The sequence below is a fragment of the Viridibacillus sp. d25.2 genome (assembly GCF_055456015.2).
This window is the reverse complement of sequence record NZ_CM196652.1, coordinates 2,018,088-2,479,460: the sequence shown is the minus strand read 5'-3', so window position 1 is coordinate 2,479,460 and position 461,373 is coordinate 2,018,088. Positions and strand designations below refer to the sequence as shown.

The following is a 461,373-nucleotide window of genomic DNA, read 5'->3' as shown; positions in this document are numbered from 1 at the left end:
CGTTTTTAATAGTTACTCCCTTTTTTGATTGCTTCTCAACACCCCCATTACGGCCATCTGCTTTAACCATGCGTAAATTCTCATTATAAACTTCAATTTCAAAGTGAATTAGTGAAGGTTCGTCTACATAACTTCATTGCAGATACGTTTTGTTTCTATCTTTATCGTAATATTGGAATACACCTAATGGATAATTCATGTGTACCTCATTTTGCACAAAAACCTAATATTTCCCCAATAACGATATTAGCGTTATAATACGGACCCATTTCTTGTTTAGTCACCGCTCTTTCGTAGTAAGTGAAAATAAAAAATACCCTCCAAGAATATCTTTGGAGAGCATCGTAATTAATTTGTTTTCTAGAGATAAAAATTAAACTTTTATCTTCCTGAATGTAGCTTCAATCGCTAAGAATTTAAAGAGTAAACAACTTTTGAATCCCTGATGAAGTAGAAAGTCTCCATGTGGCACCCCAATATTCATCGTATTGAATATACCATTTTCCGTTTACTTGTACTTCTAACCATGATGAAGGTGGTGTAGATAATATTCTAGTTTTATAACCGTTCATATCAAATACAATTTGTTGTGCATGTGCATAAGAATCGGAATCATCTTTACGTTTGTAAAAGATGTGGTATGCCGAGTATACATCGTATTCATCTATCCAACTACGGCCGATACTTGGTGTGTCATTTAATAAATCATTAGCTTTCACCCAAACCTCAGTTAATTTCATAATCTGAGAGAAAGGTACTTTATTCTTTCTTAAATCTCTACCCCAACGGTCAGCTGAATCCAAACCATCATAATAATCATCTCCACGAATATAATCAGGTGGTACTTTTACCCCGTTTTTAAAGTAGTCCACATATTGTTCGTGTTGCCAAAAACCAAAAACAAATTTTCTTTTGTAGTTCTTGAAGTAATTATTAACATAAGCTATTGTTTTATCATACTGGTATTGGTTATCAGCACCATACGTATGGCCTTGATATTTAGTCTTGATACGCGATGGGATTATTGGTGAAGCCTGAGTGATTTCAATAGTCTTTGCACTTGTTGATATAGAAACTTTAGTTCCTGTAGCTTTGGCTACTAGATCATGTGGGATCATGAATACATCATTAATTGCTTGAGCACTTGTCGATAGGGTTATTTTCTTGCCGTTTACAGTAGCTACTTTAGATCCTTGTTTGATTGTAGAAGTTTTACCTTCATTTTTAATAGTTAACACTTTAGTTTTGCTATTAAAAGTAGTCGTTCCGCCTAAGAGTCTTATAAAGCTTTTTGCAGGCAATATATGATTAGGGCCTATTCTAATAGAGCTATTATGTAGAGATACAGGTTTACCATTGATGGTCAGCTTGTACTTAATTGTCGCAGCAACCATCGTGATATTGCTCTCTTTCTTGTCAGTAACATCTATCTTTTGTTTTAAATCCATTTTGTCATTATGTTCGATTGAGCTTGTTAAACCTACCGTTAGGATCGTTCCGCTAAGCAACAATGAGCTAATCAACTTACTTGTTTTATTCAACCTAATACCCCCTTATCTCCCAGTTATTATACATGAATTGGAAGGGTTAATAAATAATAATGCTTTCACTCTGTTATTAAGAAACGGAAAGTATCTTATAGTTGCAAGAGGTTAGATAAAACTCCAGCAACTCCATTTAAATAACCTATTATTAATTACATATTTAATAATTCATTAATTTCTTTAATCGCTTTCGAAGTTTGGGCATAATTTAGCCAATCCGATTTAACCATATAATTATTAGTCGTAAGTATTTCTACAATATCCATATCATTTAGTACAGTCTGAACGGGCTTATTTTGTCCATTTACCCTTGCAGCAGACATACTGAAAGCTAATTGTGAATTTAGTGAAAAGGCAAAATCGATAATAGTGGAACCCTTTGGTAATGAGACCACATCCATTTTAGGTGTATATACTGTAATTATCCTTTGAAGCAATTCAAAGGCAATTAAATCATAAAATTCGATTGGAGTATTTGAAATTGATTTTACTGTGTGAATTGAGTCTCCGATCAAATCGTTACTTAGAGTAGTTATTTCGCTGCTTGATAAATCGCCCTTTAATAACTCAAACACTCCATTATCATTCAGTTTTTTATCACACTTACTCTGAATTATAAAGTTTACTTCAATATTGTCGATTTGTACTTTAGTTTTTAATTGTTTTAAAAATGGACTTTTCACGATGGCAATATTATCTATTAATTGATGTTCAATTGGTGTATAGAGCCTATGTATTATCCCCAGCACAGTATAGCAAAGAAAAGGTGCATTAGTGATCACTTTTATTGAGAATAAATCGGATAAAGCATGCTCTTCTAGCAATAAGCAATAAGATCTGTACAACGGTACTCTATTCCATTCCAGATCTAATATTAGAGAGTTACCTTCCTTTTTCACTTCATCGAAACACTTGATAAAGATATCTTCAAATTTAACAGCGTAATCGTTTATTAACTTTTGAACTGTTCTAGACTTAGGTGGGTTCAAATAACAGAATGATAACTCCTCCAACTCTTTTTGCATTCTATATAACCCAAGTCGCTCTGCAAGAGGTACAAAAAAGATAATTGTTTCATTTGCATAAGGGATCTTTTTTTCAATTTTTTTAACTGAAAGTGTTCTCATGTTATGCAGCCTATCTGCAATTTTAATAACAGCAATTCTGATGTCATTTACTGAAGCAGAGAGCAGTTTTTCCGTATTAATCGCAGTATATTCTTCTTTCTCAAGTTGACCTTTCTCTACTTTGGTTAAACCTTCTACGATTGAAGAGACTTGTTCACCAAATTTAAGTTCAATTTCATGGATAGGAGTATCTGTATCTTCCACTACATCATGAAGTAATGCTGAAATTAAAGAAGTAACATCCGCCTTATATTCCAACAGTATTTCGCAAACGGCTAAAGGATGAGTGATATACGGCTCTCCAGTAGCCCTTTTCTGTCCATGATGTGCGTTATCAGCAAAATTAATAGCTTGTACTAATAGCTCTATTTCATTCAGTGAAAGATAATTGCTCCTTTGAATTAAACGTTCTTTTAAAGCATTTATCATGAAATCACCCCATTTTATAATTAATTATAACCATTAAGGGTTAATTTTCCAACAGCGGTTACAGAATTAAGTTTAATTTTGACAATTGCTGATTAAACATTTGAAGTTGGCGAGTAATACTTCCGAGGATGTTCCTCCAGTGACTTTAAATTATTTTCTTAAAACTAAACAAATGAACCAGACACATTTTTAAAATTGACATAGAATGAACTATCAGAGATACAGGAGGTGTACAGTATGGGAAATGGAAATGGCGGTTTCGAGGGTGAACGTGAACGTAATAATGGATCAGGTTTCGCTTTACTTATCGTTCTGTTTATTCTTTTGATAATTATTGGCGCAAGTTTCATGAACGGTGGTTGCTATGGCGGCTATGGTGGTGGAGGCTGTTAATGTAGGTACGCTGTAAACCTTTAGGTATAAAAACAAATCCCACCATCTGAGACAGGGTTTTTTAACCTGTCTTTTTTCTTTGTTTACATAAAGGAGGAATTGACATGCATAACGATTAAAGATACTGGTCATAAGCCTTTAAATGATTTAAAACAAACTATTGATCGAAGGAACTCGTTAGACAAGTGTAAGTATATTGTCTTGTCGATATTGAATCAATACGTCGACTATATTAATTACTGTTTTAAAGGATATTACGAATAAAGAATATAAGAACCTGTATTGAGATTCGATCAATACAGGCTCATTTTTTTATTATAAAACTTAACTGTCTAATCTGATCTTCGCATTTTTTAACATACCCAAAGCAAGGCCCATCATTAAGCCAATACCAGTTATTATAAAGAATAATAAACCGATACTTTCTTTTAATACGACCATTTGCAAAATAACACCTAATAACGCACCTAGTGTTAAACCAATAAACATAAATGCTGCATAATATAACCCAATTGCTTCCTCAACATTGGGTTCGAGATATTGTAGCCATTTAGCATTACTATCAAGCATCGGATTTTCTGGATTTTCTACTGCGAAAGAGGCCTTTGCCTTTTCAAATGCATCTGCTTCAGAGATACCTTCTTCTAAAATCAAATCCTGAATATAATCGTCCATATAACTCATTAATTCTTCTTGAGCTTCCTTATTCTTTTGAGAAGTCCATTTAAATTTTGCAGCCGTCTTTTTCGCCTCCCCTAATGTTTGATTCGCTTGCATTGCAAGTTCTTCAAAGTATGTAAGCTCTTTACTTTCACTTACACTTAGCTTAGTATTCTGCTTCACGAATTGATTGATTTTATTTTTTGTTTCTTTACTTAATGTCATGTTATTCGACTCCTTCCAAAAATTGATCCATTAACTGTTTCATAAAAAGCCATTCCGTCTTTTTATGGCTTAAATACTCTTTTCCTGTATTCGTGAGATGATAGTACTTTCTCCTGGCCGCTGCACTTCCTTCTTGCCAATAGCTCGTTACATAGCCATTTTTCTCTAGACGTTTAAATGATAAATACAAAGTTCCTTCTTTTATTTCGAATGAATTCTTACTTTGCTTTTTAACTTCTTTGCTCAGGTCATAACCATACATATCATCATGGTAAAGCAAGCTTAAAATAATTGTGTCTATATAACCCCGTAATATCTCCTTATCAATTTCCACGTAATTCTCTCCTTCATTTATACCTTGCTTTGTTAGGTACAACCAAATTATAAAACATCTATACCTTATAAAGCAATGTATAATTTAAATTAAGGTATAAAGAATTTTCTCTTTTACGATTTCTTTTCCTAATAATGGTTCAATAGGCAAAGAAATCGTTTATAAACTGTTCATATATGCTATTTAAACAGTATTTTAATGTAAATTAGAGAATAGTAAATTATCAAAATAAAGGATTTAAAGGATTTTTAAAGAAGTTTAAAATATACTGGCTCTAATGGGAGGAGTGAAGGAATTATCTTTAATGTCAAAAGAAGTTTACCTTGTATAGTGACTGCAATTATCACCATATTCTATTATTTAGTATTTCTGTTTTTGTATCTTAGAAACGTAATTGGAGGAGTTTCATTTGTTGCACTATTATTACTTAGTTTAATTATCTTATTAATTACACTTATTGTGTATCGTAAAAAGCGTGCTTTCAAAAGAAAAGCCTTGTTAGCTACAACCATAATAGCGCTATTATTTTGTTACGAACTGCCACTACTATTTTATGATTCTTACACGCACGCAGCATACTTATATTTGAATCCTTTAGAAGTATACGGAGGTTCAGGAATCTATTTATTAGGGGTTAATAGATTGGACTTTAAATTTACAGAAAACAAAAAAGCTGTTATGGCCCTTTTAAACGAACAGCATGTAGAATATTTGGATATTATTAAAATCACCCATCCAGACCTTTATAAAAGCAAGAACCGTCAATTATTGAAATGGTTCCATGTTGGGAAAGATGACGTAAAACAAATGAAAGAAAACGTGAATCATTTTTTAGGACAGGAAGATGGACGAATTAACGAATTTTTAAATAGCGATCATATTGAGGGAAGTAGCGCCGGATTAGGTTTAACGTTGACAGGACTCATTATAAGAGGGGATTTGCAAAATGACTTAAAGATCGCAGTTACGGGGGCAATTAGCGAAACGGGAGACGTATTACCAATAGCAATTTTAAAAGAAAAAATACAAATTGCTGAGAAATCCAATTTTTCAATGATGATTGTCCCAAGTGCAAATAGGAAAGAAGCTATGGAAATACAGAAGAAATTAAACGTAAACATACAAATTCTTGATGTGGCACATATAGATGAAGCAGTTCGACTGATTAATGATTTGAACGATAAAAGTAAATGAACAAACTATTTATGGCATCCTATATTGCTGCTTTTAAAGCATACAGGGTGCCTTTTGTGTATCTTCAATAGATAAGCAGAAAAAAAGGCAACTTTTTTCTAGATAAGAATGCCAGTTCTATAAAACTAAATCAAAGATACACCTTAGTTTCTTTTATGTAATCAAACGATTAAGGTTGCAAAACTAATAATAGCCAGTTTAATAGGGGCAAACCTACTAATATAATGCATACGATTATTATCCAAATTACTGTATTTCTTTTCATTCCATTTTCACCCCTTAAATATTAAAAATCTAATATCCCAATTTAAAAATTTGTACTTATCCTCTTATTATTATAACTATTAACCATATAACATTTACACTATATTACAAATAAGGTATGATGAGTACTATTATGTAGATGGAGAGAAGGTGCCAAATGGAAATTATCGGGATTGGAGTTATTTGCACAGTTTTTGCTGTATTTGAAGCTGTAAGGAGATTAAATAATAATATACTAGAGCAAACAGAAGAAATAAAAAAAATAGGTGATGAGCTAAAAGAACTTCGTAAAAGACTATAACTCAAATTTTGATAACTTATATGCGAAGTTTCCTTCTTTATCTTATTTACTTTGAATACCCAATACAAACTTAAGGGAGTTTCGCTTCTTTTTCATGTTCTTTAAACCTTCCTTTGAATCTAGAATTACTACCGTTTTAAATAACCAAATTCGAAGATAAACCGATTTATAAATAATCGGTCCTTTTATACCTTTTTCCTCAAATTCAGAACCGCCCTCTAATTCTGTCTCCGTTCTAACAAACCACTTATCCCCAATTCCTATTTCGATGAATTTCATTTTTGACCACCTCGTCATTCTTTTTAATCACTTAATGTAAATAGAGTATTTGTCGTCGTACTATCGGACAAAAACAGATTGGTAAAATTAATAGTAACATATCAAAATCCAAACCTGAATTCACAAATTACAAATACTTCTAAAACCTATCTTAATTCCCCTTCATTCTTCCTAGAAATGAATGATTTATGCAATAAAAACACAAGTGAATAACCCATTACAAACGCTTATATATCAATGGTTTTCAATTGTTTATCTACTAATTTCAGATGCTGTGAGCGTTCGTGAAAAACAGATTTGTGTACCTTTGTGTTCTAATACGTTACAGTGTAATCCACTTTCCAATTAAATTCGCTGTTTTATTTATAATTATTCCGAATATATAGTTTTCGTTTCACTACACTATTTTCACTTTTACAACTCTATAAGGCTTCCATTTTAGAATTTATAAATTTCTCTATTCTCCATCTACTTTATCTAAACACTAAATGTCCAGGGTTCTTCACCTATAGACTAGAACCATACCTTCCCTCCTTTAATTTAAGATTCCAATTTTAATCAATTGACAATTTTTCTCTGTTCTGTTACGATAACTCTCAATAAAAGCATACAAATTCGTTGATGAGAAAGAGTAGCGTTATATCTTATTCTATAGAGAGCTGACAGTTCGGTGCAAGTCAGTGTTTAAGAGTAATGTGAAGATCCTCTCTGAGAAGATAGTCTGAAGATTTAGTAAGTCTATCCGGGTGTCCGCCGTTAAAAGGAACACGTATGATTGTACGTTGCTGAGTGCTATTGAGTGGTTTTCAATAGAATTAGGGTGGTATCGCGGTTAACCCCGTCCCTTACTTGGGACGGGGTTTTTTGTATGTTTTTAAATAATTATTGTATGGGAGCGATATCAATGAATTCGAATGAAAGTAAAGAAAATACAGTACAGCGTGAACAACGCATTCGTAACCTTTGGACTGAGCAAAATACTTTCCAAGCTTCTGTTGACGTAAGAGATGGACGCACACCGTTTGTTTTTTATGAAGGTCCACCAACTGCCAACGGATTACCCCATGTAGGTCATGCATTTGGTAGAACGATTAAAGACGTCGTGGCACGTTATAAAACGATGCAAGGATTCCAAGTAGAAAGAAAAGCTGGATGGGATACTCACGGTCTACCTGTAGAATTAGGTGTTGAAAAGCAGCTGGGCATATCAGGTAAACAAGAAATTGAACGCTATGGTATAAAGCCATTTATCAACAAATGTAAGGAAAGTATTTTCACTTACGAGAAGAAATGGCGTTCATTTACCGAAGAATTAGGTTATTGGGTTGATATGGATGATCCTTATATGACATTAAGCAATGACTATATTGAAAGTGTATGGCACATCTTGAGTAAAGTGCATAAAGACAAATTGTTATATAAAGGCCATCGGGTTTCACCTTACTGCCCTAGCTGTCAAACATCATTAAGTTCACATGAAGTCGCTCAAGGGTATAAAGATGTTAAAGATTTATCTGCTACTGTGAAATTTAAATTAGCTGATAAAGAAAATGAATTCTTCCTAGGCTGGACGACAACACCTTGGACTTTACCTGCCAACGTGGCACTTGCTATGAATTCAGAGTTAACTTATGTAAGAGTTCAAAAAGAAGCAGAAATTTTCATTGTTGCAAAATCATTAGTTGAAAAAGTACTAGGCCAAGATGTTAAAGTGCTAAGTGAGCATAAAGGTAATGATTTTGAAGGCGTACGTTATTTAGCCCCATTTAATTATGCACATGTTGAAAAAGGACATATCGTTGTCTTAGCTGATTACGTAACGGAGCACAGTGGAACTGGTATCGTTCATATCGCACCAGCTTACGGTGAAGATGACTATAAAACAATCAAACAAAACTGTTTATCATTTGTGAATGTGGTCGATCTGCAAGGACGATACACAGCTGAGGTAACTGATTTGCAAGGGAAATTTGTTAAAGAATGTGATGTAGATATTATTAAAATGTTGTCTGAAAAAGGTCTGCTATTTAGCAAAGAAAAGTATGAGCATAGCTACCCACACTGCTGGCGTTGTGATTCACCGCTTCTTTACTATGCTACAGATAGTTGGTTCATCAATATGTCGTCACTTAAAGAGCAAATGCTTGCTAACAACGAAACAGTCACTTGGTATCCTGAGCATATTAAAAACGGGCGTTTCGGAAACTTCCTTGAAAATCTAGTCGATTGGAATATTAGTCGGAACCGCTATTGGGGTACTCCTCTAAATGTATGGATCTGTGATGATTGTGGCAATGAAGTTGCGCCTGGCAGTATAGAGGAATTAAAAGAAATCGCTACAACCAATTTGGACGATGGTATAGAGCTTCATAAGCCTTATATTGATGATGTTCAATGCGTTTGCCCTAAATGTCATGGACAGATGGAAAGAACGCCAGAGGTTATTGACGTATGGTTTGACAGTGGTTCAATGCCGTTTGCGCAACACCACTATCCATTTGATAATAAAGAGAAATTTAAAAAGCAATTCCCTGCTGATGTCATCATTGAAGGCATCGACCAAACACGTGGCTTCTTCTACAGCCTTTTAGCAGTCTCTACACTATTTACGGGGCAAGCACCATATAAGAATGTTTTATCATTAGGTCATGTATTAGACGAGAACGGCCAGAAAATGTCGAAAAGTAAAGGTAACGCCCTAGATCCAATTGAGTTGATTCAGGAATACGGTGCTGATGCACTACGCTGGGCATTCTTAATTGATAGTTCGCCTTGGAATCTTAAACGATTCTCGAAAAAAACTGTTCAAGATGCAAAATCAAAACTAGTTGATACATTAGATAATACGTATAAATTCTATGCGATGTATGCGAAAATTGATGGTTTTGAATATGATGCCAATCAAACAGGTAATAAAACAATATTAGATCAGTGGATGCTCTCTCGTTTGCATAATACTGTAAAAGTTGTAGCAGAGTTTATGGATGAATTCCAATTTACAGCTGCTACAAGAGAGATTGCAGAATTAGTTGATGAAGTAAGTAATTGGTATGTAAGACGCTCTAGAAATCGTTTCTGGGCTTCTGGTCTATCAGAGGATAAAAAAGCAGCATACTCTACCCTATTCGAGACATTAAGTACAATTAGCCGCTTATTAGCACCATTTGTACCTTTTATCGCAGAGGATATTCACTTAAAACTGCACCACAGTAGCGTACACCTACAAGACTATCCAAAAGCGGATGAAGCAGTCATTAATCCTGAATTAGAAAATGATATGGCAACGATTCTAAAAATAGTTGAATTCGGTCGAAGTATTCGTAATAGCACATCATTAAAAACGAAACAACCGCTTCAACAAATCATCGTTTGGCGTAGTGAAGACAATGGTTCGTTAGATGAATATACAAATATCATCAAAGATGAATTAAACGTCAAAATTGTTACTTTTACTGATAATATATCGAAGTATGAATCAGCTAACTTCAAATTAAACTTCAAAACTGCTGGAGCAGCTTTTGGAAAGGCAGTTAACTCCGTCAAGCAATATGTAGAAAACATGCCTGAAGTAGAGAAACAAACAATTCTTTCTCATGGCGAAGTACAGATTAAAATAAATGAAGACGGCTATACTTTAAAATCTGAGCACATCCTTGTAGAATCTGCTGTAACACCTGGCTTTGAGTTAGCTGGTGATCAGCAATTAAAAGTACTGTTAGATGTACAATTAACGCCTGTATTAATTGAAGAAGGCCAAATAAGAGAACTTATTCGTACAATTCAAGACACAAGAAAGAAATTAGACTTACCAGTCGAGATGTATGTATCTCTAAACATCGCAATAAGTACTGAAGTAAAAGAAATGATCCTTCGTTTTGAAGATTTAATGAGAGAAAATTTACTTGTAAATGAAATCAAGTTTAATCCTATAGAAGAAAGCGAGCAGACTATTGATGTACAACTAGGTGCCGAACTTGTGAAAGTTGCAATGCGTTATTAATTATTAGTAGCACAAGAACACAAAAAGGATTTCAAATTGAAGTCCTTTTTGTTTGTAAATAACTCCTCCTCCTCAAAAAATTCTATACTTTTAAACCCAGTTAGAAATATTTATATCTATGTGGTATCCAGCACTTTGATCCTGAACCCCAAACTATAAATTCTAATATACTACTATAACAAAGTATCTAATTATTTGTATTATCTGATTAATTTAAGATAGAATGCACTTTTCCCCTATTATTTAATGATAATATTGCACTTATATATGAACGGCTATAGGTCGAGATACAAGAATAATAATATTAAGATCACTCCCCTACCTTGCATATAATCGGATTGCCTGATCGTCCAAGAAAACAGTCCTAACACTTGTACAAATGAAAGTTAATGAAGTCATTTATTCATCTGCTCTCCAATTCGCCACTATTTGTAATACGATTCTCTGATATTGGATCTAATTAAGGTTTTTTACCGTGTTTATTTGCACCAAAAAATTGTTACGGATGTGTCTGATATATTCTTGGCATGATACGATTGAAACTTGAATATTATGTAATTAGGCAATGAGTATTATCGAATGATTAATAGATTTGCTGAATAGGAGGTAAAGATTTGTATGAGCAATTATTCACTGAGTGTATGTAGGTATTCAATCCAACCAGGGGATAGTTACTGGTTATTAGCTCAACGATTTAATATTTCTGTATATGACATTTATTCAGTTAACCCTTATGTAGATCCAAATAATCTTTATATTGGTCAAAATATTTAAATACCGATGAAAACATTTGCACCACTTTATACAGGGCAAACAAAATGCATAAGTCCAGCTGAGGTCGAACTAAAAAGCAATATGCGTAAGTTGTGGGAGGAGCATGTTGCTTGGACAAGGATGACGATTATTAGCTTAGTCTTTAAATTACCTGATGCAGATGCTGTAATAGCACGCTTGCTTCAAAATGCCACTGACATGGGAGATGCACTTAGACCTTTTTATGGAGATAAAATAGGGGATGCATTTAGTAAGTTAATAAAGGAACACTTGTTATTTGCAGCAGATCTTGTAAAAGCAGCTATTGCAGGGGATCAACAAGCTGCTACGACTGCAGAAAAAAATGGTATTCCAATGCAGATGAAATTGCGGCATTCTTAAGTACAATAAACCCATTTTTAAGTGAGGAAGAAGTTCGAAAAATGTTTTACTCACATTTAGGTTTAACAAAATCAGAAGCATTACTGATGATTAACAATAATTTCAAGAAGAGTATCGAAGTGTATGATGAAATTCAGAAGCAAGCTTTAGGTATGGCTGATGCAATCACAGAAGCAATCGTGAAACAATTCCCTAATCTATTTAGGTAAACTATCATTATTAAACGGCATTATTTCACTAGTGAGCTTGCACATAGTCTTCTTTTCAAAGTTGAACTATTAACGCATTTAATAAGCACAGTCCCCTGAAATAAGCTGTTATCAGGGGACTGTGCTTTTCTTTATATACTTATAAGTTAGTTAGGCAGTATCCATATTTTTAAGCTCAATTACAGATCCAATGAAACCAATAAAACCACCGATAGCAAATAAGACAGCAGGAATAACGGATGAACTCGCAGTTATTAAACTATATATTCCAAAAATGCATAAAACAAGTGAACATGTTGTCCCAATAATTGCTCTTATCCTTTTGTTCATTTAATCCACTCCTTAACTCTCAATTCTTAACTAGCATGTAGCTTAATCACTTATATAACGTATTCCTTACTTAAATTCATATTTATATATCTTGCCATCCCAGTTTTTAATTTTTTAAATCCACATTTCCCGTAGAATTCTTCATTTCCTGTAGTAGAAATCAGGTGGATACACGATATATCTTGTAATTGTTTTAATAACTCATCTATGATTTTTTTTGCAATACCTTTTCTTTGATGAAATGAGTGAACAATTACATCATAAATAGCCGCATTAAAAACACCATCAGACATAGCTCTTGCAAAGCCTACAAGTTCACCATCAATATATGCAAAGATAGTATGGCTACTTGCAGAAAAAACCGTTTCAATCATTTCTTCTGTATGCTTATTCCATCCGACTGATTGATAAATCTCTTTCATTCTTCCTACATTTCCTTTTTGAAATTCATTTCTAAGAATAACCATTATACCGCTCCTATTGTTTATATCGTTTTTGTATATTTGCAAAATGTTGATTACTATGCCAGTATACTTAACTATATTTTCCACCGCAGATGCTGTACATGAATCGAGATGTTTAATTGTGAGCTTGAGTTGTACTTTTGTTTTGTAGACACAACACGCTTTGCAAAAACAAAGTAAAAGATTCTTATATACTTATGATTAAAGAAGCCTTTTAGTAATTATAGCGAATTTATCCATTTTATTGTGTGTTATTGAGGGGTTTTTACAAAGAATTTCATTTTGAAAGGCTCAATATTTAGATAGCTATGATAATTATTTTTTTACATAGGTTAATCCGAACTGAATTGTTTCTTTTCCATCTTGGACCAATATAATTAAATAGTTAAACCATCCTTTTTTCCTGATATTCATCCTTTATAAACTTTATGCCTTTGATGTTTTTTATAAACCTCCGTATCATCTCTTTTTTTAATACATACAGTTTCTTTTCCTGTATTACCAACGACAATTTTAATCTCAGATACAAGAAGAGTTCGATGACAAAGATTTAACATAATTTATTAAACAATACGCTATTCTTTCTAAATATTTTTGTGAATAAAACCAATATTTGACTGGTAAAACAATCAAATGATAGTATGGCTATATTATCAATTTATTAAATTATAAAAGTAAAGGAAGAACACAAATTGCGAGATAATAGTGGACATTCAAATATAATTCATAATAAAGGTTACAGCAATCTGCGTGCGGATTGTGAGAACTGCTTTGGTTTATGCTGCGTTGCGCTCCCCTTCGCTGCTTCGGCAGATTTTGCAATTGATAAAGCAGGAAGTAAGCCATGTCAAAATTTGCGAGCCGACTTCCGATGTAGTATCCATAATAGCCTTAGACAAGAAGGATTTAAAGGTTGTACTGTTTTCGACTGCTTTGGTGCAGGGCAAAAGATATCCCAATCTACATTTAAAGGAGTAGACTGGCGTGAAAGTCCAGAGACAGCTAAGAGAATGTTCGCCGTATTCCCAACCATGCATCAACTTCATGAGATGCTCTGGTATCTGAACGAAGCCCTTTCCTTGAAAGATACTAGTCCGATTCATAGAGAACTTCTCTCTGTGCTTGATGAAACGGAACGGCTTAGTCAACTTAGTACAGATGAACTCCAGGAACTAGATATTCCAAGACATCGATCAGTAGTGAACGCTTTACTTTTAAAAACAAGTGAACTTGTTAGAACTAAAGCACTTCATCAGCATTCAAGTTCAAAGAAATGCAAAACTATTGACCGTCGAGGAGCAGACCTTATGGGTGCTAAGCTTAAAGGTGCTAATCTAAGAGGAGCCAACTTAAGAGGTGCGTACCTTATTGGTGCTGATTTAAGAGATGCAGACTTAAGAGATGCAGATCTTATTGGAGCAGATTTTCGTGACACCGATCTAAGCGGAGCCAATCTAACTGGTAGTATTTTTCTCACTCAAGTTCAAGTTAATGCTGCAAAAGGCGATGAAAACACAAAGCTACCGCCCTTACTTTCTCGCCCAACGCACTGGGGTGCTAAATTCACATGATAAACCCAATAAAATTATCGATAGTACATAAGACATGCTAGACACCCCAAAAACGCATATAATTGAGGAACTAGTTGGTAGCAGGTGACTGGCAGCCATTAGAGTACGCAAGACAAAGAAAACCATACTTTTCTAGGATAGGTCTACTCATTGGACTGGCGTCAACTGTAAGATAAGGATACCCTTTTTCGTATGCCTTTTTTGCACGTACCGCTAGAAGTTTACTATAATAACCTTTTCCTCGGAAATTAGGTAGGGTTGAACCTCCCCATAAGCTAGCAAAGGAGGAGTTGGTCTCTAAGTACATCCAAGCCGCACTTACAAGCTGACCATTTTCATAAATCCCATAAAGGTAGAGGGATTCAGGATTGTTCTGTTTATCCCTCCAAAGTCTTTCTCCTAACTCAGCATGTGGAACATTCCAGTTGGCATCTTCTAAATCAATAATGTCTTGAATGCCTGCTTCATCCGTTATTTCATTTATCTCAAAGTGCTGGTCATTAATCAGCAAAGGGTGCTGGTCATCTAGCTTCATGGCCATGAGAGCTTCAGGTTCATCAATTGTAAATCCTTCTTGTACAAGAATATCTTTTAAACTATCAGGCTTGTCGTAGCTATACACCTTCCACTCAAAATCCTGCCCAAGGTTACTAAAATAATTTATCTCTTCCTTAATAATTTCCCTTGAATTTTCTTCATTTATATTAGATGTGACAATAAAACCTTTTTCACCAAACTGTGAAATATGACGCACTACATGCTCTGTTTCCTCTCTTATATAACCTTGTATTTGAGCCTCTTGACGAAGTTCATTGTGGAATAGTGAGATCAGTTCATTTTTATCCATGGTCAAGCCCCTTTCTCCTATAGGAAATTGCAGATATTTTTGAATGGCGATTTCTTAGGATTATGAATATTCCCTATATTTTAGTTAAAAAAAGTTTGTAAAGAAAGAGCTACTTTCTCTACAAACTTTTTAGTCATATCACTTAGATATCGATGGTTTCACTATCTGAGACATTCTTTTTCTCTCTTTGTTTTTTTGATTTTTTAAAATACAGTAATTCATATATACATGGAATTACGATAAGAGTGAGCAATGTAGAAACAGCCAGCCCACCAATAACAACAATTGCTAAGCTTTGTGAAACTAGGCTTCCCGTTTCCGCTTTTTTATATAAAAGAGGTAACATTGCAAAAATAGTTGCTACAGCAGTCATTATTATTGGACGGAATCTTGTAGCTGTCGCTTCCACAACTGCATCACGAATAATCATTTTTTGTTCATTTTGTTTGACTCGATCTAGAAGTACAATCGCATTTGTTACCACAATTCCAATTAACATAAGCGCACCCAATAGAGCCGTAACATCCACTGGAATTCTACTAATAACTAACCCTAGCACCGCTCCAATAGCTGCAAACGGCAATGAAAATAAAATCGCGAATGGCGCTTTAATTGATTTAAACGTTATAACCATTATCAAGAAGACAATACCTATTGATATTAACATCGTAAGGAACAAATCAGTAAAGTCATCTGCCTGCTGAGCACTAGCTCCTCCAACAAAAACCTTTACATCTTTTGGAATATCAAGACCTTTGTTCTTCTTGTCTCCAAATATCTCAAGATTTACCTTGCTCGCAATATCAGAAAGTTTTGCTGGATCTACCGTTGCTGTTACTTCAAGATACGTTTTTCCATCTTTATGATATTGGTTTGTTGAAGCTTCTTCGCTGTTTAGAGAAGCAACTTCTGCCACTGAAACTAAGCCACCCTGCGTCATAACAGGAATATTCTTTAAATCCTTTTTGTTTTTAGGATCTAAGATTGGTTCAAGAATAACAGGTGTCAGCTTATCATCTAACGTAATATTACCGATTGGCGTTTTATTAAGCATAACACCAAGCTGTTGGCCTATTTGTTCTGTGTTCCCTTTAGCTGGATCTACCTTGAAAGTGTAAATAGTTTTCTTTTCGTCTTGATTTGTTGTAACTTTCTCAACACCTTGTATATCTTGAATGTTTTCTTTAATCTTATTAGCAGTTACTTCTATATCATTTATATTGTTGCCAGTCACATCTATCGTAATGTTCGTCTTTGCAGATCCCATCATTAGAGAAGAAGCGCTAGCCACAAGTTTCCCATTAGGATAATTTTCTTTTTGCTTTTCGATTTTTTCTAACACTGTATCTATGGTTTTTTTATCTTTCAATAAAATACCGAAAGTCGCTTCTGTAGGTGATCCAACGACCCCATATTGAGCACCTTCTGCGGAGTTTCCAAGTTGCATAAATATAGTATCAACTTCACTCATATCTTGAACCGTTTTTTCAAGTTCAATTGCTTTTTGCTTTACTTTATCAAAGGGTTCATCATTTGGATAAGTTAACGTTACTGACACATAATCAGCTGTAGAATTATCAATCGCACCTTTTGGCATAGCAAAATATGTTCCAATTGAACCAACAAACAGCAACAAGGTAACAATCATGACAATCCATTTATGATTTAATGACCAAGTAACAATTTTTGTAAAGCGCTTCGCTGGTGTATGTTTTTGTAACTTTGCATTTCCCAGTAATTTTGCACTCATTAACGGCACAACAGTTAATGCGACAATTAAAGAAGCTAGTAATGAATAAGTTACAGTTAAAGCAAATGGTAGTAAAAATTCTTGAAGCCCTCCGTTTAATAATGCGACCGGTAAGAAAACGGCTACAGTAGTAAGAGTTGAAGCTGTTATCGCTACACCTACTTCTTTTGTTGCATCCAGCACCAATTGAACTGAAAACTTCTCTTGTTGCATTTTGCGGAAAATATTCTCGATAACAACAATACTATCATCTACTAATCGACCAATCGCTACAGCGACACCGCCTAGTGTCAAAATATTTAACGTCACTCCCGACAATGACAACATAAATAAAGTGAATCCGAGAGATAAAGGTATAGAGACGATTGTAATAAATGTAGACCTTACATTTCGTAAAAAGACCATAATCACAATGGTAGCAAACAGTGCACCAAGTAACACTTCTTTGACCATTGTCTGAACAGAAGTTTGCACCATGTCAGCTGTAGATAAATAGATAGTTGACTTCTGATCAGGATACTTTCCATTAATTTCTTTTGTTATTTTTTCAACTTCTTTACTAATTGTTACAGCATTTGATTGGCTATCTTTAGTAATATTTATTTGAAGACTTTCTTTTCCATTAAAACGACTAATGAAATTGTCATTCTTTGCTACGTCAACTTTTGCTATCTCTCCAAGCGTGACAGATGGAGTGACCTTTAACGCTTTTAGCTTTTTAATACTTGTTAAATCTCCGATAACCTTAATATTACTTGTCTTTCCATCAACTACCTTTTCACCGACAGTTAATGCTGTATTTTGACCATTAAGAACGCTCATTATATCTTGAATAGAAACTTGCTTTTGAGCCAATTTGTCATTATTTACTTTAACTGAAAGAATAGATTCTGAAATTCCAAATGTCTGTACACTCGAAACGCCTTTAATATCTTTATATTGAGGCTCTAATTCTTTCTTAGCAAAGTCCAGATTTTCAGCTGTTAATCTGTCCTTAAACGTCACGGCTATAGATGAGATAGGAATCATTGAGGTATTAAGCTGTATAACAGTCGGCTTTGCTATATTTTTAGGTAACGCTACATTACCTAATGCTTCTTGAACATCAACTTTTGCTTGTTTCATATCTGATCCCGATTCAAAGAATAAATTTATCTTTGAGAATCCATCCCCAGTTACAGAACTCACAGATTTCTTTCCTTTTAATCCTGTAACAGCTCTTTCAATCGGATCTGTAACATCCTTTTCCATTGTTTTTGAATCAGTGCCCTGCCCCATTGTGATAATCGTAACTTGTGGATTATCTGCAGAAGGTAAAAATTCCATCGGTAGTTTAAAATAACTAACTACCCCTATTAATAAAATAAAAATTGTTACTAATGAAACGGCTGCCTTGTTCTTAAATGCCCACTTCGTAAAAACTTCCACCTAAAAATCACCTCTAATTGTAAAATTATGAAAAATAACCATCTATAATACTAACATATTTTACTATTTGGAGTATATAAAAAATTATAGCGAAGTATTAAATTTACCTAATCTTAATAAACAGCAAAGGGCTTCAACCGAACCATTACTTAGTTGTTAATAAAATGTTAAAACCTAATTGCAAAAGCACCTCACCATTAGTATCTATACGTAAATTAATGTACAAAAAATTCGGGATAGTTATTAAAATTTTTTTTTATTTATGCATACGAATGCAGTCCAGCAATGACTAGATTGACAAATACTTGGTTAAAAATAATCGTACCAAAGCCAATAATGGATAACCAAGCTGTTTTTTCTCCTTCCCAGCCCTTACTTAAACGTAAGTGTAGGAATGCTGCATAAAATAAGAATGTGATTAGAGCCCATACTTCTTTTGGGTCCCATCCCCAGAAACGGCTCCACGCCATTTGTGCCCAAATCATCGCAAAAACAAGTCCGCCTAATGTAAATAACGGAAAGCCGATTACAATTGATCGATAAGATATTTCGTCCATTGTTGCAGCATTGACTCGACTCGTTAGCGGCTTTAACAACGAAATGATCCTACGTCTTGTGATTAATCGAATGAGTAGATAAATCAAACTTCCCACTAGGAAAGACCAAACGAGCGTATTTAATTTCATCGCATTTAGAAAACTAGACACTTCGAGAAAACCATTCTCCCCTGCCTTCTGGGTAATCTTCTTATCCTCAGTTATTTCAACTACTACCGATTCTTTTGACACTGTAATAGCTGGCATCTTGTATTCATATACTTCTAGTTTCTCATCTTGATTTGTGAATTGAATATTCTTTTCGTATCCTGCTATATTAAATGCAGTTGTAGTGGCGATAAATCCGCAAACGACTACTAAAAAATACATAACCATTTCTAAATAGAACGATCTTTTACTTCTTTCCTCAGTATTAATAACTTTTAATAAATAGATCACACTAGTTACAAAAGAAATCGATAATACTGCACTTGAGAATGCAACGGTAATGACATGGATTGTTAGCCATTTACTTTGAAGTGCTGGAATCAATGGCGTTACTTCCTTCGAAAATGCATTAGCATAACCAAGAATCAATAAAGAAATGGGTAATGCAAAAAGACCAATGACGATTTGGTGATAAATATAGTACATAATTAAAAATGCAGCGACTAGCATAATACCAAAGAAAGTCATGAACTCATACATATTCCCAACTGGAGCATGTCCAATTGCATACCATCTCAAAACAAAATATGTAACTTGTAAAATAAAGCCGATCCATGTCATGGATAAACCAATAATAGAAAATATCCTTTTATTTGACTTAACAGATAGACCTAAAGGAATAATCGCTATTAAATATGTAAGAAATGAGATATACAAAGCGGTACTACTAGTTTCAATTAATGATTGCATTGTTATTTAACCCCTCCTAATTACTTGAATATTTGTTGCCAATAGTCCGACATACGCCGCACAAAGAACAACATGAATAATTATCCTATATAAACACACTTTTTACAGTATATACTAACAAAAAAGACTGACAATTTTATGTCAGTCTTTAAAAATCTATTTTTGGGAGTATATAAATCACTTTATAGTCTCTGTACAAGGGCTTATATCAATTATGCCTCGGCATAATTGCGTCCTGAATCGGCTTTGTGCTTGCAAAAAAGAACTCCTTTCCGATTCCTTGACATCCGCCGGAGGCTTTAACTTCTTTCAGTGGGCGGTTTGGACCCCCACTGAAAAGTAGCTTAAATCCGCATTCATCTCACCACCTATAGAGGTGGGAGACTTCTGCTGAAAGAAGTTAAATTGAATACTATTATTTACAACTCTATTTCTCAAATTTCTCGGGATATAACCCTTCAGCAACTGTTTTTAAGGCAAGCGGCGCACGAATACCTTCTGCTCCTGCTGAAAGAGGAAGTACAATAAATTTCTTGTTTTTAATAGCAGGTAAATCTGCTAATTCTTTTTTATTTAGTAAGAACTTTTTCTTTTGTTCTACTGTAATATCACCATAATCGATGATGATAATAGCTTCAGGATTACGATTAACTATTTCTTCCCAGCTTACTTCAGGCCATCCACCTTTAGTATCATTAAAAATATTGTTACCACCAGCCATTGTAACTAAGTTAACTAGATAGTTATCTTTTGCTGCTGCCATAGGGACTTCTTCTCCACTATCATATACTAATACATTTACCGGCTCTTCAACTTGTCCAACTTTCGCAATTGTCTCTTCAATATCTTGTTTTATTTGGTTAATGAGTTCGGTTGCTCTGTGTTCTAAATGAAAGATACGCCCAATGTTTTCAATATCTTTATACATATCTTCAAGTGTTGGCGTAGTCGACATACTAGATGATTCTTGGATATATGTATTAACACCTGTTTTTTGTAACTCTTCAACAGTTCCTAATGATTGTTCTGTGAATGCACTTCTCCAGCCTGCATAAGCAAAGTCAGGCTCTACTCCAAAGAACACTTCTTTGGATGGGTATTCCTTCGCAAGCACTGGAATGTCCTCATAAGCTTCCTTAAACTCTGGTAAAATTTCGTCGTCTAAATAAGCTGTACCTACCATTGAATCTTGTAATCCTAAAGCAAGCATAATTTCCGTTGCATGCTGATTAAGCGTAACCGCACGTTTTGGAGCTTCTGTATAGGTAAACTTATGATCCATATTCGTGATAATTAATTCCCTGTTTTCACTTACATTCTTCTGTTTGATATCTTCCCTTTTAGAAGATTTCTCCGAGTTACTACACGCAGCCAACATTATTACTAGTAAACTAATAATGATCCATAATTTTCTATACCTAGTCATATTATTCTCCTCAAATCTATGTTGTTTTTAAATATGGTTTAAAAAAATGATATGTGTTTTATGTGTAATAGGATGAATCATTATTTCTGTTTCAACACCAAACACTTCTCGAATTAGCACAGTCGTTAATACGGTTTCAGGAGTTCCTGAACTGACAACCTTTCCATTTTGAATTACATATAAATAATCACAAAACATAGCTGCTAAGTTTAAATCGTGTATGGCAGCAAATATAGTAACATCCAGTTTTTTAACGAGGTCCAACAATTGCAGTTGGTGATGTATGTCTAAATGATTGGTAGGCTCATCCAAAACAATCAAGTTTGCTTCTTGAGCAAGAGCCCTTGCAATAAGAACTCGCTGCTTCTCTCCTCCTGATAAGCTCATGAAGCTTCTTTCTTTCAAGGTATTCATTCCAACACGTCTTAAAGAGGTTTCGACAATCATACGGTCTTCTTGGGTATCAGTCTGAAAGAGCCGCTTATGAGGATGGCGCCCCATCCAAACCATTTCTTGTACGCTAAAATCGAAGGTCAAAGAAGTTTCTTGACTAACAACTGACATTTCTTTCGCTGTTTGTTTTGGTGAAAGTTCGTATAAATTTTGTTCATCTAAATGAACTAATCCGGAATGAGGTTTTAATATTCGACAAGCTGTTTTTAAGAGAGTTGATTTCCCACTGCCATTTGGTCCAATAAGCCCTACAAATTGCTTCGCTTTAATTTGAATGGAAATATCCTCGATTATCATTGTATCTTGTATTGAATACGCAACATCCTTCAAAGTTAATCTCATTTAGTTCTACCTCCAAACGAATATGAGCTCCGACGTAAAAGCCAGATAAAGAATGGCCCACCGCATAATGCAGTAACAACTCCTATTGGAAGCTCTTGAGGAGCAAGTAACATTCGAGCACATACATCAGACCAAATGACAAGAATCATTCCTATTAAAATACTGAATGGTAATACTCGTTTATGATCCGTTCCAATGAGTAAACGTACAACATGGGGAACAACCAATCCAATAAATCCTATAGAACCACTTACAGCTACAACAGTACCAGTAAGAAGTGACGACACAATTATTAGTATTTTTCGAAAAGAGTCAATATTTACGCCAAGTGTTGCGGCTGCTTCTTCTCCCATTAATAAAATATTTAATGAGTGGGCATTGAACAGCAGATAAATTGTACCAACAAATACGACAACTGTTGGAATCATTATATACTCCCATTTGGCTCCTGCTAAACTACCCATCATCCAAAACATTGCACCGCGAATTCCGGATTCTTTTGGAGCGAGCGTAACAATGAAATTCGTTACAGCCGACATAATCATCGAAATAGCCACACCTGCTAGTAAGAGTCTAGTCGTTTCAATTCTCCCGCCTACTTGAGCTAAAAAATATACGGCTACCATTGCGATAATAGCACCAGTAAATGCACCTAAAGATAGCGCGTATTGACCAAAAACTGGTAGCGTCCCAAATAGGATAACGAGCGTTGCCGCAACTGATGAACCAGAAGATATGCCAAGAATATAAGGATCTGCAAGTGAATTCCGTACTAAAGCTTGAATAACTACACCAACTACAGATAATCCAGCGCCTACTATAGCACCAAGTAAGACTCGAGGTAAACGAATGTCCCAAATAATTCTTTCTTGTGCTTGGGTCCATTTTACATCTATGTAATCACCGAAAATAGGAAGGTGAGATAGAGCGATTTTCCAAACAGTTATAGGTGACATCTTAACTGGTCCTAGAGTCAGGGCAAATGTAACAGATAATACAAGGGCACAAAAAAGCAGAAGTAACAACAATAGAAAACGACGCTTTGCCTTTCTCTCATTCAACTGCTCGTCCGTAATATTATCTTTATTTCCTTTTTTCAACGAGTGAACTGGCAATACTTGTTCCAATAAAAAAATCCTCCTCCAAAAAATACAAAAAAGCCCTATTCCTTGTGACAAAGAATAGGACTACGAGTATCGGTTTAAAGACATAGCAGTAGTACAATAAATTAGTCTTTTAATCTCTCGAACACCTCTCCTCTCAGCGAAGGTAATTTGGTGGAACACACTAGGTAGGTCTCCTGGCTTCCATATCATCATCTTCTTTCGTCTTCCCTGATTGATACAATCAAGTGACATCATGAAAGAGAACTCCTTGGTTACAGTGGCGCGACCACTCGGGATTTACACCCGATTCCCTGTTACCCTTTGCTTACACAAAGGCACCCAGTGGCATAATTATTAAATTTGCAACTCAAATATTATGGTAGTATAGTTAGAATATTTTTACAAGTAAAATATTATTCTGTTTTTTTAACATATTAAATTGTATATAAAAGTATTTGATAGAATTATATAAATTCTAGCTAATCTGAAGAAATATTCAAATAACTAAAAGTCTGGTCATAAACATAGGTACTACTTTCAATTTCATCAAACGTATAAAATAAAACAATTGAGGAGAAAAGGGGCACGAATTCCTTATGAATGAACTAATAGTAAACATTAAAGAATTAGCAATATTACTATTGTTCCTATCAACAATCGCTTACTCTAGACAACTAAAGAAGACTAGGTGGGAAAGAAAGCTTACTTTCTACGAGATAATAATGTATATAATAGCTACAATTGCCATTCTTCTTTATGGATTTAGTTTTTTTCTATATTTGCTTGGTACAACAGATTAAAGAAACTTAATACAATTAGTGAGAGTATACAATGCTACTTTAAATACATATTTCAGTAAAATGATTAACAAGCTAAACAGGCGTTTATTCATTTATCTATGAATGTATAAACGCCTTCTCTTTATTCAGTTTGATTGTTTTCTAATTTCACTTCGACAGGTAATTGAAGTGCTTGTGTGTTTTTAGTAAAAAAAAGGTTTACTCCATTATCTATTTGAATATAATCTTGTATTCTTACATTCTTGTTTATTTTTATAGATTCATCTGAAAGTGATATCCCCCATATGATACTCTCACCATTTTCTAATTCATGATAAATCCACTCTATTGGATCACCCTCGTGGTCCTTCCACTTCCAAACTTCATAATTCATGCTTCCGTTATAATGAAGTACTCCATCTTCAAAGTAAAAGATACTAATTGTTTTGAGTTGTGAATCCGAATAAAAAAAAGTCTTCCCATTTTTGATTTTCAGAGATTGGATTAGCTCACCGCTTTCTATCTTCGTATCAAGTGCTTCAGAAATCTTTTGTGCATAGTAGGTATTATCAAAATTAATAGTAGGTTTTATTGATAATGTTGGTAATAACAGTATGACAATTAGCAAAAAAAGAAGAATAATCGTTTTCTTAATCATAATTTTATATCACCTCTTTACACTTCTAATAATGCACGGGTTAAAAAATTTTATAAAATGAATGCTATGTTTAAATTTATCTAAATAAAGCACAACTTATGCATTGTCATTGATAATTTTTCAATAGAAAATATCAACATTTTCTCATCATAAAATAAAAGATGAGTGACCAGAGCCACTCATCTTTCTATTTCCATATTAAATATAATAATTATTTATCTAAAACTTCCCTATCATCCGCTTTGCATTTAATAAATAATCAATTATGCCTCGGCATAATTGTGTCCGGAATCGGCTTTGTGCTTGCATAAAGAACTCCTTTCCGATTCCGTGACATCCGCCGGAGGCTTTAACTTCTTTCAGCGGGTGTTTGGACACCCGCTAAAAAGTAGCTTAAATCCGCATTCATCTCACCACCTATAGAGGTGGGAGACTTCTGCTGAAAGAAGTTAAACTGAAAAGTTACTTATTCAACCGTCCAATTGATAAGTAATCCTGCGTGTGCCAAGCCGCCGCCGAAGCCATATAATAATACCTTATCTCCGTACTTCACTTTGCCTTCACGTACGCCCTGATCTAATGATAATGGTATTGTTGCTGCTGAAGTATTACCGTAATCTACTAGGCTATATAATGTTTGTTCAATTGGAAAACCACTTTTTTCGCATATTGACTCAATCATTCTTAAATTTGCACTATGAGGGATAAACCAATCTACGTCTGTTAATTCCAATGATGCGTTTTGCATAACCGTTTTCATCCCTTTTGGAACTGTTGTGACAGCCCATTTATAGACAGCTCTACCATTCTGAACAAACTTACCATTATCCACAATTTCTTCACCATTCATCTTGTTCGATAAATTTGAACAATATAAGCTTTTGCCACCTTCACCTTGTGAACCAATATGAGAAGAAATGAAACTTGGTTGATGTTCATCATATTCTAAGAGTACTGCTCCAGCACCATCTCCAAAAAGGATACACGTTGCTCTATCTGTATAATCCGTAATTCTAGATAAAGTCTCAGATCCAACGACAAGTATTTTCTTATTTAAACCTGATGTGATCATCCCATTTGCTACATATAATCCATAAGTAAAGCCTGAACAAGCAGTGTTTAGATCGAAAGCACCTGTATTCTTAATGCCTAGTTTTGCTTGAAGTGTAGAAGCGACACTTGGTGTTTTAAAATCGGGCGTCATTGTACAAACAATAATCAAATCTACATCTTCGACAGATGTATCGTATCGCTCCATTAAATTTAGAACAGCCTGATAAGCTAAATCACTTGTAAACTCATCTTCTCGCGCCATTCTTCGTTCTTTTATTCCAGTACGTTGAACTATCCATTCATCATTTGTTTCAACAAGTTCTTCTAATTCTGTATTTGTTAAAGTTCGCTCTGGTACATACGAACCGATTGCTGTTATACGCGCTTTTGAATTAAACATAAAAAACCTCCAAAATATTTATCCTATTTATATTAACACTTATTTATAGCACCTGGTACTAAATATTATTAAAAAAATACACATTTTATGTTTTAAATTAATTGTTAGAGTGGGCTCATTATTAATATTAGAATGTGCTTGATTATTAATATGGAGAATCAGTGTATAATGAATTGATAATTATTGAAATCAATTATGCCACGGCATAATTTCGTCCTGAATCGGCTTTGTGCTTGCACAAAGAACTCCTTTCCGATTCCGTGACATCCGCCGGAGGCTTTAACTTCTTTCAATGGGTGTTTGGACAACCGCTGAAAGAAGTTAAAATTCCGAATTTGTTGATTATGATAAAACAAATCCATTGAAAGAAGGTGAAAATCGTGGAACTATCAGTTATTAATACTTTTACAGTCCAAGAGTTTAGTGGGAATCCAGCAGCTGTTTGTTATTTATGTGAAGAAAAAGAAAGTATCTGGATGCAGAAAGTGGCAAAAGAGATTAATGTACCGACTACTGCTTTTATTCATTTTTCAAATAATAAATATCATTTACGCTGGTTCACACCATCCACTGAAATACCAATTTGCGGTCATGGAACACTTGCAAGTTCTTATTTCTTATGGAAAAAAGGAATTGTGGATCCAAAGCAGAGTATCATCTTTCAAACAAAAAGTGGGGTTCTAAAAGCGCATTTAAAAGACGGTTGGGTTCAATTAAAGTTCCCTACTATGCTTGAAGAGAAAGTGACCGCTCCAAATTTGTTACTTAAAGCTTTAGAAGTTGAACCTGTTTATATTGGTAAAAGTAATCTCGACTATTTAGTTGAAGTGGAATCAGAAGAAATTGTGAGAAATCTAAAGCCCAATATTGATTTAATACTAAAACTACCAGTTAGAGGTGTCATCGTTACTAGTAGATCTAATACCGAAGAATTTGATTTTATCTCCCGTTTCTTTTCCCCAGCCCAAGGGATTAATGAGGATTATGTAAACGGTTCATCCCATTGTTGTTTGGGACCATATTGGAAAAACAAATTAGATAAGGCTGATTTAATAGCTTATCAAGCTTCAGAAAGAAATGGCATTTTAAAAGTCAGTGTATTGGATAATGATGTTTTACTATCAGGTAAAGCAGTAACCATTTTTGAAGGTAAACTAACAATTTAATAACTGGTTTATCTACAATTTAAAACTAAATAAAGTTACTAAATGTAGCCGATGCTAAAGAAAGTATCGGCTTTTTCTATAAGATAAATGTTGCCTTTACTCTTCTATTGGTAACGTATATTTAATTACATCACTATAACGCGTACTTATTTCTTTTAAATCTTTTTTTCCAATTTCTAATACGTATTTAATTTTAATCTTGTCATACTCTTCTTTTGTTTTGGTCTTTTTTAATTTTGTAACATTACTTTCACCTTTTTGAAAAGTGAAAATTGTAGCATTCTCTCTATACATCATGTCCGCTGTTTCAACAATTACTTGATTACTCTCCATCGCCTTACCTTTATAAAAATCAACAGTTTCTACATCAAATGATTCATCTGAAATGATCTCTTGTTTTGCTGTTTCTTCATTCATACAGCCAGCAAATGTGAAAGTGGATAAAGCTAAAATTAAAATTGATATTTTCTTTATCATTTTTGTCTCCTTCTCTGCTATATGTATGAGTCACATACACAAATTTGGCATTAGTCGATAATAGAAATGGGTACATTTTTTTACACTGGTAATGTGTTAACCTCATAACTACTTAGGTCCACAATAGCTATTTCCTATGGATATATAATGAAGTTTCTCTTACTATCCAAATCTTTTTGTATCCGAGATTTGAAAGCTCTAAATTCGAATATACGAGTATTGCCGTTATAATGTATATTGCCCATTATTCCCCTTAATTAAAATGGAAATAAATACTATAATAAGTAAGCAAGTGAAATTTTTCAAGCTGATAGAGGAAGGTAATTAGAATGTAAAGACAAAACAATTAATTGGGGTGAAGAAATGCTAGGTTTACCTAAAGGGGAAGTTTTTTTAACTCCTTGGTCGAAAAATTGGGATAAAGAATTTTTATTAGAGAAAGAGAAGATACAAAAGAAAATTAGTAAGTATATTGTTGATGTTCATCACATTGGAAGTACAGCGATAAAGTATTTAAGTGCCAAACCGATTATAGATATAGCAGTTGAGGTTAAAGAATTTAGCGATGGTGAATGCTGTGCCTCGCTTTTAGATAGCCTTGGGTACTCTTACAAAGGAACAAATATTTTACCTGAAAGGCATTATTTTAGTAAAGGTGAACCCCGAACTCATCAAATTCATATGTACCAAAGTGGAAATAGGTATCTTATCGAACAGTTGAAATTTAGAGATTATTTAAGAAGTAATGATGATATACGAGTAGAATATGAACTTCTTAAACTAAATTTATCAAAAATAAATAATAATGATAAACACAAATATGCAGATGAAAAAACTGATTTTATAAAATCTATCTTAGAACAGTTTTAAATTTATTCTCCTGTTTATTGTCTATGATTAATCGTTCTTTATTATAAGCGTATAGCTTTACAATCTCATTCAGGGTACCTTCAGTAAAATGCGGATTTTCGAAGTATTAAAAAGCCCAACTTCTCTGCAAATTAAAATAGAGAAAATGGGCTTTTTTCGGTACTTCATTTATGATTTACTTTAATTATTTTGTTCAATGAATTGGTATATCGCCATCATCTCTCGTTTATTCAACTCACGAATACGATTAAAAATTGGAATATGTGCAACAGCCTCAAAATTCATGCTTTCAGCAACAACATCACTTACTTTACCAGTTAACCATGTTTGCACGTCTATGCCATCGATGATTTCCTTACGCCCTTCATCATTAATACCACTTTCATAACAACTAACACATGGTATCGATAATTTATACACGCCATCATGGAGTCCATCTTCTGAAATTACTTTCTTCCCTTTACAGAAAGGACATTGATGGGTTTTTTTTATCTTATTAATTTGGGTGACAATTTTTTTGTAACCAAATGCTTCATAGACATAAGTAAGCTTTTTGTATTTTCCATTAGTGAAATACTTATCAATGATCGTTTCTCTCGTTTCGGTAATATTGTCAAAATCACAGATGGTGATCCGATTCTTCATGCTAATGGATTCAATATTATCGCTAATACTGTCCCAGAATGGTAGGACATTTTGTAATACCATTTCATAATGGGCAAAGCTTCCCTGCTCCAGTTCAAACATTTTCAGAGCAACCTGTGTTTCCCTAGGTAATAGAGAGACATCTTCAGTCAAAGTCATATCACCACCGACGATGGCCTTTAGTTTTTTAAGCACTTGTAATTCACCAACTGTTTTCATTACTTGGTCAATAGGCTGCTGAATAATCTCACGTATATCCGTGTTGTTAAATTTTAGTTTTTTATGATGGTTTAGCACGGTTCCTTGACAGATTGGACAGGTAATCATCTCTTTGGAAGCCTTCATTTGCTCTTTAATAATCGATTTCGATACAACTATATAGCGTCCGATGATGAAATTAAAGCCTTCCCAAGTCCTCGAAGCCTTGCCTGCTTTATCATAGAAAGATTTTTCCCAATATCCATATAAAAAAGTATGTTTTTCAGCTTCAGTCATGTCATTATAACTTTTACTTAAATCGTGACCGAGCTCATTCTTAATTTCATCAAAGAGGAATTGCAATTTTGGATATTGATAAAATTTTAAAACCTTCATCACGTCTGGATGGAATAGGCCATCCCAAAATGGTACGGTTTTGTCCTGAATAACAATATCAATATCAAATTTTTCAATCACTTGGCGGCCGGAGCAAGATGGACAATGGTTTTCTTGATTATAGAAATCGAAGCTATTCGTATTTTTATTGGTCGGATGAGCTGTCACAATATGGTTGATCAAGCCTCCCATTTCATAGAGAAAACTATATTGACTATACAAATGCCGCTCTAAGTCAATAGCGATGACGGCTGCAATTATTTCGGATTCGTATTCACCATAAATCAAACGAGCCATTGATGATAAGCTTTTTAAAATGCCACCCTTATAGACGTTTTCTGCATTTTTAAAATAGGAAATATGATTTTCTTTTAAGTAGTTAACTTCATTTTGTTGATTGAGTGTTGAAGAAATTTGTATTGGAGCAATTCGATCTTCACTGTTTTTTTGACAATAATAGTCTTCATGACTAACAACATCCAGATGCTCCACAGGTGCAAGCTGTCTTTCACCAAAATCAACGATAAAATCAGAGTTTTCAAGCATATACGCATTATGTTCAATCATTATTATGGAGACAGATTCATCTTGCAAAATGCTTCTGAGACTATCGATGAATTGATTTAAAATATTTTGTGATAATCCTTTTGAAGGCTCGTCGAAAATAAAAAGAGTATGTGGGTTTCTAGAGTTAGCAAACAGCTCCGAAACTAAATGGACACATTGAAATTCACCAGTCGATAAGGACTGAGTTTTTCTTTCCAACGTCAAATAACCTAGACCAAGTTTAATCAATAAACTCAAGCGTTTATGAGCGATTTCTCCTTCTGGGAGTTCATCAATAATATCTTCAATCGAACGTTGGAAAATATCGTCAATATCTTCACTGTATTTTGTAAGTTTCCTTTTAATATCAAGAAACGTCGCAACTGTTGACCGACTTGTAATCGATTGGTTTCGTTCTTGCCCAACCATAACAATTTTATCTTTTGGATATCGCTTCAGAAAGTCTTTAGCCATACACTCATTTACAAGTGTCGATTTACCACATCCTGATTCACCCGTAAACGTTACAAGTCTGTTTTGGGGAATTTGAATTTCTGCCATTTGAATATTTCGACAGTAAAGCTCTTTGAATTGATAGTATCCTGTTGGCAATGCCTCATTTCGTTCCCAAATGATTGGTTTTGGACGTGGTGATTCTTCAACAATTTTCCCACCGTATTTACCGCTACCTGGACCAAAGAACAATTGCTCATTCGTTGTGTCAAGCACCGTATCAGAATGATCAATGAGCCAAATTTGATTTTTATAGCCCAATTGTTTAATCTGTTCTAAAATTTTCAATAGTGTTTGATGATCAAGGCCCACAGAGATTTCATCAATAATAATAACCGTATTTTCACTTGATGCCATAAATTCTGCCAAGTATAGTCGTGTTAGTTCTCCACCTGACAACGTTCCCATAATGCGATTTAATGTTAAGTAACCGATATTCATATTGATCATATTTTTGAGAATATGTTGTTTACCTTCACTAATATTTAAAACTTCTGCAAGTGAAATGATAGATTCAATGCTTAAGTCGTTTATATCTGAAATATTATGTGGTTTATCAAATAATTCAATCATATATTGCCGGGTTTCTTGATTATAGCGCTTCCCCTTACACTTAGGGCATTCGACATTTTTAGTAGTTCCGCGACCTTTACAACTTGGACACCAACCTAGCTCATTATTAAATGAAAAAACTTCTGGAGACAAATCGAATTTTTCAGCAAGAGTAACACGTATGTCTTTTAATACGCCTGTATGTGTGCCAATTGTAGAACGTGGATTAGACGAGATTGATGATTTTCCAAGAAAAAGGACTAAAGGCATTTCTTCCATCTTGATGGAACTGAAATTAGTTTCCATAATAGTAGGAAATAAATACTGATATTCAGCTTTTGGCAATAAAGATACGAGACGCTTCTTGGATTCTTCACCAATTGATTGACAAAAAGTTGTTTTACCAGATCCAGACAAACCAGCAATTCCTAACGATTTATCTACTGGTATTACCGCATCTAATTTGTTAATATTGTTCGCAATTAATTGATTTATTTTCATAGTATTGCCCTCTCGATTCTCTAAATTTAATATTGCCATAATTGTAAAACTTCATTTGAATTTGTTGTGTTTTTTTAAAATCGACAAACGCATAATCTTTGTTGAAAAAGATTTCTAAAACCGTTTTGAAGAAACAACTTAATGGCTAAAATCCAGCAATTAGTGGTCCAACCCTACAAAGTATTTACTTAAGTCTCAGTTAAATTATATAAACTTCTACAACTATCCAAATAAGTCATTACAAATGTGGCCTTTCCGTGTTCCTGAGAAGCGCTCGATTGTAGAAAATCGTATAAAAAATATTGGACGCACTTATATTTCAGATAATTGCTCGTTTGTTTAATATTTTGTTTTTCCATTAGGTAAGAAATATCTCTTATCATAAGAAAGAGCACAATTCTTACTACAGAATTGTGCCCTGTTAAAAGTTGGTTTATTAGTATAAATGGTTAGAATTAATGCTCTTCATTTACCTACTCAAAATGTTGGTCCTGAAAATCAGGCATTATAGAGAGTGAAGATATCTTTTTTATTTTTCGGCTAACACTTTTCCAAGCTGAGCACCCATGTTTGTCCAAGCATATTTAGCACCCTCGATAGCTCCTTGGCGTGCTTTTGTTTCTTCACTAAATCCAGTTTGATATAGATGTAGATGGATAGTTCCATCTGTGCCTTTTTCTAAAGTCCATGTAATAGTAGTGCTTTCTCCGGCACTTAACCAAGTGTAAGATAATGTATGAGGCTCGTCCACTTTAAGAACTTCGCAATCTACAATTCCATCCCACCACTCATTTGGTTCAGCTCTGAATTGAAATTTATGTCCTACAATCGGTTTAAAGTCATTTTTCCATATCCATTTCTCTAGTGTTTCCGAATCTGTTAAAGCGTTCCACACCTGCTCGATTGAATTTGTAAATTGAAAATCTAATGATACATCTGGTTTCATTTTTTGTTCCTCCAATATAAGATTTAATTTGAAAATTCTCTCTTTCCAGAATCCTTCGTAAAAAGATACCCAATCTTGTATTTCTTTCAGCGGATTGGCATTCAACCGATACCTCGTTTCTCTACCAACCCTTCGAGCAATTACAAGGTCAGCATCTTTAAGGATAGCCAAATGCTTAGAAACTGCTGTACGGCCCATTTGAAAATGAACCGTTATCTCATATAGGGGTAATTCTTCGACATCTGACAACATTCGAAGCAATTTTCGCCTTGTTGGATCGGCAACAGCGTCATAAACATCCCTCACATCACTTTTTCCCTTCAAAATCACCCCCACCTTTACATTATTATTTCCTGTTATGTCAACGATTAAACTTCATAACGACCTAATAGGACACCTATTAGTGTCTTATTAATTATAGGACACCAAAAGGTGACACGTCAAGTAATCCGTATTTCCCTGATGGTACACCATTCAAAACAAATAATTTTTCAACTATTTATAGGTACTTTCACGCCTTGCTTTCTACGCCCAAACCCTAATGCGATTGCTGCCCCTAAACAACTGGATATACAACCTGCAAACAAGTATAATGTTGGTTCGGATTCACCTATTATTATAGAAGCTATTCCCCCAATTGCCGGAAAAAGGGCAACCATATACCCACTTTGAGATGCCCCAATTTGCTCTACCAGCTTTAAATAAAATAGCCATGCAGCAAAAGAAGCAACTAAAGTTAAGTAGAGCAATGCCGATAAGTAAGATATGGAAGTTGGGAGTACAATCTCTTCTCCTTGAATCCATACAATAGAACCCATCAGTATACCTCCAACTGTAAACCCAATTGCATTTGCATAAATCGGGTCTACCTTTTGCTTTGCATTTCTTGCAGAGCTGACATCACCTAAAGCGGTAAGTAGCGTTCCTAAAAATGCAATCAGTATACCTTTAAAGTCGTCAAAACCATGAAAGTTGTTCAAAGTGGGGTATATGAGAATACAGACACCTAAGACGCCTAAAGTACCTCCAATTAAAATACGTGAATGTAATTTTTCTTTTAGAAAAATCCGAAGAGCAATCGGTGTCAATATTACTTTAAGTGAAAAAATTAAAGTGACGATGGCTGCAGAGCTCATAATGGTTCCGTAATAAAGACACAAGTAACTTAAAGCAAAATTGCATATACCAAAGATCATTACAAACGGGAGATCTTTGGTTGTTGGTTTCCCTACTGGACGAACAAACCAAACTAAAATCAAAAATAAAATAGCTGTGACAGCTAAACGATATGTTAGAGATAATTCTAAACTAACTGGAGTTCCTTGTATTTTAACGGCAATAAAATTCAAGCCCCATACAATTAAGCAAAATATGTACATAAATTTTGTCATTAGATTTCCTTCTTCCTGAAGTATTACTTATATACGTTAAAAGCATGTCAGGATGAAATAATGAGTAACTATATAAAAGAAAAGCAGACTACAATTTCACTTAGGATAATGTCCTATAACCTATACAATGCATTCCTAGACACATTTTAAATTCACAAATTTGAATGACAGTTATATCCCCTTCTTTGTATAGCTTTACTGCATAATCCATTCCTACATGATTTTTTAGTCGCCCTTTAAATTCCCCTTCTTTTTATGAACATTTTTTTCTAGATATTCTGCAATAATCTTTTCTAATAACTCATGTTGAGTTAACTGTTGATTCCCTGCTTCTAACAAAATCTCTTCAACATACTTCCCTGGCAAGTCAAAATATTGGCGTTTGTAATTGCTACAAATCACTATTTGACCATCTTTCTCAAGGCACTCACCACAACGGACCCCCTCCATAATCTCCAATTGCCCCTGATACCCTTCTGGAACTTCATATTTCCCTTCTTTAATAGATACGAGTATTGTATCCAATTCTTCTCGTATGCGGAGATTTTCAACACCTGCAGCGATGTAGAAGGCATCTATAATTACATAAGAAGAAGGATTATCCCTTGGTAGCGTAAAATCAACGTAAAACTTACTACTCCGTAGCGTTTTCTGATGAATGCTATAATTTGGCGCAACAAACATTGTTTTCACAGCTTCTTTGTAACTAATCCATGTATGAGGTGGTAAATAAAATCCCCAATCCCCTTTATCATTCTTCATCAATCTGTAGCCTTGTCCATCCTTTGACTCGAACATTTGATATAAAGCTATGTCATAATCTCGATCGTAAAATTCCCACTTAGCAGCACGTCGATTCTTCTGTTCTTCTAACCATTTTTTTGCATGCTCTAAAGGTTCCTCCTGGATAACTAGCCTTTTACTATCGTCACTAATATAAATCTCCTGAGCTTCCAAAATGCCGTCTTTAATTAAGGAGTAAATTTTCTGTTTAGTAACGCATAGCTTTTGTGCGGCTTCACTAACACTTATCCCAGTTTGCTTTAATCTTCGTGCTTCTACTAGCTCATCTACTTCTTTACGGACATATCGGGTCTTATTTACGTTTTTGAATGGATCAATTATTTTTCTGATTTTCCCTTGCTTGGCATATTGGTAAACCGTCACTTTTGAGACCCCTAATTTATTGGCAACCTCTTGAGTGTTATATGATTCTTCAAAGCCCATGGTTTAACCCTCTTTCAATCAATTTAAACTACGTTCAAAAGATGTATTCCTTATACATTTCTCGTACTTGTTCAAAAAGTTTACCATTTTTATAGCAATTCAACCAGGTTTCATGTGATTTCAATTAGTAATAAAGAATTACAACTACTAAAAATTTATAAGTTTGGAGTGATTTAAATCCTATGAGTTTAATAGAGCGAATTAATACAATTTGTTTAAAAGTCTGTAATGTTGAGAATTCAAGCTTGTGGCATCAAGTAATATAGGTTTTAAGGAGGTTAACAGAGGTGACAGCTATCGTATATTAGTATTGGGAAAGGTGCTGTGCCTATAACGAGTAAAGAAAGAAAAGATAAGTTATCCAACTACTCACAAGTTTACCCTATCTTTATAACTGAACATTACTGAGAATTACAAAGATTTGAAAAACAGGGGGGGGGGTAAGATGTAGTGGAATTCAGAAGGATGATGTAAAGTATTTTTTTTTGATTTGGATGGAAGTAAATTTCAAGTTTGAAACTGGGAGTAATGGGATTTAAACTTAAATTAACAAACGGTGGCCAATTTAAAGATTCGTCATGTGAAATTATCAATCTTTTTGTAAAACGAAGTAAACAACACAACTAAAGAGCCTATTTCGATCAATTTTGAACTGCGCCCTTAAAAATAGACAATTTAATAAAAGCCACCTATGTATATAATAAGTAAAGTTTTTCTTGCTAAATCAATGTTAAGAAGCTATTTTACATCTCTTTCGCCTCTTAATATTTATATTCTAGAAATGGACTAACAAAAAAAGAATCTCATATTCACTATATTAACTATAGCAAAGTATGAGACTCCTTGTTCTCCTTCCACACAACACTACTAATCCCTAATAATTCTTCAAGCATTTAAATCTGTTATGGCTGGTACGTTAATCTCTTTGACGCAAGAAACATTAGACAAGCTCACAACACACTTGACTAAAGAAACAATGTCTTGGACTGGAATTCTGGTACCGTTATATTCAGAAATGGCTTTTTCTGCTCCAGCCTCATATGGAATTTCTGCTGCTAGTTCACCTGGATTGATGCAAGTTACAGCAATTCTATCCTCTCTAACATGTTCTCTCAAAGCATTTGTTATACCCCGTAGCCCAAATTTAGAAGTCACGAAAGATACCTGAGAATTATTTGTATTATCTAAACCAGCAGTTGATCCAATCAAGACTATCTTACCACTATCTGACCTTCTTAGATTTGGTAGCAAGGCTTGAATATAAGTTATGGTGGAGGTTATATTTATATTTATTATATTAGCAATATCTTCTGGATTATCATGTTCGAAGTCGTAGTCATCTTCAAACCCTTCTTTTTCCCAAACTCCTACGTTATAAATGAGCACATCTATTCTATCATTTCGAAGAACTTCCGTAATCTGTTCTCTGTTATTTTGCTGAGATAGATCTAATTCCAACCACATTCGCTGAATTCCGTCATTTAAGTCTAAGCTTTTGGGTCTGCTTCTGGAAACAATCCATACTTGGTCACCAGGGTTGGGTAACCCTTTAACAAATGCGTCACCTAAACCTTTGCTAGCTCCAAATATTATATATTTTTTCATCAAATCGTCTCCTCGTTTATGTAATTTATTTAGATCGTATTATCATTCGTAATTGAAATACTATCATTCTTTGTATATAGATTGTTACGGCACCATCACTAATTCAAACATACAGGTTTGCCGTATATTCAAGCATTGATGAATTCTTTTAAATCAAACTTTCAGGAGTGATTTTTTATTTCAATTTAGATTTCTATCAATATAGTTGCAACATTCTTTCGAATTGTGGAAGCATTCATGTATCTCATCATTTTGAATTTCATAAAATTTACTGGTGCGTTCAACCTTGAAATTTTGAATTATTACATGTTCTCCAACTTGTAATTGCACTATTTTTTCAAATAATGGGTCTTCAGAAAATCCATTTAAAGTAAAAATACTAATTTGTTCGGCCATTTATACACCTCTATCTGGGATAGTGTCAGGAAAATATAAAAAAACAATGATAAGAATGAAATAAATAACCTAATCCTTACTTTTAATAAATAGGCTTCGGAAATTTAACAAACACATTCTTTAGAACGAATAGGGAGGTCTTTCTAAGTGTCTACATTCAGATTTTCCATAAACCATTTTCCATTATTAAAACCTTTTCTTGATTAATAATTCCATAGACATTCATGGTACTGTCACCAATCATAATATCTTCATGAACTGCTGATTGATTCATCCCTAAATTTAATAGCTCTTTTTCTGTCTTTAATGCGCCATCGGAAATATTATCAATATAGGCTTGTCCTAAAGCGATATGTGAAGCTGCATTTTCGTCAAACAAGGTACTTTTGAAAGTGATACCTGTTTTTGCAATATTTGAATTTACAGGAACAAGTGCAACTTCACCAAGCATTGCAGCCCCCTCATCTGTTTGAATAAAACTAAGAATTACTTGATTTTCTGGGTCAATTTTTGTAACTTTTCCATTTTCAAAAAATAGAGTTAAATTTCTAATAATTTGTCCTGCTAAAATAATAGGTTTTGTGACGAAAGCATATCCATTCACCTGATACTTATTTGGCATCGTCCAAACTTCTTCAACAGGAATATTAGACATAAATTCTTTCCCATCTTTAGTCGTTTCTGAACCTCCTACCCATACATGATTTTCGATTAACGAGACAATCAAATCAGTTTTCTCACTAACAAATTGCAATGCAGAAAACCGGTAATTATTTAATTTTCCCGCAATGTCTTTTAAGGTTTTATTCTGTTCTTTCCAAGCTACTATTGGATCTGGCTCATTCGATTTTGTTGCATCAAATATTTTTTCCCATAAAATCCTCATCGCCTCATCAATAGTGTAATCAGGAAAAAGTTGCGACGCCCACTCCTTCGTTGGAGCGTTGACGACTACCCATTTATTATTATTCTCCATTCCATAAGTGCGAACTGGACTCATAGCCCTTGCTTTTGCTTTTTTTATCATTGACGCTCTTTCAATCCATTTAGCATCATTATCTATGAAAGTTGGGGCAATAATCGTAATTGTTGAATATCCAGATTCCGCATAATTCAATTCGTTTTCAACTAATGTTTTTGGATATTTCTCTAAATACTCGTCAGCGAGATAAAGAACTCTATCTTTTTCTATTTCTGAATCCCGAAGATCAAGTGAAACAAACTGAGCTCCATTCTTGTAAGCTTCTTTAGATATTTCACGAGCTAGTGATAAGTGTTCAGGAAAAAAGTTGATTTTAACCAGATCTCCTTTTTCAACTGCCACTCCAATATTCACAATTACTTTTGCATAATTATTTATATCCATTTAATTTACCTCCGGACGTGACTGAAACAACCTTAACGGAATATCCTTATGTCACCATATTAAATCTTTGTCTAATACCTTCAAGTTTTTTAACATTAAGGAAATTATCTTTTCAGGGAGAAATTTCTTATTTTTCTTTCTCTGCTGCTTCTATCCAATTATTAATGATTAAACGTAATTCCAGTCGGCGTTTGTAAGACTGCAACCCTTTAAAGAAAAATGCACTAAACAAAAGGAAAAGCATCATATTGAGTATCATAAACATACGACCTTCTGTTAGGTACATAAAGCTCATATCAATTAGTACCACAACCGATAAAAGCAAAGGAATAAAAGCATTTCTCTTAGCTAATAAATCATTAAAACTAGTGTTTTTTGGATTTTTATAATACTCTATATACTGTATATTGATCGCACTTAAATAAAAGAAACATGCAGAAATGAACGCTATGATGACTTTAAGAATTAGTCCAATTTCAGAAGATAATTCGTCAATTACATTTAGTCCGAGACTAATAGAACCTGCTCCTAAGACTGCTGGCACTATTAAACGGCGATACACAGGAAGATGGTCGAAAATACCTCTAATTATGTCCATCGTTTTCCTTTCTTGGTCTTTATTCATAATGAAAACCTTCCTTTCGATAACCATCTAGCCATGCACATTTATAAATTTATATATATGATTCTCTCTTTATTATATATGTTTTCATATAATTAATGCAAAATACTGGTAAATATAAATGCTGCTCGAAACTTTAAAATGACTTTAAATTATCCATTTAACAACTCCTATCGTATCTATTCTATGGTTCGTTCATTAATTTGAAAAATAACTCTTTATCCCTAGTTGCTAATGCTAAATCAATCATCCACTCTTTATGCTTACTTTCAATTTCTGCGATTAGTTTTTCCGTTTCTGGTGATACATGTGGATCGTTTAATTTTTGCAATTTCGTAACGAAGCGGTTCGTATATGTTTTAATAACCCCTATAAGGTTACTTTTTTCAGCTAGCTCATGAAGGGAAAGTACTTTATTTTTAGTAAACCTATATGTGGCTTTAGAATTTACAATCCAATTTTTATTTATATCAAACTCTATGCAATATCCATTAGTTGACTCTAAAAAGTACAATTCACCCTCAATTTCAATTACAATATCACCAGCTAAAAAGTCCATGGTAAGTGTTTTTCGTGAATTTATCCGTATTCTACTTGGTTCAAAACACAATATTTCCATAAGATTCTCTACCTCCCCATACACCCTTAATTAATGCTCGTTCGTGATGAAGGTCTTTCTAATGTAATAATTTTCACCTTTTAGTTTAATGTATTCCTAAACTGTAAAGATATCTGGTTGAATTTCATGGACTGCTTCTATAAATTTCGGATTTTTCAAAATAAACATAAGCGTATTTTTTATGTAAGTTGTTTTCTTCGATTCAAAGATGCCGTTACATACCACTGAATAACCTATAACAGTTGCCTGAATGTTGCATTTAACTCAAGTGGTATTAACTTCCCCATTTAATGAATAAAATAATTACTTTTATAATTCGCTCCTGAAAACATTCGAATAAGTGATTACCCATCTAACTCGTTTTTAAAACGCTTAGAAACGCCCTCAGAAACATCCATTTTTTTTATATTATGAAGATTTCGCGACAACAAATTGGCTATTTATCAATAGTTACTATCCTATTCCCATTAAATATGATTCAAAATTCCAATCTATATAAACCCTCATTTTTGTAATGTACTTTACATTAAAATCATATTTAAAATTATTTGTAAAAGTTCATACTTAACTAAAATAAAGAAAAATAATAAATTAATAGAACATAAACAAAGGGACTATTTGTTTATGTTTGTTATAAATCATATTTTTATTTATAATAATAAATATGAAATTAATATGTAACTAAGCTTCACAACAAATACACAATACTCAGATTTTTCTTATAATTAGAACTGCTAACTTCATATACCTAAAAAAGGTTTATGTTGAAATATTTTATTGATTGCTACTAAAAATACATATTTTAGATTTTTATTGCATTTTAACAATTTGGAGGATATCCATCTGAATATTGAGGAGATAAATAATGAATAGTATTCTTAACGTAAACGACTTATCTTTGCAAACCCTAAAAAAAGAAGTTGCAAACAGTAACATGACCGCTGAACTTCAGAACCGCTTAGATATTGCGGAAAAAAATCACTCAACCCTTTATAATGATTTTAATGATCTAGATATGATTGTTTGGTACATCAATAAGCGTGAACATTTAAATCCCGAACATGACCGTAATAAAAGAACAAACCAAGAGTATGAACGAGAACTTGCAATGTTTGTACATCAGCTACTTACCTATTCCTTGGAAATGGATTTAGATATAGAAAAAATTCAAGACAACTCTTTATTTAAGTCATTGCAGCCGCGGCATATTCGTAAATATCAAGATTGGCTAGCTACTAGTAGTCCGCATGTTAAACAAAAGGGGTCATACTCACCTGCTACTCTTGCACGCAAAACAACAATAATAAAATCATTCTTAGCATTTCTTTATGAATCGAAATATATTCAGGAAATGCTACACACAGGATTCTACAACGTTAAAGTTCGTGCAGATGATAGACCAAATCGAGATTTCAGCCCATTAGAGGTAATAAAATTATTGGATACATATAAGGATATGGGTCATGTTGTTATGTTTTCTATTATTCACGTCCTATCAACAACTGGCCTTCGAAACGAGGAATTTTGTCGGTTAAATGTAGGGGATCTTAAATTGGACTATATAACGGGTTCTTATTATTTTGATGTGTTAGGGAAAGGAAATAAACGCAGACAGATACCTCTAAAGGAAAAAGTAGTATCAAGTATTCAAGAGTTTAGGAAAGTTAGATGCTTACCAACGTTAGATGCTTACCAACGTTAGATGCAGCTAAGCTTGATGAACCACTGTTTACAACTGGTCGTGGTACCCGCTTCTCAGTTTCATATTTCACACAGTATATTGCAAAAGAGATTAACAATTTGGCACTTCCTATATTTGAAACACGTAACACGAATATAACTCCCCACTTTTTCCGTCATGCATTTGCTATTATTTCTAAAATGAATGGCGCAGATATATACGACATAATGCGCTCTCTAGGTCACTCTAAGATTGATACGACAATGATCTATTTAGATAAAATATTTGAAAAAGAACGTCATGCCATTCATTCATGGAAACCTGAATTGATGAAGAATTATATATAGAAATCCATTTAGCTGGGATGATTTTTTGCAATAAAAAGCATATCTGAGTTTTCTCAGATATGCTTTCATTTTGAAATGCAGTTTAACATTATGCTTTAACTTCAGGTTCTTCCTCTTGTACTGCCGATTACTTCGGCATGAAAAACGCAAGGATTAACGCAATAATAGCTATAACTAACATAATAAGATAAGCATCACTGGATCCTAAGATAGAAGATAATTTGGCTAGTTGTGTTGCGGTAATTGTCTCATTTTCTAAAGACAATTCAGTGGCATGAGTTGTTGCCTGCATCGTATATACGGTAACGACAACAGCTGTACCAATAGCACCTGCTAATTGACGAATTGTATTATTGACTGCGGTGCCATGTGAACCTAATTGTCTTGGTAAGGCATTTAAACCTGCTGTATTTAAAGGCATTGTAATAAAACTTAAACCAATTCGTAAAATTATTGTACGTATCATGATATACATATACGTAGTCGAATCTGTTAAATCTATTACTGCCCACATCGAACCTATGATGAAAAATAATCCCGTAATAAACAGTGGTTTTGCACCATATTTATCATACATTTTCCCGGTTACAGGTGATAAGAATGCATTAATAACTGCACCAGGCATTAATAATAAACCTGCTTCAAAAGCAGTAAATCCTCGACCATTTTGTAAATAAATAGGTAATAAGATTAAATCTGCATACATAACCATCGTAACAAGTACATTCAAGACAGTTGTAATCGAAAAAATATTATACTTAAAAACAGATAAATTCAATAACGGATCAGCGGATTTGATTTGTCGTAAACAGAATAAAGTAGTAACAATAATCCCAACAATAATTGTAGTAAGGACAATCGGGCTTTCCCATCCTTTACTACCTGCATTACTAAAACCAAATAAAATACAACCAAAGCCAATAGTTGATAAAATAACACTTACGACATCTAACTTAACCTTCGTTGTTTCCGTAACATTCTTTAAAAATTTGAATGCGAAAATAATAACGATGAATATGAAAGGTATTAAGCCGATAAATAGCCATCTCCATGATACATATTCAATAATAAAGCCGGATAAAGTAGGAGCGATGGCTGGTGCGAAAATTATCGCAAAACCAATTGTCCCCATAATACTCCCACGTTTTTCGCTTGGATATAAATATAAAATGACCGTCATTAATAAGGGCATAATAATCCCTGCACCCACCGCTTGAATCATTCGCCCTGTTAGTAGCATGCCAAAATTCATAGCGATTGCACAAATGAATGAACCAATTAATAAAAAAAGCATGGAACTAATAAAAAGCTGTCTCGTCGAAAAGCGTTTCAATAAAAAAGCCGTAATCGGTATTAAAACACCATTTATGAGCATAAAACCAGTAGCTAACCATTGTACGGTTGACGCAGAAACATTAAATACTTCCATTAAATTACTGAGTGCTACATTTAATAATGTTTGATTCAATGTGGATAAAAAACAACCTGCTATCAGTACAATTAACAAGATTTTTTTATTTACTTCCTTTTGCATGGAAAAACTCCCTCAATCTAGTCTTGAATTATCAACATTATGTCGATAAAATTTATAGTAACAAAATAATTTATCCTTGCCTATGAGCAATATATTTAGAAATGTCCACTACTCGACACAGAGAGGATGTTTGTTTAGAAAGTCGAAGGATAATCAATAAAGGAGACTCGTATGTCTAAACAAAAAAAAGAAGATCCCCGAACGATACGATCTAAAGAAATGTTTAAAAATGCGGTCTTTTCACTTTTAAGTGAAGAACCAACAGTTTCAAAATTAACGGTACAAAAAATTGCGAATAGTGCTGGATTAAACCGAACAACGTTTTACTTACACTATCAAGATGTCCAAGATTTACTCACACAAATTTCAGATGAGATTTTCAACGAACTGTCGAATAAAGTAGGAGATTTAATGAAGAAGAAAATTTCAACGGACCAAGAGCAATTATCCCCGTTATTAGATTATTTATATGAACAACGAAAATTACTAGGTGTGTTATTTGAAGTATGTCAATTTGAGAATCAACTGTTTTTGTTGTTGAAACAATTAGTAGAAACAAGAAGAAATAATACAAATAAGCATTTACCTCCAGATTATGTATCGATTGATATTAAAGCAGCCTCTTTAACAGGTATCATTATGTGGTGGATGAGGAATGGCCTTGATTATAGTTCAGATTATATAGCTAATCAAATTTATTCGATGTACAAATCTTAACAATTATTTATCCAACATTTTCTTTACTTATTATCCAATTTAATTTAGTAACGCTAAAAATGAACCTTTCTATCAATACACTTTGGATTGATAGAAAGGTCCACACTATCTATTTTCTATTTAATTGATATTATCGTTTTATTGAACAGTGTAACCTCCATCAATTACAACAGCTTGTCCTGTCACACTTTTAGCTTTATCGCTCGCTAAGAACAAAGCATAATCAGCAATTTCACTAACATCTAATAATTTCTTTTGAGGAACCATAGGAAGAAGAACTTCTGATAGCACATCCTCCACAGGAACATTACGAGTTTTTGCTAATCCTTCCATTTGTCCACGGACAAGTGGAGTGTCCACATACCCTGGGCATAATGCGTTAACAGTAATACCGTGTTCAGCACCTTCTAATGCAGTAACTTTTGTTAAGCCTATAACACCATGTTTAGCACTGTTATATGCCGCTTTACCTGCAAATCCAACTAAGCCATTAATAGATGCAATATTAATAATTCGACCGAATCCTTGCTCTTTCATAATTGGGAAAACCGTTTTAGTAATAATGAAAGGAGCAATCAACATAATTTTTTGCATCAATTTAAATTTTTCTGTTGGGAAATCTTCTATTGGTGAAACGTATTGTAATCCCGCATTATTTATGGCGATATCAACCGTACCAAACGTTTCTTTCGCTACTTGTACTAAGTTTTGTAGTTCCTCTTCTTTTGTTACATCAGCTTTAATCCCTAATGAAACAAAACCTGAATTTTTTAAAGACTCAGCAGCTTCTTTTACCATTTCTTCGTTAATGTCAGAAAGGACTACTTTTGCTCCGTTTTCAGCAAAGAGTTTACCAATTTCAAATCCAATACCTCGAGCAGAACCTGTAATAATAACTACTTTATTTTCAACCATTATAAAATTCCCTCCTAATTTATCTCTTAAAAAACACCATTTAGTAACCTTTTATTTTACCGTATTTTGTTCTTGTGTCATCCGTTTGCTTTTATCTCTAAAATGAAAGGAGCGGATAGGAAGCGTAATTAGAAGAATTAATTTAGAAACGCACATATAATCAAATGAATAGATATATTAAAATTATTCAAGAAACCCCTCGAAAATACTGATTTTCGAGGGGTTTTATTATCTATTTTATTAAGGGTATTTGAAAATCGACCATCTATTTCATTTTGCCCTTGCCGTCATGTTAATAAATTGTCTCACCTTCACGAAGTAACTTATTTTGGAATACTTTCGTAAGCTAACTTCATAATAATATCCTTGTGTTGAGGGTATTTTAGTAAAAGCTCTTCTTGTGTAAACAATTCAAAGTCTTGGAAATCAAAACCTGGAGAAACCATACAACCAACTAGAGAGCAAACATCATTCTCCATAACAGAAGATCCAAAGATTGAATTTTTAGGAACTAACGCTTGAGGTACTTCTCCTTGTTCTAAATTAATTCCTAATTTAATTTCTTCATACTCTCCATTTTCATGAATAACATGGATTGTTAGAGGACTTCCACCGTGATAATACCATAATTCATCCGATTTCAAACGATGAAAGTGTGATACATCATTAGACGTTAAAAGAAAATAAATACTCGTATAAAGCTTTCTTTGACCTTCAAAGTTTACTTGCAATTCTTTGTCAGAAGTCCTTTCCTCAGATTCAAATGTTCTCTTATAATATCCACCTTCTGGATGTGGAACAAGTCCAAGTTTTGATATCCAAGTTTGTAATTCATTTATATTCATTGCAAAAATCCTCTCTATATTTCGGTTGATTAATTGACTGCACTTAACGATGTTGGTTTATAAAAAAACTTCTACCTGAGGAAATCAAAAAAAGTTCCATTCTCTGAAGTAGGGATAGGATTCACGTTACCCTCTAATACATTTATTACTTTATTAAAATCTGTATTACTTAATATTATCATAATATTTACATCCTTCAATATTAACAAAATAAATCAGGCTACATATCTATAAAAATGATTATTATAAGTTTTGATATTTCACGCAATAGATCATCCCATAAAAAGAATTTTAGCCACAGCTTTTTCTTCGATGCCGTTAATTTCCGTTCCGGCGGACGCTTTCCTGGGGACGAACCTTGAGCCTCCTCGTCGCTAACGCTCCTGTGGGGTCTCAAGATGTTCGCTACTTCCCCAAGGAGTCGCCGCCTGCACTCCAATCAACTAGTTTTATCGTTTATCTGAGTTTTTCATTCTTTCCGATCCAAACCTAACTATTTATAATGAAAGGACTAATTCAAGGTGGAACTGTCCATGATTCCCAAACAAGAATCATTCACTCTAACCCCCTATATGTTGCTTTACATTTAATTGTGCCTAAGATCAAAGAACTCGTTACGTATTACTTTGACATAGAAAAATAAAGGTCTGTCATTACAAGATGGCTGTTATAAAGACGGTGCAAAAAACAAAACGTATTCAATTTCCATAAAACCAACAAAACATGAAGAACAAGCAGCTTTTCAAGAAGCGGCAAGATTCAAAGACTTACGAAAAAGCGCTATAAAATTGAAGCGAAGAATAGTGTGTTGAAAAATCCGCATGGCTACAATACGGCAAAATTGGTGGGTTTATTTGGCCTGGAAGTCCAAGGAGCTACAACAATATTTGCGGTGAATTTGAAACGTATCATGAAGCTATTAAATGAAGAATAAGGGAAATACAAAAAAACACCGGCACTTTCTGTTCAAAATCGAACAAAAAGTGCCGGCGTTTACTATTGAAGAACATTACATTTTAAGAACATAAGTTTTTCATTGGGGCTGTCTAATAAGTCCCTAAAATAAAAGTTCCAAAGAAAAACGTACTGTTTTTCTTTGGAACTTTTTTCGTTTTTCTCTGTTTTGGTGAAAATAGCTGGAGGATTCCAGCTATTTTCAGTAAATTGTGGGCCATTGCCACAATGCCGTACTCCGTTCTCACTTTTTCTAAACCTCGAAGTGAGAATCGACGAAACGACCGATTGCCCTTGATATGACCAAATACACTCTCTACCTCGATTTTCCGTCGAGCGTAAATTTGTGCGTTTGGTTCAGACCAAAGGCTAGTTTGTGCTTTTGCTTTGAGTTCTTCATAAACGGTATTGTAGTGAATCTGTCGATTCCCTTTAGATTTTGAACATTGTGCTTTCAATGGGCAATCTGTACAATCTTCACATTCATATATTTTGAAGTCTCGTGAAAAACCATATTTATCTGTACGTGTAGAATAACGTTTAAAAAGTACTTTTCGATTGTTAGGGCATATGTATGTATCATCTTGTTCGTTGTAAACCCAGTTACTTGCATGACGAATGTCTTTTTTATAACTTCGTTTTTGTTCACTTAAAAATGTGCCATAAGGAATCAATGCCTGAAATTCTTGGTCCATTGAATAGAGATAATTGCTTTCACTTCCATAACCGGCATCTGCTATGACGTTTTTTGGGAACGGAACGGATGATTTTTTCAATTCTTCCAAATGTGGAATAAAGCATCGTGTATCAGTTGGACGTTGATGCAGAGTATAAAAAAGAATGAATTGATTTTCTGTTGCCATTTGTATATTGTAACCCGGTTTTAATTGTCCATTTTGCATGTGATCTTCTTTCATCCGCATGAATGTGGCGTCGGTATCCGTTTTAGAATAGCTATTGCGCTCACCGAATAACTGTTGTTGGTATTCATACTTTTCAAGGCGTGGACGAAAATCTTCACGAATTTGCTTTTTGAGTTTCTTGGATTCGCTTAACTTTCTACGTTTTTCCTTTCGGGCTTCTGGTTCTGTTTCATCTTGGAATTCTTTGGTTTGCTTGCTGATTTGGCGTGTAAGAATCTCTTCTGCTTGTTCTAGCTTCTCTTTTGGCGTAATAGAGGACTGGTTGTCCTCACTCACGATAGAGCATTCATCCCCTTTTACGACAGATTGAATAAATTGATAAGTCTCATCAATTTTCTCTTTCAGTTTTTCTTCAAAACGAGTTGTTGCTTTTTTCCATACAAAAGAATACTTATTAGCGTTAGCTTCAATCTTTGTGCCATCTAAAAAGTAGTTTTCCATTGTTATATACTTTTGTTCGATAAGTTGATGAATCATTTTTTCAAATAATAGTTGAATTCGTTCAACCATAAACGATGTTCTGAAACGGTTAATTGTACGATAATCTGGTTTTTGCATCGCAGCTAGCCACATTGCTGGGAGATTTTCATTCAGTAATTTGGCGATTTCTCGGCAAGAATATACTTTTTGCGAATACGCATAGAGAAGGACTTTTACCATCATTTTAGGATGATATGCACTGCGACCACCACCTTTGTATGGTTCGAAGAAGTATTCATCGTCTATTCCTTCGATCATTTCATCCACTACTCGCGCAATATGATTAATTGGAATAAGGTCTTGAAGATCGAAGAGGCATATACTTTGTTGGTTATTATATGGAATGAATGTAGGGTTTTCATTTTGATTTCTAGAAACGAGAGTTTCTTCTCCTATTTCTAGTGGAAGCGTTGTTTGAGTCATGTTATAATTTTCGTTAGTAGTCTTTGGATTGCTCATAAAAAATCGCCCTTTCCGTAATTGTTTGTTTTGTCACTTACATTTTACAAGAAAAGGCGATTTTTTTGTATTTAAATTTAAAGAAATAGGGCTGCACTCAAAAGTCGGTTTTCACCGACTTTTGGGACAGCCCCTTCTTTTATTTTTGCAAATTATTGGCCTGATAATAGTCTGCTAACTCGATTTCTAATCTGTCATACAAATGCATTTTCAAATAGTTAGAAACAAAATGTTCTTTTTCACTTTCGATTTCCGAAGAATAGAATAGTTTTTTCAATAAGCCAATCTTATTTTGACTTTCAAACTCACTTAACGCTTCAGCTCGTAATTCAGAAACTACGACGTTTTCAATATGGCGTTCTCTTAACTTCACAGCAATATCCTTCACTTTGTGAGCGGTGATGTCTTGAATTTGATCTTTTAAAATCTCATTGTCCTTTATTAATTTCTCAGTTTGTGCTTTTATCTCTTCTATCTGTTCATTCGAATCATTTGGTAGAGCAATGAATCTTTGATTGAATAAATCATCGTTCACAACTATTTGTGTTTCTGAATCATCAAGCTTGTTGAATTTGAATAAGCCTGTTTGAAGCATTTGATTTAGTACATTACTAAGCATATCCACTTTTCCGCCTAAATCATCATGGACTGTTACTGCTGTTTCTGCGGAAAAATGCGGTCGTGGATTTACACGGCCTTCTTCATCTATTCCCAATAATTGTTTTAAACCTTTGACTCGATACTCAACTTTTAACAATATAATCATTCTCAGTTTTAATATAGCCAAAAACGATAGACGTATTGTTGTAGGTGTAGAGGGTTTCAACTTTTGGTTGAGTAAGATATATTCTTGGAATGGCTTGATATAGTATCGCAGCTGCGCATCGGATATGCCAAACCAAGTAGCGACTTCAATAATTGAATAGGACTTCTTTTCATTTATTTCTAGTAAATAAGAATCGTTGTATAATATCTCTTCTATAGGTGTATCACGTACGACTGTAAATAATGGATCATGAATCAATAATGCTCGTATCTTTTGTTTCATTTCTTCCGCTACTCTCAATTCGTTCACCTCTGTCCTGTATATTCAAATAAAGATTAATTCTCTATATTTAAAATAGAACTATCTCTATTTTTTCTACTCTTAACTCTATTCTATTAATTGCTACTATTTTCCTTCTAAATTCTATAAATTACTGAATTGTTAAAATACTAATTAATAATTTTTATAAGACTGGGAACATTAAATTTAAAGAAATCTTAAGGTGGTGGAATATGAAAAAAACTAGTTTATTTTTCTTGGTTTCATCTTGCATTGTGCTTTTTTCAACGGTATTTGCAAAAGCAAATGATGAACCTAGTCCATATGAAGAGATATATCCCGAAATTGGATACAAAACCGTAGAAGCAGCAGCCAACGATTTTGAACAGCATTTTAAAGAAAAACTTAAGCTGCCGCTTATATTACCTCCGATAAGCTTTACTCATTATTTTGGTCGATTTAATGACTTAGATAGCGACATAAATGACTCTTTTGAAGTAGTTTTTATTAATGATAAGGCTTCTGAAAATCATTATAAAATTAACATTCGACCTATCGAATTTAAATTACCCATAAGGACGAAATATGTACTAGAAACTTTGGAACTTAAGAATGGAAATGAAGCTACCTTGATGAGTCTTTCAGGTTTTAATGTACTTGTTTTTGAGAGAGATAATTGGCAGTATATGCTAAACATAGATAAGCGAGTTTCTGATAAGGTGACACCTGAAATTTTAGTGGAAATCGCAAATTCGATTGTTTATCCAAGTGAGTAGGAATACTAAGAATTGATCTTACGAGTGTTGGAATTGATAGAGATCTTAAAAAGACTTGTTCAGTATTAATTAACAAGTCTTTTTTGTTTCACGATATAACTAATAGCATTCAAAAAACTAATTCCGATAATGGCTATATATAAGTAGAAACTGATAGAGTCGCCACCTAAATTAAATTCGTCTCGTTCTGGTTCAATTTCGTTTGAATTTTAGATTTAAACCATGACTTCGACAAATACATTTTAATAAATGTCTAATATCTGCAAAACTGACATATTATGAATTAGGCTTCAGACATTGAAGCAATACAATATTTCTCTTCCAATTACTGCGAAAGCCAACGCGGTAAAACAAAGCTAGTATTGTGTCTGGTTGGATTTTGTTTACTTGCAAAAAGATCACTGTTAGATAAAATTGGTGGTTTCGATGAGCGTTTTGAATATGGTTCTTTTGAAAATGACGATTTATGCCTTCGGGCAGTGAAAATAGGCTATCAATTGCAAATCGTCATAGAAACACATTTACGCTTTATCGCTCCACAAACTGTGCAATCTTTATTTCCTACACATTTATTTGAAATTACATCGCGGACATAGAAGTATATTGGGTTAGAATCAAATGTTGAGCTTTTTTTAACGAAGTAGGTTATCTAGCTGAAAACTTCGGTTTTTCAATGGAGCAGCTATCAGACTTTACTAAAATTTATCAGAAAGAATCAATTCCTTACTTCTCAGAGAATCACAATTGCGATATAGATGGGAAAACAAATCAACCAATACGTATATCTGTTATTAACTAACAGTGAGTTGTTGGAAATATAGCTAATTTTTATCTGAAGTGAAGAAATCCACATGATTGGATAATGTGAACATGAGGTTGTCTTGGTGCAACTCGGAATACGTATCCTTCATGGGTTATCCCACAATTTGGCGTATTTCTTTTAAATTCCTCCCTGCCCTGGAACTCCTTATTATTGTGAGGTTCCTCGTTAATTTTGCATATAAATGAAAGTATTGAAAGGTGTGGAATGTTGATTACAATTAGTCTATGTATGATTGTAAGAAATGAACAAACTGTGATCGGCCGTTGTTTGAACTCTGTTAAAGACATAGTGGATGAAATTAACATTGTTGACACTGGTTCCACAGACAGTACAAAAGAAATTGTTGCCAAATATACAGATCGGATTTTCGATTTTACTTGGATTGAAGATTTTGCTGCAGCACGAAATTTTTCATTTAATCAAGCAACAAAGGATTATATTTTATGGCTGGATGCAGATGATGTGTTATTAGAACAAGACCAGGAAAAATTGATGCAGTTGAAAAAAACTCTTGAATTAAGTGTTGATGCTGTTTCGATGAACTATAATCTGGCTTTTGATGAACAGAATAACGTCACCTCGAGTTTAACGAGAAATCGTTTAGCTAAACGGGAAAAAGGGTTTAAATGGATAGGGGCGGTACATGAGTACTTGGAAGTATACGGAAACATACTTAATAGCGATGTGGCTGTATCTCACAAGCCATTAAGCCACGATGCGGAGCGTAACTTGCGTATATATGAAAACTTTCTTTCATCAGGAAGAGAGTTTACGCCACGAGATTTATTTTACTATGCGAATGAATTAGTGGATCATGGAAAATTTGAAAAAGCTATTGAATACTATCTACAGTTTTTAAAATCGAAAAAAGGATGGGTCGAGGATAATATTACCGCTTGCAATAAATTGGCTAATTGCTATCAAAAATTAAATCTTAAAGAAGAGGAATTTAAATGGATTCTGCACACTCTTAGCTATGGCCCGCCTAGACCAGAAACTTGTTGTAAATTAGGATTTTCATTTTTGCAAAAAAATGATCTTTCCACCAGCGTATATTGGTATAAAAAAGCACTGGAAAATGTAGAGTTTCAGGGCACAGCATTTCAAGACCACTCTTACACGACTTGGTTACCACATTTGCAATTAGCTGTATGTTATGACAGGTTGGGTCAGTTTCAATTGGGTTATCAACACAACGAGAAAGCTCTAAAATTTAGACCTAAAGACTCTAGGATGTTAGCCAATAAAAAATATTTTGAGAAAGTGCTTAACTTGTAGGCTGATTTGTTATTAAATTCTTGTGAAAATATTGTAGGATTGCGATCTTATCGACTTTTCTTATGTTTATGACGAACTAAACAAGGGGCAATGGCCATATTCACTATCAATGTAAAAAGGATCCTAAAATCTACTGGGTAAAAAGGATCCTAAAATCTACTGGGTAAAAAGGTATAATCCAAGCGTGCAAAATGAAGAAAATAGCCGACTCCCTCCAGAAAATATGGAAAGAGAGTCGGCTATTTTATCAAGTACGGAGTATTTTTAGCATTTTTTTATTATGAAGGGAATCTTGCTGCTTCAAAGTTTGTGTCTGTTACTCCTGGTACTGTGACCGCAGAAGCTTGAGTAGTAGAAATCGTTATAGTCACCTCATCACCGGCCTGTAGCTGAAGAATAGATGAAACTGTTACTGTAGTAGCTTGAGTTCCAAGTTCTTCCTCAACTTCCCTAGCTCTTACAATTCCATTAACAAGGATATCTAGTTCCACTACATAGGCACCTAGTACAATGGGATTTATACCGACAGAAGATAAAATAGAATATACCCCTGATTGTTGTGGAGTAAATATAGATGTAGCTGGATCAAATTCATTATTCAAATCAAACTCTTCAACTTGAAATAAGACTTGAACGGTCGCTGGTTGAGAAGTATTACTAAAAGCTCTAAATGCTGATTCGGGCTCAGTAGGACCTGTTGCTCCAGTTGCTCCAGTTGCTCCAGTTTCACCCGTTGCTCCAGTTTCACCTGTCGCTCCAGTTTCACCCGTTGCCCCAGTTTCACCCGTTGCCCCAGTTTCACCCGTTGCTCCAGTTTCACCCGTTGCTCCGGTTGCGCCTGTTGCCCCAGTTTCACCTGTTGCTCCAGTTGCTCCAGTTTCACCTGTTGCACCAGTTGCCCCAGTCTCACCCGTTGCTCCAGTTTCACCCGTTGCTCCAGTTTCTCCGGTTGCTCCAGTTTCACCTGTTGCGCCTGTTGCTCCAGTTTCACCTGTTGCGCCTGTTGCTCCAGTTTCACCTGTTGCTCCAGTGTCGCCTGTCGCTCCTGTTGCACCAGTTTCACCTGTCGCTCCAGTTTCACCCGTTGCTCCAGTTTCACCTGTTGCTCCAGTTTCACCTGTTGCTCCAGTTTCACCTGTTGCTCCAGTTGCTCCAGTTTCTCCGGTTGCACCTGTCGCTCCAGTTTCACCTGTTGCTCCAGTTTCACCTGTTGCGCCTGTTGCTCCAGTTTCACCTGTTGCTCCAGTTTCTCCGGTTGCTCCAGTTTCACCTGTCGCTCCAGTTTCACCCGTTGCTCCAGTTTCACCTGTTGCTCCAGTTTCACCCGTTGCTCCAGTTTCACCTGTTGCTCCAGTTGCGCCTGTTGCTCCAGTTGCTCCAGTTGCTCCAGTTGCTCCAGTTTCACCCGTTGCTCCAGTTTCACCTGTCGCTCCAGTTTCACCCGTTGCCCCAGTTTCACCCGTTGCCCCAGTTTCACCCGTTGCTCCAGTTTCACCCGTTGCTCCGGTTGCGCCTGTTGCCCCAGTTTCACCTGTTGCTCCAGTTGCTCCAGTTTCACCTGTTGCACCAGTTGCCCCAGTCTCACCCGTTGCTCCAGTTTCACCCGTTGCTCCAGTTGCTCCGGTTGCTCCAGTTTCACCTGTTGCGCCTGTTGCTCCAGTTTCACCTGTTGCGCCTGTTGCTCCAGTTTCACCTGTTGCTCCAGTGTCGCCTGTCGCTCCTGTTGCACCAGTTTCACCTGTCGCTCCAGTTTCACCCGTTGCTCCAGTTTCACCTGTTGCTCCAGTTTCACCTGTTGCTCCAGTTTCACCTGTTGCTCCAGTTGCTCCAGTTTCTCCGGTTGCACCTGTCGCTCCAGTTTCACCTGTTGCTCCAGTTTCACCTGTTGCGCCTGTTGCTCCAGTTTCACCTGTTGCTCCAGTTTCTCCGGTTGCTCCAGTTTCACCCGTTGCTCCAGTTTCACCTGTCGCTCCAGTTTCACCCGTTGCTCCAGTTTCACCTGTTGCTCCAGTTTCACCCGTTGCTCCAGTTTCACCTGTTGCTCCAGTTGCGCCTGTTGCTCCAGTTGCTCCAGTTGCTCCAGTTGCTCCAGTTTCACCCGTTGCTCCAGTTTCACCTGTCGCTCCAGTTTCACCCGTTGCCCCAGTTTCACCCGTTGCCCCAGTTTCACCCGTTGCTCCAGTTTCACCCGTTGCTCCGGTTGCGCCTGTTGCCCCAGTTTCACCTGTTGCTCCAGTTGCTCCAGTTTCACCTGTTGCACCAGTTGCCCCAGTCTCACCCGTTGCTCCAGTTTCACCCGTTGCTCCAGTTGCTCCGGTTGCTCCAGTTTCACCTGTTGCGCCTGTTGCTCCAGTTTCACCTGTTGCGCCTGTTGCTCCAGTTTCACCTGTTGCTCCAGTGTCGCCTGTCGCTCCTGTTGCACCAGTTTCACCTGTCGCTCCAGTTTCACCCGTTGCTCCAGTTTCACCTGTTGCTCCAGTTTCACCTGTTGCACCAGTTTCACCTGTTGCTCCAGTTGCTCCAGTTTCTCCGGTTGCACCTGTCGCTCCAGTTTCACCTGTTGCTCCAGTTTCACCTGTTGCGCCTGTTGCTCCAGTTTCACCTGTTGCTCCAGTTTCTCCGGTTGCTCCAGTTTCACCTGTTGCTCCTGTTGCTCCTGTTGCTCCAGTTGCTCCAGTTTCACCTGTTGCTCCAGTTGCTCCAGTGTCGCCTGTTGCGCCCGTTGCTCCTGTTGCTCCTGTTGCACCTTTTGCTCCAGTTGCTCCGGTCGCTCCAGTTGCTCCTGTTGCACCTGTTACACCTGTTACACCTGTTGCTCCAGTTGCTCCAGTTGCTCCTGTTGCACCTTTTGCTCCAGTTGCTCCGGTCGCTCCAGTTGCTCCTGTTACACCTGTTACACCTGTTGCACCTTTTGCTCCGGTCGCTCCAGTTACACCTGTTGCTCCAGTTGCTCCTGTTGCTCCTGTTGCTCCTGTTGCTCCGGTCGCTCCAGTTACACCTGTTGCTCCTGTTGCACCTTTTGCTCCGGTCGCTCCTGTTGCTCCGGTCGCTCCTGTTGCTCCTGTTGCTCCATTTCCCCTTGCAACTAATAGAGCTACATCGTCAACTAAAACATCTGCCGTTCCTACTTGTGGAAGATTATTAATTAAAATAAAGGCTTGCGTTGAGCCTGGAGGAGCTGGAGTCGTGGTTTGATAGATCTCAAGCCAAGTATCATTATCTGCAGAAGGAATACGATCCCCCGGAATATTTACAAAGAGACCGTTCCCAAGCAAATTGAACATACTATCAAAATAATTGACTTGTATCTGTATAGGAGCAGCCAGGGTAGATCCTACTTTGGCTAATGAAACCAGAAACTCCAATCCCTCTCCCGCATTAACAGGAACGGTTTGAGAAATAAAAGAGAGCGCGTTTCCGCCTTGTAACCTCGCCGAAAAAAAACCTGAATGTGAATATTGGCTAGAAATCGTTGCATTCATGCCAACCCAAGGGGTCAACGCTCCTGTTTCAAAACTTCCGTTAACTATTAAATTTTGAATGGTCATGTTGTTCACCTCCTTTCAAATAAATTTACTTTAAAAATCAAAGCCTCGTATACTATGTTTTTTACTTTTAGATTGTGACGGCTCTTATCCTTATTTTGATTCGCACTCGATTCCTTCTAATAAATTTACTTTAAAAATCAAAGTCTCGTATACTATGTTTTTTACTTTTAGATTGTGACGGCTCTTATCCTTATTTTGATTCGCACTCGATTCTTTCTAATAAATTTACTTTAAAAATCAAAGTCTCGTTATACTATGTTTTTTACTTTTAGATTGTGACGGCTCTTATCCTTATTTTGATTCGCACTCGATTCTTTCTAATAAATTTACTTTAAAAATCAAAGTCTTGTTATACTATGTTTTTTACTTTTAGATTGTGACGGCTCTTATCCTCATTTTGATTCGCACTCGATTCAAAGTAGATTAGAAACAAATTAAAATATGGAAACGAGTAATCTTGTGTATGCTTTCTAAAATAAAATATGTAGAAGTCAACGACCTTATTTTTTTATTCTTTTTGTCGGCTCCAGCAGGTGGAATTAAAAACTGATGTGCTTTTTGGAAAGTTTTTTGTTGCCCCATCAATCTCAACTTCCACGAAATCTCCTTCAAAACAATCGATAATTACTTTCATATAGTCACTTCTTTTCTGTTCTTATTGAAAATCCATACCATTACAACCGTAAGAATGTGTTTTGAACCTCGCATTTTCAAACAACTTTATTGTCATTACACAAAATGGGTATTAACAAAAACAGGAGAAAGTGGATGATATTCGCCACTTTCTCCTGTTATTTATTTCTCTAATTCATGTTGTGTTTCCTATAATGAGATGGCTTCTTTCTAATGCATCCCGTGATTGTATTAACGGTTTCTTCATTAAATGCCAGCCAACAGTAACATTGTGTTTATGTTCGGCCTTTAAATTTTTCTCTTTGATGTATTTCCCAATTCGCTCGTTTAATTGCTTTTCATTTTTCGTTTGTAAATGTCTGTTTCTTTAACGGATGTTACTAATAAAAAGCGCATATTTTCCTTCATCAATCTTTTCAATCTTGAGGAAGTCTTCCACCTTTTTGAACTCTTTCACCAATTCATTTTTATTCTCTAAGATGGTAATGATAGTATAGCGTTGCTCAAGATCATTTAGAGGCAACAAGCGATTCGTGTTTGTCCGTAAGTAGAATTGTTGATCTCGTGTATTACGCCTTATTCTTATTTGTATTTTTCAAGAAAACCTATATCATGAATTGGCCATATCGTTATATCAGCGTTTCCTACTATTTTACTCATTGGAACCAAGCCGATGATTCGACTATCAGTGCTATTTCTACGGTTGTCCCCCATCACAAAGACGTATCCATCTGGAATAACTGACTTTTGAGTATATTCTTCTAATGTAAAGTCTTCTGTTAGTGTACCTCCATCCAGCAAGCTACTTTTATATTTATTTAAAAAGGGCTCATCATGCGGTTGCCCATTAATATATAATTGGTCGTTCTTATATTCTATATGATCTCCAGGTAAGCCAATTACACGTTTTATATAGTCCTTGTCCTCTGTTGCATGAAATACAATAATATCAAAACGATCAGGTTGTCCGATTTTACTAACAATCATTCTTTCCCCACTTTCTAGAGTAGGCATCATTGACTCACCTTCTACGATAATGGGCGTAAATAGAAAGAAGCGCATAATAAAAGCTAGTCCAACTGCAATGAATGCAGCTTTTGTCCATTCCCAAACGGGATTCTTCTCTGCTTTTACATTTGTCATTAATTTCTCTCCTTTAGTATCACAATTCATTATGTCTATAGTGGGGGCTTTCATTCGTTAACTTTATTCCATTTGTTTAATATATGAATTCAAAAGCATTTCATTCAGACTTTACATATAACGGTCATATTTAGCAAAATGCTCCAATGATTTCGTTTTTTTTGAGATAATATTTCATACCATAACTGCTTCCTTTTACAAAACGAGGACTATACATGATAAGATATTAATGGTATCTTATCCGGTTTCATTGAAATTAGACTCCTATTCATAAGATGCGATAATCTTGTGGAAAGATACCATGACGAATAACAACTTAGAGAGGTATTTAAAAATGAAGAAATCAACTATTTTCTTAGCAAGTACGATGAGCTTTTCATTATTATTAAGCGGCTTATCATCAACATGTGAAACATCTCCAACTTCATCGGCTTCTGAAATACATAAACAAATTACAAAGGTCAGTGCCCCCGTAAAGAAGATTCAAAGTTTATACATATCAAATGTTCGAGAGAATGCAGGTACAAAATATAAAGTCATTGCTTCAGCAAAAAAGGGAAAGGTTTTCACTTCATATGCAACTAAAAAAGTAGGTTCTACTACTTGGCATAAGGTAAAGATCAATAACAAAACAGGTTGGATCTCTAGCACTGTTGTTAAAAGCTATTCGAGTAAAACGTTGAAAGTACCTTTTGTAAGTCAATTAGCACCTGTGAACGCTCCATTTGGATGTGAAGGAGCAAGTTTGTTAATGGCTTTAAAATACAAAGGGTATTCAAATGACGGATTACGTACATTCTTAGATGAAATGCCAAAAGATAAAGGTGGTAATCCTTATAAAGGTTTTGCTGGTGGCAATCCTTATGCTAACCAAAATGGCGTATTTCAATCCATCTTCCCGAAACCATTAACTGCTTACGGAAAAGAATACAGCAGTAATGTAGCAAATGGCTCAGGATACTCTACTACTCAAATCAAAAAAGAGTTAGATAAAGGAAATCCGGTCGTTACTTACGTAACATTAGATTTTAAAAAGCCTGTTTGGGCCAAGTGGAAAATGGGCAGTGCAGGTACAAAGAAAATCGTTGATAATATGCACGTCGTTACAGTTATCGGATACAACAGCAATGGCTCTTACTATGTAGCAGATCCAAACAGCAAAAAGGAACAATATTGGGTTAGTAAAACGAATTTCGAAAGAGCGTACAATGCACTTCAATGGAGTGTTGTAGTACGTTAAAAATAGTTCAATCAAGCACACTACTTGGCTTTTTAGTAGTGTGCCTTTTTATTGAGCTTTAATATTCTTACAGTTGTTTGCAGGGTTGTTACAGCAACGGGAATAGTAATAGGTAACTGTCATTCATTCTGAAAAAGTGCATACGTAAAGATAGATAAAGTAGAAATAAATGCTTAAAACTTTTTCATTTACATTTGATGATAGATTTTATGACATTCTATATTGTAGTCATCATTCTCTTCATAAATTCTCATCTAATATCATATTAACTTATAGACAAACAGTCAGACTGAGTGAGGATGGTATAGTGAATATAATTTGGGTAATTGGTTATGTGTACACTGTAATAGGATTTAGCGCAGGTGGTGTAATTGCTTGGATATTAAGAGGAGTTCAAAAGAAAATTGATATCATTTACGGTATTTGCGCGGGACTAACTTTAGGTTTGTTAAGTTTTGAGATTGCTCCTGAGGCAATCATTCTTGGAAATTGGATAACTTTCATCCTCGGTTTCTTAGCAGGCGTAGTATTGTTTCAAATTGCTCATAAAGTTCTACATGTTCTATTTGGAGCAACAGAAAATCGTGTAAAAAATGGTGCATTACAAACTGGGATATTATTAATGCTTAGCATTACATTTCATAATTTACCTATAGGGATTGTGCTAGGTGCAAATCAAAATTCAACTGTCAAGGAATCCCTGTTACACACCATTCTATTACATAATTTACCTGAAGGAATTATCGTATTTACCCCATTATTTATAGCTGGTCTTGGCGTCTGGACATTGTTCTTTTTAACTTTGATCATTTCACTTCCAGTTGGTATTGGAGCTTACATAGGTAATTCAATTGGGATCGGCAATCCTATAATTTGGTCGTTTGCCATTAGTTTAGCTGCTGGGACAATTTATATGGTCACTATCAAAGAGGTATTATTAGAATCTATTAAAGATTCATCAGGTATTTTATTAATAGCTGTTATCAGTTTTTTTGCAATGGGTGCGTTTCTATTTTTTATATAGTACTACGACATATATCAACCTAAAATCAATAAAAGCATAAGTTTCTTAATAATTCTAAGGCACATAGATATTTGAACCGAAAAAAAACTGGTCAACTAATCTGACCAGCTTGCTGAAATTATTTAACGATTATCATATTTCTCCACTACTCATTAACAATATTATCGAACCAAAAAATAAATAGTTAGGTGCTACATTATTCCATTCACCATGAACTGGCAAAATCACATTTTCAAGTAGAACGTTCAGTAACCTGTCATCAAGATGATTACTATAATCAAATGCGCATTAACTCGTTACTACGGTGAACTCGATACAGAAATCAATCATTTGTGTAATCGAATGCATGCTATGTTACAACTTAGCTTTTACACGATCTCTTGGATTCAACATACTAAACTGATTCATATAAGGGTGGAAGTTGGTCGGTTTATAATTCGGATTCTTATTGATTCCTGGGGCTGTTCGACATTCCTACACTTCTACTATAAAAAAATAGTAGCACAAACCATGGCCTTGGTTTGCACTACTAATGTTAGTATGTTTTAAGCGTCAATCTTATAAAACTCAATGAATTACTCTGTTACTTCTCTTTTTCTTAATGTTCCCGTCCAAATGCTTTAGTATCAATATGTTTCTTATCAAGGAATTCTTCTATTTTTTTCTGTTCTTTTCCATTCACCACATCACTTTTATCAAGTAATGATCTATTGGTGTTTACTTTTGGAATACCTTTTTTATCTACGTCACCTAGCATTTCACCTATTTCAGAAAGGGTCTCATCTAAATTAGAAAGGATCTCATTTAACCCTATAATGTACTGGCTAATTCTTTCAGACTCTTCTTGAAAACCTTCAGGCAATGTATTATTTAAAATATAGTTGGAAAAATTCTTATCATTTTCTTTTGTAAGCTTGTTAATTTTGTCGAATTTCTCTAATTCTTTTTTATTGAGTTTTTTGTCTTCATTAATAATCTCTTGAAATGGTTCACTAGCATTAGATAATTCTTCATCGCTATCTAGATATGTTTTTATGCTTAGTTTTATTTCGTCTTCTCCTATTATACTATTTTGTTTTTCAGAGGTAAAAATTTTAGTATTTTTATTACCTTAATTAAAAAAACTTCTTATAGATAAGGTCGAACGTATGCTAAGTAAGTATAAACATGAAGTAAGCTGATGCTCCTTGATAAATTAATTTGGATGATAATATTAAGATTACTATTTAAGAGACAACCCTTGGTAAACAAAATAAAAAGTCTCAAATATGAATGTTTTTAAGACTTTTTATTTTGAACCAATTTTGAACGATTTAATAACCTTTTAAATGTTATAAATCGTTACTCAAAATCTATATATCAAATCCGATAGAACATCTTTTGTAAACAAAAGATAGTTCTATCGGATTTCTAATTAACTTTTAATTTTTTGGCACCAGTGCCCGTCACATTGTGCTAATGGTAATTTATAACCATTAGCGTCAATGTGAATTAGAAGGCGAAATTTCACATTCAAAATCTTCATTTGAGACATTGAAAAAAATTCAATTGTTAACGAAACAAGATGGCCAAACACCAGAAATTATTTTTGAAGCAACGGGTGTCTATTCTTCATCGTTGAACGTTTCTTTCAAACAGAAGGCTATACATTTCATCCACCAATCCCCTTGAGGCGAATCTTCAAATGGCCTAAATGCGTCGTCAAAAAACAGATAAAAGTGATGCATTAAAATACTATTTTAATTAGATATCGTGCGCTGGACTAACTCTAGGTTTGTTTAGTTTTGAGATTACCCCTTAGGCAATTATTCTTGGAAATTGGATAACGTTCATAATTCACTTGAAAAAGATTCAAGAGAATTGCAAAGTCCTGTAAAGAATCAAACGCCAGTTGTGACAATTAATGAAACAGAAACTTGGGCTCGACGCAAAGGTGAAGAAATTGTTCATTTCTTGCAAAAATTTGTATAACCATTAGCAACTGTCGCGTTCATTGTTTCTGCAATCTTTGTTGTTTTTGGAGCGGTAGCTAACCGCAACCTTGTAAGCTTAGGTATATTTGGTATGGCGGTATCTTTGATTGTATATGCAGTAGTGTTATATGCACCTGAAATCATGGATGCTTGGTTAAATTGGGTGTCTACTTAAAGACATTAACTTTAATGTTAGTTGATATACTGTAAAATAAAAGGAAATTAACTAAAAAATAGTAATAATAGACAAAGTTATAAAATATAAATATACTGCAGGGGGTGTATGAAAAATAAAAGACAAATTTATTTTTGGTTGGAGAATTTTCTTGTTACTTTGTATTGTTCTATTGTTTGCCATTGGAAAGATTAATATGTTCTATTTCTCTGCGTTTATTTGTGGAATTTTAATTTCTTTTAGTGGTAAAGGGGTATTTAAGAACGTTTTTAATAATAAATAAAAGTGTTCGAATTGAGTTAGGTGGCCTCTGTTTCTTAGCAGGTGTAGTATTGTTTCAAATTGCTCATAAATTTTTGCATGTTCTATTTGGAGCAACGAAAAACCATGTAAAAAATGGTGCATTAAAAACAGGGATATTATTAATGCATTATTAGAATCTATTAAAGATTCATCAGGTATTTTATTAATAGCTGTTATCAGTTTTTTTGCAATGGGTGCGTTTTTATTTTTTATATAGTATCACGACAAATATCAAAATAAAGTTACTAATAGCATAGTGATTTTTTAATTATTCTAAGGCAAATAGATATTTGAACCGAAAAAAAACTGGTCAACTAATCTGACCAGCTTGCTGAAATTATTTAACGATTATCATGATAATTAAAAATATCGGGATACCAAGTAGATGTAAAATTTCTCTATATAATACTCCGTTTTCTTTATATATACGCCATCCAGATAATATTTCTACACTACTCATTAACAATATTATCGAACCAAAAAATAAATAGTTAGGTGCTACATTATCCCATACATTAAAATACAATAAACCTACAATAACCAAAGATAACACTATTGAAACAACAATTCTCATTGGACTTTGTTTCACAGGCACTTTTGGAAAGGAAATATTAAAAGCTCTAATTAAAATGATTTTAATTAGATATCGTAAAACAAATACTACGCCTAACCCTATGAGTATATTTCTCCACTCATGATTTTGCTCTTCAATCATCATTAAATCATTTAGTAAGGAGAGGTCATTCAGTTGGAAAAATTCCTTCGTTCCCCAATCTTGTACATATAACGCTTGATTATTATCATCAAATATTTTTAATTTTATTTCCTGGTGCTTTGCAACTATTATTAAATCAGCAATAGCTGTTAATTGTTCAATGTCTATTTGTTTAATTTCATTATTTTGTATATGAGTGTAAATCGAATTTATATATGCGGCATCTGTTACTTTTTGAACATTAAAATATGCTTTTGATTTTTTTCCATAAAACTTTTTACTAATAGTTACGTCATTCTTAAGGCTAAGTGTATAAATTGATTTAATCTGCTGACTTGATACCCCTTCTAAACCAACAGAAGCACCCTTGAAAGATGGTTTCTCACTATCGCTTGTATTTATTGTAATAACGGTAATCAAGAGTACGATACAAGTAGCGATAAGGACTAGAGGATATTGGAGTCGAGGCCAAAATCTCGGCTTCGTATTCACTTTTTCAATTTTTTGTAGTAATTCGTCATAAGCGACTTGCTGTTTCTGTAAATCACGAGGAGTTTTTTTTAGCTTGTTGAATTCTTTATCAAAGTTCTGTGACATATGTATATCCCCTTTCCTCATATATCTTTTGTAGCGCCTTCAAAGCTCTTGCAGTATTGTTTGTTACTTGCTTTTCGGAACAACCAAGGAAAGCTGCTGCTTCTTTGACAGATAACCCATCAATTTTCCGTAAAACTATAGCTTCCCTATAAGTTAGTTTTAATTCCTTAAGCGCCTCATATAATGTAGCTACTGCTTCCCCTCGTTCTAGAATATCGCTAGGTGTCTCTTCTTCAACACGCTCATCCACATGAACAAATGGTATAAACTTCACAATTTGCTTACGTCTAAAATGATCATAGACTAGATTCCGTGCAATTCGTTTTAGCCATGTTTTGATTTCGACTTCTTCTCGAAACGTGGCAAACTGTTTAAACGCTTTATAAAACGTTTCTTGTGTTAGATCTTCTGCCAATTCTTTATGCTGCATGAGATAGAATATGTATTGATATATAGCATCATTATGTGTTTGATATAAATGTTGAAATGACAATTTGTCCATAAAACCCCTCCTTCTTTACTATAGACGAGTGTAGGAAGATTTCTACTCAGTTTTATGTAAATTTTTTTAAAGTGCAGACATCTCTCTTATGCAACAACTTCGTCAATATATTCAGCTAATCTCTGATTTCCTTCTTGGCTATCAAAGCTCAATTCACCAATAATCTCTTTCAAACCGATAACCCCTTCGCGTTTACCTTTACCTTTTACATAATCTTGTGAAAAAGTGATTTTTGAGTACTTAGATAACGTTACTTTTACATAAAAAGAGACTCACTTAAATGTGAGCCTCTTTTTTATAACTTTATGTCTAATCTAAATTTTTTACTTAGTTTTGTAAATAAATGTTCTGCTGGTAATTCCCATGATGATAACGAGAGTAAGGAAATATAATGGCATTATTTTTAGAGAACCTGTATGCAGTTGACTCATTCCCCAAATAATCAATGTAACCAAAATATAATACCCTAAGCTAAATAAAGCTCCCGCCGTTCCAACAACATCTTGAAAATTCACAAGTGCCAAGCTGAGACAATTAGGTAAAGCAATTCCTATTCCTAATAATAGTGTGAAAATTGATGCAAGGATTACCACTGCATAGAATACAGTAGGATTCGTTCCTATAAGAACAATTACTGATAAGATTGTTGCCCCTACTATCATTACAAGACATCCAATATAGATAATCTTTTCTGGTTTAAAAATGAGTAATAAACGTTTTGAGATTTTGGCTCCTATAATAGAAGACAAGGCTACGACTATCCCTAAAAACCCATATAATCCAGGTGACATTTTAAAATATTCAATAAAGATAAAAGGTGCTTCAGCATAATAGCTAAATAAGATACCATTTGTACCTCCAATGAGCAATCCAAATGCAATCACCTTTGGATCCATAATGATTCTTTTTAATACAAGAACAATACTTATTTTATGAGTAGTTGAAGCCACTTTTGTTTCCTGCAATGCTGTAAATGCATATACAAAGATCCCAACACTCATGACAACTAAGGTGAAAAATACAGCTCTAAATCCAAAAGCTTGATCAACCCAACCTCCAATTAATGGTCCTACAGCTGGCGTAAATGCAATGACGGCAGAAATTTGTGCGAACATTACATGACGTTTATGACCTTCAACGCTTTCACGAAGAATCGTTTGTGTGACGACTGAACCCGTACTTGCTCCAAATGCTTGAAGAAAGCGGCTAATTAATAAGAGTTCAATGGAGTTCGCCATGTAACATAAAAGACTACCTACGCCATAAGTTACAATTCCCCATAGCATAGCAGGACGACGACCAATTAAATCAGACAACCATCCCCAACAAAACACACCTAAAGCAAAACCTGCAAAGTATATGCTAAGTGTCAGCTGAGTTGCATTGCTACTTACATTTAAAGCTTTAGAAATGTCGGGTAATGATGGTGTATATATTGTTTCACTAATTTGTGGAAATGCCACAAGAATAATCATTAACATTAACGATGGTACTGAGACTTTTTTCATTTCTAATAACCCTCCTATAACTTAGAAAATCTCAGATATTACAAATTTTCTTTAGCTACGGAACTGGAGGAACCATGATTGAAATTCGTTCAAAATATAACATGAGCAAACACCTCTTTTGATGAATATGAATACGTATACCTATAGGAGGGTATTAACACTTATAGAAATTGGGATTATCAAACATATGATATATTATATGTATATATTATTAGTAATACAAGACTAGTTGGTAATTATAATTGGTACAAAACAAAAATACCTCAGCATTAAATGCTAAGGTATTTTTCATTTACTCATTATTTACGATAAGAATTGATTAAACTTTGTTGCCATGATTGGATTTTATCTTTATACCGTATAGACCTATCTTTAAGGTTTTGCCAACTACCGGCGGTTTTTTGTTTCATATGAGCAAATGTTAATTTGAAGTTTAGTTTGAATTGAGGTTTCTTAAACAATTTTAACTTGCCAGTTTCTAGTTCCTCTTCAAGTATTTCAATTGCACGATCTATATTCGCTTCTTTCATTCCTACCCGTGAATCCAATAGAAGCAAAGGGATCATACAAAGTACCACGATTATTAGAAAAAACAGAAACGCCATTTCTTAATCCCCTTTCATAAATTTCTTAGTTAACATGTAATTTCCTTTTCTGTATGTCTAAATACATCATTGGAAAGTTCAACATAATTTATTCGTCGAAATTTAGATTATTAGGGCGGTTTTGGGTATGGTTAGTGGAGGATGATGATTAGTGGACAAATCATCAGTAAGAAATAGCGATTTGTATGAATAAGTACATCTTATATTTGTGTTGAACCATAAAATAATGAAATTCTCGAACGAATTTCCAATCAAAAAAGAATTTACTCAATATACCTAAAGTGAGGATGGATATTAACACCAGTATTTTAATTAGTTGATAATAAAAAGCAAGAAAAACAATTGTGAGTAAACAAGTGATCGCAATTACCAATTGGCAATTTTGATTATATATACTCTTTAAATTTGTTTCTGACAACTTGCTTTAGTTGCCAGTTCCTTTTTTAACCTCAAAATACCGATTGGTATCCATGTCTTTTAAAATGAGTGGCTCACCTGGATTTTCATAGTTTTTAATATTCCATTCCCGTCCGTCTTTTGCTTCAAAATGAAGTCGTTAAAGGGTGTACGTACACTCTTATTTATATGCTGCATTTCTTTTAGATGACTAAAATAATTCTTGAATTTTGGAAGTTTTTGATCATTCTCAATTGTACTTATATCCAAGTAGAGCTTTGAAGACCTTACTAAAAAGCTGTCAAACCTTATTTCTTTTGAGCAATCAATTTAATATATGCGGTCTAGCTTTACAGTAGAAGTAAAATTTGTTAGTGGTTCAGTAGCAGTTGTTAATGATACCTTTTGCAAAGGTCCATTAAGCGATGTCAGGAGTAAGATAATACAGACATTGCAGCTCGACTTTTGCAAACAAAAAGAAACTTTTTTGAACAAAGAACGTTCAAAAAGGTTTCTTCTATATTGAACACTTGATTTAGTGGTAAACAATTTCGCATTATGTACTACTTATTAAAGGGGTGTTCATATTTAATGCTTTAATTGTAAGGCTTTGTTTTAATACTCCTAAATGTTAAAACGAACGTTTATATTCATTCAGCTAATTAAATCTCTTTTATTAAGATTTTTTCTTTTAAATGAGAAAACGATTATAACTCCACTGATAATCAAAAGTGAATAAAAACTAATACCTCTTGATAACATCATGCCAGGAATAACCATATGGGAACCAAACAAATCAGAAAAAAGTTGGATGAATCCATTTTCTGCTGCTCCAGTCCCTCCAGGTAGTGGTAAGGAAGCCACACTTATGTCTAAAACGGCCTGCATTGATACTATATCAAAATATTTAATTCCGTTTAAACCTAAAGATCGGTATACAAAATAAGGAACCGACCATGATGCAACAAATTGAAAAATGGTCAAAACAAACAATTTCAATAAGACAATTGGATTTCTCCGAATATGTGCTGCTCCTTGTTTATATTGCTCCATTAAGCGCTCAATTTTATCAATCAATTTTTCTACATTTTTTATAATTCGAACCTTCCCTAGAAAGCGGATAAAATTTTTAATCATACTCGATGCAACATTCTTAGAAAAAATCATATAAAGTAAAAAGATGACCATCGTTATATTGAAAATAACTCCATATACAAAAAATATCATATATCCCTCAACTTGACCTACAACTAGCGAATATCGAGATAAAATCAAAATAGAACCTAAAAGAAGCATAACTATCTGAAAAATAGCTAATACAATTAATAGCATCAATGTTGAAAGCGTAATTTCATGTCCATCTTTCCTCATAAAATATACTTGTGCTGGTTGACCTCCTGAAGCACCTGGAGTGATTGCGCTGAAAAAGAACCCAATAAGTGCATATTTATAACTATCCGTTAAAGTAATACGTCTGCCTAAAGAATCCATGACAACTTTAATGCAACATCCTTCGAAAAAAATGAAAACTAACATGGAGATGATACCAAGTCCTAAATATAGAGGATTTGCTTTTGTAATGACTCTATACATATCTGAAAATGCTTGTTCACGCATAATAAAATAGAGTGTTCCTACTACTAGAAGGAATAATAATGAACTTCCGATAAAATAATTCTTTTTTTTCATTTTCATCCCTACCTTTTATCATAAAGAGAACTAAAACGGTAACCATTCTTAATTAATTCTGGAACGACCTTTTTTAAAGCTTCGATTGTTCGACCAGGTGCCCCCTTTGCTCCTCTACCGTCATGAAGACATATGATAGCTTTGTTTCTTACTCTTTGTAACAACCTCTGTTCAATTTGTTCAGCTGTAATGCTTTTTCTCCAATCCTGCGCCATTACATTCCAAAATATTGTTTGCAGACCATATTTTTCGGCCTCATTTATGGTAAATATATTACAGTTTCCCCATGGTGGGCGATAAAAAGCAACTGTCCAGTTATGTTTTTTTACAATCGCTACACTTTTCTCGAAGTCTTGCTTAGTGTACTTTCTCCCCTTTAACCATGCATGCTTATGTTCATATGAATGCAAACCAAGTGTATGCCCATCTTCTATAATTTTTTCTATAATATCCGGATGTTTATCAGCTTCTTTCGCTACAAAGAAAAATGTAGCTTTTACTTTATTTTCCTTCAATAAATCAAGTAATTGCAAGGTATACTCACTATCTGGTCCATCATCAAATGTCAAAGCAATTTCTTTCTTTTTGCTGGTACCTTCTAATTTATTAACTGCTGATAAACTTATATATCGATAGTATATCGTTGGAAGAACTCCGTAACAGATAATGCCTACTGTAAATAAAATAATTATTACTTCAAACACCATCATAAAGCTGTTCCTTCCTTCCGATGTATTAAATCTTGCTGTATATAATTTCTGGAACCTATTAATTGTATTTGTCCATTATCTATAAGTTTTTTCTCCAAAGTACTAAGCAAATTTTTGATAGTAGTTGTATCAATGTCATTTTGAATATTCCTCATATTTATCTGGCAATTTTCTAGAAAAGAATCATCTGACAATAAACTGAAAATTTCTTCCAGACTATCTTCTAATTTTGTTTCAACTACTTTTCCAATTTTGTTTCTTTTTATAAATTCGGCATTATAGGTTTCCTGAGCTAAAAATGGTTGAAACACTAATATAGGTAACTCTGAAGCAATCGATTCGAATAATGTAATCCCTCCTGGTTTACTAATTATCAAATCTGCTTCTTTCATATACTGATCCACTTGTTCCGTATAGCTAATAACATCAATATGATCAAACTTTCCATAAAGTTCCCTATGAATCTTTTTATTCTTGCCAGTAATAATTGTAACCTTGACATTTTCGAGCATGTTTAAGCGATTATAGAATGATAGGTCCTCTGGTAACATCCCTAAGCCTCCACCCATTAATAATATATTTCTAGATTTATTAACGAGATGCTCGTTGTATCTTTTTTTTGTCTGTCTATCCTGTTTGACCTTGAATTGTTTTTTTACTGGTATACCACTAATAAAGACTTGCTCAGGAAGAACTCCTCTTTTTATTATTTCTGCTTTTGTCGAAGATGAGGCAGCAAAATAAAAATCAGTATTTTTATGGTACCAGTCTTTATGACCAGATATATCTGTTATACAAGTAAGTAATGGTATATTATCCTCACTCTTCTCTTTGTATTCTGAAACAAATAGTGAACATATTGGAAAAGTTGAGATAATAAGATCCGGTTTTTCAATATTAATTAACCGACTAGTTTTTTTTATAAAAAAATGTTGAAAAGGTATTTTTATATTGGATTTTTTATTATTCGTATAATGGTAGTAGGCATTATAAATATTCGCACCTTTATTGATAAAATAATTATACGAATCATATATTTTTTTACTATTCCTTGGTAGGCAATAATCAAAAATATCTATAAGCTTTACTTCAACATTACTATCGTATTCTTTTATTTCCTGCTCCAACGCCTTTGAAACAGAATAGTGCCCCATACCGAAACGGGCATTCAATATTAAGATCTTCATTGCTGTTTACTCCCTTTCGTGATTACTACTTTCATTATATATACGAAATCTTAATTAAATCTTAAGTAAACCTTAATTAACTTAAACATCTTAAATTGAACCTGTTTTAATTTCAGTTTGAGATTAATGAATGATTATAAAGTAGCCATATAATAGGATGTAAAGGAAAACAATAGAATACCATCTTTATAATGAAAACTTTGGAGGAGAAAATGTAGCTTGAAATAAATTTTTACTGTGGATTTCCTACACTATATGAACAAGGTGGAATTGATTTATGTAAACTTTGTAAGTGGCAAAATATGAAAGTTTCGCCCTCAAATGTAATGCCTATTTAGAAGTTTCTTGAAGTTCAATATTAACCACTTTTTCAACCTCTGTAGTATATTCAATTCTTTCATAAACGCCGAATTCGTTGTCTCCATCTGTTTCACAAATGGACTTGATTCTACACGTAAGTTTGTAGAGCCAACAAAACACTATTTTTCCTTAAATCCGCAATAGCCGAAATTTAAAAAAGCATCACTTATATTCAAGAGATGCTCTGTTTATCTTATGCCTAATTCAAATTTATGACAATATAATAAATTATGGGGAATTACCCCAATTGTATCGACTGGTAGTCGGAAAAATCCGTTAATTAAACAAGTGTATGGAGAAAGCTAAATTGTTTCAGTCTACAGTTGAGCCTCTAATATAAATCTTGAGAAAGTCGAACCATATCTATACATTGAATCCCATTTTCAAAAATAGGCTCATCATAATGACGCATAAAGAAGTCTCTATCTACATGAGTAATTCGGAATCCACACTTTTGATAAAGAGCAATTTGTGAAATACTCGAATTGCCTGTTCCTACTTCAATTGTTTTAAATTTTTTTGACTTGGCAGTAGCAATCGAATGCTGAATTAGCAATTTCCCTAAGCCTTTTCCTTGATGATCTTCTTGAATAGAAACATTCACTAACTCCGCAGTTTCAGGGCGTGTAGTGATTAATACATATACACCAATAATTCTCCCTTCTTCCTCCATCACAAAACATTCACCTCTTTGCAAATACTCCGAAACAATATCTTCAGAAGGATCTGCTTGTAACAACAAATCCATAGGTGCATTTTGAGTGTTATCTAACAATCTTATTTTCATTTAACTCACCTTCTAAAATAAATTTATTTTGCTCTTCTTTCAAACTACTTTATCACAATAAATGGAAATAGTCATTTAGACAAATCTCGTATCATATATCATTTAGTATGAATTCACGAAAATCCGATACAGTGAGAGGAGTCTATGAATTGGATAATCCGAACCGAAATATAGAAGAAAATATACCCCAGCCTATCCGAAATAACGGCGAAGGAGGATATGATACAGGCCCTAGGGATATTATGAGGGATCTTGAAAACCCTGACTTGCTAGTACCACCAAAGACTGATGCTGGTTTGATCCCTAACATGCGATTTTCGTTCTCAGACACATCCATGAAGTTGAATCATGGTGGCTGGTCAAGAGAAATTACAGTAAGAGAACTGCCTATTGCGACAACACTTTCAGGAGTAAATATGAGTTTGACTGCTGGAGGTGTTAGAGAATTACATTGGCATCAACAAGCAGAATGGTCTTTTATGCTATCAGGTCATGCACGAATCACATCCATTGATTCAGAAGGTCGTAACTTCATTGCTGATGTTGGCCCTGGTGACTTGTGGTACTTCCCTCCTGGCCTACCACATTCAATCCAAGGATTGGAACACTGTGAATTCCTTCTAGTCTTCGATGATGGTTCATTTTCCGATTTAAATACCTTATCCATATCTGATTGGTTTGCACATACGCCAAAAGATGTACTGTCTGCCAATTTTGGTGTTCCTATTAATGCTTTCGATAACATTCCAAAAGAGCAGGTCTATATTTTCCAAGACAAGGTTCCAGGTCCCCTGCAAAGTGAAAAGGTACAATCGCCTTATGGAACCATTCCTGAAAGCTTTAAGCATAAGTTACTAGCGCAAAAACCAATGAAAATCCCTGGAGGCACTGTACGAATTGTAGACTCCTCTAATTTTCCTATTTCTAAAAAAATTGCAGCTGCCCTTGTGAAGATTGAACCAGGTGCAATGAGAGAACTGCATTGGCATCCAAATAACGATGAGTGGCAGTATTACCTATCAGGACAGGGACGAATGACTGTATTTGGTGGAAACGGTATTGCTCGTACATTTGATTATCGTGCTGGTGATGTCGGCTATGTACCATTTGCTAATGGGCACTATATTCAAAATACTGGTACTGAAAGCTTATGGTTTTTGGAAATGTTCAAAAGCGATCGATTTGCTGATGTGTCTTTAAACCAATGGATGGCACTTACCCCTTCTGACCTAGTAGCAGACAATTTACATGTTGGACCAGAATTATTAAATGCCCTACAAAAAGTAAAATATCCTGTTGTTAAGTTCCCTGGCTTTTCTTACTACCCTAGATAGCGATGAATTGCATTTAGTTGAGAAGGTGAACAAATTCTAAAATCTTAACTATCAATTCAATAGGAGCATGCTCTATAAGCTACTTCTGTTACAACTTAAATGATAATATAATTTCAATAAAAAAGGATATCTCACGTTGAAAAGTTAGGCATCCTTTTTCGCATTCTTATAAAAAGGTTTAAGGAAATATATGTCGAATTTAATCTCTTAAAGGTAGTTTCATTTTATGTAACATTGGAGGTAAGTATTGTGGTTGTTGAATTGATTAAAGTGGAAATAGAAGAAGCGCATATGCTCCATGCATTGCAATAAGAATCGTTCAGCGAAATAATAGCAACTGGATTAGTCCTATCTTTATACTCCCAGAATATCAAGGCAAAGGAATCGCACAAAAGGCGATGGTACTTGCTGAAGACTTATTCTCTGAATACAATGTATGGGAACTTCAAACGATATTACAGGAAAAAGGCAATTGTTATTTATATGAAAAAATCGGATATAAACGAACAGAATTCGAGCGTCAAATAAACAGTCGTATGACTTTAATAGGGTACAAAAAATAGATTTTCGTAAGGAGCCTTCTTTTTAGAATTTACTCTAAAAATAACAAAAAATAAATAGAGTTGATTCTCTGCTTATGCAGAATCAACTCTATTTATTGGTGCATTAATTTCATAACGAATTTGCAATTTCCACCAATGTTGTAACAGGTTTTCCTAATAGACTTTCCTCAATACTTAACATATAAGTCCAATTATTTTTATTAAACATAAGAATACTTAAACTTTTTTTATCTATTCCTGTTGTTGAATAATAAGCTTTTGTTCCGTCTTTTAGAGATATTATTTTAGAATGATTTGTACGTTTAAGTAAAGTATTACCTTTTCTAGAAGGGGAGACATTTATAATGTAATTAAAATGTTTTTCCTCATTTAAATATTCGATCAAAAGATTCTCATTTCCTTGGTCAAATATTCCGAATGAGTGGGTAAAATCTAATGGTGGTAATTTTATTGGTAAATCTAAATTTGTTTTATAATACGATTCAACATCCTGTATTGCATCTGAAACAGATTTGTAACCAAGGTTATAATAGTCTTTTTCTATACTCCTTTGTTCTGATGATTTAACGGATTGCCATCCACAGAGGCAAAGAAAAAATCCGACTAATAAAATAATTATTTTCTTTTTAGTCAATGTATATTGTCCCCTTTTAGTTAATCTCTTAAATATATTCAAAATGGAAACGCTAATATGAAGGCTATTTAAAACATAGTATGTTTTTATTTCATGAAATTATTTCAATTATTTACGTAAATCATTATTTTACCGATTAAGACATGTTTTATGGTATAAATTAGCCTTTTATGATGTTCATTAGCCCATTATCTAATATAATTAAGCTAGGATAAATGTGATTTTTTTTCATTAAATTCAATCGGTAGATCTAATATCTTCATTTCCTCTGAATATACTATACATTAATTATATTTGGTATAGAAAAAAGACGATACAAAACCTTTCATACCACCAATTTTCAAACAACTATTTTACTATTTTTATTTTTAAGCGACCTTTTTATTCGTGAACCCCCCTTTTTATTACTATCAATTTATTCTATATTCTTCTAAGTAATTTATTATTAATTTTTATCTGTAAATAATTTAAGTATTTGATACCCATCTGATGGGAGTCCTGCATACGGTTTAAGCCAGTTTGGATAGCGAATTGGCATAATCGTACTGATAAACAGAACGAAATTAATAATTGTCATTCCTTTAAAAAAGTTTTTAGGTTCAAAATGTGTTAATTCAACCATTAAAAAGTAAGAGGCACAAAATAGTAATAAAGAAACAATGGGGCCTCCTATTAGCATCAATGTGCATTGAACTTTAGTTAACTTGTTATTATTTACAGTACAAAACCCAAAATATGCCCAGCGGATATGAAAGTGAATTCTTCCTAATCGAAAATCTTCATTATTTGAATCATTTTCTGAACCGAGATAGACATGCGCTTCTTCATTTGAGGATAATATGCTACCAAGTGCGTGACCTATTTCGTGAAGCAGTACAGAAATAGGTATCCCTATTAAATAGAAAAGTATAAAAGAAATCATTATTCTAGATCACCGCTCAATTCCTACGAATTTTAATGCTCTTTGATTTATTGTTATTTCAATTATTCTATTCAGAATCTCTCTTTAGAATCTTTTTCTCCAACTAGTGTTAGTATATTTCTTCACAATCTTTATAGTGATATTAACATAAATTTCCAATAGAAGACCACATCAACTATAATAAATCTTTTTATCTTTTTATTAAGTCAAGCTATAGTTTACAACTATTAAAATAGTTATTTTCAATTTAATATCACACATTATATCTGTGTAAATTGTAAGGATAGGTAAGCAAAATAAATTTGCTATCTCTATCCTTTTCTTGTAATACAAATCACTTCATTTACTACAACAACAAAATTATTTATTGTTGTACTAATGCACCCTTTTATTTACAATAATTAGCATAGAAATTATCTATTAATAAAAGAGTTTAATTCTATCTTTTTAGTAGCTATAGCATTAACGAAATATTCATTATGGTCTACACCAATCATAGTTGGTTGATACTTCTTTATCGAATCTATCAGCTGATTGATCACGAACATATCTAAATAATTGGTTACCTCGTCCCAAATAAACAACTCATTTTCACCTAATAATGCATTTGCTAAGAATACTTTTTTCTGTTCACCAGCGCTCCAATTTCCACTTGATTTATCGGAAAAGCTAGAACGTTCAATTCCTAATTGAAATAATAGATGCCAATATTCTTCTTTTGCTTCTTTCGTAGATAATTGATTGAGCAAGGAGAAATAATCTACATCCTCTTGTTTTTTTTGACTCAGTATTGATAGATGTTCAGGTAGACTTATTCGATATTCACCTATAGTTTCTAGCTGTTCTCTTCCAAGGATAAAATTTAATAGAGTAGATTTACCCACTCCATTTTTCCCTTCAATAAAGAATCGTTCAGTTGGATAAACATCTATATTGATTGGTTCAAAAAGAGGTATCCCATCTCTTAAAATCGAAAAATCCCGAAAGAATAATATCTGTTTTCTTGGCTGTTTAACAATCATTTTAAGTTCAGAAACATTTTCGATATTATGAAGGAGACTTTCCTTTTCTTCAATCATCACTTCTGTTCGTTTTTTGACTGCTTTAGCTCTTTTCATTTGTTTTGCAGCTGATCGTCTTGCTGAGGCATCTCTTGTACTATTCTCTTTTTTTAGCCCCCAGGTACTCATTTGGCTGGAAACATCATTTAGTCGTTTAATTTCCGTTTTTAGTTGGGCATTCTTTTCTTCAGAAAGCATATCTGCATTTGCTTTTTCATATTTCCACGTATCTACATTGCCGCTAATTATGTCAATCGATTCCTTATTAATTGCTAAAACATGATCAACGAATTGATTTAAAAAAGATTCATCATGGCTAATAACAATAAACCCCTTTTTCTTCTTTAAATATTGACTAACGATTTTTCTGCCATACAAATCTAAATTATTTGTCGGTTCATCAATTAGAGGAAATGAATTTTCATTCAAAAATAATTCAATCAGCAAGAGTTTTGTTTGTTCCCCACCACTTAATACATTAAATTTTTTTTCTAAAATGTCATGCGATAAATCCATATAGGTTAACTCACGCTCTATTTGCCAAATATCGATATGCGGGTTTTGTTTGAGTAATACTTCTAACGCGGTTAACTTATTGTTAATGTCTGGATATGACGGGAAATATTTAAAATCTAATGTTGACTGTATAGAACCTTTGTACTCAAGTTGGTTGAAAAGTATTTTTAAGAAGGTTGTTTTTCCTCGACCATTCCTGCCAACAAGTCCCAATTTCCAATTATCATTGATGTTTAAATTTACATTTTTAAAAATCGGTTTTAGCATCGATAAGTATTTAAATGTCATATTTTTTATAAGAATATTCTCTGTCATTCAAATCACCTCTAGTATGAGAGGAAACAAAAAATCCTCCCATTAATTTGGAAGGATTAGTCGATTCATATATTTATTCATTTCATGACAAATAAACCTATTTTAAACGTATTAGGTTCTTCGAAATATGATAAATGAGCAGACTAATCCTATTTTAAGTACTTGTATATACTTTTTTGTAAAAATAGAATTAGTTTACCATTGTCCACTCATCTTCCCTTCAAAGTTATTACACGAAATATAGCATAAAGTAAATTTGATGTCAATAAAATTTAACTATATATGAATATATTGGATATTTTAGCGCTAGTTTTGCTTTCATTTAATAGTTACATGACCTTTATAGGGAAAAAAATTAGATTTTAATATGAGAGCAATTTTATACATTTGGCACTTAATAGAGAAATAGAATAGATTTTACTCATTACCAGAACCGACTCTATTTTTTCTTACATATAAAAAGAACTTGGAGGATTAGCATAGACTTATCTTTTAATCATTAATTTCTCTAACTCATTTATTACTGAAGGTAAGTCTGCATTCATTTCAAATAGTGCAGCTGTACAATAGACACCTTCAATAAACGAGACATCCATAATCTCAATTTCTTTATCTGAGAGTTCCGCAGCCATTTCTAGATTCATCTTGGCACTACCCAAATCATAAAAAGCGAACAGCTGATCACATGTATTTTCTTCAATTGCTTGTTGAACTGTTTCAAAGCTGGTGCCAATATTACCATCTACTGTTCCACCGACATATGTTATAGACACATTAGGTGCAACTTGGTGTATTAAATCATATAACCCTTTAGCGATATCCTTACTATGTGACACCATAACTATGCCGATATTAGTCGCCATTTAAATCACCTGCTTCTAAAAGTGCTTCAAAAAACAATTTAGAGGAAGCGGCACCTGGATCTACTTCATTAATAGATCTCTCCCCTAAGAAGGATGCCCTGCCTTTAGTTGCCTTTAACGCTGTAACCGTTGTTAGAATTGTTTCTAAAATCTCTGTTGTTAGCTGTTTTTCTTCTAAGGATTCAATAGCTGGTGCCCATAGATCTAACATTGTTTTCTGGCCGAGCTCTGATTTCCCTCGTTTTTTTATCCCATCAAATCCAGCTTTGAATACATTTACTACTTCATCATTCTTTAACTCTTCTTTCGTGCCAATGGCTTTTGCCATTTCAAGAAACGCTGTACCATATAGGGGGCCTGAAGCTCCACCTACCCCACTAATCCATTTCATAGCAGCATGCTTGAATACATCTCCTAATTGACCAGGTGGGGTCTCTTGCCATGAAGAGAGTAATTGTTGCGATCCCCTTGCCATGTTCATACCATGGTCTCCATCACCAATAATACGATCGTATTCACTTAATTGTTCTTTATCTTGAATCACTTTTTCTGCAAATAAGGTGAACCATTTTTGTGCCAACTCTTTTGTGATAATCATTAGAAACTCCCCCTTACCAAGCAGGTGCTAGTGTACTTTCAGTTAAATATTCAAGCCATATCGCATCTTCTAATTGTAATAATGTTAAAGAGACACCTGCCATATCAATAGCAGTCATGTAATTCCCGACTTTTTTAAATTCCACTGTGTAACCTTTTTCTTGGAAAATAGTCAAACAGTCATTTGCGAAAATATATTGTTCCATAAGTGGCGTAGCACCCATACCGTTAATTAACACAGCAAGCGTTTGATCCGTCGTCCACTTGGTTTCTGCTTCAATTTTACCAATCAATTCTTCTGCAATTTCACGAGACGTTTTGATTTTTTCACGGCTATAACCGGGTTCTCCGTGTATCCCAATACCAAATTCCATTTCATCCTCATCTAAGTCAAAACCAGGCTTACCAACCTCAGGAACAATGGCAGGTTTTATAGCAACACCAACAGTGGCAAGATGTGCTACGACACTTTCTGCTAGTGTTTTTATTTCTTCAAGAGAAGCCCCTTTTTCTGCGGCTGCACCGATAATTTTATGAACTAGTATTGTGCCGGCAACTCCGCGACGCCCCTCTGTATAACTACTATCGAAAACAGCAACATCATCATTGACTATAACGTAATCTACTGCAATACCTTCTAACTCTGCCAGATCCTTTGCCATTTCAAAATTCATGCAATCCCCACTATAATTCTTAATGACAAGGAAAACACCAGAGCCTTGATCTGCAGCTTTTATGGCACTAAATATTTGATCAGGGGTAGGAGAGGTAAAAACATGTCCACATACCGCAGCATCTAGCATCCCTAGTCCAACAAAACCCGCATGTGCAGGCTCATGTCCACTTCCACCACCACTAATGATGCCTACTTTATTAGATGTAAATTGAGAACGTGTAATGACATGTGTATCTTCTAAATACGCCACATTATCATGCACCAGCTTATAACCCGCTAACATATCTGCTAGCACTTGTTCCGGTTGATTAATAATTTTCTTCATCCCTCAAAACCTCCTATGAAAACTACATAATCTTACATCGTTGCACAAATAGAATCTTTCATTCTACTATTTGTCTGCTAACACTAATCTATGCAGTTAACTAGGGAAATAGGCGAACTCTAATACAATTCGCAGCAATAAATTTGTGAATAAAACCAATTGTCTTCTTTACATAGAGATAAACAATATTAAAACTCATATTTCTTTAATTATTTTTCAAAAAAAGAACATACTATCATGGAATTTGAAAGCTTTTGACATTAGCAGTTAATTATTGATACATTGAAATTTATGGAGGGAGGAAATTAGTTTTGAAAAAAAATATAGCCTCAGTGGGCATAATCTTTTGTTTACTCTCTGGTGGAGTTTTGTTACACCATCAATATCCAAATACTAAGACCGCACTTGCAATGGAACCCGAGACACATTCTGAAAAAGTTCTAAACGACAACTGTAGGATTTTAACAAAAGCAGTAGAACCTAAACTAAAAGAACAAAATTTTGATATAACTTCAATTGGCGTTGATTTCCAAGAAAAAGAAATTTATTTACGCGCAAACGGTGACCAACAATATGTAAACAAAATTGAAAACAGTATTAAGAAGATCGTTTATGAAGCGTCACAACAAACAATCTTTAAAGATTATTCAATCGAAGTTTATAAGCAGATCATAGTACCGCCTAATGCAGATAAATTAGCATTGGAAAGAAATGAAATATTAAATAAACTAACTACGAAAGTTGTAGAGGATCTTAAAGCTAAGGATTATATTGAAATTGAAAATATACGTATAAGAGATAAAGATAAGAAACTTGTTGTAGACATAAACACATCTATACAAAAAAACAATTTAATTAATATTAATCGAGGAAAAGAAATAGAAAAAGAAATCAGGAAGTCTTTAAAAGATGCAGATGCAATATCAAAGGATGAACCAAAAATACTAGATATTAAAGTTTATACTATTAACCAAGAACGGTTAAATTAAAAAAAGATGCCTCAGAATATCCTTTCTGAGGCATCTTTTTTTCGATTTTTTAATCATAAAAGTTTAAATCAAAAGTATCGGTGAAATTTGAATAGAGATCAAAATACACATAATCACCTGCTTTAAGACCGGAAAACTCACGAGTTCATTGATGCAGCAATGGTAGCTAATCTATTTCCATAAAGTTCAATTTTAAAGTTACCGGTTAAATGTTATATAAGTCAGTTAGTATTATAATTAATGAATAATCCGATACTGATTAACCGGTCTACCGACGCCACCATATTGAATATCAATGACGACTTTTTGCTGTTTTTCTAGATAGTCAAGGTAGCGGCGTGCCGTGACACGTGCAAGACCGACACCATTGGCAACTTCTTCAGCAGAAATGGCTGCTTCTTGTTTCTCAATATAGGATACAATTTTCTCTAATGTAGAACCGTTTAGACCTTTTGGTAAATTGTTCGGCTCTTTTCTAGTATTTTGTTGATGATGTAATAATTCATCCAGTTCACGCTGTGTCAATTCGTTTTTTTCGGATACTTTTTCTTTAAAATGCATGTAATTTTCAAGTGTATGTTTAATGCGCTCGTATGTAAATGGTTTCATAATATAATCAAATACCCCGAGTTGTAGTACATGTTGAATGGTCTTCATATCATTAGCAGCTGTCACAGTTATGACATCTACCTTTGTATCACTTTCACGTAGCTTTTGTAGCGTTTTAATACCGTCTTGTTCTGGCATGAAAATATCCATGACGACTAGATCTGGCTTCAACTGCTTTATCTGTTTCATCCCTTCAATACCATTACCTGCCGTACCGACTATGCGAAATCCTTTGACACGTTCGATAAATTGACGATTTACTTGGCGTACCATTGGGTCATCTTCTACTAATAACACAGAAATGGGAAGCATACTCTAGCCCTCCTTTATAAATAAAAAGTGATGAAAAAGCTAGTACCTTCACCAGGTTTACTGGATACTTCGATTGTACCGTTTCCTTTTTTCACAATTTCATCAATTAAGTATAACCCGATGCCGTGATTTTTTTGAGCTTTTGTTGTAAAACCATTCTGAAAAATTTGCTCCAGTTTGTCTTCATGAATACCTGGCCCATTGTCTTCTACTAGAATAGATAGTGTATGTTCGTCTTGATCAATACTTATTAGAACATGCTTTTCTTCTCTTTTTACATTCTGTAGTGCATCGAAGGCATTTTCGATTAGATTACCTAGAAGGATTACGAAATCATTGAATGCTAGGCTTTCAGGTATATAGGACAGCTGGCTGTTCATATCAATTTCTACTTCAATGCCTAGCTCTTTACCATGATTAATTTTACTTAATAATAGGCCAGAGATGTTCTGGTTTTTTATCCTCTCATCTAAAAAATTTGTAATACCATCTTGTTGCTCTTTTACTTTTACAATATAAGATAGCGCTTGATCGTAGTGTCCAAGCTGTAATAACCCTGCTACAGTATGCATTTTGTTTTTATGTTCATGATTTTGAATACGCAATGCCTGTACGAATTCTTGAACCCCTGTCAATTCCTCCGCAAGCTTATTCACTTCTGTACGGTCTTGGAATATAGCGATAGCCCCTACTGTTTCATTATTAACTTCAATTGGTACACGGTTGCTCATAATACTATGCTGATTTATGAAGAGCTCTTTGTTATAAACAGGTTTGTTATAGTCAAGAATTTCGGGCAAACGTGTATCAGGTAAAATATGATAGATTTTCTTGCCGATAAAGTCTTCACCATCTACACCAAGGATTTGCCGAGCTTTGTTGTTAAAAATGGTCACTGTAGATTCATTGTCAATCGCGATAATACCCTCATGCATCGCATTAAATGTTTCTGTTCGCTCTACATAAAGTCTTGCAATTTCATGTGGCTCTAAGCCGAACATCTGCTTTTTCATATGACGCCCTAATACCCACGCCCCCCACGCTCCAAAAAAGAGGCTAAGCATGGTTGCTATTATTATTTCATTTTGGATACTATTAATAATCTCTAAAACAGATGGTAAACTGTAGCCAACGATTACAACGCCAACTTGCTTATGCTCTTCATTCATAACTGGAACGAATGCACGAACCACATTACCGATTTCACCTTTTGCTTTTGAAATATAATAATGTTCAACAAAAGCTGCATTTTCATCAACAGTATTAGAGGTTTGTCCTATCATGCTTTTGACAGGATGTGATAGTCGTCTATGTTCCATATCTAAAACAACAATATAATCAGCCTTATTTATGACACGAATGCCTTCAACGGTTTGATTGATTGTAGCAGATTTCTTTTCAAACGATGTATTTGAAACAAGTTGCTCTCGTATTTCTGGTAATTTTCCAATCGTCCTCGCTATTAACATTGCTTCAGTTCCTAGCTCTTTTTCTTTTGTTTTCATAATATTTCCGAGAACGAAAATCCCCGCAACTAATAGTGAAAAAACGATAAGGAAAAAGGTGAGCGACATTATTTTACTATTCATTGATATTTGCTTTGTTTTCATCGCGCTTCCCCTTGAATATTTTTAGAATGCCTTCATTGTAACATTAGAAACTATGTTAGAATGTAAAGAAAAATGTCAGAATGTAATGGAGAACATAAATGCGTCTGTATATTACTACAGCTATCATCACTTTAATAGTACTTATTGGTATTATAGGATATCAACAAAGGTCTGGATTAGATTCTACATTACCAATCGATGAAGAACAAGGCGGTTTAAATGACCAAATCGTCATCAATTTTAGCCATATTGTAGCAGAAGATACACCTAAGGGACAAACTGCTATAAAGTTTGCTGAATTATTAGAACAAAAAACAGATGGTCGAATTCGCGTTGTAATCTATCCAAACGGCCTACTCTATAATGATAATAATGAGTTGGATGCTTTGGAGCGCGGAGATGTTGAAATGATTGCACCATCGTTTTCGAAAATGACGACAACTTTGCCGACATGGCAAGTACTCGATTTACCTTATTTATTTCATACGGAAGGTGAAGTGGAACAGGTTTTAACGGGGCCTTTCGGAGAACAATTATTAAATCAACTAGGGCGATTTAATATTAAGGGGTTAGCTTTTTGGAATAATGGTTTTAAGCAAATATTATCTTCTGGTGAACCAATACTTACCGCAGAAGATTTTGAGGGACTAAAAGTGCGTGCCATGCCAAGCAAAGTCTTGCAGCAGCAATTTAAGTTATTTCACGCTACCTCGTTTGCAACTTCGTTTGATGAACTATATACAGAATTAGAAAAAAAAGAACTAAATGCACAAGAAAATACAATTTCTAACATTTACTCTAAAGGCTTTTATAAGCTACAAAAAAACTTAACGATTACAAATCATGGTGTACTAGGTTATGCTGTTATGATGAACGAGGATTTTTATAATAGCTTACCATCAGATTTGCAAGAAGAAGTAATCGAGGCTATAAATGAGGCTACAGCTTGGAATTTTGAACATTCTAAGCAAATGAATGATAAAGATTTGGAGAGTTTACAACAAATATCTGATGTTCAAATCAACACGTTATCGAATGAAGAAAAACAAAGGTGGCAAAAACTCTTCAAACCAATCTACGTTAATTATCGTAAACAGGTAAGTGAAACTTTTTTGCAGGAAATCGAAAAAGAAATTAACAAAAAATAACATCTCTTACACTGCTGTACTAGCACAATGCAAGTTTTAATCTATGTGTAATAGAATTTTTTTAAAGCCTTGTTTTTTTCAAGGCTTTTTCTTATACCTTGATATGACTATGTTTTGGAGAGAATATAAATTTCAACACAATTCAAGACCAATATGACCAAAAAGAGTTTTATCACCATAACATTTAAAACATTAACAACAGCGTTATGATGAAATCATTGAAAGCGTTATCAATAATAACTACAAAGAAGGTCCGTCATATGAGAATTAACTTTAAAAATTTAACCGTCCAAGTCATCTGTGCAATCATTCTTGGTATTATAGTAGGCGCACTGTTCCCCACCTTCGGGTCACAATTAAAAGTGCTTGCTGATATTTTCATTAAACTAATTAAAATGTTAATTGCTCCAATTATTTTCCTTACGGTTGTAATCGGTATAGGTGGTATGGGAAACCTAAAAAAAGTCGGTTCAATCGGAGGAAAAGCATTAATTTATTTTGAAATCGTGTCATCTATTGCTCTAGCAATAGGGTTAATCGTTGTACATATTATTCAACCAGGTAAAGGTTTAGATACTTCTTCTGCAACTGCAAGTGATGTAGCACAATTCACAAAACAGGCTGCAGAATCTGAACACGGTATTGCAAGTTTTTTCATGGGTATTATCCCAGAAAATTTCTTTGGTTCTCTTGCAGCTGGTGAATTATTACCTGTATTATTTTGTGCTGTGTTATTTGGTGTTGCGACTGCTTCTATTGGAGCCCCTGCAAAACCGATTGTTAAGTTGTTCGAACAAGTAGCAGACATCTTCTTCAAAATTATTAGTATGATCATGAAACTGTCTCCAATTGGTGCATTTGGTGCCATGGCTTATACAATCGGTAACTTTGGTCTTGGCTCATTGTGGTCATTAGGTAAACTGATGTTATCTGTCTATATTACAATGTTCTTATTCGTCATTATCGTGTTAGGCTCCATAGCAAAATATTACGGCTTTAATATTTTCAAATTTATAAATTATATTAAAGATGAACTGTTTATCGTACTCGGAACTTCTTCATCTGAATCAGCATTACCGCTTATTATGCGCAAATTAGAGAACTTCGGTTGTTCTAAACAAGTAGTTGGGTTAGTTGTACCGACTGGTTATTCATTTAACCTTGATGGCACGTCCATTTACTTATCAATGGCTGCTATGTTTATTGCACAGGCCTATGACGTACCACTATCATTCTGGCAACAGATAACTTTGCTTGGTATATTAATGCTGACATCTAAAGGTGCCGCTGGTGTTACAGGATCTGGATTCATAACGTTAGCCGCAACCTTAGCTGCCTTCCCTATGATTCCTGTTGAAGGGATTGCCCTGCTTATCGGCGTTGACCGATTTATGAGTGAAGCCCGTGCGATTACGAATATTATCGGTAACTCTGTTGCAACTGTAGTTGTCGCGAAAATGGAAAATGAGTTTGATCCAACAAACGGTTATAAAAAACCATTAGATTCTGAAAGAATTGCACATTAACTAGTATACAAATGTCCTAGATAGCACTCGATCTGCTAGACAAGACTTTCGTATATATAGCCACATGAGTATATCTCATGTGGCTTTTTTGTAGGGCACAACTATCTTACTTTTCAACTTATCTTTATTTTATGATTGTTTCAGCAGGTGTAAACGCTACGCTTCGTATTGATTATTATTTGTTTGTATTTTAGATATAAACCAGTTTGTTCTATATGGTTCTGGATTTATTTTTACAGTAATGACTTTATACGATGTGCCAAAAGAAGTTAGTAAATCATATGCAATTACGTACTGTATCTTTTTATTACTGATTTTATATTTATTCACAAAATGAACGTTATTAACCCACGGATTTGATTGCCCAGTCACCCATTTAGTATTTTCGAATTGAATTTTTGTAAATCTTTTTAGAGATGGTGATAGTACCGCATATTTAACAGCACCACTTCGATTTATTACACCTAATATCCATAATTCCACAGCTTTTTTAGGGCTCTTTGGTTGTAGACCGGTCATAAATGATGCTACTTGTTCTTCCATTACACTTACTCACCTCACGAATATACTTTCTAATAATATGATTTGAATGATTTCAAATTAGTCTAGAACTCTCATGTCTCTTTTAAAAAAACAGCGATTTCGCTTACTATTTTGATATAATCTCTACTCCGAAACTATAAAAGAAAGTCCGGACTGTACTAATACATAATGATTTTAATTCTCTGTACTATAAAAATAAAATACTATTTACCGAATATTGTAGATATCCGCAATCCCTTGCGCCGTCTGCATTTGAGAATAATTTCAATAATCCAAATACCAAAAGACCAAAAAGACCAAAAAGAACATTATCACCAAAATCTATGAAAACGTTTTCTTAGCACTTATGATGATAGCAATGAAAACGTTAACAAAACACATTATAGAAAGAAGGTACACTTATGAAAATCAATTTTAAAAACCTAACTGTTCAAGTGATTATCGCTATTATACTTGGTGTTGTCGTAGGAGCAGTGTTCCCTGAATTTGGAGCTAAGCTGAAAGTTTTAGCAGATATTTTCATCAAAATGATTAAGATGTTAATTGCACCAATTATCTTCCTAACCGTTGTCATCGGTATTGGTAATATGGGTGATCTGAAAAAAGTTGGTAAAATCGGAGGTAAAGCTTTACTATATTTCGAAGTAGTATCAACAATCGCTTTAGCTATTGGTTTACTAGTCGTACACATTGTACAACCTGGTAAAGGTTTAGATACTTCTGCAGCAGTTGGTAGCGATGTTTCGGCATACACGAGTGCAGCAGCTGAAAGTGAAGGCTTAATTGGTTTCGTCATGAGTATCATTCCAGATAACTTCTTCGGCTCTCTTGCCGCTGGACAATTACTACCTGTTCTATTCTGTGCTGTTTTGTTTGGAGTTGCTTCAGCGTCTCTAGGAGAAGCATCAAAACCAGTTATCAAATTATTTGAACAAACATCAGAAATTTTCTTTAAAATAATTGGTATGGTGATGAAACTTTCGCCTATCGGTGCATTCGGTGCTATGGCTTATACTATTGGAAACTTCGGTGTTCAATCACTATTTAATTTAGGTCTGCTTATGGTATCTGTATATATCACAATGTTCTTATTCATCGTTCTTATCTTAGGTTCGATTGCAAAATACTTCGGCTTTAGTATTTTCAAATTTATCGCTTATATTAAAGATGAGATCTTCCTAGTAATTGGTACTTCATCTTCTGAATCTGCCCTACCATCAATGATGCGTAAACTTGAAAACTACGGATGTTCGAAACAAGTAGTTGGGTTGGTTGTACCAACTGGTTATTCCTTTAACCTTGATGGTACATCCATCTACTTATCAATGGCAGCGATGTTCATCGCACAAGCGTATGACGTACCGCTATCAATCTGGCAACAAATTATGTTACTTGGAGTATTAATGTTAACTTCTAAAGGAGCTGCAGGTGTTACAGGTTCAGGTTTCATCACTTTAGCTGCTACTTTAGCTGCCTTCCCGATGATTCCTGTTGAAGGTATTGCTTTATTAATTGGTGTTGACCGCTTCATGTCTGAGGCTCGTGCCGTAACAAACTTAATCGGTAACGGTGTTGCAACTGTTATCGTAGCAAAATCTGAAAATGAATTTGATCCGTCTGGCGTTCAAAATAAAGTCCATACAGAAACATCCGTTAAAAACGCCCCTGTACTATAAAAAACCGAATATTATATAACCAAAAATGTACATTGCTAAGAAATTTTAGTAATGTACATTTTTTAATTTGAAAAACTATGACGAAGTGTACTGTAAACTTTTTGTACTACTAATATTAATACATAAAATGCTAATAACCAGAATGGAAATATTATCGCTTCTACTAGATTTCCAATAGGTTTAGAAAATGCATAACTTATTTCGTATCCTACTGCAAACATACATATTAAATAAAGAAAATGTATCCATAACAATGTAGGCAATATTTCTTTTCTCTTTTTAAAATAGATTAAAGTAATACATAGCATAAATAGAAGCATGGTTGATTGAATGCCACTGCTGACTTGAGCTATTAACTGTGCTTTATTTAATAAATCTGCTGTTGGACTACCTATTTCTGCAAGTTTTTCTCCATTATTTATTCGAAAAATCTCAATAGCACAATATAAAAGATTTAAAGAAACCATTATCACAAAATATACTTTTAACCAATTGTTTAAGAACAATGATCTTATATCGAGTAATTTCCCCATCTGTATCCCCTTTCACTTTGTTTATAGACAAATTTAGTAGCTAATCTATATATCCATATTCTACTGATGTGTTTTTATATCCGTGTAAATTAATATGCCAGCCAATGTAGGATTATCGTTCTTAAGGATTATTTTTTGAATATTACCATTTTAAAGCTCTTTTTCAGCGTATTGCTTTTTAGCACAAAATTTTTAATCTATATTCTACGTTGATTTATAAAAAAACTTTTCAACTATTAGAGGTACTGAAAAACTTACGATTTTAAAATGTAATGTTCTTCAATAGTAAACGCCGGCACTTTTTGTTCGATTTTGAACAGAAAATGCCGGTGTTATTAGGTATTTCCCTTATTCTTCATTTAATAGCTTCAAGATACGTTTAAAATTCACCGCAAATATTGTTGTAGCTCCTTGGACTTCCAGGCCAAATAAACCCGCCGATTTTGCCGTATTGTAGCCATGTGGATTTTTCAACTCACTATTCTTCGCTTCAATTTTATAGCGATTTTTCGCTAAGTCTTTGAATTTTTCCGTTTCTTGAAAAGCTGCTTGCTCTTCATTTTCGGTTGATTTCATAAAAACTGAATACGTTTTGCTTTTGGCACCGTCTTTATAACACCTTGATAGTCCTTTCATTATAAAGGGGTAGGTGTGAAACGGAAAGAATGAAACACTCAGAAAAACGATAAAACTAGTTGATTGGAGTGCAGGCGGCGACTCCTTGGGGAACTAGCGAACATCTTGAGACCCCGCAGGAGCGTTAGCGACGAGGAGGCTCAAGGTTCGTCCCCAGGAAAGCGTCCGCCGGAACGGAAATTAACGGCATCGAAGAAAAAGCCATGTTCCTGAATTGCTATTGGATTATATGTAACATTAAATAAAATGAAAAGTAGGATTGTATTTTTATTGCTTCTATTCCCCTCTTCATGTATGCTAAAATCAAATCAAAGAAGGAGTGATACCACATTTTGGCTATCTCAAAAGCAAAACGTCATAGACAGCATGTATTACGTAATTTAGGCAAAGATGTAACAACACAGCGCGGAGAAGTTGCATTTAGCACACATACTAGAACAACGAAAACGAAAAAAGACAAATTACAAGTTCAATTCCATAAACACAAAAAGCATTTCCAGGGAGATCATTATTCCGATGGAGATGCTTTTTTAGTTGCTTCAATTTCTTGTTCTTGAGCTATGGCGAAGATAATGCCATTTGTTTTATTTTCTTAAAGTCAAAACGCTCATCAAAAAAACATTTAAATCACTTTTTCACCACTTATGTCATAAATGTGAATTTCTACTAATACATTATCTTTCTTTAGTGTTTTAATTTCTTTGCCTAGTGCCTTTCGTAAATCTTTATTAATTTCTTTCCCGTACCTAGTACTCGTGTCATCATTGGAACGTATATCTGTCAATATACTTAAGCCTACGAAATTTGGTTCTATTTCTTTCAAAACCCTTTGAACTTTTGCATATCCCTTATCTTTAAGCATCCACCTTATTTTTTCTTTATTTAATTCATTATATTGTTTATCTGTTTCAGTAGAATACGTAAAAGTCTTATTGACATGGACTGAATAATCTTTATAAATTGTTTTTCGTATTACCTCTTGAGTAGCTTTTTTGATATTTTTTTCATTTTCATCTATATAGCTTTGTCTACCTGTGATTAGTACATCCACTCTCTCCTCTGGGAAAGTTATGGCGATTGAGATTTGATAAGGAATGTTTTCTTCTTTGAGTCTAGTTCTAATAGCTTTATTAGCCTTTTCAAAATTCTCTGATTTGAGCTCATCCTCGCGATCTTTCTGAGTCAAAGAATGATTCGTTGAAGCTTCTACATGAACTTGATAATGTTGGATAAACCATCCACCACCAAGTAATAGAAAAAGAATTATTCTTAATGGTTTAATAACTCTCTTCATAAATTATTCCCCCAATAATTCGTGATAAATTACGATACTTATTGAAAATGTAAATTGAATAACAGTAACCGCTACTTACAGTAGTTGATACTGTTTGTTAGAATACTTGGTCCCAACTTTTCAGTTTTGGAATTAGAGAGACGCACTTGAATTTCAACTTTCTCCATTTCTGCTGTAATTGAATCAAATCGTCCAGCCCAAGTTGGACTATCCTCTTCTGGAGTAGGATAAAGCCTAAAACGCCAACTTATTTCTTTTGGAATAAAAGCAAACCCTTCATAACTATCATAGTCTCCATAAGATGAAGGCTCTGGAAGGTGAACAGCAAGAATACTTATATTAGTTCGTGCAAAACTTGGTGGATTTAATTGCACTTTATAAACCAATGCTTCACCTTTGGCATTTGTTAAACTTTTATCAACCGGCTCCAAAATAAGACTACATGGCACTGAAATCGCATTGCTGTGAGATGGATATATAAAGAAAGCTAAAATAAGACATAAAAACAAAAATTTCTTTTCCATAAGCACCTCTTACAATTTTTTTTTGATAGGTAAACCCAACTCTAACTCTTCAACAATCTAGCTTTATTTGACTTGCTGAACAAATGACCTCGTTAGAAGTATAAACTTTTATTTCAATTTGATACTACCTTTTAGGTAATTGTGGGGATGTGTTATACAATATAGTTTTATCGAAATTTTAATAAATAAGTTGATATATCAGCATAAAAAAAGCCATTTTGATAAATATTTATCAAAATCGGCTTTAGACATATTTTATTTGATAGATGATTGAATTTTTATAGTAGTTTTTCTGATTCGTGATCATCTACGATTATATTGATAGCATCATTTGATTCTCTTGCTATTGCTTTATTAGCATTTTTATTACCACTGTAAGTTCTTCTAACACATTTTTAATCAACTCAAGAATTGATTATTTTTTATAGTTAAATGTACTAAATTAACCTATTAATACTGTCAAGATTGATTCTTCATACATCTTCTCCTAAAGAGAAGGTGAGCCACCAAACACAACCTAAAATGTTAATACATAATCCTTTATTTATCTTTTTGCCAAAATCAATTTTATTACACCATTATACTTACAAAAAAATCCCCTAATACATAGATTAGGAGATTAATTGTTCGGACAAGCGTGAGACTGAAGTGATTTATTTGAAAATCATTGCGGCTTTTACTGCTTTTTGCCATCCTTCATATAATTCTTCACGTTTCTCTTGTTCCATTTTAGGTTGGAATGACTTGTCATTCTTCCAGTTCTCTGAAATTTCATTTCTATTTTCCCAATAGCCAACTGCTAAACCTGCTAAATAAGCGGCTCCTAGTGCTGTTGTTTCATTAATTATTGGACGATCAACTTGTACATCTAATAAGTCACTTTGGAATTGCATTAAGAAATTATTTGCTACTGCTCCTCCGTCTACACGTAACGTTTTTAGTGAAATGCCAGAGTCTGCTTCCATTGCATCCAGAACATCTTTCGTTTGATATGCAAGCGATTCCAAAGTTGCGCGTATAAAGTGCTCTTTGGTAGTACCTCTAGTAAGCCCAAATACTGCTCCTCTTACATCACTATCCCAGTAAGGAGCTCCTAATCCAACAAATGCAGGTACAACATAAACGCCATCTGTTGAAACTACTTTCTCAGCATATTGCTCACTTTCACGAGCGTTTCTAAACATTCTTAGACCATCTCGTAACCATTGAATTGATGATCCTGCAACAAATATACTTCCTTCTAAAGCATATTCCACTTTACCGTCAATTCCCCAAGCAATGGTTGTTAGTAAACCATGATCTGATTTAACAGCCTTTTCTCCTGTGTTCATCAGCATAAAGCAGCCAGTACCGTACGTATTTTTTACCATTCCACTGTCAAAGCAGGCTTGACCGAAAAGTGCTGCTTGTTGATCTCCCGCAATACCAGCAATCGGCGCTTCATGACCAAAGAAACAATCCTCTGCTGTATAAGCATATATTTCTGAAGAAGGGCGAACTTCAGGCAACATAGAAGCAGGAACTTCTAAAATTTCAAGTAACTCTTCATCCCACTTCAGATCAAATATATTGTACATCAATGTTCTAGAAGCATTCGAATAATCAGTTACATGTCTTTTTCCGCCCGATAATTTCCAAACAAGCCAAGTATCAATCGTTCCGAATAATAAGTCTCCTCTTTCCGCCTTCTCACGCGCTCCTTCTACATTGTCTAAAATCCACTTTACTTTTGTACCTGAGAAATAGGCATCTATTAATAGTCCTGTTTTATCACGAAATGTATCAGCATAACCTTGTGATTTTAATTTGTCACATATATCAGCTGTTTGACGAGATTGCCAAACAATCGCATTATAAATCGGATCTCCTGTATGTCTATCCCAAACGACGGTTGTTTCTCGTTGATTTGTGATACCAATTCCTGCAATTTGTTCTGGTTTTATATTTTTTTCAGATAATACACCAGCAATAACGGCCAAAATTGAACTCCAAATTTCATCTGCATTATGTTCTACCCATCCAGAATTAGGGAAATATTGTGTAAATTCTTGCTGTGAAGTATGGAAAATAGTGCCTTCTTTATCGAATAATATTGCACGAGAACTTGTTGTTCCTTGATCTAGTGCCAAAATATATTTATCTGTCATATAATCTCCTCCAAATATATGTTTTTCTTATGGTCCTCAGCGTTACTTTTCTTCTGATTCTTGTTTTAGAGTAATTTGGGCACCTATTAGAACGACAAGTGTTATCGCTCCTACTATCCAAAATGCTACGCTATTAACTCCTGTGAAAACTTGTTGATAAAATAGTGCACCAAATGCCCCACCGATGATAGGACCAACAATTGGTACCCAGGCATAACTCCAGTCCGATGAACCTTTACCACGAATAGGAAGAATGAAATGCGCAATTCTTGGCCCTAAATCACGTGCTGGATTAATGGCATAGCCTGTTGTTCCACCTAGTGATAAACCAATTGCCATAATAAGCGCACCAACAATTAACGGATTTAAACCTTCTGTAAATTCATTTGCACCTATCATAAGTAAACCAAGAAGTAAGATGAAAGTACCGATAATTTCACTCGTTAAATTGGAAAGTGGATGACGAATCGCAGGTGCTGTAGCAAATACACCGAGTTTCGCGTCCTTATCCTTTGTTTCCTGCCAATGCGGCAAATATTGAAAGTATATGATAACTGCCCCGATTATTGCTCCAATCATTTGTGCTAGAATATACCCTGGTACATCAGCCCATGGGAATTCACCAATCGATGCCATCCCAATAGTTACTGCAGGATTTAAATGCGCCCCACTGAAATTCCCAACAGCATAGACGCCCATTGTAACAGCAAGCCCCCATCCAGCAGTAATAACTATCCAACCTGAACCTTCTGCTTTGGATTTTTTTAGCACGACGCCACCAACAACTCCGGCTCCAAAAACGATTAAAATCATTGTTCCAACTAATTCCCCAAAAAACGCAGTCATTTCTTTTCCCCCTTTGTATTTGTAAGCGGTTACGAAAAAGCACAAAAAACTCCACATCTAATCACCCGCCTATGGCAGAATGAGAAAATGTGGAGCTCAAAACTCAACCACTATTTGTTAACCTACCTGTATTCTATAAAGCATTTTAACAAATGTCAATACGTTTTATATTCAAATGGAGTTATAAATTCCCAAGAACGCCAGTTTTTTTTAGCTGAATGCTGCCCAAAGTTTAGCATTGGACGTTGTAACTGCCCTAGCTCCAGCATCTAATGCGTCTTGCACATGTTCCTCCGTACGGATTAATCCCCCACTAATAATCGGAATTCCTGTTCTAGCATGAACTTCACTAATTAGCTGTGGAATTACTCCAGGTAAAATTTCTATAAAATCAGGTTTTGTTCGTTCGAGTAAAGAATAACTTTTTTCTAAAGCAATTGTATCCAATAAAAACATTCTTTGAATGGCTATGATTCCTTTTGATTTTGCTTTCAAAATCATATTTGCTCGAGTAGATATAATCCCTGCTGGACAGATATCATTACAAAGAAACTCTGCAGCGTAGTCATCCGTTTTTAACCCTTGAATTAAATCTGCATGGATTATTAGTTTTTTACCATGCCTATTAGCTTCTGCTTTAATTGCCTTTAGATTGCTTAAATGTACTTCTAGCAAAACGATATATTCAAAGTGACTTTCTAACAACTGCTCCAATTGTTTTAGATTCCGCATAGCCGGAAGAATATTTTGATTATGAAAAGACATATCATTCCCCTCCTTTTAAACCATTTACGATTTCTTTTGATACCTTACCATCATATTTATAAAACAGTCGTTGCGCAAAGGATTTCTTGATTCAGCTCTTCTTCGTACTTTAATCGTTCCGTTTCTGTCCAGTTAAAAATAGATGACATCTCAGAAATAACTCGATCCTTCCACTCATAAACTGTTGCAATATTAAATAATAGCTTCCCGGTTCTTCTTATAAAGAAATCGACGGGTTTAACAGCCATTTCATGATGAATTGCGTACATTAACTGTATATACAAGCTTTGAGGGAGGGTTTTACTTCCTTCTTGTAAGTAAGAGAACACAACATCCACATTCGAACCATACAATTTTACAAGTTGTATCGCTTCTTGTTCTTCTAAGCCCATACTTTGCCCTTTTTTTACTTTTTCTATTACGAATTGTTCCATTTTCGAAGAACCGCCAACTTCACCACCTGAAATTGGTAAGTTTCTTGTTAAACATGCTCCAAACTTCTGTTCACCATCTAATTTTTTCACAACCATATTAACGACAGTCTCTGCCATTTTACGGTAACCAGTTAACTTACCACCAGCAATCGTAATTAAACCACTTTCAGATTCCCAAATTTCATCTTTTCTCGAAATCTCAGACGGATTTTTACCATCTTCATGGATCAATGGACGAACACCAGCCCAACTAGATTCGATATCTTTTTCCGATGCGTTTATTTCAGGGAACATATACTTAATAGCATTCAAAATATAATGGCGATCTTCCTTTGAAGCACTCATATCTTTTGGGTTACCTTTGTAAAAAGTATCCGTCGTTCCTACATACGTTTTTTTATCTCTTGGGATAGCAAACACCATTCTACCATCTGGTGTATCAAAATACACAGCTTGATGAAGTGGGAAAATGGATTGATCAAATACAAGATGGACACCTTTTGATAAAATTAAGCTCTTATTGCTTTTAGAGCCGTCTACTTCTCTTAATTTATCAACCCACGGTCCTGTTGCATTTACTATTTTATTTGCTTGAACTTGAACACTTTTTCCTGTCAGAACATCTACTACTGCTACTCCAGTTATTTTATTCTGATCATTGTATATAAATTTATCAGCTTTTGCATAATTTACGATAGATGCCCCTTTTTCAGCAGCAGCTTTTATCACTTCTATTGTTAAACGTGCATCATCTGTGCGATATTCAACATACAAACCACCGCCTAATAAGCCATCTTTTTTTACAAGAGGTGCTTTACTAATCGTCTCTTCTTTAGAAAGCATACGTCTTCTTTCTGCTTTCTTCACCCCCGCTAAAAAGTCATAAACTCTTAATCCAAACGAAGTAGATACTTTCCCGAAAGTACCTCCTTTATGAAAAGGAAGTAACATCCATTCTGGCGTAGTAACATGTGGACCATTTTCGTATACAATTGCCCGTTCTTTCCCAAGTTCTGCTACTTCTTTAATCTCAAATTGTTTTAAATAACGCAAGCCTCCATGGACAAGCTTGGTAGATCGACTAGATGTTCCAGAAGCAAAATCTTGCATCTCCACAAGCGCAACCTTTAAACCGCGCGTCACAGCATCTAACGCAATACCTGCTCCTGTGATTCCTCCCCCAATTACAAGTAAATCAAATTGTTCCTTCTCCATACCTTCTAATGTTGCATTTCTTTTTACTGCTGAAAATTGAACCATTATTTTTCCTTCCCTTCTCTACGTTTTAAGACAACAAAAAAGAGACCAAAACGCACATCATTGCAAAAATGCAATAATGTCGTTAGGTCTCTCAATAGCTCAAACCATATTTATTAACTTGCTTTCAGTTTATCACAGTTAGTCGCTATTGTGAATTAATAATAATCATTTGTAATTAATCTTTACGATTGTTATATAGATGGGCTAATGGTTGTAGTTCATTTATCGTACAGTAAGCCTATACTTCGTTAGCTAGAGAATCATTAAAAATTCTATCGTTGTTAACTATTCACCATAAACAGTTCAGAATGAAACATCAATTTTAAGATGACTGTAGCTTTTTTTAAATTTCTAACTCAATTTTAACTGGGCATTTTCTTTACTTTACCATTTTAGTATCGGGTTCTTGAAGGTTCACCTTGACTTTATCACCATATTCCACTAACCATTTCATGATGCTTTCTTCTCTTTCCTTAATATTGTCGTGCTGCGCATCGTATTTACTCATTTTTTTCTGTGCTACTATCTTTCCATCTACCATAAACAATACTTTTTCCGTTTTTGCTGCAACTTTTGCATCATGCGTAACGAGCATTACGGTTGTCCCTTTTTTATTTATCTCTGTTAGAATTGACATAATTTCTGCTGCAGATTTAGAATCTAATGCTCCGGTCGGTTCATCTCCAAATATGATATCCGGATTATTTATTAATGCTCTGCATATGGCGACTCTCTGTAGCTGTCCACCTGATGCCTGGGTAATATTATTATTCGCAAGTTTTTCAATTCCTGTCATTTCTAATAATTTATTCGCTCTTGTATTTACCTCGTTTTTATCCGCATCTTTGGATACCAGTGCAGGAAACATAACATTGTCAATTAATGAGAGGTTTTTCAAAAGATTAATATTCTGAAAAATAAATCCCATGTTAAACAATCGAATCTTCGCTAGGTCTTCTTCTTTTAGTTTTCCGATTTCACGGCCTTTAAATGTTACACTACCAGAAGTAATCCGATCCATACCGCTTACATTATATAGCAGTGTTGATTTCCCACTTCCAGATGGCCCCATGACCGATACGAATTCACCTTCTTTAATCTCCAAATTTACATCTTTTAAGATATGAAGTTCATTATTTTTTCCTAACTCTACTATTTTGTTTATACTTGTTACTTCTAAAATATTGCTCATATATATTCCTCCATTGCCAAGTATTTATATCAAAATCTATATCCTTAGAGGTATATCGGAAAGTCTTATTTTTTAGGAATCTATCTAATACATAGGTGCCCTCACCCTGGAAACTTCTTACATCTTCGGAGATACGCCCTTCAGCAGTTCTAACTTTTTAAAACGACAGATATATCATCTTTTACTGTTACCCTACAGCACACAGATATAGTAATACCAACTATTACAATTAATACTAACGGACATAGTAACCAAGTCTGCCATGCAACATTAACTAATTCAATCTTTGCAGCTCCCATAGTGGACATTCCCATACTAACAAGGAAATCCCCTAAGTAATTAGAGGCCAATACTCCTAATATGATTCCCAATATTAGCACCATCAAAGTCCCCGCCATATATTGTTGCTTAATATTTTGGGAAGTTAGCCCCAAACTTCGCATAATTGCAATTTGAGACATATCCTTAGCCAATAACATCCTAAGGAATAGAGCAGTTATTAAAACAACAATTATTACTGCAATTGCGATTCCGCCTATAACAATTGTGCTCATTTGATCGATGATATTTCCTAGAGTCTGTTGTGTATATTCTTTAATATCATTTACCTGCGCAGAATCATAATTATTCTGATAGTAATCCATTTTCTCACGAATATTAACGCCTTGAGCCACATCCATGTTGACAATATACCAAAGAACGGCATCTTCATTTAAACCAAGACTGGTATTCGCCTTTGCTGTTTTCCCACCGTTTGTAATGTCTTGATAAATACCACTTACTTTCAAAGTCTTTTCTGTTCCAGCTACCTTTACAACTACGTCATCTCCCACTTTCTTGTTTAATCCATCTTTTGACGCATTTGCATAAGAAAGTGAGATTTCTCCATCATCTTTCGGTGCTCTTCCTTCCAAATAACTTAATGGAAATACGGAAAAATCTCCGGTCTCAATATTAATATAATCCCAGGAACTTTCCTCATTTTTGACTTGGTAGGAACATGTAATGTAGGCGGCATATTTTTCAATATCCAAATCATTCTTCAATTCTTCCTGCAACTTTTTAAAATCTTCTGTAATTGTATCTGTCTTTCGAAGATCGATTCTCATATCGGATTTCCCTATTCCCATATATGTGGAAAATTCCGGAGAATTCATTGTATTATAAATATTTATTGGAAGTATTATAATAAACGTACAAATAACAAAAATAAAAATCAGTAATCTGTATAATTTGAAACGCTTAAATACATCCCTAAAACCCATGTAAATATTGGTGTTGAAGAATTTGTTCTTAAGCAGGGGGAAACTATATTTTCTGTTCTTTCCACGCTCCATGATATCTGAACTTAATGCTTCCACCGCAGAAATCTTATCAATTCTTTTTAGTACCTTCTTGAAGTACATAGTAATTACAAAATATATAAATAATGGTACCAATAGAGAAAGTGCATATTTTAAGTTTCCTGATAATTCCGAAGATATATAAAGTCTCATATTACCAGTAAATAGATTTACCACTACAAAGGAAAGTAAATAGCCCACTATACCAGCGGCTACTGATAGGGCTCTATATTTATTAAGATATACCTTTTTAATATCTTTCTTGGATATTCCTATGGCTTTCATAACACCGATTTCTCTTAAATCTTCATCAATCGTTGCAAAAAACGTAAGTCTGATACAGAGCGAAGCTATAATAATTAGCAAAATACTAATAAGTATAATTACCATCGCAACTGTCGCATCTGACATGGCATTGAACAATAAGAATATTTTCCCTCCAACCGTAGGACCATTTGTTGGAAGTCCTGCTTCAATATATGCTGTCTGAACAGCCTGGGAATCACCGTTTTCATACAATTTGAATTGGATAAGATATTCCCGTTCTCCTACCTGATTTACAAGCATTTCATTATAATCGGTTTGATTAAGAACAAATCGTTTCGATGAAGTAAGAGAAGAATTCATTTCATAATCTCTTGCATAATCTGAAATGATAAAATCTTTCTCATACCCTCTTCTTTTCACCGTAATCGTATCACCTATTTTCAAGTCATATTGTTGCATAAAGTAAATAGGAACTGCCACTGTACCTTCTTTGACGTCCAGCTTTTTATTATCGAGATCCAATATAAAATCAAATTTTTTATTCTGTACAACAAATGAAATGTCCTGTACAGTTCCAGCCATAGTATTATTTTCACCAAAATGAATATTACTTCCGTCAAAAGTAAGAAGAACCATCGTTTCCTGCATCGCTATATTATCACGTTGTTCTTTTGAAAATTCATCGATTTCTCTCTGATTATAATTTCCTGAATGCATCTGAGTAATGTCAGAAGGGACTGCTCTTTCTTGCAGTTCCGACATCGACTGAGTCAGATTTGCAATGATATTTGTTGCGCTAGCTCCCAAAAGTACCGCCATGGTTAAAAATACAAACACTGTAACAGTCACTATTTTCTTTCTGTAGCAATCATTCTTTACAATTTTCAGAAACAAAACTTTTCCTCCTTCTTACTACATGACTTTACTGCTTCGAAAGTTCTCATCATTGTAATGATTGTTCTGTCTGCAATACCTCTATTTCTTTCTGTGCCTCCATTTCTCGGATTCCCTTAGATTTAGATACAAATAGTGCCGTAATTATTAGTCCTAGTCCGGAAAGAATTATTAAGAATCCAACTCCTCTTGTTTCACCAGTTCCTATGATTTTACCAACAGTATTCGCTAGCACACCGCCTTCGACTAGTGCTGGATTAAATACATAATCTGCAAGAACACCTGCAAAAACATAAGCAAATACAAATCCCACCTGTGAAATTAAAGAAATAAGTCCCCATGCTCTACCTTGTTTCTCATTATCAATGGATTTTCTTATTAGAACATCAATACATGTAGTCGCAAATGGCAACGATGCAAAGAATAAAAATCCAGAAATAATAATGACCGGGATGCTTGTCGTTGCACCAAACCCTGCCATCGTAATACCAGACACGATGAAACTTGCCACCATGATATTCACATAATTTCTCTTTATGACTCCAGTGCCGATCATAATACTGGACGCCATCATACCGCAAGCAACAATTGTCTGCAGAATTCCTGTTGTTTTCTCACTGGTAAAGGATAAAATCATCGGTTTTGAAAGCACTTGAATAATTCCCATATAAAACATTAAAACCGAAACCAGCACAATTAATAGCATGACTCCTTTAGATTCAAGAATAATCTGCCATCCTTCTTTTAAATCCTTGAAAAAATCCAACTCTTTCTTAACCTGTGACTTTACCGCGAGAGATCTTCTTACAAAAAGGATTGTCGAAACTGTTATAACAACAGTCAGAATATCAATGATGATAATCACTTCTATACTATAAAATGCCAGAATTAAACCGCCAATGATTGGTGAAATCAAAAACTTAGAAGAGGAAGCTATCCCAACCATTCCACTTGCTTTTGCATAATCATCCTCTGTTAATAAATCAGTAAGTGTTGCTTTATATGCCGGATCTAATAAAGATGAAAACGCTGAACTAAATCCCACACAAAGGATTATTTGCCAAATCTGAATATTCCCTGTACTCATAAAAACCAGCAAAACAATTAGTCCCATCCCTGATACACAATCTCCCAGAATCATAAGCAACCTTCTATCAAAACGATCTGCAAGAAACCCTGCAGCCGGACTAAATAAAATCATGGGCAGTAGCGCAGCCATTTCAACCATTGCAACATCCAATGCTGATTTTGTTAGTTGCCACACAAATACTCCAAGACCAAAGGCAGTCATACCAGTACCGATATTAGATATCAAATCTCCCATCCAGATAACCAGAAATTTTTTAAATCCTGCATCAGTTTTTACTTCATTCATATATTAGAATCCCCTTTCTTTAAATTTTATTTGGTTCAATAATATTTTACGATTTAATCCGTTTAATAGCATCTATAATGTTGTAATTTTTATATTTTTTTCCATTTAGAGTTAACCAATTTGACTTTCCATATTTCAGAACAGCATATTCCTGTTTCTTATTTTCAAATTTTGTTTTTTGGCAAATCATTTATCTTGCTAATACGCCTGTAAACAATGTATTCTTTCTGTCTTCATAGCCATCAGCCCTTGATTTAGATACAAGGTGCAACATTTCAATAAATTGTTTTTATAGAATAAACTAGTATCAGGGACAATAGCCCTCGTCGATCTACATTGTAATTCATAGAAATTATATTACTCCAATCCAAATGTCATATTACATAAAACAATTGTTTTTTAGTATCCCAGGTCTGATGCATTATCCAGACCTGGGGAAAAACAGCTTTCTACCTGTCTTTTACTTTCATATCTAAGTTCATAAATTGATTAATGTGTGTTACGACTTCACCTTCCTTATTAAGTATGAATATATGGTCTCCAGTTTTAATAGAGGTTATATTTAAATCTTGAACAAGGTAATCTTTCCACATCATTGCTGAACCAATAGTCTCGGCTTTGTCGTTTTCGCCCCATAACAAATGTGTTTCAATATCAATTTTTTTGTACGAGGCTTTTGCTGAAGATTCTAAGATTTCATAATCCGCACGAAATATCGGAAGCATGAGTTCCATTAGCTCATTATCCTTTAATGCATTAATAAAGTTCCTTTTGGTTTACCTGTTGAACCAGACGTGGTACCCACCCAAATACAAAAACGACAATACACTACTAAATTTAGTGTATTGTCGTTTTAAATTTCCCTATATTTTATGCTATGAAAATAGCATTTTTTCAACATTCTTTTTATCTATAGAAGCCACCTACACTTCAATTATCATTTAAAACTCATGATGCTTTATCAAAATCGTATTAATTCCCGTCTAGCTCCGCTTCTATCCGAACCCCTCCACGCTTCATTTGCAACCAATAATAGGTCGTTGTCAGCACGCTGATAGCACCAAAGACTATTACCATGAGTTGTAGGCCAATAAAATCTAGTAAAGCACCAGTAGACAATAAAACGATTTGAAACATGATCCGATCTAACATGTTCCGGAATGAAAAGAAACGACCATGATATTCTTTTGGTACTTGTTTTTGGAATATTGTCATCACTGTTGGGAAGAAACAACCAACCGCGAATCCAAAAAACCCAAATATGACTAATGTCAGGAACGAACTGCTAGCAAAATACAACAGCATTTCTCCACTTCCAATGACAATGAGACAAACAAATAAGATTTGCTCTATTCTCCATTTCTCCCCTATATATTTGATGGCAAAAGAACCAATCATAAAGGAAATACCTTCAACAGTATATATCATTCCTTTTATCATCACCGAATCTTGAAATTCACTTATCTTAATGACTAATAAATTGAAGGAACCTATAAATAAGACAGGTATAAACGATAAAATAAGCGTCATTTTCACGCTAAGATTAGCTTGTAGCATTGGGAACACTTCTTTAAAGCCGCTTTCCTTTTTGTTACTCTTGCCAATCTGGTCAATTCTTCGAGGTTTTTCCTCTGGGATATCTAACATAAAAGTAAATAAAAGCAATGCAAAATATGCAGCAAATGAGAGGATATAAAGTGTACCTATAGCTGAATAGACTAATATCAAACCTGCTAAGGCGGTCCCTGCAACACGAGCAACTGTCGAAACATTCATATCCCAACCATTTAGTTGCAATAAATCTCTTTCACTTACAATTAGAGGTAAAGTCGCTTGCAATGCAGGGAAATAAAAAGATGCAGAAATTTGTATAAGTACTAAGAAAACAACCATCCACCAAATAGAACCTGTTGCTAATGCTATAAACATAAATAATACGCTCACAACACGCCCTATACTCGAATAAATTAACACCGTTTTTTTACGTGATTGATCAATGATCCGCCCAGCTAATGGTCCCATCAACACCCCTGCTAGTAAACCACTAGATAGAATAAGTGACTTTATAAAATCTGAAGGCACTCTTTCTTGCATAAATTCTAGATTGCCAATTATACTTGCCCATAATCCCAATCCTGCGATTAATTCACCAAACAAAACAATCCATACATTTCGATTTTTCCACATATTTTTCTCCTTAAAAAGAAAGGAGCTACTATGAGCTCCTTTCAAAATGTATATCATCTTATTCTATGGTGTAGGTTTCATCTTAACAACTCTTGTGATTTCACCATCAGTATCAATATCAACTACAAATGAACCGTTAGAGTAGCGATCCGCTCCACGATAATTATCTTCATGTACTTGCTCTTGGACACCTTTTTCAGTTTCTAAAAGTAAAACATCGCCTTTATGAACATAAATGACTGTATAGACGCGATGTGGATTCTTTTTCAGTTCACGCACTGTTACGACGCCACGTTTTGGACGACCGCTCACTTCAATTTCAGAGACAGCCATTTTCTTCACAGCACCACGATGTGTAACAAGCATTAAATCACCATTATCATTTTCTGGAATGACATTTGCTGCCACAATATAATCTTCTTCTTTTAAGTTTATGGCTTTAACTCCAGCTGTTTTAACACCTGTAACTGGTACATCTTCCATTGGGAATCGAACGGAATAACTAAAATGTGTAGTCAAAATGACTTCATCCGTAATCGCTACGAGATCAGCATAAATTACTTCGTCATCTTTTTTGACGTTCATTGTTTTAATTGGTTTTGAATAACGTTGTACGACGTATTCATTCAATGGCGAGCGCTTAATTTGTCCACCTTTAGTGATTGTCATTACAAATACATCTGGCTCAAATGTTTCTACCCCTCGAGCATTGATGATTTCTTCATCTGAATCAATTGGTACAATACTTGAAATGTGTTGACCTAAGTCTTTCCAACGAATGTCTGGTAGCTCATGTACTGGCTGATAAATATAATGGCCTTTGCTTGTAAATAGTAGTAGATGCTGTTGCGTATTAATTTGAGATTCGAACAATAGATGGTCGGAATCTTTCATCGCAAAGTCTTTACCATTCGAAGCATTGTAAGATCGTTGACTAGTACGTTTTACATACCCGTCTTTTGTAACTGTCACTACGACATCTTCACTTGGAATTAAAACTTCTATGTTCAGTTTTATTTCTTCGATTTCAGCCTCAATAATTGAGCGACGTGGTTCAGCAAAACGTTTACGTACATCTTGTAATTCTTTTCTGATGACACTTATTAGTTTTGCTTCACTTTCTAATATACTTTGTAATTCAGTAATTTTCCCTTTTAGCTCTTCTTCTTCCTCACGTAGTTCCGTAATATCGGTATTCGTTAAACGATATAGCTGTAATGAAACAATTGCTTCAGCTTGAATTTCAGTGAAGTTGAATTTTAACATCAAGTTGTTTTTAGCATCTCTTTTATCTTTTGACTGACGGATTGTATGAATAACTTCATCTAAAATCGATAATGCCTTCATTAATCCTTCTACGATATGCAGGCGATCTTTCGCTTTTTTCAAGTCAAATAGAGAACGTCTTGTTACTACTTCTTTTTGGTGATCGATATATGCATCTAATAGTAATGGCAATGTCATCATCGTTGGACGACGTTTATAAATCGCAATCATATTAAAGTTATACGTAATTTGAAGGTCAGTGTTTTTATATAAATATTGCAGAATTGGCTTCCCTGGGACTTCTTTTTTTAGTTCAATGACCACACGTAAACCTGTACGATCTGATTCGTCACGTACTTCCGCAATCCCCTCAAGACGTTTATCTAAACGCATTTCGTCAATTTTCTTCACTAAGTTTGCTTTATTGACGTCATAAGGTATTTCAGTGACAACGATTTGTTCTTTACCACCTTTAAGCGTTTCAATTTCGGCCTTTGCACGGACGATAATTTTCCCTCTTCCTGTTTCATATGCTTTTTTAATACCTTCCACACCTTGGATAATACCGCCGGTTGGAAAATCTGGACCTTTTATAACGGTCATAAGCTCATCAACAGTAGCATTTGGGTTTTTCATACGCATTAAAACAGCATCTAATACTTCGTGTAATGCATGTGGTGGAATATCCGTTGCATAACCTGCGGAAATCCCTGTAGAGCCATTAACAAGTAGATTTGGGAATCTAGCAGGTAATACAGTCGGCTCCATATCTTGGTCATCAAAGTTTGGTACAAGATCGACTGTCTCTTTCTGAATATCACGAAGCATCTCAGCTGCGATAGCAGAAAGGCGTGCTTCAGTATAACGCATTGCTGCCGCTGAATCACCGTCGACAGAACCGTTATTACCATGCATTTCTATTAGCATATGGCGCGCTTTCCAGTCTTGACTCATACGTACCATAGCTTCATAAACAGAACTATCACCATGTGGATGATAGTTACCGATTACATTACCGACTGTTTTTGCTGATTTACGGAAGGGTTTATCGTGTGTATTACCCCCCATAAACATTGCATATAATATACGGCGCTGAACTGGTTTTAAACCGTCTCGAGCATCTGGTAAGGCACGATCTTGAATGATGTACTTACTGTATCGACCAAACCGATCGCCGATGACTTCTTCTAGTGGTAAATCTTGAAAACTTTCGGTCTGTGTCATACTAAGTCCTCCTCATTTTGAATGAATTCATTGTCAAGAATATTGGAGTCTTCTTCTAGACCAAAATCAACGTTTGATTCTATCCATTTACGACGTGGTTCTACTTTATCGCCCATTAGCGTTGTAACACGGCGTTCAGCTCGAGCACCGTCGTCGATTTTAACACGGATTAATGTTCTTGTTTCTGGATTCATTGTTGTATCCCATAATTGGTCGGCATTCATCTCACCGAGACCTTTATAGCGTTGTAAAATATAGCCTTTACCAATTTTATCAATCGCTTGTTGTAAATCTTTTTCAGTCCAAGCATATTCCAACACTTCTTTTTTACCTACACCTTTTGAAACTTTATAAAGCGGAGGCAGTGCGATATAGACTTTACCCGCTTCAATTAGTGGTTTCATATAGCGATAAAAGAAAGTTAATAATAGGACTTGGATATGTGCACCATCGGTATCGGCATCGGTCATGATGATGACTTTATCATATGCAGCATCTTCAATAGTGAAGTCAGCACCTACTCCTGCTCCAACTGCATGAATAATCGTAGCGATTTCTTCATTTTTTAAGATATCTTGTAATTTTGCTTTTTCGGTGTTAATGACTTTACCGCGAAGAGGCAAAATGGCTTGGAATGAACGGTCACGGCCTTGTTTAGCTGAACCGCCTGCAGAATCACCTTCGACAAGATATAATTCGTTTTTAGCTGCGTTACGAGACTGTGCTGGAGTTAGCTTTCCAGACAATAGCGCACTAGATTTTTTGTTTTTCTTGCCGTTACGTGCGTCTTCACGTGCTTTACGCGCTGCTTCACGAACTTGTTGCGCACGAATTGCTTTACGTACAAGGGAAGCACTTAGCTCAGCGTTCTCCTCTAACACGTAAAGTAATTTCTCAGACACAACCGAATCGACGACACTTCTCGCTTCACTAGTACCTAGCTTCCCTTTCGTTTGTCCTTCAAACTGTAGCAAGTTTTCAGGAATTCGAACAGAAATAATAGCTGCTAAGCCTTCACGAATATCCGAGCCATCTAAGTTTTTGTCTTTCTCTTTTAATAAGCCGATTTTGCGTGCATATTCATTGAAAACACGTGTCATGGCTGCCTTGGCACCGGTTTCATGTGTGCCCCCGTCACGAGTACGAACGTTGTTAACGAATGATAAAATCGTTTCTGAGTAGCCGTCGTTGAATTGGAAAGCAAATTCGACTGCAATTTCGTCTTGTGTTCCTTCAACATACTTGACTGGGTGTAAAACGTCTTTTTCTTCGTTTAAGTAAGCAACGAATGCCTCGATACCGTTCTCGTAATGATACGTTTCATGATTGCCTGTTTGTTCTTCAATTAGCTCGATTTTTAAGCCTTTTAATAAAAAGGCAGATTCTCGTAACCGTTCAGCAAGAGTGTCAAAATTATACTTTGTCGCTGAAAATATAGTGGCATCTGGAAGGAAATGTATACACGTTCCCGATTCTTTTGTTGTACCTATTTTCTCTAATGTAGTAGCGGGTTTACCACCATTTTCAAAGCGCATTCTATATTTTGTGCCGTCACGATGAATAGTGACTTCAAGCCATGAGGATAATGCATTTACTACGGAAGCACCTACACCATGTAATCCTCCACTTGTTTTATAGCCACCTTGTCCAAATTTACCACCTGCATGCAGAATGGTAAAAATAACTTCCGGTGTTGGTTTACCTGTTTTGTGAGTACCTGTAGGCATGCCTCGACCGTAGTCACGTACACTTATACTTTGATCCTCGTGAATTTTCACAATGATATGTGAACCAAAGCCAGCTAATGCTTCATCGACTGCATTGTCGACAATTTCATAAACAAGGTGATGTAATCCTCGGCTATCAGTTGAACCAATATACATACCTGGACGTTTACGAACAGCTTCTAATCCTTCAAGTACTTGTATCGCATCATCATTGTAAGACATGACTGTTTGTTTATCTGTCAAAAAAATTCCCCCTAAATACAAACACCCGTTCCACTTAAAATTATATTACGCACTTTCTCTTTTACTGTCAACAAGAGGTAATTTAATTTCATATAGAGTTTATTGTACCAAACGTTGAATCTAAAGCAAAATAAGAATAAGATAATACTCTAAGAAGATGTGTATATTGTGTATCAATATAGTATTATGATAAACTATTAGTACCAACTACTAAAACAAGAAGGAGTTTTATATGAATATGATTCTATTAATCATCTTGACATACTTGATAGGTTCAATTCCTTCAGGTTTATGGATCGGTAAACTTTTTTATAAGACCGATATCCGCGAACACGGTAGCGGAAACTTAGGTGCTACGAATACCTTCCGAATTCTCGGAAAAAAAGCAGGTATTGTCGTAACACTTATGGATATCTTAAAAGGAACGATAGCGACGCTATTACCTTCACTCGCATACTTTGCTGATAGCGGCATTCATCCACTAGTTGCAGGTGCGCTTGCAGTTGTTGGTCATATGTTCCCTGTATTCGCAAAATTCCGTGGTGGTAAAGCGGTAGCCACATCAGCTGGTGTAGTATTAGGTTATCATTGGCCAATTTTCATCATCTTATTTATTGCATTCATACTTTGCTTAAAAGTATCCAAAATGGTCAGCTTTTCTTCTATGTTTGCTTCTGTAGTAGCTTTTGTTTATGCTATTATATATACGTTCTTTGAGCAAGACTATTTTTTATTAATCATCATTACAATCTTAGCGGCCTTTATTTTTTACAGACATCGTTCGAATATTATACGTATTAAATCAGGCACTGAGCCTAAGGTTAAATGGTTGTAAACTACAAGGAGTGTACACCGCATGAAAATTGTCGTATCAGATGAAGCACTAGAATGGTTTGAAAAAGAAATGGATATTGAAGACGGGGACCAAATTCGTTTTTATGCTCGTTATGGTGGCTCTAGCCCTTTCCATGAAGGTTTTTCACTTGGTATGAATCGTGAACAATCAATGAATCCTGCAGTTGAAGTTGAAAAAAATAATACAATTTTCTACATCGAAGAAGATGATTTGTGGTTTTTCGACAATCATGATCTTCATATCTTAGTGGACGAAACACTTAATGAGATTAAATATGATTACACAAAAAAAGCTATATAACAAATGAAAAGCATGGCGCTAAATGCGCCATGCTTTTGTTATGCATAAAAGCGATTGTACTGTTGAAATTGCCCTTCACTTAACAAAATCTGGCGTTCATAGTCACCAAAAAGATCGAAATGAGGGTAATGCTTATAATCGATCCACTCGGGCTTTAAACCATACTTCGCTCCCCATTCGATGAGTTTTTCGACGTCCGCACAACCTGCTTTTGTCACAGTTTTGCACCCCGGGAAACGCTCGTCCTTCCAATAATGTGTAAGAAAAGCGATTTCATGAGCTATCACGCGCTCTTTCCATAATTCAAGCTCAACTCTAGTGACCCCTAATGCCATTATACTTTTTTTCTTTCAATTTCTTTATATTTTTCATACCATTTAGGGTCTACTTTCCCTAAAGAAACAGGTCTAAAACTATCTTTTTTCACTAAAATATGTTCTGATGTTGCTGTAACCGCTACAGTGCCATCTTCATGAAGAACCTCATAGCCATATACTGTACGTAACTTCCCGTGGTTTTCAATCCAAGTTCGAACTGTCGCAATTTGACCATATCTCATCGCAGCTTTGTATTGAATGGAAATATCCATCACCGGCGATACATAACCATCCGCTTCAAGTTGGGTAGCTGAAAATCCTAAATCATGTATTAACTGTGTACGGCCCAATTCAAGCCAAATGATATAATTTGAGTGATATACTACACCCATTTGGTCTGTTTCCGCATAACGTATTTCTATCTCTTTATTACTAACAAACATTTAATTCACCTCATAACTCTATTATACAGAAATCTAGCTAAAATTACTCACAAAAGCTTTATATATAGCGCAATTCGACATCAAACTATTGAATTTATACATTGATATAATAACAGACAAAACCAAAAACTTTGTCTTTCATTATCGCTTACTAGCTTCTTTCGATGCTAATAAACCGATTGAATTGTTTTTCTTCCATACATTATTCCAATGTCTATGGGATACTGGACCTTCACCTGCATACGGTGCTATTTCCACTGTAATACCAGGCTGTTTCTGTGACATGATAAACCAATCAGCAGAAGATCCACTACCTTTTGCATACATAGATGGGACGATTGAATAGCCCGTTACACGACTAATTTGACGTGTTAACGCCAAATCACGCTTATAGTTAGTGCTATTTTGGAAGTTAAACCAGTATAAAATTTGGCCAGATGAGTGATATGAAATATCAGACTTAAATTTATGACGTTCAACGAAAGCTTTTAGTGCTTGCGCTTCAGGTTCTGAGAATACACGAGGACCTTTGTAACCTTTATAGGTTTTTGGAGTAAACGCTACGTACTTCCATTCACCATCGAAATTTCGATTTAAATCGACACCACGAGCATTAGCTTTCCAACGTTTATAATTCGAGCTTTTATTAATCTTCTTAATCAAGTTCTTATTTGCCATACTGTTAATACCATTCTGCACTAATGTGACACCGTCAGGGTTAATCATTGGTACAAACCAAATACTTGTTGTATCTAGAGTTTGACGTACATTATAACCAGCAAAGCTTGTCTTTTTGTTGTAGCTATAAGAGTAGTTATCAATCATTTCCATCACAACGTTAGTAGTCATATGCTCACGAGCATGAATGGCAGCATCTACTAAAATCTCTTTCTTACCATTACCCACTTTTAACGCATAGATTGCTCTACCTTCGACAGATTCACCGATTTTCTCTAAAGATGTAAATTCGGGATATAATTTAGCGAAAACCTTTACATAATAAGAATATGCCTTGTACGTGACGTTTTTTGTCGGATTCACGATGTTTTTATGATAGAAATTCGCTAAATCAACATATCCAGACTGACCTAAATATTCAATTATGCCATGGCCTTTAGATATACCTTTTAAATGTACAGTTTGCCCTTTGTTTAAAGAACCTATTTTGATACCATTCTGATCATATACAGCAGAAGCTTTTTCCGAATAAAGAGTGATTGGATACGTTGCTGATTTCAGCGTGGCTAATGATGCCACCTTCTTCGTAGGCATTGTACCACCTATTGGAACAGCGTATTGTTTGCCGCTCTTCTTGATGTAATGATACTTACTCGTTGTTTTTGTCGGTTTAAAAATAGCACCTGTTTTTAATGTACCAATTTTTTTAAATTTACTATTTGCGACAGTATATAATACTACTGACTTATTTATTATTTCGACTTTATCTGTTGTTTTGAACGATAAATCGACATCTTTGAATGCTATATAGCCGATTTGATCCCCTAAATTTAGTACAAAGTAGTTGTCGACAATATCGATTGTTTTAAACTTTATTGCTTGTAAACCACCTGCTAATACTGTCGAAGTATTGCTTGGTTGATTGTAAATTTTAAAGGTATTCTTAGTTGTAATACTTACTGACTTTTTCACTTCAGGTGTTACTACATCTAAGTTTGCTTCATTCAAGTTTTTACTTGCGATCCAATACGTACTTTGACCAATTGATAATTCATACCACTCTTCGGTATTTGTTCGATTTACGTGGTATATAGTTGATGAATCATTTAATTGTAACAAAGCTTTTGTAGTGTTATTTGGTTCGAATAGTAGACTTTCTGCTTTCACTGTTACATATGTATAAATAAGCTCTGGTGATACTACAATCGCTTTTTCTTTAATTGTTTCAGGATTTTTTGGTGTTTCTACAGATGATTGTTTATCTAGTTTTTCTGATTTATCTGATGTTTCTTCTATTGTAATTGCTTCTTGCGGTACAACTATCTCGCCTATCTCAGCTTCCTCAAAGCCCTCTTTATGTTGTTCTTCTACTGATGCTGCATGTACTGCGCTCATATAGGCAAAAGGCACATTAAAGGCAATTATGAAGGCAATTGAGTATGCTAAAAATTGAAGTAGTTTCTTTTTCATAAATCCCAATCGGTACACCTCTACTATTTTTTTATCAGATTGATTCAAAATATCATTTATTTTCCAACTTAAAACAAAAAATACATGTGTAGCATACAATTAAGATACGCTACACATGTATACAATGAAAGGTAAATCCTTAATGAATCAACCTAACTTATTTTGTTAATTTGTTACGAAGTACCATTTGTAGGATACCGCCGTTACGGTAGTAGTCTACTTCTACTTCTGAATCGAAACGTGCAAGAGCTTTGAATTCTTTAACAGAACCGTCTTCAGCTTTAGCAGTTACAGTTAAGATATCTTGAGGTTTAACACCTTCAGCGATATTAACTGAGATTTCTTCTTTACCAGTTAAGCCTAGAGATTCAGCGCTTTGTCCATCAACATATTGTAATGGAAGAACACCCATCATTACTAGGTTTGAACGGTGAATACGCTCATAAGATTCAGCGATAACTGTCTTAACGCCTAAAAGGTTTGTACCTTTAGCAGCCCAGTCACGTGAAGATCCCATACCGTAATCTTTTCCAGCAAGAACAGCTAAACCAGTACCGTTTTCAGCGTATTTCATAGCTGCATCATAAATGTACTCAACTTCGCCTGTTGGCCAGTAAGTAGTGTAACCACCTTCTGTACCAGGAGCTACTTGGTTACGGATACGGATGTTAGCGAAAGTACCGCGCATCATAACTTCGTGGTTACCACGACGAGAACCGTAAGAGTTGAAGTTACGTGGTTCTACACCGTTAGCACGTAAGTATTGACCAGCTGGTGTATCTTTACCGATCGCACCTGCAGGAGAGATGTGGTCAGTTGTGATAGAGTCACCGAACTTCGCAAGTACACGTAAGCCAGAAAGTCCTTTAATGTCTTCTGGTTTTGGCGCAAGGTTTTGGAAGAATGGTGGGTTTTGAATGTAAGTTGATTTTTCATCAAATGTGTATAGAGAATCAGTTGATGTTTCAATTTCATTCCATTTTTCGTTTTCGTCAAATACGCGTGCATATTCTTTTTGGAATAGGTCACGAGTTACAACTTTACCAAGAACATTGTTGATTTCTTCAGTAGTAGGCCAGATATCAGCGAAGAATACATCGTTGCCATCTTTATCTTTACCGAATGAATCATTTTGAAGATCTACATCTACAGTACCAGCTAATGCGTAAGCAACAACAAGTGGTGGTGATGCTAAGTAGTTAGCTTTAACTAGTGGGTGTACACGGCCTTCGAAGTTACGGTTACCTGAAAGTACAGAAGTTACGAATAAATCATTTGAAGTAATCGCTTCTTCGATTTCAGGAAGTAATGGACCTGAGTTACCGATACATGTAGTACAGCCGTAACCTACAGTGTTGAAACCGATTTCGTCCAAGTACGTTGTAAGACCAGAATCGTTTAGGTATCCAGTTACAACTTTTGAACCTGGTGCTAATGAAGTTTTAACCCATTTAGGAACAGTTAAACCTTTTTCAACAGCTTTTTTAGCTACTAAACCTGCAGCGATTAATACGTAAGGGTTAGATGTATTTGTACATGAAGTGATTGCAGCGATTGCTACAGCACCTGCAGGAATTTCTACATCGCCTTCAGCGAATTTAGCAGTTGAAGTTTTTTCGAATTCTTTTTCAGTTAAACCGAAACCTTGTACACCAGAAGGAGCTACTACTACTTCGTGGTAACGTTTTTTCATGTTTGAAAGTGGAATTAAATCTTGCGGACGTTTAGGACCTGATAAGTTAGGCTCGATATCAGCAAGGTTAATTTCTACAACGTCAGTGTAAACTGGTTCTAATTCAGGATCAAAGAACATGTTGTTTTCTTTTAAGTATGTTTCAACAACTTGGATGTGCTCTTCGTCACGACCAGTTAAACGCATATAGTTTAAAGATTCTTCGTCAATTGCGAAGTAACCACATGTAGCACCGTATTCAGGAGCCATGTTTGAAATTGTTGCACGGTCAGCTAGTGGTAATTGAGGGATTCCAGGACCGAAGAACTCAACAAATTTATTAACTACACCTTTAGCACGTAGAACTTGAGTTACTTTAAGAGCTAAGTCAGTAGCTGTAGTTCCGTTTGGAAGATCGCCTGTTAATTTAACACCGATTACTTCTGGAACTGGGAAGTATGAAGGTTGACCTAACATACCTGCTTCAGCTTCGATACCACCTACACCCCATCCAAGTACGCCGATACCGTTGATCATTGTAGTATGAGAGTCAGTTCCAACAACTGAATCTGGGAATGTTTCGAAAGTTCCGTCTGCATTTTCATTCACGTGTACAACTGGAGCTAAGTACTCTAGGTTAACTTGGTGAACGATACCTGTTGCAGGAGGTACAGCACGGAAATTATTGTAAGATGTTTGAGCCCATTTTAAGAAGTTATAACGCTCAGCGTTACGTTCAAATTCAAGGTCCATGTTAGCTTGTAAAGCTGTTGCAGTACCGTATTTGTCAACTTGTACTGAGTGGTCAATTACAAGGTCAACTGGAATTGCAGGGTTAATTTCGTTAGCGTCTCCGCCCATTTCTTTCATTGCAGAACGTAGAGATGCTAAGTCAACTACTACTGGTACACCAGTGAAATCTTGTAATACTACGCGTGATGGTTTGAAAGGAACTTCAGCATTAGGATCTACATCCGCGCCCCATTTTGCTAATTGATCAACATGATCCTCTTTGATTACATAGCCGTCGTATTGACGTAAAACAGATTCTAATAATACTTTGATTGAATAAGGAAGGCGTGATACTTTTGCGATACCAGCTTCTTCGATTGCAGCTAAACGGTAGAAGTTATACTGTTTACCATTTACGTCGAATGAAGCACGGCTGTTATGCAAGTTTTTGTTTGCCATAGGTTGGTTCCCCCTCTAAATTAACTAATGAAAAGGCTTTATAAATAGCTTCTTTTCTCCAACAACAATAATAAACTAAATTTGTTCATAAGTAAATTACATTAATATTATAGAATGTGATAAGTTTTATTTATGACCATTTCCGAATGCCATAAGCACTCTCGAAAATGTTGTTTTTTCATTTTAATACAGAATACATCAAATTTTACGAAATTAAATACATGTCTATATAACAACAAAAGACATGTTTTAGCTATTTTTAATTTGAATTTATTATTATTTCTTATTGTACTAAGAAACCCATTTAATATACTACCGTTTATTTTTTTGAAAAAGACCAAAACAAATGCCTGTAGGATCTACTAAGTATGCAAGAAAAAATTCATCAAACTCCATCTTATATACTGATATTTGCCATCCAAATACACTGGAATAAAATTAAGCTGCTTTTTCTGGTTCTTGACTGTTTAATTCAAAACCAACAACTTTACCCACTTTTAATCCCCTCTTTCAAAAAATCTATACTTATTTTTTTATACAATTCTCGATTCCCCAATAAAACTCCTTTTTTAAAACGGATCAGCTTACTTCAACAAAAAAACTGTATCTTCAATACAGTCTTTTTTATTTTATAATATATATAAATAGAGAAGACCGTTGTTTTCCGCTACGGTGGAAGCTTTCTGCGGGCGGGCGCCAAGTCGCTTCGTCCCTACGCTTCTGCAGGATCTTGGACTGTCCCTCTTTTCCCCCAAGAGTTGCCACCTTCGCTCCAATCAACAATACATGTAAAAGAGGATCTACAATAATCAAAATATAAACAAACAACCAGTATTTGAGCATTCTGAATGCCTTTTGTCGAAATACTGAACCCAGTAATTTCAATAATAGATATTGATTAACTTCAAACCACATTTCTTTTTAATTAACAATTTTCTACTATTATATAGGTTGCTTTTATAGGCCCGTACATCAGTCAAATGATTTTTCTTAATCACTTTTACCTGAACTATGCCCTATTTTCATACACATTTGTTTTATAGTATATTGTTCTGCTATAGGAATTAACTATCGTATTATTTAATTAGAGCATAGTATTCTTTTCTATAGCAGTTGTGTTAGCATCTCTTATTTGAATGATGGTAGAAGCAAACTTTGATAAATAATAAAATTGGGCAGCAGCGATGTGTTTTATATATAGACTAGCGAGGTCAATAAATAAACAACTATTAATTACATATTTTTCAAATAGTTACTTAATATGAAAAAAGATACTTAAAATCAAAGGATCGTAATCATCTACTCCCTATTTTGAGTAGCTTAGCATCTTAGATTGACTAAAAAACCGTCCAAACGGTACAATGACAATATAAAAAAGACCGTCTGGACGGTTTAATAATGGAGTTGAAAACATGGAATCAAAAGCGGAGGTTAAGCGCAAACATATTTTAAAATCTACTAAGGACTTTATTTTGGAAAACGATTTTAATTCGCTTACTTTAGATTCCGTTGCGAAGCAAGCTGGAATTAGCAAAGGTGGGTTATTGTACCACTTCCCAAATAAAGAAGCATTACTAATGGGATTAACACAGTATATTTTCGAAGACTTCTCTTCTCTATTTAATGAACATGCTAAGAATGACTCGAGAGAAAAAGGTAAATGGAGCCGTGCATTAATTGAAACGACAAAAGAGGACTTGAATCACAACGCTGAGTTAAATATAGGAATAATTGCTGCTTCTATGTTAAATCCAGATTTATCAAAAAGTATGTCTCAAAACTATCAGTATATGCAAAATCAAGTGGAGCAAGATAGTATAGACCCTGTAACAGCAACGATTATTCGCTTAGCAATAGATGGGCTTTACTACTCTGAACTGTTTAATATAGCCCCGTTAGATGAAGAGTTACGTGAAAATGTAATTCAAAAATTAATCAATATGACAAAGTAGGAGGAGTTCATCTTGAATCCTTATGTAATTTTGGCAGTAGCCATTGTTAGTGAAGTATTTGGTAGTTCTATGTTAAAAGTTTCAAATGGCTTTAAAAAGTTATTCCCTTCCATTGGAGTAATTTTAGGCATGTGTTTAGCTTTTTACTGCTTATCTTTATCACTTAAAACAATTCCACTAGGTACGGCATATGCAATATGGTCAGGGATAGGTACAGCCTTAACTGCATTAGTCGGTGTAATCGTTTATAAAGAAAATTTTAATTTAAAAAAAGCATTAGGATTAGTGCTAATCATTGGTGGAGTTGTTGTTTTGAAACTCTCAAGTGGTGGAGTTCATTAATCTTTAGTTAATCGGAGGTTATCGTATGAAAGGTTATATAGCTTTAGGGATATCCATAATAAGCGAAATATTTGGCACGACAATGTTGAAATTATCAGAAGGGTTTACTATTGTACTTCCTTCTATTGCGGTTATCATTGGCTTTGGATTAGCGTTTTATTGCTTATCACTATGCCTTAAAATAATTCCTTTAAGTCTTGCTTACGCTATTTGGGCAGGCGTAGGTACAGCTATAACAGCAGTAATTGGGATATTGTTATGGCAAGACCCATTTAGCATTCTGACATTCATTGGCATATTATTAATAATCGGAGGAGTAGTTTTATTAAATGCTTCCAACAACCCTGAAAAAGTAGAAGAACTTTCAAGTTAAAAGCTTGATGGATTCAGTATATTTTTTGTTATTTTATATATTTTGATTATTTAAGATCCTCTTTTATAGATGAAATATTCTTTGAGTATTAGTTTTTATGCCATTTTCAGACTTTGTTAATTTCAATAGTCGAGTTTCTTTTAATTCATAGAAACAAAAGTCATCATCGCCTGCAAGGACACTTTTTTAAGACTTTTTAAGGTTTCCACCGCAGGATGATTTTGACTTTGAGTACATTGTGGGACCTCAAAAGATTTGTTTATATTACATGTGGAGTTAATTGAAGCGGAGGTGACGACTCCTGCGGGAAATGCGGGACAGTCCAAGACCCTGCAGAAGCGTAGCGACGAAGCTCCTTGGCGCCCGCCCGCGGAAAGCGTCCACCGTAGCGGAAATTAACGGTCTTATCTATTTTTAAAAAAGTAAAAAGACCGTAGATAAATTCGAATTTCTTCGACTTTGTCTACAGTCTGAAAGGGATCTCGTCATCATTTTTCATAGCCTCAAAAGATTTGTTTATATTACATGTGGAGTTAATTGAAGCGGAGGTGACGACTCCTGCGGGAAATGCGGGACAGTCCAAGACCCTGCAGAAGCGTAGCGACGAAGCTCCTTGGCGCCCGCCCGCGGAAAGCGTCCACCGTGGCGGAAATTAACGGTCTTATCTATTTTTAAAAAAGTAAAAAGACCGTAGATAAATTCGAATTTCTTCGACTTTGTCTACAGTCTGAAAGGATCTCGTCATCATTTTTCATCGCCTCAAAAGATTTGTTTATATTACATGTGGAGTTAATTGAAGCGGAGGTGACGACTCCTGCGGGAAATGCGGGACAGTCCAAGACCCTGCAGAAGCGTAGCGACGAAGCGGCTTGGCGCCCGCCCGCGGAAAGCGTCCACCGTAGCGGAAATTAACGGTCTTATCATATATTTTACGTAGATAAACCCGAATTTCTTCGAGTTTATCTACATTCTGAACCATCAAGTTTAAAGCTTGATGGTTTTCTTTACTCTATATAAAGTTATTTCCAGATGAAAATAAATCGAGTTACGGTAATAGTCTTTTGCGTTCATCTAAACTTGGTAAATGGCAACTAGCTGGTGCTTTCATTAATTTATGACGATTACGAGCTATTAGACGATATATTGGATTACGTACAAACAGTGGAATAAGTTTAAAAATACCTAGTAAAGAAAATGGTGCTTTTAAATAAGGGAGTAAAAAAAATACAGCCTCTGTTTCTGTCATTATTCCCGAAGGACCTTTTACTACAACAGAATCTATGTTCTTAGTAAGATTGGGAGACAGTGTATTTCTAGCTGTTTCACCTTGTAATGGAGCAAAAAAAATGTCGTGATTCCTTTCATGTTTTAATACGAACTGTACTGTCCACTGGCAGAATCCACAATTACCGTCATAAAACAGAATTATATTTTGATGATTGGTCATTATTCTCCCCCCCCTTTTTCTCTATGAATTACTATTAATTATACATTATTTACTTCTTTCTTTTCAAAAAATCTAATCGAATTAGTAGAAGTTTCTTTCTTATCCTCTCCAAAATATGGTTCATACTGTCTGATTTATGTATAATATAAATAATGGTTTTTTATTCAAATAGAAGGTCGTTGTAGTAAATTAGAGGGGGATATTATGAGCAACTTAGCTTTATCAGGTGTTGGAAACTGGATTGGCATTCTTTCAGCAATATTCTATGTATTATGTTTTTACTTCACTTTAACTTTCTTTCAGCAGTTAAAATTGAATGATGATAGACTAATAAAACAAACGAAAATAGCAGCGTTTGTCTGTTTATTGGTGGCATTACTAGCTCCATCACTATATGAATTTTATGTGTACACTGAAATGATGAAATAAGTAAACAAAGGAGGTACCACACTTCAAATGTAGTACCTCCTTTAACGTAAGATTTTGCAAAACTTAGCGCTAACTTTTTGAGTCAAGCAAAGAATAAATATTAGTATCATATGGAACTCCATCTTGATACATATAATTTCTCAAAACTCCTTCATTTATAAATCCTAGTTTCTCCAACAACTTATTCGATGAATCGTTTTCCACAAAAACAACTGCACCAATGCGCTTTAAGCCTATTTCTTCGAAACCATAAGTAATAACTGCCTTTACAACTTCCGTCGCATATCCATTGCCCCAATGTTCTGGGGAAAGTGCGTAGCTTATATCTGCTCTCATATATTCGTGTGACCATTCTTGAAACCCGATTGTTCCAATAATACCATCTATACCTTTTCGTTCAATCCCCCATTTAACACCAACTTTTTTATTATAATTTATTGCAAAATTCCCGATAATTTGTTTCACCTGAACTACACTTGTTAGTGGACTTTGCCCATAATAACGTAGTACATCTGGATTAGAAAAACAATCTAATATAGCCTGTGCGTCAGCTTCAACAAGTTCTCTCAAAATTAACCGTTCTGTCTCTAATATTGGGAACATTACATTGCACCCCTTTTCAAGGATTTATAATAAAAATAGTTTTGATTAAAAGTAAGCAGTATTAAGTCGTCATAAATCACAAAAACTACCTAATGCCAAAATGGACACTAGATAGTTTAATAAACTTATTTAATACACTTTTCGAGTTGCTTCATATTTAGTAATTTGCTCATCATATTGGAAAGTTAATGAAATCTCATCCCAACCATTTAAAAGCATTTGTTTATAGTAAGGATCAATTTCAAAATTATATACTTTGCCATTTGCTGTGACAGTTTGGGCCTCTAAATTCACTTCTGTTTCAAGTGGCGAAGCTGCTCCAACTGCAAGTAATTCTTCTACTTCAGAAACAGGTAACTTAATTGGTAAAATACCATTCTTGAAGCAATTGTTGTGGAAAATATCCGCAAAACTTGGAGCAATGACTACGTTGAATCCATAGTCTAAAATCGCCCATGGTGCGTGCTCACGAGATGAGCCACATCCAAAGTTTTCGTGAGCTACTAAAATTTTAGAGCCTTTATATTTTGGTTGATTTAAAACGAAATCCTTAATCGGTTGATCATTTTGATCGAAACGCCAGTGATAGAAAACAAATTGACCAAAACCTGTACGTTCAATGCGTTTTAAAAATTCCTTAGAAATAATTTGGTCTGTATCGACATTTTTTCTGTTAAGTGGTGTTAGTATACTATTCACTATATTAATCGGTTCCATCCTCTACGCCTCCATTACACAGGTACATTTAAAATTTCGCGAACATCTACGAAATGTCCAGCGATTGCGGCCGCGGCTGCCATTTGTGGGCTTACAAGATGCGTACGAGAACCTGCACCTTGGCGGCCTTCGAAGTTACGATTAGATGTAGAAGCACATCTTTCTCCTGCTGGTACAACATCCTCATTCATTGCAAGACACATACTGCATCCTGATTCACGCCATTCAAATCCAGCTTCAATAAAGATTTTATCTAAACCTTCCTCTTCCGCTTGTTTTTTAACTGAGAATGATCCAGGTACTACGATTGCTCGGACGTTTTCATTTACTTTTTTACCTTCAATAACTGCTGCTGCAGAGCGTAAATCATGTAGACGAGAATTTGTACATGAACCGATGAAGACATGCTGGATTGCGATATCAGTTAGAGGTGTACCCTCTTTTAAATCCATATATTGTAGTGCTTTTTTAAGTGCCTGTTTATCTGATTCTTCTTCAAAATCTGCTGCAAATGGAACATGATTCGAAATACCCGAACCCATTGAAGGATTTGTACCCCAAGTTACAAAAGGCTCGATTTCATATGAATCAATTTCCAGAATGCGATCATATGTAGCATCAGAATCCGAAGCTAAAGATAGCCAATACTTAGCAGCTTCATCAAATGCTTTTTCTTGTGGTGCATTTCGACGCCCTCTAATGTAATCAACTGTTATCTGATCTGGACTGATTAAACCTGCTTTTGCTCCTGCTTCAATTGACATATTACAAATCGTCATGCGTTCTTCCATCGATAATTTATGAATAGCATCGCCAGTGAATTCAACGATATGCCCAGTACCTACATCAATACCAAACTTCGCAATAATTGCAAGAATAATATCTTTCGCAGTTACGCCAAAACCAAGTTCACCTTTAACACGGATTTCCATTGTTTTTGGTTTATTTTGCCATAAGGTCTGTGTAGATAATACATGTTCCACTTCACTCGTACCAATACCAAATGCAATTGCACCGAATGCACCGTGAGTAGAAGTATGTGAATCACCACAAACAATTGTTTTACCTGGTTGTGTTAATCCAAGTTGTGGTCCAATTACATGAACAATTCCTTGATCAGGGTGACCCATATCTGCTAATTGAACGCCAAATTCAGCACAGTTTTCAGCTAATGTGTTAATTTGTTTTTTGGCAATTGGGTCATTGATAGTCGGTAAATTCTTTGTTGGCACATTATGATCCATTGTTGCAAAGCAAAGATCTGGACGACGTACTTTACGATTGTTCAAACGAAGCGCTTCAAACGCTTGTGGAGATGTTACTTCGTGAATTAAATGCAAGTCGATATAAAGCAAATCCGGTTTCCCATCCTCTTGATAAACGACATGTTGGTCCCATACTTTTTCGATTATATTTTTTGCCATATAATATCACCTTTTCTTAGATATATGATGTCATAATACTATCTGAAACAAAGCTCGTATCTAGTTCATTGATGACTTTTTCAGTCCATTCAGATGTTGTTAATACGCGACTTCCTGGAGTTGCAAGATCCGCGGTATAATAACCATCCTCGAATACCGTTGCCACTGCGCGTTCTATTTCAGCAGCTTCTTCATATAAGCCAAATGAATACTTCAACATCATCGCTACAGATAAAATCGTAGCAGCAGGGTTAGCAATGCCTAGCCCTGCAATTTCAGGAGCCGAACCATGGACTGGCTCATATAAACCGAAGTTATCGGAACGTATACTTGCAGAAGGTAACACACCAAGTGAACCTGTAATTACTGAAGCTTCATCACTTAGAATGTCGCCGAACATATTTTCCGTTACAACAACGTCATAATCTGCAGGGTTCGTAATTAACTTCATAGCCGTAGAATCGACTAAGCTATGTTCTACTTCAACATCTGGATACCCTGCTTTCTTTTCATCTACAATTTGACGCCATAATCTTGAAGATTCAAGAACATTTGCTTTATCTACAGAAGTCAATTTCCCTCTACGAACACGCGCTAATTGGAAAGCACTATCAACAATACGTTCAATCTCAAATCGTGTGTACACTAATGTATCTATAGCTGATTTTTCCGTACGTTGACGAGGTTCGCCAAAATATAAACCACCAGTTAATTCACGAACGATAAGTAGGTCAACATCTTTCACAATTTCTTCTTTTAGAGGAGAAGCTTTTAAAAGTGACGGGATTGCTTGCACAGGGCGTAAGTTTGAAAATAAATCAAAATGCTTACGAATGCGTAGTAATCCCTTTTCAGGTCTCAATTCACCTGGGTTTTGATCCCATTTAGGACCCCCGACTGCTCCAAGTAGAATCGCATCACTTTGTTCGCAAAGGGTAATCGTCTCTTGAGGTAAAGGATCGTTATGTTGATCAATTGCTGAGCCACCTATTGCACCAAAAGCAATGTGGAATGTATGATGATATCTTTTACCGACTGCTTGTAACACTGACACTGCCGAAGCGATAACTTCTGGGCCAATGCCATCACCCGGTAGTACTGTAATTTTCTTTTCCATAAAAAACTCCTCCTCTATATGATTAACGAATTAATTCTTTAGCTCTTAAATCTGATCGAATAATCTGTCTATTAATAGCATTTAAATACGCTTTTGCTGAAGCTTCCAAAACATCTTGCGCCGCATCACGACCAGTAACTATTTGGTCATTGTACGTTAAGTTAATAACTGCTTCACCTAATGCGTCACGACCCTTACCTACTGAAGTTACACGGTAATCTAAAATTTCCACCTTAGACTTGATTAGCAACTCCAAAGTATTGAAGATTGCTTCAACAGAACCAGAACCAGTAGAAGCTACAGTTACTTCTTCACCATCTGGTTGAATTACTTGCACAGTAGCAGTAGGAATGTTTTCTGTTCCGTATTGAACTTGCACACTTTTTAGTTCATATACTGGGATTTCTTCATACTTAATTTGTTGATCTGTCAATAAAGTTAATAAGTCTTCTTCAGTAATTTCCTTTTTACGATCAGCTAATTTTTTAAATTCTGCAAATGCGCGGTTAATTTTATCGTCGCTTAAGTCAAAGCCCATCGTTTCAGCACGGTCTTTGAAGGCGTGTCTTCCGGAGTGTTTACCTAATACGAGAGGAATCGCACTTTCTCCAATTAAAGCCGGCGTAATAATTTCATAAGTCTCAGGATTCTTTAACATACCATCTTGATGGATACCTGATTCATGAGCGAAAGCATTCTTACCTACGATAGCTTTATTTGGTTGAATAACGACACCTGTAAGTTTACTGACGAGTTGACTCGTACGCTTAATTTCTTGCAAGTTAATGCCCGTTTCGATTCCGTAAAAGTCTTTACGAATGTGCATTGCAACAGCGATTTCTTCTAAAGCTGCATTACCAGCACGTTCACCGATTCCGTTAATCGTACCTTCAACTTGATTGGCGCCATTTTCAATTGCTGCGATTGAGTTTGCAACAGCCATGCCTAAATCGTCATGACAATGAGCGGAGAAGTTCACTTTGTCACTACCAGTGACATTTTCTATTAAATATTTAAATAATGCACCATATTCAGCAGGGCTTGCATAACCTACTGTATCTGGAATGTTAATAGTAGTTGCACCAGCTTTAATTACTTCATTTATAATACGTACAAGGAATTCACGGTCAGAACGGAAGGCATCTTCTGCAGACCATTGAACAAGTGGAAATGTATTTTTTGCATATTTGACAGCTTCTACGGCTGCTTCCACAACTTGATCAGGTGTTTTGTTTAACTTGTATTGCATATGGATTGGACTTGTTGCAAGGAATACATGAATATGTGGTTGTTCAGCATTTTTAAGAGCATCCCAAGTAATATCAATATCCTTTTTAATTGCTCTAGCAAGTCCTGTAACAATTGAGTTTTTAACTGTACCTGCAATTCGTTGTACAGCTTCGAAATCGCCAGGGGATGAAGCAGGAAAACCTGCTTCAATAATAGATGCCCCAAAGCGTTCTAGCTGTTTTGCAATTTCAAGCTTCTCACCGGTATTTAGGTTAATACCAGCTGATTGTTCTCCATCACGTAGTGTAGTATCAAAAATTTCAATTTTGCGCACTGTTAACCACTTCTTTCTCAATCTTTTTACCGTTATTTACAAAAGGCATCATTTCACGCAGTTTATCTCCAACTACTTCGATTTGGTGCTCAGCTTCTGCTTTTTTAATAGCATTGTATTTAGGACGGTTTGTTTCGTTTTCGTTGATCCATTCTTTTGCGAATTTACCTTCTTGGATATCAGTTAGAACGTCTTTCATACGTTCTTTTACAGATGCATCGATTACGCGTGGACCAGATACGAAATCTCCCCATTCAGCTGTATCTGAGATTGAGTAGCGCATGTTAGCAAGACCGCCCTCATACATCAAGTCAACGATTAATTTTAATTCATGCATACATTCGAAGTAAGCGATTTCTGGTTGGTAACCTGCTTCTACTAAAGTTTCGAAGCCAGCTTTTACTAGAGCTGTAGTACCACCACAAAGAACTGCTTGCTCCCCAAATAGGTCTGTTTCTGTTTCTTCTTTAAAAGTAGTTTCGATTACACCAGCACGTGCTGCACCGATACCCTTTGCATAGGCTAATGCTACATCTTTTGCGTTACCAGTCGCATCTTGGAAGATACCGAATAATGCTGGTACACCTGCGCCAGCTTCGTATGTGCGGCGTACTAAGTGTCCTGGACCTTTTGGAGCTACTAAGAATACATCAACATCAGCTGGTGGTACGATTTGGCCAAAGTGAATATTGAAACCATGTGCGAACACTAGTGCATTGCCCGCTTGTAATCCTGGTGCGATTTCTTCTTCATAAACTGCTTTTTGGCGTTCGTCTGGAAGTAAGATCATAATTACATCTGCTTCTGCAGCAGCTTCTTTAACTGTTTTTACATTTAGGCCATCTTGTTCTGCTTTATCAAAAGATTTCCCTGGACGGATACCAACTGTAACGTCGAATCCCGATTCATTAAGATTTTGAGCATGTGCATGACCTTGTGAACCGTATCCGATTACTGCGATTTTTTTACCTTGTAAAGTTGCCTCGTTGATATCGTTGTTATAGTACATTTTTGCCATTTTAAATTCCCCCTGATTGGTTTAGTAGTTTTTGTAAAGCTATTTATTGTAAAATCGAAAGTTGCGCTGTTGGTTTTGTTTGTGCATCACGTACAAATGCAGTAACGCCCGTACGTGTCAGCTCTTTAATACCATATGGTTGGATCAACTCAATGAATGCGTCAATTTTTTCTGGGTTACCGACGATTTGATAAGTTACAACATTTTTACCCATATCGATGATAGAACCACGGAAAGGTTCAACAATTGAGTTAATCTCCATGCGCAAATTCGGTGGTGCCACAATTTTAATTAGTGCAAGCTCACGTATAACAATTGATTTGTCAGTGATATCATTTACTTTGATCACATCAATTTGTTTTGAAAGCTGTTTGACCAATTGTTCAATTTTGTTTTCATCTTCTACATGTACGATGAAAGTCATTTTAGAGATACCCGGTTGTTCTGTATGACCAACCGTGATACTTTCGATGTTAAACTGTCTTTTCATGAGTAGACCTGTGACGCGATTTAATACACCACTTTGGTTAATCACAGTTACTGTAATAACTCTTTTCATCCTTTTTTCACCCCGATCATTTCATCTAGTCCTTTGCCCGGTGCTACCATTGGATTAACAACTTCAAGTTGTTTTACACGACAATCGATTAGTACTGGTTCATCTGACAATAGTGCTTCAGTCAGTATATCTTCAGCCTCATAGATTGTATTAATGCGGTAACCCTTCACACCGTAAGCTTCAGCTAGTTTCACGAAATCTGGCTGAACTGGCATTAAAGAAGATGAATAACGCTCTTCATAGAACGTTTCTTGCCATTGTCGAACCATACCTAGACAGCTGTTATTTAAAATAACAATTTTCACTGGTAAGTTAAATTCTTTCAATAAAGCAAGTTCTTGAGATGTCATTTGGAAGCCTGCATCACCTACAATAGAGATTACTCTTTGATCAGGTTTAGCAAATTGCGCTCCAATTGCAGCTGGGAAACCAAAGCCCATTGTTCCAAGTCCACCAGATGTTACCCAGTTATGATCGCTTTTAAATTTGTAGTATTGTGCTGTCCACATTTGATGTTGCCCTACATCTGTCGTGACGATTGCTTCACCATTAGTAATGCGGTTGATTAGCTCTACTGCTTGTTGTGGATAAACTGTATCTGTCTCTTTTGCGTCATACCATAATGGATACTCTGCAAGACATTCCGTCAAATATTCGTGCCAAAGCAACGTATCAGGTGTTTCAATCGGTTGTTTTAACAGTGCTTTTAATGCTTCTTTTGCATCTGCAACAATTGGAATATCAGTTGGAACGTTTTTGCCAATTTCGGCTGGGTCAATATCGATATGAATTATTTTCGCTTTTTGAGCGAATTTGCTTAGATCTCCTGTAAGACGGTCATCGAAGCGCGCCCCTATATTGATAAGTAGATCACAGTTACTAATCGCCATATTAGACGTAAATGTACCATGCATACCTGCCATACCTAGGAAGAGCTCGTGTTCGCCGTTAATACTGCCAAGTCCAAGCAAAGTGTTAGTTACCGGAATATTGTGTTTTTCAGCGAATTCAGTTAATTCGGATGATGCATCTGCTGCTAAAATACCGGCACCCGCTAATATTAAAGGTTGTTTCGCTTCACCAATAGCTTTTACAGCTTTTTGGATTTGCAAAAAGTTCGGATGTAACGTTGGCTGATAACCAGGTAAATTAATTGGTGCATTATCATCCACTTCTGATTTGAATAATGTATTTGCGATATCTTTTGGGATATCAACAAGTACTGGTCCTTTACGACCTGTTGAAGCAATGTGGAATGCTTCCTTCACGATTCTAGGAATATCATTAATGTCCTTCACCTGATAGTTATGCTTAGTAATGGGCTGAGTGATGCCAACAATATCAGCTTCTTGGAAAGCATCAGTTCCAACAACTGTTGTTGCAACCTGGCCAGTAAAGACTACAAGTGGTAATGAATCCATCATTGCATCTGTAATACCTGTTACTAGGTTTGTAGCTCCCGGACCTGATGTAGCAATAACGACCCCTGTTTTACCTGAGACGCGAGCATAACCTTCTGCAGCATGAATTGCACCTTGCTCATGTCTGGCGAGTATATGTTTGATCGGATTTTTATAAAGTGCGTCATAAATTGGTAAGACAGCACCACCTGGATATCCAAAAATAATTTCTACATTTTGTTTCTTTAACGATTCGATGAATAATGCAGCACCATTCTGTTGCTTTTTAATTTCTTGCGTGGCCTCTTCTAGTGCTGATTCTCTACTCTTTAGTGGAACTTGTGCATTCATCATATAACTCCTCCCTAATTTTCTATATAAAAAAAGCCCATTTCTCCACACGCAAAGAAAACCTTTACGTAGGGATGAAAGTAAGCTTTTCATGGTACCACCCTTGTTCATAGTCAAAAGACTACCTCTTGAATAGACGAATCCATTCTTTATATAACGAGCACAAATGGTTGCGCCCGAGGTTACCTAATTACTTGCGTGTTTAGTAACCCACTCCGAGGGGATGTCAGATATAGTTGTATTACCGGCTCCCAGCACTACCGGCTCTCTGTGAATACTAAAATCTATAACCTTTAACCTCATCAACGATTTTATTATTTAATTGTTAAACTAAATTTTCATTACGCCACCAGTAGAAGCGCTCGTTACAAGCTTAGAATATCTTGCTAAGTACCCTTTTTTAATCTTTGGTTCAAATGGTTTTAAGTTTTGCTTTCTTTCAATTAGAATTTCAGCGGATACTTGTAATTCTATTGTGCGGTTTGTTAGATTAATAGAGATAGTGTCACCATTTTCTACTAATGCAATCGGTCCACCATCTGCAGCTTCTGGAGAGATATGCCCGATTGAGATACCTCGTGAAGCACCTGAGAAACGACCATCTGTAATAAGAGCAACCTCTTTTCCTAGACCACGTCCCATAATAGCGGATGTTGGTGCAAGCATTTCAGGCATTCCTGGTCCGCCTTTTGGTCCTTCATAACGAATGACTACGACATGACCTGCTTGAACTGTACCATTATCGATGTTCTCTTGAGCTTCCTCTTGAGAGTCGAAGACAATAGCTTCACCAATGAAATCTTTGATAGAAGGATCAACAGCACCTACTTTAATTACTGCGCCTTCAGGAGCAATGTTACCGAATAGTACTGATAAACCACCTACAGGACTAAATGGATTATCTTTTGTACGTATGACATCCGTATTTGTAATTTCATGTCCTGCTACATCTTCAGCAATTGTTTTACCTGTTATAGTAATACGATCTTTATGAATTGCTCCATCAATTTTACAAAGCTCATTGACTATTGCGCTGACACCACCTGCAAGATGAACATCATGCATTGAATAGTTTGAAGCTGGCATGATTTTCGATAAATATGGTACGCGTTCAGCTACCTTATTAATGTCTTCTATGTTGTAATCAATTTCTGCTTCATGGGCGATTGCTAATGTATGTAAAACGGTATTAGTTGAACCTCCCATTGCCATATCAAGGGCAAAAGCATCATCGATAGTTTCTTTCGTAATGATATCGCGCGGTTTTACATCATCCTTGATCATTTGGACTAAATGTTTTGCAGCGTCTTTGATCAATTGATGACGTGCTTCAGAAGTTGCTAAGATTGTACCGTTTCCTGGTAAAGCCATTCCTAGCATTTCCATAAGAGAGTTCATAGAGTTAGCGGTAAACATCCCTGAGCATGAACCACAGGTTGGGCATGCATTGTCTTCAATGTCTTTCAATTGCTCTGCTGTCATTTGACCGCTTTTATAAGCACCAACACCTTCAAATACAGAAGTTAATGAAAGCTGCTCACCTGTAGATGAAACACCCGCTTCCATTGGACCACCTGATACAAACACAGAAGGTACATTCGTACGAACCGCTGCCATTAGCATACCCGGAGTGATTTTGTCACAGTTTGGTATGTAGAATACTCCATCAAACCAGTGTGCATTAATAACTGTCTCAGCAGAATCTGCGATTAATTCACGGCTTGGTAGTGAATACCGCATTCCGATATGTCCCATAGCAATCCCATCATCAACACCAATAGTATTGAATTCGAATGGAATCCCACCAGCTTCTCGAATCGCCTCTTTAACTACTTCAGCAAACTTTTGAAGATGAACATGACCTGGAATAATATCAATATATGAATTACAAACGCCTATGAATGGTTTATCTAAATCTTTTGTTTTAACACCTGTTGCATATAGTAAACTTCTATGCGGAGCACGGTCGACTCCTTTTTTTATCATGTCACTTCTCATCTTTAACGCCCCTTATTACACTACTGTAGTTTTTTCATCGTAAACTTTTACCCCATCTTGTTCTACTATTGCACGGAAACCTTCTAAGATGTCATTTGTCACTTTCCCTGGTGTTCCGTCGCCAATGACACGGCCATCTACTTTTACTACAGCTATTACTTCTACAGCTGTACCTGTTAAGAAAACTTCATCAGCTACATATACATCATGTCTAGTAAATACACCCTCAATTGCTTCGTATCCTTTATTCGCAGCAACTTCTAAGATTGCATTTCGTGTAATGCCTTCTAAAGCTCCGATAAAACCTGGAGGTGTGATTAATTTGTTGTCTTTAATGATAAATATATTATCGCTTGAACCTTCCGCTACATAACCTTCAGCATTCAACATTAAAGCTTCAGGGACACCTGCTAAGTTAGCTTCGATTTTAACTAGAATATTATTTAAATAGTTTAATGTTTTCGTTTTTGGACTTAATACATCAGAGCGATTACGACGGCTTGAAGCTGATACAATTTCAATACCAGTTTCGTAAAGTTCTGCAGGGAATAGAGCTAGTGGTTCAGCAATTACAATTACGCTCGCTCGTTTACAGCTTCTAGGATCTATTCCTAAATTACCTATGCCACGTGAAATGATTAAACGAATATATGCACTTTGTAGAGAGTTTACTTTAATGGTTTCTTTCACTACTTCGGCCATTTCTTCAATTGAGTATGGAATTTCTAGTAAAATGGATTTTGCTGATTCATAGAGACGTATTAAATGTTCCTCTAAACGAAAGATATTTCCGTTATATGCTCGAATTCCTTCAAACACACCATCACCATATAAAAAGCCATGGTCATAAACTGATACTTTCGCATCTTCCTTTTTAACAAAATCTCCATCAAGATAGATTAACTGTTCTCCCATACTTATCACTCTTTCTTTAAATAACATGGTCACGTTTTTGAATATTGTCTCAAACGTTTTTTTAAATTGTTGCTATCATAGTACGTATTTGAACCGACGTCAACCTTATTTTTTTGAATTATTTATCAATTTGGAATAATTAATTATCTATGTATGCGTTTTCATTCCCTTTCAGTTTGATTTTAGCTAAATAATGAACAAATTTTAAATTTTTCGAAAAATTTATTAATTAAAATAATTTAGACACAAAAATAGCCTCATTCCATTGTTATGTAATAAATGGAATGAGGCATAAAAGGGATTACATTATCATACTTTTGCACTCTACACTAGAAAATAAAGTCTTAAAATAAGCTGTCATGAAAACGTTATTTGGATCGCTTTTTTCACGCTGCGCTAAAAATTTCGGCAAATTTGGATACAATTCCAGCATTCTTTCAGCAGTTAGTCCGTTTACTTTTCCAAAATGAGGTCGACCACTATACTTTATCATAAGATGTTGCACCCATCTAAAATAAGGTTTTTCATCCATTCCCTTATACATATGGAATGCTAAAAATGCTGATTCTACTCCCCCCGTTGGACTCAAGTAGCCCATTTCACCAGTTGCCGTCCTGCATTCAATCGGAAAGTGCACACGGAATGGATGTGATTTTAACGTATAATGTATCTCTTCCATACAAGCTTCAAAATGTTCTATAGGTATCGCATATTCACATTCTAAAAATTTCACATTACGAGGTGTTGGGAACATTTCATAGCTAAGTCCAGTTTTAACACCATTTGGCACACTTGAAGCAGAAATTTTACTAACAAGTGCCGTTCTTTTTGGCTGTTTACGACAAATCTCTGACATTAGATAAAACAAACCATTTTCCACAAATTGGTTTTTAACACTTTCAATAACTTTAGATGATTTCGATTGTTCTATGATTGGTACCATGTTCATCATTTTCACTTGTACTTTCTCACTACCTGGGAAGTAAAACCATTCTAAATGACGATTTTCTCTTATCATCTGTGACCAATCCTGTAGTGCCACTGGTAATAAAGATTGTGTTGAAGTGCATTTTAAGCTATATAAAGGTACTGTTTGAAGTGTTACCTGAACAAGAACTCCTAGCAAACCTAGAGATAGATGTAAGGAGTTAGATAATTCATCATCTGCCCTTTTATGCTCATGATACTGTCCTAATCCATCTACAAAACCCCAAGCAATCACTTGATTTGAAATAGAGCCAAGTGTAATACCTGTACCATGTGTCCCTGTTGAAACTGCTCCAGCAATAGTTTGCTCTTGTATATCCCCCATGTTCTGAAGTGCTAAACCGTATTCCTTTAGCATTGGCCCAATCTCATATAAATAGGTCCCTGCCCATAGCGTTACCTCTCCTGATGCCTGATCAACATTGATTAACCCTCGCATATTGTGTAAAGATACCGCTATATCATCAGGCATAGCGACTGGGCTAAAAGAATGGCCGGCACCAGTTACGCGAATTGTTTGACCATTTTCACTTACCTTTTTTATAATTTCCGAAAGATGTTCAGTAGAAAGTGGCAATAAGGATCTAGAAGGTTTACTAACCACATTGCCAGACCAATTCATCCATTCTCTTTGACCAATCCAATCTTTTACAGAAAACATTTCCCTTCCCCCCTATAAGTAACGAAACTATCAATATATTGATCTTCTCGTTTCGCTTCAAGGCGGAGAAAGCGCTCACATAACTCTCCTGCCTTGGCGTGACGAAAATAGATCTTATCTCCAATATTTACTTGATGACCACCATTTAATTGAAGAGGAGTTTGCACTTCACCTGCACCTTCTAAATCATAAAAACTATATTTATGTTCGTCATAAAGCACTGGCTGTTTGTCCTTTCCTATCGCACCTGAAGCAATATATCCCCCTCCATGACAAACAACGACATTCGATGCAGGATTTCTCGTGACGCGTAAAGTAAATCCTGCTGCTGGTTGTAAATGCAACGTATGATAGTGATCAAAAAGCGCTGGTGCAAAAAACGCTGAACCAACTGTTACTTCTGTCACTTCTTCCTGATTCACTGTATATTGTAGGCTACCCGAACCCCCACCATTAATAATTTCTAACGTTGAATAGCGTTTTAATATTTCTTCAACAGCTTGTTTACGAAAAACCGCTAACTTCTTTTTCGATTTATTCTTCAATAAATTGATCATCGGCGCTTGCCATTTTTGAAGTGGTTTATCGATAACTCCAGCAATTTGCGCTTCATATCCCATCAAGCCTTTAACGACAATATTGGGGAATTTAGATAATTGTGATAGAAATTGTGTTAGTTGCTGCAAAGAATGCAACGATGAACGCCTTGTCCCGAAATAGATAAAGGGCGTTTTCATCGAAAGATTGATATCGATACAAATATGTAAAGGCGTTTCGTATTCACTTGCTATATCTTGTAAAAATTGAATTTGTCTCACATCATCTACCATAAAGGTGATATCCTTACCTTCTTTCACATGAAACACAAGCTTTCTCGTACTCTCTCTTTCCAGTATAGGATAACCAATAAGAAAATGATTGAACCCTTCATCTATCAAAAACAACGTCTCTTCAGCAGTAAATGTCATCCATCCTGAAAAAGACTTTAACTTTGAAGCAATGTAAGTAAGGAGTGATTTCGAACGAATCGATTTTGTCGCAATTCGAATGTCCTTCCCATTTGAATTTTGATTGATAAAATCAATATTGTCATCTAGTGCGTTTAGATCAATCCACGCAAACGGACACTCTAAATGTTCAAAGGCTCGATCAAATGTTTTCATTGCCTCACACCCTATCTATATATTAAATGACAAAAAATGCCCTTTTAGCGAGAAACCCATCTAAATAATGATGTTTTACTTTTCCGGCTAAAAGGACATTAGAATAATCATAAGCATTTCAATTCGACAGCGACTAACGAATCTCCCATAAATCCAATGTAAGATTTAAGAAGAAAATTGTGTGTATAAGCACAAATATTAATCCTTGTTTATTAAAATTCTTCTTTAAGGTTTGATTCATAAGCACTTCCCCCTTCTTTTTCCATATTATAATCATAAACGGCTTATTTTGCAAAAATTCAGACTTATACGTTTTATATGACAATTCCACCTCTCTATGTAATGATATATGTAAAGACATGTTTGGAGGTTATTCTCATATGAAGAAAGCTTTATTAGTAATCGATTATACAAATGATTTTGTAGCTAATGACGGAGCATTAACTTGTGGTGAAGCTGGGCAAGCAATAGAACAAACCATTGCTTCACTCACAGAACTATTTATTAAAGAAGATGAGTTCGTTGTTTTTGCTTGTGATCTACATGAAGCAAATGATAAGTATCATCCAGAATCTAAATTGTTCCCCCCTCATAATATTCGCAATACTGTCGGAAGAGAACTCTTTGGAGCATTACAAAACATTTACAAAAAACATCAAAAACAAAGTAACGTGTTATGGATAGACAAAACACGCTACAGTTCATTTGCTGGGACAAATTTAGAACAACTTTTAGCTGAAAGAGGCATTCGCGAAATTCACTTAGTCGGCGTTTGCACGGACATTTGTGTCTTACATACTGCAGTGGATGCATATAACAAAGGTTTCAAGACGTATATCTATGAAAATGGTGTTGCGAGCTTTGACGAAAACGGGCATAATTGGGCATTACGTCATTTCAAAAACACGCTTGGTGCAAAGATAATTTCATAATTAAGGTTTAAAATCACTTCTTAAAGGTAATACGAATAATATACATCTAAAGGAGTGGTCATAGATGAGTATTATTTTATATTTAATCGTAGGTGGTTTAATCGGCTGGGTTGCTGGTTTAATTTTAGGTAAAGATATACCCGGAGGAATCATAGGTAATATGGTTGCAGGGATTTTAGGTTCTTGGCTTGGTGGGAAATTGCTTGGTTCATGGGGATGGGAAGTTCAAGGTTTCTACGTATTCCCTTCAATTATCGGTGGCGTGATTTTAGTCTTCGTAGCAAGTTTAATTTTAAGAGGCATGAACAAGTAACCTATAAAATAGAAGGCTTGATCAAGCAGTTAAATTTGCTTGATCAAGCCTTTATTATCTTATACATACCACTACCTCATAAAATGATACTAAGTATTTCATCTAAAACACATGTGGAGTATTCTCATAGATGAAATTTTGCTTTAACCATTTCCGCAACTTCTCCAGCACTTAAAGTTAAATTGTTTATTTTCAAGTAGTTTTCCTGTTTAATTTCGCCTGCTACTGAATTCAATCTGTACTTTTCTATTGTTCTTTTTAAATCCATTTCAGACTCCACAACATTTCTCTTTGTAGGCTTATTTTCAAGTCTGTGAGGGCTTTTGTTCCGCTCAAGTCTTTCTGCTAAATCAGCCTCCAATTCTACAAAGTAAACAATACCACCTTTTGATTCGAAAATATTACAAATTTTATGTACATAATCCCAATCAGCTTGATGATCAAATGCCCATACATAAGTGAAAATTAAACCATACAAATCACTTTTTGCTACTTCCTCAAATATCTCCTGTCGAAATAAACTTACTAATCTGTTCCCTTCTTTAGTACCGTATTTAAAAAAAGGATCAACCAATTCAATAGTCATATGATTATGAAATAGTTTTAAATCAGTTATTTTTTCTAGTTCATGCCCTACAGTCATTTTGCCAACTGCTTGTGGTCCAAATATCAGAACAAATTTCATAAATTCCACTCCCTAAATAATAATTTATATGTCTATTTCTATATTTAGCTCAAAATTCCTTTTTCAATAAATCACTAGACATTTGTATACAAAAAAAGTACATCACAATATGATTCGTGATATACCCTTATTATTTAATATTACAAGTATCTATCAATGTCTTACTTTTTATCAGAGTGTAGTGCAATTCTACTATTAAATATGAGTTCTTTTTTATGTTTATCATAGAGTTTGTAGTAATAGAGTACATTCTCTACATATTCGTCATCATGATTATAATGATAAACAGCTTTTTTTATATTACCATCTGCTGCGCCACTAGAAGCTAAATAATTGGCAGCACTATAAATAGCATCTTCGATATTATATGGATCTGCTAAACCATCATCATTAGCATCTACACCATAACCACCGTAACTTTTAATAGTTTTAGGATCTGTCAATTCCTTCTTCTTAATATTGCCCTTTCCAAGGTTTTTACAAGAAGGGTGCTGCCAACCAACAAAAGTACAAGGCATAAATTGCATATGCCCTACCGCCCCAACAGGTGATTCTAAAGTTTTCATTGTTGAGAATCTCGTTTCAATACGATGATGGGCAGCTAGTAACGTCCAAGGAATTTTATATTTCTTAGCTGCCTTCTGATAAATTGGAATATACTTATTTGGAATTTCTATATCAAATGCTGGTTTATCTTTCATATCTTCAGCACCAAGTTGTTTAATAATCGGCAACTCTTTAAGCTGCTGCCACATGATGATTGTCGTTGTATAAAGTGCAATCGATACAGGGATTAGTAAAATAATCAGCCAGAGCTTCAATTTCATATTCAATTGTTGCTTCTTTTTATTTACCATTCTCTAAACACCTATCATGACATTATAAAGTAAGATTATCGACTATTGGACGGGTTTCTTTTTAGCGATGAAGAACGCTAGCACAAATGCGATAATCGCAAATGCAAAAGAACCTGAATATACGACACGAATGCCGTTAGCTATAATATCGACCAGTTGGCCAATTTCTTCACTAGAAAATATATTTGTATCGAAATTACCATTTAAATTGATGTCACCCTTGCCAAAACTAGCTAATTTTTCGCTTGTTGCTAGATTAAACAACATACCGAAAATAGCTGCCCCTACGGATTGACTAAATGTATTTATAAAAGAATTCAAACCAATCGATGTGCCCAGTTGGTCTCTTTCAGCAGAAGTTTGTACAGCGATGATTAACATTGGAGCTATAAAGCCCATACCAATACCTAGCATCCCTGTTCCAACGTAAACAAGTATTTCATTTGAGTCAGCAGACAAAGTCGTTAAGATAAATGTCGCAATTAATAACAAACCTGTCCCAATCTGAATAATCGTTTTAGTTGTTATACGACCTATCAAATTCCCCGCTAAAATTGCGCCGACAGTCCACATAACTGATAATGGTGTCAACATTAAACCAGCTTGAGTTGCATTCTTGCCAAAAACCGATTGTGCAAAGATAGGTAAGTAGGCAGAGATACTAATAACAATCGCCATTACGAACAATGTTAAACCGTTCACTATATTTAAGCGACGATTTCTGAATAATGATAGAGGTACAATCGGCTCTTCAGCCTTTAGTTCTACTCGAACAAATATGAAAAGTGCAATTGCTGCTACTGCATATAAAATAATTGAGGTAGTGCCAAACCAATTTTGTGTATTACTGCCTTCGATAATCGTATAGAGTAATGCAATCATCCCTATTGAGAAGAATAGCGCTCCTGCATAATCAATTTTACGCTTCTCCGCTTTTACTTCATCCTCATAGTATTTTGCAATCATAAAAATAGAGCCTAAACCAAACGGTATATTTAATAAGAAAATATAGTGCCAAGTCAATTGGTCCACAATAAACCCACCAACAAGTGGTCCTACTACACCCGAAACGCCCCAGACCATACTAATCCAACCTTGGCCTTTTGCACGTTTTTTCTCAGTATCAAATAATTCTCCTACAATCGTTAACGTGATCGGTAAAATCGAACCCGCACCAATCCCTTGAATTGCTCTGAATATGATTAACTGCTCCATCGACTGTGCTAGACCACACAATAATGAGCCTAATAAAAAAATAGAAATACCGATGATAATCATTTTTTTTCGACCAAATAAGTCGGCTAATTTACCAAATATAATTGTCGCAATAGCTGATGTTAGTAAATAAGCTGAATAAATCCAACTAATTAACTCAACACCCGACAAATCGGTAGTAATACTTGGAATTGCTGTTGCGACAATCGTACCTTCAATTGCTGCAAGCGCAGTAGCAAGTAAAACGGCGATAAATACTTTATTCATAAAAAACCTCAATTCTAAAAAAAAATATACAATCCTACTAAATAAAATATTATAACACGAAAACAACAAATTACCTATATGAGTAAATTTTCCCTAGTTTCTTATAAAGAGGTTTGATACTATGAAAAAATGGGTTTTATTCAAAATGGACAAAACAACCATTTAGTTTGTTTACCCATCTATTAAGGAGGTACATATACATGTGGGAAGATTTTAAAAAATTCGCCTTAAAAGGCAATGTTATTGACTTAGCCGTAGGGGTTGTAATAGGGGGAGCTTTCGGGAAAATCGTAACTTCGTTAGTAAATGATATTATTACACCAATTGTCTCATTATTACTTGGAACAGTGTCATTTACTGACTTACATTACAAGGATATAAAATATGGTAACTTTATACAAAGTTCACTTGATTTCTTTATCATTGCATTTTCAATTTTCATGTTCATTCGAATCATTTCTAAATTGAGTCTTAAGAAGAAAAAAGAAGAGGTTGTTGTTGAAGTACCGCCAGCGCCTACTACTGAAGAATTATTAAAAGATATTCGCGATTTATTAAAAGAAAAGCAATCATAATATAAACAGAAAACCGAGCGACTCTCAGAGAATCGCTCGGTTTTTTATTTACCATCTTCAATTAATGTTTCCATATCGACAGCAATTGTATCAAAAGGTACATCTTGTGCACCGCTATAGTTTTTAACAACAACACCGTTTTGATCAACTAAGAAAAAGCTTGTTCCATGGATGACTTGACCATCTGCCGGGTTATCTTTTACCAATGTTTTAAATGATTTCAGAGCAAAATCTGTGATTTCATCTTGCGAATAACCTGTTAAAAATTCCCATTTAGAATCATCTGAAACTGGATAGCTACTCAAGTATTTGTTTAATACCTTTGGCTTATCTACTTCTGGGTCAACACTAAATCCTACAATTTTGTAGTCTTCTAACCCTTTGTCTTGGAAGGATTTCTGAATATCCGTCATATTCATCGTCATTGGCGGACATACAGTTGTACAGTTTGTGAAAATGAACATACCTAACCAAGGTTTACCTTTTAAAGAATCTAACGAAACTTTTTCATTGTGCTGATTGGTATATTCAAACGGTTCGATTTTCCAATCTGTTTCCGCCTTAAATTTCCCATTGCCACATGCAGATAATACTAATGTAATAATTAATAATAAAGGCAATGTTAAATATCTTCTTTTCATGATTGATTCACTCCTTCATACAAACAATCTTATCGAATAGTATGCAATAATACAAGAAGGCTGTATCATTCGTTTCTGACGAATTTGTGAAGGCTTACATTTTCAAAGAGACTAGCACATCGTGAATCGATTCCAGTTTAGACTCCACACGGTGCATCAAGTAAAATGATACGACAATTGGAAATCCCACTTCCTGAATAAACGTCAACCATTGCTCCATCTCATTCACCCCTTTATAAATAGAAAAAATTGCCTCATCAGCATTGTTGGCGGACGAGACAATCTCCCCTTATTATGCTTGTACTAGAAATTCAGTCACTTGGCGATCTACTATTTGCGCACCCTTAATCATTGCTAAAGGCTCGCCATGAACTAAAAACACTGCACTGTCAATTATTGCTACCATAGCATCGCTAATTTCTTGCTCGGTCAGTGAGTCCTTTGGTGCATCGACGTTAATCGTATAATTTTTGTTCCCTGCCGTTTTAAATTGTAGCTGTAATACTTTTGCCATTCGTATCCCCTCCCATCTTTAATTTAGTTTCTCAATACTTCTTGTAATTCGCTAAACTCAATTTTGTTCACATTATTACTTGTTAGACCTGCGATTGCATCTGATACTGCTACCAATGCTTCTGCTTGTACATCTTTGATAACATTGTTATACGTTTTCTTCTTTTCCACTGGCTCTCCTTTGTCATTTGTAGCAACTACGAATGTCAAGCGTAGAGTTGCGGTATTAAAATTGTATGTTGCCATGCTGTTCACCCCCTCTCACTAATTAAATAGATTTTTTTAAAAGAAAAGGAGACAACAGGTGAATTTTTTACAACTTCCTTTTATAATGGTATAAGAGTATAGAAGAGGTGAGAGGTTTGTTAACTGGCTGGTTTCTGTGGTTTATATTAATTTGGGTAGTATTATTCATTGGCTTAATGGCAATTGGCGGATTCTTTATGTTCCGTAAGTTCTTAAAAAGGATGCCTAAAGAAGATGGTAAATCTGCAATGGATTGGGAAGAACATTATGTTGGTGAGACAATCCATTTATGGGGTGACGACTCTAAGGCTTTATTAACTGAGCTTGTAAGCCCTGTTCCTGATTTATTTAGACCTGTTGCAAAGCAAAAAATAGCAGGTAAAATTGGGGAGTTGGCATTAGAGGAAAAAGCGTCGTCTATTTCATTTGATTTAATTATTAGAGGATATATTATCGCCTCTCCAAAAAGAGATCATAAATTTTTACGTAAGAAATTAACACAAATGAAAATAGATACAACACCGTACGAACATCTACTTGATTAAGTAATAAAGAAAAAGGTTCTTCTCCATTCAATACAGAGAAGAACCTTTTTTAATTTGCATGTAATTGTTTTTCAAGCTTTTTATACCGAACTAACATCGCAATTCGCCATGGAACAATCATTGAAAATGCCAAAATCCAGAACATACCGCCAAGTTCACCTAAATGAAATGCACCACTTAGATAAACTTTCGCAACTGTACGGACAATCAATAAACCCGCTAAAATAAAGAAAAATGCTTTAGACGGTTTTAAAAAGATATCATTTTCCACGATATGGAATTTCGATGTAGCAATTAATACAGTTGAAAAGATGATTCCTACCAAAATAGCTTCTAACACTTGTGGCCATGGTACCCTGAAATATTCAAAGCAAAACATTAAAGCACCAGTAGACATCGCAATTGGTGGGATTATGATTTTCTTTGCACTCGCAGGTTTTTTAGCCGATTTAGCTCTCACAGTCATCGCCATAATGCCCATAAAGACAACAGCGACAGTTGAGCCTATAACCATATATTGAGAAGGAATTGAACTCAACATAATAGACCCTCTCCTCACATAACTAATATTCCATTACTTTTACAATTGTAGACATTAAGCGTTGCTGATCAAAAGGTTTCGTAATAAAATCTTTGGCACCCATTGAGAGTGCTTGTAAAATCATCTTCTGCTGCCCTAACGCACTAATGATGATAATTTTCGCATCAGGAAATTCATCGATGATCACTTTAGTTGCATCTAAACCCGTCATAACCGGCATTGTTACATCCATTGTCACGACATCTGGCAATAATTCACGATACTTTTCTATTGCTTCCTTGCCATTAATAGCTTCGCCAACAACTTCATAAGTTGAGTCAGCTAACATTGTTTTAATCGCATGACGCATGAACATCGTGTCATCTACTACTAATACCTTCGTCAAACACTCAACCCCTAATATGAAACTAAAAATACTATACTACTAAAAAGTCTGTTAAGCCAATTATAATCCGATAAAATCACCGAAAATTGGTTGTAATAGACGAATAATTAGCGTCATGCCATTAAAGTATAATAGAATACCAACAACAATCATCACGTACCCGCCGACTTTAACGATTTTCTGACTATGGTTACGAATCAAACTTAATCTTGTCATAAAGAATGATAAAAGGAAAAATGGAATAGAGAAGCCAAGACTATATGTCAGTAAATACCAAATACCTGAACCAGGATTTGTACCAGCAAGTGAAAGTATACCTCCTAAAATCGGACCAGTACATGGTGTCCAACCCGCTGCAAACGCTAAACCAATTAAGAAAGAACCAATATATCCAGCTGGTCTATTTTTAAATTGGAATTTGCGATCTTTCATTAAAAAGTCCGGTGTAAATACGCCAATAATCATTAATCCAAAAATAACAATTAATATCCCACCAACTTGACGAATCAAGTCATCATATCGGTAGAAGAAACCTGAAAGATAAGAAGTAGTTAATCCTAGAATAAGGAATATCATTGTAAATCCTAGTAAGAAAAACAATGTGTGTAAAATAGCCGTCTTTTGCAGCATTCCTTTGTCATTTTTTAATTTGTCAAATGACACGCCTGTTATGTAAGAAAGAAATGCTGGATAAAGTGGCAACGTACAAGGTGAGATGAAACTTAAAATACCTGCACCAAATGCTAAAAAATAGTTTAAATCAGTATTCATATTTTGTTGTCGCTCCTTAAAGTTTCTGTACTCATCGTACCAAACTTTTCAACAAAATTCTTTTCTTTTGTCTGTGAACTTTTCATGACAAAATAATGCAATGATTATAGCGACACTTATTACTATAGGATATAGTCTGAAATTATGTGATAAAACTAGGTTGAGATAGGGATTTGGTTTGGCGCTACTCGGATCTTCTTTAGCGCTACTCGGCTCCCCTTTGGCGCTACTCGAGCTCTTTGGCGCTACTCGGGTCTTCTTTAGCGCTACTCGAGCTCTTTGGCGCTACTCGCACCCCTTTAGCGCTACTCGGGCTCTCTTTGGCGCTACTCGGGCTCTCTTTAGCGCTACTCGGGTCCTCCTTTAGCGCTACTCGGCTCTCTTTGGCGCTACTCGAGCTCTTTAGCGCTACTCGGGTCTTCTTTGGTGTTACTCGAGCTCTCTTTAGCGCTACTCGGGCTCTCTTTGGCGCTACTCGGCTCTCTTTGGCGCTACTCGAGCCTCATTTAGCGCTACTCGAGCTCTTTTTGGAGCTACTGGGCTCTCTTTGGCGCTACTCGAGCTCTCTTTAGCGCTACTCTGGTCTTCTTTGGCGCTACTCGGGCTCTTTAGCGCTACTCGAGCTCTTTGGCGCTACTCGAGCTCTCTTTGGCGCTACTCGGGCTCTCTTTAGCGCTACTCGGGTCCTCTTTAGCGCTACTCGCCCCCCTTTGGCGCTACTCGGGCTCTCTTTAGCGCTACTCGGGCTCTCTTTGGCGCTACTCACCACAAAAAAATCTCCAGAAAGCCACTAACTAACCGCGACTTTCCAGAGATTATCCCTTCTTACCCTACTTCTTGCACTACCCCATTTTGTAATTGATACATTTTGTGGTATAAACCATTTTTAGCAAGTAACTCTTGGTGTGTCCCTCGTTCAACAATCTCGCCATGGTGGAGCACTAAAATTTGCTCTGCATCTTGAATCGTACTTAGGCGATGTGCGATGGCAATTGTCGTGCGGCCTTGACGCATTTTATCAAGACTTGCTTGAATAGCTACTTCAGTTTCCGTATCTATTGTTGCTGTTGCTTCATCTAAAACGAGCACTTTCGGATTTGTTGCAATGGTTCTCGCAAAAGCAATGAGCTGACGTTGCCCACTTGAGAATGTGGATCCACGCTCTGATACTTGATGTTTATAGCCGTTAGGCATGGATTCTATAAATTGATCAGCTTGCACAAATTCCGCTGCAGCCTTAACGTCTTCTTCCGTCATATCTTCATTAAAGAGTTTAATGTTACTTTCAATATTCCCGTAAAATAGGAATGGGTCTTGGAGTACTAAGCCCATTTGCTGTCTTAATGTTTGTTTCGGATAATTTTTAATAGACTGACCATCTATTACTATTTCGCCCTTTTCAAACTCATAAAAGCGCATTAATAGATTAATAATTGAACTTTTACCGCTCCCCGTATGACCGACAAGTGCAACCGTCTCTCCTGGATTAACGGTAAATGAAATATCTTTCAACACATCTGTATTGCCATCATATGAAAATGTCACATTTCGGAATTCAATACGTCCGTCTGTCATTTCCACTGAAGAATCATCTAATTGTTTTGGATCCAATTCCTTGTCATCCAATAATGTAAAGACACGAGATGCGGATACAATAGCTTGTTGGAAAATTGAAAGTCTTTGCATGACTTGGTTAATAGGCTCAAAAAAGCGATTAATGTAGCTGACAAATGCATAGATTACACCGATTTCCACCGGTTCACTAAAGGATGTTATTCCAAAAAAGCTCAGCATTAAAATTAGGCCAAATGCATAGACCAAGTCAATTACAGGTCTTAACAATAGACCATCTAGCTTAATACTACTCATCACTGCCTTATAATGCTTCTCATTAATTTCGTCAAATTCATCTCGGAAACGTTTTTCCTGACGAAATGCTTGCACTATCGACATACCAGATAAAGATTCTGCTAATTTGGCATTTAATTGACTCAACCGCTCACGCATATCCATATAATAAAATGCACTATATTTTCTGTAGATATAGACAATACAGAAAAGAATAGGCAGTAAAATAACAGTTGCTAAGGCTAGTTTCCAGTTTAGTGCAAACATTGCAACATAAACTCCGATAATTAAAAAGCCACTTTGTACAAAACCAATTAATACACTAACGAACATTTCCATGATAGCTTCAGTATCATTCGTTACACGAGATACAATACTACCTGCTGGTGTTTTGTCAAAATATCGCATACCTAGCTTATGCACTTTCGTATACACATCTATCCGTAGCTGCTGAATTACCTTTAGAGCCAGTATATTGAAACGAAGCATCTGTAAATAACTAATGACCGAATTCAAAATTTGAATGCTAATGTACACTACAGCAAGAATGATTAACGTATTTGTAGGGAAATGACGTGGTGTTAAATAATCATCCATGAATATTTTAATCAACAATGGACCTAGGATATCGCCGAGAACTGTAATTAAGAGTAACATTAATGCGATTACAATGGACTTTTTATGTGGTTTCAAATATGTAAGGAGCCGCTTTAATACTTGCCATTGCTCCTTACCTGTTAGGGTGATTTTTTGCTCTTCACTCATGTTGACTCACCCCCTCTTCAAGTTGTTGCAATTGATACATTTCGAAATAACGACCTTTTAGCGTCATCAATTCATCATGTGTTCCTTTCTCCACTACAGCCCCATCATGTAAAACAATGATGAGATGTGCATGGACAAGCGCACTTAGTCGATGGGACGTAATAATTGTCGTGGAGTCTGTTCTAGCCTCTTTTAATGACTCTAAAATGGCCTCTTCAGTCTTCGCATCAACCGCTGATAAAGAATCGTCTAAAATAAGAAGTTCAGGTTTCATTAACAACGCTCTTGCAATTGAAATCCGCTGTTTCTGTCCCCCTGAAAGTGATACACCTCGTTCTCCAACAACCGTATTGTAGCCTTCTGTAAAGCGCAATATATCATCGTGAATTTGAGCAATTCTAGCTGCACTTGTCACTTCAGCTTCATCTACATCTGGGTTTGTAAAAGCGATATTTTGATATAAGGATGCTGAGAATAAGAAATGCTCTTGCGGTACATAGCCAATTGCTTCGCGGAGTTTTATTGCTTCATAATCTCCTATGGCATGATCTCCGTAACGAATTTCACCATCGTAACCATCAAATTCACGCATCAATAATTTTAAAATTGCTGTTTTACCTGCACCTGTCTTACCTACAACACCAAGTGTTTCACCACGTTTTAACGTGAAATGTACATCTTTTAGAGAAGGTGTTTCATCTTCAGGGAATGTAAATGAATTAATATTAAACTCTATATCCCCCTGAGGTCGAATGGATATAGCATCTTCTTTATCTTTAATATCCATTTTTTCATCTAATAGTTTACGAATTCGGTCATATGATGCACTACCTCGCTCCATAATATTAAAGAGCAATCCAAATGCTAGCATAGGCCATACAAGTAGACCTAAATACGATGTAAACGACACTAAATCGCCAAGTGTCATATCGCCTGCAACAACAAATTTAGACCCAAATATTATCGTTAAGAAAAATGAAATACCTACGACGAGAGAAATGGTTGGATCAAATAGTGAATCTACTTTTGCCACTCGTGTATTTTTCTCGACAACTTCGTCAGATAAGCGTTTAAAATCCTCGATATCCTCTTTATCTTGTCCGAATGTTTTCATAACTTTAATGCCCGTAATACTTTCCTGCGTTTTATCATTTAAATCCGAAAATGCGGCTTGGGCATGATGAAAACGTGCGTGTAAAAGTTTACCGTAATAATTCGTTGATAGCGCCATAAACGGCATTGGAATTAAGGCGATTAACGTCAGCTTCCAATCGATTGTAATGGCCATTGCCAATATGACAAAGCCCCCTGTTGTTATAGAATCTACAAGGGTTAAAACTCCGTTACCCGCTGTTTGTTGCACCGCTGATACATCATTTGTTGCATGTGCCATTAAATCTCCGATACGACGTTTTTGATAAAAGGACGGTGCCATCGACGTAAAGTGATGGAATAATTTTGCCCGAAGCCTTTTTGCTAATGTCATTGACGAACCAAAAATCATAATTCGCCAATAATAACGAATCACATACATCAATAGTGCAGAAACACCTAATAGACTCAACCATTTAACTAGCGATCCCACTGTTAAATGACCACCGCCAATCTCATCGACAACAACGCCAATAATTTTTGGTGGTACTAACTGTAATATTGCCACCATGATTAACAGTAAAATACCGATCAAGTATTGCTTCTTACGTTCCTTAAAAAACCAACCTAACTCAAAAAATACCTTCATCTCTATTCACCCACTTTTCTTCACAAATAACAGTTTATCAAATATTCTGAAATGATTGAAGATAAAAAATAAAAATAATTTCGGTTTCCTAAACATTTTTTTATTTTTCGATCCATTCCCCTAAAAACTTCATAAAAATAACCCTTTACGATTTATAAAATCATAAAGGGTTACTTCAAATTTAAAAATTTTGTATTAAGTATGCTGTTTTTCCACTTTGAAATATTGACTAAAGTTTAAAGTGAACTATGAATGACTGTAGCAAACTTATTTTAAAGTACCTGTACTAATAATAGACGTATTAACATGGACATCCACTTGTAATTTAGCAAGAGTTTCTTTCGTCAATTTTTTATTCCATTTTCCTTTGTGATACATTCTAAAATTTTCACTTAGACCAATTGGGTCAATCTCCAAATCATTAATCTTCTCTATAAATTTTTTAATGTCTTTTTCAACTTGTTCATTAATATCTTTTTCTAGAATTGTAATACTTTTTGGCGTATTCAATTCATGCTCCCTTTTACCTTTATATTCACTTAGAGTTCCTTTGATTTTCAAGGAAATAGTCAACTTTGGAGAATCAACACTTTTATTGCTCTTAAATTTCACATTACTTTCTATTAAATCAAGCATTACTTTTTCTTTGTTATATCCTTGATTCATTTCTATCGGTAATGGCGCTAGTTTTTTTCTTCCTTGTATTGCTTGAATGATGAGTGCATCTTCTGGTGTTATCATTTCAAGCATGTGCCTATTTTTAAATAAGGCAACTCCCTTTATCTCTATTTTATCATCAATTTTTTCTATTACAGGAATGATGGGATCAAACACTGGATTTGTTATCGTATATATAAAACCATGTATATTAGTGTTTGGATTAAAAGCAGTATTAATACTTGGTAGTAATAAATCATTTAAATAAAAATTGATATTTGGTTTATCCAGATATTTTCCCTTTAACATTTCTTCTGCATTTCCTTTAACTATTGCAATAAGTACTTTATTACCTACTTCTGCATTTCTGTATAAATGTTGTATCACTTTCTGAACATTTCCCTTTTGTGCATATTCCTCATTAATAAGAACAACACGTAATTGGTTTAAAATAACTTTTTTATCTGAAAGTTTCTCAATTTTAACAATTCCCTTAGATACTAAGTCCGTTTTAACTGAGAAAATCTGTGTATTCCGCTTCGCTTCGGGAGAATATTGTGGAATTGCTACGGTTAACTTAGTTGTATCTTCATCAATGTAGTCAAATGCCATTATACCAACCATACCTACTTCTTCTAAAGGTACTTTCACCTCTTTTTCTGAACAACCTACCAAAAAAATAAGTACAAAAAAAGTGAAAATTAATACAAGTTTTCTGCTCATGTTTGCACCTGCTTTTTTCGAAGTAGATGTACAATGCCCAAAAACAATGGCCAAACTATTAATACATATCCCACATAGTTGCTTCCTGAAAATAATTTTTCTTGGAATTCTTGAGAAAATGGCATCTTTACGACCAGAAAAATGATTAGTGCAAGAATGTAAATATGATACTTCTTTTCTTTAGATCGTAAAGTATCCATCCCTCTCTTAGCACTCCATAAATATACTGAAACTGTAGACAAAATTAGAAATACCCACAATGTCATGCCAATAATATCTATTCTTTCTATAAAAGAAAACTCTCCAGCTTTAAACAAATTTAGTACTGAAAACTCTACATACTTTAACTGCCATTCTGAATAATACATTACGCTTACTACAGTGGTTATAAAACAAAGACTAATACTTATCCAAATCCCTATTAATGCATGTTTATATGCCTTTTTTTGATCAATAATGTTGGGGAAATAAAACATAATTAGTTCATATCCTAAAATAGATAAATAGCCTTTTTTCATCGCATCATAAAAATCCTTGCTATTAAAATTAAATAAAGGTAGGAAGTGACTTATCTCTCCTTTTTCAATTGCCCAACGAAGAAAAAAAAACATAGATATAGTTATAAAAAAAGTCATTATGCAGAACCTTGCAATAGATCTAATCCCTCCATGAACTATGTAAATAAGTAATAGAAGAAAAAAGAAAACAGGTGCAGTAATAGTTTGTTCTGATAGAGCTGTACTCTGTATAAGATGCATATAATTACTGATAATTCCTGCTGTAAAAAATGTAAATTGTAGGACAATGAATAAATTGACACCCTTCCCTAACCACTTCCCTAATAAAATTTCATTGATTCTAAATAAATTTTCGTTAGGATACTTACTATTAATCCAAATCATCGGTAATAGAGTTAGACTTGCAATTACGCCAAATAGGAGCGGAAAAAGTGTTTGACTATAGCCTACAGCACTCAGTTTTTGAGGTAGAGTGAGTATTCCAGTACCAATCATTACGCTTTGCACCAAAAAGATAACATGATATCTATTCAAAAATTTCTGTTTGTTTGTACTCAACTTAAACTACCTCAATTCTTTTGAGACATTTACTTTTTCTGTGATTTTGAAATGCCCATCTTACTTTTTAACACTGCTGTTGGAAATCTTATAATGCTATCTAACAAATCTGATGCTTTACGAGGAATAATAGGTGCCAAATATGGCGTTCCTAAAGACTTTAAACTTTGTAAATGGGCTATTAGCCAAGCAAATGCTAGCATTTGTCCGAACAATCCAAACAATCCCGCAGATAAAATAAAAAAGTATCGAATAAATCTACTTGTATTACTCATTAAAAAAATTGGAGGAAGAAAAGAAAGTAATGCGGAAGTTGCAACTAGTACGACCAGTATGTTACTGATTAAACCAGCTTCTACTGCTGCGGTACCAATTACAATACCTCCTACGATACCGATAGTTTGACCTACTTTCGCAGGCATTCGTGATCCAGCTTCCCTTAAAACTTCAATGATTAATTCAATAAACAATACTTCAAAAAGTGGCGGGAATGGAACTTTACTTCTCGATTCCTGTAGATTCAGTAGAAGTTCGTATGGTAGTACCTCAGGATGAAATGTTAATGCAGATATATACATGGGGGTTATCATGATTGTTAAGAAAAACCCGAAAAATCGAAGCATTCGAAGCAGAGAAGCTGTTGTCCAACGGTTGTAATAATCTTCAACAGAAACAAACATTTCGAAAAATGACGTTGGACAAACGATTGCAGCTTGACTGTTGTCCATGAAAACAACAATTCTGCCATCAATAAGGTAGCGACTGATACTATCTGGTCGTACACTCATGTAATACTGCGGAAATGGAGATAAAGGATTATCTTCAATCAATTGCTTTAACACGGAGATATCTGTAAATATAGGATAATGAATTTTATTTATTCGCTTTCTCAAAGTTTCTAAATTTTCCTCATTCACACTTTCTTCCATATACATAATACTTATTTTTATGTTCGCTTCTGTGCCAACTGTAAGATTTTCATTTTTCAACAAAGGATTTTGAATGCGTCTTCTCACTAAAGAAATATTTGTCTCTAATGATTCTGAAAATGCATCTTGTGGTCCAATAACTGTTGACTCTGTTTCCGTATTTGTTATAGCACGTGTTGGCGCACTATATGTATCAATAGTTAATATTGTATTTGTTCGATGAAAATACAATAACGTTTGCCCAGAGTCTAGCTTTGCTGTAACGACTTTAAGATCAGATGGGTCGATTACTTCAGCTACTTGGTGAATTTGATTTATGTGATTAGCTAAAGGAATAAAAACCATCGATTGCAGTGTCATTTTTTCTACAAGTGATGAGGAATAAATGACAGTGACGATGCCTTCATTTGTAGGGATTTTTCTAAATAATACGTCATCTATTTTGCGGGTATTTTTCTTCAAAGTCTCAATGGTCTGCTTAGCCTGATTTTTCTTGTTAGGCTTTTTAATAAGCTGTTCAACTTTAGTGGTACGTACTAATTTGTATTTCAAAAGTACCACACGCCTTTCTTAAATATTTACTTAGTTTGCCCATTTTTTAAAAAATGTATGCCATAATTTTTGGGGGAAATGTAGCTAGACTTTCAAACATCCTTTTAGAAGTTAGTTGGTAAAAGCTGAGATGATGCTGTTATTAATGTGTTAAGAGGAGATTTTCCTGAAAATGATGAAACTTATAAGGAAGCCTTTATGGTTTATAACTATTACTCTGAAATAGAGAGTGGTGGTCACGAAAGTTTATTCAATTGGGGATGGGAAGACATACAAGCTCAAGGGATATCCAATTACTGATCTCACGTCTAATCTTGAAAAAAAAGGTGCCCATGAGTATGGTCGAATCATCACCGTTTATGGCGAAGAAATGTGGCGTTTATTTCTCATTTTGGAGCATGAAGAAATGGATGAAGTTACATTTATCGAGCTAGAACAAGAGTTTTATACCGTAATTAACAAAGCAAATGAAGATTATCTCAAACTCCACAATCTATTAGAAAAATTATTAGAGTCATATTTTGTAAAGATACATACTGATTTGTTTGAAGTATTGGCAAACTAACAGATAAGAATTGAAATACTTTCTCCAGAAAATACAAAAAACCAACTTCCCTCTGGAAGTTGGCTTTGCTGGAACATATATGTATGCCCATAACTTGTGGAATCAGTTCCCCTCTGTGAACGTTCTTCCAATCTATTTTTTATAAATACTCTTTTGCTTTTGCGATTTGAATTTTCACTTGTTCGAAACCAGTTCCACCTAAGGAATGACGACGTTGCACTGCTGCTTCTGGGGCTAATACATCGTATACATCTGCTTCGATTAATGAACTTGCTTCTTGCAAGTCTTCAATTGATAGGTCTAATAAGTAAATACCACGTTGAATACAAAGGAAAACAAGTTTCCCAGTAACCTCATGTGCTTCACGGAAAGGCATACCTTTTGTTGCTAAATAATCCGCAAGTTCTGTTGCGTTAGAGAAATCTTGATGCACTGCTTTATGCAATGTTTCTTTTGCAACAGTCATTGTACGAACCATTCCTTCGAAGATTTTCAGTGAGCCGACAATTGTGTGCAATGTATCGAACATACCTTCTTTATCTTCTTGCATGTCTTTGTTGTAAGCTAATGGAATTCCTTTTAAGACAGTAAGTAATCCCATTAGATTACCGTACACACGCCCCGCCTTACCACGAATTAACTCCGCCATATCAGGGTTTTTCTTTTGTGGCATAATACTTGAGCCAGTTGAGAACGCATCATCTAACTCGATGAATTTAAACTCCTCACTTGACCACAAAATAATTTCTTCAGCAAAGCGCGATAAGTGAGTCATTAATAGTGAACCATTGCTTAAAAATTCAACGATGAAATCACGATCACTTACTGCGTCCATACTATTTTGGTAAACAGCAGAGAAACCTAGTAGCTCAGCACTCATTTCGCGATCAATTGGGAAGGTCGTACCAGCTAGAGCTCCTGCTCCTAGTGGTGAAATATCAGTACGTTTCAATGAATCATGGAAGCGTTGTTTATCACGTTCTAACATCCAGAAGTAAGTCATTAAATGATGCGCAAATGAGATTGGCTGTGCACGCTGTAAATGCGTATATCCAGGCGCCAGTGTATCAATGGTATCTTCCGCTTGCGTTACAATTGCTTTTTGAAAAACTTCTATTAAAGAAATAACCTCTTTAACCCGCTTTTTAAGGAACAAGTGCATATCTGTTGCGACTTGGTCATTTCGACTACGGCCAGTATGTAATTTACCTCCAACTGGACCAACTAAATCGATTAGCATTTTCTCAAGATTTAAGTGAATATCTTCATTAGCAATTGAGAACTCAAGCGAGCCCTCAGTTGCTTTTTGTTGTAATTGATGGAGACCCTCTTTTATCGTGTTGACTTCATCTTGTGATAAAATGCCACAAGCACCAAGCATCGTAACATGAGCAATACTGCCTTCTAGATCTTCAGTTACAAGCTGTTGGTCAAACCCGATGGATGCCCCGAATTCATCTACCCATTGTTCTGCAGAATTTTGGAATCGTCCGCCCCATAGTTTACCACTCATGCTTGCACCTTCTTTTCTCCTTTGTTTACCATAGAGTTCACTTTTGTTGGAAGACCCCATAGTTCGATGAATCCTACAGCTGAAGCGTGATCGAATTCATCATCTTTTGTATATGTTGCTAATTTTTCGTCATATAGAGAGTTAGGAGATTTACGTCCTTCAACAATTGCATGACCTTTGAATAGTTTCACACGAACTGTACCATTGACAAATTTTTGTGTTTCTTTTAAGAATGCTTCTAATGCTGTTCTTAATGGAGAGAACCATAAACCTTCATAGATAAGTTCAGTTAATTTTTTCTCAATCACTGGTTTGTAATGAGCGATTTCTTTTACTAGAGTAATATCCTCTAATTCTTTATGAGCTAAAAGTAAAGTATGTGCACCAGGGATTTCGTATACTTCACGTGATTTAATACCAACTAAACGGTTTTCAACGTGGTCAATACGGCCAACGCCATGTTTACCAGCTACTTCGTTTAATTTTAAGATTAAGTCAGCTAATTTATAAGAAACACCGTCAATTGCTACTGGAACACCTTGTTCGAATTCGATTTCGATAATATCAGCAGTATCTGGAGCATTTTCAAGTGATACTGTTAATTCGTATGCTTCTTCTGGTGGTGTAGCCCAAGGATCTTCTAAGATACCACATTCGTTCGCACGGCCCCATAAGTTTTGGTCGATTGAGAATGGAGAATCTAAAGAGATAGGAAGTGGAATATTCTTTGATTTTGCGTATTCTATTTCCTCTTCACGGCTCCAGGCCCATTCACGAACTGGTGCAAGAACTTCTAAATCTGGGTTTAAAGCTTTAATAGAAACTTCGAAACGAACTTGGTCATTCCCTTTACCAGTACATCCATGCGCTACTGCAACTGCACCAGTCTGCTCAGCAACTTCTACTAATTTTTTAGATATAAGTGGACGAGAAAGAGCTGATACTAATGGATATTTTTGTTCGTACCATGTGTGAGCTTGAAGTGAGATTAATGCGTATTCTTCAGCGAACTCGTCTTTAGCGTCAATCATGTAAGATTCAATCGCGCCCACTTCTAATGCTTTGTTTTTCACGAAATCTAAATCTTTACCTTCACCTACGTCTAAGCAGCAAGCTACTACTTCGTATCCTTGATCAATTAACCATTGAATCGCAACTGATGTATCTAAACCGCCTGAATATGCAAGAACTACTTTTTTAGCCATGTGACATTCCTCCGTGTACTGTATGTTTATACGTTTTTTATTAATATTTATGCACTTATCATAGCACGGAATAAAAATGAACACAAGTGTATTTTCTTGCATTATCAAAATATTTCAAGTTTGTGAATATACTTTTAAAAATCGCTTGTACATGGTATTAAACCTTGATATACATAAGTAAAAAGGCTATCCTAAGTAGAGTTTACTACTAGAACAGCCCTTTATATGGATATATTCATTTATATAATTTATGCATTTTTCCGCATAATAGTTATCTGAAAGCTAAAGTCACGAATGATAATTAATACACAAATGTATATTCATAAGATTTTCACTTCTTATTAAAAAATCGTTTCCCTAATAACTCCACAATGGAAGGTGCTACTGCATAAAGTTTACTTGTAATAGTCATATATGACGGTAAATTCACTTCTCTAACATTACGGCCAATTGTTTTAACAGTCGCTTCAGCTACTTGCTCTGGTGTTAACAACACATTCTTCATAGCATCACGGTATGTAGCAGTTTGATCTGCATGATCCAAGAAAGGAGTGTCAATTGGGCCTGGATGGATTGTTGTCACCTGAACATTATATGGTGCAAGTTCCATCCGGAGTGCATTAGTAAAGCCTATGATTGCATGTTTAGTTGCTGCATACACTGAAGCTTTCGGTGTTGCTACCTTCCCTGCTTGTGAACCAATGAAAACAAATTGACCTCTTTTTCGCTCTATCATTTGCTGTGATAATGCTTTTGTAAGAATTATTGGTGCTTGAATATTCACATGTAGCATCTGTTCAATTTCAGCATCCGTTAAGTCTGTTGCATAAGCAAACGTTCCAACCCCAGCAGAGAAAATAGCAATATCAATTGCAGGTAATTTTCCAACTAAATTATGATTCCCCTCTATAGTAGATAAATCAGCTTGAATCGGGTGAACATTTGGTGCAGTAAAAGATTGCAATGCTTCTTTCGAGCGCCCAGTAGCAAAAATTGTATGGCCTTTAGTAGCGAGAATATCTACTATGCACTTGCCAACACCGCTTGTCGCACCTGTTACGAGAATGGTTTTAGGCTTGCTCATAAAGATAAACGCCCTCTACATTCATCTTCTCCTTAACGAGTCCTTCGTCGATTAAATAGTCTAACTGGCCAATTGTTTCCGATAAAGTTAAACCTAATTCTTTTTCGTAAGCATATGAGAATAATTCAACGTTTAATTCAAACGTAGTTTTTGGACCACCTTCTAACATTCCATAAACTTTCATTGCACGCTTATGCTGTTTTTCAATGCGTTCATTTACCAGCTCATGTACGTTGCGAATATCTTCCCCGTGTCCGCTATAAAGTACATCAATCGGTAAGGTTAATAGTTTCTTCAATGAAGCATTTTGCTGTAGCAATGATTTTGCACGTTTAGACTTAGGATTGAGCGGTGGTTCTATTAAAGGATTAGAAGATACATGTCCGATGAGTAAATCGCCACCAATCATTGCTCTCTTTTCTTCATGCCAAAAAGCTAAATGACTTTGTGCGTGACCTAGTGTTTCCATCGCAATAAGACCTGGATGTCCCGGTACTTCATCTCCATCATGCAGGATAGAGGTTAATGGGCGAGTCCCTACAAAATCCGTAGATCTTGTCATCTTCTTAACCCAATAAAAGTACTCTTCCGGCACACCTTCTTCTTTTAAACGATCAGTATAAAAACCAAAATGTGAAGCAAGAAATACTGGATCTCTTCGTAACCAAGCATCATTATAGACATGCCCTAATACTTTTGCATTTGGAAATGCATCAACTAAACCCATATGATCTGGATGATGATGCGTTAAAATGACTTGTTCTATATCTTCAAAGCGATAGCCCACTTCTTTTAAACCTAATTTTAAAGCCTCATGCGCTTCGGGCGTTTTCGTACCCACATCGAAAATTGATAATGCGTCCCCTTTTAATAAATAGGAATTTACAGTCCCTACTGCAAATGGCGTTGGTGTAATAATCTTATGAAACAATTCAAAAACCCCCTACAAAAATGAATACCTATTCACCTCATTGTACAAGATAAGCTAGAAATCGTCACCTAATAATGTTGACAAAATATTGTTAAGACACTATACTTGCAATCACATACAAAAAAGCGTAGATGAAGAATAGTATAGATTTTGATGGTGTAAAGAGAGTGTGACCACCGGCTGCAAGTCACATAACCCGCTCATTATTTAGAACCTACTTCTGAGCTGCTATGAAAACATAGCCGTCCCTTAGCGATAATAAGGAGCGAGAGTTGTGCTAAAGTTTTTTAGCAAAACAAGGTGGTACCGCGGAAACATGCGTTTTCGTCCTTTTATAGAAGGATGAGAAGGCTTTTTTTATTGAAATAAACAGGAGGCGACAATTATGCAAACAATTGTATTTGCTGGAGCAGGTTCAATGGCTGAAGCTATGATTCAAGGTTGGGTAAAAGAAGGTGTCGTATCACCCAAAAGTATTCATATTATGAATAAGTCCGATCGTCAAAAACTGAATCGTATCGCTGATGCACATGGCGTACAAATTGTTTCTGACAGTCGCGATGTTGTAAAAGTTGCAGATTGCATTATTTTGGCTATGAAACCGAAAGACGTTATTAAAGGAATGGAAGCATTAGCTCCCCTTCTAGAAAAAGATACAGCTGTCTTATCCGTCGTTGCAGGTATTTCAATTGCAACGATTGAAAATAGTTTAGGAAAACGACCAATTGCTCGTGTTATGCCAAACACTTCAGCTACAATCGGCATGTCAGCAAGTGGCGTAGCATTTAATGAACAAATCGATGCAAGTTTAAAACAAGAATTTATGACAATGTTAGAAGCAATAGGAACAGTAATCGAAGTCGAAGAAGATAAATTGCATGCAGTAACTGCTGTCTCAGGTAGTGGCCCTGCTTATTTATACTATTTAGTCGAAGCATTCGAACAAGCTGGCGTTAAGTACGGTTTATCACGTGAGGTTGTACGCTCACTTGCCATACAAACGATCGCAGGTGCAGCTGAAATGCTAAAACAATCCACAGAAGAACCAACAGAGCTACGTAGAAAAGTAACAAGTCCAGGTGGCACTACTGAAGCTGGCATTAAAGCCTTAGAAGAAAACCACTTCAAAGACGCTATTATGGCTTGTATTCATGATGCAGAAGCTAAATCACGCGAATTGGCGAAAAATGAATAAAAGCTCAAAAGAAACCCTGAAAAAGCATCGATTTATCATGCTCTTTCAGGGTTATTTTATAACTAATCCATTTAACTAAGTAGTTTTTTTCTCTATATAAAAAACATTACTCAACAGAAAAAATACAGCAATTATCATTTTTAAAGAAATACTTCTATGTACATAAGCCTTTTTGATAAACCAATTCCTACTACTTTGCTATAATATAGACAATATTAGAATTGGAGTGATTTCATCCATGACAAAATTATTCGAACCATATCAGGTAGGTAATTTAACGCTAAAAAACCGCATTGTCATGTCACCTATGTGTATGTACGAATGCCATAATGAGGACGGTCTCGTTCAAGATTTCCATAAAATTCACTATACAACAAGAGCAGTTGGACAAGTTGGACTGATCATTTTAGAAGCTACTGCTGTACAGCCTGAAGGACGTATCTCTCCACAAGACCTTGGTATTTGGAGTGATAATCATACCCCTGGCCTCACTGAACTGAACCGTTTAATGCATGATGCTGGTTCAAAAACGGGTATCCAATTAGCACATGCAGGTCGTAAAGCAGTGCTTGAAAGCGATATTTTTGCACCTTCTGCTATTGCCTTTAGCGATAGATTTAAAACACCAATTGAAATGACGACTGATGATATTAACAATACGATAGACGCATTTAAAAAAGCCGCTATACGTTCAAAAGAAGCTAACTTCGATGTAATTGAACTACATGGTGCCCATGGTTACTTAATCAATGAATTTTTGTCTCCACTTTCAAATAAACGTACAGATGGATATGGTGGCTCAGTAGAAAAACGCTATCGTTTTTTACGTGAAATAATTGACGCTGTAAAAGAAGTATTTGATGGACCACTATTTGTCCGCATTTCAGCGAAAGATTATGCTGAAGGTGGAATGGAACCTAGTGATTATGTTCCAATAACAAAGTGGATGAAAGATCAAGGTGTAAATTTAGTAGATGTAACCTCTGGGGCGGTCGTTCTTGCAAATATCCCCGTATTTCCGGGATACCAAGTGCCACTTGCTGAATTAATCAAACATGAAACTCCAATTCCAACAGGTGCAGTCGGGCTTATCACTTCCCCACTACATGCTGAAGAAATCCTGCAAAATGACAGAGCAGACTTAGTCTTCATGGCAAGAGAATTATTACGTAATCCCTATTGGGCTTATCAAGCAGCGAAAGAATTGGGCATAGATATTGAAGCTATAAACAATTCCTATAAACGTGGGTGGAAATAAGATTTCACTTAAAAATCAGCACAAATAAACCTACATGATTTCTGAGTATTATAATACTCAAAAATCATGTAGGTTTTTTAAATAGTGCTTATACTTTTCTATTTTGTGTCTAAAAAAAATATTTAATAAGGCACTTACTTGACGTGAAACGCAGTATGACTATGGCCCTCTCTTGATTTTGTTACTTCTAAGATCGTAGGCATTGCTGCTTTTAGTTCGGGCACATGTGAGATGACACCAATCATACGACCAGATTTCTGAAGATCAATTAATGTATCGATTGCTTTAGTCAACGATTCTTCATCTAATGTTCCGAATCCTTCGTCTATAAACATCGTATCGATTCTGATATTCCCTTGGAAGCTTTGAATCACGTCTGACATGCCAAGCGCTAAACATAGTGAAGCATTGAACTTCTCCCCACCTGATAGGGTTTTTACATCACGGGTTTGACCTGTATAGGCATCATAGACATCTAAACCTAATCCACTTTGCTTACCTCTAGCTTCCTGGCGATCACTACGAATCAAATTGAATTGTCCATTCGATAACGGTTTTAAGCGTTCGTTTGCAGCATGAATAATCTGCTCCAAATATTCGATTTGGACATAGCGTTCAAACGAGACTTTTATAGAATTTTGACCCCGTAGTAAATCAAAAAGACCGATAATTCGACCACATGAGGCTTCGAGTTCAGTTATATTTTTGCTAATTTCCGTTAAATCAGTTATCAGCTGATGTGCAATTTGACTACACTTTTTAGAGTTATTCCATTGTTCATAAGCAGATTCATAAGTTTGTTTCATCTCACTTACGGCCTCTGACAATATAGTAAGATTAACTAATTCTTTGCCCGTTACATGTTCTTTTTCTTCATCAATTTGTGTAGATAATGAATGAATTGTGTTTTTATAGTGCTGACAGTCATTTTTTAGTTTTTGACACTGTGACTCATCTCTTCTTGCTGCTAAATAGTCTTTCCCTTTTTCAAATCCAGCATTTTCAACAGCTTGTTTAAAATCTTCTTGTGCTTGTTCAAGCAACTTGTAGGATTCTGTTAAATCCGTTTTCGCATGTTGTAAATTCGCTTGTGCTGTTGTATTTTGTTCATTTGCTTGTTGCATACGCTTTTGCGCGAGTGCCCAGCTTTCCTCTAATTGAGCTCTTTGCTGAGTCGCTTCATTTGTTAATTGATATAAATGATGTAGCGATGTAATATCTTGCGGTATTGATTTTCGTTTTTCCTCATAAATTGCAGTTGCATTATTTAGTGCTTGCAGTTGAGTTTGATACGTCTTTTCCAATTGTTGTAGTTGTAGATGATACTCGTCTACTGCTTGTTTTTGAGATTTAGTTTTCACTTTTAACTGATTCCATAGCTCTTTTTCTTTCTTTAACTGTTGAACATTAGCAAATAACTCTTTATATTGACTTGTTAAAGACGGTCCTTCATCTACTGTAACGCTGAGTTCTTGAAGATTTGTTTCTAGTGTATAAAATGTCTCCATTTCAGCCTGAAGTTGTCCATTCGTCACAAAGAATTGTTGCTCTAAGTTTGAAGCATATTTACGAATTTGTTCTAATTGCTGTTCGTTAACTACTTCCACTTTTTCTTCATGCTTAGCTACATGTTCTGTGCTACCGCATACTGGACATGGGGTACCATCTACTAACTGCGCTGCGAGAATACTCGCTTGGCTAGCAACCCATTTATCTTGTTCAGCCTTCGCCTTTTGTTGCGCTTCAATATACACTTTCTCTTTTGTAGTAGCTTGCTCTTTTAAGTCCTGTACCTTTTTTTGTTGTATAGACCATTGATGATAGACCCCTGCTCGGTCTTTCAATTGGGCTAATTGATCAATTCGTTCATCCAGAGGTTGTATTTTTTCTTCTAATGTGGCAGATTGTTCTTCTATTGCTTGAAGTGCGAGCATTCGCTCTTCATGTTGTTGACTTTGATTAGTAAATACTGCATGCAATTGTTGAACTTCTTGTTGTAATTGATTTTTTATCTGATTTTGTTGTTCTAAATCTTTGAATATAGGTTCTAAAGATTGCAATTGCATTAGCCTTTTTAAACTGTCATTACGCTCATTGTCTTTTTGTTGTTCGGCAACAAATTGAGCAGTTAACTCTTCTAGTTGAAGCTTCATTTTTTGTTCTGAATTTTTGGCATCTTCAAATGTTGTTTCTTTTTGTAAAACCTTTTGCTTTGCCACACGGTAATATTGCTCAATTGGCATAATGTGACTAGCCTTTTCAGCAGCAGCTAGCTCACGTTCTTTTTCAATGAACAGAGGCTCTTGCTGTTTTAGAACGAGTAGCTTTTGTTCTTTCTCTTTAAATGCCTCTATTTTTTGATTTAACGTAACGGCTTCAAATTGTTGACGTTGCTTGTCTTCAAGTTGTTTACCGACAGCTTTATAATTAGCTTCGTCTTCTGTAATTTGATGATTATAAAAGTCGACTTCTACCTTTAATGCATCCACAAGTTGATACATATTGAACTGGTTTGTATCTAGTAACTCGAAAAGTGCTGACTCTCTTTTAGGAAGGGTACTTGCAATTTTACTAGTATGCAATTTACGGACTGCTATCGCCTGTTGTAACTCTTTGTCTGCTTCTTCCTTTTTCACTTTAAGCCGATCTGTAATATGACGATAAGGTTCGGTTTTGAAAATTTTTCGTAAAATCGCCTCTTTGTTTTCTGTTTCAGAAGTTAGTAATTTACGAAACTCACCTTGAGGCAGCATGACAATTTGTTTAAATTGATCTTTTGTTAGACCAACAATGTCTTCAATTTTTTTATTAATTTCTCCAACTTTTTGTGATTCAACGACCGGTTTTTCTCCTGTAGGAAGGATCTCGACAAGTTCAAATGATTCACCAGTCGCTGTTTTATTACCATTTTTACGATGAGCCAATTGACGAAGTACACGGTATTGACGATTATGGATTTCAAAAATGAGTTCAGCAGATGTATGAGTATCATCGTCCGCAAAGTCACTGCGAATTTCTTTAATATCCGCACGATCTTCACCACTTGCGCTACCGTACAAAGCAAAACTAATACCATCAAAAATAGTTGTTTTACCTGCCCCAGTTGCACCCGAAATAACAAATAAGCGATGCTCGCCTAATTCACGAAAGTCGATTATTTCCGTCTTTTTATAAGGACCAAAGGCGGTCATTTTCAGTTGAATTGGCTTCATTTCACATCACTCCCTACTTCTCGTTCTTTCGCTAATCCTTCTTGTAACACTTCTTGGAATAGCTGTTTTGTTTCGTCTTCTACTTCCAAACCTACTATCTCCTTATAGAAAGCCTCAAAAAGAGTCAAGTCATCCATCTTTTGACGAGATGTTGTTAATTGCTCTGTGCCATCGATCTTTTGATGAATCATTTTACGTTCCACATGCATGGCATTCGGAAAGACAGTACGTATTTTCTCCATCGGCGAAATGATTGGTGTGTCATCAAGTAATTTGACGTAAATATAATCTTCACTAACCTCTGACTTAAGTAAATTATCAATCGTATCTTCTACAGTTCGCATATCTCTACGCGGTTGCAATAATTTCTTCTCGACTGTTATTTGTCCATCTTTTGCTAAGTCCACGATTAAGTAACCCTTTTTATGATTCTCCTCAGAAATTGAATATTTCAATGGTGAACCTGCATACCGAATTGTTTCATTTAATACAAAATGAGCTTGGTGTAAATGTCCAAGTGCTGTGTAATGGAATGGCTCAAATAGTGCTGCATCAATGCATTCTGTACCCCCGATGGCTAAAGGACGCTCAGATTCACTTGTATTCTCCTCTTCTTGACCGTGGGAGGTAACAAAGGCATGTCCTACAAAAACATGTCTTTTCTCTAGATCCATATTCTCTTTCAGCTCATTGGTTATACGTTTCATTGCAGATTGGTGAGATTTAATTGAATCATCACCAAATACATATCGAACTTGTGAAGGATCTGCATACGGTATTAAGTGAAAATGTACCTCTCCAAACTCATCATTCAGAATAACTGGTGATAGCTTGTCATCCAGATTCCCAACTATATGTAAACCACTTTCCTTCATTAACTGACTGCCGAAATGTAAACGACCTGGGCTGTCATGATTTCCTGCAATGCTAATGAGTGGAATATGTCTTTTTAACACAATCTCTTCGAAAATATCATCTAATAATCGAACAGCTTCTGTCGGAGGTACAGCTCTGTCGTATAAATCACCGGCAACAATTATGACATCTGGCTTCTCATCATCAATATCCGCCAAAAATTGTTGTAAAATAAAAGCTTGATCCTCAGTCATATAAACCCCTTGTACAAGCTTACCTAAATGCCAATCTGCTGTATGAAATATCTTCATATAAATTCCTCCTTTTAAGCGTATTATCTATTTTAACATTCAATTGATATTGTTGTGATTGTAAAATATCACACAGAAAACACTGTCTATTTATTGTATCATAGCAGCTCGAAACAGAATAAACGTTCCTTTTTATTAAAGCAAAACTACAGCAATTCCAGTGAGGATTCTAATAATAATTTTTTTATAATTTAATTATATATCCTTAGCGAATTGTGGGAAGTAAGTAAATCATAAAAAAGTACAACGAATCATGAAAACATTTAAGCACAAACGAATTGAGGCAAAACTAAAAGGTCTGAGCCCGGTTCAATACCGAGTTCAGACCTTAACTGCCTAATGAGATAACCGTTTCTAACTTTTAGGGGTCACCTTAGAATAGATAACACTCCTCACTCTCTTTTTGCAAATTTAGAATAAAGTTTGATTAAAATAGCGTATCCGTATTATCCAATCACAAATCAGAAAGCTTTCCACCCGTTAATAGTTCAAATAAATCAATAGAATCCTCCACGTTTAGTTGCACATACTGATTCTCACCTCTCACAACCTCTAATTTATCTTTATTTGTACTTATCCAAATTTCATATAACACTGCTTTTGCTGACATTTTATCACTTTTAAATTGAAACACAAAATTGTAGTCAGCAGGGTGTTCCATATCTACTTTGGCGTTTATCCAATCAACCTTATCTAATATATCTTTCACCTTTTGAACTTGCTTATTATCAGTAACTTCTTTAAATTCTTCATATTTATTTTCATTACCAACACGCTTATCAACTTCTATCTTTTCTCCTTCGTCTACTTTTCCATTAGAACACCCTGTAATAACAAATAAAATCATTGCCAATGAAAAAAATAAAGTTTTTGTAAATTTCATATGAACTCCCCTTTTATTTATCATTTCAAGTACATTACTTCACGATTGTAACATAAATTCCCAATTCGTCATTATTGAAACAACAAAATCTAATACAAATAGTATCTCCTTAAAAACCAATTAGACCAGCGAGGTATTTACAAAACAAATTTTAAATAACTAATATTTAATAGTTCAAATACTTCAACAGAAACAAAAAAAAGCGATCTCTTATGTCGGTTATCGACCAAGGGATACACCTTTTGTTCTTCATCGAAAATGATTTTGATATAACTTCTAAATATCAAAATATAAATGATAATGACCTTCACACCGCTCGTTAAACGTTGAGCCACATTGTAAACATTGATTCGTACCAATATACTCCTCAATCGTATGCTCTTTGTTGCAAATACCGCAAAGAACTGCTAGTTCATCCCCTTCATTCTTAGACCAAACTTCTGGCTCATGAAGTTCACAGGCAGCATGACATTCAAAACACGGATAGTACTTATTACAGCATTTAAATTTCAAAGCGACAATATCCTTTTCCGTATGGTAATGCAGACAGCGCGTTTGATCATCAACTACTAATCCATAAACGTTCACTTTCTAACCTCCCACCATTCTTAGTAATAAAAAAATGCCAATTAATAAAAGACCTACACAAATTGCTAAATAGTCTCGGTTCTCAAAACGCAATACCTTATATCGTGTACGACCACTTCCATCACCATAAGCTCTAGCATCTATGGCATTTGCTAAATTCTCTGCTCTTTGAATGGAGGTAAATAATAGCGGGACGATAATGGGTATATAGCTAAATATCTTTTTAAAAAATGATTTGTCTTCAAAATTGACGCCTCTTGCTTTTTGCGCTTCTGTAATTTTTTCTAGTTCCATTACAATTGTCGGTATAAAACGTAATGTAATGGCTATCATTAAAGAAAATTGCTCGACTGGGAAGTGCAGACGCTTCAATGGTTTACAAAGTACTTCAAACCCATATGCTAAATCCAGTGGCTTTGTTGATAAGGTAAGTAATGAGGTGATTAATACAAGTAAAATCACACGCATCACTATCCGGCCTCCAGCAACAATTCCTTCTATTGATATAGAAAAAATGCCGTAGTGAAATAGCAAGTTCTCACCCTTTGTAAAAAAAATATGATAAACAATCGTAAATACTAGAATATATAAAATGGGTTTTAAGCCTTTTAAGAAAAAATGCCATGGGATTTTTGATATCGTAATACAGCCAACAACAATGAAGCTCGCGAGTATATAACCTACTGCATTATCGATTAAAAAGAATGCGATCACGATACAAAATAAACTGAATAATTTTGAGCGTGGATCTAAACGATGGAAAATAGATGATGTCTCAACAAACTGTCCGATTAACACCTTTTCAATCATACAATCTCATCCCCTTGCTCCGTGAAAAATTCTACAACTTTTTGCAGAACAACTTCTTCTTGCAATGATTCAACTTCAATTCGTTTCTCATAACGCTTTTCTATTAATTGTAAAAGTTTCACAGTATCCGGAACATCTAAACCAAATGCCTGTAGCTCATGTCCATGCTCTAAAAATAATGCTATAGGATTCTTTTGAAAAATCATCTCTCCTTCGTTCATTACGAGTACTTCTTGTGAATACTCAGCAACTTCATTCATTTGATGTGTTACGACGATGACGGTACGCTGTCCACCTCCAGCTTTTTGCCAATCATGAACTAATTGTAAAATGAGTTTACTTCCTTGTGGATCTAGTCCGGCAGTTGGCTCATCCAAAATAAGGACTTCGGGATTCATCATTAGTACTGTTGCAATCGCCACGCGTCTTTTTTCACCACCACTCAATTCAAGTGGTGCTTTGTCAAAATACGCTTCAGATAAACCAACTTGGTTAATGATATCTTTAGCTCTTTTAAGGATTTCCTCTTTTTTTACACCTTCATTTTTCGGACCAAAAGCTAAGTCTTTCAAGACGGTTGTTTCAAATAACTGATGTTCAGGATACTGAAATACAAATCCAATGCCTAGAATAATTTTTGCATTACCCTTTCTAGAAAGTTCATTGACATTCCCATTGATTAATAATTGTCCAGAAGTCGGTGCTATTAATCCTTTTAGTAGTTTTATTACAGTAGATTTTCCAGAACCTGTATGCCCTATTACGGACACCCATTTTCCTGTTTCAATCGTCATAGTTATGTTTTGCAAGCTCTCCTTGCTATCATTTGACAAACTTGGATACTGGTAAGAGGCACTTTCTAATCTGATGTCCATAAATAATCAACTACCTCTTCTAAAGTCATTAACTGATTTGGAACTTCGATATTCGAAGTACTTAAACGTTCTTTTAGTTTCAAAGCAAGTGGCAAATCCAATTCATTACTTTCTATTACACTATTGTTATGAAAAATAGCTGTGGGCGCTCCTTCGGCGACTATAACACCCTCATTTAAAACAACTACTCTAGTTGCTTTAAGCGCTTCTTCCATATGGTGAGTTATATGAATAATAGTGAAACCTTCGTTATGTAGCTGCTGCATCAAATTGGTGATATCCCTTCTACCCATAGGATCTAACATTGCGGTTGATTCATCAAATACGATATATTTTGGCTTCATCGCTAAAATTGCAGCAATTGTAACACGTTGTTTCTGCCCTCCTGAGAGTCTATGCGGCTCATAATCTTTAAAAGAAAGCATATTAACCTTTAATAATGCTTCTTCTACAATGGATTGCATTTTATTGGGCTCAACTGAAATATTTTCTAAACCGAAAATGACTTCATCAAAAACGGTCGTCGTTATAAATTGATCTTCTGGATTTTGGAAAACCAAACCAATTAGTTGGCGAATTCTCTTTAAGTTTTTAGGGTTTTGAGTGTCTAGCTTATCTACAAAAACATGTCCAAGTTGTGGCTGTATAAGTCCGTTCATCAATTTTGACATCGTCGATTTTCCTGAACCATTTGGGCCAACAATCGTTACATATTCACCTTCATTTATTTGTAGCGATATATTTTTCAATACCGTATGCTGTCCGTATGTAAACGATACGTTGTCAAAAGTAAGCAAATTCTGCACCTTCTTTTATCTATATTCTCTACTAAATAAACCTTGCATCTCTTCCAACGTAAGCTCTGTATGTGAAGGTTTTTCCCAAATGCCCATTTTAGAGCCATTTACCGATAAAACTTGGCCGGATATTGTACTACTATTAGCCAATAAAACGACAACTTTTGCTACATCATCTGGTGAGCCAATTTTCCAATAATCAGGGAAAGCTTTACCTTCTACCTTACATTTTGCTTGAATACGTTCAATGACTGGTTTTGTCATATCGGTTAAAGCAGCAGGTGCTATTGCATTGACGCGAATACCATAACGCTTTAGTTCTTCTGCCAAAGTCCATGTAAGCCCTAATATTCCCGCTTTCGCAGCACTATAATTAACTTGACCAACTGTTCCTACTAAACCTGCAGTTGACGTCATATTAATAATGCAACCACCTTCGTTACGAGCCTTCATATGCTCTGCTACTACTCTTGTACAAGCAAAAGTTCCTGTCAAATGTACATCTATCACTTCTTGCCATGACTGATCTGACATTTTCACAAGTAATTGATCTCTTGTAATACCTGCATTATTAACGAGGATATCTATCTTACCAAAATGTGCTAAGACCTTGTGAACTATTTTTTCAGCACCTGCTATAGTAGCAACACTTTCACAAATACCAATAGCTTGTCCTCCATCTAAATGAATCTCATCTACAACAGTTTGTACTTGGATAGCATTTGTACCATTTATAGCAACTAAAGCACCTTCTTTTGCCATCTGCAATGCGATACTTTTACCAATACCTCTCGTAGAACCCGTTATTAATGCTACTTTTTCTGTCAGCACTCTCTCACCTACCTGTATTAGTTAATTGAATAACACCCATTACAGCTATCTGATTATTATGTTTCATAGCCTTTATTTCAATAGTCACCGTATCTACTTCGTTATCAACTACTACATATGAGAATGTTAGTACTTCACCGACTAATACGGGCTGAACAAATTTTGTATCATAGTAATTAACAACACTTGTTGGAAATATCTCTGCCAGTCTGCTCTCCGCGATCCCCATAACTAACATGCCATGTACAATTTCACGTTCAAATCCAGCTTCTACAGCACTATGAAAATCTAAATGAATAGGGTTATAGTCTTTTGAAATCTCGGCATATCTTTCTACATCTTGTGCTCCAATAATCACGTTCTCATTCGTACACACGAAATCACCTATAGTGAATGAAATCAATTACTTCACCTCATTTTCATCAAGTCTACGTAATATTAAATTTGTTTCTGATGTGAAAGATAGTAACTCATCTTGATAGCCTTCTAGTACATGTTGTAAAATCCAAAGCACACCTGTAGAACCTTGTTTTTTCTTAATATCTTTCAATACAATTTTGCATTTATATGTATCTCCTGCAATTATAGGCTTTATATATGTGAACTTTTGTTCTCCGTGAATTAATGGCACTTCTAAATCCTCTAACCAATCAAGCTTCGTATATCGCCAAAATAAGATAGGGAATGTAGGAGGAGCAACAAGATTTGAAAATCCTGCTTTGTTGGCAGCTTCCCTCTGGAAATGACGTAGATTCTTACTTTTTATACTTTCCGCAAAATCTTGTATATCTTGAGACTCAACTTTTACATAAAAAAAATCTGTTTCCATCCCTAATTCAAAATGCATGATGAACTAACTCCTTCAAAAAGTGTAGCAAGTCCCAATCCTCCACCTATACCTAAAGTAGCAATTGCTTTTTCAAATGGCTGATGCTGCATTTGCGTACATAAACGAGTAACTAGAATTGCTCCGGAAGCACCATACGGATGACCTAATGCAATGGCCCCTCCCCCTACGTTTACTTTAGATTGTGGAATATCTAAACATTTTAGTGAGGCGAGTACTTGTGATGCAAATGCTTCATTAAATTCCACTCGTTCAATATCATTAATTTGTAATTCATTTCTATCTAATAATTTCTCAACAGCTGGAACTGGGCCGATACCTAAAAAGTTAGGGTCCACACCGACTGCTACTGCATCTACAAATTTCATAATAGGCTTTATGCCAAGTTCAGTGCATTTTTCACCTGACATAACTAACACAACAGCTACACCATCATTTATCGGACATGCATTTCCTGCGGTAACAACCCCGTCTTCTTTGAAAATCGGTTTCAACTCAGAAAGTTTCTCTAAATTTGTTGTCTTTCGTGGACATTCATCTTCAAAGACTGTGATTATTTCTTTTCCTGAATTGTATGTTATCGGCACAATTTCGGTTGAAAAATCAGTCGCAATTGCCTTTTGATGACTTGCATATGCATAAACGTCCTGTTCTTCACGTGAAATTTTATATTTCTCCGCTACATTTTCTGCAGCGATACCCATATCAGGATCACCGATTGTATCAGGTGAAAATTTTGAACGCATATACATTTCTGGAGCACTATTATTAAAGAGTGATGAAGGTTTCTTCATACGCCAAGGCGCTCTACTGACACTTTCAACACCCCCTGCCAAATAGATATGCCCAGCACCACTTTGGATAAGACGTGCAGCCATATTTATTGCTTCTAATCCTGATCCACATTGACGGTCCACTGTCACACCAGGAATTTCAACTGGGAGCCCCGCTGTTAGTAAAGCCAGTCTAGCAATATTCCCACCCGGTCCAACTGTATTTCCCATTATTACATCATCAATGGACTGTATTGGCAAATTAACTTCACTGACTATCTGTTGAATAACTTGCGCTAATAAATCCTCTGGTTCGATATCTTTTAAAATACCTCCAAGTTTGCCAATTGGACTACGTTTAGCAAGTACGATAAAAGCATCACTCATCGTTCAACTTCCTCCATTATTCGCTTTTTCATCTTATCTCTCGCAATTTTCCCACTACTTGTAAAAGTAAATTGTTCCACTGACATAATACTTTGAGGTATTTTGTATGTTGCTAAATGTTTCCGACAATAATCTTTAACTTGTAAAACAGTCATCTCTTTACCTGCCACCCACTGTATAATTGCAACAATTTTTTCTCCCCAATAGGTATCCGGTTCACCAAATACCATTACTTCAGCAACTTCATCTAAGGATTGAAGAATGGTTTCAATTTCTTCTGGAAAGACATTTAATCCACCAGTAATCATCCTATTTTTTGTTCGACCTACAATGTATAAATAACCTTCCTCATCCATTGAGGCATAATCTCCTAGTGCTAACCAGCCGTTTTGCAATACTTTATCCGTTTCTATTTTGTTATCAAAATAGCCTTCAAATATCATTTCACTTGATACAAATAATTGACCAATCCCCCCATTTTCTACTTCAGAACCGTCATCACAGCGAATTGAAATTTTCACTTTTGAAAATGGTTTCCCTACAGATTGAGGTTTAGTCATTTGTTCAGTTTCAGTTAAAAATGCAATATAACTTGCTTCTGATGATCCATAAAATTCAAAAATAGAGCTATTTTTGAATACTTCCTTTGTTTCTATTTTCGATTCCACCGACCATTTTGCCCCAGAAGAAATTATCGATTTAGGTGCAAAAAAATCAAAATTATTCTTTTTGATATAGGACAGTATTCCTTCTATCATTGTTGGAACGACATAGAGCATGGCATTGTCAACTTTTTGTAATACCTGTACTACTTTCTCAGGAGAAAATTTATCAATTAAATTAAAGGTAGCCCCTATAAATAACGTGTTAATCGCAGCAAAAAGTGCCATAGAATGTACGAGCGGACCTGGTGCAATTACCTGGTCTGTTTGAAGCATTTGGAATGCATCGTTAGTTGCATGAAAGCTTTCAATCCAGGAGTGATGTGACCGCATGAAACCTTTTGGATTTCCTGTTGTGCCTGATGTAAATCCTATAAATAGTGTCGATGATTGATGATGAATAATAGGCATACTTTGCGGAGATTGCTGCTTCCATTCAGAATAATTATCTCCAATAACAAAAACAGAACAATTATTATTTAGTTTAATCCCCTTAAATTCTTCGTCTATAAAAAGGACAGCCGGTTTGCAAATGCTTAAGACATAACTAATCTCCTTGTCACTCCATTTTGGATCCATTGGAACAGGTATGCAGCCAGCAGCAATTGCTCCTAAAAAAACCTCTAAGAATTCTACTTTGTTTCGCATGTAAATAGCCACTTTGCTAGAGTTTTCTATGTTTAAATTTGAAAGTCCATTCGCAACCTTATGGATACATACTATAAGCTCTTTATATGTAATAGACGTCTCAAGAGATTGAATAGCTATTTTATCTGGAGTTATTTGTGCATAGTTTCTTATTTGATCAACAATATCCATAGAATTATCACGCCTTTAACACTTCTAATTTTTTGGAAAATAGGAGGAGAATAGTACACTCCTCCACGAATAAATAATAGCTTTAGAACTGGTTATATTGATAAATATATCTCCCAATACTATTTCTCCATTTTACTATATCGTATTTCCGTGCTCCAAAACTTTTGCTTTAATCGGACTGATTGATTTAAGCTGTATAGCAACTATTGCAGCTATAACCGCTTTAATCATATCACCTGGCAAAAACATAGCGGCTCCTGTGATACCTGCCCAAATAGATGTGCCTGTAATAATTGCCATAATTGGCGCTCCGATTAGATTAATAAGTAATACCCCACCTACAAAGTTCACTATAATCAGCTTCCACATCTTCATATTCTTCCAGAATTTTTCTGTTAAAGAGCCGATCGTAAAAACGGCGATTGGCCAACTCATTAAATAGCCAACTGTAGGACTCATAAAGACTGGAATACCCCCACGACCACCTGATAAAAGAGGTGCGCCTAATGCAACTATTACTATAAAGACAATTATGCTTATGCTTCCAACTTTTCTTCCTAAAAAGCACCCTGCTAGCATAACTCCTAATGTTTGTGCAGTAATAGGTACAGGAATAAATGACAATGTAATCGGAGGAATAAGTCCAAGGACCGCAATTATTGCTGCAAAAAGTGCTGCCAATACCATTTCTTTTGTATTCATTTCTCTCATCTCCATTATTTTAAAATTATGTACTTTACTCACACTACCGACAATGTAAATAAATTCAGAGCGCTATAAAGAATTGTGTAAAACAAGGTAAATAAAAGTGATTATTGTACACAACTATGATAATATAACTTCCGCCCCTCTTTGTAAACCTATTTTAAATATTAGGTTTACTCAATTTCTTTATATAAAAAACCTAAGCCAAATTTCAATGGCCTAGGTTTTTTGGGTACGCTTAATATTGTGTTATAGAATAGATAAAAACAATGGTAATAACGATTGGCACTACAAATGTCATTAAGATTTTCCACGTTTTAAAATACATAGGCGATAACTTTCCACCTTGCATAAATTCATCTTTCACAAACGATTTCTTTACTTTATGCATGATGAATATGGCGATTAGTAAGTTTCCTAAAGGAAGCATAATATTACTTACTAAATAATCTGTTGCATCGAAAATACTCTTACCAAATATCGTAAAATCAATCAAACTGCTAGATGATAAAGCAGCTGGAATAGACGCTATAAACACGACCACCCCTAAAGCAAATGCAATATTTCTTCTTGCATTCTGCCATTTTTCTACTAAAGCTGCTACAATAATTTCATATAAACTAAATGACGAAGTAAGTGTAGCGAATAAGAATAGTAATAAGAAAATAGCTAAAAATAGTTCACCAAAAGGCATTTGGCTAAATACCGAAGGCAATACCATAAATAATAGACCAGGTCCTTCAGCAGGTTCATAACCAAATGCAAAAACTACTGGAAAAATAGCAAGCCCTGCAAGTAATGACACGAAAATATTCATTAGTACAACGGACCCTGCTGAATTAGGTAAACTCTCATCTTTTTTCAAATACGAACTATACGTCACCATACACGAAAAACCAACAGCTAATGCGAAGAACGACTGTCCCAGCGCATATAATACGGCCTTGCCAGTAATTTTTGAAAAATCAGGCGCTAAAAAGAATTTTACCCCTTCCATCGCTCCGTCAAGTGATAATGCACGAATGACAAGTATGAAGAAGAATACAAATAGTAAAGGCATCATATATTTATTTGCTTTTTCAATACCATTTTGTACCCCTAAGGAAATAATAAGAACATTAATCAATGTGAAAAGTGCTAGTCCAACTAATGTAATCCAAGGTGTCCCTGTAATCATGCCAAACAACTTGTCAGGCGTGGTTCCACTTTGAATGACATTTCCAACAACTGACTTACCACTATATATTAATATCCAGCCCCCTACTACACTGTAAAAAGAAAGTAATAAAAAGCATCCTGCTACGCCAAGTCGACCAATCCAAACCCACGTACTTTTTGGTGCTAGTTTTTTATATGCTGAGATCGCTTCTGCACCAGATCCGCGACCAATGATGAATTCTGAAATTAACATCGGTAAACCGATCAATAGCGTAAAAATGACAAATAATAAAAAGAAGGCTCCCCCTCCACTTTGCCCCGTTACGTACGGCATTTTCCAAATGGCACCTAGCCCAATCGCTGCTCCAGCCGACGATAATATGAAGCCTAACTTCGTCGACCACTGTCCTTTACTTGAATTCAAAAGGTGTTCCTCCTCTACTCTGCTCAGCTCAACAACTCTAACGATTGATGAGACGTAAATAATCAATTATTATTCTATCACGAAAATACTTTATTTGTAAGAAAGGTTATTCTTTTTTAATACAAGTTAGACACTTTTCATACTTCTCATGTAGACTAGTATTTGCGTAGTATTTTAGAAGGAGATGTAGTATGAATAAAACAACACAAAATGAGGGCGCAATTTCAAAAACGTGGATTGTTCTCATTTTAGGATCTTTAACAGCATTTGGTCCACTTTCAATGGACATGTATTTGCCCTCTTTACCAACAGTTGCAACTGATTTAGGTACAACAACTTCATTTGCACAATTAAGTTTAACTGCTTGTTTATTAGGACTCGCTTTTGGCCAACTGATTTTCGGACCATTAAGTGATATTAAGGGACGTAGAAAACCATTACTGTCTACATTAATCATTTATTCTGTTGCCTCTTTACTTTGTGCCTTTAGCAGTAGTATTTGGATGCTAATTGGTTTACGCTTTGTACAAGGTTTCTCAGGAGCGGCTGGCATTGTTATCGCTAGAGCTTCAGCACGAGATATGTATGAAGGGAAAGATTTAACAAAGTTCGTTGCTTTACTTTCTCTAGTTAATGGTGCTGCACCAATTCTAGCCCCTATCTTTGGTGGCATGGTGTTGAAATTTGCTCCGTGGCCAATCGTCTTCATCGTATTAGCAGTCATCGGTGTATTAATGTTAATAAGCGTGATTTTTATCTTACCGGAAACATTACCAGTAGAACGTAGAGCAACAGGTGGTGTTTTTGCGACCGTCAAAACTTTCGGAGGTTTAGTAAAAGATCGATCATTTATCGGTTTAGCACTTACACAAGCATTTATTTTGACAGCCATGTTTGCATACATAGCAGGATCTCCCTTTGTTTTGCAAAAGATTTACGGTGTTTCACCACAAGCTTTTTCACTGTTTTTCGGATTGAACGGTATAGGTATTATCTTCGCTTCTCAAATGACAGGTAAATTGTCAGAAACAGTAGCTGAAATTAAATTGCTTCTTTCTGGAATCTTAATTGCTTTTACAGGAAGTCTACTATTAATAACTGTCATTGCATTTAAATTACCCCTAATATTTATTCTTATTGCATTATTTATCATCGTATCGACAGTAGGGATTGTTTCAACAACCGCCTTCTCACTTAGTATGCAAAAGCAAGGTAATAATGCCGGTAGTGCCTCTGCTTTACTTGGTTTATTACCATTTATCGGTGGTGCCATTGTTTCCCCATTAGTTGGAATCGCTGGTGAAATGAATGCTTGGCCAATGGGCATCATCATATTATCTAGCACACTATTTTCAATCATTGCCTTTTTATCAATACCGAAAAAGTAATCGTGGTCGTCTTATTTGATTAGTTGCAAATAAGACGATTTTTATTATATGAATATCATATGTTTTTACAATACACCAAAGTTTTCACTATAATTCGTTATGATTTTCACATTTAAATCATATTTTCATGTAACTATAGTTTTTTGACTATAACAGCTTTGATCTGTACTATAATAGAAGGAAGCATTGTTTTAGGGGGATACAAATGAAGGTTATTACTACACGACTTGAGGCAGAGGATGCAAAAATCGTTTATCAAGAAACAGCCGGTATTGCGATTATTACCATTCACCGCCCACAAGCAAAAAACGCATTGACAGCCAATATGTGGGATCAACTTCGTAAAATTGCGCTGCAAACATTGGAAAATCAAAAAAACAAAGTACTTATTATAAGAGGACATGGTGAACAATTCACTGCTGGATCTGATATTAAAGAATTTAATTCGATTTCTCTTGAAAAAGCAGAGGAAGCATTTATTCATATGGAAAAAAACAATTTCTACAATCGAACGTTTACCTATTCCAACAATCGCTGTAATCAACGGACCAGCAATGGGTGCTGGTCTCGAATTAGCCCTTGCCTGTGATATTCGAATCGGTTCCGGCAAAGCGAAACTAGGCATACCTGTTGGCAAATTAGGCATCACACTAAACAACAAATTTGCACAACGCCTTGTCAACTTAATCGGGCCAAGTATGACGAAAGATTTAGTTTTTACAGGGCGTATGTTAAAAGCGGAAGAAGCATTTCGCGTTGGTATGCTGAACTACTTAGTTGCCGAAAAAGACTTAGATCGTTATGCGATTCGTATGGGTAAATTAGTTGGTTCAATGTCTCCTGCTTCACTACTTGCAGTCAAACAGTCCGTACAAGAATGCATTGATTCAGCACCGGTTTTATGGAAAGGATCAACACCATTTGTTGACGCAACTGATTTCCCTGAGGGCGTTCGAGCATTTGTTGAGAAACGTCCACCCGTTTTTGCACGTAAAATACAATAACAACATCGTATTGAGGCATTTTTCATAGAAAAAAACCTTGTTACTTTAGAATAGAAGTTGATAAAACCATGTTCTAAAGCATATTTATCTAAAAACAAAAAGCCATCGTTTTGAACAAAGATTGATCAAAACGATGGCTAGTTATTTATTATGATTTTCACAAAAAAAGTTTTATTAAACCTTCTGGAACTAACGCAGCTATTTAATTTAAGTACAATCCTTCTCAATCACATATTTATATCGCAAACTGATAAACAAGTAATTCAACATTAAAATGCGCTGTATCTACCAATTTAAAATGATTCTTTAAAAAGATATCCTCACTTGGTGTCTAAGAGGTTTCAGGATTTATAACTACTACTACACCTCGCCTAGAATGGCTTTTTGCATCTTGAAGGCATTATCAGTTTAGTTCCGTATCCTTTGCCAGTTTGACTTACCCATAGACAACGGATTACCAAATAATTATTAGCGTGAACTACCCTAGACGGAAACTCAGCGTCAGATTTGGAGGTATTATTATAGCAAGTGTCAATTCTTTGATTTCAGATATTCAAAAACTATCAGGGAATTTAGATTTACCAAGGGAAAAATCTGCCCATATAGCCCATGCTTATATTTATTTAGGTATATACAATATTTAGAATGACGATTTATTTATATTTCATGGAGGATAAATTGTAATGATAAAAAACAATTTTAAAATAGAAAACATTCCAGCAATTTTGTGGGGTGACAAATCAGATAAGTTATTTGTGGTGGTACATGGTAACATGTCTAATAAGGCAGATGACTCGATTATTGTATTTGCAGAAGAAGCAACAGCAGTAGGTTATCAAGTGCTTAGTTTTGATTTACCTCAACATGGTGACCGTAAGGATGATACTTATCTTTGCAAAGTTCAAAACTGTGTTCAGGACCTTAATACAATTATGACCTATGCAAAATCGTTATCAAATAATATAAGCATTTTTGCTTGTAGCATGGGAGCATATTTTAGCCTATTAGAATATAGGCATGAGCCGTTGAAGCAGTGTTTGTTTCTCTCTCCTGTGGTAAATATGGAACGTATCATAAATAATATGATGACATGGTTTAACGTAAGTGAGAGTAGACTAAAAATAGAGAAAGAAATTTCTACACCTATTGGACAAACTCTCTATTGGGATTACTACTGTTATGTGAAAGAACATCCTATTGTTGCTTGGAATAATCCAACTTCAATTCTCTATGGTTCAGAAGATAACTTATGTGAGTTTGACGTTGTATCTGAATTTAATAAATGTTTTAACTGTAATTTGCAAGTAATGGAGAATGGAGAACACTATTTCCATTCTGAAGAACAGTTGCAGTATTTCAGACAATGGCTGAAAAAACATATTTACGTTAAAAAATGATTGATGTATAAATTTCTTTAAAAGCGAATTAAGGGAAGTCAAAATGGCTTTCCTTAAAAGTTATTTAATTTCAACATTGCTTTAAAACATCGCCCCCCAAAAAATAAACCATTAAAGTTTCTTAATAATTCCCCTCATTTGTTAATAGTGAAAATGTTGCAATTGATATAACCATAAGTAAAACTAGAAGAATCTGAATACAGATTCCTACGATACTACAAACCTTACCTGAAATAGCCAAACCTTTCCCTTTTTCATTTGAATAGTCAATCTCTATCATACTTTTAGATGATAAAACAATTCCAATAATACCAAGGATTAATACAACAAAAGGTATGAAAATGGATAATACCCCAAGTGTGAGTGATGCAATAGATTTACTATTTGTTTCCCCCATTCTATCCCCCTATAAATGAAAATGTACTATTATTTAACTTAATACATAAATCATAATCCTATTCTAAACAAAACACACGAACTGCCCGTTACTTATTATTAACTACTTCGAAGTCCATCCCTATTTGTCTGCTTCTATAGTTGTAAGAGGCAAAAAGAGCCATCTGAACACCTGAACGATTTTCTACTAAAGCTCCCGTTTAAGGCAAAACAAAAGATTATAAAAAGACTTACTGTTGGTTGCTTCAAATAGTATTTGAGAATAAATCAATGCATTGTTCATCTAATGAAAGAGAATAGTAATTAGGCTTAGTGATACTTTCTTCAACTAACGATGCAAATCTGATCCAATTAAAAATCACCTCTAAGAAAAACTAAAGAGGTGATTTTTATCAAACTTTATTAGTTGTTAATTTAGAATGTGATCTACTGTAAATTAAATGAAGAATGTCTCTGCCACGATAGTACTTCATATATTCCCCTTCAAGTTCCATGCCGATTTTTTCAGCAACTTTACTCGAAGCCAAATTATCCGGTCTAATTTGTGCGATAACTTTTTCTGCATTTAATTCATTAAACGCATAATTCATACTAGCCTCCGCACCTTCTACTGCATAACCCTTGCCCCAAAATGCTTTATCAAGAATATAGGCAATCTCAATATAGGAAACACCCTCAATAGAATCTATCATCGGTCCAATTACACCTATGAACTTCCCAGTCTCTTTTTCTATTGCTGCAAAATAACTAAAGCCATCTTGATCATATCGAATTAAATTTTTTTCTATCCATTCATACACTTCTTCATCTGAAAATGCATGGTCCCATGCGTACATAACTTCAATATCCTGCAAAAAAACACTTAAATTATTAAAATCAGCTTTTGTAATTTTTCTATATCTAAGTCGATCAGACTGTAAAATCCATTCCATTGTACTCACCTCGTAGAATATTATTCCAAAACGCATCAAGATCTTCCATATTCACCTCCCAAATAGAAGAATTAATTTAATAATTAGGATATCACATTTATCTAAATATTACCAAATATATAATTATAAGTAATAATTCCGCCGTATGCATAGGGTAGAAACCTCATTGTTTATATTAACTTCACCACATCAGACTTTACATAAAAGTTAATTTTTGGTTACAATCTAATTGAAAGGAGCGATATTATGGATTCAAAAATCCCTATACCAATCCAAGATATTCTAAGTGAGTATATTACCTTGTTTCATGAACGAATTCCCAATACCCTAGAAGGATTATATTTACACGGTTCTATAGCCCTTAATGCTTATATTAATGACTCTAGTGATATTGATTTCATTGCAATTTTAAAGCGCCATTTATCTGAAGTAGAGTTGAAAATATTATCTAAAATTCATCGAGAATTAAAAGTTAAATATAAAAAAACGGACATGGATGGATGCTACCTTCTTTGGGAAGACATAGGTAAAAAGCAGACTGAAACAAGGGAATGTTTATATGTAAACGAAGGCAAGATTGATTGGAGTAATCATGCTATTAATCCGATTACTTGGTGGATTCTGAAAGACAAAGGAATCAGCATTATTGGTCCGGAAATAACTTCATTTCACTTTGATGTAAATGAAAGTATTCTGTCTGATTACATTTTAACCAATATGAATACCTATTGGTTAAATCGGATAAAAACAATTAATAAATACAAAAGAATAGTACATCTACTGCCCAGTAAACTAGTGGATTCGGAAATACAATGGTCAATTACCGGAATGTTACGTCAATTCTATACACTTAAAGAGCATGAAATTATTTCAAAAGTAGACGCTGGTAAGTATGCAATCAATCATATGCCAGAAAAATGGCATATGATTATCAAAGAAGCGATAAGTATTCGAGAAGGACAAAACATACGTTACTATAATTCTAAGAAACAACGCATAAATGAAACAATACAATGTATGGACTATATTCTAAATTATTGTAATAATATGAATCAATTTCATAAAGGCTAATCTAGCAAAAATACCGAACAAAAAGAAATCAAAAAAGTGAATTTGTGGGATCTCACATCTTTTACATATCTATTCTCCAATTAACTTTGATTATTCGTTTCTAAATAGAAGAAACTCACTAAATAGGCGAGAATATTACTGAAGGTGGCTCATAGGTATTTTAATAGACCTATGAACCACCTTTTTTATAGGATATCACTCGGAACTTAGAATAAGTACTTCAATAGGGGTCCTATACTTTTTATAAATATCAACATTATTGTATAACTGATCCTTATATAAAGAAAAATGAATCCATTTTGAAAAAAGTCAAAATGGATTCATTCTATTTATTTAGTATTTCTATGTTACACTCACAAAGTTATAGGTAAAAATACATGTAACATTTTGCTTCTCTTAAGTTTTTTCATACTTACTTTCTATTTATCTAGCGTCAATAAAAGTTCTCTAATTGTCTTACAAGCCATTGCAGTAGAAGCTCCAGATGGATCATATGGTGGTGATAGCTCTACAACATCCGCAGCTACAATGTTATTTAGTGTCTGAAATTGTTTTATCGCATCCAATAATTCACGGTACGTTATTCCACCTGGCTCTGGTGTCCCTGTTCCAGGAAAAACGCCTGGGTCAAGTACATCTAAATCAATTGTGATATAGACTGGAACATCTTGCAGTTCAGCTAACTTCTCTTTTAGTGTTTCAAGAGAAAAACGCTCTAGATACGTATGCTCCTTAGCCCATTCAAACTCTTCTCTTAGTCCTGAGCGGATTCCGAATTGGAAAATTCGGCCATCTCCAAGAAATTCATGACAACGCCTAATAACAGATGCATGAGACAGTTTTTCACCTAAGTAATCTTCACGTAAGTCAGTATGAGCATCGATATGGATTAGGTGCAAATTTGGATTTTTTTCGTACGCCGCTTTAATAGTAGGCAAACTAACGAGATGCTCGCCGCCTACCATTAAAAACTTCTTGCCATCTTTCAAAACTTCTTGGCAGTAGTCAAAAATTTGATCTAACACTTTAGAAGTATTGCCAAAAGGTAAATCCAAATCGCCACCATCAAAAATTGCAGCATCTTCAAGATCTTTATCTAAATAAGGTGAATAGCTTTCTAATCCAAACGAGTCATTTCTAATCGCTTGCATAGCAAAACGTGTACCTGGTCGAAAACTAGTTGTGCCATCAAATGGAACACCAAACAATACCGTTTCTGCTTCATTATAAGATTTCTCACACCCTATAAAAGTGCTCATATTTAAAGCTTTATTCACCACGCTGTAGAGCCTCCTTTACGTAACTCGGTAAACCAAATGCTCCAGCATGTAAATTCGTATTATAGTATTTAGTTTTCAGACCAAACTTTTCCCAAGCTTCAGCATTCAAGTCTTTTAGAGGATCAAAGGTTTTAGATGCAAAACCAAATAGCCAATGACCTGAAGGATATGTTGGCATATGATATTGATAAACATGAGTAATCGGGAATATGTCTTTAATCTTTCTATGTGCTTTTTTCATATTAGCAGCATATTCTGCAAAGTAAGGTGATTCATGTTGGTTTATTAAAATACCATTTTCATTTAAAACGCGATAGCATTCTTTATAAAATTCTGTCGTAAATAGTCCTTCACCAACTGAAATCGGATCTGTAGAGTCCACAAGAATTAAGTCAAAGGATTGATCAGGTGCATTTTTCACATATGCCAAACCGTCATCAAAAAGTAACTTCATACGGCTATCCTCTTCAACCCCATTAGCAGTTACTGGTAAGAATTCTTGACATAAGCGGAAAACACGCTCATCAATTTCCACCATTACTACTTCTTCAACTGTTGGATAACGCAACACTTCACGCGCTGTTCCGCCATCTCCCCCACCAATAATTAATACTTTTTTAATTGAAGGATTTGTTGCAAATGCAGGATGTACAATCATGTCATGGTATACGAATTCGTCCTTCTCATTAACCATCATTAAGCCATCTAAAGTGAAAAATGTACCGAATTCCTCGCCTTTATAAAAATCAATTTGTTGAAATGGGGTTTTTTCACTATATAGTTCTTTGTCGTAAGCAATTGAAAATTTACAGTCATTGCTCCATTGTTCAGTATACCAAGCCATTATTTCACACCTTCTAATTCTATTTTCACTTTAATTTGATCAATTTCTTGTTCTGCAAATTGGCGGATTTTATCAGCCATACCTCGCGGAATTTCAAAAGATTCCGTCTTTGTAGCATGCAGTTTTTCAGATAAGTAGTCAGCAGCTTTCCATGGATTTACTGAATCACCGCAAGTATATACATCTACAGAAGCAAATCCATATTCCGGCCATGTATGAATTGTCAAATGTGACTCTTCAATAATAACCGCTCCTGAAACTCCATACGGATTAAAGTGATGGAAAACAGATTCAACAATAGTTGCTCCTGAGTAGTCCGCCGCCTCGTTCATAAATCTTTCTATCAATGCATTATTTTCAATTATCTCACTTGGACAACCGTAAAACTCAATTAAAACATGTCTTCCTAAAGTTGATAATTCTATACCCATTTACGCTTCCTCCTTGATTACAGTTATATGATTTGCTTCTTTTGCTTCTATCAGAACGTTCCCTAAAGTCTGACAATAATAATCGTATTGCTGGAGAACATCATGAGAAATCAATTCTCCTGGAATAACAAGGGGAATACCTGGAGGATAGATCATCAACGAATCTGCACTTATCCGACCTACTGCATCTTCAATGGCGATTGATTCATGTTCTGCATAAAATGCTTCGCGTGGACTTAAAACCAGTTCATTCACTTGATTGGAAGTCACATATGTTGATCGAATCGTCGTATTCTTTCCTATTCTCTTTTCAATGTCCTTTAAAGCAAAAACTAATTTGTCTATTGAATTCTTCGTATCGGCACTTGTAATGACTGCCATCACTACATAACCTTCTGCTAACTCCATTTGAATCCCGTACTTTTCTTTTAAAATTGAATACATCTCAAATCCAGTTAATCCAAGATCATTGACCCGTATTACTAATTTTGTCCAGTCGTACGATTGATTAAAATGTGCTTGTACATATTGTGCTGTCAACACTTCATAACGTGAGCCCGTTTCAATTGTTCTCACTGCATCATCAATAATTGGTTTTAACTCAGCAAATCGCTCTTCACCATATATAGACAGCTCTCTTCTAGCCACATCTAACGAACTCATTAGTAAGTAGTTTGCACTCGTTGTTTGTAGCATGTTTAATACTTTTTGTATGTGCTCTGGTGCGATTTTGTCATTTTTAAGAAGTAGCAAAGAACTTTGTGTCAGTGATCCACCTGTCTTATGCATACTTATAGTAACTGCATCTGCCCCAGCAGCAATTGGGTCTATGATGTCATCAGACATGAACCCTAAATGGGCACCATGTGCGCCATCGACAATCACCGTAATATCACGCTCATGGGCGATACGGCAGATTTCTTGCAAATCACTCATAGAACCAAAGTATGTTGGATATGTTACCAACAAAGCCTTTGTTTCTGGATGTTCATGCAGTGCGTTTTTCACATTCTCAACAGAAATGCCATGTGTAATTCCAAAATGATGGTCGACCTCGGGCTGTATAAATACAGGTTTTGCCCCACTTATGATAAGTCCATCCATCACCGATCTATGACCATTTCGCGGTACCAACAAAGTATCACCTGGCTTGCAAGTTGCCATAATCATTGCCAGTATTCCTATGGTGGTACCGTTTACTAAAAAATAAGAATGATCCGCTCCGAAAGCTTCCGCAGCCAATTGCTGCGCTTCTTTAATAACAGTTTGAGGATGACTTAATAAATCTAGTTCTTTCATGGAATTAACATCCATGCGCATAGTCATTTCCCCAAGTGCTATTTTCAAAGGATTCATTTGTGCACCCATTTTATGCCCAGGTACATCAAATGGTGTAACATCTTGCTGAGCATATTGGATTAATGCCTCAAATAAAGGCATTTTGTCCTGCTCTACAAATGTTTTTCTATCGGTAGCAAGCACTTGCATGTCGTTCATCATTGACCAACTCCAGCAAATCCAAAGCTGGATACAAGTTGTTCCAGTTCGTTCACTTTATCTGTTCTTTCCCAAGGTACATCTAAGTCACTTCTGCCGAAATGTCCATACGCTGCAACCTGTTTATATTGCGGTTTGCGCAAATCCAACATCTTGATAATACCAGCTGGTGTTAAATCAAAAGTTTTTCGAATTGCACGTAATAATTCCTCTTGTGACACTTTTTCAGTTCCAAACGTTTCAACAGCAATACTAATTGGTTCACTTACACCAATTGCATACGACAATTGAATTTCACATTTTTCTGCTAACTCTGCTGCAACAATATTCTTTGCCACATATCTAGCAGCATAAGCCGCAGAACGATCGACTTTCGTACAATCTTTACCAGAAAATGCTCCGCCACCATGACGTGCAGCTCCACCATATGTGTCTACAATAATTTTACGTCCCGTTAATCCGGCATCACCATGTGGTCCACCAACAACAAAGCGTCCTGTTGGGTTAATTAAAATACGGAATGTTTGATTTAAACCGAACTCTCTAGCAGTCTCTTTAATAACGTTTTCAATTACGTAATCTTCAAATAATTCTTTATTGAAATCTTCATCATGTTGAATTGACATTAACACCGTATCAATAATTGGAGTACCTGGATTTGTATAATCAATTGTTACTTGTGATTTCATATCTGGGCGTGCCCATTTAAAATCCCCACTTTTTCTAAGTTGAGATGCTTTTTTCACTAACGTATGTGCCATTTCGATTGGTAGTGGCATCAAATTTTTCGTTTCATTCGATGCATATCCGAACATAATGCCCTGGTCTCCAGCTCCAATTGCTTTCGTATCACTTGAAGAATCGATACCCATAGCAATATCAGGTGATTGACTGTGAATTAGTACTTGTACATTACAAGTAAGCCCGTTAATCCCTAGGCGTTCATCAACATAACCAATTCCAATCAATGTATCACGCGCTATTTTCTCAATATCCAAGTTAGCTGTAGTGGTAATCTCACCACCTACAATTACTGTGTTTGTTGTATCAAACACTTCACATGCAACTCTAGAAAAAGGATCTTGCTCAAGCGCTGCATCCAATACAGCATCAGAAATCTGATCTGCAATTTTATCTGGATGCCCTTCTGATACAGATTCGGAAGTAAACACAATTTTTTCAACCAATATTAACCACTCCTGTCAAATGATTTCATTTTTTAGGCATAAAAAAAGCTCTCCTCCAACCAAAGGAAAGCTTCGATAAATATCAGCTGCTTATCCTCTTATCGTTCACAAAACTAAAAAGCTTTGCGCTCAGGTTGGGCACCCATGATCTGATTCACTCTGAACCAAATTGGTTTGCCACCGTATCTTCGACCCCTCGTCTCAACGGCTATTAATAAGATGACTTTATTTATGTTGGTGCTAATGTTAATAGATTTTAATATTCATGTCAAATCTTTTTTTTATGCGTTTTTAACCGCCTAAAAACTTCCCAAAATACCAAGTAACAAGCTTTGAAAATAACGGATATAGATATAAATCCCCCTTCAAACTTTCAACAGCTTTCGATGCTTTTCCCACTCATTTATACTTAATATAAATACTTTTCTTAATAAATTTACATAAAAACCGTAGATAAATGATTATTAACAAAAAAATATTCGTGTTTTAAACCTATAGAATTAGTAGGATTAATAATGGAAAATCATGCTTAATTTCTTTTAACACACGCCTGACATATAAAATAGCTAAACTAATTAAAAGTACGATTACATAAGGGTTTAGAGGATGAATCTGACTCATTGCGCGCATAGAAAAAAATTTTTTCTAAGAGAAAAATAAGTGTTTTTTTCATATTCTTGATAGCAATAGCATTTACTTTTTATCAATCAGCAGATCGCTATTTGTTCGAATATGTAGAAATCGACAATGCATTCGTTAATAGAAAAAACACAACAATCAGCTTAAACAATTGGAATAGTACATGTCAGGTGAGGCATTATAGTAGTGATTCCAAAACGAACAAGATTACTTAAATTTAAACTGGGTCCTCAATGAATTTTTTTATAATGTAACAATAACAATGTTATATTGAGAAGAAAAATAGAGTCGATTCTACAATTGTAGAGTCGACTCTATTTTTAGTTAAAAACAAGAATATAATCTATGCTAGCCTAGTTAAAAAGTGAAAACAGGAAAATTAAAAAGCTACTCTGGTTCATTTTTCGGACGCATCATTTCACCTTTAATATAAAGCCATACATAGCAAAGTGCAATTACGAGAATTAATACAATCTTCAACCATATACTCATAGATGCTTCAATTACTACAAATACCAAACTAGCCACTAGCAAAGTTCCTAAGATACTTAATATTTTGTATATCATCTTTTAATAACCTCATATCTTCTGTATTTTAATTATAATTAGTTGGAATCAAACGATTGCAAGAATTAATATCTACTTTGTAAATTGTATTTTGAGACGATCGTTTTGTTTGTAAAACATATAAAATTTAAAAATTCACTTCCAACTTCTACCGACAATTGCTGATAAAAAAATGAAACAATGTATAACAATAAAGGAATATGTATTACAAAACCAATGATTCGTATATTGATTTAGTATACCAAAACGATAAATTTTAGATTCTGGTACGTTCCAGTCTCCGCAAAGAGTTGATTCCACATAATAGTAGCAACACTAATAGCTAGTACGAGCACTAAAGATGTCAAACCCTTTACCATACTTGTTTTTTGTTTAAAATAAGAAAGGCCAATTCTATATGTAATGAATAAACTTAATAATCAATTATGCCTCGGCATAATTGCGTCCGGAATCGACTTTGTGCTTGCACAAAGAACTCCTTTCTGATTCCTTGACATCCGCCGGAGGCTTTAACTTCTTTCAGCGGGTGTTTGGACACTCGCTGAAAAGCAGCTTAAATCAGCATTCAGCTCACCACCTATAGAGGTGGGAGATGAATGCTGATAGAAGTTAAAAAAGGTAATACAAAGCCTAATACTAGCAATCCTAAATTACCATTACCAGATATTTTAGTAGGCTTTATAGTGAATATGTATTGCGTCGTTAAAAAACCTGCAAAAGTAAGAGCTAATGATATCCCCCATGCTATATATCACAATCAATTCACCTTCCAAAATGAATTCCCTGATTCTACAACTTCAATCGACCCTATTTTCCTTAATTTAATTTCTTTATTTTTTCCAAGTTCATGTACACGTTCAGGATCATTATAATAGGGTGCAAGTACTACTGAAATACTACTCAATTGAAAATGATCCATTAAAAACACTGCAGGACCTATTTCGTGTCCGTTATTCAATTTAATACAAACGAGGTCTCCTATTTCTAATTCACTTAAAAACGTATATTTATTATTGTATCTTTGCTCTTTCTTTTTATCATAAATACTATCTAGTTTGAAGTGAACTACTACTATCACAATAGCAAAGGCAATCTTTAACCAAATATTTAGTACTGAATCGGATAAAGCAGATAATATAACGCCAAAAATAATACTTCCTAAAATATATATTACTTTATGTTTCAATTTCTTTAAAACCTCACATTACTTGTATCGAAATAATCGTAATTTGTATTTCTTCTAATTCAAGATCAAAATGATTATCAAACTGCATTGCTATATCGTTCTGCAAAGCTAACATAGCTGCTGGTATAGAGTAATCTATCGGACCGTCTAAAACTACTGTTATATGTACAGACGGTAAAGGTAACTGTTTATAGTGAATTTTGCTCGACCTCGCAATATAAGGATTGAGATCACATGTGATTTTCACCATATCAGTAAACGCTCTTTTTTGAATTGTGATCGTTTCATCATGGAAATCTGGTTGAACTATTGTTGTTTCCCCAATTTTCTCACGCTTTGGTGTAAAAATTTCAACACCCTTTTGAATAAAGCGCTTAAAGAAGTTTTGCTCGACCTGCTTCAGTGGAATTGGCATTATATGCTTACCTTCAGTTTTACGAATAAATTTTGCAAGCTTCATCTCACTTGGCGTACGTAAATCACTTATATAATAAAAATGCTCTATTTTCCCAAATCCAAGTCGCTTAGCAATTTGTATCGTCATTTTATCAGAAGTACCAATAAGCAATAATTTCTCGGGTTGATGGCTTTCAATTGCCTTGTGAACATCTTGTAAATGCTCTTCATCCATAAAGATTGCACGTTTCACAGCTTTAAAAGCAGACTTCTCAAATTTCGCTGAAACCCCTGCTACCTTTTCTCCATTCACGATAAGTAGTCCATCATCAATAATGGCTTCAATTTGATGTGTATGTGCAAACTCTAACGCAACCGAGCTTTTCCCTGTTCCACTTGGACCACTTAGTGAAAATATTTCCATACTAACCCTCCAAAGTACTGATTTCACATAAAATGTAAATATTTTTTTTTGTTATTAAAATATTTAAGCAATATTATACTGCCTCTAATTAAAGTTCTTTAAACTATTCATTTTAGCATATTTCAAGCAAATAAAACGAGGATGTTATGAAATAATCAAAACATCCTCGTTTTACTTTTTAGCCTTTAGAGCTTAAATCCAACTATCTATTCCATCAGTATTTCAGTTCGACACCATACTTACTTTTATATAGGAGAATATCTTAAACCTACTTCTTTATTAATGTCGAGGATCCAAATCTCTTTCTTCGATATATTTCTCTTTCGCTGTTTTATCTTTTTCTATCTTCAAGCTATTCTCTTTTAGTCTATTGTTCACTTCAATGAGTACAAATAACCCTTTTATCAAAACTCCAAATATGACTCCGAAACCTACTACTATTGCTAGTTCCCCAATTACTACATAGGCGATAAAACTAGCAATAATTCCACTTATTATGTATAACATTAATTTCATATCATTCTCCTTAAATTACATATTCATATTATTATACCAAAATATGAATATGTAATTTAAGCACTCAACTATTATCATTGAGTGCTAATCATTAATTCAATATGAATTTTTCTATCGCTTTTACAACACCTTCATTGTTGTTCGTATCTGTAATATGCTTAGCAATTTCTTTAACTGCAGGAATAGCATTACCCATAGCAATTGGTAAACCTGCGAATTTTAGCATCGACAAATCATTCATGGCATCTCCAATGGCCATGACGTTTTCAAATGTCACACCTAATGAAGAGCTTAATTCCCTTAATGCGTTGCCTTTATTGGCAGTACTTGAGTTCACCTCAACGTTTTGTTGGAACGAAGTTGTAATATTATATCCCAACTCCTCTAGTTGATCCCACATAGCAGCTCGTTCTTCAACATTTTTAAAATATAGATTAAATTTGTCGATTGGTAAGTTCCGTTCAATTATAAAATCATGAATATTTGGTACAGGGGTGCGTGTTTTAATCATAAAGTGTGCAAAATCACCTGCTAAGTATTCGATTGGACGATCATAGCAATGCTGACTTATATACACTTTGCCATCCGCGAATGCTTCTATACGTAAATCAATCGGCTTAAGCAATTGCATTATTTGCATCGTTTGTTCGAGTGATAATGTATCTTCGTATATTTTCTGTTGCTTAGCCAAGTTCCAGACTGCTGAACCATTCCCAGTGATAACATATTTTACAAATGGTAAATGTACAAAGACATCTTCTAATTCATCTAGTGTTCTGCCAGTACAAATAACTACTTCTACATTGTTGTCCATTGTATTTTTTATCGTTTCAATCGTTCTTTTAGTTAACTGTAAAGATGGGGTTAAAGTCGTACCATCCATATCTAAAGCTATTAATTGAATACCCATTTTCTTTTCCCTCTATTCCTTTATTGCTATTAATAGTGACTTGACTTATCTAGGTTTTCAATATTAGAACAACTATCATTATGGTAGAATTGAGTTATATGTTTGATTACTTAAAGGAGCTCCATAACATCATGTCTAAAATTGTTCCATATTTGTTAAATCCGTTTTGCATTACCGTTGTCGTTGTTTTAACCATTCTATTCGGTAACCAAGCCCTAGGTAATTACGCCAATAAATCTTATCCTCTTGCTATAATATTCTTTATGCTTACAATTGCGTGTATTGCTTTTGTCATTTATTTAATTAAGGCATTTAGATTAAAAGCAAAGGCTGAGAATATTGAAAATGATTAAGAACTAGCATATGCTAGTTCTTTTTTATTTTCAATATTCATTCTATATCCTTTATCCACTAGTTTTTCATTTCGATTTTATCCCTATCACAGTCCAGTTAATAAACCTCTCGCCAAAGTGTATTATTTTTCAGATAAGCATCTAGTTTTGGATACCTTGAACAATACGCAAAACCTTGAGGTGGAGAGAACTGGTACTTTTCTTTTAATGTATGCAACGGAATTACTTCACTCAACTCAAATAATTTCAGAATAGGATAAGCATATGTATATTTTAAATTGCCCTCATTGAATGGTTCATCTCCAAAGCCAATTACTTTTACTTTATCAGGAAAATGAACCGGTGTACCGACTTTTGCGTAATATTTCAACGCTGAAGTAGGGGCTGATTCATAAATCCAGAAATAATTCACTGGTAGCTTCGGGATTTTCGATCGAAACTCATTAACCTTTTCTTGTGATTTTATCAGATTGCAATATGGCGGTTTTATGCTAATGAAAATTCCTGTTGTCAATTTAATCCCCCTCTTATCTATCATATTATAGCAAAACCCTCTACTTGTTGTGATGGCACTGAAAAACTTACGCTTTTAAAACGTATTGTTCTTCAATAGTAAACACCGGCATTTTTGTTCGATTTTGAACAGAAAGTGCCAGTGTTTTATTGTATTTCCCTTATTCTTCATTTAATAGTTTCAAAATACGTTTCAAATTTCTGTTCCTGAATAGTGTCGCCAATAACCGTATCAATTTCCATACCAGTATCTTGCTTTTGTATGTGTTGCATCTTGTATGTGTGAATCGGAAAGAATGAAAAACTCTAAAAAAGATAAACTAGTTGATTGGAGTGCAGGCGGCGACCCCTTGGGGAACTAACGAACATCTTGAGACCCCACAGGAGCGTTAGCGACGAGGAGGCTCAAGGTTCGTCCCCAGGAAAGCGTCCGCCGGAACGGAAATTAACGGAATCGAAGAAAAAGCCATGGCAGAAACGATTAATCGTTTCCGCATGGCTAAAATTCATTTTATGGACTTTTCAGTTCCCTCACTTGTTGTAGAGGGTTTTGAAAACTAGTATTTAAACTGGCTGACTAATAGTTGCAATTCTTCTGCCATTTTAGACATCGTTTCAGCTGATGATGTGATTTCTTCCATAGTAGCAAGTTGCTCTTCTGATGCTGTAGCAACGATTTGCGTTGTACTTGAAGAGTCTTTAGCAATGCTCAAAGTATCTTCTACAGATGTATATACTTTATTGACAGCATCATACATATTCGTTGCGATTATGTTAACTTCTTGGATTCGTTCTGACACTTGATCCACAGATAGAAGGATATTCTCAAAACCTTGTTTTGTTTCTTCTACAACCAGCATACCAGAAGCTGTTTCCTTTGTTCCTAGTTCAATTGCTTTTACAGCCTTTTCCGTCCCTTTTTGTGTTTGTAAAATCAAGTCAGAAATTTGTGATGCCGATATTTTAGATTGTTCGGCTAATTTTCTTACTTCATCCGCTACTACAGCAAATCCCTTACCATGCTCACCCGCTCTAGCCGCTTCAATTGCAGCATTCAAAGCTAGTAAATTCGTTTGCTCTGAGATTCCTGTGATGACTTCTACGATATTGCCAATTTCACTTGATTGCTTACCTAGTTCGTCTATAGATTGACTAGCATTTGAAGTGGCACTATTAATAACACCCATTTGATGAATTACTTTTTGTAACGAATCATTTCCATTTATCGCTACCTCGCTCGTTTCTTTCGCTACTCGAGTAACTGTTGTTGATTGGTCCACAACCTTTTGTAGATTATTACGAACAGCTTCAATAGACTGGAAGCTAGTATGTGCCCCATCTTCTTGCATTTCAGCACCTTCAGCAATTTCATGGATCGATTGTGCAATTTGACTAGTCGCTTCTGTCGTTTGTTCAGCATTTGCTGTTAGTTCTTCAGAAGCTGCAGCAACATGTATCGATGAATCCGCTACTTGCTTCATCATTTTACGCAAACTATCGAGCATTTGATTGAAGGAATGTGCTAATTCACCTGTTTCATCTTCTGTGGTGACCTTCAGCTCCTGCGTAAGATCTCCCTCACCTTCTGCAATTTCTTTTAACTGACGATTAATTTGTTTAATGGGTCTGACAAGTGCTCGCGTTAATAAAACGCTTCCAAGAATAGCAATTGTTCCTCCTCCAAGCAACGCCAATACTATTTTCTTCACTAAACTCATTGTAATTTCATTGATCTTCGTAATAGGTTCCCCTACAAACCACATACCAATTACTTCTCCTGAGGCAGCTTTGATAGGTTGATAAACAGTGACATATTGAGTACCTACTACATCTGCAGTCCCTTTATAGGTATTACCTTGTTTGAGTACTTGATCAACAACATTTTGAGATGCTTGTGTACCAATAGAGCGCTTACCATCTACTTGTACATTTGTTGCAATACGCGTATCACCATTGAATATCGTGACCGCTCCACTAACCGTTTTTCCTATTTCATCGACTAGTGCCGTATCATCCGTAAAATTATGTTCTCCTTTATAAAGCTCTCCATCTTTAATAGTCCAATCCCCAGTAAATCGGTCATTTACTATAGTCTCACTTAAAGTAGAAGCCTCTAAAACCCGGTCTTCAAACGTTTCCATCAGCGACCTCTCAATTTCCCACTTTGCTACAATAGTAATGAGGATACATAAAAAAACAATAACAAACACTTGTAGAACATTAAATTTCATACCAATTTTAATATGCCTTAACTTATTCAAAAAACAACCTCTCCTGTCATGTCATTCAATTTATTTTTTTTAACATAATCCGTGATAAAGGTCGTGATAATATCCATAAAAATCCTAATATTTAGATATTTATATATAATATATTAAATAGGTATTGAATCATAGTAGATTTTCAAAAAAATTTTGACAATACAAAAAACATCTATCTCTTTAGCTATTAACCGAAGAGTTAGATGTCTTTTTAGTAATCACTATCTTATACTTTAAAACGTTGTGTTAATGTTTGTAATTCTACTGCTTGTTGACTTAATTCTTGCACAACGCTATTTATTTCTTGCAATGTTGCATTTTGTTCTTCAACTGCACTTGAAATGGCGGCAGATTGTGATGAAGCAATTTCTGAGTTATTTGCTATTTCTTCTACAGAGGCCGATACTTCTTCAGTTCCTGCTGATAATTGTTCAGAAGTTGCTGTAATATCTTCCAGTTGAGTTGTCATTTGAGATACTGAGTCCACAATATGACCAAATGATTCACTCGCATTATCAATTACATAAACCCCTTGGCTGACATTCTTGAGACCCTCTGCAATTGAAGCTGCAACAATAGTCGTATCATTTTGAATCGTTTGTGTTAAATTGACAATTTGTGAAGCTGACCCTTTAGACCCTTCAGCTAGCTTACGCACTTCTTCAGCTACTACAGCAAATCCCTTACCATGCTCACCAGCTCGCGCTGCCTCGATAGCAGCATTCAATGCTAATAAGTTTGTTTGGTCTGTAATATCCGTAATGACATTAGTCATTTTTTGAATTTCGAGTGTTTGTGTCGTCAGTTTTTGTATTAGCTCATTTGTTTCGTTTGTAGAATTTGAAATGACATGCATTTGTTGTTTTGCAACTTCTAAAATCTTAGTACCATCACTAGCTATTTTTGTTGTATCGACTGCATGATCAAATAACAATTGTGAAGCTTCAGCTATTCGACTTACTCCAACCGCTGTTTCTTGCATAGCAGTAGCACTATCTTTCGCTATTTCAACAGAATCTACAGCACTTTTTGAAGTTTGTTCAACACTGTTCGAAACACCTTCTGCAGCTTGTGAAACTTCAGTTGTACTTGCTGATAATTCTTCAATCGCCGCACTTAATTGACTTGTATTATCCGAAATACTACTGATTAATTCCTTTAAATAGCGCTTCATTTGATTGAAAGATACTGCTAACTGACCAACTTCATCCTTTGATTTAAAATCAAAATCCGAATGCGTTAAATCTCCAGTAGCAATTAAATTTGAACCTTTCACAATTTCTAACAAAGGATTAGCAACCGTTTTCTTAATGAATATGATGAAGAAAATCGCTAGAATAATACTAAGTAAAGAAATTAGACTTACTAGATACATAGCTTGTTGCGCTATATTATGAACATTTGCATTCTCTTTATCTAATTCTTTTTTCTGAAAATCCATAATTTCAATAGCAGCTTCTAAAATCTTCATATTTGCTACCGCTCCAACTTCTTTCACTTCTTTATAAGCAGCATCTTTATTTCCTTTTTCATATTCTGTAATGACTAAACTTACAGCATTATTGAATTTTTCATTGTTTTCATTAATATCCGACATATATGTATCCATTTGTTCAGACATTTTTTTGTCATTTAGCTCAGTTATTGCCTGATCAAGTTTTTGTTGATAGCTCTGTAATTTTTCTTTTTCCGTATCATTTCCTTCTAATATATAAGAACGTAAATGCAATCCCTGCATTCCTAAATTGAATTGAATATCATTCGCTAGCTGTATCTTTTCAAAACGATCCTTCGTTACTTCGTCGATAGCATCTTCGACAGTAGATAAACGATTATAGTTAAATACCAATATCACTAACATCATGACAATCATTGTAATAAAGCCTATACTAATTTTCTTTTGAATAGACATTTGCCTAACCCCTCGCATCTTCAAATTAAGTAAAACATATTAGCACGTTATATTTCTACACTTGTAACTGAAATATAGTGTATTAATAACATAACTATAGCATTATGTTTAGTCATAATTACTGATTCAATTGAACTAATAATTAGAGTTATATCTTAATTTTTTATATACACAAGGATACGATGCTGAACTAAAGGATTATTAAATTGTTAAAAATTACATTAGAAATTATTGGTAACAACTTTTTTGCTATGACAAACTCTTTTACTATGGTTTTCCATATGAACTTTAAAAGAAGAGTTCTGCCTTCCTATTTAAGATCTCATTTAACACTTCTATTCATCAAATTGCCCACGTTTATATTGCTCTATCAAATAATTCTTTAAAAACTCTCTGCAGCTATTGGAAAGCTCGCTTTTTGTAGGATGAATCACATCCCCATATGGCAACTCCCCTACAAAGCGTACCATACCAGTAAATTCTCTTTTCACCTCATCGTCATATCCAGAAAATTTTACAAAGCAAGTTTGCGGACCATTATGTGCAAAGTCAACGATCATTACTTTATGATTGACCATTATTTCACCTCCTCAACATCTAAAGGGTCCATCGCGATTTAAAGACGCAATGGACCTTTTAGGTGTTACCCTATTTCGTAGTTCCTTCATTATACTTTCTAACATTTTGGATTTCTTTCAGACAAAATAAAATCAGAAGAATACAAGCAATCATAAAATAATTAGCTTAGGGGTAAATCCATTGTTCAAAACAATCGCTCTATACAAGAAAATCGCAAAATTGACGCCCCCTGCCCCTAGGTGTAAGTAATTTAGACAAATTAATCACCTCCAAATTAGAAACTTATCTATTATTAATACTTGGAATTGCACTAACTAATTCTTTAATCTTCATTCATTTTTTTCTAATAAATTTAACATTCTTTATTGCATTTGCTACATTCAAAAAATTTTAAAGAGCTCCTTCTATCCATCATATCAAATTGAAAAGTGGAGTTAAATCTAAAAACAACACTTTGATTCATAAAAAAACACTCTGAATCATATAATTAAAGCGGTAAGTATTTTACGAAAAAAGTATATTAATGTAGAAATAGAGCGAATCAGGGAGAATATTCTGAAATTACACACATAGTTAGTTCGAACTATTTTTAATATTCTGAAATTATATTAATTATTATATTAAAAATACAATAAATATTTAATTTAATACTTTCCTCTTATATAAACAAATAAAGTATTGAAAAAGTCAAAAAAATACCATTATAATACTTTGTTAATCTAATATGTTAAATCTAACAATATTACTATTAAAAAGTTATTTCCCTAATTAAATATATTTTTGGATTTTATTTGTTTCTATGGAAATCTTTTTTTGTTATATTGAAATTAAGCTTTTCACAAGGGCTTATTATTTTAGATAAGGGGGATTTAAATGACTAAAAAGAAGAATTATTTATTGTTAACTCTTTTGGCAATGATTTCTTTGGTGCTAGCTGCTTGTAATTTTGGTGGCGACACGGCAAAGGATGACGAAAAAGAAAAAGAAACCGGCGGTGCGGCAAAAACAAAAGAAATTAATTTGGTTATTGCTTCAGAGCCACCTTCATTGAATCCACAATTAGCTACCGACAATGTTTCTGGAAGTATAATATCAAGCGTTTTCGAAGGTTTAACTCGTCTAGATAAAGATGCTAAACCAGAAAATGCAATGGCAGAAGACATTAAAATTAGTGATGATAAATTGACTTACACATTTAAATTACGTGATGCGAAATGGTCAAATGGTGATCCAGTTGTAGCAGGCGACTTTGAATACGCTTGGAAATTCGGATTAAATCCAGAAAATGCTTCTGAATATGCATCTCAACTTTACCCTATTAAAGGCGGCGAAGCTTATAACAATGGTGAAGGTTCTGCTGATGATGTTGCTATAAAAGTAGTAGATGAAAAAACGTTGGAAGTTACTTTAGAAAACCCAACACCGTACTTCCTTGAATTAACAGCATTCTACACTTATATGCCTGTTAACCAAAAAGTAGCTGAAGCAAACAAAGAATGGTACGCTGACGCTGGTAAGGATTATGTTACAAACGGACCATTTTCTTTAGCTGATTGGCAACACAATGCTTCAGTCACATTAAAGAAAAACGCTGACTACTGGGATAAAGACACAGTAAAACTTGACAAAGTAAATATCGGTATGGTTGAAAAAGATTCTACAGCAGTAACAAAGTTCAAAGCAGGAGAAATCGATTTTTTAGGTGCCCCTTTTCAAACGGTTGCACTTGATTCAATTGACGAATTCAAAAATGATAATTCATTAAATACTCCTGATTCCGCTTCAATTTATATGTATAAGATGAACACTAAAGGTAAATACACTAAAAACGTAAACATTCGTAAAGCACTAACGTTAGCGATTAATCGTCAAGAATTAGTTGACAAAGTAACTAAAGCTAATCAAAAACCTGCTCTAGGAATGGTTCCAATTGTAATTGCTGGTTTTGAAGAAGACCGTGGTTACTTCAAAGACAATGACATAGAAGGTGCAAAAGCGGCACTTGAAGCTGGTATGAAAGAACTTGGTATTAAAAAAGCATCTGACATTAAAATCGGTATTTCAATTAATACAAGTGAAGCACATGCTGCTATTGCACAATTTGTTCAAGAAGGCTGGAGTAAAAACCTAGGTATCAATGTAGCAATTGATAACTCAGAGTGGCAAGTATATCTAGATAAAATAGATAATCTGGATTACGACACGGGCCGTTTGGGCTGGGGTGCTGACTTTAATGATCCTTTCACTTTCCTTGAAATGTACTCAACTGCTAAAAACGGCAACAATGATACAGGTTGGGAAAATGCAGACTATAAAGCGCTTATTAAAAAATCAGTTTCTGAAGCAGATTCTGCTAAACGACTTAAATTGTTAAAACAAGCTGAAGGAATTGCTATGAAAGAATTCCCTATTGCACCAGTATATTACTACACAGCCCCATTTGTTAAAAAAGAAAAAGTAAAAAATATGGGCCCTGACCGTCTTGGTAATGTTCAGCTTAAATGGGTAGATATCGCTGAATAATATGCAAGCAGTACTAGCTGAATAAACAACTGTTTATTATTGTTTTATACCCTTTCTAACAGCAAAGAGTTGCCTCATAGCCGTTCACCCGGCTTATGAGACAGCTTTTTTTAAACTAACTTTTCTCTCGTTTGTCAATCGAAACATATAAGGAGGCTGTTCATGTGATCAACTATATTATGAAAAGACTTACGTATATTGTCCTTGCCCTTTTCGTTATTATATCAGCCACTTTTTTCTTAATGAGAATGGCACCAGGTAGTCCATTTGCAAGTGAAAAAAATTTCCCACCGCAAATTGAAGAACGTTTAAACGAAAAATATGGTTTAGATAACCCATGGTATATTCAATATAAGGATTATTTAATCGATTCTGCGACTTTTGATTTTGGTGAATCGATGAAATATAAGGCACGTTCTACAAATGATATGATTTCTGAAGGCTTCCCAATCTCGTTAACTTTAGGTATTGAAGCTATGCTTTTAGCTGTAGGTTTAGGCATACTTCTAGGTGTTATTTCTGCACTTTATCATAATCGTTTTCCAGATTATTTATCCACCACAATTGCTGTCTTGGGTATTTCCGTCCCCTCCTTTATATTAGCGGGTTTAATGCAGTATTTCTTAGCATTTAAACTAGGTTGGTTCCCAATCAGTGGATGGAAAGGTTTTATCTATAGTATATTGCCTGCTCTAGCCATTGCCATGACACATATGGGTTTTATCGCTAAACTGACACGTTCGAGTATGCTAGAGCAAAACAATAGTGATTACGTTAAAATGGCTCGAGCAAAAGGAATTGGAAAATGGACAATCGTTTTCCGTCATACTTTACGTAATGCTCTATTACCAGTCGTTACATATCTTGGACCTTTAACTGCTGGTGTTGTAACTGGTAGTTTTATCGTAGAACAAATTTTTGCAATTCCTGGACTTGGTAAACACTTCGTACAAAGTATTACGAACCGTGACTACACAGTTATTATGGGTACGACGGTATTCTATTCTATCATCCTACTATTTGCGGTACTTATCGTAGACATTTTATACGGCATTATCGATCCGCGAATTAAGCTGAGAGGAGCGAAAAAATAATGTCACAACAACAATTGGAAAAAATCGATAAAGACCTTTTTAAAGTGGTCGGAGGAAATCATGAGGAAACGGAAAGGCTTGCAGATAAATCTGTATCCTTTTGGAAAGAAGTTTTTTTACGATTTTCTCATAATAAATTAGCCATTTTCGGCTTAATTGCAATATTCATTATTATTCTAATGGCCATTTTTGTACCTGTATTTTCACAATTTAATTATCGTGAACAGCTTGGACTTTACAACACTGCCCCTTCAGCTACGCATTGGTTTGGTACAGATGATTTGGGTCGTGATGTATTCGTACGTGTTTGGGAAGGCGCAAGAATTTCTCTATTCATCGGCATTACGGCTGCAGTCATTGATTTAATTATCGGTGTGCTATGGGGTAGTATTTCAGGCCTTGCAGGTGGACGTGTTGATAATATTATGATGCGTATCGCTGACGTATTAACAGCTGTACCGTACTTATTAGTTGTGATCGTACTATTAGTTGTTTTACAGCCTGGTTTAGTACCAATGATTATAGCGCTATCGATTACTGGTTGGATTAACATGGCCCGTATTGTTCGTGGTGAAGTATTATCCATCAAAAACCAGGAATACGTACTGGCTGCCAGAACTTTAGGTGCCAATACAAAACATTTAATTATAAAACATTTAATCCCAAATGCATTAGGCGCTATTTTAGTAACAATGACACTAACTATTCCAACAGCTATCTTTACAGAGTCATTCTTAAGTTATTTAGGCTTAGGTGTTCCTGCTCCAACAGCGAGCTGGGGAACAATGGCATCTGAAGGTAATAACGCCATCACAAATGCTCCTTGGCGTTTGTTTTTCCCTGCTACATTAATTTCAATTACCATCTTCGCATTTAATGCGGTTGGAGATGGATTGCGTGACGCATTAGATCCAAAATTACGGAAATAAGGAGGGTGTCAAGAATGAGTGATCCGATCTTACAAGTACAAGATTTAAAAATCAACTTTAAAACGTATGCGGGTATTGTACAAGCAGTGCGCGGTGTCAATTTTGAATTAAAAGCAGGCGAAACACTTGCAATTGTAGGAGAATCCGGTTCCGGTAAGAGTGTTACGAGTAACGCGCTAATGAAATTGATTCCACAGCCTCCTGGCATATATGAATCTGGTAAAATCCTATTCAATGGTCGTGATCTAATTCCACTATCTGATAAACAGATGTCAAAAATACGGGGCAATGAAATCGCGATGATTTTCCAAGATCCAATGACTTCTTTAAACCCAACAATGCGGATTGGTAGACAGATTACAGAAGTTATATTGCAACATAAGAAAATTTCACGCTCTGAGGCTAAAAAGCGTGCTATTGAGTTACTAACACAAGTAGGTATTCCTATGCCGGAAAAACGTTATAAACAATATCCACATGAATTTTCAGGCGGCATGCGTCAACGTGTTGTAATTGCGATTGCATTAGCAGCGAATCCGAAATTATTAATCGCCGATGAACCGACAACTGCTCTTGATGTAACGATTCAAGCACAAATTTTGGAACTTATGAAGGAAATCCAAAAAACAAGCAATACTTCGATTATCTTTATTACCCATGATTTAGGTGTTGTAGCAAACGTCGCAGACCGCGTTGCGGTTATGTATGCGGGCCAAATCGTTGAATACGGTACAGTAAATGAAATTTTCTACAATCCAAAGCATCCATACACTTGGGGTTTACTTGGCTCAATGCCAGATATTGATAGTAATTCAGATGAATTATTACGTACGATTCCAGGATCACCACCAGATTTAATCCATCCGCCAAAGGGTGATGCATTTGCAGCACGCAATGAATTTGCACTAGCAATTGATTATGAAAAAGAACCGCCAATGTTCCAAATAAGTGAAACACATTTTGCAAAAACGTGGTTATTGCATCCTGATGCACCTAAAATTCCAATTCCTGAAGCCGTCTCAAAACGAATTGAAGGTTATTTGGCAAAGGAGGATCAATTGAATGTCTAAAAAACTACTCGAAATCAAAAACCTAACACAACATTTTGGCTCATCGAATAACCCAATTAAAGCTGTCGACGGCATTAGCTTCGACATTTATGCAGGTGAAACACTTGGACTTGTTGGAGAGTCAGGTTGTGGAAAATCGACGACCGGGCGCTCCATTATCCGCCTATATGATATTACAGGCGGCGAAGTTATCTTTGATGGCAAAGATGTACATGGCAAAAAAACTGCTAAAGAATTGAAGCAATTCAATCGTGAAATGCAAATGATTTTCCAAGATCCATATGCTTCACTAAATCCAAGAATGACAGCTGGTGAAATTATTAGTGAAGGCTTTGATATTCATGGTCTTTACAAAAACAAAAAAGAACGTCGTGAAAAAGTAGCCTCTTTACTTGAAGCTGTTGGTCTAAATAAAGAACATGCAAATCGCTATGCACATGAATTTTCAGGCGGACAACGCCAACGGATTGGTATTGCACGTGCGCTTAGCTTAAATCCAAGCTTCATCATTGCAGACGAACCGATTTCAGCACTTGACGTATCGATTCAGGCACAAGTTGTGAACTTATTAAAACAGCTACAAAAAGAGCATAACTTAACATATTTATTCATCGCTCATGATCTTTCGATGGTGAAATATATAAGTGATCGTATTGCTGTTATGTACAGTGGAAAAATCGTTGAAATTGGACTAGCAGATGATATTTATCATTCTCCTGTCCATCCATATACGAAATCCTTGCTCTCGGCTATTCCATTACCTGATCCACTGTCAGAATCAAGACGTACACGAACCCCTTATGTACATGAAGAAGTAGATGAAAGCGCTTCATTCTATGAAGTTGCTGACAAACACTATGTTTATGGTACAGCTGCTTCTTTAAAGAAATGGCAAAATACTTAAAAACATAACGAAACCACCGGTCATTATATGAACGGTGGTTTTTCAATATGTTAGTAGCTGTATAAATAGTTTTCTTTTACTTCTGTTTTCTGCTTCACTTTAAGCCATTTTGAACGTTATTCAGCCAATTGTTGAAGATAGTACCGCTAGCTGATGTTCTACCTAGCAATTGCATTACTACCTTTGCAACGACTATATACCCTATTAAGTATATCATTCCCCTTAAATCCAACTAACGCATTTGTCTTCTTTTGTTTCGTTTTAATAATAACAAGAAGGCTGCACCTAGTTTTCTTCTATTAAGAGAAGAAAATTTAATTCAATTCATTGTACAGCTCGATTTACCTCTAAGAAAAAACCTCAAAGGAGTCCTTAGAGGTTTTGCACGCTATATTTACTGCTGGTTTCAAATCTATTAATATCTTTTTAAGTATCTAAAATTATACATTTAAAATATCAACATTTGTTAACTCTGCTTCACGTGAAAGACGTGTTAATTGCATTTTAAGAATATTATTATGTCTTACCTTCATAATTATTTTCTTAAAACCTGGTTCATTATACATTTTAAAAGTCTCACTAAGGTTATCTATAAGATCTGGCGTTACAACTTTCATCGCAGTACAATCTATATCTAAGACAAATAATTTAGAATCAATTGTTTTTGTAAGCCTTTTAAAATCTTCAGTAAATTCCCCAGCCTGTTCTAATGTCATTTTATCATTAACGACAACAGTAATTACTTTCATTACTTTGTCCTCATTAATTTCATAACCTACCATATATCCTCCCCCTATAAATACTGATTTTACATGTTTTCCAGGATAATATCGTTTTTCCCTATAGTTTTAATTAAATCGTTTATTAATATGTAGAATGGTACTCAATAAAGAAATTATATTCTTTGTAAACAAAAACACATACGGCATCGATATATTTCAATGCAGTAAGTGTTTTCTTATTTGTTATATAGATTCGATAACGACATCTTTAGCAACAATAGAAAATTCAGCTAAAGGGCTATCAAATAGAACATTTAACCTAAAACCAGTATCAACCATTGAAACCTCTTCATATAACCACCATGACCCCTTTTTGACCGGTGCTGTACATTTAAATTCACTGACATCTACGAAAGTAATCGTTAACCTATCAGTATCGTGATACGTGTTTTCTAAATTCAACTCGATAGTAAATGTTTGGTCAGAATTTCTTTCAATCGCTTGAATTGTTGCATCATGAAACGAGCTAACAAATAGTTCTTTTGTCGTTTTTGAAAGTTTACTTTCAGCTACTATAAAATCTGCAGCACATTTTTCGAATTTTTCATTTGTCAAAGTTTCAAACTTCTCCAACCAGTTTTTTGCCATATTGCGCAATTTTTCACTTGGTGCACCATCGATGATAGAGCCATCTAGAATATAAGGATGGAATTCTTCAGGTAAAAATCTTAACAATTTGTCTTGATCGCGTTGTAATTCCATTTTGCGTTCCTGTTCTAAATCGATATCGTATTCTCTATAATAAGCTTTTTCCTCTTCCCAATCTTCTATTGTAACAAGGAAAAATAAATAATTGGATAATTGATTTTCTTCAAACCATTTCTTTGTAAAATATTTCATAAATCCAGTCCCTTCCATTGGAACAACTTTTATAAACTTCTGAAAAACAAAGATAAAGAGAAAAATTTGTGTGAAAAAAAAGACATGGGTAAACAATGGGTTTATATATAGACTAACGAGGTGTCTATAATTCTAATTTATATTTACATATATTATTATACATCCTTTATTTTCCTTGTAAATATATAAAATATAAAATTATGGTAATAATGTAAAATTTATTTTGTGTCGTTCACAAAATAGGTACATTATAATGAGTATTTTATAATATGAAAATTCAAATATAAGTAAATTGTGATATGATTACAGTAACCATATAGGAAGCGTCAATCGACTAGATTCTATATTGGTCCAAAATCTAGGGGGTTTTTATATGAGCTTATTTAATATTAAACATACGGAAGGCATTCACAGCATTACAGATGTCAAAAAACATAAGAACAATATTGAATTACATACTGTTACGGGCGAAGAACTATATATCGTTGCCTTTTCTGATGAAACATATACAGTGTACGATGATCGTTTTGCAGGTGCTTCTAAGCAAATGAATTCAATCGAAGCTTATGAAATAGATGGAAGCTTCCGCAACCTAGACTTCGATGCAATGCGTAGTCTATTTTCGAACTCATTCAATCGCTTAATGGATGAGCTTTCACTTTATGTAGGTTCTAATAAACTAGTTAATCTGGATGATGTAAAAGAGGAAATTACAAAGGAAATTAAAGGGATTCATTTTAAAATCATTACAGATACAAAAAAATATCAATACTAACTGTGTAAAGCTGCCCCCATTGGTGCAGCTTTTTTCTTTTAACGATTCTGGAAAACTCGGAAAATTCTAAACAAAAACGATGTATATGATACTGCAGATTCGAATTTTATTTATTATGCCGCTTCAAGAAGAAACACTTAAAGCACAGCATATTTCTTTAAAGGAAACAAAATTAAGATATTGGTTAAATTGATTGATATTCGCCTGATGTGCACAAACTGAAAGGCTATAGTCCCTATCGATCATATATTGTTTGCAACTATAATCAGTAATTGGTTTACCTATAAGTACATCCGTTAATTGAATACAATCATGGTTATGTTTTTTTACATTAAAAGAATTTAAGGGAATAGACAGTCCTTTACCAATCGCTTTGATATAACTTTCTTTTAAGGTCCATATATCATAAAAAGCATGAATTCCATCCTCTTTGGCGTTCAACAAATCCCTATATTCTTCTTCTGTAAAAAGTCCCATTGCAAGCTGCAAGTCAAATGGTCCTACTTTTTCTATATCCACACCAACTTCTTCTTCATGAACAGCACAAACCACGTACTCACCTGAATGGGAAATATTGTAGTAAAAAGAAGGAAACCCACATAAAAAAGGTTTGCCATAAGCATTGATTCCCACTTCTAATTCCCCTACACTAGAACCGTATCGTTCTTTTAGAATAATACGTACCATCAGGTTTCCTATCAATGAGCGGTACGCATCATCCACCTTCTTGAATTTCCTCACTCGATTTTGCATTTCCGCTGAAACATAAGCAAGCAAACTGTTTAGAGTCGCTTTCTCTCTCTTTGCAGGTAATTTACAAATATAGACTTCAATCAATTCTCCTACCTCCCTACCTCTTAACTGACCGATAAATTGAGAGTCAAAATGTTAGAAAACAAAGAGGGGGTGCTGTTTAAAATCACAGCAACCCGCCATTAACAAAAAAACATTTTTAAAAATCGAATTACTCACTCACTCTTCTGGCTGGTTCTATATGAGAAGGTTTGGCAGTGCCCTGTTTCGACATAACCGCCTTAAAATCTTCCTTCCTTAAACTTAGCGCAAATAATAGAGCTATTATGAGGAAAACTGCCGAACCGAGTAGAGCGATTTGATAGGATGCCAAATTAAAAGATTCTCCACCAGTTGTTTCCACCGATCCAGTGCCCACCGCCCCCAAAATGCTAGCTAATATGGCTACACCAATGGCAGAGCCAATTCTGTTTTGAACATTGAACAATGTAGTTGCCCTCCCCATAGCAGCAGAAGTGATATTAGTAAAAGTTGAAAACTGTACTGCAACCACAGTATGTCCCAAGCATATGCCTACGCTAAACAATAGGATCCGAAGGAACCAAGAATTCGCTGTCGGACCAACAATGCTTATCAGTGAAAAAATCATAGCGGTCAACAGTAGTCCTATCCAAATCACCTGGTGTATGCCAAGTTTCTTGGAAGTCCAAGGCATCATTCTAGATGCAACCATTAAACCCAGTGCCTCTGGAAAAGTAGCAAGTCCACTTTCTAAAGCTGTGGCATTCGTTGCATTTTGGTACATTAATGGGAACACAAAGAGCAACCCCAATAAGCCGGCCATTGAAAATAATGAAACGATACCTAATGTCCGAAACAGTCGATCAGATAATAAACGCAAATCGAGCATTGGTTTATTCACACGCAACTCAATTAGAACAAACGAACAAACAAATACGAAACCTACAAATCCTGTAACCATGATGACAGGGGAACCCCATCCTTTAGATGGCCCTATACTCAGTGCATACATCAACATAGAAAATCCTGCTGCCGATAGCAAGAAGCCAGGGAGGTCCAACCTACCAGTGGCGGGCTCCTTATGTTCTTTTAAAAACAGTAAGCCGAATAACAAGACGATAATTCCGAAAGGGACATTTATATAAAACGCCCAGCGCCATGTCAGTTGTTCCGCAAAGAATCCGCCAACGATCGGACCAATGGCTGGTGCGAAGGCAATGGGAAGCACAAGGGACCTGGATACCTTAGGTCGTTCTTCTGGAGAGAACGTTCTAAATAAAATGGCCATTCCAACTGGTGTCAGGACACCACCTCCTGCCCCCTGCAACACCCGGAACAAGTTCAAAGTTTGAAGGTTATTAGCGAATCCGCATAAAAGGGAGGCGGTCGTGAAGACTCCTAAGGCCATCAAGAAGATTTTCTTGGTCCCAAAACGATCACCAAGCCAACCAGCTACAGGGAGGAATACTGCCAGACTAACTAAATATCCGACGTTAATGCCACTCGTTGACGAGGGCTCGATGTGAAATTCCTTACTGATCGTTGGCAAGATTACATTGACAATCGTCCCGTCCATTGAAACCATGAACATCGCTGCGACATAAACGATGCTTACTACTAATTTAGGGTCAAGCTGTTTCCTTGCTTTCACTTTGTCCCATCACTGCTGGCAACTAATTTCAAGCTTTTGGGCTGCAAATCTGTCCAGTTCTTGTTAATGTACTCCAAGCAATCCTGCCGGCTTTCCTCCCGGTATATGATGGACCAGCCTTCTGGAATAACCAGAAAGGCGGGCCAAAGGGAATGCTGACCTTCTTCATTTATCAATACGTTATAGATACCATTTTCATTCTCGAAAGGGTTGGTCATCCGTTATTTCCTCCTTTATTAATTCTTGGCTAACTTAACTTCTTCATATTAGAAAGTTTTTCAGCAATCACCTGGCCAATTTCAGCAAGCGGTCCTGGTTGACACATATCCTTATGCCGGCAATTGATATTATGCTGTTCAATTTCCCCATGGATGAATGGGTTCCATGTTTCTGGGTGAATGGGATCAAACCAGTCCGGAATGATCGTCGATCTAAAGAACATCACATCCCCTTTAAAGGTCTTTGGTTTATACTCACTCATGATCCGAACTGAATTCACATATGTTTCTTTTAGGTTTAGGATCGTTTCTTCTTCTAAACTAGCCAATGCACTTCCGTCCCGACGCAGTATTTCTATGGCACTGGCATTATCCAACGGCTTGTCTCCTAAACTATCAGGGTCATATCCACCCAATGCAAGCAGTGCGATTAAAGCTTCCTCATCATCCGGAGCCTCGTTTATGGGTAGGAAATGACTTGGATATGCATCTAGGATTGCGACAAGGCGAACGTCCTCTCCCTCATTTTGCAGTTGGGTTGCCATTGCATGAACGACATTGCCTCCGAGAGACCATCCCAATAGATGGTATGGCCCTTTTGGCTGGATCGTCCGTAACTGAGCGATATAGTCCGCTGCCATTTCAATCAGCGTTTTCGGGAATTGCTCTTTCTGTGAAATGCCTCGTGCTTGTAACCCATAGATTGGATAGTCAGGTCCTAACGCAGTCATCAACCCAGCGTAGCACCAGCTAAGTCCACCTGCTGGATGTACACAAAATAATGGAAGTTCTATCCCCTTTTTCCTAAGCGGCAATAGGACATTCAAAGCACTTTGGCTTGTACCCATTTCAAGTCTCTCAGCGAGCCCCGCAACAGTCGGAGCCTCGAATAGGTTACCAATACTCAGCTCAACACCAAGCGCTTCACGGATTTTGCTCATCAGATGGACAGCTAGCAGCGAGTGACCACCTAGATCAAAGAATCCGTCATCTATTCCGACATGAGGCAAATCAAGAACCTTCATAAAAAGGTCGCAAAGAATCTCCTCCTGTGGAGTTCTCGGACCGCGCCCCGATTCAATGGCACCGAATTCCGGCGCCGGTAATACCTTGCGATCCAGCTTACCATTTGGTGTCAAAGGTAATTCTTCCATTTCAACAAAAGCGGAAGGGACCATGTAATCAGGAAGACCTTCAGCAACGAAGCGACGTACATGTGCAGAATCAATAGTTACATTCGAAGCAGGTACGACATATGCGACCAAACGCTTATCACCTGGTTTGTCTTCGCGAACCACTACCGCAACTTGTCCAATATCGGAATGTTGAGCAATCGATGCCTCGATTTCACCCAATTCAATACGGAATCCGCGTATTTTAATCTGATGATCGGCACGCCCCATATAATCCAAAGATCCATCCTCGCGCCACCGAGCCAAATCTCCAGTGCGGTACATCCTGTCACCTGATAAACTGAATGGGTTCGCGACAAAACGGTCCGCCGTCAAACCTGGGCGGCCTAAATAACCACGGGCTAGTCCAGGGCCGGAAACATAGAGTTCCCCCACCACTCCTGGCGGAACTGGCTGCAAGCTGGCATCTAACACATACACTCCCAGGTCAGGTATTGCACAGCCAATGAGGCTATTTGCTTTTAGTGATGTAATATTCCGATTAAGCTCAAGATAGCTAACATGAACGGTCGTTTCCGTGATTCCATACATGTTGATTAGATATGGCGAATTCTCCGGATGACGGCTATACCAATCCTCCAAACGACTTAGTTCAAGTGCCTCTCCACCATAGATCACGTAGCGTAATGCAAGGTCACGCCCTAGTGCCGGTATTTCCCGATCCGCCTGCATTAATTGATAAAATGCTGATGGGGTCTGATTTAGTACCGTTACTCTTTCTTTCACAAGTAGTTGTAAAAATTCCTCCGGTGACCGGCTGACTGAATGAGGGACGACAACTAACTTGCCACCGTGAAGTAAAGCTCCCCAAATCTCCCAAACTGAAAAATCAAAGGCATAAGAGTGGAACATGGTCCACACATCATCAGAATTAAATTGGTACCAATGTTCCGTAGATCCAAATAGTCTAATTACATTCTGATGGGGAACCACGACCCCTTTTGGTACACCGGTAGAACCAGAAGTATAAATAATATAAGCTGAATTTAAAGGTGATAATGGTTGAATTCGATCACAATCCGTTGCATTGAGTGTAGAATGTTTTGCCAATTCTTCTATCGTACTATCTTCATCAAGTATAATTTGCCTGATATCATGCATCTTGGGAAGCTTCGCAGCTACACTCGAACTTGCTAGGACACAAGCAGGCTGAGCATCTTGAAGCATGAACGTTAATCTATCATTTGGATATTCAGGATCTAAAGGCACATACGCGGCTCCTGCCTTGAGTACAGCAAGCAATCCTACAACCATTTCCAATGATCTAGGCATGGCCAATGCGACGAATTGCTCCGGCCCTACTCCTTTAGCAATCAGCAGATGGGCAAGCTGATTCGCTTTTTTGTTTACCTCTTCATATGTCAATGAAGTGTCCCCATATACCAAAGCAATATTGTGAGGATGCTTTCTTACCTGTTCTTCAAATAGTGCAGGTATGCTCGTCTGCGTTATCTCCTTTGAACTTCCATTCCAATCCACAAGAATTTTTTGGCGCTCTTCAGGTGCCAGTATATCCAAAAGTCCAATATGCTGATCCGGTTCCGAAATGGCGCCGTTCAATAACCTTAATAAACGATATATTAACATCTCGGCGGTCTCCTGCTTAAATAGATCTGTACTATATTCAAGGAATCCACTAATCCCATCCGGACTTCCATTTTCAGCATGCACTTCACGGAATTCCATGGTCAAATCGAATTTCGAAGCACCTACGCTATATAACTTCAGGTTGGTTTGAACCCCTGGAAGGTCCAATTTAATATCAGGTGTATTTTGCAGCGCCAACATGATCTGGAATAATGGATGCTTAGCTCGGGACCGAACTGGATTTAATACTTCTACCAGACGCTCAAATGGTAAGTCCTGATTCTCATAAGCATGTAAATTGACCCTTCGTACCCTGTCAAGAAGCTCCCGGAAAGTAGGGTCACCGGATGTATCCGTCCGTAACACCAAGGTGTTGATGAACATCCCTACCAGGTCGCTTAAAGCATCATCACTTCGACCTGCTATCGGACTTCCGATTGGAATATCGTTACCGGCTCCAAGTCGAGTGAGGAGCGCAGTCAGACCGGATTGTAATACCATAAATAAGCTGACGCCATTTTCACGAGCCAAATCCAATAAACGTTGATGCATTTCGGGATTTATCGAAAAGTCTATCATATCCCCGCGATAACTGGATTCCAGGGGACGTGGATAATCAGTAGACAATTCCAATTGATCTGGCAGGTTAGCTAATGTCTCTTTCCAGTAATCCATTTGTTCATTGGCTAAACTGGTTTCATCACTTTCGCTTCCTAAAAGATTTTCTTGCCAGAGCGCATAATCGGCATACTGTACAGGTAACGGCGGTAAGTAAGGGTCAACACCTTTACTTCGCGCCACATATGCTGTGTTCAGATCGCGAGTAAGGGGTGTAAGGGACCATCCATCTCCTGCAATATGATGTAATAATAAAACCAATACATGCTTGTCAGGGGCCATCGTGAAAAGCTGGGCACAAATGGCCGGTTCTTTTGCAAGATTGAAACTATATCTCGTAGCGATAAAAATTTCTGCTTCAAGCTCAGCCTCGTAAATGTGTGATACCAATAATTCCACTTGCGCCTCGGAAGGATCTAGCACATATTGATGAGCTGTACCCGATGTAACGGGAAAGAGCGTACGTAAAGTTTCATGGCGCTCGACTACATCATTGATCGCAGCTTCGAGTGCCCCGTTATCAATTTCGCCGGACAATTCAACAACGAGCGGAATATTATACGTTGGGCTAGGTCCTTCAAGACTATGAAGAAACCATAATCGCCGCTGGGCAAAGGAAAGAGGTACCTGTTCTGGTCTATGTACCCTTTTAATAGGCAACCTCGCACTTCTCCCGTTAGAAAGCTGTTTGACAAGACCTGAAACGGTCGGTGTTTCAAACAGTTTACCAATGCCTATTTCAACTCCGAATGTATCTCTTATTCGCGCCATCAAAGTAGAGGCAAGAAGAGAGTGACCACCTAAATTAAAGAAGCTATCATCGATACCGACCCGTGAAAGACCAAGAACCTCGGCGAAAAGATCACTGACGATTTCCTCCTGCGGTGTTCTAGGAGCGCGATCAGAAACAAGTGTAGTGAGATCAGGAGCGGGCAATTCCTTCCGGTTGAGCTTTCCATTTGGAGTCAATGGCAATTCATCCATCTCAACGATCGCGGATGGGACCATGTATTCCGGCAAACCACTACCTACAAATTCTCGAATTTCCACAATATTTGCTGGCACATCTAAAGAAGGAACGATATAGGCAACGATGCGTTTATCCCCCGGCTGATCTTCGCGAACGATGACAGCAGCTTGTTCAATATCAGGATGATGGGTGAGCTTTGCTTCAATTTCCCCTAGTTCAATACGAAATCCTCGTATTTTAATTTGATGATCGGCCCGACTAATATAATCCAATGTGCCATCGCCAAGCCAACGAACAAGATCGCCGGTTCGATACATGCGGCTACCCTTTGAACCATACGGATTAGCGACAAATCGCTCAGCAGTTAAATTCGGGCGACCTAAATATCCACGTGCCAGCCCTGCACCGGCAATATATAATTCCCCTACAGTTCCTTTAGGAACAGGCTTCAAAGCAGCATCCAGTACATAGACCTGTGTATTCCAAATGGGCTTGCCGATGGAGGGCATACCCCCCTGATTCGGATCAAGCGTAATGGATGAAGACCATATTGTCGTTTCCGTCGGTCCGTACAGATTCGTCACTTCACATCCTAATTGATGTAATGCGTTGGTTAGACTGATTGAAAGTGCCTCTCCTCCTACTAGCACTCTAAGATTCTTTATCACTTCAGGATAATTCGCTACAAGTGAATGCAAAAGCGTAGGTGTGGCCTGCATGATGCTTATATCATGTTGAACGATTATCTCAGACAAAGTCTTAGGGTCTTGAACCGTTTCCTTAGCAGCTATGATACAGCTTGCCCCATTCAGAAGCGGCATGAAGATTTCTAAACCGGATATATCAAAAGCAATGGTTGTAACTGCCAAAAGCCGATCCTGATGATTTATAGAAATTTCGCTTTGCATCGAAGAAAGGAAATTAATAAAGCTTGCCGATTGGATCACGACACCCTTTGGCTTCCCGGTAGAACCTGACGTGTAAATCATATAAGCCGGGTTAAGTGGGGACATGGTTCCCTTTCTTTTACTATCCTCCACGTTTATATCCGGCTGATTCCTCAGAGCAGTAATGGTCTCTTTCACATCCAATACGATGCGCTCCGTTCCTTTGGTATCAGATAATTTAGAAGCAATCCCTTCACTAGTTATGATTGCTACAGGTCTGGCATCATCAAGCATGAATTCGATTCGATCTGATGGATAATCTGGGTCAATAGGTAAATAGGCCGCTCCGGTTTTTAACACAGCCAACATGGAAATGACCATATCCACTGAACGAGTCAAGGCTATAGCCACGAATTTCTCTGGTCCCAGTCCCTTCTCCAAAAGGAGGTGCGACAGTCGATTTACTCGCTCGTTTAAATCCTTATAAGTAAGAATAGCATTTTCATCCATTACGGCTGTCAAATCAGGGGTTTTAGAAACTTGATCCTCGAACAATCCTGGTAAAAGCTCAGATGTAAGCTCTTTTGCCGTTTGATTCCATTCAAGCAGGACTTGCTGGTGTTCCTTAGGTAAAAGAAGCTCCATCCCCCCAATCGATTGACTCTTCTCTGCAATCACTAACTTTTCAAGAAAATTCAAAAAACGCGAATGATGTGTAGCTAAATCTTCGATGCTATAAACTTCTGGGTTAGCATCTAGATCGATCCTCAGCCCTTTTCCATCAGACTTGTCATAGATGTTAATCGACAAATCATCGACAGGACCAGTGGCTAGCTTATGTGTGACCGCCTTACTTCCTGAAAAATCGAGTCCATAATCAAAAGGCATGATATTAATTTGCGGTCCGAATAATCGCTGATTATCACCAAGTAATTTAAGGTTACGTCGCAATTCTTCATGTCGATAATTTTGATGGCGGCGGATGGTTCGGACTTCCTTCGACACCTGCTTCACTAACTCTTTAAAACTCATCTCTGGCTGTACAGACAACCGCAGTGGCAACAGATTCATTACCATACTAGGTATATTCAAAGAAGAAGAACCCAAGCGGCCCATCATCGGTAAACTCAGGATGACATCTTCCGAACCTGTCAAGCGGTTCACATAAACGGCAGTTACTGCAATCACCACTTCATGCCAGCTTCCTGAATATATATTCGCATTCGCTTTTAAGGCTTGTGTAGCGGAAGATGATAGATAACCAGTTTGACTAAGTAAGCCTTTAGAGGTCCTAGGTGCTCGATCAGCTAGGCTCATAACCTCCGGCTGATCTGCAAAACGTTCTTGCCAAAACTGGCGATCAATGTCGAATTTTTCGGATTCCTGGTACGCCTTATCTTCCTCAAGAAGTGAACGTAAAGGAGAAAAAGCACCTTCGTCTAAACTATGTCCTTTTTGAAGTGCCGTGTATAGTTTGGCTACCCGTTGTGATATAAGTGAAAATCCAAATGCATCCATGACAATATGGTGAATGCGTTGATACCAGAAAAAGCGGTCTGAATCCACCTTGAATAAGACCTGATTGAAGAGCGGGTCACTTTTCAGATTAATTGGATGAGCCAAATCTTTTTTCATCCATTGTATAGCCTTTTCCTGAGAATTTTCCTCTCTACTCATATCTATGAAATTAAAAGGGAAATCAATCGATTCTCCGCTGCTTTGAAACGGTCCATTGTAATCCTCGCCAAAGCGGACATGTAAAAACTCCGCCTCCTTAACCACCTGCCTCAGTGCCTGTTCAAAATGCTCTATATCAATCTGTCCAGCAATTTCTATGTATTCCCCTGTGTTATAAATCGGGTTATCTGGCTCCAACTGCTGAGCAAACCAGATACCGGATTGTGCGCCGGACAACGTCCAGCGCACATCTTGATCTTGAATATTAAGCACTCCGCCTTACCTCCCTTCTGTTTTTAATTCAAGCTAACACCTTTTGTGAAGATAATAGTTCCCACCAGGCGGCGATCGTCGGTTTTTCAGCCAACTGCATGAAATTAATCTCTGCCCCTTTTCCCCTTAGGATTTCAACAAGGCTCATCAATCTAATCGAATCCATTCCTATATCCACTAGATCCTCGTTGTCACCGATATCCGATGGTGATTCACCTAGGAGATTAGCGATTTGAATCCTTAGGCCATCCAATGTCAAACCATGATTATCATTTTCTTGTACTGCCCCTGCCGATGCTTGTTCACCGCTATTCAATTGTTCCAGCAACCTGGATGTAGATATTGTGACAGCACAACGTTCAGCTGCATATTTAATCGCCATTTTATGTTCCTCTAATGAAAAGTCCGCTACTGCATCCGTTACCAGGAATGGCTCAACATCCAGCATAAAGGCCTCACTTGCTGTTAGAAGACAGCCGATATGTGCATAGACTCCACAAATGATAAGTTGATCACGGCCTTGCTCCCTCATCATTTCGAGAAGATGCGTCCGCTTAAATGCACTATAACGCCATTTAGTAAGGACAATGTCCTCCTCGCTTGGAGCAACCTCGTCAATGACTTTTGTTTGATTGATATCATCATCAAGTCCTGGACCCCAAAAATCGGTAAGCAGTGCACGATCCTCAGGATTTTGATTGCCTGGTTGTGCTGTATAAACGACAGGGATACCCAAGTCCACACAACGACTTTTTATTGACTGTATATGCGATATCAGTTCCGTTATCGGTGAGTCGGTTACTGTATAGTAATCAAGGAAGTATTGTTGCATGTCATGAACAAGAAGCACTGAACGCGACGGATCTACTTTCCACGAAACTTTATTTTTTGGTAACTCGGATTCTACAGGCATTGCATATGGTGTGATAGCAGGAATAGCCATCAAATCACTCCTTCTATTGTTTTTTATTTACTTCAGCGTAATTTGATTATTCAGTTTATCTGATATAATTTGCCGCAACGCTTTTTTACTCACTTTACCTAAAGGCGTTTTTGGGAAGGAATCGGTAAACTCAATTCGATCAGGAATTTTAAATGCGGCAAGTCCCCGCTCCTTCAAGAATTGTTTAAGTTCCTTTGCCGTAGGGGCCTTCTGGCGCGGTATCACAAAGGCGCATGATCTCTCCCCTAAATAATTATCGGACATGGAAACGATGGCTACATCATGTACCTCCTCATGTGCCAAGAGATGGTTTTCAACTTCCTCAGCGGCAATCTTTTCTCCGCCACGGTTGATTTGGTCCTTATCTCGTCCTTCTACAACTAAATAGCCAGTTGCGTTCATACTTACTAAATCACCTGTTCGGTAGAATCCATCAACCGTGAATGCCTTCGCATTATGCTCTTCGGCTTTGTAATAACCACGTATGGTGTAAGGGCCTCTTGTTAACAAATGCCCTACTTCGCCCTGCTCAACATCCCTGTCTTCCTCATCGACAATACGAATTTCATCATATTTCGACATCGACCTACCTTGAGTATTAATGATTATCTCTTCAGGATCGTTTAATCTTGTATAGTTAACTAATCCTTCAGCCATGCCAAATACTTGTTGTAACTTACACCCAAAAACGGGATATACCCGACGGGCAGCTTCCGCACTGAACTTCGCTCCGCCAACCTGCAGCACTTGGAGACTGGATAAATCATGATCACGGCTGGATATGGCATCAAGCCATCTCAAGGCAAGGGGCGGTACAAGAGCAGTAATCGTCACACCTTGTTTTTCAATTAGCGGAAATGCTTCGTCAGGACTAGGGCCTGGTGAAAGAACCACCCTGCCTCCCGCATAAAGCGTGCCAAGGACACCTGGCGAGCTCAGTGGAAAGTTATGGGCGATTGGCAACACGGCGAGATAAACACTATCCTTGTCTATCTGGCAAATTTCGGCGCTAACCCGCAAACTGTATATATAATCATCATGTGTTCTTGGGATCAGTTTTGATAGGCCTGTACTTCCTCCAGATAATTGAAGAAAGGCAATGTCACTTGAAGTCACTTTTGCTTCGCTTTTCTTTGGATCGATATATAAATCCGCCAAATTCACAAATTCCTCTGCATCACCCATGACAATAACGGTCAATTTTGCATTCTTTTCTTTTGCACCTCTTGCTAGAGTACGATGGTCGAAACCAGCGTGCTTATCAGGGATGATATAGGCAACCGCCTCAGCGAACTCGCAAAAATAGTTAATTTCACTGCTTCGATGTGATGGAAGGGCAAACACTGGCAATGCACCTAATCTGAACAATGCAAAACAAACTTCAAAGAACTCGATTACGTTGGGAAGCTGGATGACTACCCTGTCCATTTTCTTTATCCCCAATTCCTGTAATCCTGTAGCCAAACGACCGGCCCTATTATCCAATTCAGCATAACTCATATTTCTGTCCCCGCTTGTAATAGCGATCCGTTCCCCATGTTTCTTGGCAAGATCACGCAACAATTCCCCGAAGGTTTCCCCTTTCCAGCACCCCTCCCTTTTATATAAATCTATATAATCCTTAGGCCACGAAGAACATCCTGTTAACATCCTTAATCCCCCTACACACTTTAGTTTAATGATTTTGCATCTATTCCCATTGCACGTAGCATCGTTTGAAATTTAGCCGATGTTTCCGCTAATTCCTCTTCTGGTTTCGATTCTGCAACGACCCCCGCTCCAGCGAATAAGCGAAGAGCCTGTTTCTCCACCTCCGCGCACCGAATGGTAACGATCCACTCGCCGTCTCCTTCTGAATTGCACCAGCCGACCATACCCGTGAAAAATCCACGATCGAACGGTTCGATTTCATGAATGACTTCTCGGGCCAATTCAGAGGGTGATCCACAAACAGCAGGAGTCGGATGAAGCGCGATTGCTAGCTCCAACGAGGAAGTTGCTGGATCTTTAAGCTCTCCTGTTACTTCTGTAGAAAGGTGCCACATGGTTTCGGTATGTATCACTGATGGTTTTTCTGGCACATCTATCTTTTTGAAAAATGGTCGTAGAGCTTCTGCTACGGCCTGTACGACAACAGCATGTTCATGTAAATCCTTAGCGGAGGAGAGTAACTCGTCCGCCCTTCTCTTATCCTCGATTGGATCATTACTCCTTGGCCTAGAGCCTGCCAAAGGGTTTGCCACCACCTGTAATCCCGTTCTTGAAACAAGCAATTCAGGGCTAGCCCCAATTAGGGTTTTCGAGATTTGGAAATCCGCTTTTTCCGTTTCTGGCTGAGGTAAATCCACGGCAAAGGTATAACCATTCTTATTGTGTTGTGCCAAATTTTGAAGTAGCCGATTGATATTCACCGTTTCTGATGAAGTGAGGTGCAAGGATCTTGATAGTACAATTTTATCAAGATGGCCGCTTTTAATATGAGTAAGTCCTTGTTCCACACCCGCCTTATATTGAGAAGGCTCCGGTACCGATTTGATTTCATATATAGGCTTCTCCGTTTTCGCAGGTTGGCCGGTGCATGTGTCTTGCATAGGGACTGATGTCCGTATATTTGCGGGTACAATGAGTTGGACGTCCTTTCTATAATCGAAGGGTACGGCACCCGTTACCATTGGATTGGCATGACCTTGCTCTTTTGCAGTTTTTAATACAGCCGCCACCCGTGCTGCAAGGCTTTTCATTTGATTACGGTTTTCCTTATCACTTGGAACTGTCAGAAAGGAACCTTTTCCAAGTAATGTTTGAGAAGGCGTCGCCAGGAAAAAGTCACCAACCTTATAATCGTCCAACAGCTGTTTTCCCAATTCAGTTGAATTCTCTTTAATCTTCATCATATTTTAAAACCCTCCAATTCGCGTAATGTTCCTACTCATAAAGAATGGTCCGTGTCATGCACCTAAAGTTGCCCCGCCATCCACACATAAATTACTCATCGTAATATGGTTCGACTGATTGGATATGAAAAATATAATGACATCGACTATATCAGAAGGCATGGCTATTTTATTCAGTGGTATCCCTACTTTGAATGTCTCAGGCATCCCATTTATAACAGCTTGTGCGCCATTTTCGTCGTTCCACATCGACCATTGCATCTCAGTATCAGTAGAACCAGGCGAGACGATGTTACAGCGAATATTATATTGGGCCAATTCCAACCCTAAACACTTAGTGAACATGACGGCAGCTGCCTTGGATGCTGCATACGCAGCCAATGAAATTCTTGGGACACTTGCTGCATTGGATCCCACCGTGACAATCGAACCTCTTTTTCTTGTTATCATGTATGTGCTCACTGAACGGGAGACATTAAAAACACCAGTGGAATTGACGGCAAAGGTCTTTGCCCAATCTTGGTCACTATATGATTCAATCATTCCTGTGTAAAGCACCCCAGCTACATTGACTAGTGTCTCTATTGGACCAATATCACGTTCAATTTCATCAACTATGCCAACGATTGCAAGACTATCACTTACATCCGCCGTAAAGGCATATACGTCCAAACCTTGAGACTTCAATTCATTTACGTGGCCATTTAGTTTTTCAGCATTATAATCAATTGCCGCCACCACCATACCCAGCTTCGCTAAAGCCTGGACGACTGCGGCACCGATACCTTGAGCACCTCCCGTTACAAGTGCAACTTTTCCACTACATTCCAAAAAGTCCACCATGCCACTCCCTTTCCTAATCCAAGATTTCAATGTATAGTAGCCCAATTACCATCCCCCGGATAGACGGGAGATACATGGCTTAATCCATTAACTATTGCTGTAAAATACAAGATTCTAAATAATAATGATAATCATTATCAGTTGGAATATACAGGTAATAATATATATTAAAAAGTTAATGGTCAAGTACCATTCGATAATTTACTAAAAAAGACCTATTACTTTTAGGGCACATTTCCCTTCAATCCAAAACGCAAGGTAATAAGACCCTGTTTTCTGTTGGTTTCCATTAATCGATCGTAACCTCTCTGCTATCTCATCCATTTTGTTCTCAAGGCAAAAAGATTTCTAATATTATTAAGAGGTGGGGAGAAAATATTATTTAGGAGATAATATTGTTCAAATTGTATCCATTATTATTTTTATTTCTTGTAGGATTAACAGGTTGGTTTGTGAAGAAGATTATCAAAAAAAAAAAAAATAGATTAAAAAATCAGAGAAAACGTTTATCCATTACCTTAATGTGGTATTTTTAAATAGAATTTCAATTAAAGGGAGGAAGAAGTATGCCTTTATTTTCACAAACGATAACTGATTTTTGGCGGAAGCAATTTTCGAATGGAAACGTCCTCTATAGGGATGAAGTCTTCACTGTGGCCACCAACCCTGACCTGAGCGAAGACCGTCGGATCATGGTGCTGGAAACCTCCGACGGCCAGGTTATGGCTGTCTTGACTCCTGTGCTGGCTGATAAGTTAGGCCTATATCAACGACAAGACCTGTCTGAGCAAACCTTTCGTCGAAAATTGAATGAAGCAGGAGTCACTCTACATGGCGCAGATTATCTTTTTTATTTTTCTGAAGCCGATAAGAACGTATTGTTGCAAGAAAATTTTGAAGGTACATTGCGCCGGTTAACAGAGCAAGATGATGCTGTTTTCTCCGAGTTCCAGTCCTCCGCTTCGGAACAAGACTTGGATGATGCTTATGTGGAATTGGATCATTGGGCGGTGTTCGGCTCTTTTGAGCAAGATAGACTGGTCAGCGCCACTAGCATGTATCCCTGGGAGAATGCTCAAATTGCGGATCTCGGCGTACTGACTCTGACATCATTTAGAGGAAAAGGTCACGCCCGCAAAGTGGTGCGTTCAATTAGCAAGTACGCCTATAATAAGGGATACGAACCTCAGTACCGATGCCAGCTCGATAACCAGGCGTCTACGTCTCTGGCTAAAGCGGCGGGTTTGACGCTGTTTGGAAAGTGGGAAGTGATTTCTCCCGACTCCAGTAACTGAGAGTCCGACTCAAAATTAAATTCTCTTTATACAAGCTCTTGAGGCGCGGCGCGTCATGAGCCAAATGGCTGCGATAAGCAGTTACCCTGTCACTAGGTCTTATATAATCAAAGATGCCGATTTCCTTAAGCGAACAAGAAATCGGCTTTTTATATTGGGGTATAAAGTCCAGGAATTATCTTAATTTTAAAATTTTATTCTCAAAACAAAAAAAACGATTAATACCCAAATATGAGCTAATCGTTTTTATTAATGACGATGAAATATTTTCATTTATTATTTTAGGGATTCTAATGATACATTATATTTTGCGAGTGTTTCTTCTAAGTTTTTTAAATACTTCTCAGAATTATTTTTATTCGCATTATACGTGTTCATATAAAATTCATCTTGTTTATCTGCATAGGATTTCAAGCTTTTATATACCCCCTTTTGATATCCGATGTAATTATGAAGGGCATGCTGAATTTCTTTTTCAGAATCTGACGCAGGAATAATGTCAACAGTTTTATAATACTCAATTTGCTGATTTGCTAACTTTAGGAATTTTTCACGATTTTCTGTATTCTCTAAATACGACGCATCAGTTACAATGCTTTTTATAACCTTTTGTATTTCTGATGTAGATTGTGCCAATTCAACCTTTAATACCGTTTCTAAGCTTTTCTTAAAGTCATTCGAAACTTTTGTATCAGCCACTACTCCCATAGTTTCAACCTTATGGGCTGCTTCATCACTACTACACCCTGTCATTAAGATCGAGCCCGCCAACACTACAGAAAGAATGGAAAATGTGTCTTGTTTTTTTAGTTTTCGCATAAATTGCCTCCTAAAGTTTAATGTGTTGATTTTACTTTTTTATGCTATATACATAATTTATTAATAATTTTAATTAATTTCCGTTTTATTTACTTATAAGTCTCCTTTTTTACTGTCATCTTTTCACCTTTACTTCAGTAATATTGTGTATAAGCCTCTATGAATTTCCTGATGTATATAGTTATGCCACTTTTTTTTACTTTCTACTCCAAAATTGTTGACATTTTTCCTTTTATTTCTACAAGCTCTTAGTAATAAAAGACTGCATAAAAAAAAGACTGGCTCAGTTTACATGAAGGCAGCCCGTAATTTTACGCTGTAAAAGCGCATTGAACTTGTATCTCCTTTTACTTCGAAAACACCTTTAGCTATCAATACGCTTAATCTGTATCGTATAAATTCATCCCCTATATAATTTTCAATATTGCCAAATGCTTTCCCAACTAACCTAGCTGACTTCATAAATTCCTCTGACTCTTCTTCTGTTCTATCCAGAACTTCTTTATGTACATATTTTGCACATTCAATAATAAAATCATCATAATGTAGCATTAGTTGAAATAATTATGCCATCTTGTAAATAACGCAAAACATTCTTAGACTTAGCAAGTTGCTGCTACTCGTTGAGGAGATTTAATGGTTACTGCTCCCTGTGCGTCCAGCACAAAATGGATGGAGATGAATAAGGAAAAATTGCTGTTTGATTCGGATTAGAATGATAATTTGATTATAAATCATTCAAAACAATGGTTTTACTGCAAATAAAAAAGCAATTGTTTTGAATGATCAAAGCGATTGCTTATTATATTTCATTAGTTAATTAAAGTTTTTATTTTTGTTGGAAAAATGAGAAGGCACTTTAACAAGCACATATTTTTTAGTCCACATTTCCGTATTTACAATTAATAACTCCCCATTTTTTTCGAAAAATAAACCATTGCCATCTTTCTCTTTAAATACCCAATCGTTATTGCTAATGAATTGTTTGATTTTATTATCAACATCCGCAGAATTCTTAATAATGTACCAATTTATATTATTATCCTTTGAAAGCTCTACTAATTCTTGATCTGACCCATTTAGTTTTTGGATGGCTTCTTTTGAGCTTGTAGAATCAATTGGCAGAGGTGAATGATTCCATTTAGTAATGAAAATAAAGATTGTAAAAGCAATTATAGCAGCTATAAATAGTATCCATTTTATTTTCACCTAATCTCCCCATTCTTAAACATAATATAGTTTATTGTATTTTTTAAATTTTGTTTCGACGTTCCTACAATGTCTTTATAGTCACTTTTCAATTAAACTTTATTAATTATGCATGTTTTTCGCACTAATGCTGACACTAAGTCCATTCTTTCTATGTTTGGAGTGATGAACATTATGATTGATTGGGCAACGACACAATTCAACAGTGCTATTATGTCCGTTTCAATAGGTGTCGGTTTATTATTAATTATTCGATTTATGAAGCATTTAAAGAGATCGAAAATAGGACAATTAGAAGGTTGGGCCATAGGGTTTGCAATACCTGGTTTTATTTTAACAATAACCGGAGCACATATGTCTTTAAATAAGCCATTATCTAAAATAGATTTTCCGTATAAGCAAATAATCTTTAGCGAGCTTTCATTAGCTTTTGGTGTTTTATTGTTAGCAGTAGCAATTCTTCTATGGCGAAAAGCTACTATTTTTGAGAAGCATAACATCGATTATATAGATACGATTACTATTTCAAGGATTTTAATGAAAGAAGCGCCAATAGTGCTAAAGCCTTTGTCTTATTTTACTTTTTCCATAGGATTAGCGCTTTTATCGATTTCCATCGCAAGTATCCGTCTCCACTTATTTTCAGCATCTACTGAAGAATCAGTTTATAGCGCTTTGGCAAAATACCCTTTAGTTGAGGGGCTATTTCTATCCGTCTTATACGCACTTACAGGGATTGGGGCTATTTTGTTCCCTTTTACTTTGAAGAAATATGCTAAGTCAAGCAAATTCAAAGTAATGATAACCTGTTGGAACATCGCAGGAATTGCCTTTATTTTATATGGCGTAATGAATTATTTTACTCATATCGGCCTAGTTGTGCATACTATGGGCAAATAAAAAAGGGGCTGTCCCAAAAGTCGGTGAAAACCGACTTTTGAGTGCAGCCCTATTTCTTTAAATTTAAATACAAAAAAATCGCCTTTTCTTGTAAAATGTAAGTGACAAAACAAACAATTACGGAAAGGGCGATTTTTTATGAGCAATCCAAAGACTACTAACGAAAATTATAACATGACTCAAACAACGCTTCCACTAGAAATTGGAGAAGAAACTCTCGTTTCTAGAAATCAAAATGAAAACCCTACATTCATTCCATATAATAACCAACAAAGTATATGCCTCTTCGATCTTCAAGACCTTATTCCAATTAATCATATTGCGCGAGTAGTGGATGAAATGATCGAAGGAATAGACGATGAATACTTCTTCGAACCATACAAAGGTGGTGGTCGCAGTGCATATCATCCTAAAATGATGGTAAAAGTCCTTCTCTATGCGTATTCGCAAAAAGTATATTCTTGCCGAGAAATCGCCAAATTACTGAATGAAAATCTCCCAGCAATGTGGCTAGCTGCGATGCAAAAACCAGATTATCGTACAATTAACCGTTTCAGAACATCGTTTATGGTTGAACGAATTCAACTATTATTTGAAAAAATGATTCATCAACTTATCGAACAAAAGTATATAACAATGGAAAACTACTTTTTAGATGGCACAAAGATTGAAGCTAACGCTAATAAGTATTCTTTTGTATGGAAAAAAGCAACAACTCGTTTTGAAGAAAAACTGAAAGAGAAAATTGATGAGACTTATCAATTTATTCAATCTGTCGTAAAAGGGGATGAATGCTCTATCGTGAGTGAGGACAACCAGTCCTCTATTACGCCAAAAGAGAAGCTAGAACAAGCAGAAGAGATTCTTACACGCCAAATCAGCAAGCAAACCAAAGAATTCCAAGATGAAACAGAACCAGAAGCCCGAAAGGAAAAACGTAGAAAGTTAAGCGAATCCAAGAAACTCAAAAAGCAAATTCGTGAAGATTTTCGTCCACGCCTTGAAAAGTATGAATACCAACAACAGTTATTCGGTGAGCGCAATAGCTATTCTAAAACGGATACCGACGCCACATTCATGCGGATGAAAGAAGATCACATGCAAAATGGACAATTAAAACCGGGTTACAATATACAAATGGCAACAGAAAATCAATTCATTCTTTTTTATACTCTGCATCAACGTCCAACTGATACACGATGCTTTATTCCACATTTGGAAGAATTGAAAAAATCATCCGTTCCGTTCCCAAAAAACGTCATAGCAGATGCCGGTTATGGAAGTGAAAGCAATTATCTCTATTCAATGGACCAAGAATTTCAGGCATTGATTCCTTATGGCACATTTTTAAGTGAACAAAAACGAAGTTATAAAAAAGACATTCGTCATGCAAGTAACTGGGTTTACAACGAACAAGATGATACATACATATGCCCTAACAATCGAAAAGTACTTTTTAAACGTTATTCTACACGTACAGATAAATATGGTTTTTCACGAGACTTCAAAATATATGAATGTGAAGATTGTACAGATTGCCCATTGAAAGCACAATGTTCAAAATCTAAAGGGAATCGACAGATTCACTACAATACCGTTTATGAAGAACTCAAAGCAAAAGCACAAACTAGCCTTTGGTCAGAACCAAACGCACAAATTTACGCTCGACGGAAAATCGAGGTAGAGAGTGTATTTGGTCATATCAAGGGCAATCGGTCGTTTCGTCGATTCTCACTTCGAGGTTTAGAAAAAGTGAGAACGGAGTACGGCATTGTGGCAATGGCCCACAATTTACTGAAAATAGCTGGAATCCTCCAGCTATTTTCACCAAAACAGAGAAAAACGAAAAAAGTTCCAAAGAAAAACAGTACGTTTTTCTTTGGAACTTTTATTTTAGGGACTTATTAGACAGCCCCTCGTTTTTATTTATGCTCCTACAAAGAGGACACATTGACTGATCGCAATGAAAAACGCTGGATTTTGAATTGGCGAGTTCTTTTCAATTTCTAGCTCTATTAAAAACTCATCACCTGCTGTCGCTTTCCAACGGGCTATATCAACACCATCTACTGCAAAGCGGGACCAGTCTTCCATTTCCTTATGTATCATCATTTTCATCTGCCCATCTGTGATAACGAGGTCTGGAATCAATTCTTTCCAACCGTCGTAGGCGAGCATATATTTCTTCTGCTGTTTTAAATCTTTTGCTTCATAAAAAACTTTACCTTTACGAGTTACTTTTTTACAAGTGAAAAGTGGCTCGTCATGCATATTAAAAACGTCATATCGTAAAAAATACCGATAATCCATTACTTTATCTAGTATGCGCTTTAAACCATTTGAATAGTGGCGCTGAAACGTGAATATAGCTTGACCTGACTCATCAGCTACCGTAATTTTTGGTGTTGTTTCAATTGAATTTGGATGTAAATAAGTATATCTTAGCATTATTTGCTCCTTTAAATCTAAACGTTACTTACATAAACAACTATAGCATTTTCATAGTGTGAATGCACTTTCTCTTACGTTGCGACAATAAAAAAGCAATACTATTTCTTGCAAATGAGCTCCTCATGTTAACCCTTGATTAAACAATCTAGCATATCTACATTTTACTCTTCCGCCAAATCTTGCTCTTGCTTTACTCTTAAACGATAAACATAAAGTATTGGGATGAGACTACAAATAAATAACACTCCAGCTATTATTAGACCATCTTTCCAATCACTATTTGGTGAAATGGCTGTTAGATATGCAACTGCTATTACAATTGCAGTTATTACTAGTAAACTAACCATTAGAGATTTCTTTGGATTTTTCCTTACTTTTTCATGTTCTACTCTAACACTCATCGACAAATAACCAATAACGACTGATGTAATAATTAATACATGCCACAATGGATTCTCTCGCATTTCATCAAACCCATTTTGCACAAGCTCATATGCAAGAATACTCAAAATCCCAATCGTTTGGACAGTATAAGCAATTTTTATATGCTGTAGATTTCTTAAGATAAGCCTTTCATCTGTAATTTTTTTCATTCAAAGTCCTCCTTATTTACCCAAAAAATTTCATCTAACTTTGCATTGACGACATAGCAAATTTGTAAACATAGCTTTAAAGACGGATTATATTTGCCTTTTTCAATTAGACTGACAGTTTGCCTTGTTATCCCGACCGCATCGGCAAGTTCTTGTTGAGTCAAATCGACTTTTACACGTGCAACCTTCACGAGATTTTTCATTTATATACCTCCTCTTATAATGTAACATATATATTCCTTTTTGCAAATTATATATTACAAATACAAAGAACCCTCCATCTCTAAAGACTGGAGGATTCACATAATTTTTTGAAAAACATTTAATTTCTAGATTAGCCCCTTATTTGCCCATCTCCATATACAAAATATTTACTCGAAGTCATTGCTTGTAACCCCATTGGTCCTCTTGCATGCAGCTTTTGTGTACTAATACCGATTTCTGCACCGTAGCCGAATTCAAAGCCGTCTGTGAAGCGCGTAGAGGCATTATGATAAACTGCTGCAGCATCAACACCGTTTAAGAATAGCGCTGCTGCAATCACATCTTCTGTAATGATAGCTTCAGAATGATTTGTCCCATATATATTAATATGCTTGATTGCTTCTACAACTTCTGACACGACTTTTACACTAACTGTTAATGCCAAATATTCTGTTGTCCAATCCTCTTCTGTAGCATGCTTTGCACCTGAATATGCATTACAAACAGTGGCATCTCCAATAATCTCAACATCATGTGCTGCTAACTCTTCTAATAACACAACACCGTGCTCTGCAAACCATTTTTCATGGATTAAAACACTTTCTGTTGCATTACATACAGATGGACGATGCGTTTTTCCGTTAATGACAATACTTGTTGCCATTTCAGGTTTTGCTGATGCATCTATATAAATATGACAATTCCCTGCACCAGTTTCTAAAACAGGTATTGTCGCCTCACTAACAACCGTATCTATTAATGCTTTCCCACCACGGGGAATCAGTACATCTAAATATTCTTTCAGATGGAATAGTTCTTTTGCTGTTTCACGATTCGTATCTTCGATTAACTGTACTGCATCTACTGGTAATGTTGTTTGTTCAAGTGCCTTATGTATAGATGCAACTAACGCTATATTCGAATATTTTGCTGATGAACTGCCACGTAAAAGTACTGCATTTCCTGTCTTTAATGATAGCGTCGCTGCATCTACTGTAACATTTGGCCTTGCTTCATAAATCATACCAATCACGCCAAGAGGCACTCGTTTTTTCTCAATATGCAAACCATTTTCTTTCTGAATATCCTCTAATACTTCACCAACGGGATCATTTAACTTTACTAGTAATAGAATGGCATCAGACATATCTTGAATGCGTTTGTCATTTAAGAATATACGGTCAAGTACCGATTCCGATAAACCTTTTTCTCTCCCCGCTACAATATCTTTGTTGTTTTCTTCAACAATAATGTCTTTGTCTATCAGTAGTTGTTGCGCAATTTTTTGTAATGCTTCATTTTTCTCTAGCGTTGTTTTACTGTTCATATGGTAGCTTGCGATTTTCGCTAACTTACCTTTAGTTTTTACTTCGCTCATTATGTTACCTCCACTTAGTTATGCTTTTACCCATTTATCACGATGAATGACTTCAATATTTGATATAACTAGTTCGTTTGTACGTTTCCCCATCGCTTGCTGTAATTCAGGTGCAGAATAGAGTACTTCCCCTCTTCCAATGACGCCACATTTTCCGTATACTTCAACAACATCTCCATTTTGGAAATCGCCTTCCACTTTGTAGACGCCTGCTGGGAGTAAGCTACTACCTTTTGAGATCAGTGCTTGCTCTGCACCTTCGTCCACAAAAACTTTACCTGAAACTGATGAAAACAATGAAATCCATTGCTTATTATTATTTAGTACAGGTAGTTCATCTTTCTCTATATACGTTCCGTCTCCTGTACCGTCCATTACATCTAATAATTTCCGTTCACCTTTGCCGTTTCCGATAAATACTTTTACGCCTAGTTCATATGCTGTTTTTGCTGCCATTAATTTTGACTCCATACCACCCGTACCTACTTTTGAACCTGCACCACTAGTGAATGACAACATTTCTTCCGTTACTTCAGTTAAAAAGTCAATACGTTTTGCATTAGGGTTTTTTAATGGATTAGCATCATATAAACCATTGATATCCGTTAAAATAATTAACTGATCAGCATGCACCAATCCACTTACTAACGCTGATAGCATGTCATTATCACCAAAAGTCAGTTCTTTTACTGATACCGTATCGTTTTCATTAATAATTGGTAATACGGAACGATCCAATAATTCTGACAATGTAGAATAGGCATTTTTATAGCGATGTTTGCTTGAGAAATCCGTTCTAGTTAATAAAATTTGTGCCGTTACAATACCATGTTTACTTAATTGCTCTGTATAGGATTGAACTAATAAGCTTTGACCAACTGCTGCTGCTGCTTGCTTTCCTTTTAAAGTAACGGGTCTTGAAGAGTAACCCAATTTACGGAAACCACATGCAACAGCTCCCGAAGAAACTAATACAACCTCATGTCCTGTTTTACGCAATGTTGCAATTGCATTTATATGATCTTGAAACTTTACTTGATCTATCTCTCCCTTTGCATTCGTCAAAGAGCTACTACCTATTTTCACGACAATACGCTTTTTTTCCATCATTACTGCCTCCAATACAACATAAAAAACCCTTTTCGCCCTCGAATATATCAAGGACGAAAAGGGTTACTTCTCGTGGTACCACCTTAGTTGAATGCAATAAATGCATCCCACTCAACCTCATAACGCTTGAGACTGCGCCTATGTTTTCATAGGAGCTAAGAAGTAGGTTCAGCGTGGTTGCTATTACGATGCCTTGCAGCCGGTGGACATCGCTCTCTTGTACAGTAAGATCACACATACTAGTCTTCTTTTCGCTAAATATTTAAGTATAAGCATGCAACAGATTCTTTTAACTGTCAATAAGGATTTTATAATTATGCTATGTATTTTCATGGTGTTAAAATCGAATATTTACAGAGTATCTTGGTTTAATTTCTTAGATTTGATAGCCTTTATCAACGATGAACAAAGCTTAAAAGCGTTCGCTGTGAAAGTTGCTTAAACCCTGTCCGAGGAACGAATAACTTATTTTGTAAACGAATATTAAGAGCATAAATGCTGAAAATGCGGAGTGTATTACTTTGAACTTTGTGTAAAATAAGTTTGACATAATTACAATATATGTTAATATAAATGTAAAATCTTCTTTACAATTTGTAGGTGAATAATATGAAAAATAAAATTCAAGTTCAAAGGAAAACAAAGGGATTATCCCAAGAAGAACTTGCACAGAAATGTAAAGTATCGAGACAAACGATTAATGCCATTGAAAACGACAAATATGACCCAAGTTTACAATTGGCATTTACTTTGTCATATATTTTAGGGCTTCCAGTTGAAGAATTATTTATTTTTAAATTTGAAAGGGATGATAATTAATGACAAATGTAAAAAAAGTTAGTGTAATCTGTTCCTTAATTCTTATTACTGCAATTGGTGGTTTTGGTATATATGAATGGGTAACAAAAGAAATAATTAATACTTCTACACTATTCTTTGGATTTTTAGGTGTTGGTTACTTCTTTCAATCAGTAACCTGGGGTGAAATGGAAGGGAAACATGAAGGAGAAAAAGATGAATTGGAGAAACATATAACGCTTGTAAGTTCAAAAATAAGTTATTATCTATTATTGATATTAATGTTTATCGTTTTAATTGTATCGGAAAGAGTAATTGCAATGAATGACATAAAAAACATCCCAATTGTTATAGTAATTGGACTTGCATTTATTACAATGCCCATTACTGAATTCGTCGTTTCAAAAAAATACCGTTAAAACTATGGCGAAATTCAAATTTTCAAAAAACCATTTAAAATCTCCTTGTGCTAAAGGGTATATGTTAAATATTCACTCTAAAAATACCAAAATTTATAACTGAGCTGATTCTATATATTTGTAGAGCCTGATTAATTTTTAGCTAAAGACAATAATATAATTTAACGTAGCCCATAATTAAAGAAATAATGCATAATATCAATTCGATTTGTGATACTTCTTACACCTTTAAATCTCAGAATAATTCATATAAAAACGACTATCAGTCCGCTCGTTGATAGTCGTTTCCTGTTATATATTCGGTATTATCATTACATTTTTGATCTACTAATTGCATTTTTTATAGAAAAAGCAGCTGTGATGATGGAAATCACAACGGCAGCTAATACGAATAAGAAAACACTACGTTCCTCTTGCATATCAACATAAGTGACTAAGTACTTTGTATATTTCGGTTCAATAAAATTTGGTCGTGTAATGATTATGATAAAAGAAACTGTTGTAATAAGCTCATATAATGTTTGAAAAACAACTACTTTTTTAGTCCATTGTCCTTGTATTAATTTGTAGAGAGCTAATGCAATTCCGATGACCACAATAACTACAATAAGAATCCAAAATTCATTTAAAATTTGTTGATTGAATATAGGGAATTTAAAAACGATATCACCTGCTCCATTCACATACACGCCTAGTAAACGATCAGCATTAAAGTAAATTGAAACCCAAATTGCAGTCCAAATTAAAGTACCAAAAAATGCATATTTTGAAATAGATTTACGTGATGTAGCTAGGCTAACTTTTTTTAATGCATCAGGTGTCCATTTTCTATTAATGCTCGAAACCAAATCTTTATTCGGATCTTTAGCGAATCGTTCTAGCAAAGCAAATACTAAAGTAAGACAAAAGAAGGTTTGAATCGCTACTTCTATCATCTCACGAATACCTTCACCAACAATTGATAGAACTACCTTTAATAAGGCTTCACCTTCTGTATAACTAAAGGCGAAATCGATAAAAAATGCAATAAGAGCGATTGTCATTGCAATTGGAACTATTATTTTTAAAAGAGATACATAGGTTTGAAAATATACAGGACCGATTAAATACATTGGTTTTTCATGATAGCTATTTGCAAGAATTGCTGGATCTCCTAATTTTTTTAGCGCATCTTTTACGTCATCTTCCGTAAACTCAGGAGGCAACATATCTTCAATTGTCGCCTTTAACTCAAGAGAGATAGCTGCTCGTTTTTCTGGGGGCAATCGACGTATCACTTCATGTACATACTTATCAATTAATTCCATTGGCACCTTCCCCTTTGTAATTGAAGCATTGTGGATTCCCGTCATTTTTTACCACTAAATTACATATAATCAAATAACCCAATTGTATTATATGCACCTCCAACATTTTTATATACATTTTAATAATGAACGACTATCGCTTCTGAGGGAGAGCACTGAAAAAGTCCAAAAAATGAATTTTAGCCATGGCGGAAACGATTAATCGTTACTGCCATGGCTTTTTCTTCGATGCCGTTAATTTCCGTTCCGGCGGACGCTTTCCTGGGGGCGAACCTAGAGCCTCCTCGTCGCTGACGCTCTTGCGGGGTCTCAAGATGTTCGCTAGTTCCCCAAGGAGTCGCCGCCTGCACTCCAATCAACTTGTTTTATCGTTTTTTTGAGTTTTTCATTCTTTCCGATTCACACCAAACCCTTAATAATAAAAGGACTAATTCAAGGTGGGGCTGTCCATGATTTCTAAACAAGAAACATTTACTCTAAGCTCTTATATGGCACTTTACGATTTAATTGTGCCTAAAGATATCACCAAAAGATTTTTTACAAGAAAAAATGTCCGAAAAGCCGTTTATTATTTCGATGAAATGATAAAAGAAAAATTCCCATTAAAACCAACTTCAAATGAAATCACAGAGGAATTAGACTATTATCGTCAAGTCGTGGAAATTGTAGAAACATAATCCAAAGTCCTCAAGTCCCTGCCGTACAAGGGAAATTAAACGTCATCAAAGAAGTCATCGAAGATTATTTACTTCTCGGATCCAGATGTGCAATTAGGACATAAATCGGCCGATTCTTCTTTCTTTGGATTTAAAGCGCACATTGTGATGAGTGATGAACGAATCATTACAGCGGCAGTTGTGACAACTGGTGAAAAAAGTGACGGACATTACCCCTTCAATAGTAAACACCGGCACTTTTTGTTCGATTTTGAACAGAAAGTGCCGGTGTTTTTGGGTATTTCCCTTATTCTTCATTTATTTTAGCTTCAAGATACGTTTCAAATTCACCGCAAATATTGTCCTTCTGAGGCGGTAGTCGTTTTTTTTGCTATCTCGAATTATTCATCTGTTTCGTTTGTAAAAAAACTCCAGAATTGGACAAGGGGTACCCTCAGCATGAGAGTACCCCTTAATTTATAATTAGCTAATTTTAATAAAACTCAAATTTCAACCCGATCATCCGGGGAATATTTACTCAAAAGCCTGTAGCTTTTTGTACCGCGGTAAAATTCCACTGGTTAGCTTTCTAACCTAAGCAACGCAAACCCTACCTTCTTTTGCGTCCTTGTGACCCCAAAGTCACGCCAGTGTGAATAAGTATCTACAAAAACATTTAGTAGAATGCCAACATTTATAAACTAGCTAATCAGCATAGATAATAGTATCTCACGAATAACTATTTTTGTCAATGGAGATGCTCCAATACTTTCAATAACCTCGTACTATAATAAAAAACTTAATTTCTATACTAATTTTAATTTATGCTATCTATGTATTTATTTCTTCCACTATACTGTTGATTAGAGCAATAAGTTCTTGCTTAGTATTTTCGTCTTTTACCGTAGCATTATCATTAAATTTAGTGCCCACAGATGGAACGAGTAACGAACCATTTTCAACAACTATAGTATCCAACATACCTAGTGTTAGCAGTAATGATTCATGTGCTTTATCTCCCCCTGCAATCGAGGGTGAAGCCGTTATAACAGCCACTGGTTTTTTATAGAGCTCAGCAGATGACACTAGCCACTCTAGAGCATTCTTTAAGACTCCTGGGACACTTTTTGCATACTCTGGCGTACAGATAATAAGTGCATGTGAATCACTCAAAGTTTTTCTGAAATCCTGAACAACAGCTGGTGGTTCTGTTCTGTCGTTATCTGGATTAAAATGCGGAAGTTCTTTTATTCCATTATAAATAGAATAATCAATACCATCTGGGATAAAAGCTGCTAAAGCTTGTAATATATTCGTATTAGATGAACCTTCTCGAATGCTTCCCGAAATAGCTATTATCTTTTTTTGATTAATCATACAATCACCTCTATATAGTACATGTTCACATACAAATGAATCAAAAATTTCGAACTATTTAACTACATCGCCGCTATTTATTACTCTGTTTGTTCTCTTATAAAATCTGCGTCATCCTGATTTATACTTTTATATTCAACATCTGCCCAATTCTCTCCAGAACGAATACCGATTATTGCTCCATTATCGGTAAACCATACTTTTGAATCAATTAATCCAGTCGATTGCTTCGGGCTATTCACTTCAATGAATAAATCTGGTTGGTCCTTATTTATATCAATAGTGTTAACAGGCTTACTATTCATATATATCATCATAAAATTATCTATGACTACTTGATTTTGTGCGTCTGTAATCGTTTTTATATAGTCGATTTGTCCATCATTCCCACTTTTTTCAACGCCTATTTTAACCTCTCTCGTTATTGTTTCAGAAGTATTCTTACTTGTTACATATCCAGCAGAAAAAAAGATTAATGCTATCACAATAATTAATGAGATACTTTTTTTGTTCATCTAAACTCCCTCCTGTGAATCTCAAAAAATCAATTTATATTTTTGATTTATAGTTTCTCTTTTAATTCTTCAATTTGTTCAATATGCCTTTTTTCGTGATATCCGATAAACGGAACCCATTGCTCCAGGCTTATCAAACCAAATACTGGATGTTGAAATGCCTTTTCACGCAGTTGATTCATGTTGCTATTTGAGACAACCTGAAGAAGTGCATTACGAGATTCTTTCAGTTTAACTTGCATCTCTTCCAATGTAATAAAGGTTTCATCTGGTTCTGCAAATGAAGGTGCTTTTATCTTTGTAGAACGGTCAACTATTAATTCGATTGGTTTTACTTTAGTAGACTGCCTTTCCCCTTTTTTCAAAGTATATTGAATAGTTTTTGCTACACTAAATTCTATTATATACAGGTGGAGTAGTACTTGCATAACCGTCCACCGACCTTCTTCAACTTCCTTATTTAATTGCTCGTCTGATAAATGACTTACACTATTCAGTAATTCAGCTCTTATGCTTTTGTTATGCTCTAAATACTGTTCCATCTCTTATCCCTCCGATACCATATCATTAGTATGTCAACGTGAATAATTATTACTAAATAATAGTCTTCTTTTTTACTGGAACGTCAATCTTCACTATATTTTGAGATTAGCCAATCTTTTGAAAGATGCCCTATTCCACCTGGTCGAAACCTATTTCTTATAGAAAATCTTCCATTCTTTTTAACGTATAAATAAAATACTCCCAATCATTAATAGTTGAAGGAATACTGATATGCTCATCAGGCGTATGCACTAAGAATATATCTGGTCCAATAGAAATAGCATCTATGTAGCAGCTTTTTAAATGATGACGTTATGCTTGATTTTGTATTACTTCAAGGTTTCTCTCTTGTGAGAAGCGAACTAAATAATCACTAATTGCTTGTTCATTCCCTGAACCTCTTGGAATTTTGGATATCTCCGCAAAATACTAAAATACTTTATGACATGTTAGGTCATCTAGATTACTATACATACGATTCACATTTTCTAGAACAATATTTGTAAAGTTTAGTATTATTATAGCTCAAGTTTCGAGCAAGATGTTGTTCTCTCAATTAATTATCAGAATATACAAAATTTAGATGACAACTATAAATTCAAATTATTCTAACAACTACTTGTAATTGTATTTAATTTCCACTAACCTTATGTAAAGATGTTTAAGAAATGGAGATGGATACATTTTATGAAAAAAGCACTCATCACCTTCATTATTGGTATTGTATTAGTGGCAGGGTCTTATGGAGTTTTTCAATATAATAGGTATAAAGAAAAGCCAATAACAGATATCCTTACTCATCTAGAGGAAAGTAAAGTTAGCTCTATAACTGTAGATAAGATAGCAAATCTAAGAATCGAAAATACTTACCAATTTGAAGAAGACGATACAGCAATAATAAAATCGCTCAAGAAACTAAAAGTGCACCGTACAAAAAGTGATTTTGGCGCATTAGATTGCGAGTACAGTGTGTCGTTAGTTACTGAAAAAGGGATCGATACTGTATTTCTATTTGGTGATAAAAAAGAAATCATTATCGCAACCGATACTGGAAGTTGGGGTAATAGACATTATAAAGCGAATAGTAGTGACTTTTTTGATGTCGTAGAAACATTAATAGCTAAAAAATAAAAGGGGCGATCCAACAGTCAATTTCTCGACTATTGGACGCCCCTTTGATTATCATTAAAGTTGAACTATCGTGTTTTGGTTTTTAAATTTTAGTAAAACTATCCTTCTAAGATATCTCAGGTACCTCTTATCTTGTGCGTTTAATGAAAAATGAAACAACAATTGCAAGTAAAACAATGATAAACCCTAGGGTAAATGCATCATCAAAACCTGCCGTCAAAGCAGCTACTATTTCAGCAGGATCATTTGGATTTTCAGAATGTGCTAAATAATCAGTTTGGCCAGATGACATTTTACTAATGAATAATGCTGTTCCAATGGCTCCTGCTACTTGTTGTAATGTACTAAAGATTGCTGTACCATGTGGATACAATTCTTTAGGTAATTGATTTAAACCATGTGTTTGTGTAGGCATCATGACAAGTGAAATCCCAACAAGTAAAAGACAGTGGATCGTAATAACATATCCAGTTGTTGTTGTCACATCAATCCCTATAAACATCCACATTGCAACAGCTACTAGTAAAATCCCTGGAATGATGATAGTGCGCGCACCGAATTTGTCAAATAGCTTTCCTGAAATTGGCGCCATAATACCATTCAATACACTACCCGGCAACATGATTAAACCGGATTTAAATGCTGATACTAGAAGAATTCCTTGTAAAAACATTGGAAGTAATATCATAGTTGAAAACAGTGCCATCATGATAATGACAATTAATACGACCGTTATTGAAAACATTGGATACTTAAATGTACGTAAATCGAGTATTGGATTTTTAATTTTCAATTGTCTAAAGATGAACCAGATTAATGAAGCAACACCGATTATTAAAGTACCATAAACTTCTGCATCTCCCCATCCTAGCTCCCCTGACTTACTAAAGCTATAGACAAATCCACCAAACCCAAGTGTAGATAAAATAATTGATAAGACATCAACTGCTGGTCTAGTTATTTCAGAAACATTCTTTAAATACTTTGCTCCAACAATAATTGATATTAGTGCTAGTGGAATGACGATGTAAAATAACCAGCGCCAATCAAGTGTATCAATAATCACACCTGAAAGTGTCGGTCCAATAGCTGGTGCAAACATAATTACTAGGCCAATCAAGCCCATTGCTCCACCACGTTCTTCCGGTGGGAAGATGATTAAAATTGTATTCATCATAATGGGTATGATTAAACCCGTACCGAATGCCTGTATAATGCGTCCTAAAAGTAAAAAGCTAAATGCAGGTGCAAAGGCCGCAATAATTGTACCTACTAAAAATAAAATCATTGCTGATAAAAACAATTGCCTTGTCGTAAACCATTGTTGTAACAAAGCGGTAACAGGCACTAATACCCCTACAACAAGCATATAGACGGTCGTCAACCATTGAATAGTAGTAGGTGTTACACTAAATTCACGCATCAATTCTGGCAATGCATTACTTAAGAGTGTTTCATTTAAAATAGAAACAAAAGCACCAATAATCATGGCAATGATGATTGGTCCTTTTTTAATATTCGATAAATCGAATGTATCAGTTTGCGATACTTGTTTTGTCGTATTCAAATTTATTTCCTCATTCCTTATTTTTTGCTACACTTGTAGGATAAAACTACAAATGTCTACTAAATAATATACATAAATAAATTTATTGTTGTAAGAATCAAATTTAGTTAAATATATATATAAACTACAAAACAGGGGGAATGTAGATGAATATTAATGATAAAAAGGTTGACCTTAGGATTAGAAGAACATATAAACTGCTGTGGGGGGCACTCGAGGAATTACTTTCACAACCTGGGCAAGAGTTTAATTCAATTACAGTCAATCAAATTTGCGAAAAAGCAATGGTTCATCGAACAACTTTTTATAAGCATTTCGAGGATAAATATGACTTATTATATTATGGAATTGAACAATTCCACGAAAAATATGTGAAAAGCAGCTTAGAAGAACGCGTTTTAAAACCATTCCAATCAATAGAAGATTTTCCGAATATTGAATTACTAGACAACATCGTGCAATCTAATAAAAATGATGCAATTTTCAATAACTATATGAATTTACGTAATAAAGAAGCACTCAAGCACGATTTTCTAGAGTTGAATAACCGCGGGGAAAACTTTACGGTACCAATTGAAATTATTGTGGAGTTTTACTCAGGAGCTCTTTCTTCGCTTAGTGCATGGTGGGTTCAAAACGGACGCAAGGTTCCAGCAAAACAGATGGACCAATATTTTTATGTAATGATAAATAGAGAATTTTTCTCAAGTTCAAAATTGTGATTCATTACTTGCGCATCTTCTATACTTTTTCACTTCAGTAACATTGTTTGAACAGCCATTATGGCAGTTCAAACAATGTGAATAATAATTCCTTCAGAAAGCGTTCAAGTCAAGAATTTCTTATATCTATATAGATATTACAAAATCGTGTTAGGTTATAGCCCGCGTTTTTTTGACAGGGTTTCTGCTCAAGTCACAACAACATTGAAACTTCAAAAAGCTATGAATCGTGCACCGACACCGGTACTCCCTCATGTGGCTTTATTTATATAGTAGGATACTATTCATGAACAGTCACAATTACTCCGTCCACATTGTTCCCTGAAATTTCATAATGCTGATTCACGGGGACATTAACTGTCGTACTCTTTGAAATTTGATAATAAGATACTGTATATTTTTTCCCCTCGGCATTAATTGAAATCTCTTTTTTCTCTTTCAAGAAATCTAAGTATTCTTCTAAAGTAAACTTCTTTTTCTGCATAATGGCACTATGAGGTAAACCGACATAGCGTATATGCCACGGTTCAAATTGAATTCCTGTAATGTGCGTTTTGTTCTTCGGATAGCGTAGAACAAAGCCATACTTCCATACCTCTTCTTCAATCCATTTTCCTTCAGGAGCATTCTCCATTTTCATTTGAGTAGATCCTACATCGAGTGACAAACCTAAATTATGTTCGCTATATCCTGCTGGCAATGCATAATCAGAGCCCATTTTTTGATATAACTGCCTTTGCTCTTCAAAATCTCGATAACTACTGCTGATCAAAAAATTGCGAACACCTTCTTTTTCTGCTGCATCTACGACCCTCAAAAATTTATTCACAATTTCCCTTGATAGACGAAGATTTCTATCAAGTATTCCATAACCTCTTACTAACTCTTTATTTTGAGATAAATTTATTATATCGGATTTTACGCTATCTTTCTGGACTGGGTAATTTTTATTAACTAGTAATAGATTACCTTTATAAATTTGCTCTTTTGTAATTTCTTTCTTTTCGGTATACGTAGAAGTTACTTTATCATCCTTTTCCACAACATTAACCTCTACACCATTTTGAAATAATGGTGATAAATAAATACCAACACATACTATGCACAATATAAGGGAAAAAAATACCCACTTTTTCATTTCTAGTTTCCTCCTAAACCTTACTTAAGTATAGGATAAAACAAACTATTTAAATAAAAAGTGGGGTAAACTTAAAATTTTTATTAAATTTTTAAATTAGATTCATCACCATCGTCCGCTGGTAATCTTACTTCAAATATTGTTCGTATTAAATTACTTTCAGCAGAAATCGTTCCGTTATGTTGCTCTACAATATTTTTGGCAATAAATAAACCAAGCCCTGTACTATCTTGCCGCTGGGTTCGTGCTTTATCACCCGTATAAAACATATCGAAAAGATAAGGCAGCTCTTCCTCTGGAATACTATCTCCATAATTAATAATTTGTACGACAACTTCTCCATCATTTTCAAAATGCCCATTCATATCAACAAACTGTCCGTCATAGCCGTAACGGATTGCATTGGTTAAAAGATTTTCAAATACTCTTGCCAACAGTTTACCGTCTCCATAAATGTTTAAATGAGGAGCAATATTCATTCTAGCAACTAAATCATTCTTCTCTAGTAAAGGATATAATTCCTCATCTAACTGTATAAGTAATTCACTAATATCAATCGGACTTTTTTCAACCTTTAGCATGCCATAATTCATTCTTGTTATTCCAAATAGCTCATCAATTAGACCCTCTAGTCGTTGAGACTTCGTAAAAGCTATCGTCGAGAAATGTGTAATTTGTTCTTTTGTCAAATTCTCGTCTTTAAGTATTAAATCTAAATAACCTAAAACAGATGTTAATGGTGTCCTTAAATCATGAGCCAAATTTAAGACTAACTGATCTTTACTGCTCTCCGCAAAATCTCCTCTTTCAACAGCCTCTTTTAACTTTTCACTTGCTAAATTGATTTCGTGTGCGATATCTCTAAACTCATCATTAGATGAAACATGAACTCGATTTGTAAAATCACCGTTAGCAAGGTAATGAATGCCATTAGAAATTTCATTAAAGTACTTTGAATACGGTCTAGTAAGAAAAAAGAAAAACAAAATAGATAGAGGGATAAATATAATTAAAAAGAAATTAACATCTCCAAAATTTCTAATCGTTGACCGGAATTGAGCTAAAGAATCCCCATAGCGAGCATTAGTTTTATAATAGAGCTGAAGCCATTTGTAGATTAAATACGTAATGCCGCCAGCTAATATCATGCTTAAAACAAATAGTGCAATCATTTTTGAGCGGAAGCTTCTTACCATTTTAGCCATTGAATGTATAACCAACTCCCCAAACAGTTTTGATTAATTTATCTTTCCTCTTATCTTCTCCAAGTTTTTTCCGTAAGGTACGAATATGCACCATAACCGTATTTCCTCCTTCATAATACTCTTCGGCCCACACTTGTTGAAAGATATTTTCCACTCTATATACTTTTTTCGGATGACTCGCTAATAAATATAAAATATCAAACTCTTTTGGAGTTAACTCAATATGTTCACCGTAAAGACTAACTGTCCGTTGCTCAGGATAAATGACTACTCCACTAATCTCTAAAATGGATTTACTTTTAGCAGTTTGCGGTTGACTTAACATTAAAAATCGCCGTAACTGAGCATTTACACGAGCAACTAATTCAATCGGAGTGAAAGGTTTCGTCATATAGTCATCTGCGCCTATTACAAGTCCTGTCACCTTATCGAAATCAGATGTTTTCGCACTCAAGAAAATGATAGGCATATGATATTGCCCTCGAATTTGACGCGTTACTTCATATCCGTCCATTTTAGGCATCATAATATCTAAAATCACCAACTCAATTGATTGAGATTGAATAACACGAATAGCTTCTTGCCCATCAGCTACTTTAACGACATTGTAACCTTCTTTTTCTAAATGTATCGCAATTAAATCAGCAATTTCTGCCTCATCGTCTGCTACCAAAATTGTAACTCTCTTCATTTTATTACACCTCTATATCATTTCATGCCATACCACTAACACTCTACAATTTTTTTCATTCTATAATTTCACATGCTCTATTTTAAACCCTCTACACTGTTTGTACAATAAAGATGTACGGCAACGATTTAAAGAATACCCCGCCAAACCTGAGGGGATTCCCAATTTTGGAATGAACTTTCATTTCAAAAGGTTTCTATATAAAGTTAACCTTTAGACATTAATAATTTCGCAAATAACTTGAAAAATCGTATTTATCTGTTTTCGAATATTAAAGTTTTCACTTCAGTCGTCATACCACTATACCTAGCAATTAATTGTTCGCGGTGAATTGCAGTTACCCATAGGAGCAGCATTACTATGTAATTAAAAGGAATTTTCCACCCTAATCCAACCAATAGAAAATTAATGGTTTCACTAATAGTTATTGTTCTCAAATAAAACATGATAAATAATTGCTTTAAAAATCAAACACAACCTTACCTTCTACTAGCTTCAATTTCGCACTAAACATTGAACCCTTCTTCGATTTAAAACCTTTCATTTCCTTTGTCACACCAAATTGACAAAGATCTGACACTTGCTTTGGTGAAAGTTTTTTACCGGCAACTGTTTTGGATATGGTAAATTTACAACCAGCTTTATAATTTGAGCAGCCATAAAAACTTTTCCGTGATAATATCTGTCCCTTTTTACAAATAGGGCAAATTCCAAGTGGTTCATTTGAAGCGCTATTCTCAGCAGCGGCTTGAATGTCTGTTTTCTCCACCATTTGCGGAGTTACTTCTATTAAATGATTCAAAAACTTGCAGACATTTTGGATGAAAGCTTCTTTTGATCCAGTACCATTACCTATTTTCCGCAAATATGTCTCCCATTTTGCAGTCATTGTGGGACTTGATAGTAGTGAACCTTCTATTGTCTGGCATAATACGCGCCCTTTATCTGTTATCGAGACTATATTTTTTGTTACATCAATATAACCATGGCGTTTGATAGTCTCAATAATACCTGAGCGTGTTGCTTCAGTACCTAGACCTTCTACTTCTTTCAAAATGTCGCTAGCACTCTCATCGTCTACGAGCTTTCCACACGTTTTCATCATTTGTACGAGCTGACCTTCTGAATATGGTTTCGGTGGCTGGGTTTTCCCCTCATGAATAGCAACTTTTGACTCGACTACCTCATTCGTATTTACTGGAGGTAATAATGGTTCCTCGTCTTTTTTCTTTGTCGATTCTGCTCCGCTCCATAAGGTTTTAAATCCTGGATCTAGCTCTACTTTGCCAACAGTTTTAAAATCGATTGCCTTAACATTCGTCATGATAGTCGTTTCTTCATACACATGATCTCTATGGAACATAGCTAATGCACTCTTCACAACTTCGAAGTAAATATTTCGTTCCATAGGCGACAATCCTTGTACTTTTGCAGCCGTTGGAATTGTTTTCGTTGGTATGATGGCATAGTGCTCTTCTACTTGTGCATTATCTACAAAACGCTTTTGTGGATGTGCATTAGCAATGTCAAATGGTTTATCAACGATTTTCTGATAATCCGCTACTCTGTCGGCCAGGTAATTAAATTCGGCTTCAGTTATATACTGACAATCTGACCTTGGATAAGATACTAGCTTTTTCTCATATAAACCTTGTACAACATCTAACACTTTCGCCGGACTATACTTCCATATTTTATTAGCTTTAGCTTGTAGAGTCGAAAGGGCATGCAATTTCGGTGGCTTGACATGTTTACGTGCTTTTTTGACGTCTCTTATCACACCTGGAAGAATTTCACCTTCAGTGATGCTAGCTTGATGAATTATGTGTTCGACTTCTTCCCGCTTATCCTTCTTAATAGCTGCCTTACCTTTATAAGGACCATTTTCAGCTAAAAATTCAGCAGTCAGTTCATAGAAATTGGTCGATTTAAAGTTTTCTATTTCTTCTTGACGTTGATAAATCATATAAACAGTTGGAGACTGTACACGGCCAATCGACATCGTTTCATTTAGACCCTTTGCTTTTAGCAACATTGTATACAAGCGGCTTGCATTCATTCCAACAAGCCAATCACTGATTTGACGCGCCTGTGCTTCATGATACAAAAGCAAATCCTTATCATTATTTCGCAAATTAGCGAAACCTTTTCGAATCTCATCTACCTCTAACGAATTTATCCATAGTCGTTTTACTGGCTTCTGACGAACACCGGTCTGACGATAAATGGAATAAAATATATTAGACCCTTCCCTGTCGACATCACATGCGTTAATTAGGACATGTGCCTCTTTAAACAACCGCTTTACCTCTTGAAACTGATCCCATTTGCCCTTCGTGACTCGGAATTCATAGTTTTCCGGAATCATCGGCAATTGCGCTAGTGACCATCGTTTCCACTCAGACTTGTAATCCGCCGGTTGTTTTAATTCTACTAAATGCCCTATCCCCCACGTTATTGTCGCTCCTTCTGGAAACGTCTGATTTGGAGCAAGTTCTATGTAATGTTTTGTTTTCTTTGCTACTTGAAAAGCATCTGCATAGGCTTTCGCCTGCGATGGCTTTTCAGCTAAAATACATATGTATCCCATTTATAGGTCAATCTCCTTCAAACTCTAATTTACAAGGTATAATGTTCGACCTTTTTAATAAGTCAAACAAGTCAATGTCAAATAATATAACGCTAAAAAATGCGAAAATTATTTAACACTTTATAATTCACCTTCGTAAAAAAATTTTCAAATTTATTTACTTCCTAATCATATTATTTCTTCTAACTCCGCATAGTAGTTTTTAAGTCATTTCGAATTTCCTCGTTAATCATTACATCTTCTTTAAAATATTTTAGTAACTTTTTATATAAAAACATAAAACTCAACTAATCAGATTAGTTGAGTTTATTGTGAAATACCTTATTACTATTTTACTGTAAACAATTTAAAATATCACTTACTAAAATCTTTGTACTAGGAGCACCTTTTAAATATTTTAAATCCCTAATCACAAATCAATCGATTCCGTCTAGCTTCATACAAATTATGTGAACGTTCGCTACATTGTCTCCATTATGTTCTACAATTAGGCCCTATAGGAAGAGCGTATATCTAAAACAACACTTGTAGCATAATTTTAAATATTCATCCGTTGTATATACAATTTCATACATTCCACTGTTATTTCACTTCAAGTTAAATATTTTTAACACTTTCTAAATTGTTTCTAACAGATTTCTTCCTATTCGGAATTTTACTCCAATATGTGAAGTATCTTAATAACCATTCAACTGGTCCCATTTTAAAATACCTTAACCAAACAATACTAAAAGTAATTAAAATAGCATGGATTATGAAGCATACAATTAATGAATTAATAGGTGTAAAACCAATTATGATACTAGACACAATTAGTAAAGCACTTTGTGCAAGATAATTTGTTAAAGACATTTGTCCATAGAACTTTAATGGAGTTAATATCATTTTTGCCTTATCCCATTGTAAAATAATAAGAAGAATGCTAGTCATCATAAAAGCAACACTATAATCTTCTAGCATTTCAAATCCTGAAGGGGGAATGTTAAATAACTCTGACCACTCTGACCCCCTTAAATTAAATGAAAATACATAAGTACAAATATTAACAATAAAAAAAATTGAAATATACTTTAACTTTCCATAGATATTTTCAAAAAATTTAAATTGTCCCATTGTAAAACCTAGCATCATTAATGCAAACCATTTACTTATGTTGGATAGCAATTCTAGCCATGCGATACTCTCACCATAATACGGTTGACACAAAGCAGTAACTATAGATATGGCTATTAAAGTGATTGTTACTATTAAGTTGGTCCATTTATTTCTTTTGAAAAATATTACAATAAACAGGCCAAGTACAGCATAAAACATTAATACATCATAAATTCCTGGCGGTGCATAAAATATATGGATCAGTCCTAGTACAAATAAAAAAAAGATTCTGCGTAAAAACAAAAGATATCTATTATTCTCTTTTTGTTTAGAACGATTCATAAAAAGGTAACACCCAAATCCAAATAAAAAGAATAGAATAGGGTAAAATTTCCTGTCAAATATAGAATATAGTGAACCGTGTAACTCGCTATCAGAAAAATTACCTAACACCTGGTAACTATTCACAAGAAGTACCCCCAGCAAAGCAAATCCTCGTAAGTAATCCATAATATCTATTCGTGTATACGAATTTATTTTATTCATCCCAAATCTCCTTATATAATTATATTTATAGCATTAAAAATCCCCAAAATTAATTGTGTGCTTCAGTTACAACCTTCGTAATTTTTATTTCGCCGGTAGCTTCTAAAGTATGTATCATAATTCTAAATTGTTAATATTTCTGAATATTTTTCTAAATGATGAATGCCACTAATGGCTTCGTTTAGTATGACAATTTTGTTAAGTATAATCTCGATATTATTATCCTTATTGACATAAGGTCGCTGTACTCCTATGCTACAACTAGTAGCTCGCATAATGATTCATAGGCTTTTCTATGAGCTAATGATTTTTTGGGTTTCTTAATACCTGGCTAAATCTTTTTGTAACCTGCAAGTATCTCTGTTAAGTCTGTAGATGACAAATCACAATTAGATTTATATTTCTCATTTAAACCATAAACGCAAAATATAGTAATCAATATTCCTCCCATACCAATATTGTTTTTTTTATTACCTTAAGGATATATATTTTCTTTCTTTAAATGAATAACTGCTCCCTTACAATTGGAAATATAATCTTACTAAATTGTAACAATAGGGGTACCGTCACATGCCCATCAAGCTAACAACGTAAATGACTAGATATGAAATGATCCTTGTTTCAAAACTAGCGAGTGATGGAATAGTAGGTATGCCAAAGAAGCCTATTAAAACGCGATTTTTTCGCTAGGCAGCTTGTCTATGATTCACCGTCGTTTCATACACGACCCCTAGAATATCAAAGACGGTCATCTTCTTATACCGATGACATTTACGACCGTTCTTTTTTAGCAGCTGATAAAGGCGATGCAGAATGTTCAAAAGTTCTTCTGTGCCAACTGCTATCGCTTGAAACAGTAACGGAAAGTAATCTTTAATCATATAAATCACTTTGTATTCACTCAACTCCTGCTTTTTCTTTTCAAGCAGAAGCTGTCGCATTTGAAACATCGTAGAAGAACAGAGGAGAATGCCAATGAGTTGTCCATATAAATGGCACTCTAGGCGTTCTTTTTTTATCGTTTTGCATTCATCGATTTCAAAGAATGACTTCCATGTTTTAAATAAAATCTCAATCTGCCAACGTAGGGAATAAAGGGAATGGACATAATCAGTAGGGACTTCTTCTGGCGATGTGTTCGTGATATAGACGTTCATTCCCATCAAGCGATTACTTTTCTCCTTCATGGCAATGCCTTTTCACGTATCGCTTGGTTTTTCAGGCGTGTTTGCGTTTGGTCGTCGGTTAGACGATGAATCATGACACGTGCTGGAAGCTTCTGATTTTGGCCAATGTATGCCTCGGGGATTTCTATCGTTTCACCAGGGGGTAGACCAGACATCATTTGTTTCATATCAAGCTGGATGTATTCGGTTTGCTTTTTTAACGTGCCATTGTTGAAGTATTCGGGCAGAAGGGCTTGTACATCATAATACCGGCTGCGAACGTATTTACACCGAGAAAATGAGTGGAGCAAAAGATGATCGCCCAGAACTGGTATGCTAGCTGTTCTTGCAGAGTTTGAGCGTGATATTATTCGTGGAAAGCCTCTTTGTAAAGATAATGCGTAAATACAAACAAAACCAGCAAAACACCTTTTCTGTGTCGCACTGGTTTTGTTATAAGTCCATCTTGAATTGTAGTTAGTTCAACGCGATTGCAAATTCCGAGTTAGGCGCTCCAGCAAATACAACCGTTCCGTTCTTCGGCAGTTTTACTTTGTTATTGCCGCTCACAATGGTAAAATCGACGCATACTCCCTTCTCATCATACACCGCAAACGAACCCTTCGATGGCAACGTCACGGTCATCGTTTTCTCGGCTGCCGATTGCGGGATCGTAAACCATTTCGCATGCCCATTTGCTTGCAGCGTAACTTTAGATGATTGCCATACATCAAGTGGTTTTACGTTAATTCCACTTACGTATAACAACCCGGCCATCTCCATAAATTCATTGCCGCCTTCTGTATAGAAATGGGTTTCCGTCGTATCACGACCATTCATCACGGGGATCTGGAGCTGATGCGCCGCGGTGTCCGGACCTGTAATTTTTCTGCCATCCCAATAGCCTTCCAGGCCTTCCTTGCGAGTAATCTGTGTGGTAATAAGTTTCGGTTGTACGAGATATTCAATAGAACTAAATTTCTCGTTCACAAGATAGAACTTGACGCCTTCCCGCTTTGCCCATGCAGCAGCGGTTTTCTTTGATAGCACGTTTTCTTCTAGTTTCTCAGCTAAATAGTGAGTCATCACACTTTGCCCTAAGCTTGGCTGCGACTTATATGTGCTCTCCCTCAAATAAGTTCTTCCATTCTTCTCGGTCACGAAGTTGAGCTTGGAAGTACCCTTCTCATTAATAAAGCTTCCATCCGCAATATATACATATTTTTCTTCTCGATTAGATGGTAAGAACAGTTCTCCATTCTTCGTAATTTCAATTTTGAAATGAGTTTCGCTATTGCCATAAAAGCCCGCTTTCTTTGTCACATCTTGAGGCATCTTGACCTTGACCGGCTTGCCAAAGGATTTGTTCGGCTTGATGTCCTTAATAGTACCGTTCTCTTTAAGCACGGCGAGCAGCAATTCAGTCGCCATCAGTTGATTTGTAGAACTCCGTCCACCGGATGACAACACAACTGCTGCCATTTTCTGTTCCGGAAGCACGACCAGTATAGCATGTTGCAGTGCCGTGTCGCCGCCCTTAGCCAAAGCTTTTATCCCATATTCACTGAATGGGTATAGTTTCACACTATCCCAGCCTAGACCATAGTTAAAAATATTATCTCCATCCCCCGGCCACATCCCTTTTTTATATTCCTCTTGCTCCATTGCCTTGACTACTTTATCAGAGAGGATCCCTTTTCCCTGTCCCGTAAATAGTTGTGAGAATCTTACCATATCTTCTGCTGTGGAAGAGATCCCTCCCGTACCAATCACATTCACTGCTTCAATTGGAAGCTGCCCTTGGTACGCCGGAAAATAAAGTTCAGCCCGCTTCTCGTCTCTCCATTTGTCCTGCGGCGTTTTTGTATGATTCATCTTTAAAGGTTCTGTAAGCCGTTGATGTAGAAATTCTGTAAAGCTCATACCGCTGACTCTTTCCACTAAAATTTCGGCCAGTGTAAAGCCATCGTTGCAGTATACCGAGAACGAGCCTGGGTCCGCTTTCAGGCTCTGGTTCGACAATTGCTGCAACAAGGTATCATGGGCATAGGTATCATTATCGTTAAATAAAAATGCATTACTTAACGTGGAACCTTGCAAGCCAGAGGAGTGATTCAACAACATACGCGGCGTAATGCGTTTGTAACGCTCGTCTTTCATCTGGAAATCAGGAACATAGTGGACGACAGGAGCATCCAAATCGACCTTTCCTTCGTCGACCAATTTCATCACAGCCGCCGCTGCATACATTTTACTGACTGAACCAATCCCATATAGAGTATCTTTGGTTAACGACTGTTCCCCTTCCATATCGTTCTTGCCAGCCTGCCCTGACAAAATAAGTTTGCCATTATCAATTAGCGCATACTGCACGCTAGTCGCCCCATGGGACTTCGTGAGTAGCGCAGCCTTCTCTGCTGCAATCTTCTTCAGTTCTTGGCTAGCTACTTCTTCGATAGTTACAACTGTAGTCTTACTGTCAGAAAATGCTTTCGCCCCTGTTGGTAGGATCATAGTTAGCGCTAATATAGCGGCTAACACACCAGTTAGCTTATTTTTCATGAGGAAATTGCCTCCTTAGATAAGTGATCGATTTCATCATTTATTTGTTTAGCTATGAGAATATGATAAAATTTATCCGTTCTTCCTTTTGACCTACTTGCTAAATTCAGCAAGTAAAATATTTTTAAAAGGATTAGGACTGTCAGCGCTACCCAAACTGTTCCAATTGACAGCCAACGTATGCTTGCCTCCAAGTGTACCCCCAACAAGAGTAGTAAACCCTAGAATGCCACCTGTGTGTCCCCATATCGAGACACCGTTCGGAAGCTTAGTTTCATAGATTCCAAGACCATATCCATCGATTCCTTCTTTGCCTGTAGGGACTGTAGTAAGCATTTGTTTTAGTTGTTGTTCTTTCAATAATTTGCCACCGAGCAAGTAAGAGAAGAATTTGTTTAAGTCGTCAGCAGTAGAAATCATATCTCCAGCAGAGCTACCTGCACTTGGGTTATAATAAGTAACGTCTTTTAGCTCACTTGTTCCGTCTAGTTGGACATATCCACGGGCATGGTTGGTGCCTGGAATAACGCTTGAATTGCCAGGTAGGAATGTATTCGACAATTCAAGTGGTTCAATAATCCGATTTTCAATCTCTTCCGCATAGCTGTTTCTAGTTACTTTTTCTATAAGAATACCCAGTAATACGTATCCTGTGTTTGAATAAGACCACCCCTCTCCTGGGTCAAAGTCTGGAGGCAGAGAAACCCCCATCTTCACTAACTCTTCAGCCGTATACGATTTTTTTGTATCCGTAAAATCAGCGTCTTTTGACCTTGAGTATTCAGCGATACCACTTGTATGGTTCAATATCTGCCGGATGGTAATATGGTTACCATCATATCCATTTCCTTGAATGGCACCAGGCAACCATTTTTCTATGGAGTCGTCTAGATTCAGGCGGTTCTCTCCAGCTAGTTGAAGTACAACTGTTGCGGTGAACGTCTTCGTCACACTACCAATGCGAAAGCGAAAATCTGTTTTCATTGGTTTTTTGGTTCTCAGATCCGCTATCCCAGCTGCATAACCCCACGTTTTTCCACGCTCAGAAGTTTTAGCAAGTATCCCCGGGTATCCAAATTGCAATGTACCCCGCATTGCTTCCTTGACGGAATTACGATCTCGTTGGTTGCTTGTTTGTAATGACCTAGATACATTTTGAGTGGGCTCTGCTTTTACAATTAAGGTTGGCGTTGTATATAACAGGGAACTTCCAGCTATTAAAAGGGCCAGACTTGCAAATGTAATTTGCCTACGTATTTTCATAAGGCATTCCTCTCCTCTCTTAATATTGAATAGGTGGTTGCTTACTGTTCCTTACCTCCTGACAAGGCTTAGGGAAAAGGCCCTCACTCATATAGATTAAAGCCCCAGTACAAAGGTATCTATTAATATCAACAATTTGAGCCATTTAAATCTACCCCCCTTCTATAACAAAATTATTTAAAGGTATGAAAGCATATTATGTATCCTTAGTTATTGCTAGATTAACGCAACATGAGACATACCTACAACCCATATTTCACCTTATTTATACATGATATGCATTAAGAAAGAATGTAAATTCGAATCATTTCCGTACCCAAACTATTGACCGTCTTTTTCACCAATTATAATTAGATATATAGACTTTCATTATAAAAAAATGTAAAAAAATAACCAATCCCTTAACATATAGGAAGCGGTTGAAAAATATGTCTAAACGTACAATTTTCTTTTTTGATATGGTGACCCTATCGCCAGCAAGCTAAGGTTTTGAAGTACCCCCTAAATGAAAGTTTTCTTTCTCTACAGTTAGTTATTTTGAGAAGTAAGCTCATTTTTTTGTTTTGGGGGTGTTTACTTTTCTTAAGTTGATGGGCATGGGGTACCGTCAGGAAAATGCGGGTTTACAACGTTAAGGAATTTTCAATGCTAAAAAGCCCAACTTCACCGTTAATTAATAGAAAAATTGGGCTTTTTCATTACTCCAAATGCAGTTTTAAGTTATATTCAAAAACCATGCTTTGACATTGTCTAAAGCATGGTCTTTATTTAAACTAATATAAATCTGCTAAGTTGATTTTTTTAGCTCATCTATTTATTGAATTCATTAACTGGAAGAAGTATTCAGGTTTGTGAGTCTTATTTAGGTTATACCATGAATGTAATGTATCTGGTGCAAATACATCTAATTTTTTCAGTACTTCCATCGCAAATTCCAGAGGAGCTACTCCTGATGCAGTAATCAAATTCTCACCAGATACCGCAGGTCCCATCTCATGAAATTTTTCTCCTTTATAATTAGGACAAACCATTTTAATATACTCTAAGCCATTGCTTGTATGCTTTCTAGAATCTAGGTATCCCATATTCGCAAGGGCCTCAGTTGCACCACAAATTGCAGCAACAATAGTGCCGAGATTTAAGGCTTTGCCAATTTTTTTCATAATTGGTTGATGAATAACTTCTCCCCAAGTAGTCCCTCCAGGCAAAACTAAAAGATCTTTACTCTCAAGAGTACACTCATCAAGGGAAATATCTGGTTTAATGCTCAGTCCCCCCATCGTAGTAATCATTTCTTTATTAGCTCCTACTGTAACTACTTTTAAAGGTACTATATCTTTTTTGAAATATCTTCCTGTGTTTAGTTCGGCAATTAAATATCCATATTCCCAGTCTGACATTGTATTAAATACATATAGATAAACTTTTTTTGTTTGCATCCAATAGCACTCCCAATCACAATTTATATAGCAATTATAATATAACTTCCCTGACAGCTAACGTCAGGGAAGTTATATTTCTTGATGAAATTGTATTAAATCCGACAGAACTTCAATAAGTCTTTTCTTAAGACTCATTGGCTCGATAATTTGAATAGATTTACCGTACGGTAAAAGTAAATAAGGTATATATGTATGTACTATATCTTTTTCAAGAAGGAAAACTGCTTGATTTGAATTTCGTTCATGTAAATAATGTCCTAAAAACCAATGTTGGCAAACATCATTCAGCGTACTTTCATTTCCATTAATAACTAAAGAAGTAATCCCTTCCTTATCTTCTATAGTAGGATGAAGGTTTTTCATAAAAAAGTCACGTGCTGAAAAATTTTCTGGCCGGTTAAACTTATTTTCGGTTAGCATTAGACTTTCAATTCGATCAACTCTAAAACTACGGATATCATTCCTAAGATGACAAAATCCAATCACATACCACTTATTATTCCAATAGATAATTCTGTACGGATCAACCAATCTATAATTTAATTGCTTTTCGCCACTTTTATGGTAAAGAATTTTTACTGAGCACCCGTCAGCTACGGCCTGCTCCAACTCCTTCAAAAAAGGTTCTATAGAGAGTGAACTTAATCGACTTATTACTTCAAGACTAGTTAAATGTTGGTTTATCTTTGTTTCCTGCTCTTGATTTGAGTATTTACTTAGTTTTGAAATGGCCCTATTTAGTGCTTCACCTCCATAATATCCGGCTTCTTCTGCAAAAACAGCAGCGTGAAATAGTGAAGTTTGCTCCTCAAAATCAAAAAAAAGAGGAGCCTCAATAAAATTGTTCAATAAAGTGTATCCACCGTTATGTCCTGGTTCTGAAATTATAGGTACGCCACTTGTTGAAATTGTATCAATATAACGATACACAGTCCTTATATTCATCTCTAACTTTTCTGAAATTTGTTTTGCAGTAATTTTTTCACCTGAACGAAGCATCCATAGAATTGCTAACATATTGTCAATTTTAGGCATATAATTTCACCTCTATATGGAATTTATTTCCTATTATATATTTCCCATTTTCGGTATAACTCATCAACTGTTCCTTTCCGATAGCTTTCTATATAATGAGGCCCTAGACACATTTGTAATTTCACAAATTTGATTTACAGTCATATCTCCCTCTTTATAAAGCTTTACTGCATAATTCATTCCTGCATGATTTTTATGGTACTTCTTTAACCGACCTTTGTATAGTTTTGCACTGATCTACTATAACCTTAAAATTGGCCAACCTTATCCATATAATAAAATCACTGTATTTCCCATACTAACATCTTTCGGTTGGCTATTGGTGAACGAGAAAAACGTTTCAAAAGCGTCATTACTTTTGAAACGTTTATATTGTTCACTATTACGCTCACTTTTAAGAATTTAAATTTAGATAAATCGCTTTATAATCATTATAAACAAACATTCCTAAACAGAAGATTCTATATCAAAATCCAACTTTGTAATGGCATTATTTACTTCTTACGAACAACAATTTATACCACTGATTAACTAGAAATGGCATGATGGACAAGCTATAAATTAATCCTAATTGTACGCCACTTAATGTTGCGACTTCGAACACACCGGTAAACGATGGAATAAATAACACTAAATGTAAACTTAAAAAACCTATTAAAAATGCTAGCCAAGTATATTTATTCGAAAATACGCCAATTTTGAAGATCGATTCTTTAGATCTGGAGTTAAAGCCATGTACTAATCTTGACAAACATAATGTTGAAAATGCCATTGTGGTTGCTGTTAGGGTATCTCCCGTTGACAATCCTATTCGAAAAGCAATGATTGTAGAGATAGCAATTAATAAACCTTCCAACATTATTTGAGTAGTAAATTTTTTGTTTAATAATGGTGTATGAATATTTCTAGGCTTGTCCTTCATTGTTTTTTTATTATGCGGTTCTAAACCTATTGCAATTGCTGGCAAACTATCGGTAAGCAAGTTAATAAATAGTAGATGTACGGGTGCAAATGGAACTGGTAAACCAAATACAGTTGCATATAAAACAACAAAAATAGCACCTGCATTCCCTGATAATAAGAATAGAATGGCGTTTTTAATATTCGTATAGATACTTCTTCCATTCGAAATAGCTTTGACAATCGTTGAAAAATTATCATCCGTTAAGATCATAGAGGATGCATCTTTCGCTACCTCGGTACCTGTGATCCCCATCGCCACACCTATATCGGCTTGTTTTAAGGCAGGGCCATCATTGACACCATCTCCCGTCATCGCAACGACATTTCCTTTTTCCTGCCAAGCTTTAACGATACGAATTTTTTGCTCTGGTGTTACTCGGGCATAGACAGAAAGATCTTGAACCTTTTCTTGTAGTTGTTGATCAGTTAATTCTTCAATTTCATATCCTTCAATCGCTTCTGATAGATCATTTAAAATACCAACTTGTTCAGCAATAGCAGTTGCTGTTATTTTATGATCACCTGTAATCATAACTGGTTTAATACCAGCTTTTATACAGCTTTCAACCGCTGTTTTTGACTCTTTTCTAGGAGGATCCATCATCGCTACCAATCCGACAAAGATCAAGTCTCTTTCGACGCCTACATTGATTGTTTGATTTCCCTTTATCTCTTTGTAAGTAATTGCTAGTACTCTTAATCCTTTCATAGAAAAGTCACGATTCACTTTTTCAATTTTTTTACGATGTTCTTCAGTAAAATCAAATCTACCTTTAGAAGTATCGATTTTCACAATTTTAGATAGAAGAACATCTAATGCGCCCTTTGTAATCATGATATATTGCTGATTGAAACGATTCGCTGTACTCATTAGCTTTCTTTCTGAATCAAATGGAATTTCCGCCATTCTTGGATGGTAATCTCTTACGGATAATTCTTCAAGACCGTACTGCTTACCTAATTTTACGAGTGCAATTTCAGTAGGGTCACCGATTTCTGAATTATCTCTTTCCAAAGCGTCATTACATAATAATGCCTTTATGATAAGGTCTTTCTCGATAGCATTTCCCATATGCAGTCTATCATGCGGAATGACTTTTTGATCAACATATACTTGTTGGACACTCATTTTATTTTCGGTTAATGTTCCCGTTTTATCTGAACAAATGACAGATACACTTCCCAGACTTTCTACAGCATAGAGCTTTCTTATAATGGCATTTTCCTTCGCCATTTTTTGTGTTCCAAAAGCCAGCACAATGGTAACAATCGAACTTAATGCTTCTGGAATTGCTGCAACTGCAAGCGAAACAGCAAACATAAAGGATTCTACTAACTCGCGTCCTCGAAAAAGATCGATAGTGAAAATGGCTAAACATAACATCGTAATTCCTAAAGCTAATTTTTCACCAAATTGATCTAAACTTACTTGTAGAGGAGTTTTCTTCTCTTTCGCTGTATCAAGTAAATTTGCGATTTTCCCGATCTCTGTTTCCATTCCAATAGCTGTAACAATTATAGTACCTCGTCCATTGGTGACAAAACATCCAGTGAAAACCATATTATCTTTATCGGCAATGGTTACATGATCTTCTCCGATGGGTTCTGTATTTTTCACTACAGCTAATGATTCACCTGTCAGCGAACTTTCATTTACTTGCAGATTATGGCTTTCTAATACTCTACCATCTGCATTAATATAATCTCCAGCCTCCAAATAGAGAAGATCTCCAACCACTATATCTTCTGAAGAAATCTCTACTAGCTGATTATTTCGCATCACTTTTGCTATTGGAGTGGTCAAAGCTTTCAGATTATCCAAAGACTGTTCTGCCTTCACATGCTGTACCGTGCCCAGGATTGCGTTCAAAATAACGACAATCAGAATGACAACAGTACTTCCTACTTCACCTAATAGTAATGAAATGAAAGCGGCAATCATTAAAATAATGACTAATAAATCTTTGAACTGCCCAAAGAAAACGGCGAATGTACTTGTTTTTTTCCCTTCTACCAATATATTATAACCATATTCTTCTTGTCTCTCTTCGACGTCATAATCACTCAATCCTTGATTTGTTACGTTCAAATTTCCCATGACTTCATCTGATGATTGTTTATAAAATTCTTCCATTCGATTCTCCTTTCAAAGTAAGTCACTAAACTATCATGCTAAAAAAACTCTCACTAGATATCCTACCTGCTAGAGAGTCTTGCAATACTCGAATAAATCAATCCGTTTTAAATGATATAGTTTCTTACTGCCGTAATACGTAGAAAGAATGCTTTTTTTAATATCTTCAGTTAGCAAACATAGATTCCTACCGAGTAGATCCTTTTGGATTACCGTTTCTTATGCAGGTAGTGAATTCACTTGAATATATTTCTGAAAAATAGCATTCGATAAAAAGTATTTCAATTTTGTATTCTATCTACTCCACCTCCATAATTCTTTAACTATAAAAATACTATTCTTTGATCTACTCTATTATGATAGTATTCGATATATTAATTAGATAATTTGATATATATGTGTAAACATTTTGGAGCAAGTTTAGCCATAGCTTTTTCTTCGATGCCGTTAATTTCCGTTCCGGCGGACGCTTTCCTGGGGACGAACCTTGAGCCTCCTCGTCGCTAACGCTCCTGCGGGAAAAGCGAGACAGACGAGACCCTGCAAGAGTGTAGCGACGAAGCGGCTCGGCGCTCGCCCGCGGAAAGCGAGCGGTAATCTTCGGAAAACTTGATCTATCTTGTTTAAAAATAAAAAGCCTGTAGAAAACTCGTTTTTTCGAGTTTGTCTACAGCCTTAGCTAAACAAGGATATATAACTTTGAAATGGGATTAAAAGAATTGTTTTATAAAGTGAACTGGATTTAAAAATTCTCCAGTAGCCTTTTTTATTTTTTCATTCCAATGTAAAGAAGCTCCGTATTTAAAGAAATTTTCTTTTAAATAATTACCTACTTCTGGTTTGAATAGATCCGGAGAAATATTTTTTTCAATATAATGTTGAAGTTGTGATGCTGTTAATTCACCTAATAGATAGTCTTGATAAGAGACTGGTGCTAATGAAAAGTGCATTTTTGATGCCCAGTCGGGATAACTTGTATCTTCAGGAGGATTAACAAACTGTATTTCCTTTACAATCTTCCACCATAATTTATTTAAGTCCTGTTCCGGATTTTCGTATAGGGCCCTTTCGAAAAAGACAAAAGTGATTATCCATCTTGCAGAGACTAACATTTGACGTTGAAGCATTTTTTCAATAGCAGGAATTTCACCTCTTAATTGTTCTTCTGTTAAATCCAGAAACCGCATTTGCCACGCCAAAGTTTTATTCATCCTTCCGAAAAACAATGCAATGGCTTCAGTAGTTAATGAATGTGAATGGAAACGTAAAATAAAAGGTAAATTATGATCAATATATTTAAAATAAGCAGCATGTCCGAACTCGTGTAGTAGAGCAGTTGCCCAAAATACACTTTCATCCATGTTCACTAAAACTCTTATGTCCCCTTTACGGTCAACATTTGTACAAAATCCGAATGGGTTTTTATTCTCACGTGGGTATAAATCACTTCTTTGAATAATATCTTCAATATCTAATCCCATAGCATTAAATGTTTTATTAACAACCTTTTCTAAATCCTTACCTTCATAAAATTTGTCTAAATCGACTCCACTAACGGGAGGAGCTTCTTGAAAAAACGGATCAACATAATGCCAAGGGCGTAGTTCTTCTATTTGAATATTCATTTTTTCTGCCCGCTCTTCGTCTATTTCACCTTTAATTTTACGAAACGGTTCATCTGATAGGTTTTTTAAGTGTTTAAATGTATTAAATACCGTATCGATATCCAATTCTTGGGTTGCTAAACTCATCTGATAAAAATTAGCAAACCCCAATGCTTGTGCATCTTTATTCCTTTTATGTATTAATTTCAAGAGATTTTTTTCAATTTCTTTTCCCACTTGTTTACTTGCAAGCCAAGCTTCTTTTCTTTGTTCATTTTGATTGCTGTTTTTAAGAATCTCCAGCAACTCATTGTTTGTTACTTCTTTCCCCTCCAACGTAGGTCTATACGTGTTAAATATTTGTGAAATATCTTTTTCAAGCTCTAATGTTTTAGCCACTTCACTTTTATCAAGTTGATTTTTAATTCCTTTATTATATAAGTCGCCTAATTGGCGAACTTGAATGGGTGTAAGATTGTCCTCCTCTTTAAATGATAATATCTTTCTAAATGTTTCTTGCTCAGAAAAATTAGCAAAATAATCGCTTAGGGCTCTTTCGTGTTTTTCACTCCACTCTTTTTTGCCTGTTGTCGCAGACATCCAATGATTAATTAGAACTGGTTTATAGAGTGTCTCCATACTTTTATTTTGTTCGATTAAAAATTCGTTTATATCTTGGAATGACATTGGGTTTGTAACCTCCTTAATATAGTTAAAATTCTAAACATCAAAATTATAACATATATGGATTTTATTCTATTCAACTAATCTGTTTTATTAACTTAACAATATTATTACTAGACAAATAAGCATCGTTATTTTATAGTAGTTAGTAATATAACTACTTTACAAGGAGAGGAAGTTAATGGAAGAGAAAGCTATAGAGGAATTGCAAAAACTTGGCTTTTCTAAGTATGAATGCAAGGCTTACATAGGCTTGTTAAAGAGCCCGTCTATTACAGGATATGAACTTAGTAAGCAATCAGGCGTGCCTAGATCAATGATTTATGAAGTATTAGGGAAATTGCTTGATAAAGGGGCTATTCAAACAGTTCCATCAGACCCCATTGTTTATGTACCAGTTAATCCTAAACAACTTCTCACTAGACTTAGAGAAGAGTTAGATACGTCGTTTGAATCGTTAGAAGAGTCATTAAATGCACTAGAAAGTGATCAGAAAATTGATGTTATTAGTAGGATTTTTCACTTCGATCACATCGTACAAGAAATGATTTCGATGATACGCAGTGCAAAAAAAGAGATTTGGTTATCGGCTTGGTCACACATTTTGCCGAAGATTGAAGTTCCTATTCGAGAAAAGGAAAAAGACATTCCAGTCTTTGCAGTTCTTTTCGGTGCGGAAGAGGTTTCTTTCGGTCATACATATCATCACAACTATATGCCTCCAGAGATTGTCAGTGATAGAATGGGTGGTTACTTAACGATACTTATTCGAGACAACGAAGAAGCCTTGATTGCAAAATTTAGTGCCCGTGGATCGGAATGGGCAATTAAATCACAAGACCCTGCGCTCGTATTAGTGGCAACAGAATACATTCGACATGACATCATGGTAGAAGAAGTCATAAGTGCGTATGGACCAGAAAAGTTGGAGAAACTTTGGAAATCTAGAGAAGATCTAATCCATGTTATGACAGGTAAAAAGCGTCCTGAGTAAGGCCGTTTTTTTTCACGAAAAACATAGTAGTTATAATTACAACTACTAATAATGAGAGGAGTTTTATTATGAATGCGCATTTAAAATTCGCTGCATCAATGGTTATTTTCGGATCTATCGGATATTTTTCTGTAAAGACAAATTTGCCGTCAATTGAGTTAGTATTCATTCGTTGTCTTTGTGCAAGTCTTCTTTTAGGATTTGTATGGTGGCTTGGACGACGAAAAAGAGCGGAGAAAAATCAAGAGCCTGCCCTCAGAAAAGAATATTTATTTGCTGTGTTATGTGGATTCTTTCTTATCGTAAATTGGGTCTTTTTCTTTCGATCTTTTGAATTAATGCCTATCACAGTAGCTATCTCTATATATCATTTAGCACCTGTTCTTGTACTTTTACTTGGTTCTCTATTATTTAAAGAAAAAATTACTCTCCCCTCAGGCATTGCGATTGTTATTTGCTTTATAGGAACGTTACTCGTCGGAGGAATTCAGCAACACTCATCATTCGATGATTTCTTATCAACAGGCGTTCTGTGGGCGTTTGGAGCAGCATTATTCTATGCGCTAACAACCTTAACAGGAAAAGCCATTCGTACGCTCGATCCCATTTTACTCACAGTTATTCAGACAAGTCTTGGTGTTGTAATGTTATTACCATTAATAGATTGGTCTAAATTTAGCCAGTTGAGCGTTGAGAACTGGGGATATATTTTATTAACTGGATTTGTTCATACAGGATTTGTTTTCTACTTGTTTTTTAGTAGTCTAAGAAGCTTAAAAGCACAAACCATTGCTATACTTGTTTTTCTTGATCCAGCGGTGGCAATTTTGTTGGATGTGCTACTTACAGGTTATCATCCTGATACATACCAGATCCTTGGGATACTACTAACATTTTTAGGTATGGGGTATGCTTTTAAAAAATAGCACATGCAATTATTGTACATGAAACGGTATAGAAATCCATTGCTCACTTAACTAGTAAAAACACAGTAGTTAGTAAGTTATCTTCCCTACCTCTTGATAATTCTATATTTCAGTTATCACCGTCGATATCCTTTCGATTTTACTTACATAAAATAATGTAATCGTCGAACTTTTAGCGAATATGAATTCACATAATTAAAGATTTATTCTTCTTGTAAACAAGAATCACCAATTAACCGTAATCAGGTCTTATTTTTCGGGAACGACAATATAGTTCATATTCCGAACATATCGTATTTCACAGAACAAAATCATTTGGTGTATTTTTGTAAATATGGAAAATATCTCATTTATAGTAATGCGTTACATATTTGCAACATAAATAATATATATTGAGGAGGGATAGTATACGAAAAAAGTTGTGTTTAGTTGGAAAATTTTCTTATTGATTTTGCCGCTTGTGTTATTGGGACTAAATGTAATTAATTTAACGACTTGCTCTGCTTTCATTGCAGGAGCATTAATTAATTTAGCTGGTGATTTATTTAAAAGAACTCGCAATAGTGAAAGTAAATCAATTTAATATTAGGAGGATATTTATAAAATCACAAAAGTATTTATTATTATTCGGTTTTTAGTTGCTGTTTTAATTCAACCTTATTCAATTAATATGAGTAGTTTTACTAATTTAACAAGTACAAAATATGCCTCAGCAAGTGAAAATGTATAAAAAGAAGGGGCTGTCTAATAAGTCCCTAAAATAAAAGTTCCAAAGAAAAACGTACTGTTTTTCTTTGGAACTTTTTTCGTTTTTCTCTGTTTTGGTGAAAATAGCTGGAGGATTCCAGCTATTTTCAGTAAATTGTGGGCCATTGCCACAATGCCGTACTCCGTTCTCACTTTTTCTAAACCTCGAAGTGAGAATCGACGAAACGACCGATTGCCCTTGATATGACCAAATACACTCTCTACCTCGATTTTCCGTCGAGCGTAAATTTGTGCGTTTGGTTCTGACCAAAGGCTAGTTTGTGCTTTTGCTTTGAGTTCTTCATAAACGGTATTGTAGTGAATCTGTCGATTCCCTTTAGATTTTGAACATTGTGCTTTCAATGGGCAATCTGTACAATCTTCACATTCATATATTTTGAAGTCTCGTGAAAAACCATATTTATCTGTACGTGTAGAATAACGTTTAAAAAGTACTTTTCGATTGTTAGGGCATATGTATGTATCATCTTGTTCGTTGTAAACCCAGTTACTTGCATGACGAATGTCTTTTTTATAACTTCGTTTTTGTTCACTTAAAAATGTGCCATAAGGAATCAATGCCTGAAATTCTTGGTCCATTGAATAGAGATAATTGCTTTCACTTCCATAACCGGCATCTGCTATGACGTTTTTTGGGAACGGAACGGATGATTTTTTCAATTCTTCCAAATGTGGAATAAAGCATCGTGTATCAGTTGGACGTTGATGCAGAGTATAAAAAAGAATGAATTGATTTTCTGTTGCCATTTGTATATTGTAACCCGGTTTTAATTGTCCATTTTGCATGTGATCTTCTTTCATCCGCATGAATGTGGCGTCGGTATCCGTTTTAGAATAGCTATTGCGCTCACCGAATAACTGTTGTTGGTATTCATACTTTTCAAGGCGTGGACGAAAATCTTCACGAATTTGCTTTTTGAGTTTCTTGGATTCGCTTAACTTTCTACGTTTTTCCTTTCGGGCTTCTGGTTCTGTTTCATCTTGGAATTCTTTGGTTTGCTTGCTGATTTGGCGTGTAAGAATCTCTTCTGCTTGTTCTAGCTTCTCTTTTGGCGTAATAGAGGACTGGTTGTCCTCACTCACGATAGAGCATTCATCCCCTTTTACGACAGATTGAATAAATTGATAAGTCTCATCAATTTTCTCTTTCAGTTTTTCTTCAAAACGAGTTGTTGCTTTTTTCCATACAAAAGAATACTTATTAGCGTTAGCTTCAATCTTTGTGCCATCTAAAAAGTAGTTTTCCATTGTTATATACTTTTGTTCGATAAGTTGATGAATCATTTTTTCAAATAATAGTTGAATTCGTTCAACCATAAACGATGTTCTGAAACGGTTAATTGTACGATAATCTGGTTTTTGCATCGCAGCTAGCCACATTGCTGGGAGATTTTCATTCAGTAATTTGGCGATTTCTCGGCAAGAATATACTTTTTGCGAATACGCATAGAGAAGGACTTTTACCATCATTTTAGGATGATATGCACTGCGACCACCACCTTTGTATGGTTCGAAGAAGTATTCATCGTCTATTCCTTCGATCATTTCATCCACTACTCGCGCAATATGATTAATTGGAATAAGGTCTTGAAGATCGAAGAGGCATATACTTTGTTGGTTATTATATGGAATGAATGTAGGGTTTTCATTTTGATTTCTAGAAACGAGAGTTTCTTCTCCAATTTCTAGTGTAAGCGTTGTTTGAGTCATGTTATAATTTTCGTTAGTAGTCTTTGGATTGCTCATAAAAAATCGCCCTTTCCGTAATTGTTTGTTTTGTCACTTACATTTTACAAGAAAAGGCGATTTTTTTGTATTTAAATTTAAAGAAATAGGGCTGCACTCAAAAGTCGGTTTTCACCGACTTTTGGGACAGCCCCTTTTTTTGAGCTATTTATGATGTTTAATTATTGTTAAGAAATGTGATAGAAATACCGTTTACAATTTGCATAATCAACAAAGCTATTTCTACCCACACACATTTCCACAATAAAACTACTCGATAAATCCCTTATCCATATATCGGTAATATACTTCACTTATGATTCGTGTTACGATTTGTTGCCCATCTAGCAGCTATACTACATTCTATATAAAACTACTTTTGTTCCTCTACAATAACTCCATCAAATGCAGATTTATAAATCGCAAAGATGTCTTCTTTTAACAATGGTAGTGGACTTCTTGCTAGAATACGCTTTTGTTCAATCGCATCATTTGTAAGTCCTTCTAAAGCATCTTCTGTAATATTGAAGCCTTTTAAAGTAGATGGAATGTTAACGTCCTCTACAAGACGTTTTAACTCAATCACACATTTATATGATGCATCTGTTTGTGAAAGATTTGTTGTGCTAAAGCCCATTACTTCATATATATCTTTCATACGTTTTTCACAGCTTTGACGAATATAGCCCATTACATATGGAAGAAGTACGGCATTTGAGTCACCATGAGCAATATGGAATTGACCTCCGATTGGATAAGCTAATGCGTGTACTCCTGCTACGCCTGCATTAAAGAAGGCAAGTCCTGCTAAATAGCTACCATAACTCATATCTGAACGAGCTTGTTTATCGGTACCATTTTTTACAGCTGTACGAATAGAATTGCTTATTAAACGAATTGCTTGTAGTGCTAATGCATCTGAAACTGGACTAGCAAATTTTGAAATATATGCTTCAACTGCATGTGTAAGTGCATCGATACCTGTTGCAGCAGTAATTTTTGGTGGTAAAGAAATTGTTAATGCTGGATCTACAATGGCCACATCAGCAAGTAAATAATCATGTGCAATAACATCTTTTGTTGTTTCTAATGATAGCACTGAAATATTCGTAATTTCAGATCCAGTACCTGATGTTGTTGGCACAAGAATGGTTGGAATCCCTTTTGATTGAATTTCCTTCGTCCCAGTTAAATTTAAATAGTCTTCAACTTTACCTTCATGAGTAGCTAACACACCTGCAATTTTTGTTAAATCTAATGCACTACCCCCACCAAGACCGATAACTAAATCGAATTGATGCTCTCTCGTATATGCAACAACTTTTTCACCAATTGCTAATGGTGGTTCAGGTACAACTTCAGTGTAGATATCAACTTCTATACCTGCTTTTTCGAGTGGTACAACTATATTATTTGTTAATCCTAGTTCTTCTAAGAATGGATCTGTTACTAGGAGAATTTTTTGCGCATTAAATCGTTTAACTTCTTCTTTTAAATGTTCTAATGATCCCCAACCAGTATAGCTAATTGGTGCAAAAGTAATTTTTTCAGACATTGCAATCGCTCCCCTTTTTATTGATTCCAAACTACAAGTTTTGTTTCGGTCATTTCATGAATGGCGTATTTCAGCCCTTCTTTCCCAGTACCACTTTCTTTGACACCACCATAAGGCATTTGGTCAATACGGTAAGTAGGAATATCGTTGATCATAACTCCACCAACTTCTAATTCTTTCGAAGCTTTAAACGCTGTCTTGATATCGCTCGTGAAAATACCTGCTTGTAAACCGTAGTTTGAGTTGTTAATTGCTAGAATGCCTTCTTCAACTGAAGAAATTCTGTTCACAATAACTACAGGTGCAAAAACTTCTTGGCATGAAAGCTTTGCATCTTCTGCAACATTTCCCAAAATCGTTGGCATGAAAACATCATTTTCAACTTTACCTCCGATTAATACTGAAGCACCTGCTTCCACTGCTTCATTTACCCAGTCAGTTGCACGTTGTTGTTCTTTTTCATGAATCATTGCAGAAACATCGGTTATTAAATCTAGCGGATTACCAATGACTAGCTCTTTTGTTTTCTCAACAAATTTAGAAATGAATTCTTCCGCAAGCTCCTCCATTACATAAATTCGTTGTAGTGAAATACATACTTGACCTTGATTTGAAAATGCGCCACTCAGGCATTTTGAAACGATTTCATCAATATTGACATTCTTATCAATAATAAGGCCTGCGTTCGATCCTAATTCTAATGCCACTTTCTTTAATCCTGCTTTATTACGAATACCAATTCCTACGGACGGGCTACCTGTAAAGGTAATCATGTTAACTTTATCGCTCTCCACTAATGCGTCACCAACTATTTTACCCCCACCAGTTACTACATTAAATGCACCTTTTGGTAAAGCAGTTTGATCGATTAATTTCGCTAAAAACAATGCTGATAGAGGTGTTTGTGATGCTGGTTTCAAAACAATTGTATTACCAGCGGCAATGGCCGGCCCTACCTTATGTGCTACTAAATTTTGCGGAAAGTTAAACGGTGTAATAGCACCAACAACTCCAATTGGCTGCTCAATTGTGTATCCTAAACGATTCACACCATTTTTGGCAGCATCCATTGGAATCATTTCTCCAGTAAGACGTTTTGCTTCTTCAGCTGCAAATTTATAAGTTTCAATCGTACGATCAATTTCGCCCAAGGCATATTTCAAAGGTTTTGCAGCCTCAATAGAAATAATTTCAGCTGCTTCTTCTCTATTTTCGATAAATAATCTCGTAATATCTTCAAGAATAGCCGCTCTTTCATAAGCAGTTAGTTTAGCCATTTTTTCTCTTGCTTCGTAAGCAATATTGATAGCCTCTTCTACTTCTCCTCTAGTAGCCTGTGGAATTTTCGCAATAATCTCTTTTGTATGTGGTGATGCTAAATCCGCGTATTGTCCTGTTTTTTTCCATTCACCGTTCATATAATAACTTTTTTCCATAAAGCAAAATCTCCTTTTTTAAGCATTTTCTTTATTTTCTTCACTATCTTTAACAAAAGTATTATCCACTTCACCTTTGAAGAAGTCTTTCCCGTAAATGAGTAAGCATAGAAGAATTCCTACTGCAAAGCCCCAAGCTGCTCCTTTAATACAAAGTACTGCACCAATAACACCTGAAACGCCCAGATCACGTTGACTTCGAGCTTCAAGGACACCAACTTTAACACTTAATGAACCAATACCTCCGAAGAACGAGTCCATCGCTTTTCGGCCTTTTTTGAATCGTTCTACAGTGACAACTTGCATCGCTGCCCACAATGGTCCACACATTGATACATCTGGTCCAAGAATACTCATAGCGGAGTTACGAATACCAAAAATCCAATGAGAACGATTTGGATTTAAATCAAGCTTTTCATCTGGTCTAACTACTTGCCCTTCATCTATTAATGCTTTTGCTTGTAAAACATCACCGAATAATACGATGTATGCCGCGATTACTGTTGGAATAGCTAATAAAAATGTTTTCAATGGTGGCAAACCTAAGCCAAACACTGTATATTCATTCCAAAGTTTTATAAAATCTGGTTTTGAAAAGCCCCATTCAATTGCTGGCCAAGGTGCTTCCCCAAAGATTGGTGCAACAAAAACTGCCAACAAAATAACAGGCAATACCCCTAACTTACCAATGAAACTTAATATACTATTCTTGTTTTGCAAAATAGAAAATTGTTTAGAAAATAATAAATAAAATCCAATACCAACAGCGATTGTGATTGTCCATGGGAATGAATCAAATTTACCGCCTACTTGGAATACTGAAATAATCGCTGCAAATCCCGCCCCTAAAATAATGCCAGATTTCATTGCAGGTGGGATAATACGAACAACTTTTGTTGCTAGTCCAGTTGCACCGAGTATAAGTGACATTATCCCAAGTGTCATTTGGAAGGCTATGAGGGCATGTATTCTATCAGGTCCCTCTGGAAATTCTTGAACATACAATACAAGTAACGGAATAGCTGGTGTAATCCAACCTGGTACTACAGGATCCCCTAATAGATGGTGTAATAAATAAAATAATCCGTTTAGCATTACAATTGCTAAAGCCACTTCAAAAGGCATCCCTAATACTTCTGTCATTAATGGTATTGCTGAAAGATCTACTGCACACATCAATAGCCCTTGCACATAATCTGGCCATTCAAATTTGTAGTGAATGAATGGAAGCCTAATTTTGAATGGTCCAGCTGGTATATACGGTGACTCTTCCCCATACTTCCGTTTTTTCCATAGCATGAATCATTTCTCCCCTTTGCTTTCTTTATGTATCCCCTTACATGTTGAAAGAAATTAAAAAATCCAACACATATCAAAATACTAAACTTAAATGAATACGTAACCATTTCATATCAAAAATAAAAGTTAACCGAAATGGTTACGTATTCATTTTGTTAAATAGAAAAGATTCAATCTTTTCTTTTAGCTGTTGTATTTCTTAAAAAGACTTTAACAGATTCAGTTATTTGAATGCAAGTACTTTTTTCTAGCTCGATCATCTCAATAAGCTTTTCAATCGCCAGACGTCCTAAGTTATTCTCTGTAATACTCCCTACCGTTGTCAATTGCATAGCTCCATGGTTACTCAAGTCCACATTATCAATTCCAATTATGCTAATATCTTCTGGTATTTTTAATCCAGAGCTTAAGGCATTATTCATTAAATTAAATGCTACTGAGTCTGCCCCACTACAAATGGCGGTTGGTTTTTCTTTACATTTCTGCAACGTTTCAAACGCCTTTTGAATATCATTTTTAGATGAATCTGTATGGAAAATATATAAGGGATTCTCAATAATTCGATATTTTTTCAAAGCTTTTTTGTATCCTTCAAAGCGATTTTTAAATGTACTCACCGTTAAAGGACCTCCAACCCAGGCAATATCTTTATGGCCAAGTTGTATTAAATGCTCCGCAGCTAAAAAACCTGCCTCTTCATTGTCAATTTCTACAAAGAGTTCTCCATTTTTATGTTTACGGTTATACGTTATAAATGGAATAGACATCTTTTTTAATCTTTCAAAAATCGGGTCATCTAATAAAATGCATGACAAAATCATGCCATCTACTTTGTTTTCAATTGCTGATGAATATGCTTCCGAAAGCTTTTTATCATTCACAAAGTGAACATTAACTCGATATCCATTTTCGTTTGCATAGTTAACAATTGCAGTTGTAGTATCTACAAAGAACGGATTATGTAATGGCCCTGATAAAAGCGTGATGACACCAGTTTTTTTCTGTACTAGTGAGCGAGCATTTGCATCTGGTACATAGCTTAATTTTTCAATTGCTTTTAATACTTTATCTTTTGTTTTTTGCTTTACTAAATCAGGTGTATTTAGTACTCGTGAAACAGTCGTTTGTGAAACTCCTGCATGTTTGGCAACATCTTTTGAAGAAACCACTATCATTGCCCCTTTTCCTTTAATTTCTCTCTTAAATATACATGGAAAACGGCAATTCAGTAAAGTTTTCTAGCAATTTGTTTGTTATATGAATTCAGATAATACGTAAAAATTTCAATCTAAAATTTAAGATTACTATTCTATTTATCTACCAAAATCGAAATAAAATATAACAGTTTGCATATTTCTAATGAATTGCAAACTGTAAATTATACCTTTATGTCTTTTATAGCTCATTTCCCTACAGTAAACCCAACTACACGATTATTATCTTTTTTAATCAAAACTTCTGGTAAACCAGTAGAGACATGTGATTTATCTTTAAAAGTTACTTTATATACTACTTGCCCAATATCTTTTGGTTTTGAAATTCCATCTGATGCATTGACTAAATAGTCAGTAATACTAGCTGTTTCAACTTGGATAGTTTCTGAGGTTCCACAATTATTTTTGATAAGATAATCTTTTGCTACTTGAGTTACATTTATTTTAATATCATTTGATAATTCAAATGACACCTCAATACGCTCTTCATCACTAGCACATCCGAATAACATGATTGATAAGCAAAAGAAAACGATGGTATTAATCTTTTTCTGTTTCAATAAAGCTCCCCTTTTTTTAAACGTATTTTAAACAAAGTCAAAAAAGCTGATGTTACCATATTTTTTACAGATAATTAAAATATTGATAATTACTTATATTAGAATATGCTTCAATAGTTGATATCATATGTATAAAATTATTGGAATATAAAAGAGCAGCGACATAATATCGCTGCTCAATAAGAAATTACAATTTTTCCACCTTGTTTTTTATAAAAATTTTTATACCAGTAGGCCATTCTGTATTTTCATAATGCGTTACTTTACAATAATACGAACCATCTTTTATATCAAAATGACCTTGATCAGTAAAATATTGTTCTCCAAGTCGAATATTTATGCTTTTGTTACCTCTTGAATCTGTAGTATAAACAGAACAATTCCCTTTAGTGACTCTTTCATACGATATTACCTCTTTTCGATTAATCCGGCCGTTACAACTATCGTATTAAAAAACACATCTGTACCTATACAGATGTGTTGAGCATAAATAGTTATTTCATTTTTTTAATTAAGCACGTTATTTGAAAAAGATGTCTATTGCATTAAGGTTACTTTAACTAATATGAATGTCTGTTCCATACTGAAGCAAATTTAGTTTCCTTGCCACAGATTGGGATGCAAAATTATCCCACGAAGTGCTATATAGAGCAATTCGCCCTTGTTTTTGTACCTCTGCTGCCCAAGCATTTGTAACATCTATACCGTATCCTCTACCACGATAATCTTCATGTGTGTATACACTTGCTTCGTCTGCTTTTGTGGTCTTCCTAGCACTACAGCAAATCGAAATGGGTATATTTTCTTCAACTATTACAAAACAAGGTTGCTTATACTCAAAATCCTCAAATGTATATGGAAAATAAGGCTTTAACATTTCTTTATTTTCATGAGTTACTTGTATTGCTTGTGCATCCGCCCTATCTCTTACATCTGGAAATACATATGCAGGGCCTATCCATATATTATTTATTTGACGGTCACTACTTAAAACATTAATTACTTCCCCTAGTTCAACACCTGATTTCGTACCTATTGCCTGCTCTAACTTCTCTACAAGGCCCTCATCCAGCGTATTGGAATATCTTACTAAACTTCCCAAGTTAGTGCCTCCAATGAAAATTCTTGGTGCAACATCGTATGGTGGTTCATTTATGACTGTTACTCGATTTTCAAAATCATGTTTAAATAACACATTCACATGATGTTCCATTAATTCTATTTCGGATAACATAAACATCCCTCCATAATTAAACATGCCAAATTAGGCTCGTTTTTGTCTTTGAAAAAAACTTTTTTATTTCTCTCCCCTTCTAATTGAAGATGAAAAGTGAGCTGTCTGTACTTTAGCTCTAAAAAAAGTATTGCTAGGTCGGATAATAGATTGTCATACTTAAGCGTGTTAAAGTGTCCCCCGAATTATGATATTTGTGAGGTCTGTCAGCCTTAAATCTGATTGAGTCACCACTTTTCAAAATATAACTACTGCCACTTACACTAATCGTTAATTCTCCATCAAAAACAGTGATGAATTCCTCAGTCCCCTCCCTATGAGAATCTGAACTTAATACCCCATCTTTATCAATTTCAACAGAATAAACTTCGAAGCTTCGATCATCTTGGTAAGGAAAAGAAGGATATACTCTATACCTTCCATTGTCTTCAGATAATACTTCAATTTCACTTTTTAAAATAACTTTTGTATCTGGTTTGGGATTATTTATAAGGGATGTAAAGGAAATCTTTAGTCCATTAGCTATTTTCCAAATAGTTGTAAGAGTCGGACTTGACTCTCCTCTTTCTATTTGCCCTATCATCGTTTTACTAACACCGCTTAATTGAGATACCTTCTCCAAACTTAATTTTTCCTTCTCTCTAATAGCTTTTAAATTTCTTGCAAGAATAAGTTGTATTTCCTCCATAAACTCACCTCAATTTACATGTACAATATAACGACCATTATGTATAATAAAAAGCATTACGTTATATTGTTTATTTCGGACATTATAACATACAAAGTAAAAGGGAGGTCTAAAAATGCCTATATTTTCATTTTTATTATTTGTTTTTATTTCCAGCTTTACTCCAGGTCCCAATAATATCATGGCGATGGCGTTAGCGAATAAACATGGTTATAAAAACACATTTAGGTTTTGTCTAGGAGTAGGTGTTGGATTTTTTGTCATCACATTATTGTGTAGTTTTTTAAATAACATCCTTATAAGTGCTCTACCAATAATCGAACTTCCTTTGGCAATTTTCGGTGTAGCTTATATGTTATATTTGACTTATAAAATCCTTACTAGTAGGGATCTTGACAGTGAAAATGATGATGGTAAAAGTAAAGGTTTCTTCATAGGTATCTTGTTACAATTTGTAAACCCTAAAGGTATTCTTTTTGGAATTACAGTAGTATCAACTTTCATTCTCCCCTATTACACTTCATATGCCAGCTATCTTCTTTTCTCATTATTTTTAGGACTGGTTGGTTTACTAAGTACATTTAGTTGGAGTCTATTTGGTTCAATTTTTCAAAAACACTTATTACAATACAGACAACAATTTAATATAGTAATGGCAGCCTTATTGCTTTATAGTGCTTTTTCAATTCTTGTCAAATAGTAGAAATTTAATAAGAAAAAAGGCGACCTAATTCGGTGCTTTTTTGTTCATGTTCAATTATTAAACAATTCCTGTAACAAAATCTTTTACTACTAATGTAGTCTTTAGAAGTTAGCTCTGAAAATTGTTGAATAAGCTTTACAGCTAAAGGATTACCTTCATTAATCACATAGGCGAAGAAATTATTAAAAGCATATCAAGTGTTTACTGATGACAGTAACATCTTTTTTTAATCCGATTGATCAAAACTATATAGGCGACTTTTATCGTGAACGCGTATTAAAGATTAATGTATCCACTATAGAAGACGAAAAGTTTATTATTTTTAGAGATTACGAAACAATTCCTCCAAGACATTGTTTCGTAATCTTTTTTTATATAATTTTTGTATAAAACAACATATAAAACAACACCAGCTATCATATTCCTATTATTGTATTTACTTACAAAAATAATTAATCATTTTTACTCCAATTACTTTGACAGGCAGAGTAATGTTTGTTAACATTACTCTATCAGGTAGAACAATAATATCTAAGCAGGTGACTTATGGTTAGAAGTGATATCATTCGTGGACACTTGGATTCAATTATTTTACGGCTGTTTTTGGAGAAAGATCGATATGGATATGAAATATCTCAGGAAATTAGTTTACGTACAGATAATCGTTTTCAAATCAAAGAAGCAACTTTATACGCTGTGTTTCAACGGTTAGAAAAAAGAGAACTTATTGAAGCATATTATGGGGATGTCTCTCATGGTGGAAAAAGAAAGTATTACCGCATTACCACTTTAGGAAAAGCGTATTTAAAAGAACTAGTAAGTGAATGGACAGAAGTGAAGGAAATTATCAACTTGTTTATGGAGGGTTTAGAATGAAGAAAATGAAAAATCATATTGATGAATTATTTAAGGACATTCCTAGTAATAACGAAACCGAAATGGTTAAACAAGAGATTATGCAAAATCTTGAAGAGAAAGTGTTCTATTTAATGGATCATGGAAAAGAAGAAGAAGATGCCATTAATAAAGCCATTGTTGAATTTGGAGATATTGAAGAGTTAAAAAAAGAACTAGGAGTGAAACAGCCAGAGATGAAAAACATGGCTAAATTAAATTTAGAGTTCTCTATTTGGGGAAGTAGCTTAATAATTGTATTTTTTGTATTTATCAACTTCTACTATACCCCAGATACAATTTGGGCAATATACCCAATATTCGCTATATTATGGTGGCCACTTTCAATGTATTTCGTATGGTCACGTAAGCAATAAGGAAAGGAGAATAGATAATGAAAAATTATTTTAGTTTTGCCGTAGCTGGTAGCTTTATGACCATGTTATTTTTAGGAATTACTAATTATATAACATCACCGAATGAGATTTGGTTTATTTATCCATGTTTCCTACTTTTACTCTGGCCTATTACCCTTTATTTTATGTTTAAGAAATTATATAAACAATACTCTCTTATCTGTAGTTTCATGTTAATTTCTTTCCTTTTAATTGAAAATTATTTATATTCACCAAACCATTTATGGTTTATATACGCTGTTTTCCCAATCATATGGTGGCCAATTCTCATGTTTTTAGAGGAAAAAGCTAAATCAATAACAGTTGCACTTATTGGCAGTTCCATTACCATTATTTATTATTCAATATTAAATATTACACTTTCTCCCCAATATCCTTGGGCGATTTACCCTGCATTCCTAATAATGTGGTGGCCATTAGCTTTATATCATGCAAAGAAAAAAACTTCCGTTGCATTCTCTTTTAATGCAAGTATACTTATTAGCATCTTTTTTATTACTGTAAATGTTGTTTCTTCACCAGGGACAATATGGGCTATTTACCCAATCTTTTTGGTGATGTGGTGGCCTCTTTGTATGTACTTTTATGTTTACAAAAGGAGAAGATATAAAGGTATTAATGAGAATTAGGCAACAGTTGTGAAAAGCATAAATATAGTAATTTAACATAAAAACACTTATACAAACCCCAACATCGATATTGGGGTTTGTATTTCACATTCTTATTACTATATGATTAGCCATTCCCCCACTACCCTTAGGGGTTTTATATTTAGGCAGTATCTCAAAGATCGTTATGATATTTCACGAATCGAAAATTTAACTAAATCACCTTTGTTGCTAGTAGTGCAGATGAAGTTGGTGTTAAGTAAATTTCTGTTGCTATCAATCCACAATGATTTAGCCAATATTCTCTAACTTTATCTGGCTTACCTTTCCATTCATCAGGAAATTGCTCTTCAGGAGTAAAATCGTCCATAAATAACATTCCTCCGATATTTAATGTATTGAATAATAGCTCTCCTTCAATCGTTTTTGCAGCAGCTGCATCGGCAAAAATAAATTGAAAAGGACCTTTTGCAATAACCTCTTTCCAATCCCCACAAATAAATTCCGCTTGGTTATGTCTAATATGATTAGCAGTAGCATCAATTTTTTCTTTTGAATTATCCACCGTAATAAATTTTACTGTTGGAGCAATGGATGAAAGTATCCAAGAACTCCCTACACCAAAACCAGTTCCAACCTCAAGAATTTCCCCTTGTGTTATTTGTCCAACGAGAACTGATAATAGTCTTCCAGCTTCATCTGAACAGGAATTTTCAAAGTCATTTCTTTTAGCTAATAACTTGCTAGCCTGAACTAATTCTGGCATATATGTATTCGAACGATATAAAGTAGACATTATAATTAACCACCTTCATTATGATGATTTACATCTTATATTCGATGTCTCTTCTTTAGAAACCTGCTCCGTTAGTGCAATAAAAATTCTATTTTAATGCCTTTATCCTTCAGTTTCGTAATCATTAATGATTACGTTTATAATATTACATTGTTCATCTGCGACTGCTTTGTTAGATTGTTTATAATAGTCGTAAGTTATTAAAGCCTTCCATAAAGCCCAACCTCTTGCTCTATTCCAAGTTTCTTCATCAAAATTCAATGCATTCTTAAATGTCTTTCTGCTTCTATCATCAAAAAATGTCCAAGCCATTGCAGCATCGCAAGAAGGATCTCCTACTCCCAATATCCCAAAATCAATAACCGCACGTAATTTACCATTTTTAATTAATATATTTCCTGGGGCTATGTCGCCGTGGATCCAAACTGGTTCACCAGCCCACTTTGAAATTAATGCCGATTCCCAAATTTCTTTCAATAGGTGTTTATTAAAAGTAGTTACATTATTATTAATGGCATCTCTACATTCATCATCATATACAACAATATCACCGCCTCTATAAAAATTATGTTCCCCTGCTAAGGGACCTCCACTAGCGTCAATAGATTGTAATTCAACTAAAAACCCCCCAATTCATTCGCAAATTGATTCGGATCATCTAGATTTTCTATAGTTAATATCTCTCCATCTAGCGTATTTGTTGACTGACCAAGGATATGGGTAATTCTCACTTGGTTCTCCTTTAGCTAATGGTTCAGATATTGGTGTAGAAAGATGCTTGGCTAAAATGGGTAACCATTTCTGTTCTTTTTCAACTTTGGGTGCATAGGCTTAATCACTTGGTAACCAAACGCTCATACTGTTGCCTAAGTGAAAAGTTTTATTATCATTCCCACTTTTTTTAACAGGCTTAATTTCCAAATTAGACCACTCTGAAAATTGGCTATTTATTAACTTCGAAACTAAATTTACGTCGATTTTTATCATTTAATTTCTCCCTTTAATTTGATTACATTTAATTTACCATATACTTACTACTACAAGGATGTTAGTGATTCTAGGAAGTATTTTATTTACAACAAGTATATTTAAGTAATTTGGAACAAATATTATACCTGTTGCAAACCCAAAGGAGGTGGATAAAATGAACGCACAACGAGCAGAAGAAATTGCTTCTTTACAAATTATGGCTAATGTAACCTATAATGAGGAAAGTGTCTACATTGAGCACGTGGACAAACAAAATGGAACAGCTACAATCCATCCCCTCGATGAACCAAATAAAAAACAAAGTGTTTCTGTAGCCAGCTTAAAAGAACAGTAATTCCCTCGATTCAATAATAAACCTTCACTTTCGGGTGGTGGTTTATTATTCTATAAAATTCAAGTCCCATCTTATTAATCAATCTAACCCCTTGTTGAACTATCCTCCCTCGTTAAAAGAAAAAAAGAGCTGCTTGAACAGTTCTATGCTCTTCTACTAAAGCACCCGTTCGTATTATTAGGTCAGCCAGAGCATTAGGCCATTATTCTTTAACGATATATTCAATTGTAAAGGTTAACCAACCTTCTATATAATCAGCCTTAATTGTTCCACCATGGAGCTCTATAATTCTTTTAGAGATGGCAAGTCCAATTCCAGACCCTCCATCTTCCTTTCTTGCCTTATCACCTCGATAAAAGCGTTCAAATAATTTATTAACGTCTTGTACTTGTAAGTTCTCTACTTGATTGGATATAGACAAAATAGTTTTTATGCCCACTTTATGAAGATCTACTTTTATAATGGAGGGTTTCATGCTGTATTTTATTACATTCATTAGAAGATTATCATAGACACGCACCATTTTTTCAATATCCATCGATACGTGTATATCTTCTTCAGTTATTGATTTTTGAATGTCCAGACTTTCCTTTTCTAAAATTGGAATGTATTCTCCTATTATTTGTTCTAATAATCTTCCTAATTCAACTTCTGTAAAGTTTAATTTTAGATCAGGACTTGTAAGTTTGGTGTATTCAAATAGTTCATTAATAAGTTTCTTAAAGTTTTGTGATTTAGAATAAATAGTTTCCAGATAATCATATAATTGTTCATCATCTCTATATTCTTTTTTTTTCAATAAATCTATATATCCTATGATGGACGTTAAAGGTGTACGCAAATCGTGTGAAATATTTGTAATAAGTTCGTTTTTTGCACTCTCTATTTGCCTCTCATATTTGAACTTATTTTCCAATTCTTTTGACATATAGTTGATATTCGCGGCAAGTTGACTTAACTCATCATTACCCTTAATTTCAATAGTATTACCCAGTTTTCCATTTGCAATGGCTTGAACACTCTCTATAATATGTTGAAGGTATTTTATTTTTTTTCGGATCATTACTAAAAGACATATAATAAAAATTAACATGACAGCAGATATCCATAATAAATTAAATAGCGTCACATCATTAGGATTTTCAATAAAATACCCCATAACATATGGTAAAATGCTACCTACAATTATGACTGAGATCATAAAGCTAATTGCTATTACTGTAAGGAGTTGAACACTTAGTCTTTTACTCCTCATATTTTATACCCTACTCCCCAAACGGTTTTGATGTAAATAGGATGTTTCGGATCATCTTCAATTTTGAATCTGATTTTTGTAATATGAACCATCACAGCGCTATCAGATTTAAAGAAGTTTTCCTTCCAAACAGCTTCATATATTTTCTCAACGCTTAGTACAATGCCCTTATTACGAGCTAGAAGTTCAAGGATATCAAATTCTTTAGGTGTAAGCCTTACTTCGCTATTATTAATCCATACTTGATGGGTATCTGTATTTATGGTTAAATCACCAATTCTAATTACACTCTTATTACTTTCTGTTTCAATATTATATTTTTTATACCTTCTGAGTTGAGATTTGACCCTGGCTATTAATTCTAACGGGTTAAACGGTTTGCTTAGATAATCATCTGCACTAGAAGATAGACCTTGTATTTTATCGATATCCTCGGATTTAGCTGATAGCATGATGATAGGCATATTACGTTCTTCCCTAATTTTCATACATGCCTCGATTCCATCCATTTTAGGCATCATAATGTCCAAAATAATCAAATCAAAATGATGGACTTCCAATAACTCTAATGCTTCTAGTGCGTCGCTCGCCTTGATTATTTCTAGTCCTTCATTTTCTAAATAGATAGAAATTAGATTTCTGATTTCTGGATCATCATCAACAATTAAAACCTTTCCATTCAAACTTATTCACACCCTCTATAAGATTTCCCCAAAAGGCCATATTATTTTCTACAACGGAATACATATGCTGGGGGCATATTTCTATACTCACTTATTATATTAATATGCTTAAAATAGTGACTAATAAAGCCTTTCTTAAATAGCGTATATAGGAAAGTAATAAAAGTCCCATTTTTCCTTAACAGGTTTTTGAATTTTTTTTTAATAGCACTTGATACACTTTTTGGCAAACTTGCAAAAGGAAGACCCGAAACTACATAATCGAGATATGGGATATTAAATTCCTTTGTATACTTGTCGATTTCCTCAGCAGAACCATTAATAATGATTAGATTCTTTTCGTTCTTATACTCTTCTTTTAATAATGTACAAAATTCTTTATTACTCTCAATCAACATGACAACCGTATGTTGAATTCTGCTTTTAATAATCATATTTGTAAAGACTCCTGTACCTGGGCACAATTCTACGATGTATTTTGCATTATGGAAATCAATACTATCTACCATTTTTTCCGCAAGATAATTTGAACTTGGCAAGACTGCACCAATTTCCCTTGGATTTAATAAATATTGAAAAATAAAACTGAAAGATTTCATGTTCACTACCACTCCATAGGTTTGAATTTTTCTACGGCTTTAGAATACATTTCAAACCTAAAGAAACAGTAGGAAAAATACTTAAGAATCCTTACGATCTTTAAAGTACATAGTGATAAGTTTTATTTTCCACTTTCTCAATTCCCGTGGAACCGCATATACTTCTATGTTTTTATAAAATGTTCAGTTTATACCTTTTCAACTAATCTGCTCCGTTAGTTGAATAAAAAAAGAGCTGTTTGAACAGCTCAAAAATTAGTTGAACAAAGTTACATTAGTTCAGGTGTTATGTTTTTCGAAACATTTTTGGTTGATGTTTTCCAAAACCCTTTATCAATTCTTTTCCAAAAATAGTTATAGTTTTTTCCCACGGGTGTCCTAAATATCCCCATTCAAAAGCCTTATGAATAAAGAAGTAATAGTCGCCATTTGGGAATATCGGTACTTTCCATTCTTCTAATTCGTTTTTTGGAAATTCTAAATGGGCATTTATCCATTAACATTCATGCTGCCAATCTAATGCATAAATATATTCATCTATTGATGTAATTTCTTGAAATACAAGTAATGCTTTTTCTTCCAATTCATCATAGGCATTCAAACCTTCATATTCACCAAAGTAGTGTGAGATATCGTAGGTAATAAAAGGAGTTGGTACTTTAAAAGATGGATGGGAAATTGGTAGTACTTGGTTCAAATTTTAATACGTCAAATATTTTATTCCACACTTTTTCATCCTCTACATCTGTTAGTTCAAGCCAGTTTTTCATTCGAATCACCACCTCCTATAGTATCGCCTATTATAAAATTTCTTCTTCAAATAACCTCCTGCTTGTAGATGATGCGTCAATGGGTTGACACTCAGCATCATACTAGAGGACTCTTTTTCTTTCAAGATCCTGAACATCTTTCAAACAGGAATGCTCCCTCTATAAACATTGAAGTATCAACGGTTTTCATCACTTCGTGATGTAGTGAAAATATTTTTCCATCTCTTTTGTAAACAGATGATTGAATTTATAGTTTTTATTACCAAATTGAGCGTACGCTTCGCTAAAACTAATGAAAATCATTAGCTTTTTTTATCCATTATGTGATGCACAATGAATCTCTGCGATACTTATGACGACGTACCCTCCCATGTCTCTTAGCGTCAGTGCGCTTACATTCCTTCGTTCGGTCTATTCATAAGGCAGAGGCCTGCTAAGCTGCCCCGGGGACTCTTGGTCTAAGTTTAGTTATGTTGCTGGCTTCTCCGTGTCATCCTTCTAGTTATAGTTCGATGAAGAAATTTGTTTACGCTGCCTCTGCGAGACAGTAGAGGTCTTTCATCATATGTTTCTCGTCAAAACGGACTTTCTTTTTACAAATACCATGTAATACCTTCAGTAATTTACCACACAGTACCACCATTGATTGCTTTCCACGTAAAGGATTTTGCTGGCGTGTGGTGTAATATTCATGAAGCAGTTTAAACGCTGCGTTATGACGAATCAGTGGTACCATTACTTTGAAAAGAATATTTCTGAGTTTCTTTCGTCCACGTTTAGAGATATGTTTTTGTCCCTTATGTTGACCAGACGAGCTTTCTCGTAATGTTAATCCCGCTAGTTTGATGAGTTGGCGTGGATTTTCATAAAGTGAAAAGCTACCTACTTCTGATAGTAAATCAACGATTGTCGCATTTCCTAAACCAGGAACTGATGCAAGTAGATCATATTCCATCGTTGTTTTAGCCATTTCGGCTAATTCATTGTTTACAGATTCAATTTCGCTTTCTAATAAGCGATACTGACGTAGGAGCGTGGCGATTTCATGTTGTGCCATCTGTGTCCCTTCTGATAATCCGATAGAGTTCTTCGCTACTTCAATAAGAAGCTTTGCTTTAGGTAACTGTGGAACTCTCATCCCCTCTACCTGACGGTAAAGAAATACAAGCTCTTCAGCTGTTTTCCCTTGAATATCCTTTGGTAATGGCGTCATTTCCAGTGTTGCAAGTGCCATCTTCCCGAAATTCGGAAAGACTTGAGTAAATTCTGGAAAGTAGCGATCTAGCCAACGAATGATTCGATTTTTAATACTCGCTAAATCCTCCGTTAATTTTGAACGAAGGGTAGAGCCGATACGGAGTTCGGCTTCAACGTTTTTTAGTAAACGTGGATAACTGAAACGTCCATCTTTCAATAAGCGAGCGATGACTAATGCATCTTTTTTATCGTGCTTTGTCGGTAAATTATCATCCAATTCCTTAGAACGTTTTACGTGCATTGGATTCACCATGACGAGTGGAATACCATATTGATCTAGGAAATACGCTAAATTCATCCAGTAGTGACCTGTAGGCTCAATACCGACAATCACCTCTGTTTTGTTAGCTATCTTCATCGTTTGACAAATCTTTTCATACAAACTTTCAAAGCCTTCTTTCGATTGATGTACCGCAAAAGCTTTTTCAATCACACGCCCTCGTTCATCGACAAAGCAGGCGTAATGAACATGCTTGGCAATGTCCATACCGACAACGAGTGTATTTTCAGAAACTTGATTAATTTTATCATTCCATTTAGAATGCATAAGGGAGTCCTCCTTGTTTGATGATGGGTCAATGCTCGTTGACACTCATGCATCATACTAGAGGACTCTTTTTCTTTCAAGACCCTGAACATCTTTCAAACAGGAATGCTGCCCCGTTAGTTGAATAACAGTACAACACAGAATCCGTTTAAAAAGCATCTGATAAATGGTGCTCTTATCTTTTTTAATGCTTCAACTGTGAAATAGTTAGATTTTTGACAAGCTGAAATAAGCATTTGTTTCTACCTAATTTTCAAAACCTAAGTTTTTACAATCGGTAGCTGTATCCGTGCATAATAAAGAAGAATGGGCTATATAATCCTCGATAACCATATCAATTTCTTCTGCTTTTACACGACCTCTACCCGCCATACTCGCAATGATATTGGTATTTCGATCTTGTACTACAACGGTAATGTAACACCGTTTATCATTATTTTAATGTATTCATAGAAACGAAAAATCTAATTATCAACCTAAGTCATTCTCACATTTGTACTATACAAATTAACTGCTCCTATCACCACAATAATTCCTACTATGTATAGCGCTATTTGATAACTATGCAATAGATTTACCATTAAACCGAAAAGTGAAGGTGCAATAACGATAAATAATTGGTTTAATGTCAAAGCAGAACTCACTGTTAAGCCAATATAACTGGGATCTGAATGTTCTGTGACACAAGCAATAAATAATGAATACCAACCGATTGCTACAAAACCTAGTAGAAAGCAGAATAGTAGCATTACTAATTTTGCATGCATGATTAGCGGTAATATCATCGTAAGAACTACTGTCACCATCATTACAAAAAACAATAATTTTTCTCTATTTTTCTCAAAGAATTGATCACCCACCCACGCAATGGCTACTCGACCAATCATCCCTCCTATTAAAATAAGACTCAAATATTCCCCAGCTTCAGTTAGTGAATAACTACCTTCTTTATGTAAATAACTCATGAAATGGGCAATGATAATCATCTGTAATGACATCATCACAATTCCTACAATATATATTGGATACAGTGCTTTATTATTTTTGATTGCATTCATTTTTTCTTTAAACGATACTGATTTAGATGCTGTGACCATACTTTCTTTTGGTTCATGATACGCTCCTAAGAAAAGTAAGCCTCCAGCAATTGCAATGACTCCTTGTACAATATGTACCGCCGATAATTCATAATGATAATAAGTATAAGTTAATAATACTGAAGCTAAAGCGCCCCCTATAGGTATACCTGTCTGTCTGATTCCTAGTGCTAGCCCTCTATGTTTATCCGGAAACCATTTTACGATAGCTGTACTCCCACCTGTTTGAGCACTACCATACCAGATACCAACCAATAATAATAACAGCAACAAGACAATATAATTATTAACAAAAACTAGTGTTAATGCTGAGAGTCCTAATAAAATAGATCCCCATCCAATAATTTGTTTTTCCCCTTTTTTATCCATCAAGTAACCAAAAACGAGCATTGAAAACATCGGTCCGATATTGACAGCTGAAACGATTAAGCCCGTTTGCAGCGCGGATAAATTCCATTCAATTTGATAAAATGTAGCAATTGGTCCCATACCATACGTCACAAAAGTTGCTGCCGTTTGTGATAGTGTAGCCACAAGTACGATTAACCATTTAGTATAAGTTTTCATCAATGTACCCCCAAAATCTTTTTATTACACCTATGTATTTGTCCGGTATAATGAATTAACTAGAGTTTACGCTGTAAACTACGACGCGTAAAATGGAGGAAAATGATAGGCGCTATCAAAAATTTTAATAGGGTGTGTGACTAATAATATGAACATCGAAGAAATTGCATTGAAAATTGAATTATTAGACCGTCAAAATTTAAGTAAGTCGGCCGAAGTTACTAACTATACTCAATCTGCCTTAACATCTAAAGTAAAGAAGATGGAGTCAGAGATCGGCCAACCTGTTTTTAAACGTACACCCCAGGGACTAAAAATCACTAACGTAGGGATTCAATACAAAAACTTTCTTCAGCTTATAACACAAGAATACGAAGAGTTCTTACAATCCGTTGGTGCAGATCAAGTGAAAACTAAAGTAAATTTTGGCGCATCACATACAACAATCAAAATTTATGGCGCTTCAATCGTAAATGCCTTAAATACAAATAACATTTCATTGGATATGGATTTCACAGTTGAATCTAGTATTTCCTTAAATGAAAAAATACACAATTCCGAGATGGACTGTGCGCTCACAAGCAATCCAATTAAACATTACTCTGATTTAGCGTATGACATCATTGCTACTGAAACATTCGAGGTAATTTCAAACGATACTCATATAATAAATTTTGATGAGCGTACACCCGTTACACTTCTTGTCTTAAGTAAAAGTTGCATGTATACCAGAGCAGTTGTGGAATTCCTAACGGAAAATCAAATTCCATTTAGCATGAAAGAGATCAAATCAGTTAGTAGTATTCAAGATTTCCTTCATATTAATAATTCAATTGCAGTATTAAATACGAAACTAATCGACTTATATAACTATACAAATATTCATCGATACAATTTACAGCTAAATAATGTGATTAACACCGTTTTTATTTATAAGAAGAACGAAAGTACGAAAAACATTATTCGACAATTAAAAAACGTCATAGAATCTATTCTTGAACCTGTTGAAAAAGTTTAATAATCGTTTATTCCGTATAATTATTTGCAATTGATTCTTCCACAAAGGGGCGAATGTTATGAATTTAAAACGAGTTATTGCAAGATAATAAAGTCGATTAAATATGCCAGGTAAAAGCATAAACCTTCCAATGCTTATATTAGTGGAAGGTTTATTGTATAGCACTTTTCTGGTAAAAAGATGCGGTAATACATATTGAGGGTTATCTTTGGAATTCAAAGAAGTATATTATGCCAACCTAAGATTTCTTTTTTGATTTCTAAAATATATCTTTCATTAATAAATCAGAAGGAACGGGTTTCATTCCTATCTCTCTAGCCCAAACTGATAATTGTCCTATATGATGAATTTCATGTGTGATAATGTGATGAATAATCTTATCATATGAAAATTGCATTTTTGTACCGTTTTTCAAAGGATAAACGAAAATTTTATTTTCAGTTTCAGCGATATATAATTTAATAAAATGCTCTGTAATGGATTTTGTACGCGAATTGAATTCTTTAATCTCATTTAAATTTGTTATTCCATTTATATCTGTTTCAATGACGGGAGTTCCTCTCAAGTGATTGATCCAAAGTTGTTCACAATCAATGACATGAAATAAATTTCTGAGAATCCCCCCCATGCCTCCTGTTCGCTTTTTTATAAGTTCTTCATTTGGAATACTCTCACACCACTGAAACCATTCTTCTCTAACTTGCCAATTATATTGAAACAGTTCGAACATATAAAACCATCCTTCTATTTTTATTTGATTAGTTCCAGCTTCCGTAAAGCAAAATCAATTCCATCATCACTCGAGCTTTTCGTTACAAAGTTTGCTACCATTTTTAATTTTTGATGACCATTGCTCATTGCGATGCCGTATCCAACAAGTTCGAGCATATCTATGTCATTTTCCCCATCACCAAATGCAATTGCTTCAGATGAATTAATATTGAAGTATTCCAAAACCTTCTTAATAGCAATAGATTTTGATACATCGTGTTGTAATACATTTAGTATAAATGGATGCCATCTTTTAAAATTCAAGTGAGGGAATCTTTGAACATATTTTCCTATCATTTGTTCATCCGCGTACAAACACATTAAATACACTTCTTGACTTCCAATTTCTCCAATAGTTATCGGATATTCATTTAGAGATAGTGTTTCATTTAACGCTTTTAAAGTGGCTGGGTTTTGTACGCCATTCATCGAAAGTTCTTCAGTAAAAAAAGATAAACTATGTTGGTTTTCACAAGCAAATTCATTTACCTCTTGCACAATATCATTAGTTACGGGAATTTTATGTATGACTTGATCCTGATGCTTTACATAAGCACCATTTGCCGTGATAAATGTATCTATTCCTATTTCTATTAAATCTCGACACATTGACAGTGGTCTCCCTGTTGCAGCTACTACTCTTATGTTTTTATCTTTTAATCTCTGTATAGCTCTCTTTGTACTTGTTGAAATACTACCATCTTGATAATTAGTAAGTGTGCCATCTACGTCAAAAAATACAATTCGATATTTCATAATATACACCCTTTCATTAGAATGGAAATTTATACTATTTGTTTCATTGTAACTTGAAATGATAATCATAAACAGCATATTAAATAAAAACTAATAAATAGAAATAATAATTGGATATTACCTATTTTTAATAGCGTCCTCTTACTTTTTACAGTGTTATTTGCTTTGCTTACGGACAATTTAACTCCAAAAATCTTCTATATGGGGTGTGATACTATTGGAATAACTATGCTTTCTCTTTTCAGAGTACAACAAGTGTATTAATTGAATTATGAGAGAGGAAAGGTGCAGAAATCTATTCTGTAAAAGATCACAAAGATATATTATTTGTAAAATATAAGACCGAAGTTAAGCATTTTTAGTTCAATCAGAAGGCTGATAAAAGAACAAATAAAAAAGTGTGTTTTGAGAAAAGATTACTCAAAACACACTTTTATTATATTCAATATTGATCTTCCTTTGATAGATAAATAGAACGAGGTAAAATCGTCTATCCACTTATTATGTCCGACGCATATATGCGCGTACAGTAATTGGCGCAAAAATTGCTACAATAACAGCCGCTCCAATAAGGGAAGCAGTTAAGTCCCATCCTACTGTACCAGAGTTAGCAAGATCTCGAACGGCAGTAACGAGATGTGAGATTGGATTGATTTTCACAAACCATTGTAGCCAGTTAGGCAAAGTTTCTGCAGGCACAAAAGCGTTGGAGAGAAATGTGAGCGGAAACAGCACAATCATCGAGATTCCTTGTACGCTTGAAGCAGTACGTGCAATTACACCAAAGAAAGCAAATATCCAACTGATAGCCCAGGCACACACAATTACAAGAAGTGCAGCGAGGGCAACGTAACCCAGTCCGCCTTCTGGTCGATAACCCATAATATACCCCATTGTAAAAGTGAGCACAGTTGCAATGGTATAGCGGATAGTGTCTGCTAATAGAGCTCCCGCCAATGGGGCAATACGTGCAATGGGCAGTGACTTGAATCTATCAAAGACACCCTTATCCATATCCTCACGAAGTTGGACACCCGTAACGATAGATGTCGTGATTACGGTCTGCACAAGTATACCTGGAATGATGACGGGTAAGTAGTTTTGAACGTTTCCCGAAATGGCCCCTCCAAAAATGTAGGTGAACATTAGAGTAAAAATAATTGGTTGGAGCGTTACGTCAAATAATTGCTCCGGTGTTCGACGAATCTTCAGCACTCCTCGATATGCCATCGTTAAGGAATTGTTTACTGATTGTTTAAAACTTGTTTTTTTACGCAATTGACGACCAACAACCTGTTTAAAAGAAGTACTACTCATAATCTTCCCTCCCCTACTTTATCGAATTCATCTGATACATTAGTATCTACTTTCTTAATACCTTGCCCTGTGATTGTTAGAAAGACCTCGTCAAGCGTTGGTTTCTGTACACTTAATTCGTCTAATTGGATGCCCTTTTGACGGAGAGCGATAAGTAAATCCGTGACCCGGTCTGCATCCGCCATCGGGGCAGTTATCTTCCCGACTTCCGACGAAATGGATGTCTGAACTTTGAGTACCTGTTCTATTGTCTGACGAGCATCTTGGATGTCCCGTGGATTTTGAATACTCAAATGTAATGATGAGGTACCAACTGAAGCTTTTAGTTCATCGACGGTACCCTCCGCCACAACTCGGCCATGGTCGATAACAGCAATGCGGTCTGCCAGTTCATCTGCCTCTTGAAGATACTGAGTTGTCAAAAGTACAGTTGAACCTGTTTTTACCAATCGGCGAATAGTATCCCACATTTGATTACGTGTTCGCGGATCTAGCCCAGTAGTCGGTTCATCCAAGAAAATTAGCGGTGGCTGTGCAATAAGACTTGCCGCCAAGTCCAGTCTACGACGCATTCCACCAGAGAAATTTTTCAATGGTCTCTTTGCTGCTTCAGTTAACCCAAATTCCTCCAATAATTCAGCCGCTTTACTCTTTGCCTCTGCACGCCCTAGCCCTAGCAGTCGGGAGAAGATGACCAGATTCTCCGTAGCGCTTAGTGACTCGTCGACTGAAGCATACTGACCGGTTACACCTATCAATTGACGTACGATATGTGGATCCTTTACTACATCATACCCGAAGATGCGTGTAGAACCTTCGTCAGCTTTTAGAAGAGTCGCCAGCATTCTGATTGTGGTGGTCTTACCTGCTCCATTAGGTCCAAGTACCCCATAGATAGTACCCGCACGTACGTTCAAATCTACTCCATCAACTGCACGATTGTCTCCAAAATTTTTAACAAGCCCTCGCGCTTCAATAGCCCATTCATCATTGGCCTCCACTGCTTCTTTTCTATTTATCATATCCATGTTATTCTTCCCCCTTAACTTCACCATAATTTGTATTTACAGTGTTAAAATGAACTCACGTTGAAGAACCCTTTCTTTCTAAGGGTAGAAATTTCATATAATTCCTTACTACCGCTAAATATTCTCCTTCAAGAAACTTTTTCTAACTGTTCATAAACGGATGATACACCCATTTCATGAACTGAATATGAACTGAATTTAAATACTAAATATTACTGTGTTTGGATGTATGCTTTCATTCGATTAATAGGGGTTTATCAGAGGAAGCAAAGTGTGGAATTTCATTGTAAGGGTCAGTTTATTCATCGTCAATCGAGTATTAATATATAAAAAATACACTCATTTACTTATGATTCGATTTATCATTATATTACTAAAAACTGAAACAAAAACTTGAAGTTGATTGATATTTCGTTTGAAAATGGGAATGAAGTTACGATAAAAGCAGCAACTAGAAAAGATGCTCAACGATTTGGGAAAAATGAATTTAATCAAAATGTAGAATGTTTTCGCCATTAAATTATATGAAAAGCTCAGATTTGAAAAAGAAGGACTTATAAAAAAAGACCATTTAATTAATGGAATTTACTATGACACATTATTGATGGGATTATTTAGACTTTGTAGAATCATCTTTAGAGAACATTCCTTCTGAATAAATTCTCTAAATAAATCTAAAAAAGAGAAATGATATACATAGTATCATTTCTCTTTTTCTCATTAACTTAAGATACATCTCTTTGTTAGCTGTAAAAATTTTACAACTTTCTTTTATCCCAGTTTTTTAATAAATAAAATAAATATTCTCTAATATATATTTGTTATTATATAATTGTGTAAAATTAAATTTTACTGTGACAGTTCCAAAGGCATCAAATTCTTTTGGTCGGAATTCATAAGTAAATGTAGCAAACCCTTTTCCTTTATAAGTACTTTCAACTCCAACCTTAGAAGTTGTAACTTTGTTAAGTGCCTTCTCAAAAGCGGAAAGCGTTTTTTTCGAATTAACTTTTCGCATTCCCTTTATTTTTTTACTGTAATTGTCCTTTACATATTTACGACCAAGTAAATAGTCATTTTTTCCGTGCTCAGCTACACGTTTGTTAACATACGAATTGAATGATGTAGTTTTTCCTGTTTTAAGGGAATTGCCATAGATTTTTATTAATTTAGCGGCTTCGGGTTTTAATTCACTTGTCACTTTTTTCATACTAAACTTCTTAGGATAAGTTAGTACACCTTTTTTCGAAACAGTAGCAGATACTTTTGTAATGCTGGCAGATTTAGATGTTTGCTGCGTTTTATTTGTAGCAGCTTTAGTTTCCTCTCCAAATCCCATTGATCCAAATACAAGGCTACACGCCACAATTGTTGACATGACGATACCTTTTTTTAGTTTCATTCTTCGTTGTTTCATTCGAGTTTCCCCACTTCCATCTTTTTGTTAAAGAGATATTCATTACCTTAAATATCCACATTAACGAATTTTAACACAAAGGCACTATTATTTGGTGTAAAAATATTAAAAACAGGTTAAAATATCCAATAATTTAATTTATTTAGTTAAATTAGTCTAGTTTAATTTTACTTACAAAAGAAGAATGCAAGCAACAAATGAGTATTAAGGCGGAATCTCCACTTATTTTGTGCTGATATCATAAAATATAGAAAAGTAATACTTTATATGTGCAGAGTTCTCTATAATGAGAGATACAATATAGTAGAATTTGGTTAATATTATAATCAACTAGACAGGAGCGTACATCATGAAATCTTCATTTTTTTCATACATAGCTTTATTTTTCGCAGTATTTGCATTATCGACTTCTGCCATTTTCGTAAAACTAGCAGCTGCTCCACCAGCTATTACTGCATTTTATCGTTTATTTTTTGCGATGCTTTTATTGTTACCCTTTTTAATTTGGAAAAAGAGCAATCGACAAGAGCTCGTTGGCTTAACTAAAAAACAATGGGGATTAGGAATACTTTCCGGCTTATTTTTAGCTTGTCATTATGTATTATGGTTCGAATCATTAGAGTACACTTCTGTTGCTAGCTCAACAGTGATCGTTACATTACAGCCTCTGTTCTCTATGGTTGGAGGCTATTTATTATTTAAAGAACGATTTTCTAAAGGTGCTATCCTAGGTTGCTTTGTGGCAATTTTAGGTAGCCTTATCATCGGGTGGCAAGATTTTCAAATAAGTGGTGAAGCGCTTTATGGGGATATTTTAGCATTCATTGCAGCAGGTATTATTACTGGCTATTTCTTTATTGGCCAATCCGTTCGTAAGGATTTATCCCTTATCCCATATTCCGTCATTGGCTATGGGAGTAGTGCCATTTTTTTAGCAATTTATGGACTTTGCCTGAAAGAATCATTTTTTCACTACTCTTCAAATACGTGGTGGGCTCTACTAGGTTTAGCATTTATAGCAACAATTTTAGGGCAAACGATTTTCAATTGGTTGTTAAAATGGCTTAGTACTTCCATTATATCTATGAGTATTTTAGGAGAAACGGTTGGCACTTGTATTCTTGCCTACTTTATATTAGATGAAGTCATTTCTATACAGCAAGGCGTAGGTATTGTTGTAATCTTAATTGGTTTGGCAATATTTTTGATCCAACAACGACAAACAAATTAGGCATAAAAAAACAACGGCAAAGTAACTCTGCCGTTGTTTTTTGTTTATCACTACAATGTATGTTAACAAAACTTTAGTAACTACGATTCTTATAGTATATTAGGAAGTCAGTCCATTTTTCATCTTCATAAGAAAACGCTTTTCTCTCGCATTCAAAGTGATACCCCGCTCTTTCAGCCAATTTCTTAGAAGGATTATTATCTACATTTATATGTAATTCAATTCTATGAAAATCTAAAGTAGAGAAAGCTATCTCAGTTGCAGCCTCTACAGCTTCTGTGCCATACCCTTTGTTCCAAAACTGATTATGAATGGAGTAACCCATCATTGACCACTGATAATCCATTCTTAAAATCGTGAATAACTCAACTTTCCCTACGTTTACTCCATCTTCTTTACGAAATATTCCGAGGATATACATCTCGTCCTTTTTTGCTGATTGATCAAATCCTTTTATCCACTCGATAAACCAACCCTCTGTTGATGAAGACATATTAGAAGGTCTACCATCATCATATTTGTACTGTGAAGGTAATCGATTATCGAACTGTGTGTACCAGTTGAGATAATCCTCTTTTTTATAAGGACGTAAGATTAACCTTTCAGTCTCTATTTGTAAATTTGAAATATCCATTTTCCCACTCCCTGCGCTTTTGCATTACTGTACTACTGATTGTTGTTCCATCATTACTTATATAATAGGAAACTATATATAATTTTATCATATTTTACCTTTAGAGGTATAAAAACCTAATAACCCCTTCAGGCTAAAAGCAAACTAAATTGGGAAATTACATTACCAAAGACCTTGTCATTTTTCACAGCAATTTTTCTTTTGCTCTTGGTTTAAGAGATAAAAATTGACAATAAGTATACATATGTATACATAGAAAGGAGACTTATAATGAGAGAGGAAAAATTTAAGGACGTTAAGAGAGAGGGTCACCATCGTGGTGAGCGTCACAGAGGAAAAGAAGGTTCACACCATCGTGGACCAAAAACCTTTCGCCGAGGTAGAGCAATTGCTTTTTTAGAGAGGATGAACCTTAAGCGTTCAACTATTAAGCAACAGTTAGATAAACCAGAGTTTCAATCAATTCACCCAATTCTAGTCGGTGAATTAAAAGCGATTGATATGGTAATCAATGAATTTATTCAATTATTTGAAATACAAGAGAATGAAGCAATGGATGTACCCAGCAATAATGAAGAAACAGAAAATTTAAATTTAGATAGTAATAAGTCTTTAGAAAATAGAGAGGAAGGAATTGAATCTAATGAAACTAATTAACAATTATATTGATTCAGTGTTTCATAATGAAAATGAACTTTTGGACGAGGTCATTTCGTCCATTGAAGAAAATGGAATGCCCTCCATATCGGTATCTCCTTCCTCTGGTAAACTGCTAACCATGCTAGTATCAATTTCAGGGGCTAAAAATGTTCTTGAAATAGGTGCTCTTGGTGGCTATAGCGGAATTTGCCTTGCTAGAGGATTCGGTGGAGAAGGAAAATTAACTTCCCTTGAATTAGAAGAGAAATATGCAAAGTTAGCATACAGCAATTTATCTAAAGCAGGCTTTGGCGATCAAGTAGCATATATTACTGGGGCAGCTTTACAAAACCTTGAAAAAATAGTTGAAGATAATAAGCGATTTGATTTTTTCTTTATTGATGCTGATAAAGAAAACTATGAAAATTACCTGGAATATTGCATTAGACTTGCGGATTCGGGTGCTTTAATAGTTACTGATAATGTCCTTGCTGGCGGTAGTGTAGCAGACCCAGAAGCTAAACCAAAACGTTACACTGAAATAATGAAGAAATTCAATGAAACTGTGGCCAATCATCCTCAGTTAGAATCAATTATTATTCCAATCGGTGATGGGATGACTATTTCAAAAGTAAAGAAATGAGAAAAGTCATCGAGTGCTTTGATTTCTGCTACGGTGACGCTTTCCGCGGGCGGGCGCCAAGCCGCTTCGTCGCTATGCTCCTGCAGGGTCTTGGACTGTCCCGCTTTTCCCGCAGGAGTCGCCACCTCCGCTCCAATCAGCTACATATGTAATAAAAACAAATCTTTTTATGCGATAAAAAATGCTGACGAGATCTTTTCGGACTGTAGACAAACTCGAATAAATTCGAATTAATCAACTACACATGTAATAAAAACAAAATTTTTGAGGTGTTGGAAAATGATGACGAGAAAAATAATTTTGAAACAGATCAAATTGAACTGATTTCTTTGAATCAACTAATACCTCAAGAACATCTCGTGAGAAAAATTGAGAATGCGATGGACAAAAAAGTATTCATGCATGCGATGATTATTTTTGCTGCTATGAATTTAAAGTAACTCGCTAATTAGATTTAGCAAAGTCCTAAAACAGAATACAACTAATGGCAACTTACTATTTTCTAATATCGCAAAAAAGACCATCTTCTTTTCATTTAGAGTACTATGAATTAAAGTATATGCACCTTCAAATTCTCCACTTCCAACTGATTAATAACTTAATTTATTTATATATGTTATGTACTTATTAGCTGTTATAGCCTTGTCTCTCTTGATTGAGTATATACTTTTATTTCAGTAGTTTGATTTTTCTCTGGTTTAATGTACATTTTCCACCATTCCTTTAAATTACAAATGAATGACTTTAATTCCTATAGTATATATTTTATTAAATTACTGATTAGCTGCTCTTTTATATTCTTTATATGACATCATTCCACCTACAAAAAAACAAACAAGTAATACTAATACAAAGGTGAAAAAGTTAAAAAAGACTGCATTTGAATATATGCTAAGTAAAGGAATTTTCGTTTCTTCACGATATAGTGGGTTTACTTCGGCAAGAAGGGATTTTAATTGAATTGCTCTTATAAGCGTAATACTTATAATTAATATCATTCCCAATAAGCTGCCAGCTATAATCATTCGAATAGTTCTCTTCTGCAACTTGCAATACATATATTCGTGTATATAGATAATAGACATAGCGATAAAAGTAATGATAAATGGCAATAAAAAAAAGAACGGGAATAAACCGATGTTACCATTTCCTCCTGCATATTGAGTAGGAGAAACTGCTGAAAAGTTGGCAAAAGTGAAAGTACCAATTGTTATTAATGCACTTAAAATATAGATAAAGCGATACAGGTAATTCGCCAGTTTATTCATATTCTACAACTCCCTTTAAAAACAATAGCGCCATTTTATTGATTAACTTTTATCATTTACATTGTACATTATTTGGAAATTAAAAACATCTTAAGTAAATAGTAACACTAAATTTCCATGTTAATAAAACAGAAAAAACTCGACTAGATCACCTTTATACGATGATTATTAATCGAGATTTATTATAATTAACCATTATTCCTTAGATATGGTTAACTAGAACGTATAAACTCTTCGATAAAATAACGCTTGAACTATATTAAATATAGAAAGCCTCATCCATACATGCGATTCAAAGCTATTTGTTCCTGATTAGCTTGTTCTTTTCAATAGTACACTACACTAAATCACGTACTTTCATTATTCCTTTTATTGCTTGTCTATTGAATACATAGATTAATTCAATCATTACTTTTGACAAAATAACACTTATTCTATATAGTGAATGACAGTCAGTCATGAAGTGAGGAATGTAACATGTCTAAAGAAGAAAAGATTATTCTTGCTGCTATTGATGTTTTTCGTGACAAAGGTGTGGAAAAAACAAAAGTATCTGATATTGTAAAATCTGCTGGAATTGCTCAAGGCACATTTTATTTATATTTTCCATCTAAATTATCAGTAATGCCAGCAATTGCAGCTGTCATGGTTGAGAAAATCATGTTGGAAGTGAAAAATCGTTTCCAAAATTCTACGTCGCTTGAAAACCAAATAGAACAAATAGTAGATGCTGTTTTCTATTTAACAAAGGAATATCGTGATGTCTTTGCACTTATTTATGCTGGAATTGCACAAACAGAACATTTGAAAGAATGGGAAACGATTTATGCACCTTTTTATGAATGGATGAACAACTTCTTAAAACAGGCTCAAAATGTCGGAAATATTCGCGATTCACTTAACACAGAAAGGTCCACAAAGTTAATCATTGGTCTTATTGAATCTGCAGCAGAGCAAATTTATTTATATGATAATTTTGATGAAGACAATGCGGCACTTCAAAAACAAGAATTACTAGACTTTTTACATCATGCATTAGGGCTTCGTAATTAATTATGAGGCTTTTGCGGCCCAAAAATGACTGATAGTCAGTCATTTTGTGCTGACAAAGAATAAGTAAGCTGATATTAGGAAGAATAGGTTACGAAAGGAATGATATATATGAGTAGAGATTGGATGTATGTTGCTCTAACATGTTTGTTTGAATTAATTTGGGTTTTCGGCTTTAATACTGCTAGTACTTGGTGGCATTGGGCGATTATCTTAGTCATTATTGCTATAGATTTCCACTTCTTATCTAAAGCTTGTGAGAACTTACCAACAGGCACTGTCTATGCTATTTTCGCAGGAATTGGTACAGTTGGAACGACATTAATGGATGTATTTATTTTTGGTGGAGAGTTTAGCTTAGCAAAAGCAATATTTATGGTGATTCTAGTTGCAGGCGTTATTGGATTAAAATTAGCTGATAATCAACATAAGGAAGAAACAGATTTGAAAGGAGTGCAATAACAATGGGGTGGATATTTGTATTTTTAGCCGCTATGTCAGAAATTGTTGGTGTTATTGGCTTAAAGTTATATAGCCAAAACAAAACAATCCGAAATATGCTCTTATACGTTGGAGGTTTTGGCTTATCATTTGCCCTCCTCTACACTTCCTTTAACTATTTACAATTAAGTATTGCTTATGCTGTATGGATCGGTATTGGTACGGTCGGTGCCGTATTGATCAATATGATCCTTTTTGGGGAATCTAAAAGCGTAGCACGTGTAATTAGTATTATTGCTATTGTTATTGGAGTAGCCGGATTGAAGGCTGTTTCTTAAGTTTTTAAAATAACCCTCATATAAAGAGCGGGCACTGAAAAAGTCCATAAAATGAATTTTAGCCATGGCGGAAACGATTAATCGTTTCTGCCATGGCTTTTTCTTCGATGCCGTTAATTTCCGTTCCGGCGGACGCTTTCCTGGGGACGAACCTTGAGCCTCCTCGTCGCTAACGCTCCTGCGGGGTCTCAAGATGTTCGCTAGTTCCCCAAGGAGTCGCTGCCTGCACCCCAATGAACTGATGGCGGGGTTCATTTATGAAGGATACTGGCTCTTTACTTAAAGCCTCAATCAAAGTTATTTTATATACTAATTTAGTGTAGCATCCATTGCTTCTAGCATACTACGCCAAGCCTGCTCAGTTTGTGATGCAAAATCTGACCAATCAGGGTGTAATTCATGCGTTAAAGTAAGTTCACAGCCTGTCCTAGTTGATATTATAGCAATATTTACACGTGCTGAGTCTGAGGATTCCTTCGGGATACCCCAAGTAAATACAAGAAGATTTGGTCGGTCAATTTCTAAATACTCTCCTCGGTGGTCAATTTCCTTCCCTTCTCTTTGATCAACAAATGAGAAAGATCCCCCTACCCGTGCATCGATTTCAACACGTACAATATCCCCCTTCGGAAACATCCATTTCATCACTTTATTAGGGTTAATCCAAGCGTCAAAAATCTTATCTGATGTTTTGTTAAAGTTATAGACTACAACTGCATTCGTATTCGATTGTGTATTCAAAAAAATCATCTCCTATTAAGGTAATTAAAAGACATGGCCAGATATTTACATTATCTTACTTTAAGAACAACTATACTTCAATTTTTTGGATACTAAATATCCTTAATTACCGTTAAAAAAACTTATTACTGTTAAAGCAATCGCTTTTTTGAGATTTTATTGTAAAATAACAATAAAGGAATTTACATACGAATAATGCCATTTACAGTATTATTATTCAATATGTACTTTGGCACACTATAACAGTAAATCCTATTAGGAGGTTAAGCAATGTACAATTATTCATATGAAATTCCTAATCAAATGTCGATGCAGGATAGATTACCACTTACTGATGAACGTGGAAATGTTCTTTGTTACGTAAAAAAACGAAAACCAAAAATATCAACTCGTATCGCAAATAACTTATTTAGTTTTACTCTCAATTATTGCTATGAAGTAGTGGATAAAAATGAAAAAGACATGTATAGTTTAAATTCTTTAAAATACCGTCTAAAATTAGATTATATGTTAACAACTCCCCTTCAGAAAATAGTTCTCAAAAAAATGCGTGAGCAATTAATAGAAAGTAAGTATACATGGCAAGATAATTCAGATACATACTTGTTTTTTCAACACTATACTGCGGAATCACGATTAATTAAAAACGATGAGGAAATTGCAACGGTGAAGCTTGCAGACCCTAGAAATTCAGATGAGTCAGATACTGTAATCATCACTCTTTTAAAAGAGGATGATGTAAATATAGCAGCATTAGCAGCCGTACTCTATCACAGTTTATATCACTATAACCGATATGATAGTTCCCTTTTAGGTAAATCTACTTCCCTTTTAAATTTCTGATAGAAGAGGAATACATGCGATAAACTTATTCATATTTATAAAAAAACCGTTCAAAATATTGAGGGCACTGAAAAAGTCCATAAAATGAATTTTAGCCATGGCGGAAGCGATTAATCGTTTCTGCCATGGCTTTTTCTTCGATGCCGTTAATTTCCGTTCCGGCGAACGCTTTCCTGGGGACGAACCTTGAGCCTCCTCGTCTCTAACGCTCCTGCGGGGTCTCAAGATGTTCGCTAGTTCCCAAGGAGTCGCCGCCTGCACTCCAATCAACTAGTTTTATCGTTTTTCTGAGTTTTCCATTCTTTCCGAGTCACACATACCCCTTTATAATGAAAGGACTAATTCAAGGTGGTGTTGTCCATGATTTCCAAACAAGATACATTCACTCTAAGCCCTTATATTGCGTTTTTCTAATATTTTAAATCATTATTGTCACATATCAAATATGCGTAATTAAATAACAATTTTCTTTTAGATTAATTAACTAACGAGGTTCATAGTTTTAGCCCAAAAAAGATTATGCCCCCCTAGAAATAACACCCAAAATAAAAACACCCGTTATAACTAAGCTACCCCTTAGTTCCATAGGGAAAAAATAAAATGTTAATTTTAGTTTATTTTTCCCAAAAATACCTTTCCGGATAAAGTATGATCATCTTTTTTATCAGCATTTACTGACTACTGTTACTCTAAATCTGTTTTTCATGCTATAAAACTGTAAACATAGGGAGAATACCATAGAAAGAACTGCAAAATAAACCAGTGGAATGGTTCCTATCTCTAAAGACAATACAACCCCACCAAAGGTAGCACCTATTGCACTCCCTAAGTAATTAACAGAACTGTTTAATGCCACCGCTGAACTTCCATTATTCGGCTGGTATGATAGTAAAATAAGCTGTTGTGGTGCTTGACACGCCCACCCCATTGCTCCCCAGACAAAGAATGGTACATACTTTAATAGTGGTACGTTAATCAATATTGGTATACATATAATGGATAGTGTTAAAGTAATTAAAATTATTGTAACCAAAGTTTTTGGCTTTTTAAAATGGTCGATTAGATAACCAATCATAACGCTTCCAAACAACCCTCCGAATCCCCATACCCAAAGATACATCGTTAAATTACTAGAGACTGCAATTTCTTTTAATAATGGTGCTAGATATGTATATAGGCCTAAGCTGGAAATACTAGCGAAAAATGTTATAAATACAGTTATGGTTACTCTTTTATCTAGGAACATCTTCAATCGTTCATTTAGTGCGGGAGGTGGTGTAGTTGGAAAATCTGGGAGAAATTTAAGCATACCCAAAGTAGCAATTACACTAATGATAACTAATAGCCAAATTGCTGCTTTCCAATCAGACATGTCAGAAATGTAGAGGCCTAAAGGGACACCCAGCACTGTTCCTATACTCATTCCTCCTATAGTCAAGCCTAGAGCTCTCCCTTTCTTTTCACTTGAAACAAGCTGTGTAGAAGCTGCCACTGCTAATGGTGAGAATAAGCCAGCTCCTACTCCAGCAATTGCTCTAGATAATAAGAGAAGAGAAAATGTTGGGGCGAGAGCTGTAATACCATTTGCAATGGAAAATACAAACATTGAACATAATAATACTTTTTTGATTTGCTTTCCTGCAAGTAGAGAAGAAAATAAAGGTGCAGATATAGCATAAAATAAAGTGAAAATGCTAACAGCTTGCCCTACTTGCGATACATCTTTATGATATGTATCGCTAATCCCCGGGATAAGTCCTGCAATAATATAAGCATCAAAACCCAAGGTAAACATACCTAATGATAATAATAGAACGTTTTTCAAAAGTAAATCCTCCCTAACTTATAGGTGATGAACATTCTGTTCAGTAGAATTTCTTACTAATTTGAAATTACTTAAAATAGGAATGTAAAGCTCCTACAATAAAATTGTAAAAAGCTCTTTTTCTTTTATTTTTGTATTGAACATATAAAAGATGAATAGTTTAGAAAAATATTATAAACACACATACCTTATTCAATAGTTTTAATTTGTTTTTATCTATGCTTCTATCAAATTAGCAAGGAATCCATATAATCATCCCTTGCTAATTTCCCTAAGGATGTGATGAGCCGACATTGAGGTGCCAAACCTCCCCATAGATGTGGACTCCATGCAACAAAAGATTGTCTGCGGTTAGCATTTTCACCAATATTCCTCCTTATATTATGTCAATTAATTCAATGCTCAGTTACCAGTTTCACCTTTGTTCATTCTAGTCTAAAAATGAACCGTATTAGACGATAACCTATAACATTATGTTATAGTTAAAACATGTTCCTCTTTTAAAAAGGTATCAAATAAGCATTAAATAAGGAACAATCATTATTTTATAAGGATATAACAAATCGTTATGACATATGGAGTGAGTGCAATGAATATAGAGTGGTTACAAAGCTTTGCTGAAGCCGCTAAACAGAAAAGTTTTTCTAAAGCTGCAAAAGCAAATAATCTTTCCCAACCAGCAGTGAGTAAACATATCCAAAATTTAGAAAACAATCTTAACATTGTTTTGTTTCATAGGACGCCAGCTGGTATTGAACTGACGGAAGCTGGTGAACATTTCCATACTCGAATTACACCTGTTATTGCTGAATTAGCCGTAATTCGCCAAGAATTACAGCAATTTTGCAGGAATAACCCTATAGCTATAGGCAGTCTCCCCAGTTTAGCTACTTACTATTTACCCTCAAGGATTAAGGGACTTCAGCTATTGGATAGACCCTTGACATTAATGATTCAAAATACTTCAAGCGAACTGTTACAGTCTTTACAAGAAGGAAGACTTGATGCAGTCTTTGTTGATACTTTATATACTGGAGAATCGTTGTGGAGTCGCGAATTGTTTACGGAACCTTATTATGCGGTGTTTCCTTCAAATCATAGATTCAAATCAAAAAAAACGGTTGAGCTTACTGATTTGTGCGAAGAACCACTAATCACTCATCAAGCTCCTTGTGATACAAGGAAGCATATAATTAAACAAATAGAAACACTTGGCCACAAGCCTAACATTATAAGCGAGGTAGCCTTCGGTGATTTTATCTTTGGAGCTGTAACCGCTGGAATGGGGATAACCATAGTTCCTGAATTGATAGCTAAAAATATCGGACATCTCGAACTTTTTTCCTTGCCAATTGTTAATTTTGGAAGAAAAAGAACTGTTTCATTAATCACTCGGAATAATAAACTTGGATCAAAGTTATATCCATTCTTTTCAGGAATTGAATAAACTTTATTTTTTTCTTTTGAATTCTTCATATTTTTTTAATCGATGTGATGCTTTTATTTCATTTAACAAATTCCTAAGTACTCTAATAATATTGGTATAGTTTTTTTCATGAACACAATTTAGAAACCTATCAACAAGACTTTTTATTACCATCTCTTCTTGCTCAAATAATGATTGATTATGTATAGGCGATGAACTAAAACATATACATTACATAATATAGGTATAGATATGAATTTTCCAAAAAAGGATGATGTATAAAATGTCAATGTTGATATTGTGATTATTTCAGTAGTGGGAACTGGTACCCCTGCAAGTGGCGGAGGAATACCGGACGGCTGGGACGATGAGTGCTGGGAAATTGATCGCTGGGAGAATGATGGCGGTAGAAGTCCTAGTACAAGTACTGGCCACGGTTGTGACTGGAAAACTTATGTTGGCTTAGGATATTACTACCGTTAAATTTGGATAGAGGGAGGCGGCCAGTCTCCCTTTATAACATTGTGCCCACAGTTTATCTCCTTATATTTATGATCCCCCCTGTAATGTAAAATTTTTTTCCTTACTTTACTAACCCACCAGGTAAGCAAAAAAAGCGTTCCTATTGTAGAAACGCCCTCGTTAGTTGAACAAGAGAATGTTAGTTAATTAGATAATACTAATACTTAAAGAGGTACCCTGCAAAGTATGGCCTTTTTAAATAGCTCTTGTTTCCTTTTCTATCAATTCCTGAATCTTGGAGGATTAAAGCTCGTTCTTGTTCTGACCACACAATAAAATGCTCTTACTGCATGTCAGTCCCTACCCGCCTCGTAAATCTTTTGCGCCAGCATAGCCGGTCTTGTACGCGAATCCGTAAAGTGGTCACCGTCCCCGACGATTAGACGGGACTGGCCTAGCCGTATTGACATATGCGGATGCCAGCCGAAGCCCTCCCCTTGTGGCAATGCGTTGTCTTGGTAGAAATAGAGATAGCTTTTGGGCGTAGACAGAGCGTAGAATGCTTTAAGATCCAACTTCTCGAAAAGTGGCTTAGCCGGTTCCGGAGTGACGCTTGCATACATCTGTTTAGCTTCCTCTAAAGTGGCCGTATTGACGAAAAAATCTCGAAACAGTGAAAATGGAAGCATGATCGTATCGTCCATTGAGCCAGCTCTGAGTAGCTCGAAACTTTGCCTCATCTGAGCCGGGAACTCGTCGACAACCGATTCGCCGTCTTTCAGTACGAACGCGTCCCAGAAGACAAGGCGCTTTATGCGATCCGGTACCTGTTCTGCAACCTTTTGGATGACAGTTCCGCCGAAGCTGTGCCCGACGAGAACAAAGTTGCGTAGGTTCAGTTTCGTTATAAAATCAACGACGGACCTCGTGATCATCGCATGCGTGACATTTTTATTCGGATCTTTGCCGTGACCTGCGTATTCCGGCGTATAGACGGCATGCCCTCTACTGCGCAGCACCGCCGCTACGCCGTCCCAGAAATGACCGTCAGCCCAAGAACCATGCACTAGCACGAAGGTAAGCCGTTGCTGTGCGGATAAATGGTATCTTTCATCCGATTCGAGGTCACTGTTGCAGAGCCAACATCTTTCAGAATAAGGGGAGTAATAATACCCGCCGGGCATAAACCTATAATCGGAATATGGAAATTGATAAGTTTTTTGGAGATAAGGAAACATGTACAAAACATCCTTTCAAATCGACATATATTATCAGCTTATGCCCATTTAGTTTGAGAGGTTCCCACACTAAATCCGCAAAAAAAGTCACGAGTGGAGAAACTGAAATAATCGTACTGATTCCAAACTGTGAAAATAACAATTTTGTAGATAAGGTAATTGTTTTAACCCCGACCTCAACCACCAATATGATACGGCTCACCGAAATTGATTTTCACCTATCCTGCTTCTTAGTTGAATAAGAAAAAAGAACCATCCAAGCAGCCCTATAATCTTCAACTCAAACAACATGTTAGTTCAGCAAATTTTGAAATTTGTTTGTTCATTAATCCTTATTCATTAAACCTACTCATTAAAATGGTATTATAGTAATTTCCGTCAGATAGAAGTTTATCCTTGTTTAAAATACCTTCCACTTCAAAACCATATTTTTGATACGTCATCATAGCTTTTTCATTGGTTTCAAGAACATTCAAAGTCATTTTCTTTATTCCATTTGAATCTGCCCATTGAATAGATTCTTTTAATAAATTTGTACCCATTCTATATCCCCAGTACTCTTTTAATACACAGACTCCAAATTCCACTTTATGAGAAGTTCTTTTCAATTTGTTCCCTTCACATCTTGAAAAACCTACAATTCTTTGATTAACTTCAGCAACTAAAAATAGATTACTATCACTTTCTGTATCATCTTTAATTATTTGTTTAAAACCTGATTCATTTATGTACGCCTCACCTTTTTCTCTATCTAAATTCTCTGTTTCACCATCTATCTGCAATCTTATTTCAGATAGGTTTTTCGCATCAGTTTCAATTGCTGACCTCACTATATATAGTAAATTATGAATAAAAAATTCTTTTGTATTAACTATCATTACAATTTCCTCCCATCAATTTCAATTCTTTATTGAACTATCCTCCCCTTAAAATTGAATAAAAATAAGAACTGTCTAAACAGCTCAGTGCGCTTCAAGTAACGCCTCCGATAGTTGAAGAATATCATTATTTAATTCAATAGTTCAGTTCACTTTTCTAATTTTCAAATCGACAATTAACATTAAAGTTAAGATTATTAAGCTTATTACAAGAATAATTGCACCTATCATACTAACGCCCATACCGCTAAAGCCCCTAATTGATATCAAACCTACATAATGAGTTATGATGCCTACATTCACTGTAACCAACGGCAAAAAATATCCTTTTCTCTTGTTGTTAAATGCCCAATACAACCCCCAAATGCTTAATAATGAAATAGCAATAGGAAAATAAATTACGATAAATTCAACAGAAGCAAACAAGATTAATCCCCCATTCATTCAAGAATAAAATTTAGCAAGGCTTTCAATCGAAAACTGGGTGTTCATCATTTACTACTTTAAACACGACTTCAAATCATCCATGCCTAGCTGTTTAGCAATTTGAACCATAGAGTGGGTGATTTCATTACGTTTTTTTCTATCCAGAGACATAGATTTTAATCTGTGGTTCATGAGCCTGTACACCGACCGTTATAATATCGTATTTTTCCAACTTTTCACTTTCTTTCATAAAGGCATCTGCCTGTTTTTCTATCCTCTGATTATCCCAAAAATCGTGACAGAAAAAAGAATACATTTAGCCTCAAGTGAACCTAGCCCCAGAAAAACCTGCCAAGCTTCTATTACTTTTACACCTCTTCGATTTTATCACATTTACCCACACGAGGAATTATATGGCATAAATGAGTCTTTTATCTTCTTCCATTAACCTGCATCATTAGTTAAATAGCAGTAAGTTCAAAATATATATATTTTACATTTCTTCTAAAATTATTAATTTAATAAAATTGGATTTGCTGCATAAATAGCGTCTGATGATGAATAAATACTAGCACATGGATTAATCGATTTAAGTGAAAAAGTAAATGAAGCTATACGAAAATATCATTTATGATGTTTTCCTTATTACCAACGTCATGACTTTAATAAAAATCTATATAAGATGCTTTACTTAAAATTTATCGAGCAATACTACACAAATTTAGAATTCCTATTACACCTACCAATAAATATTAAGTATAATTAGAATGAATTGGAAATGTATTAAGTTGTTTCATTCCAACCTATTTAGGGAGGGAATACGATGGAAGAAAATAGACAAATTATTCAAGATGAATCAAGTAAATTTAATTCAAATGACGATACAATTTTTGATCCGATGAGGTCTGATAATCAAATAATGGGCTCTCCATCTCATAAGAAAATGCATTTACAACAACAGCCAAAAGGCATTCGTTTAATAGGATATACGCTTATTGGGTTTTTACTTCTCATTGTTGTCTTCGCTATTGTTGCCCGATTTTTGTAGTTCTCATTTTCCCTTTCACTAAGCTTGTTAGTTAGGGAATATCATATTCTACATCATACAAAAAGACTTGACTCCTTTATGGAATCAAGTCTTTATTTATTGCATCACTTTTTAAATGAAACTGTTTGGTATTGAATATTTTCGCTCTAAATACTAGAATAACCAATTCCCCATAATATCATCTATAAGTATCACCTTACCAATATGATATAGAGAATTCGTTCAAATTTCCTATTACTCAATTTATTTTATAGAGAGACTGTCACCCTTTCTTGGTCAGCTTTTTGGTAATACGCTAATGAATACAGATTATTAAAAATAGATTCGTTACCATTTCCATTTTAGTGAAGTCAGTTAATCTATAAAAAAATCCCATTAAGATAAATTGACATTTTATACAAAGAATTATATTATTTAATAGAAAATCAGGAAAATGTATTGTTTTTTTAATTTTCCTATGAAGAGGTGAAGGTATTGAAAGGAAGAATATTGGATTGGTCACGAAGAGAATTTGAGAGAAAAGGATTCCGGTTTACTATGAGTGAGTTAGCAAAACAACTAGGAATGAGTACCAAAACACTTTATGGATACTATCCTTCAAAGGATGAACTAATAAGGGATATTATAAATCAGGCAATTTATGAACTAAAAGTAAAAGAAAAAGAAATCATGTGCGACCCAACCATAGATATTTTAGAAAAACTTAAAAAATGTCTCATTTTGATTCCTGTCAATTTTCAGTTTGCCCAACTAAGTCATCTAGAGGAACTTCAACGGTATTATCCAAAACAATGGGAAATTCTTGATCAATTTATTAATGAACAATGGGAAAGCATAGTTTCATTAATTAACGAAGGAGTTTTAACAGAAAAAATACGCCCCTTTAACAAGGAAATTTTTATAGATTTATATATTGGAGGTCTTTATCGAATAATGGAGCATTCATCAAGATACGAAAATAAAGTTAGCCTTCTTGAAACACTTCAGGAAATGACGGAAATCCTTATGGTAGGAATACTTAAACAGGAAGGTTGATGAAACATGCATTGGATTTTATTATTACTGGCAATATTAGCCGAAGTGGCAGGAACAATAACCATGAAGTTATCTTCTGGATTCAGTAAATTTCTTCCCTCAATATTACTATTTGCATTTTATTTGGTTAGCTTGTCTCTCTTGAATTTTGCTTTAAAAGGCATTGAAGTTAGTATAGCCTATGCTATATGGTCTGGCGTTGGAACTGCCTTAGTGGTAATCATCGGTATCTTCTTCTTTTCCGAACAGGTTACAGTTCTAAAAACAATCTCAATTGTATTAATCATTCTTGGTGTTGTTGGACTTAACCTTGAAGAACAACATCATAGAAAAAATTCTATTAGTGAGCATGTTGAACACAAAAACAGTGTTTATAAATAGGACTAGTTAATGGTAATACAACATTCGTGAGACAAAAATTGTAATGTATTTGTTTTTCATCAAATGAATGGAGGCACTTGTATGAATAAAACTTTAAAAATTTTATTTTTAATTACAGATATTGGTTTTATTCTTTATTGGTTAATAACTTTATTAGAATTAATACCTAAAGAGTATTTATATCAAGATTATCAAAATGAATTATTAGTGATCTGGAATTGGTCATTTTTACCACTTGATATTATTATTTCTTTAACTGGTTTCATAAGTATTTATTTACATAGAATAAAAACCCCAAACTGGAAATACTTTACGTTAATATCACTCACATTAACCTTTTGTTCTGGGTTACAGGCTATTGTTTTTTGGATTATTAAGCTTGACTTTGATCCAATGTGGTGGATACCAAATCTCTATCTGTTGCTATACCCATTGTTTTTTATTCCATCATTGCTTACCGCGAATCGTGACTTATCACATTAAATGGTTCTTTTACAAATTTGGAGCTTCTAGAATTCCTTCAAAACTAAAGATGCGGTTACTTCAAATGCTAATTGAAAATCCGATAATATTCACTTGAATAGGGCCCCTCGTACCGTTTCAAAGCTGCCATAGTACGCGTTCATTTTTTTAACATTACATGAAATGATTCAATGAACGTATTGTAATACGGAAGACTGAGTTATGAACTGCCCCGTAAAAGTTAGACACCACTCTAACTTTTACGGGGGTTTTTTATGACAAAAGTAAGTGCTGAACAACGTATTCAAGCAGTTCAACGATACTTAAATGGATATGAATCCATGAGTGAAATCGCGAAAGATATCGGAATCACAAAACGGGTTGTCAGTGAATGGGTTCGCCGTTATAAAGAAAATGGTGTAGAGACTTTCTTAAAGTCCTATACAAAATATTCCGCTGAATATAAAATGAATGTACTAAATTATATGAACGAAACAGGTACATCTTCAATTGACGCAGCTGCACTATTTAACATTTCATCTCCTGGCATGATTCGAAAATGGCGAAGGAAGTTTGAGTTTGGTGGTTATGATGCCCTTGTTTCTAAGAAAAAGGGGCGTCCATCCATGAAAAAAGAAACAAAAAGAACAACGAAACCAACATCAGCTAAAGGATCTGTCGGGGCATTAGAGGCACGTATAAAACAATTAGAAATGGAGAATGCGTACTTAAAAAAGTTGAATGCTTTAGTTCAAATGCAAGAAAAATTACCAATCAAATCAAAGCGCAAGTAATTTATGAACTAAAGGAAATCTATGAAGTAGTGGAATTAATCAAAGTCGCTGATATTCCACGTAGCACGTATTATTATTGGGAAAAGCGTTTGAATCGTACTGATAAATACGCGGATGTAAAAGTCGCAATTCATTCCATTTACCATGAACATAAGGGACGTTATGGTTATCGTCGGATTGCCAAAGAATTGAAAAAATACGGCTTTCATCATGATCCTAAAACGATTAACTGTTTGATGAATGCCCTTGGCATAAAATGTGCAGTCCGTATGAAGAAATATCGTTCGTATAAAGGAAATGTCGGGAAAACTGCCCCAAACATATTACAACGTGATTTTACAGCGGAGAAGATGAACGAGAAATGGGTAACAGACGTGACAGAGTTCCATCTATTTGGTGAGAAACGCTATTTATCACCGGTACTTGATTTGTGTAATGGTGAAATCATTGCCTACACGGTAATGAATCGTCCAGTGTATAAACTAGTCCATGATATGTTAGAACAAGCATTGGAGCGCCTTCAATCAGGTAATCAAGTCATCCTTCATTCGGACCAAGGTTGGCACTATCGAATGCAAAAGTATCAACGAACATTAAAGCAACATGGAATTACGCAGAGTATGTCCCGTAAGGGCAATTGTTTGGACAACGCAGTCATCGAAAACTTCTTTGGCTTATTAAAATCTGAACTCCTTTACCTACAAGAATTTGAATCCATGGCACATTTTGAACAGGAGCTCGCAGATTATATTCACTATTACAATCACAAACGAATGAAGGAAAAATTAAAAGACCTAAGCCCGGTGGAATACCGAACTCTGGTCTTAGAAGCTGCTTAACTAAATATGTCTAACTTTCTTGGGTCAGATCACACTTTATTAAGTGATGAACTGGTTTTATTAAATCATTTTTGTCATGAGAACTTTTGATACTGGAGTCTCTTTTCATCCCTTTTCCATTAATAATGGAAACTGTGCGTCCATCCCCTTTTCTCCATTTTTTTTAATCCCACAACTTCTCCACCTATTTTAGGCGTGTTGCTAGCACCCGTTGGAAATAAAGCTAAACCTATTGGAGATGAGCACCAAAACACATTATGAGTACTATCCTACCAAGGTTAAAATTGCCTAAAATTATTAATTCTTATATTTTTATTTTGTTAAGTTGAATATGTACATACAAATCAAAGAATCTTCAATTGGTCCCTCTTTTGATAAAAAATCAGTCTTAAGACTTAGAAAAACCACCTGCTCTGGTCTATTATTCTCAAAATCCCAAAGAATTACAATTAAATACAGGAGGAAAAAAACAAATAAGAGAGAGAAATCCTTATGTTGAGTTAAGTGAAAAATGCAGGAGTACGGGAAAGGAGATTTTTAATATGTCTTTGTTTACCAAATGGTCCTTCAAGAATAAAGCGGCCATTACATTAGTTACAATCCTTGTCTTACTACTAGGTGGTGTTAGCTACTTCAAATTACCAATGGAGTTTTTGCCATCAGCTGATCAACCACAAATAACGATTGTTACATTGGGGCAAGGAGTCGATTCTAATTCGATGGAAGAACAGGTCACGTCGCCAATTGAAGCGGCCGTGGGATCTGTTAAAGGGAAGAAAGATTTTTTCTCCACAACAGGAGATGGATTTTCAAAAGTTGATATATTTTTTGAATCAAAAACGAATATGAAAGATGCCAAGCAAGAAGTGCAAGAAGCTCTTGCAACGGTGACATTACCTAAGAATATTCAAAAACCTTCAATCATTCAACTTAATACATCGATGATTCCAATCGCAGATGTTTCCATTACCTTTAAGGATGAATTAACACAAAGTAACAGCGAATTTGCGAAGAAAAAAATCATTCCGATGTATAAAGATATAAAAGGTGTCGCAGACGTGCAAACGTTTGGTACTGAGAGTTCATATGTATCTATAAAAATAGATAATAAGTTATTAGCAGAAAAACAATTATCAGTTGAGAACATTATGACGGCACTTCAAGATCAAAACCTTTCTGCTTCAGTCGGGGAAAAAACGATTGATGAAAAAGCTAGTAACATCAAAATCGTTGGAAAATTGAAATCGATGAAAGACATTAAACAACTAACCATTGCACCCGATGTTAAACTGATGGATGTAGCAAAAGTAAGCATTAATAAGCCAAATACTTCTCTTACTCGTGTAAACGGTAAGGATGCCTTGATTCTTATTATGACGAAAGAAAGCAATGCTAACGCAGTAAGTACAGGAAAAGCAATTGCTGAAGTATCAAAGAAAATGAATAAACAATATAGTAACGTCCAAAGTAATGTTATTATGTCGACGGCAGATATAATTGAAGGTTCCGTTAATACAATGATGAAGGAGGTATTATTGGGTGCACTATTCGCCACTATCGTAATTGTTCTATTTTTAAGAAACCTTCGTTCAACATTTATCACGATTGTCTCAATTCCGCTTTCTCTAGCTTTTACACTGTTTCTACTATGGATGTCAGGAGTCTCATTGAACATTTTGACACTAGGTGGAGTAGCGGTAGCAGTTGGTAGACTTGTTGATGATAGTATAGTCGTTATTGAGAATATTTTCCGCAAAATGCAAAAGGAGAAATTCTCAATTAGTTTAGTTGTAGAAGCGACAAAAGAAGTAGGAACAGCTATATTAGCATCTACATTAACAACTGTCGCCGTTTTCTTACCAATCGGATTAGTTAGTGGAGGTTTACAAGACTTTTTAATGCCATTTGCCTTAACTATAACGTATTCTTTACTTGCGTCGTTAATTGTGGCAGTTACTGTTGTACCGCTAATGAGTTCTGCCTTGTTGAAAAATAGTAAACTGGCGGTACATAAGCCAGCAGTACGTTTTTCACGCTTTTTAACATGGACATTAAACCATAAATGGGTTGTATATCTGCTCTCTTTATTATTACTTGCAGGGTCAGTTGGGACATATTTTGCAATGCCTAAAGGAGAGGTTGATAAATCGACAGCTGATTTTATTCAAGCAACTTTAGAGTACCCAAATGATACACCACTTGAAAAAGTAAAAGAAAATACACTTCGCCTTGAAGAATTCATCCATTCACAAGATGAAGTGAAATATGAATATACACAGCTTGGTAATACAGAAGACGCCGCGAGATTCGGGGGGGTAAATTCTCCAACTCTTGCAACAATCATGATCATGTTAAAGGATAGTAAAGATTCTGAACAAATGCTCGAAAGACTTGAAAAGCAAAAGAAAGAGTATGTAGGTGCCGAACTAACTGTAGATACAGCTTCCTTTATGTCAGGGTCATCTACACCTATTACGATTGATGTTATGGGCGACGATTTAACGCAGATTGAAGAAACTGCAACTAATGTAAAGGAAAAGATTGAGGAAATAAAAGGTATTGAAAAGGTAACAACAAATCAGGATGCAAAAAAAATGGTCTATTCTTTTGAAGTGAAAGCTGCAGAAGGAAATGCAACGCAAATTTCTCAGCAATTAGGTGTCTTTCTAAATCGAACACCTATTGGGATGGCGACCATTGCTTCACAGCCAACCGCAATTATGTTAGAGCCTCTTTTGAATCCAAAAACGGAAGATGACTTAAACAAAATGTTAGTTGCTACACCTACAGGAATGGAGCAGTTATCCAAAGTAGCGACGTTAAAACAAGAAGAGAAGCCAACAAACATAATCCATAAAGATGGGAATTCGTATGTACGTATTACCGCAAATGCTGATCCAGAACAGCTATCAAAGGTCAATGAAGAGATTACGAAAACTATCTTTGGTAAGAAAGATGTAAAAGGAATGAAGATTCCATCTGGAGTAAAAGTATATATTGGTGGTGCTAGTGCACAACAAGCAGACGATTTCTCTGATCTATTTATCACTATGCTTGTGTCAATTGGAATCGTGTTCTTAATTATGGTTGTAACCTTTAAGACATTCCGTGCACCAATTGCTATATTATGTTCACTCCCATTAGCAGCGATTGGGGCGATTCTCGGCCTATTAATTAGTGGAATTACTGTTGACGTTACGGCATTACTTGGTGCCTTAATGTTAATTGGAATTGTAGTAACGAACGCTATTGTTTTGTTAGACCGCGTCAAACAAAATGAACGAACAATGATCATTCGTGATGCACTCGTAGAAGCAGCAACTACTAGAATGCGTCCAATCTTGATGACGGCTATGGCAACAGTTTGTGCGATGATTCCATTATTATTTAAAAAGGCCGAGTCTACTAGCTTAGTATCAAGTAGTCTTGCAATCGTCGTAATTGGTGGATTAACAATGGCCACATTACTGACACTTGTGGTTATTCCAGTTATTTACGAGTCTCTTCACTTCCGAAAAGCAAAAAGTCAACGAAGTGAAAAAGCAAAAGAAATGAATGAATCCGTTTAAAATAACTAACAAGCCCTTCGATCCGTTGATTGAAGGGCTTGACTTGTAATACGTCATGTTCCGAAGATTAATATTAATGCATGAAAAATACAGTTGGATCTATAAAAATGTAGAACCATTTATATTTCGCTTATCGAGTTTACATTACCTAACATTTTACAAAAGTTACATTAATTATTATCACCTAAATATACAGATCTATTTATTCCATTTGAATAATCGATGATATATTTTCTAATTGATTTAGGATAAATTCGATAATTCATCAAATTTTCTACATCTATCCATTCGATACCAACTTGATGTGAATCTGGATTAGAAGGATTTTTATGTTCTTTCATGTCATTAACTAATTTACAAATAAAATAAAATTCTACTTGATGAACTTGTTCATGTATTTCAGCTTATTCATGATTTTTCCCTATATATTCACGAATGTGTAATAATTGCTTTACGACTACTTTTTCGTCTACTTCCTCCAAACATTCTCTTACAACGGATTCGCTAAGGGTTTCTCCATGTTCCTGTCCACCACCAGGGAAAATATAAAAGAAACCGTCCAAATAATAATGTTTAGTTAATAAAACTTTTGATTCTTTAAATATTATTGCTTTTGCCGAATTTCTAATTTGCAATATTAACCCTTCCCCTTGTGAAATTTTTCTGCCTCTGTGTTCTTCAAATCCTAGTCCTTTAGGTGAAGCGTAAAGTTGAGAATTTCTCAGCAACAAGTTCAAACTGATTTCGTTTCTCCCTTTGAATAATCTGGAGATGTCCACATCATTAAGACGGAAGTTTGTATTTTCTAAACCTTCTTTTCTTATCAGCTTCAATGGTTACATTTTTATTAAACACTAGGTCTTCAGGAAGTAAATCAAATGTTAATGAATCACCCTTTTCATCGTTTGAACCATTTTTATTTATAGTACCCTTTGTCCTAAATAACTGCCCAATCTGATCAATATGGAGTGTAGGTCGTTAAATTCAACATCCATTTTGTTAAGCACCTCTACTATTGCTCCCTCTTCACTAGATAATATCTTTTCGCTACAAGCACTTATGATTACAAAACGAAATAAAAAAGCATAAGTTCCTTTAAAATACTTATTTTATATTAATTGGGCATTTTTTCAGACCGAGCTATTTGTTTCTAGAACAGAAAATATGCAACTTTCTGCAGCAAACGTTTTTAGGCTTTGTTCATCGGTATCAAATGCTTTCGTATCAAAGTAACATTAATTTGATAAATTACTAACCAACTTTTCGATTTTTTAGAGCGAAAAAATCGGCGTGGCTAAGATTCCTCCTTTACCCTTATAACGAATTCACACTGTCATTTATGACACATTGTACGGAAACCTTTTAAGTGAGTCTTAAGGGAAAGCTGTATTTATAGCGATTCTAAGTATGTTATTAAACACTGTATTGATAGGTGATCATCATAAAAACAACCAGTTCAGTCACTTTATTTAAGTGATGAACTGGTTAGTTATATTAAAACGTTTTTGTCATGAAAACTTGTGATACTGGAGTCTTTTCAAATCCCTTTTCCATTAATAATGAAACTGTTCGTCCATTCCCTTTTAAAAAGTTATAAGTAGAGCGATTTATAGGTTTGTCATATTCTAAAGCATATGCAAGTAATGTATTTAGTGCATTTTCATCACCATTTTCAGTTACTTGAAACAAAGTAATACTTTCCGTTTCTTTACCGAATACTTGTTTTTTTCGAATAAGACTTGCGGCTTGCACCTCTCCATTTCTTGTAATCACCACAGTTTCTCCACCTATTTTAGGCGTGTTGCTAGCATCCGTTTGCCACGGTACAATAGCTGGAAATAAGTCTGAACCTATAGCTTGCACCGTAGGAAATCTTAATATTTCATAGTCTTTTAAATTCGGTAACTGACCAACTAATATTCCATCTGAAGATAAAAAGAGCAAATCATCAATTACATTGTAACCACATTTCTCATATAACGATATGGCAGGTCTATTTTCTGAAAGTGCTTCTAATGTAGCTACAGAAACATTGTTGTCTATTAATACTTTCTCCGCCTCTCGCATTAAAGAAAAGCCCAACTTCTTCCCTCGATATTCGGGAACAATACCGGTTCCGCCATTCCATGAAACCTTCTGACCATCTACTTCTCTAATCCCTTGCAGTACAAATCCTACAGGCTCGATACCATCATACGCAACGACTGAGAGCGACGGAGATAAACCTTCATTTCCAAACTTACTAATGAATGTTTCAAAAGATAAATTCATCGGTAATAAATAACCTTCAAATCCTCTATTAAATAATTCATGTGCTTCTTGAAAGCTAATTGACGACATTAATTTATAAGAAATGTTCATTGCTTACCTCCGCTTTTCATCAAGTTATTCGGACTGTAATTTCTGCAAATATATTAAGCTATTCTTTTTATTATATTGTCATTTATTATTTTTTACAATTCTAATATTACTGATAATTACATCCTTCTAATGTTAAAAAGCCTTGATTCCAAGTTAGAATCAAGGCTTTTACATTTTTTACATAGCTTCTTTATTAGAAAATTGACTGTTATACAAGTCAGCATAAAATCCGTCTTCTTCTAACAGATCTTGATGTGTTCCTTGTTCGATTACTTTTCCTTGGTCCATCACTAAAATCAAGTCAGCATCTCTGATAGTTGAAAGACGATGTGCAATAACGAAACTAGTTCGTCCTTCCATTAAACGATTCATCGCTTGTTGGATTAACAATTCTGTACGCGTATCAACACTTGAAGTTGCTTCATCCAAAATCATAATTGGAGGATCAGTAAGCACTGCTCTAGCAATTGTTAAAAGCTGCTTTTGTCCTTGAGAAATGTTGGATGCTTCTTCATTTAACACTGTGTCATATCCATCTGGGAGGGTACGAATGAAGTGATCTGCACGAGCTGTTTTGGCAGCCGCGAATATTTCTTCATCAGTCGTATTTTCCTTCCCAAAAGCCAAGTTCTCTTTAATCGTACCGTTAAAGAGCCAAGTATCTTGAAGCACCATACCAAATGTTTTGCGAAGGTTTTCACGTGATATGTTACGTGTATCAATACCATCAATTTTGATTTTCCCATCATTTAACTCATAGAATCTCATTAACAAATTAATTAGTGTCGTCTTACCAGCTCCAGTTGGACCTACAATCGCAACTGTTTGACCTGGAAGTACTTCAATGTTCATGTCTTCTATTAATAATTCATTGCCATATCCAAAACTAACTTGTTCAAATGTAACAGCGCCTTTTGCTTGTGTTAAATTGGAAGCTGTCACTTCTTTTATTTCCTCTTCTTCATCTAACAATTCAAAGACGCGTTCTGCAGCTGCAATTGTTGACTGGATAATGTTTGCAATGTTTGCTGTTTGTGCAATTGGCTGTGTGAATTGACGTGTATACGTAATAAATGCTTGTATATCACCGATTGAGATGGCACGTTGCGTTACTAAAATACCACCAACAACACTAATAATGACATAACTTAAATTTCCGATGAAAGACATTAACGGCATGATCATTCCCGAGATAAACTGCGCTTTACGTCCTGCTTGATACAATTTTTCATTTACTTCATCGAACTCTGCTACCGCTTTTTTCTCATGACCAAAAACCTTCACTACTTGATGACCTGTGTACATTTCTTCAATATGACCATTCAACTGCCCAAGTGTTTTTTGTTGATCTGCAAAGTGCTTTTGTGACCTTTTCAAAATTGGTTTAATAACGAAAATTGAGAGTGGTAGACTTACAATTGATATTAACGTCAGCAGCGGGCTAATTGTTAACATCATGATGATGATTCCAACAATCGTTACAATTGATGTGATAAACTGTGTCACACTTTGCTGTAATGTACTACCAATGGTATCAATATCATTCGTGACCCTACTTAGAGTTTCACCATTCGCACGTCCATCATAGTATTTAAGCGGAAGCTTCTCTAGCTTTTCATTGATCTCTGTCCTTAAATTATAAACCGTTTTTTGAGCGACACTAGACATGATGTATTGTTGAATATACGAAAACAAACTACTTATTACATATAGTCCAGCTAGTAAGAGTAAAAGCTGACCGATTGTATGAAAGTCAATTTCCGCACCTGGAATCCCTTTGAATTTGCTATATGCCCCTTCAAATAATTTAGTAATCGCATTCCCCATTATCTTCGGCCCAACAACCATAAAAACAGTACTCATAATGGCCGCCAATAACACGATTATTAATTGACGACTTTGTGGTTTTAAAAAGCTAAGTAGACGACGAAACGTACCTTTAAAGTCTTTAGCCTTTTGTCCAGCCATCATCATACTGCCGCCATTCCCCATTGGACCGCCGCCTTGAGGTTGCGTATTTCTCTGCTTACTCATGCGATTTCCTCCTCTGAGAGCTGTGATTTAACGATTTCACGATACACATCATTTTCTATAAGCAACTCTTTGTGTGTACCAATGCCAGCTATTTTTCCTTTATCTAAAACAATGATACTATCTGCATCAACTACAGTACTTACACGCTGTGCAACAAGTAACATTGTTGCATCTTTAGTTTCTTCTTTTAGAGCTGCACGTAGACTTGCATCTGTTTTATAATCAAGCGCTGAAAAGCTATCATCAAAAACATAAATATCCGGTTTTCTTACTAAAGCTCGTGCAATCGATAGTCGCTGTTTTTGACCACCAGATACATTTGAACCACCTTGTGAGATTTCAGATTCATAACCATTATCCATTTTACTAATAAAATCTTCTGCTTGGGCTATGCGTGCAGCATGTTCAATCTCTTCCTGCGAAGCATTTTCTTTACCAAAGCGAATATTTTCAGCAATCGTGCCAGTAAAGAGCAGTGCTTTTTGCGGGACATATCCAATCTTCGAACGTACTTCATCGATTGATGCCTCTTTTAAATCCACGCCATTAACTCGAATCGTACCACTAGTCACATCATATAAACGAGGAATTAAATTCACAAGCGTTGATTTCCCAGCACCAGTTCCACCAATAATCGCAGTAATTTCACCTGATTTCGCGCGGAAACTAATATTCGATAAAACAGGCTCCTCTGCTCCTGGATAAGTAAAGGAGACATTGTCAAACTCTAGAGTTCCTTGCTCACGATTAACCGCTTTAGATCCCTCATCAAGAATTGTATGTTTCTTTTCAAGTACTTCATTAATGCGCTTAGCAGATACCGCAGCTCGCGGAACCATAACAAACATCATTGATGCCATAACAAGTGCGAACATAATTTGCATGACGTATTGAATAAAAGCCATCAAGTCCCCTATTTGCATGCCACCGTTATCGATACGAATTCCACCAAACCAAATGATACCAACAACAGTTAAGTTCATGACCAGCATCATTACTGGCATTAAAAATGCCATTATCTTATTAACTTTGATAGAAACGTCCATTAAATCTTTATTAGCCTTTTGTAACCGTACTTTCTCTTGTTTTTCACGATTAAAAGCACGAATCACTCGTATCCCAGTTAAATTTTCACGCAACACTAAATTTAATCGATCTAAACGTGTTTGGACTAATTTAAAGAGTGGTATACCTTTAGTCATTATGAGAAGCACTGCACCCAATAATACAGGTATCGTTGCAACGATAATGAGAGATAATTTGGCATCCTTAGATAACGCCATTATTAATCCACCGACAAACATTATCGGTGCACTTACGACCATTCGTAGCAACATAATCACTACTTGCTGTACTTGCGTAATATCATTTGTAGTTCTTGTAATTAGTGATGCTGTTCCTACTTCATCAAAATCTTGAAGTGAAAACTCTTCAACATGATTAAACACTTTTCGGCGAATATCACGCCCAAATCCCATTGCCGCTTTTGATGAGTAATAGCTCGCCACAATCGAAGCACACACTCCGAATGCAGCCACTATTAGCATTATTCCGCCAATTTTCCAAATATACTTCGTATCACCTACAACTACTCCCTTATCGATAATGTCTGACATAAGAGTAGGCAAATACAGATCCGCCATAGATTGAATGAATACAAGTCCAATCACCGCTAGAACAATCCACTTATAAACTGTTAAGTTTTTTAGTAGTTTAACCACTTTAATCATTCTCCTCTTTCTATGACTTCTTCTAATAACGTAGTAATTTGGCGTTGTGATGTTAGAAGATCATCATATTGCTTTTCGCTTAATAACTCAGTAGCAGTTTCAAAAACTTGTAGAATACTACTTTCTTGTTTTTGTATCTTGTCATAAAGCATTTGACCTTTTTCACTAAGGGTCAATAGCATTTCGCGTCGATTATCTTCTACTGGATTCCTCATTATCAATTCTGCTTGCACAAGTCCATCAACAGCTTGGCTTAATGTACTTTTAGGAAAAAATGTTGCTTTCCCTAGCTGCTTTTGTGTCATTTCTTCAAATGGTGCAAGCGTTATTAATAGCGCATATTGAGGAACAGTAAGATCATTTTCCAAGGCCGTTCGTTGCACTATTCTTCTAATACAATGGTTGACATGCCAAAATGAATGTAATAGCTTTTCAGACCTTAAAACAGCGTCTTTTTCGAGACTCAAAATCCCCACTCCTTCCACTCCAAACAGTTCCATTACGAACAGTTCTATAATGGTACATATTAATTTACCTTTTTATTGATGAAGAATCAAGGTAAAAGAATTGGGTTAGTGAAACTAAAATTATCCACCTATTTAGATAAAGTAAAACCTTAAAATAAGTTGTTTTGTGAGTGTTAGCAAACAATAGAAATATACCAATTAAAAACAATTATGATATTATTAAGTATATGGATTTGAAAGGAGTGATTTAAATGTTAAACAATACTAAGGTGATGGAAAAGTAGTTTATGAGAATGCTTTTTCTATCACAGAATCTGTAACACAACTAAATCATGATAGAAGAGGTAAAGTTATATGACGGAAAATATATTTGAGAACAATTTTGAAAAATATGCAGATCCAAAACAGTATGATTATCTTTATGATAATTATAAGAATGACTTAAATTTAATTTTAGAATGGGCTAAATTTGATGAACATCCGATAATTGAATTAGCATGTGGTACTGGAAGGTTAACGATTCCTATGGCGAAACGTAATTTTTCGATGGTTGGAGTGGACTTACATGAAGGTATGTTAAATCTAGCGAAACAAAAATCGATAGCACAAGGTGTCACTATTAATTTTTACAAGCAAGATTGTACAGCATTAAGTTTGTCTGTTAAGAGTTCACTGATATATATAACAGGCAATTCTTTTCAACACTTTTTAACAAACAATTCACAAGATGCTTTATTGCATTCCGTAAAGAAACACCTTATTACTAATGGCGTTTTTATTTTTGACACACGAAATCCGTTATTACATGAGATATCAAAGATTGATGAATACGAGCAATCATATACAAACAATCATGGGGAAGATGTAGTTGAGTATCATCGTGATGAATATGATGTATTAACACAAATCCTTCATTGTCAGACAAAACGACACATATATCGTGACGAAACATTAATAGCTAAGGAAGAAGACAACATTTCTCTTAGGTTCTCTTTTCCACTTGAAATGGAAAGATTGTTACAACAACATGGATTTGAAATACTGCATGTCTACGGTGATTGGGATAAAAACGCACTAAATGCTAATAGTATTCAAATGATTTATATTTGCAGACTACTCGAGGATTAAAAAATCTTGTATGGTGAATATACAATAAAAGCTACCCTACAAATTGTAGAGTAGCTTTATTAGTGTTCTTTGTTCTTCTAATTGTATTATCCCTAATGTTTTATATTCATCGCAGATTTATAAAAAGCTGCACTACATAGTACAATAATTGCTACCAAAAGAAAAAGTTGATCTTGAAAATGCAATAACAACCAACCTCCAATTACTGGTCCTATGAAACTTCCTAAGTTTTTGAATTGGGCAGCCCCTAAGAAGCTTGCCTTTTGCGTTTCAGGTGCAATTTCATCAATAAGGACATTCATTGTAGGGAATACGAAAATTTCACCAATTGTAAAAAATACCATCCCAATAATAAACATGAGACTACTATTTGCCACTCCAAATAACACTAATCCCCCTACAAAAAATCCAATACCCATTAATAATGTAAATTTAGTTGAGTAGCGCTCAGAATAGATACTAATCGGTAATTGCAAAATAAGAACGACAGCTGCATTAAGCGCAATTAATAGTGAGTACAGTTTTACACCGTTCTCAACAGTCAATTCAACCAATTGAGGTAATGTGGAATCGAATTGAGAATAGCCAAAGTTAATTAGAATAGCACCTACAACAAACAACTGCATTTTCCGATTCGATAAAATAATCCGAAACATATGATGTATTTGAATTTGTGACTCTAATTTTTGCTGTTTCATTTCATAACGATTCAATACACTGATCAAAAAGACCCCATATACGCAGTACATAAATCCTGTAAATAGAAAAGGCACACTTGGACTAGACATGCTGGCAATATATACGCCAACAATTGGACCTATAACAGCTGCAATATTAATCGCTGTGTAACGCAATGAAAAGAGGCGTTTTCTTTTTTCTTGCGGAGTAAAATCAATCATCAATGCTTGTGTTGCTGGTTCAAAAAACGAGCGGCATAAACCATTAATAGCGTTTAAGACTATGAAAAGAGCTACTATATTTGTCGTAGCAAATCCAATAAACACTGTACTCCATACAAAAACAGTAATTAACAAGACTCGTTTTCTACCAAATCGATCAGTCAAATAACCACCAATGAAGCCCCCAATAGTTGATAGTAATGGCGCAACCCCTATCGTAATACCAATGAGTAACGGCCCGACTCCTAAATCTTTATGTAGATAAAGCGCTAAAAATGGCATAGCCATAAAACTTGCGATACGTGTAAAAACTGTACCGCCTAAAATGATCCAAACTAATGGATGAAATTGTTTGAGAAATTTCAATTTGAGCACTTCTCTTTCTACAACTGAAATTAGAACTTTTTAACAAATATAACACTATCCTTATCTATATGAATAGCAATTACGTAAATATGTATTATAATCGGGGACAATCATTAACAAGCAATTGTTTTAGAAAAATCGATTATGAATGAACTCTAGACAATTTTAAACAAAGATTGGATAAAACAACTAATAAGACTACAATGGCACTCCACATAAAACCGACAATAAGGCTGAAAGTTATTAATAACATACCTATTAATGTACGATTACTAAACTCAATTGGCGTCCGATTTGCAGGTTCATCAAACAAATAGAAAACCCCTACTACATGAAAAATAACATGTAGTAGGGGCATAGATTATTTACAAATTAATACTTGTCTAGCAAAAGTACCTTTTCTCGCTTCACAGCGATCGATTATTTCAAAACCAGCTTCTTCAACCATATGGTCCATCGTATCAATCGTTACTATGACAACTTTCTTTGTGAATCTGCGAGCCTGTTTTACAATATCAAGTTGTTCTTCTATTGTAATATGTGTAAATAAATTATACGGCATATCAATGATAGCAACGTCATAATTATCATCAATCTCTGAAATGGGTCCTGTAGTTACATCGCCTTTAAGTCCGAAATGTGCGATATTTTTTCTCGAACCTAATACAACACGTCGATTGATATCTCTTCCTACGATACCAATTCCCATTGATAATGCTTCAACTAACACCGTCCCAATGCCGCAACAAGGATCTATTGCACGAACCCCTTCAGGATGTGGAACTGCAATATTTGCGACTGCTCTTGCGACACGTGTATTAAGTGCAGTTGAGTACATGTGCGGCTTTTGCTGATGATGAAGCCAGATTGGTTCACTAACGACCAAGTTCCCGAAATACCATTTGTTATCTACTGTTACAACACCGAATACAGTTTCAGGTTGCTCCAAATCAGGCTCACCTTGAATCCGTAAACCTATGTTACGTTCTATTTCTCTTCGCTTCGAGTGACCAATCTTTTTCGTAGCACCAAGCTCAAAATCATTCAAGCAAACAACTTTAAATGTAGCGTTGCCTAAATCGAGTTGTTCAACTAAGTCCCCTATTTGTTCGAGGCTATCACCTTCAAATATTACTTCTAAGCGCTCTTTCATAAACGGACTTCTACTTGGATTAATCTTTATCGTACTTTTTAACACATTTGACAGGACGTCGAATCCAAAAAATGACCGCATCTCCATGCGACATAAATCATACTCATCTCGATGCCCCGAATATGTGTATATAAACTCTCTAATACTCAATCATTCCCCATCCTTCACTGCTTCGTTTCCTCTATCTCTTCAACTAATTTGAAAAAGAAGCGATAAATCATGTTATAGATTTCTTCAAATGACTGCTCTTCATTAAAACCTTCAATATAATCCAACGGCACGTTTACATCCCATAAACCATCTTCACCTGAAAACATAACACTGTATTTCGCATTGTCTCCAGTTAAATGCGTATTTAAGTAGTTTTTAATAGCATCGCCAAATTTCTTTTGCAATTTCAAGCCAAATAATGCTGTATAAGTTTCAAATACATCATCGAACTCAAGTGCAACCGCGTCAATACGGATTAACTCAAAATCACTTGATTCTACGTAAACAAATTCATTTGCTTGTTCTTTCAAATATGAAATTGATTTTCCTAAGAAGGCAGGAGTTTCAGTAGCTATCAATTCTTCCGTTTCTTTATTGCAGCGTTCAAGAACATCTGTATGAAATGCTTTTTCAGAAACAGTTAAGTCACTTGAAAGTAATTGATGTTTTTCTGCGAATTCCTTTTCAATATCAAACAACTCAATTTTGTTTTCACTTATATGATTTTCAATATAATTTTCCATTTGTTGTTTTAACAATTTAAGTCAGCTCCTTTACTCGAAAGGAATTGAATTGGATTCCCCTCATACTCTAGTATAGCCTAGTTTGGTCTGTTAGACCTTTAATTTATAAGCTCTCAGTCAAATCATGACAAAAATTTTTTCTATAGGATTAATTATTGGGTTCTTGATATTGAAATCCTATCAGAAAGAACACCAACATTGTAAGATTGCTTAACTCTCATTAATAAATCTACTTTTGAGATGGTGTTCACATTGATTGTTTCATTACCCTAAAGATATTTAAGGGTTCTATTAATTTAATCGTTTCTTCGCACCATTCACTTTTTAATACATTAGATAGATAGTTAGTTAACTGCAAAATGCTAGTCATGCTTTTGCCTTTAGTTCTTGTGAAATCAAAAAAACGTTTCAAAAGCCTATTGACTTTTGAAACGAGTAGTTTATTCTACAACATTTCCTTTTTCATCGTAAAATTCTGCAAAATATCCCTCTGATAAAGCTTCATTTAAAATCTCCCCTGGAATTGTCCAAAATAAGGTTTCTTGAGGTTTTACTTGAAAAAAAGTAGAGTATCCTTTTTTAACGAATTTCACTTTTGCAACATTTGGTATGTTATTATAGAATCTACTAGAAAAATTACCACCATCGAACGTTCTTTGATAACTACTTAATGTCATATTACTACCCCACTCCATTTTTTCATATAAATAATGACCATTCTTCAGGCCAAATGATGCGAGTATATATTGATCATCCGCTTTCGCTAATGCCACCCGTTTATCATCGTACGCAGCGGCTGTTACTAATTCCAAATTTTTAATATTTTCAAGCGGCTCTCCTTCATCCGCATATATATCTAAAGCACTAGTTATGGATTGCAACATCATCGATTCATCATCACCATATAGTTTTACTTCCTGATTATTATACAGCCCTATCAATCCTAAAACTAAGAACACCAAAGGTATGACAAAAATCCAATTTCTTCGTCTACCACGTATCGTTATAATGACTACGGCAACAATCAATAGAACGAATAATATAAAAGAACCCAATGTGAGAATGGGAAGACTCGCCACTTTTTCTGTAAACGTAAGTGGTTTTGCCAAATCCTTTGGATAATCTGGCAGAGCTACGTAATTAGCCAAAGTCTTTTTTAGTTCTCTACTATTAGATACTACATCATGGAATGCTTGATTTTCTGAAAAAGCCTCGTAAACTTCCGGTGCCCCCTCATCCCCCTTTACAACGTAGGCATTCATATATTGTAGCAATTCTATTAGAGAAGTTCTTTCACTTTTAGATAAATCCGGTGACTCATAAAATAAGCTTTTTCCAGTTTCGATTGCCCGCTGTAACAACCAATCATTTTGAACGAAAAATGTATTTCGTAGCTCTTCAATCTTCTCGACTTTTGAATCGTCGGTAGCACGTAATTTTACTAATTCAGTGAATAAGTCCAATCTCTCCTCAACAGATTGTGTCACTGCCTGATAAACCTTTGTTGAAGAGTTACCGCTACTAACAACAACTTCTTCTTGATCTGTAGGCAATTCTATTAATATAAAAATCAACGCAATAAGTGCAAATGACGTTAAAACCATCGCCATATATGGAAATAAATTAGTCTTTTTCTTCCCTCTTATTTTTTCAATCGTTTCACGTTTCTTTTGTATAGAAAACCTCCCGTGTTTATACCCGTTTTTCATCACATCACGAATTGGATCTAGCATATAATTCTCCCCCTTCATGTAATGTCTGACCCAGAATTTTCCTTCCTCTAATTAATCTGGTTTTGACTGTATTAACATTTAAATTTAGTGTTTCACTTACTTCTATTAAAGACATTTCTGCAAAATGATACAGCACAATCACATCTTTGTATTTAGTAGGTAAGTTTTCAATGGAATGTAAAAGCCTATTTGAAGTATCTCGATCCATTACAATGGACTCTGTTGTTTGCTTTGATGCAATCCATTTACCAAAAAAGTCGGTAATACGTACCTTTTGATACTTCCAGCTCGCTATGTAGTCATGGCAAACATTCACCGCAATTCGATATAAATACGTTTTTAATGTAGCATCTTCTCGGAAATGCTCCATCTTTTTGTAGTATCGTATGAATGTCTCTTGTGCGGCATCTTCTGCTATACCCCAATCACGCACGTATGTATAACAGAGCTGCACCAGATAATCTCCGTAAAGATCCATAGCTTGCTTCAAGCGTATCTCTTTTTCTATATCATCCATTCCCGCTTGCCCTCCCTTAATTATTTGTAGTTAGACTAGGTGAATATTGGAAAAGTTTCATTATTTTTAAATAAATAATACTAAAGTGTACTAGAAAAATGAATTAGATTTACCTGCAGCATTGCTGTCTGCTTCATCTTTCGCGAAAAAGCATCTACAATATAAAAAAATATGTATCCTTAAAAATGACGTTGCACGTTGTTTTTTTGTCAACACTTTTCAAATAAACAAGCACCGATTGTCAACACGAATAATAGGATATAAAAAAAACAAGGGGTGTTGTACAGTGGCTTGGTTAATCATTTTAGCTTTTGCTGTTTCATCAAGTATTGATAATTTAGGTGTAGGAATTTCTTATGGGATACGAAAGATAACTGTTAGGTTTGACAAAAATTTATTAATTGCGTTCATTTGTTTTCTTATGAGTATGGGAGGAATTACATTCGGGGTTTGGCTATCGACCATTCTTCCAGGAATGCTTCCTGTAATTATTGGAGCATTTTTATTATTTGTTATCGGTATTCGGATAATTCTTTTGGCTAAACCAATAAAAAAAGAGAATTTAAAAGTGGATAGTAAGAATGTTGTTAAGTCCAAAGGTGTTCAAAGTATTTTAAGAAATCCTGAGATAGCTGATCTTAATAAGTCTGGTGAGATTGGTTGGGGGGAATCTGTACTTCTAGGCGTTGCGTTATCGGCGAATGCACTTACAAATGGGCTAGGAGCCGGTTTACTCGGTCTTTCACCGATTGCAATTTCGGTAACCGCTGCAATAGGCAGTTTGATTAGTGTTTGGGCAGGGGTCAAGATAGGAAGTAAAGTAGCAGATGTTAGGATAGGTTCATTTACCGTAGGACAATTTGGAACAATTATTAGTGGTGTAATTATTTTAATACTTGCTATTACAGCATTTTTTTAACACAACACGTTGACAAATTGTCAACGAAATTATATACTTTTTGAAAATATATAATTTCACATTAGATTCAAGTTCGTAACTTAAGAAAGGAGAATGGTGAATGGCTGAAAAGAGAAACGGTACTACTCTTGGTCTATTGCTAAGAGAATTATTAAAAGAACGTTCATTGTCTATGCGGAAGTTTAGTGAACTCACCGGAATCGATACAGCTACCATTTCACGGATAATAAACGATAAACGAAAAGCAACACCACAACATTTAGAAAAATTTGCTACCTGCCTTGGAGTTCCTTTAATCAATCTATTTGAAGCTGCAGGATACCCTATTGAACAGCGACAGGATAAGTCTCATGATATCCATACATCTGTTGACGCAATTCAAGCTTTTCTTGAGACTTCTAACGTTTATGATAAGCAATTTTCAATGGCAGATGTTGAAGAGAAATTAGAAAACTATGGCCTATATGCACAAACAGAAGAGGGTAAAAATACAATTCTTGAAGATTTTGATAAAAAAATTCAGAATGTCGGAAGCATAGGCCCATTTATAAGCAAATTGAAAGAGTTATATGAGAAGTTCACATTGGGGAATGGTACATTATTTGAACTAACCTTAATTGGAAGTACATTATTATATTTTATAATTCCCGTCGATGTTATTCCCGATTATCTATTTCCTATTGGTTATTTAGACGATGCTATTGCTGTACAACTTACTACAAATGCATTACTAAAGAAATAACTTACAATTAAATGACAGGTGGATCTATTATGAAAATAAGTAAAATGAGCCGTAAATGGCTAAGAAATTTGTTCTTAGCATTCGCATTATTAATCGTAGCAGGGATCATTTATTGGATTTATCAATACAATAGCGGATTGTCTATGGCCAACGAAGGTCTCTATAAAGATGACGAAACGACGTTTGATCCATTCGAAGGTGCGGATCTGCAATTTGGTGAGATTAATGTGCTATTAATAGGAAGTGACTCTAGAGGCGAAAAAGGCGCTAGATCTGATGCATTAATGATCGCACACTATAATCAAACGACGAATAATGTAAAAACTATTTCTATTATGAGAGATACGTATGTCGACATTCCAGATTACGGGAAGCAGAAAATAAATGCTGCTTTTGCTTTTGGAGGCCCTGAACTTGTAAGGAAAACAATTAAGCAAAATTTTGATATTGATGTTAATTACTACGCTGTCGTTGATTTTGAAGGATTCCCTAAAATTATTGATCTTTTAGCGCCCGATGGGATTGAGGTTGATATTCCTTACAAAATGGAGTATGGAATTGGAATGACATTACTTCCAGGAGAACAAACTTTACATGGTGACCAGTTATTGGGATATGTACGATTCCGCCACGATCGTCTAAGTGATTTTGGGCGAGTGGAACGCCAGCAAGAAGTTTTGTCTAAGGTTAAAGAAGAAGCTATCAGTATTCAAACCTTACTGAATTTACCAAAAATACTTGGTGTTGCCGATCCATACATTGATACAAACGTTAACAATAAAACAATTCTTGCAATTGGAAAAGGTTTATTAGTTGGGAAATCTAAAGGTATGGATACTTTACGAATTCCTATTGCAAGTTCTTTTGAAAACAAGAATGTAAACGTAGGTGCAGTCTTGGATATTGATCTTGAAAAGAACAAACGAGCATTAGAAGAGTTTTTATCATCAGAGAACAATGAAAAAAAAGTCACTAAATCAGACAAAGTTTCACCTTAGGAGACAACAACATGAATATAGACTATCAACTTTTTAAACTAATTAACCAGTTTGCAGGAAAATACTTGATTTTTGATCAACTTGTTCTTTTGTTTTCGAAATATGGCCCCATTCTGTTTGGAATGGTCTTTATATGGCTATGGTTTTCAAAATCAAAAAATCAGCATGAAAATCAAAAAATCGTATTATATGCGTTAACGATTGTCATTCTTACACTTGGTATAGACAAAATTATTGAAATAACGTATTTTCGACCACGGCCATATGTTAACCATGCAGTAACATTGTTATATGAAAAATCAAACTTAGATCCTTCATTCCCAAGTAATCATGCTGCTGGTTCATTTGCCTTGGCGTTTGCCCTTTTTTGGAAACGAAGAAAAGTAGGAAGTATACTTATAATAATGGCCTTTTTAATGGCACTTTCAAGAATCTTTATCGGCGTGCATTATCCTCTAGACGTAATGGCTGGTGCAATTATCGGATTAGGTGTAACCTACTTTGTTATGTCACAAAGCCGCCTGTTTGAATCCCCATTCGACCAGGTCATTCACATCTTCAGGAAGTTCAGTTCAAAAATTTTCCCTAGTAACCTATGATTCTGCTTTAGTAGCCTTTGCATTGGGCTTGTTTGCATAAAAAGCGTTTCAAAAGCCACATGGCTTTTGAAACGCTTTTTTTAATTGATATAATCACCATTTTCATCATAAATACTATATTGAATCCATTAGAATCTAATTCAATTATTTCCTGCTGATTTTCCCGCTGATTTTGTATTTTATCGCCTATGAGTGGACGTATTAATTATTAGTATTACTAAGTGTTTTAGGTTTATTTTTCACACCCGCAAATCACAATCTTTGTTACCGTATATTATTTACACTGAAGATAGAGCAAAAGCGAATGGTCTGTTTAGGTACAATTATTGGTGCCACTTTAGTCCCTAAAATTTATAAAAAGATTGATAGAAAACGGTTAATCATTCCCCCACTATTTGCACTGAGTATTAGTGTTGGGAGTTTGTTATTTATATCAAATTAGCTTTGTATTATCCCTCTATTCTTCTTCCAAGGTATTGTATTAGGCGGTTTCAACGTCACTCTAGTTACTTATCTACAAGATGAAGTCATTAGTGAAAACTATACGAGAACTTTTAACATTTATAATATGATCTGCAGTTCAATGGCTTTACCTGGTGTTTTAATAATAGGATTTTTACTAAATAAAATCGGAACTTTAGACACTATAACCTGGATGACATGTATAATGTTTCTAATAGGAACTTCCGCTAGTTTCTTAATTCCAAATTTAAGGAAAGGAGAATCTTAAATTCGAATAGTTATTTTTTTTGAAAGGATATTTGATCAAGAAGTACAGTATATAAAGTGGTGCGAGGAAACGATTCAATTGGTAGAATCATGCAAATTGCAAATATCTTTTGAAAGATGCAACTTTAGATCAAAACAGCATTAATAGTGTGCTACTTGAAGAAATAAAAGAAAAGTTTCTTAATTAAAAAAAGCAGTTGACTTGGAATCTTAAAATGGGTATAACTGCTAATTTATTTGCCTAAAAATTAAATAGAGGAGCTGATAATATGAAGAGAATATTTAGCTTCATGCACCAGAGAATTTTTTGATCAAATTTCTTTTCAAAAACCGCCTTTTCTATTTGTTTACTGTTCAAAGCTATTCAACTTCTCATAGCAACCCACTAGAAAAAGGTAATTCTTTCAGTTCCAATTCAAGAGGAACTGAAAGTGTAACAGAAGCAGGTAATAAATTGAACAAACCTTTCAAATGAACTGTAAACGAATTCTTTTAATATAATTATATTGAAGATAAATTTGGAATCGAGGTGATATTTTGAGTACAATAATTATGTATAGTCCTATTTTATTATTAATATTGGCCTATTATTTTAAAATTTCATTTATAGAACACCTCAATGAAGGAAATAAACGCGAAGCTAGACAAGCAAAAATATTAACGATTACCTGCTTCACACTGGGTATCATACCGTTGATTCTCATGTTAATGGAAGCAAGCGGCTTGTATAATGGTTGATATGTAAAAGGCACTTCTACAAAATCGTAGAAGTGCTTTATTTTTAAAACAAACGCTGTAAGTTAGCCATTTCAATCGCTGCAATTGCTGAATCATAGCCTTTATTGCCTGACTTCGTGCCTGAACGCTCGATTGCTTGTTCAATATTTTCTGTTGTGACAATACCGAAAATGACCGGTACATTCGTATTTAAAGATACGTTTGCAATACCTTTTGCCGCTTCATTACACACATAATCATAATGCGTTGTAGAGCCTCTAATGACAGTTCCTAGACCAATTACAGCATCATAGTCGCCTTTCTCTACCATTTGCTTCGCTATAAATGGTACTTCAAATGCACCTGGCACCCATGCAACATCAATATTATCTTCTGATACGCCGTGGCGGACTAAACCGTCCATTGCGCCTCCTAGTAATTTACTTGTAATGAATTCATTGAATCGGCCTATTACAATGCCAATCTTTAAATCTGTTCCAATTAATTGCGCTTCAAATACTTTTCCCATTTTACGATCCCCTTTACGAAATAAGATGATTCATCTTTTCTTTTTTAGTTTCTAAATAAAACGAATTGCTTGCTACTGCTGCAATTTCAATCGGCAGTCTTTCAACAACTTCAATTCCATATGCCTCTAAACTTTGTACTTTATCTGGGTTGTTTGTTAATAAACGTACTTTTGAAATACCTAAATCATGTAGCATTTGAGCTGCTAATGCATAATCTCGTGCATCCGCCAGAAAGCCAAGTTCTAGATTAGCTTCAACTGTATCAAAGCCTTGCTCTTGCAACTCGTAAGTACGAAGCTTATTAATCAAGCCAATCCCTCTGCCCTCTTGTTGCATATACAACACAACCCCTGCACCTTCGTTTTCAATGATACTAAGTGCTTCTTGCAATTGAGGACCGCAATCACATCTTTCCGAATGAAAAATATCACCCGTTAAACATGAAGAATGAATGCGTACTATTGGAGCTTCTACAACATTTGCTTCGCCTTTAACAAGTGCCACATGTTCACAGTTGTCGAGTTTGTTCTCATAGCCAACCATAGTGAATTGTCCATAGCTTGTTGGAAGTTGCACTTTAGCCGCTCTAGTAACTACTTTTTCATGGTTATAACGATAATGAATTAAACTTTCAATCGTAATTATTTTCAGTTGATGCGCTTTTGCGAAGTCCATTAACTCTTGTCCCGTAGACATTTCCCCACTATCCCCCATTATTTCACAGATGATACCTGCTGGAATCGCGCCACATGCTTTTGCTAAATCAACTGCTGCTTCTGTATGACCAGGTCTTTCTAATACACCATTTTCCTTCGCAACTAACGGGAAAACATGACCAGGTCTTTTAAAATCATCTGCATTAGCAGCTCCATCCAATAACTGTAAAACCGTTTGTGAACGTTCAAATGCACTAATGCCCGTACTTGTATTAGCATGATCAATACTAACTGTAAAAGCGGTTTGATGATGGTCAGTATTTGTTGATACCATTGGATGCAATTGCAGTTCTAACGCTCTTTTTTCAGTAATGGGCGTACAGATTAATCCTCGTGCGTGTGTTGCCATAAAATTAATATTTTCTGGTGTTGCATATTCTGCAAGTGCAACTAAATCCCCTTCATTTTCACGACTTTCATCATCAACAACGATGATCATTTTGCCATCTTTTAAATCTTCTAACGCCTCTTCAATCGAGTGAAACATTGCTATACACCGCCCGTATTAATATCCGTTTTGTTGTAAAAAATTCATTGTAATTGCTGAAGTTCCGTCGTTATTCTTTAATTGGTGAATAATATATTTGCCTAACATATCCGTTTCAATGTTCACTTGATGTCCTATTTCTTTAAGAGCGAAAATCGTTTCTTGATACGTATGTGGAATAAGTGAAACAGTGAGTTTTTCAGGTTGTCTATCAAAAATCGTCAAGCTTGTTCCATCAATGGCAATTGAACCTCTTGATATACAAAATTGACTAAGTTCTCGCGAAATAGAGATATCGATATAGACCGCATTTGCTTGCTTTGTTTTTCTAACGATTGTCCCTGTCCCATCAACATGACCTGAAACAAAGTGACCGCCAAATCGACCGTTTGCTGCCATCGCTCTTTCTAAATTCACCAACTGACCCACTTTTAAAGAGTGAATTGTTGTCGCTTTAACCGTTTCCGGCATAACATCTACTGTGAATTCGTTATGGGTAAAATGCGAAACTGTTAAGCATACACCATTTACTGCTACACTATCGCCAAGTTGCATATCCGACATAATGTCTCTGGCTTCAATGGTAACCTTCATACTATCCGTACCATTTGTCAGCACTTTAATTTTCCCTTTTGCTTCAATAAGGCCTGTGAACATAGCCTAATCCCCCAGTCTCGATATCACTTTAATAACTTCACCAATTTGCTCCACTTGCTGTAGCTTTAATGGGACAGCATCATCCATGCTTTTTACGTTTAAATGTTCAAACATGCCAACTCCATCATGGTCACCTACTATTCTCGGGGCTATGTAAGTAATCATTTCATTGACTAGACCTGAATTGACAAAGCTAGAACTTATACGGTTGCCCCCTTCCACATAAAGCGTGACAATATTTCGTCGTGCTAACTCTTCAAGGACATCCTGAATTACGATGGTTCTTGTTTCAAGTTGGATGATACGTACATTGGCTTGTGCAAAGCTTGTGATTTGATTAGATGAGACTTCATTTCCAACAACTATCCACGTTGGTGCTGTTTGATCGATGACAACTTTTGCATTCATTGGTGTTCTTAAATGAGTATCCAAAATGATTCGAATCGGTTGCTTATTACTTTTTGCATATCTATTTGTAAGTAATGGATTGTCATTTAAAACTGTTTCAACTCCAACTAAGATGGCATCAGATTGCGCTCTTTTACGATGAACATCCTGCTGAACTTCTGTACCTGTGATATTTTCGTTACGTCCATGTATTGTAGCAATTTTTCCATCTAATGTGATGGCTTGCTTTAACGTGACAAAGGGCACATTCTGTTTCATAAAATACATATAGGCTTTATTTAATTTCAAAGCCTCCGCTTCACCAATACCTACTTCAACCTCAATGCCAGCTTCCTTTAGTTTTGCAACACCTGTTCCTGCTACTTTAGGATTTGGATCAAGTGTCCCAATCACTACTTTTTTTACACCTGCATTTAATATGCCCATCGTACAGGGGGGTGTTTTACCAAAATGATTACAAGGCTCCAAAGTGACATACATCGTACTGTCGATAGCATTTTCTCCGGCCATTTTTAGTGCATGCACCTCCGCATGGGGAGAACCAGCTTTAAGATGCGCTCCCATACCGACCACTTCATTTTCTTTTACAATGATTGCTCCAACTACCGGATTTGGCGACGTTTGATCTTCGGCAACTGCCGCTAATTTCAGTGCTAAATCCATATAATACTTATCATGCATTGTGATAAACCTCCCGTTTTTAATAAATAAAAAACTCACTAATATAATTAGGGAGTTTGGGAGAGTTTTAGATAAACGCATTACTAAATAAACCTATTGAAATACTATTTTTCAAAAGGAATTGCGTGTTATCTATTTGTCCTTCTCCCATCCAGACTATACTGTCGGCTTTGGATTCGCACCAAATCCTACCTTAAAAAGGCTCACGGGCTTAGAAGCTTTACTCCATCACCGTCGATTGGGAATTTCACCCGACCCCGAAGGACGTTCATATTCAATTTTTCACAGCAAAAAAACTCCATAGTTTTCTACGGAGTTTGATAGGAGTTGTCCAAAATATCATAAGCAAATAAACCTATTAAAATACGAGATTTTTAATAAGACTTCGATATTCTTTACATCCTTCTCCCATCCAGACTATACTGTCGGCTTTGGACTCACACCAAATCCTGCCTCAAAAAGGCTCACGGGCTTAGAAGCTTCACTTCATCACCGTCGATTGGGAATTTCACCCGACCCCGAAGGATATTACTTATGAAATTTTACAACAATACATTCTAGCTTTAGGGCATCAAAAAAACCCCATAGTACACTACGGAGTTTGATAGGAGATTTGAAATTATCAATACTAAATAAACCTATTAAAATACGAGATTTTTAATAAGACTTTGATATTCTCTACATCCTTCTCCCATCCAGACTATACTGTCGGCTTTGGATTCGCACCAAATCCTGCCTTAAAAAGGCTCACGGGCTTAGAAGATTTACTTCATCACCGTCGATTGGGAATTTCACCCGACCCCGAAGGATTATTATATTGTATGTAAATACCATAGCACTTTAGTTATTTAAAAACTAGAGTTTTTTTAATTCTATATGATTGTTTGAGAACATACTAAAATGAAATCACTCATAAAATCTTGATGTATTGGGCTTTATGGGCCTGTTACATATCACGGAAAAATGCAACTTTTTTTATTTACTAACAACCGTTCACTGTATAGTTAAAGTAATAATACAAAAACCAAGGATAAAAACTATCGATATAAAAGTGATAAAACTCCATTTTTTCATTTCTAATTTCGGCCTAATTATGCTGTTTAAATTAATACAAGCCGGAATATAAATAGCCGTTGCAATGATAGAAAAAATTAAAAAGATTCCTAGTAAACCATCATCGAAAGTAGAGTCTACTCTCAATCCGAAAGAATGCGAAGCGTACATTATTGTCATGAACCATAATACACCTATAAAAAAAGATAAATAGCCCAGAAATAAGTTAACTATTACAGAAATTGAACGGTATCCTATTCGCATCTTATCCCTCCCGTTCAGTCATAATTTTTTAAGTTTGTGTAATAACGACAGTTACATTATTTTCAGTAATAATTCACATACTATTGAAAATACTTTTTTGCCTTTTGAATCCGTTAATGTAATTATATAACTCGTTCAAGTATTTTATGTACATTACTCAATTATTTCGAAGCAGTTACACAAAAAAGTACTATATAATAAAACAATATAACATCGTTTCATATATAGTACTTCTCCATTCAAGTTACTTATTCATTTATTCTTCTCGCATTATTTTTATTATTCGGCTTTTCTTTATCTTCATGATTATGTTGTTTATGTGCCTCGTCGTTTTGTCCAACAACATCAAAATCATCAGGACTCAGATCGTAACCAAAACCAAATTCTTCACGTCCTAAGTCATTTTGCTTTTTCGCTTTGTTTTTTTCATTATTGTTTTTCGGCAATTTTTTTCACCTCCATCCACTATAATTTGTTCAATTTCTGTTGTTTTATTCTTACTATTCCGAAGTTATCTCGACTTGAATAAACTTATTGAATGGATTAAAAAATGGCAGTAGTTTTATAGATGCTAGCATTGAATTAGTGCAATTTGAGAGGAATATGCTATAGTCAGTTCCTTCTTAAAACCTTGTACATATTGCTGAAATCGTTAAACCCGTTCTTTATAAATGTTAATAATTTCCTGGGCAATAGACAAGAATGTTTCTACATTTTGGTTTAAAGGTATAGATTTATTTCTCCTTACGAACAACTGTATATTTAAAGTCTTTACTAAACTTTAAATATGTTTTGTTACTGCTGGCTGTGAGATTTTCATATTTTGTAGCTTTGATAAATAATCAAAAAAACCTTTTTACTTATAAACCAATTATTTCTTTATAGCTTATAAATAACTTCCCTCGCTCTCGGGAATTCAACTATAAAAAGGGTACTCACATTTAAAATGTAAGTACCCTTTCCAAAATTATTATATCTGTTCTTTTTTCTCTAAAACATTAATACCAATACCCATTAAAATGATTGTCATGAACATTAAAATACTAAATGGAAATAGTAAATCTGATATTGTACTACTATTTACAGTTACACCATTTAATAAATCCAAGCCGTATTTTATCGGAGTAATTTTAGACAAGGCTAACATTATTTTCGATGTTACTATTTCAAGTGGCCAATATGCTCCACCAAGCATGGCTAAAGGAACTGCGAGTACCGTAATATAAGCATTAAATTTACCTGGTGTATTTGCAATTGCTGCTATGAATATTGAAAGTGACACAATACAAAGGACATATGGTATCACAACAATTAAACTCTTCCAATAACCACCATGAAAATCGACTCCTACACCAAAATAGAAAATAGAAAGTACTAAGGCAATCTGCAAGTATCCAAGCAAGAAACTATAAGTTAAATTTGCTAGATATGCTTTCCATTTTGGAATAGCAGATACAGTTATCCTTTCCCAAATTCTATCCCTTCGTTCCATTACAATGTGATTGACACCATTTGCAATCGTATATATTACCATAAATAATGTAAAACCAAATATACTATGCAACTTCTTATCCCACTTTACTCCATTATCATTACCGAAGTTTTTATAATCAATATTAAAACTTGGATCGCCTTCAATTTTCTCTATTTTACTTGTTACTTGTTCTTTTTTATCATCGGGAGACGATTGAATAATCGCATTCTTTAATAATACCTGACTGTAAATCGTATTTAACTCATTTCCCATCATCGGAGCATCCATAAAATCTGGCGCTACAATTAATTTATAGCCATCATCTTTTAAAGAAATAGCAACATCTACTTTACCTTCTTTGACTTGTTCTATTGCCTCTTCCTCTTCATTCATTGTGAAATCATATTGTGATAGTTTTTGTAACTCTTTTATTATTTCCCCATTTTGTTCATCATTTAGTGAAGAGAAAATGGCAATAGGTTCCTTCGTTTCGTTCCCAATCCCCATTAAATACGAAAATATACAAATGATAACAGTCGTTATAATATAAGCAGCTGGCTTTCTTCTAAATAATAGAAATTTTGTCTTTAAAATGTTTATCATGATATGCCACCTCTTTTAGGGAAGAGTATAAACGCTAAAACTAAGAGAATAATGCCTAACATACTTAAGTTGAAGGCATACTTTTGAATATCAAGAAACGTGGCATTTTGCTGGAGTTTCAAATAAGCTTTAAGTGCTGCTCCATTTGGTGTCCATTTCCCAAGTGTAGATAAAAATGACGATAGTTGACTTACTGGAAAGAAACTCCCACCTACTAAGGAAAGAATAGATATTATTACAGCTGAAAATATATTGGAAGCACCCGCTGAATTGTTTCTATAATTAATCGCTGACAATAATGCAGCTAAAGCACCTACAACAACGGCCATTAGAAATGTAATTAGTACATATAATCCGAACTGCTCAAATTGAATATCAAACATAAAATGTGAAACTGTAAACAATATAGCCATCTGAATCATTGCTAGTAGAATAGTTGATACAATGATACTACCTAAATAAGTTACAGGGTGGATACGTGCTAATAAAATACGATCGAAAATGTTCATATTTTTTTCTAAAAACGCTAGACTCGCTATAGTACTAGCCATATATAAGATGAACATGACACTCATACTAAAAGTATAATAATTTTTTGCTGATATACTCTTTTGGTTGGCTATTGTCTCAATATCCGATGCAACTTCAATTTTAGGTATCGTTACTGCACCATCTAGCTGATTAGAATTATTCAACTGTGTTAATAAAGAATATTGTTGTTGGAAATAATCCAGCATGCTTTTAGTAATTGATGAAGTAACAGGCTGGTCCTCATCTAAGTAGACATTTAAAGAAGGTTTATTTCCTGATAAAAAAATGGACGATAAATACTCATTAGTGAAATTCATTGGAACGTCAATAATGACATCATAGGCTCCACTTTTTCTTGCCTTTTTAAGTTCATCCGCATCTAGTTTTTTTACTTTTACAAATTTCTTCAATTCTTCATTTCCCGTTAATTGATCGAGCAACAACGTTACTGGAAGCATTTGTTTTAAATCGTCCTTCAGCTTATCATCAATTGGCATGCTTTCATTTGCCTTTTTTAGAAAGGAGTCGAGCTGCGCTTCTTCTTCATCATGTTGAATAACAGCTATATCCAAATCTAACGCTTCACTATTACCATCCATAATAGATCCAAGCGCCATGCTTAAAATTGTAATTAATACGACAGGCATTAACAGTAGAACAAGCAATTCTAAGGGGTTTCTACTCAATATTTTTAATTGTTTTACTATAAGTGCAAAAAACATTGACTCTCCTCCTAGTTTCGTAATGCTCTACCTGTTAAGTGTAAAAATACATCTTCAAGACTCGGCTCTTCTATTTGAAAGCTATTTAAAGCCACATGATGCTGATCGCACAAAGTTAAGATCGTTGGTAGAAAATTTGTATCTTTTGATACGGTAAAAGTAACCTCAGCTTCCTTAGCTAAAATATTTGATAACATCGGCTTCATATTTAAATCCTCAACAAGTGATTTAGATGGCTTTTCAAGTTTAAGACGAATAGTTTTCTCAGAAGACAATATAGATTTAATCTCATCCTTTGAACCAGATGCAATAACCCGCCCCTTATCAATGATGTAAATTCGATTACACAAAAATTCGACTTCTTCCATGTAATGACTTGTGTAAATAATTGCTGTATTGGATTGTTCATTTAATTTCTTAACAGTCTCTAAAATGTGGTTTCGTGATTGTGGATCGATACCTACAGTTGGTTCATCCATGATTAAATATTCTGGCTCATGTAACAGCGCCACACCAATATTTAAACGACGTTTCATCCCACCTGAGTAATGTTTAACAAGCTTTTTATTTTCATCTTGTAAACCGATTTGTTGTAATACAACTTCAATCCTCTCTTTCAATTTATCCTTAGGCATTTTATGAATACTGCCAAAAAAATGCAGGTTTTCCCTAGCAGTTAAATCACTATATAATGCTATTTCTTGTGGTACGACACCTAGAACTTTACGCAATGTACTTTGATCATTTATTACGCTTTTTTGGTGAAGTAATACATCACCTTTTGAAGGTTTAATAAGTGTTGATATCATGGCAATCGCCGTTGATTTTCCAGCACCATTTGGACCAAGTAATCCTACGATTTCCCCTGGCTCAATATATAAATTCACGTGATCAACCACATTTACTTTTTTATATGTCTTTGTTAAATCCACTACTTCTATCATAAATGACAGCCCCTCTCCTTAAATACACTATAAATAAAATCATGCGGCTTGCCGACTAACTAACGTCATAAATCAATATGACCTCAGTCACATAAAAAAACGACGAAATAATCGTCGCTTCGTTCATTACATTGCTTTGTAGAATATGGTTACTCATTCGAAAAAGTAACTACCTAAAAAATAGATACTTGTAGAAAACAGGTTCCATAGGAGATGGAGGGTAATGGGAACAAATAATCGATTAGTTTGATAATAGCTATAAGAAATAATAAACGAGATCCAAAGATAAAGTGGAATACCTGTTAAAGACATATGCCATCCAGCAAAAATGATGGATGTGAAAAGGATACTTAATAAAATATTGAATTTCTTAGAAAATGTAGTTAAGATAATTCTCCTGAATATTAATTCCTCTACTACTGGACCAATGAAAACAGTAGGTATAATCATTAACGGAACAGCATAGGTCATTTTCAAAGGAGTATCTTCTTTAGGTGTATAAAACAACGGTGTTATATTTGCAATCACTATAAACCCTACAAATACTATAAAAAATCACTTACAAATTGCAAAAATAGATTGTTTTACTGTAAATTTCCGTTTATCAAAAACAGTTGTTTTCAAATCATCTTTCAATAAAAATAATATTACGATTATTAACAACGGGAACATCGTCAGATTCATTATTAACAAGAGACTTTTAGGATTATTAAAAATGAAGGCAATTATATCGCTTAAAATCATTGAACAAAAGTAGATAACCAATGCATATCTTTGCTTTTTGTTCATTTTGTTCACCCCTCTCATCATCACTATAGTTACATTCCATATTGATGATGACTTAACCTGCTTCCCCTATTTTAGATTAAAATTAAAAGGTTAGATAAATAACTCTTTACTCATAATTTCCAAGGTTCTGGCCAATCATCAATCTTATACAAGCCCATTTCTCACAGCATAAATAGCCAGCTGGGTACGGTCTCTTAATTCAAGTTCCTGTAAAATATGTGTCATATAATTTTTTACCGTTCCAATTGATAAAAACAATTCTTCTGATATTTCCTTATTTGTCTTGCCCTCACCTACGAGCTTTACCACATCAAGCTCACGTTCAGTTAGCGTGTGTACTTGTTGTGATGAAGACGTTTTCTTCAATAATTTCGGCATCAATTTTGCTGCAACATCCTCATTTAATACAAGTCCACCCTCGAGAACACTATGGATAGCACCGATTAATTTATGTGGTTCTGCTGATTTCAATAAAAATCCATTTGCCCCATTTTTCAATGTTTCGAACGCATATTCTTCGTCATCAAATGTCGTCAATACTAACACTTTAATATACGGGAATCGATTGCGTATTCTTTTTGTTGCTTCTATTCCATTCATTTCTGGCATTCTAACGTCCATTAATACAATATCAATATGGTGGTTTTCAAGCGCAGCAAGTGCTTCAACCCCATTACTTGCTTCCGCAACAATTTCAAAATCAGGCTCCTGCTGTACAATCATTTTAAGCCCATTTCTCACAATAGCCTGATCTTCAACAATTAATATATGTACCATTTTCTATTCCCTCTCTTTTATCGGAAATGTACCTTCTATTATAAAGTGCTCTTCGGTCTGATTGACACGTAGTTCGCCACCGATTTCTTCCACTCTACCCATCATATTCGTTAGCCCGAACCCGAATTCAAAAGTCTTCATTTTCAGCATTTTATTTTTCACAATAAAATGCACATGTTGCAAAGAATTTTGCCTCAAAATCACATCTACTTCTTTTGAGTCACTATATTTCATCGCATTCGTTAAGCTTTCCTGGAGTACACGATAAAGTACAATACTTTGACTATTGGAAATCGGTAAAGATACCACTCCTTTTTCAAACGTAAAACGAATTTGTAAGTGACTCTCCATTTCTAGCTTTCGTATTAATTGAATAACAGATTGAATCCCACTTGCTTCACTCGTTTTCAGCTGTCGTACAGCATTTCTCGTTTCATCTAAACTATCTCTAGCCAGTTCTTTTATGTCTTCGATACCTTTTATATTATTTTCAATTGAGAGCACCTCTAACTGCATTAGCAATGCCGTTAACTTATGTCCAACTGAATCATGGATATCTCTCGTCATCTTTGTGCGCTCTTCTGCACGTACTAGTTGTTCTTGTTCAACAAAAGAACGCTTTAACGTTCGGTACTCTCCTAATAATCCTGTATAGAGCTCTCCTTTTTCTTTAACACTCCAATAAAAATGATTTACAAAGTAAGAGCTTATACAAATCGCAATAAATAGTAACAAACTTATAAGTGGCGTCAGTTTTAATAAAATGATTACTGTGCAAACGATACCTAGAGAACATATATATATAGTGTGATCCCGATGCTTAAGTTGAAAAGCTCCCTCCATTATATAAAATGCATGCATTGGCAATAAATAAATAATATCAATAGAAAATGATGCACCAATTGGGATTATTAGAACTATGATTAAATAATTTACTACAGGTAATTTGCTAAGTGGGATTGTAAAATATAAGCACAGAGTAACTGTGACTAGAATGAATGCATTTGTAATGGGGCCATCATTTAACAAAATATGTATTAAAAATACGCCAATAGTAAAAACCAAAACGATATAACGAATTATCAATGCCTGCACTTTTACACCTCACTTTTATAAGTATTTTTCGAAAATAAATGCCTCTATATGTACGTATGGTCCTTTACGTTTAATAATAACAAAATATGGTACCAATAAAAATATCTATTCTAGGCTATGTCTAAAATCAGTTTTTATCGTTTGATTATGCTAATATATCATTTAAGAGAAGGTGATTTTATTTCAGAACTATTCACTGAGAAATTATTATTAATTGCACTGTTCATCCTAATTATCCATTGTATCGAAACACTTGCCTATGCTGTTCGATTATCTGGTGCTAGGGTTAAACTACTTGCTTCAGCTTTATCCTTATTCAACTTAATGGTCATGGTTTCGAGGCTTGCTAATATGATGCAGCAGCCTTTTACTGGTAGCTTAATTGATAAAGCACCTAAAGAAAATACATTAGAATTTGTAGAAAGTCAATTTAGGGTGATAATTGCATCTTCCACAATTGGTACCATCATTGGGATACTATTACTCCCAACTTTTATCGCCATTTTCTCAAGAGCAATTATCCATTTAGCAGAAGAAAGGGGTTCTATTCCGTCGCTTATTAAAAAGGGCTTCACATTTGCATACATAAAGCGCGGACTAAAACATATCCACTTGCCAAAACTTTCTTACTTGAAAGATATTCGCTTAAAAGATATTCCAATCAAACTATTTGTCATTAACATGATCATTACAGCTATTTATACAATCGGTGTTTTATCTGCCTTGTATGCATCTTTACTAGCACCAGATAGAGCTTCTACTGCAATAATGGCATCTGGTCTTATTAACGGACTTGCCACTATTTTACTGATCATCTTCATCGACCCTAGAATATCAATCCTTGCCGATGATGTCATCAATCAAAAAGGTAGTTATTCTAATCTTAAAGGTATGTCAATTATGATGATGACTTCACGCTTATTTGGGACACTTCTAGCACAAGCTTTTTTCATTCCAGGCGCTCATTATATTGCTTGGTTTACGAAATTTATAGCTTAAAAATTCAATTACAAACAAAAAGGAACGTTCGGCTGTCTATGTCTAGGCAAGGCTTGCTGAACGTTCTTTTATTATTTTTGATGTTATAAGACTTAATCATTTGCTCCAAAGTAATAAACATAAATATCCTCCAAACGAGGTTCAACGGTTATTGCTTTTTCATGAGGTTGCCTTTCAGAAATGATTCGTGTTTCAACTTGTCCCTGTAGATGATTAGAATTTACCACTGTTAAATGTTGTTTGTTTTTATAAAAATCATCTTCTGTCATTACCAACGACCACACTTGACCATTTAATGCAGGGATTAATTCCTTGGGTGATTTTTTCTGAATAATCTCCCCTCTTTTTAAAAGTAAAACTTCATTCGCTACATATTCTATATCCGAAACGATAAATTGTTTGCACAATAAATTAGACCATCTATCTTCTAATTTGAGATAAATGGCCTGAAATTATCACTTATTCTATTTATTTTACCACTATGTTTTTCAATTTTAACGATTCATTACATTCTCACTATTAAGCCAAAAATGTACTGATATACTCTATAGCTCTTTTATCCTGTACATGGGCATAATGATCACCCTTTAACATCTGAATTTTTACTTGGTTTGATTTTATTCCCTCTACTTCTCTCTTTATCTTTCGTTGCGCAGCTGCTGGACTATTTTCCCGATTTCCGTAAAGTAGCAAACTAGGCATTTGAATTGTTTTTAAGATTTTAGGTGGATTGCTCCTATAAGCTGCTAACAACAAACTTATACCCGATAGATTACTTGATCGTTGGTTTTCAATGGCTTCTCTAATAAAAGGACTATCTTCAAATTCAAACTTTTCAATAACTTGCTTAATTTCTTCCTCTGTTTTAGGCTTTGGTTCTTGCTCATCATCTGATTCTTTCCCTAAAAAACCTTGTCCAAATAATTTATGGCAAATACTTATGATAGGTAAAAAATATCCAGTTTTACCGAACATTTTAACAGGGAAACGATTAATTCTCGCAAATCCAATATCTAAAAGAATCAGTCGATCTACTTTCTTGGGATAATAGAATGCGTATGCTAAACCAATAATCCCCCCTAACGAGTGACCAATTATAGCAACTTTGTCTAAATGATTCTTTTCGATATATCCATGAAGCCAGTCAGCCATATCCCTTTCCGTAACTACACCTTCAATTCCAGTACTCTTTCCGATACCAGGTAGATCAATCATATGTGTAGTAAACTCCTTATGTAATGCATCCGCTATAGGCATCCCCATACTTCCAGACCATCCAGTACCAGGAAGAAAAATAACAACCTTATTACCTTTTCCACTTACTTTCGAATAATATTGTAGCATTGTGTCCCCTACCTCTATATATGTCAGATTTTCATAATTTTCATTAACTACGCTTGATGAATAAGCGCTTTACCTATTTACTAATCGAATTTTTGATTTCTTTAAAATTTGGACTTAATTCACTCCACACATCAAATTTATTTCCATCTAAATCAGCAAAAACAAAGTTTCTTCCAGCATGACCTCTATTTTCAATGATACCGACTTCCATTTTACGTTCTATAAAAACGCTATGTATTTCTTCTAATGCTCTTAATCCATCCACTTCAAACGTCATAGAGAAACGCTCATTACCGTTACTGTCTATAAAATTTGAACTCTGATTTTCTTTCGCTTTCACTAAGAAAAAACTTTGATCTGCTAGATTAAGAATTGCTTTTTCTTCATCTTGATAACTCAATTCCGCATCCAAATTATTTATATACCACTTTACAGACATGTCTACATCAGTTACTGGGACATATGTAGTTCCAACTCGTAATAAACTATTATTCATCTTTTAAGCCTCCCTTTCCTTTGTGCTTTATATAATTCTATTAAGAATGTAGTTTTTCCTTTTTATTCCTAATAACTGCACAAAAAAATGCAGAAACAATTTAGTTTCTGCTGAATCATAACTTTACAAAGTAGTTTAGATAAACTGCACAATATCCTATATTGGAATAGTATTGCACCGAAAAAGGTTATCCTTAATTTCCATAAAAATCCATACAAAAAAAGCAGAAACAAATTAGTTTCTGCTGAATGTTACACTTTCAAAGTTATTTAGATAAAACGAGCAATATCTTCTAATGGTAAACGAGATGAACCGAATGCTGGTGCAGCTGCTTTACCGATAGCGATTAATACAATCGGAAATTGATTTTCTGGTAATTCAAATCGTTCAGCAAATTTCACTTTATCAAATCCGCCCATAGTTACTGTATCTAAGCCTTTTTCTTTTGCAATAAGCATAAGTTGCATTGAAATTAGACCTGCATCAAAAGTTGCGATACTTTTTCTTACTTCTGCTGGTGCAGATGGGTACATACGAAGTGTATTTTCAATCGTGATGTTCTTTTGAGCTTCATCCATATGGCCTTCTGCTACATTTTGTGTATAAATTTTTTCTACGTTTTTATACATTTCAGCATCACCTAAAACGGCAATAACTGCTGAAGATGTTTCAATTTGTTCTTGATTGTTAGCAATTGCACGAAGTTCTTTTTTCGTTTCTTCATCTTGAATAACAAGTAATCTCCATGCTTGTAGATTACTTGAAGATGGCGCACTAGTCGCTTCTTTAATGATTTCCTTAAGTTGTTCTTGAGTCATTTTAAATGTAGAATCGTACTTCCGAACTGATTTTCTGTCTTGCATAAGTGTATATAAATTTGATTCTGTTTTTGTTGACATTATGTTTCCTCCTAAAACTTACTTAAGGTAAGTTGATATACGAAATCTTACCATTAGTAAGTTTATACGTCAATAAAAAAGTATTATATGTTACAATAGAAGAAAATGCATTCACAGGCGGGAGGTTGTTTTATGAATCAACCGAATTGTACACATATATGTAGTAGCTACCATCAAGCAATCGAATTTATCGGAAAACGCTGGATGGGGATGATTATTTATACTTTGTTATCAGGTCCTAAACGTTATCACGAAATTCACACCATGATCCCCGGAATTTCTGACCGCTTACTAACAGAACGTTTAAACGAACTAGTAAACGCAGGCCTAATCAATAAAAAGCTAATTGACTCTTCGATAAAAAAGGTTGAATATGAGTTAACACCAAACGGTTTGGCATTCAATGAGGTTATAGTGTCTATTCAGAAATGGATTGATCTATGTGATTTTGAAAAGCAGACAAATGAATCAAAATAAATATAGTGTTTCTTACTAATTTTAAAGTACGACAATTAGCCATTCATCTTAGATTAGATGAATGGCTAATTGTTGTACTTTTATCACTGATTTGAAGTTTTGTGGCACTACTACTGGTTTACTTGGTAAGTATTCGGAATATTCTCATTTCTTATTTAAGGTTATATTTTTTGTTACTTGATCAGTAGTGAAATTCCAAACTGTTGTATAATCTGAATCTGTATACGAACCACTTAAATTATAGCGTTCCTCTGGGTGCTTGAGGTTCGATAATCTTATTACCTGGAGCTACATCATAACTAGAAACATCTGCTCCTTAATTTGTATCATACGTTATCTTATACATGCTTAACGCCTTTAAGTGCAGTAGTTCGAAGAGAACTCAATCGTAATACAAAAAACTAGTTAGAATTTCCAACATGTTTTTCCGTTTACTCATCCTTTTTTACTGGAGCAGATAAGTATTAAAGTGGAAAATATGTTATATTTATAATACAGTGAATATTTCGACAACTAAAAGATGACAAAAGGAGGCTAATATGAAAAAAATTATTTTTGGATGCTTATTGTTAATAGCGATATTAACGGGGTGTTCAGAAGAAAAGAAAATAGTTACTGAGGAAAAGTGGGAAGTTAGTCCAAACTTCGTAATCCCCACTACTTTTAATGATGGAACTAAGGGCGAATATGTTTTCATTGGTAAGGAAGGAAAATTGGGTATTTTGCTTGGTTCTGGAAAAGCGGGAGACGTTAAAGTTTCACCAATTGTTAGAGGTGAACCCCAGAAGTATATGTGGCATTTTTGGGGTAAAGAAGAAGAATTTAATGGTAAGTTTAAGGTTATTGGAATCAATGAAAATGGCGAAGAACACAAAGTATTAATTAATACTTCAGCAATGGATAAAACCGAAAAAGTTTGGGAGTATTCAAAAATCGGGATAAGTCCGAATAATGGAGCTACTACACACATACCATCTGATTTGGAGTTTCCGACATCAGGATTATGGAAGTTAGAAGTATATGTCGGTGATAAATTATTCGGTGATCTAGTTGTAAAAGTTGAATAAAGTTAACTCATTTCTAAAGAAATCCTTTAGTTTTGATGATGAGTCAATGATCGTTGATACTCATGCATCATACTAGAGGGCTCTTTTTCTTTCAAGACGCAGAGCCTCTTTAAAAAGGAATGCTGCAGTCCCTTTAGTACTAAGTTCAACAAAAAAGCGTTAATCCTACTTGGATCAACACATTTGGTTAAATAAGGAATTTATTTTAATGATTGATTAAACTATAATATCAGGTCTATTAGTATGTATTGAATGACTTCCTCTTATTCGATTATAAATTTACTATTTGAAGTAAGAATAACTTGGTTCATAATATGTTCTTGCTACTTTTCTTCAAATAACCTTAACTCCCACTCTGGTAATCCCTCCATAGTGTCTAACCTAATGTTATGTGTTGCTTTAAAATAATGTTTTTTCAAAAACACCTTAAAAACCAATATTTAACAATAAATAAAAGAATCCATTTTGAAAAAAGATTGATCAAAATGGATTCTTCTTTAACATGTTTATGTTTAGGTCTTCATAAAAAAATTTGATCATTTTAACTACATTCTTCAACTAAATCACCATATAGTTAAATAACCTGATTTACTGATTATATCTTCAGTTCTTTCATGATTTAACTACATAGATATAGTTTTTGTTGCGATTGTTTGTTGAAATGCCTGATCATGCTCAACAATAACCATTGTGGGATTAAATCTTTGAATAAGCTCTTCGATCTGCATACGCGAATAAATATCAATAAAATTTAACGGTTCATCCCAAATATATAAATGAGCTTTTTCACATAAACTTTTGGCTATAAGCAGCTTTTTCTTTTGTCCACCAGAATAATGAGATATATCTTTCTCAAATTGAATTCGGTCAAAATCCATCTTACGTAGGATGGATTTAAATAACGTTTCATCAATCTCATGCTCTTCAATAAAGTCCGATAATAGTCCCTTCAAATGAGAAGTATCTTGTTGGACATAGGAAATAATGAGTCCTGAACCTAAGTTCATTGAGCCTGTATGCTGTATCGGATCCCCTAGAATTAGTTTTAGAATACTACTTTTCCCGCATCCATTCTTTCCATCAAGTACAATTCGGTCACCTATTTCAACCTTAAAGCTAATTGGCTTATTCACTATTTGGTCATCGTACTGAACAGACACATCAGCCAAAACAATCAATTCATTTGAATAAAAATCCAATGATTCTAATTTTAATGACTCAGTTTTTTCCACATTTTTTAGCAGTTTTGATTTTTCCTCAATAGCTTTTTGTTGCCTTGATTCAATGTTCTTTGCCCTCTTCATCATCTTTGCCGCTTTATGTCCTACAAAGCCCTTATCCAACTTAGAACCCGAATTCGTTGTCCCATTTTTGGAAGCTTCCACTTGATTAGACCAACTTGATGAACGCTTAGAAGATTGTTTTAATCTCCCAATGTCTTTTTGTAGACGTTGGTTTGTTGCCTCTTCATGTTCCTGCTGTCTATCAAAATTTAACTTCCAAGAAGAATAGTTACCACTTTGGACTTCAATATTTGCCCTATTTATAGATAAGATATGGTCAACGCATCCATCTAAAAAGGTTCTATCATGTGAAATTAATATAAACCCTTTTTTCTTCCTTAGATAATCAGAGACCATTTTTCGTGCATCAGTGTCTAAATGGTTGGTCGGCTCATCAATTAATAGAAATTGACCGTCCGTCAAAAAAAGTGCAGCAAGCAACACCTTTGTCTGTTCTCCATTTGATAATGTTTTAAATGGCCGGTACATGACCTCGGCATCAACATTTAGATAGGATATTTCACGAAGATATTCCCAATCTTCTGCTTGAGGACAGATTTCTTCAAAGATTTCATAAGTATACTTATTTTTATCCGTAACTGGATAAGGGAAATAATTAAATTCTACCGAAGAAATGATTTTCCCACTATACTCATAATTCCCTAATAATAAATTAAAGAATGTTGTTTTACCTCGTCCGTTTCTACCAATAAATCCAAGTTTCCAATCCGTATCTATTTGAAAGTCTACACCTTCAAAAATATTATCAAAGCTACCTGGATAAGAAAAAGTTAAATCTTGAACTTTTATCATTGACATGATAATTCCTCCTTTGTATATCAACACTTTTTACTTTTTATACAAAGTCGGCACATCCATCATTACTAAATTTCTCCGTATAAGTTTGATGGATATTAACGACTTGTACGGAGTATTACATGCGTAACAATAGTGTCTGAATCGCTCATTTCTCTCTCCCCTTTACTTATTAGATTAAAATTACAGATTAAAAAATTAAATTTTAACTATGAGAGAATAAAAAACCCTCCCAATTTGTAACAATTGGAAGGATTAGTCTTTGACTTATATAAATAAGTTCTTTTTGCCATTTGAGTCATGACAAATAAAGTGTAAACTGATTTATGAAAATAGACAGACTAATCCTATATTTTGTATTTTGAAGTTATTCATTTCAAATAAAAATATAAGTTAGTTAATCATCGTCCATTCATCAGTCCTCTCATAATTTGTATTATTATTTTACCAATTTTTTTTATGGAATACAACTCAGTAGTATCTAAACCCCCATAAAAGTTATTATATGTAAAGTGTATTCATTTTGTTATAACCCACTCTCTACCTCAAAACAATCCCTGATTTTATCCCATCCAAATTATCCTGAAAAAACGCCTTCGTCTCTGCTAGATTCAGACGTTCATCCACTTCATCAATCTTCACAAACGAAACTTCGCTAATCTCATCCGTTCTTGGTTGTAACTGATCCCTATCACCAAAAAACTCCAAGAGAAACATATGCGTGACTTGCCGTTCGAAACGTAGTTTTTCTTTCATAGCAACTGGAAATTCAAATTCTATCGTGCCTAGTTCACCTATAACCCTGAAGTCTCTTGTCCCGGTTTCCTCATCGAGCTCCCTGAATAAAGCTTCCTGAATATCCAGGTCCTCTCTTTTTATGCCCCCCTTCGGAAAATCCCATTCGGGTTTAACCTTCATCGGCTTTCCCGTATCCATGACTTTTTCTTTTTTCACTAACAGGATTGTATCACTCAATTTAATAATGCCTCCTACAGCATATCTAATCATAGCTTCACCATTTCTTTTTCAATGTTTGTTTTGATTCTATAGCCATTGACTTTTCATCGTTAACAAAAGTAGCGTATTTTTATTTTCCATTTTCTTTTTGCAGCTTAAGTAACTCTGAAATAGTTACAAATTTATATCCCTTTCTTTTGAGTTCTGGTAGAATTTTTTCCAATGCTTTAATAGTTTGTTCTCGATTTCCACCTCCATCATGAAAAAGAACTATATTTCCTTCCTTTGCACCTTTCAACACAGTATCTACAATTTTATTAGCACCAGGATTTTTCCAATCCATTGTATCTTGATGCCAAGACCACATAACCACTTTATACCCTTCCTTTACAATTGCCTCTATCATTCCATCAGTGTATTGTCCTTCGACAGGTCTGAATAATACCGGAGAATAACCACTAATACCATAAATCGTTTCATGTGTTTGTTTTATTTCTTTCATTAAATTCGGTATATTAGTTTTTAACGGATGTGTATATGTGTGAATTGCTAATTCATGCCCCTCTTCATACATTCGTAAAACGACTTCGGGATTCTTTTCTGCATTTTCACCCACAATAAAAAAGGTTGCTTTTGCATTGTATTTGGCAAATAAGTCTAAAATCTCAGGCGTGTATTTTTTATGAGGGCCATCATCAAACGTCAAGGCAATAATTTTTTCTTTCGTATTTATTTCCCAAACAATCTGCCCTGCTTGCTCATAATACTTTCTTCCTTTATCCGCAGAAGTAATCAATGTGAAATAAAATATCGAGATAAAAATTGCGAATACTGATAAAATCATAAAAATTCGTTTCAATTTTTTCATTCCCCACTAATAATTTATTTATATATTATTTGTGGATATAAAAAATAAATACATTAAATTTGGTATGGCAGCAGCAAGAGGTAATATTTTTTTATGCTTAGAAAGAGAATATGTATTGTATAACAAATACTGTAATCAACTGTACGCGAATACTAATTAAATCCTTTGTCGCATTGATCTAAAATTTGTAAAATATCCAAAGTAGAATCCCCTGTTGTATGCTTATTCAACTAAACTCCTCCTTTAGTACAATAAGTTCAACAAAAAAAGCGTTAATCCTTCTTGGATAAACGCACCCTTTACTTTAAGTACATTCTTTCACAAATTCACTATTAGCTGGTTTAGCTGTATAACAAAAGGAAGCATATCTCAGCTCCCTTAAATGAAAATAAAGCAACCACTTTATTTCATATGTGAAACACCAAAGAGTATCACCATTGCTATAAAACCAACAATTAGTAAACTATATAAGCATCTCGTCCTTTTTCATTAAATATCACTAATAAAATGGAAACTCCTACGCCAGCCATTAAAAATCTTGTTCCTGTCGCACCAGAAACTTTTCCTGCCATTAAAAATCGCATAATAATAATAGTTACAATGAAAACAATAATGGATACAAGCCCTAGATAGACACTACCCGTTTAATCCTTAATTAACTCCCATAGTTGAAGTATGTTTCTACATAAACTATAAGCCTGTCTAGTGACATAAAAAAGTGATTTTTTCTAATGAAGAATCACCCTATTGTACAATAAAACATCTAAATAATATTAGCTATTCCTTCGAAACCATACCCACAATGGAAATAACAATACTCTAGTTGTATAGACCACAAAAACATTGTATACTATTTTTGTTATTAAATATTTCCATTTAAAGGATGATAAGATGAAAAAACCACGTATTGGCATGATAGGGTTAGGAAGTATAGCGCAAAAAGCATATTTACCGATTCTTTCTCGAGAAACAGATTGGTCATTTGTAGGTGCTTTTTCACCAAGCAAAGATAAACGAAAAATGATTTGCAATCAATATCGTATTCAAGATTTTAATAGTTTACAAACACTCGCTGCAGAGTGTGATGCTGTTTTCGTACATAGTTCCACTAGCTCACATTTTGAAGTAGTATCTTCCCTTTTAACCAAAGGAATAGATGTTTATGTAGATAAACCATTAGCGGCAACTGTTGCTGAAGCTGAAAAATTAGTAGAACTAAGCGAAAAATCTGGAAGAAAGCTTATGGTTGGATTTAATCGACGCTTTGCACCTATGTATGTACAAGCAAAACAAGAAGCTCAAAACATTGCATCAGTCCGCATTGAAAAACATAGAACAGATAGTGTGGGTCCTTACTCTTATGATTTTACTATGTTAGATGATTATTTACATGTAGTTGATACAGCTAGATGGTTAGCAAATGGGGATTTAGATTTACTACATGGAACAGTAAATCTAAGTAGTGAGAATTATCTTCTCTATGCCGCACATGCTTATAAATCCAAGGAAGGTGTTTCTTTTTTTACAGACATGCATCGAAAAGCGGGCACTAACCTTGAAAAACTTGAACTATTAACAGATGGGGCAATTTTAAGTATTAAAAATATGAATACTTTAGAAATTGCATCTAAAAGCAGCGTAACTACTTCGTTTTCTCCTCCTTGGGATACTACGTTAAAGCAAAGAGGTTTTGAAGATGCTGTACAACATTTTATTGACTGTATTCAAAATGATGAGAAACCACTGATTGATGGACTAGAAGGTCTGAAATCTCAATTATTTGTCACTCAGTTAATAGAAGCTGTGACTAAGTAAACTTTATCTTGTTATTAGAAGTCCACAATAGATTTTTAATCGGGAATCGAATGATTTAGTGTTTCAACTTCGAAAGTACGGCATAAGCAAAGTATTACTTGCATGTATGAACGAACACGGGGCCTCCACATTTGAAATGGCAGCGATATTTAATTTGTCTGCCGCTTCAAATCTATGGCATTGAAAAAACACCTTAATTACATAAGGTTTGACGACTTTTGAATAACAAGTAGTGATCGCTCTATTTGGGCAATCTCTCTCCGTTAGTTAAACTGTATAAAATCTTTCTTAAATTCCATTTAATTATAATGTTATAGTGCTAAAAACTGGCACAATTGTTCGTATATAATTATAATTATCTTATCTTAAAAACAAAAGGAGTCTTGCCATATGAATCAAAGAGTTGCCTACTATGATGTTGCACCTGATGGTATGAAAATTATGATGGATATGGAAAAATACACTAAGAAGTCTACAATTAATCGAGCAACAAGGGAACTTATCAAAATTAGAGTCTCTCAAATTAATGGGTGTGCGTTCTGCATAGACATGCATACATCAGATGCCCGTAAGATGGGTGAAACCGAACAGCGGATTTATTGTTTAAATGCTTGGAATGAATGTACTTTTTATACACTTGAAGAGAAAGTTGCTCTAGAATTATCTGAGCATATAACTTTAATTCCTACTAAAAGAGTTCCAGATGACCTATATAAGCGAGTATGTGAATACTATGACGAAAAACAGTATGTTGACCTTGTTCTAATTATCAATCAAATCAACAGTTGGAATAGAATTTCAATTGCAATGGGGAATACAGCAACTGAAAAACAATAACTCTTTAACGAACATCTCACGGTGTTCGTTTTCCCCTTCCTTTGTATCGCAATTTCTTTCAGATATTCATTCAATATAGTGATGGAAAATAAAATTCCACTTTGGTATATCTGTTTAAAGTAACCTTCTTATTAATTCACCCCATTAAATTATAAACCCTATACCATAGTACAGGGTAAAGGGTAATTTGAAATTATTTTCTACTACAGCACCTGTTAGCCATCCATGTAGCACAAAATAGTCCTGCACCACAGAGAATGAAAATGGTTAGTGGGGTCAATACTAATAGTCTACCGAAAACAATAGTCTTATTAATGTCCGCTCTCCTCTTTTTTTAACGATTAGGCAAGGGTCTTCTTAAGTATTGTCATTTTTCTTTTCTTGAAGAAATTAATTTTCATGGTAGTTTAAGTACATTTATTCACAAACTTTTTTACCAATGTATTGAAAAATATCATATATTACAGAAATGAAGTCCTCATTTCTCCTTTTTTTATCAATCCCAATCCTTAGAATAGGACTGGATTAAATGAATCATGCTGGTGCAGTAAAAGGCTTGCCGATTACTTTATCGTTCAAGCCTTTTTATAATTAACTGTTTAAAGAAGAAGCACCTTTTTTAAAATATTCCTGCCGTTTTGCACCTGATACAGCTTTCATTGCCAATAACCCTAATAAGAAGAAGGCAAATGAACCAATTAACCCCACAGGACGGATCGAAGTTAATTCAGCAGCTAAACCTATTAAAACCGTTAAAGCAACAATGATTCCTGCTTCAATGACACTAAAGATACTTCCGAATCTCCCCATCATCCTTACAGGAACATGATTTTGGTAGAAAGTCAAATACCCTGTATTTGCAAACGTTACAGCAAACCCTATTAAAAATACACCAGGCGCAGCACTAGAAAAGCCACTCGAACTATAAAGTACTATATAACCTATTGAGGTAAAAATGGTACCAATACCTATTAAAAGATTAACTGCAAGTTGTTTTGAAAATACTGAATTAATAATTGATCCTATTATTATTCCAGCTCCAAAGACACTTAATAAAAATCCATAATTGGTGTCTGAAATTGAAAGCACTCCTTTAGCAAATGCTGCCTCGAGGGAATCTATTGCAGTCATGAATATAGTAGTACCACTAAATAATAAATATATCTTTATGATATAGGTATCGTCCTTACTGAAATTAAAAACAACCCGAAAATCATTTTTGATCATATCCCATGTAAATCTTTGCCCCTCTGTCTCTTTGAATCTTGAATCAACATTTGGTAGCATCATTATTATAAGTGAGGAAAAAAATAAAGCCACTGCATTCACATAGATGGCAGTATAAGGAGTACCCATCCAAAATAAAATCCCAGCAATAGCAGGACCTATTAGTGAACCACAAGAGTTGATAAAACTACGTAGTGCATTAAAGCGTTGCCGATCTTTTTCAGGTATTAGTTTAGTCATATAAACCATAGATGTAGGTTGAAAAATAGCACTTCCCATATTAATGATAAACGCTGCTACATAAACATATATAAGTGAAGGTAAAAATGGAATTAACGCAATACATATTGCTCGGAAAACGTCTAATCCCATCATAAGTCGCCGTGTATTTACCCGATCAATTAAACTACCTGCCCAAGCATTTGAACATATAGTTGCAATTGGACCTAGTATATATAATAATGCAATTGCAAGTGGGGAGCCTGTTGCATTCAAAATAATTAAATTTAGTGCGATTAGGTAAACCCATGAACCTACATTTGAAATGCCTATCCCCCCTAATAGTATTAAAGGATACTTCCATCTGGACATAATCACCACTCCTATTTCATTTTTTTGTAAAACAAAATAAAAAACTCACCCCCAAGATATTTATCTTGGGGGCGAGTCATATCGCGGTGCCACCCCAGTTCATCTCTACATTGCTGCAGAGGCCTTATCGAGTACGGCTTTGTGAATAGATCACCTGCGATACCCTATCTCTTTAACGTGAGAATACGTTGCATCATCATTGTTCCAACAAACAAATCCAATGCACAGCTCCAAGCCTTGTTTCAACACATTTCCTATCCCTCTTTTTCAGCTACCAGAGGTCTCTGTAGATAGTACGTATGCTTACTCTTCTTTTCATAGCTTTATATATATTTTTTTGTAAATATTATACTAATTTAAACTAAAATTCAATACAAAATAGAAGACCACTAATTATTTCCATTATAAATATAGAATTATTTGCATTTATAGTATTGGTGTTACAGAAATTATTTACTTCGTGCATACCACAACTTATTCTCATTCAACTAATCTGCGCTTTAGTTGAATAAGAATAAAGAGCCGTCTGAACAGCTCAAAGATTTTCTCCCTAAGCATCAGTTTGTTGATTAAGATTTAAACATCCCTTGCTCTTCCCATTGGTCGAAATACTCTTGATAACCCATTTCTTCAGCAATCATAGTGTATTGTGTATCCCCCATCTGAAAAGTATGAGATCCCGACAAGGCTTTATAGGTTGAATCCCCTTTTACATCCTCGAAAAGCATCTCGAATGTATTCACATTCACTGATTGTGTTGTTCCGCTATCGTTGGTTTCAAGAAGAATGAAATCAACCTCTCCCTGATCTGTTTGCATCTTAAGCATCAAACCTGCTTCATTTAGTGACATAAATAATTGATCCATATTCAACTACTACTCTTCCTAAAAAATTTATAACCTTATTGAACTAAACTCCCCCGTTAGTTGAGTATGATAACTGCTGCATTATTAATAAGAATTCGAACTTAATGTAATAGTTTCAGATTCAATACCTTCAATTGTAAGGTTTATTTTAGAAGAAGAAGGTTAATTTATTATTGTAGATGCAAAGCCTCAATTTGGATTCATAGAAGAACATAGTCATAACCATGCTGGAGGAGCACATGGTTCTTTACACAAAATCGATTCCCTTGTTCCTCTCATTATACGGGTAGTCATGAAAAACTTGAATACAATAGACTCATAGACATTAAAATGGATTATTAATTTAACAAAGTAACTCCCTTACCTAAAGTATAGGACCCAACAGCACTTTAAGTTATCAACTTTAAAATTTTGACAGACTGAATTTTTCTTCGCGATTATCCAAAACAGCAGCTAGAGAAGGAAAAGCTTTGATACTAAACATATAAAAGCTCGTATTATTCCCATATTTTGTTATACTAGTATAGTTTACAATTGAATTCTAAGGCATTGACTCATCATAATAAAAGGCATCCATCTAACTCAGCTAGATGGATGCCTTTTATATTAGCTTAGCTTAAACTAATGTTTATATTTAAAAATCACTCTAAAAAAATTGAATCTATTGATAGTTCTTGCTCTATCACAGATTTGAAAGACTGGTTTGCTTAGAGAGGTTTTACAAATAATTTAGTATTTTAACATTAGAATGTCTTACTGCCGCTTAAAAAATCCTGAGTAGCATTTTTCTTGATCTTTAAATACAAATAATAATAAAACTCTCCGTATTATTCAAATTCTCCGCGAATTCACATGAACTATTTGTAACGTTCCTCTGGTTTTTTCATTTTCAGAATAATTTTCCTGTTTGCATTTAGTATAGTACCCGCTTTAATACTTTGTTTCTGTACATAGCCTTCACCTTGAATTTCTATATTAGCACCAGCCATTGTTTGATACGTTAAAACGTTCCGGAGTGACCAGTCTGTGAAATCAGGTACTATTGAATCTCCATCTGTCTTCAAGAATACAAAACCACTAGATAAGACTTCTGTTTTTTCTGCTGGATATTGGTCAATAATTTTATCTCCATTACCTATAATAACCGTTTCAATTCCATTTTCTTCATATTCTTTTTCAACATCCTCAACAAGTTGACCTTTTAAGTTCTCCATTGATTTGGGTTTTGTTTTCTTAATTTTTTGAGGCTTAATATTTAAGTACTTTAAACTACTTCCCATAACTGTATTAAACACTTTTGACGTTGGCTCTGAGCCCACATCTGTTATTCCAAGCTTAGGTTTTTCCACAGCGATGTACATAACTAGCTGAGGATCATCTGCCGGAGCCATACCTAAAAATGAATACAGATACTGGTTTTTTCCTTCATCATATTTACCCGTTGATGGGTTTGGCATTTGTGCAGTACCTGTTTTACCTGATACTTTATATTCCTGACTTGCAAAGTCTTTAGCAGTTCCATTTTCAGAAGTAATAGTAGTAGCTAAAATTTTTCTAACTTCTTTTGACGTTTTCTTAGTTATTGGTTCACCTTTAATAGTCGGCTTGTTTTCTTTGACAATTTCCTTCGTATTTGGATTCACAATTTTCTCAATTACATAAGGTTGCATCATTTTACCATCGTTTGCAATAGCTGAAACAGCTTGTATTAATTGAATAGGCGTAACTGTAGAACCTTGTCCATAAGTTGTTGTTACACGGTTAATAGGATACTTATCTAAAATTTGACCTGTAGCTTCATTTGGTAAATCTATTCCTGTTTTTTCACCAAAACCAAATTTGTTTACATAAGAAAGGTATTTATCATCACCCATTAATTTTAAAAGATGAGCCATTCCTACGTTTGAGGAGCGCTGAATTCCTTCTAAATAGGTGATCGTTCCCCAACCTTGTCTGTCATTACTATCTCCAATTGGTACATTTCCTACCATGTATTGACCAGACTGAAACTTAGCGTTCGGAAACCATTTACCTTCTTCGATTGCGGCTGCTAACGTAAAAGTTTTCATCGTAGAACCTGGCTCAATGGTCAACTCTGTCAGTTGGTTTAACCAGCTATTTTCAAGTCCAGTACCATCTTGTGGATTATATGTAGGCCTTTGCGAAACAGCTAGAATTTCTCCTGTTTTAGGATCTGCAACGACCGCTACCATCGAATTAGGATTGTATTTTTTATAAACTTTAGACATAGAATCTTCTAAAAAGTTTTGTATGGTTTTATCAATTGTTAGATAGACATCAGCACCATCTTTTGCGGGTTTGACCATCTTATCACTGTTAGGTAGCAAATAACCCCAGACATCACTTTTATATTGAACGCTTCCATCAGTACCAGATAACTCTTTGTTATAGATGGATTCCAAGCCCATTTTTCCTATATTTTTTGATTGTCCATCTTGTTGAGTATCCTTTAGTGCTAAGCCGACTAAGTTTGATGCAAAAATACCATTTGGATAAAACCTCTTTGTTTCTTCCATGAAAATGATACCTGGTAGCTTTTCACTTCCAATTTTTTCCATTACACCATGACTAATATTACGACCAGCAGTACCGAATTCTACTTGGCGGATTTCATTTCCTTGTGCATTCTTAGATTTAGTGTTTAATTTGTCAAATATATCTTTTTCACTAATAGGAATATATTTTGCTAAAATCTTTGCCGTTTTCTCTTTATCTGCGACATGCATAATAGTTTTAGTTCCTTCAGAAGCCTTTGGACTAATTACCGCAACTAACCGATAGTTAATCGTATCTTCTGCAATAACTTGTCCTTGCCGATCGAGAATGTTGCCTCTATTAGCTGTAATTACTTTTGACCTTTCATATTTTGCTGCCGCTTTCGCCGCCAAAGCTTGCCCCTCTACTTGTCCTGAAGCTTGAATAAAAAATATACGGAGAAACATAGCAAAGAAGAGTCCTCCATAAACGATTAACATTATAAAAGCTCCCCATTGAAATCGAAACTTTCTCTTCATAGCCCAGCCACTACTTTCACGTTTTTTGTTTCATCAATTTTATTTTCAATATTTTGGATTTCAACAGATTGCGTATTTAAGTTCGTAACTGACAGTAAGGCTACTAAGGGCACTTTGACAAGGAGAACCCGTTCTTCCTTAGACATTATTCTTTTGGAAGGTCTAGGTGTTGGCTGCCAGATGGTTCTCTCCGGTACTGTTGACAGTAACTGCTGGATGTACGCTTGTTGTTGCCGATTAAGCAATGACATTTAATCACTTCCCCTTTTCTTTGATTTTTTCAGCTATTTTTAGTTTTGCTGAGCGAGCTCGATTATTTTAACTCACCCTTATGTACCACAGATTTATTTTTTAATCTCGATTAGCCTAAAAGCGTCTGAGAAGCACGTATTTTTTACTTCTCTCCTAATTTACTTGTAAAAAAAAGAACAAAACACTTACATCCATTTCCAATTTAACATAAATAAAAAAAAAAACCTATCGTGAGTTTTATAAAAAGTCACGAGTTAATGTAATGCACTTAATACTAATTACATGAGAAGAAATACTAATTTTGCATAACAAAGACAATTGCATAAAAAATAATCTTTGCTCATCTTATAAGAAATATTAACATTTCAGGAGTATAAACGGCTATGAAGAGTCCGATTGATACATAGTTTTCCCCACTTGCAAAGTCGACTAAACCTACCACAATGTACAGACACCCCAAAAAAATATTTTTTAACTATTTCAATTAGTTTTTGCAACTCTATACTGTATATAAAAATTATAGGCGACTAATATTGATATCACCGTTCTATATTTGGTGTGTAAACTCTTTATTCTCTGTTTCTATCTTAAATAAATCATCCACTCCCCTATTTATTATCTTTTGTTTTTTCTCCATAACAGATGTACGCTGACGTATCTTTATGCTCAATATAAAACATACTATTGTTCATTATTAAAAAAAGGGTGAAAACATGGAATATAAAATATTCGTATTTTTTATAGTGTTCATTTTCCTGATAGCTAGTATTGCTCTGGCCTTTTCAATGTCGCCTACTAAAGATATTAACAACACTGGTATCAATAAAACGCAAAAACCAGTCATACTCATCACTGTTGACTCACTTATGAGCCAGTCCATCCAAAAAGTCATTCAAGAAGGAAAAGCCCCTGCTTTTTCATTTTTAATAAAAAACGGGCAATTCTACCCAGAAGTAATTAGCTCTTATCCTACAATGTCCGTAGCGATTGACAGTACTTTGTTGACGGGTACTTATGCTGATCAACATAAGATCCCAGGCCTTATTTGGTTTAAGAAAGATGAAAATCGCATTATTAGCTATGGGAGCGGCATGAGCGAAATATGGCACCTTGGAGTGAAAAATGTTGCTCTCGATGGGACTGTTAATCTAAACAAAGAGCATTTGAGCAAAAATGTTCAGACCATTCACGAAGAACTCTCAGAGGTTGATATTCCATCTGCCTCTATCAATGGACTTTTATATCGTGGTAGTTTTCAGCAACAATTAAATGTACCAAAACTAATTTCAGGAATGGGACTTCTACCCCCAAAAATAGATATCAACGGACCTTTATTACTTTCATTGGGAACATTATCTCAATATAACCCGCAAAATAATCGTTATAATTTTATCTGGAGAAAATTAGGTTTGAATAATCAGTTTACCGTTAACGAGTTGAAATTTTTAATTGAACAAAATAAACTACCCGCATTTACGCTCGCCTATCTACCAGATGCAGACAAGCATCTACACAAAAATGGTCCAGAGGATATAGAACCAATTGAAAAAGCAGATCAATATCTTCAAGAGCTACTAAATTCTTATTCGACTTGGGAGGAAGCTATTGAAGAGGTGATTTGGATTGTACATGGAGATAGTGCCCAATCTAAGATTATTAAAGATCAGAACATTTCGCTGATCGATTTAAATGATTTGTTGAAAGAGTATACTTTTTGGGAACGTAACAAAAGTGGCGAAATTGCAATTGCGATAAACGAGAGAATGGCGTACATTAACTTAATTAAAGAAAACATTGAGGTTTCAAAAATAATAGAGACCTTAAAAAAAGATAAGCGAATAGGTTTTATTGCATGGAAAGAGGGAGAAACAAATTATGTTACTTCTCCACAATCGAATAAGAAGTTTATATTTTCATCAAATGGTTCATATAAGGATATGTATAACCAATCATGGAAGATAGATGGTGATTATTCAATTTTAAATTTAAAATTTGATAATCAAGGGCTTATTGAATATGGAGAATATCCAGATGCTCTCGCAAGGCTTAATGGAGCCCTGCATTCACATGAAGGTCAATTTATTATTGTAGATGCAAAGCCTCAATTTGAATTTATTGAAAAACATAGTCATGACCATGCTGGAGGAGGAGCACATGGTTCTTTACACAAAAGCGATTCCCTTGTTCCTCTCATAATTGCTGGTACTCATGAAAAACCCGATTACAATAGACTCGTGGACATTAAAAATTGGATTATTAAATTAACAAAGTGACTCCCTTCTTATAGATATACCACCACCGACATAATTTGTCCCACTGAGGGAGAAGATATTTACCACTGAAGGACAGCCTAAAATTTACCTTCTGTATAATTAGTGAACATACCCAATGGTATGACACTTTTTATATAGGTGTTTAATTAAAATATAGATGAGCCGGAAATTTGACTGAATTACTTTAAAATCAACAAGCTCAAAGCAAATAGGTGAAATACAAGATTGACGTTTGACAAATCACTTGATAATATATTAGACATCTAACATATTGGTGGGTGATTTTTTGTCTTTATATGAACAAGTTAAGCGAATTAATGAAGCTGAATACACAATAAACCGTTTGATATATAAACATTATGAGCAATTTTTAAATAACGGCATTACAACACAACAAGCGGTTGTATTAGATATTGTGTACTTAGCAAAACGTATTACGGTCGGTGAAATTGCGATTGAAATGAATATTAGCTCTAGCGCAGTTAGCCAATTAATTGCGAAATTAGAAAAGATCCAATTTATCAAACGAGAAATTAATCTACAAAATCGACGTGAGGTATTTATATCGCTAGATGAAAATGGATTGGAGTATTTTTCGAAGCAAGTTTATGTAGAGCAGCAAATCGCAGATAGAATTTATAGCAAACTTTCATCAAATGAAGTAGACGAATTAGAACGAATTGTTGAAAAATTAAAGGAGTTTGCGATGAAGGAATTATAAAAATTTCTTCATACCCAATATGTTAGATATCTAAATTATTTAGGGGGTTAACAAGTGGAAGATTTACTTAAAAATATCGCGTTTAACGGTGCGGTGTATCATGAAAAAAATGGCCAAATCAAGCAGTATTATCATGGTCATCAAGAACTCGAGAAGAAGCACCTTATTAACAAAAATACGCAATTTAATCTGGCATCATTAAGTAAAATGTTTACAGCGGTAATGACGTTCCAGCTAATCGAAAAAGGACATTTACAGTTAGAAGATAAAATTACAAATTGGTTTAACGTACCACATTTTACAGAAGTAACAGTTGCACAATTACTTACACACACATCTGGTATTCCAGATTATATTGCAGAAGATTTAACAATAAGAATTGAAGCATTTATCGAAGTGGTGCAACCACAATATGCGCCAAATGAGCATTGGTCTTATAGCAATACGAATTATGTTTTGCTTGCAAAAATTATTGAGAAAGTGAGCGGCTTTTCGTATGAAACATATTTACAACAATTTATTGCAGAACCATTAAAACTTACCCATACAACAACACAACCTACAAAACAATGGCAAGCTCAAGGTCAAACGTATGATTATGAGGAGCACCAATATAGAGAGACTATTGATGACCAATATTTACACAACAGTGAAAAATATAATGATGGCTATGGTGATGGTGGTATTTATGCAACAGTGACAGAGGTGGCAAAGTTTTTAGAAGCACTTTGGCAAGGTCAGTACGTTAGCAAAGAGACTGTAAAATTTATGTTAACACCAACAGAATCCGCTGAGCATTATAGTCATGGTTTTATCATTCAAGATGAGTGGGTAGGTCATACAGGCGGATGGATTGGTTGCTCAGCACAAGCCTTTATTAATAAATCAACAAAAGAAGTGATTGTTTTAGCGACGAACCAAGAAGTATTTCCGCAATATGAACAAGAAATTATGAATTGCTTAATGGGAATTCAGTATGCTGTAGAAACACCAAAACATGTAGTAATTTTACCGGTCACTAATAAAGATGATATTACGGGTCGATATGAATTAGCAGATGGACTTGGCACAAGTTTTACGATTGAAAAGGGTTCACAATTTATGATTTCATTTGAACATCAGTTGTCTGTGCCACTTTTTAAAATAGATGAGTCGTATTATTGGGTACGCAATACGATGAGTTATGTAGATGTTGCGAATCATTTATTTATCGATGAAGGTGTTGAAGTACCTTATCAAAAAGTAGATTGATATACTGGAAACTCCCGTCAAAAAGTGCCTGAGGTCATTCAATTAGCTGAAAAGAAAGGATTGATGTGTTCGTTCGATGAGGAAACGGATGATAAATGGATTGGAAAATTTCTGTTTCCAGAGAAATCATTGGAGTCGGGAGGCAACCACTCGATTTTGAGTACATTCATAAAGAGTTAGCCAAACCCAACGGTTACTCTTTCTCTTCTCCACCATGAATACCAAGCAGAAAGCAATTGCGCTTTCATAATATCTAATTTTTTTCTGATACAGACTAAATATCATCTCTTACACCTATCGCCATTGTAACTCATAAGATAAGATACTAACTATTGGATAGGAGGAACCCAGTTGTATTATAGTCCTTATCCGTATTTTCTCTATTCAAATCAATATCCACAGTGGATTATGGCAAATCATTCTTCACCTACTCAAATTCCTAGACATCTAGCAATGCCGACGGACTCAACAAAAACCAGCCCATTTCCCACTGTAAATACACAGAAATTTAAGACTTCTGCGAAAGAATTTCAGACCATTATGCAGCAAGCGCATTTGCTTGTAGATAAAATTGCTGTGTCAGATCAGTTTGCACATGATTTGATAAATGCCGCTCAACTTTCGAATAAAACTGAAGTCGATAAATTAATCTCATCTACAGGAATCACAGTTACTTTCGATACTAAATATACACCGGATGGTATTAGAATTAATTTGAAAGAAATTGGTTGTTGTGGACTAACAATCATTTTAAATTGGTAATTTCAAAATTCACACTACACAACTTATTTGGGATTACCTATTTGAAGAGAAAGAAGCGAAAAATAATACAATAATCAAATGACAAACAAAAAGCAATACCTAGAAGTTTTACAAATTTCATAACTGCTCTCCAGGCATCAATGGGATAAAACTAAGATTAAAAGCCAACTACCAAAAAAAGAACAACAAAAGCTAAAACCTTTTAACGAAAAAAGCGCTCCACTCTTAATTTGAGTAGAACGCTTTTTTGGGGGCTTTTTTCTTATTTGTTTACTTTTTAATCAACTAAGAAGAGAATAATTACAATCCTGAATATTTAAAAGTGAAAAAGAGCTATTCAGCAAAAATAACTGAATGCTGCTTTATTATAAGTAATTTAATAGGCATCTTTGATTAGTGGTTAATTAAATCAACAACATCATAATTGAAATATTCAATATTTTATTTTCCTTTTGAGCTTTCATCTGTTTTCAGCTTATTACGTACTAGATTACCAATATTAATTACTCCAATAATGATTAGGAATTGAGATGATGAATAAAGCATGCCCAATACCTGGAACAAATAATGTTGTCGTTGAAATTGGAACAACTCTAGTTACGTAATACAATATTAAAAATGGTAGTAAGAAATTAAAAACAATAAAAGACACAACATTAATTATCAACCTGACAGGCTTTACTTTACGTTTTTGTTGTTTAAATATTTTATAAATTGAAAAAGATATAAATGCTATTGCCACAACAATTATTAAATCATATATGATATAAATCATAAAAGGATTCTGTTCGCTGGATTTCAGAGGTTCATTATGTTTAACAAACTTGTATAGATTTGTCACCATCTGATCGTATCGATGACTATTAAAATAATCGAATGAATTGATTAGTAAGGTAATTCCATATTCATTGTCTAAAAGGACCCTTGTATATGTATTTTCCGTCCAACCATTATGCGAAATTACATCATTCTCTACTTCCCATCCCATTGCATAATAAGTATGATTCTTAATGAAAGATGATGGTTGATGCATTTCATCTATACTTTGTTTTGATAAAATATTTTCACCTTTAAATTGTCCTTTATTTAATATTGCAATCATATAATTTGCCATATCTTCAGCACTTGAAATGAGATATCCATGAGGAACATTTGCTTCATGATTTAATTGTTCTGTTGGTGTTTTAAATCCAAACATCGTTTGATAGCCAGTAGCAATCGTATTGTTTTTATCTTCTTTTGAATCTGTATAACTATTTACCATATGAAGTGGTTTAAAAATATTTCTTTTTATATATTCTGCATAGGGAGTATTTGTGCCTTCTTCAATAACTAAACCTAAAATAGCGTAATTCAGATTGGAATATTGGTATGATTCACCGACTTTTTTTTTCAAGGCGCAGTCCTCTTATACTCTCTACAAGTTCTTTTAACGATTGATCACCTTCAGAAATGATACGTTGCCCATCATATTCAGAGATTCCACTGGTATGATTTAATAAATGCCGGATGGTAATTTCTTTTGATGCTTCCTCATCGGCTATTCTAAACCAAGGTATATATTGTTGAACCGGATTATCCAATTGAATTATTCCTTGGTCTACTAATTGCATGATGGCTAGTGCAGTAAATGATTTACTAACAGATCCAAGGACAACTGGCGTCTGTGGGGTCATTTCCTTTCCATTTGGACCTGATATTCCATAACCTTTGATATATTGTACTTTATCGCCTTTCACTATCGCTATTGAAGCACCAGGTATGTTTTGTCGCTCTAGTTCATTATTTATGTATTCATCAATTTTAGAAATGTCTATTTCCTTATGGTTTTCAGCTCCCATAGCCTTCTCATTTAATGATGTTATAAAAAACAGAAGAATGATTAGTATGCATTTTACGACTTTTGATAATTTTAAATTTTTCATGTTTTAAGATCCCCCAAAATTCTATAAAACTAACTTTATTCTAACAATAATGTACACTTGCATAGCCAAACTCACTTTAAACTATAGCTTTAATTTTTAAATCTCCTCCCAAAACATAATTACTAATTTTACCATTGTATAATTTTTTATACAATTTTAATAATATTTTGAAATTCCAAAGATTTTCTAATGTTACTTTTTAAATTAACCTTCCCCGTTAGTGCAATAAGTTCAAAAAAAAAGTGCGTTAATCCTTATTGGATCAACGCACCCTATAGTTCAATAAGATTTAATTAAGGCTCTAATTAGACATCATTGAACAGCATTATCGACATCTAAAATGTTCAATGCCCCCAATTTCATTGTTTGTGGATCCAAATCTTTCCCCTTCTATAGAGATATTCGCTGTTTAATAGGGGCTTTACATTCCGATTGAATATCCATTTCTACCAATTAGTTCACTTTATATATGAACTCAATTAGTTTGCTCACATTTCACAATAGAGATTCTATATAGATCTTCTGATGAATATTGTGAAAATATCTTGTTTAGAGTTGCACCAAATTCTGTTTTAGACATACTTGTATTTGCTTGTTTCATACAAATTCTTACCACCTCTTTTGATATTTCAGTTGAAAGACCTATACGCCGATAGCTTTTGAGTATGTTATTAGACGAATCTATACCAAGCACATCTAATGCCATACCCATCCCATCGACTAACTCTTCTGGTTTCGTCATACTCTCTATTTTTCCTTTCGGATCGCTATACAATCCAAAATGGAAAGGTGCTTCTGACATATTTATCTTAGTCCCGAATTGACTGCAAAAGAATAAAATACCATTCATAGTACAGATTCCAAATTTATAATGCCCCTCTTTTAAGTCATTTGCTTCAGCTTCACTCATACCATTGTATATAACAGATAGTTGGAATCCCCCCTCTGTATAATCTAAAATGACACCTTCCGTCCCCTTTACATTAATAGCGTAAGGTTTTCCAACTTCTAATGTACTAAACATATAATATCTCCAATTCTAACCGCATTTATTGTTATTTATTTATTTCTCCAATAGACTTTCTATTTCAATTAAGAAAGTCAATAATAATCGCAGTTTGTACTTTATCACGAACCATTAGACAATTCTATTAAAAATTAACATTCTCTATGGCTTTTAAGTAGAATTGATGACTGAATGTTATTAAATGTGGCGCTGGCATCTCCTTGCACCACAAGGCTTCCGTGGACAAAGCCATAGGAAAAAAATGCAACAAGAGCCATGATGATAAGTGAGGTAACAGCAACCAGAGCATATTTTCGTTGATACGATTTTTTTTACTGAGATAGTCATAATATCCCATTCTATATTACAATACTGGTTTCATTATAATAGTTCAGTAAAGCGTACCGAAGTTTGGGCATTTATCAATTAAATAGGCGAACATAATGTACATTTTAGGGCGAGTGACATAGATTGTGATTGTCAAGGAAATTCAATTTGAAGGAGAAAACAACATTGACTAACCGACAAAATCAAAGCCTTAACCATTTATTGTCGTACCATTTGGCAAAAGTAGATCATTACAAGAGTTTAAAAATGGCCTCTGCAAACAACCCGGCTTTATTTCATCAATACGCAGAACAGCAATACCTTAATCAAGCACTTGCACACAAATACGAAGCATCCATAGCAGAAGCGATGACACCAAAAGGTGATAAACTCGAAACAAATCCAATACTTACTTTACTTCGTAATGGCGGATATAATCTATATGCGAGGCACGGGGAAGCAACAATAGGAGAAGATCAAGCAAACATAAACTTCCAGGATTGTTCGACTCAAAGAAATCTCTCTGAGGAAGGGAAAAGACAAGCAATGGCCTACGGAGAGGCACTTCGCTCTCTTTACATACCTATTCACTATCCTGTCCTCGCCAGCCCATTTTGTAGAACGAGAGAAACCGCAGAATTGGCCTTCGGTAAAGAAAACGTGCAAGTCGACCCTTTCTGGCTTGAAACATATTATTTAAGCAGCAAATCAAGCGTAACAGAACAACAAAGAATCCTAAATAACCTCAAATCTGCCCTAGAAATTCCACCCCCAGCAGGTAGCAATAACGTTATCATTGCCCATAGCTTTCCAAGAGGGCTTGGTTTCGGGCCAATACCATACATGGGAACAGTTATTGTAAAACCTCGCGGGGTAGGTTTGGGCTTTGAAATTATTGGTTATGTTCCTTTAAATGAACTATTAGTTTGAGTTATAATACGCAATAATACAGCTTGCGCGTCATTGTTTCCAATTGTGTGTATTTATTTTGATCAATTATGCCCCGGCATAATTGCGTCCGGAATCGGCTTTGTGCTTGCACAAAGAACTCCTCTCCGATTCCGTGACATCCGCCGGAGGCTTTAACTTCTTTCAGCGGGTGTTTGGACACGCGCTGAAAAGCAGCTTAAATCCGCATTCATCTCACCACCTATAGAGGTGGGAGACTTCTACTGAAAGAAGTTAAACAAGTACTTTTGATGGTAAGATCCCCAACGCCCCATATCCAATCTTCTAAACAAGTTACAGAGTACGTGGATGATTTAAGTTCGATTAGCTTGTTCTTCTGTATAGAAATTGGAAGTGAACTCTTTTCGCGTTTCATCTATAGAATACTGCCTGACTGCCCTACACATCCCTTCAAAACAAAATAACATTTAGTCGGAACATCCCCTTGTTTAAGGGGATTGTTCCTTTTTCATATTCATTAATTTGTATACCTTCTATGTTTGCCTGTTGTTCTTCTTTGCTAGGTGGTAGATCTAGTCATATTTTGTGAAGTAATTTCATTTCTTAATTGATTTAATAGCACCTACCTCACAATAGATGCGACATCCTCGATTGCTTTCCTGCCAGCTGGACTAATACCAGCTAATTGGAAGAAACGGTGGTTTACCCCAAGATACCTACGGCATTGTACTTTCACGCCTGCTCCCAGCAAATTGCGATACAAAATCTCGCCTTCATCAACGAGAGGGTCAAATTCTGCTGTTAAAATGTGGGTTTCTGGAAGTCCTGCAAGATCTTCTCGATATAACGGACTGGCTTCTGGATGATTGGAAGATAGGTTAGATAAGTAGGTCTCAAATCCACTTAGTAACATATCTCGGGTAATCACATAATCATCGCCATATTTTTTATAACTGTTGCTTGAACCGCTAGCATCCACCATTGGATATATAAGAATTTGCCGCTGGGGCAGCCATTGTCCTTGGGCTTTAAGTCGAAGGCAAGTAATTAGGGTAAGATGTCCGCCTGCACTATCACCGGCAAGTGTAATGTTGTCCGGGTTCCCACCCCAAGCCGAGGCATACTGGCGAACAATGTGAGTAGCTTTGACCGCATCGTCGTGTGCTGCCGGATAAACGTGCTCCGGCGCCAATCGGTAATCAACGGCAATAACGAGGGATTGGCTCAAATTGGCTAACAGACGTAATTGACGATCATGAGTTTCGAAATCGCCGCTGACAAAGCAACCCCCATGATAATAAATCAGAATAGGAAGATTGATTTGATCTGATGATTTGTATATACGAAGTGATAATCCCTCAATTGTTTGGTCAAAAATATTCCATACAGGTACAGCCTCTCCGGCAAGGTCAATTGTACTCAAATACCCTTGACGACGTTCCTGAAAGCTCTGTTGTCTTGCAGAAGGTCTCCCCGATTCGATAAATTGGGCGACCAAAGTCCTGATGCCAGGCTCCAAGTCATTTAAATGTATCATATCTGATGCCTCCTACTTTTTATGTACTTCTCTATATTCTCAAGAAGCAAAAGATTACTAGCAATCTCAATAAACTTTCTATTGGCTGCGTCGAATTACATTTTGTATGTTTCCTCTTTTACTTCCCTAAGTTGCTGAATGAAAGTCTTCACCATATTCAAAACGTGCGCCGGGAAAGTTCCACTTATCAATGGAGGTTGGTTTATTTTCCTATATTTTAAGACTTCATTATCTTTTAGTATTGATATACTAACTACTAAAACAATCCCATTTCAAGTCATTCTATTTACTCCAGTATTTTATACTTATTGCAACACCTTACCTTTTGAAGAGGATAATCTCATAAACTCTTCGGCATCTTTAACGCATAATTCAATTCCTTTTATCCAAAAAGCTTCTGATGTGATATCTTCTCCTAAATGTTTCATCACTAAATCTTCTGTAGACATACTTCCTGAATCGCGAAGTAAATCTAAATATTCTCTTTCAAATTCTTTACCTTTTTCCTTTGCCATTGCAAATATACTTAATGCAAATAAATATCCAAATGTATATGGGAAATTGTAGAATGGAGATTGTGTAATATAATAATGTGGTGTCCATATCCATGAATGGAGTGAAGCGTTATCAAGAGCACCATCATATCCTACATCTATTGCTTCTTTCATTATTTCATTTAAGCGTGATGATGTAACAATTCCCTCTTTCCGTTCCTCGTAAAATTTCTTCTCAAACAAAAATCTTGAATGAATATTCATGAAATTCATGACACTACGCTTTAATTTCTCATCAAGTAAAAACAATTTTTCATTAGTAGATTCAGCTTTCTCCATTGCAGCATCTAAGATAATCATTTCGGAAAACGTTGAAGCAGTTTCAGCAATGCTCATTGGATATTGTTTATTCATTCCATTAATAGGTTTCATTGCGTGGTTATGAAAGGCATGGCCTAATTCATGAACTAGTGTTAATACATTAGTAATTGTACCGTCAAATGTTAAAAAAACTCTTGATTCCCCCGAAAGCGGAAACCCAGCACAAAATGCAATAGCTGACTTATTTGAACGGTCTTCTGCTTCTATCCACCCCTCATTGAAAGCATTTCTAGTGAAACTTTCTAATTCCGTTCCAAATTGACTAAAGTGCTCCAATATAAAGTCAACAGCATCTTCATATTCTATTTTTTGATCACTTTTTATAACAGGTGCCCAAAAGTTAAATGATTTCATTTTTTCATAACCATTCATTTTTGCTTTTTGATTTAAGTAATTAGTAAAGGGTTGTTTATATTTACTAACCGCAGCCCACATTGCATTAAGCGTTTCCTCTTTCATACGGTTTTTCAATAAAGGTTCTTCTATTACATTTTCCAAGCCACACTTTTTGTAAACTTGTAATCTAAAACCTGCAATATGATTTAATATTTTCGCAAATAGTTCTTCATTTTCTTTCCACTTATCTTCTAAAGCATTATGGGATTCTTTACGAACTTCTTCATCAGGATGTGACCGTAAGTTTATAGCTTGCCCCACTGATAATTCGTTCAGTTCTCCATTTATTTGAACTTTAATCCTAATATTACTAACAAATGAATTATAAAACTGCCCCCAAGCATGATACCCATCTACCATAAGGTCTGACACTAAATTTTGTTCTTCATCAGAAAGACTCGTTTTACCATCTTCACGCCATTCATTTAGTAAGAACTTGTTGTTTGCTAAATAATCTGTATTAAGTAAGTTCTCCCACAAATGTTGATTAGTTTTTACTAAAGTATTTTTCACTCTTTTCAATGCAGATTCAAAACGAGTTTTTATTGCTGTTGTTTTTCCTCTTAACGTTATCGCATGTTGATCCTTTGGATTTTCAGCAAGAAGGCAGGTTATAAAAGAATCCGCTTGTGATATATTGATTCGAATGTCTCCTATGTAATCAATTAAAGCTGCAACTTTAATTGATTCATTTATTTCTTGTGGAATATTAAAATAATTTAATTTTTCTTCAAATTCATAAATTTCGACTTCTAAGTGTCTTATATGTTCATGTAATTGAGATGATTCACTTCCACCTGGGAACAGACTATCTAAATTCCAAACTTGTAGATACTTTTTTTCGCTCATTGTTTCTCCCCCTTAAATTTTAACACCCTACCAATAATCGAACGTACATTCCAATTTTATCATATCTAGTAATGTTAATAAATGTATTTTAGCTATCTTGCTTAGTTTAAGTCACCTAAACCAGTATCGGATAGCACGAACAAAACTCGAATTTCTAAACGTAAAAAGCCGATTTCCTGTACGCTAAGGGACAATCGGCTTTTTGATGTTAATATGTTAATTTATTTGTTTGCAAATGGAGCGGCCTATCACAGCCGTTTGTAGAACTTACACTGAGCTATTCCCCTTCGCAATCCGTTAAAAGTTTAAATCGTATTTAACTAAAGGTTAGAAAAAAAACAAAACGCCACTGAAATTATTGAATCACAGTGGCGTTTTGCATTTGCTTATTTAATTTTCAAAGTATAAATCTATCTACGTATTTCATATCTTCTGTTTTACCAACATGAACGTTTCTGCTAGTATTACTAGAAGTAGTGAGATACCGAAGAGTGGCATAACTATGCCCAATAAAATCATAATCATAATAAATCCAACAGATACACCTTTTGAAGTATTAGGAGGTGCAGAAAATTCACCTTTCTTTTTACGAGAAAGCCAAGTTTTAATACCCCAAAAAATGACGAAAACAAAGGCAAGACATACAATTAAATTGATAATCTTATTTGGCCATCCAAATAAATGTCCTTCATGTAAAGGAATTCCCCAAGTAAACCACTTAGCTAAGATACCATAGTCATCATAGCCCGCTTTAGAAATTAACTTTCCGCTATATTGATCAAAATATGATGTCATTTCATCGTATGGACTAACATCTAATCCAGTTACACCAGTGTTACTACTTTTAGCAACAGTATATACCCCCTCTTCATCAGCAGGGTAAATAATAGAATATGGTTTAGAAATATTAGCATCTTCCACTTTTAGCATCAGTTGATGGACATTTAGCATATTATCATTTTCAGACATATCCATCCCAGACATATTCATACCTTTGTGAAGTGCATGTGGATCATCATTAGAAGAAGCCGGTGCTGCATTTTTTCGAGTAGCCCACGGTATTTCACTCATATCAGAAGTAGGTGGGTTTACTTGTTTTTCTGGATTACCAATAGAGGGGTGCTCTTGTGAGGCTATATAGATGAAATTCCCCATGAAAGCCGACCAAGGTAATCCAGTAAGGATGATAACAAGCATGGGAATAGTAATAATTGTCCCTACAAGTGCATGCCATTTCTTATTTTTTTGACGAGTGGAAGCATTTTGTTTTTTCTTCAATACCTTCCCTTTAAAAGTCATGTATACACCTGTAATTAGTAGGAATATAGCCCAACAAGCAGCTAATTCAACTAGATAATTGACAACTGTTCCTCCGACAAATAAGGAGCTATGAACATTTCGCATGATATTTGCAAATGTATATTTCGCATTTTGGGTTCCTACGATTTGATTATGCTCATCTAAGAAAACATATTTTTCATCGCCGTCTTTATTCCCCATCGTTAAACGTGTATTATACGGGTCGTCAAGAACAATGATTTTAGATACTGAATACCCTTCATTTTGCTCTTTAGCTTTAGCTATTCCCTCATCAATCGTTAACTGTTCAGAATATGTACTATCACCAAAGAAGTAATCATCATATACATTATTTTCGACATTCGTATAGAACAAAAAGCCAATTCCACTAAGTGTTAAAGTAAGTAGCAGTGGTGAAATAAATAACGCAGCATAAAAATGCCATCGCCAAAATCGATTATATAAACCTTTATTCATTTCTTTCCTCCAAAAACATTCAAATTTTTATAGAACAATACTATTCTATAAAAAAAGAGTGAAATTTGAATGAAGTTTTTAAATATTTTTTTATGTATTGAACTTTCATGCTAAATTTTGAAGAGAAAAGAATGTAGGAATGATGTATAAGCAATTCCATAAGTACAACTTATAGCAAACTCATGGAAAGCCATAAACTTTTAATGAATATTTATTTTAATATTGTCATGTCTAAGCCTTCTTTGATTTGAGAGCTTCAGTATCTAAACCGAATTCTTTTAGCTTTTGTTCACCTTCAGCTTCAATCAAATCCTTTAATTCAGTCAATACTGGATCAAAGTCTGTGTGTTTTCCCAACATATATGTCATCTCATGTTCTATCGGCAACCACGTACTTGTATCTGCTTCATTATGTTGAATTTGTGCTTCCAGCTTATCTAAGGCATTCGCAACTTTTGCTTCGTAAGTGTTCTTTTGTTCAAACTCAAACCAATAATTATAAAAGAATTGGCCAGTCTCTCCACCTACAAGATCACGGATTCTCTCTATTGCAGCAATTTCATTTTTCATTTTCAACTCTTTTGCTTCAGAATTATTCATAGTCTCAAAAGCCGGAATATCTGTTGCGTACGCCTCTACTAGGTCATGGATGATAATCATTTTAAGTAATTTCTCACTATTCACTTTTAAAGGAAGAGAAGATTCTATTGCCATTGCCATTAAGGCAACGCGCCAAGTATGCTCTGCTACACTTTCTTGACGGCCATTTGACAACCAGCTATGACGTAATTCCATTTTCAGTTTTTCTCCAAGCTTAATCAGTTCTAAAACTGCTTTCAACTGTTGCATAATCTATTACTCCTCTACATTTTCAGATATCTTAATTAATTTTAAAATTCCTTATTTGAAAACAAACATATTTATTCCTCATCCTACGATATCCAACTATTAACTCTCTTAGTATCAATTCTAATATATCTTGATTTTCAAATAATCACCTATTGATAACTATTAAGAATAAAAAACAAAGACTGTTCCTAATAACAGTGAACCTAACACGATTGCTACATATAAGCCAAATGTATCTAATATTAAATCCAAAAATATAAAAATAATTGATTTTAGAATAGAGTTTTTTCTTTGCTTTGATTCTTTATAAATATAAATAAACATCCAAATAAAATTTGCAATGAAGAACAATATAAGCATTAAACCAATTAATTTAATCATCTTTTCACCTCTATATGATCCGAATAGAAGTACCCTATTTGATAGCCTATATAAGTATCATGTTCATATAAGCTAACTTCTTCTCCAACATTATTTCCTTAAGAAAGGACACGTTTATCCATTTTTTTACAATCAAAATTTGGATCTTTTATAGCAATAATGCCTACTAACTTTCTAATCTCTTTAAATTGAAATATAATAAAAAAGTGCTGAAGCCAGGCAGAATCTCTGCTAACTTTCAGCACTTTCTGTTCTCTTTTATTATGCACTAAAAATTGAGTAGCTTCATATTAAAAAAAGGTAATAATTTTATCTAGTATTCCAGTAATATCAAGGAATACTATGATAATTACTAAAGGAATAATGAACCTAATGATAAAGAACCAAATATTAAATGCAATAGCCCCTAAGCTAGAATGCTGTAATATTTCTTCACGCAATTTACTTTTCTTAATCTTAAGTGGTACGAAAATAGAGATTAAAAATACGCCAAGTGGCATTAAAATATTACTAACTAAATAATCTGCTGAGTCAAATATACTCTTCGAGAAGATTAAAATGTCTGCAAAAACACTATACGATAATGCAGAAGGAACTCCTACTGCGAAAATTAAAATACCAATAATATATGCATATTTTGTTCTCTTCTCTTCTTTCCCTTTAACAAGAGAAGCTACAATTATTTCTAACATAGAAAAAGCCGAAGTTAGCGTGGCAAATAAGAATAATGCTAAAAACCCTAATAAGAATACTTCTCCAAAAATAATTTGATCAAACACAGCTGGTAATACAACAAACAGCAAACCTGGTCCTTCAGCAGGTTCTAAACCTAATGAAAATACAGCTGGGAAGATGGCTAATCCTGCTAATAATGCGATGAATAAATTCATTGAAACGATTGAAATAGCAGGTTGAATTAAACTCTCTTTTTTTGACAGATATGAACTATAAGTAACCATTACTGATACTCCGACACTTAAGGAGAAGAAAGCTTGCCCCATTGCATACAGAATACTTTCAGATGTAATACTCGAGAAATCAGGTGCTAAAAAGAATTTCACACCCTCCATTGCATTATCGAGTGTAAGTGAACGAATGATTAAAACAAAAAATAGTATAAATAATGCAGGCATCAAAATTTTACTTACTTTTTCAATTCCATTTTGAATTCCTTTTGCTACAACTAAAACTGTAAAAGCTAAAAATGCAAATTGGGCTCCAATTACCAACATCGGATTACCAATCGTCCCATTAAAGATGGATCCATAATCTGCGCCCTCACTAATAATTCCACCAAATAAACCTTTTACAAAATATATTACAATCCAGCCACCAATTACACTGTAGAAAGACAATAGGAGGAAACAAGTAAATACCCCTAACTTTCCAATCCAATGCCAATTAGTATCAGGAGCTAAACTCCGATAAGCACTAACCGCTTCCTTTTGTGTGCTTCTACCAATAACAAACTCTGCTAATAACAATGGAAAACCAATAAACAAAGAAAATAAAATAAACAGAAGGAAGAATGCTCCTCCCCCACTGATACCAGTCACATAGGGAAGCTTCCATATTGCGCCTACCCCTATTGCTGATCCAGCTGCGGATAAAATAAAACCAATCTTAGATGACCATTGCTCTGATGTTTGAATGCTAACCAATCCTATCTATATTTATTACGTCCTCTCCTCTTTATACCAAAGAAAAAGACAAAAAAGCCACGTCTCTATCTTTTACGATAGGGACGTGGCTGTTCACGCGGTACCACCCTAATTGGAAACAAAATATGTTTCCCACTTGTTTAAATAACGGTTTAATCCGTTTTTATACTCCTTACTTTATGATGAAGTATAAAAAAAGCTCTAAGAATGAAATTCACCTAAATCTATGTATCAGTTTCCACCAACCACTGATTCTCTGTCAACAGGGAGACCCGGCTTAATATGTTCTTGTCGTCGCTCATTTGATATTTAGAATATTAAACGAAATTATAGTATGTTAAGATGCCAAGGTCAAGACTTTTTTCAGACTTTTATTATTATTCGACCTAATTACTTTTTTGATTCTTTACTTATACTTGGTTTAAAGACATTTATTAAGTTCGTTCAAAATTCAGTTTTTCCCCTATTGAAATATTAAAAGAAGATTTGATAGATCATTGTGTAAATAGAAAAATACCTCTTTATGACGTTTAAAATAACGAAATAAAGAGGTATTTATTTATTGCTTTTTAAAATTTGTCAATTATAGATTATTTAACATCTTCTTCATCAATTCTTGCTTTTGAAAATCCTCTTCCAAGTATTTCAGATGCATTTAAGAAAATGACAAAAGAATTGGGCTCTCTATCTAATAAAAGCTTTTTAAAATAAACAGCTTCTGATTGTTCCACTACACATAAAATCATTGTTTTTTCTTGATTCGAATAGCCACCGAGTGTCTTAATCTTCGTCAATCCTCTATTGATTTCATGCTTAATAATAGACTGGATTTCTTCTTCTTTATCTGTAATAATCAGTACTAATTTAGTTGGTGACGTTTGTAGCTGTACAAAATCGATTACTTTACTTGTAACGTAGATGGAAATCATCGCATACAATGCTAACTCAAAGTCAAATACTAACGCGGAAGTGATGACTACTAACCCATCTACAAGTAGCTGTGAAAAGCCACTTGATAATCCTGTGAATTTCTTTAGTATTTGAGCGATTAGAGCAGTTCCTCCTGTTGAACCATTCCCACGGTAAACAATACCAAGTCCCACTCCTAGCATGATCCCGCCATAAATAGCACTTAATAAGGGATTATCAATAGGTAAATGGAGACCTGGAGTTAACCAAATAACAAGTGGAACGAACGTAGTACCAACGAGTGTTTTCCAGCTAAAATCTTTACCTACTATTAGGATTCCTAAGATAAATAATGGAATATTTATCAACCACTGTACGTATGCCGGATTAAATAGAAAAAGTTCATATAAAATGGTACTTATCCCTGAAATACCGCCAGCAGCAAGTCTAGCAGGCAATAGGAACATATTGAATGCTAGGCCAACAAGCGCTGCTCCCAACATAATTTGTATATATTCAAAAATAACAATTTTTTTTTGATTTTTCGTGTTCATATAGCCCTTGCTCCCTCTTTATTCTAAATTCTTCCTCATTCTATCAGAAAAGGGACGTTACAACATAACTTTTTCTTTTATAACATACTTTTTGATTTTAATTTAGAACCTTAAATTTCCTTACGATTATTCCTGACTGGGAATGCATACTCCAATTAAAAACAAGTTGGTAGGTTCAAAGTATAAATATCATTCAAATAATAGTACATCTGGGTTTTTCCCTAGTAAAATAATGTACAAATGCAATTGCGCTCGGTGATGATTTAGGTGAGCTAATACCTCTAACAACCATTCAAAATAGCTATAAGTTGTTCCCCAATATGAAGTTGCTCTATTAAAAGTATCTGTTAGATTTTCATAAAACCAAACTAATTCCTCATACCCTTCATTCAATTGCTGCAGCATTTCCTTTTTACTATTTACTGTATATCGTTCATAGAAAGCATCCATTTCTTCAATTGTGGCTTGTTCGATTATTTGAAGATCTGCCTTGCATAAAATAGCTATATGACTAACTAACTCCCCGACAGTTCGCTTTCCTTTAATGGGAGCTATTTGAAAATCTGATTCATCTAAAATTTCTATTAACCCCTTAATACTATTAATCGTAAATTGAATTTGATGGAAGGTATTTTGTAAATATGTATTCATTGTTATCACTTCCTCACGGTTACTTCTTAATTTTTAAAATAATCAACAAAACCCTTCCAGTCATCCTTAATAAACTCCCCGACTCCCCCCCGCATTACTTGCATTTTAGCAGATACTTCGTGATAAATATAGAATATTTTAACAAATGCATTCTGGTTACAAAAATTTTAAAAAGAAAAAACAGCAGAAACAAATACGTTTCTGCTGCTAGACGTTATTCTTGTAAAATCTTTAATTATTTTAAAGGAATCCATATCTCCGAATACAAATCCGGGCTAAATGGATCATCATCAGTGTATACTTCTAATTCTGGTGTACCTGCATGCTCATAATTATTTGATGGGAACCATTCTGAGAATATCTGTTTCCATACTTTTGGCATTGCATCGGGCATAGGTCCACGAACTTCGAATACTCCCCATTTTGATGCAGGGATTTCAAGCTTTGCAAATCCTTCGGGTGGAGTACCACCATATTCTGTTGCTATCCAATAGTCGATTTTTTCTTCTGATTGTGTATCTTTTTTATCTACACAAACGCCTAGAACACCTGTTATTTCTCCATTGTTCAACTTAAATAGTACCTCGTCAGTTCCCTTTGCATTGATTTCGTCCCAAAATACTGGGATGCCTTTAAGATTCTCATCATTCTTTAATGCAAATTCACGGTTGAGTCCTACAACTTGAAAACTTTCTCTTTCAACAATTTTATATTCCATCGGTGTTGCTCCCTTCAGACTTACCTGGATTGCCAGGCGATTATAAGATTTCAGCTTTCCAATGTTCTTTCGTACATCACTTGGTGTTACACCATGTTGTCTACGAAATGCTTTTGTAAAAGCCTCGGGAGTGTCGTAGCCATATTTGTAGGCGACATCAATTATTTTGCAGTTATTATTTGCCAACTCATGTGCAGCAAGAGTTAAACGCCTTCCTCGAAGATACTCTCCTATAGACATATCGGTTAATATCGCAAATGTTCGTTGAAAATGATATTCTGAAACGTTCGCTTGTTTCGATATACTTTCAATCGATATATTCTCCGTTAAATGATTCTCCATATAGTCGATTGCCTTCTGTAATGATTCAACCCAACCCATATCGCTCACTCCTTAATTGAATAATAACAGTCTCAAATAACTAAATCCTGTCATTTTATGCTGAGATAAGACCGTATTCTATGTATTAGTTTTACTAAAAGTAATCTTGCACTTTCACTCCTGAAACGTAATCCAAGTTGGACCTGGCTCAAAAGGACATGCTTTTAAAATCTCTAAAGCATATATACTCGTCGTATCAAATTCACCTACTAGATATTTATAATCATTGGTCTTTGCATATGTAATTTGATGAGAGGTTAATATCTGAAGCACAGACAAATGCTCTAGTTGATCAACACCGCTCCAACCTATTTCCAATTCCTTTTCATCCTCTGCTTCATGTAAAAATGAATAAGCAATAATGTTTTGATTTATCGGATTACAAAGAATGAAACTGCCGTCTAAAATGGCATCACTATATAGTTGCTGCCACTGCTGTATCGACATTTCTGCTACAGGATTCGCAAGATGTGTTTCTTCATAATTACGCTTAACAAGTTCTGTTAGTTGTTCCATCTGACTATGATTATCCACTATGTCTTTTAATGTTTTTAGTTCGTATACGCTCTGATCCAACGCTTTAAAATGTTGCTGTAAGTCCAATTTAGGCATATATGTTTTGCGAATAATTTTCATATTCAATTGTTCATACAAATCCATTAGCTTCCTAGACGTTTCCCATAACGATGTCTGTAAAGGAAACTCAGATACCTCGTTTTGCTTTACATATTGCAATAATTGTAGCCCTACATTCTGAGAAGATAACGGTTTACTGTACAATCGAAAATACAGACAATACGGATGTATTTTACTTTTCCACGTAACAATTAGCCCTACTAGATTCTCTCCTTCATAAGCCATATAATCAAAACACTTCCAAAAGCTATTTTCGAGAATATATGTGTTAAAACAATACTTAATATCAACTCCTTCTCATTTCTCTTATTGCCTACATTAAGGGACCGTCAATATTTATGTGTAAATGAGTGTGACCTTTTCTTGTAGATGCTCTTTTATTCTTTTGATTTGAACATTAATTCCAACTCTGCACGCGATTTGTCGAACCCTAAATGACATCGTGTAGCGAAGCGTTGATTGTACTGATCAAACTGAGATACAAGAAAGCGTTCCAACGATTCTTCGTTTGGGAATTGCTCTTTTCGCTTGCTGTATTTCTTGATTTGTTTATTAAAGGATTCTATTAAGTTTGTGGAGTAGATGCTGCGCCAGATACCTTTTGGAAAGCTGTAGAACGTGAAAATATACGGATTTTCAAGCAATGGCTTCGTTACTTTCGGGTAAATGGATTTCCATTTCTCCACAAATTCTTGCAATGCTTTTTGCCCCATTTCGAGGTTGTCTGCACGATAAACAGTCTTAAAATCCTCGCAAATTTCAGCTCGATCTGTCACACGTACTTTATGTGCAATATTACGTGCAAGATGCACACAACACGATTGATATTTTGACTCGGGAAAGACGGAGAAAATACTATCAGTAATACCTTTTAAACCATCTGAAATGAATAATAATATTTCTTCTGTGCCACGATCTCTGATATCTTCCAAAAGTTCTTTCCAAACTCTAGCTGATTCATTTGGTGCGATTGTGTAAGCTAAGACTTCTTTAGAACCATCTTCACGAATACCAACGGCAATATAGACGGCTTCTTTTGCGACTGTTTCACGTTTTAGAGCGATATATGTCGCGTCCAAATAAACGCACGCATAACGTGCAGAGAGAGCTCGAGCTTGGAAAGCTTCTACCTGTTCAGACATCGCTTTCGTCATATTCGAAATCGTTTGTGGCGTGTAATGATGACCATACATTTTCTCAATTAAATCAGAGATTTCCGTCATCGTTACACCTTTTTGGAACATATGAATGACAAACGATTCGAGCGTATCATTTGAACGCTTATATGGAGCCACAGTCTGTTGTCTAAATTCACCGTTGCGATCACGTGGAATGGCAATTTGAAGATCACCAAATTCTGTGTGAAGCGTCCGTGAATAGGCGCCATTTCTAGAGTTGCCAGAGTTGAAGCCAATACGGTCATACTTTTCGTAGTCTAAGAAACATGTCAATTCGCTCGCTAAGAGCGCGTTTACGGCCGATTCTAGGTGCGTGCGAAAAACTTCCTTAATATCTTCTTTTTTTACTAGAGCTTGGACAATATCTGTTGTAAACTTATTCATAGGGAAGACCTCTTTTCTGTGAATTGTGTTGTGGTGACTTAATTCTACAAGAAAAGGTCTTCCTTTTTCTATTTATTCATTTACACAAGATATTTTACGCTCTCTACATTAATAGTTGTTGATAATTTCATTAAATATTTATTGTAATTAACTAATTATAGATTTTATATTCAATAACCCCTTATCAACTGATGTCTCTATATAACCAACTATCTGATCAAACGTAAATACGTTAAGTTTTTCATTTATAACTTCCTTATCGTATTCCATATCGCCTAATACATAAGGAACGAACTTTTCAACATCTGTGGACTTAACCTCTTGCAAATCAAAGATTGTAGGAAGAGGAAAACTTAGTATTTTTCTCAATTCGTCTGTAAAATCATAGTATTCCAATAATTTACCATTCAGTAATTGGAAATCATTATGGTATAAATTAAATACTTCTTTATTAGCTTCCATTCTGTTTTTCAACCAGGGAAGATAAAAACCGTTCAGCCATATATCATCAGAGATTAAATGTGTAAAATACCCCAATATATAATGACTTTCTACTTGCGAACTATATTTATGTAAAAATCCTTTATAATCAATTCTTCTTGAATAATTTTGTACATCACCTTTAAAGAAATGTGATAAGTCTTTAGGTGAAACAGCATCTGGAGCAATACCCCCAAGTATAAATGGTGTTTTATCTTCTATCGACAGACACTCTGCAATTCTATTAGCTATAACCAAGTGCATTATTCTTGAACCCATAATTCCCCTCACCCTTCAATAATTTTCTTAACTAAGAGCAACTTGCCTTTCTTTATAGATTATTATTCTATAAACCTTTCCAAAACCTTTACATCTTTTCAAACGCATAATTCATTGATTTTATCACTAGCAAAAATTATCCGCATTTTGGATATTATAGATACCTTTTGTATATTCAGCATCTTTCCTCATGGTGAAAAGGTCCTTAGTCCAAGCTCATATAGTGTGCATGATATTAGCATAATTTCGACTAAGTGAGAAGAAAAATGGCATTGTGTCTTCTGTGGATTCCATATGAAAAATCACAAAAAATTAAAGAATAATCGCTGAAACTTCTTCTTAAATAAAACCCGATAAATTAGCAACATTTTATGAATCCATATAAAAAATGGATGATAAATAAAAAAATACTCTCTTATAGCTATCATGCTGGAAGAGATTATTATTTTAATGAAATCAACAAATTGATTTGAATGTATCAATTTTTATTAGAATAATTTTTATTACAAAGCTAAAAAGTTGTCACCTAACTGATTGGTAGTGTACTACATTATGTTGTCACCAATCTTTTCAGCCTAGTTCATTCAATATAAAGATAAACTACTGCACTACTGCTTACCGCAAGCATAGCAACGCTTATCTTTATCTTCTTGGCCATACATACGTAGTTCTTTTTCAATACCACATACTCGGCACTTCTCAAAATAAATTTGTGGCAACTCCCCCGCCTCAGCTAATGGAACCCACTCTGTTTCATACAAGCTTTTGGTCATACCAAAATCGATTATCACTAGATTCCCTTCAGTATTTATGCCAAAGTTACTGCTATCCTTTAGATCAAAGCAATCAAATTTTTGATCTAGTTCTCTTAATAGTCCTCTAAATCTCGTGGATGTTCTACTATCTTCTACTATGTCTAACTCATATGTCTGATTGTCTTTTAGCTCTAAATTTTCGAAATAGCGTTGTATACAAATATCCTCATTAACATAAACCATCTCTGCTAATAAATCTGCAGCGTTACGAGCTTTCATATATTCATATATTTCTATCTCATTTAGTGATTGTTTGTACCCTATAGGATGTAAGTGTACTTTTATTACAAACTCGTCGACACGGTACACTTTTCTTGAAGATCCGATACCAATACAGTTTTCTTCTTTACAATAAGGCTGCCAATTTGAAATAATTTTATTTACCATTTCTCAATCCTCGCTGTCAATTGAAATTCAAGCATATATAATGCTCAATATCAAAGTCTATTATTCGTTAGATAACCTTGCTAATAAGTTATATCCCGGATTTACTTCCCACGTTTCATATGGGACAAAAGATTTCGCTCTCACAGCATCAAACGTGCGAGTTTATTGTTATGGGCGAGTTATGTTTAGCCAATTCATTCAATTATCCTATAACTGCCGTTTTTTGTAATCACTTTTTATTACCAATAGTTTATTTTAACCTAATTATTAGTTAATTATATAGATATATGTTAATAATTTACTGCTAATATTTAGGAACATAAAAATAATACCACCTGCAACAATTCCTAGAGAGATAGTGATTACTAAATGTAAAGATTGTTTTAAAGCTAGATATATGACTGCTAAAGCGATTTTTAACCTTCTATAAGTGTGATATACTGTTAATACATTAAAAGGAAAATAACCTAAAGATATACTTGAAAAAGGTCTACCAATAGTATGCATAAATCCGTGCTTTTTGATGGTACTTTTAAGAATTGCTCAATATTAGTCTAGAGAGGAACTTACTATGAGGATTACGAAAAACGCGAAAAAAAGAGAAGAATCTAAGAAGAAAATATTAAGAGTAACTAAAATAGTAAGTATACTATTACTCTTAGTAGTGTTTAGTTATGCCGGTTTTATTTTTATAAAAATGAAAAATGCATTTGATAATTCTACGGTTAATATAGAAAGAACAGGTGATAAATCTGAGCTTAGAGAAGAAGAAGTTTCATTTAATAATGATAATCCCATTTCTATTTTGTTATTAGGAATTGAAGATTATTCTAGTAAAAAACAAGATGGTCGAGCTGATACACAAATGATAATTACGTTAGATCCGAATACAAATGATATTAATATGGTTACTGTACCTAGGGATACAAGAGTCAACATTGAAAATGCAGGAGAATATTCAGGTATACATAAAATGAATTCAGCTTATACATATGGTGAAATAACAGGATATGGCGCAGCTAAACTTCAAATAGAGACTGTTGAAAAACTCCTTAACATCCCAATTGACAACTTTATTGCAGTTAACTTTGAAGGGTTTCGTGACATTGTTGATGCTTTTGGCGGTGTTTCAATTGATATTAAAAAAGGTTTTTGGGAAGAAAATATTTATAATGGAAAAAAGATTAAATTTAAACAAGGTACTGCTCATTTAACTGGTGAAGAATCACTTGCTTTTGTACGTATGAGAAAAAGAGCTGAAAATGCTACCTATTCTAGAGAAGAAAGACAAAGACAGTTTTTAAAAGCAACAATTGATCAAGCTGTTTCAGCAGGTACAATTTTTAAAATTGGTCAAATTGCAGATATTCTTGGGAAAAATGTTGAAACAAATCTGTCAGTGAAAGAGATCTATGCACTGCAAAAAAAATATACAAAATCAAATAACTTATCAATAAAAACGTTAGAGATCAAAGGTGCCGATAAAAGAGTAGATGGAAGTTTCTTTTATATTCCAGAAGAGAAAAGCCTAAAAAAAGTTAGTAAGAAATTACGTAATATACTTAAGTTAAACAAGGATACTGATTTTATTACTAATGCTGATTTCGTTGAATGAATAATGATTTAAATGCTAAATAATCCATTATAAAAAATTAAAACAACCTTCATCGATTTTAATGAACTGAACCCAGAATAAGTGGACAAAAAAAAGTGACCCTATTTTGGGTTTTTCTGCGTAAAATTCTCGTTATACAAAAAATAAGAAAGAATTTAGAACGGAGAGTTTAAAATGAGTAAAATCAACTTTAATAATCAACAACAATTACTAAAAATAAATTCAAATGTAGCTTCGGTATCAGATTAAGATGTTTGAAAAATACGAAAAGCTCAACCATATCGTAAGTTGGTGAAAGCTACAAAAGAACACACTACCCTGGCTAATCAATTTACAGAGACAATTTAAACAGGATGAGCCACGCAAAGTACTCCTGACAGATATTAATTATTTGTACTATAGTAATGGTCAACCTGCTTATTTATTATGTGTAAAAGATGTAGCAACACGTGAAATAGTCGCTTAAAATCTATCTATGAACTTAACAATGAATATTGCATATCGTACACTTGATAAGCTCGCAAAGACTTTGGAAGGAAACATTCAGCTAGAAGCACTATTACATTCAGCTCAAGGATTCTATCACACACAGAATTTTGTATTCACTAGAAAAATGGGATTAAAACAAGATGTCCAGAAAAGGAAATCGTTTAGGTAACGCATACGTTTTACTCTTCGCCCCGTTTTTGTAACACCCATCACTCAATGGACAGACTTTCCACTTTTCAATGTCAAAATAATAAACAGTTTGTTGATTTGCACCTTGATTTTTCTTACCTATACGTACTTTACGAATTGCAAAATGACATGTTGGACAAACGAACATCTCTGCATCTTTATTAAATTCGAATTCATTCTTTTTTAAGCGATTTCCGACTCTACTTCATTAGATATATTCTTCGTTGGGAACTCGTCCTTCATCGATTCATCAAATTGATACATGGCTTTTCGAACGTGTTTAGATTTTACTTGTAGGAATTCTTTCGGTGATTTTTGGCTTAAACATGCTTTTGTATATGTGGCGTCGACAATACGACAATAATTGATTTACTTTTAATGAGGTTCTTTTCGAATGCGATTTCAACGGATTTCTCGATAAGCAGTTCTAACAAGCTTGAGTCCTTAAGACAAATTCTACGGAATTTAGTCAAAGAACTCGAATCAATCACTGGATCTTCCGGCGCCATATCTAAGAAATATTTAAACGACATGTCGTATTTTGAGAGCTCGAATACATCAACATCTGATAGATTGAAAATCGATTTAATAAGAGATATTTAAACATACGAACTAGAGAAATCGCATTACGTCCGTTGTCGAGCTTAATACTTATAAATGAAAAAAGCGATTCGACGATTGCATCGTCAAATCCCTCGCAAAGATAACTATCTAGACTTTTTCAGTGCCCTCGCACAATACCGAAGTCATTTAATTGCAGCTTAAACTGCATAGGAGCTTGGTAGCTTTTATTAAACTATCCATGTTTAAGTTCGCAGTTCATAAGTCGGTGACAGGTTGCTTAACTAAAAAGAGACAGTGACCTATGCGTGTGACTGTACACCCTTCCTTTCTTTACTTTATTAGGTAGCAATTAGATTCCTTGAATAATCAAATACCGTAAGAACTGAATTTGAAATATCGGTTTGCTATACTTATTAGGATTCCGCTCAATAAAATCATCGATTTCTTCTTTTAACTATTTACTACACAACGTAATTGAACCAATAACGTTTTTGCCTGGTCGTTTAATAAAAAGAAAGAATTCAGTGTTTTTGCTGTAATAGCTTCCCAAAAAGTATTTAATGCTTATATAGTCTAACGTCTTTGTAATATTTTAATTCATTACCTTTTAAAAAATCTAAAGTCATTTCATTAAAAATATCTTTTTTCATAGTACTTAATGGATCAAATGCATCTTTGAAAAGAGCCAGGATAGAGTTTGGTATTTCATTAAAAATAACTTGAGACGCTTTTCGTTCATCGACTCCCAGCACCTTTTTGTCTCCCCCCATCACTAGAGTTGGTACAGAAATAAATTTCAAATCAGAAGTATGGTTAACAAATTTTTGTTTTTTTGCAGATAACAACATTTGTTTATCAAAACTAAAAGAGTTTCTTAATATTTCTTTTGTATATTCATCGTTTTTATAAACCTTTAACAATAATTCAATAATTTTTTCAAAAGAAAGTAACCTCATGATCAAATTTGAAAATCTAAGAACCACACCAGATAGCTTTGTAGGAATTTCACTATATCCATTTGACAACACTAATTTATTTATATATCTACTATTTTTCACTGCAAATAGTTGAGCAACAACCGCTCCTTGAGAAACACCTACAATATTAATTTTTGAAATCTCCAAAGTATCCAAAAAACATTTTACATCCTCTGCTAGCAATCTAGTGTCATATTGTCCATTAGGAAAATATCTTGAAGATTCACCATGACCTCGCATATCCATCATAATTAATTGATATTCCTTTGATAAACTATTAATTTGTGGTAACCACATTTTCCAACTCGCACCTAGTCCATGTAGCAATAATAAAGGCTCCCCTTCACCTCTAATTTCATAATTAATTGAAATACCGTTTGCTTGAACTTTTGGCATTAGCGAAATCCCACCCTTGATTTAGTTTGAACCGATATCATTATTTACTTATTATTAAAAAGATAAGATGTAACTAAACCGTAAGAAATTGTTCAAAGACATTTGTACAAAGGAATCAATCGTAAAAATTGATTTCAAATGTTCGCTCGGTACGTCTCAAATACAAACGAAAACCAATTTACAAATTCCAAAAAAGACATTTCTTGACTAGTTTCTGTACGTAACTACAGAGGAAATAACCAATATAAATAAACATCTATAAGCAAATAATCCTTCATGATAAGCTACCTTTCAAATAGCAGACCAGCACTAAGTTACAGACGACGAAAACCTCGTTTTTAAGCTTTACCAGCAGGTAACTAAATAATACACATATCGAAAAAATATGATACATTTAAATAAAATAGAACGAAATAATTTATATTTGATATTACCCCCTTTTAAGTAGACAGTGGTTTCAAAGACTTCCTAAAAATAAAAACAGGCACCTCTCCAAAGTCCGTAGCATATGAACAACCTATAACGAATGGAGAGAACGCCATATAACCAACCATTAATTCCCAATTGGTAGCATTGATCTATAACGCTAGCATACTAGCAATCGATTCTTATTTACACAATTTAACGTATCTTAATTTTAAGCTATGTTAATTAAAACTGTTGATATTCGAAAAATGCGAACAACTATTCCACAATGTAATTAAGAATTTATCTTTCAAGTAGTGAATTAAAAGAAAACAAAGGATAGGCTACGTTGTGAGCATTGTGATGCCAAATAAGTGGTTCGTTTTAGTAAATTCAAAGTGAAAATGGATGAAAACAGATGACCACCAACGCTTTCGTTTTAAGGATTGTGAAAAACATTAACTGAAACTCGCTCTTAAAAATCAAATTACTAGTTAGAAGTTTATCGAGTGTATGCTTCTTGGATTAAGCTTTCGTGAATCTGCATAGAAGATGAAGGTACTTCCCACGTAACCCTATTTACTTGCGAAATAAAGTCTTATCGGCTCTTGCTCAAGTGGAATTAGAATTATTCGAAGAAATTGTTGAAATGTGAAAACGAATTAATAGAAGCACTTATCTTGATTAACAATCGACCAAGAAAATGCTTAGGGTGGAAAACTGCAGACGAGTTCATAGTTACTTGCCCTAAGTCCATTTTCTTCGGAAAGAATTCTCGTAATAAACCATTCCCATTTTCATTAGATCCTCACTGCCAGGGGGCGTAAGGATCTGCGAAGTAGAACGGGATTTTCGGCTCTTTTTCTAACGTTTTATAGCAGCTAAATTCTTTTCCACGATCCGTTGTCGCTGTTAGAAATCCTTGTGTTGGAAGAACTGAAACCAACTTGCGAATCGCACTTTCCATTGATTCTGCGGGAAAGACAATCGCCATAATGCCGGACGTAAGTATCGTAAAACTGGTTGAAAATTATATTTTCGAGTGATTAGTCTCGAACAAAATTGTATGTTAGTAACACGTGACCGAACAAAAAATATTTTTTTGATTACTTGAGCTCGGACGTATTAAAAAAACAAAATTGGAAAAAGGAATTGGTCATAAATTACAACCATTTACGATTCTAGTACTGATGCTTGGCGAGCGTTTAATGCCTATGTATATACATATGATTTTATAAATTCAGAAAAATCAAATAGAATCACTTTATATGTATAATGATAATTATTTCTTGTTTTCTTATTAGTTGCTTGCTTCGAAAGCGGAACAAATTGCAATTGATATAGCAATAGAAGAAGGATATCAATTTCCTGAATTTTGTAATGGAACAACCAAACATTACGAATATTCTAAATTGGATAACAAAGATTTGGAGATTTGGGATGTTCAATTAATAACCTCCAACCATCTCAAAAAATTGAATACACCTGAACTGATATATTATGGCAGAATGGATGATGGAAAACTTATTGATAAAGTTAGTGGAGTAGATAAATAAGTATTGGGGGGATTATTTGAGAATTCGACACTTGAAATGTCACAAGAAAAACAGCGTTGGTTCTACACATTCGCAGATCCAACTCTGTTTTTTCACCTTAAATCAACAATGAAAATTAACATCACCTTTAACAGCCATCACCGAATTCAATAACAATTAAAGTTAACTGCGTAAATTATTTAAAAACACAGAATTTATCTACGCCTCCTCACGATACAATCTACACCTGAATTGTTAAAGCCATCCATGTAATTCCTACACCCGCAGACAATGCCAAGATTTTATCACCTTTTTGTAAGGAATGGGTTCGCGCTAAGTTATCTAAGTCGACTAACAAACCTGGTGCTCCAAGGTCACCTTGTTTAGATAAGAAAGGAATATTTGTACTTTCATGGAGAAATGAAAATTCGGAAGCGATCTTCTTCATTAAGTCTATCCTACCTGAAGGAAGAATTAAATACTTAATATCACGCAATTCCCATCCACTATCTATTAATACATTTTCAGTTACTTTTTTATAATTTTTAATATTCAGTTTATTTAATGCTGGGATCTTACTTTTATTAATTATAGAATATTGACCATCTGGTAAATTAGGATATTGATTACTTAAATTCTTTGTATATGCTGTTCCATCAGTTAGATGTCCTAATGAATGAAATTGACCATCTGTAAATCCATTGAAGCTAACTAGTCGATGTGATACATCTTTACCCTTTTCTAATAAGGTTGCTGCTGCAGAATCTCCGAAAATTAGCCCAGCTCCTGATCTCTCTTTAGTGTAAGCATCCCACATGTCAGCTGCTACAATTAAAGCCTTATTCCATTGATTCCCACCTAACATCATTGCTTTTATCGCTTGAATAGCTGCTTGAACTCCCCCGCAACCCAGTTGCATTTCAAAACAAAAAGCATTTTTAATGTTTAGTGCATCAGCCACTTTGGCCGCTGGCGACCATAGAAGATAATCCGGGGGAGTTGCTCCTACATATACAATTATATCAATATCATCTGACTCAACATCTAGTTGATCCATTAGCTTGATAGCAGCTCTGATTGCCATTTCCGTAGGTGTGTCTTCGAGTTGACCAACAGGTACTTCTGTTACACCAATTTTATTAAACACTATTTCTTGAATATAACCAGATTCAATCAATTTACATGTATTATATCTTTTTTCAGGTATATAAGTACTGATACCCGAAATCCCTATATGTTCCACAATTATCCTCCTAAATAAAATCTTCAGGTCCACACCAACGTATCGCCATAGCCCCATACGACAAACCAGCTCCAAAAACAATTAAATATATTATTTTACCAGGAGTTAATATGCCATCATCTACAGCTTCTGTTAATGCTACCGGTAGATTTGCACCTGCCATATTTCCATAGCGGTCTAGATTTAGCAACGCTTTTTCAAAAGGAACACCCACATCCTCTAATCCTTTTCGTATAATATTTATATTTGCTTGATGGGTAAGAAATAAGTCTACTCCCTCAATCGGTATTTCTGTTTTACTTGTCAACCTTAAAGCAAGTTTCGGAATAATCTCTGTCCCAAATCTATAAACATCTGGTCCATTCATATGAAAATATTGTAGACCTTCATCAATATTTTCTTTAGTAAGAGGTAAGGCATTTCCCCCTGCTGGAACATACGCCGCAAAATAACCAGACGGATCACTACCTAGTTCAGTATGAAGAATACCTGTATTCCTTTTTGTAGCTCTTAGAATATAACATCCTGCTCCATCTCCTAAAATTACACTCGTAGTACGGTCTTTCCATGTAACTACTTTAGAATTAATTTCAGGTATTACAACTGCGACAGTTTTATACGTTCCATCACTTATAAACTTTGCACCCACAGATAAAGAAAAAACCCCACTAGAGCATCCTCCCGAGCGAACATCAAAACCAGGTGTATTTTTCATTCCCAGCTTTCTCATAATCATCGTAGCTAATTGGGGACTTTGATGATCGGGCGTATTAGAACCCGAAATAAGCAAATCGATATCATCAAAAGAAATACCTGCTCTATTCACAGCATCCATAATCGCATTAACACCTAAATCGGAGGTTACCTCATCACTCGTCGCAAATCTCCTTTCATGAATCCCAAGTTTATTGACTATCCATTCATCTGAAGTGTCAATTATTTTTTCCAAATCCGCATTTGTCATAACATGTTCAGGTAAGTACTTCCCTGTAGCTAATATACCTACATTATTTACTGTTTGTTTTTCACTCATGAAAAAACTCTCCCTCTAATTTCTCTTTGCAAATTATACATATAAACCAGGTCGTTCAATTTTTTTCAATTGAGGTAAAACTTCTTTTGCAAATAGTTCCATGGTGCGACAAGCATATTCATGTTCAATCCCTCCAAAACCGACTGATAAAACGAGTTCTGTGATACCACTTTCAATATACGATGTCATTATTCTACTTGCTTGTTCAGGTGTTCCAAAAAAACAAAGACCTGACTCCATGAAATTTTCAGGCGTTCGTTTTATACCTCTATTATTAAATAGTTTTTGAAGTGCTTTTATTCCCCGTTGTTTAGCAAATTCCTCGTCTTGATCAAGTACAAGGTTTAAGCAATAAGCCACGTGTCTATCTTCTTTTGGGTATTTACTTTTATCATAAGTATCGTGATACCCTTCAACCATTTGTTTAACCTCATCTATTTTTCTTACGGAAAGAGCAGACATGAAAATAGGTATACCTTGTCTAGCCATAGCTTGAATTGCCTCATTGCGGATTGTAGCCATTAAAGGTTTTTTCAATTTCTGAACAGGCCTTACGTTTAATCCGCCATCAAATTGATGATATTCCCCTTGAAAAGTCACGTGCTTTTGTGACCATAACTGAAAAATTAATTCAGAACTTTCATCTAGCATTTTAACACGATCTTCAAACTCTATATTAAACCCCTCGAATTCATGTGGTAGATATCCACTACCTACTGCAAACTTCATTCTCCCGTTAGAAATAATATCCAACATAGCAAAATCTTCAGCAACACGAATCGGATTATGTAACGGGAGAACGGACACCGCAGTACCAAGACCAATATTGCTAGTAGTTCTTGAAACTGACGATAAGAAAACTGCAGGTGAAGCTATACTTCCATGTTCATTTTGAAAATGATGTTCCGCTAACCAAAAAGTATCAAAATTTAAGCTATCTGCTAATTCAATTTGTTCTTGGACTTCCTTATATTGTTGTTTTATGCCAACTGGGCTGTCATCATAATGATCAACAAGGGAAAAAATCGAATATTTCATAAGGGAACCACCTTCTGTTAAATTATTTTATAATGGTAGATCACGTTTTTTAAACACAATAATCGATATTGCAAATATTAAAACAGCTACTGAGAACAATATTATAGAAACTATTCCCACCTCATAATTTCCAGAAACTATCTCTTGTGGTCTGAATAAATTAAATACAGAAAAATTTCTTAATACTTCAAAATCATCACTTAACTTCCCAACCATATCCAATCCATAAAAGAAAATTGTCAAACCTGCTGACGCTCCTAATGATTGTTTTTCATCATTGAATAAACAAGAAAAGAAAAATGTGTAAGAACAAACGACTAAAAATAATAGTCCTCCTACTAAATTCATTTTAAGAAATAACCCATGATTTATTTCATAATCATCTAACAACCAATATACTCCAACTAATCCACCTACATAAGTAACTAAGATTACTATAAACAGACCCAACACAAGAGTAATAGCTTGAGTTAAAGCTATTTTAGTACGAGATACTGGTGTCGTGAGTAAATAGGCCATCGATCCTTTATCAACATGATGAGCTACCAGCTGGGTAGAGACCACTACGCTAAAAATCATTAATAAAAGTAAGAAGACTAAACCGTAATATTCTCCTGCTAAATAACTATTGAGTTCTTGGATACCACCGCTCAATCCAGTTGCCTTTAAAAGACTTTCTGGCATTGACTTAATTAGTTTGTTCACGCCTTCTGTTGATACAATACTAGGAAAAACCCAAATTAAAATCCATAGATAAAATAAAGAACCCACTGCATAACTGAAGAAATTCTTAGATTGTGATCTTAAATTCGCTTTAAAGAGAAACATATTCATTGAGTGAACACCTCTTTATCTTTTTTGTCGGCTATGACCTCGTTACGATCATAGTAATGCATAAATATATCCTCTAAATCCATCGTTCTAATTTGAATATTAGTAATATTAAAAGGTACCAATGCTTTTACAAAATCATTATAATCCCCTTGAACAACAATAAATGCTGTATTATCTTTGGATCCCTCAATATTTAAGCCTGACTGCTCTAGCCTATGGAGCTGTTCTCTTGACTCAACGGTCACCTCAATAATTTTGCGCTGTCTAGCTCTTAAATCATGTACATTTTCTACAGTTAGTAGCTTTCCATCCTTTATTATGGCCACTCTGTCACATGTTCTCTCAACTTCCTGAAACATATGGGAAGACATTAAGATAGTAGTGCCTCTTTGTTTTTCTTCTAAAATAAGTTCTATGAAGAGCTGTTGCATCAATGGATCTAAACCTGAAGTGGGCTCATCTAATATTAAAACCTGAGGCTGATGCATAAAGGCAGCTACTATACCTACTTTTTGTTTCATTCCTTTGGACATTTTTCGAATGGGAGTCTTAACATCAAATTGTAAACGATTAATAAGTTCATCTCTTCTATTTGTATCCTTTAATCCCTGCATTCCACCAATTAGATTAAGGAATTGTACGCCGTTCATTTCGTCTATGAAAGATATTTCGCCAGGTAAATAACCTACATTTTTTTGAATTTCAGGAGATTGAACCCAACAATCAAGACCTGCAATTAAAGATTTGCCAGATGTAGGTTTAGTAAAACCCATTAAATTTCGAATTGTGGTGGACTTCCCAGCACCATTCGGTCCTAAGTAACCAAATACTTCGCCTTTTGCAACTTCAAATGAAAGATCATAAATACCTTTTCCATTTTTAAAAACTTTTGAAAGTCCATTTACTTTTATAATGATAATCACCTTTTCTTATAAATTTTAACATCAATAGTTCAATACCATTGATCCCCATGCCAACCCTGCACCGTAAGAACATATTGCTAATTTGTCTCCTCTTTTTATTTTCCCTAAATGAATGGCTTCATCTAGTGCAATTAGAGAGGAAGCACCACCAGTATTACCGTATTTGTAGTTATTCATATACGTACGTTCTCTAGGTAATCCAATCCTATCCATAACATTGTTTATGATGTTTACATTGGCTTGATGGAAAATAACGAAATCTATTTCTTTCATCTCTAAACCAGCATCAGATACTGTTTCAATTATGACATTTGGTGTAGCTGTGTTTCCAAACTCCCATACGTCTTTTCCTTCTATGTGTGGAGTTTTTTGATTAGGGAGAACATCTACAGTTCCTCCTCCAGGCCACCATGCCTTGTTATATTTTGTACCATCTGTATATAGGTTATAAGCAAGTACCCCTTCTTCTTTTGGACAAGATTCCAAAATTACCGCTCCAGAACCGTCTCCAAGGAAGCAAGCTGTATTTCGATAAGACCAATCTATAAATCTAGAATAAATTTCTGTGCATACCACAAGAGCTCTCTTAAAACGAACTCCATCTAAAAATTTCAGTGCGGTAGTCATAGCAAAGACAGCATTTGGACAACCTCCGATATTCATATCAAATGCCACAGCATTTTTAGCACCCAGTTTCCCCTGTAATATACACGCTGTTGCAGGGCTTCTAATATCAGAGTATATAGAAGCAATTATGATTAAATCTAATTCCTCAGCATGTATTTTTGCTGACTCTAACGCTTTTATTGCCGAATTGTATGAAAGGTCTGAGATATTTTGTTCTTGGTCTTCTGATACTATACGGCGTTCTTTTATACCGTACTTCTCTTGTATCCATTCATCACTAGTATCCATAAGCTTTTCTAAGTCACGATTTGTTAATACTTTACTAGGTACATAAGCACCCGTTCCAATAATCCTTGCAGAATTTTGTTTTGTCATACAACACTTCATTTCCTCTCTTAATGTTTAATAATTGATGCCACCCATGATATTCCTAGCCCCGCTCCTATACACAATGTGAATTCCCCAGCTTTTGGTTGATAATGCTCTAATATATTTTGAATATCTATAACAAACCCAGATGCCGCACAATCTCCTATATCGGCAAGAAAAGGTATATTAGTTTTTTCAATCGGAATCCCTAATTCTTTCACTATTTTTTCCATAAGGTCTAATCTTCCAGAAGGAACTATTACATAAGAAATGTCACTTAATGCAAGACCTTGTTCATCAAGAACGTTTTTGGCTATATTGAGATAATTTGAGATATTCTCTTTCATCAAATCTTGTAATTTTTCACCACGCGCGAATGTCCAAAGATTTTCTTTGACATTACTGTTACTGTCTACAAACTTCTTAGCAGCGGGGGTAAAGCCAGTATAAAATGTTAAGTCATGATAATAACCTTTAGTTATTGCGTCGTAACCGAAAAACATATTACGTTCATGTCCTTTTTGTAAAAGCATCGCTGCTCCAGCATCGCCCAGTATGACTTCGTTCGTTTCCCTATTGGTTGTTAGGTGACCAAAATTATCACCGGATACTAATAACGCTGTTTTCCATTTCCCACTATTCTTAAGGGTTTCGGCAACAAACTTTATAGCGGTTTGATAACTTCCACATCCCATATTTAAATCGAATGCGAATGCATTTTTCAAATTCAGCTCATCACAAACCCTAGCAGAAGGTAACCAGACTTGATAATCATTCATAGCGCTGCCCACATATATTAGAATATCAATATCTAACGAATCAACTTTAGTTTTATTTAGCAAATCTCTGGACGCGTTAATAGCTAAATCACTACCAATTTCAGTCTCTGCTACTGGAACCGACTGAACACCAATTTTATTAAACTTTTTTAATGTTAATTGACCTATTTCCACTAAATCACTTACACTTTTTCTAGGAGGTAAATACACTGAAACTCCTAAAACACCTACAGGCACATTCATTATTTCCCATCCTTTCTCTAATAAGCTATTGTAAAATTAGTAACGTATTAGAAAAGCATGCCATTCTCCCAAACCCATTACCATCATTCCCAAAAGATCCCCTTTTTTCACTAATTTATCTTGCATAGCCCACTTAAGAGATATAAAAACGTCAAAACCACTAATATGACCAAGATTCTCGATATAATGAATAGGAATTTTAGTAGCTGGTAAACCAAGCAAATTAGCAATTGAGAGATGGTAGTGGGCTTGCTGATGAACAACAAATAACATATCTAATTGATTGACATTAATATTCGCCTTCTTGCACAATTCTAAAATTGGTCTAGTAGAAATTTGAGAGAAAATTGGTTTTAATTCAGTTTTATATTTTTCAATATTAAAGTCTACTTGTTCCTCCCATCCTCCATCGAAAGATGTTTTTTCAGAGAATGGCATAATGACCCCACCTTCTCTCATCACTCCCAAACTTGGCATTGTTTCATTTAAATTAATATATTCGAGTGAAATTAAATCTGGCGAATTTCGTTTAATGACTAGTGAACATGCACCATCTCCTATAAATTGGGGGAAAGTTCCACCACCTAAATGTTCTGTTAGAGCAATTAAGACAGTATTAATCTCATCGTCTGCCTTGATCATATCTATTGCCATATGATAAGCAGCACCAGTTGTATTACAACCACCATAAACATCAATTGTACTAGCATTGATACACCCAAGTTGATCAGCAATGAAAGCAGAGCTTTGCCATTTTTCATAATCACTAGAGAGGCTGTTCGCAATTATAAAATCAATTTCTTCAGGAATGATTGAAGCCTCATTTATAGCTTCTTTTGCAGCTCTAAGAGAAAATAACATAGGATTCTCATTCTCTGTAGCCAGAGGTACAAAATTACATCCAAGTCTTTCCTTTAATGTTTCTCTAATTTTAGCGGCAGGTGCTAATACATCCCAAGTACTTACTAAATTTTCTGGTAATGAAACACCAATTCCAGCAATTCCAATTTCCTCTTCCATGATTTCTACTCCTTCCTATCCTAGATCTCTATAACAGCCGCAGCCCAGTTTCCATCAACCCCAAATGATGGAACAAGAACTTTAGTACCTTGCTTTAAATTTTCTTCGTTTAACAGCATATCGATTGAAAGTAAAATACCTGCCGAACACATGAAACCATACTCTTTTGCACTGTCAATAATTTGTTCTTCTTTTAAATTGAAATGTTTTCTAAATCGATTATGGTGTGATCGGGTTGGACTATGAATGACGACTCTTTCTATTTCTTTCCAAGATATTTTTGCTTTATTTAATGCCTGTTCTATTACGGTTTCGAGTATTTGAAAAACTTGGGTTTCAATTTCTTTATAATGCGAAATATTTTGAACCTTATAGACAAATTTCCCCTCTTTACAAGGTTTATCAGCAATAGGGAGTTTCCAACCTCCCACTTCGTTATAAATAACATCATGGTATTTGCTAATAGTCTTAGTGACGATAGAAAGAATTCGATTTTTCTGATAACCTTTCTCTAACAAGAGACTTGCTGCTCCATCACCTAAAACTGCATCACCCAATAATCTATCTTGACTATGAAATCCCCAAGATTGAGGAGAACCTATAACTCCAAAACGAGAATCATCATTTGCTCTCAGGTGATTCATTAGCAGCCTCATTAACATCAAGGAAGAGTTTCCTCCTTGTATTAAATTAAACGAAATTATGCGATTAACCCCTACTTTATCCATAATTTGTCTACCGTGCATTTGAAAAAGATAATCCCCATAAGATTCTTCGTTAAAGAAAAAATATTGGTCTTCCAAAGACTGGAATGAAATTTTCGCTTTTTCTACCATATTCCGAATAGACTTGGCCCCTATTTCGTATGGAGTCTCATCTGATTCTGCAATTCTGATTGACACCACATCTCCATGAGGAGATATAATTGATCGTACTTCTTGAGGTAAGAAGATCCCTACAGATTTTATACCAATAGTTTCCTTTTCCATAATTATTCCCTCACTTCTTTAATAACGGATAACCCAACCATGGAAATCCATTAAACCCATCACCGCAAAAGAAAGAAGATTGCCTTTTTTAACCCGCCCTTCTTTCATGGCTCTCTTTAAACAAATAAATACATCACATCCAGATACATGTCCTATGTCGTCAATATAATCAACTGGAGAAAGATTTGACGGTAAATTAAACATTTCCAACATACTCTGATTTACATATTTTTGTTGATGTACGAAAAATACTTGACTTAAATCAGATGTACTGTATCCTGCTTTTGCTAGCGATTTTTCTATCGTTTTTTTACAAGATGGAAATATTAGTGGTTTAATCTCCTGCCGAAATTGCAATGCACTAAATTCAAAATTACTATATACGTTCCCATCAAATGTCATATCCTTTGAAAATGGCGTTACAGTTCCTCCAACAGGTAACCTTTGCATAGTCGGGAAAATATCACTTACTTGACTATGGGCTAAGATTTCTAGTTCTTCACAATTACGTTTCAACACTAAAACGCAAGCTCCATCAGAGATAAATTGAGGCCATGTTTCTCCACTTATTGCTTCTGATAATACAATTAAACATGTATTAATTGAATCATCTTGTTCAAATAAGTCGTAAGCAGATCTTACAGCTGATCCTACTGCGTTACATCCACCAAAGATATCAAATGTAAAGGCATTGTCACAGCCTAACAAACACTGAACTTTCGCACTAGTCTGCCAATACAAATATTCAGAATTATAATTGTTGCAAATGATTACATCCACATCTTCTGCTACAATTTCTGCTTCTAACATTGCTTGTTTGGCTGCTTGAACAGCCAAGTCTGTGGGTGTTAATGGTTGTTCTAAGACATATGTAGAACGGCAACCCATTCTTTCCCAAACATCCCGTCTTAATCCATTAGGTTTTGCATAAGTCTCCCACGTATCAACAACTTTTTCAGGAAAAGCTACACCAATTCCAGCTATACCAACCATACTATCCACCTCTTTAATATTTTATTAGACAGTCATAATAGCTGCACACCAGTTCCCATCTATCCCTATAGAAGTTACTAACACTTTGCTGTTTTTCGGCAATTCACGAGAGTATACTGCTTCATGCAATGAAAGTAGCAATCCTGCTGAACACATATAACCATAGCAATTTACTGTTTCAACTACAGAATCTTTGCTTATTTTTAGGGATTCAATTAACTCCTTTGAAATTTGAGGAGTTTGGCTATGTAAAACTAATAAATCAATTTCATTACGTGAGATACCAGCTTTTTTCAGAGTGTCTTCAACTACTTCAATGCCTATTTCCACACTTCTTTTTTTCAATTCGTAATAGTGTTTCTTATTAATTAAGCTATATTTAAAACGGCCTTCTTGTATAGATTTTTGGTTTATTTCTTCTAAGTAGCCGCCCACTTTAAATGCAGCAATGTCATGATATTTCCCCATTGTCTTAAATGTAAATGCGTCAAAACAATATCGGTTACTTCCTTTTTCCAACAATAGTACTGCAGCTCCATCACCTAGTACTGCATCGCCTATCTTCCTATTATCAGTATGGTTTTCCCAATTATTACTAGATGATACACCACCGATATAACCTTCTGGATCATTACGCAAATGATCTATTAAAAGCTTAATAGCAAGCAATGAACAATTTGAAGATTGGTACAAATTATAGGTATAACAAGAACCTATTTGAATTTCGTCCAATATCTTCCTACCTACCAGTTGAAATAGAAAATCTCCCGGAGCGTCATTGCAATGTAACCAGTGTCCTAAATCTTCTTTATTTATTTCTGCAATGGTAATTGCATTTTCCAATGCAATTGCTCCCATTCGATAGGTAGTATCATTTTTAGCCGCCTTGTGAATGATAATCTTTTCACCATCACCAGTGACTGTATTCATTTGTTTTTTCGGCAAATATCTACCAATCGATTTAATACCTACAGGAATTTTAGTTTTCATATGAAAAAAATCCTTGTCCGACTTTACGGCCAACGTGTCCATCATATACTTTTTGTCTAAATATTGGACATGGTGCATAACGTCGGTCACCTAGTAATCTTTCCATAGATTCCATCCCTCGAAGTGCAACATCAATTCCCGTTTGATCAACTAATTTTAATGGACCAATAGGTACATTTAAACCAAGTTTGGCTATGGTATCAATAGCTTCTTCATCTGCTATACCTTGCATCAGTATATAGGCTGCTTCATTAATCATCGCTTGTGCTAACCTAGAAATTACAAAACCAGGAAAATCTTTAACGATTGCTCCAGTTTTATTGATATCTTTACAATATTCCAAGGACTTTTTCAACGTTTCATCGCTCGTAAATACAGAACGAATCACTTCAACCAGCTCCATTTTTGGAACTGGAGTTGCAAAATGCATGCCTACAATTCTATCTTTGTTAATAGCAAGTGATGATATTTCACTAATAGGAAGCGTTGAAGTAGATGATGCTAAAATTGTACTTGAAGGTTGGATTTCATCTAATTTTTTAAAAAGTTCTTTTTTCTCATCAATATTTTCAATAATTGCTTCCACTACTAGATCGACTTCTGGTAATTCTTCTAACTTACAATTCGAGATATTAGAAAGAAGAATTTCCTTTTCAATATTAGTTAGCCTACCTTTATTAACCTCATTTTCAACATAAGACGACATCTTATCATCTCCATGTCGAGTAACTGTCCATACTTCGTAATCAGCCAAAGCAAAGCACTGTACAACACCTCTACCAATAGCCCCAATACCTATAACTGCAACCTTTTTTTTCCTCATAAAATCCCTCTCAATTCTTAAAAAATATATATACTAAACTAATAAGAAATCTTCTTTTGCACACCAACGGATCGCGGATGCACCAAAAGACAACCCTGCTCCAAAAGCAAATGTAAATAATATGTCACCTGGTTTAATTCTATTTTCATTAAAGGCCTCTGATATAGCTAGTAGAATAGATGCACTGGATGTATTACCATATTTTTCAATATTAATGAAAGATCTTTCTAGAGGAATATTAATCTTATTCATAATTTCTTTAATAATGTTCAAGTTAGCTTGATGTGATATGAATAAATTAACATCCTTTAGAGAAATACCACTTTCTTCAGATAAACGTTTGATTAATTTTGGAATTTCCCCCGTCGCGAAATCCCAAATCGCACCACCATCCATATGAAAATATCCAAGTTTTTTTTCAAGTGTATCTTCAGTAGTTGGTATTGCTGTTCCTCCTGAAGGAACGTATGCAATAAAATATCCTGAAGGGTCATTACATAAAACCGTGTGAAGAATCCCGGTTCCTGGTTTACAAGCTCTCAGTAGTAAACAACCTGCTCCATCACCCATGATCACACATGTAGAACGATCTTCCCAATTGAGAACTGCTGAGTTTAATTCAGAGTTAACAACAGCAACGGTACTGTATCGACCAGTAGCTACATATTGTGCAGCAACGTCTACCGTAAAAACTCCTCCAGGACATCCACCAGCTCGAGCATCAATGGTAACAACATTGCTCAGCCCTGCCTTTTTTGCAATAAGAGCCGCCATTTGTGGACTATTGTAATCAGGCGTGTTTGATCCACAAACAATTAAGTCTACTTCTTCCAGAGATATTCCAGCATTTTCACATGCGTTTATTAATGCACTTACACCCATATCTGATGCTAGTTCACCAGTTTTAGCTACCCTTCTTTCCTTAATACCTATTCTTTTTGTAATCCATTCGTCTGTAGTATCAACTATTTTTTCTAAATCTGAATTGTATAAAACTTTTTCTGGTACGTATGATCCAGCTCCAAAAATCCCAACAGATCTAACTGGTTGGTTCATATAAATCGCCTCCTCATTCAAAATCTTCTGAATTCGATGAGTACTTCATTACTAATGACCCCCAATTAAATCCAGCTCCTATTCCCGCAAAAGCTATTATATCCCCATCTTTAATTTCCCCTTTAATTATCGCTTCGTGTAACACCGTAGGCATAGTACCGGCCCCAGTATTACCATGTTTAGAAACGTTAAATAAAGCTTTTCGCTCATCAATATTGAGCGTTTTTAGTACTTCTTTAATTAAAATGGCATTTGCCTGATGCAAAATAAAAAAGTCAACTTCTTCTATTTTTAATTCAGCATTTTTAATTGAACTTTGAAGAGTAGAAGGTAGTACGGTAGTAGCTTCTTTCCAAACTTCTTGTCCATTCATGTATAAATAATGCTGACCTCTATCTAACGATTCATGAGTTAAAGTATTTGAAGCTCCACCATGTGATATTCCCGCTCCTCTAAAGTTCAACTTTGAATTAATATCCCATGCTAAGATTCCCATAGAAGGATCTTTAGTTCTTTGCAAGATCATTGCTCCACAAGCGTCTCCAAAAAAAACGCATGATCCCCGCTCATTTGGATTATAGATTCTTGAAAGAGCATCAGAACCGATCACAAGAACATGTGTCATTTTTTTATTCTGCAAAAAGTGTGCACCAACATGCATACCATATACTAATCCAGAACATGCTACCTGAGTTAGATCTAATGTAATTGCTCTAGATGCACCTAGAGCCTCTTTAACAATTAAAGCTGTAGAAGGTAATGGATAGTCAGGTGTTATTGTAGCAATAATAATAGCATCCAATTCATGAGCCTTCACGTTTGCTCTGCTCAAAGCTTGTACAGAAGCAGCTATGCACATATCAGAAGTTGTCTCTATATCACTTAAGTGACGTCGCTCAATAATACCTGTTTTCTTCTCAATCCATTCACTAGTAGTTTCAAGACGCTCTTCCCAAAATTGATTGGTTATCACTTTATCAGGAACATACATTCCGGTCCCTTTTATTCCTACTCCGTAGGTTAGTCCTGTCTTATTTACTATTTGAGGCAATTCTTTTATTAAAACACTCAACTTAGTTCCTCTTTTCTATCAATTTAAGCCCACAAAAGACCACCATTTACTTCTAAAATATGACCATTAACATATGAACTCGATTCTGTTGCTAAGAAAAGAGCTGCTTTTGCAATTTCTTCACCAGTACCAGAGCGTCGCAACGACATGCGTTTTTTATATTTCTCCCATATAAGTTCCTTTTGACTTAATGATTCACCCATTCCTTCCTCAATAATACCTGGAGAAATACAATTCACCATAATACCTTTAGAACCAAGCTCTATAGCTGCTACTTTAGTAAACATCTCTACACCTGCTTTAGATGCACAATAATTAGCCTGCCCTATATTTACTCTTGAGGCAGCAGCAGAAGAAATATTAATAATGTGACCACTTCCTTTTTCTAACATATGAGGAATCACCGAATGAGTACAATTAAATACCCCAGTCAAATTAGTATCAATTGATTCAAACCACTGATCATAGGTCATTTTTATAAGAGTTGAATCTCTTAACACCCCTGCATTGGCGACCATAATATCAATCTTTTCAAACTTATCTATTATTACTTTAATCATATTTTTTACCGATTCAGGTTTTCTTACATCTACCTCGCAATACATAGCGCGCTCATTAAAAGGAGCAGTAAATTCTTCAAAATCATATGGTTGTCTACCAGCACAGATTACGATTGCACCCTCTCTTAAAAACCCTAAAGCAATAGCTTTACCTAATCCTTTGGTACCGCCAGTAATGATGACTACTTTATTTTCCAATTTCATTCTTCATCTCTCCAAGTTAATATAGTGGTTACAATAGAATAATATAGCTTACCCAAGCAAAGCTTCACTTTGACTTTGAAAACTACATTAGCAAAACAAACTACTAGACTTATTAATAAAAAGATACCATTGCCTTAATTTCTTTAACTTTTGCATCACACCCCATAACTAAAAAGAAATTTCTTCCCCAATAGGTAATTTAATAGTTTTCTGGATAGAGCAATGCGTGCCCTAAATAACCAAACAGCGATACAATATTGATGCCTACTACAATCCACATAAGAAGACCTCCTTAATTATCTACTTGCTTATAACACCAAACCGTTAGCCAATAGAGACTAGCAAAACTTATGATCAATGCCATCACCATGTATATATCCATCAAGTCCATCACCCCTTCTATTGATTTCATGCATAATCATAATGCAGTTAAAATTAATGTAGTGTTAGAAAATAAGTAATTTGTATTAAAATGGTATTAAGGTTTAAAACTTAATACTGTCTTAATGCTAGTTGAGGATATAATAAGGAGGAGGTGAAGATTGATGGAATACATGCGCCCTCCCGATGCAGTTTTAGCTAAGATAAAAAAACAGGAATCAAAAGAAGCATTAGGGAATCTGAAGATATTTTTGGTTATGCCGCTGGTGTAGGTAAAACGTATTCAATGCCCGACACAGCCCATCAAACGAAAAAGCTAGGTTTGGATGTAGTTGTTCAAACTAAGCACAATTTATCGTGGGTAATATTGCCATGTCAATTTATTTTTTGTAATTTTTGTAAAATTTATTATTATGATAAATTCACTTTTCCATCAACTAGAATTAAGTGTAAAATACTTAATGATTACTTAAAAATATGCATAAAAAACCCTAAGAAGTTAGGAGTTTTTTCAAATTAATCTATATGACCGAAATATATAAAAAAGGGGCTGTCTAATAAGTCCCTAAAATAAAAGTTCCAAAGAAAAACGTACTGTTTTTCTTTGGAACTTTTTTCGTTTTTCTCTGTTTTGGTGAAAATAGCTGGAGGATTCCAGCTATTTTCAGTAAATTGTGGGCCATTGCCACAATGCCGTACTCCGTTCTCACTTTTTCTAAACCTCGAAGTGAGAATCGACGAAACGACCGATTGCCCTTGATATGACCAAATACACTCTCTACCTCGATTTTCCGTCGAGCGTAAATTTGTGCGTTTGGTTCTGACCAAAGGCTAGTTTGTGCTTTTGCTTTGAGTTCTTCATAAACGGTATTGTAGTGAATCTGTCGATTCCCTTTAGATTTTGAACATTGTGCTTTCAATGGGCAATCTGTACAATCTTCACATTCATATATTTTGAAGTCTCGTGAAAAACCATATTTATCTGTACGTGTAGAATAACGTTTAAAAAGTACTTTTCGATTGTTAGGGCATATGTATGTATCATCTTGTTCGTTGTAAACCCAGTTACTTGCATGACGAATGTCTTTTTTATAACTTCGTTTTTGTTCACTTAAAAATGTGCCATAAGGAATCAATGCCTGAAATTCTTGGTCCATTGAATAGAGATAATTGCTTTCACTTCCATAACCGGCATCTGCTATGACGTTTTTTGGGAACGGAACGGATGATTTTTTCAATTCTTCCAAATGTGGAATAAAGCATCGTGTATCAGTTGGACGTTGATGCAGAGTATAAAAAAGAATGAATTGATTTTCTGTTGCCATTTGTATATTGTAACCCGGTTTTAATTGTCCATTTTGCATGTGATCTTCTTTCATCCGCATGAATGTGGCGTCGGTATCCGTTTTAGAATAGCTATTGCGCTCACCGAATAACTGTTGTTGGTATTCATACTTTTCAAGGCGTGGACGAAAATCTTCACGAATTTGCTTTTTGAGTTTCTTGGATTCGCTTAACTTTCTACGTTTTTCCTTTCGGGCTTCTGGTTCTGTTTCATCTTGGAATTCTTTGGTTTGCTTGCTGATTTGGCGTGTAAGAATCTCTTCTGCTTGTTCTAGCTTCTCTTTTGGCGTAATAGAGGACTGGTTGTCCTCACTCACGATAGAGCATTCATCCCCTTTTACGACAGATTGAATAAATTGATAAGTCTCATCAATTTTCTCTTTCAGTTTTTCTTCAAAACGAGTTGTTGCTTTTTTCCATACAAAAGAATACTTATTAGCGTTAGCTTCAATCTTTGTGCCATCTAAAAAGTAGTTTTCCATTGTTATATACTTTTGTTCGATAAGTTGATGAATCATTTTTTCAAATAATAGTTGAATTCGTTCAACCATAAACGATGTTCTGAAACGGTTAATTGTACGATAATCTGGTTTTTGCATCGCAGCTAGCCACATTGCTGGGAGATTTTCATTCAGTAATTTGGCGATTTCTCGGCAAGAATATACTTTTTGCGAATACGCATAGAGAAGGACTTTTACCATCATTTTAGGATGATATGCACTGCGACCACCACCTTTGTATGGTTCGAAGAAGTATTCATCGTCTATTCCTTCGATCATTTCATCCACTACTCGCGCAATATGATTAATTGGAATAAGGTCTTGAAGATCGAAGAGGCATATACTTTGTTGGTTATTATATGGAATGAATGTAGGGTTTTCATTTTGATTTCTAGAAACGAGAGTTTCTTCTCCAATTTCTAGTGGAAGCGTTGTTTGAGTCATGTTATAATTTTCGTTAGTAGTCTTTGGATTGCTCATAAAAAATCGCCCTTTCCGTAATTGTTTGTTTTGTCACTTACATTTTACAAGAAAAGGCGATTTTTTTGTATTTAAATTTAAAGAAATAGGGCTGCACTCAAAAGTCGGTTTTCACCGACTTTTGGGACAGCCCCCTTACATTTAACTTCAAATTTACTTTAGAGGGATTTCCACAGTGGCTGTAGTCTCAAATTGATTTGATGAATCAATTGAGATTTTCCCATTGTATTTATTTACTACTTCTTTCACAATAAATAAACCTTGTCCTCTTATTTTTCCTTGTTCTGCTTTTTTTGTTGAATATCCTTGTTTATAAATGTGGTCATTATCGATAATCTTAGGTCCTGTATTTGTAATCTTAAATACATACTGAGTATCATCTACCTTACAGTCAATCGTTAGTTTACGTTTACCTTCGGGTAATTCTATTGCTGCATCAATGGCATTATCAATTAAATTCGATAAAATTTTAATTAAATCTGATGTTTTTATTTTATCAAATGAATCCTGAGCAATCGTAAAATTCATATCAATATTATAATTTTGTGCAGCTAGTTTCTTTGTTTGCAATAATATTGAAAGACCAGGATGATCTATATTTAATTTTAGAGATTCAATTGCATGAACTTCTTTAGACAGTGATGATAAGTATTTCTGTGCCTGATCAGATTCCCCTAATTGTAAAAGTCCATGTAACACTTGAATATGATTCGTGAAATCATGTCTTAAAGAGGATACAGAAGTGATTAAAGTTTTAATTTCTGCTTGGTATGTATCTTCTGTATATCCTACTTCCTTTGTCACTTCTTTTTGATACCATCTTTGCAATAATAGAAAGGAGCCAATTACGACGAATATAAATATACCATTATAGAAAAAGAGGAGGATATTATTTTTCAGCACTTTCCCTTTGATATCATTCAATGTATTGGCACTAATATCGATACCTAGATATCCGAGCACCTTACCTGATTCATCCATTATAGGTGCTCCAACAGAAACATAGAAACCTAAATCGGGATCCTCAATTACACCTGTTACATATGTATCTCCTTCATAGGCTCTTTTAACTTGTGCTTTAGGTACTGTACAAAAAGTTCCTATATCATAGTTATCTTCTAATGCATTGGGAAGTCCGCTTATCATCACTTTTGATACTTCAGGATTATCAACTTTCAATGTATACACATATAATGCGCCCAACTTTTCTCTTGCATCAACTAAGTAGTCTGTTAATTCCCAGTAATATTCATTCTTTACGGGATTATTCAAAAATTTCTTATATGTATCTTTATCTATCTTTGACGCAATGGATTTTGCAGCTCCAAGACTTTGGTTTGCGATTGATTCTTCAACCGTGTTTTTCATCTTTATATAAGAAGTAAATACATTTAAACTTGTAAACAATAATAATAAGGCAGTTGATAACACAAAAATGAGTTTTATTTTACGATTTTTCATACACACTGGTACTTCCTCTTCTTTTTTAATTGAAAGAAAAATAATCATATAAATTATCCGTATTTCAATTAAACTATTCAATTACATATGAAACACAATATCTTTATACTATAGTAAATTAATTAAATTACTCATTTGCTATATCATACTTTCTTAAAGACATTGCTTGTATATCCTACTTTAATAACATCACAAAATCAATTTTTTATAATATAGAATAAAATTTTTTATAAAAATCATTCAAAAGTTCGTCATTATTCTGTATGATTTTTGCAATTCGTAGGGCAACAATGATAGATGCTATATATAAATGGTACTATGAAAAATAAACCCTAAATCAGAGACATAGCCTCTCTAATTTAGGGTTTTTAAAATCCTTTTATTTAATCATCAAAAATGAAATCTCTTTTGGAGCTCTGCTTTAAATCCTATATGAAAAAGTAAGCATTCTTTTATATTCGCTACATTTCTTCCGGTGCTTGAATGCCTAATAAACTCAAGCCTTCTTTAAGTACGATAGCGACACTAGCGCATAATGTTAGCTTAGCTTGCTGAGTATTATTGTCCTCTAGTATTCTGGTGTGTGCATAATACTTATTAAACGCTCTTGAAAGTTCAATTAAATACTTGGCGATTTGCGAAGGGTCCGCTAGTTCAAACGCTTTAACTATTACATTTTGAAACTCTTTTAATGTCATGACAATTGGCCAAGCTTCAGCAGTTAACTCTTCATATATACTATCTTTCGTACTATATTGACCTTTTCGAAGTAGTGAACATATCCGTGCATACGAATATTGGATATATGGTCCTGTCTCCCCTTCAAAATTCAACATTTCTTCAAGTGAAAATTCTATGTCATTCATACGATGATTTTTTAAATCGTGGAAGATAACAGCTCCTGTTCCAACTGCCTTGGCTACTTCTTCTTTTTGTTTCAGGTTTGGATTTTTTTCTTCTACATTATTCTTAGCTAATTGGATAGCCTCAGTTAATACTTCATCTAGCAGTACTACTTTTCCTTTACGAGTAGACATTTTCTTACCGTCTTTTAACATCATGCCAAAGGGAATATGCTGTAATTCTTGTGCCCACTCAAACCCCATTTTATCTAATACTCTGAATAACTGTTTAAAATGTAGTGATTGTTCATTCCCCACAACATAAAATGATTTTTTCGATTTATATGTTTCTTGTCTATAAAGAGCTGCTGCTAAATCTCGAGTCGCATAAAGTGTTGTACCATCTGATTTCTTTATCAAACAAGGTGGCATGTTTTCTAAATTAACGACCATTGCACCGTCGGATTCTTTAAGAAGCTCTTTGTTAGTTAACAAGTCTACTATACGATCCATTTTGTCATTATAAAAGGCTTCACCAGTATATGAATCAAATCGTATGCCAAGCAGTGCATATACCTGTTCAAATTCTTTCAACGATGCTTCTCTAAACCATTGCCATAATTGTAGTGCTTCTACATCACCTTGCTCTAACTTTTTAAAAGCTGCACGTGCTTGATCATTTAATGAGTCATCATATTCTGCCTCATCATGAAATTTCACATAAATCTTTAATAATTCACGTACTGGTGATTGCTCAATCAACTCCTTTTCACCCCATAAATGGTAAGCTACAATGAGCTTTCCAAATTGTGTGCCCCAATCTCCTAAGTGATTAATACGTACTACTTCATAGCCATTTTTCTCAGCAATATTAGCTAATGCATTACCAATAACCGTCGACCGTAAATGCCCCATTGAAAATGGTTTTGCGATATTAGGTGATGAGAAATCAATCGTAATCGTTTCACCATTTCCATATTCCCGCTGTCCGTAAGTTGATTGACTATCCACAATACTCGATAAAACCATTTTAGAGATTTCCGATTGCTTGAGGAATATATTCACATACCCACCAACAGCTTCAACCTTTTCTATGATATCATTTTTAATTTTCTCACTTAATTCTTTTGCTATATTATTCGGTGATTGACGGAAAATTTTTGCTAATGCAAAGCAAGGAAAAGCATAATCACCTAGATGTGCATATTTTGGTGTTTCAATTGTTCGTTCAATATCACACTTTGCTAATTGACCTTCTACTGCTTCAAATAATGAATTGATTATTAATTTCTTGTCTTCCATCCTATTTTCCTCCTCCAATAAAAAAAGCCCCCGTCTCTAAATGTAAGAGACGAGAGCATAGTTCCCGTGGTACCACTCTAGTTGCCACAATATGTGACCACTTTCCATTGTTAACGAGGTGACTCCCCGATCTTTTCTACTGCTATTTCAAAAAGCTTCTCCAAAGTGCGTTTCATTTATGTTCCATGTATTAGGCTCACACCACCCCTAACTCGCTTGACATTCCCCATAAACTACTCTCTTTTTCACAGAATTCTTTTATTAAATTGTAATCATATTATATTTAATTTGAAAATAAGTCAATGTTTGAGAAAAATTATTTTCACATTAATTTAATGAATTCCTGTCAAATCATAATTTTTATTAAGTAATTCAACCTTTCACAAACATCCCTTTTCGTATTCCCCCTCATAAGACATGCTTATCTTCTCCATTACTCGAGCTGACCCTATATTTCAAGATATTGTGCTTGGACCTCATTTCAAATTTTCATACCACCGTATTGCCTTTTGTTCAATTTCACTAGCAAAAGTTGATTTCCCTTTTATATAAGCATCTATATTAAATGGATGAAGCAATGCATTTTGTTGCTTTAACTGTCCATATTTTGAAGCTTCCACAGGATGACTTCTTAAATAATCTCGGAAGGCAAGATGTCTCGTAATGTTCGCATTACCTATTTCATAAAAATGGACATGGTGTGTGCGATTGTCGCCACCTTTTGCAAAATACCTTCGTCCAGGTAGACCATTCTCCCCTTTAGCTATATAGCCGATTTTCTCCAACTTCTCATTAAATTGATCTACATCTTCAATGTGATAAACTACTGGCATTATATCGATGACAGGCTTCGCTAGAAGGTTCTCAACTGAAGTACTACCAATGTGAAAGATATCATGAATCTTGTGACGGAAAATATCCCTTATCATCTTTTGCTCATTGTCGAATAGAGCGACCCATTCTTGCTGGTATTCTACTACTTCTACCTTTCTCATTTTTTCACCTCTACTTTAACAATCTTTTAAATTTCAATATATTCAGTTTATTATAATTGTAGCATAATTTTATTTGTGTTAACTTATAAATACTTGAATAAATGATTAAAATCAAAATACCCAACCCAATAAAAATAAGTGTAATCCCATTCTCAGGAATAAACTGCATTCCCCATATAAATAAACTCGCAATCATACCTCCAATTACACTCATTAAACCTAAAATAGATAAATGCGTCCCCCTTGCCCCCTTTGGAATTGACTTAGCCACTATGGATTGAAGTGTAGGCATATACAATAACTCTCCTAGTGCGACAAATAACATACCGATTATTAGCAAAAGTGGATGAATTACATAGCTCATATAGATATAACCTATACCTAACATGAATAGACCCATTAATAATGACTGTCTCTCGGTAACTCTACGCATTATCTTCATCATCACAACTACGCCAAATGCAACAATAACTGTATTTTCAAGATTTAAATAACCTATCACTTCATAACCTGTGACATTAAACTGGCCTTTTTCATATCGTGAGACTAGTCGAATGCTCAAATAATTAGGGAATTGCTCTACTAATGTACTTATTAACAATGATCCAAAACACAAAAGTAAAAATAAACGAGAAGAAAACCATTTTGAAAATTTAATTGGATTAATATCCGCAACTTTATTTTCCTGTTCTGTAATCGATGCGAAGAAATTATCAACTATAAAGAGATATGTACAACTAGCTGATATTAGCGCCGCAATACCAACTACTAAAAATAAAATAGTAGCATGTAGTTCAAAGTAAAAAGCACCAACAAGACTTCCTACTGCAAATGCTACATATGAAATCCACATGAAGAATGTATATATCAATTTTCGATTATCCTCGGTACTAGCGTCAATTATTAGAGCACCATATGCGGGATTGGCTGCGCTTTCGCAAAAATAAATCAAAGCGAATGAAATAAAAATAGGTACAACTTGAAATTGCTCCAAACTATTAAAATAACTAATGTTCATAAAGCCAATAGCTGTTGTAACTTCACTTATTATTATTACCTTTCTCCTACCGATTCGATCTGTTGCTCTGCCGCCAATCACATAGCCTAGCATACTAATAATCGCTATGATTATTATCAACGTGGTTGTTAATGAAAGACCAACTTTCCCCGAAAAATAAATAACTGTATAAGGTAACACCATTGTATGAGCGAAAACTGATAAAAACTTCAAAAACATTCTTACTTTAATTGTCTGATTGAACTTCAAAAAAACCATCTTATCTCCCCTTTTAAATTATTTAATGATTGATTGATTGATTAATCAATCATTAATTATCTTAGAATAAAGACCGAATATAACTACTTCGGTCCAAATAAACGAATTGCTATTTGTGTATATGTATTTATTAAGTCTTCTCCTAATTCATCTATATATGACAACTCCAATCCAAATAACAGGCTAATATAAGCAGTTGCAATAAATTCAGAATTACCTTCAACGAATTTCCCTCTTTGTTGACCATTTTCAATCAATTGACTAATTTTTCTAATCAATTCTTGTGTTCGCTCATAGACCAACTGAAATACTTCTGGGAATTGTTCGTGAGTACCATTCACTTTAACAATCAGCTGTAAGTATTTTTTTTGTTGTGAGAACAGTATTAAATGAGATTTAATCATTCGAGAAATTTCATTTAACACGTCGTCTGTCTTCGTATCAAATTGTAAAAACTTCTCCGCTAGTTGCTCCATTGGCTCCTTTACTGATTGAAAATAAAGCTCTTCTTTGTTCTCAAAATAAGTAAAGACTGTACCGAAACTAACCCCTGCACTCTTTGCAACTTGTGCTACAGTCGTTTGTTCATAACTATTTTCTGCAAATAATTGTATTGATGCTTGTAATATCCTATTTCGCTTCTCTTCCATTGCTTTCACTCTTTTATCAGAAGTCATAATTATTATTCTCCTAACTTATAATTTGATTGATTAATCAATCATATATAAAATAGAATAATATGTAAATACCCATTCGGCTTTCAATAGAAAAAAATTTTAAATTCAAAATAAATCATTAAGAATCAATTAAATGCATAATTATGGATATTATTGAAGTTTTAGTCTCACTAAATAACAGAAAATTCTTAATATAGAGAGATTTTTACGCAAAAATTGACCACCAGAACAGTTATACTATTCTGACATTTAAGCAAATCACTATTCCATCTTACACTTTTTTGTATATAATGGAGAGACACCCACTTTTAGGTGTAAATAATATGATAAAGGAAGTGAAGGTTTATGATTACTTTACGCATTCACAAGGAAAATTCAGACTATGTGGTGAAACGTGTCAGCAACCAAAATGCCGATCAATATTCTGTGCACACCGCTGAATCGCTCTATGAAAGTTTGTTCCATTTAGGTCGTAAAATGCATATTAGTAACATCCATTTCAACATTCCACATGATTTAAAATCTAAATTAATATCTTTTTTATCCGTTGAATTTCCTGCCGAACTTTACGATTATCATATTAAGATTATTGACTAAACCTATACCTCTTTGATTATATCCTCATGAAGTGACAGTCAGTAACCATCTAGGTGCGATTTTAAATCGTTCCTGATGGTTCTATCATACATATTGATTCATGTCATAAAAATACCGACATAGCAATCCTTTCGCCATGTCGGTGTTATTACAAATTCATTTTCCTTTAAATTGTAGCCCCTTTTCATGGAGCGATCCTTTTAATACCTCTATAGCTTTTGGCCCCATACCATGAAGTGCCTTTAGGGTTTGTTCATCAATTGTTGATAGCTGCTCTATCGTCGTGATTCCTATGCTATTAAGTGCCCGTATTGCCGGTTTAGACATACCTTTTGGCCAGTTTTCCATAACTATTCCCCTATCGTTAATTCATAAAGGTCCTAATATTCAATGTTGAGATAAATACAATTCTATAGATAATACCTCTATTTCTTTTATGACCATGACCTTTTTCTTTGCTAAAAGATTGCCCTTGATTAGAAGCGATTTTAGATTGTCTTATGCCCCTCAACACAAAGCCATTTAGCGTTATTATTCTCATAAAACTTCACTGAATTAAAACCCGTTTTTTTAAATAATTGCTCCAATTCATCTTTAGTTTTATAGGATTTCATATGATAATTAATTTTGTACGTTTCTGCAATAATTAAGAAATGCCCATCTCGATTCAACACTCGAAAAATTTCTTTAACCCCGTTTTCTAAATCTCTCCAAAAGTAATGTGTTTGAAAAGCTGTAACTATATCGAATGTATGATCAGGAAATGGAATGTCAGTAACACTTGCTTGAAGGATATTTACTTTACCCTTTTCTACATCTTGTTTATTTGCTCTAATTGAATCTTTTACTGCTTGTTCTGAATAATCTATACCGCTTATCTTTCCGGATATATTCCGTTTAGACAATAATTGTATTGTTTTACCGCCGCCACATCCAACGTCTAACATTACTGCTGATTCTCTTATAATTATCTTTTCTAAGGCCCATCGGTTCATACTTGTATGTGCGGAATTCATAATTCTTAACATAATTGAGCCTATGATTCCATTTGGATTTTTAGCTTGTTCTATTAATCTATTTAGTAAATTCAACGCCATCCCCCATTATCTCTTTCTGCTAAGAAAGACACTTTTAGAAATAAATCTGCCACATGCTCGTTTATAATTTCCGTAACACCATAATATTAACATATTTTACCTATAAAAAAACCTAGCAGTGAGATTTCCTTTGAAATCCACTGCCTATATATATTTCTTCGTATGCGCGAAACTCACAAAAGAACAGCATTATCTTTCTACAAACAATGCATAGCAGCCTTCGCTTCATCCCAAGGGACAGGATACCCTTTCCCCTTTGCACAGAAAATTGAGGTAGATGTATATTGTGGATCGGCATTCTTGTCATAACCATTCTCTTCAATGACTTGTTCAGTATTATGACATTGATCATAGCCGGCAAAGTTAAGTGTGAGTGCACCTTTACCGTTAGTGAAAGCAGCAAAGCTAGTATTGTAGTTCATAAAAGTGGCTACCGGGACACGTCCTTTTATGACCACCTTGTCACTTATGTTTTCTGGTGGATTAAAACGGCCATGTGCCTGCTGAACATCCGACATTACGCAACCGATATGATCCATGTGTACCTTAATTTTAAAATCATAATAAGGTTCAAGTAGAATATTATCCGCTTGCTCCAAGCCTTGTCGAAGTGCTCTATGCGTAGCCTCTCTGAAATCTCCACCTGATGTATGCTCATTACTTCCACGTCCTGTTAGTAGCGTTATTTTCACATCAGTAACTGCAGAACCAGTAAGTAAACCGTGATGATTTCTTTCAAGGACATGTTGGTGAATTAAATTTTGATTGCCTACTGATAAATGATCAGCATGACATTTATTTTCAAACGTAATACCTGTACCCCTATCTGCTGGTTCTATTTGTAGATGCACCTCTGCATAATGTCTTAGCGGTTCAAAATGGCCATACCCTGTTACTGTTGCCCCAATCGTTTCTTTATACAATATCTTTGGTTCGCCGAAAGAAATATTATATGAAAAACGCTCTTTTGCAATCTGCTCAAGGACTTCAAGCTGAATGACACCCATTACATGAACATGGATTTCTTGGAAATGCTCATCCCAAAAAACATGGAGAGAAGGATCTTCTGCATCTAAAATTGTAAAGCAACGGAGCATTTCTTTTACATGAATACTAGTATCGAAAATAACTTTAGATTTTAATGTAGGTATGAGTTCGAAAATTGATCTTTCACGGAGTTGACCGAGTCCTTCTCCTATATCAACACTACTTAAACCTGTAACCGCGAAAAGCTCACCAGCTTGAACCTCATTTACGGTTGAAAATTTATTGCCATTGTACAAGCGTATTTGTGTAATCTTTTCAGAAGTTTCACCGTATTGAATTTCATTCCTTACTTGCAAGGAACCACTTAAGCATTTCATAAACGCCACACGTTGATCATTATCATCATGGCGTATTTTATAAACTCGTGCAGCAAAATCACTGTCTTTATCATAAAAAGTCTCAGTTAATTGATCCAATTTTAAGAAGAAATCAAGCACACCTATATCTTTCAATGCTGACCCACTTCCACATGGGAAGATTTCACCTCTTGAAATCAATTTTTTGAATGCCTCTAGCCAAATTTCCCAGGCATAACCGGACTCCATATATTGCTCCAGAAGCTCTTCATCTCGCTCCGCTATGAATTCAATGAGTTCCTCTTGCATAACTCCATCATGAAAGGCAGTTGTTATATCACAAACATTTTCTGTTAAATTCGATCGAATTTCGTCTAGAGCTACTTCGGTGTTAACACCTTCTCTATCTGTTTTATTTAGAAAGAAAAAGGTCGGAATATTATGCTTACGTAATAATTGCCACACTGTTTCTGTATGCCCTTCTACCCCATCAACTGCGCTAATGATTAAAATGGCATAATCCATTACCTGAATAGCGCGCTCCATTTCAGGTGAAAAATCGACATGGCCTGGTGTATCTATAATGGTGTAAGTATGATCGTTGTATGTAATGATTCCTTGTTCAGCAAAAACCGTAATTCCGCGTTCTCGTTCAATTGCATGATTGTCTAAAAAGGCATCCTTATGATCAACGCGTCCTCTCTGACGAATACTATTCGTATGATAAAGCAGTTGCTCTGAAAATGTCGTCTTACCAGCATCCACATGAGCTAGAATTCCGATTGTCTTATACATATATGTTCCTCATTTCGTAACGTACAGTTGACTATATTATATCATTTGATTGGGTACTATCGACTAATCAAGATAACGTCGAATATACACAATTTATATAAAACCACAGTGCTCACGTGAAATAATTTGAGAAATTTGAGAAAATGGATTATATGAATCTTGAAAGGTGTAGATGCTTTTATGACATTTTCTTTAGAACAAAAAAATATGAAAGAACTTCGAGTAGAGTTAACCCGCTTTATGATGGCTTATAAATTTGCGTTAGATGAGATCGGGACTAAAGTTAGCATTTTAAGAGAAGAATTTAGGTTAATTCATGAATATAATCCAATCGAACATGTCACAACACGCATAAAATCACCAGAAAGCATTTTGAAAAAAATGCGTAAAAAAGATATTCCCTTAACTTTGGAAGGGATACGAGAAAACATGAGGGATATCGCTGGTATTCGAATTACATGTTCTTTTGTTTCTGATATTTATATTATTAGTGAAATGATTCAGGCTCAATCAGACATTGAAGTGATCGAAGTAAAGGATTATATTCAACATCCAAAGCCAAATGGATATCAAAGTCTTCATGTAATTTTGAAAATCCCTGTTTATATGTCAGACCGAGAAGAACATGTGTATGTCGAGATGCAAATCCGTACAATCGCTATGGACTTCTGGGCAAGTCTGGAGCATAAAATCTATTATAAATACAACAAACAAGTTCCAGAACAACTAACGAATGAACTAAGAGAAGCCGCTTTTACAGCTGCGGAACTAGATCGCAAAATGGAACGACTCAACAAAGAAATCAACATCTTAAAAGAAACCGCTCATGAAGAACAAGAGGATTTACCTATAATTGATACAGTCTCATCACAAAAGGTGTTTCAGATTATGAAAAAGATTGCTATTGATACTTTAAAATAATAGATTGAACTAAAATGAAGAGGCTGCCTTTAAAAGTCATTATTCAATGACTTTTGGGACAGCCCCTTTTCATTTTGGTGTTATAAAGCTACATCGACATATCATAAAAATTATTATGATAGAAATAATATAAAATTGATGCTACTACTGTCAGAACTATGCCAACGATATTTCCATATGGTAAAAGAAAAGAATTATTCGTTCCACCTTTTTTGGGGAGTACCATAATTTGAATATATTTCATTATTCCAACTCTTTATTCATTTTATCAAACTCCATTATTTCTTCACTTATTTTCTAGTATAAGAGCGCTTCATCGGATTTTATGTGAACTCATTTATTCTTGAACTAGTCACATATCCTTGTTAAGCAACATAAAATATCCAATGAGGTGTATGGATATTGAATTATAATTCGTTTCAACAACAAATTCCTAACAAGTTAATTACTGATATTGCTATGAGATAAAAATAAGCCCCTAATAAAGATTATAAGGGACAGAATTTTGTTAATAAGAAGTGATGAAATGAGACATTATCAGATTATCTCACAAATCTATTTTCCATTTACCAGAAAACATTATTCTCCCAAAATGAATGCAAAATATTACAAGAGAAGCAAATAACCACCCTATACAGCAATAATTTATGCAAGTATCGTTAGACGAACACAACCATGCCGTTTGGTTTTTGTATTTCGCGAACTATTCCAAATAGAAAGCAAATACATCTTAAGAGGTTAACCTGAATAAATCCTAAGTTGAAGTTTGTTCAATTCCTCAAGGAGGATCACAATGAATAATAGACAAAATAATCAGAGTTCTGAATCACCTGAAATTTTTGCTGCTAAACTTGCGTTTATTGGAGCTACAATCTCTACTTTAGGTGATGGAATTTCGGCTATTGCTGCTGCATTAGCTTTACAAGAATTAGAAAACTCTAATAATAGAGGTTCTTCAGATCAAGATAACCAATCAAAACAATTAGAGCAATTGCAAAAACAAGTTGAGCAATTAACGAAGCAATTATCTAATTTGGAGCGTAGGAAATAGGGATTTTTCTACATATCAATTGCAATACATGATAAAATGCAAATTTAAAAAGCGCACTTTCAAAGATCTCTCTATGAAAGTGCGCTTTTTAAATTTGTTCCCAATATACTAATAAGTTCAGCTTAGTTTTATTCCGTACTGTCCTGTTTTATTTAAAGTCTTGAGTGATACCTTGATTTTCAACTAATCTGATATTCAATTCAATAAAAACAACCCGAAATCAAGTCCTGTTTCGGGTTGTCACTTTGTCTACAGATCATTTTTAATTCAATACAAAATAAAAAGCGGATCTATGCGATATATTTTGTTACAGATAAACTATACATCCTCTTTTTTCAAGCTTTTCTAACCAATTCGGTACTTTTAAATCAGGATTCCATCTTAAATCTAAACGTTCTAACCCTTCAATTTCCATCAAAGATTCTGGTAATTCAATTAACTGGTTACTTCTTAGATCTAATTCTAATAAATTTTCTATATTCCCTAATTCATCGGGTAATGTAGTCAATTGATTATGTCTCAAATTCAAGCGTCTTAACTTTTTACAATGCTTAAGTGAACTTGGAACACGTTTTAACTGATTCTCTTCCATATCCAGCACTCGTAATAACGTCAAACCTTCAAATATTTCAGGGAGATTGCTGAGCTGATTATTCTTCAGATGAAGCTCTCTAATATTCGTTAACATACTAAAGCTCTCCGGTATATTATAAAGTTTGTTGTTCATTAATCGTAACTCTACTAAGTTGGTTAATTCGCCTATTTCTGATGGTAACTCACTGAAATGATTATCACTTAGATTTAAATATTTTAGTTTTTTTAGGTTCTTAATTTCAGAAGGGATTGTTTCGAATTTATTGTTGTGAAGATATAGATAATCCTCCAAATTCGTAAGTGAACCTATTTCTGATGGGATTATTTCAATTTGATTATGTCCTAAGTCCATCATTTTAAGTTCTTTAAATTTTTTGATATGCGCTGATATTTCTTCAAGCTTATTTGCAGAAATATTTAGCATCTTTAAATTATTCATTTTATAGATATCTTCAGGAATTGTACTAAAACTATTATCAAATAGATTTATATCTGTAATTTCATGCAAAGGTAAGTCTATGTTTGGCAAAGTACTCAATTCAGCATGTGATAAGCTGATTTTCATTTAATTTCCTCCAATTTCATTATCAATGAGTAGGCACATCTAATGTCGGATGTGATGCACTCAAATCATTGTAATGCCACCATTCTGAGCTGATTGTCTTGAAGCCAGATTGTGTCATGATCTTTGTTAAATAGTCCATGTTTTTTTGTGCTGTTTTCGAATTCCCTTTATAGTAACGTCCTGCTTTTGAAGAAAACGAGTCAAATTTTGTTGGCATTTTCAACTCTTTGCCCTTTGCATCTACTAAGGTAACATCAACACTGACACCTTTACTGTGATTAGAATCTAACGCTGGATTGGCGACATACAGGTGATTTTGTATCTTGTTGTACATTTCCCATTGCACAGATAATGGTCTATAAACGTCCCAAATTTTAATTCTATACCCTTTTTCATGTGCCAGTTTATTGGCTTTTTTTAGTTTTGCTGCTGTCGATTTTGTCACTAAAGCTTTACTTTCTTTTGGGTATAGTGCGTAGCCCATAAAGTTTTTCTTCGTTGCATATTTTAAGTCAATGACAAAGCCATCTTTCTTGGATAATTCAACAAGACCTGCTTCTTTATAGGTTGCCGGTGCTGATGTTAGGTATTTACCCGAGACCCATCCTATTTTACCGCTAACGCTTACTTTGTACCAGCCGTTTGAGTAATTACTAGCTTTAACGAATATCCCCTTTTCAACAGTCATGATTTTCTTGTGAGTTGTGCCGACCCCTTTTCTCATATTAACAGCTGCTGTTGCTTTCATTGTTTTATTTAGGGACTTTTTAGCTGTTGAAGCTTGTGCAGAGGCAGTTTGTGACACCCCAGCAAGGCCAAGCGTCAATAGGAAGCCTACAATTGAGCTAGCAATAAAGACTTTTTTGAAATTCAATTTTAAATTCAGCTCCTTATGGATCTTACAATTTTGAGATTGTTCACTCTCAAACTATAACCTATTTTAACAATACATTGATTGTAAAATCATTTGTATTTTCTTGAATATGCCAGTTGATAGAAAGCATTTGCTCTAGAATAGGTTGCTCTTCTTTTGAAAGATTTACATTCATTATTCCTGAGTCACTAAGCTGATAATCTTCCCCTTCGATTTTATGGAAACGGAATTTCAATAAGCTTTTTAGTCCATTGAATGTTAAAAATTTCACTGAATAACCTTCCGTTAATGCACTCACCAGCGTATTTTTATCATCTTGATATAACGCGATTAAATCATCTAAGTTTAGCGAAGGATCATTTTCTTTCCAGCTTTCCATTTCTTGTTTTTCTAGTCCCTTAAGAATTTGTTCACTTGAAATGGCATTATCTCGTAATTTTTCAATTGTAAAAGCATTCATCATATTAATCGCTACTACCGACATTGTTATACACCCTCTACTAAAATATTTTAAATAGAAAATCTCAGCTAAAAGACGCGTGTTATTTTTCAGAATATAAAAACAATACCATTTGGAGTTCATTTCTTCAATATGAAGATAACGTTAGGGTTTGTCTAACCTATCAAGGATTTGATAGGTTGATAGTAAAGATCTTAGTACATAATCCTTTGCTAATTGTCCAATCTACACATTATAGAAGGTACGAAAACTTAAATCTACATTCATTTTAATTACACCAAATTGCTATTGCTGGTGCCTTCATTTGAAAACTCCTTGTGACGCCGTATAAATCGTCCCATGTTAACTGCTGAATCTTTCCTAGCTTGAATACATATCCCGGAAGTACATTTTAGATATGAAGAAGATTGCAAGTAAGTTCAAGACGGTAGTTTATCTAATCCAGTTAAAAAGCCGATATTCCTTAGTAGGAATATCGACTTTTTATTATTTCACTTTCTATACGTAGAGCTCATTCTTCTTTGTGTCCAAAATATTGAGCTGAAAATGTAATTATTGTACTTTTACTGTATATGTCCCTTTTTCATTATCAAATTTATAAATATATAAATAATACTTTCCTGGTTTCGCTTTATATTTACCTTTTATAGTATTTCCCTCTTCCTGTCCATATGCTACGTAATTTCGCATATCTGACTCATGACAAAGCACCCATGTCATACCAATTTGATTTTCATTCAGGACAGAAATATCGATTTCTTTTGGAGACGTAACATCGAATGTGTATACATCCGTATGATCATCATCCATCAAGCTACCTTTTAATGACTTATTAAATGGAATCATATTCGCTTCTTCTGGACGATTATTTGGTTCTAGCTCTGTTTGTGCACTATTTTGTACATTTACTGTGTATGTCCCGTTTTCATTATCAAATTTATAAATATATAAATAATACTTTCCTGGTTTCGCATTAAGTTTACCTTTTATAGTATTTCCATCTTCCTGTCCATATGCTACATAATTTTGCTTATCAGACTCATGATAAAGCACCCATGTCATGCCAATTTGATTTTCATTTAAAACAGAAATATCGATTTCTTCTGGAGACGTAACATCGAATGTGTATGCATCCGTATCATCATCACCAACCAAATCACCTTTTAGAGGCGTATTAAATGGAATGGTCTTCGCTTCTTCTGTGTGAGGTTTCTCTGTTTGTGCGTCCTTCCGTATAGATACAATTGTGCGATCTTTACTTTCTATTCCCTTATCATTTTTCACTGTTAAGGTCACATTATATGTGCCTTCTTTTTCGTATACATGAGTAGGGTTTGCCTCGTCACTTGTTTTGCCATCACCAAAATTCCAACGGTAAGAAACGATTTTTCCATCCTTTTCTTTTGAACCATCGCTCTTGAACTGGATTTCTTCATTTTCGACTCCAGCATATGGACCATTGATATTTACAATAGGCGCTTGATGATCTCCTTCATCCGTTGCAACGCCGTGGAAAACAATATCATATTCAAATTGGTTTGCTGCATTCACACGGTAGTTTACGAAATACGCAGTCACTGTTTTATAGCCGCTCCACTCTTTTTGCGACAGATGCTCCAGTACTTGGTTCACTTGCTTGCTCATCGTTTTCCAATCTTTAGATTCACCTTTTGTCTTACTACCTACATACGTACCTTCGAGTGAAAATGTATTAAAGAGTTGAGATTTATGTTTTGTCATTTTTACATCTTTTACGTTAGCAACTTCGGCAATTTCTTGCTCCACTTCGGTTAACGCTTTTGGTGTATGTTCCACTAAATAATCTTCTGCTACTTGTGGCACCTCGTATTTTTCTTGATTATCAATCAATTGCTGCATATAAGCTTGGTATTCCGTATTCAGTTGTGGATCTTTACTTAAAGCGTCACGATACGCATCATAATTTGTCACATCGTTCGCACGAATTAAATCTTGAATTCTATCGAATGTATCAAATTGATGATTATACATATAAGACTGTAGTGCAAATGAATAGTTATAAAAATCCCACGATCCATATTTTGCAAACATTGTCTGCTCGGCTGTATAGCGTTGTGATGGTTCATCTGATAATCCACTAATAATACTCTTACGTGGAACAACATCATTTGTACGTGTTGATCCTGCAAAGAATTCTGCATTTCCTTCTTGGAACCATGTTAATCGTTCATTTTGATACATATCTCCTGTTCCGAATAAACCAGGAACCTCGTACCTTCCCTGTAAATAATGTGTAAATTCATGGCGGAACAACTCTTCTAAACTATAAATACTTTGCTCCGGCGTACGTTCATATGTAAAGAACGTTCCCTTCTCTTCAATATAAATACCACCATTATTTGTTTCATACCCATACAATTGACGGTTTAATTGATATTGATCTGGAGAGTCATAAATTACAACTGTTAATACATCGTCAGCATTGCCTGGCTCTAATGCTTTATCATTCCCAATTACACGGTGATATTGTGCTTTTACTTCTTTTGCAGCCCAGTATAATCTTTGAATTTTATCTTCTGTTACTTTATTTCCCGTCTTAAATACAATTGATCCATCATCAAATGTATATGTTTTCGGTAAATACTGCTTCTTTCCTTCTTCACGTATTTTCTGTAAATCTACTGTATTTCCACTATAGTCTTTTCCACCATAATTTGTTGTAATTTGCTCTACTGCTACAAAATAAGCTTCACTTAAATGAGGGTACATATGCATCGCTTGAGTAACAACATCTAAACCTTTATCCGGATTACTATGGAATCCGCCTAAACGTCCTGCATAATAAATGCCATTGTTGATTAACCAACTATTTCCATCTGTCACATTATGCATAAGAGCAATTTTATTAACTTCATTTATGAAACTATCAATCTTTCCATACCACATCGTCGTATTAGCTTCTTTAAGTGTCTCGTGCAAATACGACTGCAAGTCATAATCAATCCCTTTTATTAATTCATATATAGCTTGTCCTTTTAAAGGATCGCTTTCATATGTAGAGAGATTTTCGTTATACTGTTTTAAAATCTTCGCAGCATACTGAACTGTTTCTGCATCACTAGAAGCATTACCTATTAATTTTCCGTAGGAGGATACCACTTTATCTTGCTCACGTGTACCAAGTTTAAAGTTTGGACTCTTAGCCATTTCCTTTAATGCTGATAAACACTTATCATGGAAGCTTCTCTCGTTTAAATAACCTAGTTCCTTATTATAAAATGCTACATAAAAGGCAGAACGCAATACCTCAACAAATGTATCAATTCCCATTGAATCATCTTTCGTAAAAGAACTTCCTCTTTTCCCTAATTCATTGATGATAACTTGCATGCGTTCTTTATTTTGATAAAAAACTTTTGTTTCCTCACTGAATTGGAATAAGTCTGTAATTTGATTCCAGCGAATATTTCCTAGCGTATCAATTAGCTCACTATCACTCATTCTATTTAGTTCTGCCATCGAGTACTGTTGCTGCAATTGCTTCGTTTCAGCACGTTTTAAAATTGGAGCTGGGTGTTGCGAAAAATCTCCAATTTTCAAACGTTTATCAAATGATAATGTTTCATCAGCTTTTGTAGAATGTACAATTTCATCTTTTGGAGTTCCTATGCCAACAGGTTTCATTTGTAATACATTATAAGGCGTTTTTTCTGCTGCTGAAACTTCTGCTTGTAACCCTCCTAACGATAGTGCAATTGTACTAACCCCAATTAACACTTGATTTAATTTTAATTTTTTCTTCATAATAAGTCCTCCTATGGTCCTATGTTCATTGTTAGGTACTTTTTACCCACATTTAAAATAACATATTATGCGAATAAAACTATATAAAATGTTATTTTTAGTAATATTTTCTTGTACATTTTGAACGTATAGACACAATTTAGACCATAATAACCGGCACTCCACTTTGTTCCATTTATGAAAAAATATGAGTAAGCTAACCTTTTCTTTATGATATATTGAAAAAAGAACCCGAAATTGAAGTGAAATTCGGGACAATTTTATCATAAAAAAATACACTACCAATTGTTAGTTGTGCTGCCACTACCAGGAGTTAAAAACACATAGACGCCTTTGGAGGATTGTTGCGCTAACTCCATCGATTGTTGTGTTATCTCGAATGAATGTTGCACTATCTCCGAGGATTGTTGCGCTAACTCACTCGATTGTTATTTAGCAGAATATTCACGTCCTTACAGTCTGGATTTTCTTCTACATTAGGAGGGTGAACCTGCTTAGTTTTTTGAAAAACCACCATTTCGGAAGATTTTATATACTTGTGGAGGTTTGCTCGAATGAATGTTGCACTATCTCCGAGGATTGTTGCGCTAACTCACTCGATTGTTATTTAGCAGAATATTCACGTCCTTACAGTCTGGATTTTCTTCTACATTAGGAGGGTGAACCTGCTTAGTTTTTTGAAGAACCACCATTTCGGAAGATTTTATATACTTGAGGAGGTTTACTCGAATTGGGAATTTGATTGTTGCACTATCTTAGAGGATTGTTGCACTAACTCCATCGATTGTTGTGTTATCTCGACTGATTGTTGCACTATCTCCATCGTTTGTTGTGTTATCTCGACTGTTTGTTGCACTATCTTCATTGTTTGTTGCACTATCTCACCCGATTGTTATTTAGCAGAATATTCACGTCCTCCCCTCCCATCCATACATCAAAATAAAAAGCCTTCACAGAAATCCTCTGTGAAGGCCATTCTTTTACATATTCAATTGTTTTTGCTTACATAGAGTTACTAACATTCCGCCTACGCCAAAGATTCCGAATGTTAAAGAGATGATACTATAACTTAAAGCTTCTAATCCTTCTATATCAATGAAACTAACAAATGTATAGATGACGCTTACTAATGAAATAAGATAAAATACATTGAATATCTTGGAGCTTTTCAAGTATTCTGAAAGTATGAGTATAAAAGCTAGCACACTGCTGGCTAATATAAAGATCAACTAGACCACCTCTTTACTTTTTTTCATTATATGCAATTTTTTTAATAAATATTTGCTTTATAAAGCGCCACTTATAGGTTCTTTTCATTGACATCACAGCCTAATTTATGTGGCTTTTTGGAAAGCTTAAACTTTCAGGCTCTCAATATGATCGTTTCGTAAACGAACCTTTTGAATTTTACCCGATGCTGTTTTCGGTAATTCTTTAGTGAATGTAACACTTTTAATAGCTTTAAAATGAGCTAATTTTGAACGAGAGAAGTCAATAATCTCCTGTTCTGTTACTTCAGTATTTTCTCGTAAAACGATATACGCGTGTGGTGTTTCTCCCCATTTTTCGTGAGGAATAGCAATAACGGCAGCCTCTAAAATAGCCGGATGATCATATAGTACTCCTTCTACTTCAATAGAAGAGATATTCTCACCGCCACTTATAATAATGTCCTTTTTACGGTCTGTAATTTCAACATAACCCCTTTCATCAATGGTTCCAACATCTCCCGTATGGAGCCAGCCATTTTGGATTGTTTGTAATGTCGTTTTCTCATTTTTCCAATAGCCTTTCATGACACCATTACTGCGAACGACAATTTCTCCGGTTGCTGTACCATCATGAGGGACTTCTTCGCCGAACTCGTCCACCACTTTTACTTCGGCACCAATCATCTGATATCCTGCTTTTACTTTTAAACGTGATTTTTCGTCATATGATAAGTCACTAAATTGCGGCAGAATTCTAGAAATGAGACTTAGTGGTGAAGATTCCGTCATTCCATATACTTGGATAAATTCCCAACAAAGCCCCTGTTCCACTTTTTTGACAAAGGCATGAGGTGGTGCTGCACCTGCAAGGACAATTCGTACCTTTTGGTCAACAGCAGGCTTATGTTCATCATAATATTGTAAAAGCGTATTGAGTACAGTTGGCGCCATATGAACAACTGTTACTTTTTGTGCTACAATTTCACGAAAAATTGCTTCAGGTGTCGCCTTTTTTAAGCAAATTTGCGTCGCGCCATTCGCTGTGTAATAAAACGGCGCACCCCAGCCATTCACATGGAACATTGGTAATACATGCAAGTATATATCCTCATCAGTGACACGCAAATGGTGCATTGAACTTAATGCATGTAAATAATTGTTACGATGTGTTAGCATAACCCCTTTTGGATCCCCTGTCGTGCCACTTGTATAAAGTAGGCTGCAGACATCATTTTCATCTAATTCAGCACGTTTGAATTTTTCGGGAGAAAATGTAGCCAACCACTCATCATAACTAATTTCAGCTGTTGCTTCTTCTTTATAATGGACAATAATATGCTCGACTGATTGTAAAAGGTCTTTGATTGGCAAAATTAATTCGTATAAGTCTTGGTCTACAAAAAGCACCTTGGATTCACTGTGATTTAAGATAAATAAATAGTCTTCTGGCTTTAATCGGATATTTAGAGGCACCATTATCGCACCTACTTGATAAATGCCATAAAAACCTTCTAGCATTTCTACAGTATTAGAAGCGAGATAAGCAACTCGATCTCCCTTTTCAACATCTATTGATTGCAATCCTCTTGAAAGTTGATTTACACGTCCTTCTAACTGGCGGTATGTAAATACTCTGCCCTCGCATTGCACCGCTTCCTTATCGCCGTATAATGTTACTGCACGATCAAGGAAATGTGATAAAACTAGTGGTACATTCATCCCCAAACACCCCTTCTACATTATGGAATTATTACCATTTTACATTTGTTAGATAATTCTGTCACTTTATAATTGTTAAAAACGGCTAAAATCTTTAGCGCTTTAAAACAACAAAATATATTTAGATATAAACTATGAACAATAGTGTATTTATGGAACAAATACCTAAAAGAATGCGTCTAATGAAATAGTACATAAGAATACTAGAAAGAGAGTTTATTAATATTTTCCTACTGTTTCGAAATGATCGCCTTGTGCAATATAGCTTACCAGCTTAACACGATCAACTTTACATCTAAAAACTCGGAGGTTTAATTACGTGGATCATTTTAATGAAAAGCAAAACGATGAAGTTCAAAGGCCTAACCAATCACACAATAAATCGGGTGAACATAAAGAAAAGAAGTCTCGCTTAAAATGGCAGCTTCCTGTTGCTCTAGCCTCTTTTTCTATACTTGCAATCATACTTGTACTATTCATTCTACCGAAAGACACCCCTTTCCCAAAAGGAAACACAACGGAAAATCACGGTGTCTCAATCTCATATGATCAACAGATAGATACACCTGACATCCCCATCATAGAAAATACTGATAAGGCGTTAAAAAGTATGTACCTTCGTGATTTCGCAATGGATCGTGGTAGGTATGATTACGTCATAGCCCCCCTTGTGATGGAACCTGTTACAAGCAAAAAGGGGCAAATAAAACGTGGACAAGTTATTTATTATTCAGATAAAAATCAAATGGACCATTTATCTAGAATCATTGGACTTCCTGGCGATACCGTTGAAATAAAAGATGGTACAGTATTCATTAACGAACAAAAGCTACAAACTTTTTATGGCTCTTCTCAAGTACGAGGTGCGAAAACTGAAGAAGAATTAAAGAATATCTACTCTTTACAAAATTCTCCTGAAGAACTTCCTAACGCAACAGAAAAACTGCACTACACACTAAAATTGTTTACGTTAAAAGAGAATGAGATTTTTGTCTTACCTGATAACAGAGAGTACGCAGAAAAAACGATTTTAAAGGTAAATGAAATTGATTCTATTGTTTTGGGCTATGAAAATGCTAAAGTACAATTCACATTAAACAAGAAAGAAGAAAAGATTTACAAAGCATTCAAAGCAGACTTTAACCAAAAGCACCTAAAAGGGTTACAACCCATCAGTATTGCGAAGATGTACGTTTGGGCGAGGATTGATAACATTCCAAAACTAGAATATGCATTTTACACTGATCGAAAAGGACACATACAATGGACTTTAGAAGAACATTTAAAGGATGCAAAGACAGTACAACCAAAGTTAACAAGAACTGAACGCAAATTGTTTGAAGCCTATTCGTTTAATAATATTCAGAAAGGAAAATGGCATTTACATAAAGATGGTGATAGCGGGTATTTATCTTTCCCTACATATGTTAATCCGAACGAAGAAACAGGCTTTCAAATGATACGAAATAAAGACGGAATTTGGCAAGTCGCATTTATGCCTACACAATAATAATCACAAAACACCCTGTCTTAAAGCTGAAATATTCAGCAAAGAAGACAGGGTGTTTTATATCTTAGCATTTCATCCATGAAGGAAACAGAAATTGTCGCGAAAGATTTAGGAATTAACAAAATTGGACTACATGTTTTTGGTCACAATAAAGTTCCACGTGGATTATATGAAAAGTTAGGCTATGAAATTACGAATATAACGATGTCAAAAACTATTTAAAAAATCTAAATTAGTAGCTCTATGTGAAGAAACCATTCTGATTAATTTTTGTTCAGAATCGTTTCTTTTTATTTGCTTTACAATAAAAATCCAACCTGTATTTTCAAATTATCTATCTTCTAAAATTACTATTCATCTTTTTTATCTAACTCGAATAAACAATTGAGTTCTTCCTTATTTGATACAACCAAAAACTTTTCCCTATAATCTTCATATTGAATAAAAAGATTTGGTTTCTCGACCTCTTCAAAATATCTATTCCACTTAATCATCTTCAAAAATATTCCAAAGGTTGGTGTGTAATGAGATCGTTCCATTTTCAGCTTTTGTAAGATGAACCTTTTAATAATTCGATATGTTCTCACCTTATAATTTGTATCTAAAAAAATGATTATTTCAGCATGTTTGATACTATTAACAACCCATGCCTGAGTATGTACGCCTTCAATAATCCATGCATCAGACTTTATAATTGCATTTAATAACCCTTCTCGCTCTTCAACCGTTCTTCTAATATCACCTGTTTTGCACCTATTCCAAACTACATTGTCTAGCTCATTATAAGGAATCGCCAATTTAGCAGAAAGCTCTTTTGCCAAAGTTGTTTTGCCGCTTCCTACTGAACCAATTATATGTATTTTCTTAGGAAGAGCCCTGTTCAATGTGTTCACCCCCTACAACTTTAATTCTTATCTCCTTTAAAATTTAATATCTTAAGTTAAATCATTTATAGTTCTTTTTGTATTAACTGGATGTTTAATAATTTATTTATGATTAAAATGAATTTCGGAATATTTATGTTATGTATGTATAAGATAGATAAATGGGTTTTGTTTGATTGTTCTAAAACTAGAGTCAAGATATTAAGGGGGAGAAAACATGATTCGTTCTAGAAAATATTTATACATAGGGTTCGTATTTTTTATAGTTTCTATAATTTTATCGTGGCCATTTCCAAATAATCCACGTGCAAATATGAAAATGGTGGCTCTCAATATTCCGATAAATACGGCTGAAGGCTTTAGCCAAGTCGGAATTATTAGTGTTGCCTTATTGATTGTTAGTTTTATTTTTTTATTTGTCGCTCTAAAAAAATTTCGTTTCATTGCCGTTGCTAGTGCTTTTATCGCTTTTTCAATTCTACCTTCACTTATTATTTATTTGTATCAGATAACCTTCGCATCGGGTATCGATGCTATTTCATATGATGAAAATCAAACAAATTGTGAGTTTACTAGAGATGATTATACTGAATACCTTCAAGGCATGTGTCAGGTTGGCCTTCAAAATCATAGTAATAAAGCTGTGACATTCCAAGTATCCTTTTATGAAAATGGTATGCAAATTGAAAGGAAATTGGTAGAAACATTAATGAATACAAATAAAGCGCATACAATTACACTCGCTCCAAAAGAAAGTCGAATTTTTCAAATTAATGAAATCATTGATCTAACTTCAATTAATTATACCGTAGATATTATGACAACCAGTGCAGTAAAGGTGAAAATTCAAGCTGAAGGAAAAGAGAGAGAATTGTAGATTCTTTCCCGAAACCTGTTGAAATAATGAATTCTAGATTAGTTTATTGACCTCAAATGTATTTAACGTTTCCTATATATTTTCTTCTTCAAAGTCTTTCATTTTTATTAAACTAAAGCCCCCGTTAATGCAATAAGAGATGCATTTCTATTAGCGGGTTTACTTGAATAACCATTCTACCTTAATGTACGCAGAAATTAATTAGGTCAAATACTTGATTCCCTAAGAACTTTTAAATTTTGATGGTAAACCTCAGGTGAACTCCAATCGCTGTACATAGAAGGTATTTCAATATCTTCTATGTTATCCTTTTCTGTTACTACTTTATTTAACTCATTTATATAATTAATCAGTTTAGAAAAGTCCTCCTTCAACCCTAATGAACCATGCCCTGAAATCGCCACGTCAAAATTTAAAAGTTCAACCTTTCTCAAGATCTCAACCCATTTATCAGGATTAGATTCTTCGAAAAATGTTGGATGACAATTTACAAATAATAAATCACCCGTAAATATCACTTTTTCCTCTGGGATATATAAAATCGCATCACAAAAAGAATGTCCTCCACCTAAGGAGAAAAGTTTTGCACTAAATTTTGTTCCAATGAATGTCAGTTCCCTTTTGAAAGTTTGGTTCGGTAATACCAGTTCTAAAGTCGGTAATGACTTTTCTAACTCACTCAAGAAGTTTATCTGGTCTTTTAATTTGCTGTCATTATTTTTGTTTAATGAGTCTTGTAATGATTCGATGTAATTTGATAACCCTTGTATATCGTTTTTTTGTTTACTAATTCTTGAAGGATGATTCTCTTTCATTTTTGAATATGTAACTTCACTAGATATAATTTTACTTTCCTTAAATGTTTGGTTACCTCGTATATGGTCACCATGCCAATGACTATTAATAACCCATGCTGTTGGTTGATTTGTTATTCTCTCAGCAATATTTTTTAAATCCTCTGATGCCTGTTGTGTGTTAAAAGTATCAAATACAATTAATTTATCTCCTAAGTCAACAAAACCTGCATTAGCTACTGAACCACTACCTTCCTTAGCGATTGCTGCATAGACATTTTGACTGATTTTCTCAAGTGTAAAATGTTTACTAAATAATTCCCCCATCATTTTCCCCTCTCTTATCACTATTTTTATTGGTATAACAAATGGATTGCACTGTCATATTCAGTCGTTCCTAACACCTAACCGAAGATAACAATATTTCAGGACAGGCATTACTGGGAATCCTTCATGCTCTACTAACATATATCTTTTACAGTCTTTTTCTAAGAGAAAGTCTTGTACTTTCATGCCCTTAAATACAGTAATAAAATTCCTTTAATTACAGTTATTTTTATAATATACATATTATATGATGTATTCAATATCTAAATAGTCCTAAAACTTTTTCCATACATTACTTTCTTGAACCGTTTAATATAGTGATCCCATAGACAACTAGCAATTAATTGAGAGAAGTTCATTCAATAGTCTTTGACACCTTCTGAAAACAGATATCCAATACTTTTCCTACAAAATAAAATACGGATAATGCAAATCAATTATGCCTCGGCATAATTGCGTCCGGAATCGGCATTCATCTCACCACCTATAGAGGTGGGAGACTTCTACTGAAAGAAGTTAAATATGCACAATCCGTATTTGCTATAGTATTAATAAAAAATATTCATTCTATTAATTAGTTCTCTTGTCTAAAATAGATATTGACCAATTCGATACCCTCTAATAAATATGTACATTCCTCATCGTTTTTTGATGCTAACAAACTATCACCTGAATCGATCCATTTATCTGCAACGTGTGATAGCATTTCTTCTAATCCATCTCTAGTAACATGCTTTTGCCATATTATCATCAAATCTACGACATAAATACCTTCTATTTTCCAATAAGCTTCTACTTTTTCCACCTTGGAATGTATAATATTTGTCTGTAACTTTTCTAGAAATTTGTTAGTAACCGCTCTGGCCTCGAGTTCATTAACCGCTTCTACAAATAAACTTATCAACATAAATCTCTCCCTACTTAACTGCTAGATAACTCTAGTATATAGCACATTTCTTTCATCATTTATGTTCAAATTATGTCACAATCCCCGAAATTTCGACTTAATATGACATCTATCACTATCAACTTGTTCGAAACCTATTGTACATTAAAGTTAATAGATGGTTTGTTCCACCTTTTCTTGCGAACGTATACGCCATTACATTACATCTAAAGGGGAAAATTTTACAATGACTAAGAGGATTGCTTGGGTAACTGATACTGCTGCACTGCTAAACGAGACATTCATAGAAAAATATAATGTTCATGTTTTACCTTTAAATATAGTTTTCTCTGAAGGCGCTTTCAGAGAAACAGTCGATATGACACATGATGAATTTTATGACAAACTGCGCTCTGCTAAAGTACATCCAAAAACATCTCAACCAGCTATCGGCGAAATGGTCGAGCTTTACAAACAATTAAAGGCTGAAGGCTATGACTGCGCAGTTGCCGTGCATACTTCTAGTGATTTATCTGGAACATACCAAAGCTCACAAACTGCTGCACAATTAGCAAATTTTAAAGTGTACTCAATTGACTCGAAAATTGGCTCATATCCAATGGGGAAAATGCTCAAAGAGGGAATTACAATGGTCGATGCGGGTCACGACGTAGAAGAAGCTGTTGCTCATATTGAAAAAATGACAGAAAACGCTGAGTTATCTTTCATTCCATCTAGCTTAGATCAACTGCATAAAAGTGGTCGTGTATCAGGTACTAAAGCTTTCTTAAGTAATTTATTAAATATAAAAGTAATTATTTCATTTGACAATGGGAAAGTGGTTATGAAGGAAAAGGTCCGAGCTGATAAAAGAGCTAAAAAGTATGTGACAGATTTACTCCGCAATGATATGAAGAAAGCCGATATTTCTGAAGTTGCAGTTATTAACTGTAACAATGATCTAGATGCTCAAATATGGCAAGAAGAATTATTACAAGAATTTCCCAAACTTAAAGTGTTAGTCCTACCTCTTAGTGCATGTGTTGGAGTACATGCTGGTGAAGGTACGACTGGACTTAGCTGGGTGAAATGCTGAAATTGAATAAAGATCTTTGTTGAGCACTGGAATTTAGATGCTAACAAAGGTCTTTTTTTATTTCTTTCTAGAATAATAGTCGATATCCCTGATTATTTTTCACCATTTGCAACTTGATCTGCAACAGTAACTGCTTTATTTAATGGTTTAAGAAGACGATCAATCGTGAAATATAGTACTAAAAGTAAAACGACAAGCCCGATGATTGCAGTAATTATTTGTTTGGTCACACTTTTGGTAATAATTGTCTGAATATAATCTGCGGAATAATCGATACCTATTACTGCAATTATTTTTCCGTTTTCATCTTTCAATGGGCTAAAAACCGTTCTCCATGTTCCAAACGAGTCTTCAAATATTTCCGTTACTTCTGATTGGTCATTTTTAATAGCAAGTTTTGCAGTCTTCAAATGAATAGGTGCGATATCAGTAAATAATTCCCCGGCATTATACACTTCTTCTAAATTTTCCGTATAGCCGATTGTAGTAACACCTTCTGGTTCCATCTTCCATATGTAGCTCCAATACATAACACCTTGTTTATCTTTTATATTATCCAAGGTTTTTTGCATGCTCATAAACTGTTGATCCTTATTTCCATGTACAGTGAATAATTTCTCCACATCATTCGGCACCAGGCTTTTTGATGTTAATAAGCCGACACTTTTTAATTCTTGCTCGAGATTATTCTCTAATTGAGTATGTAATTGGGTAATACTTTGTATCGTTATAACCGTGAAAAGTGTTAAAACAATGATAGAAACTGTTAGTAACAACTTATTCTTTAAAGAAAAGTTTTTAAAATAACGCATATTGAGTAATTTCCACCCCTTTTTCTTATATATCCTTAATAACGAAAAAACCTATTCCTGAACGAAATAGGCAAAATAAAAAACTAGAATAGTGACTAATCTAGCATCTCTTGAGCAACTTTGTTGTTACAACAACATTACTTTAGACTCATATTTTTTGCATTCCCGATTTTTAATAGTTTACCTATTATCCTCATGAAATATATCATTAATTCTAATAATTGGCAATATAATATGTTAATGGAATCTAGAGCTTTTTATACTTTTTCAACTAAATTAACTAATAATATCAAAAACTTATATGTATATAGTCACTAATTATATCTATATATATAAACTTATAAATTAATTCATTTACTTTAGTGTAACAGGTATTAATAATTATTGAGCTAAAATTAAAAAGTAAATTTTAATCCGCAATATATTTTTACTATTTTTATAATTAAATCACCATCAATTAGTGCATGACTTATTTCGCAATGATCTGATATTAAAGCTATAGTATACCAACTCCGCTTAATATATTCAAAATGGTGCGATTGATGCAATAAAGTGGTTATTTAGTAAACTAGCGTATTGTATGCCCTTCCCTCAAAAAACATTGATATTTAATAAATATTTATTGATAATCGATAAATTTAGTCGTATTATATAGATAACAATCAAAGAGTGAGGTGCTTTATGAAAAGAGGAACAAAAATTGGTTTAAAGGTGACAATTCTTAGTATTGGTTTTATTATTCTTGCGCTGTCCATATTTATGTTGCCAAACCTGGCAACGTATACTGTAGAGATGAATCCAGAATACGCTTATCTTAGACTTCCTGTTCTTATAGGTTTGTACATTACTGCCGTACCTTTTTTCCTTGCTTTATATCAAGCGATACAGCTTATAAATTATATTGAAAGTGAGAATGCCTTTTCAAATTTAGCTGTTGAATCGTTAAGAAATATTAAAACTTGCGCATTAACAATAGCAGCCATATACGTAATCGGTATTATCTTCCTTGTTTCTCAGAATGCTTTACATCCGGGAATTGCAGTTATTGGTTTTGTAATTATTTTTGCAACGCTTATTATTTCACTTTTTACGGCAGTACTTCAAGAGTTACTTAAAAGTGCGATAAATCTAAAATCGGAGAATGATTTAACAGTTTGAGGTGAAATAAATGGCCATTATAATCAACATAGATGTATTGTTGGCAAAAAGGAAAATGAGTGTGACAGAACTTTCAGAGAGAGTTGGCATAACGATGGCTAATCTTTCTATTCTTAAAAATGGCAAAGCAAAAGCTATCAGATTTTCCACTTTAGAGGGTATTTGTAAAGCTTTGGACTGCCAACCAGGAGATATTTTAGAATATAGAAATGAAGATTGAATTATAATTTAGTCTATATTAGATTTGATTTTTTTCGGAAATTAAAAAGAGAATTGGCCCTACTATGGAGTAGAATCAGTTCTCTTTTTCTTGAGGAATATCAAATATCGCTAGTATTATACTCTAAAGAATTATAAGTTTTTTATTTTCACGTTCAATCAAATTGCAAATACTCTAAGACATTCCCAAAAGGGTCTCGGAAGCTAATAAATTTTCCTGGAGGGCAGTCACTTGGCTCATCTACTATGAAGTTAACATCGTGTTCTTTTAACAACTTAACAGTTTGATTAATGTCTTCTGTTTTTAACGCTAAAACAACTCCTGTAGTATCGCTATCAGAACTGTATGTAGATTTTTCTGATTCCTCTAAAACAATTGGCAAATCACCATGAACGAGTGTTACAATCGTTGGTCCATATTGTTTGTTTACTTCAAATCCTAAAACAGTGGTGTAAAAATTAATTGCGTCTTCGATATTAGGTACATAGATGCTGATAACACAAACTTGACTCATAATTTATCCTCCTTTAATTTCTTTATTTTTACTTTGGTATTTTGATGAAACCCTCCTTCTTATTTACTGATATTTTTACATTTTTTAGTTGATAAAGGTATCGAGTATTATTTTGTATTCTAGTCTTCAATCTAACTCTTACTTTCCAAATCCCTTATTTGAACAAAACTAGGCAATGAATTTTTAATACGGTCTAATTAATCATATTGCTTGGTAGGCTAGCTTTCTTGTGAACCTCAACTTTCCAAGTAATAATAGTTGTACTATCCCTTACTTGATGTTGCTCTATTTCTTTTAACAAGTGCCATACCCCTGCTTCAATTGATGTATTTTCAAATTCCTTGTTTATCATTTGTGGATCTTGAAAATCTACTCTTGGGCATTCAGTTAATCCATCAGTTGTTAGAAATAAATGATTGACGCCTTGTCTCAGTTCTTTTTTACCCGTACTATAACAAGGCACATCTAAATCGAATGTATTAACTTGCCCAACCCATTCATAGAAACTTCGCTGATTTAACTGACTTTCTCCCATTCCAAGCAGCTCTCTATTAAACAAATGTAAGATGCAATCACCTACCGAGAACCACCAAAGAAATTTGTCTTTACGAATAACAATAAGGCAGGCAGTTTCCCCTTGTACTTTTCGACAATCTGATAAAAAATTAGGTTGCTGAAATATTTCTAGAATGAGTGTATCCATCTCTTGAAAAGCGATACTTACTGGTGAATTTAATACATCGAAAATACGAGACTTTTCTTGCTCAAACTGTTTTAAAACTAACTCTGCACTCTCAGCTGAGTTATGAGCGTCTAAAATCATGACAAACTCCCAGTTTTCTTGGTCATTTAGCCAAATCAAGCAACCATCTTCGTTTTTATATTGCCCTGCAGTTGAGTTGCCACCAAATCTTCCAACTATTATATTATTAACTTTTTCAATATTTGGTTCGTCAACATAGTTTTTTTGGCTTCCTACCCAGATTATTTCCTCGTGTTCAAGATTAGCCATAATGCTTATCCTCTAAAAATTGTTTAATGCGTAGACAAACATCTGTTATTTCATCACCTGTACCTTTAGGTGCCTCCGCCCATTCGCTTAACTCCATTGGACTCCAGTAGTTCTTTGGTGTATTCGGATAACGTGGGACGACATGCATATGTAAATGTGATACAGAGTTTCCTGAAACCATCGAATAGACGTGTTCTGCTCCTTGAACTTCTGTTAGCGCCTTACTAACTCTGGCCATGATTAAACCAAATGCCTTCGCTTCATCAACAGTCATATCCCCAATTCCAGGTACATGTCTCTTTAAATCAATCATTATATGACCAAGATAAGTTGGATTTGTCCCCCTATCAATATGCCCTACATAAACTAGGTCATCCTCGTAAATAGTAGTCCCAGCAGTAAGAATCTCTCCCCTATGTTTACAACAAATAAAACAATCTTGACTCATGAAGATCACCTCTTTATATATATTGTTTTAATAATAACCCATCACCCAAATTATGTATATAATACAAAAAACTTTAAGATGTAAAATATATACACATTAAAAAAGGCACCAGATTATGGAGTTACAAATTCCTCCATAATTCGGCACCTTCCTTCTATATTTTTTTTGTTCCTTTTTCAGCTTGTTCCCAAAGTCTTAGTGAAGGAAACGGATCAAATGCCCATTCATTTCTTCCGTTGTATTTATACATGCCGTAGTGTAAATGCGGAGGGAATTTACCTGAAGTTCCTTTCTTTCCGTATCCAGAGCTTCCCACATAACCAACTACCGTTCCTGGCTCAACAACATCTCCCACTTTTATCCCTTTTTCATAACTGGATAAATGGGCATAATAATGATACGTATTATTATTATCGCGTATACCAATTCGCCAGCCACCAAATTCGTTCCATCCCATAACCTCAACAAGGCCATATGTAGCAGATTTTACAGGAACACCATAAGATGCAAATAAGTCAGTGCCTTCATGTATCCTGCGTCCACCCCAACCTCTTGAGGCTCCCCAAGTACTTCTATAACTGTAATCATGTTTAATGGATAGTGGGAAAGCTCGCTTATCTAGATTCAACGTTTTAAATTTCTCATAAATTTTTGCATTTGTAATAATTTGTTTTACTGTATCATCGACTTTATAATATTCCTTTAAAGCATGTTTGAAGCCTTTTTCATCAGTCCCATGTACACTTATATATTCAGCAAGTGTGTACATTACGTCATCATCATTTTGGCAATCTGCTACGCCATCATGATTTCCATCAGCACCATTCCCATTAAAGAAAACAATGGATTTTAAGTTTGTATCATCCTTTTTAGGATTAAGTATCCCTGTCCAAAAATCATCTGCAAATTGAATGGCAAGTACACCTTCTCTTTTAGATATGTCATTACGTACTTGTTCAATATTCCTTTCATATTGATCAACAGCAGCTAAGTAATACCATGGTAAAGTGTCGTTTGAATATTTTATATAGTATTCCATGCGCTGTTCTAAAATTTGCTCCCTTGTTGGTTCTTCAGCAGCTGAAACAGCAGTTGAAAAAACAAAGAAAAATGTACTTAAGTAAAGCATGAATCGAAGCCGTTGACTCAAACTAAGATACCTCCTTTTTTGGACTTACGATAGTTTTCCCATTAAAAAAGGATTCATGAATCTAAAATAATTCTCTTTAGCATATTTGTCCGTATAAAAAAACAATACCGCAATCACTGGAGTTCTGATCACAAAAATGCGTTATTTCTCAAATAAAAAACGACTGTTTAAATAAAATACAGTCGCTTTGTACATATTATTTTTTACAAGCATTAATAAACGCATTCATTAATTCTGCTGAAACCTCATCATTATTTAACAACATACACTCTGGATGCCACTGAATGCCCATGACGAAGTGGTGATTTTTGCTCTCGAAAGCTTCAATAACACCATCGCTTGCTACTGCTGAAACTTCAAATCCATCGGGTATCTTTCTATTTGCTTGATGATGAAAACTATTCACTTTTAACGATTCTGTTTGAGTAATTGTTCTTAGTAAAGTATTTTCCTTTACATTAACATAATGGGAAGCATGCCAACGAGGAGCTTGTTGTTGATGTTGTAAGAGCTCCGTTTCAGTTTGTGAGTAAATATCCTGAAACATATCTCCACCAACAGCTATATTTAGAATTTGTGCTCCTCGACAAATTCCTAAAATCGGTTTATTCTGAAGCAACATTTTCTTAACGATAGCTATCTCAAATGCGTCCCTCTCAGGTGTTATAGATCCTAGCTTTTGATGCGGTTCTTCTCCGAAAAGTGTTGGGTCAATATCTCCTCCACCCGTCAACAGTAATCCATCAATCAGTTCAACAATTAAATCAATTTCAATTTCCTCATAATTAGGAAGTACTATTGGTAAACCACCAAATTTCGAAATAGCATTGATATTATCAGTTGGAAGTGAAAGTATCTGTTCTTTTAAGCTTGAAGAAATACCGATAACTGGTCTCATATTAAACCCCATTTCAGCTTCTTTAATAGTAACTCATTATCCTTATCTTTGTATTTTATGCCTTGTATTCACTTTAATGAAAATCTACTTTTCAATGATTATGCGTAAATTTTAGATTTACTTGTATGTTCCTCACTTTAAAAGGGTATTTTGGGTATTTCAATGATTAATGAAGTAACTAGAAGTGCTAAAGCAGCATCCGTAATTGAATTAGTTTGAAACTTGCTCTATCCTAAGAGTTAGTTTGATGAAACTTGTTTTGATAAAAGACTAAAATAAGCTCCCTTATTCTTTATCAGTTCTAGTGGAGTGCCGTATTCAATTATTTCCCCATTATCTAACACTAAAATTTTGGACGCATTCCGAATAGTAGATAGTCTGTGTGCTACTAAAATGATTGTTTTACCTTTAAATACTTCCTCCATTTTATGTTGAAGTGAAAATTCAGTATGTGCATCTAATGCAGATGTCGGTTCATCTAACAGTAATCCTATAGCATTTCTAAAATCAATAAGATTATATTTTGAAATACTGACCCCATCAATACTTACTGTCCCTTTAGTTGGGTCATAAAAACGCATGATTAATTCTAATATTGTTGTTTTACCTCCTCCTGAACCTCCAACTATTCCTATAATTTCTCCGGGCTGTACTTTAAAAGAGACATTTTCTAAACCAGCACGATTATTTTCATATGTAAACGACACATTTTGAAACTCTAGTTCTCCCCTGACGGCTTTTAAAGGAATTGCATTTGGAATTTCAATTATGGGTTCATGAATATCTAAAAATGTATTTAATTGCTTTATTATAGGTCTAATATTAGTAGTGCCCATATAAGCAGTTTGTATTTCATTTACTAAAGTGTATAGCTGAGGTACATATACTGTGAAAGCAACAAGTGACCCAATAGTTAACTGGTTATTACTAATATCCCAAGCGCCAACAGCAAATACTATTCCTAATGCCAATGACTTTACCAGTTGATTGAATATATCTGAATATGATTTTCGATATATACTCGTATTTAAATGTATTTCTTTATGTTTTTTCAACAAACTCTTTACGTTTTTCAATTCACTTTTTTGTTGGGAGAAGATTTGAACATTTTTTATGCCACTAATTAGTTCCGTAAAAAAAGTCATTTCATTATTTGTATATTCTATAAAACTCTTTGTTTTAGTTTCTGATATTTTCCCTAAAATATAAGTTATGATAAATACTAGCGGAACAACTAAAAATGCGATTAAAGTTAATTTCAAACTAATTGTGGTCATAAATATAGTCATTCCTATAACATGAATAGGCTTGTAATACCGTTGAGTAATTCATTCGCTATATAAACTTCACCTATCATACCCGAAGTGCGGCATCACACGGTCTACTATATCTCCAATTTTCAACTGATTTAAGTTTATTGATGATAGTGTAAATGCTTTCTCAAACGCCATCGTTCTTAATTTTTCGGTTACATTCCCACCGATTTTAACATTTAGTATCATTCGTACAGTTCTAAAAATTGTTGAAAGAATAGGTAAAATAGTTAAAATTGCTATAAAAATAAACAATGCTTTGAAATTCTTTTCAGAAATTGCTGAGTCAATTATTTGCTTCATGACTAAAGGAGATAATAAATCAATAAAAGTTGCGATGATCATTAACAAAATACCTGTCACGATCAAACGCTTTTTTTCAAACATAAGTGAAAAAAAAAAAATAAAGATCTCTTGTCTTCTTATCCGTCATTTACATACCCCGCTCTCGAATTGGAAGCACTTACTAATAGACATTTTTCTAACACCGAATATACTATATTGGACAAAAATCCCAAAACACCTTTATTTTAATGAAATTAGATCTGTTTAGTATTTAATATTTGTTGAAGATCATTTATTTTATAAAAAGTTAGCTATTTGTGAGTAAACTAGATTCCTAAAGGTTTCTCAATTTCTTTATAGAATGAAGTAATAAAGGAGCTTAATATGAATAACTGGGAAAGAATTTTATTTATTAAAGGTGAAGGTAAGCTTTTTGTGTAGCTCACCACTACTCTGAATTTAATGACACAGGTGATTATTTTACAGAAACTTTTAATTTACATTATGTAAACTAAAATTAATAGCGCTAGGGTTCGAAACCCTTCTGGCTAATGAAAAGTTCATCTTCCGAAAAATACTGCCGCATTCGTTTATAAACCATTTGATAGACCGATGGATGATACCATTCTTCCATTTTCAGATTTCTATATAAAGCTTGTAAGCCCATCTTGTGTGTTCGTTTACCACCACTACCGTCCCCCATAAAATAATCGTCAATACATACTCGGTTAACCAAGGGACGCAATATTTCTGCAAATCGCTCGCTACTTGGTAATACGGGTGCGATGGCAATCTGTGCAGGAATACCGGATTCAGCAAGCAGTTGGAGTGTTTTAAGCCTTGCTGGAATAGGGGGAGCATAGGGCGCAAAATGCTTGCGAATATCTTCCCTATCGGTCTCTGCTGTCATACTTACCCGAACTTTATCTTTAAAATGTTGCAGCAAATCGATATCTCGACGCACAAGTGGGCTTCTAGTCTGTACTAATAGGAAGTCAGGGGGATCTTCTACCATAACTTCTAGTAAAGATCGCGTCACTTTTTCCTTATGCTCTATTGGTTGATACGGGTCTGTACTTGATGACATAAAAATGGTTACATTCCCTTTGGCTTTGGCGCGATGGAGCTCCTTTTTTAATAAATTCGCAGCTCCTTTTTTAACATCGACCCAATTTCCCCATTCCCCTTCTCGAAAAAGAGATACAGGCATTTCGCGTACATAACAATAGGAACATCCAAATGAACAGCCTGTATATGGATTTAGTGAATGCGTATAGCCAGAAAGAAAGCCAGTCCCTTTATTCAGAATGGTTTTCGGACTTTTATAGAATAATTCACTTTTCATGACGGAACCTCCATTCATTGTACGGCAATAATTACACATTGCTAGATGAAGCTCGCTTTTCCAGATCCAGGAGAAGTGTCTTCATTTCTAATCCACCCCGATAGCCAGTTAACGAGCCATTCTTCCCTATTACACGATGGCACGGTACAGTAATTAATACTGGATTAGCCCCAATAGCCGCACCTACAGCACGAACAGCTGCTGGTTTCTTTATATCATTTGCAATGTCGGAATAGGATTTCGTCTGTCCATAAGGAATTTCACAAAGTACATTCCAGACTGCTAGCTGAAAATGCGTACCTACGTACTCAAATGGAACAGTAAAGGTTTTCCGCTTCCCTTCTAGGTACTGAGTGATTTCAACAACATAGGGTTCAAGCTTTTCATCATCTTCAACAAGAAGACTTCCTGGAAAACGTTTCTTAGCCCATTCGAACAATTCCTCGAATGGTTTGTTCTGTGAACCTACAAACGCAAGCCCCTTTGAAGATGAAGCAATATAAAAATTCCAATCCCTAAACTTTAGTAAAGACCAATAAAGAGTTGGTTTATTCTTTGTTTCCATTGTCCTTTTCCTCCATTTTACTCATTTGACGAAATTGTGCTGGTGTCTGTCCAGTTTTCTTTTTAAATAAAGTAATAAAATAAGGCGCGTTAGCTATACCCACACATATGGCGATATCTCCAATCGCTTTATTTGTCTGAATCAAATACTTTTTAGCCGCGTGTACTCTTACTTGTTGTATATACTCAACCGGCGTAATGCCTTTAATCTTTTTAAATGTTCGATGCATATGATACGGACTCCCATGACAAATATTTGCTAACGATTCTAGCGTTAATTTTTCTGTGAAATTTTTGTCAATGTATGCAGTAATTAAATCAACCCACTCGCTATCAGGTAAATTTTCATTAGTAGGTTTGCAACGTTTACAAGGGCGAAAATTTGCCCGGAGAGCTTGTTCTGCGTTTGGAAAAATGCATACATTTTCTTTTTTTGGAACTCGAGATTTACAGGATGGTTTACAGAATATCCCTGTCGACTTTACAGCGTAAAAAAATTGATTATTGTACGCTGTATCATTATTTATAATTGCTTGCCACTTATCATCTGGTATCATTTCTACATCATTCGAAATTCTATGATCATGGCTCTCTTTATGTCCGTTATTGATACTATCCGGCATTTATCTCACCTCTCATTAAAATATACTCCCTATAATTTCAGAATGTACAATTCTAGGAATGGAATAGCAATATATTGAAGTTTAATTTTTATTTAGAGTCGTGAAAAACAAATCCTTGCTCATCTAAGTCATTTTGAATTGAATCCCAATTTAAGCTCTCGACACGTGCTTTTATATGTTGGACCATTTTTATCCACTCCTATTTAGCATTCTGGATAACTAACACTATAACCTCATCATTAGAAAAAAATAAGGTGTTTAGAATGTAATAGCAAGATAACAAAATTAGTAAAGATAATTATGTGATAAAGTAAAATTACAGTAGAAAATCGTAAAAAGATGAGGAGAATGAAAAAGTGACATGGCATGAAGTCAATGATGTTATTGTAATTACATTACCTGAAAATTTCGACATGAATGCAAACCTAGGTTATCTGACAAGGGAAAAAAACGAATGCATGCATGAAATAGAGACCGATATAATTACAAAAGTTATAGCCATTGGGGAAATTCGGTCCTTAGTACAGGTAAGCGTAATCAATAATAAACAAATGGTTGTTCAATTCCTAAATGATTCTAGACCTATTGAAAAGTGGAAACGGGAAGAGATTGTAAAGTATATTCATGAATGGTTTGATCTTGATAACGATTTAACGCCATTTTATGAAATGGCAAAAACAGACCCATTACTTAAAATGCCTGCCCGAAAATTCTATGGATTGCGAGTTGTCGGCATTCCCGATTTATTTGAAGCTCTATGTTGGGGAGTTTTAGGGCAACAAATTAACTTAGCGTTCGCATACTCCTTAAAGAAGCAATTTGTAGAAGGATTTGGCGATTCTATCGAATGGAATGGTAAAAAGTATTGGGTGTTCCCACCGTACGAGCGAATTGCACAGTTAACACCTACAGACCTAGCAGATATTAAAATGACGGTAAAAAAAAGTGAATATATCATTGGAATTGCCAGATTAATGGCAAGTGGAGAATTATCGAGGGAACAATTAATGAAAATGAACTTTAAAGATGCTGAAAAAAACTTAGTCAAAATACGCGGAATCGGTCCTTGGACAGCCAATTATGTTCTAATGCGCTGCCTCAGGTTCCAGACAGCTTTTCCAATCGATGATGTGGGTCTTATTAATTCGATAAAAATATTACGTAATATGAACCGAAAGCCTACGAAAGATGAAATCTTAGAAATATCGTCTCCATGGAAAAACTGGGAATCATACGCTACCTTTTATTTATGGCGTGTCCTTTACTGAATAATTATTTTCCACTTTGAATTTTAAGAAAGTCTCTATACTTTTTTGGATAACGGCGAACCCATTCACTGACAACTCGATTTATGACACCACCGATATCTTCGCCAATTTCAATCATGGATTCATCTCCATTTAAGTATTGTAGAACCGCTTGAATACGTTGTTCAACACTTACTTTCACCAAAAAAACCACATAAAAGTTAGATTGGTGTCTAACTTTTACGTGGTAGTTCATAAATGGTTATCTGTTTTTGCAATAGTTTAGATTTGTTTATATGTACTTGGCTGTTTACACCACCTGGCTTTAACAGCTTCAGCATAGGCAACGTGCAACGTCTTTTGCATAATACGTAATAATTAAATCAGAGTCAGCACATTTCATGCCTAATAATGCTTCAAGCAAAACTTTCTTCTCTTCGGTCCACCCATAAATAGCATCAGCTTAAATCATCGTGTACTCACCTAGAACATTGTACACAACGAGTGGTATTCTTCGAATCTCAGATAATATCTAAATAACTAAGGGCAGGCTTTACAATAACCTTTATAATAAATTAAAAAGATAATATTTTGTTTAATAACCACCCAATTACTAGACATCATCTAACTTTGGAAGTGCAGTTATCTTGATAAATCAAACCACATACGATAAACCTGAGTAAAAAAACCTTTAGTTCAACTGGTAGGTTGTCTTTTTTATATTATTTCGCTTTTTCTCTCTTATCAGTAGTAACTGCTAAATCTCTTAAATTATAGTAAGCTTGTGCATTTTGGAAAACATCGTAATTTTTAACTCGTTTGTTAACTGCTTTTAAACTATATGTGTAGAATAATGGGATTTCAGGTGCATCATTTTTAATTAAAGCTTGATATTTGTGTAATTGTTCCTGTCGATATTTAGAATCTGTCGCTTTCTCTGAATTAATTGCTTGTATCAATTGATCATTTTCTGCACTCACGTAACGAGAGTAGTTACCATCAGACGTTCTACTAAAGCGAGATTCTGGGTTAATAGTTGTTGCAAAGTATGTTAAAAACATGTCTATATCTGGGTCATCAGCTTCTACTCGATCATAAAAATTGTTGAAATCCATTAAGCGACCGTCATTTAAGACAACTTTAACCCCTATCTTTTCCCAATTCTGGATATAAAATTTAACTAATGCTTCATACCCTGTACTAGCAGCTAAATTAATTGTTAAAGGTTTACCATCTGGTGTCAGGCGATAACCATCGTTCCCTTTCTTATAACCCGCCTCATCTAAAATTTGATTAGCTTTTTTCGGGCCATAAGTGAACCCATCTAAATTTTTATCATAGTAATCACCAAAACCAGGTGCAATATATGAATTCGCTGGAATTCTTAACCCTTTAAATAATTTCACTCCCACTGTTTTATTATCCATAGCATAACCGATAGCTTGGCGTAAAGCAGGATCTGACATTTTCAAGTTTTTATCAGCTACATTTTCTTTTTTATTTTTATCAAAATAACCTAACTTAAATGATAAATTAAAATGCGACACTTCTGGATACGCTACGATATTGACATTTGATGGCACCGTTTTTGGATCATAAGTAGTTGAGTCATAACCAATGATATCCAATTCACCTTTTTTAAGCATTTCTTTTGAAGTACTTGGATTCACAATAATTTGTTCAATTTTATCCAAATTTGGTTTTCCAGCGAAATAATTATCATTTCTTACATATACCACAGCTTCACCGGGTACAATTTTTTCAATTTTAAAAGCACCATAACCAATTGGATTTTTACGGACTGGATCAGATGCTCCCATTTCATTGACAGGAATGTCTTTAAATTTTGATTTTTGCAATGGGAAACCGTGTAAATCTGTTTTCACGTTAGGATCTGATTCTGTATATGAGATTTCAACTGTTTTATCATCTATTTTTTTCAAACCCTCAATCTTTTTAGCTTTCCCTTCGTGATAAGCTGGCATTCCTTTGATTTTAGCGATATTTGTTGTGTAAGCAGCTGTTTCAAAATCTGGATGAGCCAAAACTTCATAAGCAAAAATATAATCGTCTGCTGTTACAGTTTCACCATCTGTCCAGTTCAAATCTTTATTTAGCTTTACTGTTATTTTTTTTAAATCGCTTGAATACTCAACATCTGCAGCTCCGCCATTTTCTATTTCTCGATTATTATTGATTTTGAAAAGCTTTGGATAAAAAATAGAATTGAAAGCACTGTCAATATTTGATTGTGCGAATAGTGGATTAAAAATACCTGAAAGTGGTGTATCAGTTCCAATCCCAATTTTTAAAGAGCCGCCTTTAATTGCTTCTTCTTTTGTATTAACAGCATGTGGGATATTTTTATTATCCTCATCTGTATTAACATTCACTTGCTTTTTCTCAGATTTTCCGCAAGCTGTTAACACCACCATTAATATTAGTACGATTGTTAACATGAACCATTTTATTTTTCTCATTAATAACACTCCTAATATTATACTCGTTGTCTAGCATTAGTTGCTCTTTTCAAAGCTTGGCCTATAAAATTTATGCTTAAAATTAAAGCGAAAATTAATAAACAAGCTGGTAACCACATCCACCAAGAATTCTGGATAATCTCTGGATTTGTTGCATTACTCACTAAATTCCCTAAACTCGGTGTATCTGTTGGTAAACCAAATCCTAGAAAGCTTAACCCTGTTTCAATTCCTATATTGCCTGCCAAACTAAGCGTCAAATTAATAATAATGATGGATAAAAGGTTTGGAAGTACTTGTGATAACAGGATTTTCCAATGTGGTGTTCTCGCCAAATAGGAGGCTTTCACATAATCCTTTTGTCTCTCTACTAATGTTTTTGCACGAATAAGTCGGGCTTTTGATACCCATAAAAAACTTCCCATGACTAATATAAATGTCCACATCGAAAAATCGGGCTTGATAGTCACAATGACAATAATAATCATTAGACCTGGTAAAATATACATAAAGTCAATAAAACGCATAATGGCTAAATCAACCCATTTGCCGAAATATCCCGCCATTATTCCTAAAAGAATTCCTATAAACGCTGAGATTAGTGTTACAGCTAACCCAATTGTAAAAGAGTTTCTTGCACCTACAATTAGTTGAGCAAAAATATCTTTTCCTGACATATCTGTTCCTAGCCAATACTCTGAAGAAGGTGCTTCATTTGTTGCCATTAATTCGACATTCGATGCTTGTTCACCGGAAATCCAAAAAAAAGAGGTATATACTACAATTAAAAAAAATATTAAAAACCAACTGGAAATATGGGCTAATTTATCTTTCATCACCTCCTTTATAAAATAAGTAAAACTAGAGTGGCTTTTGGATTGCCCATTTTGAACGGGAGATGCAGATAATACAGTCATCTGTCTTTTCCTCCTTCTATTTTAATGATCAATTTTGACTCGTGGATCTACCAAACGCACCATCACATCTGATAAAAATGTACCTATCAAAGCTAAAATTCCAGATATCATCAATAAAGCTGTTACAATAGAAAAATCTCGACCACTCAATGATGAAACAAATAATTCTCCTAACCCTGGGTAGCTATAAATCTTCTCAATAAAAATATCTCCAGCTAAAATACCTGTAAGTGATAAACCTAAGAAAGCAACAATTGGCATTAAGGCATTTCTTAAAATGTGAAAACGATAAATTTTACTTTCAGGGACACCTTTTGCTTGTAAAAAACGAACATAATCAGATGTTTTATTGTCTATAACTTCACTACGTAACAATTGAATGGTTGCTGTAGTTTGTAACAATGCACCTGTTAAGGTTGGTAATATTAAATGGTGAATTTTATTAATATAATAATTAAATGTATGAGGATCTACCTCTGTCGAAACACTTCCAGAGGACGGAAACCAGCCTAATTGAAAACCAAAGATATATAGCAAAAACAAGGCAAAAACAAAAGATGGAATGGCATAAGTCAAATAGCTATACCCTGTGATAGTGTGATCCCATAAAGTTTGATGATAACGACCACTTAGTAAACCTAGAGGTAAAGCAATCAAGTAAGATGTCACCATAATGGCAATCCCTAACCAGAGTGTGTTGAATGCTCTCTCCCCAATCACTGTTGTTACAGAAATTTTATGTAGATAAGAAATTCCTAAATCCCCTTGAAAAATTCCATATACCCAATTGGCATATTGTACGTACCAAGGATCCAATAATCCTAACTTTTCTCTTAGTTCGTGTAATTGCTCAGGTGTTACATTTGGGTTTTCTTCTATTAACCCTGTTAAAGCATCCCCAGGCATCATTTTAGCCAAAATAAAAATAATCATGCTGAGAAAAATGAGTTGGATGATCCCTAGAGAAACTCGCTTAAGTAAAAAGTTACGCATAATTATCCTCCTATTTTGGTAAAGCTGCATAGTGAGTCTTTGCAATCTGTATAAGTGGTAACGGCAATTCCTCATCATCCATTAGCTCATGTATTTTTTGAATGTAGTTGTCATCAACTTCTTCTCGTAATAGGTTCATTTTTTGCCGATCTTTTGGATGCTCCAATGGAATAGAAGTTAGCAGTTTTTTTGTATATAAATGTTGTGGGTTTTGAAAAATATCTTCTACCGTTCCTTTTTCAACAATACGCCCTTTATACATAATCGCAATTTCGTCACAGAAATGTTTAACAACCCCTAAATCATGGCTAATAAATAAAATTGAAATATCATACTTAGCTTGTATTTTTTTTAAGAAATTCAATACTTGTGCTTGGACAGATAAATCGAGAGCAGACACTGGCTCATCCGCAACAATTACCTTTGGTTCTACAATTAATGAGCGAGCTATACCTATTCGTTGTCTTTGTCCTCCTGAGAATTCATGAGGATATTTCCATAAATCATCTTCCCCCAAACCCAGTTCATCTAAGATTTGAATGATTTTTTTCATGCGTTCTTCCTTCGATAAGTTTTTTTGATTAGTTAAAGGTTCTCCTACAATGTCTACAATTCTTTTCATAGGATTCAATGAACTATAGGGATCTTGAAAAATCATTTGAATATCATGAAAGTACAAACGTCTATCCTTTTGCTTCAATTGATTTAAATCTTTTTCACCAAGCCAAATTTCACCATCTACTCCTTCAATAAGCCCAGTAATAGATTTACCTGTAGAAGTTTTCCCACTACCTGACTCACCTATTAAACCTATAGTTTTACCCTGTTTTAAGTCGAAAGAGATTCCATCAACTGCTTTGAAAGGTAACTTCTTTCCCTTCTGTTGATAGTGTACTTTTAAATTTTGTACTCGTAATACGATCTTCATCAATTCCCCTCCCTAATTCAAAGTTCTTCCAACAAATGCAACGCACCCAATGATGCTCTGCTATTTGATGCAATGATGGGTTATCTTCATGAACTAATTCACGAAATTCAGGAATTCTTTCGCTAAAGCGACACCCAACCTGTACTCGATTTGTCAATGATGGAACGTTACCTTTAATCGTATGAAGTGTGCTATTTTTGCTTTGCTGGGGCATTGATTGTAATAATAATTTAGTGTAAGGATGTCTAGCATTATCAAATAATGTATGTACATCTGCGATTTCAACTATTTCTCCTGCGTACATAACAGCTACTCGATCAGCAATTTCAGCTACTACTCCTAAATCGTGAGTAATAATTAGAATCCCACTATTTTGTTTTTTCTGAATACCTTTCAGAAGTTTTAGTACTTGTATTTGTATCGTTGTGTCCAAAGCAGTTGTAGGTTCATCGGCTATAATTAACTTTGGTTCGTTAATTACCGCAATAGCTATAACAATTCGTTGTCTTTGACCTCCTGATAGCTCATGAGGAAATTTATGATAAACTTCTACGACATCATTAAATCCCAAGTCATTTAATATGTTTAAAGTATGTTTTTTCATTTCTTGTTTATCCAACTTAAGATGATAATACATCGTTTCTTCAATTTGTTTACCAACTATCATCAAAGGGTCTAAAGCTGTCATAGGATCTTGAAAAATCATACTAATCTCTGAACCTCTAATCTTATTCAGCTTTTTTGTTTCAAGACTAGATAAATCCTCATTATCATAAATAATTTGTCCTTTAATATCCGTTTTTTCTCGGTTGTGTAAATTCAAAATAGACATGGCTAATGCACTTTTCCCACTTCCAGACTCTCCTACAATCGCTAAAACTTCACCTTTTGAGATTGTTAAGTTAGCGTTTTCTACTGCATGATAAAATAGATTTTCTATTTTAAAACTTACAGTTAAATCTCTTATTTCTAATAAGTGCTCCTCCTCCAAGTTATCAAACCTCCTTTTAATTCCTACTAAATAACTAGACTTAGTTTACATTCATTATATTATCACTTTTCCCAAAAAATTCAATACGTTTTTTTCAAAAAATCAAAATATTTACACTAGAAAAAAGTAAATCCATCCTAATCTCGAAGTAAGACTTTTATGTTTGGAAAATAATTAGGATTGGAATACTGTTTTTAATAACAATTGATGTTTGAAATATTATTAGACATGAAGCGTGCAGGCTCTGATTTAATTATTACGTATTATACAAAAGAAGTTGCACGTTGGTTGGAGGAGAAATAAATGACACGCTCTTACGAAGGTTCAAAACAAGCCTACGCTGAAGCTGTTTAGTAAAAGTTAACAACCAAGTACATGTAAACAATTCAAACTTTCTTCTCCTCAATCCACCCATAAATAGTAACAACTTTAATCATCGTGTACGCAACGAGTGGTAATAGATAATGATTCTTCATATCTCGGATAATCTCTAAATAACTAAGGGCAGGCTTTACAATTAGGCTCTGTTAAATTTAACTGTTGTTATTTAAACATAAATAGAGTATCTATTTTGTTGAGACTCCTCATTTCGAATTATCATAAACAGATATGCTTTTACAATAGTAAGGAATATACACTATTTCAGATAGTGAACACGCTAAGCAAGCATAAATACTGCTTCATCAACGGTTTATGAGATTTGTATAAAATATTACATAACGAATGTTCAGAAGAAAAACCGTGAAATGCTGTAAAATCAGCGTTTCACGGTTTTTAATGTGTGTCCAAACTTTCATTTGGGAAAGTTTATTGAATTTATAATGTATATAGTATTTATTATTCAAGAATAGACATTACAGTAATACTATCAGTTTTTTTAAGTACATTTGAAGCCAACAGTTATCCGAAGTAATTCTGAAAACACCTACCCACAAGAAACATACTCACTATCCCCCAAGCAGCGGCACTCAATATCCACCAAATTACTGATTTAGATTTTGATGAATTCCCCTCGTCTTCCGGATTTGTTTTTATAAAAACAACCTTACTTTCCATACCTTTTTTCATAGAAATGAGAACGACAAATCCAATTATTATGAAACCAATAGTTATCCAAAGTAATAGGTCCACTCTTACACCCCTTTGCCTAAATGAATTTTACCGCAATTTATTATAGTAATTAGATTCTACATAGATAACAAAAAACCTTCGATTCTAGTATGTTTTAGTATATAAAATACCCTGTGAAAATAATAATTAATCCGGATTAAAATGCTGAAAATTAAAGTTACAAAGCGTCGTTTGGAAACTTTATTGTTTAACGTTGTAAATCCGCAAAAATTTGACAGAACTCTATTTTGATGTAGTTACCCTAATAGTCAAATAAAATTGAATTTCGATAACCGTAAACTTCGATAAGTTTCAGTCATTTCAAAAACAAAGGATGTCAAAAGAAATTCTTTGATATTGTGTTTTGTGCTTTCGTTGCTATGGCTATCTACAAATAAGAACCAAGCTAGGTAATTATCAAGGTATTTAGACGCGACACCATTAAACCGATTTATCCAATGTTTTAAACGCGAATGGAGTCCATTTACATTTTGGATATGATATAAACCTTTGATAACGTGTTTTCCATCGTCTGATTTAATGCGATAGTGTTCTATTCCTTTTTCACTTGCGTACGTTTTATAGGCTCTCCAAGCGTCTGTTACAAGTACATTATTAGGTGTTAGTTTAGACCCAATCATACCGTCAACTTTGGTTTTCACAACACGACCCATACAGGCTACTTTTGAAACAGTCGCTTTTGTTCGGTCTCTAGCGACTAGAACACAGACTTGTTCCTTGCTAATCCCTCTTAGTGTTGATTTACCGCCTCGCTTACGTGGTTTACGTTCGCTAATGCCACGTTGTCCTTTTTGAGAATACAAAAAATAAGTCTCGTCAACTTCAACGATACCATCAAATTGCTCAAAATCCATTTGTTTAAGAGCTGATAATAACTTGTGTCTCCAATAAAATAACGTAACCCAAGTAACGCCCACAATTTCTGCTGATTAACGCAAGGAATACCCTTTAAACATACATTCAACAAAAGTAATCCATTCATTACCTTTTCGAGTGCGGTAAAGAATTGTATTTGTAGTATCCATAAACGTTTTACGACAAGCCTTGCAGCGATATCGTTGACGACCATTAACTTTACCGAATCGATTAATGTGTTCTGAAGTGCAATGAGGGCATTCAAAACCTTCTTTATAACGTACTTCCCGCATTTCATCGATTAAGCGACCATCAACAGTTGAGGAAGGTTCAACATAGCGTTTCACCCATTGAAAAACTCGTTCTTTATCTGTATGCGATAATTTATCGATATGTTTTAATAAATTGCTAAACGCTTTACTCATCTTCGAACCCTTCAAATAAGAACATTCGTTCTTATTATAACCACTTTTTTTGAAGGTAATCAATTTTCAACATTCACCTTTAACAGAGCCTACAATTAAGAAATCTGCTCCCTCTTCGATATCTGATTCGGCCCCACGAAATGCTTCTAATTGGTTCGATGGATCCATTTGATAAGCTATTATTATCTGACTTCTTTATGTACATTTTATTCTGTCTTTAGTCCATTCTAGCTTTTTCCAAGTCCTTTTAGTGGTAGCATTTTTTTAGAGTGCTAGAATGGGGGTGTATTACGAAGACATCAATTTACTGGAGGTCAATATATTATGAAAGCTGCAGTATGGTATGGTGAAAAAGATATTCGCATTGAAGAAAGAGAATTGAAAGCACTTAAAGCTAATGAGGTAACAGTACGTGTTGCATGGGCAGGTATTTGTGGTAGTGATTTGCATGAATATCAAGAAGGCCCTGTATTTGTACCAACTAAAGAAAAAGACGGTTTAACTGGTGAAATCGCTCCTCTTATTATGGGACATGAATTTGCAGGTGTTATTGAAGAAGTTGGCGCTAACGTAACTAAATTTAAAATTGGAGATCGTGTAGCGATTAACCCAACATTAACTCATGGTAACAAACCTGAAGATGTAGATGCTTATGAAGGCTTTAGCTTTATAGGTTTGCATGGTGATGGTGGATTTACAACATTTGCAAATGCTCCTGAAAATAATGTTTACTTACTTCCTGAAACAATGACACTAGAAGACGGTGCTCTTGTTGAACCTACCGCTGTAGCAGTGCAAGCTGTAAAAGAAGGTAATTTACGATTCGGTGATACTGTAGCTATTTTTGGTGCAGGTCCAATCGGATTATTAACTGCTATCGCAGCAAAAGCCGCTGGTGCTAGTAAAATTATCGTGCTAGATTTGTCTGAAACTCGCTTAGCAAAAGCGAAAGAACTTGGCGCTACTCATGTTATAAACTCTGGGGTTGCAAATGGTGTAGAAGCGATTCGCGCTATCGTTCCAGACGGTGTCGATGTATCATTTGAAGTTGCTGGTGTTGCACCAACATTTAAACAAGCGATTGATGCAACAAGAGCTCGCGGTACAATGGTAATTGTATCTATCTTTGCCCGTCCTATTGAATGGAATCCAATCCATTTAACAAATACAGGTGTGAAAATCACTTCAAGTATTGCTTACACACCAACATCATTCCAACAAACTGTAGACTTAATGGGTACTGGTCAATTGAAACCTCAAGGTATTATCACTAGCCGTATCCAATTAGATGATATCGTAGATAAAGGCTTTGAAGCTTTAACAAACGATAAATCACAAGCTAAAATCTTAGTAGAATTAAGCGGTGAAAAATAAGCTTTATATATAAGAAAGGTACTTGTTATATCGAGTGCCTCATACTGTAGACAAACTCGAATTCCCTCGAGTTTGTCTACGGTTTTTTTATTATCAATTATGCCTAGGCATAATTGCGTCCGAGATCGGCTTTGTGCTTGCACAAAGAACTCCTTTCCGATTCCGTGACATCTGCCGGAGGCTTTAACTTCTTTCAGCGGGTGTTTGGACACCTGCTGAAACAAGTTAAAAATAGATAAGACCGTTGATTCCCTCTACGGTGGACGCTTTCCGCGGGCGAGTGCCAAGCCGCTTTTCCCGCAGGAGTCCCCACCTTCGCTCCAATCAACTACACACGAATTCAACAAAAATACCTAGATATGCGCCATGAATATATGGACGTGGAGAAGAACTATCTAAAGAAAAACAATTCATTCAAAGTGAATTGAATCAATCACACCTGAACTAATTATTATATATTAATCAAAACAGCTAAGCGGAAAATTCCTCTTAGCTGATTTTTAATTAGTATTAGTTACCACAAATTCAAATCTTCATCGTTTTGAAGCTTCAAATTATATGGCAGTATAATGAATACAGTAATGAGAATGGCACCATACATTAAAACAATTTCCCACCAGTAGAAATCAAAAAATGCATTAATCAGTAAGACTGAGTTTGATAATAAGACTAATTGACTCATATGGATTCTTGATTTCTTTGTTTGATATTGCTTCTTTTCGCAATGTGGGCAAATCATAGCTCGATTGAAGGTAAACATTTTTCTAGTCGAAACTCTCCAGTTCCATTCCTCATGACAGTTCTCACAAACAGGTAACTCAAACGGGTGAAAAAATTTAATTATGGTGAAAATAATACTTCCCAGAATGATATATGGAAGTAATTCGACTAGCCAGTCTAGCTGTAAGCCCGATTCTGCTTTAGCACCCGTGACGACTTTTCCATTGCCAGTCGCATCTTGAAATAGTAATGTCGCAAAAAGAACTAGCACAATTGCACATGCAACAAGTACGACGGGATATTGCCAATTAGAACGTGCTTTTCTAGTTGGGTTCTGGGCCTGTTGAAGTATTCGTTTTTTTACATCGTCTTTTAAGTAAATCTGTTGCTGAAGCTCACGGTCTAAATCATCCTTCAAACGATTCATGTTGCCATCCCTCCCATTCATAACTTGCTAATTGCTTATGTAATAATTTCCTCGCTCGTTGCAGTCGCGTACGTATTGTTGCCTCTGGACAATCTAATATTTCTGCTATTTTCACAGTATTTAATTCTTGATAATAATATAAAATAATAATTTCTCGGTACAATATCGGCAGTTGCAATAGTGCCTCAGTTACACGCATACGGTCAGCTGCTTCTATAACGAGATATTCTGGTGTTCTACTATCTCCTTTACCTGTCATTTTATCCATTAAAGTAAGCCGTTTTCGCTTCCAACTCCGTAAATAATCATGACAGCGGTTAACTGTCATTTTCACTAAATAAGTTTTTAATGAAGCCTCACCTTTAAATTGACTTTGCTTTTTATAAAAAGCTATAAAAACGTCCTGCACGATATCTTCAGCCGTCGTCAAATCTTTGACATATAAATACGCAACGCGCAATAAATAATCGCCATTCTTTTCAATGATTTCTTCCAATTGTTCAGCCAATCCGCGCCCTCCTTTCAAGCAACCATCCTATAGACGCCGGTCGACTCATTTCCGATTCATTTTTTTAAAAATATTTATACTTCTCTATTAAACCATAGAATAGTTGTCTTACTTCAACTCCCTTCACGTTAAATCATGAAAAGCTATATACCAATGATGGATGATATTTTCTGTATGACTATCTCTTTCTTAACCGCTCATTGCAAGTGGGGGGACTTGGGGGACTTTCTGGGGGACCCATAAAATTATAAGGGTTGGTATAAACGAATCTGGCAGGCGCGTATACAACTCTAAAGAAATAATTAAAAATTTAGCTTCTGTATTAGCTGTTTGAAGCTCTGTGATTTTTACTTGTAGTCCTGCAGCATCGACTTTTTCCAACTCTTCAAGCTGTTTATCGCGTAAAGCTATATCGGTTTCGAGTTGTTTTTTTGCAGTGTTTATTTTATCAAAGCGAGTTTTAGGAATCATTGCTCCGTAACCTACAACGACTTTATCTGCTTGTTCTTCTGTTAAACCTAAACACGATAGGTATTGCAACCCGTTCTTTAAAGTCTGCGAGAGCGAAAAAGACGAAATTTGCGTATTATAAAAAGCCACTCAATAGAGTGGCTTAGAAATTAAATATTTTGAATGTATACTACACTTATTAGGGGTGCGCTAAAAATCATATCACCGTTTGCATCGTATAAAAAGTACGCTTCATCTTCCACTACGAAATCCTCTACACCATTTACAACTTTCTTTATTAAACCCTCATTCCCGTAAGCAACTGCTACTTCATACTTCATTTAAACTCCCCCTTATTTACCAATAAAGTAAATTATAGCATTTATTTTATTGGTAGGTAAAACTTTTCTCCCAATCTGAGAAAGAAGCCATTTGAACATAATAAAAGCACTCCATCATTTGTATCTGGTTGAGTGCTAATTTAATGTGAAAATCGAGTCATGAACTTTTTGGGATACATAATAAAAATCAGTTGGATCATCAGTTGGATCATCATTTGCATCTAAACCTTCTAAAGTAAGGTCATGGATTGCCAATAACAAATCGTTTATATTCCCATTTCTGAGTTCATTAAAATCCGATAAGTTTTTCTGTAAAAATTCCTCATCTTCTTTTGTCATTTGAATCATAGTATCACTTCTACTTTTTAGGGGTAGTTTGAATCAAATTCCCTGTAACATAATTTATTGTTACTATACAATTCCTATCAATGTATTAGCGAGAATTCGTCTTACTAATTATTTTATCGGGATTTACTAATTTTTCTTAACATGGACAAATACTTCAACTCTTTTCATTTCAAAACCATATGTTATTAATGCAAGTCAATTAAAACATGAAAGGAGGAAATGTAAATGAGTAGTAGTCATTGTAGTCATTGTAAAGGTTGCATTTGCAATAGATTAAGACGCTTAGATAGAGGTACTGAAGTTGATGTATTCTTATCTGGCGGTCAAGTGTTAGAAGATGTCGTATTTTTAAGATTTGATCGAGATAATTGTTGTGCATTTTTTGCTGATCCAGAAACTGAACCTGGTTCAACACTTATCGTAGACTGCCAAAGAATTGATGCAATTCGAATAGAAGCAGACTAATTTATCGGGGGCCACTTTCTTAATGGGAGTGGCCTTCACATTTTCCTTCGTTCAAATGAACTTTAAAACGGCAAATCATCTTCACTTACTTCAATCGGACCCCCATTATTAGCAAAAGGATCATCATTCACCCCTGTTTGCTGTTGGGTATTCGTTCCATATTGCCCCTGTGGCGAATTTTGCTGTTGCGATTGAGATTTGTATTACTTTGACCGTTTGAGCTGTTCTGCGCCACTTTAGGCTCTAAAAACTGAACGCTATCTGCAACATCCTCAGTTGTGTATACACGTCCATTTTTTCGAACCAGTTTGAATTCGACCCGTAATCCCACACAATGAGCCTTTACTTAAATAATTCGCTGCGTTTTCAGCTTGTTTACGCCATACTTGAATTTGAATGAAATCAGCTTGTTGTTCTCCACCTTGCGTTTTAAATGGACGATTCACTGCTAAAATAAATCTAGCAACTGTAGCACCACTTGGTGTGTATTTGAGCTCTATGTCTTTTGTGATTCGCCCGACAAGCGTTACCGAATTTATCAATTATTCTCCCCCTAACTAATTTGCTCCTGATATTCCTCATGCCAATCACGAACCTTTAAGGATCCAGTGATGTAATAACCTTCGTTTATCAATTGCTTGATATATTCATCTGTAACTGGTGTAACAACCGTTGCAAAGTCGTTGTACTCGATACCATTTCAACGTACTGTGTATATTTCTTCACCGGCTGCTGTTTCCGATGATTCACTTTTGTTCGTTTAACTCTCGCTGCAGGATCGTCGACCATGATACCGTTTCTTTTTACGTTCATTTGTGGGCCATCTTTGTTTATAAATATTTGAATAAATTTCTGATTTGCAACACATGCTGAATGCTGTTAGAAAAAATCTTAAACGAAACAGGGAGTGTAATTATGGGAATACTAAGTGGAAACCCCCAAAAAGAACCTTTACATTATGGTGAAGTGTTCACTATATGGACGACCCTTGCCGTAAATAATGGATTAGTTGCTGGGTATCAAACATTTTTTAATCACACTGGTGACAAAGATTTAGCAAAGATCATTGAAGAATGTATTCAAATGATGAAAGAGGCAAATAAGCAATTAGAAAAGCTATTAAAAGTGAATGGCATCGCTCTTCCACCTGCTCCTCCTGAACGTCCAAATGCAAGAATAGAAGCTATCCCTGCTGGAGCAAGATTTAATGACCCAGAAATTAGCGCCGCACTTTCAATGGATACCGCTACAGGCTTGGTTGCATGCAGTCAAGCTATGGGAACATGTACTAGAGAAGATGTAGCTTTGATGTATGGACAATTCCATTTGGCTAAAGCTCAAATTGGTGCAAAACTGTTACGACTTAATAAAGAAAAAGGTTGGCTTGTTCTTCCTCCATTACACTTAGACTATCCAGAAAGCTAATCTTAATTTTGGGGCGATCTATTTTAGATTGGCCCTTTTTAATTTTTCATGTTCATTAGTTAGCATCCTTTCATATTTTCAGTTAAACAGTGACATGAGATTGTTCCTTCAACTCTTCTAAAACCTCTCCGTTGTTATAGAAGCCATTATTTTTGGATCTACGTCATTAGGCATTAAATACTGTTTTTTTAAATTTTCCCAAAAATTGTGTCATTTACCTTGTTGATATTTTATAATCTATTTAGGAGGTGATATTATTGAAAAAGAAAATAGCAATGTTATTATTTGTATTTTCAGTCTTTGCAGTTTCATCTGCATCGGCAGCAGCTCCAGATAAACCTATTTGCATTAAAGTTCCCGGTGGTCAAGATATTTGTTCATGGTAAATAGACAATATTCCAGCGTTTAAGACTATCGACCACTACTTTGTGGTCATTTTTTATATAAATTATTCTGACTAGAGAATATCCTTCTGTGTCTAATGGACTTCAAGTTGCAATTTTTTTCATTCTCTATTGTCTGAATTTAGCTTTAGCCTCTTTTGGCTAGCAACTCAATTGGATCACCTTCGATTTGGTTGATTCCCAATTTTCTTAAT

General features: G+C 34.9%; 410 protein-coding genes, 26 pseudogenes, 4 riboswitches and 7 other annotated features (1 of these 447 cut by a window edge). Of the genes and pseudogenes, 118 read left to right on the top strand and 318 right to left on the bottom strand.

Features of this window, described 5'->3' with window-relative positions:
- The 3 genes from ACZLO7_RS12430 to ACZLO7_RS12420 all read right to left on the bottom strand — a co-directional run.
- A protein-coding gene (locus ACZLO7_RS12430; RefSeq protein WP_464940406.1) for a hypothetical protein crosses the window boundary here: on the bottom strand, nt 1–70 show its 5' portion. Its footprint begins 53 nt before the window's first position; 70 of the gene's 123 nt are visible here — the first part of the coding sequence; its start codon is at nt 68–70; its stop codon lies off the left edge, out of view.
- A 346-nt stretch (nt 71–416) separates the two neighbouring features.
- On the bottom strand, nt 417–1,541 hold the full coding sequence (locus ACZLO7_RS12425) for a copper amine oxidase N-terminal domain-containing protein (RefSeq protein WP_464940407.1): 1,125 nt from the start codon (nt 1,539–1,541) through the stop codon (nt 417–419).
- Nucleotides 1,542–1,696: 155 nt separating this feature from the next.
- Entirely contained in the window at nt 1,697–3,100 is a 1,404-nt protein-coding gene (locus ACZLO7_RS12420) for an HD domain-containing protein (RefSeq protein WP_464940408.1), read from the bottom strand.
- Between the two features lie 237 nt (nt 3,101–3,337).
- On the opposite strand from ACZLO7_RS12420, the gene ACZLO7_RS12415 reads away from it, so the two are divergent.
- Nucleotides 3,338–3,493, top strand: coding sequence for a YjcZ family sporulation protein (locus ACZLO7_RS12415; protein WP_464940409.1), 156 nt, complete (start codon nt 3,338–3,340; stop codon nt 3,491–3,493).
- Between the two features lie 324 nt (nt 3,494–3,817).
- On the opposite strand, the gene ACZLO7_RS12410 is transcribed toward ACZLO7_RS12415, so the two are convergent.
- Together ACZLO7_RS12410 and ACZLO7_RS12405 are read right to left on the bottom strand one after the other, a co-directional pair.
- Nucleotides 3,818–4,378 (bottom strand): hypothetical protein, encoded by a 561-nt coding sequence (locus ACZLO7_RS12410; RefSeq protein WP_464940410.1) that lies wholly within the window; start codon nt 4,376–4,378, stop codon nt 3,818–3,820.
- Nucleotide 4,379: 1 nt separating this feature from the next.
- Nucleotides 4,380–4,712, bottom strand: a complete 333-nt coding sequence (locus ACZLO7_RS12405) for a PadR family transcriptional regulator (RefSeq protein WP_193739597.1) — start codon at nt 4,710–4,712, stop codon at nt 4,380–4,382.
- 330 nt (nt 4,713–5,042) lie between these two features.
- Between ACZLO7_RS12405 and ACZLO7_RS12400 the strand changes: the two genes are divergently transcribed.
- Both ACZLO7_RS12400 and ACZLO7_RS12395 read left to right on the top strand, forming a co-directional pair.
- Nucleotides 5,043–5,906 (top strand): S16 family serine protease, encoded by an 864-nt coding sequence (locus tag ACZLO7_RS12400; RefSeq protein ID WP_464940411.1) that lies wholly within the window; start codon nt 5,043–5,045, stop codon nt 5,904–5,906.
- A 421-nt stretch (nt 5,907–6,327) separates the two neighbouring features.
- Nucleotides 6,328–6,471 carry a hypothetical protein gene (locus ACZLO7_RS12395; protein WP_464940412.1) on the top strand — a complete coding sequence of 48 codons (144 nt, stop codon included), beginning with the start codon at nt 6,328–6,330 and terminating at the stop codon, nt 6,469–6,471.
- Between the two features lie 42 nt (nt 6,472–6,513).
- On the opposite strand, the gene ACZLO7_RS12390 is transcribed toward ACZLO7_RS12395, so the two are convergent.
- Nucleotides 6,514–6,750, bottom strand: coding sequence for a DUF3977 family protein (locus tag ACZLO7_RS12390; protein ID WP_464940413.1), 237 nt, complete (start codon nt 6,748–6,750; stop codon nt 6,514–6,516).
- Between the two features lie 609 nt (nt 6,751–7,359).
- Nucleotides 7,360–7,599, top strand: a binding site (T-box leader).
- A 55-nt stretch (nt 7,600–7,654) separates the two neighbouring features.
- On the opposite strand from ACZLO7_RS12390, the gene ileS reads away from it, so the two are divergent.
- The 4 genes from ileS to ACZLO7_RS12370 all read left to right on the top strand — a co-directional run bounded on the left by ileS (nt 7,655) and on the right by ACZLO7_RS12370 (nt 12,114).
- Nucleotides 7,655–10,750 (top strand): isoleucine--tRNA ligase, encoded by a 3,096-nt coding sequence (gene ileS / locus ACZLO7_RS12385; protein ID WP_464940414.1) that lies wholly within the window; start codon nt 7,655–7,657, stop codon nt 10,748–10,750.
- Between the two features lie 618 nt (nt 10,751–11,368).
- A complete protein-coding gene (locus tag ACZLO7_RS12380) occupies nt 11,369–11,524 on the top strand; it encodes a LysM peptidoglycan-binding domain-containing protein (RefSeq protein WP_464940415.1) in 156 nt (51 codons plus the stop codon).
- A gap of 6 nt (nt 11,525–11,530) precedes the next feature.
- The gene (locus ACZLO7_RS12375) at nt 11,531–11,905 is read left to right on the top strand and encodes a hypothetical protein (protein WP_464940416.1); all 375 of its coding nucleotides are present in this window, start codon (nt 11,531–11,533) and stop codon (nt 11,903–11,905) included.
- A 41-nt stretch (nt 11,906–11,946) separates the two neighbouring features.
- On the top strand, nt 11,947–12,114 hold the full coding sequence (locus ACZLO7_RS12370; protein ID WP_464940417.1) for a hypothetical protein: 168 nt from the start codon (nt 11,947–11,949) through the stop codon (nt 12,112–12,114).
- Nucleotides 12,115–12,264: 150 nt separating this feature from the next.
- On the opposite strand, the gene ACZLO7_RS12365 is transcribed toward ACZLO7_RS12370, so the two are convergent.
- Nucleotides 12,265–12,444, bottom strand: coding sequence for a hypothetical protein (locus tag ACZLO7_RS12365; RefSeq protein ID WP_464940418.1), 180 nt, complete (start codon nt 12,442–12,444; stop codon nt 12,265–12,267).
- A 50-nt stretch (nt 12,445–12,494) separates the two neighbouring features.
- Nucleotides 12,495–12,911 (bottom strand): GNAT family N-acetyltransferase, encoded by a 417-nt coding sequence (locus ACZLO7_RS12360; protein WP_464940419.1) that lies wholly within the window; start codon nt 12,909–12,911, stop codon nt 12,495–12,497.
- A 689-nt stretch (nt 12,912–13,600) separates the two neighbouring features.
- Here ACZLO7_RS12360 and ACZLO7_RS12355 point away from each other — a divergent pair.
- Nucleotides 13,601–14,479, top strand: coding sequence for a pentapeptide repeat-containing protein (locus ACZLO7_RS12355; protein ID WP_464940420.1), 879 nt, complete (start codon nt 13,601–13,603; stop codon nt 14,477–14,479).
- A gap of 70 nt (nt 14,480–14,549) precedes the next feature.
- Here the strand turns inward: ACZLO7_RS12355 and ACZLO7_RS12350 are convergent, their stop codons facing one another.
- From ACZLO7_RS12350 to ACZLO7_RS12325, 6 genes are all read right to left on the bottom strand, one after another.
- Complete coding sequence (locus tag ACZLO7_RS12350; RefSeq protein WP_464940421.1) at nt 14,550–15,326, bottom strand: GNAT family N-acetyltransferase; 777 nt, start codon at nt 15,324–15,326, stop codon at nt 14,550–14,552.
- A 142-nt stretch (nt 15,327–15,468) separates the two neighbouring features.
- Entirely contained in the window at nt 15,469–18,504 is a 3,036-nt protein-coding gene (locus ACZLO7_RS12345) for an efflux RND transporter permease subunit (protein WP_464940422.1), read from the bottom strand.
- A 260-nt stretch (nt 18,505–18,764) separates the two neighbouring features.
- Nucleotides 18,765–19,958, bottom strand: a complete 1,194-nt coding sequence (gene ccsB / locus ACZLO7_RS12340; RefSeq protein WP_464940423.1) for a c-type cytochrome biogenesis protein CcsB — start codon at nt 19,956–19,958, stop codon at nt 18,765–18,767.
- A 427-nt stretch (nt 19,959–20,385) separates the two neighbouring features.
- Complete coding sequence (locus ACZLO7_RS12335; protein WP_464940424.1) at nt 20,386–21,384, bottom strand: ABC transporter substrate-binding protein; 999 nt, start codon at nt 21,382–21,384, stop codon at nt 20,386–20,388.
- A 27-nt stretch (nt 21,385–21,411) separates the two neighbouring features.
- The gene (locus ACZLO7_RS12330) at nt 21,412–22,179 is read right to left on the bottom strand and encodes an ABC transporter ATP-binding protein (RefSeq protein ID WP_464940425.1); all 768 of its coding nucleotides are present in this window, start codon (nt 22,177–22,179) and stop codon (nt 21,412–21,414) included.
- Nucleotides 22,176–23,255 (bottom strand): FecCD family ABC transporter permease, encoded by a 1,080-nt coding sequence (locus ACZLO7_RS12325; RefSeq protein WP_464940447.1) that lies wholly within the window; start codon nt 23,253–23,255, stop codon nt 22,176–22,178. The genes ACZLO7_RS12330 and ACZLO7_RS12325 overlap by 4 nt, the downstream gene beginning before the upstream one ends.
- Before the next feature lie 197 nt (nt 23,256–23,452).
- Nucleotides 23,453–23,643, bottom strand: a riboswitch (cobalamin riboswitch).
- A gap of 238 nt (nt 23,644–23,881) precedes the next feature.
- Here ACZLO7_RS12325 and ACZLO7_RS12320 point away from each other — a divergent pair.
- Nucleotides 23,882–24,085 carry a hypothetical protein gene (locus tag ACZLO7_RS12320; RefSeq protein WP_464940426.1) on the top strand — a complete coding sequence of 68 codons (204 nt, stop codon included), beginning with the start codon at nt 23,882–23,884 and terminating at the stop codon, nt 24,083–24,085.
- Between the two features lie 121 nt (nt 24,086–24,206).
- Here the strand turns inward: ACZLO7_RS12320 and ACZLO7_RS12315 are convergent, their stop codons facing one another.
- Together ACZLO7_RS12315 and ACZLO7_RS12310 are read right to left on the bottom strand one after the other, a co-directional pair.
- A complete protein-coding gene (locus ACZLO7_RS12315; protein WP_464940427.1) occupies nt 24,207–24,722 on the bottom strand; it encodes a hypothetical protein in 516 nt (171 codons plus the stop codon).
- 466 nt (nt 24,723–25,188) lie between these two features.
- A complete protein-coding gene (locus ACZLO7_RS12310; protein ID WP_464940428.1) occupies nt 25,189–26,175 on the bottom strand; it encodes a ketoacyl-ACP synthase III in 987 nt (328 codons plus the stop codon).
- Between the two features lie 380 nt (nt 26,176–26,555).
- On the opposite strand from ACZLO7_RS12310, the gene ACZLO7_RS12305 reads away from it, so the two are divergent.
- Complete coding sequence (locus ACZLO7_RS12305) at nt 26,556–27,341, top strand: PhzF family protein (RefSeq protein ID WP_464940429.1); 786 nt, start codon at nt 26,556–26,558, stop codon at nt 27,339–27,341.
- A 96-nt stretch (nt 27,342–27,437) separates the two neighbouring features.
- Here the strand turns inward: ACZLO7_RS12305 and ACZLO7_RS12300 are convergent, their stop codons facing one another.
- On the bottom strand, nt 27,438–27,818 hold the full coding sequence (locus ACZLO7_RS12300) for a hypothetical protein (protein WP_464940430.1): 381 nt from the start codon (nt 27,816–27,818) through the stop codon (nt 27,438–27,440).
- 363 nt (nt 27,819–28,181) lie between these two features.
- Between ACZLO7_RS12300 and ACZLO7_RS12295 the strand changes: the two genes are divergently transcribed.
- Nucleotides 28,182–28,688, top strand: a complete 507-nt coding sequence (locus tag ACZLO7_RS12295; RefSeq protein WP_464940431.1) for a GrpB family protein — start codon at nt 28,182–28,184, stop codon at nt 28,686–28,688.
- 180 nt (nt 28,689–28,868) lie between these two features.
- On the opposite strand, the gene ACZLO7_RS12290 is transcribed toward ACZLO7_RS12295, so the two are convergent.
- The 11 genes and pseudogenes from ACZLO7_RS12290 to ACZLO7_RS12240 form a co-directional block, all read right to left on the bottom strand.
- Nucleotides 28,869–32,039 (bottom strand): ATP-binding cassette domain-containing protein, encoded by a 3,171-nt coding sequence (locus ACZLO7_RS12290; protein ID WP_464940432.1) that lies wholly within the window; start codon nt 32,037–32,039, stop codon nt 28,869–28,871.
- 529 nt (nt 32,040–32,568) lie between these two features.
- Nucleotides 32,569–32,985, bottom strand: coding sequence for an SRPBCC family protein (locus ACZLO7_RS12285; protein WP_464940448.1), 417 nt, complete (start codon nt 32,983–32,985; stop codon nt 32,569–32,571).
- Nucleotides 32,986–33,123: 138 nt separating this feature from the next.
- Nucleotides 33,124–33,237 (bottom strand): annotated as a pseudogene (locus tag ACZLO7_RS12280) (ArsR family transcriptional regulator); the annotation flags it as partial.
- 239 nt (nt 33,238–33,476) lie between these two features.
- Complete coding sequence (locus tag ACZLO7_RS12275; protein ID WP_464940433.1) at nt 33,477–34,376, bottom strand: DMT family transporter; 900 nt, start codon at nt 34,374–34,376, stop codon at nt 33,477–33,479.
- A 113-nt stretch (nt 34,377–34,489) separates the two neighbouring features.
- Nucleotides 34,490–34,629: pseudogene (locus tag ACZLO7_RS12270) on the bottom strand (helix-turn-helix domain-containing protein); the annotation flags it as partial.
- Nucleotides 34,602–35,603 carry a helix-turn-helix domain-containing protein gene (locus ACZLO7_RS12265; RefSeq protein WP_464940434.1) on the bottom strand — a complete coding sequence of 334 codons (1,002 nt, stop codon included), beginning with the start codon at nt 35,601–35,603 and terminating at the stop codon, nt 34,602–34,604. The gene ACZLO7_RS12265 and the pseudogene ACZLO7_RS12270, both read right to left, overlap by 28 nt.
- Nucleotides 35,604–36,488: 885 nt before the next feature.
- Nucleotides 36,489–37,208, bottom strand: a complete 720-nt coding sequence (locus tag ACZLO7_RS12260; RefSeq protein ID WP_464940435.1) for an SDR family NAD(P)-dependent oxidoreductase — start codon at nt 37,206–37,208, stop codon at nt 36,489–36,491.
- Nucleotides 37,209–37,388: 180 nt separating this feature from the next.
- Complete coding sequence (locus tag ACZLO7_RS12255; protein ID WP_464940436.1) at nt 37,389–37,604, bottom strand: hypothetical protein; 216 nt, start codon at nt 37,602–37,604, stop codon at nt 37,389–37,391.
- A gap of 157 nt (nt 37,605–37,761) precedes the next feature.
- Nucleotides 37,762–38,970, bottom strand: coding sequence for an aminopeptidase (locus tag ACZLO7_RS12250; protein WP_464940437.1), 1,209 nt, complete (start codon nt 38,968–38,970; stop codon nt 37,762–37,764).
- Nucleotides 38,971–39,097: 127 nt separating this feature from the next.
- Complete coding sequence (locus tag ACZLO7_RS12245; protein ID WP_464940438.1) at nt 39,098–39,595, bottom strand: hypothetical protein; 498 nt, start codon at nt 39,593–39,595, stop codon at nt 39,098–39,100.
- Nucleotides 39,596–39,776: 181 nt separating this feature from the next.
- Nucleotides 39,777–40,211 (bottom strand): hypothetical protein, encoded by a 435-nt coding sequence (locus ACZLO7_RS12240; RefSeq protein ID WP_464940439.1) that lies wholly within the window; start codon nt 40,209–40,211, stop codon nt 39,777–39,779.
- Between the two features lie 865 nt (nt 40,212–41,076).
- Between ACZLO7_RS12240 and ACZLO7_RS12235 the strand changes: the two genes are divergently transcribed.
- Together ACZLO7_RS12235 and ACZLO7_RS12230 are read left to right on the top strand one after the other, a co-directional pair.
- Entirely contained in the window at nt 41,077–41,913 is an 837-nt protein-coding gene (locus ACZLO7_RS12235; RefSeq protein ID WP_464940440.1) for a tyrosine-type recombinase/integrase, read from the top strand.
- Nucleotides 41,880–42,239, top strand: coding sequence for a tyrosine-type recombinase/integrase (locus ACZLO7_RS12230; protein ID WP_464940441.1), 360 nt, complete (start codon nt 41,880–41,882; stop codon nt 42,237–42,239). The genes ACZLO7_RS12235 and ACZLO7_RS12230 overlap by 34 nt, the downstream gene beginning before the upstream one ends.
- Before the next feature lie 127 nt (nt 42,240–42,366).
- Here ACZLO7_RS12230 and ACZLO7_RS12225 read toward each other — a convergent pair whose 3' ends face one another.
- Nucleotides 42,367–43,773 carry a DHA2 family efflux MFS transporter permease subunit gene (locus tag ACZLO7_RS12225; RefSeq protein ID WP_464940442.1) on the bottom strand — a complete coding sequence of 469 codons (1,407 nt, stop codon included), beginning with the start codon at nt 43,771–43,773 and terminating at the stop codon, nt 42,367–42,369.
- Between the two features lie 171 nt (nt 43,774–43,944).
- Between ACZLO7_RS12225 and ACZLO7_RS12220 the strand changes: the two genes are divergently transcribed.
- Entirely contained in the window at nt 43,945–44,490 is a 546-nt protein-coding gene (locus ACZLO7_RS12220) for a TetR/AcrR family transcriptional regulator (RefSeq protein WP_464940443.1), read from the top strand.
- Between the two features lie 138 nt (nt 44,491–44,628).
- Here ACZLO7_RS12220 and ACZLO7_RS12215 read toward each other — a convergent pair whose 3' ends face one another.
- Together ACZLO7_RS12215 and ACZLO7_RS12210 are read right to left on the bottom strand one after the other, a co-directional pair.
- A complete protein-coding gene (locus ACZLO7_RS12215; RefSeq protein ID WP_464940445.1) occupies nt 44,629–45,405 on the bottom strand; it encodes a 3-hydroxybutyrate dehydrogenase in 777 nt (258 codons plus the stop codon).
- A gap of 323 nt (nt 45,406–45,728) precedes the next feature.
- Nucleotides 45,729–46,250 (bottom strand): cupin domain-containing protein, encoded by a 522-nt coding sequence (locus ACZLO7_RS12210; protein WP_464940446.1) that lies wholly within the window; start codon nt 46,248–46,250, stop codon nt 45,729–45,731.
- Between the two features lie 616 nt (nt 46,251–46,866).
- Between ACZLO7_RS12210 and ACZLO7_RS12205 the strand changes: the two are divergent.
- Nucleotides 46,867–47,184: pseudogene (locus tag ACZLO7_RS12205) on the top strand (transposase); the annotation flags it as partial.
- Between the two features lie 112 nt (nt 47,185–47,296).
- Here ACZLO7_RS12205 and ACZLO7_RS12200 read toward each other — a convergent pair.
- Nucleotides 47,297–49,030: an IS1182 family transposase gene (locus ACZLO7_RS12200; RefSeq protein WP_511261421.1), complete on the bottom strand. Its 1,734-nt coding sequence runs from the start codon at nt 49,028–49,030 to the stop codon at nt 47,297–47,299.
- 175 nt (nt 49,031–49,205) lie between these two features.
- A complete protein-coding gene (locus ACZLO7_RS12195; RefSeq protein WP_464940005.1) occupies nt 49,206–50,114 on the bottom strand; it encodes a hypothetical protein in 909 nt (302 codons plus the stop codon).
- 230 nt (nt 50,115–50,344) lie between these two features.
- On the opposite strand from ACZLO7_RS12195, the gene ACZLO7_RS12190 reads away from it, so the two are divergent.
- Both ACZLO7_RS12190 and ACZLO7_RS12185 read left to right on the top strand, forming a co-directional pair.
- Entirely contained in the window at nt 50,345–50,887 is a 543-nt protein-coding gene (locus ACZLO7_RS12190; protein ID WP_464940006.1) for a hypothetical protein, read from the top strand.
- Nucleotides 50,888–51,917: 1,030 nt separating this feature from the next.
- The gene (locus ACZLO7_RS12185) at nt 51,918–52,988 is read left to right on the top strand and encodes a glycosyltransferase (protein WP_464940059.1); all 1,071 of its coding nucleotides are present in this window, start codon (nt 51,918–51,920) and stop codon (nt 52,986–52,988) included.
- A 278-nt stretch (nt 52,989–53,266) separates the two neighbouring features.
- Here ACZLO7_RS12185 and ACZLO7_RS12180 read toward each other — a convergent pair whose 3' ends face one another.
- Together ACZLO7_RS12180 and lepB (ACZLO7_RS12175) are read right to left on the bottom strand one after the other, a co-directional pair.
- Complete coding sequence (locus ACZLO7_RS12180; RefSeq protein ID WP_511261335.1) at nt 53,267–56,536, bottom strand: NTTRR-F1 domain; 3,270 nt, start codon at nt 56,534–56,536, stop codon at nt 53,267–53,269.
- 1,215 nt (nt 56,537–57,751) lie between these two features.
- On the bottom strand, nt 57,752–58,312 hold the full coding sequence (gene lepB / locus ACZLO7_RS12175) for a signal peptidase I (RefSeq protein ID WP_464940009.1): 561 nt from the start codon (nt 58,310–58,312) through the stop codon (nt 57,752–57,754).
- 334 nt (nt 58,313–58,646) lie between these two features.
- Between lepB (ACZLO7_RS12175) and ACZLO7_RS12170 the strand changes: the two genes are divergently transcribed.
- Nucleotides 58,647–59,552, top strand: a complete 906-nt coding sequence (locus ACZLO7_RS12170) for a C39 family peptidase (protein ID WP_464940010.1) — start codon at nt 58,647–58,649, stop codon at nt 59,550–59,552.
- 307 nt (nt 59,553–59,859) lie between these two features.
- Nucleotides 59,860–60,576 (top strand): ZIP family metal transporter, encoded by a 717-nt coding sequence (locus ACZLO7_RS12165; protein WP_464940011.1) that lies wholly within the window; start codon nt 59,860–59,862, stop codon nt 60,574–60,576.
- Between the two features lie 598 nt (nt 60,577–61,174).
- Here ACZLO7_RS12165 and ACZLO7_RS12160 read toward each other — a convergent pair.
- Nucleotides 61,175–61,624: an NDxxF motif lipoprotein gene (locus ACZLO7_RS12160; RefSeq protein WP_511261420.1), complete on the bottom strand. Its 450-nt coding sequence runs from the start codon at nt 61,622–61,624 to the stop codon at nt 61,175–61,177.
- Nucleotides 61,625–62,394: 770 nt separating this feature from the next.
- Between ACZLO7_RS12160 and ACZLO7_RS12155 the strand changes: the two genes are divergently transcribed.
- Entirely contained in the window at nt 62,395–62,547 is a 153-nt protein-coding gene (locus ACZLO7_RS12155) for a hypothetical protein (protein ID WP_464940012.1), read from the top strand.
- Nucleotides 62,548–63,364: 817 nt separating this feature from the next.
- Here the strand turns inward: ACZLO7_RS12155 and ACZLO7_RS12150 are convergent.
- The 8 genes from ACZLO7_RS12150 to ACZLO7_RS12115 all read right to left on the bottom strand — a co-directional run bounded on the left by ACZLO7_RS12150 (nt 63,365) and on the right by ACZLO7_RS12115 (nt 72,083).
- Complete coding sequence (locus ACZLO7_RS12150; RefSeq protein WP_464940013.1) at nt 63,365–64,339, bottom strand: hypothetical protein; 975 nt, start codon at nt 64,337–64,339, stop codon at nt 63,365–63,367.
- Nucleotides 64,323–64,841: an RNA polymerase sigma factor gene (locus tag ACZLO7_RS12145; RefSeq protein ID WP_464940015.1), complete on the bottom strand. Its 519-nt coding sequence runs from the start codon at nt 64,839–64,841 to the stop codon at nt 64,323–64,325. The genes ACZLO7_RS12150 and ACZLO7_RS12145 overlap by 17 nt, the downstream gene beginning before the upstream one ends.
- 323 nt (nt 64,842–65,164) lie before the next feature.
- Entirely contained in the window at nt 65,165–66,349 is a 1,185-nt protein-coding gene (locus tag ACZLO7_RS12140; protein ID WP_464940016.1) for a multidrug effflux MFS transporter, read from the bottom strand.
- A 299-nt stretch (nt 66,350–66,648) separates the two neighbouring features.
- A complete protein-coding gene (locus tag ACZLO7_RS12135; protein ID WP_464940017.1) occupies nt 66,649–66,954 on the bottom strand; it encodes a hypothetical protein in 306 nt (101 codons plus the stop codon).
- Nucleotides 66,955–68,004: 1,050 nt separating this feature from the next.
- A complete protein-coding gene (locus ACZLO7_RS12130; protein WP_464940018.1) occupies nt 68,005–69,039 on the bottom strand; it encodes a lysylphosphatidylglycerol synthase transmembrane domain-containing protein in 1,035 nt (344 codons plus the stop codon).
- A gap of 8 nt (nt 69,040–69,047) precedes the next feature.
- Nucleotides 69,048–69,749: a polysaccharide deacetylase family protein gene (locus ACZLO7_RS12125; protein ID WP_464940019.1), complete on the bottom strand. Its 702-nt coding sequence runs from the start codon at nt 69,747–69,749 to the stop codon at nt 69,048–69,050.
- Nucleotides 69,746–70,936: an MGDG synthase family glycosyltransferase gene (locus ACZLO7_RS12120; protein WP_464940020.1), complete on the bottom strand. Its 1,191-nt coding sequence runs from the start codon at nt 70,934–70,936 to the stop codon at nt 69,746–69,748. Before ACZLO7_RS12120 ends, ACZLO7_RS12125 begins: the two co-directional genes overlap by 4 nt.
- Before the next feature lie 691 nt (nt 70,937–71,627).
- Complete coding sequence (locus tag ACZLO7_RS12115) at nt 71,628–72,083, bottom strand: GNAT family N-acetyltransferase (RefSeq protein WP_464940021.1); 456 nt, start codon at nt 72,081–72,083, stop codon at nt 71,628–71,630.
- Nucleotides 72,084–72,232: 149 nt separating this feature from the next.
- Here ACZLO7_RS12115 and ACZLO7_RS12110 point away from each other — a divergent pair, with 149 nt between their 5' ends.
- Nucleotides 72,233–73,417: an oxalate decarboxylase family bicupin gene (locus ACZLO7_RS12110; protein ID WP_464940022.1), complete on the top strand. Its 1,185-nt coding sequence runs from the start codon at nt 72,233–72,235 to the stop codon at nt 73,415–73,417.
- Between the two features lie 302 nt (nt 73,418–73,719).
- The gene (locus ACZLO7_RS12105; RefSeq protein WP_511261419.1) at nt 73,720–73,980 is read left to right on the top strand and encodes a GNAT family N-acetyltransferase; all 261 of its coding nucleotides are present in this window, start codon (nt 73,720–73,722) and stop codon (nt 73,978–73,980) included.
- Nucleotides 73,981–74,089: 109 nt separating this feature from the next.
- Here the strand turns inward: ACZLO7_RS12105 and ACZLO7_RS12100 are convergent, their stop codons facing one another.
- From ACZLO7_RS12100 to dhaK, 6 genes are all read right to left on the bottom strand, one after another.
- The gene (locus ACZLO7_RS12100; protein ID WP_464940023.1) at nt 74,090–74,614 is read right to left on the bottom strand and encodes a hypothetical protein; all 525 of its coding nucleotides are present in this window, start codon (nt 74,612–74,614) and stop codon (nt 74,090–74,092) included.
- A gap of 445 nt (nt 74,615–75,059) precedes the next feature.
- Complete coding sequence (locus ACZLO7_RS12095; RefSeq protein WP_464940024.1) at nt 75,060–75,536, bottom strand: hypothetical protein; 477 nt, start codon at nt 75,534–75,536, stop codon at nt 75,060–75,062.
- A 413-nt stretch (nt 75,537–75,949) separates the two neighbouring features.
- Nucleotides 75,950–77,428, bottom strand: a complete 1,479-nt coding sequence (locus ACZLO7_RS12090; RefSeq protein WP_511261334.1) for an ATP-binding cassette domain-containing protein — start codon at nt 77,426–77,428, stop codon at nt 75,950–75,952.
- A gap of 485 nt (nt 77,429–77,913) precedes the next feature.
- On the bottom strand, nt 77,914–78,291 hold the full coding sequence (dhaM, locus tag ACZLO7_RS12085; RefSeq protein WP_464940026.1) for a dihydroxyacetone kinase phosphoryl donor subunit DhaM: 378 nt from the start codon (nt 78,289–78,291) through the stop codon (nt 77,914–77,916).
- A complete protein-coding gene (dhaL, locus tag ACZLO7_RS12080; RefSeq protein WP_464940027.1) occupies nt 78,281–78,889 on the bottom strand; it encodes a dihydroxyacetone kinase subunit DhaL in 609 nt (202 codons plus the stop codon). Before dhaL ends, dhaM begins: the two co-directional genes overlap by 11 nt.
- Nucleotides 78,890–78,902: 13 nt before the next feature.
- Nucleotides 78,903–79,889, bottom strand: a complete 987-nt coding sequence (dhaK, locus tag ACZLO7_RS12075) for a dihydroxyacetone kinase subunit DhaK (RefSeq protein WP_464940028.1) — start codon at nt 79,887–79,889, stop codon at nt 78,903–78,905.
- Nucleotides 79,890–80,200: 311 nt separating this feature from the next.
- Here dhaK and ACZLO7_RS12070 point away from each other — a divergent pair, with 311 nt between their 5' ends.
- Nucleotides 80,201–80,878 carry a hypothetical protein gene (locus ACZLO7_RS12070; RefSeq protein WP_464940029.1) on the top strand — a complete coding sequence of 226 codons (678 nt, stop codon included), beginning with the start codon at nt 80,201–80,203 and terminating at the stop codon, nt 80,876–80,878.
- 237 nt (nt 80,879–81,115) lie between these two features.
- Here the strand turns inward: ACZLO7_RS12070 and ACZLO7_RS12065 are convergent, their stop codons facing one another.
- Complete coding sequence (locus ACZLO7_RS12065; protein WP_427752655.1) at nt 81,116–81,799, bottom strand: response regulator; 684 nt, start codon at nt 81,797–81,799, stop codon at nt 81,116–81,118.
- Nucleotides 81,800–81,813: 14 nt separating this feature from the next.
- Entirely contained in the window at nt 81,814–83,409 is a 1,596-nt protein-coding gene (locus ACZLO7_RS12060; protein WP_464940030.1) for an ATP-binding protein, read from the bottom strand.
- Nucleotides 83,410–83,507: 98 nt separating this feature from the next.
- On the opposite strand from ACZLO7_RS12060, the gene ACZLO7_RS12055 reads away from it, so the two are divergent.
- Nucleotides 83,508–84,557 (top strand): DctP family TRAP transporter solute-binding subunit, encoded by a 1,050-nt coding sequence (locus ACZLO7_RS12055; protein WP_464940032.1) that lies wholly within the window; start codon nt 83,508–83,510, stop codon nt 84,555–84,557.
- Between the two features lie 260 nt (nt 84,558–84,817).
- Nucleotides 84,818–86,083, top strand: coding sequence for a dicarboxylate/amino acid:cation symporter (locus ACZLO7_RS12050; RefSeq protein WP_464940033.1), 1,266 nt, complete (start codon nt 84,818–84,820; stop codon nt 86,081–86,083).
- Nucleotides 86,084–86,239: 156 nt separating this feature from the next.
- Here the strand turns inward: ACZLO7_RS12050 and ACZLO7_RS12045 are convergent, their stop codons facing one another.
- Nucleotides 86,240–86,626 (bottom strand): hypothetical protein, encoded by a 387-nt coding sequence (locus ACZLO7_RS12045; RefSeq protein WP_464940034.1) that lies wholly within the window; start codon nt 86,624–86,626, stop codon nt 86,240–86,242.
- Between the two features lie 401 nt (nt 86,627–87,027).
- On the opposite strand from ACZLO7_RS12045, the gene ACZLO7_RS12040 reads away from it, so the two are divergent.
- Complete coding sequence (locus ACZLO7_RS12040) at nt 87,028–88,302, top strand: dicarboxylate/amino acid:cation symporter (RefSeq protein WP_464940035.1); 1,275 nt, start codon at nt 87,028–87,030, stop codon at nt 88,300–88,302.
- Nucleotides 88,303–88,364: 62 nt separating this feature from the next.
- Here the strand turns inward: ACZLO7_RS12040 and ACZLO7_RS12035 are convergent, their stop codons facing one another.
- Both ACZLO7_RS12035 and ACZLO7_RS12030 read right to left on the bottom strand, forming a co-directional pair.
- Complete coding sequence (locus tag ACZLO7_RS12035) at nt 88,365–88,835, bottom strand: hypothetical protein (RefSeq protein ID WP_464940036.1); 471 nt, start codon at nt 88,833–88,835, stop codon at nt 88,365–88,367.
- A gap of 348 nt (nt 88,836–89,183) precedes the next feature.
- Nucleotides 89,184–89,453 (bottom strand): annotated as a pseudogene (locus ACZLO7_RS12030) (transposase); the annotation flags it as partial.
- A 350-nt stretch (nt 89,454–89,803) separates the two neighbouring features.
- On the opposite strand from ACZLO7_RS12030, the gene brfA reads away from it, so the two are divergent.
- Nucleotides 89,804–90,028: a ribosome rescue factor BrfA gene (gene brfA / locus ACZLO7_RS12025; protein ID WP_464940037.1), complete on the top strand. Its 225-nt coding sequence runs from the start codon at nt 89,804–89,806 to the stop codon at nt 90,026–90,028.
- 65 nt (nt 90,029–90,093) lie between these two features.
- Here brfA and ACZLO7_RS12020 read toward each other — a convergent pair whose 3' ends face one another.
- From ACZLO7_RS12020 to parE, 13 genes are all read right to left on the bottom strand, one after another.
- Nucleotides 90,094–90,765, bottom strand: coding sequence for a hypothetical protein (locus ACZLO7_RS12020; RefSeq protein WP_464940038.1), 672 nt, complete (start codon nt 90,763–90,765; stop codon nt 90,094–90,096).
- Nucleotides 90,766–90,836: 71 nt separating this feature from the next.
- Entirely contained in the window at nt 90,837–91,289 is a 453-nt protein-coding gene (locus tag ACZLO7_RS12015; protein WP_464940039.1) for a YoqH family protein, read from the bottom strand.
- 653 nt (nt 91,290–91,942) lie between these two features.
- Entirely contained in the window at nt 91,943–93,436 is a 1,494-nt protein-coding gene (glpK, locus tag ACZLO7_RS12010; RefSeq protein ID WP_464940040.1) for a glycerol kinase GlpK, read from the bottom strand.
- 42 nt (nt 93,437–93,478) lie between these two features.
- Nucleotides 93,479–94,282: an MIP/aquaporin family protein gene (locus tag ACZLO7_RS12005; protein WP_464940041.1), complete on the bottom strand. Its 804-nt coding sequence runs from the start codon at nt 94,280–94,282 to the stop codon at nt 93,479–93,481.
- A 210-nt stretch (nt 94,283–94,492) separates the two neighbouring features.
- On the bottom strand, nt 94,493–95,047 hold the full coding sequence (locus ACZLO7_RS12000; protein WP_464940042.1) for a glycerol-3-phosphate responsive antiterminator: 555 nt from the start codon (nt 95,045–95,047) through the stop codon (nt 94,493–94,495).
- A 56-nt stretch (nt 95,048–95,103) separates the two neighbouring features.
- Nucleotides 95,104–96,741, bottom strand: coding sequence for a glycerol-3-phosphate dehydrogenase/oxidase (locus ACZLO7_RS11995; protein WP_464940044.1), 1,638 nt, complete (start codon nt 96,739–96,741; stop codon nt 95,104–95,106).
- Nucleotides 96,742–97,120: 379 nt separating this feature from the next.
- Nucleotides 97,121–97,933, bottom strand: a complete 813-nt coding sequence (locus ACZLO7_RS11990; RefSeq protein WP_464940045.1) for an ABC transporter ATP-binding protein — start codon at nt 97,931–97,933, stop codon at nt 97,121–97,123.
- 149 nt (nt 97,934–98,082) lie between these two features.
- Complete coding sequence (locus ACZLO7_RS11985) at nt 98,083–100,437, bottom strand: FtsX-like permease family protein (protein ID WP_464940046.1); 2,355 nt, start codon at nt 100,435–100,437, stop codon at nt 98,083–98,085.
- Between the two features lie 49 nt (nt 100,438–100,486).
- Nucleotides 100,487–101,812: an MFS transporter gene (locus ACZLO7_RS11980; RefSeq protein ID WP_464940047.1), complete on the bottom strand. Its 1,326-nt coding sequence runs from the start codon at nt 101,810–101,812 to the stop codon at nt 100,487–100,489.
- Between the two features lie 449 nt (nt 101,813–102,261).
- Nucleotides 102,262–102,573 carry a thioesterase domain-containing protein gene (locus tag ACZLO7_RS11975; protein ID WP_464940062.1) on the bottom strand — a complete coding sequence of 104 codons (312 nt, stop codon included), beginning with the start codon at nt 102,571–102,573 and terminating at the stop codon, nt 102,262–102,264.
- A gap of 211 nt (nt 102,574–102,784) precedes the next feature.
- Nucleotides 102,785–103,999: an MFS transporter gene (locus ACZLO7_RS11970; RefSeq protein WP_464940048.1), complete on the bottom strand. Its 1,215-nt coding sequence runs from the start codon at nt 103,997–103,999 to the stop codon at nt 102,785–102,787.
- Between the two features lie 63 nt (nt 104,000–104,062).
- Nucleotides 104,063–106,489 carry a DNA topoisomerase IV subunit A gene (parC, locus tag ACZLO7_RS11965; protein WP_464940049.1) on the bottom strand — a complete coding sequence of 809 codons (2,427 nt, stop codon included), beginning with the start codon at nt 106,487–106,489 and terminating at the stop codon, nt 104,063–104,065.
- Nucleotides 106,486–108,438 (bottom strand): DNA topoisomerase IV subunit B, encoded by a 1,953-nt coding sequence (gene parE, locus ACZLO7_RS11960; protein WP_464940063.1) that lies wholly within the window; start codon nt 108,436–108,438, stop codon nt 106,486–106,488. Before parE ends, parC begins: the two co-directional genes overlap by 4 nt.
- A gap of 253 nt (nt 108,439–108,691) precedes the next feature.
- Between parE and plsY the strand changes: the two genes are divergently transcribed.
- Together plsY and ACZLO7_RS11950 are read left to right on the top strand one after the other, a co-directional pair.
- On the top strand, nt 108,692–109,294 hold the full coding sequence (gene plsY / locus ACZLO7_RS11955) for a glycerol-3-phosphate 1-O-acyltransferase PlsY (RefSeq protein ID WP_464940050.1): 603 nt from the start codon (nt 108,692–108,694) through the stop codon (nt 109,292–109,294).
- 21 nt (nt 109,295–109,315) lie between these two features.
- A complete protein-coding gene (locus tag ACZLO7_RS11950; RefSeq protein ID WP_464940051.1) occupies nt 109,316–109,615 on the top strand; it encodes a HesB/YadR/YfhF family protein in 300 nt (99 codons plus the stop codon).
- 38 nt (nt 109,616–109,653) lie between these two features.
- On the opposite strand, the gene ACZLO7_RS11945 is transcribed toward ACZLO7_RS11950, so the two are convergent.
- From ACZLO7_RS11945 to ACZLO7_RS11925, 5 genes and pseudogenes are all read right to left on the bottom strand, one after another.
- Complete coding sequence (locus ACZLO7_RS11945; protein WP_464940052.1) at nt 109,654–109,950, bottom strand: hypothetical protein; 297 nt, start codon at nt 109,948–109,950, stop codon at nt 109,654–109,656.
- A complete protein-coding gene (locus ACZLO7_RS11940; protein ID WP_464940053.1) occupies nt 109,950–110,375 on the bottom strand; it encodes an acyl-CoA thioesterase in 426 nt (141 codons plus the stop codon). Before ACZLO7_RS11940 ends, ACZLO7_RS11945 begins: the two co-directional genes overlap by 1 nt.
- A 141-nt stretch (nt 110,376–110,516) precedes the next feature.
- On the bottom strand, nt 110,517–112,523 hold the full coding sequence (locus ACZLO7_RS11935; RefSeq protein ID WP_464940064.1) for a M14 family zinc carboxypeptidase: 2,007 nt from the start codon (nt 112,521–112,523) through the stop codon (nt 110,517–110,519).
- Between the two features lie 157 nt (nt 112,524–112,680).
- Nucleotides 112,681–115,386 (bottom strand): aconitate hydratase AcnA, encoded by a 2,706-nt coding sequence (acnA, locus tag ACZLO7_RS11930; protein WP_464940054.1) that lies wholly within the window; start codon nt 115,384–115,386, stop codon nt 112,681–112,683.
- A 312-nt stretch (nt 115,387–115,698) separates the two neighbouring features.
- A pseudogene (locus ACZLO7_RS11925) lies at nt 115,699–115,881 on the bottom strand (VOC family protein).
- 917 nt (nt 115,882–116,798) lie between these two features.
- Here ACZLO7_RS11925 and ACZLO7_RS11920 point away from each other — a divergent pair.
- Genes ACZLO7_RS11920 through ACZLO7_RS11910 form a run of 3 tightly spaced genes read left to right on the top strand, consistent with a single transcriptional unit; the run spans nt 116,799 to nt 118,053 of the window.
- Nucleotides 116,799–117,338 carry a TetR/AcrR family transcriptional regulator gene (locus ACZLO7_RS11920; protein ID WP_464940055.1) on the top strand — a complete coding sequence of 180 codons (540 nt, stop codon included), beginning with the start codon at nt 116,799–116,801 and terminating at the stop codon, nt 117,336–117,338.
- 12 nt (nt 117,339–117,350) lie between these two features.
- The gene (locus ACZLO7_RS11915; protein WP_464940056.1) at nt 117,351–117,680 is read left to right on the top strand and encodes a DMT family transporter; all 330 of its coding nucleotides are present in this window, start codon (nt 117,351–117,353) and stop codon (nt 117,678–117,680) included.
- A gap of 25 nt (nt 117,681–117,705) precedes the next feature.
- Entirely contained in the window at nt 117,706–118,053 is a 348-nt protein-coding gene (locus tag ACZLO7_RS11910; protein ID WP_464940057.1) for a DMT family transporter, read from the top strand.
- 1,045 nt (nt 118,054–119,098) lie between these two features.
- On the opposite strand, the gene ACZLO7_RS11905 is transcribed toward ACZLO7_RS11910, so the two are convergent.
- Nucleotides 119,099–119,500, bottom strand: coding sequence for a thiol-disulfide oxidoreductase DCC family protein (locus tag ACZLO7_RS11905; RefSeq protein WP_464939358.1), 402 nt, complete (start codon nt 119,498–119,500; stop codon nt 119,099–119,101).
- Between the two features lie 204 nt (nt 119,501–119,704).
- Here ACZLO7_RS11905 and ACZLO7_RS11900 point away from each other — a divergent pair, with 204 nt between their 5' ends.
- The gene (locus ACZLO7_RS11900; RefSeq protein WP_464939357.1) at nt 119,705–119,929 is read left to right on the top strand and encodes a hypothetical protein; all 225 of its coding nucleotides are present in this window, start codon (nt 119,705–119,707) and stop codon (nt 119,927–119,929) included.
- Between the two features lie 69 nt (nt 119,930–119,998).
- On the opposite strand, the gene ACZLO7_RS11895 is transcribed toward ACZLO7_RS11900, so the two are convergent.
- From ACZLO7_RS11895 to ACZLO7_RS11840, 12 genes are all read right to left on the bottom strand, one after another.
- Complete coding sequence (locus tag ACZLO7_RS11895; RefSeq protein WP_464939356.1) at nt 119,999–120,532, bottom strand: GNAT family N-acetyltransferase; 534 nt, start codon at nt 120,530–120,532, stop codon at nt 119,999–120,001.
- Nucleotides 120,533–120,661: 129 nt separating this feature from the next.
- Nucleotides 120,662–121,249: a 3-isopropylmalate dehydratase small subunit gene (gene leuD, locus ACZLO7_RS11890; RefSeq protein WP_464939355.1), complete on the bottom strand. Its 588-nt coding sequence runs from the start codon at nt 121,247–121,249 to the stop codon at nt 120,662–120,664.
- A 14-nt stretch (nt 121,250–121,263) separates the two neighbouring features.
- The gene (leuC, locus tag ACZLO7_RS11885) at nt 121,264–122,673 is read right to left on the bottom strand and encodes a 3-isopropylmalate dehydratase large subunit (RefSeq protein ID WP_464939354.1); all 1,410 of its coding nucleotides are present in this window, start codon (nt 122,671–122,673) and stop codon (nt 121,264–121,266) included.
- 16 nt (nt 122,674–122,689) lie between these two features.
- Nucleotides 122,690–123,790, bottom strand: a complete 1,101-nt coding sequence (leuB, locus tag ACZLO7_RS11880) for a 3-isopropylmalate dehydrogenase (RefSeq protein ID WP_464939353.1) — start codon at nt 123,788–123,790, stop codon at nt 122,690–122,692.
- 22 nt (nt 123,791–123,812) lie between these two features.
- Nucleotides 123,813–125,354 (bottom strand): 2-isopropylmalate synthase, encoded by a 1,542-nt coding sequence (locus ACZLO7_RS11875; RefSeq protein ID WP_464939352.1) that lies wholly within the window; start codon nt 125,352–125,354, stop codon nt 123,813–123,815.
- On the bottom strand, nt 125,341–126,372 hold the full coding sequence (gene ilvC / locus ACZLO7_RS11870; RefSeq protein WP_464939351.1) for a ketol-acid reductoisomerase: 1,032 nt from the start codon (nt 126,370–126,372) through the stop codon (nt 125,341–125,343). The genes ACZLO7_RS11875 and ilvC overlap by 14 nt, the downstream gene beginning before the upstream one ends.
- Nucleotides 126,373–126,415: 43 nt before the next feature.
- Nucleotides 126,416–126,931 carry an acetolactate synthase small subunit gene (gene ilvN / locus ACZLO7_RS11865; protein ID WP_464939350.1) on the bottom strand — a complete coding sequence of 172 codons (516 nt, stop codon included), beginning with the start codon at nt 126,929–126,931 and terminating at the stop codon, nt 126,416–126,418.
- Nucleotides 126,928–128,682: a biosynthetic-type acetolactate synthase large subunit gene (ilvB, locus tag ACZLO7_RS11860; protein ID WP_464939363.1), complete on the bottom strand. Its 1,755-nt coding sequence runs from the start codon at nt 128,680–128,682 to the stop codon at nt 126,928–126,930. Before ilvB ends, ilvN begins: the two co-directional genes overlap by 4 nt.
- Nucleotides 128,683–128,749: 67 nt before the next feature.
- Nucleotides 128,750–128,997, bottom strand: a binding site (T-box leader).
- A 15-nt stretch (nt 128,998–129,012) separates the two neighbouring features.
- A complete protein-coding gene (gene ilvD / locus ACZLO7_RS11855; RefSeq protein WP_464939349.1) occupies nt 129,013–130,680 on the bottom strand; it encodes a dihydroxy-acid dehydratase in 1,668 nt (555 codons plus the stop codon).
- 15 nt (nt 130,681–130,695) lie between these two features.
- Entirely contained in the window at nt 130,696–131,595 is a 900-nt protein-coding gene (gene ilvE, locus ACZLO7_RS11850; protein ID WP_464939348.1) for a branched-chain-amino-acid transaminase, read from the bottom strand.
- A gap of 301 nt (nt 131,596–131,896) precedes the next feature.
- Nucleotides 131,897–133,243: an FAD-linked oxidoreductase, L-gulonolactone oxidase family gene (locus ACZLO7_RS11845; RefSeq protein WP_464939347.1), complete on the bottom strand. Its 1,347-nt coding sequence runs from the start codon at nt 133,241–133,243 to the stop codon at nt 131,897–131,899.
- Nucleotides 133,231–134,406: an alanine racemase gene (locus ACZLO7_RS11840; RefSeq protein ID WP_464939346.1), complete on the bottom strand. Its 1,176-nt coding sequence runs from the start codon at nt 134,404–134,406 to the stop codon at nt 133,231–133,233. The genes ACZLO7_RS11845 and ACZLO7_RS11840 overlap by 13 nt, the downstream gene beginning before the upstream one ends.
- Before the next feature lie 380 nt (nt 134,407–134,786).
- Here ACZLO7_RS11840 and ACZLO7_RS11835 point away from each other — a divergent pair, with 380 nt between their 5' ends.
- Complete coding sequence (locus tag ACZLO7_RS11835) at nt 134,787–135,338, top strand: cysteine hydrolase family protein (protein ID WP_464939345.1); 552 nt, start codon at nt 134,787–134,789, stop codon at nt 135,336–135,338.
- 64 nt (nt 135,339–135,402) lie between these two features.
- Nucleotides 135,403–135,651: a GlsB/YeaQ/YmgE family stress response membrane protein gene (locus ACZLO7_RS11830; RefSeq protein WP_427752766.1), complete on the top strand. Its 249-nt coding sequence runs from the start codon at nt 135,403–135,405 to the stop codon at nt 135,649–135,651.
- Nucleotides 135,652–135,775: 124 nt separating this feature from the next.
- Here the strand turns inward: ACZLO7_RS11830 and ACZLO7_RS11825 are convergent, their stop codons facing one another.
- From ACZLO7_RS11825 to ACZLO7_RS11815, 3 genes are all read right to left on the bottom strand, one after another.
- Nucleotides 135,776–136,336: an ATP-binding protein gene (locus ACZLO7_RS11825; RefSeq protein WP_464939344.1), complete on the bottom strand. Its 561-nt coding sequence runs from the start codon at nt 136,334–136,336 to the stop codon at nt 135,776–135,778.
- A gap of 161 nt (nt 136,337–136,497) precedes the next feature.
- Nucleotides 136,498–137,193, bottom strand: a complete 696-nt coding sequence (locus ACZLO7_RS11820) for a lytic transglycosylase domain-containing protein (protein WP_464939343.1) — start codon at nt 137,191–137,193, stop codon at nt 136,498–136,500.
- A gap of 42 nt (nt 137,194–137,235) precedes the next feature.
- Nucleotides 137,236–138,675 (bottom strand): MDR family MFS transporter, encoded by a 1,440-nt coding sequence (locus ACZLO7_RS11815; RefSeq protein WP_464939342.1) that lies wholly within the window; start codon nt 138,673–138,675, stop codon nt 137,236–137,238.
- A 200-nt stretch (nt 138,676–138,875) separates the two neighbouring features.
- Between ACZLO7_RS11815 and mscL the strand changes: the two genes are divergently transcribed.
- A complete protein-coding gene (mscL, locus tag ACZLO7_RS11810) occupies nt 138,876–139,250 on the top strand; it encodes a large conductance mechanosensitive channel protein MscL (RefSeq protein WP_464939341.1) in 375 nt (124 codons plus the stop codon).
- Nucleotides 139,251–139,294: 44 nt separating this feature from the next.
- Here the strand turns inward: mscL and ACZLO7_RS11805 are convergent, their stop codons facing one another.
- The 4 genes from ACZLO7_RS11805 to ACZLO7_RS11790 all read right to left on the bottom strand — a co-directional run bounded on the left by ACZLO7_RS11805 (nt 139,295) and on the right by ACZLO7_RS11790 (nt 140,650).
- Nucleotides 139,295–139,891 (bottom strand): SCO family protein, encoded by a 597-nt coding sequence (locus tag ACZLO7_RS11805; RefSeq protein ID WP_464939340.1) that lies wholly within the window; start codon nt 139,889–139,891, stop codon nt 139,295–139,297.
- A 94-nt stretch (nt 139,892–139,985) separates the two neighbouring features.
- A complete protein-coding gene (locus ACZLO7_RS11800) occupies nt 139,986–140,111 on the bottom strand; it encodes a YvrJ family protein (RefSeq protein ID WP_464939339.1) in 126 nt (41 codons plus the stop codon).
- Nucleotides 140,112–140,183: 72 nt separating this feature from the next.
- Nucleotides 140,184–140,405 (bottom strand): DUF2922 domain-containing protein, encoded by a 222-nt coding sequence (locus tag ACZLO7_RS11795; protein WP_464939338.1) that lies wholly within the window; start codon nt 140,403–140,405, stop codon nt 140,184–140,186.
- A gap of 23 nt (nt 140,406–140,428) precedes the next feature.
- Nucleotides 140,429–140,650, bottom strand: coding sequence for a DUF1659 domain-containing protein (locus ACZLO7_RS11790; RefSeq protein ID WP_464939337.1), 222 nt, complete (start codon nt 140,648–140,650; stop codon nt 140,429–140,431).
- Between the two features lie 116 nt (nt 140,651–140,766).
- Here ACZLO7_RS11790 and ACZLO7_RS11785 point away from each other — a divergent pair, with 116 nt between their 5' ends.
- Nucleotides 140,767–141,195 carry a DUF2621 domain-containing protein gene (locus ACZLO7_RS11785; protein ID WP_051448632.1) on the top strand — a complete coding sequence of 143 codons (429 nt, stop codon included), beginning with the start codon at nt 140,767–140,769 and terminating at the stop codon, nt 141,193–141,195.
- Nucleotides 141,196–141,244: 49 nt separating this feature from the next.
- Here ACZLO7_RS11785 and ACZLO7_RS11780 read toward each other — a convergent pair whose 3' ends face one another.
- The 8 genes from ACZLO7_RS11780 to ACZLO7_RS11745 all read right to left on the bottom strand — a co-directional run bounded on the left by ACZLO7_RS11780 (nt 141,245) and on the right by ACZLO7_RS11745 (nt 151,183).
- Entirely contained in the window at nt 141,245–141,736 is a 492-nt protein-coding gene (locus tag ACZLO7_RS11780) for a CcdC family protein (protein WP_464939336.1), read from the bottom strand.
- A 22-nt stretch (nt 141,737–141,758) separates the two neighbouring features.
- On the bottom strand, nt 141,759–142,121 hold the full coding sequence (locus tag ACZLO7_RS11775) for a response regulator (RefSeq protein ID WP_464939335.1): 363 nt from the start codon (nt 142,119–142,121) through the stop codon (nt 141,759–141,761).
- Between the two features lie 60 nt (nt 142,122–142,181).
- Nucleotides 142,182–142,892 carry a cytochrome c biogenesis CcdA family protein gene (locus ACZLO7_RS11770; RefSeq protein WP_464939334.1) on the bottom strand — a complete coding sequence of 237 codons (711 nt, stop codon included), beginning with the start codon at nt 142,890–142,892 and terminating at the stop codon, nt 142,182–142,184.
- Nucleotides 142,893–143,717: 825 nt separating this feature from the next.
- Nucleotides 143,718–145,505, bottom strand: coding sequence for an ABC transporter ATP-binding protein (locus ACZLO7_RS11765; RefSeq protein WP_464939333.1), 1,788 nt, complete (start codon nt 145,503–145,505; stop codon nt 143,718–143,720).
- Nucleotides 145,498–147,246 (bottom strand): ABC transporter transmembrane domain-containing protein, encoded by a 1,749-nt coding sequence (locus ACZLO7_RS11760; protein WP_464939332.1) that lies wholly within the window; start codon nt 147,244–147,246, stop codon nt 145,498–145,500. The genes ACZLO7_RS11765 and ACZLO7_RS11760 overlap by 8 nt, the downstream gene beginning before the upstream one ends.
- A 267-nt stretch (nt 147,247–147,513) precedes the next feature.
- Entirely contained in the window at nt 147,514–148,626 is a 1,113-nt protein-coding gene (locus ACZLO7_RS11755; RefSeq protein WP_464939331.1) for a Ger(x)C family spore germination protein, read from the bottom strand.
- Entirely contained in the window at nt 148,623–149,702 is a 1,080-nt protein-coding gene (locus ACZLO7_RS11750) for a GerAB/ArcD/ProY family transporter (protein ID WP_464939330.1), read from the bottom strand. The genes ACZLO7_RS11755 and ACZLO7_RS11750 overlap by 4 nt, the downstream gene beginning before the upstream one ends.
- A gap of 29 nt (nt 149,703–149,731) precedes the next feature.
- Nucleotides 149,732–151,183, bottom strand: coding sequence for a spore germination protein (locus tag ACZLO7_RS11745; RefSeq protein ID WP_464939329.1), 1,452 nt, complete (start codon nt 151,181–151,183; stop codon nt 149,732–149,734).
- A gap of 229 nt (nt 151,184–151,412) precedes the next feature.
- Between ACZLO7_RS11745 and ACZLO7_RS11740 the strand changes: the two genes are divergently transcribed.
- Nucleotides 151,413–151,748, top strand: a complete 336-nt coding sequence (locus tag ACZLO7_RS11740; protein WP_464939328.1) for a hypothetical protein — start codon at nt 151,413–151,415, stop codon at nt 151,746–151,748.
- A 139-nt stretch (nt 151,749–151,887) separates the two neighbouring features.
- On the opposite strand, the gene argH is transcribed toward ACZLO7_RS11740, so the two are convergent.
- The 4 genes from argH to ACZLO7_RS11720 form a co-directional block, all read right to left on the bottom strand.
- Nucleotides 151,888–153,261: an argininosuccinate lyase gene (argH, locus tag ACZLO7_RS11735; protein WP_464939327.1), complete on the bottom strand. Its 1,374-nt coding sequence runs from the start codon at nt 153,259–153,261 to the stop codon at nt 151,888–151,890.
- Nucleotides 153,258–154,466 carry an argininosuccinate synthase gene (locus ACZLO7_RS11730; RefSeq protein ID WP_464939325.1) on the bottom strand — a complete coding sequence of 403 codons (1,209 nt, stop codon included), beginning with the start codon at nt 154,464–154,466 and terminating at the stop codon, nt 153,258–153,260. Before ACZLO7_RS11730 ends, argH begins: the two co-directional genes overlap by 4 nt.
- A gap of 331 nt (nt 154,467–154,797) precedes the next feature.
- Nucleotides 154,798–155,550: an SDR family NAD(P)-dependent oxidoreductase gene (locus tag ACZLO7_RS11725; RefSeq protein WP_464939324.1), complete on the bottom strand. Its 753-nt coding sequence runs from the start codon at nt 155,548–155,550 to the stop codon at nt 154,798–154,800.
- Entirely contained in the window at nt 155,537–156,481 is a 945-nt protein-coding gene (locus tag ACZLO7_RS11720) for an MBL fold metallo-hydrolase (RefSeq protein WP_464939323.1), read from the bottom strand. The genes ACZLO7_RS11725 and ACZLO7_RS11720 overlap by 14 nt, the downstream gene beginning before the upstream one ends.
- A 119-nt stretch (nt 156,482–156,600) precedes the next feature.
- Nucleotides 156,601–156,816 (top strand) — a binding site (T-box leader).
- A gap of 50 nt (nt 156,817–156,866) precedes the next feature.
- On the opposite strand from ACZLO7_RS11720, the gene proC reads away from it, so the two are divergent.
- Both proC and namA read left to right on the top strand, forming a co-directional pair.
- Nucleotides 156,867–157,676, top strand: coding sequence for a pyrroline-5-carboxylate reductase (gene proC / locus ACZLO7_RS11715; RefSeq protein WP_464939322.1), 810 nt, complete (start codon nt 156,867–156,869; stop codon nt 157,674–157,676).
- Nucleotides 157,677–157,914: 238 nt separating this feature from the next.
- On the top strand, nt 157,915–158,934 hold the full coding sequence (gene namA, locus ACZLO7_RS11710) for an NADPH dehydrogenase NamA (protein WP_464939321.1): 1,020 nt from the start codon (nt 157,915–157,917) through the stop codon (nt 158,932–158,934).
- 134 nt (nt 158,935–159,068) lie between these two features.
- Here the strand turns inward: namA and ACZLO7_RS11705 are convergent, their stop codons facing one another.
- Both ACZLO7_RS11705 and ACZLO7_RS11700 read right to left on the bottom strand, forming a co-directional pair.
- Nucleotides 159,069–162,146: an AAA family ATPase gene (locus tag ACZLO7_RS11705; protein ID WP_511261333.1), complete on the bottom strand. Its 3,078-nt coding sequence runs from the start codon at nt 162,144–162,146 to the stop codon at nt 159,069–159,071.
- On the bottom strand, nt 162,143–163,312 hold the full coding sequence (locus ACZLO7_RS11700) for an exonuclease SbcCD subunit D (protein ID WP_464939319.1): 1,170 nt from the start codon (nt 163,310–163,312) through the stop codon (nt 162,143–162,145). Before ACZLO7_RS11700 ends, ACZLO7_RS11705 begins: the two co-directional genes overlap by 4 nt.
- Nucleotides 163,313–163,565: 253 nt before the next feature.
- Between ACZLO7_RS11700 and ACZLO7_RS11695 the strand changes: the two genes are divergently transcribed.
- The gene (locus ACZLO7_RS11695) at nt 163,566–163,652 is read left to right on the top strand and encodes an IS3 family transposase (RefSeq protein ID WP_464939362.1); all 87 of its coding nucleotides are present in this window, start codon (nt 163,566–163,568) and stop codon (nt 163,650–163,652) included.
- A gap of 114 nt (nt 163,653–163,766) precedes the next feature.
- Here the strand turns inward: ACZLO7_RS11695 and ACZLO7_RS11690 are convergent, their stop codons facing one another.
- From ACZLO7_RS11690 to ACZLO7_RS11635, 12 genes are all read right to left on the bottom strand, one after another.
- The gene (locus ACZLO7_RS11690) at nt 163,767–164,195 is read right to left on the bottom strand and encodes a YhfM domain-containing protein (RefSeq protein WP_464939318.1); all 429 of its coding nucleotides are present in this window, start codon (nt 164,193–164,195) and stop codon (nt 163,767–163,769) included.
- A 276-nt stretch (nt 164,196–164,471) separates the two neighbouring features.
- A complete protein-coding gene (locus ACZLO7_RS11685) occupies nt 164,472–164,783 on the bottom strand; it encodes a CHY zinc finger protein (protein WP_464939317.1) in 312 nt (103 codons plus the stop codon).
- A gap of 3 nt (nt 164,784–164,786) precedes the next feature.
- Nucleotides 164,787–165,593, bottom strand: coding sequence for an energy-coupling factor transporter transmembrane component T family protein (locus tag ACZLO7_RS11680; RefSeq protein WP_464939316.1), 807 nt, complete (start codon nt 165,591–165,593; stop codon nt 164,787–164,789).
- Complete coding sequence (locus tag ACZLO7_RS11675; RefSeq protein ID WP_464939315.1) at nt 165,590–166,468, bottom strand: ATP-binding cassette domain-containing protein; 879 nt, start codon at nt 166,466–166,468, stop codon at nt 165,590–165,592. The genes ACZLO7_RS11680 and ACZLO7_RS11675 overlap by 4 nt, the downstream gene beginning before the upstream one ends.
- Entirely contained in the window at nt 166,453–167,265 is an 813-nt protein-coding gene (locus tag ACZLO7_RS11670) for an energy-coupling factor transporter ATPase (RefSeq protein WP_464939314.1), read from the bottom strand. The genes ACZLO7_RS11675 and ACZLO7_RS11670 overlap by 16 nt, the downstream gene beginning before the upstream one ends.
- 15 nt (nt 167,266–167,280) lie before the next feature.
- On the bottom strand, nt 167,281–168,096 hold the full coding sequence (locus tag ACZLO7_RS11665; protein ID WP_464939313.1) for an SDR family NAD(P)-dependent oxidoreductase: 816 nt from the start codon (nt 168,094–168,096) through the stop codon (nt 167,281–167,283).
- Nucleotides 168,097–168,100: 4 nt separating this feature from the next.
- Nucleotides 168,101–168,499 (bottom strand): MaoC family dehydratase, encoded by a 399-nt coding sequence (locus tag ACZLO7_RS11660; protein WP_464939312.1) that lies wholly within the window; start codon nt 168,497–168,499, stop codon nt 168,101–168,103.
- On the bottom strand, nt 168,500–168,943 hold the full coding sequence (locus ACZLO7_RS11655) for an FAS1-like dehydratase domain-containing protein (RefSeq protein WP_464939311.1): 444 nt from the start codon (nt 168,941–168,943) through the stop codon (nt 168,500–168,502). It lies immediately after the preceding gene.
- Nucleotides 168,928–170,103: a thiolase family protein gene (locus ACZLO7_RS11650; protein ID WP_464939310.1), complete on the bottom strand. Its 1,176-nt coding sequence runs from the start codon at nt 170,101–170,103 to the stop codon at nt 168,928–168,930. The genes ACZLO7_RS11655 and ACZLO7_RS11650 overlap by 16 nt, the downstream gene beginning before the upstream one ends.
- Nucleotides 170,100–171,584 carry an AMP-binding protein gene (locus tag ACZLO7_RS11645; RefSeq protein ID WP_464939309.1) on the bottom strand — a complete coding sequence of 495 codons (1,485 nt, stop codon included), beginning with the start codon at nt 171,582–171,584 and terminating at the stop codon, nt 170,100–170,102. The genes ACZLO7_RS11650 and ACZLO7_RS11645 overlap by 4 nt, the downstream gene beginning before the upstream one ends.
- Nucleotides 171,585–171,719: 135 nt before the next feature.
- The gene (locus ACZLO7_RS11640) at nt 171,720–172,286 is read right to left on the bottom strand and encodes a biotin transporter BioY (protein WP_464939308.1); all 567 of its coding nucleotides are present in this window, start codon (nt 172,284–172,286) and stop codon (nt 171,720–171,722) included.
- A gap of 241 nt (nt 172,287–172,527) precedes the next feature.
- Nucleotides 172,528–173,871: a sodium-dependent transporter gene (locus ACZLO7_RS11635; protein ID WP_464939307.1), complete on the bottom strand. Its 1,344-nt coding sequence runs from the start codon at nt 173,869–173,871 to the stop codon at nt 172,528–172,530.
- A 191-nt stretch (nt 173,872–174,062) separates the two neighbouring features.
- On the opposite strand from ACZLO7_RS11635, the gene ACZLO7_RS11630 reads away from it, so the two are divergent.
- From ACZLO7_RS11630 to ACZLO7_RS11620, 3 genes and pseudogenes are all read left to right on the top strand, one after another.
- A complete protein-coding gene (locus ACZLO7_RS11630; RefSeq protein WP_464939306.1) occupies nt 174,063–175,259 on the top strand; it encodes a multidrug effflux MFS transporter in 1,197 nt (398 codons plus the stop codon).
- A gap of 205 nt (nt 175,260–175,464) precedes the next feature.
- Nucleotides 175,465–176,263: pseudogene (locus tag ACZLO7_RS11625) on the top strand (enoyl-CoA hydratase-related protein).
- A 683-nt stretch (nt 176,264–176,946) separates the two neighbouring features.
- The gene (locus ACZLO7_RS11620; RefSeq protein WP_464939305.1) at nt 176,947–177,660 is read left to right on the top strand and encodes an alpha/beta hydrolase; all 714 of its coding nucleotides are present in this window, start codon (nt 176,947–176,949) and stop codon (nt 177,658–177,660) included.
- Nucleotides 177,661–177,781: 121 nt separating this feature from the next.
- Here the strand turns inward: ACZLO7_RS11620 and ACZLO7_RS11615 are convergent, their stop codons facing one another.
- Together ACZLO7_RS11615 and ACZLO7_RS11610 are read right to left on the bottom strand one after the other, a co-directional pair.
- A complete protein-coding gene (locus tag ACZLO7_RS11615) occupies nt 177,782–178,057 on the bottom strand; it encodes a DUF4190 domain-containing protein (RefSeq protein ID WP_464939304.1) in 276 nt (91 codons plus the stop codon).
- 391 nt (nt 178,058–178,448) lie between these two features.
- Nucleotides 178,449–178,988 (bottom strand): GNAT family N-acetyltransferase, encoded by a 540-nt coding sequence (locus ACZLO7_RS11610; protein WP_464939303.1) that lies wholly within the window; start codon nt 178,986–178,988, stop codon nt 178,449–178,451.
- Nucleotides 178,989–179,234: 246 nt separating this feature from the next.
- Here ACZLO7_RS11610 and ACZLO7_RS11605 point away from each other — a divergent pair, with 246 nt between their 5' ends.
- On the top strand, nt 179,235–180,059 hold the full coding sequence (locus ACZLO7_RS11605; RefSeq protein ID WP_464939302.1) for a nucleotidyltransferase domain-containing protein: 825 nt from the start codon (nt 179,235–179,237) through the stop codon (nt 180,057–180,059).
- 419 nt (nt 180,060–180,478) lie between these two features.
- On the opposite strand, the gene speB is transcribed toward ACZLO7_RS11605, so the two are convergent.
- The 10 genes from speB to ACZLO7_RS11555 all read right to left on the bottom strand — a co-directional run bounded on the left by speB (nt 180,479) and on the right by ACZLO7_RS11555 (nt 189,936).
- Nucleotides 180,479–181,318: an agmatinase gene (gene speB / locus ACZLO7_RS11600; protein ID WP_464939361.1), complete on the bottom strand. Its 840-nt coding sequence runs from the start codon at nt 181,316–181,318 to the stop codon at nt 180,479–180,481.
- Nucleotides 181,319–181,328: 10 nt separating this feature from the next.
- Nucleotides 181,329–182,183: a polyamine aminopropyltransferase gene (gene speE, locus ACZLO7_RS11595; RefSeq protein WP_464939301.1), complete on the bottom strand. Its 855-nt coding sequence runs from the start codon at nt 182,181–182,183 to the stop codon at nt 181,329–181,331.
- Nucleotides 182,183–182,614 (bottom strand): adenosylmethionine decarboxylase, encoded by a 432-nt coding sequence (speD, locus tag ACZLO7_RS11590; RefSeq protein ID WP_464939300.1) that lies wholly within the window; start codon nt 182,612–182,614, stop codon nt 182,183–182,185. Before speD ends, speE begins: the two co-directional genes overlap by 1 nt.
- Nucleotides 182,615–184,114, bottom strand: coding sequence for an aminotransferase class I/II-fold pyridoxal phosphate-dependent enzyme (locus ACZLO7_RS11585; RefSeq protein ID WP_464939299.1), 1,500 nt, complete (start codon nt 184,112–184,114; stop codon nt 182,615–182,617).
- Nucleotides 184,111–185,301, bottom strand: a complete 1,191-nt coding sequence (gene metK / locus ACZLO7_RS11580) for a methionine adenosyltransferase (RefSeq protein ID WP_464939360.1) — start codon at nt 185,299–185,301, stop codon at nt 184,111–184,113. The genes ACZLO7_RS11585 and metK overlap by 4 nt, the downstream gene beginning before the upstream one ends.
- Before the next feature lie 1,023 nt (nt 185,302–186,324).
- Entirely contained in the window at nt 186,325–186,504 is a 180-nt protein-coding gene (locus tag ACZLO7_RS11575) for a hypothetical protein (protein WP_464939298.1), read from the bottom strand.
- A gap of 757 nt (nt 186,505–187,261) precedes the next feature.
- Nucleotides 187,262–187,690, bottom strand: coding sequence for a hypothetical protein (locus ACZLO7_RS11570; protein ID WP_464939297.1), 429 nt, complete (start codon nt 187,688–187,690; stop codon nt 187,262–187,264).
- 13 nt (nt 187,691–187,703) lie between these two features.
- The gene (locus tag ACZLO7_RS11565) at nt 187,704–188,510 is read right to left on the bottom strand and encodes an AAA family ATPase (RefSeq protein ID WP_464939296.1); all 807 of its coding nucleotides are present in this window, start codon (nt 188,508–188,510) and stop codon (nt 187,704–187,706) included.
- A gap of 279 nt (nt 188,511–188,789) precedes the next feature.
- Entirely contained in the window at nt 188,790–189,026 is a 237-nt protein-coding gene (locus tag ACZLO7_RS11560) for a rhomboid family protein (protein WP_464939295.1), read from the bottom strand.
- A gap of 91 nt (nt 189,027–189,117) precedes the next feature.
- On the bottom strand, nt 189,118–189,936 hold the full coding sequence (locus tag ACZLO7_RS11555) for an HAD family hydrolase (RefSeq protein ID WP_464939294.1): 819 nt from the start codon (nt 189,934–189,936) through the stop codon (nt 189,118–189,120).
- Between the two features lie 131 nt (nt 189,937–190,067).
- Here ACZLO7_RS11555 and ACZLO7_RS11550 point away from each other — a divergent pair, with 131 nt between their 5' ends.
- Complete coding sequence (locus tag ACZLO7_RS11550; RefSeq protein WP_464939293.1) at nt 190,068–190,289, top strand: hypothetical protein; 222 nt, start codon at nt 190,068–190,070, stop codon at nt 190,287–190,289.
- A gap of 97 nt (nt 190,290–190,386) precedes the next feature.
- On the opposite strand, the gene ACZLO7_RS11545 is transcribed toward ACZLO7_RS11550, so the two are convergent.
- The 4 genes from ACZLO7_RS11545 to ACZLO7_RS11530 form a co-directional block, all read right to left on the bottom strand.
- Nucleotides 190,387–190,803, bottom strand: a complete 417-nt coding sequence (locus ACZLO7_RS11545) for a hypothetical protein (protein ID WP_464939292.1) — start codon at nt 190,801–190,803, stop codon at nt 190,387–190,389.
- A gap of 556 nt (nt 190,804–191,359) precedes the next feature.
- Nucleotides 191,360–193,063 carry a methyl-accepting chemotaxis protein gene (locus ACZLO7_RS11540; RefSeq protein WP_464939290.1) on the bottom strand — a complete coding sequence of 568 codons (1,704 nt, stop codon included), beginning with the start codon at nt 193,061–193,063 and terminating at the stop codon, nt 191,360–191,362.
- A gap of 226 nt (nt 193,064–193,289) precedes the next feature.
- Nucleotides 193,290–194,975, bottom strand: coding sequence for a methyl-accepting chemotaxis protein (locus ACZLO7_RS11535; protein WP_464939289.1), 1,686 nt, complete (start codon nt 194,973–194,975; stop codon nt 193,290–193,292).
- Nucleotides 194,976–195,310: 335 nt separating this feature from the next.
- Nucleotides 195,311–195,553 (bottom strand): hypothetical protein, encoded by a 243-nt coding sequence (locus ACZLO7_RS11530; RefSeq protein WP_464939288.1) that lies wholly within the window; start codon nt 195,551–195,553, stop codon nt 195,311–195,313.
- Nucleotides 195,554–196,427: 874 nt separating this feature from the next.
- Here ACZLO7_RS11530 and ACZLO7_RS11525 point away from each other — a divergent pair.
- From ACZLO7_RS11525 to ACZLO7_RS11505, 5 genes are all read left to right on the top strand, one after another.
- The gene (locus ACZLO7_RS11525) at nt 196,428–198,077 is read left to right on the top strand and encodes a peptide ABC transporter substrate-binding protein (protein WP_464939287.1); all 1,650 of its coding nucleotides are present in this window, start codon (nt 196,428–196,430) and stop codon (nt 198,075–198,077) included.
- 164 nt (nt 198,078–198,241) lie between these two features.
- Nucleotides 198,242–199,171 (top strand): ABC transporter permease, encoded by a 930-nt coding sequence (locus ACZLO7_RS11520; protein WP_464939286.1) that lies wholly within the window; start codon nt 198,242–198,244, stop codon nt 199,169–199,171.
- On the top strand, nt 199,171–200,100 hold the full coding sequence (locus ACZLO7_RS11515; RefSeq protein ID WP_464939285.1) for an ABC transporter permease: 930 nt from the start codon (nt 199,171–199,173) through the stop codon (nt 200,098–200,100). Before ACZLO7_RS11520 ends, ACZLO7_RS11515 begins: the two co-directional genes overlap by 1 nt.
- 14 nt (nt 200,101–200,114) lie before the next feature.
- Nucleotides 200,115–201,170 (top strand): ABC transporter ATP-binding protein, encoded by a 1,056-nt coding sequence (locus ACZLO7_RS11510; RefSeq protein ID WP_464939284.1) that lies wholly within the window; start codon nt 200,115–200,117, stop codon nt 201,168–201,170.
- The gene (locus ACZLO7_RS11505; RefSeq protein ID WP_464939283.1) at nt 201,163–202,074 is read left to right on the top strand and encodes an ABC transporter ATP-binding protein; all 912 of its coding nucleotides are present in this window, start codon (nt 201,163–201,165) and stop codon (nt 202,072–202,074) included. The genes ACZLO7_RS11510 and ACZLO7_RS11505 overlap by 8 nt, the downstream gene beginning before the upstream one ends.
- A 94-nt stretch (nt 202,075–202,168) precedes the next feature.
- Here the strand turns inward: ACZLO7_RS11505 and ACZLO7_RS11500 are convergent, their stop codons facing one another.
- From ACZLO7_RS11500 to ACZLO7_RS11490, 3 genes are all read right to left on the bottom strand, one after another.
- Entirely contained in the window at nt 202,169–202,291 is a 123-nt protein-coding gene (locus ACZLO7_RS11500) for a hypothetical protein (protein WP_464939282.1), read from the bottom strand.
- 223 nt (nt 202,292–202,514) lie between these two features.
- Complete coding sequence (locus ACZLO7_RS11495; RefSeq protein ID WP_464939281.1) at nt 202,515–202,856, bottom strand: hypothetical protein; 342 nt, start codon at nt 202,854–202,856, stop codon at nt 202,515–202,517.
- A gap of 183 nt (nt 202,857–203,039) precedes the next feature.
- Entirely contained in the window at nt 203,040–203,696 is a 657-nt protein-coding gene (locus ACZLO7_RS11490) for a DUF4085 family protein (RefSeq protein ID WP_464939280.1), read from the bottom strand.
- 373 nt (nt 203,697–204,069) lie between these two features.
- Here ACZLO7_RS11490 and ACZLO7_RS11485 point away from each other — a divergent pair, with 373 nt between their 5' ends.
- A complete protein-coding gene (locus tag ACZLO7_RS11485; RefSeq protein WP_427751793.1) occupies nt 204,070–204,471 on the top strand; it encodes a hypothetical protein in 402 nt (133 codons plus the stop codon).
- Nucleotides 204,472–204,594: 123 nt separating this feature from the next.
- Here ACZLO7_RS11485 and ACZLO7_RS11480 read toward each other — a convergent pair whose 3' ends face one another.
- The 8 genes from ACZLO7_RS11480 to ACZLO7_RS11445 all read right to left on the bottom strand — a co-directional run bounded on the left by ACZLO7_RS11480 (nt 204,595) and on the right by ACZLO7_RS11445 (nt 218,996).
- Nucleotides 204,595–205,308 (bottom strand): 4'-phosphopantetheinyl transferase family protein, encoded by a 714-nt coding sequence (locus ACZLO7_RS11480; RefSeq protein ID WP_464939279.1) that lies wholly within the window; start codon nt 205,306–205,308, stop codon nt 204,595–204,597.
- 127 nt (nt 205,309–205,435) lie between these two features.
- The gene (locus ACZLO7_RS11475) at nt 205,436–206,896 is read right to left on the bottom strand and encodes an MDR family MFS transporter (RefSeq protein ID WP_464939278.1); all 1,461 of its coding nucleotides are present in this window, start codon (nt 206,894–206,896) and stop codon (nt 205,436–205,438) included.
- Complete coding sequence (locus ACZLO7_RS11470; RefSeq protein ID WP_464939277.1) at nt 206,893–207,114, bottom strand: MbtH family protein; 222 nt, start codon at nt 207,112–207,114, stop codon at nt 206,893–206,895. Before ACZLO7_RS11470 ends, ACZLO7_RS11475 begins: the two co-directional genes overlap by 4 nt.
- Before the next feature lie 29 nt (nt 207,115–207,143).
- On the bottom strand, nt 207,144–214,319 hold the full coding sequence (locus ACZLO7_RS11465; protein WP_464939276.1) for a non-ribosomal peptide synthetase: 7,176 nt from the start codon (nt 214,317–214,319) through the stop codon (nt 207,144–207,146).
- 28 nt (nt 214,320–214,347) lie between these two features.
- A complete protein-coding gene (locus tag ACZLO7_RS11460; RefSeq protein WP_464939275.1) occupies nt 214,348–215,262 on the bottom strand; it encodes an isochorismatase in 915 nt (304 codons plus the stop codon).
- Nucleotides 215,263–215,289: 27 nt separating this feature from the next.
- The gene (locus ACZLO7_RS11455) at nt 215,290–216,912 is read right to left on the bottom strand and encodes a (2,3-dihydroxybenzoyl)adenylate synthase (RefSeq protein ID WP_464939274.1); all 1,623 of its coding nucleotides are present in this window, start codon (nt 216,910–216,912) and stop codon (nt 215,290–215,292) included.
- 20 nt (nt 216,913–216,932) lie between these two features.
- Complete coding sequence (gene dhbC, locus ACZLO7_RS11450) at nt 216,933–218,156, bottom strand: isochorismate synthase DhbC (RefSeq protein ID WP_464939273.1); 1,224 nt, start codon at nt 218,154–218,156, stop codon at nt 216,933–216,935.
- 54 nt (nt 218,157–218,210) lie between these two features.
- On the bottom strand, nt 218,211–218,996 hold the full coding sequence (locus ACZLO7_RS11445) for a 2,3-dihydro-2,3-dihydroxybenzoate dehydrogenase (RefSeq protein WP_464939359.1): 786 nt from the start codon (nt 218,994–218,996) through the stop codon (nt 218,211–218,213).
- 569 nt (nt 218,997–219,565) lie between these two features.
- Here ACZLO7_RS11445 and ACZLO7_RS11440 point away from each other — a divergent pair.
- Nucleotides 219,566–220,294: a GNAT family N-acetyltransferase gene (locus ACZLO7_RS11440; RefSeq protein WP_464939272.1), complete on the top strand. Its 729-nt coding sequence runs from the start codon at nt 219,566–219,568 to the stop codon at nt 220,292–220,294.
- A 276-nt stretch (nt 220,295–220,570) separates the two neighbouring features.
- On the opposite strand, the gene ACZLO7_RS11435 is transcribed toward ACZLO7_RS11440, so the two are convergent.
- The 3 genes from ACZLO7_RS11435 to ACZLO7_RS11425 form a co-directional block, all read right to left on the bottom strand.
- A complete protein-coding gene (locus ACZLO7_RS11435; RefSeq protein ID WP_464939271.1) occupies nt 220,571–221,113 on the bottom strand; it encodes a hypothetical protein in 543 nt (180 codons plus the stop codon).
- Nucleotides 221,114–221,401: 288 nt separating this feature from the next.
- Entirely contained in the window at nt 221,402–221,665 is a 264-nt protein-coding gene (locus tag ACZLO7_RS11430) for a DUF3658 domain-containing protein (protein WP_464939270.1), read from the bottom strand.
- A gap of 264 nt (nt 221,666–221,929) precedes the next feature.
- The gene (locus ACZLO7_RS11425) at nt 221,930–222,322 is read right to left on the bottom strand and encodes a hypothetical protein (RefSeq protein ID WP_464939269.1); all 393 of its coding nucleotides are present in this window, start codon (nt 222,320–222,322) and stop codon (nt 221,930–221,932) included.
- A gap of 174 nt (nt 222,323–222,496) precedes the next feature.
- Here ACZLO7_RS11425 and ACZLO7_RS11420 point away from each other — a divergent pair, with 174 nt between their 5' ends.
- Nucleotides 222,497–223,222: a DUF981 family protein gene (locus ACZLO7_RS11420; protein ID WP_464939268.1), complete on the top strand. Its 726-nt coding sequence runs from the start codon at nt 222,497–222,499 to the stop codon at nt 223,220–223,222.
- A 138-nt stretch (nt 223,223–223,360) separates the two neighbouring features.
- On the top strand, nt 223,361–225,130 hold the full coding sequence (locus tag ACZLO7_RS11415) for an IS1182 family transposase (RefSeq protein ID WP_511261332.1): 1,770 nt from the start codon (nt 223,361–223,363) through the stop codon (nt 225,128–225,130).
- An 18-nt stretch (nt 225,131–225,148) separates the two neighbouring features.
- Here the strand turns inward: ACZLO7_RS11415 and ACZLO7_RS11410 are convergent, their stop codons facing one another.
- From ACZLO7_RS11410 to proB, 5 genes are all read right to left on the bottom strand, one after another.
- Entirely contained in the window at nt 225,149–225,670 is a 522-nt protein-coding gene (locus ACZLO7_RS11410; RefSeq protein ID WP_464940941.1) for a tubby C-terminal domain-like protein, read from the bottom strand.
- A 164-nt stretch (nt 225,671–225,834) separates the two neighbouring features.
- A complete protein-coding gene (locus ACZLO7_RS11405; protein WP_464940942.1) occupies nt 225,835–226,266 on the bottom strand; it encodes a hypothetical protein in 432 nt (143 codons plus the stop codon).
- Nucleotides 226,263–226,469, bottom strand: a complete 207-nt coding sequence (locus ACZLO7_RS11400) for a helix-turn-helix transcriptional regulator (RefSeq protein WP_464940943.1) — start codon at nt 226,467–226,469, stop codon at nt 226,263–226,265. The genes ACZLO7_RS11405 and ACZLO7_RS11400 overlap by 4 nt, the downstream gene beginning before the upstream one ends.
- Before the next feature lie 131 nt (nt 226,470–226,600).
- Nucleotides 226,601–227,848: a glutamate-5-semialdehyde dehydrogenase gene (locus ACZLO7_RS11395; RefSeq protein WP_464940944.1), complete on the bottom strand. Its 1,248-nt coding sequence runs from the start codon at nt 227,846–227,848 to the stop codon at nt 226,601–226,603.
- 18 nt (nt 227,849–227,866) lie between these two features.
- Nucleotides 227,867–228,955, bottom strand: a complete 1,089-nt coding sequence (gene proB / locus ACZLO7_RS11390) for a glutamate 5-kinase (protein WP_464940967.1) — start codon at nt 228,953–228,955, stop codon at nt 227,867–227,869.
- A 49-nt stretch (nt 228,956–229,004) separates the two neighbouring features.
- Nucleotides 229,005–229,219, bottom strand: a binding site (T-box leader).
- A 348-nt stretch (nt 229,220–229,567) separates the two neighbouring features.
- Between proB and ACZLO7_RS11385 the strand changes: the two genes are divergently transcribed.
- Together ACZLO7_RS11385 and ACZLO7_RS11380 are read left to right on the top strand one after the other, a co-directional pair.
- Nucleotides 229,568–229,777 (top strand): helix-turn-helix transcriptional regulator, encoded by a 210-nt coding sequence (locus ACZLO7_RS11385; protein WP_464940945.1) that lies wholly within the window; start codon nt 229,568–229,570, stop codon nt 229,775–229,777.
- Complete coding sequence (locus tag ACZLO7_RS11380; RefSeq protein ID WP_464940946.1) at nt 229,777–230,175, top strand: hypothetical protein; 399 nt, start codon at nt 229,777–229,779, stop codon at nt 230,173–230,175. Before ACZLO7_RS11385 ends, ACZLO7_RS11380 begins: the two co-directional genes overlap by 1 nt.
- Nucleotides 230,176–230,486: 311 nt before the next feature.
- Here ACZLO7_RS11380 and ACZLO7_RS11375 read toward each other — a convergent pair whose 3' ends face one another.
- Nucleotides 230,487–231,482 (bottom strand): hypothetical protein, encoded by a 996-nt coding sequence (locus tag ACZLO7_RS11375; protein ID WP_464940947.1) that lies wholly within the window; start codon nt 231,480–231,482, stop codon nt 230,487–230,489.
- Between the two features lie 449 nt (nt 231,483–231,931).
- Here ACZLO7_RS11375 and ACZLO7_RS11370 point away from each other — a divergent pair, with 449 nt between their 5' ends.
- Nucleotides 231,932–232,159, top strand: a complete 228-nt coding sequence (locus tag ACZLO7_RS11370; RefSeq protein WP_464940948.1) for a hypothetical protein — start codon at nt 231,932–231,934, stop codon at nt 232,157–232,159.
- 14 nt (nt 232,160–232,173) lie between these two features.
- Nucleotides 232,174–232,366 (top strand): annotated as a pseudogene (locus tag ACZLO7_RS11365) (IS5/IS1182 family transposase); the annotation flags it as partial.
- Nucleotides 232,367–232,969: 603 nt separating this feature from the next.
- Here the strand turns inward: ACZLO7_RS11365 and ACZLO7_RS11360 are convergent.
- From ACZLO7_RS11360 to ACZLO7_RS11345, 4 genes and pseudogenes are all read right to left on the bottom strand, one after another.
- Nucleotides 232,970–233,515, bottom strand: coding sequence for an NADPH-dependent FMN reductase (locus tag ACZLO7_RS11360; protein WP_464940949.1), 546 nt, complete (start codon nt 233,513–233,515; stop codon nt 232,970–232,972).
- A gap of 80 nt (nt 233,516–233,595) precedes the next feature.
- On the bottom strand, nt 233,596–234,030 hold the full coding sequence (locus ACZLO7_RS11355) for a hypothetical protein (protein ID WP_464940950.1): 435 nt from the start codon (nt 234,028–234,030) through the stop codon (nt 233,596–233,598).
- 47 nt (nt 234,031–234,077) lie between these two features.
- Entirely contained in the window at nt 234,078–234,572 is a 495-nt protein-coding gene (locus tag ACZLO7_RS11350; protein ID WP_464940951.1) for a DinB family protein, read from the bottom strand.
- Between the two features lie 316 nt (nt 234,573–234,888).
- Nucleotides 234,889–235,047: pseudogene (locus tag ACZLO7_RS11345) on the bottom strand (aminoacyl-histidine dipeptidase); the annotation flags it as partial.
- Nucleotides 235,048–235,260: 213 nt separating this feature from the next.
- Between ACZLO7_RS11345 and ACZLO7_RS11340 the strand changes: the two are divergent.
- Nucleotides 235,261–235,704, top strand: coding sequence for a hypothetical protein (locus ACZLO7_RS11340; protein WP_464940952.1), 444 nt, complete (start codon nt 235,261–235,263; stop codon nt 235,702–235,704).
- Between the two features lie 127 nt (nt 235,705–235,831).
- On the opposite strand, the gene ACZLO7_RS11335 is transcribed toward ACZLO7_RS11340, so the two are convergent.
- Nucleotides 235,832–237,277, bottom strand: coding sequence for a DHA2 family efflux MFS transporter permease subunit (locus tag ACZLO7_RS11335; RefSeq protein WP_464940968.1), 1,446 nt, complete (start codon nt 237,275–237,277; stop codon nt 235,832–235,834).
- 140 nt (nt 237,278–237,417) lie between these two features.
- Here ACZLO7_RS11335 and ACZLO7_RS11330 point away from each other — a divergent pair, with 140 nt between their 5' ends.
- Nucleotides 237,418–237,993 carry a TetR/AcrR family transcriptional regulator gene (locus ACZLO7_RS11330; protein WP_464940953.1) on the top strand — a complete coding sequence of 192 codons (576 nt, stop codon included), beginning with the start codon at nt 237,418–237,420 and terminating at the stop codon, nt 237,991–237,993.
- A 280-nt stretch (nt 237,994–238,273) separates the two neighbouring features.
- Here the strand turns inward: ACZLO7_RS11330 and vanY are convergent, their stop codons facing one another.
- The 13 genes and pseudogenes from vanY to ACZLO7_RS11265 form a co-directional block, all read right to left on the bottom strand.
- Nucleotides 238,274–239,131: a VanY-A/VanY-F/VanY-M family D-Ala-D-Ala carboxypeptidase gene (gene vanY, locus ACZLO7_RS11325; protein ID WP_464940954.1), complete on the bottom strand. Its 858-nt coding sequence runs from the start codon at nt 239,129–239,131 to the stop codon at nt 238,274–238,276.
- An 83-nt stretch (nt 239,132–239,214) separates the two neighbouring features.
- Nucleotides 239,215–240,336 carry a sensor histidine kinase gene (locus ACZLO7_RS11320; RefSeq protein ID WP_464940955.1) on the bottom strand — a complete coding sequence of 374 codons (1,122 nt, stop codon included), beginning with the start codon at nt 240,334–240,336 and terminating at the stop codon, nt 239,215–239,217.
- Entirely contained in the window at nt 240,329–241,027 is a 699-nt protein-coding gene (locus tag ACZLO7_RS11315) for a response regulator transcription factor (protein WP_464940956.1), read from the bottom strand. The genes ACZLO7_RS11320 and ACZLO7_RS11315 overlap by 8 nt, the downstream gene beginning before the upstream one ends.
- A 460-nt stretch (nt 241,028–241,487) precedes the next feature.
- Nucleotides 241,488–243,617: a type IA DNA topoisomerase gene (locus tag ACZLO7_RS11310; RefSeq protein WP_464940957.1), complete on the bottom strand. Its 2,130-nt coding sequence runs from the start codon at nt 243,615–243,617 to the stop codon at nt 241,488–241,490.
- A gap of 597 nt (nt 243,618–244,214) precedes the next feature.
- Nucleotides 244,215–245,258 carry a DUF418 domain-containing protein gene (locus ACZLO7_RS11305; protein ID WP_464940958.1) on the bottom strand — a complete coding sequence of 348 codons (1,044 nt, stop codon included), beginning with the start codon at nt 245,256–245,258 and terminating at the stop codon, nt 244,215–244,217.
- Nucleotides 245,259–245,944: 686 nt separating this feature from the next.
- Nucleotides 245,945–246,750 (bottom strand): annotated as a pseudogene (locus ACZLO7_RS11300) (transposase); the annotation flags it as partial.
- A 151-nt stretch (nt 246,751–246,901) separates the two neighbouring features.
- A complete protein-coding gene (locus tag ACZLO7_RS11295; protein WP_464940959.1) occupies nt 246,902–248,986 on the bottom strand; it encodes a serine hydrolase domain-containing protein in 2,085 nt (694 codons plus the stop codon).
- Nucleotides 248,987–249,079: 93 nt separating this feature from the next.
- Nucleotides 249,080–250,249 carry a serine hydrolase domain-containing protein gene (locus ACZLO7_RS11290; RefSeq protein ID WP_464940960.1) on the bottom strand — a complete coding sequence of 390 codons (1,170 nt, stop codon included), beginning with the start codon at nt 250,247–250,249 and terminating at the stop codon, nt 249,080–249,082.
- 806 nt (nt 250,250–251,055) lie between these two features.
- Entirely contained in the window at nt 251,056–251,688 is a 633-nt protein-coding gene (locus ACZLO7_RS11285) for a type 1 glutamine amidotransferase family protein (RefSeq protein ID WP_464940961.1), read from the bottom strand.
- Between the two features lie 72 nt (nt 251,689–251,760).
- Entirely contained in the window at nt 251,761–252,726 is a 966-nt protein-coding gene (locus ACZLO7_RS11280) for a helix-turn-helix transcriptional regulator (protein ID WP_464940962.1), read from the bottom strand.
- Nucleotides 252,727–252,789: 63 nt separating this feature from the next.
- Nucleotides 252,790–252,948 (bottom strand): annotated as a pseudogene (locus tag ACZLO7_RS11275) (helix-turn-helix domain-containing protein); the annotation flags it as partial.
- 268 nt (nt 252,949–253,216) lie between these two features.
- Complete coding sequence (locus ACZLO7_RS11270) at nt 253,217–255,823, bottom strand: cation-translocating P-type ATPase (RefSeq protein ID WP_464940963.1); 2,607 nt, start codon at nt 255,821–255,823, stop codon at nt 253,217–253,219.
- Nucleotides 255,824–256,533: 710 nt separating this feature from the next.
- Nucleotides 256,534–258,114 (bottom strand): M3 family metallopeptidase, encoded by a 1,581-nt coding sequence (locus ACZLO7_RS11265; protein ID WP_511261413.1) that lies wholly within the window; start codon nt 258,112–258,114, stop codon nt 256,534–256,536.
- A 178-nt stretch (nt 258,115–258,292) separates the two neighbouring features.
- On the opposite strand from ACZLO7_RS11265, the gene ACZLO7_RS11260 reads away from it, so the two are divergent.
- Nucleotides 258,293–259,105, top strand: coding sequence for a TrmB family transcriptional regulator (locus tag ACZLO7_RS11260; protein ID WP_464940965.1), 813 nt, complete (start codon nt 258,293–258,295; stop codon nt 259,103–259,105).
- 68 nt (nt 259,106–259,173) lie between these two features.
- The gene (locus ACZLO7_RS11255; protein ID WP_464940966.1) at nt 259,174–260,031 is read left to right on the top strand and encodes a DMT family transporter; all 858 of its coding nucleotides are present in this window, start codon (nt 259,174–259,176) and stop codon (nt 260,029–260,031) included.
- A gap of 744 nt (nt 260,032–260,775) precedes the next feature.
- Here the strand turns inward: ACZLO7_RS11255 and ACZLO7_RS11250 are convergent.
- The 8 genes from ACZLO7_RS11250 to ACZLO7_RS11215 all read right to left on the bottom strand — a co-directional run bounded on the left by ACZLO7_RS11250 (nt 260,776) and on the right by ACZLO7_RS11215 (nt 270,510).
- Complete coding sequence (locus tag ACZLO7_RS11250) at nt 260,776–262,545, bottom strand: IS1182 family transposase (protein WP_511261412.1); 1,770 nt, start codon at nt 262,543–262,545, stop codon at nt 260,776–260,778.
- Nucleotides 262,546–262,897: 352 nt separating this feature from the next.
- Complete coding sequence (locus ACZLO7_RS11245) at nt 262,898–264,079, bottom strand: iron-containing alcohol dehydrogenase (protein WP_464941301.1); 1,182 nt, start codon at nt 264,077–264,079, stop codon at nt 262,898–262,900.
- A 17-nt stretch (nt 264,080–264,096) separates the two neighbouring features.
- On the bottom strand, nt 264,097–265,515 hold the full coding sequence (locus ACZLO7_RS11240) for an aldehyde dehydrogenase family protein (RefSeq protein WP_464941303.1): 1,419 nt from the start codon (nt 265,513–265,515) through the stop codon (nt 264,097–264,099).
- An 18-nt stretch (nt 265,516–265,533) separates the two neighbouring features.
- Nucleotides 265,534–266,814 carry a hypothetical protein gene (locus ACZLO7_RS11235; protein ID WP_464941304.1) on the bottom strand — a complete coding sequence of 427 codons (1,281 nt, stop codon included), beginning with the start codon at nt 266,812–266,814 and terminating at the stop codon, nt 265,534–265,536.
- A 170-nt stretch (nt 266,815–266,984) separates the two neighbouring features.
- The gene (locus tag ACZLO7_RS11230) at nt 266,985–267,989 is read right to left on the bottom strand and encodes a LacI family DNA-binding transcriptional regulator (protein ID WP_464941305.1); all 1,005 of its coding nucleotides are present in this window, start codon (nt 267,987–267,989) and stop codon (nt 266,985–266,987) included.
- A 227-nt stretch (nt 267,990–268,216) separates the two neighbouring features.
- On the bottom strand, nt 268,217–268,588 hold the full coding sequence (locus ACZLO7_RS11225; RefSeq protein ID WP_464941306.1) for a hypothetical protein: 372 nt from the start codon (nt 268,586–268,588) through the stop codon (nt 268,217–268,219).
- A gap of 556 nt (nt 268,589–269,144) precedes the next feature.
- A complete protein-coding gene (locus tag ACZLO7_RS11220) occupies nt 269,145–269,822 on the bottom strand; it encodes a GNAT family N-acetyltransferase (protein ID WP_464941307.1) in 678 nt (225 codons plus the stop codon).
- A 133-nt stretch (nt 269,823–269,955) separates the two neighbouring features.
- On the bottom strand, nt 269,956–270,510 hold the full coding sequence (locus ACZLO7_RS11215) for a helix-turn-helix domain-containing protein (protein WP_464941308.1): 555 nt from the start codon (nt 270,508–270,510) through the stop codon (nt 269,956–269,958).
- 115 nt (nt 270,511–270,625) lie between these two features.
- Between ACZLO7_RS11215 and ACZLO7_RS11210 the strand changes: the two genes are divergently transcribed.
- The 4 genes from ACZLO7_RS11210 to ACZLO7_RS11195 all read left to right on the top strand — a co-directional run bounded on the left by ACZLO7_RS11210 (nt 270,626) and on the right by ACZLO7_RS11195 (nt 273,152).
- A complete protein-coding gene (locus ACZLO7_RS11210) occupies nt 270,626–271,210 on the top strand; it encodes a LysE family transporter (protein WP_464941309.1) in 585 nt (194 codons plus the stop codon).
- A gap of 549 nt (nt 271,211–271,759) precedes the next feature.
- Nucleotides 271,760–272,089, top strand: a complete 330-nt coding sequence (locus ACZLO7_RS11205) for a PadR family transcriptional regulator (RefSeq protein WP_200747843.1) — start codon at nt 271,760–271,762, stop codon at nt 272,087–272,089.
- The gene (locus ACZLO7_RS11200) at nt 272,086–272,484 is read left to right on the top strand and encodes a permease prefix domain 1-containing protein (RefSeq protein WP_464941311.1); all 399 of its coding nucleotides are present in this window, start codon (nt 272,086–272,088) and stop codon (nt 272,482–272,484) included. The genes ACZLO7_RS11205 and ACZLO7_RS11200 overlap by 4 nt, the downstream gene beginning before the upstream one ends.
- A 17-nt stretch (nt 272,485–272,501) precedes the next feature.
- The gene (locus tag ACZLO7_RS11195) at nt 272,502–273,152 is read left to right on the top strand and encodes a hypothetical protein (RefSeq protein WP_464941313.1); all 651 of its coding nucleotides are present in this window, start codon (nt 272,502–272,504) and stop codon (nt 273,150–273,152) included.
- A gap of 193 nt (nt 273,153–273,345) precedes the next feature.
- On the opposite strand, the gene ACZLO7_RS11190 is transcribed toward ACZLO7_RS11195, so the two are convergent.
- Both ACZLO7_RS11190 and ACZLO7_RS11185 read right to left on the bottom strand, forming a co-directional pair.
- Nucleotides 273,346–273,927, bottom strand: a complete 582-nt coding sequence (locus tag ACZLO7_RS11190; RefSeq protein WP_464941314.1) for an O-methyltransferase — start codon at nt 273,925–273,927, stop codon at nt 273,346–273,348.
- Nucleotides 273,928–274,029: 102 nt separating this feature from the next.
- Nucleotides 274,030–274,914: pseudogene (locus tag ACZLO7_RS11185) on the bottom strand (aminoglycoside phosphotransferase family protein).
- A 157-nt stretch (nt 274,915–275,071) separates the two neighbouring features.
- Here ACZLO7_RS11185 and ACZLO7_RS11180 point away from each other — a divergent pair.
- Nucleotides 275,072–275,251, top strand: coding sequence for a small acid-soluble spore protein H (locus ACZLO7_RS11180; protein WP_464941316.1), 180 nt, complete (start codon nt 275,072–275,074; stop codon nt 275,249–275,251).
- Nucleotides 275,252–275,453: 202 nt separating this feature from the next.
- Here ACZLO7_RS11180 and ACZLO7_RS11175 read toward each other — a convergent pair whose 3' ends face one another.
- The 7 genes and pseudogenes from ACZLO7_RS11175 to ACZLO7_RS11145 form a co-directional block, all read right to left on the bottom strand.
- Nucleotides 275,454–276,506, bottom strand: coding sequence for a HAMP domain-containing sensor histidine kinase (locus ACZLO7_RS11175; RefSeq protein WP_464941318.1), 1,053 nt, complete (start codon nt 276,504–276,506; stop codon nt 275,454–275,456).
- On the bottom strand, nt 276,503–277,189 hold the full coding sequence (locus ACZLO7_RS11170) for a response regulator transcription factor (RefSeq protein ID WP_464941319.1): 687 nt from the start codon (nt 277,187–277,189) through the stop codon (nt 276,503–276,505). The genes ACZLO7_RS11175 and ACZLO7_RS11170 overlap by 4 nt, the downstream gene beginning before the upstream one ends.
- A gap of 41 nt (nt 277,190–277,230) precedes the next feature.
- Complete coding sequence (locus tag ACZLO7_RS11165) at nt 277,231–277,788, bottom strand: class I SAM-dependent methyltransferase (protein ID WP_464941320.1); 558 nt, start codon at nt 277,786–277,788, stop codon at nt 277,231–277,233.
- Between the two features lie 286 nt (nt 277,789–278,074).
- A pseudogene (locus ACZLO7_RS11160) lies at nt 278,075–278,558 on the bottom strand (DUF2716 domain-containing protein).
- A 526-nt stretch (nt 278,559–279,084) separates the two neighbouring features.
- The gene (locus ACZLO7_RS11155) at nt 279,085–280,362 is read right to left on the bottom strand and encodes an IS110 family RNA-guided transposase (protein WP_511261411.1); all 1,278 of its coding nucleotides are present in this window, start codon (nt 280,360–280,362) and stop codon (nt 279,085–279,087) included.
- A 267-nt stretch (nt 280,363–280,629) separates the two neighbouring features.
- Nucleotides 280,630–280,773 (bottom strand): annotated as a pseudogene (locus ACZLO7_RS11150) (IS1595 family transposase); the annotation flags it as partial.
- Between the two features lie 65 nt (nt 280,774–280,838).
- The gene (locus ACZLO7_RS11145) at nt 280,839–282,026 is read right to left on the bottom strand and encodes an MFS transporter (RefSeq protein WP_464941352.1); all 1,188 of its coding nucleotides are present in this window, start codon (nt 282,024–282,026) and stop codon (nt 280,839–280,841) included.
- Between the two features lie 148 nt (nt 282,027–282,174).
- Here ACZLO7_RS11145 and ACZLO7_RS11140 point away from each other — a divergent pair, with 148 nt between their 5' ends.
- Nucleotides 282,175–283,044, top strand: coding sequence for a LysR family transcriptional regulator (locus ACZLO7_RS11140; RefSeq protein WP_464941351.1), 870 nt, complete (start codon nt 282,175–282,177; stop codon nt 283,042–283,044).
- Between the two features lie 259 nt (nt 283,045–283,303).
- Here ACZLO7_RS11140 and ACZLO7_RS11135 read toward each other — a convergent pair whose 3' ends face one another.
- The 5 genes from ACZLO7_RS11135 to ACZLO7_RS11115 form a co-directional block, all read right to left on the bottom strand.
- Nucleotides 283,304–283,774 (bottom strand): DinB family protein, encoded by a 471-nt coding sequence (locus ACZLO7_RS11135; RefSeq protein ID WP_464941350.1) that lies wholly within the window; start codon nt 283,772–283,774, stop codon nt 283,304–283,306.
- Nucleotides 283,775–283,794: 20 nt separating this feature from the next.
- Nucleotides 283,795–284,571, bottom strand: a complete 777-nt coding sequence (locus tag ACZLO7_RS11130; RefSeq protein ID WP_464941349.1) for a Cof-type HAD-IIB family hydrolase — start codon at nt 284,569–284,571, stop codon at nt 283,795–283,797.
- 501 nt (nt 284,572–285,072) lie between these two features.
- The gene (locus ACZLO7_RS11125) at nt 285,073–285,888 is read right to left on the bottom strand and encodes an ABC transporter permease (RefSeq protein WP_464941348.1); all 816 of its coding nucleotides are present in this window, start codon (nt 285,886–285,888) and stop codon (nt 285,073–285,075) included.
- Complete coding sequence (locus tag ACZLO7_RS11120; RefSeq protein WP_464941347.1) at nt 285,885–286,916, bottom strand: efflux ABC transporter ATPase subunit, DrrA-related; 1,032 nt, start codon at nt 286,914–286,916, stop codon at nt 285,885–285,887. The genes ACZLO7_RS11125 and ACZLO7_RS11120 overlap by 4 nt, the downstream gene beginning before the upstream one ends.
- Nucleotides 286,917–287,700: 784 nt before the next feature.
- Nucleotides 287,701–288,333, bottom strand: coding sequence for a hypothetical protein (locus ACZLO7_RS11115; protein WP_464941345.1), 633 nt, complete (start codon nt 288,331–288,333; stop codon nt 287,701–287,703).
- Between the two features lie 349 nt (nt 288,334–288,682).
- Here ACZLO7_RS11115 and ACZLO7_RS11110 point away from each other — a divergent pair, with 349 nt between their 5' ends.
- Entirely contained in the window at nt 288,683–289,564 is an 882-nt protein-coding gene (locus ACZLO7_RS11110) for a DMT family transporter (RefSeq protein WP_464941344.1), read from the top strand.
- A 73-nt stretch (nt 289,565–289,637) separates the two neighbouring features.
- Here the strand turns inward: ACZLO7_RS11110 and ACZLO7_RS11105 are convergent, their stop codons facing one another.
- Nucleotides 289,638–290,198 carry a GNAT family N-acetyltransferase gene (locus tag ACZLO7_RS11105; protein WP_464941342.1) on the bottom strand — a complete coding sequence of 187 codons (561 nt, stop codon included), beginning with the start codon at nt 290,196–290,198 and terminating at the stop codon, nt 289,638–289,640.
- 270 nt (nt 290,199–290,468) lie between these two features.
- On the opposite strand from ACZLO7_RS11105, the gene ACZLO7_RS11100 reads away from it, so the two are divergent.
- The 3 genes from ACZLO7_RS11100 (at nt 290,469) to ACZLO7_RS11090 (ending at nt 291,920) form a co-directional block, all read left to right on the top strand.
- The gene (locus tag ACZLO7_RS11100; protein ID WP_464941340.1) at nt 290,469–290,855 is read left to right on the top strand and encodes a hypothetical protein; all 387 of its coding nucleotides are present in this window, start codon (nt 290,469–290,471) and stop codon (nt 290,853–290,855) included.
- Nucleotides 290,842–291,480 carry an O-methyltransferase gene (locus ACZLO7_RS11095; protein WP_464941339.1) on the top strand — a complete coding sequence of 213 codons (639 nt, stop codon included), beginning with the start codon at nt 290,842–290,844 and terminating at the stop codon, nt 291,478–291,480. Before ACZLO7_RS11100 ends, ACZLO7_RS11095 begins: the two co-directional genes overlap by 14 nt.
- A gap of 272 nt (nt 291,481–291,752) precedes the next feature.
- On the top strand, nt 291,753–291,920 hold the full coding sequence (locus ACZLO7_RS11090; protein WP_464941338.1) for a hypothetical protein: 168 nt from the start codon (nt 291,753–291,755) through the stop codon (nt 291,918–291,920).
- 333 nt (nt 291,921–292,253) lie between these two features.
- On the opposite strand, the gene ACZLO7_RS11085 is transcribed toward ACZLO7_RS11090, so the two are convergent.
- Nucleotides 292,254–292,748, bottom strand: coding sequence for a hypothetical protein (locus ACZLO7_RS11085; RefSeq protein ID WP_464941337.1), 495 nt, complete (start codon nt 292,746–292,748; stop codon nt 292,254–292,256).
- Nucleotides 292,749–293,225: 477 nt separating this feature from the next.
- On the opposite strand from ACZLO7_RS11085, the gene ACZLO7_RS11080 reads away from it, so the two are divergent.
- The 3 genes from ACZLO7_RS11080 to ACZLO7_RS11070 all read left to right on the top strand — a co-directional run bounded on the left by ACZLO7_RS11080 (nt 293,226) and on the right by ACZLO7_RS11070 (nt 294,577).
- Complete coding sequence (locus ACZLO7_RS11080) at nt 293,226–293,801, top strand: TetR/AcrR family transcriptional regulator (protein ID WP_464941336.1); 576 nt, start codon at nt 293,226–293,228, stop codon at nt 293,799–293,801.
- Nucleotides 293,802–293,909: 108 nt separating this feature from the next.
- Nucleotides 293,910–294,260: a DMT family transporter gene (locus tag ACZLO7_RS11075; RefSeq protein WP_464941335.1), complete on the top strand. Its 351-nt coding sequence runs from the start codon at nt 293,910–293,912 to the stop codon at nt 294,258–294,260.
- Nucleotides 294,261–294,262: 2 nt separating this feature from the next.
- Nucleotides 294,263–294,577, top strand: coding sequence for a DMT family transporter (locus ACZLO7_RS11070; protein WP_464941334.1), 315 nt, complete (start codon nt 294,263–294,265; stop codon nt 294,575–294,577).
- 309 nt (nt 294,578–294,886) lie between these two features.
- Here the strand turns inward: ACZLO7_RS11070 and ACZLO7_RS11065 are convergent, their stop codons facing one another.
- A complete protein-coding gene (locus tag ACZLO7_RS11065; protein ID WP_464941363.1) occupies nt 294,887–295,318 on the bottom strand; it encodes an SRPBCC family protein in 432 nt (143 codons plus the stop codon).
- Between the two features lie 270 nt (nt 295,319–295,588).
- Between ACZLO7_RS11065 and ACZLO7_RS11060 the strand changes: the two genes are divergently transcribed.
- Nucleotides 295,589–296,161: a tubby C-terminal domain-like protein gene (locus ACZLO7_RS11060; RefSeq protein ID WP_464941364.1), complete on the top strand. Its 573-nt coding sequence runs from the start codon at nt 295,589–295,591 to the stop codon at nt 296,159–296,161.
- 664 nt (nt 296,162–296,825) lie between these two features.
- Here ACZLO7_RS11060 and ACZLO7_RS11055 read toward each other — a convergent pair.
- Nucleotides 296,826–297,986 (bottom strand): MFS transporter, encoded by a 1,161-nt coding sequence (locus ACZLO7_RS11055; protein WP_464941365.1) that lies wholly within the window; start codon nt 297,984–297,986, stop codon nt 296,826–296,828.
- A 589-nt stretch (nt 297,987–298,575) separates the two neighbouring features.
- Here ACZLO7_RS11055 and ACZLO7_RS11050 point away from each other — a divergent pair.
- The gene (locus ACZLO7_RS11050; protein WP_464941366.1) at nt 298,576–299,433 is read left to right on the top strand and encodes a LysR family transcriptional regulator; all 858 of its coding nucleotides are present in this window, start codon (nt 298,576–298,578) and stop codon (nt 299,431–299,433) included.
- 279 nt (nt 299,434–299,712) lie between these two features.
- Entirely contained in the window at nt 299,713–299,895 is a 183-nt protein-coding gene (locus ACZLO7_RS11045) for a hypothetical protein (RefSeq protein ID WP_464941367.1), read from the top strand.
- A gap of 332 nt (nt 299,896–300,227) precedes the next feature.
- On the opposite strand, the gene ACZLO7_RS11040 is transcribed toward ACZLO7_RS11045, so the two are convergent.
- The 3 genes from ACZLO7_RS11040 to ACZLO7_RS11030 form a co-directional block, all read right to left on the bottom strand.
- Nucleotides 300,228–301,112, bottom strand: a complete 885-nt coding sequence (locus ACZLO7_RS11040; protein WP_464941368.1) for an alpha/beta fold hydrolase — start codon at nt 301,110–301,112, stop codon at nt 300,228–300,230.
- 332 nt (nt 301,113–301,444) lie between these two features.
- On the bottom strand, nt 301,445–301,990 hold the full coding sequence (locus ACZLO7_RS11035; protein ID WP_464941369.1) for a GNAT family N-acetyltransferase: 546 nt from the start codon (nt 301,988–301,990) through the stop codon (nt 301,445–301,447).
- 144 nt (nt 301,991–302,134) lie between these two features.
- Entirely contained in the window at nt 302,135–302,416 is a 282-nt protein-coding gene (locus tag ACZLO7_RS11030; protein ID WP_464941370.1) for a YesK family protein, read from the bottom strand.
- 823 nt (nt 302,417–303,239) lie between these two features.
- Between ACZLO7_RS11030 and ACZLO7_RS11025 the strand changes: the two genes are divergently transcribed.
- The 6 genes from ACZLO7_RS11025 (at nt 303,240) to ACZLO7_RS11000 (ending at nt 310,544) form a co-directional block, all read left to right on the top strand.
- Complete coding sequence (locus tag ACZLO7_RS11025) at nt 303,240–303,464, top strand: hypothetical protein (protein ID WP_464941372.1); 225 nt, start codon at nt 303,240–303,242, stop codon at nt 303,462–303,464.
- 474 nt (nt 303,465–303,938) lie between these two features.
- Nucleotides 303,939–304,499 (top strand): TetR/AcrR family transcriptional regulator, encoded by a 561-nt coding sequence (locus ACZLO7_RS11020; protein WP_464941373.1) that lies wholly within the window; start codon nt 303,939–303,941, stop codon nt 304,497–304,499.
- Nucleotides 304,500–304,505: 6 nt separating this feature from the next.
- Entirely contained in the window at nt 304,506–304,880 is a 375-nt protein-coding gene (locus ACZLO7_RS11015; RefSeq protein ID WP_464941374.1) for a DMT family transporter, read from the top strand.
- A gap of 81 nt (nt 304,881–304,961) precedes the next feature.
- Nucleotides 304,962–305,363 carry a DUF5360 family protein gene (locus tag ACZLO7_RS11010; RefSeq protein ID WP_464941375.1) on the top strand — a complete coding sequence of 134 codons (402 nt, stop codon included), beginning with the start codon at nt 304,962–304,964 and terminating at the stop codon, nt 305,361–305,363.
- Nucleotides 305,364–305,617: 254 nt separating this feature from the next.
- Nucleotides 305,618–306,975 (top strand): IS3 family transposase gene (locus tag ACZLO7_RS11005; protein ID WP_511261410.1). Its coding sequence is split into 2 segments (ribosomal slippage): nt 305,618–306,071 and nt 306,071–306,975, totalling 1,359 coding nucleotides; the frame shifts between segments, so codons are not numbered across the junction.
- Nucleotides 306,976–307,517: 542 nt separating this feature from the next.
- Complete coding sequence (locus ACZLO7_RS11000) at nt 307,518–310,544, top strand: efflux RND transporter permease subunit (RefSeq protein ID WP_464939808.1); 3,027 nt, start codon at nt 307,518–307,520, stop codon at nt 310,542–310,544.
- Nucleotides 310,545–310,948: 404 nt separating this feature from the next.
- On the opposite strand, the gene ACZLO7_RS10995 is transcribed toward ACZLO7_RS11000, so the two are convergent.
- The 5 genes from ACZLO7_RS10995 to ACZLO7_RS10975 all read right to left on the bottom strand — a co-directional run bounded on the left by ACZLO7_RS10995 (nt 310,949) and on the right by ACZLO7_RS10975 (nt 317,136).
- Nucleotides 310,949–311,179 carry an NUDIX domain-containing protein gene (locus ACZLO7_RS10995; protein ID WP_464939807.1) on the bottom strand — a complete coding sequence of 77 codons (231 nt, stop codon included), beginning with the start codon at nt 311,177–311,179 and terminating at the stop codon, nt 310,949–310,951.
- 859 nt (nt 311,180–312,038) lie between these two features.
- Nucleotides 312,039–312,905: a GNAT family N-acetyltransferase gene (locus ACZLO7_RS10990; RefSeq protein ID WP_464939806.1), complete on the bottom strand. Its 867-nt coding sequence runs from the start codon at nt 312,903–312,905 to the stop codon at nt 312,039–312,041.
- A gap of 177 nt (nt 312,906–313,082) precedes the next feature.
- Nucleotides 313,083–314,939, bottom strand: a complete 1,857-nt coding sequence (locus ACZLO7_RS10985; protein WP_464939805.1) for an ABC transporter ATP-binding protein — start codon at nt 314,937–314,939, stop codon at nt 313,083–313,085.
- A complete protein-coding gene (locus ACZLO7_RS10980) occupies nt 314,936–316,660 on the bottom strand; it encodes an ABC transporter ATP-binding protein (RefSeq protein ID WP_464939804.1) in 1,725 nt (574 codons plus the stop codon). Before ACZLO7_RS10980 ends, ACZLO7_RS10985 begins: the two co-directional genes overlap by 4 nt.
- A gap of 5 nt (nt 316,661–316,665) precedes the next feature.
- A complete protein-coding gene (locus tag ACZLO7_RS10975) occupies nt 316,666–317,136 on the bottom strand; it encodes a MarR family winged helix-turn-helix transcriptional regulator (RefSeq protein WP_464939803.1) in 471 nt (156 codons plus the stop codon).
- 354 nt (nt 317,137–317,490) lie between these two features.
- On the opposite strand from ACZLO7_RS10975, the gene ACZLO7_RS10970 reads away from it, so the two are divergent.
- Entirely contained in the window at nt 317,491–318,264 is a 774-nt protein-coding gene (locus ACZLO7_RS10970) for a class I SAM-dependent DNA methyltransferase (RefSeq protein ID WP_464939802.1), read from the top strand.
- A 92-nt stretch (nt 318,265–318,356) separates the two neighbouring features.
- On the opposite strand, the gene ACZLO7_RS10965 is transcribed toward ACZLO7_RS10970, so the two are convergent.
- The 6 genes from ACZLO7_RS10965 to ACZLO7_RS10940 all read right to left on the bottom strand — a co-directional run bounded on the left by ACZLO7_RS10965 (nt 318,357) and on the right by ACZLO7_RS10940 (nt 323,666).
- Nucleotides 318,357–319,529 (bottom strand): MDR family MFS transporter, encoded by a 1,173-nt coding sequence (locus tag ACZLO7_RS10965; RefSeq protein ID WP_464939801.1) that lies wholly within the window; start codon nt 319,527–319,529, stop codon nt 318,357–318,359.
- A 142-nt stretch (nt 319,530–319,671) separates the two neighbouring features.
- On the bottom strand, nt 319,672–319,842 hold the full coding sequence (locus tag ACZLO7_RS10960; RefSeq protein WP_464939800.1) for a hypothetical protein: 171 nt from the start codon (nt 319,840–319,842) through the stop codon (nt 319,672–319,674).
- A gap of 48 nt (nt 319,843–319,890) precedes the next feature.
- On the bottom strand, nt 319,891–320,832 hold the full coding sequence (locus ACZLO7_RS10955) for a TRM11 family SAM-dependent methyltransferase (RefSeq protein ID WP_464939799.1): 942 nt from the start codon (nt 320,830–320,832) through the stop codon (nt 319,891–319,893).
- A 14-nt stretch (nt 320,833–320,846) separates the two neighbouring features.
- Nucleotides 320,847–321,431, bottom strand: a complete 585-nt coding sequence (locus tag ACZLO7_RS10950; RefSeq protein WP_464939798.1) for a branched-chain amino acid aminotransferase — start codon at nt 321,429–321,431, stop codon at nt 320,847–320,849.
- A gap of 425 nt (nt 321,432–321,856) precedes the next feature.
- Nucleotides 321,857–323,149 (bottom strand): carbon starvation CstA 5TM domain-containing protein, encoded by a 1,293-nt coding sequence (locus ACZLO7_RS10945; protein ID WP_464939797.1) that lies wholly within the window; start codon nt 323,147–323,149, stop codon nt 321,857–321,859.
- Nucleotides 323,130–323,666: a sigma-70 family RNA polymerase sigma factor gene (locus ACZLO7_RS10940; RefSeq protein WP_464939796.1), complete on the bottom strand. Its 537-nt coding sequence runs from the start codon at nt 323,664–323,666 to the stop codon at nt 323,130–323,132. The genes ACZLO7_RS10945 and ACZLO7_RS10940 overlap by 20 nt, the downstream gene beginning before the upstream one ends.
- A 286-nt stretch (nt 323,667–323,952) precedes the next feature.
- On the opposite strand from ACZLO7_RS10940, the gene ytaF reads away from it, so the two are divergent.
- The 4 genes from ytaF to ACZLO7_RS10920 all read left to right on the top strand — a co-directional run bounded on the left by ytaF (nt 323,953) and on the right by ACZLO7_RS10920 (nt 326,924).
- Nucleotides 323,953–324,585, top strand: a complete 633-nt coding sequence (ytaF, locus tag ACZLO7_RS10935; RefSeq protein ID WP_464939795.1) for a sporulation membrane protein YtaF — start codon at nt 323,953–323,955, stop codon at nt 324,583–324,585.
- A gap of 100 nt (nt 324,586–324,685) precedes the next feature.
- Nucleotides 324,686–325,327: a DUF1232 domain-containing protein gene (locus ACZLO7_RS10930; RefSeq protein ID WP_464939794.1), complete on the top strand. Its 642-nt coding sequence runs from the start codon at nt 324,686–324,688 to the stop codon at nt 325,325–325,327.
- A 29-nt stretch (nt 325,328–325,356) separates the two neighbouring features.
- On the top strand, nt 325,357–326,325 hold the full coding sequence (locus ACZLO7_RS10925) for an LCP family protein (RefSeq protein ID WP_464939793.1): 969 nt from the start codon (nt 325,357–325,359) through the stop codon (nt 326,323–326,325).
- 11 nt (nt 326,326–326,336) lie between these two features.
- The gene (locus ACZLO7_RS10920) at nt 326,337–326,924 is read left to right on the top strand and encodes a phosphatase PAP2 family protein (protein ID WP_464939792.1); all 588 of its coding nucleotides are present in this window, start codon (nt 326,337–326,339) and stop codon (nt 326,922–326,924) included.
- 1,510 nt (nt 326,925–328,434) lie between these two features.
- Here the strand turns inward: ACZLO7_RS10920 and ribH are convergent.
- From ribH to ACZLO7_RS10865, 11 genes are all read right to left on the bottom strand, one after another.
- Nucleotides 328,435–328,899, bottom strand: coding sequence for a 6,7-dimethyl-8-ribityllumazine synthase (gene ribH, locus ACZLO7_RS10915; RefSeq protein WP_464939791.1), 465 nt, complete (start codon nt 328,897–328,899; stop codon nt 328,435–328,437).
- A 13-nt stretch (nt 328,900–328,912) separates the two neighbouring features.
- Nucleotides 328,913–330,103, bottom strand: coding sequence for a bifunctional 3,4-dihydroxy-2-butanone-4-phosphate synthase/GTP cyclohydrolase II (locus ACZLO7_RS10910; RefSeq protein WP_464939790.1), 1,191 nt, complete (start codon nt 330,101–330,103; stop codon nt 328,913–328,915).
- Nucleotides 330,104–330,121: 18 nt separating this feature from the next.
- The gene (gene ribE / locus ACZLO7_RS10905; RefSeq protein WP_464939789.1) at nt 330,122–330,760 is read right to left on the bottom strand and encodes a riboflavin synthase; all 639 of its coding nucleotides are present in this window, start codon (nt 330,758–330,760) and stop codon (nt 330,122–330,124) included.
- Nucleotides 330,761–330,763: 3 nt separating this feature from the next.
- Nucleotides 330,764–331,849: a bifunctional diaminohydroxyphosphoribosylaminopyrimidine deaminase/5-amino-6-(5-phosphoribosylamino)uracil reductase RibD gene (gene ribD, locus ACZLO7_RS10900; protein ID WP_464939788.1), complete on the bottom strand. Its 1,086-nt coding sequence runs from the start codon at nt 331,847–331,849 to the stop codon at nt 330,764–330,766.
- Between the two features lie 135 nt (nt 331,850–331,984).
- Nucleotides 331,985–332,118, bottom strand: a riboswitch (FMN riboswitch).
- Nucleotides 332,119–332,245: 127 nt separating this feature from the next.
- A riboswitch (FMN riboswitch) is annotated at nt 332,246–332,379 on the bottom strand.
- A gap of 149 nt (nt 332,380–332,528) precedes the next feature.
- Nucleotides 332,529–332,662, bottom strand: a riboswitch (FMN riboswitch).
- A 752-nt stretch (nt 332,663–333,414) separates the two neighbouring features.
- Nucleotides 333,415–333,612: a hypothetical protein gene (locus tag ACZLO7_RS10895; protein ID WP_464939787.1), complete on the bottom strand. Its 198-nt coding sequence runs from the start codon at nt 333,610–333,612 to the stop codon at nt 333,415–333,417.
- Between the two features lie 524 nt (nt 333,613–334,136).
- Nucleotides 334,137–335,243 (bottom strand): ABC transporter permease, encoded by a 1,107-nt coding sequence (locus ACZLO7_RS10890; RefSeq protein WP_464939786.1) that lies wholly within the window; start codon nt 335,241–335,243, stop codon nt 334,137–334,139.
- On the bottom strand, nt 335,240–336,496 hold the full coding sequence (locus ACZLO7_RS10885) for an ABC transporter permease (protein ID WP_464939785.1): 1,257 nt from the start codon (nt 336,494–336,496) through the stop codon (nt 335,240–335,242). The genes ACZLO7_RS10890 and ACZLO7_RS10885 overlap by 4 nt, the downstream gene beginning before the upstream one ends.
- 11 nt (nt 336,497–336,507) lie before the next feature.
- The gene (locus ACZLO7_RS10880) at nt 336,508–337,440 is read right to left on the bottom strand and encodes an ABC transporter ATP-binding protein (protein ID WP_464939784.1); all 933 of its coding nucleotides are present in this window, start codon (nt 337,438–337,440) and stop codon (nt 336,508–336,510) included.
- 153 nt (nt 337,441–337,593) lie between these two features.
- Nucleotides 337,594–337,968 carry a CPBP family intramembrane glutamic endopeptidase gene (locus ACZLO7_RS10875; protein WP_464939783.1) on the bottom strand — a complete coding sequence of 125 codons (375 nt, stop codon included), beginning with the start codon at nt 337,966–337,968 and terminating at the stop codon, nt 337,594–337,596.
- A 405-nt stretch (nt 337,969–338,373) separates the two neighbouring features.
- Nucleotides 338,374–339,006 carry a response regulator transcription factor gene (locus ACZLO7_RS10870; RefSeq protein WP_464939782.1) on the bottom strand — a complete coding sequence of 211 codons (633 nt, stop codon included), beginning with the start codon at nt 339,004–339,006 and terminating at the stop codon, nt 338,374–338,376.
- 3 nt (nt 339,007–339,009) lie between these two features.
- Entirely contained in the window at nt 339,010–340,101 is a 1,092-nt protein-coding gene (locus tag ACZLO7_RS10865) for a sensor histidine kinase (protein WP_464939781.1), read from the bottom strand.
- A 147-nt stretch (nt 340,102–340,248) separates the two neighbouring features.
- Between ACZLO7_RS10865 and ACZLO7_RS10860 the strand changes: the two genes are divergently transcribed.
- Nucleotides 340,249–341,100 carry a lipid II flippase Amj family protein gene (locus ACZLO7_RS10860; protein ID WP_464939812.1) on the top strand — a complete coding sequence of 284 codons (852 nt, stop codon included), beginning with the start codon at nt 340,249–340,251 and terminating at the stop codon, nt 341,098–341,100.
- A 92-nt stretch (nt 341,101–341,192) separates the two neighbouring features.
- Here ACZLO7_RS10860 and ACZLO7_RS10855 read toward each other — a convergent pair whose 3' ends face one another.
- The 4 genes from ACZLO7_RS10855 to ACZLO7_RS10840 form a co-directional block, all read right to left on the bottom strand.
- Nucleotides 341,193–341,507, bottom strand: a complete 315-nt coding sequence (locus ACZLO7_RS10855; protein ID WP_464939780.1) for a hypothetical protein — start codon at nt 341,505–341,507, stop codon at nt 341,193–341,195.
- Nucleotides 341,508–341,619: 112 nt separating this feature from the next.
- Nucleotides 341,620–342,444 carry an alpha/beta fold hydrolase gene (locus ACZLO7_RS10850; RefSeq protein WP_464939779.1) on the bottom strand — a complete coding sequence of 275 codons (825 nt, stop codon included), beginning with the start codon at nt 342,442–342,444 and terminating at the stop codon, nt 341,620–341,622.
- A gap of 73 nt (nt 342,445–342,517) precedes the next feature.
- Nucleotides 342,518–342,940 (bottom strand): VOC family protein, encoded by a 423-nt coding sequence (locus ACZLO7_RS10845; protein ID WP_464939778.1) that lies wholly within the window; start codon nt 342,938–342,940, stop codon nt 342,518–342,520.
- A gap of 269 nt (nt 342,941–343,209) precedes the next feature.
- Complete coding sequence (locus ACZLO7_RS10840) at nt 343,210–343,839, bottom strand: nitroreductase family protein (protein ID WP_464939777.1); 630 nt, start codon at nt 343,837–343,839, stop codon at nt 343,210–343,212.
- Between the two features lie 132 nt (nt 343,840–343,971).
- Here ACZLO7_RS10840 and ACZLO7_RS10835 point away from each other — a divergent pair, with 132 nt between their 5' ends.
- Both ACZLO7_RS10835 and ACZLO7_RS10830 read left to right on the top strand, forming a co-directional pair.
- Complete coding sequence (locus ACZLO7_RS10835; RefSeq protein ID WP_464939776.1) at nt 343,972–344,316, top strand: winged helix-turn-helix transcriptional regulator; 345 nt, start codon at nt 343,972–343,974, stop codon at nt 344,314–344,316.
- Nucleotides 344,317–344,855: 539 nt separating this feature from the next.
- Nucleotides 344,856–345,383 (top strand): DUF4871 domain-containing protein, encoded by a 528-nt coding sequence (locus tag ACZLO7_RS10830; protein ID WP_464939775.1) that lies wholly within the window; start codon nt 344,856–344,858, stop codon nt 345,381–345,383.
- 623 nt (nt 345,384–346,006) lie between these two features.
- Here ACZLO7_RS10830 and ACZLO7_RS10825 read toward each other — a convergent pair.
- From ACZLO7_RS10825 to ACZLO7_RS10815, 3 genes are all read right to left on the bottom strand, one after another.
- Nucleotides 346,007–347,485, bottom strand: a complete 1,479-nt coding sequence (locus ACZLO7_RS10825) for an Lsa family ABC-F type ribosomal protection protein (protein ID WP_464939774.1) — start codon at nt 347,483–347,485, stop codon at nt 346,007–346,009.
- Between the two features lie 537 nt (nt 347,486–348,022).
- Nucleotides 348,023–348,490 carry an NUDIX domain-containing protein gene (locus tag ACZLO7_RS10820; RefSeq protein WP_464939773.1) on the bottom strand — a complete coding sequence of 156 codons (468 nt, stop codon included), beginning with the start codon at nt 348,488–348,490 and terminating at the stop codon, nt 348,023–348,025.
- A gap of 79 nt (nt 348,491–348,569) precedes the next feature.
- Nucleotides 348,570–349,307 (bottom strand): polysaccharide deacetylase family protein, encoded by a 738-nt coding sequence (locus ACZLO7_RS10815; RefSeq protein ID WP_464939771.1) that lies wholly within the window; start codon nt 349,305–349,307, stop codon nt 348,570–348,572.
- 891 nt (nt 349,308–350,198) lie between these two features.
- Between ACZLO7_RS10815 and ACZLO7_RS10810 the strand changes: the two genes are divergently transcribed.
- Both ACZLO7_RS10810 and ACZLO7_RS10805 read left to right on the top strand, forming a co-directional pair.
- Nucleotides 350,199–351,122 carry a Gfo/Idh/MocA family protein gene (locus tag ACZLO7_RS10810; protein ID WP_464939770.1) on the top strand — a complete coding sequence of 308 codons (924 nt, stop codon included), beginning with the start codon at nt 350,199–350,201 and terminating at the stop codon, nt 351,120–351,122.
- A gap of 390 nt (nt 351,123–351,512) precedes the next feature.
- Nucleotides 351,513–351,959 carry a carboxymuconolactone decarboxylase family protein gene (locus ACZLO7_RS10805; RefSeq protein ID WP_464939769.1) on the top strand — a complete coding sequence of 149 codons (447 nt, stop codon included), beginning with the start codon at nt 351,513–351,515 and terminating at the stop codon, nt 351,957–351,959.
- A gap of 591 nt (nt 351,960–352,550) precedes the next feature.
- On the opposite strand, the gene ACZLO7_RS10800 is transcribed toward ACZLO7_RS10805, so the two are convergent.
- From ACZLO7_RS10800 to ACZLO7_RS10785, 4 genes are all read right to left on the bottom strand, one after another.
- The gene (locus ACZLO7_RS10800) at nt 352,551–353,777 is read right to left on the bottom strand and encodes an MFS transporter (RefSeq protein WP_464939768.1); all 1,227 of its coding nucleotides are present in this window, start codon (nt 353,775–353,777) and stop codon (nt 352,551–352,553) included.
- 64 nt (nt 353,778–353,841) lie between these two features.
- Nucleotides 353,842–354,105, bottom strand: a binding site (T-box leader).
- A gap of 241 nt (nt 354,106–354,346) precedes the next feature.
- Complete coding sequence (locus ACZLO7_RS10795; RefSeq protein ID WP_464939811.1) at nt 354,347–354,643, bottom strand: hypothetical protein; 297 nt, start codon at nt 354,641–354,643, stop codon at nt 354,347–354,349.
- A gap of 857 nt (nt 354,644–355,500) precedes the next feature.
- The gene (locus tag ACZLO7_RS10790) at nt 355,501–357,639 is read right to left on the bottom strand and encodes a penicillin-binding protein (protein ID WP_464939767.1); all 2,139 of its coding nucleotides are present in this window, start codon (nt 357,637–357,639) and stop codon (nt 355,501–355,503) included.
- 35 nt (nt 357,640–357,674) lie between these two features.
- A complete protein-coding gene (locus ACZLO7_RS10785) occupies nt 357,675–357,929 on the bottom strand; it encodes a hypothetical protein (protein WP_511261409.1) in 255 nt (84 codons plus the stop codon).
- A 714-nt stretch (nt 357,930–358,643) separates the two neighbouring features.
- Between ACZLO7_RS10785 and ACZLO7_RS10780 the strand changes: the two genes are divergently transcribed.
- From ACZLO7_RS10780 to ACZLO7_RS10765, 4 genes are all read left to right on the top strand, one after another.
- A complete protein-coding gene (locus tag ACZLO7_RS10780) occupies nt 358,644–360,203 on the top strand; it encodes an alkaline phosphatase family protein (protein ID WP_464939765.1) in 1,560 nt (519 codons plus the stop codon).
- A 286-nt stretch (nt 360,204–360,489) separates the two neighbouring features.
- Nucleotides 360,490–360,924, top strand: coding sequence for a MarR family winged helix-turn-helix transcriptional regulator (locus ACZLO7_RS10775; RefSeq protein WP_464939764.1), 435 nt, complete (start codon nt 360,490–360,492; stop codon nt 360,922–360,924).
- A 54-nt stretch (nt 360,925–360,978) separates the two neighbouring features.
- A complete protein-coding gene (locus ACZLO7_RS10770; protein ID WP_464939763.1) occupies nt 360,979–362,175 on the top strand; it encodes a serine hydrolase domain-containing protein in 1,197 nt (398 codons plus the stop codon).
- A 351-nt stretch (nt 362,176–362,526) separates the two neighbouring features.
- The gene (locus ACZLO7_RS10765; protein WP_464939762.1) at nt 362,527–362,937 is read left to right on the top strand and encodes a YuzC family spore coat inner layer protein; all 411 of its coding nucleotides are present in this window, start codon (nt 362,527–362,529) and stop codon (nt 362,935–362,937) included.
- A 499-nt stretch (nt 362,938–363,436) separates the two neighbouring features.
- On the opposite strand, the gene ACZLO7_RS10760 is transcribed toward ACZLO7_RS10765, so the two are convergent.
- The 4 genes and pseudogenes from ACZLO7_RS10760 to ACZLO7_RS10745 all read right to left on the bottom strand — a co-directional run.
- Nucleotides 363,437–364,333, bottom strand: coding sequence for a serine hydrolase domain-containing protein (locus ACZLO7_RS10760; protein ID WP_464939761.1), 897 nt, complete (start codon nt 364,331–364,333; stop codon nt 363,437–363,439).
- The gene (locus tag ACZLO7_RS10755) at nt 364,314–364,862 is read right to left on the bottom strand and encodes a serine hydrolase domain-containing protein (RefSeq protein WP_464939760.1); all 549 of its coding nucleotides are present in this window, start codon (nt 364,860–364,862) and stop codon (nt 364,314–364,316) included. The genes ACZLO7_RS10760 and ACZLO7_RS10755 overlap by 20 nt, the downstream gene beginning before the upstream one ends.
- Nucleotides 364,863–365,337: 475 nt before the next feature.
- Entirely contained in the window at nt 365,338–365,886 is a 549-nt protein-coding gene (locus ACZLO7_RS10750; RefSeq protein WP_464939759.1) for a hypothetical protein, read from the bottom strand.
- 164 nt (nt 365,887–366,050) lie between these two features.
- Nucleotides 366,051–366,146, bottom strand: a pseudogene (locus tag ACZLO7_RS10745) (DUF4386 domain-containing protein); the annotation flags it as partial.
- A gap of 235 nt (nt 366,147–366,381) precedes the next feature.
- Between ACZLO7_RS10745 and ACZLO7_RS10740 the strand changes: the two are divergent.
- Nucleotides 366,382–367,125: a histidine phosphatase family protein gene (locus ACZLO7_RS10740; RefSeq protein ID WP_464939758.1), complete on the top strand. Its 744-nt coding sequence runs from the start codon at nt 366,382–366,384 to the stop codon at nt 367,123–367,125.
- A 601-nt stretch (nt 367,126–367,726) separates the two neighbouring features.
- Here ACZLO7_RS10740 and ACZLO7_RS10735 read toward each other — a convergent pair.
- The 13 genes and pseudogenes from ACZLO7_RS10735 to ACZLO7_RS10675 form a co-directional block, all read right to left on the bottom strand.
- Nucleotides 367,727–368,641: an alpha/beta hydrolase gene (locus ACZLO7_RS10735; RefSeq protein WP_464939757.1), complete on the bottom strand. Its 915-nt coding sequence runs from the start codon at nt 368,639–368,641 to the stop codon at nt 367,727–367,729.
- A gap of 305 nt (nt 368,642–368,946) precedes the next feature.
- Nucleotides 368,947–370,761, bottom strand: a complete 1,815-nt coding sequence (locus ACZLO7_RS10730; RefSeq protein ID WP_464939756.1) for a M3 family oligoendopeptidase — start codon at nt 370,759–370,761, stop codon at nt 368,947–368,949.
- A gap of 423 nt (nt 370,762–371,184) precedes the next feature.
- Nucleotides 371,185–372,537, bottom strand: a complete 1,353-nt coding sequence (locus tag ACZLO7_RS10725; RefSeq protein WP_464939754.1) for a PepSY-associated TM helix domain-containing protein — start codon at nt 372,535–372,537, stop codon at nt 371,185–371,187.
- Between the two features lie 231 nt (nt 372,538–372,768).
- Nucleotides 372,769–373,386 (bottom strand): HD domain-containing protein, encoded by a 618-nt coding sequence (locus tag ACZLO7_RS10720; protein WP_464939753.1) that lies wholly within the window; start codon nt 373,384–373,386, stop codon nt 372,769–372,771.
- A gap of 671 nt (nt 373,387–374,057) precedes the next feature.
- Complete coding sequence (locus tag ACZLO7_RS10715) at nt 374,058–375,419, bottom strand: sodium-dependent transporter (protein ID WP_464939809.1); 1,362 nt, start codon at nt 375,417–375,419, stop codon at nt 374,058–374,060.
- A gap of 85 nt (nt 375,420–375,504) precedes the next feature.
- Nucleotides 375,505–375,732 (bottom strand) — a binding site (T-box leader).
- 286 nt (nt 375,733–376,018) lie between these two features.
- Nucleotides 376,019–376,891, bottom strand: coding sequence for a YitT family protein (locus ACZLO7_RS10710; RefSeq protein WP_464939751.1), 873 nt, complete (start codon nt 376,889–376,891; stop codon nt 376,019–376,021).
- 189 nt (nt 376,892–377,080) lie between these two features.
- Nucleotides 377,081–377,542 carry a DinB family protein gene (locus tag ACZLO7_RS10705; RefSeq protein ID WP_464939750.1) on the bottom strand — a complete coding sequence of 154 codons (462 nt, stop codon included), beginning with the start codon at nt 377,540–377,542 and terminating at the stop codon, nt 377,081–377,083.
- A gap of 235 nt (nt 377,543–377,777) precedes the next feature.
- On the bottom strand, nt 377,778–378,641 hold the full coding sequence (locus ACZLO7_RS10700) for an AraC family transcriptional regulator (RefSeq protein WP_464939749.1): 864 nt from the start codon (nt 378,639–378,641) through the stop codon (nt 377,778–377,780).
- A 114-nt stretch (nt 378,642–378,755) separates the two neighbouring features.
- Entirely contained in the window at nt 378,756–379,502 is a 747-nt protein-coding gene (locus ACZLO7_RS10695) for a GNAT family acetyltransferase (protein WP_464939748.1), read from the bottom strand.
- Nucleotides 379,503–379,654: 152 nt separating this feature from the next.
- The gene (locus ACZLO7_RS10690; RefSeq protein WP_511261408.1) at nt 379,655–380,839 is read right to left on the bottom strand and encodes an IS256 family transposase; all 1,185 of its coding nucleotides are present in this window, start codon (nt 380,837–380,839) and stop codon (nt 379,655–379,657) included.
- Between the two features lie 147 nt (nt 380,840–380,986).
- A complete protein-coding gene (locus ACZLO7_RS10685; protein WP_464941246.1) occupies nt 380,987–381,598 on the bottom strand; it encodes a hydrolase in 612 nt (203 codons plus the stop codon).
- Between the two features lie 608 nt (nt 381,599–382,206).
- Nucleotides 382,207–382,800, bottom strand: coding sequence for a protein kinase (locus ACZLO7_RS10680; RefSeq protein WP_464941245.1), 594 nt, complete (start codon nt 382,798–382,800; stop codon nt 382,207–382,209).
- A 60-nt stretch (nt 382,801–382,860) separates the two neighbouring features.
- A pseudogene (locus ACZLO7_RS10675) lies at nt 382,861–382,962 on the bottom strand (DNA mismatch repair protein MutT); the annotation flags it as partial.
- Between the two features lie 409 nt (nt 382,963–383,371).
- Here ACZLO7_RS10675 and ACZLO7_RS10670 point away from each other — a divergent pair.
- The gene (locus ACZLO7_RS10670; RefSeq protein ID WP_464941244.1) at nt 383,372–384,415 is read left to right on the top strand and encodes an LCP family protein; all 1,044 of its coding nucleotides are present in this window, start codon (nt 383,372–383,374) and stop codon (nt 384,413–384,415) included.
- Nucleotides 384,416–385,282: 867 nt separating this feature from the next.
- Here ACZLO7_RS10670 and ACZLO7_RS10665 read toward each other — a convergent pair.
- Together ACZLO7_RS10665 and ACZLO7_RS10660 are read right to left on the bottom strand one after the other, a co-directional pair.
- Nucleotides 385,283–385,736: pseudogene (locus ACZLO7_RS10665) on the bottom strand (transposase); the annotation flags it as partial.
- Between the two features lie 478 nt (nt 385,737–386,214).
- Complete coding sequence (locus ACZLO7_RS10660; RefSeq protein ID WP_427751848.1) at nt 386,215–387,030, bottom strand: alpha/beta fold hydrolase; 816 nt, start codon at nt 387,028–387,030, stop codon at nt 386,215–386,217.
- Between the two features lie 1,709 nt (nt 387,031–388,739).
- On the opposite strand from ACZLO7_RS10660, the gene ACZLO7_RS10655 reads away from it, so the two are divergent.
- Complete coding sequence (locus ACZLO7_RS10655; protein ID WP_464941243.1) at nt 388,740–388,991, top strand: hypothetical protein; 252 nt, start codon at nt 388,740–388,742, stop codon at nt 388,989–388,991.
- Nucleotides 388,992–389,211: 220 nt separating this feature from the next.
- On the opposite strand, the gene ACZLO7_RS10650 is transcribed toward ACZLO7_RS10655, so the two are convergent.
- Genes ACZLO7_RS10650 through ACZLO7_RS10580 form a run of 15 tightly spaced genes read right to left on the bottom strand, consistent with a single transcriptional unit; the run spans nt 389,212 to nt 403,766 of the window.
- Nucleotides 389,212–390,213: a 3-oxoacyl-[acyl-carrier-protein] synthase III C-terminal domain-containing protein gene (locus tag ACZLO7_RS10650; RefSeq protein WP_464941242.1), complete on the bottom strand. Its 1,002-nt coding sequence runs from the start codon at nt 390,211–390,213 to the stop codon at nt 389,212–389,214.
- Nucleotides 390,214–390,223: 10 nt separating this feature from the next.
- A complete protein-coding gene (locus ACZLO7_RS10645; protein ID WP_464941241.1) occupies nt 390,224–391,246 on the bottom strand; it encodes a 3-oxoacyl-ACP synthase III family protein in 1,023 nt (340 codons plus the stop codon).
- A 33-nt stretch (nt 391,247–391,279) separates the two neighbouring features.
- Nucleotides 391,280–392,284 (bottom strand): LLM class flavin-dependent oxidoreductase, encoded by a 1,005-nt coding sequence (locus ACZLO7_RS10640; protein WP_464941240.1) that lies wholly within the window; start codon nt 392,282–392,284, stop codon nt 391,280–391,282.
- Between the two features lie 27 nt (nt 392,285–392,311).
- Complete coding sequence (locus ACZLO7_RS10635) at nt 392,312–393,118, bottom strand: ABC transporter permease (protein WP_464941239.1); 807 nt, start codon at nt 393,116–393,118, stop codon at nt 392,312–392,314.
- On the bottom strand, nt 393,115–394,032 hold the full coding sequence (locus ACZLO7_RS10630; RefSeq protein WP_464941247.1) for an ABC transporter ATP-binding protein: 918 nt from the start codon (nt 394,030–394,032) through the stop codon (nt 393,115–393,117). Before ACZLO7_RS10630 ends, ACZLO7_RS10635 begins: the two co-directional genes overlap by 4 nt.
- A 30-nt stretch (nt 394,033–394,062) precedes the next feature.
- A complete protein-coding gene (locus tag ACZLO7_RS10625; protein WP_464941238.1) occupies nt 394,063–395,043 on the bottom strand; it encodes a 3-oxoacyl-ACP synthase III family protein in 981 nt (326 codons plus the stop codon).
- A 20-nt stretch (nt 395,044–395,063) separates the two neighbouring features.
- Nucleotides 395,064–396,059 carry a 3-oxoacyl-ACP synthase III family protein gene (locus ACZLO7_RS10620; protein WP_464941237.1) on the bottom strand — a complete coding sequence of 332 codons (996 nt, stop codon included), beginning with the start codon at nt 396,057–396,059 and terminating at the stop codon, nt 395,064–395,066.
- A gap of 36 nt (nt 396,060–396,095) precedes the next feature.
- Nucleotides 396,096–397,079: a 3-oxoacyl-[acyl-carrier-protein] synthase III C-terminal domain-containing protein gene (locus ACZLO7_RS10615; RefSeq protein ID WP_464941236.1), complete on the bottom strand. Its 984-nt coding sequence runs from the start codon at nt 397,077–397,079 to the stop codon at nt 396,096–396,098.
- A 20-nt stretch (nt 397,080–397,099) separates the two neighbouring features.
- Nucleotides 397,100–398,068, bottom strand: coding sequence for a 3-oxoacyl-[acyl-carrier-protein] synthase III C-terminal domain-containing protein (locus tag ACZLO7_RS10610; protein ID WP_464941235.1), 969 nt, complete (start codon nt 398,066–398,068; stop codon nt 397,100–397,102).
- 18 nt (nt 398,069–398,086) lie between these two features.
- The gene (locus tag ACZLO7_RS10605) at nt 398,087–399,061 is read right to left on the bottom strand and encodes a 3-oxoacyl-[acyl-carrier-protein] synthase III C-terminal domain-containing protein (RefSeq protein WP_464941234.1); all 975 of its coding nucleotides are present in this window, start codon (nt 399,059–399,061) and stop codon (nt 398,087–398,089) included.
- Between the two features lie 24 nt (nt 399,062–399,085).
- Complete coding sequence (locus ACZLO7_RS10600) at nt 399,086–400,051, bottom strand: 3-oxoacyl-[acyl-carrier-protein] synthase III C-terminal domain-containing protein (RefSeq protein WP_464941233.1); 966 nt, start codon at nt 400,049–400,051, stop codon at nt 399,086–399,088.
- Nucleotides 400,041–400,874, bottom strand: a complete 834-nt coding sequence (locus tag ACZLO7_RS10595; protein ID WP_464941232.1) for a 3-hydroxyacyl-CoA dehydrogenase family protein — start codon at nt 400,872–400,874, stop codon at nt 400,041–400,043. The genes ACZLO7_RS10600 and ACZLO7_RS10595 overlap by 11 nt, the downstream gene beginning before the upstream one ends.
- 33 nt (nt 400,875–400,907) lie before the next feature.
- The gene (locus ACZLO7_RS10590; RefSeq protein WP_464941231.1) at nt 400,908–401,930 is read right to left on the bottom strand and encodes a 3-oxoacyl-ACP synthase III family protein; all 1,023 of its coding nucleotides are present in this window, start codon (nt 401,928–401,930) and stop codon (nt 400,908–400,910) included.
- Nucleotides 401,931–401,943: 13 nt separating this feature from the next.
- Complete coding sequence (locus tag ACZLO7_RS10585; protein ID WP_427751876.1) at nt 401,944–403,002, bottom strand: 3-oxoacyl-ACP synthase III family protein; 1,059 nt, start codon at nt 403,000–403,002, stop codon at nt 401,944–401,946.
- Nucleotides 403,003–403,025: 23 nt separating this feature from the next.
- Nucleotides 403,026–403,766, bottom strand: coding sequence for an SDR family NAD(P)-dependent oxidoreductase (locus ACZLO7_RS10580; protein WP_427751878.1), 741 nt, complete (start codon nt 403,764–403,766; stop codon nt 403,026–403,028).
- 667 nt (nt 403,767–404,433) lie between these two features.
- On the opposite strand from ACZLO7_RS10580, the gene ACZLO7_RS10575 reads away from it, so the two are divergent.
- Nucleotides 404,434–404,667 (top strand): hypothetical protein, encoded by a 234-nt coding sequence (locus ACZLO7_RS10575; RefSeq protein WP_464941465.1) that lies wholly within the window; start codon nt 404,434–404,436, stop codon nt 404,665–404,667.
- Between the two features lie 34 nt (nt 404,668–404,701).
- Here the strand turns inward: ACZLO7_RS10575 and ACZLO7_RS10570 are convergent, their stop codons facing one another.
- The 6 genes from ACZLO7_RS10570 to ACZLO7_RS10545 form a co-directional block, all read right to left on the bottom strand.
- Entirely contained in the window at nt 404,702–406,471 is a 1,770-nt protein-coding gene (locus ACZLO7_RS10570; protein WP_511261332.1) for an IS1182 family transposase, read from the bottom strand.
- A 153-nt stretch (nt 406,472–406,624) separates the two neighbouring features.
- Nucleotides 406,625–407,932, bottom strand: coding sequence for a sensor histidine kinase (locus tag ACZLO7_RS10565; RefSeq protein ID WP_464940722.1), 1,308 nt, complete (start codon nt 407,930–407,932; stop codon nt 406,625–406,627).
- Nucleotides 407,933–408,393: 461 nt separating this feature from the next.
- On the bottom strand, nt 408,394–410,076 hold the full coding sequence (argS, locus tag ACZLO7_RS10560) for an arginine--tRNA ligase (RefSeq protein WP_464940721.1): 1,683 nt from the start codon (nt 410,074–410,076) through the stop codon (nt 408,394–408,396).
- 42 nt (nt 410,077–410,118) lie between these two features.
- Nucleotides 410,119–410,334 (bottom strand) — a binding site (T-box leader).
- Between the two features lie 218 nt (nt 410,335–410,552).
- Entirely contained in the window at nt 410,553–411,071 is a 519-nt protein-coding gene (locus ACZLO7_RS10555) for a GrpB family protein (RefSeq protein ID WP_464940720.1), read from the bottom strand.
- Nucleotides 411,072–411,081: 10 nt separating this feature from the next.
- The gene (locus tag ACZLO7_RS10550; protein ID WP_464940719.1) at nt 411,082–412,347 is read right to left on the bottom strand and encodes an MFS transporter; all 1,266 of its coding nucleotides are present in this window, start codon (nt 412,345–412,347) and stop codon (nt 411,082–411,084) included.
- An 83-nt stretch (nt 412,348–412,430) separates the two neighbouring features.
- Entirely contained in the window at nt 412,431–413,024 is a 594-nt protein-coding gene (locus tag ACZLO7_RS10545) for a TetR/AcrR family transcriptional regulator (RefSeq protein ID WP_464940718.1), read from the bottom strand.
- Nucleotides 413,025–413,369: 345 nt separating this feature from the next.
- Between ACZLO7_RS10545 and ACZLO7_RS10540 the strand changes: the two genes are divergently transcribed.
- Entirely contained in the window at nt 413,370–413,621 is a 252-nt protein-coding gene (locus ACZLO7_RS10540; protein ID WP_464940717.1) for a hypothetical protein, read from the top strand.
- A gap of 156 nt (nt 413,622–413,777) precedes the next feature.
- Here ACZLO7_RS10540 and ACZLO7_RS10535 read toward each other — a convergent pair whose 3' ends face one another.
- The 3 genes from ACZLO7_RS10535 to ACZLO7_RS10525 form a co-directional block, all read right to left on the bottom strand.
- Nucleotides 413,778–413,969 carry a helix-hairpin-helix domain-containing protein gene (locus tag ACZLO7_RS10535; protein WP_464940716.1) on the bottom strand — a complete coding sequence of 64 codons (192 nt, stop codon included), beginning with the start codon at nt 413,967–413,969 and terminating at the stop codon, nt 413,778–413,780.
- 140 nt (nt 413,970–414,109) lie between these two features.
- A complete protein-coding gene (locus ACZLO7_RS10530; RefSeq protein ID WP_464940715.1) occupies nt 414,110–414,712 on the bottom strand; it encodes a class I SAM-dependent methyltransferase in 603 nt (200 codons plus the stop codon).
- Between the two features lie 203 nt (nt 414,713–414,915).
- On the bottom strand, nt 414,916–416,856 hold the full coding sequence (locus tag ACZLO7_RS10525; protein WP_464940714.1) for a GTP-binding protein: 1,941 nt from the start codon (nt 416,854–416,856) through the stop codon (nt 414,916–414,918).
- Between the two features lie 180 nt (nt 416,857–417,036).
- Between ACZLO7_RS10525 and ACZLO7_RS10520 the strand changes: the two genes are divergently transcribed.
- Both ACZLO7_RS10520 and ACZLO7_RS10515 read left to right on the top strand, forming a co-directional pair.
- Nucleotides 417,037–417,777, top strand: coding sequence for a GTP pyrophosphokinase (locus tag ACZLO7_RS10520; RefSeq protein WP_464940713.1), 741 nt, complete (start codon nt 417,037–417,039; stop codon nt 417,775–417,777).
- Between the two features lie 793 nt (nt 417,778–418,570).
- The gene (locus ACZLO7_RS10515; protein ID WP_464940712.1) at nt 418,571–418,828 is read left to right on the top strand and encodes a translation initiation factor 2; all 258 of its coding nucleotides are present in this window, start codon (nt 418,571–418,573) and stop codon (nt 418,826–418,828) included.
- 307 nt (nt 418,829–419,135) lie between these two features.
- Here the strand turns inward: ACZLO7_RS10515 and ACZLO7_RS10510 are convergent, their stop codons facing one another.
- The 8 genes and pseudogenes from ACZLO7_RS10510 to ACZLO7_RS10475 all read right to left on the bottom strand — a co-directional run bounded on the left by ACZLO7_RS10510 (nt 419,136) and on the right by ACZLO7_RS10475 (nt 428,034).
- Nucleotides 419,136–419,987 carry a leucine-rich repeat domain-containing protein gene (locus ACZLO7_RS10510; protein WP_464940711.1) on the bottom strand — a complete coding sequence of 284 codons (852 nt, stop codon included), beginning with the start codon at nt 419,985–419,987 and terminating at the stop codon, nt 419,136–419,138.
- A 22-nt stretch (nt 419,988–420,009) separates the two neighbouring features.
- Nucleotides 420,010–420,861 carry a M15 family metallopeptidase gene (locus tag ACZLO7_RS10505; RefSeq protein WP_464940710.1) on the bottom strand — a complete coding sequence of 284 codons (852 nt, stop codon included), beginning with the start codon at nt 420,859–420,861 and terminating at the stop codon, nt 420,010–420,012.
- 61 nt (nt 420,862–420,922) lie between these two features.
- Nucleotides 420,923–421,345: a hypothetical protein gene (locus ACZLO7_RS10500; protein WP_464940709.1), complete on the bottom strand. Its 423-nt coding sequence runs from the start codon at nt 421,343–421,345 to the stop codon at nt 420,923–420,925.
- Nucleotides 421,346–421,873: 528 nt separating this feature from the next.
- Nucleotides 421,874–422,206: pseudogene (locus ACZLO7_RS10495) on the bottom strand (PPC domain-containing protein); the annotation flags it as partial.
- A gap of 12 nt (nt 422,207–422,218) precedes the next feature.
- Nucleotides 422,219–425,104, bottom strand: a pseudogene (locus tag ACZLO7_RS10490) (collagenase); the annotation flags it as partial.
- Nucleotides 425,105–425,825: 721 nt separating this feature from the next.
- A complete protein-coding gene (locus tag ACZLO7_RS10485; RefSeq protein WP_464940708.1) occupies nt 425,826–425,981 on the bottom strand; it encodes a hypothetical protein in 156 nt (51 codons plus the stop codon).
- Nucleotides 425,982–426,084: 103 nt separating this feature from the next.
- The gene (locus tag ACZLO7_RS10480) at nt 426,085–426,333 is read right to left on the bottom strand and encodes a hypothetical protein (protein WP_511261407.1); all 249 of its coding nucleotides are present in this window, start codon (nt 426,331–426,333) and stop codon (nt 426,085–426,087) included.
- A gap of 126 nt (nt 426,334–426,459) precedes the next feature.
- On the bottom strand, nt 426,460–428,034 hold the full coding sequence (locus ACZLO7_RS10475) for a long-chain-fatty-acid--CoA ligase (RefSeq protein WP_464940707.1): 1,575 nt from the start codon (nt 428,032–428,034) through the stop codon (nt 426,460–426,462).
- Nucleotides 428,035–428,353: 319 nt separating this feature from the next.
- Here ACZLO7_RS10475 and lepB (ACZLO7_RS10470) point away from each other — a divergent pair, with 319 nt between their 5' ends.
- Nucleotides 428,354–429,544: a signal peptidase I gene (gene lepB / locus ACZLO7_RS10470; RefSeq protein ID WP_464940706.1), complete on the top strand. Its 1,191-nt coding sequence runs from the start codon at nt 428,354–428,356 to the stop codon at nt 429,542–429,544.
- Between the two features lie 33 nt (nt 429,545–429,577).
- Nucleotides 429,578–429,766: pseudogene (locus tag ACZLO7_RS10465) on the top strand (N-acetyltransferase); the annotation flags it as partial.
- A gap of 128 nt (nt 429,767–429,894) precedes the next feature.
- Here ACZLO7_RS10465 and ACZLO7_RS10460 read toward each other — a convergent pair.
- Entirely contained in the window at nt 429,895–430,428 is a 534-nt protein-coding gene (locus ACZLO7_RS10460; protein WP_464940705.1) for a P-loop NTPase family protein, read from the bottom strand.
- A 217-nt stretch (nt 430,429–430,645) separates the two neighbouring features.
- Here ACZLO7_RS10460 and ACZLO7_RS10455 point away from each other — a divergent pair, with 217 nt between their 5' ends.
- A complete protein-coding gene (locus tag ACZLO7_RS10455) occupies nt 430,646–431,305 on the top strand; it encodes a putative periplasmic lipoprotein (protein ID WP_464940704.1) in 660 nt (219 codons plus the stop codon).
- Between the two features lie 206 nt (nt 431,306–431,511).
- On the opposite strand, the gene ACZLO7_RS10450 is transcribed toward ACZLO7_RS10455, so the two are convergent.
- Nucleotides 431,512–432,429: an MBL fold metallo-hydrolase gene (locus ACZLO7_RS10450; RefSeq protein ID WP_464940703.1), complete on the bottom strand. Its 918-nt coding sequence runs from the start codon at nt 432,427–432,429 to the stop codon at nt 431,512–431,514.
- A gap of 571 nt (nt 432,430–433,000) precedes the next feature.
- The gene (locus ACZLO7_RS10445) at nt 433,001–433,333 is read right to left on the bottom strand and encodes a hypothetical protein (protein ID WP_464940702.1); all 333 of its coding nucleotides are present in this window, start codon (nt 433,331–433,333) and stop codon (nt 433,001–433,003) included.
- Nucleotides 433,334–433,559: 226 nt separating this feature from the next.
- Between ACZLO7_RS10445 and fakB the strand changes: the two genes are divergently transcribed.
- Nucleotides 433,560–434,408 carry a fatty acid kinase binding subunit FakB gene (gene fakB / locus ACZLO7_RS10440; protein WP_464940701.1) on the top strand — a complete coding sequence of 283 codons (849 nt, stop codon included), beginning with the start codon at nt 433,560–433,562 and terminating at the stop codon, nt 434,406–434,408.
- Nucleotides 434,409–434,500: 92 nt separating this feature from the next.
- On the opposite strand, the gene ACZLO7_RS10435 is transcribed toward fakB, so the two are convergent.
- Nucleotides 434,501–435,220 carry a hypothetical protein gene (locus ACZLO7_RS10435; RefSeq protein ID WP_464940700.1) on the bottom strand — a complete coding sequence of 240 codons (720 nt, stop codon included), beginning with the start codon at nt 435,218–435,220 and terminating at the stop codon, nt 434,501–434,503.
- A 681-nt stretch (nt 435,221–435,901) separates the two neighbouring features.
- Between ACZLO7_RS10435 and ACZLO7_RS10430 the strand changes: the two genes are divergently transcribed.
- Together ACZLO7_RS10430 and ACZLO7_RS10425 are read left to right on the top strand one after the other, a co-directional pair.
- Nucleotides 435,902–436,378, top strand: coding sequence for a DUF2975 domain-containing protein (locus tag ACZLO7_RS10430; protein WP_464940699.1), 477 nt, complete (start codon nt 435,902–435,904; stop codon nt 436,376–436,378).
- A 10-nt stretch (nt 436,379–436,388) separates the two neighbouring features.
- On the top strand, nt 436,389–436,598 hold the full coding sequence (locus ACZLO7_RS10425; protein WP_427779409.1) for a helix-turn-helix domain-containing protein: 210 nt from the start codon (nt 436,389–436,391) through the stop codon (nt 436,596–436,598).
- A gap of 154 nt (nt 436,599–436,752) precedes the next feature.
- Here ACZLO7_RS10425 and ACZLO7_RS10420 read toward each other — a convergent pair whose 3' ends face one another.
- From ACZLO7_RS10420 to ACZLO7_RS10375, 10 genes and pseudogenes are all read right to left on the bottom strand, one after another.
- Nucleotides 436,753–437,112 (bottom strand): VOC family protein, encoded by a 360-nt coding sequence (locus tag ACZLO7_RS10420; protein WP_464940698.1) that lies wholly within the window; start codon nt 437,110–437,112, stop codon nt 436,753–436,755.
- 193 nt (nt 437,113–437,305) lie between these two features.
- The gene (locus ACZLO7_RS10415) at nt 437,306–438,124 is read right to left on the bottom strand and encodes a PP2C family serine/threonine-protein phosphatase (protein WP_464940697.1); all 819 of its coding nucleotides are present in this window, start codon (nt 438,122–438,124) and stop codon (nt 437,306–437,308) included.
- Nucleotides 438,117–438,572, bottom strand: coding sequence for an HIT family protein (locus ACZLO7_RS10410; protein WP_464940696.1), 456 nt, complete (start codon nt 438,570–438,572; stop codon nt 438,117–438,119). Before ACZLO7_RS10410 ends, ACZLO7_RS10415 begins: the two co-directional genes overlap by 8 nt.
- Nucleotides 438,573–438,726: 154 nt before the next feature.
- Nucleotides 438,727–439,722: a M23 family metallopeptidase gene (locus ACZLO7_RS10405; RefSeq protein ID WP_464940695.1), complete on the bottom strand. Its 996-nt coding sequence runs from the start codon at nt 439,720–439,722 to the stop codon at nt 438,727–438,729.
- Between the two features lie 196 nt (nt 439,723–439,918).
- A complete protein-coding gene (locus tag ACZLO7_RS10400) occupies nt 439,919–440,620 on the bottom strand; it encodes a gamma-glutamyl-gamma-aminobutyrate hydrolase family protein (RefSeq protein WP_464940694.1) in 702 nt (233 codons plus the stop codon).
- A gap of 239 nt (nt 440,621–440,859) precedes the next feature.
- Nucleotides 440,860–441,456, bottom strand: a complete 597-nt coding sequence (locus ACZLO7_RS10395) for an ATP-binding cassette domain-containing protein (protein ID WP_464940723.1) — start codon at nt 441,454–441,456, stop codon at nt 440,860–440,862.
- Between the two features lie 39 nt (nt 441,457–441,495).
- Nucleotides 441,496–442,296 (bottom strand): annotated as a pseudogene (locus tag ACZLO7_RS10390) (ABC transporter transmembrane domain-containing protein); the annotation flags it as partial.
- A gap of 448 nt (nt 442,297–442,744) precedes the next feature.
- A complete protein-coding gene (locus ACZLO7_RS10385; RefSeq protein ID WP_464940693.1) occupies nt 442,745–443,563 on the bottom strand; it encodes an SPL family radical SAM protein in 819 nt (272 codons plus the stop codon).
- Between the two features lie 31 nt (nt 443,564–443,594).
- On the bottom strand, nt 443,595–444,128 hold the full coding sequence (gene adaB / locus ACZLO7_RS10380; RefSeq protein WP_464940692.1) for a methylated-DNA--[protein]-cysteine S-methyltransferase: 534 nt from the start codon (nt 444,126–444,128) through the stop codon (nt 443,595–443,597).
- Nucleotides 444,112–444,750, bottom strand: a complete 639-nt coding sequence (locus ACZLO7_RS10375) for a bifunctional transcriptional activator/DNA repair enzyme AdaA (protein ID WP_464940691.1) — start codon at nt 444,748–444,750, stop codon at nt 444,112–444,114. Before ACZLO7_RS10375 ends, adaB begins: the two co-directional genes overlap by 17 nt.
- Nucleotides 444,751–445,106: 356 nt before the next feature.
- On the opposite strand from ACZLO7_RS10375, the gene alkA reads away from it, so the two are divergent.
- Nucleotides 445,107–446,018, top strand: coding sequence for a DNA-3-methyladenine glycosidase II (gene alkA / locus ACZLO7_RS10370; protein ID WP_464940690.1), 912 nt, complete (start codon nt 445,107–445,109; stop codon nt 446,016–446,018).
- A gap of 4 nt (nt 446,019–446,022) precedes the next feature.
- On the opposite strand, the gene ACZLO7_RS10365 is transcribed toward alkA, so the two are convergent.
- The 7 genes and pseudogenes from ACZLO7_RS10365 to ACZLO7_RS10335 form a co-directional block, all read right to left on the bottom strand.
- Nucleotides 446,023–446,202 (bottom strand): hypothetical protein, encoded by a 180-nt coding sequence (locus ACZLO7_RS10365; protein WP_464940689.1) that lies wholly within the window; start codon nt 446,200–446,202, stop codon nt 446,023–446,025.
- A 129-nt stretch (nt 446,203–446,331) separates the two neighbouring features.
- Nucleotides 446,332–446,560: pseudogene (locus tag ACZLO7_RS10360) on the bottom strand (porphobilinogen synthase); the annotation flags it as partial.
- 159 nt (nt 446,561–446,719) lie between these two features.
- Nucleotides 446,720–448,477, bottom strand: coding sequence for an ABC transporter substrate-binding protein (locus ACZLO7_RS10355; protein WP_464940688.1), 1,758 nt, complete (start codon nt 448,475–448,477; stop codon nt 446,720–446,722).
- 17 nt (nt 448,478–448,494) lie between these two features.
- Nucleotides 448,495–449,394 (bottom strand): ABC transporter permease, encoded by a 900-nt coding sequence (locus ACZLO7_RS10350; RefSeq protein ID WP_464940687.1) that lies wholly within the window; start codon nt 449,392–449,394, stop codon nt 448,495–448,497.
- Nucleotides 449,395–449,415: 21 nt separating this feature from the next.
- Nucleotides 449,416–450,387, bottom strand: a complete 972-nt coding sequence (locus ACZLO7_RS10345; protein ID WP_464940686.1) for an ABC transporter permease — start codon at nt 450,385–450,387, stop codon at nt 449,416–449,418.
- A gap of 10 nt (nt 450,388–450,397) precedes the next feature.
- On the bottom strand, nt 450,398–451,315 hold the full coding sequence (locus ACZLO7_RS10340) for an ATP-binding cassette domain-containing protein (RefSeq protein WP_464940685.1): 918 nt from the start codon (nt 451,313–451,315) through the stop codon (nt 450,398–450,400).
- On the bottom strand, nt 451,236–452,306 hold the full coding sequence (locus ACZLO7_RS10335; protein WP_464940684.1) for an ABC transporter ATP-binding protein: 1,071 nt from the start codon (nt 452,304–452,306) through the stop codon (nt 451,236–451,238). Before ACZLO7_RS10335 ends, ACZLO7_RS10340 begins: the two co-directional genes overlap by 80 nt.
- Before the next feature lie 213 nt (nt 452,307–452,519).
- Between ACZLO7_RS10335 and ACZLO7_RS10330 the strand changes: the two are divergent.
- A pseudogene (locus ACZLO7_RS10330) lies at nt 452,520–452,609 on the top strand (porphobilinogen synthase); the annotation flags it as partial.
- An 86-nt stretch (nt 452,610–452,695) separates the two neighbouring features.
- Here the strand turns inward: ACZLO7_RS10330 and ACZLO7_RS10325 are convergent.
- The 4 genes and pseudogenes from ACZLO7_RS10325 to ACZLO7_RS10310 form a co-directional block, all read right to left on the bottom strand.
- Nucleotides 452,696–452,827 (bottom strand): annotated as a pseudogene (locus tag ACZLO7_RS10325) (porphobilinogen synthase); the annotation flags it as partial.
- Between the two features lie 379 nt (nt 452,828–453,206).
- Nucleotides 453,207–453,437, bottom strand: coding sequence for a hypothetical protein (locus ACZLO7_RS10320; protein ID WP_427489715.1), 231 nt, complete (start codon nt 453,435–453,437; stop codon nt 453,207–453,209).
- Nucleotides 453,438–453,685: 248 nt separating this feature from the next.
- Nucleotides 453,686–454,717 (bottom strand): annotated as a pseudogene (locus tag ACZLO7_RS10315) (IS1595 family transposase).
- 90 nt (nt 454,718–454,807) lie between these two features.
- Nucleotides 454,808–454,891, bottom strand: a pseudogene (locus tag ACZLO7_RS10310) (porphobilinogen synthase); the annotation flags it as partial.
- 150 nt (nt 454,892–455,041) lie between these two features.
- On the opposite strand from ACZLO7_RS10310, the gene ACZLO7_RS10305 reads away from it, so the two are divergent.
- The gene (locus ACZLO7_RS10305) at nt 455,042–456,091 is read left to right on the top strand and encodes a 2,3-butanediol dehydrogenase (RefSeq protein ID WP_464940188.1); all 1,050 of its coding nucleotides are present in this window, start codon (nt 455,042–455,044) and stop codon (nt 456,089–456,091) included.
- Between the two features lie 514 nt (nt 456,092–456,605).
- Here the strand turns inward: ACZLO7_RS10305 and ACZLO7_RS10300 are convergent.
- The 5 genes from ACZLO7_RS10300 to ACZLO7_RS10280 all read right to left on the bottom strand — a co-directional run bounded on the left by ACZLO7_RS10300 (nt 456,606) and on the right by ACZLO7_RS10280 (nt 458,885).
- Entirely contained in the window at nt 456,606–457,238 is a 633-nt protein-coding gene (locus tag ACZLO7_RS10300) for a TIGR04104 family putative zinc finger protein (protein WP_464940189.1), read from the bottom strand.
- Nucleotides 457,219–457,746 carry a sigma-70 family RNA polymerase sigma factor gene (locus ACZLO7_RS10295; RefSeq protein WP_464940190.1) on the bottom strand — a complete coding sequence of 176 codons (528 nt, stop codon included), beginning with the start codon at nt 457,744–457,746 and terminating at the stop codon, nt 457,219–457,221. The genes ACZLO7_RS10300 and ACZLO7_RS10295 overlap by 20 nt, the downstream gene beginning before the upstream one ends.
- A gap of 189 nt (nt 457,747–457,935) precedes the next feature.
- Complete coding sequence (locus ACZLO7_RS10290; protein WP_464940191.1) at nt 457,936–458,286, bottom strand: phage scaffolding protein; 351 nt, start codon at nt 458,284–458,286, stop codon at nt 457,936–457,938.
- Nucleotides 458,287–458,366: 80 nt separating this feature from the next.
- Entirely contained in the window at nt 458,367–458,537 is a 171-nt protein-coding gene (locus ACZLO7_RS10285) for a hypothetical protein (protein WP_464940192.1), read from the bottom strand.
- Between the two features lie 135 nt (nt 458,538–458,672).
- Nucleotides 458,673–458,885 (bottom strand): hypothetical protein, encoded by a 213-nt coding sequence (locus tag ACZLO7_RS10280; RefSeq protein ID WP_464940193.1) that lies wholly within the window; start codon nt 458,883–458,885, stop codon nt 458,673–458,675.
- A 225-nt stretch (nt 458,886–459,110) separates the two neighbouring features.
- Between ACZLO7_RS10280 and ACZLO7_RS10275 the strand changes: the two genes are divergently transcribed.
- Nucleotides 459,111–459,350, top strand: a complete 240-nt coding sequence (locus ACZLO7_RS10275) for a hydrolase (protein ID WP_464940194.1) — start codon at nt 459,111–459,113, stop codon at nt 459,348–459,350.
- Nucleotides 459,351–459,412: 62 nt separating this feature from the next.
- Here the strand turns inward: ACZLO7_RS10275 and ssb are convergent.
- Together ssb and ACZLO7_RS10265 are read right to left on the bottom strand one after the other, a co-directional pair.
- A pseudogene (gene ssb, locus ACZLO7_RS10270) lies at nt 459,413–459,892 on the bottom strand (single-stranded DNA-binding protein).
- 88 nt (nt 459,893–459,980) lie between these two features.
- A complete protein-coding gene (locus ACZLO7_RS10265) occupies nt 459,981–460,163 on the bottom strand; it encodes a hypothetical protein (RefSeq protein ID WP_464940195.1) in 183 nt (60 codons plus the stop codon).
- Between the two features lie 102 nt (nt 460,164–460,265).
- Between ACZLO7_RS10265 and ACZLO7_RS10260 the strand changes: the two genes are divergently transcribed.
- Nucleotides 460,266–460,775: a DUF3231 family protein gene (locus ACZLO7_RS10260; RefSeq protein WP_464940196.1), complete on the top strand. Its 510-nt coding sequence runs from the start codon at nt 460,266–460,268 to the stop codon at nt 460,773–460,775.
- A 257-nt stretch (nt 460,776–461,032) separates the two neighbouring features.
- Entirely contained in the window at nt 461,033–461,161 is a 129-nt protein-coding gene (locus ACZLO7_RS10255; protein ID WP_464940197.1) for a hypothetical protein, read from the top strand.
- Nucleotides 461,162–461,373: the final 212 nt, after the last annotated feature.

Coding starts and splice junctions, on each gene's coding strand:
- ACZLO7_RS12420 (WP_464940408.1), bottom strand. CDS start 3,100: ATGATAAATGCTTTAAAAGAACGTTTAATTCAAAGGAGCAATTATCTT.
- ACZLO7_RS12415 (WP_464940409.1), top strand. CDS start 3,338: ATGGGAAATGGAAATGGCGGTTTCGAGGGTGAACGTGAACGTAATAAT.
- ACZLO7_RS12410 (WP_464940410.1), bottom strand. CDS start 4,378: ATGACATTAAGTAAAGAAACAAAAAATAAAATCAATCAATTCGTGAAG.
- ACZLO7_RS12395 (WP_464940412.1), top strand. CDS start 6,328: ATGGAAATTATCGGGATTGGAGTTATTTGCACAGTTTTTGCTGTATTT.
- ACZLO7_RS12390 (WP_464940413.1), bottom strand. CDS start 6,750: ATGAAATTCATCGAAATAGGAATTGGGGATAAGTGGTTTGTTAGAACG.
- ileS (WP_464940414.1), top strand. CDS start 7,655: ATGAATTCGAATGAAAGTAAAGAAAATACAGTACAGCGTGAACAACGC.
- ACZLO7_RS12380 (WP_464940415.1), top strand. CDS start 11,369: ATGAGCAATTATTCACTGAGTGTATGTAGGTATTCAATCCAACCAGGG.
- ACZLO7_RS12375 (WP_464940416.1), top strand. CDS start 11,531: ATGAAAACATTTGCACCACTTTATACAGGGCAAACAAAATGCATAAGT.
- ACZLO7_RS12370 (WP_464940417.1), top strand. CDS start 11,947: ATGTTTTACTCACATTTAGGTTTAACAAAATCAGAAGCATTACTGATG.
- ACZLO7_RS12365 (WP_464940418.1), bottom strand. CDS start 12,444: ATGAACAAAAGGATAAGAGCAATTATTGGGACAACATGTTCACTTGTT.
- ACZLO7_RS12360 (WP_464940419.1), bottom strand. CDS start 12,911: ATGGTTATTCTTAGAAATGAATTTCAAAAAGGAAATGTAGGAAGAATG.
- ACZLO7_RS12350 (WP_464940421.1), bottom strand. CDS start 15,326: ATGGATAAAAATGAACTGATCTCACTATTCCACAATGAACTTCGTCAA.
- ccsB (WP_464940423.1), bottom strand. CDS start 19,958: ATGCAATCATTAATTGAAACTAGTAGTACCGCTTTGTATATCTCATTT.
- ACZLO7_RS12335 (WP_464940424.1), bottom strand. CDS start 21,384: ATGACTAGGTATAGAAAATTATGGATCATTATTAGTTTACTAGTAATA.
- ACZLO7_RS12330 (WP_464940425.1), bottom strand. CDS start 22,179: ATGAGATTAACTTTGAAGGATGTTGCGTATTCAATACAAGATACAATG.
- ACZLO7_RS12320 (WP_464940426.1), top strand. CDS start 23,882: ATGAATGAACTAATAGTAAACATTAAAGAATTAGCAATATTACTATTG.
- ACZLO7_RS12315 (WP_464940427.1), bottom strand. CDS start 24,722: ATGATTAAGAAAACGATTATTCTTCTTTTTTTGCTAATTGTCATACTG.
- ACZLO7_RS12310 (WP_464940428.1), bottom strand. CDS start 26,175: ATGTTTAATTCAAAAGCGCGTATAACAGCAATCGGTTCGTATGTACCA.
- ACZLO7_RS12300 (WP_464940430.1), bottom strand. CDS start 27,818: ATGATAAAGAAAATATCAATTTTAATTTTAGCTTTATCCACTTTCACA.
- ACZLO7_RS12295 (WP_464940431.1), top strand. CDS start 28,182: ATGCTAGGTTTACCTAAAGGGGAAGTTTTTTTAACTCCTTGGTCGAAA.
- ACZLO7_RS12290 (WP_464940432.1), bottom strand. CDS start 32,039: ATGAAAATAAATCAATTAATTGCGAACAATATTAACAAATTAGATGCG.
- ACZLO7_RS12285 (WP_464940448.1), bottom strand. CDS start 32,985: ATGAAACCAGATGTATCATTAGATTTTCAATTTACAAATTCAATCGAG.
- ACZLO7_RS12275 (WP_464940433.1), bottom strand. CDS start 34,376: ATGACAAAATTTATGTACATATTTTGCTTAATTGTATGGGGCTTGAAT.
- ACZLO7_RS12265 (WP_464940434.1), bottom strand. CDS start 35,603: ATGGGCTTTGAAGAATCATATAACACTCAAGAGGTTGCCAATAAATTA.
- ACZLO7_RS12260 (WP_464940435.1), bottom strand. CDS start 37,208: ATGAAAAAATATATAATATTTGGAGCTAGCAAAGGTTTAGGTGACGCA.
- ACZLO7_RS12255 (WP_464940436.1), bottom strand. CDS start 37,604: ATGGCCGAACAAATTAGTATTTTTACTTTAAATGGATTTTCTGAAGAC.
- ACZLO7_RS12250 (WP_464940437.1), bottom strand. CDS start 38,970: ATGGATATAAATAATTATGCAAAAGTAATTGTGAATATTGGAGTGGCA.
- ACZLO7_RS12245 (WP_464940438.1), bottom strand. CDS start 39,595: ATGAATAAAGACCAAGAAAGGAAAACGATGGACATAATTAGAGGTATT.
- ACZLO7_RS12240 (WP_464940439.1), bottom strand. CDS start 40,211: ATGGAAATATTGTGTTTTGAACCAAGTAGAATACGGATAAATTCACGA.
- ACZLO7_RS12235 (WP_464940440.1), top strand. CDS start 41,077: ATGAATAGTATTCTTAACGTAAACGACTTATCTTTGCAAACCCTAAAA.
- ACZLO7_RS12230 (WP_464940441.1), top strand. CDS start 41,880: ATGCTTACCAACGTTAGATGCTTACCAACGTTAGATGCAGCTAAGCTT.
- ACZLO7_RS12225 (WP_464940442.1), bottom strand. CDS start 43,773: ATGCAAAAGGAAGTAAATAAAAAAATCTTGTTAATTGTACTGATAGCA.
- ACZLO7_RS12220 (WP_464940443.1), top strand. CDS start 43,945: ATGTCTAAACAAAAAAAAGAAGATCCCCGAACGATACGATCTAAAGAA.
- ACZLO7_RS12215 (WP_464940445.1), bottom strand. CDS start 45,405: ATGGTTGAAAATAAAGTAGTTATTATTACAGGTTCTGCTCGAGGTATT.
- ACZLO7_RS12210 (WP_464940446.1), bottom strand. CDS start 46,250: ATGAATATAAATGAATTACAAACTTGGATATCAAAACTTGGACTTGTT.
- ACZLO7_RS12200 (WP_511261421.1), bottom strand. CDS start 49,030: ATGACTCAAACAACGCTTCCACTAGAAATAGGAGAAGAAACTCTCGTT.
- ACZLO7_RS12195 (WP_464940005.1), bottom strand. CDS start 50,114: ATGAAACAAAAGATACGAGCATTATTGATTCATGATCCATTATTTACA.
- ACZLO7_RS12190 (WP_464940006.1), top strand. CDS start 50,345: ATGAAAAAAACTAGTTTATTTTTCTTGGTTTCATCTTGCATTGTGCTT.
- ACZLO7_RS12180 (WP_511261335.1), bottom strand. CDS start 56,536: ATGACCATTCAAAATTTAATAGTTAACGGAAGTTTTGAAACAGGAGCG.
- lepB (WP_464940009.1), bottom strand. CDS start 58,312: ATGACAAATGTAAAAGCAGAGAAGAATCCCGTTTGGGAATGGACAAAA.
- ACZLO7_RS12170 (WP_464940010.1), top strand. CDS start 58,647: ATGAAGAAATCAACTATTTTCTTAGCAAGTACGATGAGCTTTTCATTA.
- ACZLO7_RS12150 (WP_464940013.1), bottom strand. CDS start 64,339: ATGTCACAGAACTTTGATAAAGAATTCAACAAGCTAAAAAAAACTCCT.
- ACZLO7_RS12145 (WP_464940015.1), bottom strand. CDS start 64,841: ATGGACAAATTGTCATTTCAACATTTATATCAAACACATAATGATGCT.
- ACZLO7_RS12140 (WP_464940016.1), bottom strand. CDS start 66,349: ATGAAAAAAGTCTCAGTACCATCGTTAATGTTAATGATTATTCTTGTG.
- ACZLO7_RS12135 (WP_464940017.1), bottom strand. CDS start 66,954: ATGGCGTTTCTGTTTTTTCTAATAATCGTGGTACTTTGTATGATCCCT.
- ACZLO7_RS12130 (WP_464940018.1), bottom strand. CDS start 69,039: ATGAAAAAAAAGAATTATTTTATCGGAAGTTCATTATTATTCCTTCTA.
- ACZLO7_RS12125 (WP_464940019.1), bottom strand. CDS start 69,749: ATGATGGTGTTTGAAGTAATAATTATTTTATTTACAGTAGGCATTATC.
- ACZLO7_RS12120 (WP_464940020.1), bottom strand. CDS start 70,936: ATGAAGATCTTAATATTGAATGCCCGTTTCGGTATGGGGCACTATTCT.
- ACZLO7_RS12115 (WP_464940021.1), bottom strand. CDS start 72,083: ATGAAAATAAGATTGTTAGATAACACTCAAAATGCACCTATGGATTTG.
- ACZLO7_RS12095 (WP_464940024.1), bottom strand. CDS start 75,536: ATGATTTCTTTTATACTTTTCTATTTAATAGGGATACCTATTTCTGTA.
- ACZLO7_RS12090 (WP_511261334.1), bottom strand. CDS start 77,428: ATGACAGAGAATATTCTTATAAAAAATATGACATTTAAATACTTATCG.
- dhaM (WP_464940026.1), bottom strand. CDS start 78,291: ATGGCGACTAATATCGGCATAGTTATGGTGTCACATAGTAAGGATATC.
- dhaL (WP_464940027.1), bottom strand. CDS start 78,889: ATGATTATCACAAAAGAGTTGGCACAAAAATGGTTCACCTTATTTGCA.
- dhaK (WP_464940028.1), bottom strand. CDS start 79,889: ATGAAGAAAATTATTAATCAACCGGAACAAGTGCTAGCAGATATGTTA.
- ACZLO7_RS12065 (WP_427752655.1), bottom strand. CDS start 81,799: ATGCTTCCCATTTCTGTGTTATTAGTAGAAGATGACCCAATGGTACGC.
- ACZLO7_RS12060 (WP_464940030.1), bottom strand. CDS start 83,409: ATGAAAACAAAGCAAATATCAATGAATAGTAAAATAATGTCGCTCACC.
- ACZLO7_RS12055 (WP_464940032.1), top strand. CDS start 83,508: ATGCGTCTGTATATTACTACAGCTATCATCACTTTAATAGTACTTATT.
- ACZLO7_RS12050 (WP_464940033.1), top strand. CDS start 84,818: ATGAGAATTAACTTTAAAAATTTAACCGTCCAAGTCATCTGTGCAATC.
- ACZLO7_RS12045 (WP_464940034.1), bottom strand. CDS start 86,626: ATGGAAGAACAAGTAGCATCATTTATGACCGGTCTACAACCAAAGAGC.
- ACZLO7_RS12040 (WP_464940035.1), top strand. CDS start 87,028: ATGAAAATCAATTTTAAAAACCTAACTGTTCAAGTGATTATCGCTATT.
- ACZLO7_RS12035 (WP_464940036.1), bottom strand. CDS start 88,835: ATGGGGAAATTACTCGATATAAGATCATTGTTCTTAAACAATTGGTTA.
- ACZLO7_RS12020 (WP_464940038.1), bottom strand. CDS start 90,765: ATGAAGAGAGTTATTAAACCATTAAGAATAATTCTTTTTCTATTACTT.
- ACZLO7_RS12015 (WP_464940039.1), bottom strand. CDS start 91,289: ATGGAAAAGAAATTTTTGTTTTTATGTCTTATTTTAGCTTTCTTTATA.
- glpK (WP_464940040.1), bottom strand. CDS start 93,436: ATGACAGATAAATATATTTTGGCACTAGATCAAGGAACAACAAGTTCT.
- ACZLO7_RS12005 (WP_464940041.1), bottom strand. CDS start 94,282: ATGACTGCGTTTTTTGGGGAATTAGTTGGAACAATGATTTTAATCGTT.
- ACZLO7_RS12000 (WP_464940042.1), bottom strand. CDS start 95,047: ATGTCTTTTCATAATCAAAATATTCTTCCGGCTATGCGGAATCTAAAA.
- ACZLO7_RS11995 (WP_464940044.1), bottom strand. CDS start 96,741: ATGGTTCAATTTTCAGCAGTAAAAAGAAATGCAACATTAGAAGGTATG.
- ACZLO7_RS11990 (WP_464940045.1), bottom strand. CDS start 97,933: ATGAGCAATATTTTAGAAGTAACAAGTATAAACAAAATAGTAGAGTTA.
- ACZLO7_RS11980 (WP_464940047.1), bottom strand. CDS start 101,812: ATGAATGAAGTAAAAACTGATGCAGGATTTAAAAAATTTCTGGTTATC.
- ACZLO7_RS11970 (WP_464940048.1), bottom strand. CDS start 103,999: ATGTGGAAAAATCGAAATGTATGGATTGTTTTGTTTGGTGAATTAATC.
- parC (WP_464940049.1), bottom strand. CDS start 106,489: ATGACACAGACCGAAAGTTTTCAAGATTTACCACTAGAAGAAGTCATC.
- parE (WP_464940063.1), bottom strand. CDS start 108,438: ATGTCTTACAATGATGATGCGATACAAGTACTTGAAGGATTAGAAGCT.
- plsY (WP_464940050.1), top strand. CDS start 108,692: ATGAATATGATTCTATTAATCATCTTGACATACTTGATAGGTTCAATT.
- ACZLO7_RS11950 (WP_464940051.1), top strand. CDS start 109,316: ATGAAAATTGTCGTATCAGATGAAGCACTAGAATGGTTTGAAAAAGAA.
- ACZLO7_RS11945 (WP_464940052.1), bottom strand. CDS start 109,950: ATGGCATTAGGGGTCACTAGAGTTGAGCTTGAATTATGGAAAGAGCGC.
- ACZLO7_RS11940 (WP_464940053.1), bottom strand. CDS start 110,375: ATGTTTGTTAGTAATAAAGAGATAGAAATACGTTATGCGGAAACAGAC.
- ACZLO7_RS11935 (WP_464940064.1), bottom strand. CDS start 112,523: ATGAAAAAGAAACTACTTCAATTTTTAGCATACTCAATTGCCTTCATA.
- acnA (WP_464940054.1), bottom strand. CDS start 115,386: ATGGCAAACAAAAACTTGCATAACAGCCGTGCTTCATTCGACGTAAAT.
- ACZLO7_RS11920 (WP_464940055.1), top strand. CDS start 116,799: ATGGAATCAAAAGCGGAGGTTAAGCGCAAACATATTTTAAAATCTACT.
- ACZLO7_RS11910 (WP_464940057.1), top strand. CDS start 117,706: ATGAAAGGTTATATAGCTTTAGGGATATCCATAATAAGCGAAATATTT.
- ACZLO7_RS11905 (WP_464939358.1), bottom strand. CDS start 119,500: ATGACCAATCATCAAAATATAATTCTGTTTTATGACGGTAATTGTGGA.
- ACZLO7_RS11900 (WP_464939357.1), top strand. CDS start 119,705: ATGAGCAACTTAGCTTTATCAGGTGTTGGAAACTGGATTGGCATTCTT.
- ACZLO7_RS11895 (WP_464939356.1), bottom strand. CDS start 120,532: ATGTTCCCAATATTAGAGACAGAACGGTTAATTTTGAGAGAACTTGTT.
- leuD (WP_464939355.1), bottom strand. CDS start 121,249: ATGGAACCGATTAATATAGTGAATAGTATACTAACACCACTTAACAGA.
- leuC (WP_464939354.1), bottom strand. CDS start 122,673: ATGGCAAAAAATATAATCGAAAAAGTATGGGACCAACATGTCGTTTAT.
- leuB (WP_464939353.1), bottom strand. CDS start 123,790: ATGGAAAAGAAAATTACAGTACTACCGGGTGATGGCATTGGCCCAGAA.
- ilvC (WP_464939351.1), bottom strand. CDS start 126,372: ATGGCAAAAATGTACTATAACAACGATATCAACGAGGCAACTTTACAA.
- ilvN (WP_464939350.1), bottom strand. CDS start 126,931: ATGAAAAGAGTTATTACAGTAACTGTGATTAACCAAAGTGGTGTATTA.
- ilvB (WP_464939363.1), bottom strand. CDS start 128,682: ATGAATGCACAAGTTCCACTAAAGAGTAGAGAATCAGCACTAGAAGAG.
- ilvD (WP_464939349.1), bottom strand. CDS start 130,680: ATGAGAAGTGACATGATAAAAAAAGGAGTCGACCGTGCTCCGCATAGA.
- ilvE (WP_464939348.1), bottom strand. CDS start 131,595: ATGGGAGAACAGTTAATCTATCTTGATGGAGATTTTGTTAAAAAGGAA.
- ACZLO7_RS11845 (WP_464939347.1), bottom strand. CDS start 133,243: ATGTTTTCTGTAAAAGATTGGATTGGTCAAAGAGAATGGATGAATTGG.
- ACZLO7_RS11840 (WP_464939346.1), bottom strand. CDS start 134,406: ATGAAAACATTTGATCGAGCCTTTGAACATTTAGAGTGTCCGTTTGCG.
- ACZLO7_RS11835 (WP_464939345.1), top strand. CDS start 134,787: ATGAAGAAAGCTTTATTAGTAATCGATTATACAAATGATTTTGTAGCT.
- ACZLO7_RS11830 (WP_427752766.1), top strand. CDS start 135,403: ATGAGTATTATTTTATATTTAATCGTAGGTGGTTTAATCGGCTGGGTT.
- ACZLO7_RS11825 (WP_464939344.1), bottom strand. CDS start 136,336: ATGAAATTTGTTCTGATATTTGGACCACAAGCAGTTGGCAAAATGACT.
- ACZLO7_RS11820 (WP_464939343.1), bottom strand. CDS start 137,193: ATGGTAAATAAAAAGAAGCAACAATTGAATATGAAATTGAAGCTCTGG.
- ACZLO7_RS11815 (WP_464939342.1), bottom strand. CDS start 138,675: ATGAATAAAGTATTTATCGCCGTTTTACTTGCTACTGCGCTTGCAGCA.
- mscL (WP_464939341.1), top strand. CDS start 138,876: ATGTGGGAAGATTTTAAAAAATTCGCCTTAAAAGGCAATGTTATTGAC.
- ACZLO7_RS11805 (WP_464939340.1), bottom strand. CDS start 139,891: ATGAAAAGAAGATATTTAACATTGCCTTTATTATTAATTATTACATTA.
- ACZLO7_RS11800 (WP_464939339.1), bottom strand. CDS start 140,111: ATGGAGCAATGGTTGACGTTTATTCAGGAAGTGGGATTTCCAATTGTC.
- ACZLO7_RS11795 (WP_464939338.1), bottom strand. CDS start 140,405: ATGGCAAAAGTATTACAGCTACAATTTAAAACGGCAGGGAACAAAAAT.
- ACZLO7_RS11790 (WP_464939337.1), bottom strand. CDS start 140,650: ATGGCAACATACAATTTTAATACCGCAACTCTACGCTTGACATTCGTA.
- ACZLO7_RS11780 (WP_464939336.1), bottom strand. CDS start 141,736: ATGTTGAGTTCAATTCCTTCTCAATATATGGTTATAGGCTCAACTGTC.
- ACZLO7_RS11770 (WP_464939334.1), bottom strand. CDS start 142,892: ATGAATACTGATTTAAACTATTTTTTAGCATTTGGTGCAGGTATTTTA.
- ACZLO7_RS11765 (WP_464939333.1), bottom strand. CDS start 145,505: ATGAGTGAAGAGCAAAAAATCACCCTAACAGGTAAGGAGCAATGGCAA.
- ACZLO7_RS11760 (WP_464939332.1), bottom strand. CDS start 147,246: ATGAAGGTATTTTTTGAGTTAGGTTGGTTTTTTAAGGAACGTAAGAAG.
- ACZLO7_RS11755 (WP_464939331.1), bottom strand. CDS start 148,626: ATGAGCAGAAAACTTGTATTAATTTTCACTTTTTTTGTACTTATTTTT.
- argH (WP_464939327.1), bottom strand. CDS start 153,261: ATGAGTGGTAAACTATGGGGCGGACGATTCCAAAATTCTGCAGAACAA.
- ACZLO7_RS11730 (WP_464939325.1), bottom strand. CDS start 154,466: ATGGCTAAAAAAGTAGTTCTTGCATATTCAGGCGGTTTAGATACATCA.
- ACZLO7_RS11725 (WP_464939324.1), bottom strand. CDS start 155,550: ATGAGCAAGCCTAAAACCATTCTCGTAACAGGTGCGACAAGCGGTGTT.
- proC (WP_464939322.1), top strand. CDS start 156,867: ATGCAAACAATTGTATTTGCTGGAGCAGGTTCAATGGCTGAAGCTATG.
- namA (WP_464939321.1), top strand. CDS start 157,915: ATGACAAAATTATTCGAACCATATCAGGTAGGTAATTTAACGCTAAAA.
- ACZLO7_RS11705 (WP_511261333.1), bottom strand. CDS start 162,146: ATGAAGCCAATTCAACTGAAAATGACCGCCTTTGGTCCTTATAAAAAG.
- ACZLO7_RS11700 (WP_464939319.1), bottom strand. CDS start 163,312: ATGAAGATATTTCATACAGCAGATTGGCATTTAGGTAAGCTTGTACAA.
- ACZLO7_RS11695 (WP_464939362.1), top strand. CDS start 163,566: ATGAAAACATTTAAGCACAAACGAATTGAGGCAAAACTAAAAGGTCTG.
- ACZLO7_RS11690 (WP_464939318.1), bottom strand. CDS start 164,195: ATGAAATTTACAAAAACTTTATTTTTTTCATTGGCAATGATTTTATTT.
- ACZLO7_RS11680 (WP_464939316.1), bottom strand. CDS start 165,593: ATGATTGAAAAGGTGTTAATCGGACAGTTTGTTGAGACATCATCTATT.
- ACZLO7_RS11675 (WP_464939315.1), bottom strand. CDS start 166,468: ATGGACATCAGATTAGAAAGTGCCTCTTACCAGTATCCAAGTTTGTCA.
- ACZLO7_RS11655 (WP_464939311.1), bottom strand. CDS start 168,943: ATGCATTTTGAATTAGGGATGGAAACAGATTTTTTTTATGTAAAAGTT.
- ACZLO7_RS11650 (WP_464939310.1), bottom strand. CDS start 170,103: ATGAGTGATGCTTTTATCGTACTTGCTAAACGTAGTCCAATTGGCAAA.
- ACZLO7_RS11645 (WP_464939309.1), bottom strand. CDS start 171,584: ATGGATATTGTTGATCAAATAAGAAACTATGCACAAATAACTCCAGAT.
- ACZLO7_RS11640 (WP_464939308.1), bottom strand. CDS start 172,286: ATGAATACAAAAGAAATGGTATTGGCAGCACTTTTTGCAGCAATAATT.
- ACZLO7_RS11630 (WP_464939306.1), top strand. CDS start 174,063: ATGAATAAAACAACACAAAATGAGGGCGCAATTTCAAAAACGTGGATT.
- ACZLO7_RS11620 (WP_464939305.1), top strand. CDS start 176,947: ATGATAAAAAACAATTTTAAAATAGAAAACATTCCAGCAATTTTGTGG.
- ACZLO7_RS11615 (WP_464939304.1), bottom strand. CDS start 178,057: ATGGGGGAAACAAATAGTAAATCTATTGCATCACTCACACTTGGGGTA.
- ACZLO7_RS11610 (WP_464939303.1), bottom strand. CDS start 178,988: ATGGAATGGATTTTACAGTCTGATCGACTTAGATATAGAAAAATTACA.
- ACZLO7_RS11605 (WP_464939302.1), top strand. CDS start 179,235: ATGGATTCAAAAATCCCTATACCAATCCAAGATATTCTAAGTGAGTAT.
- speB (WP_464939361.1), bottom strand. CDS start 181,318: ATGAGCACTTTTATAGGGTGTGAGAAATCTTATAATGAAGCAGAAACG.
- speE (WP_464939301.1), bottom strand. CDS start 182,183: ATGGCTTGGTATACTGAACAATGGAGCAATGACTGTAAATTTTCAATT.
- speD (WP_464939300.1), bottom strand. CDS start 182,614: ATGGGTATAGAATTATCAACTTTAGGAAGACATGTTTTAATTGAGTTT.
- ACZLO7_RS11585 (WP_464939299.1), bottom strand. CDS start 184,114: ATGATGAACGACATGCAAGTGCTTGCTACCGATAGAAAAACATTTGTA.
- ACZLO7_RS11575 (WP_464939298.1), bottom strand. CDS start 186,504: ATGATATACAAAATATTAAGTATCTTAGGAACTTTGCTAGTGGCTAGT.
- ACZLO7_RS11565 (WP_464939296.1), bottom strand. CDS start 188,510: ATGGAAATATTTTCACTAAGTGGTCCAAGTGGAACAGGGAAAAGCTCG.
- ACZLO7_RS11560 (WP_464939295.1), bottom strand. CDS start 189,026: ATGAAATTAATGTTATACATAATAAGTGGAATTATTGCTAGTTTTATC.
- ACZLO7_RS11555 (WP_464939294.1), bottom strand. CDS start 189,936: ATGGGTATTCAATTAATAGCTTTAGATATGGATGGTACGACTTTAACC.
- ACZLO7_RS11550 (WP_464939293.1), top strand. CDS start 190,068: ATGTCTAAAATTGTTCCATATTTGTTAAATCCGTTTTGCATTACCGTT.
- ACZLO7_RS11535 (WP_464939289.1), bottom strand. CDS start 194,975: ATGTCTATTCAAAAGAAAATTAGTATAGGCTTTATTACAATGATTGTC.
- ACZLO7_RS11530 (WP_464939288.1), bottom strand. CDS start 195,553: ATGGTCAATCATAAAGTAATGATCGTTGACTTTGCACATAATGGTCCG.
- ACZLO7_RS11525 (WP_464939287.1), top strand. CDS start 196,428: ATGACTAAAAAGAAGAATTATTTATTGTTAACTCTTTTGGCAATGATT.
- ACZLO7_RS11515 (WP_464939285.1), top strand. CDS start 199,171: ATGTCACAACAACAATTGGAAAAAATCGATAAAGACCTTTTTAAAGTG.
- ACZLO7_RS11510 (WP_464939284.1), top strand. CDS start 200,115: ATGAGTGATCCGATCTTACAAGTACAAGATTTAAAAATCAACTTTAAA.
- ACZLO7_RS11505 (WP_464939283.1), top strand. CDS start 201,163: ATGTCTAAAAAACTACTCGAAATCAAAAACCTAACACAACATTTTGGC.
- ACZLO7_RS11500 (WP_464939282.1), bottom strand. CDS start 202,291: ATGATATACTTAATAGGGTATATAGTCGTTGCAAAGGTAGTAATGCAA.
- ACZLO7_RS11495 (WP_464939281.1), bottom strand. CDS start 202,856: ATGGTAGGTTATGAAATTAATGAGGACAAAGTAATGAAAGTAATTACT.
- ACZLO7_RS11490 (WP_464939280.1), bottom strand. CDS start 203,696: ATGAAATATTTTACAAAGAAATGGTTTGAAGAAAATCAATTATCCAAT.
- ACZLO7_RS11485 (WP_427751793.1), top strand. CDS start 204,070: ATGAGCTTATTTAATATTAAACATACGGAAGGCATTCACAGCATTACA.
- ACZLO7_RS11470 (WP_464939277.1), bottom strand. CDS start 207,114: ATGACCAACCCTTTCGAGAATGAAAATGGTATCTATAACGTATTGATA.
- ACZLO7_RS11460 (WP_464939275.1), bottom strand. CDS start 215,262: ATGGCTATTCCTGCTATCACACCATATGCAATGCCTGTAGAATCCGAG.
- ACZLO7_RS11455 (WP_464939274.1), bottom strand. CDS start 216,912: ATGTTAACAGGATGTTCTTCGTGGCCTAAGGATTATATAGATTTATAT.
- dhbC (WP_464939273.1), bottom strand. CDS start 218,156: ATGATGAAGATTAAAGAGAATTCAACTGAATTGGGAAAACAGCTGTTG.
- ACZLO7_RS11440 (WP_464939272.1), top strand. CDS start 219,566: ATGCCTTTATTTTCACAAACGATAACTGATTTTTGGCGGAAGCAATTT.
- ACZLO7_RS11435 (WP_464939271.1), bottom strand. CDS start 221,113: ATGCGAAAACTAAAAAAACAAGACACATTTTCCATTCTTTCTGTAGTG.
- ACZLO7_RS11430 (WP_464939270.1), bottom strand. CDS start 221,665: ATGCTACATTATGATGATTTTATTATTGAATGTGCAAAATATGTACAT.
- ACZLO7_RS11420 (WP_464939268.1), top strand. CDS start 222,497: ATGATTGATTGGGCAACGACACAATTCAACAGTGCTATTATGTCCGTT.
- ACZLO7_RS11415 (WP_511261332.1), top strand. CDS start 223,361: ATGAGCAATCCAAAGACTACTAACGAAAATTATAACATGACTCAAACA.
- ACZLO7_RS11410 (WP_464940941.1), bottom strand. CDS start 225,670: ATGCTAAGATATACTTATTTACATCCAAATTCAATTGAAACAACACCA.
- ACZLO7_RS11405 (WP_464940942.1), bottom strand. CDS start 226,266: ATGAAAAAAATTACAGATGAAAGGCTTATCTTAAGAAATCTACAGCAT.
- ACZLO7_RS11400 (WP_464940943.1), bottom strand. CDS start 226,469: ATGAAAAATCTCGTGAAGGTTGCACGTGTAAAAGTCGATTTGACTCAA.
- ACZLO7_RS11395 (WP_464940944.1), bottom strand. CDS start 227,848: ATGAGCGAAGTAAAAACTAAAGGTAAGTTAGCGAAAATCGCAAGCTAC.
- proB (WP_464940967.1), bottom strand. CDS start 228,955: ATGGAAAAAAAGCGTATTGTCGTGAAAATAGGTAGTAGCTCTTTGACG.
- ACZLO7_RS11385 (WP_464940945.1), top strand. CDS start 229,568: ATGAAAAATAAAATTCAAGTTCAAAGGAAAACAAAGGGATTATCCCAA.
- ACZLO7_RS11380 (WP_464940946.1), top strand. CDS start 229,777: ATGACAAATGTAAAAAAAGTTAGTGTAATCTGTTCCTTAATTCTTATT.
- ACZLO7_RS11375 (WP_464940947.1), bottom strand. CDS start 231,482: ATGGAATTAATTGATAAGTATGTACATGAAGTGATACGTCGATTGCCC.
- ACZLO7_RS11370 (WP_464940948.1), top strand. CDS start 231,932: ATGATTTCTAAACAAGAAACATTTACTCTAAGCTCTTATATGGCACTT.
- ACZLO7_RS11360 (WP_464940949.1), bottom strand. CDS start 233,515: ATGATTAATCAAAAAAAGATAATAGCTATTTCGGGAAGCATTCGAGAA.
- ACZLO7_RS11355 (WP_464940950.1), bottom strand. CDS start 234,030: ATGAACAAAAAAAGTATCTCATTAATTATTGTGATAGCATTAATCTTT.
- ACZLO7_RS11350 (WP_464940951.1), bottom strand. CDS start 234,572: ATGGAACAGTATTTAGAGCATAACAAAAGCATAAGAGCTGAATTACTG.
- ACZLO7_RS11340 (WP_464940952.1), top strand. CDS start 235,261: ATGAAAAAAGCACTCATCACCTTCATTATTGGTATTGTATTAGTGGCA.
- ACZLO7_RS11330 (WP_464940953.1), top strand. CDS start 237,418: ATGAATATTAATGATAAAAAGGTTGACCTTAGGATTAGAAGAACATAT.
- vanY (WP_464940954.1), bottom strand. CDS start 239,131: ATGAAAAAGTGGGTATTTTTTTCCCTTATATTGTGCATAGTATGTGTT.
- ACZLO7_RS11320 (WP_464940955.1), bottom strand. CDS start 240,336: ATGGCTAAAATGGTAAGAAGCTTCCGCTCAAAAATGATTGCACTATTT.
- ACZLO7_RS11315 (WP_464940956.1), bottom strand. CDS start 241,027: ATGAAGAGAGTTACAATTTTGGTAGCAGACGATGAGGCAGAAATTGCT.
- ACZLO7_RS11310 (WP_464940957.1), bottom strand. CDS start 243,617: ATGGGATACATATGTATTTTAGCTGAAAAGCCATCGCAGGCGAAAGCC.
- ACZLO7_RS11305 (WP_464940958.1), bottom strand. CDS start 245,258: ATGAATAAAATAAATTCGTATACACGAATAGATATTATGGATTACTTA.
- ACZLO7_RS11295 (WP_464940959.1), bottom strand. CDS start 248,986: ATGAAAAATAAGCTAACTGGTGTGTTAGCCGCTATATTAGCGCTAACT.
- ACZLO7_RS11290 (WP_464940960.1), bottom strand. CDS start 250,249: ATGAAAATACGTAGGCAAATTACATTTGCAAGTCTGGCCCTTTTAATA.
- ACZLO7_RS11285 (WP_464940961.1), bottom strand. CDS start 251,688: ATGCAAACAAAAAAAGTTTATCTATATGTATTTAATACAATGTCAGAC.
- ACZLO7_RS11280 (WP_464940962.1), bottom strand. CDS start 252,726: ATGCCTAAAATTGACAATATGTTAGCAATTCTATGGATGCTTCGTTCA.
- ACZLO7_RS11270 (WP_464940963.1), bottom strand. CDS start 255,823: ATGGAAGAATTTTATAAACAATCATCAGATGAAGTCATGGGAAATTTG.
- ACZLO7_RS11265 (WP_511261413.1), bottom strand. CDS start 258,114: ATGTCATTCCAAGATATAAACGAATTTTTAATCGAACAAAATAAAAGT.
- ACZLO7_RS11260 (WP_464940965.1), top strand. CDS start 258,293: ATGGAAGAGAAAGCTATAGAGGAATTGCAAAAACTTGGCTTTTCTAAG.
- ACZLO7_RS11255 (WP_464940966.1), top strand. CDS start 259,174: ATGAATGCGCATTTAAAATTCGCTGCATCAATGGTTATTTTCGGATCT.
- ACZLO7_RS11250 (WP_511261412.1), bottom strand. CDS start 262,545: ATGAGCAATCCAAAGACTACTAACGAAAATTATAACATGACTCAAACA.
- ACZLO7_RS11245 (WP_464941301.1), bottom strand. CDS start 264,079: ATGTCTGAAAAAATTACTTTTGCACCAATTAGCTATACTGGTTGGGGA.
- ACZLO7_RS11240 (WP_464941303.1), bottom strand. CDS start 265,515: ATGGAAAAAAGTTATTATATGAACGGTGAATGGAAAAAAACAGGACAA.
- ACZLO7_RS11235 (WP_464941304.1), bottom strand. CDS start 266,814: ATGCTATGGAAAAAACGGAAGTATGGGGAAGAGTCACCGTATATACCA.
- ACZLO7_RS11230 (WP_464941305.1), bottom strand. CDS start 267,989: ATGATAGTGGTTTCTTCAAAAGATGTTGCCAAACATGCAGGAGTTTCA.
- ACZLO7_RS11220 (WP_464941307.1), bottom strand. CDS start 269,822: ATGTTATCCGAAATAGAATTAATGGAACATCATGTGAATGTGTTATTT.
- ACZLO7_RS11215 (WP_464941308.1), bottom strand. CDS start 270,510: ATGGAGGAAATACAACTTATTCTTGCAAGAAATTTAAAAGCTATTAGA.
- ACZLO7_RS11210 (WP_464941309.1), top strand. CDS start 270,626: ATGCCTATATTTTCATTTTTATTATTTGTTTTTATTTCCAGCTTTACT.
- ACZLO7_RS11205 (WP_200747843.1), top strand. CDS start 271,760: ATGGTTAGAAGTGATATCATTCGTGGACACTTGGATTCAATTATTTTA.
- ACZLO7_RS11200 (WP_464941311.1), top strand. CDS start 272,086: ATGAAGAAAATGAAAAATCATATTGATGAATTATTTAAGGACATTCCT.
- ACZLO7_RS11195 (WP_464941313.1), top strand. CDS start 272,502: ATGAAAAATTATTTTAGTTTTGCCGTAGCTGGTAGCTTTATGACCATG.
- ACZLO7_RS11190 (WP_464941314.1), bottom strand. CDS start 273,927: ATGTCTACTTTATATCGTTCGAATACATATATGCCAGAATTAGTTCAG.
- ACZLO7_RS11180 (WP_464941316.1), top strand. CDS start 275,072: ATGAACGCACAACGAGCAGAAGAAATTGCTTCTTTACAAATTATGGCT.
- ACZLO7_RS11175 (WP_464941318.1), bottom strand. CDS start 276,506: ATGAGGAGTAAAAGACTAAGTGTTCAACTCCTTACAGTAATAGCAATT.
- ACZLO7_RS11165 (WP_464941320.1), bottom strand. CDS start 277,788: ATGAAATCTTTCAGTTTTATTTTTCAATATTTATTAAATCCAAGGGAA.
- ACZLO7_RS11155 (WP_511261411.1), bottom strand. CDS start 280,362: ATGCATTCTAAATGGAATGATAAAATTAATCAAGTTTCTGAAAATACA.
- ACZLO7_RS11145 (WP_464941352.1), bottom strand. CDS start 282,026: ATGAAAACTTATACTAAATGGTTAATCGTACTTGTGGCTACACTATCA.
- ACZLO7_RS11140 (WP_464941351.1), top strand. CDS start 282,175: ATGAACATCGAAGAAATTGCATTGAAAATTGAATTATTAGACCGTCAA.
- ACZLO7_RS11135 (WP_464941350.1), bottom strand. CDS start 283,774: ATGTTCGAACTGTTTCAATATAATTGGCAAGTTAGAGAAGAATGGTTT.
- ACZLO7_RS11130 (WP_464941349.1), bottom strand. CDS start 284,571: ATGAAATATCGAATTGTATTTTTTGACGTAGATGGCACACTTACTAAT.
- ACZLO7_RS11125 (WP_464941348.1), bottom strand. CDS start 285,888: ATGAGTAGTACTTCTTTTAAACAGGTTGTTGGTCGTCAATTGCGTAAA.
- ACZLO7_RS11120 (WP_464941347.1), bottom strand. CDS start 286,916: ATGGATATGATAAATAGAAAAGAAGCAGTGGAGGCCAATGATGAATGG.
- ACZLO7_RS11115 (WP_464941345.1), bottom strand. CDS start 288,333: ATGAAACAACGAAGAATGAAACTAAAAAAAGGTATCGTCATGTCAACA.
- ACZLO7_RS11110 (WP_464941344.1), top strand. CDS start 288,683: ATGAAATCTTCATTTTTTTCATACATAGCTTTATTTTTCGCAGTATTT.
- ACZLO7_RS11105 (WP_464941342.1), bottom strand. CDS start 290,198: ATGGATATTTCAAATTTACAAATAGAGACTGAAAGGTTAATCTTACGT.
- ACZLO7_RS11100 (WP_464941340.1), top strand. CDS start 290,469: ATGAGAGAGGAAAAATTTAAGGACGTTAAGAGAGAGGGTCACCATCGT.
- ACZLO7_RS11095 (WP_464941339.1), top strand. CDS start 290,842: ATGAAACTAATTAACAATTATATTGATTCAGTGTTTCATAATGAAAAT.
- ACZLO7_RS11085 (WP_464941337.1), bottom strand. CDS start 292,748: ATGAATAAACTGGCGAATTACCTGTATCGCTTTATCTATATTTTAAGT.
- ACZLO7_RS11080 (WP_464941336.1), top strand. CDS start 293,226: ATGTCTAAAGAAGAAAAGATTATTCTTGCTGCTATTGATGTTTTTCGT.
- ACZLO7_RS11075 (WP_464941335.1), top strand. CDS start 293,910: ATGAGTAGAGATTGGATGTATGTTGCTCTAACATGTTTGTTTGAATTA.
- ACZLO7_RS11070 (WP_464941334.1), top strand. CDS start 294,263: ATGGGGTGGATATTTGTATTTTTAGCCGCTATGTCAGAAATTGTTGGT.
- ACZLO7_RS11060 (WP_464941364.1), top strand. CDS start 295,589: ATGTACAATTATTCATATGAAATTCCTAATCAAATGTCGATGCAGGAT.
- ACZLO7_RS11050 (WP_464941366.1), top strand. CDS start 298,576: ATGAATATAGAGTGGTTACAAAGCTTTGCTGAAGCCGCTAAACAGAAA.
- ACZLO7_RS11040 (WP_464941368.1), bottom strand. CDS start 301,112: ATGTTTCCTTATCTCCAAAAAACTTATCAATTTCCATATTCCGATTAT.
- ACZLO7_RS11035 (WP_464941369.1), bottom strand. CDS start 301,990: ATGATAGTTAATACAAAAGAATTTTTTATTCATAATTTACTATATATA.
- ACZLO7_RS11025 (WP_464941372.1), top strand. CDS start 303,240: ATGGAAGAAAATAGACAAATTATTCAAGATGAATCAAGTAAATTTAAT.
- ACZLO7_RS11015 (WP_464941374.1), top strand. CDS start 304,506: ATGCATTGGATTTTATTATTACTGGCAATATTAGCCGAAGTGGCAGGA.
- ACZLO7_RS11010 (WP_464941375.1), top strand. CDS start 304,962: ATGAATAAAACTTTAAAAATTTTATTTTTAATTACAGATATTGGTTTT.
- ACZLO7_RS11000 (WP_464939808.1), top strand. CDS start 307,518: ATGTCTTTGTTTACCAAATGGTCCTTCAAGAATAAAGCGGCCATTACA.
- ACZLO7_RS10990 (WP_464939806.1), bottom strand. CDS start 312,905: ATGAACATTTCTTATAAATTAATGTCGTCAATTAGCTTTCAAGAAGCA.
- ACZLO7_RS10985 (WP_464939805.1), bottom strand. CDS start 314,939: ATGAGTAAGCAGAGAAATACGCAACCTCAAGGCGGCGGTCCAATGGGG.
- ACZLO7_RS10970 (WP_464939802.1), top strand. CDS start 317,491: ATGACGGAAAATATATTTGAGAACAATTTTGAAAAATATGCAGATCCA.
- ACZLO7_RS10945 (WP_464939797.1), bottom strand. CDS start 323,149: ATGCTAGATCCAATTCGTGATGTGATGAAAAACGGGTATAAACACGGG.
- ACZLO7_RS10940 (WP_464939796.1), bottom strand. CDS start 323,666: ATGGATGATATAGAAAAAGAGATACGCTTGAAGCAAGCTATGGATCTT.
- ACZLO7_RS10930 (WP_464939794.1), top strand. CDS start 324,686: ATGGCTGAAAAGAGAAACGGTACTACTCTTGGTCTATTGCTAAGAGAA.
- ACZLO7_RS10925 (WP_464939793.1), top strand. CDS start 325,357: ATGAAAATAAGTAAAATGAGCCGTAAATGGCTAAGAAATTTGTTCTTA.
- ACZLO7_RS10920 (WP_464939792.1), top strand. CDS start 326,337: ATGAATATAGACTATCAACTTTTTAAACTAATTAACCAGTTTGCAGGA.
- ribH (WP_464939791.1), bottom strand. CDS start 328,899: ATGGGAAAAGTATTTGAAGCGCAATTAATTGGAACAGATTTAAAGATT.
- ACZLO7_RS10910 (WP_464939790.1), bottom strand. CDS start 330,103: ATGTTTCACTCGATTGAAGAGGCGTTAGAAGATTTAAAAGATGGCAAA.
- ribE (WP_464939789.1), bottom strand. CDS start 330,760: ATGTTCACAGGCCTTATTGAAGCAAAAGGGAAAATTAAAGTGCTGACA.
- ribD (WP_464939788.1), bottom strand. CDS start 331,849: ATGCATGATAAGTATTATATGGATTTAGCACTGAAATTAGCGGCAGTT.
- ACZLO7_RS10890 (WP_464939786.1), bottom strand. CDS start 335,243: ATGATAAACATTTTAAAGACAAAATTTCTATTATTTAGAAGAAAGCCA.
- ACZLO7_RS10885 (WP_464939785.1), bottom strand. CDS start 336,496: ATGTTTTTTGCACTTATAGTAAAACAATTAAAAATATTGAGTAGAAAC.
- ACZLO7_RS10880 (WP_464939784.1), bottom strand. CDS start 337,440: ATGATAGAAGTAGTGGATTTAACAAAGACATATAAAAAAGTAAATGTG.
- ACZLO7_RS10870 (WP_464939782.1), bottom strand. CDS start 339,006: ATGGTACATATATTAATTGTTGAAGATCAGGCTATTGTGAGAAATGGG.
- ACZLO7_RS10860 (WP_464939812.1), top strand. CDS start 340,249: ATGCTAATATATCATTTAAGAGAAGGTGATTTTATTTCAGAACTATTC.
- ACZLO7_RS10850 (WP_464939779.1), bottom strand. CDS start 342,444: ATGCTACAATATTATTCGAAAGTAAGTGGAAAAGGTAATAAGGTTGTT.
- ACZLO7_RS10845 (WP_464939778.1), bottom strand. CDS start 342,940: ATGAATAATAGTTTATTACGAGTTGGAACTACATATGTCCCAGTAACT.
- ACZLO7_RS10840 (WP_464939777.1), bottom strand. CDS start 343,839: ATGTCAACAAAAACAGAATCAAATTTATATACACTTATGCAAGACAGA.
- ACZLO7_RS10835 (WP_464939776.1), top strand. CDS start 343,972: ATGAATCAACCGAATTGTACACATATATGTAGTAGCTACCATCAAGCA.
- ACZLO7_RS10830 (WP_464939775.1), top strand. CDS start 344,856: ATGAAAAAAATTATTTTTGGATGCTTATTGTTAATAGCGATATTAACG.
- ACZLO7_RS10825 (WP_464939774.1), bottom strand. CDS start 347,485: ATGTCAATGATAAAAGTTCAAGATTTAACTTTTTCTTATCCAGGTAGC.
- ACZLO7_RS10820 (WP_464939773.1), bottom strand. CDS start 348,490: ATGATTAGATATGCTGTAGGAGGCATTATTAAATTGAGTGATACAATC.
- ACZLO7_RS10815 (WP_464939771.1), bottom strand. CDS start 349,307: ATGAAAAAATTGAAACGAATTTTTATGATTTTATCAGTATTCGCAATT.
- ACZLO7_RS10810 (WP_464939770.1), top strand. CDS start 350,199: ATGAAAAAACCACGTATTGGCATGATAGGGTTAGGAAGTATAGCGCAA.
- ACZLO7_RS10805 (WP_464939769.1), top strand. CDS start 351,513: ATGAATCAAAGAGTTGCCTACTATGATGTTGCACCTGATGGTATGAAA.
- ACZLO7_RS10800 (WP_464939768.1), bottom strand. CDS start 353,777: ATGTCCAGATGGAAGTATCCTTTAATACTATTAGGGGGGATAGGCATT.
- ACZLO7_RS10795 (WP_464939811.1), bottom strand. CDS start 354,643: ATGGATCAATTATTTATGTCACTAAATGAAGCAGGTTTGATGCTTAAG.
- ACZLO7_RS10790 (WP_464939767.1), bottom strand. CDS start 357,639: ATGTTAATCGTTTATGGAGGACTCTTCTTTGCTATGTTTCTCCGTATA.
- ACZLO7_RS10785 (WP_511261409.1), bottom strand. CDS start 357,929: ATGTCATTGCTTAATCGGCAACAACAAGCGTACATCCAGCAGTTACTG.
- ACZLO7_RS10780 (WP_464939765.1), top strand. CDS start 358,644: ATGGAATATAAAATATTCGTATTTTTTATAGTGTTCATTTTCCTGATA.
- ACZLO7_RS10755 (WP_464939760.1), bottom strand. CDS start 364,862: ATGAAAAATTTAAAATTATCAAAAGTCGTAAAATGCATACTAATCATT.
- ACZLO7_RS10750 (WP_464939759.1), bottom strand. CDS start 365,886: ATGTTTAGTACATTAGAAGTTGGAAAACCTTACGCTATTAATGTAAAG.
- ACZLO7_RS10735 (WP_464939757.1), bottom strand. CDS start 368,641: ATGATACATTTAAATGACTTGGAGCCTGGCATCAGGACTTTGGTCGCC.
- ACZLO7_RS10730 (WP_464939756.1), bottom strand. CDS start 370,761: ATGAGCGAAAAAAAGTATCTACAAGTTTGGAATTTAGATAGTCTGTTC.
- ACZLO7_RS10725 (WP_464939754.1), bottom strand. CDS start 372,537: ATGAATAAAGGTTTATATAATCGATTTTGGCGATGGCATTTTTATGCT.
- ACZLO7_RS10720 (WP_464939753.1), bottom strand. CDS start 373,386: ATGCAACAGTTGAAAGCAGTTTTAGAACTGATTAAGCTTGGAGAAAAA.
- ACZLO7_RS10710 (WP_464939751.1), bottom strand. CDS start 376,891: ATGAACACGAAAAATCAAAAAAAAATTGTTATTTTTGAATATATACAA.
- ACZLO7_RS10705 (WP_464939750.1), bottom strand. CDS start 377,542: ATGAATACATATTTACAAAATACCTTCCATCAAATTCAATTTACGATT.
- ACZLO7_RS10700 (WP_464939749.1), bottom strand. CDS start 378,641: ATGGGTTGGGTTGAATCATTACAGAAGGCAATCGACTATATGGAGAAT.
- ACZLO7_RS10695 (WP_464939748.1), bottom strand. CDS start 379,502: ATGGCTTATGAAGGAGAGAATCTAGTAGGGCTAATTGTTACGTGGAAA.
- ACZLO7_RS10690 (WP_511261408.1), bottom strand. CDS start 380,839: ATGAATAAGTTTACAACAGATATTGTCCAAGCTCTAGTAAAAAAAGAA.
- ACZLO7_RS10685 (WP_464941246.1), bottom strand. CDS start 381,598: ATGGGTTCAAGAATAATGCACTTGGTTATAGCTAATAGAATTGCAGAG.
- ACZLO7_RS10680 (WP_464941245.1), bottom strand. CDS start 382,800: ATGGTAAATAAAATTATTTCAAATTGGCAGCCTTATTGTAAAGAAGAA.
- ACZLO7_RS10670 (WP_464941244.1), top strand. CDS start 383,372: ATGAGGATTACGAAAAACGCGAAAAAAAGAGAAGAATCTAAGAAGAAA.
- ACZLO7_RS10660 (WP_427751848.1), bottom strand. CDS start 387,030: ATGCCAAAAGTTCAAGCAAACGGTATTTCAATTAATTATGAAATTAGA.
- ACZLO7_RS10645 (WP_464941241.1), bottom strand. CDS start 391,246: ATGAGTGAAAAACAAACAGTAAATAATGTAGGTATATTAGCTACAGGG.
- ACZLO7_RS10640 (WP_464941240.1), bottom strand. CDS start 392,284: ATGAAATATTCGATTTTTTCCCTTGTTGATCATTATGATGACAGCCCA.
- ACZLO7_RS10635 (WP_464941239.1), bottom strand. CDS start 393,118: ATGAATATGTTTCTCTTTAAAGCGAATTTAAGATCACAATCTAAGAAT.
- ACZLO7_RS10625 (WP_464941238.1), bottom strand. CDS start 395,043: ATGACAAAACAAAATTCTGCAAGGATTATTGGAACGGGTGCTTATGTA.
- ACZLO7_RS10620 (WP_464941237.1), bottom strand. CDS start 396,059: ATGAATGTGCCTGTAGGTGTTTTAGGAGTTTCAGTGTATTTACCTCCT.
- ACZLO7_RS10615 (WP_464941236.1), bottom strand. CDS start 397,079: ATGGAAGAGGAAATTGGAATTGCTGGAATTGGTGTTTCATTACCAGAA.
- ACZLO7_RS10610 (WP_464941235.1), bottom strand. CDS start 398,068: ATGGAAAAGGAAACTATTGGTATAAAATCTGTAGGGATCTTCTTACCT.
- ACZLO7_RS10605 (WP_464941234.1), bottom strand. CDS start 399,061: ATGGTTGGTATAGCTGGAATTGGTGTAGCTTTTCCTGAAAAAGTTGTT.
- ACZLO7_RS10600 (WP_464941233.1), bottom strand. CDS start 400,051: ATGAAAACTAAAATTCCTGTAGGTATTAAATCGATTGGTAGATATTTG.
- ACZLO7_RS10595 (WP_464941232.1), bottom strand. CDS start 400,874: ATGAGGAAAAAAAAGGTTGCAGTTATAGGTATTGGGGCTATTGGTAGA.
- ACZLO7_RS10590 (WP_464941231.1), bottom strand. CDS start 401,930: ATGAACCAACCAGTTAGATCTGTTGGGATTTTTGGAGCTGGATCATAC.
- ACZLO7_RS10580 (WP_427751878.1), bottom strand. CDS start 403,766: ATGAAATTGGAAAATAAAGTAGTCATCATTACTGGCGGTACCAAAGGA.
- ACZLO7_RS10575 (WP_464941465.1), top strand. CDS start 404,434: ATGCCCGACACAGCCCATCAAACGAAAAAGCTAGGTTTGGATGTAGTT.
- ACZLO7_RS10570 (WP_511261332.1), bottom strand. CDS start 406,471: ATGAGCAATCCAAAGACTACTAACGAAAATTATAACATGACTCAAACA.
- ACZLO7_RS10565 (WP_464940722.1), bottom strand. CDS start 407,932: ATGAAAAATCGTAAAATAAAACTCATTTTTGTGTTATCAACTGCCTTA.
- argS (WP_464940721.1), bottom strand. CDS start 410,076: ATGGAAGACAAGAAATTAATAATCAATTCATTATTTGAAGCAGTAGAA.
- ACZLO7_RS10555 (WP_464940720.1), bottom strand. CDS start 411,071: ATGAGAAAGGTAGAAGTAGTAGAATACCAGCAAGAATGGGTCGCTCTA.
- ACZLO7_RS10550 (WP_464940719.1), bottom strand. CDS start 412,347: ATGGTTTTTTTGAAGTTCAATCAGACAATTAAAGTAAGAATGTTTTTG.
- ACZLO7_RS10545 (WP_464940718.1), bottom strand. CDS start 413,024: ATGACTTCTGATAAAAGAGTGAAAGCAATGGAAGAGAAGCGAAATAGG.
- ACZLO7_RS10540 (WP_464940717.1), top strand. CDS start 413,370: ATGATTACTTTACGCATTCACAAGGAAAATTCAGACTATGTGGTGAAA.
- ACZLO7_RS10535 (WP_464940716.1), bottom strand. CDS start 413,969: ATGGAAAACTGGCCAAAAGGTATGTCTAAACCGGCAATACGGGCACTT.
- ACZLO7_RS10525 (WP_464940714.1), bottom strand. CDS start 416,856: ATGTATAAGACAATCGGAATTCTAGCTCATGTGGATGCTGGTAAGACG.
- ACZLO7_RS10520 (WP_464940713.1), top strand. CDS start 417,037: ATGACATTTTCTTTAGAACAAAAAAATATGAAAGAACTTCGAGTAGAG.
- ACZLO7_RS10515 (WP_464940712.1), top strand. CDS start 418,571: ATGAATAATAGACAAAATAATCAGAGTTCTGAATCACCTGAAATTTTT.
- ACZLO7_RS10510 (WP_464940711.1), bottom strand. CDS start 419,987: ATGAAAATCAGCTTATCACATGCTGAATTGAGTACTTTGCCAAACATA.
- ACZLO7_RS10500 (WP_464940709.1), bottom strand. CDS start 421,345: ATGTCGGTAGTAGCGATTAATATGATGAATGCTTTTACAATTGAAAAA.
- ACZLO7_RS10475 (WP_464940707.1), bottom strand. CDS start 428,034: ATGAATGTACCACTAGTTTTATCACATTTCCTTGATCGTGCAGTAACA.
- ACZLO7_RS10455 (WP_464940704.1), top strand. CDS start 430,646: ATGATTCGTTCTAGAAAATATTTATACATAGGGTTCGTATTTTTTATA.
- ACZLO7_RS10450 (WP_464940703.1), bottom strand. CDS start 432,429: ATGATGGGGGAATTATTTAGTAAACATTTTACACTTGAGAAAATCAGT.
- ACZLO7_RS10445 (WP_464940702.1), bottom strand. CDS start 433,333: ATGTTGATAAGTTTATTTGTAGAAGCGGTTAATGAACTCGAGGCCAGA.
- fakB (WP_464940701.1), top strand. CDS start 433,560: ATGACTAAGAGGATTGCTTGGGTAACTGATACTGCTGCACTGCTAAAC.
- ACZLO7_RS10435 (WP_464940700.1), bottom strand. CDS start 435,220: ATGCGTTATTTTAAAAACTTTTCTTTAAAGAATAAGTTGTTACTAACA.
- ACZLO7_RS10430 (WP_464940699.1), top strand. CDS start 435,902: ATGAAAAGAGGAACAAAAATTGGTTTAAAGGTGACAATTCTTAGTATT.
- ACZLO7_RS10425 (WP_427779409.1), top strand. CDS start 436,389: ATGGCCATTATAATCAACATAGATGTATTGTTGGCAAAAAGGAAAATG.
- ACZLO7_RS10420 (WP_464940698.1), bottom strand. CDS start 437,112: ATGAGTCAAGTTTGTGTTATCAGCATCTATGTACCTAATATCGAAGAC.
- ACZLO7_RS10415 (WP_464940697.1), bottom strand. CDS start 438,124: ATGGCTAATCTTGAACACGAGGAAATAATCTGGGTAGGAAGCCAAAAA.
- ACZLO7_RS10410 (WP_464940696.1), bottom strand. CDS start 438,572: ATGAGTCAAGATTGTTTTATTTGTTGTAAACATAGGGGAGAGATTCTT.
- ACZLO7_RS10400 (WP_464940694.1), bottom strand. CDS start 440,620: ATGAGACCAGTTATCGGTATTTCTTCAAGCTTAAAAGAACAGATACTT.
- ACZLO7_RS10395 (WP_464940723.1), bottom strand. CDS start 441,456: ATGGGCACTACTAATATTAGACCTATAATAAAGCAATTAAATACATTT.
- ACZLO7_RS10385 (WP_464940693.1), bottom strand. CDS start 443,563: ATGAAAAGTGAATTATTCTATAAAAGTCCGAAAACCATTCTGAATAAA.
- adaB (WP_464940692.1), bottom strand. CDS start 444,128: ATGGAAACAAAGAATAAACCAACTCTTTATTGGTCTTTACTAAAGTTT.
- ACZLO7_RS10375 (WP_464940691.1), bottom strand. CDS start 444,750: ATGCCGGATAGTATCAATAACGGACATAAAGAGAGCCATGATCATAGA.
- ACZLO7_RS10355 (WP_464940688.1), bottom strand. CDS start 448,477: ATGAGAAAAATAAAATGGTTCATGTTAACAATCGTACTAATATTAATG.
- ACZLO7_RS10350 (WP_464940687.1), bottom strand. CDS start 449,394: ATGACTGTATTATCTGCATCTCCCGTTCAAAATGGGCAATCCAAAAGC.
- ACZLO7_RS10345 (WP_464940686.1), bottom strand. CDS start 450,387: ATGCGTAACTTTTTACTTAAGCGAGTTTCTCTAGGGATCATCCAACTC.
- ACZLO7_RS10340 (WP_464940685.1), bottom strand. CDS start 451,315: ATGAAGATCGTATTACGAGTACAAAATTTAAAAGTACACTATCAACAG.
- ACZLO7_RS10305 (WP_464940188.1), top strand. CDS start 455,042: ATGAAAGCTGCAGTATGGTATGGTGAAAAAGATATTCGCATTGAAGAA.
- ACZLO7_RS10300 (WP_464940189.1), bottom strand. CDS start 457,238: ATGAATCGTTTGAAGGATGATTTAGACCGTGAGCTTCAGCAACAGATT.
- ACZLO7_RS10285 (WP_464940192.1), bottom strand. CDS start 458,537: ATGAAGTATGAAGTAGCAGTTGCTTACGGGAATGAGGGTTTAATAAAG.
- ACZLO7_RS10280 (WP_464940193.1), bottom strand. CDS start 458,885: ATGATTCAAATGACAAAAGAAGATGAGGAATTTTTACAGAAAAACTTA.
- ACZLO7_RS10275 (WP_464940194.1), top strand. CDS start 459,111: ATGAGTAGTAGTCATTGTAGTCATTGTAAAGGTTGCATTTGCAATAGA.
- ACZLO7_RS10265 (WP_464940195.1), bottom strand. CDS start 460,163: ATGAACGTAAAAAGAAACGGTATCATGGTCGACGATCCTGCAGCGAGA.
- ACZLO7_RS10260 (WP_464940196.1), top strand. CDS start 460,266: ATGGGAATACTAAGTGGAAACCCCCAAAAAGAACCTTTACATTATGGT.